This is a genomic window from Bradyrhizobium sp. USDA 4506 (assembly GCF_054058795.1).
This window is the reverse complement of the sequence record NZ_JBSSBM010000002.1, coordinates 7,365,977-7,820,861: the sequence shown is the minus strand read 5'-3', so window position 1 is coordinate 7,820,861 and position 454,885 is coordinate 7,365,977. Positions and strand designations below refer to the sequence as shown.

425 protein-coding genes, 2 tRNA genes, 5 pseudogenes and 1 riboswitch (1 of these 433 only partly in view) are annotated in these 454,885 nt (G+C 65.1%); of the genes and pseudogenes, 202 read left to right on the top strand and 230 right to left on the bottom strand.

Annotated elements, in window-relative coordinates; translation table 11 throughout:
* The 6 genes from ACVIHF_RS38920 (at position 1) to ACVIHF_RS38895 (ending at position 4,122) form a co-directional block, all read left to right on the top strand.
* On the top strand, positions 1-234 hold the full coding sequence (locus ACVIHF_RS38920; RefSeq protein ID WP_176937114.1) for a hypothetical protein: 234 nt from the start codon (positions 1-3) through the stop codon (positions 232-234).
* A gap of 74 nt (positions 235-308) precedes the next feature.
* On the top strand, positions 309-614 hold the full coding sequence (locus ACVIHF_RS38915) for a hypothetical protein (protein WP_057016094.1): 306 nt from the start codon (positions 309-311) through the stop codon (positions 612-614).
* Positions 615-658: 44 nt separating this feature from the next.
* Entirely contained in the window at positions 659-1,603 is a 945-nt protein-coding gene (locus ACVIHF_RS38910; protein ID WP_456793592.1) for a DUF1259 domain-containing protein, read from the top strand.
* A 23-nt stretch (positions 1,604-1,626) separates the two neighbouring features.
* Positions 1,627-1,806 carry a hypothetical protein gene (locus tag ACVIHF_RS38905; protein ID WP_016847070.1) on the top strand — a complete coding sequence of 60 codons (180 nt, stop codon included), beginning with the start codon at positions 1,627-1,629 and terminating at the stop codon, positions 1,804-1,806.
* A gap of 59 nt (positions 1,807-1,865) precedes the next feature.
* Positions 1,866-3,284: an arsenate reductase/protein-tyrosine-phosphatase family protein gene (locus tag ACVIHF_RS38900; RefSeq protein ID WP_456793591.1), complete on the top strand. Its 1,419-nt coding sequence runs from the start codon at positions 1,866-1,868 to the stop codon at positions 3,282-3,284.
* A 25-nt stretch (positions 3,285-3,309) separates the two neighbouring features.
* Complete coding sequence (locus ACVIHF_RS38895) at positions 3,310-4,122, top strand: hypothetical protein (protein WP_456793590.1); 813 nt, start codon at positions 3,310-3,312, stop codon at positions 4,120-4,122.
* A gap of 412 nt (positions 4,123-4,534) precedes the next feature.
* Here ACVIHF_RS38895 and ACVIHF_RS38890 read toward each other — a convergent pair whose 3' ends face one another.
* Positions 4,535-5,224 carry a glutathione S-transferase family protein gene (locus tag ACVIHF_RS38890; RefSeq protein WP_456793589.1) on the bottom strand — a complete coding sequence of 230 codons (690 nt, stop codon included), beginning with the start codon at positions 5,222-5,224 and terminating at the stop codon, positions 4,535-4,537.
* A gap of 391 nt (positions 5,225-5,615) precedes the next feature.
* Between ACVIHF_RS38890 and ACVIHF_RS38885 the strand changes: the two genes are divergently transcribed.
* The 3 genes from ACVIHF_RS38885 to ACVIHF_RS38875 all read left to right on the top strand — a co-directional run bounded on the left by ACVIHF_RS38885 (position 5,616) and on the right by ACVIHF_RS38875 (position 8,452).
* Positions 5,616-6,548 carry a transcriptional regulator GcvA gene (locus tag ACVIHF_RS38885; protein WP_076832333.1) on the top strand — a complete coding sequence of 311 codons (933 nt, stop codon included), beginning with the start codon at positions 5,616-5,618 and terminating at the stop codon, positions 6,546-6,548.
* Positions 6,549-6,638: 90 nt separating this feature from the next.
* Positions 6,639-7,613 carry a magnesium transporter CorA family protein gene (locus ACVIHF_RS38880; protein WP_456793588.1) on the top strand — a complete coding sequence of 325 codons (975 nt, stop codon included), beginning with the start codon at positions 6,639-6,641 and terminating at the stop codon, positions 7,611-7,613.
* A gap of 122 nt (positions 7,614-7,735) precedes the next feature.
* Positions 7,736-8,452 (top strand): dihydrofolate reductase family protein, encoded by a 717-nt coding sequence (locus ACVIHF_RS38875; protein WP_092088085.1) that lies wholly within the window; start codon positions 7,736-7,738, stop codon positions 8,450-8,452.
* 6 nt (positions 8,453-8,458) lie between these two features.
* Here the strand turns inward: ACVIHF_RS38875 and ACVIHF_RS38870 are convergent, their stop codons facing one another.
* Positions 8,459-9,175 (bottom strand): TetR/AcrR family transcriptional regulator, encoded by a 717-nt coding sequence (locus tag ACVIHF_RS38870; protein ID WP_310882033.1) that lies wholly within the window; start codon positions 9,173-9,175, stop codon positions 8,459-8,461.
* Between the two features lie 204 nt (positions 9,176-9,379).
* Here ACVIHF_RS38870 and ACVIHF_RS38865 point away from each other — a divergent pair, with 204 nt between their 5' ends.
* Together ACVIHF_RS38865 and ACVIHF_RS38860 are read left to right on the top strand one after the other, a co-directional pair.
* Positions 9,380-10,651: an HlyD family secretion protein gene (locus ACVIHF_RS38865; protein WP_375166753.1), complete on the top strand. Its 1,272-nt coding sequence runs from the start codon at positions 9,380-9,382 to the stop codon at positions 10,649-10,651.
* Positions 10,651-12,249 carry a DHA2 family efflux MFS transporter permease subunit gene (locus ACVIHF_RS38860; RefSeq protein ID WP_310882034.1) on the top strand — a complete coding sequence of 533 codons (1,599 nt, stop codon included), beginning with the start codon at positions 10,651-10,653 and terminating at the stop codon, positions 12,247-12,249. Before ACVIHF_RS38865 ends, ACVIHF_RS38860 begins: the two co-directional genes overlap by 1 nt.
* A 55-nt stretch (positions 12,250-12,304) precedes the next feature.
* Here the strand turns inward: ACVIHF_RS38860 and ACVIHF_RS38855 are convergent, their stop codons facing one another.
* The 9 genes from ACVIHF_RS38855 to coxB form a co-directional block, all read right to left on the bottom strand.
* Entirely contained in the window at positions 12,305-12,856 is a 552-nt protein-coding gene (locus ACVIHF_RS38855) for a GrpB family protein (protein WP_310882035.1), read from the bottom strand.
* A 60-nt stretch (positions 12,857-12,916) separates the two neighbouring features.
* Positions 12,917-13,687, bottom strand: a complete 771-nt coding sequence (locus ACVIHF_RS38850; protein ID WP_310882036.1) for an SURF1 family protein — start codon at positions 13,685-13,687, stop codon at positions 12,917-12,919.
* On the bottom strand, positions 13,684-14,070 hold the full coding sequence (locus ACVIHF_RS38845) for a DUF983 domain-containing protein (protein WP_026191934.1): 387 nt from the start codon (positions 14,068-14,070) through the stop codon (positions 13,684-13,686). Before ACVIHF_RS38845 ends, ACVIHF_RS38850 begins: the two co-directional genes overlap by 4 nt.
* A gap of 203 nt (positions 14,071-14,273) precedes the next feature.
* Positions 14,274-15,170 (bottom strand): cytochrome c oxidase subunit 3, encoded by an 897-nt coding sequence (locus tag ACVIHF_RS38840; RefSeq protein WP_057016083.1) that lies wholly within the window; start codon positions 15,168-15,170, stop codon positions 14,274-14,276.
* A 55-nt stretch (positions 15,171-15,225) separates the two neighbouring features.
* Complete coding sequence (locus tag ACVIHF_RS38835) at positions 15,226-15,855, bottom strand: cytochrome c oxidase assembly protein (protein WP_253604746.1); 630 nt, start codon at positions 15,853-15,855, stop codon at positions 15,226-15,228.
* A gap of 5 nt (positions 15,856-15,860) precedes the next feature.
* Positions 15,861-16,025 carry a hypothetical protein gene (locus ACVIHF_RS38830; protein WP_028334632.1) on the bottom strand — a complete coding sequence of 55 codons (165 nt, stop codon included), beginning with the start codon at positions 16,023-16,025 and terminating at the stop codon, positions 15,861-15,863.
* Between the two features lie 37 nt (positions 16,026-16,062).
* Positions 16,063-17,001 carry a heme o synthase gene (locus ACVIHF_RS38825; RefSeq protein ID WP_028334631.1) on the bottom strand — a complete coding sequence of 313 codons (939 nt, stop codon included), beginning with the start codon at positions 16,999-17,001 and terminating at the stop codon, positions 16,063-16,065.
* 64 nt (positions 17,002-17,065) lie between these two features.
* Positions 17,066-18,682 (bottom strand): cytochrome c oxidase subunit I, encoded by a 1,617-nt coding sequence (gene ctaD, locus ACVIHF_RS38820; RefSeq protein ID WP_456793587.1) that lies wholly within the window; start codon positions 18,680-18,682, stop codon positions 17,066-17,068.
* Positions 18,683-18,763: 81 nt separating this feature from the next.
* Positions 18,764-19,603 carry a cytochrome c oxidase subunit II gene (coxB, locus tag ACVIHF_RS38815; RefSeq protein WP_026191935.1) on the bottom strand — a complete coding sequence of 280 codons (840 nt, stop codon included), beginning with the start codon at positions 19,601-19,603 and terminating at the stop codon, positions 18,764-18,766.
* Positions 19,604-19,911: 308 nt separating this feature from the next.
* On the opposite strand from coxB, the gene ACVIHF_RS38810 reads away from it, so the two are divergent.
* Both ACVIHF_RS38810 and ACVIHF_RS38805 read left to right on the top strand, forming a co-directional pair.
* Positions 19,912-20,175 (top strand): hypothetical protein, encoded by a 264-nt coding sequence (locus tag ACVIHF_RS38810; protein WP_456793586.1) that lies wholly within the window; start codon positions 19,912-19,914, stop codon positions 20,173-20,175.
* A gap of 12 nt (positions 20,176-20,187) precedes the next feature.
* The gene (locus ACVIHF_RS38805) at positions 20,188-20,736 is read left to right on the top strand and encodes an invasion associated locus B family protein (protein WP_456793585.1); all 549 of its coding nucleotides are present in this window, start codon (positions 20,188-20,190) and stop codon (positions 20,734-20,736) included.
* A 117-nt stretch (positions 20,737-20,853) separates the two neighbouring features.
* On the opposite strand, the gene ACVIHF_RS38800 is transcribed toward ACVIHF_RS38805, so the two are convergent.
* Genes ACVIHF_RS38800 through ACVIHF_RS38790 form a run of 3 tightly spaced genes read right to left on the bottom strand, consistent with a single transcriptional unit; the run spans position 20,854 to position 22,410 of the window.
* Complete coding sequence (locus ACVIHF_RS38800; RefSeq protein ID WP_456793584.1) at positions 20,854-21,453, bottom strand: redoxin domain-containing protein; 600 nt, start codon at positions 21,451-21,453, stop codon at positions 20,854-20,856.
* A gap of 35 nt (positions 21,454-21,488) precedes the next feature.
* A complete protein-coding gene (locus tag ACVIHF_RS38795) occupies positions 21,489-22,007 on the bottom strand; it encodes a DsrE family protein (protein ID WP_456793583.1) in 519 nt (172 codons plus the stop codon).
* Positions 22,008-22,017: 10 nt separating this feature from the next.
* Positions 22,018-22,410, bottom strand: coding sequence for a DoxX family protein (locus ACVIHF_RS38790; protein WP_456793582.1), 393 nt, complete (start codon positions 22,408-22,410; stop codon positions 22,018-22,020).
* Positions 22,411-22,542: 132 nt separating this feature from the next.
* Between ACVIHF_RS38790 and ACVIHF_RS38785 the strand changes: the two genes are divergently transcribed.
* From ACVIHF_RS38785 to ACVIHF_RS38765, 5 genes are all read left to right on the top strand, one after another.
* Positions 22,543-22,998, top strand: a complete 456-nt coding sequence (locus ACVIHF_RS38785; protein WP_253604759.1) for a winged helix-turn-helix transcriptional regulator — start codon at positions 22,543-22,545, stop codon at positions 22,996-22,998.
* A 271-nt stretch (positions 22,999-23,269) separates the two neighbouring features.
* Entirely contained in the window at positions 23,270-24,694 is a 1,425-nt protein-coding gene (gene tldD, locus ACVIHF_RS38780) for a metalloprotease TldD (RefSeq protein ID WP_456793581.1), read from the top strand.
* The gene (lepB, locus tag ACVIHF_RS38775; RefSeq protein ID WP_016847099.1) at positions 24,694-25,464 is read left to right on the top strand and encodes a signal peptidase I; all 771 of its coding nucleotides are present in this window, start codon (positions 24,694-24,696) and stop codon (positions 25,462-25,464) included. The genes tldD and lepB overlap by 1 nt, the downstream gene beginning before the upstream one ends.
* Positions 25,465-25,572: 108 nt before the next feature.
* Positions 25,573-25,920: an MmcQ/YjbR family DNA-binding protein gene (locus ACVIHF_RS38770; protein ID WP_456793580.1), complete on the top strand. Its 348-nt coding sequence runs from the start codon at positions 25,573-25,575 to the stop codon at positions 25,918-25,920.
* Positions 25,917-26,483, top strand: a complete 567-nt coding sequence (locus tag ACVIHF_RS38765; RefSeq protein WP_456793579.1) for a nucleotidyltransferase family protein — start codon at positions 25,917-25,919, stop codon at positions 26,481-26,483. The genes ACVIHF_RS38770 and ACVIHF_RS38765 overlap by 4 nt, the downstream gene beginning before the upstream one ends.
* A gap of 103 nt (positions 26,484-26,586) precedes the next feature.
* Here ACVIHF_RS38765 and ACVIHF_RS38760 read toward each other — a convergent pair whose 3' ends face one another.
* The 3 genes from ACVIHF_RS38760 to ACVIHF_RS38750 form a co-directional block, all read right to left on the bottom strand.
* The gene (locus ACVIHF_RS38760; protein ID WP_456793578.1) at positions 26,587-27,141 is read right to left on the bottom strand and encodes a PAN domain-containing protein; all 555 of its coding nucleotides are present in this window, start codon (positions 27,139-27,141) and stop codon (positions 26,587-26,589) included.
* 143 nt (positions 27,142-27,284) lie between these two features.
* Positions 27,285-28,655 carry a glutamate--cysteine ligase gene (locus ACVIHF_RS38755; protein ID WP_092088053.1) on the bottom strand — a complete coding sequence of 457 codons (1,371 nt, stop codon included), beginning with the start codon at positions 28,653-28,655 and terminating at the stop codon, positions 27,285-27,287.
* A 93-nt stretch (positions 28,656-28,748) separates the two neighbouring features.
* Complete coding sequence (locus ACVIHF_RS38750) at positions 28,749-29,273, bottom strand: MarR family winged helix-turn-helix transcriptional regulator (protein WP_028338998.1); 525 nt, start codon at positions 29,271-29,273, stop codon at positions 28,749-28,751.
* Positions 29,274-29,403: 130 nt separating this feature from the next.
* Between ACVIHF_RS38750 and gstA the strand changes: the two genes are divergently transcribed.
* The 3 genes from gstA to ACVIHF_RS38735 all read left to right on the top strand — a co-directional run bounded on the left by gstA (position 29,404) and on the right by ACVIHF_RS38735 (position 30,693).
* Complete coding sequence (gene gstA / locus ACVIHF_RS38745; protein ID WP_057016067.1) at positions 29,404-30,021, top strand: glutathione transferase GstA; 618 nt, start codon at positions 29,404-29,406, stop codon at positions 30,019-30,021.
* Between the two features lie 80 nt (positions 30,022-30,101).
* The gene (locus ACVIHF_RS38740) at positions 30,102-30,224 is read left to right on the top strand and encodes a hypothetical protein (RefSeq protein WP_456793577.1); all 123 of its coding nucleotides are present in this window, start codon (positions 30,102-30,104) and stop codon (positions 30,222-30,224) included.
* Positions 30,225-30,306: 82 nt separating this feature from the next.
* Positions 30,307-30,693, top strand: a complete 387-nt coding sequence (locus ACVIHF_RS38735; RefSeq protein WP_456793576.1) for a hypothetical protein — start codon at positions 30,307-30,309, stop codon at positions 30,691-30,693.
* Positions 30,694-30,998: 305 nt separating this feature from the next.
* Here ACVIHF_RS38735 and ACVIHF_RS38730 read toward each other — a convergent pair whose 3' ends face one another.
* The 4 genes from ACVIHF_RS38730 to ACVIHF_RS38715 all read right to left on the bottom strand — a co-directional run bounded on the left by ACVIHF_RS38730 (position 30,999) and on the right by ACVIHF_RS38715 (position 36,889).
* Positions 30,999-33,212, bottom strand: coding sequence for a 3-hydroxyacyl-CoA dehydrogenase NAD-binding domain-containing protein (locus ACVIHF_RS38730; RefSeq protein WP_456793575.1), 2,214 nt, complete (start codon positions 33,210-33,212; stop codon positions 30,999-31,001).
* Positions 33,213-33,231: 19 nt separating this feature from the next.
* Positions 33,232-34,440 carry an acetyl-CoA C-acetyltransferase gene (locus ACVIHF_RS38725; RefSeq protein ID WP_456793574.1) on the bottom strand — a complete coding sequence of 403 codons (1,209 nt, stop codon included), beginning with the start codon at positions 34,438-34,440 and terminating at the stop codon, positions 33,232-33,234.
* Between the two features lie 137 nt (positions 34,441-34,577).
* Positions 34,578-36,365, bottom strand: coding sequence for an acyl-CoA dehydrogenase C-terminal domain-containing protein (locus tag ACVIHF_RS38720; protein WP_456793573.1), 1,788 nt, complete (start codon positions 36,363-36,365; stop codon positions 34,578-34,580).
* A gap of 107 nt (positions 36,366-36,472) precedes the next feature.
* Positions 36,473-36,889 carry a nuclear transport factor 2 family protein gene (locus tag ACVIHF_RS38715; protein WP_229191371.1) on the bottom strand — a complete coding sequence of 139 codons (417 nt, stop codon included), beginning with the start codon at positions 36,887-36,889 and terminating at the stop codon, positions 36,473-36,475.
* A gap of 160 nt (positions 36,890-37,049) precedes the next feature.
* Here ACVIHF_RS38715 and ACVIHF_RS38710 point away from each other — a divergent pair, with 160 nt between their 5' ends.
* From ACVIHF_RS38710 to ACVIHF_RS38690, 5 genes are all read left to right on the top strand, one after another.
* The gene (locus ACVIHF_RS38710) at positions 37,050-37,637 is read left to right on the top strand and encodes a PadR family transcriptional regulator (RefSeq protein ID WP_310882044.1); all 588 of its coding nucleotides are present in this window, start codon (positions 37,050-37,052) and stop codon (positions 37,635-37,637) included.
* A gap of 368 nt (positions 37,638-38,005) precedes the next feature.
* On the top strand, positions 38,006-41,560 hold the full coding sequence (locus tag ACVIHF_RS38705) for a hypothetical protein (protein WP_456793572.1): 3,555 nt from the start codon (positions 38,006-38,008) through the stop codon (positions 41,558-41,560).
* A gap of 115 nt (positions 41,561-41,675) precedes the next feature.
* On the top strand, positions 41,676-42,518 hold the full coding sequence (locus tag ACVIHF_RS38700) for a hypothetical protein (protein WP_456793571.1): 843 nt from the start codon (positions 41,676-41,678) through the stop codon (positions 42,516-42,518).
* A 265-nt stretch (positions 42,519-42,783) separates the two neighbouring features.
* Positions 42,784-43,713, top strand: coding sequence for a sulfite exporter TauE/SafE family protein (locus tag ACVIHF_RS38695; RefSeq protein WP_092088120.1), 930 nt, complete (start codon positions 42,784-42,786; stop codon positions 43,711-43,713).
* On the top strand, positions 43,710-44,492 hold the full coding sequence (locus ACVIHF_RS38690; protein ID WP_456793570.1) for a TIGR02186 family protein: 783 nt from the start codon (positions 43,710-43,712) through the stop codon (positions 44,490-44,492). Before ACVIHF_RS38695 ends, ACVIHF_RS38690 begins: the two co-directional genes overlap by 4 nt.
* Before the next feature lies 1 nt (position 44,493).
* On the opposite strand, the gene ACVIHF_RS38685 is transcribed toward ACVIHF_RS38690, so the two are convergent.
* Positions 44,494-45,804, bottom strand: coding sequence for an aspartate aminotransferase family protein (locus tag ACVIHF_RS38685; RefSeq protein ID WP_456793569.1), 1,311 nt, complete (start codon positions 45,802-45,804; stop codon positions 44,494-44,496).
* A 147-nt stretch (positions 45,805-45,951) separates the two neighbouring features.
* On the opposite strand from ACVIHF_RS38685, the gene ACVIHF_RS38680 reads away from it, so the two are divergent.
* Complete coding sequence (locus tag ACVIHF_RS38680; RefSeq protein ID WP_456793568.1) at positions 45,952-46,443, top strand: Lrp/AsnC family transcriptional regulator; 492 nt, start codon at positions 45,952-45,954, stop codon at positions 46,441-46,443.
* A gap of 14 nt (positions 46,444-46,457) precedes the next feature.
* On the opposite strand, the gene ACVIHF_RS38675 is transcribed toward ACVIHF_RS38680, so the two are convergent.
* The 3 genes from ACVIHF_RS38675 to ACVIHF_RS38665 are packed head-to-tail and all read right to left on the bottom strand — an operon-like array spanning position 46,458 to position 49,535.
* Positions 46,458-47,789 carry an NRAMP family divalent metal transporter gene (locus ACVIHF_RS38675; protein WP_456793567.1) on the bottom strand — a complete coding sequence of 444 codons (1,332 nt, stop codon included), beginning with the start codon at positions 47,787-47,789 and terminating at the stop codon, positions 46,458-46,460.
* A gap of 58 nt (positions 47,790-47,847) precedes the next feature.
* Positions 47,848-48,612: an MBL fold metallo-hydrolase gene (locus tag ACVIHF_RS38670; RefSeq protein WP_456793566.1), complete on the bottom strand. Its 765-nt coding sequence runs from the start codon at positions 48,610-48,612 to the stop codon at positions 47,848-47,850.
* Entirely contained in the window at positions 48,609-49,535 is a 927-nt protein-coding gene (locus tag ACVIHF_RS38665) for a DMT family transporter (RefSeq protein WP_456793565.1), read from the bottom strand. The genes ACVIHF_RS38670 and ACVIHF_RS38665 overlap by 4 nt, the downstream gene beginning before the upstream one ends.
* Positions 49,536-49,633: 98 nt before the next feature.
* On the opposite strand from ACVIHF_RS38665, the gene ACVIHF_RS38660 reads away from it, so the two are divergent.
* Entirely contained in the window at positions 49,634-50,497 is an 864-nt protein-coding gene (locus ACVIHF_RS38660; protein ID WP_253604790.1) for a LysR family transcriptional regulator, read from the top strand.
* Between the two features lie 192 nt (positions 50,498-50,689).
* On the opposite strand, the gene pdeM is transcribed toward ACVIHF_RS38660, so the two are convergent.
* From pdeM to ACVIHF_RS38640, 4 genes are all read right to left on the bottom strand, one after another.
* Positions 50,690-51,361 (bottom strand): ligase-associated DNA damage response endonuclease PdeM, encoded by a 672-nt coding sequence (gene pdeM, locus ACVIHF_RS38655; protein ID WP_456793564.1) that lies wholly within the window; start codon positions 51,359-51,361, stop codon positions 50,690-50,692.
* Positions 51,362-51,424: 63 nt separating this feature from the next.
* Complete coding sequence (locus tag ACVIHF_RS38650; RefSeq protein ID WP_456794165.1) at positions 51,425-54,181, bottom strand: ligase-associated DNA damage response DEXH box helicase; 2,757 nt, start codon at positions 54,179-54,181, stop codon at positions 51,425-51,427.
* Positions 54,182-54,504: 323 nt separating this feature from the next.
* A complete protein-coding gene (locus ACVIHF_RS38645; RefSeq protein WP_456793563.1) occupies positions 54,505-55,731 on the bottom strand; it encodes an ABC transporter substrate-binding protein in 1,227 nt (408 codons plus the stop codon).
* A gap of 279 nt (positions 55,732-56,010) precedes the next feature.
* The gene (locus tag ACVIHF_RS38640; protein ID WP_456793562.1) at positions 56,011-56,937 is read right to left on the bottom strand and encodes a methyltransferase domain-containing protein; all 927 of its coding nucleotides are present in this window, start codon (positions 56,935-56,937) and stop codon (positions 56,011-56,013) included.
* Between the two features lie 130 nt (positions 56,938-57,067).
* Here ACVIHF_RS38640 and ACVIHF_RS38635 point away from each other — a divergent pair, with 130 nt between their 5' ends.
* From ACVIHF_RS38635 to ACVIHF_RS38615, 5 genes are all read left to right on the top strand, one after another.
* Positions 57,068-58,126, top strand: a complete 1,059-nt coding sequence (locus tag ACVIHF_RS38635) for a ligase-associated DNA damage response exonuclease (RefSeq protein WP_253625083.1) — start codon at positions 57,068-57,070, stop codon at positions 58,124-58,126.
* Complete coding sequence (locus ACVIHF_RS38630) at positions 58,123-59,775, top strand: cisplatin damage response ATP-dependent DNA ligase (RefSeq protein ID WP_456793561.1); 1,653 nt, start codon at positions 58,123-58,125, stop codon at positions 59,773-59,775. Before ACVIHF_RS38635 ends, ACVIHF_RS38630 begins: the two co-directional genes overlap by 4 nt.
* Before the next feature lie 194 nt (positions 59,776-59,969).
* Positions 59,970-60,275 carry a DUF6460 domain-containing protein gene (locus ACVIHF_RS38625; protein WP_028334595.1) on the top strand — a complete coding sequence of 102 codons (306 nt, stop codon included), beginning with the start codon at positions 59,970-59,972 and terminating at the stop codon, positions 60,273-60,275.
* A 20-nt stretch (positions 60,276-60,295) separates the two neighbouring features.
* The gene (locus ACVIHF_RS38620) at positions 60,296-61,030 is read left to right on the top strand and encodes an MBL fold metallo-hydrolase (protein ID WP_225160954.1); all 735 of its coding nucleotides are present in this window, start codon (positions 60,296-60,298) and stop codon (positions 61,028-61,030) included.
* 114 nt (positions 61,031-61,144) lie between these two features.
* A complete protein-coding gene (locus tag ACVIHF_RS38615; protein ID WP_225642145.1) occupies positions 61,145-62,470 on the top strand; it encodes an MATE family efflux transporter in 1,326 nt (441 codons plus the stop codon).
* A 95-nt stretch (positions 62,471-62,565) separates the two neighbouring features.
* Here ACVIHF_RS38615 and ACVIHF_RS38610 read toward each other — a convergent pair whose 3' ends face one another.
* On the bottom strand, positions 62,566-63,663 hold the full coding sequence (locus ACVIHF_RS38610; RefSeq protein WP_225160952.1) for a quinone-dependent dihydroorotate dehydrogenase: 1,098 nt from the start codon (positions 63,661-63,663) through the stop codon (positions 62,566-62,568).
* The gene (locus ACVIHF_RS38605; RefSeq protein ID WP_456793560.1) at positions 63,660-64,004 is read right to left on the bottom strand and encodes a DUF952 domain-containing protein; all 345 of its coding nucleotides are present in this window, start codon (positions 64,002-64,004) and stop codon (positions 63,660-63,662) included. The genes ACVIHF_RS38610 and ACVIHF_RS38605 overlap by 4 nt, the downstream gene beginning before the upstream one ends.
* Before the next feature lie 200 nt (positions 64,005-64,204).
* On the opposite strand from ACVIHF_RS38605, the gene ACVIHF_RS38600 reads away from it, so the two are divergent.
* Complete coding sequence (locus tag ACVIHF_RS38600) at positions 64,205-64,858, top strand: S24 family peptidase (RefSeq protein WP_016844853.1); 654 nt, start codon at positions 64,205-64,207, stop codon at positions 64,856-64,858.
* Between the two features lie 181 nt (positions 64,859-65,039).
* Here the strand turns inward: ACVIHF_RS38600 and ACVIHF_RS38595 are convergent, their stop codons facing one another.
* A complete protein-coding gene (locus ACVIHF_RS38595; protein ID WP_253604801.1) occupies positions 65,040-65,825 on the bottom strand; it encodes a class II aldolase/adducin family protein in 786 nt (261 codons plus the stop codon).
* 259 nt (positions 65,826-66,084) lie between these two features.
* Here ACVIHF_RS38595 and ACVIHF_RS38590 point away from each other — a divergent pair, with 259 nt between their 5' ends.
* On the top strand, positions 66,085-67,089 hold the full coding sequence (locus ACVIHF_RS38590; protein ID WP_456793559.1) for a 2-dehydropantoate 2-reductase: 1,005 nt from the start codon (positions 66,085-66,087) through the stop codon (positions 67,087-67,089).
* On the opposite strand, the gene ACVIHF_RS38585 is transcribed toward ACVIHF_RS38590, so the two are convergent.
* From ACVIHF_RS38585 to ACVIHF_RS38565, 5 genes are all read right to left on the bottom strand, one after another.
* Complete coding sequence (locus ACVIHF_RS38585; protein WP_456793558.1) at positions 67,032-68,672, bottom strand: lysine--tRNA ligase; 1,641 nt, start codon at positions 68,670-68,672, stop codon at positions 67,032-67,034. The genes ACVIHF_RS38590 and ACVIHF_RS38585 overlap by 58 nt on opposite strands.
* A gap of 181 nt (positions 68,673-68,853) precedes the next feature.
* On the bottom strand, positions 68,854-69,906 hold the full coding sequence (locus tag ACVIHF_RS38580) for a transporter substrate-binding domain-containing protein (RefSeq protein ID WP_456793557.1): 1,053 nt from the start codon (positions 69,904-69,906) through the stop codon (positions 68,854-68,856).
* Positions 69,907-69,997: 91 nt separating this feature from the next.
* The gene (locus ACVIHF_RS38575; protein ID WP_028339030.1) at positions 69,998-70,588 is read right to left on the bottom strand and encodes an SCO family protein; all 591 of its coding nucleotides are present in this window, start codon (positions 70,586-70,588) and stop codon (positions 69,998-70,000) included.
* Positions 70,589-70,606: 18 nt separating this feature from the next.
* Positions 70,607-70,741, bottom strand: coding sequence for a hypothetical protein (locus ACVIHF_RS38570; protein ID WP_276486903.1), 135 nt, complete (start codon positions 70,739-70,741; stop codon positions 70,607-70,609).
* Between the two features lie 209 nt (positions 70,742-70,950).
* Positions 70,951-71,418 carry a hypothetical protein gene (locus tag ACVIHF_RS38565; RefSeq protein WP_057016040.1) on the bottom strand — a complete coding sequence of 156 codons (468 nt, stop codon included), beginning with the start codon at positions 71,416-71,418 and terminating at the stop codon, positions 70,951-70,953.
* A 278-nt stretch (positions 71,419-71,696) separates the two neighbouring features.
* On the opposite strand from ACVIHF_RS38565, the gene ACVIHF_RS38560 reads away from it, so the two are divergent.
* Together ACVIHF_RS38560 and ACVIHF_RS38555 are read left to right on the top strand one after the other, a co-directional pair.
* Positions 71,697-73,355 (top strand): FAD-binding dehydrogenase, encoded by a 1,659-nt coding sequence (locus ACVIHF_RS38560; protein ID WP_456793556.1) that lies wholly within the window; start codon positions 71,697-71,699, stop codon positions 73,353-73,355.
* Positions 73,356-73,435: 80 nt separating this feature from the next.
* Positions 73,436-74,193 (top strand): IS5 family transposase gene (locus ACVIHF_RS38555; RefSeq protein ID WP_256558577.1). Its coding sequence is split into 2 segments (ribosomal slippage): positions 73,436-73,772 and positions 73,772-74,193, totalling 759 coding nucleotides; the frame shifts between segments, so codons are not numbered across the junction.
* Between the two features lie 108 nt (positions 74,194-74,301).
* Here the strand turns inward: ACVIHF_RS38555 and ACVIHF_RS38550 are convergent.
* Together ACVIHF_RS38550 and ACVIHF_RS38545 are read right to left on the bottom strand one after the other, a co-directional pair.
* Positions 74,302-74,661, bottom strand: coding sequence for a hypothetical protein (locus tag ACVIHF_RS38550; RefSeq protein ID WP_168858453.1), 360 nt, complete (start codon positions 74,659-74,661; stop codon positions 74,302-74,304).
* A 248-nt stretch (positions 74,662-74,909) separates the two neighbouring features.
* The gene (locus ACVIHF_RS38545) at positions 74,910-75,257 is read right to left on the bottom strand and encodes a winged helix-turn-helix transcriptional regulator (protein WP_456793555.1); all 348 of its coding nucleotides are present in this window, start codon (positions 75,255-75,257) and stop codon (positions 74,910-74,912) included.
* A gap of 105 nt (positions 75,258-75,362) precedes the next feature.
* On the opposite strand from ACVIHF_RS38545, the gene ACVIHF_RS38540 reads away from it, so the two are divergent.
* Together ACVIHF_RS38540 and ACVIHF_RS38535 are read left to right on the top strand one after the other, a co-directional pair.
* On the top strand, positions 75,363-76,814 hold the full coding sequence (locus tag ACVIHF_RS38540; protein ID WP_456793554.1) for a CDGSH iron-sulfur domain-containing protein: 1,452 nt from the start codon (positions 75,363-75,365) through the stop codon (positions 76,812-76,814).
* A gap of 120 nt (positions 76,815-76,934) precedes the next feature.
* Positions 76,935-77,285, top strand: a complete 351-nt coding sequence (locus ACVIHF_RS38535) for a RidA family protein (protein WP_028334578.1) — start codon at positions 76,935-76,937, stop codon at positions 77,283-77,285.
* A 76-nt stretch (positions 77,286-77,361) separates the two neighbouring features.
* On the opposite strand, the gene ACVIHF_RS38530 is transcribed toward ACVIHF_RS38535, so the two are convergent.
* The 3 genes from ACVIHF_RS38530 to ACVIHF_RS38520 form a co-directional block, all read right to left on the bottom strand.
* Positions 77,362-78,513: an alpha/beta fold hydrolase gene (locus ACVIHF_RS38530; protein ID WP_456793553.1), complete on the bottom strand. Its 1,152-nt coding sequence runs from the start codon at positions 78,511-78,513 to the stop codon at positions 77,362-77,364.
* A 2-nt stretch (positions 78,514-78,515) separates the two neighbouring features.
* Complete coding sequence (locus ACVIHF_RS38525) at positions 78,516-78,731, bottom strand: hypothetical protein (RefSeq protein WP_456793552.1); 216 nt, start codon at positions 78,729-78,731, stop codon at positions 78,516-78,518.
* Between the two features lie 68 nt (positions 78,732-78,799).
* A complete protein-coding gene (locus ACVIHF_RS38520) occupies positions 78,800-79,864 on the bottom strand; it encodes an aromatic ring-hydroxylating dioxygenase subunit alpha (protein WP_456793551.1) in 1,065 nt (354 codons plus the stop codon).
* 107 nt (positions 79,865-79,971) lie between these two features.
* On the opposite strand from ACVIHF_RS38520, the pseudogene ACVIHF_RS38515 reads away from it, so the two are divergent.
* From ACVIHF_RS38515 to ACVIHF_RS38480, 8 genes and pseudogenes are all read left to right on the top strand, one after another.
* Positions 79,972-80,097, top strand: a pseudogene (locus tag ACVIHF_RS38515) (helix-turn-helix domain-containing protein); the annotation flags it as partial.
* 127 nt (positions 80,098-80,224) lie between these two features.
* Positions 80,225-80,881, top strand: coding sequence for a substrate binding domain-containing protein (locus tag ACVIHF_RS38510; RefSeq protein ID WP_456793550.1), 657 nt, complete (start codon positions 80,225-80,227; stop codon positions 80,879-80,881).
* Between the two features lie 95 nt (positions 80,882-80,976).
* Complete coding sequence (locus tag ACVIHF_RS38505) at positions 80,977-81,666, top strand: RNA polymerase sigma factor (RefSeq protein ID WP_076832431.1); 690 nt, start codon at positions 80,977-80,979, stop codon at positions 81,664-81,666.
* A gap of 96 nt (positions 81,667-81,762) precedes the next feature.
* Positions 81,763-82,284 carry a DUF4142 domain-containing protein gene (locus tag ACVIHF_RS38500; RefSeq protein ID WP_057016034.1) on the top strand — a complete coding sequence of 174 codons (522 nt, stop codon included), beginning with the start codon at positions 81,763-81,765 and terminating at the stop codon, positions 82,282-82,284.
* An 11-nt stretch (positions 82,285-82,295) separates the two neighbouring features.
* Positions 82,296-82,616 (top strand): cupredoxin domain-containing protein, encoded by a 321-nt coding sequence (locus ACVIHF_RS38495; protein ID WP_229189393.1) that lies wholly within the window; start codon positions 82,296-82,298, stop codon positions 82,614-82,616.
* A 94-nt stretch (positions 82,617-82,710) separates the two neighbouring features.
* Positions 82,711-83,073: a nuclear transport factor 2 family protein gene (locus ACVIHF_RS38490; protein WP_076832433.1), complete on the top strand. Its 363-nt coding sequence runs from the start codon at positions 82,711-82,713 to the stop codon at positions 83,071-83,073.
* Positions 83,074-83,279: 206 nt separating this feature from the next.
* Complete coding sequence (locus ACVIHF_RS38485; protein WP_310883421.1) at positions 83,280-84,077, top strand: helix-turn-helix transcriptional regulator; 798 nt, start codon at positions 83,280-83,282, stop codon at positions 84,075-84,077.
* A gap of 109 nt (positions 84,078-84,186) precedes the next feature.
* A complete protein-coding gene (locus ACVIHF_RS38480; RefSeq protein ID WP_310883422.1) occupies positions 84,187-85,356 on the top strand; it encodes a cytochrome P450 in 1,170 nt (389 codons plus the stop codon).
* A gap of 16 nt (positions 85,357-85,372) precedes the next feature.
* On the opposite strand, the gene ACVIHF_RS38475 is transcribed toward ACVIHF_RS38480, so the two are convergent.
* From ACVIHF_RS38475 to ACVIHF_RS38465, 3 genes are all read right to left on the bottom strand, one after another.
* Positions 85,373-85,738 (bottom strand): hypothetical protein, encoded by a 366-nt coding sequence (locus ACVIHF_RS38475; RefSeq protein WP_310883423.1) that lies wholly within the window; start codon positions 85,736-85,738, stop codon positions 85,373-85,375.
* A 233-nt stretch (positions 85,739-85,971) separates the two neighbouring features.
* A complete protein-coding gene (locus ACVIHF_RS38470) occupies positions 85,972-86,901 on the bottom strand; it encodes a dihydrodipicolinate synthase family protein (RefSeq protein WP_456793549.1) in 930 nt (309 codons plus the stop codon).
* Positions 86,902-86,937: 36 nt separating this feature from the next.
* Positions 86,938-88,104 (bottom strand): NADH:flavin oxidoreductase/NADH oxidase, encoded by a 1,167-nt coding sequence (locus ACVIHF_RS38465; protein ID WP_310883424.1) that lies wholly within the window; start codon positions 88,102-88,104, stop codon positions 86,938-86,940.
* Between the two features lie 247 nt (positions 88,105-88,351).
* Here ACVIHF_RS38465 and ACVIHF_RS38460 point away from each other — a divergent pair, with 247 nt between their 5' ends.
* The gene (locus tag ACVIHF_RS38460) at positions 88,352-89,371 is read left to right on the top strand and encodes an LLM class flavin-dependent oxidoreductase (RefSeq protein WP_310883425.1); all 1,020 of its coding nucleotides are present in this window, start codon (positions 88,352-88,354) and stop codon (positions 89,369-89,371) included.
* A 354-nt stretch (positions 89,372-89,725) separates the two neighbouring features.
* On the opposite strand, the gene ACVIHF_RS38455 is transcribed toward ACVIHF_RS38460, so the two are convergent.
* From ACVIHF_RS38455 to ACVIHF_RS38440, 4 genes are all read right to left on the bottom strand, one after another.
* Complete coding sequence (locus ACVIHF_RS38455) at positions 89,726-89,899, bottom strand: hypothetical protein (RefSeq protein ID WP_194295406.1); 174 nt, start codon at positions 89,897-89,899, stop codon at positions 89,726-89,728.
* 41 nt (positions 89,900-89,940) lie between these two features.
* Entirely contained in the window at positions 89,941-90,192 is a 252-nt protein-coding gene (locus ACVIHF_RS38450; protein WP_076832446.1) for a DUF3551 domain-containing protein, read from the bottom strand.
* Between the two features lie 70 nt (positions 90,193-90,262).
* A tRNA-Gly gene (locus ACVIHF_RS38445) sits at positions 90,263-90,336 on the bottom strand.
* 109 nt (positions 90,337-90,445) lie between these two features.
* The gene (locus ACVIHF_RS38440) at positions 90,446-92,074 is read right to left on the bottom strand and encodes a 4-amino-4-deoxy-L-arabinose transferase (RefSeq protein ID WP_456793548.1); all 1,629 of its coding nucleotides are present in this window, start codon (positions 92,072-92,074) and stop codon (positions 90,446-90,448) included.
* Between the two features lie 98 nt (positions 92,075-92,172).
* On the opposite strand from ACVIHF_RS38440, the gene ACVIHF_RS38435 reads away from it, so the two are divergent.
* From ACVIHF_RS38435 to ACVIHF_RS38415, 5 genes are all read left to right on the top strand, one after another.
* Positions 92,173-92,730: a methylated-DNA--[protein]-cysteine S-methyltransferase gene (locus ACVIHF_RS38435; protein ID WP_310883430.1), complete on the top strand. Its 558-nt coding sequence runs from the start codon at positions 92,173-92,175 to the stop codon at positions 92,728-92,730.
* A 9-nt stretch (positions 92,731-92,739) separates the two neighbouring features.
* A complete protein-coding gene (locus ACVIHF_RS38430) occupies positions 92,740-93,579 on the top strand; it encodes a helix-turn-helix domain-containing protein (protein ID WP_310883427.1) in 840 nt (279 codons plus the stop codon).
* A 56-nt stretch (positions 93,580-93,635) separates the two neighbouring features.
* Entirely contained in the window at positions 93,636-93,995 is a 360-nt protein-coding gene (locus ACVIHF_RS38425; RefSeq protein WP_310883428.1) for a VOC family protein, read from the top strand.
* 129 nt (positions 93,996-94,124) lie between these two features.
* Positions 94,125-94,541, top strand: coding sequence for an SRPBCC family protein (locus tag ACVIHF_RS38420; protein WP_253604856.1), 417 nt, complete (start codon positions 94,125-94,127; stop codon positions 94,539-94,541).
* 243 nt (positions 94,542-94,784) lie between these two features.
* Positions 94,785-95,621: an IS5 family transposase gene (locus ACVIHF_RS38415; RefSeq protein WP_225164260.1), complete on the top strand. Its 837-nt coding sequence runs from the start codon at positions 94,785-94,787 to the stop codon at positions 95,619-95,621.
* A 37-nt stretch (positions 95,622-95,658) separates the two neighbouring features.
* Here ACVIHF_RS38415 and ACVIHF_RS38410 read toward each other — a convergent pair whose 3' ends face one another.
* The 3 genes from ACVIHF_RS38410 to ACVIHF_RS38400 form a co-directional block, all read right to left on the bottom strand.
* A complete protein-coding gene (locus ACVIHF_RS38410) occupies positions 95,659-97,101 on the bottom strand; it encodes an MATE family efflux transporter (RefSeq protein ID WP_456793547.1) in 1,443 nt (480 codons plus the stop codon).
* Between the two features lie 129 nt (positions 97,102-97,230).
* Positions 97,231-98,280: a hypothetical protein gene (locus ACVIHF_RS38405; protein WP_456793546.1), complete on the bottom strand. Its 1,050-nt coding sequence runs from the start codon at positions 98,278-98,280 to the stop codon at positions 97,231-97,233.
* 161 nt (positions 98,281-98,441) lie between these two features.
* A complete protein-coding gene (locus tag ACVIHF_RS38400) occupies positions 98,442-99,548 on the bottom strand; it encodes a 2'-deoxycytidine 5'-triphosphate deaminase (RefSeq protein ID WP_028339061.1) in 1,107 nt (368 codons plus the stop codon).
* A gap of 134 nt (positions 99,549-99,682) precedes the next feature.
* Positions 99,683-99,762, top strand: a riboswitch (SAM riboswitch).
* A 76-nt stretch (positions 99,763-99,838) separates the two neighbouring features.
* On the opposite strand from ACVIHF_RS38400, the gene ACVIHF_RS38395 reads away from it, so the two are divergent.
* Positions 99,839-101,032: an O-succinylhomoserine sulfhydrylase gene (locus ACVIHF_RS38395; RefSeq protein ID WP_456793545.1), complete on the top strand. Its 1,194-nt coding sequence runs from the start codon at positions 99,839-99,841 to the stop codon at positions 101,030-101,032.
* A gap of 51 nt (positions 101,033-101,083) precedes the next feature.
* Here ACVIHF_RS38395 and ACVIHF_RS38390 read toward each other — a convergent pair whose 3' ends face one another.
* The 6 genes from ACVIHF_RS38390 to ACVIHF_RS38365 form a co-directional block, all read right to left on the bottom strand.
* Positions 101,084-101,857 (bottom strand): SDR family NAD(P)-dependent oxidoreductase, encoded by a 774-nt coding sequence (locus ACVIHF_RS38390; protein ID WP_028338111.1) that lies wholly within the window; start codon positions 101,855-101,857, stop codon positions 101,084-101,086.
* A 126-nt stretch (positions 101,858-101,983) separates the two neighbouring features.
* Positions 101,984-103,129 (bottom strand): pimeloyl-CoA dehydrogenase small subunit, encoded by a 1,146-nt coding sequence (gene pimD / locus ACVIHF_RS38385; RefSeq protein WP_456793544.1) that lies wholly within the window; start codon positions 103,127-103,129, stop codon positions 101,984-101,986.
* Between the two features lie 185 nt (positions 103,130-103,314).
* Positions 103,315-104,505 (bottom strand): pimeloyl-CoA dehydrogenase large subunit, encoded by a 1,191-nt coding sequence (gene pimC / locus ACVIHF_RS38380; RefSeq protein WP_310880862.1) that lies wholly within the window; start codon positions 104,503-104,505, stop codon positions 103,315-103,317.
* Between the two features lie 167 nt (positions 104,506-104,672).
* A complete protein-coding gene (locus ACVIHF_RS38375) occupies positions 104,673-105,860 on the bottom strand; it encodes an acetyl-CoA C-acyltransferase (protein ID WP_456793543.1) in 1,188 nt (395 codons plus the stop codon).
* A complete protein-coding gene (pimA, locus tag ACVIHF_RS38370) occupies positions 105,857-107,545 on the bottom strand; it encodes a dicarboxylate--CoA ligase PimA (RefSeq protein WP_456793542.1) in 1,689 nt (562 codons plus the stop codon). Before pimA ends, ACVIHF_RS38375 begins: the two co-directional genes overlap by 4 nt.
* 143 nt (positions 107,546-107,688) lie before the next feature.
* Entirely contained in the window at positions 107,689-109,785 is a 2,097-nt protein-coding gene (locus tag ACVIHF_RS38365; protein WP_456793541.1) for a 3-hydroxyacyl-CoA dehydrogenase NAD-binding domain-containing protein, read from the bottom strand.
* A 180-nt stretch (positions 109,786-109,965) separates the two neighbouring features.
* Here ACVIHF_RS38365 and ACVIHF_RS38360 point away from each other — a divergent pair, with 180 nt between their 5' ends.
* The 11 genes from ACVIHF_RS38360 (at position 109,966) to ACVIHF_RS38310 (ending at position 122,623) form a co-directional block, all read left to right on the top strand.
* A complete protein-coding gene (locus ACVIHF_RS38360) occupies positions 109,966-110,832 on the top strand; it encodes an IclR family transcriptional regulator (RefSeq protein WP_018269093.1) in 867 nt (288 codons plus the stop codon).
* Positions 110,833-110,901: 69 nt separating this feature from the next.
* On the top strand, positions 110,902-111,699 hold the full coding sequence (locus tag ACVIHF_RS38355) for an ABC transporter ATP-binding protein (protein WP_456793540.1): 798 nt from the start codon (positions 110,902-110,904) through the stop codon (positions 111,697-111,699).
* Positions 111,696-112,409 carry an ABC transporter ATP-binding protein gene (locus ACVIHF_RS38350; RefSeq protein ID WP_456793539.1) on the top strand — a complete coding sequence of 238 codons (714 nt, stop codon included), beginning with the start codon at positions 111,696-111,698 and terminating at the stop codon, positions 112,407-112,409. Before ACVIHF_RS38355 ends, ACVIHF_RS38350 begins: the two co-directional genes overlap by 4 nt.
* 13 nt (positions 112,410-112,422) lie before the next feature.
* Positions 112,423-113,301, top strand: coding sequence for a branched-chain amino acid ABC transporter permease (locus ACVIHF_RS38345; protein ID WP_028339071.1), 879 nt, complete (start codon positions 112,423-112,425; stop codon positions 113,299-113,301).
* Positions 113,302-113,303: 2 nt separating this feature from the next.
* Entirely contained in the window at positions 113,304-114,326 is a 1,023-nt protein-coding gene (locus ACVIHF_RS38340) for a branched-chain amino acid ABC transporter permease (RefSeq protein ID WP_092085378.1), read from the top strand.
* A gap of 29 nt (positions 114,327-114,355) precedes the next feature.
* Positions 114,356-115,585, top strand: a complete 1,230-nt coding sequence (locus ACVIHF_RS38335) for an ABC transporter substrate-binding protein (RefSeq protein ID WP_283065299.1) — start codon at positions 114,356-114,358, stop codon at positions 115,583-115,585.
* Between the two features lie 118 nt (positions 115,586-115,703).
* Positions 115,704-116,930, top strand: coding sequence for an ABC transporter substrate-binding protein (locus ACVIHF_RS38330; RefSeq protein WP_310880858.1), 1,227 nt, complete (start codon positions 115,704-115,706; stop codon positions 116,928-116,930).
* Between the two features lie 280 nt (positions 116,931-117,210).
* A complete protein-coding gene (locus ACVIHF_RS38325) occupies positions 117,211-118,437 on the top strand; it encodes an ABC transporter substrate-binding protein (protein ID WP_076832477.1) in 1,227 nt (408 codons plus the stop codon).
* A gap of 155 nt (positions 118,438-118,592) precedes the next feature.
* A complete protein-coding gene (locus ACVIHF_RS38320) occupies positions 118,593-119,819 on the top strand; it encodes an ABC transporter substrate-binding protein (protein ID WP_057016010.1) in 1,227 nt (408 codons plus the stop codon).
* A 265-nt stretch (positions 119,820-120,084) separates the two neighbouring features.
* Positions 120,085-121,317, top strand: a complete 1,233-nt coding sequence (locus ACVIHF_RS38315; RefSeq protein WP_456793538.1) for an ABC transporter substrate-binding protein — start codon at positions 120,085-120,087, stop codon at positions 121,315-121,317.
* A gap of 22 nt (positions 121,318-121,339) precedes the next feature.
* Positions 121,340-122,623: a glycerate kinase type-2 family protein gene (locus tag ACVIHF_RS38310; protein WP_253604882.1), complete on the top strand. Its 1,284-nt coding sequence runs from the start codon at positions 121,340-121,342 to the stop codon at positions 122,621-122,623.
* Here the strand turns inward: ACVIHF_RS38310 and ACVIHF_RS38305 are convergent.
* Complete coding sequence (locus ACVIHF_RS38305; RefSeq protein ID WP_456781782.1) at positions 122,620-123,849, bottom strand: GNAT family N-acetyltransferase; 1,230 nt, start codon at positions 123,847-123,849, stop codon at positions 122,620-122,622. The two genes, ACVIHF_RS38310 and ACVIHF_RS38305, sit on opposite strands and share 4 nt — an antisense overlap.
* A gap of 212 nt (positions 123,850-124,061) precedes the next feature.
* Here ACVIHF_RS38305 and ACVIHF_RS38300 point away from each other — a divergent pair, with 212 nt between their 5' ends.
* Positions 124,062-124,787: a phosphorylase family protein gene (locus ACVIHF_RS38300; protein ID WP_253604884.1), complete on the top strand. Its 726-nt coding sequence runs from the start codon at positions 124,062-124,064 to the stop codon at positions 124,785-124,787.
* A 154-nt stretch (positions 124,788-124,941) separates the two neighbouring features.
* On the opposite strand, the gene ACVIHF_RS38295 is transcribed toward ACVIHF_RS38300, so the two are convergent.
* On the bottom strand, positions 124,942-126,111 hold the full coding sequence (locus ACVIHF_RS38295; protein ID WP_253604885.1) for a saccharopine dehydrogenase family protein: 1,170 nt from the start codon (positions 126,109-126,111) through the stop codon (positions 124,942-124,944).
* Positions 126,112-126,425: 314 nt separating this feature from the next.
* Between ACVIHF_RS38295 and ACVIHF_RS38290 the strand changes: the two genes are divergently transcribed.
* Positions 126,426-126,911, top strand: coding sequence for an adenosine-specific kinase (locus ACVIHF_RS38290; RefSeq protein WP_456793537.1), 486 nt, complete (start codon positions 126,426-126,428; stop codon positions 126,909-126,911).
* Positions 126,912-127,001: 90 nt separating this feature from the next.
* Here the strand turns inward: ACVIHF_RS38290 and ACVIHF_RS38285 are convergent, their stop codons facing one another.
* The gene (locus ACVIHF_RS38285; protein ID WP_028336531.1) at positions 127,002-127,520 is read right to left on the bottom strand and encodes a MarR family winged helix-turn-helix transcriptional regulator; all 519 of its coding nucleotides are present in this window, start codon (positions 127,518-127,520) and stop codon (positions 127,002-127,004) included.
* 179 nt (positions 127,521-127,699) lie between these two features.
* Here ACVIHF_RS38285 and ACVIHF_RS38280 point away from each other — a divergent pair, with 179 nt between their 5' ends.
* From ACVIHF_RS38280 to ACVIHF_RS38265, 4 genes are all read left to right on the top strand, one after another.
* On the top strand, positions 127,700-128,740 hold the full coding sequence (locus ACVIHF_RS38280) for a branched-chain amino acid ABC transporter permease (RefSeq protein WP_028336532.1): 1,041 nt from the start codon (positions 127,700-127,702) through the stop codon (positions 128,738-128,740).
* A 5-nt stretch (positions 128,741-128,745) separates the two neighbouring features.
* Complete coding sequence (locus ACVIHF_RS38275; protein WP_253604887.1) at positions 128,746-130,515, top strand: branched-chain amino acid ABC transporter ATP-binding protein/permease; 1,770 nt, start codon at positions 128,746-128,748, stop codon at positions 130,513-130,515.
* A complete protein-coding gene (locus ACVIHF_RS38270) occupies positions 130,512-131,243 on the top strand; it encodes an ABC transporter ATP-binding protein (RefSeq protein ID WP_456793536.1) in 732 nt (243 codons plus the stop codon). The genes ACVIHF_RS38275 and ACVIHF_RS38270 overlap by 4 nt, the downstream gene beginning before the upstream one ends.
* Before the next feature lie 251 nt (positions 131,244-131,494).
* Positions 131,495-131,878 carry an endonuclease domain-containing protein gene (locus ACVIHF_RS38265; protein WP_456794164.1) on the top strand — a complete coding sequence of 128 codons (384 nt, stop codon included), beginning with the start codon at positions 131,495-131,497 and terminating at the stop codon, positions 131,876-131,878.
* 125 nt (positions 131,879-132,003) lie between these two features.
* On the opposite strand, the gene ACVIHF_RS38260 is transcribed toward ACVIHF_RS38265, so the two are convergent.
* From ACVIHF_RS38260 to ACVIHF_RS38220, 9 genes are all read right to left on the bottom strand, one after another.
* Positions 132,004-133,155 (bottom strand): ABC transporter substrate-binding protein, encoded by a 1,152-nt coding sequence (locus ACVIHF_RS38260; RefSeq protein ID WP_168857602.1) that lies wholly within the window; start codon positions 133,153-133,155, stop codon positions 132,004-132,006.
* A gap of 146 nt (positions 133,156-133,301) precedes the next feature.
* On the bottom strand, positions 133,302-133,721 hold the full coding sequence (locus ACVIHF_RS38255) for an acyl-CoA thioesterase (protein ID WP_253604891.1): 420 nt from the start codon (positions 133,719-133,721) through the stop codon (positions 133,302-133,304).
* Positions 133,722-133,783: 62 nt separating this feature from the next.
* The gene (locus ACVIHF_RS38250; RefSeq protein ID WP_092085349.1) at positions 133,784-134,545 is read right to left on the bottom strand and encodes an SDR family NAD(P)-dependent oxidoreductase; all 762 of its coding nucleotides are present in this window, start codon (positions 134,543-134,545) and stop codon (positions 133,784-133,786) included.
* A 20-nt stretch (positions 134,546-134,565) separates the two neighbouring features.
* Positions 134,566-136,437, bottom strand: coding sequence for a feruloyl-CoA synthase (locus ACVIHF_RS38245; protein ID WP_253604893.1), 1,872 nt, complete (start codon positions 136,435-136,437; stop codon positions 134,566-134,568).
* Positions 136,434-137,228 carry a crotonase/enoyl-CoA hydratase family protein gene (locus ACVIHF_RS38240; protein WP_168857598.1) on the bottom strand — a complete coding sequence of 265 codons (795 nt, stop codon included), beginning with the start codon at positions 137,226-137,228 and terminating at the stop codon, positions 136,434-136,436. The genes ACVIHF_RS38245 and ACVIHF_RS38240 overlap by 4 nt, the downstream gene beginning before the upstream one ends.
* Positions 137,229-137,558: 330 nt before the next feature.
* Positions 137,559-138,020: a DUF3237 domain-containing protein gene (locus ACVIHF_RS38235; protein ID WP_225645395.1), complete on the bottom strand. Its 462-nt coding sequence runs from the start codon at positions 138,018-138,020 to the stop codon at positions 137,559-137,561.
* 4 nt (positions 138,021-138,024) lie between these two features.
* Positions 138,025-139,341, bottom strand: coding sequence for a TRAP transporter large permease (locus ACVIHF_RS38230; protein ID WP_456793535.1), 1,317 nt, complete (start codon positions 139,339-139,341; stop codon positions 138,025-138,027).
* Between the two features lie 6 nt (positions 139,342-139,347).
* On the bottom strand, positions 139,348-139,914 hold the full coding sequence (locus ACVIHF_RS38225; protein WP_057015996.1) for a TRAP transporter small permease: 567 nt from the start codon (positions 139,912-139,914) through the stop codon (positions 139,348-139,350).
* A 172-nt stretch (positions 139,915-140,086) separates the two neighbouring features.
* Positions 140,087-141,109: a TRAP transporter substrate-binding protein gene (locus ACVIHF_RS38220; protein ID WP_076832508.1), complete on the bottom strand. Its 1,023-nt coding sequence runs from the start codon at positions 141,107-141,109 to the stop codon at positions 140,087-140,089.
* A 268-nt stretch (positions 141,110-141,377) separates the two neighbouring features.
* Here ACVIHF_RS38220 and pobA point away from each other — a divergent pair, with 268 nt between their 5' ends.
* Positions 141,378-142,547 (top strand): 4-hydroxybenzoate 3-monooxygenase, encoded by a 1,170-nt coding sequence (gene pobA, locus ACVIHF_RS38215; RefSeq protein WP_057015994.1) that lies wholly within the window; start codon positions 141,378-141,380, stop codon positions 142,545-142,547.
* Between the two features lie 160 nt (positions 142,548-142,707).
* On the opposite strand, the gene ACVIHF_RS38210 is transcribed toward pobA, so the two are convergent.
* On the bottom strand, positions 142,708-143,094 hold the full coding sequence (locus ACVIHF_RS38210) for a DUF6632 domain-containing protein (RefSeq protein ID WP_253604899.1): 387 nt from the start codon (positions 143,092-143,094) through the stop codon (positions 142,708-142,710).
* Between the two features lie 231 nt (positions 143,095-143,325).
* On the opposite strand from ACVIHF_RS38210, the gene ACVIHF_RS38205 reads away from it, so the two are divergent.
* Positions 143,326-143,781 (top strand): PaaI family thioesterase, encoded by a 456-nt coding sequence (locus ACVIHF_RS38205; RefSeq protein WP_076832511.1) that lies wholly within the window; start codon positions 143,326-143,328, stop codon positions 143,779-143,781.
* Here the strand turns inward: ACVIHF_RS38205 and ACVIHF_RS38200 are convergent.
* Positions 143,778-144,671: a LysR substrate-binding domain-containing protein gene (locus tag ACVIHF_RS38200; protein ID WP_438077047.1), complete on the bottom strand. Its 894-nt coding sequence runs from the start codon at positions 144,669-144,671 to the stop codon at positions 143,778-143,780. The two genes, ACVIHF_RS38205 and ACVIHF_RS38200, sit on opposite strands and share 4 nt — an antisense overlap.
* Before the next feature lie 118 nt (positions 144,672-144,789).
* On the opposite strand from ACVIHF_RS38200, the gene ACVIHF_RS38195 reads away from it, so the two are divergent.
* Positions 144,790-145,425, top strand: coding sequence for a pyridoxamine 5'-phosphate oxidase family protein (locus ACVIHF_RS38195; RefSeq protein WP_456793534.1), 636 nt, complete (start codon positions 144,790-144,792; stop codon positions 145,423-145,425).
* Here ACVIHF_RS38195 and ACVIHF_RS38190 read toward each other — a convergent pair.
* Positions 145,422-146,153: a glutathione S-transferase family protein gene (locus tag ACVIHF_RS38190; RefSeq protein ID WP_456777940.1), complete on the bottom strand. Its 732-nt coding sequence runs from the start codon at positions 146,151-146,153 to the stop codon at positions 145,422-145,424. The two genes, ACVIHF_RS38195 and ACVIHF_RS38190, sit on opposite strands and share 4 nt — an antisense overlap.
* Before the next feature lie 64 nt (positions 146,154-146,217).
* Positions 146,218-146,451 carry a hypothetical protein gene (locus ACVIHF_RS38185; RefSeq protein WP_225160897.1) on the bottom strand — a complete coding sequence of 78 codons (234 nt, stop codon included), beginning with the start codon at positions 146,449-146,451 and terminating at the stop codon, positions 146,218-146,220.
* 207 nt (positions 146,452-146,658) lie between these two features.
* Between ACVIHF_RS38185 and ACVIHF_RS38180 the strand changes: the two genes are divergently transcribed.
* On the top strand, positions 146,659-147,357 hold the full coding sequence (locus ACVIHF_RS38180) for a helix-turn-helix transcriptional regulator (RefSeq protein WP_028336549.1): 699 nt from the start codon (positions 146,659-146,661) through the stop codon (positions 147,355-147,357).
* Positions 147,357-147,692: a YkgJ family cysteine cluster protein gene (locus ACVIHF_RS38175; RefSeq protein WP_456793533.1), complete on the top strand. Its 336-nt coding sequence runs from the start codon at positions 147,357-147,359 to the stop codon at positions 147,690-147,692. The genes ACVIHF_RS38180 and ACVIHF_RS38175 overlap by 1 nt, the downstream gene beginning before the upstream one ends.
* 6 nt (positions 147,693-147,698) lie before the next feature.
* On the opposite strand, the gene ACVIHF_RS38170 is transcribed toward ACVIHF_RS38175, so the two are convergent.
* The 3 genes from ACVIHF_RS38170 to ACVIHF_RS38160 all read right to left on the bottom strand — a co-directional run bounded on the left by ACVIHF_RS38170 (position 147,699) and on the right by ACVIHF_RS38160 (position 149,053).
* Positions 147,699-148,100, bottom strand: coding sequence for a hypothetical protein (locus ACVIHF_RS38170; RefSeq protein ID WP_016847470.1), 402 nt, complete (start codon positions 148,098-148,100; stop codon positions 147,699-147,701).
* Positions 148,101-148,272: 172 nt separating this feature from the next.
* Positions 148,273-148,626, bottom strand: coding sequence for a DUF3307 domain-containing protein (locus tag ACVIHF_RS38165; RefSeq protein WP_016847469.1), 354 nt, complete (start codon positions 148,624-148,626; stop codon positions 148,273-148,275).
* A gap of 187 nt (positions 148,627-148,813) precedes the next feature.
* Positions 148,814-149,053, bottom strand: coding sequence for a hypothetical protein (locus ACVIHF_RS38160; RefSeq protein WP_456793532.1), 240 nt, complete (start codon positions 149,051-149,053; stop codon positions 148,814-148,816).
* Between ACVIHF_RS38160 and ACVIHF_RS38155 the strand changes: the two genes are divergently transcribed.
* The gene (locus ACVIHF_RS38155) at positions 149,052-150,458 is read left to right on the top strand and encodes a TAXI family TRAP transporter solute-binding subunit (RefSeq protein ID WP_310880842.1); all 1,407 of its coding nucleotides are present in this window, start codon (positions 149,052-149,054) and stop codon (positions 150,456-150,458) included. The genes ACVIHF_RS38160 and ACVIHF_RS38155 overlap by 2 nt on opposite strands.
* A 162-nt stretch (positions 150,459-150,620) precedes the next feature.
* Here the strand turns inward: ACVIHF_RS38155 and ACVIHF_RS38150 are convergent, their stop codons facing one another.
* From ACVIHF_RS38150 to ACVIHF_RS38140, 3 genes are all read right to left on the bottom strand, one after another.
* The gene (locus ACVIHF_RS38150; RefSeq protein WP_092085323.1) at positions 150,621-151,382 is read right to left on the bottom strand and encodes a Crp/Fnr family transcriptional regulator; all 762 of its coding nucleotides are present in this window, start codon (positions 151,380-151,382) and stop codon (positions 150,621-150,623) included.
* 211 nt (positions 151,383-151,593) lie between these two features.
* Positions 151,594-151,956: a PRC-barrel domain-containing protein gene (locus ACVIHF_RS38145; RefSeq protein ID WP_016847466.1), complete on the bottom strand. Its 363-nt coding sequence runs from the start codon at positions 151,954-151,956 to the stop codon at positions 151,594-151,596.
* Between the two features lie 91 nt (positions 151,957-152,047).
* On the bottom strand, positions 152,048-152,233 hold the full coding sequence (locus ACVIHF_RS38140) for a hypothetical protein (RefSeq protein ID WP_310880870.1): 186 nt from the start codon (positions 152,231-152,233) through the stop codon (positions 152,048-152,050).
* 383 nt (positions 152,234-152,616) lie between these two features.
* Between ACVIHF_RS38140 and ACVIHF_RS38135 the strand changes: the two genes are divergently transcribed.
* The 3 genes from ACVIHF_RS38135 to ACVIHF_RS38125 are packed head-to-tail and all read left to right on the top strand — an operon-like array spanning position 152,617 to position 153,263.
* Positions 152,617-152,754 (top strand): hypothetical protein, encoded by a 138-nt coding sequence (locus tag ACVIHF_RS38135; protein WP_253604911.1) that lies wholly within the window; start codon positions 152,617-152,619, stop codon positions 152,752-152,754.
* Between the two features lie 25 nt (positions 152,755-152,779).
* Positions 152,780-152,992 (top strand): hypothetical protein, encoded by a 213-nt coding sequence (locus tag ACVIHF_RS38130; protein WP_225160892.1) that lies wholly within the window; start codon positions 152,780-152,782, stop codon positions 152,990-152,992.
* Between the two features lie 52 nt (positions 152,993-153,044).
* Positions 153,045-153,263, top strand: coding sequence for a hypothetical protein (locus tag ACVIHF_RS38125; protein ID WP_016847462.1), 219 nt, complete (start codon positions 153,045-153,047; stop codon positions 153,261-153,263).
* Between the two features lie 176 nt (positions 153,264-153,439).
* Here ACVIHF_RS38125 and ACVIHF_RS38120 read toward each other — a convergent pair whose 3' ends face one another.
* Together ACVIHF_RS38120 and ACVIHF_RS38115 are read right to left on the bottom strand one after the other, a co-directional pair.
* Positions 153,440-154,315 (bottom strand): DUF6537 domain-containing protein, encoded by an 876-nt coding sequence (locus ACVIHF_RS38120; RefSeq protein ID WP_456793531.1) that lies wholly within the window; start codon positions 154,313-154,315, stop codon positions 153,440-153,442.
* A 29-nt stretch (positions 154,316-154,344) separates the two neighbouring features.
* Positions 154,345-155,013 carry a Crp/Fnr family transcriptional regulator gene (locus ACVIHF_RS38115; RefSeq protein ID WP_016847460.1) on the bottom strand — a complete coding sequence of 223 codons (669 nt, stop codon included), beginning with the start codon at positions 155,011-155,013 and terminating at the stop codon, positions 154,345-154,347.
* A 318-nt stretch (positions 155,014-155,331) separates the two neighbouring features.
* On the opposite strand from ACVIHF_RS38115, the gene ACVIHF_RS38110 reads away from it, so the two are divergent.
* Together ACVIHF_RS38110 and ACVIHF_RS38105 are read left to right on the top strand one after the other, a co-directional pair.
* Positions 155,332-156,444: a cyclic nucleotide-gated ion channel gene (locus tag ACVIHF_RS38110; RefSeq protein WP_057016272.1), complete on the top strand. Its 1,113-nt coding sequence runs from the start codon at positions 155,332-155,334 to the stop codon at positions 156,442-156,444.
* Between the two features lie 14 nt (positions 156,445-156,458).
* Positions 156,459-157,244, top strand: a complete 786-nt coding sequence (locus tag ACVIHF_RS38105) for an enoyl-CoA hydratase/isomerase family protein (protein WP_253604917.1) — start codon at positions 156,459-156,461, stop codon at positions 157,242-157,244.
* Between the two features lie 199 nt (positions 157,245-157,443).
* On the opposite strand, the gene ACVIHF_RS38100 is transcribed toward ACVIHF_RS38105, so the two are convergent.
* Positions 157,444-157,878 (bottom strand): DUF6157 family protein, encoded by a 435-nt coding sequence (locus tag ACVIHF_RS38100; RefSeq protein WP_225160887.1) that lies wholly within the window; start codon positions 157,876-157,878, stop codon positions 157,444-157,446.
* 14 nt (positions 157,879-157,892) lie between these two features.
* On the bottom strand, positions 157,893-158,546 hold the full coding sequence (locus ACVIHF_RS38095; protein WP_253604921.1) for a glutathione S-transferase family protein: 654 nt from the start codon (positions 158,544-158,546) through the stop codon (positions 157,893-157,895).
* Positions 158,547-158,627: 81 nt separating this feature from the next.
* Here ACVIHF_RS38095 and ACVIHF_RS38090 point away from each other — a divergent pair, with 81 nt between their 5' ends.
* Positions 158,628-159,626 carry a helix-turn-helix transcriptional regulator gene (locus ACVIHF_RS38090; RefSeq protein ID WP_456777948.1) on the top strand — a complete coding sequence of 333 codons (999 nt, stop codon included), beginning with the start codon at positions 158,628-158,630 and terminating at the stop codon, positions 159,624-159,626.
* Between the two features lie 216 nt (positions 159,627-159,842).
* On the opposite strand, the gene ACVIHF_RS38085 is transcribed toward ACVIHF_RS38090, so the two are convergent.
* The 9 genes from ACVIHF_RS38085 to ACVIHF_RS38045 all read right to left on the bottom strand — a co-directional run bounded on the left by ACVIHF_RS38085 (position 159,843) and on the right by ACVIHF_RS38045 (position 169,505).
* Positions 159,843-160,253, bottom strand: coding sequence for a hypothetical protein (locus tag ACVIHF_RS38085; RefSeq protein WP_057016276.1), 411 nt, complete (start codon positions 160,251-160,253; stop codon positions 159,843-159,845).
* 78 nt (positions 160,254-160,331) lie between these two features.
* A complete protein-coding gene (locus ACVIHF_RS38080; RefSeq protein WP_456793530.1) occupies positions 160,332-161,045 on the bottom strand; it encodes a nitroreductase in 714 nt (237 codons plus the stop codon).
* 98 nt (positions 161,046-161,143) lie between these two features.
* Positions 161,144-162,394 (bottom strand): acyl-CoA dehydrogenase, encoded by a 1,251-nt coding sequence (locus ACVIHF_RS38075; RefSeq protein WP_057016278.1) that lies wholly within the window; start codon positions 162,392-162,394, stop codon positions 161,144-161,146.
* Positions 162,395-162,512: 118 nt separating this feature from the next.
* On the bottom strand, positions 162,513-163,760 hold the full coding sequence (locus tag ACVIHF_RS38070) for an acyl-CoA dehydrogenase (RefSeq protein WP_456793529.1): 1,248 nt from the start codon (positions 163,758-163,760) through the stop codon (positions 162,513-162,515).
* 117 nt (positions 163,761-163,877) lie between these two features.
* Complete coding sequence (locus ACVIHF_RS38065) at positions 163,878-165,005, bottom strand: acyl-CoA dehydrogenase family protein (RefSeq protein WP_310880836.1); 1,128 nt, start codon at positions 165,003-165,005, stop codon at positions 163,878-163,880.
* A gap of 132 nt (positions 165,006-165,137) precedes the next feature.
* A complete protein-coding gene (locus tag ACVIHF_RS38060; protein WP_456793528.1) occupies positions 165,138-167,006 on the bottom strand; it encodes an AMP-binding protein in 1,869 nt (622 codons plus the stop codon).
* Positions 167,007-167,047: 41 nt separating this feature from the next.
* Entirely contained in the window at positions 167,048-167,854 is an 807-nt protein-coding gene (locus tag ACVIHF_RS38055) for an enoyl-CoA hydratase/isomerase family protein (RefSeq protein WP_076832872.1), read from the bottom strand.
* A 180-nt stretch (positions 167,855-168,034) separates the two neighbouring features.
* The gene (locus tag ACVIHF_RS38050) at positions 168,035-168,793 is read right to left on the bottom strand and encodes an SDR family NAD(P)-dependent oxidoreductase (RefSeq protein WP_016847447.1); all 759 of its coding nucleotides are present in this window, start codon (positions 168,791-168,793) and stop codon (positions 168,035-168,037) included.
* Positions 168,794-168,839: 46 nt separating this feature from the next.
* Entirely contained in the window at positions 168,840-169,505 is a 666-nt protein-coding gene (locus tag ACVIHF_RS38045) for a TetR family transcriptional regulator (RefSeq protein WP_283065373.1), read from the bottom strand.
* A 173-nt stretch (positions 169,506-169,678) separates the two neighbouring features.
* Here ACVIHF_RS38045 and ACVIHF_RS38040 point away from each other — a divergent pair, with 173 nt between their 5' ends.
* Positions 169,679-170,851 (top strand): acetyl-CoA C-acetyltransferase, encoded by a 1,173-nt coding sequence (locus tag ACVIHF_RS38040; protein ID WP_456793527.1) that lies wholly within the window; start codon positions 169,679-169,681, stop codon positions 170,849-170,851.
* Positions 170,852-171,031: 180 nt separating this feature from the next.
* Positions 171,032-172,576, top strand: a complete 1,545-nt coding sequence (locus ACVIHF_RS38035) for an acyl-CoA synthetase (RefSeq protein ID WP_253604940.1) — start codon at positions 171,032-171,034, stop codon at positions 172,574-172,576.
* Between the two features lie 229 nt (positions 172,577-172,805).
* Here the strand turns inward: ACVIHF_RS38035 and ACVIHF_RS38030 are convergent, their stop codons facing one another.
* Complete coding sequence (locus tag ACVIHF_RS38030; protein WP_253604942.1) at positions 172,806-173,312, bottom strand: hypothetical protein; 507 nt, start codon at positions 173,310-173,312, stop codon at positions 172,806-172,808.
* 104 nt (positions 173,313-173,416) lie between these two features.
* Between ACVIHF_RS38030 and ACVIHF_RS38025 the strand changes: the two genes are divergently transcribed.
* On the top strand, positions 173,417-174,571 hold the full coding sequence (locus tag ACVIHF_RS38025) for an alpha/beta hydrolase (RefSeq protein ID WP_253604944.1): 1,155 nt from the start codon (positions 173,417-173,419) through the stop codon (positions 174,569-174,571).
* 178 nt (positions 174,572-174,749) lie between these two features.
* A complete protein-coding gene (mbfA, locus tag ACVIHF_RS38020; protein ID WP_456793526.1) occupies positions 174,750-175,721 on the top strand; it encodes an iron exporter MbfA in 972 nt (323 codons plus the stop codon).
* 158 nt (positions 175,722-175,879) lie between these two features.
* On the opposite strand, the gene ACVIHF_RS38015 is transcribed toward mbfA, so the two are convergent.
* Positions 175,880-177,043, bottom strand: a complete 1,164-nt coding sequence (locus tag ACVIHF_RS38015) for an IS4 family transposase (RefSeq protein ID WP_253605569.1) — start codon at positions 177,041-177,043, stop codon at positions 175,880-175,882.
* A 225-nt stretch (positions 177,044-177,268) separates the two neighbouring features.
* Here ACVIHF_RS38015 and ACVIHF_RS38010 point away from each other — a divergent pair, with 225 nt between their 5' ends.
* Both ACVIHF_RS38010 and ACVIHF_RS38005 read left to right on the top strand, forming a co-directional pair.
* Positions 177,269-178,741 carry an amidase gene (locus ACVIHF_RS38010; RefSeq protein ID WP_456793525.1) on the top strand — a complete coding sequence of 491 codons (1,473 nt, stop codon included), beginning with the start codon at positions 177,269-177,271 and terminating at the stop codon, positions 178,739-178,741.
* Positions 178,742-178,864: 123 nt separating this feature from the next.
* Positions 178,865-179,218 (top strand): nuclear transport factor 2 family protein, encoded by a 354-nt coding sequence (locus ACVIHF_RS38005; protein WP_028336576.1) that lies wholly within the window; start codon positions 178,865-178,867, stop codon positions 179,216-179,218.
* A 138-nt stretch (positions 179,219-179,356) separates the two neighbouring features.
* Here ACVIHF_RS38005 and ACVIHF_RS38000 read toward each other — a convergent pair whose 3' ends face one another.
* The gene (locus ACVIHF_RS38000; RefSeq protein WP_456793524.1) at positions 179,357-180,445 is read right to left on the bottom strand and encodes a Zn-dependent alcohol dehydrogenase; all 1,089 of its coding nucleotides are present in this window, start codon (positions 180,443-180,445) and stop codon (positions 179,357-179,359) included.
* 53 nt (positions 180,446-180,498) lie between these two features.
* A complete protein-coding gene (locus ACVIHF_RS37995) occupies positions 180,499-182,280 on the bottom strand; it encodes an acyl-CoA dehydrogenase family protein (protein ID WP_456794163.1) in 1,782 nt (593 codons plus the stop codon).
* Positions 182,281-182,351: 71 nt separating this feature from the next.
* Between ACVIHF_RS37995 and ACVIHF_RS37990 the strand changes: the two genes are divergently transcribed.
* Both ACVIHF_RS37990 and ACVIHF_RS37985 read left to right on the top strand, forming a co-directional pair.
* The gene (locus ACVIHF_RS37990; protein WP_229186202.1) at positions 182,352-183,053 is read left to right on the top strand and encodes an SDR family NAD(P)-dependent oxidoreductase; all 702 of its coding nucleotides are present in this window, start codon (positions 182,352-182,354) and stop codon (positions 183,051-183,053) included.
* 195 nt (positions 183,054-183,248) lie between these two features.
* Positions 183,249-184,079 (top strand): enoyl-CoA hydratase, encoded by an 831-nt coding sequence (locus ACVIHF_RS37985; protein WP_456793523.1) that lies wholly within the window; start codon positions 183,249-183,251, stop codon positions 184,077-184,079.
* A gap of 172 nt (positions 184,080-184,251) precedes the next feature.
* Here the strand turns inward: ACVIHF_RS37985 and ACVIHF_RS37980 are convergent, their stop codons facing one another.
* Both ACVIHF_RS37980 and ACVIHF_RS37975 read right to left on the bottom strand, forming a co-directional pair.
* A complete protein-coding gene (locus ACVIHF_RS37980; RefSeq protein ID WP_310880830.1) occupies positions 184,252-184,875 on the bottom strand; it encodes a GNAT family N-acetyltransferase in 624 nt (207 codons plus the stop codon).
* Between the two features lie 70 nt (positions 184,876-184,945).
* A complete protein-coding gene (locus ACVIHF_RS37975) occupies positions 184,946-185,164 on the bottom strand; it encodes a DUF1127 domain-containing protein (protein ID WP_176937012.1) in 219 nt (72 codons plus the stop codon).
* Between the two features lie 118 nt (positions 185,165-185,282).
* On the opposite strand from ACVIHF_RS37975, the gene ACVIHF_RS37970 reads away from it, so the two are divergent.
* The 4 genes from ACVIHF_RS37970 (at position 185,283) to tcuB (ending at position 190,414) form a co-directional block, all read left to right on the top strand.
* Positions 185,283-186,182 carry a transcriptional regulator GcvA gene (locus tag ACVIHF_RS37970; protein WP_310880829.1) on the top strand — a complete coding sequence of 300 codons (900 nt, stop codon included), beginning with the start codon at positions 185,283-185,285 and terminating at the stop codon, positions 186,180-186,182.
* A 272-nt stretch (positions 186,183-186,454) separates the two neighbouring features.
* Positions 186,455-187,765 (top strand): MFS transporter, encoded by a 1,311-nt coding sequence (gene tcuC / locus ACVIHF_RS37965; RefSeq protein ID WP_016846804.1) that lies wholly within the window; start codon positions 186,455-186,457, stop codon positions 187,763-187,765.
* A gap of 128 nt (positions 187,766-187,893) precedes the next feature.
* Positions 187,894-189,294: an FAD-dependent tricarballylate dehydrogenase TcuA gene (gene tcuA, locus ACVIHF_RS37960; protein ID WP_456793522.1), complete on the top strand. Its 1,401-nt coding sequence runs from the start codon at positions 187,894-187,896 to the stop codon at positions 189,292-189,294.
* A gap of 16 nt (positions 189,295-189,310) precedes the next feature.
* Positions 189,311-190,414 (top strand): tricarballylate utilization 4Fe-4S protein TcuB, encoded by a 1,104-nt coding sequence (tcuB, locus tag ACVIHF_RS37955; RefSeq protein ID WP_253604957.1) that lies wholly within the window; start codon positions 189,311-189,313, stop codon positions 190,412-190,414.
* A 39-nt stretch (positions 190,415-190,453) separates the two neighbouring features.
* On the opposite strand, the gene ACVIHF_RS37950 is transcribed toward tcuB, so the two are convergent.
* From ACVIHF_RS37950 to ACVIHF_RS37935, 4 genes are all read right to left on the bottom strand, one after another.
* Positions 190,454-190,966: a class I SAM-dependent methyltransferase gene (locus tag ACVIHF_RS37950; RefSeq protein ID WP_253604958.1), complete on the bottom strand. Its 513-nt coding sequence runs from the start codon at positions 190,964-190,966 to the stop codon at positions 190,454-190,456.
* Positions 190,967-191,080: 114 nt separating this feature from the next.
* Positions 191,081-191,494, bottom strand: coding sequence for a Rieske (2Fe-2S) protein (locus ACVIHF_RS37945; RefSeq protein WP_016846808.1), 414 nt, complete (start codon positions 191,492-191,494; stop codon positions 191,081-191,083).
* Positions 191,495-191,547: 53 nt separating this feature from the next.
* Positions 191,548-192,657 (bottom strand): amidohydrolase family protein, encoded by a 1,110-nt coding sequence (locus ACVIHF_RS37940; RefSeq protein ID WP_456793521.1) that lies wholly within the window; start codon positions 192,655-192,657, stop codon positions 191,548-191,550.
* Positions 192,654-193,730, bottom strand: a complete 1,077-nt coding sequence (locus ACVIHF_RS37935) for an amidohydrolase family protein (RefSeq protein WP_168858649.1) — start codon at positions 193,728-193,730, stop codon at positions 192,654-192,656. The genes ACVIHF_RS37940 and ACVIHF_RS37935 overlap by 4 nt, the downstream gene beginning before the upstream one ends.
* A 173-nt stretch (positions 193,731-193,903) precedes the next feature.
* Here ACVIHF_RS37935 and ACVIHF_RS37930 point away from each other — a divergent pair, with 173 nt between their 5' ends.
* Positions 193,904-194,386: a CinA family protein gene (locus tag ACVIHF_RS37930; RefSeq protein ID WP_253604962.1), complete on the top strand. Its 483-nt coding sequence runs from the start codon at positions 193,904-193,906 to the stop codon at positions 194,384-194,386.
* A gap of 108 nt (positions 194,387-194,494) precedes the next feature.
* Here the strand turns inward: ACVIHF_RS37930 and ACVIHF_RS37925 are convergent, their stop codons facing one another.
* From ACVIHF_RS37925 to ACVIHF_RS37915, 3 genes are all read right to left on the bottom strand, one after another.
* Positions 194,495-195,805 (bottom strand): HlyD family type I secretion periplasmic adaptor subunit, encoded by a 1,311-nt coding sequence (locus tag ACVIHF_RS37925; RefSeq protein WP_092085270.1) that lies wholly within the window; start codon positions 195,803-195,805, stop codon positions 194,495-194,497.
* On the bottom strand, positions 195,802-197,553 hold the full coding sequence (locus tag ACVIHF_RS37920; RefSeq protein WP_253604964.1) for a type I secretion system permease/ATPase: 1,752 nt from the start codon (positions 197,551-197,553) through the stop codon (positions 195,802-195,804). Before ACVIHF_RS37920 ends, ACVIHF_RS37925 begins: the two co-directional genes overlap by 4 nt.
* A 150-nt stretch (positions 197,554-197,703) precedes the next feature.
* The gene (locus ACVIHF_RS37915) at positions 197,704-198,498 is read right to left on the bottom strand and encodes an acyl-CoA thioesterase domain-containing protein (protein WP_456793520.1); all 795 of its coding nucleotides are present in this window, start codon (positions 198,496-198,498) and stop codon (positions 197,704-197,706) included.
* Between the two features lie 65 nt (positions 198,499-198,563).
* Between ACVIHF_RS37915 and ACVIHF_RS37910 the strand changes: the two genes are divergently transcribed.
* Positions 198,564-199,517, top strand: a complete 954-nt coding sequence (locus ACVIHF_RS37910) for a LysR substrate-binding domain-containing protein (protein WP_456793519.1) — start codon at positions 198,564-198,566, stop codon at positions 199,515-199,517.
* Here ACVIHF_RS37910 and ACVIHF_RS37905 read toward each other — a convergent pair.
* The 7 genes from ACVIHF_RS37905 to ACVIHF_RS37875 all read right to left on the bottom strand — a co-directional run bounded on the left by ACVIHF_RS37905 (position 199,514) and on the right by ACVIHF_RS37875 (position 206,876).
* Positions 199,514-200,491 (bottom strand): ABC transporter ATP-binding protein, encoded by a 978-nt coding sequence (locus tag ACVIHF_RS37905; RefSeq protein WP_310880824.1) that lies wholly within the window; start codon positions 200,489-200,491, stop codon positions 199,514-199,516. The genes ACVIHF_RS37910 and ACVIHF_RS37905 overlap by 4 nt on opposite strands.
* Positions 200,488-201,900 carry an amidase gene (locus tag ACVIHF_RS37900; RefSeq protein ID WP_310880823.1) on the bottom strand — a complete coding sequence of 471 codons (1,413 nt, stop codon included), beginning with the start codon at positions 201,898-201,900 and terminating at the stop codon, positions 200,488-200,490. The genes ACVIHF_RS37905 and ACVIHF_RS37900 overlap by 4 nt, the downstream gene beginning before the upstream one ends.
* On the bottom strand, positions 201,897-202,106 hold the full coding sequence (locus ACVIHF_RS37895; protein WP_076832604.1) for a hypothetical protein: 210 nt from the start codon (positions 202,104-202,106) through the stop codon (positions 201,897-201,899). Before ACVIHF_RS37895 ends, ACVIHF_RS37900 begins: the two co-directional genes overlap by 4 nt.
* Positions 202,103-203,176 carry an ABC transporter ATP-binding protein gene (locus ACVIHF_RS37890; RefSeq protein WP_310880822.1) on the bottom strand — a complete coding sequence of 358 codons (1,074 nt, stop codon included), beginning with the start codon at positions 203,174-203,176 and terminating at the stop codon, positions 202,103-202,105. Before ACVIHF_RS37890 ends, ACVIHF_RS37895 begins: the two co-directional genes overlap by 4 nt.
* 3 nt (positions 203,177-203,179) lie before the next feature.
* Positions 203,180-204,067 (bottom strand): ABC transporter permease, encoded by an 888-nt coding sequence (locus tag ACVIHF_RS37885; protein ID WP_092089726.1) that lies wholly within the window; start codon positions 204,065-204,067, stop codon positions 203,180-203,182.
* A gap of 3 nt (positions 204,068-204,070) precedes the next feature.
* On the bottom strand, positions 204,071-205,024 hold the full coding sequence (locus ACVIHF_RS37880; RefSeq protein ID WP_456793518.1) for an ABC transporter permease: 954 nt from the start codon (positions 205,022-205,024) through the stop codon (positions 204,071-204,073).
* A gap of 199 nt (positions 205,025-205,223) precedes the next feature.
* On the bottom strand, positions 205,224-206,876 hold the full coding sequence (locus tag ACVIHF_RS37875) for an ABC transporter substrate-binding protein (protein WP_375167035.1): 1,653 nt from the start codon (positions 206,874-206,876) through the stop codon (positions 205,224-205,226).
* Between the two features lie 209 nt (positions 206,877-207,085).
* Between ACVIHF_RS37875 and ACVIHF_RS37870 the strand changes: the two genes are divergently transcribed.
* Positions 207,086-208,693, top strand: coding sequence for an ABC transporter substrate-binding protein (locus tag ACVIHF_RS37870; protein WP_456793517.1), 1,608 nt, complete (start codon positions 207,086-207,088; stop codon positions 208,691-208,693).
* Between the two features lie 162 nt (positions 208,694-208,855).
* On the opposite strand, the gene ACVIHF_RS37865 is transcribed toward ACVIHF_RS37870, so the two are convergent.
* Positions 208,856-211,090, bottom strand: a complete 2,235-nt coding sequence (locus tag ACVIHF_RS37865) for a CHASE2 domain-containing protein (protein ID WP_456793516.1) — start codon at positions 211,088-211,090, stop codon at positions 208,856-208,858.
* Positions 211,091-211,189: 99 nt separating this feature from the next.
* Entirely contained in the window at positions 211,190-215,356 is a 4,167-nt protein-coding gene (locus ACVIHF_RS37860) for a VCBS domain-containing protein (protein WP_310880818.1), read from the bottom strand.
* Between the two features lie 595 nt (positions 215,357-215,951).
* Between ACVIHF_RS37860 and ACVIHF_RS37855 the strand changes: the two genes are divergently transcribed.
* Positions 215,952-216,704, top strand: a complete 753-nt coding sequence (locus ACVIHF_RS37855; protein WP_310880817.1) for a transglutaminase-like cysteine peptidase — start codon at positions 215,952-215,954, stop codon at positions 216,702-216,704.
* A gap of 126 nt (positions 216,705-216,830) precedes the next feature.
* Here ACVIHF_RS37855 and ACVIHF_RS37850 read toward each other — a convergent pair whose 3' ends face one another.
* The 6 genes from ACVIHF_RS37850 to ACVIHF_RS37825 form a co-directional block, all read right to left on the bottom strand.
* A complete protein-coding gene (locus tag ACVIHF_RS37850; RefSeq protein ID WP_050382511.1) occupies positions 216,831-218,030 on the bottom strand; it encodes an ABC transporter substrate-binding protein in 1,200 nt (399 codons plus the stop codon).
* A gap of 162 nt (positions 218,031-218,192) precedes the next feature.
* Positions 218,193-220,031 carry an AMP-dependent synthetase/ligase gene (locus ACVIHF_RS37845; RefSeq protein WP_310880816.1) on the bottom strand — a complete coding sequence of 613 codons (1,839 nt, stop codon included), beginning with the start codon at positions 220,029-220,031 and terminating at the stop codon, positions 218,193-218,195.
* A 139-nt stretch (positions 220,032-220,170) separates the two neighbouring features.
* Positions 220,171-220,950: an ABC transporter ATP-binding protein gene (locus ACVIHF_RS37840; RefSeq protein WP_018269124.1), complete on the bottom strand. Its 780-nt coding sequence runs from the start codon at positions 220,948-220,950 to the stop codon at positions 220,171-220,173.
* Between the two features lie 10 nt (positions 220,951-220,960).
* Entirely contained in the window at positions 220,961-221,719 is a 759-nt protein-coding gene (locus ACVIHF_RS37835) for an ABC transporter ATP-binding protein (protein ID WP_028336610.1), read from the bottom strand.
* Positions 221,716-222,867 (bottom strand): branched-chain amino acid ABC transporter permease, encoded by a 1,152-nt coding sequence (locus ACVIHF_RS37830; RefSeq protein ID WP_310880815.1) that lies wholly within the window; start codon positions 222,865-222,867, stop codon positions 221,716-221,718. Before ACVIHF_RS37830 ends, ACVIHF_RS37835 begins: the two co-directional genes overlap by 4 nt.
* 10 nt (positions 222,868-222,877) lie before the next feature.
* Positions 222,878-223,753 carry a branched-chain amino acid ABC transporter permease gene (locus ACVIHF_RS37825; protein ID WP_018269126.1) on the bottom strand — a complete coding sequence of 292 codons (876 nt, stop codon included), beginning with the start codon at positions 223,751-223,753 and terminating at the stop codon, positions 222,878-222,880.
* Between the two features lie 295 nt (positions 223,754-224,048).
* Between ACVIHF_RS37825 and ACVIHF_RS37820 the strand changes: the two genes are divergently transcribed.
* Both ACVIHF_RS37820 and ACVIHF_RS37815 read left to right on the top strand, forming a co-directional pair.
* A complete protein-coding gene (locus ACVIHF_RS37820; RefSeq protein ID WP_253604987.1) occupies positions 224,049-224,801 on the top strand; it encodes an ABC transporter ATP-binding protein in 753 nt (250 codons plus the stop codon).
* Positions 224,798-226,315 (top strand): permease, encoded by a 1,518-nt coding sequence (locus ACVIHF_RS37815; protein WP_456793515.1) that lies wholly within the window; start codon positions 224,798-224,800, stop codon positions 226,313-226,315. Before ACVIHF_RS37820 ends, ACVIHF_RS37815 begins: the two co-directional genes overlap by 4 nt.
* Here ACVIHF_RS37815 and ACVIHF_RS37810 read toward each other — a convergent pair.
* Entirely contained in the window at positions 226,299-227,249 is a 951-nt protein-coding gene (locus ACVIHF_RS37810; protein WP_253604989.1) for an alpha/beta fold hydrolase, read from the bottom strand. The two genes, ACVIHF_RS37815 and ACVIHF_RS37810, sit on opposite strands and share 17 nt — an antisense overlap.
* A 174-nt stretch (positions 227,250-227,423) precedes the next feature.
* Between ACVIHF_RS37810 and ACVIHF_RS37805 the strand changes: the two genes are divergently transcribed.
* Complete coding sequence (locus ACVIHF_RS37805) at positions 227,424-228,263, top strand: MBL fold metallo-hydrolase (RefSeq protein WP_316398815.1); 840 nt, start codon at positions 227,424-227,426, stop codon at positions 228,261-228,263.
* A 12-nt stretch (positions 228,264-228,275) separates the two neighbouring features.
* Here ACVIHF_RS37805 and ACVIHF_RS37800 read toward each other — a convergent pair whose 3' ends face one another.
* Positions 228,276-228,899 (bottom strand): CGNR zinc finger domain-containing protein, encoded by a 624-nt coding sequence (locus tag ACVIHF_RS37800; protein ID WP_253604991.1) that lies wholly within the window; start codon positions 228,897-228,899, stop codon positions 228,276-228,278.
* A gap of 90 nt (positions 228,900-228,989) precedes the next feature.
* On the opposite strand from ACVIHF_RS37800, the gene ACVIHF_RS37795 reads away from it, so the two are divergent.
* The 3 genes from ACVIHF_RS37795 to ACVIHF_RS37785 all read left to right on the top strand — a co-directional run bounded on the left by ACVIHF_RS37795 (position 228,990) and on the right by ACVIHF_RS37785 (position 232,073).
* Entirely contained in the window at positions 228,990-229,934 is a 945-nt protein-coding gene (locus ACVIHF_RS37795) for an EamA family transporter (RefSeq protein WP_253604993.1), read from the top strand.
* Between the two features lie 145 nt (positions 229,935-230,079).
* Positions 230,080-231,129 (top strand): amidohydrolase family protein, encoded by a 1,050-nt coding sequence (locus ACVIHF_RS37790; RefSeq protein ID WP_456793514.1) that lies wholly within the window; start codon positions 230,080-230,082, stop codon positions 231,127-231,129.
* Positions 231,130-231,140: 11 nt separating this feature from the next.
* Positions 231,141-232,073 (top strand): GNAT family N-acetyltransferase, encoded by a 933-nt coding sequence (locus ACVIHF_RS37785; RefSeq protein WP_225645440.1) that lies wholly within the window; start codon positions 231,141-231,143, stop codon positions 232,071-232,073.
* Positions 232,074-232,278: 205 nt separating this feature from the next.
* Here ACVIHF_RS37785 and ACVIHF_RS37780 read toward each other — a convergent pair whose 3' ends face one another.
* The 3 genes from ACVIHF_RS37780 to ACVIHF_RS37770 all read right to left on the bottom strand — a co-directional run bounded on the left by ACVIHF_RS37780 (position 232,279) and on the right by ACVIHF_RS37770 (position 235,461).
* Positions 232,279-233,535 (bottom strand): aminopeptidase, encoded by a 1,257-nt coding sequence (locus ACVIHF_RS37780; RefSeq protein ID WP_225645441.1) that lies wholly within the window; start codon positions 233,533-233,535, stop codon positions 232,279-232,281.
* Between the two features lie 114 nt (positions 233,536-233,649).
* On the bottom strand, positions 233,650-235,011 hold the full coding sequence (locus ACVIHF_RS37775; RefSeq protein WP_456793513.1) for a class-II fumarase/aspartase family protein: 1,362 nt from the start codon (positions 235,009-235,011) through the stop codon (positions 233,650-233,652).
* Between the two features lie 60 nt (positions 235,012-235,071).
* A complete protein-coding gene (locus ACVIHF_RS37770; RefSeq protein WP_212054563.1) occupies positions 235,072-235,461 on the bottom strand; it encodes a carboxymuconolactone decarboxylase family protein in 390 nt (129 codons plus the stop codon).
* A 135-nt stretch (positions 235,462-235,596) separates the two neighbouring features.
* On the opposite strand from ACVIHF_RS37770, the gene ACVIHF_RS37765 reads away from it, so the two are divergent.
* The 4 genes from ACVIHF_RS37765 to ACVIHF_RS37750 are packed head-to-tail and all read left to right on the top strand — an operon-like array spanning position 235,597 to position 239,202.
* Positions 235,597-236,556 (top strand): Bug family tripartite tricarboxylate transporter substrate binding protein, encoded by a 960-nt coding sequence (locus ACVIHF_RS37765; RefSeq protein ID WP_253605000.1) that lies wholly within the window; start codon positions 235,597-235,599, stop codon positions 236,554-236,556.
* A 19-nt stretch (positions 236,557-236,575) separates the two neighbouring features.
* Positions 236,576-237,463, top strand: coding sequence for an NAD(P)-dependent oxidoreductase (locus ACVIHF_RS37760; protein ID WP_253605002.1), 888 nt, complete (start codon positions 236,576-236,578; stop codon positions 237,461-237,463).
* Positions 237,460-238,440 carry a Gfo/Idh/MocA family protein gene (locus ACVIHF_RS37755; RefSeq protein ID WP_456793512.1) on the top strand — a complete coding sequence of 327 codons (981 nt, stop codon included), beginning with the start codon at positions 237,460-237,462 and terminating at the stop codon, positions 238,438-238,440. Before ACVIHF_RS37760 ends, ACVIHF_RS37755 begins: the two co-directional genes overlap by 4 nt.
* A 6-nt stretch (positions 238,441-238,446) precedes the next feature.
* Positions 238,447-239,202: a GntR family transcriptional regulator gene (locus ACVIHF_RS37750; RefSeq protein ID WP_028337580.1), complete on the top strand. Its 756-nt coding sequence runs from the start codon at positions 238,447-238,449 to the stop codon at positions 239,200-239,202.
* Here the strand turns inward: ACVIHF_RS37750 and ACVIHF_RS37745 are convergent.
* Positions 239,199-239,327 (bottom strand): hypothetical protein, encoded by a 129-nt coding sequence (locus ACVIHF_RS37745; RefSeq protein WP_016847287.1) that lies wholly within the window; start codon positions 239,325-239,327, stop codon positions 239,199-239,201. The genes ACVIHF_RS37750 and ACVIHF_RS37745 overlap by 4 nt on opposite strands.
* Positions 239,328-239,714: 387 nt before the next feature.
* Between ACVIHF_RS37745 and ACVIHF_RS37740 the strand changes: the two genes are divergently transcribed.
* Entirely contained in the window at positions 239,715-239,891 is a 177-nt protein-coding gene (locus tag ACVIHF_RS37740; RefSeq protein ID WP_162832420.1) for a hypothetical protein, read from the top strand.
* 285 nt (positions 239,892-240,176) lie between these two features.
* Here the strand turns inward: ACVIHF_RS37740 and ACVIHF_RS37735 are convergent, their stop codons facing one another.
* The 6 genes from ACVIHF_RS37735 to ACVIHF_RS37710 form a co-directional block, all read right to left on the bottom strand.
* Positions 240,177-241,748 carry a serine hydrolase domain-containing protein gene (locus ACVIHF_RS37735; RefSeq protein ID WP_456793511.1) on the bottom strand — a complete coding sequence of 524 codons (1,572 nt, stop codon included), beginning with the start codon at positions 241,746-241,748 and terminating at the stop codon, positions 240,177-240,179.
* A 105-nt stretch (positions 241,749-241,853) separates the two neighbouring features.
* Positions 241,854-242,771, bottom strand: a complete 918-nt coding sequence (locus ACVIHF_RS37730; protein ID WP_456793510.1) for a DMT family transporter — start codon at positions 242,769-242,771, stop codon at positions 241,854-241,856.
* 215 nt (positions 242,772-242,986) lie between these two features.
* Positions 242,987-243,757 (bottom strand): SDR family NAD(P)-dependent oxidoreductase, encoded by a 771-nt coding sequence (locus tag ACVIHF_RS37725; protein WP_168858220.1) that lies wholly within the window; start codon positions 243,755-243,757, stop codon positions 242,987-242,989.
* A gap of 113 nt (positions 243,758-243,870) precedes the next feature.
* Complete coding sequence (locus ACVIHF_RS37720; protein ID WP_456793509.1) at positions 243,871-245,535, bottom strand: thiamine pyrophosphate-binding protein; 1,665 nt, start codon at positions 245,533-245,535, stop codon at positions 243,871-243,873.
* Positions 245,536-245,744: 209 nt separating this feature from the next.
* Positions 245,745-246,548, bottom strand: a complete 804-nt coding sequence (locus tag ACVIHF_RS37715; protein WP_456793508.1) for a dienelactone hydrolase family protein — start codon at positions 246,546-246,548, stop codon at positions 245,745-245,747.
* Positions 246,549-246,736: 188 nt separating this feature from the next.
* Positions 246,737-247,756 (bottom strand): L,D-transpeptidase family protein, encoded by a 1,020-nt coding sequence (locus ACVIHF_RS37710; RefSeq protein ID WP_456793507.1) that lies wholly within the window; start codon positions 247,754-247,756, stop codon positions 246,737-246,739.
* Between the two features lie 187 nt (positions 247,757-247,943).
* Between ACVIHF_RS37710 and ACVIHF_RS37705 the strand changes: the two genes are divergently transcribed.
* The 3 genes from ACVIHF_RS37705 to ACVIHF_RS37695 all read left to right on the top strand — a co-directional run bounded on the left by ACVIHF_RS37705 (position 247,944) and on the right by ACVIHF_RS37695 (position 250,316).
* A complete protein-coding gene (locus ACVIHF_RS37705) occupies positions 247,944-248,918 on the top strand; it encodes a lytic transglycosylase domain-containing protein (protein WP_456793506.1) in 975 nt (324 codons plus the stop codon).
* 138 nt (positions 248,919-249,056) lie between these two features.
* Positions 249,057-249,683, top strand: coding sequence for a Crp/Fnr family transcriptional regulator (locus tag ACVIHF_RS37700; protein ID WP_310880801.1), 627 nt, complete (start codon positions 249,057-249,059; stop codon positions 249,681-249,683).
* A gap of 360 nt (positions 249,684-250,043) precedes the next feature.
* Entirely contained in the window at positions 250,044-250,316 is a 273-nt protein-coding gene (locus ACVIHF_RS37695) for a hypothetical protein (RefSeq protein WP_456793505.1), read from the top strand.
* Positions 250,317-250,326: 10 nt separating this feature from the next.
* On the opposite strand, the gene ACVIHF_RS37690 is transcribed toward ACVIHF_RS37695, so the two are convergent.
* From ACVIHF_RS37690 to ACVIHF_RS37645, 10 genes are all read right to left on the bottom strand, one after another.
* Positions 250,327-251,361 (bottom strand): D-alanine--D-alanine ligase family protein, encoded by a 1,035-nt coding sequence (locus tag ACVIHF_RS37690; RefSeq protein WP_050382451.1) that lies wholly within the window; start codon positions 251,359-251,361, stop codon positions 250,327-250,329.
* Positions 251,358-252,566, bottom strand: a complete 1,209-nt coding sequence (locus tag ACVIHF_RS37685) for a putative zinc-binding metallopeptidase (RefSeq protein ID WP_253605020.1) — start codon at positions 252,564-252,566, stop codon at positions 251,358-251,360. Before ACVIHF_RS37685 ends, ACVIHF_RS37690 begins: the two co-directional genes overlap by 4 nt.
* Before the next feature lie 8 nt (positions 252,567-252,574).
* The gene (locus ACVIHF_RS37680; RefSeq protein ID WP_456793504.1) at positions 252,575-252,952 is read right to left on the bottom strand and encodes a hypothetical protein; all 378 of its coding nucleotides are present in this window, start codon (positions 252,950-252,952) and stop codon (positions 252,575-252,577) included.
* A gap of 198 nt (positions 252,953-253,150) precedes the next feature.
* Positions 253,151-254,434, bottom strand: a complete 1,284-nt coding sequence (locus tag ACVIHF_RS37675; protein ID WP_456793503.1) for an RNA polymerase sigma factor — start codon at positions 254,432-254,434, stop codon at positions 253,151-253,153.
* Positions 254,435-254,523: 89 nt separating this feature from the next.
* Positions 254,524-254,919, bottom strand: a complete 396-nt coding sequence (locus tag ACVIHF_RS37670) for a YciI family protein (protein ID WP_057020112.1) — start codon at positions 254,917-254,919, stop codon at positions 254,524-254,526.
* Positions 254,920-255,199: 280 nt separating this feature from the next.
* Positions 255,200-255,895: an AprI/Inh family metalloprotease inhibitor gene (locus tag ACVIHF_RS37665; RefSeq protein WP_253638002.1), complete on the bottom strand. Its 696-nt coding sequence runs from the start codon at positions 255,893-255,895 to the stop codon at positions 255,200-255,202.
* A complete protein-coding gene (locus ACVIHF_RS37660) occupies positions 255,895-256,878 on the bottom strand; it encodes a 2-hydroxyacid dehydrogenase (RefSeq protein WP_092083215.1) in 984 nt (327 codons plus the stop codon). Before ACVIHF_RS37660 ends, ACVIHF_RS37665 begins: the two co-directional genes overlap by 1 nt.
* Positions 256,878-257,666 carry an ABC transporter permease gene (locus ACVIHF_RS37655; protein ID WP_310880799.1) on the bottom strand — a complete coding sequence of 263 codons (789 nt, stop codon included), beginning with the start codon at positions 257,664-257,666 and terminating at the stop codon, positions 256,878-256,880. The genes ACVIHF_RS37660 and ACVIHF_RS37655 overlap by 1 nt, the downstream gene beginning before the upstream one ends.
* A complete protein-coding gene (locus ACVIHF_RS37650; RefSeq protein WP_375166708.1) occupies positions 257,663-258,466 on the bottom strand; it encodes an ABC transporter ATP-binding protein in 804 nt (267 codons plus the stop codon). The genes ACVIHF_RS37655 and ACVIHF_RS37650 overlap by 4 nt, the downstream gene beginning before the upstream one ends.
* A 16-nt stretch (positions 258,467-258,482) precedes the next feature.
* The gene (locus ACVIHF_RS37645) at positions 258,483-259,514 is read right to left on the bottom strand and encodes an ABC transporter substrate-binding protein (protein WP_456793502.1); all 1,032 of its coding nucleotides are present in this window, start codon (positions 259,512-259,514) and stop codon (positions 258,483-258,485) included.
* Positions 259,515-259,658: 144 nt separating this feature from the next.
* Between ACVIHF_RS37645 and ACVIHF_RS37640 the strand changes: the two genes are divergently transcribed.
* Both ACVIHF_RS37640 and ACVIHF_RS37635 read left to right on the top strand, forming a co-directional pair.
* Positions 259,659-260,465 carry a creatininase family protein gene (locus ACVIHF_RS37640; protein ID WP_456793501.1) on the top strand — a complete coding sequence of 269 codons (807 nt, stop codon included), beginning with the start codon at positions 259,659-259,661 and terminating at the stop codon, positions 260,463-260,465.
* A gap of 144 nt (positions 260,466-260,609) precedes the next feature.
* Positions 260,610-260,879 (top strand): hypothetical protein, encoded by a 270-nt coding sequence (locus tag ACVIHF_RS37635; RefSeq protein WP_057020179.1) that lies wholly within the window; start codon positions 260,610-260,612, stop codon positions 260,877-260,879.
* Between the two features lie 116 nt (positions 260,880-260,995).
* On the opposite strand, the gene ACVIHF_RS37630 is transcribed toward ACVIHF_RS37635, so the two are convergent.
* Complete coding sequence (locus tag ACVIHF_RS37630; protein ID WP_016840607.1) at positions 260,996-261,265, bottom strand: metal-sensing transcriptional repressor; 270 nt, start codon at positions 261,263-261,265, stop codon at positions 260,996-260,998.
* Between the two features lie 341 nt (positions 261,266-261,606).
* Between ACVIHF_RS37630 and ACVIHF_RS37625 the strand changes: the two genes are divergently transcribed.
* The 5 genes from ACVIHF_RS37625 to ACVIHF_RS37605 all read left to right on the top strand — a co-directional run bounded on the left by ACVIHF_RS37625 (position 261,607) and on the right by ACVIHF_RS37605 (position 268,186).
* Positions 261,607-261,912 (top strand): hypothetical protein, encoded by a 306-nt coding sequence (locus ACVIHF_RS37625; protein ID WP_456793500.1) that lies wholly within the window; start codon positions 261,607-261,609, stop codon positions 261,910-261,912.
* Positions 261,913-262,320: 408 nt separating this feature from the next.
* Positions 262,321-263,976 (top strand): Nramp family divalent metal transporter, encoded by a 1,656-nt coding sequence (locus ACVIHF_RS37620; protein ID WP_456793499.1) that lies wholly within the window; start codon positions 262,321-262,323, stop codon positions 263,974-263,976.
* Positions 263,973-264,209: a hypothetical protein gene (locus ACVIHF_RS37615; RefSeq protein WP_253605058.1), complete on the top strand. Its 237-nt coding sequence runs from the start codon at positions 263,973-263,975 to the stop codon at positions 264,207-264,209. Before ACVIHF_RS37620 ends, ACVIHF_RS37615 begins: the two co-directional genes overlap by 4 nt.
* Positions 264,210-264,519: 310 nt before the next feature.
* The gene (locus tag ACVIHF_RS37610; protein WP_456793498.1) at positions 264,520-266,508 is read left to right on the top strand and encodes a carbohydrate porin; all 1,989 of its coding nucleotides are present in this window, start codon (positions 264,520-264,522) and stop codon (positions 266,506-266,508) included.
* Between the two features lie 202 nt (positions 266,509-266,710).
* A complete protein-coding gene (locus ACVIHF_RS37605) occupies positions 266,711-268,186 on the top strand; it encodes an FAD-dependent monooxygenase (protein ID WP_456793497.1) in 1,476 nt (491 codons plus the stop codon).
* Positions 268,187-268,289: 103 nt separating this feature from the next.
* Here ACVIHF_RS37605 and ACVIHF_RS37600 read toward each other — a convergent pair.
* A pseudogene (locus ACVIHF_RS37600) lies at positions 268,290-269,916 on the bottom strand (FMN-binding glutamate synthase family protein).
* A 596-nt stretch (positions 269,917-270,512) separates the two neighbouring features.
* Complete coding sequence (locus ACVIHF_RS37595; protein WP_225163096.1) at positions 270,513-271,382, bottom strand: patatin-like phospholipase family protein; 870 nt, start codon at positions 271,380-271,382, stop codon at positions 270,513-270,515.
* Positions 271,383-271,643: 261 nt separating this feature from the next.
* On the opposite strand from ACVIHF_RS37595, the gene ACVIHF_RS37590 reads away from it, so the two are divergent.
* Complete coding sequence (locus ACVIHF_RS37590; protein ID WP_456793496.1) at positions 271,644-272,660, top strand: IS30 family transposase; 1,017 nt, start codon at positions 271,644-271,646, stop codon at positions 272,658-272,660.
* A 12-nt stretch (positions 272,661-272,672) separates the two neighbouring features.
* On the opposite strand, the gene ACVIHF_RS37585 is transcribed toward ACVIHF_RS37590, so the two are convergent.
* On the bottom strand, positions 272,673-273,446 hold the full coding sequence (locus ACVIHF_RS37585) for a ferredoxin--NADP reductase (RefSeq protein ID WP_076832718.1): 774 nt from the start codon (positions 273,444-273,446) through the stop codon (positions 272,673-272,675).
* Positions 273,447-273,743: 297 nt separating this feature from the next.
* Here ACVIHF_RS37585 and ACVIHF_RS37580 point away from each other — a divergent pair, with 297 nt between their 5' ends.
* A complete protein-coding gene (locus ACVIHF_RS37580; RefSeq protein WP_057020126.1) occupies positions 273,744-274,679 on the top strand; it encodes an ATP-grasp domain-containing protein in 936 nt (311 codons plus the stop codon).
* A 58-nt stretch (positions 274,680-274,737) separates the two neighbouring features.
* Here the strand turns inward: ACVIHF_RS37580 and ACVIHF_RS37575 are convergent, their stop codons facing one another.
* Both ACVIHF_RS37575 and ACVIHF_RS37570 read right to left on the bottom strand, forming a co-directional pair.
* Positions 274,738-274,938, bottom strand: a complete 201-nt coding sequence (locus ACVIHF_RS37575) for a hypothetical protein (protein ID WP_456793495.1) — start codon at positions 274,936-274,938, stop codon at positions 274,738-274,740.
* A gap of 20 nt (positions 274,939-274,958) precedes the next feature.
* Positions 274,959-275,315, bottom strand: coding sequence for a response regulator (locus ACVIHF_RS37570; protein WP_253605067.1), 357 nt, complete (start codon positions 275,313-275,315; stop codon positions 274,959-274,961).
* Positions 275,316-275,542: 227 nt separating this feature from the next.
* On the opposite strand from ACVIHF_RS37570, the gene ACVIHF_RS37565 reads away from it, so the two are divergent.
* The gene (locus ACVIHF_RS37565) at positions 275,543-275,788 is read left to right on the top strand and encodes a hypothetical protein (protein ID WP_456793494.1); all 246 of its coding nucleotides are present in this window, start codon (positions 275,543-275,545) and stop codon (positions 275,786-275,788) included.
* A gap of 336 nt (positions 275,789-276,124) precedes the next feature.
* The gene (locus ACVIHF_RS37560; protein ID WP_456793493.1) at positions 276,125-276,352 is read left to right on the top strand and encodes a hypothetical protein; all 228 of its coding nucleotides are present in this window, start codon (positions 276,125-276,127) and stop codon (positions 276,350-276,352) included.
* A gap of 57 nt (positions 276,353-276,409) precedes the next feature.
* Here the strand turns inward: ACVIHF_RS37560 and ACVIHF_RS37555 are convergent, their stop codons facing one another.
* Together ACVIHF_RS37555 and ACVIHF_RS37550 are read right to left on the bottom strand one after the other, a co-directional pair.
* On the bottom strand, positions 276,410-277,366 hold the full coding sequence (locus ACVIHF_RS37555; RefSeq protein ID WP_456793492.1) for an amino acid ABC transporter substrate-binding protein: 957 nt from the start codon (positions 277,364-277,366) through the stop codon (positions 276,410-276,412).
* Between the two features lie 12 nt (positions 277,367-277,378).
* On the bottom strand, positions 277,379-278,668 hold the full coding sequence (locus ACVIHF_RS37550) for a dicarboxylate/amino acid:cation symporter (protein WP_028336266.1): 1,290 nt from the start codon (positions 278,666-278,668) through the stop codon (positions 277,379-277,381).
* 241 nt (positions 278,669-278,909) lie between these two features.
* On the opposite strand from ACVIHF_RS37550, the gene ACVIHF_RS37545 reads away from it, so the two are divergent.
* The gene (locus ACVIHF_RS37545) at positions 278,910-279,911 is read left to right on the top strand and encodes an NADP-dependent oxidoreductase (RefSeq protein WP_057020132.1); all 1,002 of its coding nucleotides are present in this window, start codon (positions 278,910-278,912) and stop codon (positions 279,909-279,911) included.
* 371 nt (positions 279,912-280,282) lie between these two features.
* Here ACVIHF_RS37545 and ACVIHF_RS37540 read toward each other — a convergent pair whose 3' ends face one another.
* Together ACVIHF_RS37540 and ACVIHF_RS37535 are read right to left on the bottom strand one after the other, a co-directional pair.
* The gene (locus tag ACVIHF_RS37540) at positions 280,283-283,450 is read right to left on the bottom strand and encodes an efflux RND transporter permease subunit (protein WP_310880786.1); all 3,168 of its coding nucleotides are present in this window, start codon (positions 283,448-283,450) and stop codon (positions 280,283-280,285) included.
* A gap of 12 nt (positions 283,451-283,462) precedes the next feature.
* The gene (locus ACVIHF_RS37535) at positions 283,463-284,620 is read right to left on the bottom strand and encodes an efflux RND transporter periplasmic adaptor subunit (protein ID WP_456793491.1); all 1,158 of its coding nucleotides are present in this window, start codon (positions 284,618-284,620) and stop codon (positions 283,463-283,465) included.
* 249 nt (positions 284,621-284,869) lie between these two features.
* Here ACVIHF_RS37535 and ACVIHF_RS37530 point away from each other — a divergent pair, with 249 nt between their 5' ends.
* The 5 genes from ACVIHF_RS37530 (at position 284,870) to ACVIHF_RS37510 (ending at position 289,092) form a co-directional block, all read left to right on the top strand.
* On the top strand, positions 284,870-285,655 hold the full coding sequence (locus ACVIHF_RS37530) for a cysteine rich repeat-containing protein (protein WP_310880784.1): 786 nt from the start codon (positions 284,870-284,872) through the stop codon (positions 285,653-285,655).
* Between the two features lie 39 nt (positions 285,656-285,694).
* Complete coding sequence (locus tag ACVIHF_RS37525) at positions 285,695-285,916, top strand: cysteine rich repeat-containing protein (protein WP_028336261.1); 222 nt, start codon at positions 285,695-285,697, stop codon at positions 285,914-285,916.
* A 110-nt stretch (positions 285,917-286,026) separates the two neighbouring features.
* Positions 286,027-286,239 (top strand): hypothetical protein, encoded by a 213-nt coding sequence (locus ACVIHF_RS37520; RefSeq protein WP_310880783.1) that lies wholly within the window; start codon positions 286,027-286,029, stop codon positions 286,237-286,239.
* 115 nt (positions 286,240-286,354) lie between these two features.
* Positions 286,355-287,485, top strand: a complete 1,131-nt coding sequence (locus tag ACVIHF_RS37515) for an FAD-dependent monooxygenase (protein ID WP_310880782.1) — start codon at positions 286,355-286,357, stop codon at positions 287,483-287,485.
* Entirely contained in the window at positions 287,482-289,092 is a 1,611-nt protein-coding gene (locus ACVIHF_RS37510) for a benzoate-CoA ligase family protein (RefSeq protein WP_456793490.1), read from the top strand. Before ACVIHF_RS37515 ends, ACVIHF_RS37510 begins: the two co-directional genes overlap by 4 nt.
* A 696-nt stretch (positions 289,093-289,788) precedes the next feature.
* Here ACVIHF_RS37510 and ACVIHF_RS37505 read toward each other — a convergent pair.
* The 3 genes from ACVIHF_RS37505 to maiA are packed head-to-tail and all read right to left on the bottom strand — an operon-like array spanning position 289,789 to position 292,107.
* The gene (locus ACVIHF_RS37505) at positions 289,789-290,973 is read right to left on the bottom strand and encodes a 3-hydroxybenzoate 6-monooxygenase (RefSeq protein WP_310883456.1); all 1,185 of its coding nucleotides are present in this window, start codon (positions 290,971-290,973) and stop codon (positions 289,789-289,791) included.
* The gene (locus ACVIHF_RS37500; RefSeq protein ID WP_057020139.1) at positions 290,973-291,485 is read right to left on the bottom strand and encodes a MarR family winged helix-turn-helix transcriptional regulator; all 513 of its coding nucleotides are present in this window, start codon (positions 291,483-291,485) and stop codon (positions 290,973-290,975) included. Before ACVIHF_RS37500 ends, ACVIHF_RS37505 begins: the two co-directional genes overlap by 1 nt.
* Positions 291,475-292,107 (bottom strand): maleylacetoacetate isomerase, encoded by a 633-nt coding sequence (gene maiA, locus ACVIHF_RS37495; RefSeq protein WP_076832895.1) that lies wholly within the window; start codon positions 292,105-292,107, stop codon positions 291,475-291,477. The genes ACVIHF_RS37500 and maiA overlap by 11 nt, the downstream gene beginning before the upstream one ends.
* Before the next feature lie 158 nt (positions 292,108-292,265).
* Here maiA and gtdA point away from each other — a divergent pair, with 158 nt between their 5' ends.
* The gene (gtdA, locus tag ACVIHF_RS37490) at positions 292,266-293,306 is read left to right on the top strand and encodes a gentisate 1,2-dioxygenase (protein ID WP_038384747.1); all 1,041 of its coding nucleotides are present in this window, start codon (positions 292,266-292,268) and stop codon (positions 293,304-293,306) included.
* A gap of 186 nt (positions 293,307-293,492) precedes the next feature.
* Here gtdA and ACVIHF_RS37485 read toward each other — a convergent pair whose 3' ends face one another.
* From ACVIHF_RS37485 to ACVIHF_RS37470, 4 genes are all read right to left on the bottom strand, one after another.
* Entirely contained in the window at positions 293,493-294,320 is an 828-nt protein-coding gene (locus tag ACVIHF_RS37485) for an ABC transporter permease (protein ID WP_456781785.1), read from the bottom strand.
* Entirely contained in the window at positions 294,313-295,086 is a 774-nt protein-coding gene (locus ACVIHF_RS37480) for an ABC transporter ATP-binding protein (RefSeq protein WP_456793489.1), read from the bottom strand. Before ACVIHF_RS37480 ends, ACVIHF_RS37485 begins: the two co-directional genes overlap by 8 nt.
* Before the next feature lie 158 nt (positions 295,087-295,244).
* On the bottom strand, positions 295,245-296,249 hold the full coding sequence (locus tag ACVIHF_RS37475; protein WP_456793488.1) for an ABC transporter substrate-binding protein: 1,005 nt from the start codon (positions 296,247-296,249) through the stop codon (positions 295,245-295,247).
* A 12-nt stretch (positions 296,250-296,261) separates the two neighbouring features.
* Positions 296,262-297,623, bottom strand: a complete 1,362-nt coding sequence (locus ACVIHF_RS37470) for an FAD-dependent oxidoreductase (protein WP_456793487.1) — start codon at positions 297,621-297,623, stop codon at positions 296,262-296,264.
* A gap of 114 nt (positions 297,624-297,737) precedes the next feature.
* Here ACVIHF_RS37470 and ACVIHF_RS37465 point away from each other — a divergent pair, with 114 nt between their 5' ends.
* Positions 297,738-298,622, top strand: a complete 885-nt coding sequence (locus ACVIHF_RS37465; protein WP_456793486.1) for a LysR family transcriptional regulator — start codon at positions 297,738-297,740, stop codon at positions 298,620-298,622.
* Between the two features lie 62 nt (positions 298,623-298,684).
* Positions 298,685-298,948 (top strand): hypothetical protein, encoded by a 264-nt coding sequence (locus ACVIHF_RS37460; protein WP_456793485.1) that lies wholly within the window; start codon positions 298,685-298,687, stop codon positions 298,946-298,948.
* Between the two features lie 2 nt (positions 298,949-298,950).
* Here the strand turns inward: ACVIHF_RS37460 and ACVIHF_RS37455 are convergent, their stop codons facing one another.
* Positions 298,951-299,748 carry an enoyl-CoA hydratase-related protein gene (locus tag ACVIHF_RS37455; RefSeq protein ID WP_456793484.1) on the bottom strand — a complete coding sequence of 266 codons (798 nt, stop codon included), beginning with the start codon at positions 299,746-299,748 and terminating at the stop codon, positions 298,951-298,953.
* Between the two features lie 178 nt (positions 299,749-299,926).
* Between ACVIHF_RS37455 and ACVIHF_RS37450 the strand changes: the two genes are divergently transcribed.
* Together ACVIHF_RS37450 and ACVIHF_RS37445 are read left to right on the top strand one after the other, a co-directional pair.
* Entirely contained in the window at positions 299,927-300,901 is a 975-nt protein-coding gene (locus tag ACVIHF_RS37450) for a 2-dehydropantoate 2-reductase (RefSeq protein ID WP_456793483.1), read from the top strand.
* Between the two features lie 40 nt (positions 300,902-300,941).
* A complete protein-coding gene (locus ACVIHF_RS37445; RefSeq protein ID WP_456793482.1) occupies positions 300,942-301,721 on the top strand; it encodes an SDR family oxidoreductase in 780 nt (259 codons plus the stop codon).
* 98 nt (positions 301,722-301,819) lie between these two features.
* On the opposite strand, the gene ACVIHF_RS37440 is transcribed toward ACVIHF_RS37445, so the two are convergent.
* Positions 301,820-302,554: an aspartate/glutamate racemase family protein gene (locus ACVIHF_RS37440; protein ID WP_456793481.1), complete on the bottom strand. Its 735-nt coding sequence runs from the start codon at positions 302,552-302,554 to the stop codon at positions 301,820-301,822.
* A gap of 105 nt (positions 302,555-302,659) precedes the next feature.
* Positions 302,660-303,340 (bottom strand): alpha/beta hydrolase family protein, encoded by a 681-nt coding sequence (locus ACVIHF_RS37435; RefSeq protein WP_456793480.1) that lies wholly within the window; start codon positions 303,338-303,340, stop codon positions 302,660-302,662.
* A gap of 249 nt (positions 303,341-303,589) precedes the next feature.
* Between ACVIHF_RS37435 and ACVIHF_RS37430 the strand changes: the two genes are divergently transcribed.
* Entirely contained in the window at positions 303,590-305,425 is a 1,836-nt protein-coding gene (locus ACVIHF_RS37430) for a di-heme-cytochrome C peroxidase (RefSeq protein WP_456793479.1), read from the top strand.
* A 272-nt stretch (positions 305,426-305,697) separates the two neighbouring features.
* Here ACVIHF_RS37430 and ACVIHF_RS37425 read toward each other — a convergent pair whose 3' ends face one another.
* Positions 305,698-307,236, bottom strand: coding sequence for an aspartate ammonia-lyase (locus tag ACVIHF_RS37425; RefSeq protein ID WP_456793478.1), 1,539 nt, complete (start codon positions 307,234-307,236; stop codon positions 305,698-305,700).
* Between the two features lie 322 nt (positions 307,237-307,558).
* Between ACVIHF_RS37425 and ACVIHF_RS37420 the strand changes: the two genes are divergently transcribed.
* Complete coding sequence (locus ACVIHF_RS37420) at positions 307,559-308,272, top strand: hypothetical protein (RefSeq protein WP_028336241.1); 714 nt, start codon at positions 307,559-307,561, stop codon at positions 308,270-308,272.
* A gap of 370 nt (positions 308,273-308,642) precedes the next feature.
* On the opposite strand, the gene ACVIHF_RS37415 is transcribed toward ACVIHF_RS37420, so the two are convergent.
* Entirely contained in the window at positions 308,643-309,416 is a 774-nt protein-coding gene (locus ACVIHF_RS37415; protein ID WP_321176816.1) for a tetratricopeptide repeat protein, read from the bottom strand.
* A 292-nt stretch (positions 309,417-309,708) separates the two neighbouring features.
* On the opposite strand from ACVIHF_RS37415, the gene ACVIHF_RS37410 reads away from it, so the two are divergent.
* Positions 309,709-310,962 carry a glycosyltransferase family 87 protein gene (locus ACVIHF_RS37410; protein WP_456793477.1) on the top strand — a complete coding sequence of 418 codons (1,254 nt, stop codon included), beginning with the start codon at positions 309,709-309,711 and terminating at the stop codon, positions 310,960-310,962.
* 36 nt (positions 310,963-310,998) lie between these two features.
* Here ACVIHF_RS37410 and ACVIHF_RS37405 read toward each other — a convergent pair whose 3' ends face one another.
* The 6 genes from ACVIHF_RS37405 to ACVIHF_RS37380 form a co-directional block, all read right to left on the bottom strand.
* A complete protein-coding gene (locus tag ACVIHF_RS37405) occupies positions 310,999-312,600 on the bottom strand; it encodes a hypothetical protein (protein WP_456793476.1) in 1,602 nt (533 codons plus the stop codon).
* Positions 312,600-313,346, bottom strand: coding sequence for an SDR family oxidoreductase (locus ACVIHF_RS37400; protein WP_456793475.1), 747 nt, complete (start codon positions 313,344-313,346; stop codon positions 312,600-312,602). The genes ACVIHF_RS37405 and ACVIHF_RS37400 overlap by 1 nt, the downstream gene beginning before the upstream one ends.
* Positions 313,346-314,701, bottom strand: a complete 1,356-nt coding sequence (locus ACVIHF_RS37395) for an FAD-binding protein (RefSeq protein WP_456793474.1) — start codon at positions 314,699-314,701, stop codon at positions 313,346-313,348. Before ACVIHF_RS37395 ends, ACVIHF_RS37400 begins: the two co-directional genes overlap by 1 nt.
* 32 nt (positions 314,702-314,733) lie before the next feature.
* The gene (locus ACVIHF_RS37390; protein ID WP_456793473.1) at positions 314,734-316,083 is read right to left on the bottom strand and encodes a UbiA family prenyltransferase; all 1,350 of its coding nucleotides are present in this window, start codon (positions 316,081-316,083) and stop codon (positions 314,734-314,736) included.
* Positions 316,084-316,300: 217 nt separating this feature from the next.
* Positions 316,301-316,377: transfer RNA gene (locus ACVIHF_RS37385), tRNA-Arg, on the bottom strand.
* A gap of 117 nt (positions 316,378-316,494) precedes the next feature.
* Positions 316,495-317,997, bottom strand: a complete 1,503-nt coding sequence (locus tag ACVIHF_RS37380; RefSeq protein ID WP_456793472.1) for a flavin-containing monooxygenase — start codon at positions 317,995-317,997, stop codon at positions 316,495-316,497.
* An 84-nt stretch (positions 317,998-318,081) separates the two neighbouring features.
* Here ACVIHF_RS37380 and ACVIHF_RS37375 point away from each other — a divergent pair, with 84 nt between their 5' ends.
* The 3 genes from ACVIHF_RS37375 (at position 318,082) to ACVIHF_RS37365 (ending at position 320,893) form a co-directional block, all read left to right on the top strand.
* Positions 318,082-318,732 carry a TetR/AcrR family transcriptional regulator gene (locus ACVIHF_RS37375; RefSeq protein WP_456793471.1) on the top strand — a complete coding sequence of 217 codons (651 nt, stop codon included), beginning with the start codon at positions 318,082-318,084 and terminating at the stop codon, positions 318,730-318,732.
* A gap of 200 nt (positions 318,733-318,932) precedes the next feature.
* Positions 318,933-320,030, top strand: a complete 1,098-nt coding sequence (locus tag ACVIHF_RS37370) for a helix-turn-helix transcriptional regulator (protein ID WP_057020156.1) — start codon at positions 318,933-318,935, stop codon at positions 320,028-320,030.
* Positions 320,031-320,227: 197 nt separating this feature from the next.
* Positions 320,228-320,893 (top strand): hypothetical protein, encoded by a 666-nt coding sequence (locus ACVIHF_RS37365; RefSeq protein ID WP_057020157.1) that lies wholly within the window; start codon positions 320,228-320,230, stop codon positions 320,891-320,893.
* A gap of 108 nt (positions 320,894-321,001) precedes the next feature.
* Here ACVIHF_RS37365 and ACVIHF_RS37360 read toward each other — a convergent pair whose 3' ends face one another.
* From ACVIHF_RS37360 to ACVIHF_RS37350, 3 genes are read right to left on the bottom strand one after another with little or no spacing between them, the layout of a single operon-like run.
* A complete protein-coding gene (locus ACVIHF_RS37360) occupies positions 321,002-321,424 on the bottom strand; it encodes a CAP domain-containing protein (RefSeq protein ID WP_456793470.1) in 423 nt (140 codons plus the stop codon).
* Positions 321,425-321,446: 22 nt separating this feature from the next.
* Positions 321,447-321,653: a hypothetical protein gene (locus tag ACVIHF_RS37355; protein ID WP_456793469.1), complete on the bottom strand. Its 207-nt coding sequence runs from the start codon at positions 321,651-321,653 to the stop codon at positions 321,447-321,449.
* Positions 321,654-321,693: 40 nt separating this feature from the next.
* Entirely contained in the window at positions 321,694-322,716 is a 1,023-nt protein-coding gene (locus ACVIHF_RS37350; protein ID WP_253606144.1) for a 2-dehydropantoate 2-reductase, read from the bottom strand.
* Positions 322,717-322,867: 151 nt separating this feature from the next.
* On the opposite strand from ACVIHF_RS37350, the gene ACVIHF_RS37345 reads away from it, so the two are divergent.
* Positions 322,868-323,473 carry a YidB family protein gene (locus ACVIHF_RS37345; protein WP_168858718.1) on the top strand — a complete coding sequence of 202 codons (606 nt, stop codon included), beginning with the start codon at positions 322,868-322,870 and terminating at the stop codon, positions 323,471-323,473.
* Positions 323,474-323,509: 36 nt separating this feature from the next.
* The gene (locus tag ACVIHF_RS37340) at positions 323,510-323,788 is read left to right on the top strand and encodes a GlsB/YeaQ/YmgE family stress response membrane protein (RefSeq protein WP_024582682.1); all 279 of its coding nucleotides are present in this window, start codon (positions 323,510-323,512) and stop codon (positions 323,786-323,788) included.
* A 188-nt stretch (positions 323,789-323,976) separates the two neighbouring features.
* Here ACVIHF_RS37340 and ACVIHF_RS37335 read toward each other — a convergent pair whose 3' ends face one another.
* A complete protein-coding gene (locus ACVIHF_RS37335; protein WP_253606142.1) occupies positions 323,977-324,759 on the bottom strand; it encodes an SDR family NAD(P)-dependent oxidoreductase in 783 nt (260 codons plus the stop codon).
* A 91-nt stretch (positions 324,760-324,850) separates the two neighbouring features.
* Positions 324,851-325,612: an N-acyl homoserine lactonase family protein gene (locus tag ACVIHF_RS37330; protein WP_456793468.1), complete on the bottom strand. Its 762-nt coding sequence runs from the start codon at positions 325,610-325,612 to the stop codon at positions 324,851-324,853.
* A gap of 200 nt (positions 325,613-325,812) precedes the next feature.
* Between ACVIHF_RS37330 and ACVIHF_RS37325 the strand changes: the two genes are divergently transcribed.
* From ACVIHF_RS37325 to ACVIHF_RS37295, 7 genes are all read left to right on the top strand, one after another.
* Positions 325,813-327,441, top strand: coding sequence for an AMP-binding protein (locus ACVIHF_RS37325; RefSeq protein WP_456793467.1), 1,629 nt, complete (start codon positions 325,813-325,815; stop codon positions 327,439-327,441).
* A gap of 15 nt (positions 327,442-327,456) precedes the next feature.
* Positions 327,457-328,674 carry an ABC transporter substrate-binding protein gene (locus ACVIHF_RS37320; protein ID WP_456793466.1) on the top strand — a complete coding sequence of 406 codons (1,218 nt, stop codon included), beginning with the start codon at positions 327,457-327,459 and terminating at the stop codon, positions 328,672-328,674.
* Between the two features lie 58 nt (positions 328,675-328,732).
* A complete protein-coding gene (locus ACVIHF_RS37315) occupies positions 328,733-329,866 on the top strand; it encodes an NADH:flavin oxidoreductase/NADH oxidase (protein ID WP_456793465.1) in 1,134 nt (377 codons plus the stop codon).
* Between the two features lie 2 nt (positions 329,867-329,868).
* Positions 329,869-330,720, top strand: a complete 852-nt coding sequence (locus tag ACVIHF_RS37310) for an IclR family transcriptional regulator (protein WP_229192821.1) — start codon at positions 329,869-329,871, stop codon at positions 330,718-330,720.
* A gap of 230 nt (positions 330,721-330,950) precedes the next feature.
* Positions 330,951-332,018 carry an acyl-CoA dehydrogenase family protein gene (locus tag ACVIHF_RS37305; RefSeq protein ID WP_456793464.1) on the top strand — a complete coding sequence of 356 codons (1,068 nt, stop codon included), beginning with the start codon at positions 330,951-330,953 and terminating at the stop codon, positions 332,016-332,018.
* Positions 332,019-332,048: 30 nt separating this feature from the next.
* The gene (locus ACVIHF_RS37300) at positions 332,049-333,209 is read left to right on the top strand and encodes an acyl-CoA dehydrogenase family protein (protein ID WP_018269158.1); all 1,161 of its coding nucleotides are present in this window, start codon (positions 332,049-332,051) and stop codon (positions 333,207-333,209) included.
* Between the two features lie 40 nt (positions 333,210-333,249).
* Positions 333,250-334,050 carry an enoyl-CoA hydratase/isomerase family protein gene (locus ACVIHF_RS37295; RefSeq protein ID WP_456793463.1) on the top strand — a complete coding sequence of 267 codons (801 nt, stop codon included), beginning with the start codon at positions 333,250-333,252 and terminating at the stop codon, positions 334,048-334,050.
* A 168-nt stretch (positions 334,051-334,218) separates the two neighbouring features.
* Here ACVIHF_RS37295 and ACVIHF_RS37290 read toward each other — a convergent pair whose 3' ends face one another.
* The 7 genes from ACVIHF_RS37290 to ACVIHF_RS37260 form a co-directional block, all read right to left on the bottom strand.
* On the bottom strand, positions 334,219-334,647 hold the full coding sequence (locus ACVIHF_RS37290) for an acetate--CoA ligase family protein (protein ID WP_456793462.1): 429 nt from the start codon (positions 334,645-334,647) through the stop codon (positions 334,219-334,221).
* Positions 334,610-336,340: an acetate--CoA ligase family protein gene (locus tag ACVIHF_RS37285; protein WP_456793461.1), complete on the bottom strand. Its 1,731-nt coding sequence runs from the start codon at positions 336,338-336,340 to the stop codon at positions 334,610-334,612. Before ACVIHF_RS37285 ends, ACVIHF_RS37290 begins: the two co-directional genes overlap by 38 nt.
* 300 nt (positions 336,341-336,640) lie before the next feature.
* A complete protein-coding gene (locus ACVIHF_RS37280) occupies positions 336,641-337,396 on the bottom strand; it encodes a hypothetical protein (protein ID WP_456793460.1) in 756 nt (251 codons plus the stop codon).
* Between the two features lie 3 nt (positions 337,397-337,399).
* A complete protein-coding gene (locus ACVIHF_RS37275) occupies positions 337,400-338,194 on the bottom strand; it encodes an enoyl-CoA hydratase (RefSeq protein ID WP_076832822.1) in 795 nt (264 codons plus the stop codon).
* 131 nt (positions 338,195-338,325) lie between these two features.
* Complete coding sequence (locus tag ACVIHF_RS37270) at positions 338,326-339,531, bottom strand: ABC transporter substrate-binding protein (RefSeq protein ID WP_253606127.1); 1,206 nt, start codon at positions 339,529-339,531, stop codon at positions 338,326-338,328.
* Between the two features lie 158 nt (positions 339,532-339,689).
* Positions 339,690-347,207 (bottom strand): Ig-like domain-containing protein, encoded by a 7,518-nt coding sequence (locus ACVIHF_RS37265; RefSeq protein WP_456793459.1) that lies wholly within the window; start codon positions 347,205-347,207, stop codon positions 339,690-339,692.
* 190 nt (positions 347,208-347,397) lie between these two features.
* Positions 347,398-347,697, bottom strand: coding sequence for a hypothetical protein (locus ACVIHF_RS37260; RefSeq protein WP_253606125.1), 300 nt, complete (start codon positions 347,695-347,697; stop codon positions 347,398-347,400).
* On the opposite strand from ACVIHF_RS37260, the gene ACVIHF_RS37255 reads away from it, so the two are divergent.
* The gene (locus ACVIHF_RS37255; protein WP_253606123.1) at positions 347,685-348,431 is read left to right on the top strand and encodes a thermonuclease family protein; all 747 of its coding nucleotides are present in this window, start codon (positions 347,685-347,687) and stop codon (positions 348,429-348,431) included. The two genes, ACVIHF_RS37260 and ACVIHF_RS37255, sit on opposite strands and share 13 nt — an antisense overlap.
* 72 nt (positions 348,432-348,503) lie before the next feature.
* Positions 348,504-349,997, top strand: a complete 1,494-nt coding sequence (locus tag ACVIHF_RS37250) for a M48 family metalloprotease (RefSeq protein ID WP_253606121.1) — start codon at positions 348,504-348,506, stop codon at positions 349,995-349,997.
* A gap of 174 nt (positions 349,998-350,171) precedes the next feature.
* Here the strand turns inward: ACVIHF_RS37250 and ACVIHF_RS37245 are convergent, their stop codons facing one another.
* Positions 350,172-350,573, bottom strand: coding sequence for a c-type cytochrome (locus ACVIHF_RS37245; RefSeq protein WP_253606119.1), 402 nt, complete (start codon positions 350,571-350,573; stop codon positions 350,172-350,174).
* 192 nt (positions 350,574-350,765) lie between these two features.
* On the opposite strand from ACVIHF_RS37245, the gene ACVIHF_RS37240 reads away from it, so the two are divergent.
* On the top strand, positions 350,766-351,575 hold the full coding sequence (locus tag ACVIHF_RS37240; RefSeq protein WP_253606117.1) for a transporter: 810 nt from the start codon (positions 350,766-350,768) through the stop codon (positions 351,573-351,575).
* A 137-nt stretch (positions 351,576-351,712) separates the two neighbouring features.
* Here ACVIHF_RS37240 and ACVIHF_RS37235 read toward each other — a convergent pair whose 3' ends face one another.
* The gene (locus ACVIHF_RS37235) at positions 351,713-353,002 is read right to left on the bottom strand and encodes an MFS transporter (protein ID WP_456793458.1); all 1,290 of its coding nucleotides are present in this window, start codon (positions 353,000-353,002) and stop codon (positions 351,713-351,715) included.
* Between the two features lie 232 nt (positions 353,003-353,234).
* Here ACVIHF_RS37235 and cyoA point away from each other — a divergent pair, with 232 nt between their 5' ends.
* From cyoA to ACVIHF_RS37200, 7 genes are read left to right on the top strand one after another with little or no spacing between them, the layout of a single operon-like run.
* Entirely contained in the window at positions 353,235-354,401 is a 1,167-nt protein-coding gene (gene cyoA, locus ACVIHF_RS37230; RefSeq protein WP_253606114.1) for a ubiquinol oxidase subunit II, read from the top strand.
* 10 nt (positions 354,402-354,411) lie between these two features.
* Positions 354,412-356,415 (top strand): cytochrome o ubiquinol oxidase subunit I, encoded by a 2,004-nt coding sequence (gene cyoB / locus ACVIHF_RS37225; RefSeq protein WP_253606112.1) that lies wholly within the window; start codon positions 354,412-354,414, stop codon positions 356,413-356,415.
* On the top strand, positions 356,412-357,044 hold the full coding sequence (gene cyoC / locus ACVIHF_RS37220; RefSeq protein ID WP_225163208.1) for a cytochrome o ubiquinol oxidase subunit III: 633 nt from the start codon (positions 356,412-356,414) through the stop codon (positions 357,042-357,044). Before cyoB ends, cyoC begins: the two co-directional genes overlap by 4 nt.
* Positions 357,041-357,442 carry a cytochrome o ubiquinol oxidase subunit IV gene (cyoD, locus tag ACVIHF_RS37215; protein ID WP_456778035.1) on the top strand — a complete coding sequence of 134 codons (402 nt, stop codon included), beginning with the start codon at positions 357,041-357,043 and terminating at the stop codon, positions 357,440-357,442. The genes cyoC and cyoD overlap by 4 nt, the downstream gene beginning before the upstream one ends.
* 26 nt (positions 357,443-357,468) lie before the next feature.
* Positions 357,469-358,275 (top strand): SURF1 family protein, encoded by an 807-nt coding sequence (locus ACVIHF_RS37210; RefSeq protein WP_456793457.1) that lies wholly within the window; start codon positions 357,469-357,471, stop codon positions 358,273-358,275.
* On the top strand, positions 358,247-359,632 hold the full coding sequence (locus ACVIHF_RS37205) for an ATP-binding protein (RefSeq protein WP_253606107.1): 1,386 nt from the start codon (positions 358,247-358,249) through the stop codon (positions 359,630-359,632). The genes ACVIHF_RS37210 and ACVIHF_RS37205 overlap by 29 nt, the downstream gene beginning before the upstream one ends.
* Positions 359,622-360,158, top strand: coding sequence for a response regulator transcription factor (locus ACVIHF_RS37200; RefSeq protein ID WP_253606106.1), 537 nt, complete (start codon positions 359,622-359,624; stop codon positions 360,156-360,158). The genes ACVIHF_RS37205 and ACVIHF_RS37200 overlap by 11 nt, the downstream gene beginning before the upstream one ends.
* A gap of 58 nt (positions 360,159-360,216) precedes the next feature.
* Here the strand turns inward: ACVIHF_RS37200 and ACVIHF_RS37195 are convergent, their stop codons facing one another.
* Positions 360,217-360,615, bottom strand: coding sequence for a nuclear transport factor 2 family protein (locus tag ACVIHF_RS37195; protein WP_057015516.1), 399 nt, complete (start codon positions 360,613-360,615; stop codon positions 360,217-360,219).
* Between the two features lie 194 nt (positions 360,616-360,809).
* On the opposite strand from ACVIHF_RS37195, the gene ACVIHF_RS37190 reads away from it, so the two are divergent.
* Positions 360,810-361,229, top strand: a complete 420-nt coding sequence (locus tag ACVIHF_RS37190; RefSeq protein ID WP_253606105.1) for a hypothetical protein — start codon at positions 360,810-360,812, stop codon at positions 361,227-361,229.
* A 334-nt stretch (positions 361,230-361,563) separates the two neighbouring features.
* On the opposite strand, the gene ACVIHF_RS37185 is transcribed toward ACVIHF_RS37190, so the two are convergent.
* From ACVIHF_RS37185 to ACVIHF_RS37160, 6 genes are all read right to left on the bottom strand, one after another.
* On the bottom strand, positions 361,564-362,118 hold the full coding sequence (locus tag ACVIHF_RS37185; RefSeq protein WP_456793456.1) for a hypothetical protein: 555 nt from the start codon (positions 362,116-362,118) through the stop codon (positions 361,564-361,566).
* A gap of 311 nt (positions 362,119-362,429) precedes the next feature.
* Positions 362,430-363,236: a CarD family transcriptional regulator gene (locus ACVIHF_RS37180; protein WP_080686805.1), complete on the bottom strand. Its 807-nt coding sequence runs from the start codon at positions 363,234-363,236 to the stop codon at positions 362,430-362,432.
* Between the two features lie 411 nt (positions 363,237-363,647).
* On the bottom strand, positions 363,648-363,986 hold the full coding sequence (gene fdxA / locus ACVIHF_RS37175; protein WP_016844914.1) for a ferredoxin FdxA: 339 nt from the start codon (positions 363,984-363,986) through the stop codon (positions 363,648-363,650).
* Between the two features lie 136 nt (positions 363,987-364,122).
* Complete coding sequence (locus ACVIHF_RS37170) at positions 364,123-364,407, bottom strand: RNA-binding S4 domain-containing protein (protein WP_076824784.1); 285 nt, start codon at positions 364,405-364,407, stop codon at positions 364,123-364,125.
* A gap of 30 nt (positions 364,408-364,437) precedes the next feature.
* Positions 364,438-367,974 carry a helicase-related protein gene (locus ACVIHF_RS37165; RefSeq protein ID WP_456793455.1) on the bottom strand — a complete coding sequence of 1,179 codons (3,537 nt, stop codon included), beginning with the start codon at positions 367,972-367,974 and terminating at the stop codon, positions 364,438-364,440.
* A 583-nt stretch (positions 367,975-368,557) separates the two neighbouring features.
* The gene (locus ACVIHF_RS37160; protein ID WP_375166756.1) at positions 368,558-369,388 is read right to left on the bottom strand and encodes a DUF3108 domain-containing protein; all 831 of its coding nucleotides are present in this window, start codon (positions 369,386-369,388) and stop codon (positions 368,558-368,560) included.
* 354 nt (positions 369,389-369,742) lie between these two features.
* Here ACVIHF_RS37160 and rpmB point away from each other — a divergent pair, with 354 nt between their 5' ends.
* From rpmB to ACVIHF_RS37125, 7 genes are all read left to right on the top strand, one after another.
* On the top strand, positions 369,743-370,051 hold the full coding sequence (gene rpmB / locus ACVIHF_RS37155; RefSeq protein ID WP_028341882.1) for a 50S ribosomal protein L28: 309 nt from the start codon (positions 369,743-369,745) through the stop codon (positions 370,049-370,051).
* Positions 370,052-370,298: 247 nt separating this feature from the next.
* Positions 370,299-370,547, top strand: coding sequence for a hypothetical protein (locus tag ACVIHF_RS37150; RefSeq protein ID WP_456793454.1), 249 nt, complete (start codon positions 370,299-370,301; stop codon positions 370,545-370,547).
* A gap of 1 nt (position 370,548) precedes the next feature.
* A complete protein-coding gene (locus ACVIHF_RS37145; RefSeq protein ID WP_456793453.1) occupies positions 370,549-371,406 on the top strand; it encodes a metallophosphoesterase family protein in 858 nt (285 codons plus the stop codon).
* Between the two features lie 100 nt (positions 371,407-371,506).
* Positions 371,507-371,680: a hypothetical protein gene (locus ACVIHF_RS37140; RefSeq protein WP_456793452.1), complete on the top strand. Its 174-nt coding sequence runs from the start codon at positions 371,507-371,509 to the stop codon at positions 371,678-371,680.
* A 961-nt stretch (positions 371,681-372,641) separates the two neighbouring features.
* Complete coding sequence (locus tag ACVIHF_RS37135; RefSeq protein ID WP_028336196.1) at positions 372,642-372,869, top strand: hypothetical protein; 228 nt, start codon at positions 372,642-372,644, stop codon at positions 372,867-372,869.
* Positions 372,870-373,191: 322 nt separating this feature from the next.
* Positions 373,192-374,397, top strand: a complete 1,206-nt coding sequence (locus tag ACVIHF_RS37130) for an ABC transporter substrate-binding protein (protein WP_456793451.1) — start codon at positions 373,192-373,194, stop codon at positions 374,395-374,397.
* Positions 374,398-374,735: 338 nt separating this feature from the next.
* Positions 374,736-375,704, top strand: coding sequence for an IS4 family transposase (locus tag ACVIHF_RS37125; protein ID WP_310885498.1), 969 nt, complete (start codon positions 374,736-374,738; stop codon positions 375,702-375,704).
* Between the two features lie 425 nt (positions 375,705-376,129).
* Here ACVIHF_RS37125 and ACVIHF_RS37120 read toward each other — a convergent pair whose 3' ends face one another.
* The 4 genes from ACVIHF_RS37120 to ACVIHF_RS37105 all read right to left on the bottom strand — a co-directional run bounded on the left by ACVIHF_RS37120 (position 376,130) and on the right by ACVIHF_RS37105 (position 382,983).
* Positions 376,130-377,092, bottom strand: a complete 963-nt coding sequence (locus ACVIHF_RS37120) for an alpha/beta hydrolase (protein ID WP_456793450.1) — start codon at positions 377,090-377,092, stop codon at positions 376,130-376,132.
* A gap of 33 nt (positions 377,093-377,125) precedes the next feature.
* Positions 377,126-378,892 (bottom strand): NAD(P)-binding domain-containing protein, encoded by a 1,767-nt coding sequence (locus tag ACVIHF_RS37115; protein ID WP_456793449.1) that lies wholly within the window; start codon positions 378,890-378,892, stop codon positions 377,126-377,128.
* 75 nt (positions 378,893-378,967) lie between these two features.
* Entirely contained in the window at positions 378,968-382,438 is a 3,471-nt protein-coding gene (locus tag ACVIHF_RS37110; protein ID WP_310882098.1) for an acyl-[ACP]--phospholipid O-acyltransferase, read from the bottom strand.
* 287 nt (positions 382,439-382,725) lie between these two features.
* Positions 382,726-382,983, bottom strand: coding sequence for a hypothetical protein (locus ACVIHF_RS37105; RefSeq protein WP_253606093.1), 258 nt, complete (start codon positions 382,981-382,983; stop codon positions 382,726-382,728).
* 52 nt (positions 382,984-383,035) lie between these two features.
* On the opposite strand from ACVIHF_RS37105, the gene ACVIHF_RS37100 reads away from it, so the two are divergent.
* Entirely contained in the window at positions 383,036-383,656 is a 621-nt protein-coding gene (locus tag ACVIHF_RS37100; RefSeq protein ID WP_253609854.1) for a TetR/AcrR family transcriptional regulator, read from the top strand.
* A 20-nt stretch (positions 383,657-383,676) separates the two neighbouring features.
* Here ACVIHF_RS37100 and ACVIHF_RS37095 read toward each other — a convergent pair whose 3' ends face one another.
* Positions 383,677-384,675 (bottom strand): winged helix-turn-helix domain-containing protein, encoded by a 999-nt coding sequence (locus tag ACVIHF_RS37095; RefSeq protein ID WP_253606091.1) that lies wholly within the window; start codon positions 384,673-384,675, stop codon positions 383,677-383,679.
* Positions 384,676-384,826: 151 nt separating this feature from the next.
* Here ACVIHF_RS37095 and ACVIHF_RS37090 point away from each other — a divergent pair, with 151 nt between their 5' ends.
* Positions 384,827-386,005: an ABC transporter substrate-binding protein gene (locus ACVIHF_RS37090; protein WP_309145002.1), complete on the top strand. Its 1,179-nt coding sequence runs from the start codon at positions 384,827-384,829 to the stop codon at positions 386,003-386,005.
* Between the two features lie 160 nt (positions 386,006-386,165).
* Here ACVIHF_RS37090 and ACVIHF_RS37085 read toward each other — a convergent pair whose 3' ends face one another.
* Positions 386,166-386,585: a hypothetical protein gene (locus ACVIHF_RS37085; protein ID WP_028343281.1), complete on the bottom strand. Its 420-nt coding sequence runs from the start codon at positions 386,583-386,585 to the stop codon at positions 386,166-386,168.
* 220 nt (positions 386,586-386,805) lie between these two features.
* Here ACVIHF_RS37085 and ACVIHF_RS37080 point away from each other — a divergent pair, with 220 nt between their 5' ends.
* Positions 386,806-389,073, top strand: coding sequence for a DUF2235 domain-containing protein (locus tag ACVIHF_RS37080; RefSeq protein WP_253606089.1), 2,268 nt, complete (start codon positions 386,806-386,808; stop codon positions 389,071-389,073).
* A gap of 231 nt (positions 389,074-389,304) precedes the next feature.
* Positions 389,305-390,987 carry a phospholipase D-like domain-containing protein gene (locus ACVIHF_RS37075; RefSeq protein ID WP_253606087.1) on the top strand — a complete coding sequence of 561 codons (1,683 nt, stop codon included), beginning with the start codon at positions 389,305-389,307 and terminating at the stop codon, positions 390,985-390,987.
* A gap of 66 nt (positions 390,988-391,053) precedes the next feature.
* Here ACVIHF_RS37075 and ACVIHF_RS37070 read toward each other — a convergent pair whose 3' ends face one another.
* Together ACVIHF_RS37070 and ACVIHF_RS37065 are read right to left on the bottom strand one after the other, a co-directional pair.
* Entirely contained in the window at positions 391,054-392,154 is a 1,101-nt protein-coding gene (locus ACVIHF_RS37070; RefSeq protein ID WP_456793448.1) for an LLM class flavin-dependent oxidoreductase, read from the bottom strand.
* Positions 392,155-392,258: 104 nt separating this feature from the next.
* Complete coding sequence (locus tag ACVIHF_RS37065) at positions 392,259-392,897, bottom strand: TetR/AcrR family transcriptional regulator (protein WP_253606085.1); 639 nt, start codon at positions 392,895-392,897, stop codon at positions 392,259-392,261.
* A gap of 55 nt (positions 392,898-392,952) precedes the next feature.
* On the opposite strand from ACVIHF_RS37065, the gene ACVIHF_RS37060 reads away from it, so the two are divergent.
* Entirely contained in the window at positions 392,953-394,464 is a 1,512-nt protein-coding gene (locus tag ACVIHF_RS37060; protein WP_253606083.1) for an FAD-dependent monooxygenase, read from the top strand.
* Positions 394,465-394,485: 21 nt separating this feature from the next.
* On the opposite strand, the gene ACVIHF_RS37055 is transcribed toward ACVIHF_RS37060, so the two are convergent.
* The 5 genes from ACVIHF_RS37055 to cobS form a co-directional block, all read right to left on the bottom strand.
* Positions 394,486-395,598: an NADH:flavin oxidoreductase/NADH oxidase gene (locus ACVIHF_RS37055; protein ID WP_253606082.1), complete on the bottom strand. Its 1,113-nt coding sequence runs from the start codon at positions 395,596-395,598 to the stop codon at positions 394,486-394,488.
* 137 nt (positions 395,599-395,735) lie between these two features.
* Entirely contained in the window at positions 395,736-396,824 is a 1,089-nt protein-coding gene (locus ACVIHF_RS37050) for an esterase-like activity of phytase family protein (protein ID WP_456793447.1), read from the bottom strand.
* 3 nt (positions 396,825-396,827) lie between these two features.
* A complete protein-coding gene (gene cobT / locus ACVIHF_RS37045) occupies positions 396,828-398,726 on the bottom strand; it encodes a cobaltochelatase subunit CobT (protein ID WP_028343273.1) in 1,899 nt (632 codons plus the stop codon).
* On the bottom strand, positions 398,723-399,133 hold the full coding sequence (locus tag ACVIHF_RS37040; protein WP_028343272.1) for a GNAT family N-acetyltransferase: 411 nt from the start codon (positions 399,131-399,133) through the stop codon (positions 398,723-398,725). Before ACVIHF_RS37040 ends, cobT begins: the two co-directional genes overlap by 4 nt.
* 3 nt (positions 399,134-399,136) lie before the next feature.
* On the bottom strand, positions 399,137-400,135 hold the full coding sequence (gene cobS / locus ACVIHF_RS37035; protein WP_057015539.1) for a cobaltochelatase subunit CobS: 999 nt from the start codon (positions 400,133-400,135) through the stop codon (positions 399,137-399,139).
* 292 nt (positions 400,136-400,427) lie between these two features.
* Here cobS and ACVIHF_RS37030 point away from each other — a divergent pair, with 292 nt between their 5' ends.
* The gene (locus tag ACVIHF_RS37030; RefSeq protein WP_225646908.1) at positions 400,428-401,090 is read left to right on the top strand and encodes a DedA family protein; all 663 of its coding nucleotides are present in this window, start codon (positions 400,428-400,430) and stop codon (positions 401,088-401,090) included.
* Between the two features lie 60 nt (positions 401,091-401,150).
* Here ACVIHF_RS37030 and ACVIHF_RS37025 read toward each other — a convergent pair whose 3' ends face one another.
* The gene (locus ACVIHF_RS37025; protein WP_253606078.1) at positions 401,151-402,374 is read right to left on the bottom strand and encodes a citrate synthase family protein; all 1,224 of its coding nucleotides are present in this window, start codon (positions 402,372-402,374) and stop codon (positions 401,151-401,153) included.
* 76 nt (positions 402,375-402,450) lie between these two features.
* Here ACVIHF_RS37025 and ACVIHF_RS37020 point away from each other — a divergent pair, with 76 nt between their 5' ends.
* Positions 402,451-403,545, top strand: a complete 1,095-nt coding sequence (locus tag ACVIHF_RS37020) for a citrate synthase/methylcitrate synthase (protein ID WP_456793446.1) — start codon at positions 402,451-402,453, stop codon at positions 403,543-403,545.
* 198 nt (positions 403,546-403,743) lie between these two features.
* Here the strand turns inward: ACVIHF_RS37020 and ACVIHF_RS37015 are convergent, their stop codons facing one another.
* Complete coding sequence (locus ACVIHF_RS37015; RefSeq protein ID WP_028338207.1) at positions 403,744-404,382, bottom strand: J domain-containing protein; 639 nt, start codon at positions 404,380-404,382, stop codon at positions 403,744-403,746.
* Positions 404,383-404,491: 109 nt separating this feature from the next.
* On the opposite strand from ACVIHF_RS37015, the gene ACVIHF_RS37010 reads away from it, so the two are divergent.
* The gene (locus tag ACVIHF_RS37010; RefSeq protein WP_028338206.1) at positions 404,492-404,767 is read left to right on the top strand and encodes a BolA family protein; all 276 of its coding nucleotides are present in this window, start codon (positions 404,492-404,494) and stop codon (positions 404,765-404,767) included.
* Positions 404,768-404,885: 118 nt separating this feature from the next.
* Positions 404,886-405,335, top strand: a complete 450-nt coding sequence (locus ACVIHF_RS37005; RefSeq protein WP_057015542.1) for a hypothetical protein — start codon at positions 404,886-404,888, stop codon at positions 405,333-405,335.
* A gap of 176 nt (positions 405,336-405,511) precedes the next feature.
* Here ACVIHF_RS37005 and ACVIHF_RS37000 read toward each other — a convergent pair whose 3' ends face one another.
* The 3 genes from ACVIHF_RS37000 to ACVIHF_RS36990 all read right to left on the bottom strand — a co-directional run bounded on the left by ACVIHF_RS37000 (position 405,512) and on the right by ACVIHF_RS36990 (position 408,710).
* Entirely contained in the window at positions 405,512-406,819 is a 1,308-nt protein-coding gene (locus ACVIHF_RS37000; protein ID WP_057015543.1) for an HlyC/CorC family transporter, read from the bottom strand.
* A gap of 117 nt (positions 406,820-406,936) precedes the next feature.
* Entirely contained in the window at positions 406,937-408,079 is a 1,143-nt protein-coding gene (aroB, locus tag ACVIHF_RS36995) for a 3-dehydroquinate synthase (protein ID WP_253606070.1), read from the bottom strand.
* A 10-nt stretch (positions 408,080-408,089) separates the two neighbouring features.
* Complete coding sequence (locus ACVIHF_RS36990) at positions 408,090-408,710, bottom strand: shikimate kinase (RefSeq protein ID WP_076824827.1); 621 nt, start codon at positions 408,708-408,710, stop codon at positions 408,090-408,092.
* 145 nt (positions 408,711-408,855) lie between these two features.
* Here ACVIHF_RS36990 and ACVIHF_RS36985 point away from each other — a divergent pair, with 145 nt between their 5' ends.
* From ACVIHF_RS36985 to ACVIHF_RS36970, 4 genes are all read left to right on the top strand, one after another.
* Entirely contained in the window at positions 408,856-409,002 is a 147-nt protein-coding gene (locus ACVIHF_RS36985; RefSeq protein WP_016843561.1) for a hypothetical protein, read from the top strand.
* 16 nt (positions 409,003-409,018) lie between these two features.
* Positions 409,019-410,002: a site-specific tyrosine recombinase XerD gene (xerD, locus tag ACVIHF_RS36980; RefSeq protein ID WP_057015546.1), complete on the top strand. Its 984-nt coding sequence runs from the start codon at positions 409,019-409,021 to the stop codon at positions 410,000-410,002.
* Positions 410,003-410,291: 289 nt separating this feature from the next.
* Positions 410,292-411,254, top strand: a complete 963-nt coding sequence (locus ACVIHF_RS36975; protein WP_092083128.1) for an acetyl-CoA carboxylase carboxyltransferase subunit alpha — start codon at positions 410,292-410,294, stop codon at positions 411,252-411,254.
* A gap of 229 nt (positions 411,255-411,483) precedes the next feature.
* A complete protein-coding gene (locus tag ACVIHF_RS36970) occupies positions 411,484-412,995 on the top strand; it encodes a murein L,D-transpeptidase family protein (protein ID WP_310882108.1) in 1,512 nt (503 codons plus the stop codon).
* A 175-nt stretch (positions 412,996-413,170) separates the two neighbouring features.
* Here ACVIHF_RS36970 and ACVIHF_RS36965 read toward each other — a convergent pair.
* The 3 genes and pseudogenes from ACVIHF_RS36965 to ACVIHF_RS36955 form a co-directional block, all read right to left on the bottom strand.
* A pseudogene (locus ACVIHF_RS36965) lies at positions 413,171-414,022 on the bottom strand (DDE-type integrase/transposase/recombinase); the annotation flags it as partial.
* A 458-nt stretch (positions 414,023-414,480) separates the two neighbouring features.
* Positions 414,481-414,711 carry a hypothetical protein gene (locus ACVIHF_RS36960; RefSeq protein WP_253606066.1) on the bottom strand — a complete coding sequence of 77 codons (231 nt, stop codon included), beginning with the start codon at positions 414,709-414,711 and terminating at the stop codon, positions 414,481-414,483.
* Between the two features lie 68 nt (positions 414,712-414,779).
* Positions 414,780-415,857, bottom strand: a pseudogene (locus ACVIHF_RS36955) (flavodoxin family protein).
* A 184-nt stretch (positions 415,858-416,041) separates the two neighbouring features.
* Between ACVIHF_RS36955 and ACVIHF_RS36950 the strand changes: the two are divergent.
* Genes ACVIHF_RS36950 through ACVIHF_RS36940 form a run of 3 tightly spaced genes read left to right on the top strand, consistent with a single transcriptional unit; the run spans position 416,042 to position 417,488 of the window.
* Positions 416,042-416,665: a phosphatase PAP2 family protein gene (locus ACVIHF_RS36950; RefSeq protein WP_456793445.1), complete on the top strand. Its 624-nt coding sequence runs from the start codon at positions 416,042-416,044 to the stop codon at positions 416,663-416,665.
* Positions 416,662-417,009 (top strand): DUF3147 family protein, encoded by a 348-nt coding sequence (locus ACVIHF_RS36945; RefSeq protein ID WP_057015633.1) that lies wholly within the window; start codon positions 416,662-416,664, stop codon positions 417,007-417,009. The genes ACVIHF_RS36950 and ACVIHF_RS36945 overlap by 4 nt, the downstream gene beginning before the upstream one ends.
* Entirely contained in the window at positions 417,006-417,488 is a 483-nt protein-coding gene (locus ACVIHF_RS36940) for a DUF3147 family protein (RefSeq protein WP_253606060.1), read from the top strand. The genes ACVIHF_RS36945 and ACVIHF_RS36940 overlap by 4 nt, the downstream gene beginning before the upstream one ends.
* Before the next feature lie 6 nt (positions 417,489-417,494).
* Here ACVIHF_RS36940 and ACVIHF_RS36935 read toward each other — a convergent pair whose 3' ends face one another.
* The 8 genes from ACVIHF_RS36935 to ACVIHF_RS36900 all read right to left on the bottom strand — a co-directional run bounded on the left by ACVIHF_RS36935 (position 417,495) and on the right by ACVIHF_RS36900 (position 426,271).
* Complete coding sequence (locus ACVIHF_RS36935; protein ID WP_253606059.1) at positions 417,495-418,196, bottom strand: branched-chain amino acid ABC transporter ATP-binding protein; 702 nt, start codon at positions 418,194-418,196, stop codon at positions 417,495-417,497.
* A complete protein-coding gene (locus ACVIHF_RS36930) occupies positions 418,189-418,923 on the bottom strand; it encodes an ABC transporter ATP-binding protein (RefSeq protein ID WP_028343255.1) in 735 nt (244 codons plus the stop codon). The genes ACVIHF_RS36935 and ACVIHF_RS36930 overlap by 8 nt, the downstream gene beginning before the upstream one ends.
* Positions 418,910-420,004, bottom strand: a complete 1,095-nt coding sequence (locus tag ACVIHF_RS36925) for a branched-chain amino acid ABC transporter permease (RefSeq protein WP_456793443.1) — start codon at positions 420,002-420,004, stop codon at positions 418,910-418,912. Before ACVIHF_RS36925 ends, ACVIHF_RS36930 begins: the two co-directional genes overlap by 14 nt.
* A gap of 7 nt (positions 420,005-420,011) precedes the next feature.
* On the bottom strand, positions 420,012-421,229 hold the full coding sequence (locus tag ACVIHF_RS36920; RefSeq protein WP_253606058.1) for a substrate-binding protein: 1,218 nt from the start codon (positions 421,227-421,229) through the stop codon (positions 420,012-420,014).
* A gap of 4 nt (positions 421,230-421,233) precedes the next feature.
* Entirely contained in the window at positions 421,234-422,091 is an 858-nt protein-coding gene (locus ACVIHF_RS36915) for a branched-chain amino acid ABC transporter permease (RefSeq protein WP_028337306.1), read from the bottom strand.
* Between the two features lie 54 nt (positions 422,092-422,145).
* Positions 422,146-423,660, bottom strand: coding sequence for an amidase (locus ACVIHF_RS36910; protein ID WP_456793442.1), 1,515 nt, complete (start codon positions 423,658-423,660; stop codon positions 422,146-422,148).
* Positions 423,661-423,825: 165 nt separating this feature from the next.
* Complete coding sequence (locus tag ACVIHF_RS36905) at positions 423,826-425,010, bottom strand: substrate-binding domain-containing protein (RefSeq protein ID WP_456794162.1); 1,185 nt, start codon at positions 425,008-425,010, stop codon at positions 423,826-423,828.
* Between the two features lie 79 nt (positions 425,011-425,089).
* On the bottom strand, positions 425,090-426,271 hold the full coding sequence (locus tag ACVIHF_RS36900) for a substrate-binding domain-containing protein (protein WP_456793441.1): 1,182 nt from the start codon (positions 426,269-426,271) through the stop codon (positions 425,090-425,092).
* A 178-nt stretch (positions 426,272-426,449) separates the two neighbouring features.
* Here ACVIHF_RS36900 and ACVIHF_RS36895 point away from each other — a divergent pair, with 178 nt between their 5' ends.
* Entirely contained in the window at positions 426,450-426,893 is a 444-nt protein-coding gene (locus ACVIHF_RS36895) for a MarR family winged helix-turn-helix transcriptional regulator (protein WP_016847408.1), read from the top strand.
* A gap of 165 nt (positions 426,894-427,058) precedes the next feature.
* Positions 427,059-427,493 (top strand): VOC family protein, encoded by a 435-nt coding sequence (locus tag ACVIHF_RS36890; RefSeq protein ID WP_168858585.1) that lies wholly within the window; start codon positions 427,059-427,061, stop codon positions 427,491-427,493.
* A gap of 58 nt (positions 427,494-427,551) precedes the next feature.
* Here ACVIHF_RS36890 and secA read toward each other — a convergent pair whose 3' ends face one another.
* On the bottom strand, positions 427,552-430,416 hold the full coding sequence (gene secA / locus ACVIHF_RS36885) for a preprotein translocase subunit SecA (protein WP_456793440.1): 2,865 nt from the start codon (positions 430,414-430,416) through the stop codon (positions 427,552-427,554).
* A 392-nt stretch (positions 430,417-430,808) separates the two neighbouring features.
* Here secA and ACVIHF_RS36880 point away from each other — a divergent pair, with 392 nt between their 5' ends.
* The gene (locus tag ACVIHF_RS36880) at positions 430,809-431,735 is read left to right on the top strand and encodes a peptidylprolyl isomerase (protein WP_028337312.1); all 927 of its coding nucleotides are present in this window, start codon (positions 430,809-430,811) and stop codon (positions 431,733-431,735) included.
* A 283-nt stretch (positions 431,736-432,018) separates the two neighbouring features.
* Positions 432,019-433,260: a bifunctional glutamate N-acetyltransferase/amino-acid acetyltransferase ArgJ gene (argJ, locus tag ACVIHF_RS36875; protein WP_456793439.1), complete on the top strand. Its 1,242-nt coding sequence runs from the start codon at positions 432,019-432,021 to the stop codon at positions 433,258-433,260.
* A gap of 110 nt (positions 433,261-433,370) precedes the next feature.
* Here argJ and ACVIHF_RS36870 read toward each other — a convergent pair whose 3' ends face one another.
* Positions 433,371-434,699, bottom strand: a complete 1,329-nt coding sequence (locus ACVIHF_RS36870) for a TadE/TadG family type IV pilus assembly protein (RefSeq protein ID WP_456778066.1) — start codon at positions 434,697-434,699, stop codon at positions 433,371-433,373.
* 174 nt (positions 434,700-434,873) lie between these two features.
* On the opposite strand from ACVIHF_RS36870, the gene ACVIHF_RS36865 reads away from it, so the two are divergent.
* On the top strand, positions 434,874-435,284 hold the full coding sequence (locus ACVIHF_RS36865; protein ID WP_028343243.1) for a (deoxy)nucleoside triphosphate pyrophosphohydrolase: 411 nt from the start codon (positions 434,874-434,876) through the stop codon (positions 435,282-435,284).
* Positions 435,285-435,648: 364 nt separating this feature from the next.
* Here ACVIHF_RS36865 and ACVIHF_RS36860 read toward each other — a convergent pair whose 3' ends face one another.
* Positions 435,649-436,491: a methyltransferase domain-containing protein gene (locus ACVIHF_RS36860; RefSeq protein ID WP_253606052.1), complete on the bottom strand. Its 843-nt coding sequence runs from the start codon at positions 436,489-436,491 to the stop codon at positions 435,649-435,651.
* 78 nt (positions 436,492-436,569) lie between these two features.
* Between ACVIHF_RS36860 and ACVIHF_RS36855 the strand changes: the two genes are divergently transcribed.
* The 5 genes and pseudogenes from ACVIHF_RS36855 to ACVIHF_RS36835 all read left to right on the top strand — a co-directional run bounded on the left by ACVIHF_RS36855 (position 436,570) and on the right by ACVIHF_RS36835 (position 439,578).
* Positions 436,570-437,379 (top strand): ComF family protein, encoded by an 810-nt coding sequence (locus ACVIHF_RS36855; RefSeq protein WP_253606051.1) that lies wholly within the window; start codon positions 436,570-436,572, stop codon positions 437,377-437,379.
* Positions 437,380-437,408: 29 nt separating this feature from the next.
* On the top strand, positions 437,409-437,681 hold the full coding sequence (gene grxC / locus ACVIHF_RS36850) for a glutaredoxin 3 (protein WP_057015554.1): 273 nt from the start codon (positions 437,409-437,411) through the stop codon (positions 437,679-437,681).
* Positions 437,681-438,557 (top strand): annotated as a pseudogene (locus ACVIHF_RS36845) (carbon-nitrogen hydrolase family protein). The gene grxC and the pseudogene ACVIHF_RS36845 overlap by 1 nt, the downstream one beginning before the upstream one ends.
* On the top strand, positions 438,554-439,024 hold the full coding sequence (locus ACVIHF_RS36840; RefSeq protein ID WP_092083110.1) for a DUF1178 family protein: 471 nt from the start codon (positions 438,554-438,556) through the stop codon (positions 439,022-439,024). Before ACVIHF_RS36845 ends, ACVIHF_RS36840 begins: the two are co-directional and overlap by 4 nt.
* Positions 439,025-439,137: 113 nt before the next feature.
* Entirely contained in the window at positions 439,138-439,578 is a 441-nt protein-coding gene (locus tag ACVIHF_RS36835; RefSeq protein ID WP_456778067.1) for an EamA family transporter, read from the top strand.
* On the opposite strand, the gene ACVIHF_RS36830 is transcribed toward ACVIHF_RS36835, so the two are convergent.
* The 3 genes from ACVIHF_RS36830 to ACVIHF_RS36820 form a co-directional block, all read right to left on the bottom strand.
* Positions 439,579-440,478, bottom strand: a complete 900-nt coding sequence (locus ACVIHF_RS36830) for an EamA family transporter (RefSeq protein WP_456781790.1) — start codon at positions 440,476-440,478, stop codon at positions 439,579-439,581.
* Between the two features lie 256 nt (positions 440,479-440,734).
* Positions 440,735-441,517 carry a bifunctional 2-polyprenyl-6-hydroxyphenol methylase/3-demethylubiquinol 3-O-methyltransferase UbiG gene (gene ubiG / locus ACVIHF_RS36825; protein WP_225647091.1) on the bottom strand — a complete coding sequence of 261 codons (783 nt, stop codon included), beginning with the start codon at positions 441,515-441,517 and terminating at the stop codon, positions 440,735-440,737.
* 14 nt (positions 441,518-441,531) lie between these two features.
* The gene (locus ACVIHF_RS36820; RefSeq protein ID WP_456793438.1) at positions 441,532-441,999 is read right to left on the bottom strand and encodes a PH domain-containing protein; all 468 of its coding nucleotides are present in this window, start codon (positions 441,997-441,999) and stop codon (positions 441,532-441,534) included.
* A gap of 209 nt (positions 442,000-442,208) precedes the next feature.
* Between ACVIHF_RS36820 and ACVIHF_RS36815 the strand changes: the two genes are divergently transcribed.
* The 3 genes from ACVIHF_RS36815 (at position 442,209) to prfA (ending at position 447,292) form a co-directional block, all read left to right on the top strand.
* Entirely contained in the window at positions 442,209-443,465 is a 1,257-nt protein-coding gene (locus ACVIHF_RS36815) for an aspartate kinase (RefSeq protein ID WP_456793437.1), read from the top strand.
* 422 nt (positions 443,466-443,887) lie between these two features.
* A complete protein-coding gene (gene ptsP, locus ACVIHF_RS36810) occupies positions 443,888-446,155 on the top strand; it encodes a phosphoenolpyruvate--protein phosphotransferase (RefSeq protein WP_253606047.1) in 2,268 nt (755 codons plus the stop codon).
* A gap of 57 nt (positions 446,156-446,212) precedes the next feature.
* Complete coding sequence (prfA, locus tag ACVIHF_RS36805; RefSeq protein WP_018269196.1) at positions 446,213-447,292, top strand: peptide chain release factor 1; 1,080 nt, start codon at positions 446,213-446,215, stop codon at positions 447,290-447,292.
* A gap of 34 nt (positions 447,293-447,326) precedes the next feature.
* On the opposite strand, the gene ACVIHF_RS36800 is transcribed toward prfA, so the two are convergent.
* Positions 447,327-447,797, bottom strand: a complete 471-nt coding sequence (locus ACVIHF_RS36800; RefSeq protein ID WP_092083105.1) for a MarR family winged helix-turn-helix transcriptional regulator — start codon at positions 447,795-447,797, stop codon at positions 447,327-447,329.
* A 143-nt stretch (positions 447,798-447,940) separates the two neighbouring features.
* Positions 447,941-448,381, bottom strand: a complete 441-nt coding sequence (locus ACVIHF_RS36795; RefSeq protein ID WP_456793436.1) for a hypothetical protein — start codon at positions 448,379-448,381, stop codon at positions 447,941-447,943.
* 292 nt (positions 448,382-448,673) lie between these two features.
* Here ACVIHF_RS36795 and ACVIHF_RS36790 point away from each other — a divergent pair, with 292 nt between their 5' ends.
* The 4 genes from ACVIHF_RS36790 (at position 448,674) to ACVIHF_RS36775 (ending at position 453,585) form a co-directional block, all read left to right on the top strand.
* A complete protein-coding gene (locus ACVIHF_RS36790) occupies positions 448,674-450,029 on the top strand; it encodes a substrate-binding protein (RefSeq protein WP_057015563.1) in 1,356 nt (451 codons plus the stop codon).
* A 114-nt stretch (positions 450,030-450,143) separates the two neighbouring features.
* Positions 450,144-451,019, top strand: a complete 876-nt coding sequence (locus ACVIHF_RS36785) for a branched-chain amino acid ABC transporter permease (protein ID WP_456793435.1) — start codon at positions 450,144-450,146, stop codon at positions 451,017-451,019.
* 14 nt (positions 451,020-451,033) lie between these two features.
* Positions 451,034-452,890, top strand: coding sequence for a branched-chain amino acid ABC transporter ATP-binding protein/permease (locus tag ACVIHF_RS36780; protein WP_456793434.1), 1,857 nt, complete (start codon positions 451,034-451,036; stop codon positions 452,888-452,890).
* Positions 452,887-453,585: an ABC transporter ATP-binding protein gene (locus ACVIHF_RS36775; RefSeq protein WP_253606032.1), complete on the top strand. Its 699-nt coding sequence runs from the start codon at positions 452,887-452,889 to the stop codon at positions 453,583-453,585. The genes ACVIHF_RS36780 and ACVIHF_RS36775 overlap by 4 nt, the downstream gene beginning before the upstream one ends.
* Before the next feature lie 241 nt (positions 453,586-453,826).
* Here the strand turns inward: ACVIHF_RS36775 and ACVIHF_RS36770 are convergent, their stop codons facing one another.
* A complete protein-coding gene (locus ACVIHF_RS36770) occupies positions 453,827-454,252 on the bottom strand; it encodes an HIT family protein (protein ID WP_456793433.1) in 426 nt (141 codons plus the stop codon).
* Positions 454,253-454,357: 105 nt separating this feature from the next.
* On the opposite strand from ACVIHF_RS36770, the gene prmC reads away from it, so the two are divergent.
* Positions 454,358-454,885: the 5' portion of a peptide chain release factor N(5)-glutamine methyltransferase gene (prmC, locus tag ACVIHF_RS36765; RefSeq protein WP_456793432.1), read on the top strand. Its footprint extends 360 nt past the window's final position; the window shows 528 of its 888 coding nt (coding positions 1-528); it begins with the start codon at positions 454,358-454,360; its stop codon lies beyond the right edge, outside the window.

Sequence of the window (454,885 nt, the reverse complement as noted above, 5' to 3'; positions counted from 1 at the left end):
ATGCAGACACGACGACTCTCCCATTTGATTCTCGCCCTGACGATCGCGGGCGCGGTCATGCCGGCCCATGCCCTGACGCAGGACGAACTCGTCGCAAAACTTCGCGCCGCCGGCTACGCCGAGATCAGCGAGGTCAAGTCGACGGCCGAAGGCACGACGGCGAAGGCGATGAAGAACGGCAAGCCGGTGCGGCTCGTGATCGACAGCAGCGGCCAGGTCAAGGAGCGGGACTGAGCGCCCGCGCGCGCGAAAGCCGTCAACGAATCGATGGAGTGATAATCATGATGAGAGCAATTGTGGCCCTGTGCATGGCGGTGCTGGGGCCGGGCGCAACCCTGGCAGCGCCGGCCGCCCTCGATGAGCGGCAGGACGCGGCCGTTACAATGCAAGCGGCGATGGTCCACCCGCAAGCGAGCGAGACGCTGCGCGGCGTCGTCGATCGCGTCGATGAACGCAACGACACGCTGCTCATCCGGTTATCTCCGGACCGGACCGAACCGTTCAAGGTCCAGGACGGCCTGATCTTCAATGCCGTCCGCTTCGGCGATCCCGTCGAAATCGCGGTGCAGAACATCGCCGGGTTCCGCACCATTGTCGGGCTCTCGAAGCAATAGAGCCACGATCCGAAGCATCGAAAGAGGTTCAAGGGAGCAATCCAATGCGACATACGATTTCGGCGCTGATCGGCGTCGGTGCCTGCCTCTTCGCCACCGGCGGGAGCGCGCAAAAGATCGACTGGCAGGTATTCGCCGAGCCGTTCGTCTCGTCGGCACATGCGCAGGCGATCGATTGGCAGAAGGTCGACGACACGCTGGGCAGAAAGCCCGCGGTCACCGGTGACGTGCATCGCTACGGCTTTCCGCGGAGCGATCTGACGGTGACGCTCGACGACATCACCATCAAGCCGGCGCTGGCGCTCGGCGGCTGGGTCGCCTTCAAACCCATGCACGACGACGTCATGGCGATGGGCGACCTGGTGCTGCTCGAATCCGAAATCAACCCCGTCATGCTGAAGATGATCGGAAGCGGCCTGCAGATCACGGCCGTGCACAACCATTTGCTCGGCGCGAGCCCGGCCACCTTCTACATGCACGTCGCCGGTCACGGCGACCCGGTCAAGATCGCCGCCGCGATCCGGGATGGCCTCGCTGAAAGCAAGACGCCGCTCAAGGCCGCGGCGCCGGCCGCGCCGCCGCCGACCATCGATCTCGATACCGAGCAGCTCGATCAGATCATCGGCGTCAAGGGCCAGGCCAATGGCGGCGTCTACCAGTTCAACGTGCCCCGCCGCGATCCGATCACCGAACAGGGCATGGCGTTGAGCCCGGTTGGCCCGATGGGCGTCGCCATCGGCATCAACTTCCAGCCGACCGGCGGCGGCAAGGCGGCGATCACCGGCGATTTCGTGCTGACAAATGACGAGGTCAACCCCGTCATCATGGCGCTGCGGACGCACGGCATCGACGTCACCGCGCTGCACAGCCACATGCTGAACGAACAGCCGCGCCTGTTCTTCATGCATTTCTGGGCCAATGACGACGCCGTCAAGCTCGCCAAGGGCTTGCGTGCCGCGCTCGATAAGACGGCTACGACAAAAGGCTGACACTGGTCTCGGAGGGATCAACGATGCGAAGCCTCACGGTCATGTCCATGGTTGTCGTCGGAGTTCTTGTGGGCATGGACGCTGCGATCGGCCAGACCAGCTGTCAGGTCTGCGCTGATCAGCAAAAGGCGTGCATGAAGAACTATGCCGGGCCGACCTGCAAGTCCGAGTATCAGATGTGCAAGAAAGCCTGCAAGAAATGACAGGGGCGCCCTTGCAACCGGCGCGTGGGTGCTAACCGGGCTGAAGTGAGATGCTGACGATGCGCACGCTGCTCAGGAGTGCCCACGTGATGCTGCGCATTGCCGCCACGGTGCTTGCGATCGCGCTGACATCGGCTCGGCCGGCGCCGGCGGACGATGGCAAGATCGTTGTCTTTGTCTGCCTGCACGGCGTGGTGAACAGCCAGATGGCGGCGGCCTATTTCAACAAGGCTGCCCAGGAGCGCGGATTGCGGTTCAGGGCGGTCTCACGCGGCATCGACCTTTATCGGTCGGTGCCGGTTAGGGTGCAGGATGGCCTTGCACTCGATGGTCTGGAGGCGGCCAACACGCCGCAACAGCTGACCATCGACGATATGGCCGCGGCAGACCAGGTGGTGGCGTTCGATCAGATCCCCGCCGAGCGGCACGGACGGGCCGACGTGACCTACTGGTCCGGCATTCCCTTGGGTATCGATGATTATGAGTCGGCCCGGGATCAGATCGTCCGGCGCATCGACGCCCTCATTCCGACGCTGGCAGCGGCAACTGAACCGGCAGGAGACAAGACGCCCCTTCAGCTCGAAACGAAGATCCTGCTCGGCGATGTCCGCGGTCGGATTGATCACCTAGCGGTCGACCTGAAGCGGCAGCGACTGTTCGTGGCCGAGCTCGGCAATGACAGCGTCGGCGTCGTCGATTTGGCTGCGCGCAGTTTGCTTCGAACCATTACCGGATTGAGCGAACCCCAAGGCGTCGGCTATGAGCCGTCGACCGACACCCTCTACGTCGCCAACGCCCGCGACGGATCGGTGCAGCTATACGAAGCCAACGAGTACAAGGCGACCGGGCGAATCGAACTCGGCAGCGACGCCGACAATATCCGGGTCGACGCCGCGGCCAAGCGCGTCATCGTCGGCTATGGCGATGGTGGCCTGGCAGTCGTCGACCCATCCGCCCGGACAAAGGTTCGGAGCCTACTCCTTAAGGCACATCCGGAAAGCTTCCAGCTTCAGCCCGATAGTGGGCACATCTTTGTCAATCTGCCTGACGCGCGAGCGGTCGCGGTGGTGGACGTTGCTTCCGGGAAACAACTCACCAGCTGGCCGCTGGACAAGGGCGGTAATTTCGCGATGGCCATCGATCACGAACGAAGTCGCGTTCTCCTGGTGTATCGCAGCCCAGCCCAGCTTGCAGCCTTTTCGACCGACGGCAAGGCGATTGCGGCCACCGGCACTTGCGGCGATGCCGACGACCTCTTTGTAGATGCAAAGCGCGGACGCATTTATGTGAGCTGCGGCGCTGGATACGTCGATGTATTTGAGATTGATGGAGCGGCCTATCGACTGATCGCGCGCCTGCCGACGGCGACGGGCGCACGAACATCGCTCTTTGTGCCGGAGCTGGACCGTCTGTTTGTTGCGGTCCGCGCGGGGCCTGCCGGACCGGCGGCAATCTGGGTGTTCAAGCCATTGCCTTGAGATCGACTTTGTGGGGAGACGGCGCATGTGGAAACGCAGCCGGGGCTTTCGCAGCTGTTCGAGACGCCTTGCGCCTCGCTTCATGGTCGCTCTTGGACTGATCGCCTGGTCTGACCCCGCCTCGGCCTATCGCCCCTTCGACGGCACCGATGCCGCCGTTGCCAAGAAGGGGGAGATGGAGGTCGAGCTGCAGCCGGCCGGACGTTTGCGTGATGAGAGCGGAACAAGCCTGATCGCGCCGGCCTGGGTTCTCAACTACGGTCTGAGCGAGAGTTGGGAAGCCGTCTTCGAAGGCCAGGGACAAACGTCGCTCTCTCCGCCCGGACCGACCAGCCTGACTGCAGCCGGAGCGTTTCTCAAGCACGTGGTCGTACCCGGTAGCCTGCAGGACAAGACCGGTCCGAGCATTGCGACCGAATTTGGCGTCCTTCTTCCTGACAGTACCGGCAATTCGGGCGTTGGCGTAAGCCTGGCCGGCATTGTCTCGCAGCGCTGGGATTGGGGCACCATTCACTTGAATGCCGAGACTGCCATCACCCGCGACCATCATGGCGACGTGTTCGTGGGTGCTATTGTCGAAGGACCGATGACCTGGACGGTGCGCCCCGTCGCCGAGATATTCTACGAGAACGAGTTTGGAAAAGAGGATACGTTCTCGGGGTTGGTCGGGCTGATCTATCGTGTGAGCGACGACCTCAGCTTCGACATCGCGGTCCGGCACGCGCTCACCGGTGGCCATCCGGTAAACGAGATACGTGCGGGATTGACCTTCGGCTTTCCGCTTTCCTTCTTCGAAGGTCACGCCGCGCACCAAGCGTCGCCAATTCCGCCTCGATAGCTACTGGCGGTCCCGGTTCTCTGGATGGGCTCGCCAGTCTCGACCGACAGTCTGATGGCTGTCGTCAGGTGTTGCCTGGCCGGCGTGGTCCTTCTCGCCGCCTTGAGCCTTCCAGTCACGCCCGATCTTAACGTCCTCGGCGCGACTGCGATCCTGCTCGCGGGTTTGCTCCGACTGCTGAGGCGGCTGGGCCTGTTGGACAGGCATGGACTGTGCTTTTGCATCGCTTCCGGCGAATGCGAAGGTCATTGCGACCGCGGAGATGAACGCAACCGATATAGAATTCTTCATGGTGTTGTCCCTTCCTCTTGCTCTGCACTAACGCTCCGTCATCGCCTTTGTTCGGAAACAAACGGGCTTCTGGCCGCACGTGGTGGTCGGAACCGGGCGCTCTGCACGCGAACAGTGACGGTCAATATTTCGGCCGGTGTGAAGTAGCCCATTCGCGCGCGTGTTCGATCGGCACCCGCTGCACGGCGGCGCGAACCTTTTGCGTTGCGGGCAGATTGTCCATGCGTTCCCGCCAGCGGCAGAATGCCGGGAATTTCGGATACATCGACTGCCCTTCGGCGGTGAGGCTGAAGGCGAACGTGCTCGGCAGCAGATAGAAATCCGCAATCGAGAGCTCGTCCCCAAGCAAAAAATCCTTGCCGTGCGCAAGCTGGCGCTCGGCCACCGCAAGCCCGGTCTCGACCTTGGGCAGCGCATGTGCCACGACCTTCTCGTCGGGGGCGATGCCGAGTTCCGGGAAAACCAGACGCTCATGCGTCACGTGATAGATCATGTAGGGGTAGTAATAGTCGTTAACAGCGCTGATCCACTGGTTCATACGCGCCCGCGCCTTGATGTCTTTCGGTGTCAGCGATACGCCGCTAAAGGCGTCGTCGACATAGGCGGCAATCGCACTCGTCTCGTAGACGGTGAGATCGCCGTGTTTCAGAATTGGGACACGGTTGAACGGGTGCAGCGCCAGGTGATCGGGCTTGCCCATGACCGGTTCAAGGTCGTGGAATTGGTAAGCTACGTCCTTGTGCGTCAGGATCAAGCGGACGATGTTGACAAAACTGCTGCGTGGGAAACCGTAGACGATCGGATCGGACATCCGTTTTCTCCTTTCTGATTTGGTTTCAGCGCCAGAACGGCTTGGAGGCCTCGCGTAGCGCCTGCTCGCGCGTCAGGCCGAGATCGCGAAGCAGATGCGGGTCGTCGGCGATCGCGCGTAGCGCCATGCGCTGAAACGGCCGGTCAAGCAAGCTCCACCATACGGGGCGCGGAGCGCCAGGCGACCTTCCTGAGCTGAATTGATGAAGTGGTGTGGCCGGGTCGGCGGCGGGCACCGGCGGGATCGACCGAGTATCGGTTAAAAGGACGGACACGACAGGCTCCAAATTGCTTGAAATGCTTCACTGGAGCTGTTCAATAATCGTGCGGGGCGGTTTCCCGCAAAGCATCGTTTCTCGTGCCTGCCCTAATTTTTCTCATGAAGTCGTGCGATGCGCCCACGCCTGCCGCCACTCAATGCCCTGAAGGCCTTCGAGGCCGCCGCGCGCCACGAGAGTTTTACGCGCGCGGCCGAAGAGCTTTGTGTCACGCAGGGTGCCGTCAGCCATCAGGTGAAAGCACTGGAAGCGGAGCTCGCAATAAAGCTCTTCAACCGCGAGCGCCAGCGCCTGATCATCACCGAGGCCGGGCGCGATTATCTCGCTGTCGTGCGCGACGCGCTCGACCGCATCGCCATCGGCACCGAGCGGCTATTGCAGCGGCAGAATACCGGCGTGCTGACCGTATCGACGTCGCCGGACTTTGCCGCGAAATGGCTCGTGCACCGGCTCGGCCACTTTGTTGAGGCGCATAGCGGCATCGACCTGCGCGTCTCCGCCACGCTGCACCACGTCGATTTCGCGCGCGAGGAAGTGGATCTCGCGGTGCGCCATGGCGACGGCAACTGGCCGGGGCTTGACGCGGTGCGGCTGAGCCCCGAGCGGCTATTTGCGGTGTGCAGCCCAAAGCTGTTGTCCGGCAAGCGGCGCCTCAACAACCCCGCTGACATCCTGAAATTTCCGCTGATCCATATGGACAGTCGCGCCGACTGGAAGAACTGGCTTCAGGATGCGGGACTTGACGATGCTGCCGCCACGCATGGCCCGGTCCTCAATCGCGCCAGCATGGTGATTGATGCCGCCATCAATGGGCAAGGCATTGCGCTCGCGCGCACCACGCTGGCGGCGTGGGACCTCATCAACGGCCATCTGGCGCGGCCGTTTCCGCAGTCGCTGCCATTGTCGAAGACCTACTGGATCCTCTGCCCGAAGGCGACCGCAAGCCTGCCGAAGATCGTGACGTTTCGCGATTGGTTGCTCTCGGAGGCCGCAAGCGACCTGCGCCGGCTTAGAAAGCTCGGCGGAACCTCTCATCGATTGAAGTGAGGGCCGGCAGGCTTCCAAATACAGGGAACGGTCCGGCGGCCCTCGCGATTGTCGTGGGACGCACCACCCACCATGCATGGAGCCCGATCATTGCTGCAGCTGTACAGGTCGGCGACCTCCGATTGGCGGAGCATCGGCGCCGAAGTGCCGCCCGAGGTCATCTGGATCGATCTGCTCGATCCCACGGAGGACGAAAAGCAGTTCGTCGAGCGCGCGCTCGACATCCGCGTCCCGTCCGAGCGATCGTTGGGCGAGATCGAGGCGTCGAGCCGACTGATCACCGATCATGACCGGCTCTATCTGAGCTCGCCGGCGGTGCGGCTCGACGACAACAATGAAGCCGAGATCACCAATATCGGCTTCGTGATCGGCCCAAAGGTGCTGGTCACGGTGCGGTTCGCGCAGCTGACCACGTTCGACGACGTCATGAAGCGGATCGGCACCGACAAGAGCCTGCAAAACGGCATGTGCGTGTTCACCGCGCTGCTCGAGGCCATGATCGATCGCGGCGCCGACGTGCTGGAGCATCTCGGCGCCAAGACCGACAGGCTGTCGCGGGGCGTCTTCAAGGGCGGCCTGGTGCGGAGCAAGCGTCCGGTGCGCTCCAGCCGCAGGTTGCGCGAGGCGCTGGAGAACATCGGCGAGCTCGCCGATCGCCTGGCGAAGGCGCGCGACGTGCTGCTCGGCGTCGGCCGGGTCGCGAGCTTCGCCGACGACGTCAGCAATGAATGGATCACGTCGGCATCGAAGCGCCGGCTCGAGGCCGTCACCAAGGACGTCGCCTCGCTCGGCGACTACGAGACCCGGCTGTCGGACAAGATCCAGCTGCTGCTGGACGCCGTGCTCGGCTTCATCAACATCCAGCAGAACGACCTGTTCAAGATCCTGACCATCGTGTCGGTGGTCGGCGTTCCCCCGACCATCCTGGTCGGGGTCTGGGGCATGAATTTCAAGGAGATGCCGGAGCTGAGCTGGACCTTCGGCTATCCCTTGGCCTGGGCCGCGATCATCGCCAGCGGCATCCTGCCGGTGCTCTGGTTCAAGCGGCACGGCTGGTTCGATTAAAACAAGCGAAGTTGAAACGCCGCCGCGTTATCCGCGTTGAGAACCTGCCTGCGCGTCTATAAATCTGAAGCTGCCCCACCCGCCCCTGTGGCGCGGTCATCCCCCACCGAAGAGTTCAGCCTATGCGCCCCCACATCATCTGCCACATGGGCACGTCGATCGACGGCCGGCTTCATCCCAGCCGCTTCACCAAGGCCGCCGCCGGGATTCCGGCCGACGTGCTGCGTTCGCACTACGAACGGATCCATGACGGCTTCGATGCCGATGGATGGATCATCGGCCGCGTCACGATGAACGAGATGGCCAAGGGAACGGAGCGGCATATCGCCAACCCACTGAGGCTGGCGCGCGAGGCGCATCTCGGCAACCGCAACGGCCGCAAGCTTGCTGTCGGCATCGATCCGTCGGGCCGCGTGCATTTCGGCAAGGACAATGTCGGCGGCGATCACGCCGTCGCGGTGCTCGGCGAACAGGTGTCCGACGCGCATCTCGCCGAGCTGCGCGAGGACGGTGCGTCCTACATCTTTGCAGGCACGAAGGGCGACGACCTGCCGGGCGCCATGGCGCAGCTCGCGTCGCTGTTCGGCGCCAGGACGCTACTGCTCGAAGGCGGCGGCGGGATCAACGGCGCCTTCCTGAAGCATGGACTGATCGACGAGTTCAGCACATTGATCTTCCCGGCGGTCGATGGCGTCGCCGGCTCGCAAAGCATCGTCGACTATCACGGCTCCGACGGCGACCGCCCCGGCGCCGGACAATCGCTCCGGCTCACCCATTGCGAGACACTGGAAGGCGGCATGGTCTGGCTGCGTCACGCCGTGGAGCGCGCGCCCGATTGAGCGCGCTTATGGCTTGAGATTCTCCACCCAGCCGGTCCGGCACGCAGCAACGAAAAACGCGACGCCGCGCGCGACATGGGCGTCGATCTCGGGATCGAGCGCCTTCAGATCCACCTCGAACAGCGCCCGGAGCAGCATCGGCACCGCGATGATGTCGAGGAACATCCGCGCCGTCGTCGGCAGGTGTTCGGGCGCGAAGGCCGGCAGCTTGCCGAGTTCGTCGGATTGCGTCAGGTCGCGCAGCAGGTGAATGCCGAGCTCAGTGCTGAGCGCGCGCGCCCTGCGGTTGACGTTGGCCGCGAGATCCGGGAAGCGGTGCGCCTCCGCGATAGCGAGCCGCATCAGGCCGATCCGGTCGGCATCGAAGCCCCAATGCAGCAAGGTCGAGGCAACGCTGGTGAGGCGCTCCTCGATGGTCGCGCCGACCGGCGGATCGGCCTTGAACTCGGCGATGCGTGCCAGGATGTCCCGCGTCACCACTTCCGTGAACAGCGCCCGCTTGTCGCGGAAGCGCGCATAAATCGTCCGCTTGCCGGAGCGCGCGACTTCCGCGATCTCATCGATGCTCGCGCCCTCGAACCCACGCTGCAGAAACACCCGGCGCGCGGCGTCGAGGATGCGTGCATCGACCTCGCCGGCGAGCTCCTTCGGCGGCCGGCCGGCGCGCACCTCGACCGGCTTGGTTTTCGGTAGCCGCGGCTTCTTCAGGGTGCTGGTGGTCATCGCATCGACCCGGGTTCGATGGGCCGGTCAGGCCGGCAATATCAGGCAGTATAGCCTTATCACATCTAGTTGTAAATAGAACGATACGGTTCCGTTTCTATTGACGGCGCACCGTGGCGAGACTATTTGCCGCATAGAACGGAACGGTCCCGTTCCTTTTTGCGAAGACCTTGCAGACCTCGCCTGACAGCAGGAGCCGCCATCATGTTTGAAGACACTGTCTTGGAGCGCGACCAACCGGGGCATGAGGGTATCGAGGGGGCGTCCTCGGCTCCGGCCTCCCATGAGCCTGACCGGCCCTCGGTCACCGCACGAGCTCCGGCGCAGGAGCGCCCTGCGGACAAGGAGCCCGCTCCGCCGGCAACAATCCCGCCGGAGATCATCGGCAAGGCAACACGGCCCAGCTTTCTCCGCCGCCGTCCGGTCGTCTCCGCGATCGGCGCCGTGCTGCTCGCCGCAGCCATTGGCGGCGGCTATCTCTACATGGACTACAGCGCGCATTTCGAATCCACCGACGACGCCTTCATCGCCGCGCGGCAGTCGGCGCTGGCGCCGAAGATCTCCGGCTACATCACAGCCGTCCCGGTCACCGACAACCAGCATGTCGCGGCCGGCGACGTGATCGCCCGGCTCGACGACCGCGACTATCGCGTCGCGCTGGCGCAGGCCGAGGCGCAGGTCGCTGCCGCGCGCGCCAGCATCGAGAATGTCGATGCGCAGCTCGACGTGCAGCAGGCGCAGATTGCTGCCAACCAGGCGCAGGTCGACCAGGCGCAGGCGGCGCTGGTGTTCGCCCAGCAGCAGGCGACGCGCTACCAGCATCTGGAGCAATCCGGCTACGGCACCGTGCAGAATTCCGAGCAGTTCACCTCGCAGCTGCATCAGCAGCAGGCTGCGCTGCTGAGCGCGCAGGCGACGCTCAACCTCGCGCAGCGCCAAGTCGAGTCGCTGAAGGCGCAGCGCAAGAGCGCGGTCGCCAACCTCGCCCAGGCCGAGGCGCAACGCGACCAGGCCAAGCTCAATCTGTCCTATACGACGGTCACCGCCGCCCAGCCGGGCCGCGTCGTCAGCCTGTCGGCCGCGGTCGGCCAGTTCGCCCAGGCTGGCACCAACCTCACGATGTTCGTGCCCGACCAGACCTGGGTCACCGCGAACTTCAAGGAGATCCAGCTCGACAAGATGCGGCCGGACGAGAAGGTGACGATGAAGATCGACGCCTATCCCGGACGCACCATCCAGGGCCATGTCGAGAGCGTGCAGCCGGGCTCCGGCACGGCGTTCTCGCTGCTGCCGGCGCAGAACGCCACCGGCAACTACGTCAAGATCGTGCAGCGCGTGCCGGTGAAGATCGTGATGGACAACCCACCGGCCGACGTCGCGCTCGGCCCGGGCATGTCCGTGGTGCCGACGGTGCGGATCAATCCCGCGCCGTCCCTGTTCGAGCGCCTTGAGAAGTCGAGCCTCGGGAGGCTGTGATGAGTGCCGCCGCCATCGACGCCAAAGGCTTTTCGACTCCGAATGTCACCGTCAATCCCTGGCTGATCGCCATCGTGGTCGCGCTCGCGAGCTTCATGGAGGTGCTCGACACCACCATCGCCAACGTCGCGCTGCCCTATATCGCCGGCGGCATGGGCGTGAGCGAGGATGAGGCCTCCTGGGTGGTCACCACCTATCTGGTGTCCAACGCCATCATCCTGACCGCCTCCGGCTTCCTCGCCCGCACGCTCGGGCGCAAGACGTTCTTCCTGATCTGCCTCGGCATCTTCACGGTCAGCTCGATCCTGTGCGGTTTTGCACCCAATCTGAACGCGCTGCTGCTGTTCCGTATCCTGCAGGGTCTCGGCGGCGGCGGCATGGTGCCGGTTGCGCAATCGATTCTCGCCGACGCCTTCCCGCCGGCCAAGCGCGGGCAGGCGTTCGCGGTGTTCGGCATTGCCGTCGTGGTGGCGCCGGTGGTCGGGCCGACGCTCGGCGGCTGGCTGTCCGACAACCTCTCCTGGCACTGGTGCTTCCTGATCAACGCGCCGGTCGGTGTGTTCGCGATCGCGCTGATCGCGGCCGTGCTGCAGGAGCCCGCGACCGCGAAAGCCAAGGGAGCGCGGCCCCAGGACAACAGGTTCGACTTCATCGGCTTCGCGCTGGTCGCGACCTTCCTCGGCGCGCTCGAGGTGGTGCTCGATCGCGGCCTCGAGGACGACTGGTTCGCCTCGCCCTTCATCATCACCTTTGCAGTGATCTGCGCTGCGGCGTTCGTGCTGATGATCCCGTGGGAGATGACCCGGCGCAATCCGGTGATCGACCTGCGCATGGTCGCAACCCGGCAGTTCGGCGCCTGCTTCCTGGTGATGCTGGCGACCGGCGCCATCCTGCTCGCGACCACGCAATTCTTGCCGCAGCTGGTGCAGCAGGATTTCGGCTACACCGCGACCTGGGCCGGCCTCGTGCTCTCGCCCGGCGGCGTCGTCACCATGATGATGATGTTCGCGGTCGGCCGGCTCGCCGCCAGGGTGCAGCCGAAATACCTGATCGTTGCCGGCGCGCTGGTGATCGCCGCCTCGATGTACAGCATGACCAACGTCTACGGCGATCTCGGCTTCTGGTTCATGGCGCGCTCGCGCATGCTGATCGGCGTCGGCCTGCCGCTGATCTTCGTGCCGATCATGGCGGCGTCCTATGACGGCATTCCCGCTGGGAAGACCGACCAGGCCTCCGCGCTGATCAACGCGGCGCGCAACACCGGCGGCTCGATCGGCGTCTCGATCGTGTCCAACGTGCTGACGCATCGCCAGCAATTCCACCAGAGCCGGCTGGTCGAGCAGGTGACGCCGTCGAGCCCGCAATACCAGGACACGCTGCACCAGGTCACCGACTTCTTCGTCGCCCAGGGCAGTTCGCTGGCGCAGGCGCACAGTCAGGCGATCCAGTGGATCGGACAGCAGGTGCAGACCCAGGCCTCGTTCCTGTCCTACATGGATGCGTTCTGGGTCCTGATGCTGATCTCGCTCTCCGCCATCCCGCTGGCGCTGACCTTGCGCAAGGTCAAGCTCGGCGGCCCCGCCCCCATGGGTCATTGATCCCGGCGCCGGCATGGATGGCGCTACCGCAGAATGCAGGCGTGGCTAAGCCGCGCTATCGACCGGACAGGTCCGCGCGCCACGCGCGGGCCTTCGCGGTCGTCTCCTCGACGAAACGCGTTTTGCCGTTGCGATAGGCCGCGATGTCCTCTCTCGAGGAGGCAGCAAGGGCCTGCTTGATCTCGGCGTAGGCACGGGACACCTCGGGGTGCGCGCGAAGATAGTCGCGAAACACCAGCAGCGTTTCCCAGCGCGGATTGGATGGCTCCATCACATGCAGATGATGGGTCCACGGCCCCGGAGGACCCTTGCGGAAGAACAACTCGCCAGGCAGCCACGCCGCGTATTCCGGTATGTAGCGGTAGCCGAGCGTATCGATCGGCTTGATGCAGCGCTCCCGTGCCTCCGCGAGGCTGGGGACACCGACCATCAGGTCGATGATCGGCTTCGATGGCAAGCCCGGAACCGCGGTGCTTCCGACATGCTCGATGGCCAGAGCCAGCGAGCCGAGCGCATGCTCGATCCTCGCGCGCTCCGTCTCGAACATGGCCGGCCAGTTGGGATCATACTCCAGGACAACGATTGGCCCGGCGCCGTATTTCTCCATGGCACACCCTGATTGCTTGCCGCGAAGTCCCCTTCGCGGGTCAATCAAACCATGATGAGGCTAGGTTCGACCAGAGGCACGGCGCCGGTGGCCGCGCCACCACAGGCCGAAGGCGATGGTGACCGCAGCGGCCAGCGAGAACCAGGTGATGGCGTACTGCGTGTGGTCGTCCTTGAGACGCACCTTGAGCGGTCCGGGCTTCGGCGTGCCGCTGTCGGGCACCGGCGCCTCGAGGTCGATATAGAACGGCGCGACCTGTCCCCAGCCGAGCGCTTGCGCCATCGCGCGATGGTCGCGCACGAACCACAGCCGCTTCGAGATATCTTCCTTCGGCGTCAGCCGGCCCGGTGGCTCGGGAAAGCGGATATAGCCCGTGAGCTCAACCGGCGCGCCGGTGACGAGGCGGCCGACGACGCGGTCCTCGAAGGCGCGATCCTGCATCGTGTTCTGGACAAAGCCGGTGTTGATCACGACGGTCTCGCCGCTGGCGAGCTTCGCCGGCAGCAACGCCCAGGTGCCAGGACCCGAAATGTCGTCGCGCACCGCGGAGCCGGAGCTGAACACCATCGCGTCGGGCTGCTTCGCATAGGTCGCGGTCAGGGTGACGCGGCGGAATTCATCCTTGGCGGAGGTCAGCGTCGGCCAGGCCGACGGCGGCGGCAGCGCCTCGGTCGGCGCGGCCAGCCGCGCCTCGAGCGCTGCGATCAGCGCGTGCTTCTCGACCCGGCGCTGCAATTGCCAGAAACCGAGGGCGATAAACACCGCGATCAGGATCAACGTGAAAATGCCGAAGCCGGCCGCGTTCGGCCGGCGCGTCGTCACATCATTCATTTCGGGTCGCGCTCGATCAATTGGCCTTCGGCGGCCTTGTGGTGGAATTGCAGCGCGATCAGAAGTGCCTTCATCGATCGTAGCGGCAGGATCGTGGTGACCAGGATCAACGGCAGCCACAGCGCGGCATGCACCCAGAACGGCGGCTGGTACTTCACCTCGACGATCAGCGCCGCCGCGACCACGATGGCGCCGGCCAGCATGATCACGAAGATCGCCGGCCCGTCGCCGGAATCGATAAAGGCGAAATCGAGGCCGCAGGCCTGGCAGCGCGGCGCCAGCGTCAGGAAGCCGGAATAGAGCTTGCCCTTGCCGCAGCGCGGGCAGCGGCAGGCGATGCCGCGCAGTGCGCTCTCAGTGACGGTCGGCGGGGTATCGGTCATTTGGCTCCTTCCCCTCTCCCCTTGTGGGAGAGGGTGGCGAAATCGAGCGGAGCGAGATGTAGCCGGGTGAGGGGTCTGTCTCCGCGGATGGAGACCCCTCATCCGGCGCGGATTACATCCGCGCCACCTTCTCCCACAAGGGGAGAAGGGAAACAAAAAGGGGCGGCCATTCGGCCGCCCCCTCTTAGCACGTCGGCCGGCAATTAGTGTGCGCCGTGGGCCATCGTCTCGGCGCCGTGGCCCCAGACGTAGATGCAGATGAACAGGAACAGCCAGACCACGTCGACGAAGTGCCAGTACCAGGCGGCAAACTCGAAGCCGAGGTGCTGCTTCGGCGTGAAGTGGCCGGCATAGGCGCGGATCAGGCAGACCAGCAGGAAGATGGTGCCGACCAGCACGTGGAAACCGTGGAACCCGGTCGCCATGAAGAAGGTCGCGCCATAGACGTTGCCGCCGAACGAGAACGTCGCATGGGCGTACTCATAGGCCTGCACGCAGGTGAAGAGAGCGCCGAGGATAACGGTGAGGATCAGGCCCTGCTTGAGGCCCTGGCGGTCGTTCTCGAGCAGCGCATGGTGCGCCCAAGTGACCGTGGTGCCGGAGGTCAGGAGCAGCAGCGTGTTGAGCAGCGGCAGATGCCAGGGATCGAAGGTCTCGATGCCGTGCGGCGGCCAGGTACCGGGAACGGAGCAGGCGCCCATCGCCGTGCCGGCGCCGCAGCCGAACACCGCATCGCGCGTGGCATGCACCGCGTCGGCCGGGAACAGCGCCGCATTGAAGAAGGCCCAGAACCAGGCGACGAAGAACATCACCTCGGAGGCGATGAACAGGATCATGCCGTAGCGGTGGCTGATCTGCACCACGCGGGTGTGGTCGCCCTTGTACTGGGCTTCCTTGATCACGTCGCCCCACCAGCTCGCCATCGTGTAGAGCACGCCGATGGTGCCGACGCCGAACACGATCGGGGCTGCGGAGAACATGTGGTGCATCCAGCCGATCGCGCCGAACGCCATGATGAAGGCCGAGATCGAGCCGACCACCGGCCACGGGCTCGGGTCGACGAGATGATAGTCGTGATGCTTGACTTGCGCCTCAGCCATTGCCGTCTCTCCATTCGCGTGCCGCAAGGCACGTCTTAAATCTTAAATTCCAAAACTAGCCGCCCTTGCGCTGCTCCGCCTCGCCCGCCGCCACGGGCTTCGGCGCGGCGTCGCGCACGGGGAAGAAGGTGTAGGACAGGGTGATCGTCTTCAGCGTGTCGTTCTCGCTGTCCTTGGCCAGCGCGGGATCGACATAGAACACCACGGCCATCTCGCGCTTTTCGCCCGGCGCCATGGTCTGTTCGGTGAAGCAGAAGCAGTTGATCTTCTGGAAATAGGCGCCGACCGTCAGCGGCGCGACATTGTAGGACGCCTGGCCGGTGGTGGTGCGCGCCGACTGGTTGGTGACGGTGTAGTAGACCGTGACCACCTGGCCGATCTTGACGTCGATCGTGTTCTGCTCCGGCTCGAACTTCCAGGGCAGGCCCGGCGCGACGTTGGAATCGAAGCTGACCGCGATGGTACGCTCGAGCGGCGCATCCGAAGGCACCGAGGTCGCGACCTGGGTGGTGCCGTTGAAGCCGGTGGTGCGGCAGAACCAGTTGTAGAACGGCACGGCTGCGTAGGACGCGCCGACCATCAGCACCACGACGAAGCCGCAGATCGAGGCAACCACGGCGTCGCGCGTCAGCGTGCGGCGCGTGACCTTGGCGCCCTCACCCTGCTGCGGTCCCTGGTTGGCCATCTCACTCACAGCGGCCGCACCAGCACGGCCGGCCCCTTGACGAGGGTGACGGCGAAGAACAGCACGACCAGGATGCCGAGCGCGAGCGCGATGGCGATCGAGCGCTGGCGGCGGCTCTTGAGCTGCGCCTCGGTGAGGACGATGCCTTCTGGTTCGCGTTTCTCGTCCATCGATATCCCATGCGCCCCCATCTCGCCCCCCGGCTCCCTATCCGATGAAGACAGGCGCAATCGCGCGGACCACGACCTCGGCGAGGAGGACGGCAAACAGCGCGAACAGATAGAGGATCGAGAAGGCAAACAGCCGGCGCGTGGCGCGGTTGGCAGCCGTACCCTCGCGGCGCCGATAGACTTCGATGGCCAGCCACAGCATGCCGGCGCCGAGCACCAGCGAGGTGACGCCGTAGATCGCGTCGAAATAGCCGAGCGGCCACGGCGCCAGCGCGATCGCGACCAGCACGATGGTGTAGAGCAGAATCTGCAGCCGGGTCGCGTCGGGACCGGCGACCACCGGCAGCATCGGGATGCCGGCGCGGGCATAGTCGTCGCTGCGGAACAGCGCCAGCGCCCAGAAGTGCGGCGGAGTCCAGAAGAAGATGATCAGGAACAGGAGGATCGGCTCGACCGAGAGCGATCCGGTCGCGGCGGCCCAAGCCACCACCGGCGGCAAGGCACCGGCGGCGCCGCCGATCACGATGTTCTGCGCGGTCCAGCGCTTCAGCCACATCGTGTAGACCACGGCATAGAAGAAGATGGTGAAGGCAAGCAGCGCGCCCGCCACCCAGTTGACCAGGATGCCGAGCGTCATCACCGAGAAGAAGGCGAGCGTGATGCCGAACGCGGCCGCTTCGGTCTGCGTGATGCGGCCGCGCGGGATCGGCCGGTTGGCGGTGCGCGTCATCAAGGCGTCGACGTCACCCTCATAGGCCATGTTGAGCGCGCCGGAAGCACCGGCGCCGACCGCGATGCACAGGATCGAGGTGAATGCCAGCACCGGATGCACGTGCACCGGCGCGATCATCAGCCCGACCAGCGCGGTGAAGATCACCAGCGACATCACGCGCGGCTTCAACAGCGCGATGTAGTCGCCCACTTCGGCCTCGGAAATCCGGGGCAGCTCGATGGCGTTGTGATCGACAACCGACAAGATCAGGTCTCGCTTCTCTCAAAAGGCGCGGCGCACCCTTAAAGTGCGCCGCGTTGTCGTGGACTTACTGCACGCGGGGCAGCACTTCGAACTGGTGGAATGGCGGCGGCGAGGTCAGCGTCCACTCCAGCGTGGTCGCACCGGCGCCCCACGGATTGTTCGCGGCCTGCTCCTTGCGGACGAAGGCATCGATCACGCCGTAGATGAAGATCAAGACGCCGATGCCGGAGATGTACGAGCCCCAGGAGGAGATCAGGTTCCAGCCGGCGAACGCATCCGGATAGTCGACATAACGGCGCGGCATGCCCGACAGGCCGAGGAAGTGCTGCGGGAAGAACACCAGGTTGACGCCGACGAAGGTGAACCAGAAGTGCGCCTTGGCGATGCGCTCCGAGTACATGTAGCCGAACATCTTCGGGAACCAGTAGTACCAGCCGGCGAAGATGCCGAACACGGCGCCGAGCGACAGCACGTAGTGGAAGTGCGCCACCACGTAGTAGGTGTCCTGCAGGACGCGGTCGACGCCGGCATTGGCCAGCACGACGCCGGTAACGCCGCCGACGGTGAACAGGAAGATGAAGCCGATCGCCCAGATCATCGGCGCCTTGAACTCGATCGAGCCGCCCCACATCGTGGCGATCCACGAGAAGATCTTCACGCCGGTCGGCACCGCGATCACCATCGTGGCGGCGACGAAATAGGCCTGCGTCGCCGAGGACATGCCGACGGTGTACATGTGGTGCGCCCACACCACGAAGCCGATGCCGCCGATCGCGACCATGGCGTAGGCCATGCCGAGATAGCCGAACACGGGCTTGCGCGAGAAGGTGGAGACGATCTGGCTGATCATGCCGAAGGCGGGCAGGATCAGGATGTACACTTCGGGGTGACCGAAGAACCAGAACAGATGCTGGAACAGCACCGGGTCGCCGCCGCCGTCAGCCGCAAAGAAGGTGGTGCCGAAATTGCGGTCGGTCAGCAGCATGGTGATCGCACCGGCGAGCACCGGCAGCGACAGCAGCAGCAGGAACACGGTGACCAGGATCGACCACACGAACAGCGGCATCTTGTGCAGGGTCATGCCCGGCGCGCGCATGTTGAAGATCGTGGTGATGAAGTTGATGGCGCCGAGGATCGACGAGGCACCCGCGAGATGGAGCGAGAGAATCGCGAAATCGACCGCCGGTCCCGGATGGCCGGAGGTCGACAGCGGCGCGTACATGGTCCAGCCCGCGCCGACGCCGTTGGCGCCCGGCTCACCCTCGACGAAGGTGGACATCAGCAGCAGCGCGAACGAGGCCGGCAGCAGCCAGAACGAGATGTTGTTCATGCGCGGGAACGCCATGTCCGGCGCGCCGATCATCAGCGGCACCATCCAGTTGCCGAACCCGCCGATCATCGCCGGCATGACCATGAAGAAGATCATGATCAGACCATGCGAGGTCACGAACACGTTATAGGTGTGCGTCTCGTGGAATATCTGGACGCCCGGATACATCAACTCGGCACGGATCGCGATCGACATCGCCGCGCCGATGATGCCCGCGATCACCGCAAAGATCAGGTACATCGTACCGATGTCCTTGTGGTTCGTGGAGTAGAGATAACGCCGCCATCCGGTCGGATGGTGGGCGTGATCGTCATGGGCGTGATCGTCGTGTGTCGCTGCGCCTGTCGCCATGTTCAAAATCCTGCCTTGCAGTCCCTCTTGGACCTTGCGGTCCCGTCGCCCTTATTCCATCCGCGCCGTAAGCCGTGAGGCTTACTGCGCCGCCTGACCAGCCGAGGCGTAGGAATTCGCCGGGTTGGTCGCAAACTTCTTCTTCGCGCCTTCGACCCAGGTCGCGAATTCCTGGTCGCTCACGACCCTGACCGCGATCGGCATGAAGGCATGGTCCTTGCCGCACAGTTCCGAGCACTGGCCGTAGAACACGCCGGTCTTGGTGGCCTTGAACCAGCTCTCGTTGAGGCGGCCGGGGATCGAGTCGATCTTCACGCCGAAGGCCGGCACCGCGAAGGAGTGGATCACGTCGGCGCCGGTGGTCTGGATCCGCACCACCTTGTTGACCGGGACCACCATCTCGTTGTCGACGCCGAGCAGGCGCGGCTGCTTGTCCTTGTCGAGCAGCGAGTCGAACTCGAACTTGCCGTTATCCGGATAGGCGTAGGACCAGTACCACTGCTTGCCGGTGACCTTCACCGTGAGATCCGGCTTCGGCACGTCGAGCTCCAGGAACAGCAGGCGAAACGACGGCACCGCGATGCCGACCAGGATCAGCACCGGGATCAGCGTCCAGGCCACCTCGATCAGCGTGTTGTGGGTGGTCCTAGAGGGGACCGGGTTGGCCCTGGCGTTGAACTTCACGACCACGATGATGAGCAGCGCGAGCACGAACAGCGTGATCAGGGTGATCAGCACCAGCAGGAAATTGTGAAACCAGATGATGTTTTCCATCACCGGGGTCACGCCTTCCTGCAGCGTGTGCTCCCACGGCGCCGGCTGCCCCATTTCGGCGAAGGCCGATCCCGCGGCGACAGACGCCACACCCGCCACCGCCAACCCCAGCAATTGCCTGCCCAACCGGCCAATCGACATCTTCATGCCGCTCGCGCTCCCTTGCATTATTCCCCAAAGCACCCCCGGCATGTGGCCGAAAATGCAGCACGATCCGCCCTGACAAACGGCCTTCCGGACATACCCGTCTCTGAGTCAAGGTGGGTACGGGAGCCAGATCGCTAGAACGCGTCGAAATCCAGCCTCTCAAACCATAATTCTCCGGCGCTCGCAATGCAGTAGTGGGGCCGAAAGCCATGCGCCTGCGATGAAGCTGCCGCTTGCGATTTTTCCCGCAAAATCAAGCGAAAGCCCTTGGACCAATTGTCCACCCTGCTTGACAGGGGGATTGCCGGATGTACCCACAGGTGGGTGCTCCACAGGAACCTGATTCGCTGCGGGTTGCCGCAATCCTGCGCGGGAATGGCTTCAAGATCGCCTTCAAGGCGCCGTCATTGCGGTATCAGTCGACGCCTGGGCATGATCCGGAAAAGTGGAGACCGGTTTTCCGAAAGATCATGCTCAAACAAGAAGATGAGATCATGATTCGCTTCCGGGAAGCGCATCATGGCGCGCGTGCTACCGGCGGCCGGACGGCCGGACCGACCGAACATCTATAAGGATCGACCCGGATGGGCGCTTCGAACATTCGTTTGACGATGGCCGGCCGGCTCGGCGGCCTTGCGATTCTGGCCCTCTGCCTCGGCTTTTCTCTTGGCGTTTCTTTTGGCCTGACCCAGCCGGCGAACGCGCAAGGCGCGGTGCGTTCGGTTCATGGCGACTGGCAGATCCGCTGCGACACCCCGCCCGGCGCCCAGGCCGAGCAATGCGCGCTGATCCAGAGCGTGGTAGCAGAAGACCGCTCCAATGCCGGCCTGACCGTGATCGTGCTGAAGACCGCCGACCAGAAGAGCCGCCTGATGCGCGTGGTCGCCCCGCTCGGCGTGCTGCTGCCCTCCGGCCTCGGCCTGAAACTCGACAATCAAGACGTCGGCCGCGCCGGTTTTGTCAGATGCCTGCCCAATGGCTGCGTCGCCGAGGTCGTGATGGACGACAAGCTGCTCGGCCAGCTCAAGAACGCCAAGACCGCGACCTTCATCATCTTCGAGACCCCGGAAGAAGGTATCGGCTTTCCGCTCAGCCTGAATGGCCTGGCGGAGGGGTATGACAAATTGCCCTAGGGCGCCGAGCGGCACAGGAAAGCGTAGCCCGCATGGAGCGCAGCGCAATCCGGGGCCGCTCTCATCGCGGATTGACCAGTCCCGGATTTCGCTGCGCTTCATCCGGACTACGCCATCTCAGCGGACGCCCGCATAGTAGTCGAACAACGCGCTCGCCTCCGCGGACAGCCAGTCCGCCTCTCCCGTCATGTAGCCTTCGACTTGTCCAGTGATGCCGATCAAAAATGAGATCGGCATGCCGTACAGCGCGAACGGCGTGTCGACCTCGGCGGCGTCGACGCGCGAGACGAAACCGCCCGGATCGAAGCCGACCGCGAGGTGGCGCAGCTTGAGCTGCTTGACGTAGGGCGCGACAGGGGCGCGGTTGCGATCGGTGCTGACAGCGACGACCACAAGATCGCTGCGGCCGCTGGCGGCGAGGCGGTCCAGCATAGGCAGCTCGGTCCGGCACGCCGCGCACCAGGTGGCCCAGAAGTTGACCAGCACCATCCTGCCTTTGAACGCGGTGAGATCGAGCGCGCCGCCGGCGAGCGCCGGGATCGCGACCGGCGGCACCGGGCGGGCACCTTCGACCTGCGTGAACTGGTGCCTGACGGTGCCGAATTGCGGCGGTCCCGACGCTGCGCGCACGCTTGCTACCGGCGTCACGAGCGACACGCCGGCGCCAATCATGCTGGCAACGACAGCGCGGCGCGTCGGTGCGTGAGCTGACGTCATGACAAATTCTCCGCTTGGCTTGATGGCCACATCGCTCACGACCGGATGTAGGACCAGCCGGCTTCCTGCAATTCGATGATGCGCCCGGGACCGTTCGGCACCAGGTCGACATGATCGAGCAGCACCAGCGGATGCCCCTCGGCCCGCTCCATGCCGAGCTTGGTGGCTTCGCAGACAACCAAGCGGATGTCGGGCGTGAGCCCCCGCACCACCCGCAGCAGATCCTTCACCGGCGAGGTATCGGCGCGCAGCATGTGGACGCCGGCATTGTAGGCGACGACCTCGATCTCGAACGGCTCGCTGCGCTCCCGATAATATTTCGGGAGGTTGAGCGCGGTCGAGATCAGCGCCCGCATGGTGGTCGGATCGTCGCTGTTGATCGGCAACACAAGGTGGTGCACGCGCGGCTCCGGCTTGCTGGACTCAGGTTTCTTGGGCTCGGGTTTCGAGACCGCCGCGACCGAACCGGTGAGCAGCATTGTCGCGGCGAACGGCACCGCGAAGGCCAGCACCAGCCCGGTCACGACCATCAGCTTGCGGAGAGAGACGCGCATCGCGCTCGCCTCACGGCGCGCTCGCGAGCAGGGCGAACTGGCTGCGCTTGGCGTAGGCGACGATCACACTCAATGTCAGCAGCACGAGGGCGGGCACCGGCGAGCCGCCGATCACGAAAAGATGGCTGATGGTGGCGCCGACCATGATGCAGCTCAGCAGCACGCCGCCGAACGCCGCGACCGGGGGCAGCAGGATCAGGATCGCGCCGAGCAGCTCCAGCGATCCGGTGAAATAGCGGAACCACTGACCGAGCCCGATATGCGCGAATTCCTCGACCAGCATCGGCACGCCGTAAAGCTTGGCCGCGCCCGCGGCGGCAAAGGCCAAAGCGAGCAGTCCCCTGACGACCCAGAGGCTGACGGATTTCCAGCGCGACGGCGCCGCGGCAACTGCAACTGACATTGATGACTCCCGAGTTGTTCGTAAGGCCGGACCGCGGCCACCCGACCGATCGGCGGCTGGTCCGCGGCTTTCGGTGGTCTAAATTCGGGAGTAAGATGAAAAGAACAAGTAGGATGCTTTTTGTGAGGTAGTATGAAAAAACTGACTATTGAGCCTGCCGAGCCTCCGGCGGCGTCCGAGCCGTGCAACGGCGACCTGTCGGCGCAATTTCATCGCGCGCTGTCGGTGCTGGCCGGAAAATGGAAGGGCGACATCCTCTGGCAACTGGTCGAGCGCAAGCGGCGGTTCGGCGAGCTGCGCCAGTCGATCCCCGGCGTGACCCAGCATATGCTGACCACGCAGCTGCGCGATCTCGAGGCCAACGGCCTCGTCAAGCGCACGGTCTATCCCGAGGTGCCGCCCCGGGTTGAGTACGAGATGACGCCGTCCGCCAAGGCGCTCAAGCCGGTGTTCGATGAACTGTACCGCTGGGCACAGGAGCATGGCTTTCCGACCTCGGCGCAGGGCACCGCACAGCCGAAGCCGCAATCGGGCGATGCAGCCGAGCGCGAAAGCCCGCCGCGGAAGGCGGATCGGCGCTCAAGGTGATGACGACAAGGTGAGGAGCCCGACGGGGCACTGTGATCGACCTCATAGCCGCAGGCACTCCCGGTTTGCCACCCCAACCACTATCTTTGGTGATCGCCGTCCGGGCCTGAACCGGGACCGGTACAGGTTTCCGGGTTGTAAGATGAGTTTTCCGCTCGTCTCTGCTTCAATCCCCCGAAATCCCTGCTGCGGGTTCCCCACTGGCAATCAGTAGCGCTTCAGGCAAGGATGGCGAGGAATCGCCAAGCAATCGCATTGCGTCGGAGTGACCATGACCAATCCCGCCACGACCTCCCTGCTCGACCGCGCCAATCTGGACCGCGATGCCGTCCGCCGCGAGGTGTCCCGCGGCCTTGAAGGCGCCGACGACGGCGAGCTGTTCCTGGAGTTCGGGCAGACCGAGGCGCTGGTGTTCGACAACGGAAGGCTGAAGCAGGCGACCTATGACACCTCCCAGGGCTTCGGCCTGCGCGCGGTCAAGGACGACGCGGTCGGCTATGCGCATTCCTCCGACGTCTCGATCCCGGCGCTGATCCGCGCCGCGGATGCGGTCGCGGCCGTGCGCGGCGGCTATGCCGGCACTTTCGCCGCGGCGCCCGCCCACACCAACATCAAGCTCTATGGCGACGAGAACCCGCTGGACGGCCCGGCGTTCGAGGCCAAGGTCAAGCTGCTCGGCGAGATCGACGCCTATGTCAGGGACAAGGACCCGCGGGTGCGTCAGGTCTCGGCCAGCCTCACCGCGACCTGGCAGGTGGTCGAGATCCTGCGGCCCGACGGCGAGAGCTATCGCGACATCCGCCCGCTGGTGCGCGTCAACATCTCCGTCGTCGCCGGCCAGGGCGACCGCCAGGAGAGCGGCAGCAAGGGCTATGGCGGCCGCGAGGGCTATGCCCGCTTCATCGAGACCAAGGCCTGGCGCGACGCCGCCGACGGCGCGCTGCGCGAGGCGCTGGTCAATCTCGAATCGGTGCCGGCGCCCGCCGGCGAGATGGACGTGGTGCTCGGCGCCGGCTGGCCCGGCGTGATGCTGCATGAGGCCGTCGGCCACGGGCTCGAGGGCGACTTCAACCGCAAGCAGACCTCCGCCTTTGCCGGCCTGATGGGCCAGCAGGTCGCCGCCAAGGGCGTCACCGTGGTCGACGACGGCACCATGGCCTCGCGCCGCGGCTCGCTCTCGATCGACGACGAGGGCACGCCAACCAACCGCACCGTGCTGATCGAGGACGGCATTCTGGTCGGCTACATGCAGGACCGCCAGAACGCCCGGCTGATGGGCATGACGCCGACCGGCAACGGTCGTCGGCAGAGCTATGCCCATGTGCCGATGCCGCGCATGACCAACACCTACATGCTGTCGGGCGACCGCGACCCGGCCGAGATCATCGCCTCGGTGAGGAACGGCATGTACGCCGCCAATTTCGGCGGCGGCCAGGTCGACATCACCTCGGGCAAGTACGTGTTCCAGTGCACCGAGGCCTACAAGATCGAGAACGGCAAGCTCGGCGCGCCGCTGAAGGGCGCCATGCTGATCGGCAACGGACCGACCGATCTCCACAGGATCACCATGATCGGCAACGATCTTGCGCTGGATACGGGAATCGGCACCTGCGGCAAGAACGGCCAGGGCGTGCCGGTCGGCGTCGGCCAACCGACGCTCAGGATGGAACGGATTACGGTCGGAGGAACGGGCTAGTGAGCAGCGGAAACGAAGTCGTGACGGCCAAGCCGACCAGCTGGCGCGGGCAGGCCGTGCAACTGGCCGCGATCGTGGCCGTCGTGTTCCTCGCCAAGGGCGCGATCGCCGAGCCGTTCTACGTGCCGTCGGGATCGATGGAGCCGACGCTGCTGATCGGCGACGCGCTGGTCGCCTCGAAATATCCCTATGGCTACGGCGCGGCTTCGCTGCCGATCCAGATCACGCTGCCGGAAACCGGCCGCGTGTTCGGCGAGACGCCGAAGCGCGGCGACGTTGTCGTGTTCCGCTGGCCGGGCGACCGCTCGCAGGCCTGGGTCAAGCGCGTGGTCGGGCTGCCCGGCGACCGCATCCAGATGCGGCAGGGTCAGCTCTTCATCAACGATCATGCGGCGACGCTGAAACCCGACGGCACCGGCTTCGCCGAAGACGATCGCGGCGGCGGCGAGGAGGCGTATCGCTACATCGAGACGCTGCCGAACGGCGTCAACCACGCGATCTTCAAGATTCGCGACAACGGCCGGCTCGACAACACCCAAGAGGTGACGGTGCCGCCGGGCAAACTGTTCGTGCTCGGCGACAATCGGGACAATTCCGCCGATAGCCGCGTGCCGGTGCGCGACGGCGGCGTCGGCCTCTTGCCGATCGACAATCTGATCGGCCGCGCCGACGCCGTGGTCGGCTCCTGGGACCTCGGCATCCGCAGCCAGCCGGTCTGGACCTGGCTCTCAGGCTTCCGCCTCGCGCGCTTCTTCACCTCGGTGCAGTAGACGCGTAGCCCGGATGGAGCGCAGCGCAATCCGGGATCTCCCACTCTGCAAGATGTCCCGGATTTCGCTTCGCTCCATCCGGGCTACATTCCTTGCGGGATGATAGTCGTGACCTTCGACGACATCAGGCACATCGCGCTGGCATGGCCGGAGGTCGAGGACGGCTCTTCCTACGGCACGCCGGCGCTGAAGGTGCGCAACAGGATGCTGGTGCGGCTCAAGGAGGACGGCGACAGCCTGGTGATGCCGGGCGTCCCGCCGGAGGAGCGCGACATGCTGGTCGAGCATCAGCCCAAGGTGTTCTACGTCACCGATCACTACCGCGACTACCCGATGGTCCTGATCCGCCTGTCGAAGGTCAAACGCGCCACCGTCGAGCCCTTGCTGCGCCGGCACTGGCGCACGCTGGCATCGAAGAAGGCGGTCCGCGACCACGACGCGACCGCCTGGTCGTGACGCAAGACGAATTCCTCGCTGCGGCGCTGCGCAACCCGGCCAATCAAGCCATCACCGACGAGCTGCACCGCCTCGGCCTGCCCGATGCGTGGCTGGTCGCCGGCTGCCTGGTGCAGACCGTCTGGAACGTGCTGACCAGCCGGCCGCTCGATCATGGCATCAGCGACCACGACATCTTCTATTTCGATCCCGATACGTCGTGGGAGGCCGAGGACGCGGTGATCCGCGAGCTCAAGGCACGGCTTGGCCATCTCGGTGTCGCGATCGAGGTGCGCAACCAGGCCCGCGTCCATCTCTGGTATCCCGACAAGCACGGCCTGCCCTACCCGGCGCTGTCGCGTTCGACCGACGGCATCGATCGCTTCCTCACCGAAAACACGCAGATCGGCATCCGCCGCACCACGCGCGGCTACGACGTCTATGCGCCGAACGGTTTCGATGATGTCGTCGGCATGATCGTGCGGCCGAACCGAACCGCGAACTTTTCGCCGGCGAACTATGCGACGAAGGCGGCGCGCTGGAAGGCGCTCTGGCCCGAGATCACGGTGCTGGCGGCGGAGTAGCCCGTCGTCGCGTAGCCCGGATGAAGCGCAGCGAAATCCGGGGCAGGCCCATCCACGGTGAGCGCGGTCCCGGATTGCGCTTCGCTCCATCCGGGCTACAGAATCAACGCACCACGCCCGACGTGAACCCCGCCTTGCGGCGCGGCGGCTTGATCTCTTTCTTCAGGAAGCAATGCGCGTCGCGGCCGGCATAGCCGGGCCGGGCGTAGGTCCAGGCGCGGCACTTGTTGTCGGCGGTACAGGCGGCCTGGCAGGCCTCGTCGCCGTCGCTGCTCTTCAGCTCGAAATTCTTGTAGTCGCCGCCGAGGCGGTCGATCGAGGTTTCGATAGCGCCGTTGCGCGGTTCGACCACACCCGCGCCGCGCACCCCGGAGACGCAGCAGACGTTCTGCACCCGTGGCGGCACGGTGCTCTTCAGCCAGCACACCGCGCCGTTGTTGGCGTCGGTCGGATAGTTGAAGCTCCAGGCGCGGCAGCGGCGGTCACGCTCGCAGGTCAGCGCGCAATCGGCCGGATCGCCCGTCGTCACCGGCGCGTTGAGATAGTCGCCGCCGGGGCGGTCGAAATTGGTCTGCGCCAATGCCGGGCGCGCGACGACCGCGGCCGCAAGGACCGCAAACATCACCACACACGCCCTAAAGAGGCGGCCTATCCCCATGAGATTGCTTTCAAATTCGCGCAGCCCCGCGCGTTTCGCGGGGCGTCATTTGAACGCCATGAACCTGTACGGCTGATGAACGGCGGCTGCGACACCACCGCCGTCCGCGCGCGCCTCACGCCCGGATTGGGGCCGAGCGGGGATTAGAAGGCGTATTCCTGGTAGGCCGGTTCCACCGAGCCCTTCCAGGGGCCGTTGAACTTCTCCAGCATCTCCTCCGCCGGCGAGCGGCCGGCCTCGATGATACGCTCGAGCGGTTCGAGGAAGCGGCTCTCGTCGCGTCCGAGATGATCGATCCGGCCGCGCCGCCGCAATCCGGCATGCGACAGGATCAGGCACTCCTTGGCGATCTCGAACAGATAGCGGTCCTTGATCCGCGACTTGAAGCCGAAACGCGGCACGTCGTCACGCAGCGCTTGCCGCTCCGGCGCGGTCCAGTGGCGGACGATGTCCCAGGCGGCATCGAGGCTGTCATTGTCGTAGAGCAGCCCGACCCAGAACGCCGGCAGCGCCGGCAGCCGGCCCCACGGCACGCCGTCGGCGCCGCGCATTTCGAGGTAACGCTTCAACCGCACCTCGGGGAAGATGGTCGAGAGGTGATTGGCCCAGTCCGACAAGGTCGGGCGCTCGCCCGGGAAGGCGGCGTTCTTGCCGGCGAAGAAATCCCGGAACGAGGAGCCGGAGACGTCGATATATTCCTCGCCGCGCTTGACGAAATACATCGGAACGTCGAGCGCGTAATCGACATAGCGCTCGAATCCCATGCCGTCCTCGAACGCGAACGGCACCATGCCGCTGCGCGCATTGTCGGTGTCGCGCCAGATCTCGGAACGGAACGACAGGAAGCCGTTGGGCTTGCCTTCGGTGAACGGCGAGTTGGCGAACAAGGCGGTCGCGATCGGCTGCAACGCCAGCGATACCCGCAGCTTCTTCACCATGTCGGCTTCGGAGGAAAAGTCGAGATTGGTCTGCACAGTGCAGGTCCGGAACATCATGTCGAGGCCGTATTTGCCGACCTTCGGCATGTAGTTTCGCATGATCTTGTAACGCCCCTTGGGCATCACGGGAATCTGCGCGCGCGACCAGGACGGCGTCATGCCGAGGCCGAGGAAGCCGATGCCGAGCGGGGTTGCGATCTCCCGCACCTGCGCCAGATGCGCCATCAATTCCGACTGCGTCTGATGCACGGTTTCGACCGGCGCGCCCGACAATTCGAACTGCCCGCCCGGCTCGAGCGAAATCGCGCCACCGCCGGTGACGTCATAGAGGCCGATGATGTTGCCGCGCTCCATGATCGGCTCCCAGCCGAGCAGGAGCTTCATACCCTCGAGCAGCGCGCCGATGCCCTTGGCGCCCTCATAGGGCACGGGCTGATGGCCCTCGAGCGTGAACGGAGTCTTCTCGTGCTCGGTGCCGATCCGGAATTCGGACTCAGGCTTCACGCCGGCTTCAAGCCACGCCACGAGTTCGTCGCGCGACTGCAGCGGCGTCATGTCGATCTGGTCACGCGCCATAGATAATCCAACTCAAGGGCGCTTCGATCGAAGGCGCGCGGTGGCAGGGACATCCGCAAGCCACAACGGCTGCGGATGATGGAATCAGCAATATCATCGGGCAGGCACGCCGTCTCGCGCAGGCGCAGCCTTGCTGTCAGCCTTGGTCTCGTTCTTGACGTCGCCTTTGGCGTCGCCGCAGGCGCAGCCGAGCCGGTCGAGCAGGCCGCACAGCCTGGTCGCGTCGGCGTCGGACAATTTGGAGCCGACATGCTTGTCGATCGCGGCGGAATAGGCGTTCCACATCTTCTTCTGCAGCTCGCGCCCGGCCTCGGTGATCTCGACGAACTGGCCGCGCTTGTCGATCTTGCATTCGCGCCGGGCGGCGAGCCCCTCGTCGACCAGCTTGTCGATTAGCCGCGAGGTCGAATATTGCGGGATCAGCATCTGGCGCTCGAGCTCGACCGGGCGCAGCTCGCCCGACGGCGCGCGGGACAGCTCGAGCAAGGCGTCATACCAGGCGAGCGGCGGAAAACCGGCCTTCTTCAAATCCTGCTCGACGCAGTCCAGCACCCGGCTCGGCACCCGCATCAGGCGGATCCAGGCGGCCGTCGCCTCGCTCGATAGCTTGCGTTTCATGGTCTAGCTCATAGGGTCCCGGCACCGACTGTACCGCACTGAATGCATCTGCATCAATCTTGACTATTTCATGCAGGCGCATGTAGGCAATCCCTCTCCGGACGCCAAGAACAAGGGAAGGAATACCCCTATGAAGCTTTATTACACCCCCGGTGCCTGCTCCCTCTCCCCCCATATCGCCCTGCTCGAGGCCGGGCTGCCCTACGACCTGGTCAAGGTCGATCTGCGCGCCAAGAAGCTCGAAAACGGCGACGATTTCCTCCAGGTGAACCCCAAGGGCCAGGTGCCGGCGCTGGCGCTGGATACCGGCGAGATGGTCACCGAGGGGCCGATCATCATCCAGATGATCGCCGACAAGGCCGCCGACAAGAAGCTGGCGCCGGCGAGGGACTCCAACGAGCGCTACAAGCTGCTCGAATGGCTGAACTACACCACGACCGAGCTGCACAAGAATCTCGGCCCGATGTTCTCGCCCGTGCTCGCCGACGACGCCAAGGCCTTCTTCAAGGACCGCGCCATGGGCAAGTTCAAATATGTCGAGAGCCAGCTCGCCGGACGCGACTATTTGATGGGCAACCAGTTCACGGTCGCCGACGGCTACCTCTTCACCATGATCATGTGGGCGCAGGACCGGCTCGGCTTCGACTTCTCCGGCCTGCCGAACGTGACGGCCTACAAGGCCCGCGTGGCGGCGCGCCCGAAGGTGCAGGAGGCGCTGAAGAAGGAAGGCCTGCTCAAGGCGGCCTGAACTCGCGCCGAACAAGGCCGGCCTCGTGGCACCACGCGGCCGGCCCCTTGCCGATAATTTTCGACAGGAAGAAGCCGGCCATGACCCATCTGCTGCCGGGCATGCCGGTCGAGGTGTTTGTTCCGACCACCGAGCGGACGGTGCTCTCCTGTCTGATGAAGCCGCTGGCCGACCAGGTCCACCGCGCCTTCAGGGAGAAATGAACGGTGCAAACCTTCAGGACGTGCTGGAACAAAATCAATTTAATCGGCATTCTACCGATTAAGACTACTTTCGGCTGAGGGCGTGGCCGTCCTTGTTCGAGCGATCCAACTGACTGACTATGACCTGCGGTGCGCCCTCCGCTCCAACTGGTCTAAAAATGTGACGATCGCCTTTACCCTTTTATTGACCAGCACCCTGGTTGGGCTGGCAACCAGTTTGTACTTTCGGGTTTGGACATTGATGCTGGAGTCGCCGCTGGTCGCGGTGCTCGCGGCGATCGTGCTCCAATCCGACGGCTTTTCCTTTGCCACCGGCGCTCCGATCGTCGTCGCCTGTCTCGCTTTCAACCAGTTCGCCTATCTCGCCGGCGCCTTGCTCGCGCCGGAGACTGACGGCTCAATGGCGGAAGAAATTGACGGCCTGCCAGACCGTGGCGGCGAGCACAATATCCGCGGCCAGAACGAGTAGCGCGAGGCCGGCCCATGACGGGCCCTTGCCCCGCAGACGCAGCGGCTTCCGCCACCGCGACGACCGCAGGGAAGACAAGGAATCCTTCGCCGCGATCTCCGCGGCACCTTCCTTGAACGCAGAACTCATCGCACGACACCCTCACGCTGATCGTCGCCCCGGCGATCGACGAGCAAGAGTGATGCCAGCAGCGTGGTGCCATTGGGGAACGAGCGTGGCGGGACTTTGACGCGCATGACCGTCGCGCAACAGGATCAAGTCGGATCGATGACCGACTTGATCCTGCGCGAGTTCGCCTCAGAAGTTTACGCCGCCTGCTTCTTCGGCGGGAAGCGGCCGTAGAAGGTTTCGCCCTTGGCGGCCATCTCCTCGAGCAGCTTCGGCGGCGTGAAGCGCGAGCCGTACTTCTTCTCGAAGTCGTGGCAGAGCGCGACGAAGTTCCTGGTGCCCATGAAGTCGATGTAGGAAAGCGCACCGCCGGTGAACGGCGCGAAGCCGAAGCCGAGGATCGAGCCGACATCGGCCTCGCGCACGTCGGTGATGACGTGATCCTCGACGGTGCGCGCGGCTTCCACCGCCTGCACCACCAGGAAGCGCTGCTTCAATTCCTCGACGCTGAGCGTGTCGGGATCGAGCTGCTTGGGCTGCAGATTGGCGAGCCCCGGCCACAGGCTCTTCTGGCCCTTGCCCTTCTCGGGATAGTCGTAGAAGCCCTTGCCGTTCTTGCGGCCGAAGCGGCCCTGCTTCTCGACCATCTCGACCATCAGCTTCTTCTGCGCCTGGTCGATCGCGTTGGGGCCGAGATCGGCCTCGGTCGCCTTGGTGATCTTCAGGCCGAGATCGAGCGCGACCTCGTCCTGCAGCGACAGCGGCCCGACCGGCATGCCGGCCATCTTGGCGGTGTTCTCGATCATCGCCGGCGGCACGCCTTCGAGCAGCATCTCGTTGCCCTCGGAGATGTAACGCATCACGCAACGGTTGGCGAAGAAGCCACGGGAGTCGTTCACCACGATGGGCGTCTTGCCGATCGCGCGGACATAGTCGAGTGCGGTCGCCAGCGCGACGTCGCCGGTGTTCTTGCCGAGGATGATCTCGACCAGCATCATCTTCTCGACCGGCGAGAAGAAGTGGATGCCGATGAACTTGCCCTGGTCCTTGAACTCCTCGGCCAGCGAATTGATCGGCAGGGTCGAGGTGTTGGAGGCGAAGATCGCGCCCGGCTTCAGCAGCGGCTGCGCCTTGGCATAGGTATCCGCCTTGACCTTGCGATCCTCGAACACCGCCTCGATGACGAGGTCGCAGTCCGAGATCACGTTGTAGTCTGATGTGGCCGAGATCCGCGCCAGGATGGCATCGGCCGCGTCCTGCTTCATCCGTCCCTTGGCGATCAGGCCGTCGACCACGGTCTTGGCGTGACCCTTGCCCTTGTCGGCGCTTTCCTGGTCGCGATCGACCAGCACGACGTCGATGCCGGCCTGCGCCGAGACATAGCCGACACTGGCGCCCATGAAGCCGGCGCCGATCACGGCGAGCTTCTTGACCTTGGTCGGCGGCACGCCCGCCGGGCGGCGGGCGCCCTTGTTCAGTTCCTGCATCGACAGGAACAGCGAGCGGATCATCGCCGCCGCTTCCTTCGAGCGCAGCACCTTGGTGAAGTAGCGCGACTCGACCCGCAGCGCGGCGTCGATCGGAAGCTGCAGGCCCTCATAGACGCAGCTCATGATGGCGCGTGCGGCCGGATAATTGTCGTAGGTCTCGCGGCGATAGATCGCGTTGCCGGCCGGGAACATCTGCATGCCCATCTTGGAGAAGACGGGGCCGCCGGGCAGCTTGAAGCCCTTCTCGTCCCACGGCGCGACCGCCTTGCCGCCGCCCTTGATCCAGTCCTTCGCGGCCTTGATCAGGTCGGCCGCCGGCACCACCGCGTGAATGAGGTTGAGTGCCTTGGCGCGGGTGAGATTGACCGCCTCGCCCTTGAGCAGCAATTGCATCGCGTCCGCCGGCTGCACAAGACGCGGCACGCGCTGGGTGCCGCCGGCGCCGGGGAACAGGCCGACCTTGATCTCGGGCAGGCCGAGCCGGGTCTTCGGGTTCTCGGCCGCGACGCGGTAGTGGCAGGCCAGCGTGATCTCGAAGCCACCGCCGAGCGCAAGCCCGTTGATCGCGGCGACCCACGGCTTGCCCGAGGTCTCGATCGCGCGGAACGACTGCGACATCTGGCGGCTCTGCTCGAACAGCATCTGGTTCGCGGCTTCCTCGCCCTTCTCCTTGAAGAGCTGCGCGTAAGAGCGGTTCATGCCCTCGAGCATCGAGAGGTCGGCGCCGGCGCAGAACGCCTCCTTGGCCGAGGTGATCACGACGCCCTTGATCGCGGCATCGCCGGTCGTCTGCTTGATGATCTCGCCGATCTCCTGGGTCGAGATCTCGTCGAACACGTTCATCGAACGATCAGGGATGTCCCAGGTGACGAGCGCAATGCCGTCGGCGTCGACGTCGAACTTGAAATTCTTGTAAGCCATGTTGCTCGCTCCCCTCGCCTCAGACGCGCTCGATGATGGTGGCGGTGCCCATGCCGCCGCCGATGCACAGCGTCACCAGCGCGGTTTCCTTGTTGGTGCGCTCGAGCTCGTCGAGCACGGTGCCGAGGATCATCGCGCCGGTCGCCCCTAACGGATGGCCGAGCGCGATCGCGCCGCCATTGACGTTGACCTTGGCGTTGTCGATGTCGAACGCCTGGATGTAGCGCAGCACCACCGAGGCGAAGGCCTCGTTGAGCTCGAACAGGTCGATGTCCGACTTCTTCATGCCGGAGCGCTCGAACAGCTTTTCGGTGACGTCGACCGGGCCGGTCAGCATCATCGCGGGCTCCGAGCCGATATTGGCGAATGCGCGGATCTTCGCCCGCGGCTTCAACCCGTGCTTGGCGCCCGCCTCCTTGCTGCCGAGCAGCACGGCGCCGGCGCCGTCGACGATGCCGGAGGAATTACCGGCGTGATGCACGTAATTGACCTTCTCGACCTCGGGATGCGACTGGATCGCCACCGCGTCGAAGCCGGCCATCGCCGCCATCGCCGCGAAGGACGGCTGCAGCTGCGCCAGCGACTGCATCGTCGTGGTCGGGCGCATGTGCTCGTCCTTGGCGAGGATGGTCAGGCCGTTGACGTCCTTGACCGGCACCACCGACTTGCCGAAGCGGCCCTCGTCCCAGGCCTTGGCCGCGCGCTGCTGGCTCTGCACCGCGTAAGCGTCGACGTCGTCGCGCGAGAAACCGTATTTGGTCGCGATCAGATCGGCCGAGATGCCCTGCGGCATGAAATAGGCCGGCACCGCCATCGAGGGATCCATCGGCCAGGCGCCGCCGGAGGCGCCGATGCCGACGCGGCTCATCGATTCCGCGCCGCCACCGATCACGAGCTCATGCTGGCCGCTCATGATCTGGGCTGCGGCGAAGTTCACGGCATCGAGGCCGGAGGCGCAGAAGCGGCTGATCTGCACGCCCGGCACCTTCTCGCCGAGGCCGGCGTTCAGCGCCGCGAAACGGGCGATGTCCGAGCCGGCCTCGCCGACCGGGTCGACCACGCCGAGCACGACGTCGTCGACGGAGTCCTCGGGAAGACTGTTGCGCTCCTTGAGCGACTTCAGCGGCACCGTGGCGAGCGCCAGCGCGGTGACCTCGTGCAGCGCGCCGTCGGCCTTGCCGCGGCCGCGCGGGGTACGAACGTGATCGTAGATGTATGCCTCAGGCATGACGCCCTCCTTGATATGAGGATCATAATATATACGGAAGGACACGCCGCCGCAGCAGTGCGGCGGCAATTTTCAGGGCTTTCTTGTTTGACGCGTTTTCTTCACGCGAACCGGTCTCCACTTCGCTGGAAAGCGCTTCAGAACGCTTCCGCGGCCAATTCCATCGTGGTGGCGCTGCCGCTCTGGATCCGGGCCAGATGCACGGCGGTCTCCGGCAGCAACTTCTCCATGAAGAAGCGGCCGGTGACGAGCTTGGTGTTGAGGTACGGCGTGGTGCCGGCGGCGGCCTTGTCCTGCGCCACCTTGGCCATCTTCGCCCACATGTAGCCGAGCGCGACGAGGCCGAACAATTTCATGTAGTCGGTCGCCGCGGCGCCGGCATTGTCGGGCTTGGCCAGCGCGTTCTGCATCAGCCAGCCGGTGGCCTGCTGCAGATGGCCGAGCGCGGTGGAGAGCGGGGTGATGAACGGCTTCATAGCCTCGTCGGCACCATGCTCCTTGGCGAAAGCGCCGACCTCGCCGAAGAACGCCATCGCGGCACGGCCGCCGTCGCGCGGCAGCTTGCGGCCGACCAGGTCGAGCGCCTGGATGCCGTTGGCGCCTTCATAGATCATCGCGATGCGCGCATCGCGCACGAACTGCTCCATGCCGTGCTCGGCGATGTAGCCATGGCCACCGAACATCTGCTGCGCCGAGACCGTGTTGGCGAACCCGGTGTCGGTCAGGACGCCCTTCAGCACCGGCGTCATCAGGCCCATGTGATCGTCGGCAGCCTGGCGATCCCCAGCATCGTTGGAGCGGTGCGCGACGTCGCTCTTCAGCGCGGTCCATACCACCATGGCGCGCGCCGCCTCGTTGAAGGCGCGGATGGTGAGCAGCGTGCGGCGCACGTCGGGATGCACGATGATCGGATCGGCCGGCTTCTGGGGCTCCTTCACGCCGGTCAGCGAGCGGCCCTGCAGGCGCTCGCGGGCATAAGCGACCGCGTTCTGATAGGCGACCTCGGACTGCGCGAGGCCCTGCACGGCGACGCCGAGGCGGGCCTCGTTCATCATCACGAACATGCCCTGCATGCCCTTGTTCTCTTCGCCGATCAGCCAGCCGGTGGCGTTGTCGTAGTTCATCACACAGGTGGAATTGCCGTGGATGCCCATCTTGTGCTCGATCGAGCCGCAGCTGACGCCGTTGCGCTGCCCGAGCGAGCCGTCGGCATTGACCAGCACCTTCGGCACCACGAACAGCGAGACGCCCTTGATGCCGGCCGGCGCGCCTTCGATGCGCGCCAGCACCAGATGGATGATGTTCTCAGTGAGGTCGTGCTCGCCGGCGGAGATGAATATCTTGGTGCCCGTGATCTTGAAGCTGCCGTCGGCCTGGCGCACCGCCTTGGTGCGGAGCAGGCCGAGATCGGTGCCGCACTGCGGCTCGGTCAGGTTCATGGTGCCGGTCCACTGGCCGGCGACCATCTTCGGCACATAGGTCTGCTTCTGCTCGGGGGTGCCGTGCACCAGGAGCGCCGCGGTCGCGCCCATGGTCAGCCCGCCATACATCGAGAACGCCATGTTGGCGGAGATCTGGAATTCGTTGACCGCCTGCGAGAGCGTCACCGGCAGGCCCTGGCCGCCGAATTCCGTCGGCGCCGAGAGGCCGAGCCAGCCGCCTTCGGCGACCTGCTTGAAGGCGTCCTTGAAGCCCTTCGGCGTGGCGACGCTGCCGTCGTCATTGCGCTTGCAGCCTTCGAGATCGCCTGTGCGATTGAGCGGCTGCAGCACCTCTTCGCTGAGCTTGGCGGCCTCGCCGAGGATCGCCTCGCGTACATCGGCCGAGGCATCGGTGAAGCCGGGAAGATTGCCGTAGCGGTCGATCTGGAAAACGTCGTTGAGCAGGAAGCTGACGTCTTCGACGGGGGCTTTGTAGGTTGGCATGCTGGTCTCCCGGCTGGCACGTGACCGCATATGCGACGGACGCTGCGCAGCGTGTCCTTGGGTTGTTGGAGCGGACCTTATCCGGTTCCGGAGGTCCGCGGCAGATGCTATCGCGACTGTGATTGCGACGTTGCGCCGCTTTGCTTCATCAACTCCTCGCCCATCATCCGATGCAGCAGGTTGATCGCCTTGAGCGGACGCACCATCACCTTGAAATGCGTGATCCGGCCGTCACCATCGAACGTGATGATGTCGACGCCGTTGAGCTTGATGCCGTCGATCTCGTTCTCGAATTCGAGCACCGCGCCGGTGTCATTGCGCCACTCGCCGAGATACTTGAAGGTCGGGCCGCCGAGCACCTTGGCGGCGCTGGTGAGATATTTGAAGGTGATGTCGCGGCCACGCTGCGGCGTGTGCACGACCGGACTTTCGAACACCGCGTCGGGATGCAGCAGGTCCCACAGAGCGGCGGTGTCGTGGGACTTCATGTAGGCGTACCACTTGTCGAGGCCCGGCTTGCTCATTCGGACGTCTCCTGCGGCGGGGTTAAGAAGCCTGGACATCGGCGCGCGCGACAGGGCGGCACGCCGATCACCATATGCATATTGACGCATATGCACACTAACGCATAAAGTCAAGCGAACTTCAGAATGGCCTTTTGGGGAACTGAGATGGAGGTGGGCGTTGGCACTCGGTGACGCAATCCTTGCCTGCCTCACGGAACGTCCGATGACGGGCTATGAGCTCGCCAAGACGTTCGATGCGTCGATCGGCTTCTTCTGGAAGGCCGACCATCAGCAGATCTACCGGGAGCTCTCGCGGCTGCGCGACAAGGGGCACGTCCAGGGCCGCGAGGTGGTGCAGTCCGGCAAGCCCAACAAGCTGGTCTATACCCTGACCGCCGAAGGCCGCGCGGCGCTGAAGCACTGGGCAGCGCGCCCGAGCGTGCCGCCCTCGATCAAGGATGACCTTCTGGTCCGGCTCTATGCGCTCGACTGCGTCGATATCGAGCCGCTGCGCAACGACCTGATGGCGCGGCTGGAGCATCACCGCGACCGCTATGAGCGCTATGAGCGCCTGCTCAACAAGCGCTTCCCCGACGGCACCGCGCCGCCGGCCGATGTCGGCAAGATGCTCAGTCTGCGCCTCGGCATGCGCCATGAGCGCATGGTGGTGGAATGGTGCGAGGAGGCGCTCGACGCGCTCTCGGCCATGTCCGGCCGCAGCAATGTGCTGCCGCTCGACGACGGCAAGCGCGAAAGCAACAGCTAGAAACAAATCTCCAACCTCCCCTTGAAAAGGGGAGGTTGCTTTGCTCGAAGAACAAAGCGGGTGGGGATCATCGCTCTCCACACGCAGCAGTGTGTGCGGCTGACCCCCATCCCGACCTTCCCCCTTTCAGGGGGAAGGAGAAGCTTGGCGGCGACGCAAGTCGCTGTCCTGATCCGGCGCAACAGGTTCCCGGATTCCCTAACTTTAGCGCCCGTCGGCCGCATTCCTTAACCCGTTATTTACCGTGACGGGAAAAAGTCAGCAGCTGAGGCAGACGCCCGGCGCAGAATTCGATTGTCTCTTAACGGGAATGCGCGGGGAGGCTGCGGGCGCAGGGTGTAGCGCCGGAGTCGGGACCGGACGGAATCATGAATTCGCGCGTATCGTGGAGTGTTGACGGCATCGATCCCTCCGTCCGCGACAGGGCCGAGGCGGCTGCGCGCCGCGCCGGGATGTCGCTGAACGACTGGCTCAACTCCACCGTCGGTGAACCGAGCCCGCCGGATTGGCGCATGGAGCAACGGCAGCCGATGCCGAGCCGGGAAAGCCGCGAGGTCGCCGATATCCACCAGCGGCTCGACGCCATCACCCGCCAGATCGAACAGATTGCAAAGCCTCTGACGCGCGCCGAAGCGGTGCGCGCCGAAGTGCCGCGCGGCCAGCCCGCCGTCGCGCGGCAGCTGAACGACGCGATTTCGCGCCTCGATGCCCGGCTGTCGCAAATTTCGCGGCCGCAGCCGGCGCGCGAGCCGCAGCCACAGCCGATGCGTGAGTCGCAGATGCAGCGCGAGCCGCAGATGCATGACCGGCAACTGGAGGAGAGGCTGCGCCAGGCGGAGGCGGTCGAGCGCGCCGCAGCCCAGGTCTATCGCCCCTCGCCGCCACTGAGCCCGGCCTCGTTCGATTTCGCGATCGCGGAGATCGCCGCGCGCCAGAACGAGCTCGACGTATCGGCACAACGGCAGATGCCGCCGCGCGGCACGCCGCCGATGCCGCAATCGACGCCGCCGATGGCCGCCTATGCGCCACCGCCGCCTGCCGGGCCCGACTTCTCCTCGCTCGAGCGTCAGCTGCTCAAGATCACGAGCCAGATCGAGGCGCTGCAGCGGCCCGACCATATTGAACAGTCGATCGCGGCCTTCCGCGGCGAGCTTGCGGAGATCCGCCAGGCGATCACCGAGGCGATGCCGCGCCGGGCGATCGAGTCGATCGAGAACGAGATCCGCTCGCTGCATCACCGGATCGACGAGCTCCGCCAGGAGGGCCGCAACGGCCAGGGCCAGGCGATCGCCGGCATCGAACGCGCGCTGTCGGAAATCCGCGAGGCGCTGCGCACGCTGACGCCCGCCGAGCAGCTCACCGGCTACGACGAGGCGATCCGCAATCTCGGCGCCAAGCTCGACATGATCCTGCGCGCCAACGACGATCCGTCGACGGTGCATCAGCTCGAGAGCGCGATCGCCGCGCTGCGCGCCATCGTCTCCAACGTCGCCTCCAACGACGCGCTGCTGCAGCTCTCCGGGGACGTGCATGCGTTGGCCGCGAAGGTCGACCAGCTGTCGCAGATGTCGCGCGCCGAGAGCCATGGCGATGCCTTCGCCGGGATCGAGCAACGCATTGCCGCATTGGCCTCGACGCTGGAGACCCGCGAGCGGCCGGCCGGCTATGACAACACCGATGCCATCGAAGGCGCCCTGCGCTCGCTGTCGGAGCGGATCGACCGCCTGCAGGTCGGCAACGACAGTTCGTCGGCATTCACCCATCTCGAGCAGCGCGTCTCGTATCTGCTCGAGCGCCTGGAGTCCGCCGACCAGCGCTCCGGCAATCTCGGCCGGGTCGAGGAAGCGCTGCATGACATCATGCGGCACCTCGAGGCGCAGCACGCCCACATCGCCTCGCTCGCCGACGCCGCCCGCAACGTCAGCACCTCCTCGCCGCAGCCGATGATGGACAGCGGCATCGTCGACATGGTGAAGCGCGAGCTGTCCGACATCCGCTTCAGCCAGTCGGAGACCGACCGCCGCACTCAGGATTCGCTGGAGACCGTTCACAACACGCTCGGCCATGTCGTCGATCGTCTCGCGATGATCGAGAACGATCTGCGTACGGTGCGCACCGCGCCGCCTGCTCCCGCGCCGGCCGAGTCGCGGATGGAAGCTCCGCGGATGGAGATGCCGCGCGCGGCGATGTCGCAGCCGATCGCGCAGCCCAAACCTGAAGCGTACAAGCCTGAATCGTACAGGCCCGAATTGCCCAATCCTGCGCTGGCGCAGGAGCACTTCATGTCCGCGCCGCGCGAATTCCATGCCGCGCAGCCGGTCGAGAGCGCGCCGCCGCCGCTGCCGCCGCGCGCGATCAGCGAGATCCTCGAGCCGCATGCGGCGTCCGCACGCGCCGCGATCGCGCCGGACCTGCCACCGGATCATCCGCTCGAACCGGGCACACGCCCCTCCGGCCGCGTCGCTTCGCCGTCGGAGCGGATCGCGGATTCCGAGCGCGCGATCTCTGATCTTCCCGCCGGCAAGAAGGAGCCGGTCTCGACATCGAGCTTCATCGCCGCCGCACGCCGCGCCGCGCAGGCCGCTGCCGCGCAACCCGTCAACGAGAAGGCGGCGCGCGCCGCGAGCAAGGCTGCAGCCAAGGCCAAGGAGAAGGCCGACAAGGCCGCGAAGGCGGCTGCCGCCAAGGCCGGCACGGCCGCGGCCGGCGCGACGGCGACTGGCGCGCCGGAGGCGCCGCCCTCGACCATCACCTCCAAGATCCGTTCGCTGCTGGTCGGCGCGAGCGTGGTCGTGATCCTGCTCTCGACCGCCAAGATGGCGATGAACCTGCTCGACACCAGCCCCGCGCCGCAGGTGCCGGCGATCGAGCACAGCGAGCCGGCCACGCCGACCATGCAGCCGCCTGCCGAGAATTCCGCAGCCCCCGCCCCGGCTGCGCCGTCCGGCCTGCCCGGGTCGTCAGTGCCCGGGCCATCGATGACCTCGCCGACCCCGCTCGGCCGCCAGTCCAACAATACTCCGGCGCCGAACACGCTCGACAGCGCGCAGGTGACGTTCCCGCCGGCAATCGCGCCCGCACCGGCCGCCGCGCCTGAGCCGACCGCGGTACCAACGGCCGCTGCCAACGACGTCACCGGCACGATTCCGACCGCACCGCCGCTCGGCGGCAAGCTCGCCATGGTCCAGATCCCCGCGGGCGAGAAGCTGCCCGATGCGATCGGTGGTCCGGCGCTGCGCAGCGCCGCGATCAAGGGCGATGCGGCCGCGGCCTATGAGGTCGGCGTCCGCTTTGCCGAGGGCAAGGGCGTGACCGCCAATGTCGACGAAGCCGCCAAATGGTATGCCCGCGCGGCGCAGGCCGGCGTGGTGCCCGCGATGTTCCGGCTCGGCACCTTCTACGAGAAGGGCCTCAGCGTGAAGCGCGACTTCGATGTGGCGCGACGCTATTACGTGCAGGCCGCCGAGCGCGGCAACGCCAAGGCGATGCACAATCTCGCCGTGCTCGACGCCGATGGCGGCGGCAAGGGCGCCGACTACAAGAGCGCCGCGCAGTGGTTCCGCAAGGCGGCCGATCGCGGCGTTGCCGACAGCCAGGTCAATCTCGGCATCCTCTATGCCCGCGGCATCGGTGTCGAACAGAACCTCGCTGAGTCGTTCAAGTGGTTCAGCCTCGCGGCCGCGCAGGGCGACGCCGACGCCGGCCACAAGCGCGACGATATTGCCAAGCGGCTCGACCCGCAGTCGCTGGCCGCAGCGAAGCTGGCGATCCAGACTTTCACCGCCGAGCCGCAGCCGAGCGATGCGGTCAACGTCCCGGCGCCCGCCGGCGGCTGGGACGGCGCGGCCGCGCAGCCCGCAGCGGCGAAGCCGGTCAAGCAACCCTCGAAGCGGACCGCGGCGCTCGCCGCTCCAGCTCACTAGGTTCGAGACGGCTGCGGCGCCTTGACGGCGCCGCTGTCCTATACCTCCGGCCTTCCGCCGTGTAGACAGGCGCGCAGTTCCGCGCCGTCGGCGCACGCGTTCCGGAGGGTCAGGCTTGTCTGTCGACGATCGCCAGGATGATGGAACGGGCCACCGTTCGTCGCCGACCGGTCCCCGCGTTGCGCCGCCGCGGCAGGCGCCGTCTCCATTCGCCCCGCGCCCCTCGGCCTCGCCTCCGCCGACGCCGCAACGGAACGCGGCATCGCCGCCCCGCGCCTTCCGGTTCTCGCTCTGGTCCATCATCATCTTCGTGCTGCTGCTGTCGAGCGTCGCCATCCAGGCTTACCGTGACCTGTCGACGCCGGGCGCCTGGGACTTCTGGCGCGAGACCTACATCGCGGCCAGCATGACGTCGGCGGTGATTCCCGATGTCGACATCGACGGATCGGGCCGCGGCCGGCGGGCGCTTGCGATCAGCGGCAAGATCGGCTCGGCCAGCGCGAGCTGGTTCCGCGACCGGCTCAGCGAGGCGCGCCTCGCACCGGGCGACGTCGTGCTGTTGTCGTCGCCGGGCGGCGCGCTGAACCAGGCCGCCATCATGGGCGAGGTCGTCCGCACGCGCGGGCTGGTCACCGCGGTCGCCACATCAGATGCCTCGGGCAAGCTCCGCCCCGCGTCCTGCGCCAGCGCTTGCGTCCTGGTCTATGCCGGCGGCCAGACCCGCTATGGCATCGCAAGCTCGCGGCTCGGCGTGCATCGCTTCACGACGAGCACGCCGGTCAGCGATCCCCTCGCCGAGGCACAACGCATCCAGGGCATGGTGCTGGGCTACATGACCAAGATGGGCGTCTCCTCCGGGATCGTCGAGGCGATGTCGCAAACCTCCGATATCCGCTGGCTAAACCCGAAAGAAGCGCTCGCGCTGAACCTGATCACCAAGCCTGTCGATCGGCCGTGAGGCGCCACCGGCGCCATTAATCTGAATTATCAACCACGTCCGCAGACGGCGGCCGAGTGCGGCGAAAAATGCCCCCGGGAGCGGATTCTTTAGTCCCTCCCCCCGCCGAATTCGGTTATGCAAGAACGCGGCAATCGACCCGCGTTCGCCTGCGTCTTGCGCGCCGACCGGATTCGTTCAGCCGGAGAATGCCCGACCAGAACGACATCACGCCGTGATGCGGCCTTGTGCCGAGTTCGCGGCGAACCGACAAGAAGCGACGCGCGTGCAGCTCTATCTCCCGATCGCCGACATTCCGGTCAATGTCTTCCTCATCCTGGCGATGGGCGCGGCGGTTGGATTCGTCTCCGGCATGTTCGGCATCGGCGGCGGCTTCCTGATGACGCCGCTGCTGATCTTCGTCGGCATCGCGCCCGCGGTCGCGGTCGCCTCCGTCGCCAGCCACATCGCGGCCTCCTCGTTCTCCGGCGCCATTTCCTATTGGCGCAGACGCGCGATCGATCCGCTGCTGGCGGCGGTGCTGCTGGTCGGAGGCACGCTCGGCACCACGTTCGGGGTGTGGACCTTCACCTTCCTGCGCTCGCTCGGCCAGCTCGACCTGATGATCGCGCTGTCCTACGTCATCCTGCTGACGACGGTCGGCGGGCTGATGTTCTGGGAAGGTTTGCGCGCCATGCTGCGCGTCCGCCGCGGCGGTCCGATCGCGCTGCGCAAGCCCGGCAGCCATGGCTGGATCCACGGCCTGCCGCTGAAAGTCCGCTTCAAGCGCTCCAAGATCTATCTCTCCGTCATCCCAGTGGTCGTGGTCGGACTCGCGATCGGCTTCATCGGCGCGGTGATGGGGATCGGCGGCGGCTTCATCCTGGTGCCGCTGATGATCTATGTGCTGCGGGTGCCGACCTCGACCGTGATTGGCACCTCGATGGTGCTCACCCTCGTCACCATGGTGTTCGCGACCATGCTGCACGCTGTGACCAACCATCTGGTCGACGCCGTGCTGGCGCTGATCCTGATGGTCGGCGGCGTCACCGGCGCGCAGTTCGGCGCCCGCGCCGGGCAGAAGATCCGCGGCGAGCATCTGCGCCTGCTGCTCGGCCTGCTGGTGCTCGCGGTCGGCATCCGCTTTGCGGTGGAGCTGGTGATCCGGCCGCAGGACCTCTACAGCATCCGCGAAACCGGCGGAGCCCCGCCATGAGGCTGCGCGCGGCGCTCGCGATCATCGGTCTCGCCGCCGCCAGCCTGGCGGCCGCGCCCGCTCATGCCGAGCGGCTGATCGTGTCGGTCTCCAACCACCGCGTCACGGTGACGCCGAACTATTCCGGCGGCGAGCTCGTGCTGTTCGGCTCGGTCGAGAAGGACGACAAGGCGCCGGCCAATCGCAACAATTACGATCTCGTCGTCACGGTGTCCGGCCCGCGCGCCGACATGGTCACGCGGCGCAAGGAGCGCAAATTCGGCATCTGGATCAACACCGACTCGCGCCAGTTCCTGCAGGTGCCGGGCTATCTCGCGCTGTTCTCGAATCGCCCGTTCGACCAGATCGCCTCGCCCGAGGTGCAGCGGCGGCAGCAGCTCGGGCTCAACAACGTGCTGCTGATGCAGCGGGTCGGGCCCGACTATGCCGACGTGGTGCCGAACGACCCGTTCCGCAGCGCCTTCGTGCGGCTGCGCTCCGAGCACGGGCTGTACCGTGAGGCGGCCTCGGCGGTGACCTTCCTGACCCCGACCCTGTTCCGCACCGGCATTCCGCTGCCGGCGGAGGTGCCGATCGGTACCTATAATGTCGAGATCAAGCTGTTTTCCGACGGCGCGCTGGTGACCAAGGCCGAGACCGCGTTCGAGATCGTCAAGGTCGGCTTCGAGCAATTCGTCGCCACCACCGCGCGGCATAACGGCCTTGTCTACGGCCTGATCACCGCGTTCATGGCGCTGATGACCGGCTGGATGGCCTCGATCGTGTTCCGCAAGGATTGATCTAGCCAGCCCTGCTTTGCAATGCGCTTTCGAACGCGTTGCTGAGGATCGAGAGGCCAAGATCGATCTCGTCGTCGCTGATCGTCAGCGGCGGGGCGATGCGGAATACGCTGCCCATGCCGGGCAACTGAACGATGTTGGTGCTCAGTCCAAGCTGCATGCAGCGCTGGGAGACACGCGTTCCGAGCGCTTCGTCAGGCTCCTTGCTGTAACGGTCGCGCACGATCTCGATGCCCTGCATCAGCCCCCTGCCGCGCACGTCACCGATGCATTCGAGCCGGTTCTGAAGTGCGAGGAGCCCGTCCCTCAGCCGCGCGCCCGCTATCCTGGCGCGCTCGACCAATCTGTCGCGAAGGATGATCTCGATGACCTTCAGCCCGACCGCGGCCGGCATCGGGTCCGACACATGCGTCGTGTAGAACAGGAAACCGCGTTCGTGACACCGCTCTTCGATCTCGGCGGTGGTGATGACCGCAGCCAGAGGCAGCCCGGCACCGAGCGTCTTCGACAAGGTCAGGATATCAGGCACGACGCCGTCGCGCTCGAAAGCGAACATGGCGCCGGTTCTGCCGAGGCCGGTCTGCGCCTCGTCGATGATCAGCAGCATGCCGCGTGCCCGGCACAGCTCCTTCAACTCGGCAAGGTAGCCTTCAGGCAGGTCGATCAGCCCGCCGGAGCTGAGGATGGGCTCGGCGATCATGCAGGCGAGCGAGCCGGTCGATTGGCGATCGATCAGATCGATGGCGTAGGCCAGCTCGGCCCGCCAGTCGGCCGCGTTGCCGAAGCGCGGGCGATAGGGGTTCGGCGTCGGGATCGCGAGCGAGCCGACCGGCGCGGGACCATAGCCCTTGCGGCCGGCTGAATAGGTCGTTCCGGCCGCGCCAGACGTCATGCCGTGCCAGGACTGCGCGAACGCGACGGTCTCGAAGCCGCCGGTGGCGAGCTTGGCCATCTTGATCGCAGCTTCATTCGACTCGCCGCCGGTGCTGAGCAGCATGACGCGATCAAGCCCCGGCGGCAGCAGGCCCGCGAGCTGTTCGGCCAGCGCGACGACCGGGCGCGTCAGCATGCCGCTGAACAGATGGTCGAGCCGTTCGGCATGCTCGCTGATGGTCTGGACGATCTCCGGGTGACCGTGACCGAGCACGGCGCTCATCTGCCCGGACGTGAAATCCAGGATGGCCCGGCCGTCGGCGTCATAGACGAAGCACCCGGAGGCGCGCTCGATGATGACGGGAGCGAACGTCCCGCCATAGCGAATGAGGTGCCGCCGCGCGCGATCCCAAAAGGATTTGTCGTCATTTCCGGCCATGCCCGCTCCTTGTTGCTCGGTTGCAGCGATCAAAGAACCCTCGCACCGCATCTTATGCGCGCGCGAGGGCAATGACATTGCGATTTGAGATGCATTTCAGCCCTTCTTCTGCAAACAATTGCGCAAAAGATGGAGAATGCGAAAGAAATGGGAACCGCGATCGTGATTGACGAGATCGACCGAAAAATCCTTGACGTGCTGCAGGTCGAGGGGCGCATCACGAATCTCGGGCTGGCCGAGCGGATCGGCCTCTCGTCCGCCCCCTGCATGCGACGCGTTCGCACGCTCGAAGAGGCCGGCGTCATCAATTCCTATGTGGCGCTGGTGGACCCGACGCGGGTTGGACTCGGATTCGACGTGATCGTCGAGGTCCGTCTCAAGCAACAGAACAGGGAATCCTTCACGCGCTTCGAGCGGAAGGTGATCGACCTTCCGGAGGTCGTCGAATGTTGCATGATTGCCGGCGATTGGGATTACTCGCTACGGATCGTGTCCTCGGACCTCGCGCGCTATCAATCCTTCATCCTCGACCGCCTCATGCATCCGGACAGCGATATCGCGAGCTATCGCACGACGATCATCCTGCGAAAGGTCAAATCGACGACCAAGATCGATAGCTCGCTGTTCGGCAAGGGTTGAGGAGTTCGAACAAGCTACAGCAGGAAGCCGATCCCCATCGCGATCACGCTGAGCGCCATCGCGCCGGTCGAGAGCCAGCCGAGCCAGTACAGCCAGCCGCCGACCACAAAGCGGTCCATGACGTCCCGGCGGCGGGCCATGAACATCAGCAGCACCATCACGGGCACCGCGAGCACGCCGTTGACGACCGCGCTCCAGTACAACGCCGCGATCGGATCGATCGGCGTGAAGTTGAGCGCGATGCCGATGCCGCCCGACAGCGCCAGCACCGAATAGAACGCGATCGCCTCCTTCGGCCTGCGCGTCAGCCCAACCCGCCATCGCCGGCCCTCGCCGACGGCATAAGCCGTCGCACCCGCGAGCACCGGAATCGCCAGAAGGCCGGTGCCGACGATGCCGAGCGCGAAGATCACCTCGGCAAACGGCCCGGCGATCGGGCGCAGCGCCTCGGCGGCCTGCGCCGAGGTCTGGATGTCGGTCTTGCCGGTGGCGTGCAGCGATGCGGCGGCGGTGACGATGATCGACAATGCGATCAGGTTCGAAAACGCCATGCCGGTGATGGTATCGGCGCGGATGCGCGAGAATTCGTGCTGGGCGCCGTAATGCCGTTCGATCAGCGGATGCTTGGTGACGTCGACCCGCTGCTCCTCCGCCTCCTGCGAGGCCTGCCAGAAGAACAGATAGGGCGAGATCGTGGTGCCGAGGATCGCAACGATGGTCGTGAAATAGTCGGCGCTCCAGCTGATGCGCGGCAGCAGCACGCCGGCCAGGGCCTCCATCCACGACACCTTGGCAAAGGCGAGCGCCGCGACATAGGCGAACAGGCTGAGCGTCAGCCATTTCAGGATCGTGACGTAGCGCCGGTAGTTCATGAAGATCTGCGCGGCCACCGAGGTGACGCCGAACAGCACCACATAGAGAATGGCCGGACCGCCGATCAGGAGCTTTGCCGCATCGGCCATGGCCGAGAGGTCGGCCGCGATGTTGATGGTGTTGGCAATCGACAGCAGCGTCACCGCGACGGCGAGCAGCCAGCCTGGATAATGCCGGCATACATTGCCCGCGATGCCATGCCCGGTGACGCGGCCGACCCGCGCCGAAATCTCCTGGATCGCGCTCATCAGCGGAAACGTCAGCAGCATGGTCCAGCCAATGCCGTAGCCGAGTTGCGCGCCGGCCTGGCTGTAGGTGCCGATCCCCGAAGGGTCGTCGTCGGAAGCGCCGGTGATCAGCCCGGGTCCGAGCGTCTTCAGGACGCGGCTGAAACTGAACGGCTGGCGCCGAGGCTTCGCCGCCGGCGCATCGTCATGTTTGTCGTGTGGTGGGATCGTCCCTTGCCGCGTCATGTCCGGTTCCAGCCGTCTGACAACGAGCCGGATACCGGCAAGGTTCCTGGGACGAAACCTACGGCTCGATGACCGTGGCGATGCCGGGCTCGAGGATGCGCAGACGGCGGCCGAAGCCGAGCGTATCGAAGCTCGCGCGCAGGTCGTTCGCGCTCTGCCGGAAATGCGCCCAGCCGTCGGTATGAACCGGCACGATCACCGCGTCCGCAAAGGCGTGCGCGGTTTCGATCGCGTCATTGGTGTCCATGGTGAGATGGAAGGGGCCGCGGGTTTGCGCCGCGCCTGCGAACGGCAGCACCACGCCGCAGTCGAAGCGCCGCGCGACCTCGGCGACGCCGTCGAACCAGGTGGTGTCGCCGCTGACATAGACCGGACGGCCCGGTTTTGCCGGCTGCACAACGAAGCCGATGACGTCGCCGGACAATGGCTCGATCCCGGCCGGTCCGTGCCGCGCCGGCGTCGCGGTGATGGTGAGGGTCCGGCCGCCCTTCTGCAACTCGGTCGAGGCCCAGGGCGCAAAGCCCTCGGCGTTGCCGCCAAGCCGCCTGGCGCCGGCCTCCGTCGTCAGCACGCGCTTCACGCCTTTAAGGAAATCCCGGCCGGAATGGTCGAGATTGTCGGAATGCTGGTCGTGGCTCAGCAGCACCGCATCGATCGCGCCGACATCGCACACGCCGAGCGCGGGACCCGTCAGCTTCTCCAGTTTCACATGCGGCAATTGATACTCGCCGGGCGCATCGAAGGTCGGATCGGTGAGCAGGCGGAACCCGTCGATCTCGATCAGGGCGGTGGGGCCTCCGATCAGCGTGATGGTGATGCTCACGTCATACTCCTGTTGGCCGCGGCGGCTGCGGGGCGGGTCACCAGGTAAATGCCGAGCGCCACCGGAACGATCCCGAGCAGGTCGCGAAATTCGACATGCTCGCCGAGCACGAAATAGGCGAACAGCATGCCGAGCGGCGGCATCAGGAAGTGATAGGCGCTTGCGGCGGTCGCACCACACACTTTCAGGAGATGAAACCAGAGCAGATAGGCGAGGATCGAGCCGCCGAGCACGAGGAAGGCGAAGGCGCCGGCAAGCCGCATGCTGGGCACGATGTCGCTGACACTGGAGAGTGTGAAGGCGAACGGCATCACCGCAAGACCGCCGGCCATGTTCTGGATGCCGTTGCCGATCCACAGGCTGCCCTTCGGTGCCAGCAGCTTGAACAGCACGGTGCCGGCGACGATCGAGGCGAGCGAGGCCAGCGTGAACAAGATGCCATGCGGGCTGTCCGATCCGACCGATATGCGATGCCAGACGATGAAGGCGACGCCGACGATGCCGAGCACGAGACCAATCACCTTGCGCGAGGTCATGCTCTCACCGAGGAACAGCGCTGCCAGCATGGCGGTGAACACCGGATTGGCCGAGACGATCAGCGCGCCAAGTCCGGCGGAGACCGTCTTCAGGCCGGTATAGCCGAGGCCGAGATAGAGCGCGTTGTTGGCGACGCCGAGCACGGCGAACACCGCCGCATCGCGCCAGGTGAGATCCCATTGGTCGCTGCGCAGCCAGGAGATGGCGAGGATCAAGACCCCGGCGAGCGAAAACCGCGCGGCGAGCAGGATCAGCGGCGGGCAGTCGGTGACGCCGATTTTGCCGGCCACGAACGCGTAGCTCCAGAGCAGGCAGAACAGGGCAATCAGCAGCGGCAGGGTGTTGAAGCGGGCGCGGGAGGCGGCCATCGAGGTAGCGGCGGACATGGGCGAATTCTCCTTCGGCCATGATCTAGGCCCGCGCCTTGATATTTGGAAATTAAATGATAGACTGGCGTGCAGTGGATTTATAAATGGAGGCTGCGATGCTCGACCTGGAGCTGTTGCGCAGTTTCGTCTCGGTGGTCGATGCCGGCGGCTTCACCCGCGCCGGAGAGCGCGTCCACCGCACGCAGTCGACGGTGAGCCAGCAGATCAAGCGCCTGGAGGAGGATGTCGGCCAGCCGCTGCTGATCCGCAGCGGCAAGGACGTCACCCCGACGGAAGCCGGCGAGCGGCTGTTGACCTATGCGCGGCGGCTATTGTCGCTCGCCGAAGAGGCCCGCGACGTGCTCTCGCGGCCCGGCAGCGAAGGCGCGATCCGGATTGGCATCACCGAGGATTTTGCCGCCTACCGGCTGACAAAGCTGCTCGCCACCTTCGCGCGCAGCCATCCGAATCTGCGGCTCGACGTGCGCTCCGGGCAGAGCTTGTTCCTGTACCGCGATCTCGAACGCGGCGATCTCGATCTGGCGCTGATCAAGCGCGCCGCCAATGAGAAGGGCGGCATCGCGGTCTGGCCTGAACGCGTGCACTGGGTCACCAGCAAGGGCCACCCGCGCGATACGACGGCCGGCTCGGTTCCGCTGATCGGTTTCGCCTCGGGCTGTCTCTACCGCGCCCGCGCCATCCATGCGCTGGAGAGCGCCGGCCGCAACTGGCATATGGCCTACACCTCCTCCAGCCTCGCCGGCATCCAGGCCGCGGTCGCCGCGGGCCTCGGGCTCAGCATCCTGTCGGAAATGTCGATCCAGGCGGAGCATCGCGTGCTGACCGCAAAGGACGGCTTTGCGCCGATCGACCGCACCGAGGTCGCCCTCGTCGCCGCCCCCGAAGCCAGCCCGGCGACACTCCGGCTGGCGGACAGGCTCGCGGAGTATTGCGAAAGCGTGCAGGCGAAGGCGGCTTAGGTCGAGGTCGCGCAACAATCTCTGCTGTCGTCCCTGCGAAACACGAAAGCAGGGACCCATAACCACCGCATGCAGTAGTGATGCCCGCTGGGCCACAGCTTTGCGCAATCTCGAAGAGCGGTGGTTATGGGTCCCGGGTCGCGCTTCGCTTGCCCGGGACGACACTGAGTCTGTGGCAGGCGCCCGCGATCCTCAATAACACCGCGACGCGACGAACGCGTGGACGCGGTTGTCGCCGAGCACATGGGCCATGAAGCCGGGCGATCCGAAGATCCGTGTGAACGCGCCATCGCGGATGCTCAGGCCGCCGGTGTAGGCGCCGAACGCCGGCATCACCGCGCGCTCGCCGTCACAGGCGAAGCAGCGGCGCTCGATCGAGCGGCCGCGGGTCGGCACCCGCGCCTTGGGGTGCAGGTGTCCGGCGATCTCGCCGGCGGCGCCGGTCGGCTCATGGCGGAACACGATCGGACCGATCGCGACTTCGGTCGCGACCACGCCGCCGAGATCGGACGGCAGCGCCGGATCGTGATTGCCCGAGATCCAGATCCAGTTGCGCCGCAGCTGCAACGCCGCGAGCGCCTCGCGGTCCGGATTGGACAGGCGTTCATGCGCATCGCGATCGTGAAAGCTGTCGCCGAGCGCGATCACCTGCCGCGGATCGTGCCGCGCGATGACAGCGGCGAGCCGGCTCAGTGTCGCGACCGTGTCGTAGGGCGGCAGCAGCACGCCGCGGCTGGCGAAGCTCGAGCCTTTTTCCAGATGCAGGTCGGAGACCACGAGCAGGCGCTGCGCTTCCCAGAACAGCGCGCCGGAGAAATCCGCCACGAAGCCGACATCTGCCACCGTGACCCTCGAAACGCGCATGTCGTCACCGTCTCGCAAAGCTAGCGCGCTTGCCGTCACGTCCTGTTCCCCAGAGTACCAGCGTTACGTCGTCGCCTCCCGCACGAGTTCCTCGGCCGCCTCGGCCAGAAGCTCGTCGGATGCTTCGCCATAAACTGACTCGCGGCCGATTTCCAGCAGCGCGGGGACGGCAAGCGGAGAAACGTGGTCGAGATCCTTGTGGGTGATTCGGCCGTGGATGCGCGAAAGCATGTCGCTGAGGCGGCGAAGATCGAGCAGCCCCGTGGCGGCATCGCCGCGCGCGGCACGCAGCAGCACGTGATCGGCCTGATGTTTTCGCAAAACGTCATAGATCAGGTCGGTCGAGAACAGCACCTGGCGGCGCGACTTCTCCTCGTCGGTGAAGCGGCGCGCGATCAGCCCGGAGATGATGGCGCAGTTGCGGAAGGTCCGCTTCATCAGCGCGGATTCCGCAAGCCACGCTTCGAGGTCATCGCCGAGCATGTCGGGATCGAACAGCGCGTTGAGATCGAGCTTGCCGTGCCGGATCATGAAGGAGAGATCGCCGACGCCCCAGACCGCAAGCGCATACTCGTTGGCGACGAAGCCGAGCGGACGGGCGCGGGCGCGCTCCAGCCGGCGGGTCAGCAGCATGCCGAGCGTCTGATGCGCGAGCCGGCCCTCGAAGGGATAGCAGACCAGATAATGGCTGCCGCCGCGCGGAAAGGTCTCGACCAATAGCTCGCGCACCGCCGGCACACGCGAGAATTTTCGCTGCAGCGACAGCCAGTCGTGCACCTGGTCCGGCAGCGCGTTCCAGGCCCGGCTGTTGTCGAGCAGCTTGCGGACGCGTTCGGCGAGATAGGTCGAGAGTGGGAACTTGCCGCCCATATAGGACGGCACTTTTGCATCTTTATCATTGGTGCGGGAGACATAGACCTGGTCTTCAACCAAGGCCTCGTAGCGCACCACCTCACCGCCAAAGACAAAAGTGTCGCCTGGCACGACGCCCTCGATGAAGACCTCCTCGATCTCGCCGAGCATCCGGCCGCCGCGCGCGATCGCGCCGGTCGATCCGCTACCGCCGGCGCGCGAGCGCACCAGCCGCACCTTCAGCATGGTCTCCTCGACAATGGTGCCGACGTTGAGACGATAGCTCTGCCGCACCTTGGGATTGGTGACGCGCCAGCGGCCCTGCTTGTCCTGCTTGATGCGCGCGAAACGCTCATAGGTCTTCAGTGCGTAGCCGCCGGTGGCGACGAAATCGACGACATCGTCGAAATCGGTGCGTGCGAGCGATGCATAGGGCGCTGCGGTCCGGACCTCATCATAGAGTTCATCGGACAGAAACGGCTTGCCGCAGGCGCAGCCGAGCACGTGCTGGGCCAGCACGTCGAGCGCGCCCGAGCGCAGCGGCGGCGTGTCCTGCGCATTCTCGGCGATCGCGTCGATCGCGACACGGCATTCCAGCACCTCGAAGCGGTTGGCCGGCACCAGCACGGCGCGCGAGGCCTCGTCGAAGCGGTGGTTGGCGCGGCCGATCCGCTGCATCAGCCGCGACGAACCTTTCGGCGCGCCGATATTGATGACGAGATCGACATCGCCCCAGTCGACACCGAGATCGAGCGAGGAGGTGCAGACCACGCCGCGCAGTTTTCCCGCGGCCATCGCGTCCTCGACCTTGCGGCGCTGCGCGACGTCGAGCGAGCCGTGATGCAACGCGATCGCCAGCCCGTCGTCATTCATGCGCCAGAGATCCTGGAACAGCATCTCGGCCTGGCTGCGGGTGTTGACGAACACCAGCGTGGTCTTGTTGCGCTTGATCAGTTCGTAGACCTCGGGCAGCGCATGGCGCGCGCTGTGGCCGGACCACGGCAGCCGCTCCCTGGTGTCGAGCATCTCGACCACCGGCGGTGCGGCGCCGCCGGCGGTGACGACGTCGGCGGATGCATTCTGGCCACCGGGCTGCGGCACCAGGAAGCGCGCGAGCTGCTCCGGCTCGGCGACCGTCGCCGAGAGGCCGATGGCGCGGATCTGTGGCGCGATGGTCCAGAGCCGCGCAAGTCCGAGCGACAATAGATCGCCGCGCTTGGAGGTGACGAGCGCATGCAGCTCGTCGAGCACGATGCGCTTCAGCGAAGAGAACAGGAACGGCGCGTCGTCGGATGCCAGCAGCAGCGCCAGCTGCTCCGGCGTGGTGAGCAGGATGTCCGGCGGATAGCGCCGCTGCCGCTGCCGCCGCGACACCGGCGTGTCGCCGGTGCGGGTCTCGATCCTGATCGGCAGCCCCATCTCGGCGACCGGCGTCTCCAGATTGCGCGCGATATCGACCGCGAGCGCTTTCAGCGGCGAGATGTAAAGCGTGTGCAGCCCGCCGCTGCGGCGAACACCGCGGCCGGTGGAGATAAGGGCTGGGCGAACCGTCTTCGATTCAATTTCGTCGCTTGCGAGATCGTCGGGCTCCCTCCCCCTGAAAGGGGGAGGGTTGGGGTGGAGGTCAGCCGCTCGCTCCGTGCCCGCGGCTGACTCCCACCCGTCGCGCTCGGTTGCGCTAGTGCGCCCCCGAGCGTGCCGACCTCCCCCTTTCAGGGGGAGGTAAGAGTTCTTGCCCTGCCCCTCTCCACTCAACTCCACCAGTGTCGGCAAGAACCCCGCCAGCGTCTTGCCCGCTCCGGTGGGCGCGATCAGCAGCGCGGAGCACTGCTCGCGCGCTTTCGCCAGCAGCGCGAGCTGATGCTCGCGCGGCGACCAGCCGCGTGAGGCGAACCAGTCGCGAAACCGGCGCGGCAGGAGATCGGCCGTTTCCGACGGCGGAACGGAAAAGAGATCGAGCGTCGACACGCCCAAGAGGTAGGTGGTTCAGGCGGCTTCGTCGAGGGCGGAGCGGAAATGGCGGCAGGTGGCAGGACTACCAGCGCGCTCCGTGCGCTGCGAAGCGCCTGGATGTCACCTCGCCCCGCCTGCGGCGAGAGGCATAGGCCGCCCTTGGCGGCCGTTCAAAGAAACGCCGAAGCGAAGCTTCGGCTATGTCGCATCGCCAGATGCGATCCGGGTGAGGGGGTACAGGTCTTACAACTCGCACCGCCTCGCGGAGGGAAGCCCCTCACCCCGCCCTCTCCCCGCGAGAGCGGGGCGAGGGAGACGAGAGAGCGGAGCTTACCCAACTACTCCGTCATCGGCTGGCCGGAGAGGTCCCAATCCTTGCCGTTGAAGATCGAGACGTAGAGCGTCTTCATCGGCGTGTAGTCGTCGGGCGTGTAGCTGTAATTGATGCCATCAAGGAAATAGGGCGAGTGGAAGCCGGCGAGCGTCGTGGCGTGCTTCAGCACGTTGGCGCGGGTCAGGACGTCGCCGCAGCGGCGCAGGATTTCGCCCATCGTCGCCGCCTGGCCGTAGCCGGCGAAGGCGATGGTGTTATCGGGGTCGATGTTCGGCAGGTACTTCTTGCGCAGCTCCTCGAACGCGATCACGTCCGGATCCTTCTCGTAGCGCGGCACGCCGACTTCCTTGTTATAGCGGATCGCGACGATGTCCTTGGCGTTCTCGAGGCCCGCGGCGCTCAGGATCGAGCGACCGGTCGAGCCCGCCGACAGCAATTGCAGCGGCTTCCAGCCGAGCTCGGTCACCTTGCGGATCGACTGCGACGTCGCCTTGCCGGTGGTGATGTTGTAGAAGACGTCGGCGCCCGACTTCGAGAGATTGATGAGCTGCGAATCGACCGTCGGATCGGTGAGATCGTAGGTCTGCTCCATGATCACCTGTGCCTTGCCGCCGGCATCGGCCAGCACCTTCTTGAACGGCCCGAGGAAGTCGCGGCCGAAATCATCGTTCTGGTAGAGGATGCCGACCTTGGCGTTCGGCTTCACGCTGACGACGTGCTTGGCGAGAACGCGTGCCTCGGTCGGATAGAGCGGCAGGCCCGCCATGGTCCATTTGAAATTCTTCGGATCGTTCCACTTCGAGGCGCCGGTGTTCAACAGCAGTTGGGGAACGCCCTTGGAATTGAGATATTTGTGCACGGAGGTCTGCGGCGCGGTGCCGAGCGAGCCATAGAGCGCCAGCACCTCCTCCTGTTCGACCAGACGGCGCGTCGCCTCGACGCATTTCGGCGCGCTGTAGGCGTCGTCCATGGTGAGGAATTTCACCTTGCGGCCGTTGATGCCGCCCTTGTCGTTCAGCATCTGGAAATAGGCTTCGCCGACGCGGCCGAGCACACCATAGAGCGAGCCGGGGCCGGAATGCGGCACGGTCTGGCCGAGCTTGATCTCGGTGTCGCTCGCACCCGGATCGTACTTCTTGTCGGCGGCCCGGACGAAAGGCGCGGGCAGCACGGACGCGGCGATCACAGACAATGCGGTGGCGCCGAACTCGCGCCGTGTATGCTTTTTCATTATTTCTCTCCCTGAGGCGAAAAGCTCTCGCATTCCGCCTTGCGCCGGGCAAGCGCGAAGTCACAGCTTTGCGGCGCAATGCCGCGTCACGGCAAATGCGTAGCGTGTAGACTCAAGTTTGGGTGCGTAACGTGAATGACTTTTCCCTTCTCCCCTTGTGGGAGAAGGTGGCTCGCATCGAAGATGCGAGCCGGATGAGGGGTCTCTATCCGCGGAGGCAGACCCCTCACCCAGCTTCGCTGCGCGAAGCGACCCTCTCCCACAGGGGGAGAGGGTGCGTCACGGCTTCACGGCGACGGCGACGAGTCCGGGTGCCGGAATATTGTCTTCATTGCGCGCCGAGAGATCGTCGAGCTGGGCCAGCGTCAGTCCCGCGGCAGCGACGGAGTCGCGCACGTAAGCTGCACTGTGGGCGTAGCGCAGTCCCTCGCCGATGATGACGCCTTCGCCGTCATGGGTCTCGGCCGTGAAGGCGAGCACGCCGCCCGCCACCAGCACACGGCTGGCCTCGGCGAGCACCGGCGCGAGATCGGCGACATAGACCATTGCATCCGCGGCCAGGATCAATTCGGCGCTGGCCTCGCGCCTGGCCGAAACGGCCTTCAACATGTCGTCGACCTCGAGCTCGGCATAAAGGCCGGTGGCGCGCGCCTTGTCGATCATGCGCGGCGACAGGTCGATGCCGATGAAGCGATCGACATGCCGGGCGAATGCGCCGGCCGCCAGCCCGGTGCCGCAGCCGAGATCGATCGCACGCTTGAAGAAGGCCGGTTTCTTTGCGCCCGCACGCACCGACAGCACCGCCTTGAACAGCAGCGCCGGGCCGCGATAGCCGAGATCGCCGACCAGCGCGGCCTCGAAGCGCGGCGCATATTGATCGAACAGCGTCTGCACATAGCCCGGCGGCATCGAACTGACGGCCTCGACGCCGAGCTGCATCAGGTGAAGGCCGGCGCCATGCCGGTCTTCGGGATCGGCGTCGCGCGCGCCGCGGAACGCTGCGATCGCGGCCTCGCGCTGACCGAGCTCCAGGCGGATCTTGCCCAGCGTGTACCAGGCCGACGGGAATTTCGGCACAAGCTCGATTGCCTGTTCGAGCAGCTCGGCGGCAGCCGGCAGATCGCCCTTCAATTGCAGGTCGCGCGCGAACTCGTAGCGGCGGTCGGCGACGAGATCGCCGGAGGACAGAAACAGGCGGGGGGCCATTCGCTTTAAGGAACCAATCTCGGCCGGGTCCGGCCATCCATCAAAGCACGGACTTTTTCCGGAGATGGATGCACGGGTCAAGCCCGCGGATCCGGCTAAACATCGCGGATCGAGCGCCTATATAGGGGCGATGCGCCCGCAAGACATCCTGATGCCCGTCCCGGCCGGGCTTTGCTGCAAGCCGGGCGGCTTCCACATCGATCCTGTCAGGCCGGTCGAGCGGGCACTGATCACCCATGGCCATTCCGACCATGCGCGGGCGGGCCACGGCGCTGTGCTCGCGACCCAGGAAACGCTCGACATGATGCGGCTGCGCTACGGCGAGAACTTCGCCGGCTCTGTGCAGGCGATCGCCTATGGCGAGGAGATCAGGCTCGGCGACGTCACGGTGACGTTTCATCCCGCCGGTCATGTGCTGGGCTCCGCCCAGATATCGGTCACCTGCAAGGACACCCGCATCGTCGCCTCCGGCGACTACAAGGATGCGCGCGACCCGACCTGCGCGCCGTTCGAGCTGGTGCCCTGCGACGTCTTCATATCAGAGGCGACGTTTGGATTGCCGGTGTTCCGCCATGGCGATGCCGCCGGCGAAGTAAACAAGCTGCTGGCCTCGGTCAAACTGTTCCCGGAGCGCGCGCATCTGGTCGGCGCCTATTCGCTCGGCAAAGCGCAGCGCGTGATCGCGCTGCTGCGCGAGGCCGGCTACGACGCGCCGATCTATCTGCATGGCGCGATGGAGAAGATCACCTATTACTATCAGGAGCGCGGCATTGCGCTCGGCGAGCTCCGGCCCGCGCGCGGCATGAAGAAGGCTGAGCTTGCCGGCACCATCACGCTGGCACCGCCAAGCGCGACATCCGATGTCTGGACGCGCCGCTTTCCCGATCCAGTCACCGCATTCGCCTCGGGCTGGATGCGCGTTCGCGCCCGGGCCCGCCAGGGCGGTGTCGAGCTGCCGCTGGTGATCTCGGATCATGCCGATTGGGACGGGCTGACGGCGACGATCGCCGCCACTGGCGCCGGCGAGATCTGGGTCACCCACGGCCAGGAAGATGCGCTGGTGCATTGGTGCAAGACCAGGGGCCTTGCCGCGCGGCCGCTCGACCTGGTCGGCTATGGCGACGAGGATGAAGGCGAGACGGCCGCACTGACCGGCGAGGCCCAGCCCGCCGGCGAGGCGGAAACATGAACCGTTTTGCCGAGCTGCTCGACCGCCTCGCCTACGAGCCCGGCCGCAACAACAAGATCAAGCTGCTGGTCGCCTATTTCCGCGAGACCGAGGACCCCGACCGCGGCTACGCGCTGGCGGCGCTGACCGGCGCGCTGTCGTTCAAGCACGCCAAGCCCGGCCTGATCCGCGACCTGATCACCGAACGCGCCGACCCGGTGCTGTTCGGCTACTCCTATGATTACGTCGGCGACCTCTCGGAGACGGTCGCGCTGATGTGGCCGAAGGCGGAGCTGCCGGGCCACAACAACCCGCCTCCCCCGACGCTGACTGATGTCGTCATCACGCTGCGCACGCTCGGCAAGGCCGAGCTGCCGGCGCAGCTGGCGCGCTGGCTGGACGAGCTCGACGAGACCGGGCGCTGGGCGCTCTTGAAGCTCGTCACCGGCGCGATGCGGATCGGGATCTCGGCGCGGCTGGCGAAGACCGCGGCGGCGGCGCTCGGGACGAAGGACCCGCACGAGATCGAGTTGCTGTGGCCGGGCCTGTCGCCGCCCTATCTCGACCTGTTCGCCTGGCTCGAGGGCCGCGGCGACAAACCGGTCAACCGCGACCCGGCGCCGTTCCGCCCGGTGATGCTGGCGCATGCGATCGAGGATGGCGATTTCGCCAATCTCGACGCCGCCGATTTCAGCGCGGAATGGAAATGGGACGGCATCCGGGTGCAGGCGGTGTCTGGCCGCGATGCGCGCGGGCACGTCCAGGCGCGGCTCTATTCGCGCACCGGCGAGGACATCACCGGCAGCTTTCCGGATCTCGTGCCGTCGCTGCATCTGCCCGGCGCGATCGACGGCGAGTTGCTGGTGCTGCGCGACGGCCGCGTGCAGACCTTCAACGTGTTGCAGCAGCGACTGAACCGCAAAGTCGTTTCGCCGAAGCTGATCAAGGAATTTCCGATCCATCTGCGCGCCTACGACCTGCTCGGCGACGACGAGAGCGATTTGCGCGAGCTGCCCTTCACCGAACGTCGCGCGCATCTCGAAGGCTTCGTCGCCAAGCTGAATGATCCGCGCATCGATCTGTCGCCAACCGTCCCGTTCGCGAGCTGGGAAGAGCTGGCCGCGGCGCGCGCCGATCCCAAGAGCGCCGGCGCCGGCGACGATGCCGACGCGGTCGAAGGCGTGATGCTGAAGCGGCGCGACGCGCCCTATCTGCCTGGACGGCCGAAGGGCCCGTGGTGGAAGTGGAAGCGCGATCCGCACATCATCGACGCCGTGCTGATGTATGCCCAGCGCGGCCACGGCAAGCGCTCGTCCTATTACTCCGACTATACGTTCGGGGTCTGGACCCGTGGTGATGCCGGCGACGAGCTGGTGCCGGTCGGCAAGTCCTATTTCGGCTTCACCGACGAGGAGCTGTTGCAGATCGACCGCTTCGTCCGCCGCAACACCACCGAGAAGTTCGGCCCGGTGCGCCATGTCGTGCATGAGCCTGATCAGGGGCTGGTGCTGGAGGTCGCCTTCGAGGGCTTGCAGCGCTCGCCGCGGCACAAATCCGGCGTCGCGATGCGCTTTCCCCGGATCAGCCGCTTGCGCTGGGACAAGCCGCCGCGCGAAGCCGACCGGCTGGAGACGCTTGAACGGATGTTAATCTCCATGACAGGAAGTTAAATCCCAAGCGTGCATGGCAGCCATTGATCGCGGCGCGCGGGTTTCCCATGTGCACCGCCGTGACCTATAATGCGGGCGATTCCGTTAGACCTCGGTTCTGATGGGATCAGAATCGAGGTCTAGGTTTTGTTTTGACGCGTTTTCTTCACGCGAACCGGTGCCCACTTCGCGCGAAAACGCTATTGGAGACAGCAATGCCAAACGACATCCGGGACTTGCCGGCCGGCCGGAGTGACGGCCTGTACCGCTTTCTCGGCGGATCGCCGCTCTCTGTGGCGTTCCGGTTGATTTTGCTGTCGATTCTGGTCGGTGTCGTGCTCGCCGCGATCGGCCTCGATCCATGGAACATCCTCAACAGCATCCGCAGGCTGTTCCAGAGCATCTGGGATTTCGGCTTCGATGCGATCAACTGGGCCTGGCGCTACTTCCTGCTCGGCGCCGTCATCGTGATTCCGATCTGGCTGTTGTCGCGGCTGTTCGGCGCGCCGCGCGGCCGCTGATCTCAGGGAGTTCGCAGCCGATGCAATTGCGATTTGTCGGCTGCGGCGATGCATTCGGCTCCGGCGGCCGCTTCAACACCTGTTTCCACGTCAGCGGTGCGCGCAGCAATTTCCTGATCGATTGCGGTGCCTCATCGCTGCCGGCGATGAAGCGGCTCGAGATCGACCGCGACGCGATCGACCTGATCCTGATCACGCATTTCCATGGCGACCATTTTGCCGGCCTGCCGTTCTTCCTGCTCGACGCGCAGTTCTCCCGCCGCACCCGGCCGCTGGTGATCGCAGGGCCCGAAGGCATCGAAACGAAACTGCCTGCGGTGATGGAGGTGATGTTCGAGCATTCCTCCAAAACCAAACAACGCTTCGATCTATCCGTCGTTACGCTGGCGCCGCGCGAAACGCGCAGCTTCGGCGAGGTGACCGTGACGCCCTACCCTGTCGTGCATGGCGAGTCCGGCGGGCCGTTCCTCGCGTACCGCGTCGAGGCGGAAGGCCGCATCATCAGCTACAGCGCCGACACCGAATGGACCGACGCGCTGATCCCGGCGGCGCAGGACGCCGACCTCTTCATCGCCGAAGCCTATACCTACGACAAGATGGTCAAGAACCATCTCAGCCTGAAGACGCTGGAAGCGCATTTGCCCGCCATCAACGCCAGGCGCGTGGTGCTGACCCATATGAGCGACGACATGCTCGGCCGCATCGACGATTTGCCCTACACGGCGGCGAGCGACGGCATGGTCGTGGCGCTCTGACCAAGCAATGCCTTGCCCGCCGATCTTCCGCCATCGCATTGCTCTGAGAACAATTCCGGCATGGTCGCGCGACGGATGTCGCGATAGAAACGGATATTCCTTGCAATTGTAGCCATGCACGCACCCATCCACCCGAAGATCACGACGCGTCAGGTGTTCGCCATCGCCGGCCCCGCGATGGTCGCCAACCTGACCACGCCGCTGATCGGCATCGTCTCGACCACCGCGATCGGCCGCCTCGACGACGCCGCGCTGCTCGGCGGCGTGGCGATGGCCTCGGTGATCTTCGACTGCCTGTTCTGGCTGTTCGCCTTCCTGCGCATGAGCACGCTGGCCTTCACCGCACAGGCGCAGGGCGCCGGCGAGATCAAGGAATATGCCGCCATCCTGGTGCGCGGCTTCATCGTCGCCGGCCTGATCGGCGCGGCGCTGATCGCGCTGCAGGTGCCGCTCGCCGCGGTCACGTTCCAGCTGATGGGCGGCAGCGAAGGCGTCACGCGCGCGGCCAAAGCCTATTTCATGATCCGGATCTGGTCGGCGCCGCTGGCGCTCGCCAATTACGTCATCCTCGGCTGGCTGGTCGGCCAGGCCCGCGCCAATCTGGCGCTGGCGCTGCAGATCGTGATCAATTTGATCAACATGGCCGCGACCGTGCTGCTGGTGCAGGTCTACGGCGCCGGCATTGCCGGTGCCGCGATCGCCGCCGTGCTCGCCGAGACCGCCGGTTTCGCCGCCGGCATCGTGGTGGCGTGGCAGATCTCGCAAGGCGGCTTCGCCGTTCCCGCGGCGACGCTGTTCGACCGCGCCAAGCTGATGCGCATGCTGGCGGTCAATCGCGACATCATGGTCCGCACCGCGGCGCTGATCGTCGTGTTCCTGTTTTTCACCGCCAAGGGCGCGCGCGAAGGCGACGTGACGCTGGCGGCGAATTCGGTGCTGAACAATTTCCTGCTGGTCAGCGCCTTCTTCCTCGACGGTCTCGCCAATGCCGCGCAACAGCTGTGCGGCCGCGCATTCGGCGCGCGCGATCCACGCGGCTTTTCCGATTCGACCCGGCTGGTGCTGCTGTGGGGGATCGGCTTTGCGCTGGCGGTGTCGGTGCTGTTCGCGCTGTTCGGACCGGCGCTGATCAATCTGATGACGACCAGCGACGACGTGCGCCGCTATGCGCGCGAGTTCCTGCCGTTCGTGATCCTGGCACCCCTGCCCGGCGTGTTCGCGTTCGGCTTCGACGGCATCTATGTCGGCGCCACCTGGGCGCGCGAGATGCGCAATCTGATGCTGGCCTCGCTTGCGATCTTCCTCGCCACCTGGTGGGCGCTCAGCTCGTTCGGCAACACCGGCCTGTGGATCGCGCTGCTCGGCTTCTACGTCGCGCGCGGCGGCCTGCAGGGCCTGCGCTATCCGGCGCTGCTGCGGAAGACGTTCAAGACGGCGTAAGTCCGTAGCCCGGATGCAGCGAAGCGAAATCCGGGGTCTGCATCCGCAGCGAGACTGTCCCGGATTGCGCTTCGCTTCATCCGGGCTACGGGTACCTACCTCACCGGCCAGTCCTCGGCCGTAATCGTCGCAGCATCGGCGCCGACGATTTCCGACAGCGAGTCGCGGCCGGTGCGCAGCAGGGTCGAGGACAGATCGCGCTTGATGTCGTCGACGAGGCCGAGGCCCTTGTAGACCAGCGAGGAATAGAGCTGGATCAGGCTGGCCCCGGCGCGGATCTTGGTCAGTGCGGCGCCGCCGCTGTCGATGCCGCCGACGCCGATCAGCGGAAACGCGCCTTCGACGCGGACATAGGTCTCGGCCACCATTCGCGTCGACAGCCGGAACAGCGGACGGCCCGACAGGCCGCCCTGCTCCTTGGCGCGATTTTCCTCGCGCAAGGTCGAAGGCCGCGCCAGCGTGGTGTTGGCGACGATCATGCCGTCGACACGCCGCGAGCGGGCGATGTGCACGACGTCGTCGAGCTCGGCCAGACTCAGATCCGGCGCGATCTTGAGCAGGACCGGCGAGTCGCCGGCGTTCTTGCGCACGCGCTCGCGGGTATCGATGACCCGCGCCAGCAGATCGTCGAGCGCCGCCGATTGCTGCAGATTGCGCAGGCCGGGCGTGTTCGGCGAGGAGACATTGACGGTGAAATAGCTCGCGACCGGCGCAAACGTCTCGATCAGCTTCACATAATCGGCTGCGCGGTCGGGCGAATCCTTGTTGGCCCCGACATTGACCCCGACGATGCCGCCGGCGCTGGCGCGCGCGGCGAGCCGCCGCAGCACGGCCTCCGCACCGTCATTGTTGAAGCCCATGCGGTTGATGACGGCCTCGTCGCGCTCCAGGCGAAACAGCCGCGGCCGCGGGTTGCCGCCTTGCGGCTTCGGCGTCACCGAGCCGATCTCGACAAAGCCGAAGCCGAGCCGCAGCAGCGCGTCGGGCGCCTCCGCACTCTTGTCGAAACCCGCCGCCATGCCGATCGGGTTTGGAAAGTTGAGTCCGAAGGCGCGCACCGCGAGCTTGGGGTCATCCGGCCGCTGCCGGATCGGCGGCAGCAGCTTCAGGCCCTGGATCGCCATGCGATGGGCATCCTCGGGATCGAACCAACGCAGCAGCGGCAGCGAAAAGGCGTCGAAGGCACGGATCACGGCTTGAGCTCCGGAACGTCGTGGCCACCGTCGGAGCGCGCGCGCAGGTCGAGGATCTCGGTGACCGCGCCGAGGTCGAGTTCGCCATAGAGATGCGGGAACAGCTCGTCATTGCGCGACGGCTCCCAGCGCAGGGCATCGCCCAGCGCATCGGCATCGACCGCGACCAGGAACAGGCCGGTTTGCCCGTGGTAGTGCTTGCGCGCGGTCTCGGCCACCTGGGAGGCGGTGGAAAAATGGATGAAGCCGTCGCGTTTGTCGTCGGCACTGCCCCGGTACACGCCCTGCCGCTCAGCCTCGCGCCAGGCCGAAGCGGGGGTGATTTTGTAGATCATCGGCACGGGCCGGCCTTCCCTTTTGTCCTTGAGTCTCTTGGGGTTTTATCCGGATTTGAGGGGAAATGCCCCAGACGCCATCTGGCGAGCGAGGGACCGTATCGGCGGCGGCGGCGCAACTCAAGCGGTGCCAGGGCACATCGGCCGACAGATTTGCGAAAACGCCAAGTTTCAGGCAATAATTCCTACCATCCGGGATACCCTCGATGGCCAAACAGCCCAAAGCCACCCGACCGCTGACCCACGCGCAGGTCTGGGCCGCGCTCGACCGGCTCGCCGAACGCGCCGGGCTGTCGCCGTCGGGCCTTGCCAAGCAGTCAGGACTCGACCCCACCACCTTCAACAAATCCAAGCGCGTGACCGGCGACGGGCGCGAGCGCTGGCCCTCGACCGAATCGCTCTCCAAGGCGCTGGCCGCGAGCAATGCCAGCATGGAGACCTTCGTGCAGTTGCTCGGCGATGGCGCGCGCGGCGGACAGTCGGTGCCGCTGATCGGCTTCGCGCAGGCCGGCGCCGGCGGCTATTTCGACGACAGCGGCTTTCCCGCCGGCAAGGGCTGGGATGAAGTGGCGCTACCGGCGACATCAGACGAACACGCCTATGCGCTGGAGATCGAGGGCGACTCGATGAAACCGGCCTATCGCGAAGGTGACATCATCGTGGTGTCACCCGCGACCGCGATCCGCCGCGGCGACCGCGTGGTGGTGCGCACGACCGGCGGCGAGGTGATGGTGAAAGAATTGAGACGCCGCACCGCCAAGATGCTGGAACTGGCGTCGCTCAATCCGGAGCACCCCGACCGCATGCTCGATGCCGAGGAAGTCGCGTGGATCGCACGCGTGGTGTGGGCGAGCCAGTAGCCGGCTAAACCAGTAGCCACATAACCGATGTCGTCTCGGCGAAAGCCGGGACCCATAGCCACCGAAGATCATTGCTACACCACGCTGGGGCCGCAGCGCGCTTCCACAACGCGACCCTGTGGTAATGGGTCCCGGGCTTTCGCCGGGACGACGGCGGAGGTTAGAGCGCCATCCAAGCCCCTTACGTCGCGTAGTCCGGTTCCTTGCGATCCAGCATCCGCTTCAGCGCATCGAAATGCCGCTGCGCCGGGGACGGGCCGTTGTAGAGATGGTCGTCGCGGAAATCGCGCTTGGTCTTCTCCACCACATGCTGCGGCAATTGCTTGAGCGGCTGCTGCGTCCACATCGCGTAGATCTGCACCTGCGCGGCGCGTTCGATGTAATAGAGCCGGTCATAGGCATCGGCGACCGTCTCGCCGACGGTCGAGATGCCGTGATTGGCCATGAACAGGATGGTCTTGTTGCCGATCACCTTGGCGAGCCGCGCGCCTTCCTCTGGATCAAGCGCGGGGCCGGTGTAGAGATCGTCATAGGCAATCGCCTCCGACAGCCCGACCTCGGTCTGGCCGATCTCCTTGATCCGCGGATCCTCGAGCCGCGTCAGCGCGCTCGCATAGGGCATGTGGGTGTGGAACACCGCCTTGGCCTGCGGCAGCGCCTTGTGGATCGGCGCATGGATGCAATAGCAGGAGCGCTCGACCTCACCCTCGCCGCGCTTCACCTCGGCATCGTCGATGCCGACCTCCATGAAGGAGGATGCTGTCACTTCCGACCAGTGCATGCCGAACGGGATCTGGTAGTAGCGGTCGGTGCGGCCGGGCACCACCAAGGTGAGATGGTTGAAAATACCTTCCGAAAAGCCGTGGATGTAGGCGAGCCGATGCGCCGCCGCGAGATCGACCCGCGCCTGCCATTCCTCGGCGCTCGAATTGTCCTGCAGCGATGTCGGTGAAACCCTGAACTGCATGCGCATGCTCCCGTCTGTGCCGGCCTCTCGGCGGAGGCCGTGCTGATTTTATGGATGCGAGTGTAGCGCAATCCGGCGCCAGGCTCCGGTGAAATTGCCGATGGCCTGCTATCCGAATTTTGCGGGCTTGGCGTCATTATGTGATGATGCGCTGCGAAGACGGCGGATCGGCGGCTTCGTTGGCTGCGGCGGAAAGCCACATGAGCGGCCTGACTTTCCAACCCAACGCAACCCACTCCGCAAAGCCCAGAGTTACGCAATGACAGGACCATCCGACCGCAAGACCATCGCCATCGTCGGTCTCGGCAGCATCGGCGGCATCATCGCCGGCCTGCTGCGCGCGGTCGACAAGCATGACGTGATCGCCTGTGTCCGGCGGCCGCTCGATCGGCTCACGGTCGAGCGGGCGGAAGGCACGGTGGAAGTGCCGCTGCGCGCCCTCACCGATCCGGCAGCGGCTACGCCGGTCGACTGGGTGTTGTTGTCGACCAAGGCGCAGGACACGGAATCGAGCGCGCCCTGGCTGCAAAGGCTGTGCGGGCCGCGGACGCGCGTCGCGGTGCTGCAGAATGGCATCGGCCACGCGGAGCGGCTGGCGTCATTGGTCGGCGCCGCCACGGTCGTTCCGACCATCGTCTATTACAACGGCGAGCGGCTGGCGCCGGATCGCGTCCGTTTCCGCCGCGCCGGCGAGCATGAATTCGCGGTTGCCGATGACGCAGACGGACGCGCGTTCGAAGCGCTGCTGGATGGCACGGCGATGCGCGTGCGGCGCTCCGCCGATTTCACCACGCTGGCGTGGCGCAAGCTTCTGCTCAATGCGGTCGCCAATCCGATCACCGCGCTCACCTTGCAGCGGCAGGCGGTGTTCCGCCGCGCGGACGTCAAGGCGCTGTGCCGCGCCATCCTCGAGGAGGCCGCGAATGTCGGCCGCGCCGACGGCGCCCAGCTCGCGCCCGACGAGGCCGAGCTGATGCTGGCGACGTTGTTGACCTATCCGCCAGACGCCGGCACCTCGATGTATTTCGATCGTGTCGCGGGACGCCCGTTCGAAGCCGATGCTCTCACCGGCGCGATCGTCGCGGCCGGCGAACGGCACGGCGTGCCGACGCCGCTCAACGGCCTGCTGCTGACGCTGCTGCGCGCCACCAGCGACGGCCTGCGCGACGCGGCGCAGGCCGAGAGCGGCGATGAGCGCCGCGATCCCTACGACGACCGCGCCAGCGCGCCGTCGATCATGTTGACCGCGTTCTGCACGCCGTAGACCGCGACGAAGGAGCCGAAGCGCGGGCCCTTCTCCTGGCCGAGCAGCACCTGGTAGAGCATGTTGAACCAGTCGAGCGAGACGCCGGGACGGCCGTCCTTGCCCTTCTTGACCATGTCGAGGAACGGCTCGCGGCGGCCGATCTCATAGACCACGTTCTGGATGTCTTCCGCGGTCGCGTCCGCCGGCATGTTGGCGAGCGCATCGCGCAGATCCTGCAGCGCGGCGCGCTCTCCGTCGGTCGGCTCGCGGAACTGCTTGGTCGGCGCCACGAAGTCGCGATAGTAGTTGATGGCATAACCGACCATCGCATCTAACTTCGGATGAGTCTGCGGCGTCACGCCCGGACGATAACGGCCGATGAAACCCCACAGCGTCTCGGCATTCTCCGCGTTCGACGACGACACCAGCGTCAGCAGCAGCTGGAAGGTGACCGGCATGTCGGCCTGCGGCGGCTTGCCGGAATGGATGTGCCAGACCGGATTCTGCAGCTGCTGCCGCGCTTCCTGCCGCGTGAAGCCGTCGAGGAATTGCTGGTAGTCGTCGACATTGCGCGGGATGACGTCGAAATAGAGCCGCTTCGCCGCCTTGGGCTCGCGATACATGAACAGCGACAGCGATTCCGGCGAGGCGTAGCGCAGCCACTCGTCGATGGTCAGGCCGTTGCCCTTCGACTTCGAGATCTTCTGGCCCTTCTCGTCGAGGAACAGTTCGTAGTTGAAACCTTCCGGCGGCGTGCCGCCGAGCGCCGAGCAGATCTTGCCCGACAGCTTCACCGAGTCGATCAGGTCCTTGCCGGCCATTTCATAGTCGACGCCGAGCGCGTACCAGCGCATCGCCCAGTCCGGCTTCCATTGCAGCTTGCAGCGGCCGCCGGTGACAGGAACCGTGACGGTCTCCTTGGTATCGGGGTCTTCATACGAGATCGTGCCGGCCTTGGCGTCATGCGCCGTCACCGGCACGTAGAGCACAAGGCCGGTGCGCGGACAGATCGGCAGGAACGGCGAGTAGCTTGCCGCCCGCTCCTCGCGCAGCGACGGCAGCATGATCGCCATCACCTTCTCGATCCGCTCCAGCATGCGCAGCAGCGCGGCATCGAGGCGGCCGGAGGTGTAGTACTCGGTCGAGCTCGCGAACTCGTAGTCGAAGCCGAATTGGTCGAGAAAGGCGCGCAGCCGCGCATTGTTGTGCTGGCCGAAGCTCGGATGGGTACCGAACGGATCGGGCACCTTGGTCAGCGGCTTGCCGAGATGCTGCTCCAGCAGCTCCTTGTTCGGCACGTTGTCCGGCACCTTGCGCAGGCCGTCCATGTCGTCGGAGAAGGCGAGCAGGCGCGTCTTGATCTTGTCCTCGGTGAGCACGCGGAAGGCGTGGCGCACCATCGTGGTGCGCGCGACTTCGCCGAACGTGCCGATATGCGGCAGGCCCGATGGGCCGTAGCCGGTCTCGAACAGCACCTCGTCCTTCGGATTTTTCTTCAACCGCGCCACAATCGCTTTCGCCTGCTCGAACGGCCAGGCGTTGGATTGTTCGGCGAGCGCCCGCAGGTCGCTCGGGCTGGCAGAAGGATCAATCACGGACATTCCTCAGGTTCTCTCCAAAAAGGCCGCGAAAACTAACGCTTTCGCGGCAAAATGCAAAACGACGGGACGTTTGTCGTCATTCCGGGGCGATGCGCAGCATCGAACCCGGAATCTCGAGATTCCCCGGGGTGCAATTGCACCCCTGAGGTCTGGCCCTACGGACCATCCCGGAATGACGAACTCAGAACGGGCTGACCGAGAAATAGCGCAGCCACAGATCGGTGAAGCGGCCTTTTTCCCAGATCCGGAACAGCGCCCAGTTCAGCGATTGCCGGAGCAGATCGTTGCCCTTGCGCACCGCGATGCCGACGCCCTCGCCGAAATAGCGGCTCTCGACAAAGGGGCCGCCGGCAAAGGCGCAGCATTCGGCGGAATCGGTGCCGTTGATCCAGAACGCGAGCGAGATCGCATCGCCGAAGACGAAGTCGACCTCGCCGCGGCGCAGCGCTGCGCGCAGCGTGTCGTTATCCGGGTAGGAATGGATCTCGGCGTCGGTGAACATCGCCTTGAGGTAGGCCTCGTGCGACGTCCCGGCGATGACGCCGACCTTCTTGCCCTCGAGATATTCCGGGCGGATTTCCGGCATCGCGTTGTCACGGCGCGACACGAAGCGGGCCGGCGCGCGGTAATAGGGATCGGTGAAATCGACCTTGGCGCGCAGCTGCGGCGTCACCGCCATCGACGCGATGATGGCGTCGCCCCGGTTGGTCGCCAGGGCATCGATCAGGGTTTCGAAGCGGCGCATCTGGATGGTGCAGGTGACCTTGATCTCGTCGCAGAGCGCGCGCGCGAGGTCGACGTTGAAGCCCGCCGGATTGCCGTCGGGACCGGTGAAATTGAACGGCGGATAGTCGGTCTCGGTCAGGAAGCGGATCACGGTGAGGCGCGACAGGTCCGGGCGATCCGGCCGGCGCCGCGGGTCCCAGAAACCCGGCACCGCCTGCGGCGCGGCCTCGGCGGCGGCCTTGGGCGGCAGGGTCGGGGCCGCCTGGGTTGCCGCGGGGGCCGCAGGCGCTGCCTGCGGTGCAGCCGGCGCCGAAGGTGTCGCTTGTGCGGGGGCCGCCTTGGTGGGCGGAGCCGGAGCAGGAGCCGTCTTGGCCGTCGGTGGTTGGGCTGGAGGCGTCTGCCCGATCGCAGGACCTGCCAACGCCAGCAAGGCAGCCGCGATCATGCCCGCGGCCAGGCGAAGCTGGCGCGAACGGACGGCAAAGGGCTGGACAGAGGGATTTGGCATAACCGGCAATTTCAGGAAATTGAACGGCTTATAGCCGAATCGGCGCCTGAAGCGAGCGCCGATTGGGCTAATTCTGAACCGGAAATGGCGATCAGAGATACCGTTTGAGATCGGCCGCCGCCTCTTCCGGCGTCCGTTTCAGATTGAACGGCGCGACGAAATGACCGTCGCGGTCCATCAGATAGATCAGCGCGGTGTGGTCCATCGTGTAGTCGCCATCTTTCAGCGGCACTTTCTTGGCGTAGACACGATAGCTCGACAGCACCTTGGCGATCGCGGCGGGATCGCCGGTCAGGCCCTTGAGGTGCGGATCGAAGCTCGACAGGTAATCCTTCATCGCGGTGGCGGTGTCGCGTTCCGGATCGACCGAGACGAAATAGGCATTCACGCGATCGGCGTCCTTGCCCATCGCCTTCAGGACCTCCGAGATCTCGAACAGCGAGGTCGGGCAGATGTCCGGGCAATGGGTGAATCCGAAGAAAATCAGGGTCGGCTTGCCCTGGAGATTCTTGTCGGTGACGGTCTGGCCGGACTGGTCGGTGAGCTGGAACGATCCGCCGATCGCGGCCGGCGCGGCAACGGTGCGCAAGCCGCCGATCGCCCACAGCATGAGGAACAAGCCGACCGCCAGACTGCCCGCGAAGGCAGCGAAGATCACCAATGGGCGCGTGGTCCGGGGCATGATGCGAGAGCGTCCTTGTCAGAAGCAGGCGGAGATGCCGGCCGTGATCATTTCGAAAAACACCGCGGTCCCGTAGTGGAACCAGAGCGCAGCGGCGGCAAGCAGGGCCAATCCGCCGATACCGGCCGCACCCCACAGGATCGCAGACGCCACCCGGGTCTGTGGAGCCGTTACGAGCTCGGATCGGGTGGAGATCGGCTGAACCATGAGGCTGAGATAAGCCGGGTTCCGGCAGGCAGCAAGCGCAATGGCGGTCGCAGGCCGTCAAATGATGGCGAGCGATTCCGGTGCCGGCGCGTTCATGCCCCGGCGTCTGCCGAGGCCAATGGCCGACGAGGGTCAAACAGAGAAGCAGCCGGAGCTTAGTGCGCGGGCTTCGGCGCCGAGGCCTGGGCGTTGAGGTAGCACGGCTTGTACAGCGCCTGCAGTTGCTTGCCGCGCAGGAAGATCATGCGCCGGGTCAGGCCACCACGCCCCGAAATCCATCTGCGTACCGCCGGCGGATACATCAGGTACAGCATATGGGTGGCTTCGGGATTGGGGACCGGACGGCCGTTATCGCCGTAATCCCAGGCTGCGTGGAAGCCGAGGCTGGCGTGCGAGGTCACACAAATCCGGTCGTGAGGAACCTTGCCGAGCACGATGGTGCAGGCCGAGGCACACAGCCCGTCGATGATGACCGTCTCGCCCGAAGTCCGCAGGTCCTGATACCTGTCGACATAGACGCCGATCTTGCCGCCGCGATCGTCGGCGATCCTGACTACAGCTTGAGACACCCCCATTCCCGCCAGCAGGAGAACCGCAGCGAGCAACCCCGTCATCAACTTCATTTTGGCCAGCCCCAGTCGAAACCGAATCTGTTTGGTCTGTGATGCAAGACAATCGTGAGCGTGTTGTGCGCGCGGATTTTTGTCCAGACGAGTGAAGCCGGTCAAAACAAATTCAAATTGGGTGTTGCGCGCACGCTGCAGTGAGAGTGGGGAAAGGTCCCAAACTGGAACAGCGCGGCGCACGTGCATGGTGCTCCGCCGCCACAGGCAAGGTCCATTTGGCGTTGACCGCACGCAATGAGGCGGTCTTGAATCTCGGCAGGACGGGGGACCTGAACATGGCTGACGATGCAGATGTGATCGTGATTGGCGCGGGGCTTGCCGGTCTCGTGGCCGCAACCGAGATCGCCGACGCAGGCAAGCGCGTCATCGTGCTCGACCAGGAAGGGGAACAAAGCATCGGCGGCCAGGCCTTCTGGTCGTTTGGCGGCCTGTTCCTGGTCGATTCGCCGGAGCAGCGCCGGCTCGGCATCAAGGATTCCGCTGACCTCGCATTACAGGACTGGATGGGCACCGCGGGTTTCGATCGCGAGGAGGATTACTGGCCGCGCAAATGGGCCGAGGCCTATGTCGCATTCGCGGCCGGCGAGAAGCGCGACTGGCTGCGCGCGATGGGCCATCGCATCTTCCCGGTGGTCGGCTGGGCCGAGCGCGGCGGTTACGACGCGATGGGCCATGGCAATTCAGTGCCGCGCTTCCACGTCACCTGGGGCACCGGCCCCGGCATCGTCGAGCCGTTCGAGCGCCGTGCGCGCGAGGCCGCGAAAAGCGGACGGCTGATATTCAAGTTCCGCCACCGCGTCGACGCGCTCAGCGTCACCAACGGTGCGGTCGACGGCGTCAGCGGCGCGATCCTGGAACCGACCTCGGTCGAGCGCGGCATGAGTTCCTCGCGCAACGCCGTCGGCGATTTTTCCTTCCGCGCACCTGCGTTGATCGTCGCGTCCGGCGGCATCGGCGGCAATCATGACCTGGTGCGGCAGAACTGGCCGAAGCGGCTCGGCGAGCCGCCCAGGTTCATGATCTCCGGCGTGCCCGAACATGTCGACGGCCGCATGATCGGCATCACCGAGGCGGCGGGCGGCCGGCTGATCAACCGCGACCGCATGTGGCACTATGTCGAAGGCATCCGGAACTGGAACCCGATCTGGCCGCGTCACGGCATCCGGATCCTGCCGGGACCGTCGTCGCTGTGGTTCGACGCGACGGGCAAGCGGCTGCCGGCGCCGCTGTTCCCGGGCTCCGACACGCTCGGGCAACTGCATTACATCATGGGCACCGGCTACGATTATTCGTGGTTCATCCTGACCCAGAGCATCATCAAGAAGGAGTTCGCGCTGTCCGGCTCCGAGCAGAACCCCGACCTCACCGGCAAGAGCTGGCGCATGACGATCAAGCGCGCCACCAACAAGGGCGCGCCGGCGCCGGTGGAGGCGTTCAAGCAGCACGGCGCCGACTTCATCGTGCGCGACAATCTCGCCGATCTCGTCGATGCCATGAACAAGCTCGCGGGCAACGACCTGTTGCAGCTCGACGCCATCAAGGCGCAGATCGAGGCGCGCGACCGCGAGATCACCAACCCCTACGTCAAGGATGCGCAGGTCATGAACCTGCACAATGCGCGGCGCTATATCGGCGACAAATTGATCCGCACCGCGAAGCCGCACCGGATCCTCGATCCCGAGCACGGTCCGTTGATCGCGGTGAAGCTCAACATCCTCACCCGCAAGACGCTCGGCGGGTTCGAGACCGATCTCGATTCGCGCGTATTCGGCAACGATCACCAGATCATCCGCGGGCTCTACGCGGCCGGCGAAGCCGCCGGCTTCGGCGGCGGCGGCGTGCACGGCTATCGCTCCCTGGAAGGCACGTTCCTCGGCGGTTGCCTGTTCTCGGGCCGCAACGCAGGACGTGCGGCGGCGAAGGCGGTGAACTAGGACCAATCCACATTCAGGATTCCCATAGCTGAATGATGCTGAATCAATGCGTTCCGGACGTTTTGATTCGGAGCGTGCTGATGGGTGTGAAGCGCTATGAGCTAAGTGATGCGCAATGGGCTCGGATTGCGCCTCTGCTGCCAGGCAAGGTGGGCGATCCCGGCCGCAGCGGTGTCGACAATCGCCTGTTCGTGAACGGGGTTTTGTGGGTTCTGCGGTCCGGCGCCTACTGGCAGCACCTGCCGGAGCGCTACGGCAAGTGGAAGAGCGTACACGCGCGTTTCACCCGCTGGGCCAAGGCTGGCGTTTGGGAGAAGGTGTTTGCCGAGCTGATCAAGGATCGCGACAACAAATACCTGATGCTCGACACCACTCTGGTTCGTGTCCACCAGCAGGCTGCGAGCGGAAAAGGGGGGCCAAAACTCAGGAACTGGGGCGTTCCCGAGGTGGTTTGACCACCAAGATCCACATGCTCTGCGACAGCCTCGGTCGGCCGCTGCGCTTCATGCTCACCGCCGGACAACGACACGACAACCTCACCGCAAAAGCCCTGCTCGAAGGCTTCAAGGCCGAGGCCGTGTTGGCCGATAAGGCCTACGACAACAATGATCTACGCACGACCATCGCGGACATGAACGCCGAAGCGGTAATCCCCTCAACCCGCTCTCGTAAGATCCCCATCCCGCATGACGAGACGATCTACAAGCTACGCAACCGCATCGAGCGTTGCTTCAACAAGCTCAAACACTTCCGCCGCTTTGCCACGCGATATGACCGACGAGCAGACTACTTCCTCGCATTCGTCCACCTCGCCGCAATCTGCATTTGGCTCCGCTGAATGTGGATTCGTCCTAGGCCGCGCTACGCCGAGATGCAGTCGAAAAGCCCGCCGGCGTGAACCGGCGGGCTTTCTTGTCGAGCGGAAGTTCCCCGAGCCGTGTTGCGATCAGGCGGTCTTGGTGAAAAGCGTCAGGATGCCGTTGGTGAGATTGACCGCGACAACTTGTGCCGAGCTCAGGCCCTTCGCCTTCAGCGCGGATACTGCTTCTTCAGATGCGTCGATGGAACCGCGAAGGTTCCGCAGGTCGTCTTCGCTTGCCTTTGCGACGACAGCCTCGACCTTTGACCGGGCGTCGGGCTTGAGTTCCTTGATGTCCACGACCTGGATGCTCCGGATGGCGGTGGGCTGATCAGATTGAGCCTGCGGCATCGCCTTCGGTTGCGTTCCCTGCACCTGCGCCCAAGCAGGTGTTCCGAGCGAGAGCGCCGCAACGATGACGGACGCCGTAGAGATGCGGATGTGCATGAGTATTCCTTGTCTTGATTACCCCCAACATCCCGCGACAACGGGCTTTCCTTGCTTAAGGTTCCGCCGGAAATCCGCTCTCTGGACTAGTGCTTATGCGACCGTCGCCGGGGGGCGGGTCAAAACATCGAAAACAACCCCATGCAAAGTACCAAGTAGCGGGCGGTGGCCGGCGTTCGAACAAGCAACTTGACACGTCGCGCAACTCAGAGGCATTATTCTAATATTCCGAAATTGCGCATCTTACTCTAATCCGCCTCCGCGCTGAGGAAGCGAACGCCGAACGTATCGGCGTTGGCCTTGCCCCAATCGTAGAGTGCCTGCAGCATCGGCTTCAGCATCTCGCCGCGCTTGGTCAGGCAATAGCGCGAGGAGCCGCCGCCGCGCTCCTGCTTGACGAAGCCCGAGTTGCAGAGATCACGCAGGCGCTCGGTCAACACCTTGTCGCTGAGCTGCGGGATGTCGTGGCGCAATTCGCCGTAGCGCATCGGCCGGACCTTGAGCCGGCTCAGGATCACCGTCTTCCATTTGCCGCTGAGCTGATCGATCGAGAACTCGACCGGGCAACCATATTTGCGCTTGGTCTTGCGGATCATTGCAACTCTCCCGCGGCACTTTCCATCTGGTTCGTTGAGAGCCGCCATCGATCCATCTAAGCACGCATTGCACGGGTTGGGCGAGTTCAGGGATCATTGCAAGACATGACAGACGACAATTCCGCCCAGGGTCCAAGCGACAAGCAACAGCCGCGCAAGCGCATCGTCGTCAGACGCAATGGGCCTTACGAACCGGAGCCCGGCATTCCGGTCGTCGATCATCTCGGTGTGCCGATCGCAGCCGAGGCCCCAATGCGGCTCTGCCGCTGCGGCCAGTCGCAGACCAGGCCATTCTGCGACGACAGTCACGTCGCGCGCGGCTTCACCGAGGCCAGGGATCCGCGGCGCGCGCCGGACAGGCTCGAGGTCTATGCCGGGCAGCAGGCGTTCGTGTTCGACAATCGCGGCACCTGTGCGCATTCCGGCTTCTGCACCGACCGTCTCACCTCCGTGTTTCGTCTCGGCGAGCAGCCTTTCATCGCACCCAGCGGGGCGCGGTTTGACGACCTCCTCAACGCGGTGCGCAGATGCCCCTCGGGCGCGCTTGGCATCGGTATCGGCCCCAAGCGTGACGCCAGCCTGTCCGACGTCAGCAGGCCGCCGCAGATCGAAGTGTCGAAAGACGGGCCCTATCGCGTCACCGGCGATGTCGAACTGGTCGATGAGGATGGCGCGCCGATCACACAGAACGCGGGCGCGTCGCAAGAGCATGTCAGCCTGTGCCGCTGCGGCGCGTCGCTGAACAAGCCGTTTTGCAGCGGCATGCATTGGAACGTCGCGTTTCGCGATCCCGTTCCCGATCCGATGCGCGAGCCGACGCTGTTCGAATGGGCCGGCGGCTATCCGGCGCTGCTCGACATGACGCGCATCTTCTACAGCCGTTACGTGCCGGAAGATCCGCTGCTCGGCCCGCTGTTCGCCGAGATGTCGCCGGACCATCCCGAGCGGGTGGCGGCGTGGCTCAGCGAGGTGTTCGGCGGCCCACGCTTCTACACCGAGCGCTATGGCGGCTATCGGCGGATGGTGTCGCAGCATATCGGCAAGGAGATCCGGCCGGAGCAGCGCGCATTGTGGGCGACCTACATGGTGCAGAGCGCCGACGATGCCGGCTTGCCGAGCGATCCGGAATTCCGCGCCGCCTTCGTCGCCTATATCGAATGGGGCTCGCGGATCGCGGTGGAGAATTCCGGTGCCGGCGCGGCACCGCCGCCGAACATGCCGGTGCCGCGCTGGTGGTGGGTCTGCAACGCGACGCCGGCCGCACGGCCGTCCACAACCGCGAGCGATACGCAGGCCGCAAACGATGACATCAAGGCACCGCCCGGTCCAGACGAGGCCGTGCAGTTCGAGCAGCACATCCGGCCTCTGTTCAGGCCGATGGATCGCAACTCGATGCTGTTCGCCTTCGATCTCTGGAAGGAGGCGGATGTCGCCAGGCACGGTCAACAAATCCTCGCGCGGCTCGAGGCCGGGACCATGCCCTGCGACGGGGCCTGGCCCGCCGAGCGAGTGGCGCTGTTCGCCCGCTGGGCGAATGGGCGGAATCCGCCGACCTGATTGCGCCGAGCCGATCTCGGAGCAATTTCGAGCGATTTCGGTGAACGCCGCTGCAAATTGTGCAGTGGCGGCGCTCGCTCTGGCAGGTTAGACAGTCCCCGCCATTCAGTGGAGACCCAAATGAGCATTCAGCGTTTCGAAACCGGCCCGCGCATGAGCCAGGCCGTCGTGCACGGCAACACCGTCTATCTCGCCGGCGTCGTCGCCGGCAAGGCCGCGGGCGGCAGCGTCACCGACCAGACCAAGGACATCCTGTCGATCATCGACGGCCACCTCGCCAAGGCCGGCACCGACAAATCGAAACTGCTCAGCGCGACGATCTACATCACCGACATGAAGACGTTCCCCGAGATGAACGCGGTGTGGGACGGCTGGGTCTCGCAGGGCAACACCCCGGCCCGCGCCACCGTCGAGGCCAAGCTCGCGGCGCCGCAGTACAATGTCGAGATCATGGTCGTCGCGGCGAAATAGACGCGACGCACGTCATCCAACGGATACCGGATGCCCCGGATTGCAAAGCGCAATTCGGGGCATTTTCATCTAGCACTCACGCGCTGATCCGCGCTCGCTCGCCCGCAGCCTCACCGAGATCGGACTGAAGCCAGCGGGCAATCCGGCGCCATGAACCGGCGAGAGCCTTGCAGCCCATGAACAGTCCGAGGTGACCACACGGCTCGGTATGGCATTGCAGCCACGCGGGCGGCGTGGCCAAGAGCCGCGCTGTCGCAAATGCCTGGTCGGGCGGAACAACGATGTCGTTCTCTGCGGCGAGCACGAAGACGGGCTGCTTCACGGCAGCGAGATCGACCTTGCAGCCAAGCGCGAGGAAGTCTCCAGCCGCGATCCGGTTCTGGCGAAAGATCCAGTCGGTCACTTCGAGGTAGTAGGTGCCCGGCAGATCGAGCGTCTCGTCATTCCAGCGCGTGAAGCGATCGAGCAACGCCCGCGCATCCTCCGACGTGCGGTCGAGCCGCCTCTGCAGCGCCGCTTCCGCGTCACGCATGGTGAACGGGATGCTCCAGGCCTGCAGCATGTGCTTGCCGCTGATGATCCCATCCCCCTGACGGACCAGCGCCTCGAAGCCTTGCGGTGGAAGCGAGGCGACCATCCGGGAAAGCTCCGACGGTACCGAGACGTCGACCGGGCTGCCGGCAAGCACAAGCCGCCGTACCTTGCCGGGAAAGCGCGCCGCATAGAGCAACGACAGCCAGCCGCCTTGACAGAGACCTGCAAGGTCGACCGGCGGCCCGATCGTGTCGACGGCCACGTTGAGATCGGACAGAAAAGTGTCGATCGAGAAATATCGCATCTCCGGTGCCGCCGAGCGCCAATCCGTGAGATAGAGACGCGCAACGCCAGCCTTCTGCAACGCCTCCATCAGGCTGTGGCCGGGGGCAAGATCCGCAATCTGCGCGCGATGCAGCGCATAGGGCGCGCAGACCAGCAGCGGCGGGCCTTCGGCCGCTCTTGAGAAATCCAGCAGGCACATCGACGGCAGCTGAAGCGCGATCGAATGCGCTGTCGTCCAGGGCAGCGCCGCCGCTTCGTCCGGCGAATCCGTGGGCTCGGGCGCACGGTTGGGGTACCACTGCGAGTAGATGTCCAGCGCCAATCGCGCGGCTTCAAACGGCCATAGCCAGGCGTCCTGCGCCCAGTTGGTGCTCGCACTTCGATCCGATCGATCCGTCTTTTCGGGCAAGCTCATTTCACCGATTGATCGCTACCGGGATGGTCTGGCCAACGCGGGGTCACCTTCACGCCGACAAATTCAGGTCGGAACAGTTTACGCCAAACCGGCTGGAGCGGCAGCCACGCCGGGATGTCACGATCTCGCGACCCCGGCGCGGCTTGCTGCCAAGCAGCAAAAGCCGTCGTTGCAACGGACCAAAGCGCGATGAGATTGGGTTGAATCATCATCGCGCTTTAGCTCCTTGTTTGAGCATGATCTTTTCGGAAAACCGCTTCACACTTTTCCGGATCATGCTCTAGGCGGCGCGCGCCGTGCCTTTCTCCGCCTCGAGCCTGCGCGCGAACAGCCAGCGGAAATAAGTCAGCGGCGCGTCCGCGCCGATCGCCAGCAATTGATAGTCCGGGTCGACGTCGAGCACCTTCTGCTGCGCCTCGATGAAGTCCTTGTCCTCGTTGAAGGCCTCCTCGAGGGAATGCCGCAGCGACAGCGCGACGTTCGGATTGCCGATGTCGAAATCGTGCAGATAGTTCCAGAAGAAGTGCGTGGACGAGCGCGTCTCCGGCGTCATGAACTGCGCGTTGCGATATGACCGCGTGCCCGGAACCTGGACGCCCTTCTCCACGCCCTGTCCCGCCGGCGCGAACGTGGTGTCGAGCGTGAAGATGCCCGGCACGATCATGCGGCCGATATTGCGACGATCGACCTTGTCGTCGCGGTTGGAGATCACCTTCTTGTGGTAGGGCGGCGCATCGGCGCCCATGTGCCAGCGCTCGACGCGGAAGCCGTCATCCAGTTTCTCGATCGCGACCGGCTTGGTCTTGTAGGCGTATTCCTCGGAGCCGCCGAGCGTGTTGGTGTGCACGAAGGCGAGATGCGCGAAGTCGCTGAGGTTATCGACAATCAGGAGCCAATTGGCCTTGTAGTGCATGTAACCCGGCAGGCCGCGCCACTTGGGATCCTCGAGCGGCGGATAGTCGAGGATCAGTTTCGGATCGGCCTTCTCGGGATCGCCGGTCCAGATGAAGATCATGTTGTAGCGCTCGACCACGGGATAGCTGCGCACGCCGAGCTTGGCAGGGATCGCGTCCTGGCCCGGGATCTGGATGCACTTGCCGTCGGCCGCGAACTTCATGCCGTGATACATGCACCTGATGTCGTCGCCCTCGACGCGCCCCATCGAGAGCGGCGCGGCGCGATGGCAGCAGCGGTCGTCCAGCGCGACGACCTTTCCGCTGGCGCCGCGATAGATCACGATCGGCCGCTCCAGGATGGTGCGCGCCAATTTCTTGCCGTCGATCAGCTCGTGGTTCAGCGCCGCCACGTACCAGGCGTTGCGCAGGAAAATTCCGTCGTCAGCCATCTCACCCTCCCGATGCAAGATTTGGTTGCGACGAGGTTAAGTGATTGCGGTCACCGGGATAATCCGATTTGGCTGGACACACTGTACCGGTGGATGGACAATCGGCCATGGAGTGGCGCGACTGGGAGCTGTTTTGCGAGGTTGTCGAGCACGGCGGCTTCACGGCAGCCGCGCGCGTGCTCGGCCATCCCAAATCGAGCCTCAGTGCTGCGGTGCAGCGTCTCGAAGCCAATCTCGGGCTGCGGCTGATCGAGCGCACCACCCGGCACCTGCGGCTGACCGATTCCGGCGAGACCATCTATCGCAAGGTGCGCCGCGCTGTTCGCGGCGCTGCACGACACCCACAGCGAGGCGCTGGCGATGTCCAGCGCGGTCGCCGGCACGCTGCGCATCAAGGCGCCGTACGAATTCGGCGCGCATCATGCGGGGCCGGTCGCCTGCGCGGTGATGGGCCGCTATCCGGAGCTTTCGATCCGGATCGACGTCGAGCACGACATCGTTAGTCCGATCGCCGAGAACTACGACATCGTGTTTGCGATGCTGGAGACGCCGCTGCCGTCGGCCGGCATCGTGATCCGCCGCGTCTTCACGCTCGAGCGCGGCCTGTTCGCGGCACCGGCACTGCTGGAGAAATTCGGCGAGCCGCGCACGCTGGATGATCTGAGAAAGCTGCCGCTGCTCACCGGCCCCAGCGATCCGCCATGGGCGATCACCGCTCCCGGCGGCGCGGTCGAGCATCTCGCGGTCGATCGCGCACGGCTGACCAGCTCGAATGCCCATGTCCGGCTGCAGGCGGCGCTCGCGGGCCATGGCGTGCTGCGGGTCACCGCCAGCTACACCCGCGCCGCCGTCGCGGCCGGCCAGTTGCGGCGGCTGCTGCCCGATCATGTTTGCGAGCCGCTCAACGTGCATGCGCTGTTGCCGGCGCGGCAATTTGTCCCGGCGAAGGTGCGCTGCTTCCTCGATGCGATGGAGGCGCATGCGCGCGGGGATCCGGAGGCCTATATCAGGCCGTAGCGGTCTTTTTTGGCCGATTACCATTTTCCCGGGAACCTGTACGGCCGGTTGGCATCCAATGGTATTATTCCGCCAACAGTGAGGGCGATCCCGCCATGCGCCAGGCCCACGTAACGTCCCTGCCGCCGACCAGCTCGGGCGATGCCGAGCTCGTGCAACGCGCGCTCGCCCGCGACGAGGCCGCAATCCGCGCCATCATGCAGGCGAATAATCGCCGGCTGTTCCGGCTGGCGCGCGGTATCCTCCGCAACGACCACGAGGCCGAGGATGTGGTTCAGGACGCCTATGTGCGCGCCTTTACCCATCTCGACCAGTTCCGCGGCGACTCCAGCCTCTCGACCTGGCTGTCGCGGATCGCAATGAACGAGGCACTCGGCCGTCTGCGCCGCAGGCACAGCAGCGTCGAATGGTCCGATCTGCCGAAAGGTGCTCCTGAAGCCCAGATCATCCAGTTCCCCCTGTCGTCAACGGACGATCCGGAAAAATCCATGGCCCAGCGTGAGATCCAGCGCGTCGTCGAGCACGCGATCGACGAGCTGCCCGAGGCGTTCCGCCTCGTCTTCATCACCCGCGTGATCGAGGGCATGAATGTCGAGGAGACCGCTGAGATCCTCGGCCTCAAGCCAGAAACCGTGAAGACCCGCCTGCACCGCGCCCGGACCATGCTGCGCGACAATGTCGAGCGGAAGATCGGCCCCGTCGTCATGGAGGCCTTCCCCTTCGCGGGCAAGCGCTGCGAGCGATTGACCGAGGCGGTTCTGAAACGGCTGCGCGCCACCGCCTGAATTTTTTCGGGAACCTCTGCTCGTCCGCGCCATCCAACTCCTGTGCAAGCAACGACGCGCCGCGCGCTACGCCCGGCTCAACAGGAGTTTCAAACCATGTTCGTTCGATTGGGTATCGCGGTCGCCGCGCTCAGCCTTCTCAACTGCGCTGCGCTGGCGCAGGGCGCAAAGCCGACCGATCCGCAGATCGCGCACATCGCCTATACGGCCGGTGTGATCGACATCAATGCCGCCAAGCAGGCGGAAGAGAAGGCTTCCAACAAGGAGGTCAAGGCGTTCGCCAAGGACATGGCGCGCGACCACGAGGCGGTGAACAAGCAGGCGCTCGACCTCGTCAAGAAATTGAAGGTGACGCCGGAGGACAACGACACCAGCAAGGCGCTGTCGAAGCAGGCGGCCGACAAGCTCGCCGAACTCGGCAAGCTGAAGGGCGCCGCCTACGACAAGGCCTATATCGACAACGAGGTCGCCTACCACAAGGCCGTCAACACCGCGCTGGAGACGCAGCTGATCCCCTCGGCCAGCAATCCCGAGCTGAAGGGCCTGCTGCAGACCGGCCTGAAGATCTTCCAGGGCCACCAGCAGCATGCCGAACATGTTGCGGCCGGCCTGAAGTAAGGAGGCGCGCGATGTTGCCAGGACGCTGTCTCGCAACGCTGGCTTTGCTCGCGCTCGGCGCGATGGCCGTCCCGGCGCATGCGGCCACCATCCAGATCGTGATGGAAAATCTGGTGATCTCGCCGGCCGAGGTGTCGGCCAAGGTCGGCGACACCATCGAATGGGTCAACAAGGACGTGTTGGCGCACACCGCTACCGCGAAGAACGGCGACTTCGACGTGACGATCGCGCCGAAGAAGACAATCAAGTCGGTCCTGACCAAGGCCGGCACGGTCGACTATTACTGCCGCTACCATCCCAACATGAAGGCGGTGCTGACCATCGCACCATAGCCCGCGCGATGACCTCAGAGGTAATCGATCGGCACACGCGAACCTTCGATAGTCCGGACCGCCGCACAGTCCGGCACTATCGAAGGAGAGCACCATGACCGACCATGCCACCATCGCCCGCCGCTATATCGATCTCTGGAACGAGCGAACGCCGAGCCGGCGTCGCGAGATGCTGAGCGAGAACTGGACCGCCGATGCGCGCTATATCGATCCGCTGATGAACGGCGACGGCCATGAGGGCGTCGACGCGCTGATCGCCGGCGTGCAGCAGAAGTTTCCGGACTTCCGCTTCAAGCTGATCGGGGAGCCGAACGGCTTCGGCGACCATGTCCGGTTCTCCTGGGGCCTTGGCCCTGACGGCGTCGACAGCCCGATCAAGGGCACCGACTTCGCCATGCTGAAGGACGGCCGGATCAGGAGCATCACCGGCTTCCTCGACCAGGTGCCGGGCGCCTGAGGCCTTCCTCAGGCAACCGCGACCTATATCCTCTCGTCATTCCGGGGCGCTTTCCACGCCGGCGATGTCGCTGCCAGAGCGTTTTCGAGCGAATGGATCCCGGTTCGCGTCAAGAAAACGCGTCAAAACAAAGAATCGAGAGCCCCCGTTCCGATTCCATCGGAACGGAAAAGGCTCTAGTCTTCCCGAAACACAGGGAGGACGCCATGAAGGCAGATTACGCCTTCGAGACTTCTGTCGTCAGCGACATCACGCCGGCGCTGCTGGCGATCGGCCGCGACAGCTTTCCGCAGGCCCTGATCGGCGCGCTGCGGCGCGTCGCCGGGGTCGGTCATTGCATGGTGTTCTCGTTCACCGGTCCGCGGACCGCCGCGTGCCTGCTCGATGTCGGCAACATCCCGACCGGGCGCGACCTCGGGATCGCCTATTCCGAGCATTTCCATCAGGCCGACCCGAACCGCGACGCGGTGTTCGAGGGACGGACGCAGGCCGCGCCGATCGTGCTGCCGAACTTTGCCCGCCGCATGTACAGCGACGGCTACCGCAAGATCTTCTTCGACGACTCCGACATCGTCGACAAGTTCGCCTCCGCGATCTGGACCGGCGACATCTGCTTCTATGTCAACTTCTACCAGATCACCGCGCAAGGCCGCTTCAGCCGCGAGCAGATCGCGCGCCTGGCCGCGGTCGCGCCGGCGTTGACGGCGGCCGTGGCGCGGCATTTCCAGCGCGACCCGGCACCGGATGTTGATCCGATCGAGCGGTTGAAGATCCTGTTTGCGACCGCCGAGCCGCTGGCAAGGCTGACCGGGCGTGAGCAGGAGGTCTGCCTGCGCATCCTCTCCGGCCTCAGCTCGGAAGCGATCGCCGCCGAGCTCGGCATCGGGCTGCACTCCGCCCTCACCTATCGCAAGCGCGCCTATGACAAGCTCGGCATCTCCTCGCAGAACGAGCTGTTCGCGATCGCGCTGCGCCTGATGGCGTCGGCGCGTCAGTTAAACTGAGCGCGCTCCAGGCGATGGCCTCCCGCTGTCCCCAGCGCTGGGGACAGACGGGCCGCGCCGCCCGGCCTATGCTCGGCTCGAAAACCCGAGGCCAAACCGAGATCACGTCGTGAGCACCGCGCCCCATTTCAATATCGACGTCCCTGCCTTCTGGCAGGATCCCTATCCGGCGCTGGCGCGCATGCGCAAGGAGGCGCCGATCGCCTTCGTGCCGCAGCTCGGCAGCACGCTGCTGTGCAGCCGCGACGACATCTTCATCTCGGAGAAGCAGATCGACGTGTTCTCGTCGCACCAGCCCGAGGGGCTGATGAACAAGCTGATGGGCCACAACATGATGCGCAAGGACGGCGATGCGCACATGAACGAGCGCAAGGCGATCTTTCCGGCAATCTCGCCCAAAACCGTCCGATCGCACTGGACCGCGCAGTTCGAAGCACACGCGACGCGCATCCTCGACGAACTGAACCCGGACGGCGTGGTCGATTTCGTGCAGGCGTTCGCGCTGCCGTTCTCGGCCGAATGCCTGAAGTCGATCACCGGCCTCACCAACATGCGCTTCCAGGACATGAACGCGTGGTCGCAGGGTATGATCGACGGCATCGCCAATTATGTCGGCGATCCCGCGATCGAGGCGCGCTGCCATGCGGCGACCTCCGGGATCGATGCCGCGATCGACGACATGGTCCCCAGGCTGCGCAAGACGCCCGACCTCAGCCTGCTCGGCGTGATGCTGCAGACCGACATGCCGATGGAGAGCGTGCGCGCCAATATCAAGCTTGCGATCTCGGGCGGCCAGAACGAGCCGCGCGATGCGATCGCCGGCACGGTATGGGCGCTGCTGACGCATCCCGACCAGCTTGCGCTGGCGACGAGCGGCACGATCCCGTGGCTGCAGGTGTTCGAGGAATATGCGCGCTGGATCTCGCCGATCGGGATGTCGCCGCGGCGGATCGCAAAGCCCTGGACGATCAGGGACGTCGCATTCGAGACCAATGAGCGCGTGTTCCTGATGTTCGGCTCGGCGAACCGCGACGAGAAACACTTCGACAAGCCCGACGCGTTCGACGTGCGCCGCGACGCCAGCAAGAGCATCGCGTTCGGTGCCGGCCCGCATTTCTGCGCCGGCGCCTGGGCCTCGCGCGCCATGGTCGCCGACGTCGCGCTGCCTGCAATCTTCAAGCGGCTGAAAAATCTGCGCCTGATCGAGCACCAGCCGGCGCGGATCGGCGGCTGGGCGTTCCGCGGCCTGCTGGATTTGCCGGTGACGTGGGACGCATAGCGTGCTTTGCGCAGGTTCAGTGCACGGGACCCGGCACGACGAGGCTCAGCAATCGCGCGTCGCGTGATGGGGGGACCGTCGTGGTCCAGGCCTCGCCCGCATCGACGAGGCAGGACAAACCGTCAGGCCGCGACAAGAGGATCGTCCAGGTACCCGCCGGCGAAACGAAGACCTCCACGAGGTGGCCGCGATCGGACAATCCGCGGTGCACCTCAACCTCGCCGAAATGGTCTTTGAGGAAGGTCGCGAAATCGGACCGGGAGGCGCAAGTCTGCGCTGCGCCAGCCACCGTCGACATCAACGCGGCAGCCAAGCTGAGTGCCGCCAAGCGGATACATCGCAACATGGCCCCCTCCTTGTCCGGGCAGCCATGCACGACCATCGGCGAACCAAGCTCACTGCAGCGAACTCAAGCAGGGTCGATGATCGCGTACTCCACCCAAGGTGGTGATCAGGCACGAGGATTTCAAGAGCGGCAGCGGCGGCATCATGCTTCGACAAGGTTTCGCCCGAGCCCTTCAGCCAAGCCCGCCACACCGGCTCCGCTCGCCAGATCAACGTCCATGCGCGCCGGCGATCGAGAGAGCGTCCTAAAGGCCCTGACCAGGCGTCCTCTCATCGTCCCCAGCGCAGCACAACCGGATCGAGTGTCCGCGCGATCTCGATCAGCCCCGCGCGCGTCGCGGGATGCAGCGGTTGCAGCGGGTGGCGCACTGCATCGGACTTGATGACGCCGCCCTCGCGCATCAGCACCTTGCAGGCCTGCAGCCCGCATTGGCGGTTCTCGTAATTGATCAGCGGCAGCCAGCGCGCATAGGCCCCGACCGCCTCGTCGCGCCGGCCGGCGAAGAACGGATCCATGATCTGGCGGATGCCGTCGGGATAGCCGCCGCCGGTCATCGCGCCGGTGGCGCCGGCATCGAGATCGGCCATCAGCGTGATCGCCTCCTCGCCGTCCCACGGCCCCTCGATCTCGGCGCCGCCCTTCTCGATCAGACCGCGCAGCTTGTTTGCCGCCATCGGCACCTCGATCTTGAAGTACCTGATATTGGCGAGCTCCTTCGCCATCCGCGCCAGGAAATCCACCGAGAGCGGCGTGCCCGCCACCGGCGCGTCCTGGATCATGATCGGGATGTTGATGGCATCCGACACGACCCGATAAAACTCGTAGATGCCCGGCTCGCCGACGCGGAAGGTGGCGCCGTGATAGGGCGGCATGATCATCACCATCGCAGCCCCGGCGGCTTCCGCCTCGCGGCTGCGCGCCGCGCAGACCGCCGAAGAGAAATGCGTCGTGGTGACGATGACGGGAATGCGGCCGGCGACATGCTCGAGCACAGCATGCATCACGGTCTCGCGCTCGGCATCGGTCAGCACGAACTGTTCGGAGAAATTGGCGAGGATGCAGATGCCGTGCGAGCCGGCGTCGATCATGAAGTCGACACAGCGCCGCTGGCCATCGAGGTCGAGATTGCCGTTGGCGTCGAAGATGGTCGGCGCCACGGGGAAGACGCCGCGATAGGGGCGCTTTGCGACTGCTGTCATGATAACGACCTCCCAGGGTGTTGTCGGATTTTCTTGTCAGCTCTGGCGGAACGGCAGCGGCGGGCCATCGAGCCGGCGCAGGCCCGGCTCGCGGCGCTCCAGCCACCAACCATACTGCTTCGGCCAGGACGCGAACACCTCGCCGCCTCCACCGCCAAGCGCAAGCTCGGCATGCAGCGGCCAGTTCGGATCGAACAGCGCCTCGCGGCCGATCGCGACCAGATCGGCCTGGCCTTTGGCCAAAACATCCTCTGCCTGCTGCGGATGCAGGATGAGGCCGACCGCGATGGTCGCAATGTCGGCGGCGCGGCGGATCTCATCGGCATAGGGCACCTGAAAGCCGTAGCCACGCGGAATCCGCGCCGCGGTCGCCGAACCGAGCAGGCCGCCCGACGAGCAATCGATCAAATCGGCACCGCGCGCCCTGGCTTCGCGGGCGAACGCGACCTGGTCCTCGAGCGTCAGGCCGCCGTCGATACCGTCGACCGAGGAGATCCGCACGGACAGCGGCCGCTCTGCCGGCCAGGCCGCGCGCACGGTCTCGATGACCTCGAGCGGATAGCGCATCCGCCCGGCGCGGTCGCCGCCATAGGCATCGGTGCGGCGGTTCGACAATGGCGAGAGGAATTCATGCAGCAGATAGCCATGCGCGCAATGCACCTCGACGAATTCGAAGCCCGCCTCGACCGCGCGCAAGGTGGCGCGCCGCCATTGCTCGCGCAGCGCGGCGAGTTCGGCAGCGTCGAGCGCGTGCGGCATCAACCAGCCGTCTTCCATCGGGATCGCGCTCGGCGCCACCGTCCGCCACGGCAGATCGCCGCGGGCGCGGTCGGCCTCATCGAGAGCGGCATTGCCGTACCAGGGACGCTGCATGCTGGCCTTGCGGCCGGCATGCGCGAGCTGGATCGAGGGCACTGCGCCATTGTCCTTGAGGAAGGCGGCGATCCGTTCGAGCGGCGCGATCTGCTCGTCGTTCCAGATGCCGACGTCGCCATGGGTGATGCGGCCCTCGGCGACAACCGCTGCGGCCTCGACCATCACGAGCCCGGCGCCGCCCTGGGCGAACTTGCCGAGATGCACGAGATGCCAGTCATTGGCGAGACCGTCGGTCGCCGAATACTGGCACATCGGCGAGATCAGGATGCGGTTTCGGGAGGTCACGCCGCGAAGCGTGATCGGCTGAAACAGAAGCGGCTGCGACATCGGGACCTGCGGGACGGTGTTGGCGGGAGAAATCGTGGCGGAAAGCTAGGCGGCGCGCCCCGGGATCGCAAGCCATGCCGCGGCGCAGGCGGCAAGACCTGCACGCATGCAGCACTTGCGCAACGGCGCGATCTGCAAAACCCGCAACATTTGCCGCAGAACAATTTCCCGGCGGGTAAACACTTTCGGTCATCCCCGGGTCACGTCACGGATCGCAATTCGTCGCGGACATCCCTACATTGCCGGCATGAAGAAAATCGGATTCCTTTCGTTCGGGCACTGGACGCCCTCGCCGCAGTCGCAGGCCCGCTCGGCCGCGGATGTGCTGCTGCAATCCATCGACCTCGCGGTCGCGGCCGAAGAGCTCGGCGCGGACGGCGCGTATTTTCGCGTCCATCACTTCGCCCGCCAACTGGCCTCGCCGTTCCCGCTGCTGGCGGCCGTCGGCGCCAGGACCAGCCGGATCGAAATCGGCACCGCCGTGATCGACATGCGCTACGAAAATCCGCTCTACATGATCGAGGACGCCGGCGCGGCCGACCTGATCGCGAGGGGACGCCTGCAACTCGGCATCAGCCGCGGCTCACCCGAGCAGGTGATCGATGGCTGGCGCTATTTCGGCTATCAGCCGGGCGAGGGCGAAACCGACGCCGACATGGGCCGGCGTCATGCCGAGATCTTCCTCGACATGCTGCGCGGCCAGGGATTTGCGCAGCCCAATCCACGGCCGATGTTTCCCAATCCTCCCGGCCTGCTGCGGCTCGAACCACTCTCGGAAGGCCTGCGCGAGCGCATCTGGTGGGGCGCCGGCTCGAACGCCACCGCGGTGTGGGCGGCGAAGCTCGGGATGAACCTGCAAAGCTCGACGCTGAAGAACGACGAGACCGGAGAGGCTTTCCACATCCAGCAGGCCGCCCAGATCCGGGCCTATCGTGCCGTCTGGAAGGAAGCCGGGCACACGCGCGAGCCGCGGGTCTCGGTGAGCCGCAGCATCTTCGCGCTGGTCGACGATCGCGACCGCGCCTATTTCGGCAACGGCCAGGAGCAAGACCAGATCGGCTTCATCGATGAGAGGACGCGCGCCATCTTCGGCCGCGGCTACGCCGCCGAGCCGGACAGGCTGATCGAGCAGCTCAAGACGGATGAGGCGATCGCGGAGGCCGATACCTTGCTTCTGACCGTCCCCAATCAGCTCGGCGTCGACTACAACGCGCATGTGATCGAGACGATCTTGACCCAGATCGCGCCCGCTTTGGGCTGGCGCTAAATCCATCGCGAACGTCAGCGATACTCGCCCGGCGCGCAGCCTCGTCACATCGAGCAGGACCGGGATAAGGACCCGCGCCGGCCGTCTTCTAGGGGGGCTGTTGAGAGGGAACGGCCAGGCGCGGGCTTGAACCGACCGTTCTCGCCGGAGGTCGGTCGGCTCTATTCGACCAATGCCGGAACCCGCGACATCGTTCCGGCGGAACTTCGTTCTCAAACGCGGAGAACTACGGAAACATAACTGCGCGTTGTGAGAAGAACAGGTCGAGTACGGTGCGTTAGGCGCGCACGTTGCGTGAACAGATCGCCGTAATATCCCGGGATAATAGCGAAGGCCGTCTGCGGATCCCCTGGGTCAGGAATCCCTGTCGCGATTGCGCCGGGTGAGATCGAGCCGATCGACGCGCTCGTCGATCCGCCGGTTCAGCTCCTCGTCTTCTCGCGTATTGCTGCCGCGACGGGCGCGAACCACCAATGCACAACATCCGAGCAGAACGATCGCGAAGAACGCGTAGTACCACCATGCCATGCACTGATCTCAAATGAACGCTCGCGATACCGCCGGAAAAGTCATCGTTCAGGCCGATGAGGACGCGCCGACCTTGGCGCATAATAAGGGTTCACAAGACAGGTCGCCGGCATGCCCACAGCGCTGGCCTGGCACTGATCTATCGACGTGAAGATGCAGTCCATGCGCTCGCCGACCAACTCACCGTAAACATGCATGCAGACGGGATAGCGCGGATCATACATTTGCGCGGATGCCGGCCTCGTCATCCAAAGCGCGCCCAGCGCAAGCAGCAGCGCTCCAAGCAACCTCACGTCACGTCTCCTGCTGTCGCCAAATACATTGCCATGCCGACAAACTGTCCCGCGACATTTGCCTGAAGGCTGGAGCGGGCGAAGGGAATCGAACCCTCGTATGCAGCTTGGGAAGCTGCCGTTCTACCATTGAACTACGCCCGCGATCTCAATGCTTGAGGTCGCACCTCACGGGTGCGACCCGGCCGGACCATAGCCCGGGCGGAGGCAGCGGATCAAGCGCGCATTGGAGCCGATCGCCGCACCGCCCCCGCTAGTGGCCCATCCTCACGAGCACGTCATTGATGACAAAAGCCGCGGCGGCGGATGCGTCGCAGGTGCCGCTTCGTGCATAGATGCAGGCATCGGCGATGCCGACGCGGGCACAGCTTTGCCTCGAATAATCCGCCGGCAGATCACCGGCGGCCGCGGGCCGCGCGAGGATGCGATTGAAGGCCGGCTTGGTCGCCTGCAACAGCGGCGGCAGGATCAGCTCGGCGAGCGGATCGGCGGGCTCCAGCGCATAGAGCGGTACTGGGCCGACCAATCGTTCCCGCCCTGGCAACAGCTGGAAACGGACATTGTAAAGTGCGAGGCCGCACAGCTGCGGATCGCTGCGCAGTTCGGCGGCGAGCCGCGCCGCGCCGACACCGCGCGTCCAGTAGTCGCGCATCCCTTCGCTGGCGCCGGCGAGCGTCACCGAGAGCAAGGCCCAGCCGCCGGTGACGATCGGCAATGCCCAGCGGCGCCACCCGGGTTTTGCGCGCAGCCATTGCACCCAATCGGCCGATCCCAGCGCCGCGACGATGATGAACAGTGCCACCGACAAGAAGACGAAGCGGTATTCCTTGTGGGCGATCAAGCTGTGGAAGACGAGGTTGACCAACGCCACGGCCAGCAGCAGCGGCGCATGCCGCGCGCCGCGCCAGATCGCGGCGAGCGGCAACACGATCGCCGCCGACCACACGATCAGGAAGTTGGCGAGATAGGCCGAAGGCGGCGTCACGCCGAACTCGGTCGCGCGATCGTGCAGCAGGTTTTCCTTGATGTTGCCGATCAGCCAGGCGAACGGCATGGCGCCATGCGCAAGGTCGATCGCGGCGGTGAGCATCAGCGCGGCGAGACCGCCCGCGATCATAGGAATCAGGTCTCGCCAACGCATCCAGCAGGCGCCGAGCGCAAGCACGGCGATGGCCGGCGCGTACTGAAAGCGGCAGACAAAGGCGAAAGCGAGCAACGCGCCGCCGATCGCCAGATGCCGCGGCGACGGACGGCCGGTCGCCAGCAGCGCCGCCGGCACGACCAGCGCTGTCGCCAACGGCTCGCCCAATGTGTGCGGCGCGAGCAGGATCAACTCGAACCAGACTGCCGCAGCGAACGCCGCGACGATGGCATGGGTTCGCGAGATCCGTGCACCAAAGAACCAGGCGCTGACCACGATCGACAGTGACGCAGATGCGGCGACCAGGCGCGGCACCAGGAAAGCGCCCTCGCCCCCCGGCGCAATCAAGCCGCCCACCGCGACCGGCCCGGCCAGCAATGTCGGCAGGAACCAGCCGCGAATGCCTTCGCGCCACTCCCACGTCAAAATGCCGTCATGGCCGAGCATCCGCCACGCCGGCTCGAGATACTGAAAGATCTCGTCCGGATACATCACGTTGGGCCAGAGCGCGGCCGCAAGGCGCAGGACCAATGCCAGCAACAACAATGCGAACAGCGGATGAAGACGCCCGGTCGATGTCCCGGCCACGGCTGTGCTGCCGCGCGCCCCATCCGCGCCGGTGCTGGTCATCGTTCCGCCGATCGTACCGTGGAGCAGCATGCTGACGACCAGATAGCGGGCAAAGCCTTTAAGATGCGTGACTGATAAATTGGCGGGGTCACACAGAAGGGGCCGCGACATGGTTAGCTAAACGTCAAGATTCCGGATGCGCGCGCCGGCGACAATGTTAGGATCGCGCGCATGGGGGCTGGTGGCGTTATGGCGGGCGTGGGTACACCATTTTCGACACGGCGATCGGCCGATGCGGTATCGCGTGGGGTGAGCTCGGCGTGGCTGGCGTGCAGCTTCCCGAGCTGCGCGAGATCGAGACCCGCAAGCGGCTATTCAAGCTTTATCCTGACGCGCGCGAGATGCGGCCTCCCGAGGAGGTCGCTGTCGCGATCGAGGGCATCGCCGCGACCTTGCGTGGCGGCATTGGGGACCTTGCCGGCGTTGCGCTCGACATGAGCGGCATCCCGGCCTTCAACGCGCGCGTCTACCAGTTTGTCCGCACCATTCCCCGCGGCGAAACCCGGACCTATGACGAGGTGGCGAGCGCCTTGCGCGCGTCCGGCGCGGTCTATTCGGTGGCACAGGCGCTCGGCCGCAATCCCTTCATGGTCATGGTGCCCTGCCACCGCGTGCTCGAGGCGGGCAATTATGCCGACCGGATCTCGCCGAACGGCGGCAGCATCTCGAAACGGCGGCTGCTCTCGATCGAGGGCGCCCAGCCGACCACCAGCAAAACCCTTTTTGATGTGCTGCTGCCCGTTGCACGGCTCCGGCCGCGAGCTTAAATCCCGGGTATGGTCCGAACCACGCTGCTGCAGCGCGATCGCATCACGGTGAACGAGTTTCGCTGCACGGCGGAACCCGGCGACAGGCCGTTCGCCGAGCAGTTCGCCTGCCACTCGGTGTCCTATGTGCGCAGCGGCAGCTTCGGCTGCCATTGCCGCGGCCGCTTCCATGAGCTGGTGGCAGGCTCGATCCTGGTCGGCCATCCCGGCGATGAATACACCTGCACGCACGACCACGTGGTCGGCGACGAATGCCTGTCGTTCTTCCTGGACCCGGTGCTGGTCGAGACCATCGGCGACCGCGCGGCGGTCTGGCAGGTCGGGTCGGTGCCGCCGCTGCCGGAACTGATGGTGATCGGCGAGCTCGCGCAAACGGCGGCAGCTGGCAACAGCGACGTCGGTCTCGACGAGATCGGCCACCTCCTCACCAGCCGCCTTGTCGAGCTGGTGTCCGACCGCAAGGCAAAGCCGCTCACCGCAGGCTTGCGCGATCGCCGCCGCGCCGTCGAGGCCGCGCTGTGGATCGACGCCAATTCACAGCATCAGATCGACCTCGACGATGCCGCCGAGCAGGCCGGCTTGAGCACCTTCCATTTCCTGCGGCTGTTTTCCGCCGTGCTCGGCGTCACCCCGCATCAATATCTCGTGCGCTCGCGGCTGCGCCATGCGGCGCGGCGGCTCGCGGATGACGACAGCCCGGTCACCGACATCGCCTATGACGTCGGCTTCGGCGACCTGTCCAATTTCGTGCGCAGCTTCCACCGCGCCGCCGGTGCCTCGCCGCTGAAGTTCCGCCAGGCCTCTCGCGGCGACCGCAAGATTTTCCAAGAACGTCTCGCGCTGCAATAGCTAGGCTGCTCCAGTCCGCGCGTCTTTCGATGCGCTTAGCGACTGGAGATTTACTCATGTACGACCATATCGGATTGCGCGTTGCCGACCTCGACGCCAGCGTGCGCTTCTACACCGCAGTGCTGGCGCCACTCGGCTTCGTGCTCTGCTCGCGCGACGACAGCGGCGCCGGTTTCGGCCCGAAGGGCGAGCCCGCGCTCTGGCTGCATCTGCACAAGGGCAAGGCCCAAGGCGGCGCGCACGTTGCGTTCCGCGCGCCGAGCCATGACGCGATCGAGACATTCCATACCGAGGGCCTGAAAGCCGGCGGCAAGGACAACGGCGCGGCGGGCCATCGCAAGGATTACAGCCCGACCTACTACGCGGCGTTCCTGCTCGACCCCGACGGCAACAATGTCGAGGCGGTGTCGACCTAGCACACCACAGCTCCGCCGTCATTGCGAGCGGAGCGAAGCAATCCATCTTTCCGCCTGCTGCGGTGTGGATTGCTTCGTCGCTTCGCTCCTCGCAATGACGACACATCTGAAACCAACGAGGATTGAACGATGGCTTCCATTCACAAGGATATCCCGATCGACGCGCCGGCAGATCATGTCTGGGACGCGTTGCGCGATTTCGGCGCACTGCATACGCGGCTGGTGCCGGGCTTCGTGACCGATACGCAACTGGACGGCGACGTCCGCACTGTCACTTTCGTCAACGGCACCGTGGCGCGCGAGACGCTGGTCGATTGCGACGACAACCGACAGAGGCTGGTCTATGCGATCAGCAGCGAGCGGTTGAAGCAGCATTCCGCCTCGGTGCAGGTGTTCGCCGAGGGCGACGCGCGCTGCCGCGTGGTGTGGATCGCCGACGTGCTGCCGCACGAGGTCGCGCCCTACATGGACGCGCAAATGGACCTCGGCGCGGCGGCGATGCAGGCGGCGATGGCCAAGTCGGCGAGGGAGAAGAGCGCGGCGTGATCCGCTAGGTCATGCGACTGGCCGCGCATTTCGAACTATGACCATCACCCTGAGGAGGTCGCGAAGCGACCGTCTCGAAGGGCGACAGCCCCGCTGTTTCTACGAGCGCACGCCGAAACACCTGGGCCGTCGATCCTTCGAGACGCCGCGTTGCGGCCTCCTCAGAGCCTGACTGAAAAATGGGTGAGTGATCTCAGTGGGGTGTGATTCCATCGGATTTGCAAAGATTCGAGGGAGAGCACGATGCCCTGGACCAAGATCACTCGGGAGCAATATCGGCGGGACGATCTGCGTTATGCAAGCGATATGACCGATGCGGAGTGGGCGCTGATCAGACGCCTGTTGCCGCGAGCGAACCGGCGCGGCCGGCCGCGTAAGACGGAGCTGCGTCGTGTGATCGAAGCGATCCTCTATATCGTTTCGACCGGCTGCCAGTGGCGGGCGTTGCCGCAGGAGTTCCCGCCCTATTCGACGGTGCAGGGCTATTTTTATAGATGGCGGGATACAGGCCGGTGGCAGAGGATTGTCAGCGTGCTTGTCCGACGGGCGCGAAAAAAGCTTGGACGGACACCGAAGCCGACGGCAGCCGTGATCGACAGTCAAAGTGCGCCGACCACGCAAGCTGGCGGACCGCGCGGCTACGATGCAGGCAAGCGCATCTACGGCCGCAAGCGGCATATCGTGACGGATACCAATGGCCTCCTCCTCGGGGTTCATGTTCATCCGGCCAACGTTCAGGACTGCCATGGCGCCGTACCGCTGCTGAAGAACGTGCGGATGAACTTCCCCCGGCTGCGCCACGTCTTTGCCGACCGGATCTACCGCGGAAATCAACTCCTCGACGCGCTCTCAGACTGCGGTCCATGGACTGTCGAGATCGTCGAGCGGCCCCAAGGCGTCAAAGGCTTCCAGCTTCTGCCGAGGCGGTGGGTGGTTGAACGCACATTCGCTTGGTTCGGCAGATGCCGCCGCCTCGCCAAGGACTTCGAGGCGACGGTGGCAACCGAAGCTGCCTGGCTGCTGATTGCACACATCAGGCTCCTGACCCGCAGACTCGCGGCTGCAGCTAAGGTTGGGTGATTTATGAGTCAGACTCTCAGGATGACGGGTTTAATATCTACGACAGCGCCGGCTGCGCCTCGGCGACCGGTGCCGACTTGCCCCAGCGCGTCAGGATCACGCTGAGGCAGGACAGCACGCCGAGCACGCCCATCGAGGCGGCGGCGAGTGCGAAGAAGTTCTGCGCGCTCGCCTCATGCGTCGACAGCCACCAGCCGCCGGCACCGATGAAGATCAGCCGCGCGGTCTGCGCCAGCACCGGACCCAGCACCTTCGCGGCACCCTGCGAGGAGAAATACATCGACATCGCAAGGCCGATGAAGGCGTACATCGGCGCGGCGGTCGAGAGATATTGATGGCTGGTCGCCCGCACATGTGGATCGTTGGTGAACAGATTGACCCAGAGGTCGGGGAAGACGGCGATGAAGCTGCCGACCACGCCGACCGCAAGGAACGACAACGTGCCCGCGGTCCAGGCGATGCGCCGGGCCCGCGCGACGCGCTCGGCGCCGACCGCCATGCCGATCATCGGCACCGAGGCGATGCCGACCGCGAAGGCGACCGAGGTCAGCATGAATTCGAGCCGCGCGCCGATGCCGTAGCCGGCGAGCACCGCGGTGCCGAACTGCGCCAGCATGTGGGTGAAGATCGAGATCGTCAGAACCGATTGCAGCGGCGAGAAGCAGGAGACCGCGCCGACCTTGAGGATGTCGATGAACATCGCCCATTGCACGCGCAGTCCCTTGAGCTTCGGCTTCACGCGGGCGCGGCCCGAGAACAGATACCAGCCCATCACGCTGATGCTGATCGAATAGGCGATCAGCGAACCCGCCGCGACGCCGCGCATCCCGAATTGCGGCACCGGCCCGAGGCCGAGGCCGAGCGTGCCGCCGAGAATGATCTGCCACACCGCCGAGGACAGGATCATGGTCGACGGCAGCTTCATGTTGCCGGTGCCGCGCAGGATGCCGGCCATGGTGTTCATCAGCCAGGGCAGGATCGCGCCGCCGAAGAACACCTGCGAATAGGCGATCGCCTGCGCCAGCACATTGCCCCGGCCGCCGAGCAGTTCGAGCAGGCGCGGGCCGAAGATCAGCATGCCCAGCATGAACGTCAAACCAAAGGTCAGGCCGATCAGCAGCGCATGCATCGCCAGCGTCGAGGCGCGCTCGATCTCGCCGGCGCCGAGCGCACGCGCGATCGCGGATGCGACGCCGCCGCCCATCGCGCCGCCGGACATCGTCATGGTCAGGATCACGCAGGGAAACACCAACGCCATCGCCGCGAGCGACTCGACGCCGAGCCGGCCGATATAGGAGGTCTCCGCGATCACCACGCAGGTGCCGGCCGAGAGCGCGATCACGTTCGGCCACGCGAGCCACAGAAGCGTGCGCAGGATCGGCCCGTCGAGCAGCGCATTGCGCGCCGGCTTGGTCACCGGCGGCGGCAGCGGCCGCTCTTGTTCGTCGACAGGTATTTCGGCGAGGCCGAGATCGGACATTTCTACTCCCACGCGCGATCTGGGGAGCCGCGCCATGGTGTTTCCCTACCATGGCAGCAGCGGATTCCACGTGCGCGGGGCGCAAGGGGGGCCTGCGCGATTGCAGGTGAACCCGGATGAACCTTGGCGCTAGCCGATCGACCAGACGAACGGCGCGCCGGCGGTGCTGTTCGGCTTCAGATGCACCGGAATATGCCGCCCGCAGCCGGCGGCCAGCCCTTCGAACAGGCCGGTCAGCACGCTGGCGCAGGCCGGATGATAGTCGGCGACATCGGCCATCAGCTTCCAGCCCTGCTGGCGGAATTCGAACTGGCCCTCGGATTCGCTGACGTCAGCGATATCGTCCTGCGACTCGAAGAGAGTGCGCAGGAATGCGGCAAATTCCGTGGCACGGCCACGGCGGCCGCCGAGCGCCTGCGCGACCTCGTCGTAATACTGCATGCCGATCAGTCTGCCGGTGAGATGCAGCAGATAGCTCGCATCCTCCGGGCCGAACACCTGCACGATGACCGGCGCGGCCGTCTTCACATATTCCATCGCGTAGTTGCGATAGGCCTTTTCCAGCCGCGGCTTCGGCCAGCTGTCGACCGGCAGCGCCGGCGCGGTGTTCGGATCGAATGGCGGCGCCTCGAGATGGCGCGCGAACACCAGGCGCTGGTCGAGCTCGAGCGGATGATCGTACTCGCAGTAATAGCCTTCGAGGCCGTCCTGGCCGTCGACACTCTGCTTGGTGCAGACGAAGCCGAGCCGCAAGTCCCCGAGCGCGACACCGTTGTTGGCGTGCCAGCCGCGCAGCATCGCGCGCGAGACCTCGCCGGGCACGCCGCAGATCGCCGTGCCCTTCCAGATCCAGCGCGGCGGCGGATAGCGGATCCAGGCCTTGCGGTCGGTCTCATACATGTATTCGACATGCACGCCGCCGATCCAGTTGGAGAGGTAATGATATTGCGCGGCCGCGACCGCCGGCGGCAGGCCGTCGAGGCCGAGCTTCTTCAAGCCGGGGAGAAAGCGTTCCTGCTGCTGGCGGCGAAACACACGGAAGACGAACTCGGCGGCATCGGCCGTGCCGCGCCGCGTGACGACGGTGAGGATCAGGCCGGTGAAGAAGGCGTGATAGAGATCGGCGACGCTGCGCCACTTCCGCCACTGCGTTTCGCGCGCGTCCTGCTCTCCGGTCATGTCTGCTCCCGCTGTTCTTGTTGGCGAGATAAAGCCTCGCGCGCGCAATCGTAGCCCGGATGGAGCGAAGCGCAATCCGGGGCAGCTCATTGCGCGTATGCAGCGTCCCGGATTTCGCTAGCGCTTCATCCGGGTTACGGAATTAAGCGCGCGAAACGGAATTACACGCGAAAATGCTTGGAAAGCTTCAGGCCCTGCGCCTGATAGTTCGAGCCGATGCGCTGGCCATAGAGAGCATCGGGGCGCTCGAGCATCCGTTCATAGACGAGGCGGCCGACGATCTGGCCATGCTCGAGGATGAACGGCACTTCGCGCGAGCGCACCTCCAGCACGGCGCGCGCGCCCTTGCCGCCGGCGCCGGCATAGCCGAAACCAGGATCGAAGAAGCCGGCATAATGGACGCGGAATTCGCCGACCAGCGGATCGAACGGCACCATCTCCGCGGCGTAGTCCGGCGGCACCTGCACCGCCTCTTTCGACGCCAGGATGTAGAACTCGCCGGGATCGAGAATGAGACTGCCGTCGGGCCGGGCCTTGATCGGCTCCCAGAAGTCGTCGACGGCATAGCCGCCGCGGCGATCGACATCGACCACGCCGGTATGGCGCTTGGCGCGATAGCCGACGAAGCCGCCCGAGCTCTCGCCGGAAAGATCGACGGAAAGCGCAACGCCATCGGAGAGATCGGCATCGTCGATATCGACCAGCCGCTCGGCGGCATGCAGCGCATCGAGCTCGTCGGCGGTCAGCGTCGCCTCGCCGATCCGGAAGCGGACCTGGCTGAGCCGCGAACCCTCGCGCAGCAGCACGGGAAACGTCTTCGGGCTGATCTCGGCGTAGAGCGGGCCGTGATAGCCGGCGCCGATCATGTCGAAGCGGCGGGTACCGTCGGCGATCACGCGGGTGAAGACGTCGAGCCGTCCGGTCGAGCTCTTCGGGTTGGCCGCGGCCACGATCTCCGGCGGCAGCGCCAGGCTCTCCAGCAGCGGCACGATGTAGACGCAGTTGGTCTCCAGCACCGCGCCGTCGGACAGATCGATCTCGTGCAGCTTCAGCTCGTCGATCCGCTCGGCGACAGTGGCATCGGGTCCCGGCAGGAAGCTGGCGCGGACCCGGTAGGCGATGTCGCCAAGGCGCAGATCGAGGCTGGCCGGCTGGATCTGGCTCTCGACGAAGTCATAGGCGGGCAGAATGAGGCCGGCCTCCGCCATCTCCGCGATCATGCGGTCGGGCAGGATTCCGTTGGATTCATCTTCCAGCGTGAACGACACGATGCGGTCCCTCGGCGATCCCTCGAGATGGCCCAAAAATCATACTCCAGGCGGCCATCAAGCCCCAAAATATGGGCTTTTACGGGTTATCCGATGACCGTCTTGACGGAAAGGGCGCGAGGGAATATCAGCTGCACTTATCCCGTGGTGATTTGAGCCGGCCGGCTTGCAGCCACGTTAAATAAGTCGCTAAACAGGCCGGGGACAGTGTGATCCCGGCTTGTGGAGGTTGCTCCAGGCCGGTTTTTTTGTGGCCATTCTCCAGGGGAAATGGCCACCTCGGAGGTCACATGTCTGAATCTGAAACCACGGCCCGCTTTCGTCCCGAAACCCGCCTTGTCCATGGCGGCACGCTGCGCTCGCAATTCGGGGAGACGTCGGAAGGGCTGTTTCTCACCCAGGGCTACGTCTACGACACCGCCGAGCAATGCGAGGCGCGCTTCAAGGGCCAGGACCCCGGCTTCATCTATTCGCGCTATTCCAACCCGACCATTGCGATGTTCGAGCGCCGCATGATCGAGCTCGAGGGCGCGGAAGCCGCGCGCTCGACCGCGACCGGCATGGCCGCGGTGACCACCGCGATCCTCGCCCCGCTGAAGGCCGGCGATCATGTGGTGGCCTCGAAGGCCCTGTTCGGCTCCTGCCTCTACGTGGTGCAGGACCTGTTGCCGCGCTACGGCATCGAGACGACGCTGGTCGACGGCCTCGACCTCGACCAGTGGCAGCGCGCGTTGCGGCCGAACACCAAGACCTTCTTCCTGGAGAGCCCGACCAATCCGACGCTCGACGTGCTCGACATCGGCGCGATCGCAGAGATCGCGCATAGCGGCGGCGCCCGGCTGATCGTCGACAACGTGTTTGCGACGCCGATCTGGCAGAGCCCGCTGTCGCTCGGCGCCGACGTCGTGGTCTATTCCGCAACCAAGCATATCGACGGCCAGGGCCGCTGCCTCGGCGGCGTCATCCTGTCGTCGGAGGCCTTCATCGCCGAGCACATCCACAATTTCATGCGCCAGACCGGGCCGTCGCTGTCGCCGTTCAACGCCTGGGTGCTGCTGAAGGGGCTGGAGACGCTCGGCGTCCGCGTCCGCGCCCAGACCGAGAACGCGGCGAAGATCGCCGAGGCGCTGGCCAGGCATCCGAAGATCACGCGGCTGGTTTATCCGGGCCGCCCCGATCATCCGCAGGCCGAGACGGTGAAGAAGCAGATGGGCGCCGGCTCGACGCTGGTCGGCTTCGAGGTGAAGGACGGCAAGGCCGGTGCCTTCCGCTGCCTCAACGCGCTGAAGATCTCGCGCATCTCCAACAATCTCGGCGATGCCAAGAGCCTGGTCACGCATCCCGCGACCACGACGCATCAGCGCCTGGCGCCGGAGGCCCGCGCCGAGCTCGGCATCAGCGAAGGTTTCGTTCGCTTCTCGGCCGGGCTCGAGCATCCCGACGATCTGATCGAGGATTTCGAGCGGGCGCTGGAGCAAGTCTGAAGCAACGCGTCGTGGCCGGGCTTGCCCGGCCACGACGGCTTCTCTTGAAGATTAAGTCGCAGCCGTCGTGACGCCGCCGTCGACCACGATGGTCTGGCCGGTCATGAAGGTCGACGCGTCGGAAGCGAGATAGGCCACAGCGCCTGCGATCTCGTCGGGCTCGCCGATGCGGCGGAGCGGCGTCGATGCGGTGCGGCGCTTCAGATTGTCCGGGTCCTCCCACAGCGCGCGGGCGAAATCGGTCTTCACCAGGCCCGGCGCCACGCAATTGACGCGCACGCCCTTCGGGCCCCACTCGCCGGCGAGGCTGCGGCACAGTGCGAAGTCGGCCGCCTTGGAGATGCCGTAGGCGCCGATCACGGTCGAGCCGCGCAGGCCGCCGATCGAGGAGATGATCACGACCGAACCCTTGCCGCGCTCGGCCATCTGCGGGATCGCCAGCGCGGACAGCCAGATATTGCTCTTGACGTTCGAGCCCATGATCTTGTCGAACGCCTCGTCGGTGATGTCGAGCAGCGGGCCGTAATAGGGATTCACCGCGGCGTTGCAGACCAGGATGTCGATCTTGCCGTAATGCTTGATCGTCCCCGAGACCAGCGCCTCGACCTCGTTGCGGCGCGCGATGTTGCAGGGGATGACGAGCGCATCGCCGCCCGCCTTCTTGATGCCGTCGGCGACTTCCTGGCAAGCATCCGCCTTGCGCGAGGAGATCACGACCTTGGCGCCGAGTTTTGCCAAAAGCTCCGCCGATGCGCGGCCGATGCCGCGGCTCGAGCCGGTGATGACCGCGACCTGGCCGGTGAGATCGAACGGGGTGTTTTTCATTGTTGTTGTTTCCCTGTTATTTGCACGTCATTCCGGGGCGCGACGCAGTCGCGAACCCGGAATCCAGAGGTTACGGCGCCAGATTCCGGGTTCTCGCTTCGCGAGCCCCGGAATGACGGAGATGGCTCAGGCCAACAACCCGCCGCCCTCGCTGACGCGACGGAGGTGGTAGTCGGTGTCGCCGAGCGTGTTCTCGATCATGGTCAGCCGCTTGAAGTAGTGGCCGATCTTGGCTTCCATGGTCATGCCGATGCCGCCATGGAGCTGGATCGACTGCTGGCCGACGAACTTCAGGGACTTGCCGACCTGCACCTTGGCGGCGGCAACCGCCGACGCACGCTCCTTGGCATCGTCGAAGTCAGACGCCATGGTGGCGAACATCGACATGCTGCGGGCCTGCTCAAGCGCCACGAACATGTCGGCGGCGCGGTGCTGCAGGCTCTGGAACGAGCCGATCGCAACGCCGAACTGCTTGCGGGTCTTGATGTACTCGACCGTCTCCTTCAGCGACTCGTCCATCGCGCCGACCGCTTCCGCGCACAGCGCAATGCGGGCTTCGTCGGCGACGCGTTCGATCAGAGGCAGGCCGTTCCCGGGATCGCCGATCGCGGCGTCAGCACCGACCTCGACATTGGTGAAGGTGACGTCGGCGGCGTGCAGGCCGTCCTGGGTCGGATAGCCCTTCCTGGTGACGCCCTTGGCATCCGCCGGAACCAGGAACACGCCGATGCCGGTCTTGTCGCGCTGGCCGCCCTTGGTGCGCGCGGTCACGATCAAGGTCTGGGCGTTCTCGCCGTTGAGCACGACGAACTTCTCGCCGTCGATCACCCAGCCGTCGCCTTTCTTCTTCGCCGTGGTCACGACATCAAACAGGTCGTAGCGCGAGTTCTTCTCGAGCTGGGCAAAGCCGAAGGTCTTGCTGCCGTCGATGATGCCGGGAATGTGCTTGGCCTTCTGCTCGGCCGAGCCGCCATGGCGCAGAAAACCGCCGGCGACCACGACGGTGGCGAGATAAGGCTCGACCACCAGCGCCTTGCCGAGCGCTTCCATCACGATCATGGTCTCGACCGCGCCGGCGCCGAAGCCGCCGTCGGTCTCCGCGAAGGGCAGACCAAGCAGGCCCTGCTCGGCGAGCTTGCCCCAGACGGCTTTGCTCCAGCCGCCCTTCTCCTTCATGTACTTCTTGCGCGCATCGAAGTCGTAGGCATCCGCCAGCAACCCGTCGACGCTTTCCTTGAGAAGCCGCTGCTCCTCGGACAGATCAAAATCCATGTTCGTTCCCTTAACTAACTGATCGTTGTTCAAGCCGGGGCCTCTTCACCTCGCCCCGCTTGCGGGGAGAGGTCGGATCGCGAAGCGATCCGGGTGAGGGGGTACAGGTCTCTCGGCAGTCGTTGCTCGGAGAGATGCCCCTCACCCCAACCCTCTCCCCGCGAAGAGCGGGGAGAGGGAGAGGATCAAAGCCCCAGCACCGCCTTGCTGATGATGTTGCGCTGGATCTCGTTGGAGCCGCCGTAGATCGAAACCTTGCGGTTGTTGAAGTAGCTCGGCGCGATCTGCGCGGTCCAATCCATGCTCTCGTTGGAACCGGCATCGCCGTGCTCGTCATAGGGCGCGGCGAACGGACCGATGATCTCCATCAACAGCTCGGTCGTGGTCTGCTGGATCTCCGAGCCCTTGATCTTGAGCACCGAGGAGGCCGGATTGGGCTTGCCCTTGCCGTGCTTGCCCTCGTCGGCGACGACGCGGAGCTGGGTCAGCTCGAGCGCCTTCAGCTCGATCTCGCAGGCCGTGAGCTTCTCGCGGAACGCCGGATCCTCGATCACCGGGCGGCCGCCGGCCTCGACCTTGGAGGCCAGCGCGCGGATGCGGCGCAGCCGCTCCTTCGACACGCCGACCCGGGCGATGCCGGTGCGCTCATTGCCGAGCAGGAATTTTGCGTAATCCCAGCCCTTGTTCTCTTCGCCGATCAGGTTCTCGTAGGGCACCTCGACGTCGTCGAAGAACACCTCGTTGACCTCGTGGCCGCCGTCGATGGTCTGGATCGGGCGCACGGTGACGCCCTTCGACTTCATGTTGAACACGATGAAGGAGATGCCCATCTGCTTCTTCGCGGCCGGATCGGTGCGGCAGAGGCAGAAGATCATGTCGGCGTGCTGGGCGAGCGTGGTCCAGGTCTTCTGGCCGTTGATGATCCACTTGTCGCCACGGCGCTCGGCCTTGGTCTTCAGCGACGCGAGGTCCGAACCCGAGCCCGGCTCCGAGAAGCCCTGGCACCACCAGTCGTCGACATTGGCGATGCGCGGCAGGTATTCCTTCTTCTGCTTCTCGTTGCCGAAGGTGTAGATCACCGGGCCGACCATGCTGACGCCGAAGGCGAGCGGCTGCGGCGCCGGATAGGACTGCAGCTCTTCGTTGAAGATGTAGTGCTGCACGGTGCTCCAGCCGGTGCCGCCATATTCCTTCGGCCAGTGGGTGACGCCCCAGCCCTTCTTGTTGAGGATGCGCCACCAGGTGACCATCTCGTCCTTCGACAGATGGCGGCCTTCCTGCAGCTTGCGCCGGGTCTCCGGCGGCACGTTGTTCTTGAAGAACTCCCGCACCTCCTCGCGAAACGCTATCTCTTCCTTGGTGAAAGCGAGATCCATCGGATCCTCCTTTTGAGCGAAACCTAACGTCTTGTTCCATCGTCGTCCTGGCGAAAGCCAGGACCCATTACCACCGGCCTTCGTTGTCTTGCGAAGGCGACTACCGTCCGTGCCCCTTACCCCGGCCGCGGGGTATGGGTCCTGGCTTTCGCCAGGACGACGGCGAATTACTGCAACACCTCGAACAAACCCGCCGCGCCCATGCCGCCACCGACGCACATGGTGACGACGGCGTATTTGGCCTTGCGGCGGCGGCCCTCGATCAGCGCGTGGCCGGTGAGCCGCGCACCCGACATGCCATAGGGATGGCCGACCGAAATCGCGCCGCCATTGACGTTGATCTTCTCCGGATCGATGCCGAGCTTGTCGCGGCAATAGAGCACCTGCACCGCAAAGGCCTCGTTGAGCTCCCAGAGATCGATGTCGTCGACCTTGAGGCCGTGGCGCTTCAGCAGCCGCGGCACCGCGAAAACCGGACCGATGCCCATCTCGTCCGGCTCGCAGCCGGCGGAGACGAAGCCGCGGAAGATGCCGAGCGGCTTCAGCCCGCGCCTGGCGGCCTCCTTGTCGCTCATGATCACGGAGGCGCTGGCGCCGTCCGAGAGCTGGCTGGCATTGCCGGCGGTGATGGTGAAGCCCTCTCCGCGCACCGGCTTGAGGCTGGCAAGCCCTTCGGCCGTGGTCTCCGGCCGCGGACCTTCGTCCTGCGACAGCGTCACCTCCTTCATCGTGACGGCACCGGTCGCCTTGTCGGTGACCGCCATCATGGTGGTGATCGGCGCGAGCTCTTCCTTGAACTTGCCGCCCTGCTGCGCGGCCGCGGTGCGGCGCTGGCTTTCGAGCCCATACTCGTCCTGCTTCTCGCGCGAGATGTTGTAGCGCTTGGCGACGATCTCGGCGGTGTCGATCATGGGCATGTAGACCTCGCCCTTGATCTTGAGCAGCGCCGGATCCTGGGCATGGAAGGAATTCATCTTGTCGTTCTGCACCAGCGAGATCGACTCGCCGCCGCCGCCGACCGCAATCTCGACGCCGTCGAAGATCACCGAGCGCGCGGCGAGCGCAATCGCCTGCAGGCCGGAGGCGCACTGACGGTCGATCGTGGTGCCGGCGACCGTCACCGGCAGCCCGGCACGGAGCAGCGCCTTGCGCGCAATGTTGCCGCCGGTCGCGCCCTGCTGCATCGCCGCGCCCATCACCACGTCCTCGATCTCCTTCGGATCGACCTTGGCGCGCGCCACCGCTTCGCCGATCGCGTGCCCGAGCAGGGTCGCGCCCTCGGTGACGTTGAGCGCGCCGCGATAGGCCTTGCCGATCGGTGTGCGGGCGGTGGAGACGATAACGGCGTCGGTCATGGGCGGAATCCTGATGCGGTCTGTTGTTGCGTGGATTGAGATGTCTTGGGCTGCTGCTGGCGCAATTCGTGACGCGACAACTTTCCAACCGGGGTGCGCGGCAGTTCGTCGACGAACTCGACGGCCGCCGGCAATTCATGCTTGCCCACCTTGCCGGTGAGGAACGCGCGCAGCTCGTCGATCGAGAACGCCGGCTGCCCGTCGCGCAGCTTGATGAAGGCCTTTGCCGCCTCGCCGCGGTAATCGTCGGGAATGCCGATCACGATCACCTCCTGCACGGCGGGATGGGTGTAGATCGCCTGCTCGATCATCTGCGGATAGACGTTGAAGCCGCCGGAGATGATCATGTCCTTCTTGCGGTCCACCAGATAGAAATAGCCGTCGGCGTCCATGTAGCCGATGTCGCCGGTGAGGAAGCGGTCGCCGACGAAGGCCTCGGCGGTCTCCGCCGGCCTGTTCCAGTAGCCCTTGGTGACGTTCGGGCCGCGGATACGGATTTCACCGACCTCGCCGACCGGCATCACCCTGGTGGAATCCTCCAGCGACACCACGTCCATCTCGATGCCGGGCAGCATCAGCCCGATCGAGCCCGGCTTCTCCGGTCCCTCCTTGGGATGGCCGGTGCCGGGCGAGCAGGTCTCGGTCATGCCCCAGCCGCTCTTCAGCTTCATGCCGACGCGGCGCTCGAAGATCTTCGCGACCTCGACCGGCAGCGGCGCGCCGCCGGAGCCGGCGACCACCAGCGAAGAGAGATCGCGCTTGTCGAGATCGGGCAGCGAGGCGATCGCGATCCACATCGTCGGCACGCCAGGAAACACCGTCGCGCGCTTGACCTCGATGTCGCGCATCACGGCCTCGACGTCGAAGCGCTGGTGCAGCGAGATCAGATGGCCGCGCCGGATCGCCGACAGCAGCACGACGGTCAGTGCGTAGATGTGAAACAGCGGCAGTACGCAGATCACGCGCTCGATCGCATTGCGTTCGAGCCGCCCGGGCTTGCCCCAGACGTCGTAGATCGACACCGCCGCGGTGAGATTGCCGTGGCTGAGCATTGCGCCCTTGGGCAGGCCCGTGGTGCCGCCGGTATATTGCAGCAGCGCGACGTCCTCGACGTCGACCGCCGGCCATTGCGACGGCCTGGTCGCGCCGTCGATGAACTGGCGGTGGGTGATGATCGCGGGATTGTCGGGCAGCGCGGTTTGCGGCGTGCCGACCTTGCCCCAATTGTCGTCCTCGCAGACGATCAGACGGTCGAGCAGACCCTTGGCGAGGAATTTCAGCGCGGTCGGCAACAGCGCCGACAAATTGCTGGTGACCAGCACCCGCGCGCCTGAATCGGACAGCTTGTGCGACAGCGCGATCTCGCCGTCGAGCGGCGACAGATGCACGACGCGGGCGCCGGCCTTGAGCGCGCCGAAGAAATTGATCGGATGGTCAGGCGAATTGCCGAGGAACAGCGCGACCGAGGCGCCCTTGCCGTAGCCGGCCCGCATGAAGGCCGCAGCGGCGGTCTCGACCAGGGCTTCCAGCTCGGCGTAGCTGATCGGCCGGTCGCGGAATTCGAGCACCGGGCGCGCGCCGAACTCCGCCGCGGCGCTCGAGAGCAGGTCCGGCAGCGTGCCGCGCGTGATCTCGTCGCTCCACTGCACGCCGTTGGGATAATATTGTTCGCCGGGATAGGTCATGAAAACCAGACTCTGGAAACTGTCATTCCGGGGCACGCGCAGCGTGAACCTAAGATGCGCAATTTGCGCATCGGGGAATCTCGAGATTCCGGGTCTGCGCCTTACGGCGCATCCCGGAATGACACGTGGTTACAGTCGGCCAATCACGCCGCCTTCGACGGCGCGGCGAGCGAGGCGAAGGTCTTGCCCTCGTCGGCGAGCTTCTTGAGCAGCGGTGCCGGCTCGAGCGAGGGATCGTTGGTCTCCTTGGCGTAGAAAGCCAGACGATCGGCGATGTGCTTGAGGCCGACGGTGTCGGCCCAGAACATCGGACCGCCGCGATAGATCGGCCAGCCATAGCCATAGAGCCAGACCACGTCGATATCCGACGGACGCGCCGCGATGCCCTCGGCGAGGATCTTCGCGCCTTCGTTGATCATCGGGTACATCATGCGCTCGAGGATCTCGTCGTCGCTGACGACGCGCTTCTTGCGGCCGAGGCGCGCCAGCGTCTCGTCGATCAGCTTCTCGACCTCCGGATCGGGCAGCGCCGCGCGCGAGCCCTGCTCGTACTTGTAGTAGCCCTTGCCGGTCTTCTGGCCGAAGCGGCCGGCTTCGCACAGCGCGTCGGCGATCTCCGACTTGATGCCGCGGTCCTTGCGCGAGCGCCAGCCGATATCGAGACCGGCGAGATCGCCCATCGCGAACGGGCCCATCGGCATGCCGAACTTGGTCACCACGGCGTCGACCTGCTGCGGCAGGGCGCCTTCGAACAACAGCTTCTCGGACTGCTTGCCGCGCTGCGCCAGCATGCGGTTGCCGACGAAGCCGTCGCAGACGCCGACCACTGCCGGCACCTTGGCGATCTTGCGGGCGACCGACACGGCGGTGACCAGCGCGTCCGGCGCGGTCTTGTCGGCGCGCACGATCTCGCACAGCTTCATGACGTTGGCCGGCGAGAAGAAGTGCATGCCCAGCACGTCCTGCGGACGCTTGGTCGACTTCGCGATCTCGTCGATGTTGAGATAGGAGGTGTTGGAGGCCAGCACCGCGCCCGGCTTGGCGTACTGGTCGAGCTTGCCGAACACTTCCTTCTTCACCGCCATGGTCTCGAACACCGCCTCGATCACGAGATCGGCGTCGCCGACGTTCTCGATGCCGACGACACCGTTGATCAGCGCCATGCGCTTGGCGGGCGCGTCCGCCGGGATGCCGCCGCGCGCGGCGGTCGCCTCGTAGTTCTTCTGCATGATGCCCATGCCGCGCTTGAGCTGCTCCTCGCCGGTCTCGATCAGGGTGACCGGGATGCCGGCATTGGCGAACGACATCGCGATGCCGCCGCCCATGGTGCCGGCGCCGAGGATGGCGACGCGCGCCACGTTGCGGCCCTTGGTGCCCTCGGGGACACCGGAGATCTTGGCGGCCTCGCGCTCGGCGAAGAAGGCGTAGCGCTGTGCCTTGGACTGGTCGCCGTTCATCAGCTTGAGGAAGCCCTCGCGCTCCTTCTTCAGGCCCTCGTCGAACGGCAGGTCGATCGCGGCGCCGACGGCGTCGGCAGCGGCGAACGGCGCCTCGAGGCCGCGCGACTTCTTGGTCAGCGCAGCGACCGCATTGGTGAAGATCGAACGATCGGCCTTGGCCGCGGCGAGCTTGCTGTCGTCGTCGCGCAGCTTGCGCAGCGGACGCTTCTCGGCGACCATCTTGCGCGCAAACGCCTCACCGCCCGAGGCCGGACCCTCGACGATCTCCTCGATCAGGCCGGCCTTCAGCGCCGCGTCCGCGCCGATCGGATCGCCGCCGACGATCATCTTGACCGCGAGCTCGGGACCGACCGCGCGCGGCAGGCGCTGGGTGCCGCCGGCGCCCGGCAGCAGGCCGAGCTTCACCTCGGGCAGACCGAGCCTGGCGTCCTTGGTGGCGACACGGTAGTGGCAGGCCAGCGCGACCTCGAGGCCGCCGCCGAGCGCGGTGCCGTGGATCGCGGCAACGATCGGCTTCGGCGAGCTCTCCATCAGGCTCAGCACTTCGGCGAGCCCGGGCGGCTTCGGCGGCTTGCCGAATTCGGTGATGTCGGCGCCGGCGATGAAGGTGCGGCCGGCGCAGGTCAGCACGATGCCCTGGACCTGCGCATCATCGATCGCACTCTTGATGCATTCGAAGATGCCGCCGCGCACCGCGGCGCTCAGCGCATTCACAGGCGGACTGTTAACCGTGACGACGGCAATATTGTCATGACGTTCGAGCTTGACGACTTCACTCACCGGGACTCTCCCTGGATGCTTGTTCTTGGACTTGTGTTGAGTAGCTGCACGACTTGCGTTGAGCCGCTACGATTAGACCAATTTCGCACTGCGAAATTTAATTCCACATCTTGACATGGAGGGTTATTTTGAAGCACGTGCCTTGTCAACGAGCATGACAAGGGCAGGGCAAGGATAGGGATGAAGCGCGCTAGCAAGAAAGCCGCGACCGATCGCAATTTCGTCGTCGCGCTTTCCCGCGGACTGGACGTCCTGCGCGCATTCCAACCCAATGACGGGCTGCTCGGCAACCAGGAGATTGCGGCCCGCACCAAGTTACCGAAGCCAACCATTTCCCGGCTGACCTACACGCTGACCAAGCTGGGATACCTTACACCTGTACCGAAGTTCGAGAAGTACCAGCTCGCGCCGTCGGCGATGGCACTCGGCTACGCCGCGCTCGCCAATCTCGGCGTTCGGCATTTGTCCGAGCCCTATCGAGAAGAAGTGATGCGCGCGACCGGCGGAGCGGTCGCCGTCGGCGGCCGCGACCGCCACAGCATGATTTATTTCGGCCAGAGCCGGAACGGCCTGGCGCTCGGCGTACAACTCGACGTCGGCTCGCGGGTGCCGATCGCAACCACCGCGATGGGGCGTGCTTATATTTGGGCATTGCCGCCCGACGAGCGCGCGGCTTTACTGCGTGAGTTGCGGGACCACTACGGCAGCCGCTGGGCCAAGATGCGCGACGGCATCGAGCGCTCCGGCGAGACGGTCGCGAAGCACGGCTTCACGATGTCCGCAGGCGACTGGCAGAACGACGTCGCCGCAGTCGGCGTTGCATTGAGATTGAACGACGGAACCGGTCCTTACGCCTTCAATTGCGGCGCGCCGGCATTCCGCTTCACGGAAGACAGATTGCTCAACGACATTGGACCTCGTCTTGTCGCGATGGTAAGGAACATCGAGCAGGCGCTCGGTGGAATGGCGCCGCAATCCAAAAAAGAAGAACGCAAAAAGACCAGAGTAGGAGGGAAAGTTGCACGTTTGGCCGAGGGGATCAGATAGCCTCCATCACGTCCAGCGAAACGCATCGCAGGGCCGCTCGCACCGCTCGAAGACGGCGGGCGAGACGAGATGACGCAGGCACAGCTCGCGCAGGGGAATGATCCCCTGCTCGCGGTTCGCGACGTCAGCGTCGTGTTCGGCGGCATCATCGCACTGAACGGCGTGTCGTTCGACATGCGCCATGGACAGATCCTCGGGCTGATCGGGCCGAACGGCGCCGGCAAGACGACGCTGTTCAATTGCCTGTCGCGGCTCTATCAGCCGTCGTCCGGCGACATCCTGATGGAAGGCAAGAGCATCCTGTCGCGCCCGCCGCACCGGATCGCCGAGATCGGCATCGGCCGCACCTTCCAGAACGTCGCGCTGTTCCCCAACCTGTCCGTGATCGACAATGTGCGCGTCGGTGCGCATGCTCGCACCTCGAGCGACATCGTCAGCGACTCGCTGCGCCTCGCCTGGGTCCGCCGCGGCGAGACCGACATGAACAAGAAGGTGCACGACATCCTCGGCTATCTCGATCTCGAGGACGTCGCCCACACCGTGGTCTCGGGACTTCCGTTCGGCACCCAGAAGCGCGTCGAACTGGCGCGCGCCCTGGCCGCGGACCCGAAGATCCTGCTGCTCGACGAGCCGGCCGGCGGCCTCAACCATGAGGAAGTCTATGTGCTCGGCGACCTGATCCGCAAAATCCGCGACGACCGCCACATCACCGTGCTGCTGGTCGAGCATCACATGGGTCTCGTGATGTCGATCGCCGACCACGTCGTCGCGCTCAATTTCGGCCGCAAGCTTGCCGAAGGCACGCCGGCCCAGGTCCAGGCCGACCCTGATGTCATCAAGGCCTATCTGGGGAGCAAGGACCAATGACCACGATGCTCAACGTCAAGGACCTGCGCGCCTATTACGGCCAGGTCCAAGCCCTGCACGGCATCACCTTTTCCCTCAACGAGGGCTCGCTGACCACGCTGCTCGGCGCCAACGGCGCCGGCAAGACCACCACACTGCGGGCGATCTGCAACATGGTGCGCTCCACCGGCGCGATCGAGTTCGAGGGCAAGCCGATCGGCACGCGCTCGACCGAGAACGTGGTCCGCCTCGGCATCGCCCATGTGCCGCAGGGCCGCGGCACCTTCACCAACATGACGGTGGAGGAAAACCTGCAGCTCGGCGCCATCAGCCGCCCGGACAAGAAGGCGATCGGCGCCGACATCGAGCGGATGTACGAGCATTTCCCGGTGCTGAAGCAGCGCTACACCCAGCAGGCAGGCACGCTGTCCGGCGGCGAGCAGCAGATGCTCGCGGTGGCGCGCGCGCTGATGCTGCGGCCACGCCTGATGCTGCTCGACGAGCCGTCGTTCGGCCTCGCGCCGCTGATCGTGCGCGACCTGTTCCGCATCCTCGGCAAGATCAATCGCGAGGAAAAGGTGACCATCCTGGTGGTCGAGCAGAATGCGCAGCTCGCGCTCGAGCTCGCCGACCAGGCCTACGTGATCGAAACCGGACGGATCGTGATGTCGGGCAATGCCAAGGACATCGCGAACAACGAAGACGTCCGCAAATCCTATCTCGGCTACTGAGGGAGCTGGCACAATGGAGCTTTTTGCCAACCAGGTCCTGGCCGGCATCGCCACCGGCGCGATCTATGCCTGCATGGCGCTCGCGGTGGTCATGATCTACCAGGCCATCGACCATCTGAATTTCGCCCAGGGCGAAATGGCGATGTTCTCGACCTTCGTCTCCTGGCAGCTGATGCAATGGGGCGTGCCATATTGGGGCGCCTTCGTGCTCACCGTCGCCTTTTCGTTCGCCGCCGGCATCGTCATCGAGCGGTTGCTGTTCAAGCCGCTGGCGAAGGCGCCGATCCTGACCAACGTCGCCGGCTTCATCGCGCTCTACGCGATCATCAACTCGGTCGCCGGCCTGATCTGGGACTTCACCATCAAGCAGTATCCGACGCCGTTCGGTTCCTCACCGTTCCTCGGCAGCCAGCTGATCTCGACCCATCAGGCCGGCATGATCGGCATCACGCTGTTGATGCTGCTCCTGCTGTTCTTCTTCTTCCGCTTCACCCGGGTCGGTCTTGCGATGCGCGCCGCCGCATCGCTGCCGGAATCGGCCCGGCTGGTCGGCATCAACACCTCGTGGATGATCGCGCTGGGCTGGGGCATGGCCGCCTCGATCGGCTCGATCGCCGGCATGATGATCGCACCTGTGGTGTTCCTCGAGCCTAACATGATGCTCGGCGTGCTGATCTATGGATTTGCCGCAGCCGTGCTCGGCGGCCTGTCGAGCCCGTTCGGCGCCGTCATGGGTGGCTTCCTGGTCGGCGTCTTCGAGAACCTCGTCGGCACCTACATCCCCGGCGTCGGCAATGAACTGAAACTTCCGATCGCGCTTGCGCTGATCATCGTCGTCCTGGTCGTGAAACCGGCAGGCCTGTTCGGCCGCGCCATCGTGAAGCGAGTTTGATCATGAGCGCCGCTGAAGAAGTCGAAGTCGTCACCGAAGGCCAGGCCGTCGAGGCAGTTCCCAAGCGCGCCATGACGCTGGGCTACGGCACCTCGCTCGTCGTGCTCGCCGCGCTGATCCTGATCCCGCTGTTCGTCAAGAACTTCATCATCTTCCAGATGACGATGCTTCTGATCTACGGCCTTGCGGTGCTGGCGCTCAACATCCTGACCGGCGGCTCCGGCCAGTTCTCGCTCGGCCAGAGCGCGTTCTACGCCGTCGGCGCCTACACCTCGGCGATCCTGATGGAGCATGCGGGCATGAACTATGCCCTCACGCTGCCGATCGCCGGCATCGTCTGCTTCGGCTTCGGCTTCCTGTTCGGCCAGCCGGCGCTGCGGCTTTCCGGCGTCTATCTGGCGCTCGCGACCTTTGCGCTCGCCACCGCGATGCCGCAGCTTCTGAAGCTGGGCTATTTCGAGCACTGGACCGGCGGCGTGCAGGGTCTCGTGGTCACCAAGCCGGATGCGCCGTTCGGCCTGCCGATGGGGCAGGACATGTGGCTGTATTACTTCACGCTGGTGGTCACGATCGCGATCTATATCGCTTCGGTGAACCTGCTGCGCTCGCGCTCCGGCCGCGCCTTCATGGCGATCCGCGACAACGAGATCGCGGCCTCCGCGATGGGCGTCGACGTCGCGCTGTACAAGACGCTGGCGTTCGGCGTCTCGGCCGGCATCACCGGCGTTGCCGGCGGTCTCGGCGCCATCGCGGTGCAGTTCGTGGCGCCCGACGGCTACACCATCCAGCTCGCGATCTCGCTGTTCCTCGGCATGGTGGTCGGCGGCGTCGGCTGGCTGCCCGGCTCGATCGTAGGCTCCGCCTTCATCATCTTCGTGCCCAACATCGCCGAGGGTATTTCGAAGGGCCTTTCGGGCGCGGTGTTCGGCGTGCTGCTGTTCCTCGTCATCTTCCTCGTGCCGCACGGCGCCAGGCAGGTCGCGATCGTTGCCCAGCAACTGGCCGCAAAGTTCAAGAAAAACTGACAGCCTATAGAAGCAAACCAGGAGATATTATGCTTTCTACCGTTCGGATCGCCGCGATTTCCGCGGCGATCGTCGCTGTTGCCGCGACGTCCACTGCCGCATTCGCCCAAAAGAAATACGACACCGGCGCAAGCGATACCGAGATCAAGGTCGGCAACATCATCCCCTATTCGGGACCAGCCTCCGCCTACGGCGTGATCGGCAAGACCGAAGAAGCCTACTTCAAGATGATCAACGATCGCGGCGGCATCAACGGCCGCAAGGTCAATTTCGTCAGCTATGACGACGCCTATTCGCCGCCGAAAGCCGTCGAACAGGTGCGCAAGCTGGTCGAGAGCGACGAGGTACTGCTCGTCTTCAACCCGCTCGGCACCCCGTCCAACACCGCGATCCAGAAATACCTGAATTCCAAGAAGATCCCGCAGCTGTTCGTCGCGACCGGCGCCACCAAGTGGAACGACCCGAAGAACTTCCCGTGGACCATGGGCTGGCAGCCGAGCTACCAGAGCGAAGCGCAGATCTACGCCAAGTGGCTGATGAAGGAGAAGCCCGACGCCAAGATCGCGATCCTCTATCAGAACGACGATTTCGGCAAAGACTACCTCAAGGGCACCAAGGACGGCTTTGGCGCCAAGGCGGCCTCCAGCATCATCATGGAGGAGAGCTATGAGATTTCGGAGCCGTCGATCGACGGCCACATCGTCAAGATCAAGGCCGCCAATCCCGACGTGCTGCTGATCTACACCACGCCGAAGTTCGGCGCGCAGACCATCAAGAAGACCGCCGAGCTCGGCTGGAAGCCGCTGCAGATCATCACCAACGTGTCGGCCTCGGTCGGCAGCGTGATGCAGCCGGCCGGCTTCGACAACGCGCAGGGCGTGCTGTCGGCGGCCTACGCCAAGGACGGTGCCGACGCACAGTGGAACAACGACCCCGGCATGAAGAAGTGGGCCGAGTTTCTCGACAAGTACATGCCGGGCGCCGACAAGACCGACGGCGGCTATGTGTACGGCTATGGCGCCGCACAGACGCTCGCCAAGGTGCTCGAAATGTGCGGCGACGATCTCACCCGCGCCAACGTCATGAAGCAGGCGGCGAGCCTGAAGGACTTTACGCCCGACACCCTGCTGCCCGGCGTCAAGATCAACACCTCGGCCACCGACTTCGCCCCGATCGCCCAGCTGCAGATGCAGCGTTTCAAGGGGCAGAAGTGGGAACTGTTCGGCGACATCATTTCCGGCGACGTCCCCTCCGAGTGACGTTGCACTGCGGGAATAAAACAACAGCCTCCGCGATATCCGTCGCGGGGGCTTTTTGTTGACGCCCCGCGCCGATGGTATTGAATACTCCAAACAAAGAACCCGAGGTGGGGAAACCATGACTGCCGCACGTCCGTCCCTGACGGCGCTGTTGTCCGCATTCGCTCTGATCCTGACGAGCTGCAATGTCGCGCAGGCGCAGAAGAAATACGACACCGGGGCCAGCGACACCGAGATCAAGATCGGCAACACCATGCCCTACAGCGGCCCCGCCTCGGCCTATGGGGTGATCGGCAAGACCGAGGCCGCCTACTTCAGGATGATCAACGATGCCGGCGGTATCCACGGCCGCAAGATCAAGTTCATCTCCTACGATGACGGCTACTCGCCGCCCAAGACGGTGGAGCAGGCGCGCAAGCTGGTCGAGAACGACGAAGTGCTGCTGCTGTTCGGCTCGGTCGGGACCGCGACCAATGCGGCGATCCGGAAATACATGAACGAGAAGCAGGTGCCGCAGCTGTTCATCGCCTCCGGCGCCTCGAAGTGGAACGACCCGAAAGATTATCCGTGGACCATGGGCTGGCAGCCGTCCTACCAGGACGAGGCGCGGGTCTACGCAAAATACATCATGAAGCACAAGCCCGACGCCAAGGTCGCCGTGCTCTACCAGAACGACGATTTCGGCAAGGACTACCTCAAGGGCTTGAAGGACGCCTTCGGCGACAAGGCATCGATGATCGTCGCCGAGGAGGCCTACGAGACATCCGAGCCCACGATCGACAGTCACCTCGTCAAGCTGAAGGCCACCGGTGCCGACACCTTCGTCAGCATCACGACGCCGAAATTCGCGGCACAGGCGATCAAGAAGGCCGCCGAGATCGCGTGGACGCCGTTGCAGATCGTCGCCAACGTCTCGGCCTCGGTCGGCGGGGTGATGCAGCCGGCGGGCTTCGAGAATTCGCAGGGTATCCTGTCGGCATCCTATCTCAAGGACGGCGCCGATCCGCAGTGGGACAAGGATTCCGGCATGGAGAAATTCCTCGCCTTCCTCAAGAAGAATTATCCCGACGCCAACAAGCTCGACGGCGCCACCTCGTTCGGCTACGCCGCCGCACAGACCATGGTGCAGGTGCTGGAGATGTGCGGTGACGACCTCACCCGCGCCAATGTCATGAAGCAGGCCGCAAGCCTGAAGGATTTCGTCCCCGGCACGCTGCTGCCGGGCATCAGCATCAACACCTCGGCCACCGATTTCGCACCGATCAAGCAACTGCGCCTGATGCGGTTCAAAGGCGAAAAGTGGGAGCTGTTCGGGGACATCATTTCGAGCAATCTGAGCAACTGATCGTCACGTCGGTCTGTTCGATCCGCTCGCTCAACTCAACGGCGTCGCTTTACTCGACCGCAATCTCCGCGGTTGGCTCCACGCACACGCGAACGCGTTGGCGGATTTTTGAGCAGCGGCCCGCCTTGAGGGTGGTCGACTAAAGACGCAGCCCCTGCGGCAATGCCGCAGGGGCTTTTCATTGAGACACCCCAGGTAAGATGATAGTTTTTACGACCAATAATGAGCCCTCGAAACAGGGGGCCGCGACACATCATCGGCAATCAGGGAGAGAAACGGCATGTCTGCGATACGACAATTGACGGCATTTGCTGCTGCGCTTGCGCTCGTCGCCGCATCCGGCAGCGCTGCGCTTGCCCAGAAGAAATACGACACCGGCGCCTCCGACACCGAGATCAAGATCGGCAACATCATGCCCTATAGCGGAGCGGCCTCAGCCTATGGCGTGATCGGCAAGACCGAGGAGGCCTATTTCCGCAAGATCAACGCCGAGGGCGGCATCAACGGCCGCAAGATCACCTTCATCAGCTACGACGACGCCTACACTCCGCCGAAGACGGTCGAGCAGGCGCGCAAGCTGGTCGAGAGCGACGAGGTACTGCTGATCTTCAATTCGCTCGGCACGCCGCCGAATTCGGCAATCCAGAAATACATGAACCAGAAGAAGGTGCCGCAGCTGTTCGTCGCCACCGGCGCCACCAAGTGGAACGACCCGCAGAATTTCCCCTGGACGATGGGCTGGCAGCCCAACTACCAGAGCGAGTCCATCATCTATGCGAAGTACATCCTGAAGAACAAGCCGGATGCCAAAATCGCGGTGCTCTACCAGAACGACGACTACGGCAAGGACTATCTGAAGGGATTCAAGGACGGGCTCGGCGCCAAGGCCGCGTCGATGATCGTCGCCGAGGACAGCTATGAGGTGACGGAGCCGACCATCGACTCCCACATCGTCAGGCTCAAGGCCTCCGGCGCCGACGTATTCTTCAACATCACGACGCCGAAGTTCGCCGCGCAGGCGATCAAGAAGAATGCCGAGCTCGGCTGGAAGCCGCTACACTTCCTCAACAACGTCTCCGGATCGATCGGCAGCGTGATCAAGCCCGCGGGCTTCGAGAACGCCCAGGACATCGTCTCGTCGCAATATTTCAAGGATCCGACCGACGCGCAGTGGAAGACCGACAAGGCGATGATCGCCTGGAACGAATTCCTCGATAAGTACTATCCGGAAGCGAACCGGGCCGATGCCTCGGTGATGTACGCCTATATCGTCTCGCAGGGCCTGGTCCACGTGCTCAAGGCCTGCGGCGACAATCTGACCCGCGAGAACATCATGAAGCAGGCGGCCAGCATTCGCGATTACGAGCCCGGCGGCCTGCTGCCCGGCGTCAAGGTCAACACCTCGGCGACCGATTTCGCGCCGCTTTCGCAACTGCAATTGATCCGCTTCAAGGGCGAGACCTGGGAGCGCTTTGGCGAAGTCTTGAGCGCCGACGTCGGCGGTTAGGCCGGGAAGGTCGACCAAAGATACCGCCCCTGCGGCGTTTGCCGCAGGGGCTTCTCATTGAGACGAACCGCCTAAAATGATAATCACTGCAGCCAAACAAAGAGCTCTCCAAGCAAGAGGGCCGAGACACATGACAAACAGGGAGAGAGACATAGATGTCCGCTACCAAAAAACTTGCGGTCCTCGGGGCCGCGCTCGCGCTCGTCGCGACATCCGGCAGCGCTGCGCTTGCCCAGAAGAAATACGACACCGGCGCCAGCGATACCGAGATCAAGATCGGCAACATCATGCCCTACAGCGGCCCGGCGTCCGCCTATGGCGTCATCGGCCGCACCGAGGCCGCCTATTTCAAGAAGGTCAACGACGCCGGCGGCATCAATGGCCGCAAGATCAACTTCATCTCCTACGATGACGCCTACTCGCCGCCGAAGGCCGTGGAACAGGCCCGCAAGCTGGTCGAGAGCGACGAGGTGCTGCTGATCTTCAACTCGCTCGGCACGCCGTCGAACTCGGCGATCCAGAAATACATGAACTCCAAGAAGGTGCCGCAGCTGTTCGTCGCCACCGGCGCCACCAAGTGGAACGACCCGAAGGACTTTCCCTGGACGATGGGCTGGCAGCCCAACTACCAGAGCGAGACCCAGATCTACGCAAAATACATCCTGAAGAACATGCCGAACGCCAAGATCGCGGTGCTCTACCAGAATGACGATTACGGCAAGGACTATCTGAAGGGCCTGAAGGACGGGCTTGGCCAGAAGGCCGCCAGCATGATCGTCGCGGAAGAAAGCTTCGAGACGTCCCAGCCGACCATCGACAGCAACATCGTCAAGCTGAAGGCGAGCAACGCCGACGTCTTCATCGACATCGCGACGCCGAAATTCGCGGCCCAGGCGATCAAGAAGGTCGCCGAGATCGGCTGGAAGCCGACCCACTTCCTCAACAACGTGTCGGCCTCGGTCGGCAGCGTGATCAAACCGGCCGGCTTCGAGAACGCACAGGATATCATCTCCGCCGCCTACCTGAAGGACGCTTCCGACAAGCAATGGGACAATGACCCGGGCATGAAGGAGTTCTACGCCTTCATGGCCAAGGACTTCCCCGAAGGCGACAAGCTCGACGGCGGCACCGTGGTCGGCTTCGGCGTGGCGCAGACGCTGGTCCAGGTGCTGAAGCAGTGCGGCGACAACCTCACCCGCGAGAACATCATGAAGCAGGCCGCAAGCCTGAAGGACTTCCGCACCGAGGTGCTGCTGCCTGGCGTCAAGATCAACACCGCGGCGAACGATTTCGCGCCGATCAGCCAGCTGCAGCTGATGAAGTTCAAGGGCGAGAAATGGGAACTGTTCGGCGAGGTCATCAGCGCCGACGTCGGCGGCTGATTTCCCGCCGCCCCTCGACCGGGAAAGGCCCCCTGCGATACCCTCGCAGGGGGCTTTTTGTTGGCGCATTTCCGGGCGAAGCGGGTACCGATTCGCGCGAAGAAAACGCGTCGGAAACCGGAATTTAAAGCCATGGCCTGCTCGCACGCCGGCCCGGGCAATGCCCGCTTACACTTTGCCCGGCAATACGCTAGGTAAACCGGCAAGACACCCGACAAGAAACCGACGCCCTTGCGCGGCGGCAACAACAAGGAGATTTCGGGAAATGCCGATGCCGATCCGACACCGTGTCGCAACCGCCCTGCTCGGCCTCGCCGTCGCCGCCGCGACCGGCAATGCCGCGTGGGCGCAGAAGAAATACGACACCGGTGCGAGCGACACCGAGATCAAGATCGGCAACATCGTGCCCTATAGCGGCCCGGCGTCGGCCTATGGCGTGGTCGGCAAGGCGATGGCCGCGGTGTTCAAGAAGGTCAACGACGACGGCGGCATCAACGGACGCAAGATCACTTTCGTCTCCTATGACGACGCCTACTCGCCGCCGAAGGCCGTCGAGCAGGCCCGCAAGCTGGTCGAGAGCGACGAGGTGTTGTTCCTGTTCGGCACGCTCGGCACCGCCTCCAACACCGCGATCCAGAAATATCTCAACGCCAAGAAGGTGCCGCAGCTGTTCGTCGCCACCGGCGCGACCAAGTGGAACGATCCGAAGGCCTTCCCATGGACCATGGGCTGGCTGCCCAGCTATCAGAGCGAGTCGCGAATCTACGCGAAATATCTGCTTAAGGAGAAGCCCGCCACCAAGGTCGCGGTGCTCTACCAGAACGACGACATGGGCAAGGACTACCTCAAGGGCCTGGAAGACGGCTTCGCCAGCGATCCCGCGCGCGTCGTCGCCAAGGAGAGCTATGAAGTCGCCGAGCCGACGATCGATTCCCATGTGGTGCGGCTGAAATCCTCCAATCCCGACGTCATCGTCTTCTTCACCACGCCGAAATTCGGCGCCCAGGCGATCAAGAAGCTCGGCGAGATGAGCTGGAAGCCGGTGACCATCGTCTCCAACGTCTCGGCCTCCACCGCGACCGTGATGCGTCCGGCCGGCCTCGACAATGCGCAGGGCGTGATCTCGGCCGCCTACGCCAAGGACGCCAGCGATCCGCAATGGAAGGACGACGCCGGCATGAAGGCGTTCGACGAACTGCTCGCCAAATACATGCCTGACACCAACCGCGTCGATGCCTCCGCGATGACCGGCTACAACATGGCGACCACGATGGTCGAGGTGCTGCGCCGCTGCGGTGACGACCTCACCCGCGCCAATGTGATGAAGCAGGCGGCGAGCCTGAAGCAATTCGCGCAGGGCGGCCTGCTGCCCGGCGTGACGCTGTCGACCGGGCCTGCCGACTTCCAGCCGATCGAACAGCTCCAGCTGATGCAGTTCAAGGGCGAGCGCTGGCAATTGTTCGGCGACGTCATCAGCGGCGAAGTCGGCGGAAACTGACCGCGTTACATAAGGCACAACCATGACCGACCGTCGTTCTTTCCTGCGTTCGATCTTCGATGCCGCTGTGGCGGCTGCGCATCCCGATGTCGTGCTGGCGTCGCGGCTGCGGCCGGTGCCGAAGGGACGGGTGATCTGTCTCTGCGCAGGCAAGGGCGCCGCGGCGATGGCCGCGGCGGCCGAGCGGCATTATCTCGACGCGCTCGAGCTCGATCCGTCGCGGCTGGTCGGCATCGCCACCACCCGCCACGGCCATGGCGTGCCGACCCGCCGCATCAAGGTGGTCGAGGCCGGCCACCCGGTGCCCGACGAGGCCGGGCTCAAGGCGGCGGACGACACGCTGCAGCTCGCCGCGACCGCGACCCCGGACGATCTCCTGCTGGTGCTTTTGACCGGCGGCGGTTCGGCGAACTGGATCGCGCCGGTCGACGGCGTGAGCTTTACCCAGAAGCAGCAGGTCAACCGCGCACTGCTGCGCTCCGGCGCGCCGATCGGCGAGATGAACACCGTGCGCAAGCATCTCTCGCGCATCAAGGGCGGACGGCTGGCGCGCGCCGGCCAGCACGCGGCCGAGATCGTCACGCTGGCGATATCGGACGTGCCGCATGACGATCCCTCCGCGATCGCCTCCGGGCCGACGGTGCCGGATCCGACCACGCTGGCGGACGCCCGCGCACTGGTCGCCAAATACAATCTCTCGATCGACGACGCGGTCCGCCGCGCGCTCGACGATCCCGCGAACGAAAGCTGCAAGCCCGGCGATGCCGCCTTCGCGCGGGCGACATTCGAACTGCTGGCAAAGCCGAAGGCCTCGATCGACGCCGCGGTGAAGGTCGCGCGGGACGCCGGCTACGAGACCATCGCGCTCGGCGCCGATCTCGAAGGCGAGGCCCGCGAGATCGCGGCCGAGCATGCGCGGCTGGCGCTGAAGGCGCGCAGCGAAGGCAAGCGCGTTGCGATCATCTCCGGCGGCGAGCTGACGGTGACGGTGCGCGGCAATGGCCGCGGCGGCCCCAACCAGGAATACGCGCTGGCGCTGGCCGGCCTACTGAAGGATACACCCGACGTCTCGGCACTGGCCGCCGATACCGACGGCGCCGACGGTGGCGCTGGCAGCGCGACCGACCCGGCCGGCGCCGTGATCGACCAGGCGACATTCGCGAAGATGAAATCGATCGGCCTCGATCCGAAGGCCTATCTCGAGAACAACGATGCGACGGGGTTCTTCGCCCAGACCGGGGATTTGCTCCTGACCGGCCCGACGCTGACCAACGTCAATGACGTGCGGGTGATTTTGGTGGATTAGGCCGTATCCTCGACGGACCCAAGGCCAGTCTCGGGCTGCGCCCAAAGCTCCTGATAGTTACGAAACTTCGCAAGCGTCTCGTCATATCGCGTCGGCTCGAGCACCGGCAAAATGCGCTTCAACACTGAGTTGATCGGCGCGGAGGTGTGCCGAACGTATAAGTCGATCGGATCAAGCAAGTGCCTCAGGTGCAGCTTTGGATCATAGTTCAGCCCGCTGCTGCGAAACCATTTGTACCCGTTGGCGATTGCCCAGCTCACCATGTCGCGAAACACATAATGATAGAGGTGCAGGTCTAAGGCGACATCGTAGTCGAGACCTATGTACTCCGCATAGATCGCGTCACCATGTACCATGCATGCGGCAAACGCGACGATCCGCTCGTTCTGACGCCAGAGGAAGAAGCGGACCTTGTCCCCCATCCGCCGCCCCAAGTCGCAGAAGTATTGTTCCGTCAGCTTCTCGAAGTGCAGCTTCGAACGCTGATAGACTTGGAAATACAATGGATAGATCTGCGCGATCACCGGCGTCGCGTCGTTGACGACGTTCATCTCGACGGATGGAGAGGCCCGCGCTGTCGCCTCAAACTTCTTGCGGAGTTTCTTGCGGGTTGCGCTGTTGAGCGCATGATTCATATAGTCATCGAAATTGGCGTAATCGATGCAAAGCCTGGTCATGGGCAGGCTGGGGATGCGGGTGAAGCCGTGAGCGATCAGGCAGTCGAGGATTGGTCGGTATCGCGCCGGAAACTCCTTGAGCACGATCAGCCTCGCCCCGAGCCTGCGAGCATGTATTGCAATCGTAGAGGCCAGAAGTTCCGCGCAGCCTCGATGGCAGGCCTTGTCCCCGTCAAGATGACCTTCCCCCGCGACGCACCCCACCATGAGCGCACGGGCGCGCATCAAACCTGGCCACATCCGGCGAATGGCGTCGATGATTCCGCCAAACCGCGGGCTCGCACCGGCCAGCAAATCCAGGTCCATTAGGAAGAATGGCTGTACAGCACAAACCTGATCAACCGCATCTTTGATGAGGAAATACCGGTAATCGAACTCGGGATGAAGGGTATCCTCGACCAACTCATAGTATCGATGATCCTTGCGCTCGCTCGCGAAGGCGAACTGCCAGCGCGGACAACGCTCCAAATCGTTCCGCACGATGACTTGGAGACGCGGCGGACATTGCATCGGCACGCGTCTCGTGAGGTCGCCGATTTGGCTCGTCAAGTGCGCTGTTGCAGCTTCCGGCACGATCTCACGCTCGCCACGGATCCCGGCCCTAGGCAGCATTTATCACGGCGCCAAAACAAAGCAGCTAACATATCCGTCAGAAACTAACTCGTTAGTCATTTGCGATTTGGCGTTGGAGCAGAACACTCCTGATACGACCCGCACGCGCGGACACTCGCCGTCCAGCGCGGCATCCGGGGAGCGGACTCATGGCAGCGGTGATTGGAGTCACGGGACTTGCGTTTGAGGCGCGGATCGCTGCAGACCTGCATACGCAGGCGATCTGCAGTGGCGATGGCAGCACGCTCGCGGAGTCTCTCGCGTCGGCAATTGCTGAGGATTGCTACGGTCTTATCAGCTTTGGCGTCGCGGGCGGCCTTTCGCCCGACCTCCCGGCAGGCGCATGCGTCGTAGCATCGACGATCGTTTCGGAAACGATTCAGCTCTTCACTGATCGGGACTGGTCGCAAGCCTTGCTTCGACTCATCCCCGGTTCGATTTATGGCCCTATTGCTGGTGTGACCACGGTCGCCATGCATCCAGAAGCGAAGCGCTCGCTGCATATGAGTACAGGCGCGCTGGCGGTCGATAACGAATCCCATGTGGCGGCGAGTGTCGCTGCAGCGCGCGGCCTCCCTATGACTGCCGTCCGCGTGATCATGGATCCGGCCGGTCGGCAGCTTCCTGCCGCCGCCCTGTCCGCAGTGCGTGCAAACGGGACGATCGATCTCGCCGCGCTGGTCCGTGCGACAATGAAACAGCCGAGCGAGTTACCGATGCTGCTTCGGACCAGTCTCGACGCACTGTCCGGATTTGCGGCGCTGCTTCGCTGCCGTCAATTGCTTGGCCCTGGATTAGGGTTGCCTTCCTTGCAAGCAGAAGAGTCGGAGCCAAGTTCAAGTATCGTAGCGGAAGATCGTATGATCGCCCTCTAGAGCGTTTTCGAGCGAAGTGGGCACCGGTTCGCGTGAAGAAAACGCGTCAAAACAAGAATCTAGAGCTTCGGTTCTGATTCAATCAGAACCGAAAATGCTCTAGTCGCTTTTTTAGCCGAACGGGCTGCTATACCTGCCGACTGCGTGCGTGACCTCAACGCGCACTGAAAGTGAGGCCGGCGCGCTCCTTTAGACGCTTGCGCAAGGCCGGCCCCATCAGCGCGCCCGGCGTCCAGATGCCGCCCTCACCCTGCACGTCACGCACGACGCAGAGAGCGCTTTCGGTGATCATCTTGCTTGTCGAGCCATAGCCCGGATCGCGGTCGCCGGTGACAACGGCTTCGACCCGTCCGCCATCCGGCACCTCGCCCAGAAAGAAGATGTCGTAGAAGCCCCTCTCGCGCGCTTCCCGGGTCGGGCCTGCGCCGCGTTTGAGACCGCCGGTCCCGAACAAGGACACCACCGTGGCGAACGTCTCCGTCGTCACGCTCGCGATGTCCCCAAGTCCCGGCGCCACCATCATCTCGTCATAAACGAAGTCCCTGCCGTAGGGATGGCCCAACAGGAAGTTCGTGCGGTGCACGTTCTTGGTGTTGATCGGCGCCATCGGGAACGGCACGAGCCACGCGTGCATGCTTGTGTCATATTCGGGGACGAGGCCCGACGGCTGAGACGGCCCAGTGAAGCCCGGCGTCAACGCGAAGGGATCGGTCAGCAGCCGGATCAGGGCCGGGTCGCGCGCCGCGGCGGCCAGCGTCGCCTGAGCGCTCGCCGCGGTGCCGCCAGACATGCCACCCCTCACCTTGCGCAGACGGGCCTTCACCCGCCGCGCCGGGCGTCCGAATTTCTCGCGCGCCTTCTCCTGCAACGTGAGCACACCGAGATCGAACGGGATGGAATCGAAGCCACAGGAGAAGACGATGCGCGCGCCGGTCCGTTTTGCCTCTTCGTGATGGGCGTCGATCATAGCCCGCATCCAGCCCGGTTCGCCGCAAAGATCAACATAGGCCGTGCCGGTGGCCGCGCATGCCGCCACTAGCTCGGGACCGTGAAGCTGATAGGGCCCGACCGTGGTGACGACCACGGTCGCGCGCTCGCACATCGAACGCAGGCTGGCCGGCTCGGCGGCATCCGCCTTCACTAACGGCAAATCGTCCGGTGCGCCGATGTCGGCACGCACTTTCTGGAGTTTGTCGGTCGAGCGTCCCGCAATTGCCCAGGACGGAGCATCGTCGCCGCGATAGGATGTCGCCAGATATTCGGCGATGAGACCCCCGGTGTAACCCGTCGCGCCATAGACGATGAGGTCGAAGTCCCGCTTCACGGCGTTGATCCTCCTCGAGCCCCCGGAAGCGCTCCCTTCAGATCCGTTAGCAACGCTCGGTACGCTTCGCGGCCATTTGCGAGGGGCCGGGCAACATACGGGCCATCGCGCTTGACGGAGGATACCACAATTGCCGCCCTTCGGCGCGCAACCTCCCGGCGATTTCCGGTCCCCCCTTGAGAGCCGTCGTGAGTACGGACGCTGGTCGGCGTGAGCCGAAGCAACAGCCGGCACATTTGAGCGCCTGTGGCCGCTTGCAAACGCCCTCCGACGGCCTACCATGGATTGGGGAGTTCGCGTGCAGGAGCGAAGCCATGGAACTCACCGTGGTGCCCATCGTCAAGCCGGATGAGACCAACTTCATCTTCGGCCAGTCGCATTTCATCAAGACCGTGGAAGACCTTCACGAAGCGCTGGTGGGCACGGTTCCGCGCATCCGCTTCGGGTTGGCTTTCTGCGAGGCCTCCGGCAAGCGGTTGGTGCGCTGCTCCGGTAACGACGACGCCTCGCTCGCCCTGGCACGCGACAACGCATTGGCGATCGGCGCCGGTCACACCTTCCTGATTTTCCTCGGCGACGGGTTCTTTCCCGTCAACGTGCTGCCGGCGGTGCGCGCAGTGCCGGAGGTCTGCCGCATCTATTGCTCGACGGCCAATCCAACACAGGTGCTCGTCGCGCAGACGGAGCTCGGGCGCGGCGTGCTCGGCGTGGTGGATGGCGCCTCGCCGCTGGGTGTCGAAACCGACGCCGACATTGCGTGGCGGAAGGATCTGCTGCGGAACATCGGCTACAAGCTTTAGACCGCGATTGTTCGCCGCCTGGCGGCGCCCGCATGCCGGATATGTGTCAACCCAACGCGTCATTGCGAGCGGACGGGCCGTCACGCCCCCTCAAAACTCCTGCGCGAGCTTCGCCAGCATCTCCAGCAGCGCGGCGTGGTTGGCCGGACCGAGCACCTCGATCAGCCGCGCCTCGTGCTTGTTGGCGACCAGCTTCTTGGCGCGCGCCAGCACGGCGCGGCCCTTGTCGGTCAGGACGAGGATGTGGGAACGGCGGTCGTTGGTGGAGCGCATCCGCGCGCAAAGGTCGCGGCTCTCCAGCGCGTCGAGCATCGCGACAAAATTCGGCCTGAGGATGCCGAGCGTGTTGGCGATCTCTGTCTGGTTGCGGCCCGGATTCTTGTCGAGCAGAAGCAGCACCGAGAACTGCGCCGGCGTCAGCTGCAGCGGCGCGACGCAGCGCAGGAAGTCCTCGAATACCCTGAGCTGCGCGCGCTTCAACGAATAGCCGAGCAATCCGGACAGTTCGCCCAGTTGCAGCATGCTGTCGTCCCCGGCAGAATCGGCCGGTTCCCTGCGCAGGGCCCGCGACGAACGAAGGGCATCGGTGGCGGTCTTGGAAACAGTCATCGCTCCAGGCTCGCAATCCCGCTACAAGAATCCCGCACGACACTCGGGGACCTTGAGATTATATCTAATAATTGTTATGGACTATATCAAATGTCGGCAGCTTTCAACAGCCGATATCGGCCGACCTGACCGGCACGACCGGTTGAGGCGGTCCGACGCTTGAGGGGGAGCGCTCGGCCTTGAACACAACGATCATGCTGTTCCTGCTGCAGGACGGCATCACCAATGGCGCGATCTACGCACTGCTGGGGCTGGCCCTGGTGCTGGTGTTCGCGGTCACGCGGGTGATCCTGATCCCGCAGGGCGAATTCGTCACCTACGGCGCGCTGAGCTACGCCATGCTGGCGACCGGCCAGGTGCCCGGCACCGCACGGCTTGCGGTCGCGATGGGCCTCGTCGCCTTCGCCCTCGACCTGTTCTTCGCCCGCAACGCGCTGCATGCGCGGCTGGTGATCCGCTCGGTCGCGCTCAACATCGCCTTTCCCGTCGCGCTGCTCGGTCTGATCTATGCGCTGGTCGGTCCCGGCACGCCGATCGCCGTCAACATCGCGCTCGCGCTCCTGATCGTGGCGGCGATCGGGCTGTTCCTCTACCGCATCGCGTTCCAGCCGATCGCGCACACCTCCGTGCTGGTGCTGCTGATCGCCTCGGTCGGCTGCCATCTGGCGCTACAGGGCCTCGGCCTGGTGTTCTTCGGCGCCGAAGGCCTGCGCGCGCCTGCGCTGTCGAATGCCGCAGTGACCGCCGGCCCGCTGCGCTTCACCGGGCAGAGCCTTGCGGTCTACGGCCTGACGATCGGCTTCATCGTCGCCCTGTGGCTGTTCTTCGGCTACACCAAGACCGGCAAGGCGCTGCGCGCCACCGCGGTCAACCGCCTCGGCGCCCGCCTGGTCGGCATCCGCACCACGCTGTCCGGCCAGATCGCGTTCCTGCTCGCCTCCGTCATCGGCGCGATCTCCGGCATCCTGATCGTGCCGATCACGACGCTCTATTACGACACCGGTTTCCTGATCGGCCTGAAGGGCTTCATCGCCGCCATCATCGGCGGCCTGGTCAGCTATCCCCTGACCGCGGTCGCCGCCATCGTGGTCGGCATCGTCGAGGCCTTCTCGTCGTTCTACGCCAGCAATTTCAAGGAAGTCATCGTGTTCACGCTGATCCTCCCCGTGCTCGTGTTGCGCTCGCTCGCGGCGCCCGAGGTCGAAGAAGAGAAGGATTGAGCGCGATGACGCAGCGCCTTCCCCTCATCATCTTCGCGCTCGTGATGGCGGTGATTCCACTTGTCCCGGGTATCCCGCCGTTCTGGATCGTGCTGCTCGACAATATCGGCCTCGCCGCGCTGGTCGCGATGGGCCTCGTGCTGCTCACCGGCGTCGGCGGCCTGACCTCGTTCGGCCAGGCCGCGTTCTGCGGGTTCGGCGCCTACACCACGGCGGTGCTGACCACCGCCTACGGCGTCTCGCCCTGGCTGACGCTGCCGGCTTCGCTGTTGGTCAGCGGCATCGCCGCCGTGCTGCTCGGCATCGTCACGGTGCGGCTATCCGGCCATTATCTGCCGCTCGGCACCATCGCCTGGGGCATCGGGCTGTTCTATCTGTTCAGCAAGCTCGAATTCCTCGGCCGCAACGACGGCATCTCGGGCATTCCGCCGCTGTCGATCGGCTCGTTCAAGATGCTGAGCCCGGATGCGATCTACTACGCGATCTGGGTCGCGGTGCTGCTGTCCGCGCTGCTCACCATGAACCTCTTGGACTCCCGCACCGGGCGCGCGATCCGCGCCTTGCGGCGCGGCCATGTTGCGGCGGAAGCGTTCGGCGTGCAGACCCCCCGCGCCAAGCTGTTGGTGTTCATCTATGCCGCGGTGCTGGCCGGCCTGTCCGGTTGGCTGTATGCGCATTTCCAGCGCGCCGCCAACCCAACGCCGTTCGGCGCGCAGGCCGGCATCGAGTATCTGTTCATCGCCGTGGTCGGCGGCGCGGGCTACGTCTGGGGCGGCGTGCTCGGCGCCGGCATCGTCGTGATCCTCAAGGAGGTGCTGCAGAGCTACCTGCCCTACATCTTCGGCGGCCAGAGCCAGCTCGAGACCATCGTGTTCGGCATCATGCTTGTGCTGCTGCTGCAGCTCGCGCCTCAGGGCGTCTGGCCCTGGCTGATGTCGCGGCTGCCGTTCAAGCCCGCCCGCAAGACCCTGGACACATCGGTGAAGCTGGAGCACCGTGAACGGGCGCCTGGGACGTCTCCGGTTCTTCTGCACATCGACAAGGCGCGCAAGCAGTTCGGCGGCGTGCTCGCGGTCAACGACGTCTCGTTCGACGTCAACGCCCGCGAGATCGTCGCGCTGATCGGTCCGAACGGCGCCGGCAAGAGCACGACCTTCAATTTGATCACCGGCGTCCTGACCGCAACCAGCGGCAAGATCTCCGTGCTCGGCAAGGAAGTCGAGAACGCGCCGCCCCAGGAGGTGGTCAAGCTCGGCGTTTCCAGAACCTTCCAGCACGTCAAGCTGGTGCCCGACATGACCGTGCTCGAGAACGTCGCGATCGGTGCGCATCTGCGCGGCAATTCCGGCGCGATCTCCAGCATGCTGCGGCTCGACCGCGCCGACGAGGCGAAGCTGCTGGCGGAAGCCGCGCGGCAGATCGCGCGCGTCGGCCTGTCGGACCAGATCGACCAGCTGGCGGGCTCGCTGTCGCTCGGACAGCAGCGCATCGTCGAGATCGCCCGCGCGCTGTGCGTCGATCCGATGCTGCTGCTGCTTGATGAGCCGGCCGCCGGCCTGCGCCACATGGAGAAGCAGCGGCTCGCCGCGCTGCTCCGGCAATTGCGCGACGGCGGCATGTCGGTGCTGCTGGTCGAGCACGACATGGGGTTCGTGATGGATCTCGCCGACCGCATCGTGGTGCTGGATTTCGGTACCAAGATTGCCGAGGGCACGCCGGCCGCGATCAAGCGCAACCCCGACGTGATCAAGGCCTATCTCGGAGCCGCCGCATGAGTGCGCTGCTATCGGTGACTGACGTCCACATCTCCTACGGCAAGGTCGAGGCGGTGCGCGGCGTATCGCTCGACGTCGCCCAGAACGAGATCGTCACCATCATCGGTGCCAACGGCGCCGGCAAGACCACGCTGCTCAACGCCATCATGGGCGTACTGCCGCTGAAGGGCCGCACCAGCTTCGCCGGCGTCGACATGGCGCCGCTCGACATCGAGGACCGCGTCGCTACCGGCCTCAGCCTGGTGCCCGAGCATCGCGAATTGTTCGGCACCATGAATGTCGAGGACAATCTCGAGCTCGGCGCCTTCCGGATTGCGAAGGCCGTCGCGGTGGCGTCGCTGGAGCGGGTCTACACGCTGTTTCCGCGGCTCAAGGAGCGGCGCAAGCAGCTTGCCGGAACGCTGTCCGGCGGCGAGCAGCAGATGCTGGCGATGGGCCGCGCGCTGATGGGCGCGCCGAAGCTCCTGATGTTGGACGAGCCGAGCCTCGGCCTCGCTCCGATCATCGTCGCCGACATCTTCCGCATCGTCGGCGAGCTCCGCGCAGCCGGCGTCTCGGTGCTCCTGGTCGAGCAGAACGCCCAGGCAGCATTGCAGATCGCCGACCGCGCCTATGTCATGGAGCTCGGCGAATTCGTGCTGTCAGGCCCCGCGACGGAAATCGCCGCCAACAAGGGCGTCGCCGCGAGCTATCTCGGCTTCCAGCACGAAGGCGAGAGTGCGATTTAGGACGCGCAACTCCATCGCGGAGAGACCGTCACCCCACCTCGCCGCGCATTACATGCGCGGCGATCCTCCCCCTCCAGGGAAGGATGAAGGCAGGTGCGCCTTCCGGGAAATGATTTCTGACCGCGCTTGCATTCGCGCAAGGATTGCGCTCCACTTCACCCTCCCCTGGAGGGGGAGGGTCGATTGCGCGCGCGATGCGCAGCATCGCGGGTGCGATCGGGGTGGGGTGAAGCCACACAAATGGTCTCAACATCAATCCGCAGAGCCGCCGCGAAGAGCTGCGCGCCAACACGACGCCGCATGAACGAATCCTGTGGCGCGCGCTGAGAGAGCTGCCAACGGACGGAACGCATCTTCGAAGGCAGGCACCGATTGGCCCTTACGTCGTCGATTTCTTCTGCCCGGCCAAGCGACTCATCGTCGAGCTGGACGGTGGACACCACAATGACGATGAAGTGGCGAAGCGCGATCGTGCGCGACAAGAGTGGCTGGAGCGGGAAGGATATCGCGTCGTCAGGTTCTGGAATTCGGAGGTCAGTGAGGATTTGAATGCCGTGCTCGAACGGATCTATGTCGAGCTCTATGGCGCTCGCGAAGCGGAAGCTGTGCCACTGAAGCACTACCGACGGCGATAGACTGTCACCCCACCCCGCTTCGCATCGCTGCTCGCGATGCGAAGCGACCCTCCCCCTCCAGGGGAGGGTAAGAAAAAGCCGGCCCCATCGGGACCGGCTTCTTCGTTTCAGAGATCGCGACCGGCTTACATCGCCGGGACGTATTTGCCGTCCTTGACCGTCAGCAGGATGCGCGAACGGTCGTCGAGGCCGTAGCGATCCTTTTCGGTCCAGTTGTAGACGCCCTGGGTCGCGACGATCTCCTTCTCGGAGATGAAGGCCTTGCGAATCGCCTCGCGGAATTCCGGCGTGCCGGGCTTGGCGGTCTTCAGCGCCACCGGGATGATGCGCTTCATCACCTCGAAGGCATCGTACGAGTGGCCGGCGAACTGGCTGCGGCTGTTGGCGCCGTACTTGGCTTCATAGGCCGTGTTCAGCGCGAGGCCGGGCTTCTTGGTCAGCGCGCTGTCGGGCTGGGTTTCCGGCGACATGATCGGGCCGGCCGACATGATGACGCCTTCCGCGGCCGCACCGGCGATGCGGATGAAGTCCATGCTGGCGGCGCCGTGGGTCTGGTAGATCAGACCCTTGTAGCCGCGCTCGCGCAGCGCGGTCTGCGGCAGCGCCGCGGCGGTGCCGGAAGCACCGACCAGGATGGCATCGGGATTGGCGGCGACGAGCTTCAGCACCTGGCCCGCGACCGAGGTATCCGGACGCGCGAAGCGCTCCTCGTCGGTCATGGTCAGGCCCATCGGCACGGCCTGCGCCTTGAAGTCGTTGACCCAGAGATCGCCGTAGGAATCCGAATAGCCGATATAGCCGACGGTCTTGATGTTGTGCGCCTTCATGTGCTCGTAGAGCACCTTGCCCATGATCGGAATCGACTGCGGCAGGTCGACCGACCACTTCATGCGCGCCTCGTTGATCGGGAACGGCGCGAGGCCGAAATGCGGGATGCCGGCCTCGTTGGCGACCGTCGACACCGCGATCGACGGCGGCGTGGTGCAGGAGCCCATGATGATGTCGGCCTTGGACTCGGTGACGAAGCGCCGCGCGTTGGTAGTCGCGGCCGTCGGATCGCCACCGTCGTCGAGCACGATCAGCTTCAGCGGTACGCCGCCGATCTCCTTCGGCACGAAATCGAGCGCGTTGCGCTCGGGAATGCCGAGCGCCGCGGCGGGCCCCGTGGTCGAGATCGAGATGCCGATGGTGATTTCATTGGTCTGCGCCAGTGCGGGCGCGCCCGGCAGCGCGATGGCTGCCGCGAGCACCGCGGCGGCGAGAGTGGCCTTCCTCATTCATTCCTCCCTGCAGTTAAGTTTTTTGGGTTTAAACCGGTTTTGCGGGCCAATTCAGCCCCTTCTTTAGAGCATGATCCGGAAAAGTGGAAACCGGTTTTCCGAGAGGATCATGCTCCGAAAGTCGAGTCATGAGGGGGTGCGAGTCAGCCCTTCATGAAGCGGTCAATAATCTCCTGCGGAAACGGCGCCGATTTCAGCTTGGCGGGATCGTCCGGGTGGCGGCCGACCAGCACCCTGGTCTCGAACGCCTCGATCGCCAACGCCTCGTCCTTGAACACGCGGTGCACCACCTCGAAGCTCGAGCGCTTGATGCTCTCGATCCGGCTCTCGATGGTAATCCAGTCGCCATGGGTCGACGGGATGTGAAATTTCGCCCGCGTGTCGACCATGGGAATGCCGACCAGGCCGTATTTGTGGACGAGGTCCTGCTTCGAGCAACCGGCGGCCTCGAACATGATCGAGGTCGAGTCGTCGAACATCGCAAAATAGCGCGGGTAATAGACGATGTTGGCGGGGTCGCAATCGCCCCACTGGATCTGCACGTCGCGCCGATTGACGAACATGGTTTATCCTCGATCGAGCATGAGCGATCCGGAAGGGCGTTCATGCTCTTCCGGATCATGCTTCAGCGCGGCGCCATCCGGAGCGCGGCATCGAGCCGCACCACTTCGCCGTTCAGATAGGGGTTGTCGATCATGTGCAGCGCCAGCGAGGCGAACTCGTCGGCCTGGCCGAGCCGGCGCGGGAACGGGATCGCGGCGGCGAGCGAATCCTGCGCTTCCTGCGGCAGGCCGGCCAGCAGGGGCGTCATGAACAGGCCGGGCGCGATGGTCAGAACGCGGATGCCGAATTGCGCGAGCTCGCGCGCGATCGGCAGCGTCATCGCGACGATGCCGCCCTTCGATGCCGAATAGGCCGCCTGCCCGATCTGGCCGTCATAGGCCGCGACCGAGGCCGTTGAGATCACGACGCCGCGCTCGCCGGTTGCGAGCGGCTCGAGCTTGGCCATGTCAGCGGTCGCAAGCCGCAACATGTTGAAGGAGCCGATCAGATTGACCTTGATCACCTTGTCGAAGTCGCCCAGCGCCATCGGCCCCTCGCGACCGATCACGCGTTTTGCCACCCCAATGCCGGCACAGTTCACCAGCACGCGCGCGGGGCCGTGCGCCTTGGCGGCGGCGGCCACCGCGGCCTCGGCCGCCGCAGCATCGGCGACGTCGCAGACGACGGGAATGCCGCCGATCTCCGCCGCGACGCTCTCGGCGAGCTTGGCGTTGAGATCGCAGACCGCGACCTTGGCGCCCTGCGCGGCGAGACGGCGCGCGGTCGCAGCGCCCAATCCCGATGCACCGCCGGTGACGATGGCGGCCTGGTCCTTCAACTGCATGGCTTTCTCCTGTTCGAGAACTAGACGAGTGTGATCACCGATGCCGGCGGCACCGGCGCATAAAGCGCTTCGATGATGTCCGTGCGATGCTCCAGCACCGCGCGCTGGTTGATCGAGCCCTTGTCGGTGACCTCGCCGCGATCGATCGACAGCGGCGTGTCGAGCAGGATCGCGCGCGCGATCCGGTTCGACGAGCCGGTGGCGCCGGCCAGGACGCGCGCGAAGCGCTCGCGGAAGGCCGCCCGCACCAGCGGATCATTGGCCGCGGCCGCGATGTCGCCAGAGGCGAGCTGCGGATTGATCAGGCGGCAGCCGTCGAGATCGAGGATCACGATCGCGGCGAGCTCGTCGCGGTTGAGCCCCGCGATCACGACGTCGCGCACCAGCGGCGCGCAGGTGCCGACGAAACGCGCCCGCAAGGGTCCGACGCTGACCCAGGTGCCGCTCGCCAGCTTGAAATCCTCGGCGATGCGGCCGTCGAAATCGAAACCGGCATCGAGATCACCAGCGTCGGCAGGCTTCAGCGCGTCGCCGAACTTGTAAAAGCCTTCCTCGTCGAACGCCTTGGCGGTCAGCTCGGGCTGCCGCCAGTAGCCCGGGGTCACGTTCGGGCCTTTGGCGCGGACCTCAAGCTTGCCGTTGTTCGGAACGAGCTTCGCATCATTGCCCGACACCGGAAGCCCGACATGGCCGGAGCGGCTGGTATCGGGCCGCACCGACATGAAGAACGGCGAGGTCTCGGTGGCACCGAGGCCGGTCAGGACAGGCACACGATAGCCCTTCTCCTGCACTGCGAGCGCATCGAGGCTATTCCAGATGAACGGCGACAGCGCGGCGCCGGAGAAGAACATCGCATGCAGCCGGGCGAAGAATTTTGCCCGCAGACCGGCGTCGTCGCGCAGATAGGGCAGCAGCGATTCATAGCCTTTGGGCACGTTGAAATAGACCGTCGGCGAGATCTCGCGCAGGTTTCGCACGGTCTCCTCGATGCCGCCGGGCATCGGCTTGCCCTCATCGAGATACATCGAGCCGCCGTTATAGAGCGTCAGCCCGACATTGTGATTGCCGCCGAAGGTGTGATTCCACGGCAGCCAGTCGACGATAACCGGCGGCTCGTCCTTGAGGAATGCGAGCGTCTCGCGCAGCATCACCTGGTTAGCGCAGATCATGCGCTGGGTGTTGATGACGGCCTTGGGATTGCCGGTCGACCCCGACGTCAGCAGAAATTTCGCGATCGTGTCCGGACCGATTGCCGCATGGGCCGCATCGAGGCGCGGGTCTTCCGGCGTCGCCAGGAGACCGGCAAGGCGCGTCACCTCACGGCCGGGCACGGTGCCGCGGCTCGCGGCGATCTCGACATCGGATCCGACATTGGCACGCAGCGCGTCGGCGAACTTGTCGGCATCGTCGACAAAGATGAGGCCCGGCGTCAGAAGCTTGATGACGAAGCTGAGCTTGCCATAGTCGCGCGACACCAGCGAATAGGCCGGCGACACCGGGCAGAACGGAACGCCGGCATAGAGCGCGCCGAGCGCCACCAGGGCATGATCGATCGAATTGCCCGACAGGATCGCGATCGGCCGCTCGGCCGACAATCCGCGCGCGATCAAGGCGGAGGCGATGCGCCTGATAGCCTCGAGCAATTGCACGTAGGTGATTTGCCGCCAGCCGCCACCGGCGGCGCGCTCGGCCATGAACACGCGGTTCGGCCCGGCCTTCGCCCAGTGGTGCAGGCGATCGGTGAGGCGAACCGGAAAATCGGCGAGGCTGAGCTTCGGTCGGAGGTAGATCGTGCCGTCGTCGCGGCGCTCGACGGTGACGTCGGGATTGCCGAACGAGATCGGGCGCAGCGGATGCGCGCTCGCAGTGGTCGCAGACGGCGCGGCGCTCATGTCGGCTTCACCTTGGCGGTCTTGCGATCAAGAAACGCGCGGATGCGCTTCTTGGCTTCCTTGTCGCTCTGCGCCACCGTCGCCATCAGCGATTCCATCAACAGGCCGGTCTGCGGATTGGCCTCGGCGATCATCGGTAGCGCCTGCAACACAGCGAAGTTGGTCAGCGGCGCATTGGCGGCGACGCGCTCGGCAAGCTCCAGCGCCTTCGGCAGCGCGCCGTCGGCCTCGGTGAGATATTGCGAGAAGCCGTAGGCGGCGCCCTCGGTCGCCGAATAGACCCGCCCGGTCAGCATCATGTCCGCCATCCTGGGCACGCCGATCAGGCGCGGCAACCGCACCGATCCGCCGCCGCCGACGAAGATGCCGCGCTGGCCCTCGGGCAGCGCGAAATAGGCCGACGGCTCGGCGACGCGGATATGCGCGGCGCAAGCCAACTCCAGTCCGCCGCCGATCACCGCGCCCTTCAGTGCGGCGATGACAGGCACGCGGCAATACTGGATGCGGTCGAACACGCGGTGCCACATCTGGGAATGCACCAGGCCCTCGGTGGCGTCGCGCTCGGTCAGTTCGGAGAGGTCGAGGCCGGACGAGAAGTGATCGCCGATGCCATGGATGACGACGGCGCCGACCGCATCCGGTATCGCGGAGAAGCAATCCCGCAGCGCCAGGATGATGCCGTCGTTCAGCGCATTGCGCTTGGCGGGACGGTTCAGCCCGACCGTCAGCACCGCCCCTCGCGTCTCGATCCTGAGCAGCGAAGCGTCTCCCTCGCCGGCAGCGTTTCCCATGGCGTTATTGGTTCCCGTTCAGAATAGTTATGTTTTATAACGATTAGCGGGAGAGTCAATATGGGCGCGCACGGCTGGTGGCCATCGCCCCTTCGAGACGGCCGCTGCGCGGCCTCCTCTGGGTGACGGTGATGAAGTTGATACGCGCCCCCACCCGTCGTCCCTGCTTTCGAAAGCAGGGACCCATAACCACAAATGATTATTGTTGGACGATGACGGAACGACGAGTCCCGTTCACGACACAGGCCGCGGAGTATGGGTCCCTGCTTTCGCAGGGACGACACCGAATGTTGGCGGATCCCGGCGGGTAAAACGAGCAAGAGTGCGAAACTAAAGCACCTGATGCACGTCGATCACGACCCGGTCGGCGTGGCGGGCGGCGGAGCCGACGAAGATGTGCTGCATCAGCCAGCGGTAGTTCTCGGCGCCGGTTTCGAATTTCGGCACGGTGCGGAAATAGATCAGCTTCGGGTCGACCGGCTCGCCGCGCTTCAGCTTCTGCAACAGCTCGACCGGCCCGAAGCGGATGCCCTTGTTCTCGACATAGACGACGGCGCCGTCGTCGGTCTCGAAGGCGTATTTCGCCTCCAGCTCGATCAGCTCGTTGGGCCGGATGATCTGGAAGTCGGCACCGAACGCCAGCACTTTGCCGTTGACCTTCTCGCCCCTCACCTCGCCGCCGACGATCGGAATGATGCGGCGGACGCCGGTGCCGATGTCACCGGCGGACGTCACCTCCGCGATCCGGGCGGTTATGGTGAAGACGTATCTGGTCTCAAGCTCGGGATTCATAGGCCTAACCAATCATGCGCTGCGGCAGCCAGGTCGCAAGCAGCGGGAACAGGATCAGGATCACCAGCCGGATCAGATCGGTGATGACGAACGGTAGCACCCCGACAAAGATCGTCGACATGTTGACGTCCTTGATGACGCTCTTGATCACGAACACGTTCATGCCGACCGGTGGATGGATCAGGCCGAGTTCGACCGTCATGACGATGATGATGCCGAACCAGATCGGATCGAAGCCGAGCGCGGTCACCACCGGAAACACGATCGGCACGGTGAGGATCACCATCGCCATCGCGTCCATCAGGCAGCCGAGCACCAGATACATCAGGAGGATCAGCGCCAGCACGCCATAGGGGCCGATGCCGAGCCCGGTGAGGAATTCGGTGACGTGCTGCGGCGTCTGCGTGATGGTGAGGAAATAGCCGAAGCAGAGCGCGCCGATCAGCACCGTGAACACGGCGGCCGCGGTGCGCGTCGCCTGCAGCAGCGATTGCAGGATGCCGTCCCTGGTCAGCTTGCCACGGAGGATACCGATGATGAAGGCGCCCACCGCGCCGACCGCGCCGGCTTCGGTCGGGACAAAGAAGCCGCCATAGAGCCCGCCGATCACGAACAGGAACAGCAGCAGCGGCGACCAGACGTCGCGCAGCGCGACGAAGCGCTCGTGCCACGACGCCTTCTTTCCCGCCGGCAGGAAGCCGGGCCTCGTCACGCCGATGATGCCGATCGTGATCATGTGCATCAGGATCGCGAGCAGGCCCGGCACCACGCCCGCGATAAACAGCTTGCCGATGTCCTGCTGGGTGATGATGCCGTAGACCGCGAGCACGGTGGACGGCGGCAGCATCGCCCCGAGCGTGCCGCCGACCGCGATCACGCCGGCGGCGAAGGATTGCGGATAGCCGAAGCGGCGCATCTCGGGATAGGCGACGGCCGAGAAGGTCGCGGCGGTCGCGACCGACGAGCCCGAGATCGCGGCAAAGCCGCCGCAGGCGGCGATGGTCGCAATGCCGAGCCCGCCCTTCCAATGGCCGACAAAGGTGTTGGCGGCGCGGAACAGCTCGCGGCTGATGCCCGAGACGGACACGAAGGCGCCCATCAACAGGAACATCGGGATCACGCCGAAGGAATAATCCGTCACCGTACGCATCGTGGTCTGGCCGACCAGCTTGAGCGCCGGCGCGAAGCCGGTGAGATAGCCAAAGCCGGTGATGCCGACGAGACCCATCGCCATGCCGACGGGGACACGGAGCAGCATCAGCACGAACAGGCTGACAAAGCCGATGACGGCGACGGTCTCGGGACTGAGGTCGAGACTCATGGCCGTCTACTCCGCGGTCTTGATCTTGGCGTCATGGATATCTTCCGGATGGAAGATCAGGCGGTAGGTGCGGATCGCGATCAGCAGCACCGCGGAGACGTCGCCGATCCACGACACCAGGAAGAACGGCCAGACCGGCACGCCGAGATCCATGGTGACGATATGGCTGTTCCTGGTGTCGATCACCTTGTCGACCAGCGTGTAGGTCTGCACGCTCACCACGAACAGCAGCACCAGCGTCGCGAAGATGTCGATCCAGCGCTGGTAGCGCGGCGAGGCATTGGCCCAGACCAGATCGACGGTAATGTGGGTACCGCGATAGCTCGTCGCCGCAATTCCCCAGAAGATCAGGATGCCGAGCAGGAACTGGCCGAAATTGTAGTAGTCGGGGATCGTCACCGCGAAGAATTTGCGCATGAACACCGCGGTGAAGGTGTTGAGCGCGACGACGCCAACGAAGAAGGCCGCGACCCATTCGATCGAATCGATGAAGCGATCCATGAAATTTTTGCGCGCCGGCTCGGGTGGGCCGGTGATCGCGCCGTCTTGGGAAACTTCGGCAGATTGCGTCATGCGTTGCTTCGATGAGCTCCCTCTCCCCCGCTCTTGCGGGGAGAGGGTTGGGGTGAGGGGCTGCTTCCACGAGTCGTGAATGCGGTGAGACCTGTACCCCCTCACCCGGATCGCATCTGACGATGCGATCCGACCTCTCCCCGCAAGCGGGGAGAGGTGAAGGGGAGCGGGATCAGATCCCCGCCTCGAACTTCTTCAGCGTGGCCTGCAGATCGGCGTCGATCTTTGCCGCATCGCCGCCGGCCTTTTTCACCGCCTCGGCCCAGCTGTCGCGCAGCGGCTTGACCGCCTTCTTCCACTCGGCGAGCTGGTCCGAAGTCAGCGGATAGACCTCGTGGCCTTCCAGCGCCTTCATCTTGGTGCGGCCATTGGCTTCGAAATCGGTCCAGGGGTCGGTGACCTTGGAGGCCCATTCCGGCGTGCAGTGATCGTCGATCACCTTCTTCTGGGCAGCCGACATCGAATTATATTTGGCGAGGTTCATGTTGTAGGTGAACACCGTCGAATAGAGCGGCACGTCCATGTGGTACTTCACCACCTTGTCGATGCCGAACAGGAAGATCGAGCCCCAGGGGAAGGTGATCTCGTCGGCCACGCCGCGCTCGATCGCGTCGCGCGATTCCGGCGCGGAGGCCTGCACATTGGTGCCGCCGAACATCTTCACCATCTCGCCGATGGTGCTCTGCGCGGGACGCACCTTGACGCCGGAGAGGTCGCTCGGCAGCACGATCTTCTTCTTGCCGTGCAGCGCGCCCGGATCGTGGATGAAGGCGAAGCACAGCTTGGTGTCCTTCATCTCGGTCGGCGCATATTTGTGATACCACTCGTTCAGCGCCAGCGTGCCCTTCTTGCCGTCGGAGAAGGTGAACGGAAGCTGGCCGGCGGCCGCGATCGGGAAACGGCCGGGCTGATAGCCAGGATTGACATAGGTGACGTCGGCGATGCCGTCGCGCGCCATGTCGTAATGGTCGAACGCCTTGCCGAGTTGCTCGGACGGAAACACGGTGACCTTGATGGTGCCGCCCGATGCCTTCTCGATGTCGGCGGCCCAGGCCTGGGTCGCGGGCACCAGCGGATGCGCCGGCGGCACCCATAGCGACACCTTGAGATTGACGGTCTTGTCCTGCGCGACGGCAGGTCCCGCGGCCGGCACGATGGCGGCGGCCATCAACACCGCCAACATTGTCTTCCTCATCACGTCTCCTCCTCTCCAGGACGGGCTTCGTGCCCGGCTCATTACTTAACATGTTATCTAATTCGCGCGGATATTCAAGATGAAATCCGGCGGGCGGACGCCTCGTCGCACCCTCCGCCCGGTCCCGCGCAACCGTATCTTGCGCTGCGGCGAACGCGCGGGTCCCGCGCAAATCCGCCTTGCCAAAATCGTTATATGATATAGTTGCCTTGGCAAGTTGCCGACGCGGGCACCGGCTAAAAGCCTATCCGATCGGGAGGACAAGGTATTGCGGACAAAAGTAGCAATCATTGGTGCAGGTCCGGCCGGACTGTTGCTTGGGCAACTACTTCATACTTTCGGCGTAGACAACATCATTCTTGAGCGGCAGACCCCGGACTATGTGCTGGGGCGGATTCGCGCCGGGCTGCTCGAGGAAGGCACCGTGTCGCTGCTCGAGAGCGTCGGCGCCGCTGCCCGGCTGCACCAGGAGGGCCTCGTCCATCACGGTCTCGAACTGGCGTTCGGCGGCGCACGGCACCGCATCGACCTGCATGGTTCGACCGGCAAGACCGTGACCATCTACGGCCAGACCGAGGTCACGCTCGACCTGATGAATGCCCGCAAGGCGGCCGGCCTGACCTCGATCTACTCGGCGGCCGACGTCAAGCCGCTTGATTTCGATACCGATCATCCGCGCGTCAGCTACGTCAAGGACGGCGTCACCCACGAGATCGCCTGCGACTTCATCGCCGGCTGCGACGGCTTCCACGGCATCAGCCGCGCCAGCATGCCGGCGTCGGCGATCACCAGCTACGAACGGGTGTATCCGTTCGGCTGGCTCGGCATCCTCTCGGAGACGCCGCCGGTCTCGCCGGAGCTGATCTACAACAACCACGAGCGCGGCTTTGCGCTGTGCACGATGCGCTCGTCCCACCGCAGCCGTTACTATGTGCAGTGCCCGCTCGACGATCATGTCGACCAATGGTCGGACGAGCGGTTCTGGGACGAATTGAAGCGGCGTCTCGACCAGAAGGCCGCCGACGAGATCGTCACCGGCCCCTCGATCGAAAAGAGCATCGCGCCGCTGCGCAGCTTCGTCGCCGAGCCGATGCGGTTCGGCCGCATGTTTCTGGCGGGCGACGCCTCGCACATCGTGCCGCCGACCGGTGCCAAGGGCCTCAACCTTGCCGCCAGCGACGTGCATTATCTGTCGCAGGCGCTGCGCGAATACTACGACGAGAAATCCTCCGCCGGCATCGATGCCTATTCGGGACGCGCGCTGGCGCGGGTCTGGAAGGCGGTGCGCTTCTCCTGGTGGATGACCTCGATGCTGCACAAATTCCCCGACGAGGGCGAATTCGCCGCGCGCATCCAGATCGCCGAGCTCGACTACCTCGTCAGCTCGAAGGCGGCGTCGACCTCGCTGGCGGAGAATTACGTGGGGCTGCCGTTCTGATCACCGACTGCCGGCTTCGTCATCCCGCGCAAAGGCTTCGCCGTTGTCTCGAGGTGCCGGCGCAGCGAGCCTCGAAGGATGCACGGCCCGGCCGGTAGCCGTCGATCCTTCGAGACGGCGCTGCGCGCCTCCTCGGGATGACGGGACGTGATGCCTGGGCTTAGGCAGCCGCAACGGCCGGCTTCGGCATCAGCCAGGCCAGCACCAGCGCGATCAGCAACAGCGCCGGGATGTCGCCCAGCAAGTGACCGCGCTCGGCCTCGTCACTGATCGCCTGCACGGCCATGATGCCGCCATGCACGACGCTCGACCACACCGCGAACCAGATCAGGCTGCGGTGCCGCAGCGGATCGCGCGCGGCGAGCAACAGGAATACGCCCAGCGTCGCATAGATGCCGACGATCATCATCGGGTAATGCGAATGGCCGTGGCCCCAGGACCAGCCGGACGGCCAGAGCTGGAACAGCGGATAGACAGCGAAAATCGCGATCAGACCGACCGCGACGAGCGCAATGCGAAGGCAGGTCAGGCGGGTCTCGGCCGACATGGTCTCTCCTCACGCCATGGACGCGGCGCGAAGCATGTCACAAACTGCGGCCGGATGCGCGTGAACTGCGTCACGGTTGGGAAGCGGCCGCGATGCTGACATTGTATCCCGCACCCGGCGCGAGCGAGCTTCAAACAGCCGTGCAAATCCCGTTTAAAACTTTGTAGGCGGTGAAACCGTCATCGACATCGCGTTCAATGGCGTCAACCCAACGTCATATGCGAGCTTCAGATGACCACCGATACGCAAGTCGTGCCCGACAATCCCCAAGACGTCCCTCAAGGCTTCGAGCCGCTGTTCCGCAAGAGCCCGCTCACCGAGCCCTGGGAGCCGCTTTACCAAAAGAAGACCGAGCGGGCCGTCATCATCGGCCTGCGGCTGGCGAGGCCGCACACCAACGGCCGCGGCCTGATCCATGGCGGCCTGATCGCAGCCCTTGCCGACAACGCGATGGGCTATAGCTGCGGCCAGGCGACCGGCTGGACCACCTCGTTCGTGACGATCTCGCTCGCGGTCGATTTCGTAGGCTCCGCCAATGTCGGGCAATGGCTCGCGATCGAGAGCGACGTGATCAAGACCGGCAGCACGATCTGCTTCGCGCAGAGCCTGATCAAGGCCGACGGGGTGACCATCGCGCGCGCCAACGGCACCTTCCGCGTGGTGCCGAAGAAGCCGCCGGTGAGCTAGTCGAAATACCAGTCGGTGACCTCGGTCACGAGATCGATGAAGGTCCGCACCTTGGCCGACAACAGCCGCGTCGTCGGATAGACCACGTGGATCGGCACAGCCGGCTGCTCGAACTCGGCGAGCACGATCTGGAGCCGCCGCGCCTTCAGCGATTCGGCCGCCTGGTAGGCCATCACCCGGGTCAGTCCGCCGTCCTGCTCGGCGTACTGGATGGCGGCGTCCGAGCTGTTGCTGGTGAAGCGCGGCGCAGGGGTGATGCGGACTTCGCGGCCATCCTCCATGAAGCGCCAATCCGGCGTCGCGGTCATGGCGCCGAACTGGATCGTGTCGTGGGCGGTGAGGTCCGCCGGTCGCTTCGGCTCGCCGCGACGCTTGAGATAGCCGGCCGACGCCACCACGATGCGGCGCATCCGGCCGACATGCCGCGCCACCAGCGTCGAATCCGGCAGGTGCCCGAGCCTGACCGCGAGGTCGACGCCGTCCTCGACCAGATTGATCCTGCGATCCGACAGCCGCAGGTCGACGCCGACGCCGGGATAGCGCTTCAGATAGGCGCTCACCACCGGGCTGACATGGAGCCGCCCGAAGCCGAACGGTGCCGAGATCACCAGGCGCCCTTCGGGGCGGGTGCGCTCGTTCTCCACCGCGTCCTCGGCCTCCTCGACATCGGCGAGGATCCGGCGCGCCCGCTCCAGATAGCGCGAGCCGGCGTCCGTCAGCGTCACCTGCCGCGTGGTCCGCTGCAGCAGCCGCGCGCCGAGCCGCTCCTCCAGCGCCGCGATCAGCCGCGTGATGGCGGACGGCGACAGGCCGAGCTTGCGGGCGGCGGGGGCGAACCCCTCGAGGTCCGCCACCGCGACGAAGGCCTGCATGGCGTCGATCCGGTCCATGGCACTATTGCATAATCGGCAACAGTGAAGTGTCAATGCACAAGATTGCTTACAATCTGGGAATGTCCATCTTAAGCGGCGAGGACAACCACTCAGGCGCCCGTCACGGGAGGCTCCGATGTCAGATGGTCACAGCTATGCGAGCGACGTCGCATTCAGTCCGGCGGTGAAGGCGATCCAGACCCGCAAGGGCTCACGCGCCACCTACGCCGAAGTCGAGGCACATGGCGGCTGGCGCAGCGAGATCGACGAGAACCTCGCCGGCTTCCTCGGCGAGGTGAACAGCTTCTATCTCGCGACCGCCTCGGCCGACGGCCGGCCCTACATCCAGCATCGCGGCGGACCGAAGGGTTTTATCAAGGTGCTCGACAAGCACACCATCGCGTTCGCCGACTACAGCGGCAATCGCCAGTTCATCACCCAGGGCAATCTCTCGGAGAATGCCAAGGCCTATATCTTCGTGATGGATTACGCGCACCGCCGCCGCGTCAAGCTGTGGGGCGAGGCGAAGGTGGTGGAGGACGATCCGGCGCTGACCCGCACGCTGATGCCGCAGGGCTACCGGGCGCGGCCCGAGCAGGTGATCCTGTTCAAGGTCACGGCGTGGGACACCAACTGCCCGCAGCACATTCCGCAAAAGTTCGACGCGGCCGATGTCGCGGCAGCGCTGGCCTCGCGCGACCAGCGCATCGCCGAGCTCGAGGCGGAGCTGGCCGCATTGAAGGGCCAGCCCGCTCCTGCGGGGCCGGCTTAGGCCGCCTGCCGCTGCAGCGGCGCCCAGGCGAATTCCGGATAGTATTGCCGCATCATCCGGCCGACATAGGCGGTGAGATTGTCAAACTTCTCGGTGCGCTCGCGCAGCGGCGAATCGAAGAACGGGGTGAGGATTCCCGCCAGCGCGCCGAACGCGGTGGCATCGGTGCCGCACGGCGCATCGCCCATCAGATACGGCTTGTCGCCGAGCTGCACCGACAGCGCGAACAGCGAACGGATCGCGAGATCGACGTCTTCGTCCGGTCCGTGGCGGCCAAGTCCGCTCAGCAGATAATTCTCGGCAACGCGGAACTGGGCGTCCTCGCGCATCTTGTCGCGCATATGGTCGGGCGCGCCGTCGAAGAAATGCGCGGGCCCCTTGGCGAAATTGGTGTCGTCGACCCATCGCGCGCCGACCAGCGCCCAGTAGACGTGATGCTCGATCATGCGCTCGAAGGCCCAGGCCTGGGCGCGCGCCTGCAGGCTGAGCGGCGCGTCGAAATCGAAGCCGTATTTGCCCTCGATATGGGCGCGGATGAAGGTCGAATCGGCGATCGTCTCGCCGTCGTCGGCGATGAACGGCAGCTGGCCCTTGGGAGACGCCGGCGGCATCGCCTTCTCCTTGCGATAGTCGAGCCCGGCCATCTTGAGCTGGACCTCGGTTTTGGTCACGAAGGGGCTAATTTCCGGCAAGCCGAAGCCCGTGCCAAAGCCAAAAAGCGTAATCATATAAAGCTCCCGATCGCCTGTGGTCGTGAATTGAAGCTAGCCGTCCCCTGCTGCCAGCATGGTGTCAGCAGTAGTGGCATTCACTGTCGAACGGGCCGACGGGTGCGAGGCGGCGAACCGCCCCGCGAACGCGCTTGACCAGCCGTGCCCGCCCGTAGGACCAGACCGTGCTGATCGACTGTGCGATCAGCGCGACCAGGGCCCAGCGCAGGTCGCCGGAGGTGGAGTAGACCGTGACCAGCTGTTCCAGCGCAAAGCCTTGCGCCTGCCGGAAACCGAGTTCGTCAAGATTCGTCATGGACAAATTCCCTTCACTTGAGGTGTTGTCCTGATATAGCCCCCACCTGCTGCCAACATGCTGTCAGCAGTAGCCGGACGGGACCCAGAAAAGCCTGCGCACCGAGAGACGACGAGACCCGTCAAGACACTCGTCAAGACGGCTGCCAAAACCGCTACCGAGACACTCGACAAGACACGTGCCAAGAGAGCGATCGAGAGAGTTGCCATGAGACGCGCCGACCGGCTGTTTCAGATCATCCAGGTGCTCCGCCGCACCCGTAAGCCTTTGACCGCCGATGCAATCGCCGCCGAGCTCGAGACATCGAAGCGGACGATCTATCGCGACATCGCCAGCCTGATCGAACAGCGGGTGCCGATCCGCGGCGAGGCCGGCATGGGCTACATCCTGGAGAAGGGATTCGACCTGCCGCCCTTGATGCTGACACCCGACGAGATCGAGGCCTGCGTGCTCGGCGCACAATGGGTGGTCGGCCACGCCGATCCGGCGCTGGCGCGCGCGGCCGAGGACCTGATGGCCAAGATCGCCGAGACCGTGCCCGACCGACTGCGGCCGTTCGTGCTGGAGCCGGCAAGCCGGGCCCGCTCGGCCTGGAACCGGGAGCCCGACCGCATCGACATGGTCAGGACCCGCAGCCAGATCCATGAGGGCAAGAAGATCACGCTGAACTATCGCGACGAGCATGGCCGCGACTCTGAGCGCACGATCTGGCCGATCGCGGTCGGCTATCACGAGGCGGTGCGGCTGCTCGCCGCCTGGTGCGAGCTGCGCAAGGATTTCCGCAGCTTCCGCACCGACCGCGTGGTCACGGCGGTCTATCACGACGAGAAATATCCGGAGCGGCGCGACCTGCTCAGGGCGCGCTGGCGGCGCAGCCTGGTCTGGGAAGCGCCGAGGGACACCTGATGGCCGACAACGCGACCGACGCAGCCGACGCAAGCCCCTGCCCGTCCTGCGGCGCCTGCTGCAGCTATTCGGAGAACTGGCCGCGCTTCACCATCGAGGACGACGCGCAGCTCGATCTGATCCCACCGCAATTCGTCAACGCGCGACAATCAGGCATGCGCTGCGAGGGCGACCGCTGCTCGGCGCTAGCGGGCCGGGTCGGAGAAGCAACGCGCTGCGAAGTCTATGCGGTGCGGCCGGAAGTATGCCGGACCTGCCAGCCGGGCGACGCGGAATGCGCGATGGCGCGGCGCCGGCACGGGCTGCCGCTCATCGCGAGCGCGCAGCCGATCTAACAGACGTTACGCCGTGACCCTGTCGCTGACGTCCTCGTCGTCGAGCTCGTCATCGACGATCGGCGCGAAGGTCGTCAGCGGCTTGGTCGACAGCGTGATCGGCTTGCGGCCGCCATGCGAAACGGTCGCGGCGCGGGCCGGCTCACGCGACAGCGCGTAGAGCGTCGAGCCGACACGGCCACCCGAATTCGCCAGCTCCCACTCGCTGCAGCTCGACGCGATCGCGACCGCGAGCGCGTGCAGATGGCTGCGGCGATAGCAGAACAGCGCGAGCCTCGCCCTGACGTCGGGCGCGACATTGGCAACCAGCAACGAGAGCCCGTTCGGATTGGCGCGATACATCTGGCCGAGCAGGTCGTCGGCCACCGGGCAGGCATCGTTCTCGAAGGCGTCGCGGCTTGAAAACATTTGCAAATCCCCCTCGATCGGGAAGATGCCGCGTAATCCTCTAACGAAAGGTTAACCACGGCCTCCGGTCGCTTCCGGAGGGTCTTGCCCGTTGCGCGCGAATCACATCCGCCCGCGTCGCGGGCAGCTGGATTCGTGGTTCAGGACGGGAGGAAAGGTGCGCGCGAGCCGCTCAGTTCGCGGCCATGTAGATCGACAGCGCGAAGCCGGTGAGGTGGTGCAGCGCCTGGTCGACCCCGATCAGGGTCCAGAACCAGGGGTGCCCGGATTCCAGCGTCACGCCGAAATGCGAGGCGCAGATGCCCTTGGCCCGATCGACGATGATGTGGATCACGAAGTCAATGAAGGCGACGTACCAGAACCGCGGCGCCACCACCAGGATCAGCGCCAGGGCGACCGCGAGATGGACCAGGCAGTGCGCCAGCAGCGGCAGCGCCCAGCCGGTCTTCTGGTCCTTGCCGATCGCCATCCAGGCGTTCTGCAGCATGAAGTCGGCGATGATGTGCTTTGCGGTGAGAAGCAACATCCATCCCACCAGGGCACCAACCGACACCGACGATGACATGGAGGGAAACAACAAGCTGACGCCCTTTTACTTCGATGAATGTGATTGCAAGAAATCCGGGTCAGGCCGTCAGCACAATTCCGCAAACCGAAGCGTGTCTCATTTATGACATCTCCGGCGCCGGAATGCACCTGCGCCTCCTCGAAAATCACATCTCGGTCCGACCGTCGATAGTGGCAATGGTCATGTGGCATCGCGGCGCAGGCCAGACGAGATTAAGGTTACGGCCGGCGGCCGGTTTGCATTCCCCCCGGGGAGGTATATCGTCGGCAACATAGGAAATTTTCTTTCTTTTATAGCCATTTACGGATTCACCGGGCAGCGCCGCGCCGATCGGGTCGCGGCAACGGGCCGTCCCGGACGGGTGATGAGCCAGGTAATCAGCCATGAGTGCCGAAGCCCCCTCGCCTGCGCCGATGCCGCCACGCCCACCGGTCGCCAAACCGGTCGTCAAGACCAACCGCGCGCAGATCATCGTCTTCACCCTGCTGACGCTGCTCCTGAGCGCGGTCACCGTGATCGGCGGCCGGCTCTGGCTGCGCAATTCCGAAACGCTGGTGTTCGCGGTCGGCGATGCCAAGGGCCCGGAGGCGAAATTCGCCGCCAAGCTCGCAATCGTGCTGAAGAACAATTCGTCGCGGCTGCGGCTGAAGATCGCGCCGAACCCCGACAACGCCAAGGCGCTGGCGCAATTCGATCGCCGCGACGCCTCGCTTGCCATCCTGCGCACCGACGCAAGGGTGCCGCCGCGTGCCCGCGCCATCGCGATCCTCGAGCATGACGTGGTGCTGGTGCTCAGCCCCGGCGGCAAGAAGATCAAATCGCTGAGCGAGCTCAAGAAGAAGCGGATCGCGGTCGTCGGCGACGGCGAGAACAGCGTCAATTTCGTCCGCAGCGCGCTCGAGATTGCCGACAGCCCCGACGCGGCGCAGCGGGTACAGCAGGCGCCGCCGAACACGCCTTTCGACAAGCTGTTCGCCTCCGGCTTTGCCGCCGTGATCGCGATCGAGCACGCCTCGAAGATCGTGAAGGACAAGACCTACGAGCAATATGCCAAGCGCGCCGGCGGCTTCACGCTGAATGCGATCGACGCGGCCAAGGCGCTGGCGCGCAAATACCCGGCGATTTCGGAGGAGACGGTCTCGACCGGCATGCTGTCGTCCTCGCCGGCGATCCCCGATGACGAGGTCGACACCATCGGGCTGGAATGGCTGCTGGTCGCGCAATCCTCGATGTCCACGACGACAGCCGCCGAGCTCGCGCGCATCATCTACGAGAACAAGTCGGAGCTTGTGCTCGACGACGGCTTCGCCTCCAAGATCGAGCCGGCGGCGACCGACAAGGACGCATTCATCGTCGCCCATCAGGGCGCCGCCGAGTACATCAACGACGATACCAAGTCGTTCATGGATCGCTACAGCGACGTGATGTATCTCGCTGCCGCCGCGCTCAGCATCATCGGCTCGATCTTCGCCGCGATCTACACCAAGATCACCCGCGTCGCACCGGAGAAGGCCAGCGAGCTGGCGGGCAGGATCCTCGACATCGGCGAGCGCGTCGAGCACGCCACTTGCGCCGAGCATCTCGACGAATTGCAGGACGAGCTCGAGGCGATCCTGCGCGGCGCGGTGACCGGCCTGCGCGACGGCACCGTTTCCGGCGACGGAATGGACACGTTCAAGCTCGGCTACGAATTGGTCCGCGACGAGATCGCACTGCGCCGCGATCACCTCAAGCGCCACCCGGCGACGCCGGACGAGAACCTCGTGGTGGTGAAGGCGGCGAACGGGTGAAACCAAGCCGCTGGTCACGCCACAGATACAACTGTCGTCCCTGCGATCGCGCCACATGCACCACTGTCGTCCCGGCTTTCGCCAGGACGACACCGCCTATGTTAAACGGCCGGTGAACCATACATCCGCACGCTCTCGACATGCACCGGAGCGCAGCGCTTACTACCCGACCGCCGCGTCCGTCGGCGTCGCAGCGGCGTCGAGCTGCCGTCCCTCGTGATCCATATGCAGGTAGTTCGGGTTGAACAGGCCGGCGTGCATCAGCCGCTCGAGATTGGGGACGACCAGGGTCTTTCCCTTGAGTACGATCAGGCCGCCGGCGCGCAATTCCTGCAGCGTTCGGTTGACGTGAACCTTGGAGAGCCCGGTGGCATCGGCGAGATCGCCCTGGGTCAGCGGGAAATCACAGCTGTCGCCCTGGGTCAGGCCTGCAGCACGCAGCCGGAGCCAGATCTCGCACAGCAGATGGGCCATCCGCTCCAGCGCCGTTCGCTGGCCGAGGCTCATGGTCCATTCGCGCTGGATCGCCGCGTTGACCAGGGTTTCCCACCAGAACGCGGTCACGATGCGCGGATGTCCGGCCGCGACTTTGTCGAAGAATTCGCGGGAGAGGTCGGCGATCGACACTGCCGTGACGGTACCGATCGAATGATCCATCTCGCGCAGGATGAAGACGTTCACGTCGCAAATGTCGCCGGGCAGAAAGAAGGCCACGATCTGACGCCGGCCGTCCTCGAGCTGCTTGTAGCGATAGGCCCAGCCGGACAGGATCAGATGGACGTCCTTCGGCTTCTCGCCCTCGCGGACGATGTCGACCCGCGGACCAAAATGGCGGACGCGCTCGGTAGACGCGCGATTGAGAAGGACCTGGTCTACCGGCGAAAGCCGTGCAAACTGCTCCAATTTCCGGATTAGCGACGCCAACGATTGGTCTCCCGCATGTTTAATCGGGCAACTGCAGGACCGACTTCAATTACGTATGTTACCTTGCACAGCTATTGACGTATGTTCACTAGTGTACAGACGTCCCAAGGATGCGACGGTTACATCCCGAGCATCACGCACACCTCGGCTCCCGGTGGGTACCACCGGTGAAATACGGGTCCCCCGGCTCGGGGGGACGTCTAAGGGACGTTCAGACGAACGGCACGCCGTAGTAGTCGTTCACCGCGCGCGTGGTGCCGATATCGGACCAATTCCACTCGCGCTCGCTGCCGTATTTCGGCGCGCCGCGCAGCTGGCTCTCGGTGACGCCGGTGACATAGCCGCCCAGCCTCGTGTCGTATTTGAGCGACTGCCAGGGCAGCGGATAATGGTCGTTGCCGAGACCGAGAATGCCGCCGAAGCCGAGCACGGCGTAAGACACCCGCCCGCTCTTCTTGTCGATCATCACCCGTTCGATCGAGCCGATCTTGCGCTCGTCGGAGCCATAGACCGCGGTGCCCTCGACCTTGTCGCTGCCGATCAGGTTTCCGACCTCCTTCTCGTCCATCGCCATGTCAGTTCTCCATTGATCCCTCGACGCCAACGGTCGGCCCGGGTCATCGTTCCTGCCGCATTGCCGCGATTGCTGCAGAGCGGAACGCCGTTCAGCCCGTTGGAGGATCGCCGCGGTCGTCCGATGTCATGCCGGATCCCGGCGTCTTGTCGGCATCGTTCAATTTCGGATCACGCGTCGCTTCGCGCGCATTCGACTTTCGCGGGTCGGTCTTATGCGCGGTCTGCGCGCGCTGCTTGTCGGCCGGCTGCTCCTGCCCCTTGTTGTCTTTCACGATGCCCTAATTGGAATGTGCCACTGCTTATGTCCTTCTTGTTGCCTTGGCTGCCTTGGTTGAAGACATGCGGGCCCCGGCGATCAAATTCGCCGAGGCCCGTCACCGGAGTGGTCCACCGCCTTTCGGGGAGCAAAGCAGCGAACGCACGGGTGTTACGCAGAGCACCGAAGATCGTTCCTGCGATCTTCGCGATCCCAGGTCGCGATCTCAGGTCTCGATTTTGGGTCGCGATTTCGGGCGCGCGTTTTTTTCAATTCGACCGATGTCATGGGTTAACGACGGCATCCCGGGAACAAGCCTAGTATTGCTGGTTCCAGCTCGGAGACGGCATGATCAAGAAGAAGCGCAAAAGATCGCGGCCTCCCGGATCGTTCGAAAACCGCTTGCAGAAATTCGCCGAAGATTCGCGCATTGCGGCACGCAAGCTGCCGCCGGGACGGGAACGCGAAATGCTGATGAAGAAGGCCAGACAGACCGAGACTGTGATGGAAGTCAGCGAATGGCTGACGTTCCGCAAGTAGCCGCGAGTCGCAAAGGAGAGCTGCGATGATCGAGGAACGGTTTGACTCACGCACGCTCTTCGCCATGAACGCTGCGCTTGATCGCGTTTGCGCAGACGCAGCTCACGGCGAGGAACATGACACCCGCCGCCGCGTTGCCAGATACATCATCAAATGCGCCAAGAGCGGCAGGACGACGCTTTCCGAGCTGACCGAAGCCGGACGGCAGGCGCTGGCCAAGGCTACCGCCGCGGCGTGAAAACCGGCGCAAGTGCCCTGTTGCCCTCGGCCCTCAGCAGAGGCAGCTACGCATGCGCATTGCAATCAGCATCGGCCTGCTGGCCTTTTTGGCCGCCGTCGGCGCCTACGCCTATGAAGGTCTGACTGTGGACGCTCCGGTGCCGACCTACGGCATCGTGGTGTTCACGATCGGCATTGCGCTTCTGGCCGCGGTCTGCATCGGCCTGATGGGCCTGTTGTTCTATTCCAGCCGCCGCGGCTACGACGAGCCGCCGCACATCAAGCGGTAGAGAGCGGGAATGCAACGCACTCGAGCCCGTCACCGTCATCCTGAGGAGCGCGGAACGCGCGTCTCGAAGGATCGACGGCCCGCCTGTGGCCGTGCATCCTTCGAGGCTCGCCCAGCGGCGCAAGTGCGCCGCAAGGCTCGCACCTCAGGATGACGGGTCCAGCACTGACATCTCGTTCAATGCGACTCAACTCCCGGCGCCCGGGCGCGGATCTCCGCGATCTTGCGCTTCAGCGCTGCCTGCCGCGGATCGGGCATGGTGGCTGCGCGCGCTTCCGCAATGGCGCCGGCAAGGTCGGGGAGCACGAGCACGCCGTCGAAGGTCGGCTTGGCGAGCCCGTCGATGATCACGTGCCAGTCCGCGATGCCCTGGCGGTAGGGATCGCCGTAACCCTGGATCATGGTCGCGGTCTGCACGACCGCCGGGGCGGCGCCCGGCTGCTTGGTCAGGCTGCGGTCGATCATGTGCAGCCAGCGCTCGACCCAGACGCGCTCCCTGGCATAGCGTCCCGAGAACAGCCGCCAGCGCTTCAGGCCCGCCTCGATCCTGAGCCGGCGAACGCTGAAACGGTTGTTGGCGCTGAAGCGGATCGAGACCCGGCGACGCCGCCAGCCGAACTGATCCAGCACGCCGAGCACCGGATCGGCGACCACCGCCGGCAGGGCGTCGATCAACTCGTCAAGGCGAAACTTCTTGACGTCGTCGGCCGAGCGCGCCGCAAGGGCGCCCGCCGCGTTGACTTCGCCAAGCTTGAGCTGCGCGATGCGGATCGCGTCCTCATAGGCCATGCGCTCCGCCATCAGGCGGCCGATCTCGGCAAGCAGGGCGTCGTCGACGCCGCGGCGGCCGACGAAGCGCTTGAGCCGGTCGATATAGAGCTGGGCGTAGCTCGTGCTCTGATAGGCGATCAACAGATCGATGGCCTTGGTGACGGCCGGCCCGAGATGGTCCGGGCAGGCGTCGGGCAGCACCGGCGGCCCCTCGTCCTCATCGCCGATGATATCGGCAAAGAGGTAACGGAGCGAAGCCAGGAGACCGTCGTCATCCGCCACTGCGGCGCCTCCAGAACTCGTCACGGGGCTCATGCAGGTTTGGGCTCCGCGACCTGTGGGGTGGCGTGCTGCGCGAGCTGCTGCTCGAGCGTCGAGATATTCTGGAACAGGCGGGCGCTGGCGAGGCGCAGGAAGTAGAAGCCGAACGCCGGGTTCTGGACGTAGAGCTGCTCGACCTGGTCATAGGTCACCGACAGCACCATGCCGGTCTCGACGCACTCCAGCGTCTGGGTTCGCGTGTTCGACGGCGACAGCATGCCGAACTCGCCGACGAGGGCGCCGACCGGCAGCTCGATGCCGGATTCGACCAGGCGGAAGCGGCCACTGACAATGTAGAACATGCTGTCGGCCTTCTCGTCCTTGTAGAACAGGACTTCGCCCGCGGTGCATTTGCGTTCCGTCGTGAACGGCTTCAGCCATTCCATCGACAGATCGCTGTTGACCGATTTCTTCACGTTGCGGACCAGTTGCAGCATCTGGTGCAGCCGATAGGTGTTCACCGGCAGCAGCACGGCATGCAGGATCAGCGTCGCGTAATTGTGGGTCGGGACGGCGGTCGCGATCAGGATGATGTTGGTCAGGATGGCGAAGACGCGCAACGGGATCATGGTCCGCATCGACAGCGTGGCAACCACGAAGATCGATGCGAAGAAACTGCCGGCGGCGCCGGCGTGCTCCGCGAGATGTGAGGTATCCATCGGAAACCAACCAATTTCTCAAGAAGTGAATAAGATCGCCTTATTAGTCGCTTCATTCCGGCCAAGGTCGCATCGGCGAACCAGCATCCCTGATATACGGGGAAAAAGCGACGTTTTGTCCGATTTCTCACATTCGCGGGCGCAAAATCGGGCCAACATGGTTAGGCCTTTCGTCCAACTGATGGGTCTTCCGCCGCGAGCATCCCGCCATGGCCTGCGCGTTGACGGCCTCAACCGGGAGAGGCACGTTGTGACATCGGCTCTGCCGTTCGCAGGGCCTCAATTCCAGCAATTCATCGACAGGCAAGCTCCGTACCGATGTCCAAGCGGCTCGTCCTTCCGGCCTTGACGCGCTTCGTTTCCGCCACCGCCGGCCGCAACATGACCACGGCGGCCTATGTCGCCGTCGCGGCCGGTGTCGCCATGATGACGCTGCTGACGGTCGCGCCGGCCCATGACGCGGCGCCGCGCTGGGTGGATGCGCTGCTGTGGGCCTGCCTTGCCTATTTCGTATTCGAATGGCTGGTGCGGCTGCGCCACATGGGCCGGCAGGGCAAATTCTGGTTCTACGCGCTGTCCAGCGCCGGCGTGGTCGACGCGATCGGCGCGCTGGCCGTGCCGGTGGCCTTGCTGTCCGGAGTCGAGCCGAAAACCGCCTGGCTGCTCGGCGTGCTCTGGGTGCTCAAGGTGGTGCCGGGCATTCCCGGCCTGCGCCAGCTCCGGCGCGTGCTGGTGGTGGAATCCGGGCCGCTGCTCAGCGTGCTCGTGATCTTCCTGATGGTGGTGTTCCTGGCCTCCGTTGCGGAATATTTCCTGGAGCGGGACGTCCAGCCGCAGACCTTCGGCAGCGTGCCGGCGGCGCTGTGGTGGGCGGTGGTGACGCTGACCACGACCGGCTACGGCGACGTGGTGCCGATCACCCCGCTCGGCCGCGTGGTCGCCGCCATGGTGATGATCTCGGGCCTCGGCGTGTTCGGGCTGTGGACCGGTATCCTGGCGACCGGTTTTGCCGCCGAAACCCGCCGCGACAATTTCTTGAGAACCTGGGAGACCGTCAGCAAGGTGCCGTTCTTCGCGCATCTCGGCCCGGCCGCGATCGCCGACGTCACCCAAATGCTGCGGACCATGGACCTGCCGCCGCGCACCATGATCATCCGCAAGGACACCAATGGCGACTGCATGTATTTCGTCGCCGCCGGCGAGGTCGAGGTCGACCTGCCCGGGCGCAAGGTGAAGCTTGGCGAAGGCGAGTTCTTCGGCGAGATGGCGTTGCTCGGCAACACCAAGCGCGGCGCCAGCGTCTCGACCAGCAAGGTGACCAGGTTGTTGGTGCTTGACCTGGTCGATTTCCGCCTGTTGATGGCAAGGCATCCCGATCTCGCCGAGACCATCGACGCCGAGGCCAAGCGGCGCGAACGTGAGAATCAATAATGATGGAGACCAAGATGGCTGACGCGGCCGACACCGCCAGCGGACCCGTGCTCGAAATCGCGGGCGCGCGCGCAACGATCCGCCTCAACCGGCCGAAGCACCTCAACCGCCTGCAGGCCGAGGATCTCGGCGAGCTGCTGACATTGTTCGACCGGATCGAGGCCGATCCCGCGATCCGCGTGCTGGTGCTGACCGGAACCGGCCGCGCGTTCTCCGCCGGCTACGACCTCAACTCCGTCGCCGAGCGCGCGGTGAGCGCCAGCGAGCAGCAGAGCGCGGGCTCGGCGTTCGAGGTCGTGGTCAACCGCCTCGAGGATCTCAGCGTGCCGACGATCTGCCGGCTCAATGGCGGGGTCTATGGCGGCTCGACCGACCTCGCGCTCGCCTGCGACTTCCGCATCGGCGTCGATACCGCCGAGATGTTCATGCCGGCGGCGCGGCTCGGGCTGCACTATTACAAGAGCGGCATCCAGCGCTATGTCACGCGGCTCGGCGTCGATAACGCCAGGATGCTGTTCCTGACCGCGCAGAAGATATCGGCGCCCGAGATGCTGCGGATCGGCTACCTCACCGCGATGGTATCGCTCGACCTGCTCGACGAGGAAGTCGACAAGCTCGCGACGATTTTGGCGGGCAACGCGCCCAAGGCGATGGCCGGCATGAAGCGCGCAATCAACGAATTCGCCCGCGGCGAGCTCGACGAGGCCGCCGCCGACGCCCGTCACCGCGACAGCATGCGCGGCGACGAGATCAAGGAAGGCATCAAGGCCTTCGCCGAGAAGCGGGCGCCGCGGTTTTAGCGATTGGTCGCACGGCACACTCCCTTCACCCTCCCCTGGAGGGGGAGGGTCGGGTCACATGGAGCGCAGCGGAATGTGAGACGGGGTGGGGTGATCTCTCAGCACGAACGGTGCCCGAGTGGAGAGATCACCCCACCTCGGTTCGCATTGCATGCGAACCGATCCTCCCCCTCCAGGGGAGGATGAGAGCAGTGCCTCTTCACGCCCGCTTCGACCGCATCGCACGGACCTGCGCGATGTCAGGATCCGCGGCGAGTGCCTGGTAGCGCTTGCTATCGACGGCGTAGAGCGCGATGCGCCCCTCGGCGTCGGCATGGACACCCCAGCCGAAACGCTTGCCGAGCGGCGAGGCGCGCATGCAGGCCTGGCCGCGCGAGAAGAACGTCTCGCGGGCGAGGCTGCGCGCCTTCTTCGCCGCTCTCGCATCGAGCGCACGGCCGGCCGCCGACGTCGCGAAAACCACATCGTCAGAGGTGTACTTGTAGGGCGCGCCCGCGATCATCCGGTATTGCAGCACGGCGACCGTCGGCTGGCCGCCGCGCAGCTGCGGCTCCTCGCCGCGCTGCGCCGGGCAGTCCTCCGCGACGTGGATCAGGGTGTTGAAGCAGTTGGTGCTGTGCAGGACTTTCGCCATCGGCCCGATCCGTATCACACTCCGGCGACTGCTGCATGCTGCGCCGCCATCTCGTCATCGGCCTTCGATATCCGCTGGAAAGCCGGGCGCGCGGCGATGCTCTCGGTATAGCGAACAAACACGTCCCTTTTCGGCACGATGCCGAACATCATGGTCCAGCTGAGCGCGATGCCCCAGAGGATGTCAGCCGCCGTGATCTCTTCGCCGAGCAGATAGGGCCCCTTTGCCAGCTGCGATTCCAGCGCGCCCAGCATGGTGTCGTAATCGGCATAGGGCGACTGCGTGATCGGCGCGGGCTCGCGCTTCATGAAATGGTCGATCACGGCCGGCTCAAACGATGAGCCGTAATAGGCGATCCAGCGCAGATACGGGCCGCGGCGCGGGTCGTTCAACGCCGGCGTCAGGCCGGCCTGCGGAAACAGATCGGCGAGATAGATGAAGATCGCGACCTGCTCGGTGATCAGCGCGTCGCCGTGGCGGATCGCCGGCACCTTGCCGAGCGGATTGATGGCGAGATAGGCGTCCTTGCGCTGCTCGCCCGCCTTCATGTTCAGGACCTGCAGGTCATACGGCGCGCCGAGCTCCTCCAGCAGCACGCGGGTGCCGGTGGCGCGGCTCTGCGGCGAATAATACAGCGTGACGCGGTCGGTGGGGGCAGCGGTGGTCATGGCGGGTCTCCTTGCGCCGTCGGGGCATGGCCCCGTTATGCCCGCCTATACCTGACATCTTGTGTCAGGTATGATCCGGCCATGCGCGCGAGCCGGCTGTTTTCCATCCTCACCACCCTGCAGGCGCGGGGCCAGGTCACCGCGCCTGAGCTGGCGGAAGCCTGCGAGGTCTCGGTGCGCACGATCTATCGCGACATCGACGCGCTCGCGGCCGCCGGCGTTCCGGTTTACGCCGACCGTGGCGCCGAGGGCGGCTATCGCCTGCTCGACGGCTATCGGGTGCGGTTGAACGGCCTGTCGCAAGGCGAGGCCGAGGCGCTGTTCATGGCCGGACTTCCGGGGCCCGCCGCCGCGCTCGGCCTCGATGCCGCGATGGTGGCGGCGCAGACCAAGCTGATGGCGGCACTGCCGGAGAACCTGCGGCCCAACGCGAGAGGGATGCAGCAGCGCTTCCATCTCGACGCGCCCGGCTGGTTCGGCGAGACCGAGGAGCCGGAGCATCTGCGCGCCATCGCCGGCGCCGTGCTGCGCGAGACCATGCTCGAGATCCGCTACCAGAGCTGGAAAGCCGAAAAGCGGCGGCGCGTGGCGCCGCTTGGCCTCGTGCTGAAGGGCGGCAGCTGGTACCTCGCCGGCCTCGTCGACGGCAATGTACGCACCTACCGTGTCGCGCGCGTGCTGGATTGCACGGCGCTGGAGACCCCATTCGCGCGGCCGGCGGCGTTCGACCTCGCCGCCTATTGGCGCGCCTCGATCGAGCGGCTGGAGGCCGAGCTGCATCCGAACGAGGCCACGGTGCGGCTGTCGCCGCTCGGGCTGAAACTGTTCGACGCGCTGGCGCATCCTTACGTGAAGGCGCGGATGCGGCTCACTGATGGCACAGACGCCGACGGCTGGCGGCTCGCCACCATGCCGGTCGGCAAGACGGTGTGGCATGCGGCGACCGAATTGCTGCGGCTCGGCGCCGAGGCCGAAGTGGTCGCGCCGCTAGAGTTGCGCGAGAAGATGGCCGAGCTGACGAGCGCGATGGCGGCGCGCTATGCCGACGCGCCAGCCCGCCGCGCGGTGGCGGGACGCTGAAGCGTAATGAGATTGGGTTGAATGGAGCCGCAGGAGCAGTGCGCTCCCTCGCCCCGTCCTTACGGGGAGAGGGTCGGGGTGAGGGGCTGTCTCCGCGCATACGGTGATAGCTGCGCTTGCTGAGACTCCCCCTCACGCGGAACGCATCTAACGATGCGTTCCGACCTCTCCCCGCGCGCGGGGCGAGGTGGAGCAGAGTCTGCGGTTCGCTGCTTGCTAGTAGCGGCTGTCGGAGCTGATCACGAAGCGGTCGAAAAAATTGACCGGCAGGATCTCGAACCGCTCCAGCGTCAGCGTAATCCCGGTCACGAAGTCGACGCCCTTGATCGTGCCCTCAAGATCAATCCGCCGGCCGCGACGCAGGCCGCGGGTTTCCGGATGTTGCTCGATGTCGATATAGGCATAGATCGGATTGTCGAGCCGCGAATGGCGATGCCAGCCGCGTTGCAGGAAGCTGAATTGCAGCACCGAGCCCGCGCCCCAGTCGATCGCGTCGAAGAAGCGGGTCTTCCAGGCAACGCCCTGTCCCAGGTAATGCGCGGCGATGAACGCGTCGCGCTCGAGTGCAGGCAGACGGTGCAGCTGCCAGCTGATCTCCGCCGGCGTCAGGGAGGCGTTATTCGCCATTGTTGTTCTTGTCGTTTCTTCTTGTAGCTCTTCTTATCCTCGGCGGGAGGGTGAACCGACCTTCCCGCCTTGAGGAAATTATACATCAACGAATGTGACAGTATCTTCCACGGTCGCGCGCGACGTGCGGTAGCTGTTCACCTTTTGCGCGTGATCCGCATAGCCGAACGAGATACCGCAGACAACCCGGCGATCGTCGGCCAGGTTGAAATGACGACGGATCAGCCCGGAATGGCGCGCGATCGCCGCCTGCGGGATGGTGCCGAGCCCGAGCGCCTGCGCCGCCAGCATGAAGTTCGAGACATAGCCGCCGCAGTCGATCGCACCATAGATGCCGAGCGGCTCATTGGTGTGGATCACGGCAATGTGCGGCGCGCCGAAGAAATTGTAGTTTTCCAGCGCCTGTTTTGCATAGGCCGGCTTGTCGCCGCGCGCGATGCCGAGCGTGTTGTAGAGCTGGAAACCGCTTTCGCGGCGGCGCTCCAGATAGACCCCGACATATTCGCGCGGCGGCGTGAAGTCGTAGTCCTCGGCGAGGCCGCGCGAGGCCTCGGCATAGATCGCCTTGCGAAACCGCTCCTTGGCCTCGCTGGAGACGATCAGCACCTGCCAGGGCTGGCTGTTGCACCAGGATGCGGTGCGCTGCGCGGTCGACAGAATGTGCTCGATGACCTCGCGCGGCACTTCGCGCGGCTGGAACGCGCGCACCGAGTAGCGCTCGTTGAGCAATTCCTCGAGCGCGCCGATGCGGTCCTCGGTCGCGTAATGCGGGTTCGGTGTCTTCGCGTCCATGATGTATCCTCCTTTTTCGTCATTCCGGGGCACGCGAAGCGTGAACCCGGAACCTCGAGATTCCGGGTTCGATGCTTCGCATCGCCCCGGAATGACGACTAACCACCCCGCCCCTTGGTCGGGATCTTGTTGTAAGGCACGTCCTTGTCGACGCGGATGTCGCCGGGCAGGCCCAGCACGCGCTCGGCGATGATGTTGCGCAGGATCTCGTCGGTACCGCCGGCGATGCGCATCGAGGGCGACGACAGCAGCATCTGCTGGAACTGGCCGTTGGCCTGCTCCTCATCGGTGCCGGTGAGGCTGCCCGCCGCGCCCTCGAGGTCCATCGCATAGGTCGCGATGTCTTGCAGCATCAGGCCGGAGACGAGCTTGCCGATCGAGTTTTCCGGGCCCGGTCGCTCGCCCTTCGACAGCGCCGAGATGGCGCGGTAGCTGGTGTATTTCAGCCCGCTCGCCTTCACCGCCCAGCTCGCAAGTCTGGAGCGCACCGCCGGATCGTCGATCGCAAGACCGTCCTCCAGCATCAAATTGGAGCAGAACTCGAACATCTCGGGCACGCCGGTGGCGAGCCGCGCGCCGATCGACATGCGCTCGTTCATCAGCGTGGTCAGCGACACGCTCCAGCCCTCGCCGACCGCCCCTAACCGCTGGCTGTCCGGGATTACGACGTCGGTGAAATAGACCTCGTTGAACTCCTGCATGCCGTTGGCCTGCTTGATCGGCCGCACCTCGACGCCGGGGCTCTTCATGTCGAGGAAGAACATCGTGAGGCCCTTGTGCTTCGGGACATTCGGATCGGTGCGCGCGATCAACAGGCCGTAGTCGGAGTAATGCGCGCCTGACGTCCAGATCTTCTGGCCGTTGACGACCCAATTGTCGCCTTTCTTCTCGGCGCGGGTGCGCAGCCCCGCGACGTCGGAGCCGGCCGACGGCTCGGAGAACAGCTGGCACCAGATCTCCTCGCCGGAGGCGAGCTTCGGCAGATAGCGGCGCTTGGCATCCTCGCTGCCCCAGGCCATCACAGTCGGGCCGCACATGCCCTCGCCGATCTGGAACGGCTGGGTCAATTTGCCGTAGACGCCCTCTTCCTGCTGCCAGATCACGCGCTCGATCGGGGTGGCGCCGCGGCCGCCATATTCCTTCGGCCAGTGCAAGCAGGCCCAGCCGCCCTCGGCCTTCTTCTTCTGCCAGGCCTTGCCGACCTCGACCATGTCGTGCCTGGCGAGCCTGATACGGCCGAGCGACGACTTCGAGAGCTCCTCTTCGAACTCCTTCGGCGCATTGGCCGCGATCCAGTTGCGGGCGATGGCGCGGAACTCGGCTTCCTGCGGCGTGTCATCGAAATTCATGGCGGCTCCTTTGTTCTGTCATTCCGGGGCGATGCGCAGCATCGAACCCGGAATCTGGAGATTTATTGTGCGGCTCGAGGTTCCGGGTTCGCCGCTTCGCGCCGCCCCGGAACGACGGTTAAGCTCTTCCCTTGGTCGGGATCTTGTTGAAGGGGACGTCCTTGTCGACCCTGATGTCGCCGGGCAGGCCCAGCACGCGTTCGGCGATGATGTTGCGCATGATCTCGTCGGTGCCACCCTCGACGCGGGTGCCCGGCGCGCGCAGCAGCATCGCCTGGAATTTGCCGACGACCTCGGCATCCTCAATCCCGTTCAGCGCGCCGGCCGCGCCCTGCAGATCGAGCGCATAGGTCGCGACGTCCTGGATCATCGAGCCGGCGACCAGCTTGCCGATCGAATTCTCCGGTCCCGGACGCTCGCCCTTCGACAGCGCCGAGATCGCGCGCATGCTGGTGTATTTCAGCCCGCTCGCCTTCACGGCCCAGTTGGCGAGCTTGGAGCGCACCGCGCGGTTCTCGATCGCGGGGCCGTCCTCCAGCATCAGGCTGTTGCAGAAGTCGAACAGCTCGGGAAAGCCGGTGGCGACACCGGCGCCGATCGACATCCGCTCGTTCATCAGCGTGGTCAGCGACACGTTCCAGCCGTCATTGACATTGCCGAGCCGCTGCGAGTCCGGAATGCGCACGTCGGTGAAATAGACCTCGTTGAAGTCGGAGGCGCCGCTCGCCTGCTTGATCGGCCTGACCTCGACGCCCGGGCTCTTCATGTCCAAGAAGAACATGGTGAGGCCCTTGTGCTTGGGCACGGTCGGGTCGGTGCGGGTGAGCAAGATGCCGTAGTCGGAATAATGCGCGCCCGAGGTCCAGATCTTCTGGCCGTTGATCACCCACTCGTCGCCATGCTTCTCGGCGCGGGTGCGCAGGCCGGCGACGTCGGAGCCGCCGGCCGGCTCGGAGAACAGCTGGCACCAGATCTTCTCGCCGGAGGCAAGCGGCGGCAGATATTTGCGCTTCTGCTCCTCGCCGGCGAACGCCATCATGGTCGGGCCGCACATGCCGTGGCCGATGATGAACATCGAGCTAAGGCGGCCGAACGGGCCCTCCTCCTGCTGCCAGATCACGCGCTCGATCGGCGAGGCGCCGCGGCCGCCATACTCCTTCGGCCAGTGCAGGCAGGCCCAGCCGGCATCGGCCTTCTTCTTCTGCCAGGCCTTCGCGACCTCGAGAATGTTGGCGCCCTTGAGCGCAACACGGCCGAGCGAGGCCTTGCGCAGCTCGTCCTCATGTTGCTTCGGTGCATTGGCCGCGATCCAGGCTTTCGCCTCGGCGCGGAATGCGGCCTCCTGCGGGGTGTCATCGAAATTCATGGTGGCTTTCTTTCCGTCATTCCGGGGCGATGCGCAGCATCGAACCCGGAATCTCGATTCCCAACCTCTGGATTCCGGGTTCGCGCTACGCGCGCCCCGGAATGACGAATCGTATCGTTACGCCGCGTTCTTCTTGCGCATGCGGTCGATCAGCGCGTCTTCCCAATAGGACAGGCTGCCGAGACCGAGCGCCACCGCATTGGCGCGGCGGTAGTACATGTGGCAGTCGAACTCCCAGGTGAAGCCCATGCCGCCATGCACCTGGATGTTGTTCTTGGCGCAATGCTGGAATGCCTGCGTCGCGCTGATGCGCGCGGCGGCGGCGGCTTCCGGCAATTCGCCGGCATTGGTCGAGAGCGCCCAGGCGCCGTAGTAGCAATTTGAGCGCGCCAGCGTCGCCGACACATACATGTCGGCCAGCATGTGCTTGACCGCCTGGAACGAGCCGATCGGCCGGCCAAAGGCAATACGATCAAGCGCATAGTCGCGGCCCATCTCCAGCGCGCGGTCGGCGCCGCCGACCTGCTCGAACGCCGTCAACACGGCCGCGCGATCCAGCACCTGGGAGATGACGCTCCAGCCCTCGCCGGTAGCGCCGAGCGGCTCGGCCTTCGCATCCTTGAAGGTGAATTCGGCCTGGCCGCGGGTCAGGTCGATGTTGGTGAGCGACTTGACCTCGACGCCGCCGGCCTTGAGGTCGACGATGAACAAGGAAATATCGGACTCGCGTCCGCTCGAGCCGGTGCGCGCGGCGACCACGGCGAAATCGGCGATCGCGCCATCAGGCACCGGCTTCTTGACGCCGTTGAGCACGCCGCCATTGGCCGTCACCTTGATCGCCTTCGGCGACGGGTTGCCCTTGCCCTCGAACAGCGCCAGCGTGCCGATGGCTTCGCCCGCGGCGATCTTTGGCAGCCACTTCTGCTTCTGCGCGTCACTGCCTGCGATCAGGATCGCTTCGGCGGCGAGATAGACGGTGGAGGAGAACGGCACCGGCGCCAGCGCGCGGCCCATTTCCTCCGCGATCACGCAGAGCTCGAGATGGCCGGCGCCCGCACCGCCGAACTGTTCCGGGATCGCGACGCCGAGGAAGCCCATCTCGGCGAGGCCCTTCCACAGCGCCTTGTCGTAAGGCGCCTTGCCGTCGAGCACCTCGCGCACGGCCTTCGGCGGGCACTGTTCGCTGAGGAACTTCCGCGCCTCGTCGCGCATCTGCTTCTGTTCGTCGGAGAAATCGAAATTCATGGCGCTTACCTTTTTCTTGCTGTCATTCCGGGGCGATGCGCAGCATCGAACCCGGAATCTCGACGTAAGGAACCTCTGGATTCCGGGTTCACGCTTCGCGCGCCCCGGAATGACGCGTTTGCTTTCGTAGGATCAGTTCAAGATGATCACGTCGTCGCCGGGCTTGCCGGCATACAGCTTCTCGACCAGTGCGGCGCGGCGTTCGAGGCCGGCGCGCTGGTTGATGTAGCCCTTGTCGGTGAGCTCGTTGCCGTCGATCGACGGCGGCTCGACCATCAGCATCGCACGCGCGATACGCATGCTGCTGCCGGTGGTGGACGCATTGTGCGCCTGCAAACCCTTCTTCAGGCAGGCAAGCACTTCGGGATGCCGGATCACGTCCTCGTAGCTGGCATCGGCATTGCCGACGAGCTGGCGGCAGGCGTGCAGGTTCGGCCAGCACAGCAGGCTGATGAACTCACGGTCCTGCCCCGCAACCAGCGCGTCATGCACGACCGGCGTCGCGGCTGATATCGCATCGGTGCGCAGCGAGCCGACATGCACGAACGTGCCGGTGGTCAGCTTGAAATCTTCGACCACCCGGCCGGCAAAGATGATGCCTTGCAGCGGATCTTCGGGATCGACGAACACGCCGGCATCGCCGATGCAGTAGAAGCCTTCCTCGTCGAACATCTTGGCCGTGAGGTCCGCCTGGCCGAAATAGCCTGGCGTGACGTTGACGCCGCGCAGCCGCAATTCATATTTCGAGCCGCACGGCACCATCTTCAGCTCGACGCCAGGGAACGGCAGGCCGATCAGGCCGACGCGCTCGGTGTCCCAATAGGTGCCGGTCGAGGTCGGCGCGGTCTCGGTCGAGCCCCAACCGGTGTAGAACACGATGCGCTCGCCCGTGGTCTTCACCGCCAGCGCCTGCATGCGGTCATAGAGATCGTCGGGCAGCCGGGCGCCGCCATAGGCCATGATCGAGAGGTTCTTGAAGAAGCTCGCGCACAGCGCCTCGTCCTTCTCCATCGCGGCGGCGAGCGCCGCATAGCCGGCCGGCACGTTGGCGTAATAGGTCGGCGACACCTCGCGCAGGTTCCTGATGGTCTCCTCGAGCTGGCCCGGCATCGGCCGGCCGTCGTCGATATAGAGCGTGCCGCCGTCGACCAGTACCGGATTGAACGCGGCGTTGCCGCCCATGGTATGATTCCACGGCATCCAGTCGAGCACCGTCGGGATCGGTCCCTCCGTTTCACGCGGGCGCACCTGCATCATCATCGCCGCGTTGGCGCACATCATCTCCTGGGTGTTGATGACGGCCTTGGGCATGCCGGTCGAGCCCGAGGTGAACAGCAGCTTGCCGACGGTCCTGGGCGCGATCTTCGCGATGGACTCACCGACCGCAGCCGTCACCGGCGTTGCCGCAAGGTCGGCAAAGGCCGCGCTCCTGATGCCCTCGCAGGGACGCAAGACGTGGACTACCGTGATGCCGGTGAGATCGATCGCCTTCAGCGCCTTCTCGAAGGTCGGGCCGTCCTGCACCATCACGACGGCCGGCTTGATCAGGTTGAACAGGTATTTAAGCTTGAGATGATCCTGGCTCATCAGCGAATAGGCCGGCGACACCGGCGCGGCCGGCAGCCGCGCCTGCATCGCGGCCTGCGTCATCAGCGCGTGCTCGATCGAATTGCCTGACAGGATCGCGACGGGCCGGCCGTCGCCGACGCCGAGATCGAGCAGGCCTTGCGTCAGCGCATCGACGGTGCGCTTGGCTTCGCCATAGGAGACCTTGCGCCATTGCCGGTCGGGACCACCGCGTTGCGCGAGCCAGATCCGCTCCGGCGCCTGCGCCGCCCATTTGGCGAGATAGGCCGGAATATGCGTCTCGTAGGCCTGGAGCGGAATCCGCGACTTCAGGACGACGGTGCCGTCACCGCGCCGCTCGACCGCGATGTCACGTGCGAGCCAATCTACCTTGCGAAAGGCAGGTTTCGTCAGCATCGCCGCGTCTCCATCCATTTTGCGTCTCCCGGAATTCTTGTCCTTTTGAGGATCTGTTCTCAGCGCCTGATATAGACAGGCTTTCGTTTCTCGAGAAAGGCCCTGATGCCTTCCTGGAAATCTTCCGAGCGGCTGCACAGCACCTGATTGCGATCTTCCATCGCGATCACGGCCTCGATCGAGCCGGCATCGACGCTCATGTTGATGCATTCCTTCGAGAGGCGGAGACCGACCGGCGAGGCCGTCATCATTGCCTCGACATAAGGATTTGCCGCCGCATCAAGATCGGTGGCCTCGACCACCTCGGACACCAGGCCGACCGCAAGCGCGCGGTCGGCATGGATGAAGCGCCCGGTGAGGATCAATTCGGAAGCAACCGACACGCCGACGAGGCGCGGCAGGAAATAGCTCGTGCCGATATCGCAGCCGCCGAGACCGAGCTTGATGAAGGCGCAATTCATCCGCGCGTTCTTCGCCGCGATGCGGATGTCGGCGGCAAGCGCCAGCGCGAAGCCGCCGCCGGCGGCCGCGCCCTGCACCAGCGCGATGATCGGCTGCGGAGCGCGCCGCATCAGCATCACGATGTCGGCGATGCGCCGCTGCGAGTCCAGCGACTCCGTGACGCCGGGCGGCTCGGTCTGCCCGCCACGGCGCGCCATCGCGTGCTTGAGATCGAGCCCGGCGCAGAAATTCGCACCGGCGCCCTTCAGCACCACGACGCGGGTGTCGCGATTGCGCTGCAGGCCCTGGAAATAGACGTTGAGCGCGTCGATCAGCGAAGGGTCGAGTGCGTTGAGGCTCTCGGGGCGATTGAGCGTGACCCAATCGACCCCGTCGTGATGTTCGATCAGCAGCGGCTGAGACACGCGCATGGTCCTCCCGACCGTCGTCCCGGCCAAGCGAAGCGCGAGCCGGGACCCATAACCACAGGCTTTTGTTGTTTTGCGCGGTGTCTGCCAGCTTGCCTGTTACAGACGCCGCGGAGTATGGGTCCCGGCTCCAGCGCGCAATTGCGCGCAAGGCCGGGACGACAGTCGAGCTTGTGGTTAGCGCGGGGCCATGCGGATGGCGCCGTCGAGGCGGATGGTTTCGCCGTTGAGCATCGGGTTCTCGACGATGTGGACCGCGAGGTTGCCGTATTCCGAGGCGTCGCCGAGGCGGGCCGGATGCGGCACCTGGGCGCCGAGGCTCTTGCGCGCTTCCTCATTGAGACCCATCAGCAGCGGCGTCAGGAACAGGCCGGGCGCGATGGTGTTGACGCGGATCTTCAGGCTGGCGAGGTCGCGCGCGGCCGGCAGCGTGAGGCCGACGACGCCGCCCTTCGAGGCGGAATAGGCGATCTGGCCGATCTGGCCTTCATAGGCCGCGACCGATGCGGTGTTGATCGCGACGCCGCGCTCCTCGCCGATCGGGGCTTCGGTCGCCAGCCGCTCGGCGAACAGGCGCAGCACGTTGAAGGTGCCGATCAAATTGACGTTGATGATGCGGACGAACTTTGCCAGCGGATAGACGCCGTCCTTGCCGACGATGCGCTGCGAACCGCCGATGCCGGCGCAGTTCATCAGCACGCGCGCGATGCCGTGCGCGGCCTCGGCCTTGGCGATCGCAGCCTTGATGGCGTCCTCGTCGGTGACGTCGGCATGCAGCGCGACGCCCTTCACCTCGGCGGCGACTTTCTCAGCGTTTTCCTTGTTCTGGTCGATCACGCCGATCTTGGCGCCCTTGGCGGCCATGGCGCGCGCGGTTGCGGCACCAAGGCCGGAGCCACCGCCGGTGATGAGAACGGCAACGTCTTTCAACTGCATGGATACAACCTTTCCTTGGGCGTTTCTTCTCTAGACTCGAACTTTGTTATCCGGCGGCAACTACTGCCGTTTCCTTATCGGGATTGAGCACGCCGCCGAAGATCAAGGCTTCCATGTGCTTGATGTAATCGCGGCAGACCTCGTCGGTGACCGGGCCGACGCCGACCGCGCGCGACATCGCGTGACGGCCGAAGAACAGATGATCGCAGGCGCCGATCAGGCTGGTGTAGAACAACACCGGATCGATCTTGCGGAATTCACCGGCCTTGATCCCTTCTGCGAGCAGCCGGCGGTGAAAATCCAACAGCGGCGCGACGAAGAATTTCGACACCTCGTTCGCGGCGGCAGGCGAGCTCTCGTGCAGGAGATAATGGATCAGCCGGTTCATATAGGGGAACTGGTGATAGGCGCGGATGATGCCGCCGATATGCAGCCGCAATTTCGCCGACGGCGTGATCGGCTGGCTGATGAGATATTCGAGCTGCGATATCTCGGTGGCGGCGTCGCGCGCCAGCAGCGCCAGCAACAGCCCGTCCTTGTTGCCGAAATGATATTTCACCAGCGCGGCGTTGACGCCCGACTTCTGCGCGATGTCGGACAACGAGACCTCGATCGAGGCGCGCTCGATCATCAGCTCACTGGCCGCAACCAAAAGCTTGTCGGCGGTGGCATTTTTGCCGGCCGGAAGTTTCGTCGGTACGCTGGTATTCAACTGCGCTCTGGTCCCGCTCTAGGTCAGGGTTCGACGGTAAATCGAGGCCGCACATAACCCCATGGCGGGGCCGCACTCAAGAGTTAATTGATTGATTGACTAAATGCTGAGCCACCCCTTAAATCCGGCCCAACTTCAGACCGCCCAATCCGGAAACATCAGGGAGATCAGACATGGCCGAGGCATATATCGTCGCCGCCGCTCGTACCGCGGGCGGCCGCAAGGGAGGGCGTCTCGCCGGCTGGCATCCGGCCGATCTGGCCGCGACCGTGCTCGATGCGCTGGTCGAGCGCACCGGCGCCGACCCCGCGCAGGTCGAGGACGTGATCATGGGCTGCGTGATGCAGACCGGCGAACAGTCCACCAACGTCGCACGCAACGCGGTGATGGCCTCGAAGCTGCCGGAGAGCGTGCCGGCGACCTCGATCGACCGCCAGTGCGGTTCCTCGCAGCAGGCGCTGCACTTTGCGGCGCAGGCCGTGATGTCTGGCACGATGGATTGCGTGATCGCCGCCGGCGTGGAATCGATGACCCGCGTGCCGATGGGCCTCGCCTCCTCGCTGCCCGCCAAGAACGGCTTCGGCCACTACAAGAGCCCGGGTATCGAGGCGAAGTATCCCAACATCGTGTTCAGCCAGTTCACCGGCGCGGAGATGATGGCCGAGAAGTACGGCCTGTCGAAGGATGAGCTCGACGAATACTCCTATAACAGCCATCAGCGCGCGATCGCAGCAACGCAGGCCGGCTATTTCAAGGACGAGATCGTGCCGGTGACAATCACCCGCGCCGACGGCTCGACCGACACCCATCACATCGACGAAGGCATCCGCTTCGACGCCAGCCTCGACGGCATCAAGGGCGTCAAGCTGATCGCCGAGAACGGCAAGCTCACCGCGGCGAGCGCCAGCCAGATCTGCGACGGCGCCTCCGGCGTCATGGTCGTCAACGAGAAGGGCCTGAAGGCGCTCGGCGTCAAGCCGATGGCGCGCATCCATCACCTCACCATGATGGGCGGCGACCCCGTGATCATGCTGGAAGCGCCGCTGCCGGCAACCCAGCGCGCGCTGCAGAAGGCCGGCATGAAGATTGACGACATTGATCTCTTCGAGGTCAACGAGGCCTTCGCCTCGGTGCCGACCGCTTGGCTGAAGACCACCGGCGCCGATCCGGCCCGGCTCAACGTCAACGGCGGCGCGATCGCGCTCGGCCATCCGCTCGGCGGCAGCGGCACCAAGCTGATGACGACGCTGCTGCATGCCCTCAAGCAGCGCAACAAGCGCTACGGCCTGCAGACCATGTGCGAAGGCGGCGGCATGGCGAATGTGACGATTGTCGAGCGGCTGTAAGAAAAGTCCGCATCAGCGGCCACAACAATGATGTCGTCCCGGCGTAGGCCGGGACCCATAACCACAGCCGTTTGTGGTTAGGCGCGGCTGGGGCCACAACTCAGTCCAACAAGAAAAATTGGTGGTTATGGGTCCCCGCGTTCGCGGGGACGACCACTATTGATGCTCCGAGGAAACACAATGACCCATCCGTCGATCCACGCGCGTACCCATCCGAACAAGATCGCCTACCAGATGGCGGGCAGCGGCAAGGCGATCACCTATCGCGAGCTCGACGAGCTTTCGAACCAGGGCGCGCATCTGTTCCGCTCGCTCGGCCTGAAGGCCGGCGACCACATCGCGCTGCTGATGGAAAACCGGCTTGCCTTCATGGAGATCTGCTGGGCCGCGCAGCGCTCGGGTCTCTATTACACGGCGATCAGCCGCTACCTGACGGAAGAGGAGATCGCCTACATCATCAAGGACTGCGGCGCGAAGGTTTTCATCACCACGCCGCAATGCGCCGACAAGGCGAAGGGCCTGATCAAGGGCGAGGCGGGCGAGCCGCTGTTCTACATGATGGACGAGCCCTCACCGGGCTTCCGCTCCTACGACAAGGAAGCCGGCGCGCAGCCGACCACGCCGGTTGCCGACGAGGTCGCCGGCTACGACATGCTGTATTCCTCCGGCACCACCGGCCGGCCAAAGGGCATCAAGAAGCAGTTCGAAGGCAACCGGATCGACGTGCCGAACCCGTTCCTGCGGATTCTCACCGCAGACATGTGCGGCATGAATGCGGACAGCATCTATTTGTCGCCGGCGCCGCTCTATCACGCCGCCCCGCTACGCTTCAACATGATGGCCACCGTGCTCGGCGGCACCTCCGTCATCATGGAGCATTTCGACGCCGAAGAATTTTTGAAGCAGGTCGAGAAGCACAAGGTGACGCAGTCGCAGCTGGTGCCGACCATGTTCGTGCGCATGCTGAAGCTGCCCGACGAAGTGCGCACACGCTACAAGGTCTCGTCGCTGAAAGGCGCGATCCACGCCGCGGCGCCCTGCCCGGTCGACGTCAAGGCCAAGATGATCGAATGGTGGGGACCGATCCTGATCGAGTATTACGCCGGCTCCGAAGGCAATGGCGTCACGGTCTCGACCTCGCAGCAATGGCTGACCCACCGCGGCACGGTCGGCCGCGCGGTGGTCGGCAAGGTCAAGATCCTCGACGAGAACGACGAGGAAGCGCCGACCGGCCAGATCGGTCAGGTCTTTTTCGCCGACGCGCCGGCGTTCTCCTATCACAACGATCCGGAGAAGACGAAGAAGGCCTACAACACCAAGGGCTGGTCGACGCTCGGCGATGTCGGCTACCTCGACGAAGAGGGCTTCCTCTATCTGACCGACCGCAAGAGCTACATGATCATCTCCGGCGGCGTGAACATCTATCCGCAGGAGACCGAGGACGTCCTGATCACGCATCCGGCGGTGTCCGACGTCGCGGTGTTCGGCGTGCCGAACGAGGAGATGGGCGAAGAGGTCAAGGCCGTGGTGCAGCCGCACGACATCACCAGGGCCGGCAAGGAGCTCGAGGCCGAGCTGATCGCGTTCTGCCGGCAGCACTTGTCGCCGATCAAATGCCCCAAGAGCATCGACTTCGAGCAAGAGCTGCCGCGTACGCCGACCGGCAAACTGGTGAAGCGCCATCTGCGCGACCGCTATTGGCCGAAGGCGGCAGCGAAGGCGTGACCGCGCTTCACCCTCCCCTGGAGGGGGAGGGTCGGTTCGCATGCAGCGAAGCGAAATGCGAAACGGGGAGGGGTCAGGTCTCTCCACGAATACCTTTCGAGTGGAGAGATCCGACCCCTCCCCGCCGCTCATTTCATTCGCGTCGACCCTCCCCTTTCAGGGGAGGGTTAAGTCACACCGCATGTCAGAGACACGCTACGCTTCGTCATGTCGCGAATCTTATGCAAACCTACAAATCCTCCGCCGGTGCGCACGCGACCGATGCCACGGCACGCAAATGCAGCTGGCCGTGCTTGCCCGATGCCGTGGTGGTCCATTGCGCATCGATCTGCTGAAAATCTTCCGACAGCTTGCCGCGATGGCTGCCGTCGGTTTCGAACGCCCCGTCGCCATCGGGCGAGCGTTCGAAGATCTCGACCTCGAGATCGGACAGCCGGACGAACATCTGCACGCCGATCTTGGTCACGTGGCGACCGACCTCATATGAACCGCAGCCGCGCGCTTCCGCGTTCTGCTCGTTCAGGGCCTGCACTTTGTCGAAGGTAATGACGACGTTCTGCACCGCGTTGTCGCCGTCCCACAGGAATTCGCCGACATAGGCGCGCGGCAGTTTCTCGGTGAGCTGCCTGATGTCGGCGGCACGCACCGCCGACATCAGCACCAGACTTGCCGCCACGATCACCACGCCGAGACGCGACATCCAGCCGGGCAGCTCTGCAATCCTCGCGTGGCGCATGCGGTATGCATCCCCTGGGCAAAATTGCTATCGTTCAATAATGACCGTCAGCATACAGCCAAATGCGCTGGTTCTGCGGCGATGCCCAACAGGTGATCTGCACAATGGAAGCCCTCCCCGACGTCCCGCTGCCCTCCACCATCCGCTCGCGTTATGTCGACGGGATCAACGGCCTGCGCATGCATGTGCTGGAAGCGGGCTTTGAAACATCCGGCCGGCCCTGCCTGTTGCTGCTGCACGGCTTTCCGGAGCTGGCGTTTTCCTGGCGCAAGGTGATGCCGAAGCTCGCCGCAGCCGGCTATCACGTGATCGCGCCGGACCAGCGCGGCTATGGCCGCACCACCGGCTGGAGCGCGGAGTATGACGGCGATCTCGCGTCGTTTCGTCTCCCCAATCTGGTGCGCGATGCGCTCGGGCTGGTCGCAGCGTTCGGCTACAAGCACGTCGATGCCGTGATCGGGCACGATTTCGGCTCGTCGGTCGCGGCGTGGTGCGCGCTGATCCGGCCCGACGTGTTCCGCGCGGTGGTGATGATGAGCGCGCCATTTTCGGGACCGCCGTCGCTGCCGTTCAACACCGCGAGCGCGCCGGCAAAGCCCGCGAGCGAAGACCCCGTGCATCGCGAGCTCGCCGCGCTGCCGCGGCCGCGCAAGCATTACCAATGGTACTATTCGACGCGTCCGGCCAATGACGACATGCATCGCGCAGCGCAGGGCGTGCACGACTTCCTGCGTGCCTATTACCACCACAAAAGCGCGGACTGGAAAGACAACAAGCCGCATCCGCTGCAATCCTGGTCGGCAGGCGAACTGGCAAAACTGCCGACCTATTACGTGATGGATTTCGCCAAGGACATGGCCGCCACCGTCGCCGAGGAGATGCCGTCGCGCGAGGCGATCACTGCCAACACATGGCTGCCGGATATCGAGCTCGCTTATTACAGCGCCGAATATCAGCGCACCGGATTCCAGGGCGGGCTGCAATGGTATCGCTGCGGCACCTCGGGGGCGTTCGTCCCGGAACTGCAGACCTGGAGCGGCCGCACGATCGACCAGCCGTCCGCCTTCATTTCCGGCAAGCAGGATTGGGGCACCTACCAGCGGCCCGGCGTGTTCGAGGCGATGCAGACGAAAGCTTGCACCAACATGATCGGCTGCCATCTGGTCGACGGCGCCGGCCATTGGGTGCAGCAGGAACAGCCCGATGAGGCGAGTCGGCTGCTGCTCACATTCCTGCGAGACGCCGGCGCGCGGCGCTAGACGCCCGTTCGGCCGTCGCGTTGCATCCCGTTGATCTCAGGCGTTTTCCTCGCTCAACCCGCGCGGCTTGCCGGCGCTGCGGCAGCGAATCCGGGCCGACCCGGATTTGACCCGGCGCCAGCGCAACCCTATAGTTTAGAACTATTCTAATTCTAAACTCCGCGAACAAGGCGTTGCCGTGAAGAACTTTGCCGATCTGACCGAGCGCGAGGTGCTGGCGGTCGCGATCGCCTCCGAGGAGGAGGACAGCCGCATCTACATGACGTTCGCGGAGGATCTCGCCGAGCGCTATCCCGACACCGCCAAGATTTTCGAGGAGATGGCCGAGGAGGAGCGCGGCCATCGCCACCGGCTGCTCGAAACCTACGAGCAGCGCTTCGGGGCGCATCTGCCGCCGATCCGGCGCGAGGACGTCAAAGGCTTCCTGCGCCGCCGCCCGATCTGGCTCACCAAGAACCTGCCGCTCGACACCATCCGCAAGGAAGTCGAGACCATGGAGCTGGAGGCCGAGCGCTTCTATGCCAAAGCGGCCGAGAAGGCCGAGGATGTCGGCGTGCGACGGCTGCTCGGCGACCTCGCCGAGGAGGAGAAGGGCCACGAAAAACTCGCGGTGAAGCTGACCGGCGAGATCCTCAAGCCGGACGTGCGCGCCGAGGAAGACCGCACGCGGCGGCGGATGTTCGTGCTGCAATATGTACAGCCGGGTCTCGCCGGATTGATGGACGGCTCGGTCTCGACCCTGGCGCCGCTGTTCGCCGCCGCCTTCGCCACGCATCACAACTGGCAAACCTTCCTGGTCGGGCTCGCCGCCTCGATCGGCGCCGGCATCAGCATGGGCTTTGCCGAAGCGCTGTCCGACGACGGCTCGCTGACCGGCCGCGGCTCGCCCTGGCTGCGCGGCCTGACCTGCGGATTGATGACGACGCTCGGCGGGCTCGGCCACACCATTCCCTATCTGGTGCCCGACGCCTGGCCGAACGCATTCTGGATCGCGACCGCGATTGCCGGCATCGTGGTGTTCTTCGAATTGTGGGCGATCGCCTTCATCCGCGCGCGCTACATGGACACGCCATTCCTGCAGGCGGTGTTCCAGATCGTGCTCGGCGGCGCGATCGTGCTCGCGGTCGGCATCCTGATCGGCGCGGCGTAGCAACGGTTCAATTCTCCCTCTCCCCGTTCTTACGGGGAGAGGGTTGGGGTGAGGGGCCATATCCACACGTGACGCAAGTGGACGTACCTGTACCCCCTCACCCGCCGCGCAAGCGCGCGGCGACCTCTCCCCGCAAGCGCAGGGGTGTCCGGGGAAATTCAGGCATAGCGGAGCTCCATCTGGTCAGGTGAGATGGTTGATTTCCGACGGCTGGGGTTGATGGGCGGAGGTTTGTCGATGGCAGCGAGGGATCGACGCGTGAGCAGGAGCTGGCCGACGAGTTCGGCGAACCTGAGCGGGAGCATTTTGATGCAGTTGGTGTGAGCGGCGATGCGCAGCAGCAGGTAGGCAATCATCGCAGCGAGCACCTGAAGGCGGATCGCGTTGTCGTTGGCGCCGAGGAACTTGCGAATATCGAGATGCTGCTTGATCCAGCGGAACAGCAGCTCGATTTGCCATCGGCTCTTGTAGAGGGCGGCGATCTCGACGGCGCTACGGACAAGGTCGTTGGTCAGGAGTGTGATCTTGCCGCCTTTCTCGCGTCTGATCTTGATGCGGCGGAGCGGGATTGGAAGGCGCGAATCGCCCTTGCTGGTGAGCTTCACCTCGTCATCGGCAAGGATTTCGAAGCCATCCCCGTTACGCTTGCGGATGGCGCGATGCCTGAGCGAGCGAAGACGGATGCTCGTCTTCGCCCGGGTAACGAAGAAAGCCTTGCTATCATTGATCTTCTGCCACCAGTCGAAACGGCAATAGCCCTTGTCAAACACATAGGTGGTGGCGGGCTGGATTGGGGTCTGTCGGCCGATCTCGATGTCATTGACGTTCGCGGCCGTCATCTCGACGCAGGTCGGGACATCGCTCCTTGGGTCGTAGACGACATGCAGCTTCATGCCGCGGATGCGGCCGTTCCACGTCGCCCAACTGCAGACCTTGCCGAGCGGGATCGGACTGGCGTCGATCAGACGCACCATCTCCATGCCTTCACTCCGCAGCTGGCGACGCGCCATCGCCGACAGCGCCGCAAAGGTTTGCGCGAAAATGCCGATCGGACGGCGGGCATTGGCATCGGACAACGTCGAGCGCGACAGCTTGCCGGTTCCCAAGTGATAGTGATGCTGCGAATTGGCGTTGAAGCCAGTCACCACCCCGCGCAGACTGCTGTTGCCGCTAAGCTGGGCATAGATCAGCGCCACCAGATGATCCCAGCTCCTGAACGACTTGTCGTAGGCATCCCCGTCCAGACGATCCACAACCGTCTGAAACTGCCGTCGATTGATCGGTTCAAGCAGCCTTCCAAAAATGCTACCGCGATATCGCATGCTCGGCCCTCTGTGTCTCGACAACCAGAAAAGACCGATTTGCCTCGGTCCTGCCGAGCATGCACCGCGACACAGTGAATCATTCCCCGGACACCCCTGCCGCAAGCGGGGCGAGGTAAAGCAGAGCAATTCCGATCAAACACGGCGACAACGTCACGGCTACAGCGCTTGCGGGCGGCAGCCAAACTGCCCATCATCGCGCCAACAACAAACCGGGAGCACGCCGTGGCCAAATCGCAATACAGCTTCAAGACCGCCGTCGAATTGTCGGAGGCGCTGCGTAACAAAAAGGTCTCGGCGGTTGAACTCGCACAGGACGCGATCGGCCGCATCGAGCGCCACGACGGCAAGGTCAACGCGGTCTGCGTGCGCGACTTCGAGCGCGGCCTCGCCGCTGCGCGCGCTGCGGATGCCGCGATCGCGCGCGGCGAGCACAGGCCGCTGCTCGGCATCCCCATGACGGTGAAGGAATCCTTCAACGTCGCCGGCTTGCCGACGACCTGGGGCTTCCTGCCGCAAAAGGATTTTGTCCCGACCGAGGACGCGCTGTCGATTCAGCGCGTGAAGAACGCCGGCGGCGTCATCCTCGGCAAGACCAACGTGCCGGTCGGGCTCGCCGACTGGCAGAGCTACAACGAGATCTACGGCACCACCAACAATCCCTACGACCTCGGCCGCACGCCGGGCGGCTCCTCCGGCGGATCGTCGGCGGCGCTCGCCGCGGGCTATGGCGCGCTGTCGCTCGGCTCGGACATCGGCGGCTCGCTGCGCGTGCCGGCGTTTCATTGCGGCGTCTATGCGCACAAGCCGACCTTCGCGCTGCTGCCGTCGCGCGGCCACACCGCGCCGCCGGCACCGCCCATCATCTATGAGCGCGACCTTGCGGTAACCGGCCCGATGGCGCGCGGCGCGGCCGACCTGTCGCTGCTGCTCGACGTGATGGCCGCTCCCGATCCGCTCGATGCCGGCAAGGCCTATCGCCTCGACCTGCCGGCGGCGCGCCACGCCAGCCTGAAGGATTTCCGCATCCTCGTGATCGACACCGATCCGGTGCTGCCGACCGACAAGGCGGTGCGCGGCAGCATCGACAAGCTCGCGAGCCACCTCGACAAGGCCGGCGCGAAGATATCGCGTTCGAGCCCGCTGCTGCCGGATTTCGCGGCGTCCTCGCGGCTCTATATGCGGATGCTGCTGTCATTCCTCGCCGCGACCTTCCCGCCGGAGGTCTATGCCGGCGCCTGCGCGGCGGCGGCCGCGCTGCCCGCCAGCGACAACAGCCTGCAGGCCGAACGGCTGCGCGGCATCGCGCTCAGCCACCGCGACTGGGTACAGGCGACAGTCGTCCGCTCGCGGCTGCGCGCGCAATGGCGCGAGCTGTTCAAATCGTTCGACGCGGTGATGTGCCCGATCATGCCGACGCCGGCCTATCCGCACGATCATGAGCCCGACCAGGAGCAGCGGCGGATATTGATCGACGGCGAGCCCTACATCTACACCGACCAGCTCGCCTGGCCCGGCATCGCGACCCTGCCCGGCCTGCCTTCGACGGCGATCCCGACCGGCTTTGCGCCCGACGGATTGCCGGTCGGCGTGCAGATCGTCGGCCCATGGCTCGAGGACCGCACGCCGCTCAAGCTCGCCGAGCTGATCGAGCACGAATTCGGCGGCTTTGTGCCGCCGAAGATGTTCGATGATTAGGTGCTGGAAAAAACCGTCATTGCGAGGAGCGAAGCGACGAAGCAATCCATATCTCAACGAGCGGCGAGATGGATTGCTTCGCTGCGCTCGCAATGACGGACAACAAAACCAGGGAGAAGGCCAATGAGCAACGATCTCGAGGAGCTGACAAAGCTCAACAAGGATTACGTCGATTCCGTTCAGAACTGCGACGTCAAGCGCTTCGACGAAATTCTGGCGCAGGACTTCTACTGCACCAATCCCGACAAGAGCCTGGTCGACCGCGCTGCCTTCCTGAAGCAGACGGCGATCCCGGTGAAGATCAAGGGCCTGAAGGCCGAGGACGTCAAAATCCGCATCCTCGGCGATTTCGCCATCATCCACGCCCAGACCAGCTACACCAACGCGGACGGCGAGCCGGCGCACGGCCGCTACACCGATTGCTGGGCGCGGCAGAACGGAAAATGGCTCGCGGTATCCGCGCATGTCGCGCGGTGAGCGATTCAGGTGTCGTCCCGGCGCAGGCCGGGACCCATAACCACCGCAGCTTGTGGTGAGTAAAGAAAGTCGTCCACCCACGTGCCCAAAGCGAGGCCGCGGCGTATGGGTCCCGGCCTACGCCGGGACGACACACGCTCAGCTATCAAGCATGATCACGCTGCGCAGCGTCTTGCCGGCTTTCATGTTGGCAAAGCCCTCGTTGATCTCGGAAAGCTTCAGCTTGGCCGAGATCCAGTCTTCCAGATGCAGCTTGCCGCGCATGTAGAAGTCGACGAGGCGCGGCATGTCGACGCGGAAGTGGTTGGAGCCCATCGACGAGCCCTGGATGCGGCGCTCGCGCAGGAAGTCAAAGCCGTGCAGCTCGATCTTCTGGCCGAACGGGATCATGCCGACGATGGTCGCGGTGCCGCCCGCCGCCAGCATGGCGAAGGCCTGCTCGGCGGTGTCCTTGCGGCCGAGCACCTCGAAGGAGTGCTGCACGCCGCCGCCGGTGAGCTCGCGCACCTGCTGGACCACGTCGCCGCGGGCCGGATCGACGATATCGGTGGCCCCGAGCTTGGTCGCAAGCTGCAGCTTCGCCGGATTGGTATCGATCGCGATGATGCGGCCGGCGCCGGCGATCTGCGCGCCGTTGATCGCCGCCATGCCGACGCCGCCGCAACCGATCACCGCCACCGTCTCGCCGGCGGTCACCTTCGCGGTGTTGACTACGGCGCCGTAGCCGGTGATGACGCCGCAGCCGATCAGCGCGGCAAGATCGAGCGGCATCTCCTTCTTGATCTTCACGATGGCGTTCTCGTGCACCAGCATCTGCTCGGCGAACGACGACAGATTGAGAAACTGATTCAGCTTCTCCTTCCTGCCCCATGACAGGCGGTTGGAGGCGCCGGGCAGCATCTTCACCGTGGTGTCGGTGCACAGCACGGTGCGGCCGGTGGTGCAATTGTCGCAGGTGCCGCAGAACACCGACAGACAGGTGACGACGTGATCGCCGGGCTTCACGTAATTGACGTCGGAGCCGACCTTCTCGACCACGCCGGCCGATTCATGGCCGAGCACCGCCGGCAGCGGATGCGGATAGAGGCCTTCCATGAAGTGCAGATCGGAATGGCAGAGGCCCGCGACCGCGGTGCGGATCAGGACCTCGCGCGGCCCCGGATTGGGCACGCTGACATCCTCGATCACCAGCGGCTGATTGACTTCATGCAGGACGGCGGCCTTCATCGCGGTCTCCCTTGACGTTTTTGATTGTTTGAAAAGTTCGCTCGCGCAGCAGCCTACGCTGCGTCAAGCAATTCGCCAACCTCGGCCATGCCGACCGCGCGATCGCCGAGCAGGTGCTCGGTCATCCTGCGCTGAACGGTATTTTCCGTTAGCCGGAACGGATCGCCCGGCAGCACGCGGTGATCGATCACCATCCGCGACAGCAACAGCCGACGCGCATCGCCGCGCGTCTCGTGGATGCGCCCACCCTCCCACGCCAGCGCGACCGCGCTTGCGACATGATAGAGCAGGCTGGTGGCGCGTCGCGCGTCGCCCTCATTGTCGATGCGGCTCGCCACCTCGCGCGCAAACGCGACCGCGCGGTCGCTGAGATCGCGCAGCCGGTTGCGCCAGGCCTGCGGCACATTCGCGCTGTCATCGAGCCGCGCATGCAGATCGGCGGCCAGCGCATTGTCGGCGCCATGGCGGCCGACCGCGCGCTTCAGCGCATCGATCGCGACGATGTTGCCGGTGCCCTCCCAGATCGAGCCGAGATGCGCGTCGCGCAGCAGCCGCGGCGTGACGAATTCCTCGATGTAGCCGATGCCGCCGCGCATCTCCATCGCATCGCCGCAGACCTTTCGGGCGTCGCGAGTGGCGCGGAATTTCAGCGTCGGCGTCAGGATGCGAAGCAGCGCCGCGGCGTCCTGACTGCCGGCCTCGGCGCGGTCGAGCGCGTCGGCGGTCAGAAAGCTCATCGACAGCGCCTGCTCGGTCGGCAGCATGATCTTCATCAGCTGCCGCCGCGCCAGCGGCAGGTCGATGATGCGCTGGCCGAACACCACGCGGCCACGCGCCACTGTCATCGCGTCGTGCCAGGCGCGGCGCATCAGCGCAGTCGATTTCACGCCGTTGGAGAGCCGCGACGAGTTCACCATCTCGGCCATCTGCACGAAGCCGCGGTCGAGCTTGCCGACGGCGTAGGCGATCGCGCCGTCGAACTTGATCTCGCCCGAGGCCATCGAGCGGGTGCCGAGCTTGTCCTTCAACCGCACGATCCGGTAATGGTTCTGCGAACCGTCGTCGAGGAAACGCGGCATCAGGAACAGGCCGACGCCGCGGGTGCCCGGCCCGGCGCCTTCCGGCCGCGCCAGCAGCATCACCACCTTGGCATCGGCGTTGGAGCAGAACCACTTCTCGCCATAGAGCCGCCAGTGGTCGCCCTCCTGCACGGCGCGCGTGGTCAGCGTGCCGACATCGGAGCCGCCCTCCTTCTCGGTCATGAACTGGCCGCCCTGCGTCAGCTTGCTCATGTCGGTCTGGGTCAGGCCGTCGAGATATTTCGCCTTCAATGCCTCGCTGCCGAAATTTGCCAGCAGCTTGGCGCACCCGTCGGTGACGTTGATCGGGCAGCCCATGCCGAATTCGGTCTGGTTGAACAGGAAGGTGAAGGCGTGCTTGGCGACGACAGGATACTTGTCGGGCCAGCCCATGATGCCCTTGCGGAGCGACAGCGCGTGAATGCCGAACTCGCCGAACGCGGCCTTCTCGATCTCGCGATAGGCCGGATGATATTCGATGTGCTGCACGTCGCGGCCGAACTTGTCGCGCTGGTGCAACACCGGCGTATGCCGGTCGGCAAGCCGCGCGCATTCGTCGAGATAGCCTCCGGCCAATCCACCGAGGCGGTCGAGATGCGACTCGATATGGCGGAACAATGCATCGGGCAAATGCAGCTTCAGAAGGTCGGTCAGCGCCGGATCGGCCCGGTAGAAATTCATTCCCGTCGTGTCGGGCGCCAGCAGGCCCGGCTGGCTGGCGGCTGACGTTTTCGGATCCTGCTTGTGCGGCTGCATTGAATTCCCGGCTTCGGTGCTCATTTGTTTGGGCACGACTATCCTCCTCCGGCCGAGCAAAGGAAAGCCCAATGGATATTCCAAAATACAAGATCGCCCTGATCGTCGGCGCCGGCGAAGGCCTGAGCGCCTCGTTGACGCGGCTATTTTCGCGGGAGGGAATTCGCGTGGCACTCGGCGCCCGCAGCATCGAGAAGCTCGGCGCGCTCTGCACCGAAACCGGCGCGCGGGCCTATGCTTGCGACGCCACCAAGGCCGAGGATGTCGAACGTCTTTTTGGTCTGGTCGAGCGCGAGATTGGAACGCCTGATCTCGTGGTCTACAACGCCTCCGGCCGCTCGCGCGGGCCCTTCGTTGAACTGGTCCCTTCAGAGGTCGAGCAGGCGATCGCGGTCTCGGCGTTCGGCGGATTCCTGGTGGCGCAGGAGGCGGCGAAGCGCATGCTGCCCAACAAGAAGGGCGCAATCCTGTTCACCGGCGCCTCCGCCAGCGTGAAGGGCTATGCGCAATCGGCGCCGTTCGCGATGGGCAAGTTCGCCTTGCGCGGCCTCGCGCAGAGCATGGCGCGCGAACTGTCGCCGCAGGGTATTCACGTCGCGCATTTCGTGATCGACGGCGGCATCCGCAGCGCCGCCCGCACCGAGCCCGCCGACCGGCCGGACTCGATGCTCGATCCCGACGCGATTGCACTGAGCTACTGGAACGTGCTGCAACAGCCGCGCAGCGCCTGGACCTGGGAGCTGGAATTGCGGCCCTGGGTTGAGAAGTTTTGAGATGACGTAGATCATGCAAGCGGCGTAGGCTGAACGCAAACCGCCGCCACATTCGTCATTGCGAGGAGCGAAGCGACGAAGCAATCCATTCCTCCACTTGCGGCGGCATGGATTGCTTCGCGGAGCCTGTTATCCGGCGACGCTGCGCGCCGACCGGGTGGCTCGCAATGACGGATGGAACTAGGGAAGGAAAACATGTCGAACGAAATCAAGATCGAGACCGGCACCGACGAACTGCTCTGCGTGATCCGCGATCGCGTCGCCGTCATCACGCTGAACCGCCCGGACGCCCGCAACTCGCTGTCGGACACGCTGACGCCGGCGCTGCGCACGATGATCAGGACCTGCGGCGAGAACCCCGAGGTCGGCGTGCTGCTCGTCACCGGCGCCGGCAAGGCGTTCTGCGCCGGCGGCAACGTCAAGGGCATGGGCGCGCATCGCGACAAGAAGAAGCTCGAAATGTCCTATGAGGACAAGGTCGCGGATTTGCAGGAGCGCCAGCGCCTGCTCACCGGCGCGCTCGCCTCGGTGCGCAAGCCGACCATTGCCGCCCTTCCCGGTCCCGCGGTCGGCGCTGGCCTTGCGATCGCGATGGCCTGCGACATTCGGATCGCCGCACAATCCGCCTTCATCTCGACCGGTTACTTACGGGTGGCGCTGAGCGGCGATTACGGCATGGCCTGGCTGTTGACGCGCCTGGTCGGCACCTCGCGCGCCCGCGAGCTGATGTTCACTTCGGAGAAGGTCGACGCCGCGAGATGCGAGCAGATCGGCCTCGTCAACCGCGTGGTGCCGGACGAAACGCTGCAGGACGAGGCCTTTGCGCTGGCGAAGTCGATGGCCGAAGGCCCGACCCTCGCGCTGCGCTACATGAAGGACAATCTCGACGAGGCGCTGCAATTCGACTTCGCCACCGCGCGCGACCACGAGGCCGAGCGGCTAATCCGCCTCACCACGACTGCCGATCACAAGGAGGCGGTGCAGGCCTTCATCGAGAAGCGCAAGCCGGTGTTTCGGGGGAGTTGATCCCAGTTCGGTGTCCCGTCATTGCCGGGCTTGACCCGGCAATGCATCGAAAGAAACGCTTTCGCTCAATGGATGCGCGGGTCAAGCCCGCGCATGACGAGTAGCAGTCGCGGCACCGGTTGGGAAAAGAAAAGGGCCCGGTTCTGGAGGGGCCAGAACCGGGCCTAGTCAGTCAAACCGCAAGCGAGGACATCGCGGCCAAGCGGGAAGTGGCGGCAAGCCGCCAGCTGGCACAGGGAATGTCTTGCGGTTCGACGTGGATCTCTTTTGCAAAGCGCACCAGCTTCCAATCGCCGGCGCTCGGCATGAAGGCGTAGCCCGACTTCCGGGCGAGGCCGATCATCGTCGCATTGGAACGCAAGGTGTCGCCGAAGATGCGCTCGGCTCCGAAGGACGCCGCGCGGCATTCGAGATTCTTGAGCAGCGCCTTGCCAATGCCGTGGCCCTGCCACCGGTCATCGATCGACAGGCCGAACTCGACGCTCGACGTATCGGCATGGAAGGCGTAGCGGGCTTCGCCGACGATGGTCTCAAAGCCATCGACCGGCATCGTCGCGACCACCGTGAACCGGTCAGCCTCGCCGACATGGATGAAACGTTCGAGCTCCGTCTTCGGCAGCTCGCTCAACGCGCCCAGGAACCGGTTGTAACGGGACCCCGCGGAGAGCGAGCGGATGTAGCTCTGCAGCTCTTCGCGGTCGCGCGGCTCGACGAAGCGCACCTTGACCTCGCTGCCGTTCTTGGCGCGCAGCACGTCAGAGTATTGCTTGAGATCGTCGAGATGCAGCGCAACCATGACACGCTCCTCGGGTGAAGAAATTGGCCGGCGTCCCTCGATCGAGGCGACGCCAGCGAAGGCGTCCTTCTCAGGCCCGCCAGAACGGCTTCTCGGTTTCGAACACGATGTCGCTGCGGGACATGCCGATGTCGTGCAGGTCGCGCTCGGTCCACTGCGACAGCTCGCGGCGGCGCTCGTAGCGTTCCCACCAGACGTGAAGGGTCTCGCCGACCTGGTTCAGCAGGCCCGATGCGTGATGATTTGGCGTATGATGATTTGTCATCGATTCATGGGTGAAAATGGACATCTGCGGCTCCTAGCGGTAACCTGTTGGCCGTAATATCGGAGCTATTCGGCCCCCTCACAAACGACACTTTGTACCGTTTCGGATGAATTAAAGTCATGTATCTGGAGACAAGCCGGGGATGACCAGCCGCCTGCCTTCGCTGAATGGCCTGAGGGCGTTCGAGGCCGCCGCGCGGCATATGAGCTTCACGCTGGCGGCGTCCGAACTGAACGTGACGCAGACCGCGATCAGCCATCAGATCCGGCGGCTCGAGGAGGAACTCGGCGTCCGCCTGTTCGTCCGCCAGAACCGCTCGCTGAGCCTGACGCCCGAGGCTAGCGAATACCTTCCCGGCGTCCGCGCCGCCTTCAACGACCTCAGGCTCGCCACCGATCGCCTGCTGCGCAGGGACGACGATCACGTGCTGACGGTCTCGACGCTGGCATCGCTTGCCGCCAAATGGCTGCTGCCGCGGCTGTCGGCGTTCCAGGAGGCGCATTCCGGCATCGACGTTCGCATCACCACCTCGACCAGCCTGGTCGACTTCCAGCGCGACAAGGTCGATGCGGCGATCCGCTATGGCCGCGGCCAATGGGCGGGCCTGCGTGCGGACTGGCTGATGGCGGATGAGCTCTTTCCGGTGTGTAGCCCGTCGCTGCTGCAGGGCACCAGGCCGCTGAAATGCCCTGAAGACCTCAGGGATCACACGCTCCTGCACACCAGCAACGCCAACAGCGACGATTGGCGGCTGTGGCTGACCGCGGCGGGGCTGCCGACGGATATTTCCAAGCAGCCCGGCGTCACCTTCGACCTGCTGTTCGTGACGATCCAGGCCGCGATCGACGGCATCGGCATCGCGATGGGCCGCACCTCCTATGTGCAGGACGACATCGCCAAGGGCCGCCTCGTGGTTCCCTTCAAGATCGCGCTGCCGGCGGACGCCGGCTTCTACCTGGTTTCGCCGCAGGGACGCGCCGATACGCCAAAGCTCTCCGCGTTCCGGAGCTGGCTCGGCACAACGGCGCACGCCGCGCCTTGATGCGCCGCACGCAACGGCCGGGGCTTCGGTCCTACCAGAGCCGAAGCACTAGATCATTGTTTTGACGAGGTTTCTTCGCGCGAACCAATATCCCCTTCGCTCGAAAGGCTCCCTGCGATTTCCACCTACGGCTTTTTTCCCATAGCCCCCCGCGTGATTTCGGGTTGGTCGCGCCGGACAGGCGTGCCAAATTGCCGCACATGGCAGTTAACTGCTTTGGCCGGCGAGACAATTTGCGCCGGCCGTTTTTGTCACGGGGAGGAAAGGGCGTTATGTCGCAGTCGAGTTCATCGCAAGTCCCTCAGATCAAATCGCGTCTTGGCGCCATCCTGCGCGCGACCAGCGGCAATTTCCTCGAGCAGTTCGACTTCTTCCTGTTCGGCTTCTATGCCCAGGCGATTGCGAAGGCCTTCTTCCCCTCCGAGAACGAGACCGCGGCGCTGCTCAACGCGTTCGGCGTGTTCTGGCTCGGCGCCCTGATGCGCCCGGTCGGCGCCGTCGTGCTCGGCGCCTATATCGACCGCATCGGCCGCCGCAAGGGCCTGATCGTGACGCTGTCGATCATGGCTATCGGCACCGTGGTGATCGCGCTCTGCCCGAGCTATGCGACCATCGGCATTGCGGCGCCGATCATCGTGCTGATCGCGCGCCTGCTGCAGGGCTTCTCCGCCGGCGTCGAGCTCGGCGGCGTCTCGGTCTATCTCGCGGAGATCGCCACGCCCGGCAATCGCGGCTTCTACACCTCGTTCCAGTCGGCGAGCCAGCAGGTCGCGATCTTCGTCGCCTCGATCCTCGGCTTCGTCCTCAGCGAGAGCATGCCGGCCGCGACCGTGGCCTCCTGGGGCTGGCGCATCCCGTTCTTCGTCGGCTGCCTGATCATCCCGGTGATCTTCTTCCTGCGCCGGACGCTAGAGGAGACCCCGGCGTTCCTCGCGATGAAGAAGCATCCGACCGCAAGCGAGGTGTTCGCCTCGGCGATCGCGAACTGGCGCATCGTCGTGCTCGGCATGATGATCGCGGTGCTGACCACCACCACCTTCTACTTCGTCACCGTCTACACGCCGACCTTCGGCAAGACCGTGCTGAAGCTCTCGACCCAGGATGCGCTGCTGGTGACGCTGCTGGTTGCAGTGACCAACTTCATCTGGAATCCGGTCGGCGGCGCGGTGTCGGACCGGATCGGCCGCAAGCCGGTGCTGCTGGCGATCGCCGGCCTGTCCCTCATCACGGCCTATCCGGCGCTGCACTGGCTGGTGACCAATCCGTCGTTCGGCAAGATGCTGGCGGTCGAGATGATGTTCTCGTTCTATTTCGGCGTCTACAGCGGCACCATGCTGGGCTGCCTGGTCGAGATCGTGCCGGCGCATGTCCGCACCACCTGCTTCTCGCTGGCCTTTGCACTGGCGGCCGGGCTGTTCGGCACCTTCACGCCGTTCGCCTCGACCTGGCTGATCCAGCAGACCGGCGACAAGGCTTCGCCCGGCTACTGGCTGATGTGCGCCGCAGCTCTCGGCATCGTCGCTGCGCTGATCGTCTATCGTGGCGGCCAGACCATCGAGCAGCGCGAGACGGTTGCGGCCTGATATTCCACTTCGCGGCCGGGTGGGCTCGCTGGGCATGACTTCTCCGGAAAATCGCGACACGCTTTTCCGGATCATGCTCATGCGTCCGGCCGTGTTGCTTTCCATGCCAACAACGATAACAAGAGCGCATGGTTGATCTGACGCGCAGGTTCGACGTCCTGGTGATCGGCGGCGGCAACGCCGCGCTGTGCGCTGCGATCAGCGCACGGCGCGCCGGCGCCTCGGTGCTAGTGCTGGAAGGCGCCCCGAAATTCTATCGCGGCGGCAACACCCGCCACACCCGCAACATGCGCTGCGCCCATGACGCGGCGACCGAGATCCTCACCGGTCCCTACACCGAGGAGGAGTTCTGGAAGGATTTGCTGCTGGTGACCGGCGGCCAGACCGACGAGGAACTGGCCCGCTTCATGATCCACGAGTCCAAGGACATCCTGAACTGGATCGTCGAGCAGGGCGTGCGCTGGCAGCCGTCGCTCGGCGGCACGCTGAGCCTTGGCCGCACCAACTCGTTCTTCCTCGGCGGCGGCCGCGCGATGCTGAACGCGCTCTATCGCACCGCCGAGGAGCTCGGCGTCGACATCCTCTACGATGCCGAGGTCATCGACCTCACGGTCGAGGACGGCATGTTCCTTTCGGCGCAGCTGAAGCAGCCGGTCGGCGGCAAGACCGAAGTCCGCGCCTCGACCCTGGTTGCGGCCGCCGGCGGCTTCGAGGCCAACATCGAATGGCTGAAGGAATCCTGGGGCGCCGCGGCCGACAATTTCCTGATCCGCGGCACGCCCTATAATCGCGGCGCGATCCTCAAGATGCTGCTCGCGAAGGGCGTTCAGGAGATCGGCGATCCGACGCAATGCCATGCGGTGGCGATCGACGCCCGCGCACCGAAATTCGACGGCGGCATCATCACCCGTCACGATTCGGTCGTGTTCGGCATCGTCGTCAACAGGCATGCCGAGCGCTTCTACGACGAGGGCGAGGACATCTGGCCCAAGCGCTATGCGATCTGGGGCCGGCTGGTCGCCGCGCAGCCGGACCAGATCGCCTACATCATCTTCGACTCGACCGTGGTGACGAGCTTCATGCCGACGCTGTTTCCGCCGATCGCGGGTGCGACGATTGCCGAGCTCGCCGGCAAGCTCGAGCTCGACGCGGCCGCGCTGGAAAAGACCATCACCGAGTTCAACGCCGCGGTGCAGCCCGGCACCTTCGACCACACCATCCTCGACGACTGCGCTACCCAAGGCATCACGCCGCCGAAGACGCATTGGGCGCGCCGGATCGAGACGCCGCCCTATCTCGCCTATCCGGTGCGGCCCGGCATCACCTTCACCTATCTCGGCACCCGCGTGAACAGGGAGGCGCGGATACTGATGAAGGACGGCAAGCCGTCCGCCAACATGTTCGCCGCCGGCGAGATCATGGCCGGCAACGTGCTCGGCAAGGGCTATGCCGCCGGCATCGGCATGACCATCGGCAGCGTGTTCGGCCGCGTCGCCGGCCGGGAAGCAGCCAAGAATGCGCGGAACTGAAGGCGGGACAGACGCGATGCACGGGACGAGGATCTTGCAGGAAGCCGACCGTCTGATGACGGTGTGCAATTCCTGCCGCTATTGCGAGGGCCTGTGCGCGGTGTTTCCCGCGATGGAGATGCGCCGCGCCTTCTCCGACGGCGATCTCAACTACCTCGCCAACCTCTGCCACGGCTGCGGCGCCTGCTACACCGACTGCCAGTTCTCGCCGCCGCACGAATTCAACGTCAATGTACCGAAGACGCTCGCGGTCGCGCGCGCCGAATCCTATGCCGCCTATGCCTGGCCGCGCGCCTTTGCCGGCGCGTTCGCGCGCAACGGCCTCGTCATCAGCCTGATCGCAGCGCTCAGCGTCGCCGCCTTCATCTTCGGCTTCGCCGCAGTCAATGATCGCGGCGTGCTCACCGGCATCCACACCGGTCCCGGCGCGTTCTACAAACTGATGCCGCACAATGCGATGGCGCTGCTGTTCGGCGCCGCCCTGCTCTACGCGATCCTGGCGCTGGTGATGGGCGTGCGCGCGTTCTGGCGCGACATCGGCGAGCCGGTCGGCATGACGACGGATGCGAAGGCGCTGTTGCAGGCGGTCCGCGACGCCGGCGAGCTGCGCTATCTCGACGGCGGCGGTGTCGGCTGCTTCAACGAGGACGACCAGCCGACCGACCGCCGCAAGCTGTATCACCACTTCACCTTCTACGGCTTCATCCTGTGCTTCGCCGCGACCTGCGTCGGCACGCTATATCACTACCTCCTGGCGCGCGAGGCACCCTATGCGTGGTGGGATTTGCCCGTCGTGCTCGGCACGCTCGGCGGCATCGGGCTCGTGGTCGGTCCGCTCGGACTCCTGTCGGAGAAATGGAAGCGCGACCGCGTGCTGGTCGACGAACAGCGCATGGGCATGGACACCGCGTTCATCCTGATGCTGTTCCTGACCAGCATCACCGGCCTCGCCTTGCTGCTGTGGCGCGAGACCGCCGCGATGGGCCCGCTGCTGGCGCTGCATCTCGGCGTGGTGTTCGCGCTGTTCATCACCATGCCCTACGGCAAATTCGTGCACGGCATCTACCGCTTTGTCGCGCTGGTGCGCTACGCGCGCGAACGGCAGATGATGGCGGAATGAATGGTGGTGGGTTAACGCAGCGTAGCCCGGCTTACGAACTCATCCTGCATCGGGCTTTGTCGCCAGGGCACAGAACCACTCATTTGTCTCGACCAGCTGAGCCTGCGTGAAGCCGGCTGCTGCCAGCTTTTCCGCCACCCCTTCCTTGGGCTGTCCGGAATAGCGCGTAAAGCCGAGCGCGATCCTGCCGCTCGGCTTCATCACGCGCCGGACCTCCCGTAGCCCGGCGACGGCGTCCGGCCAGACTTGCATCGAGTTGATCGCCAGCGCCGCATCGAAGCTGTCCGCATCGAATGGCATGCGCTCCACGGAGCCAAGCCAAAGCTCGACACGACCATCCTCGATCGCGGCCGCGTTCCGGGCGCGAGCTTGCCCGACCATCTCCTGCGACGGATCAATGCCCGCGACGCGTCCGGCCGGTACCAATGTCGACAGGCGATGAATGACGGCGCCCGGACCAAACCCAACTTCGAGCACGCTGTCATCAGGTCCGACCTCGAGGCGATCTGCGACCCACGCGCCGCAATCTGCATTGGTGCGCGCCATGATCATGCCGCCGAGCCTCCCCAGCAGGCCCCGAGGACGGCCAAACGCACGCAAGAGGATGCTTTGCATGACGCTCACCGATTGCCATCTCCGGCGAACAGGATTTCGGGACGGTCGCGGCTACAAATCCACCACCACGTAGTCACTCTCCACCGCGACCTTGATGGTCTCAGCGACATACGGTCCCTTCACCACATTGGTGCCCGGCTCGACGCTGACCGGATAGGCGCGCACGCGGAAGCGGCGCGGGTCGCAATAGGACTGGCCGGTGCGGATGTCGAACTCCCAGCCGTGCCAGGGGCAGCGCAGGATCTCGCCGAGCTTGGTGTATTCGATTTCGCCGGGGTCCGACGACGACGCGAGCCCGATCAGCGGCCCCTCACACAGCGCCGCGCCCTGATGCGGGCAGCGGTTCAGCAGGCCGAAGAACTCGCCCTTGACGTTGAAGACCGCGATCGGCCGTCCGTCGATCTCGAGAAATTTTCGCGAACCCGGCGGCAACTCGTCCACCGGGGCGATCACATGCCGCGCCATCAATCGTTCTCACGCATGATCTGATTCAAAAAACCGGTTCCCACTTTTTCGGATCATGCGATACTGTACAGCTGCTTGGCGTTGCCGAGATAGAACGCCTGGCGATTGGCATCGCTGACGCCGGCCGGCAGCACGCGCGACGGCTCGTCGTAATCCCAATGCGGGTAATCGGTCGCGAACAGCAGCCTGTCCCAGCCGATCCACTCGATGGTCTGGAACAGATGGTCGCGGCTCTCCGGATCCTCCATCGGCTGCGTCGTCCACCAGATGTGGTCGCGGATATATTCCGACGGCTTGCGCTTCAGATGCGGCACCTCGGCATGCAGCCGCGAAAACACCTTGTCGAGCCGCCAGGCCAGCGACGGCGCCCAACCGAAGCCGGCTTCGACCATCACCATCTTCAGTTTCGGGAAGCGCTCGAACACGCCCTCGAGCACGAGGCTCGCCAGCGCGGTCTGCTGGCACTGCGAATGCCCGACCATCTCCTCGATATAGTAGCTCGGCCATCCCGACGCGGTAATCGGGTTGCCGCCGAAGCCGAAGGCGTGCACACCGATCGGAAGGCCGGCTTCCTGTGCCGCCTCATAGATCGGCCAGTAACGGCGCTGGCCGAGCGGCTCGACATTGCGGCTGAGCAGCAGCACCTGGACGAAATTTGTGTCGCCCGCGCGCTTGCGGATTTCGGCGGCGGCCGACATGCCATCCTCATTGGCGACGACGACCGAGCCTTTCAGGCGGGAATCCTTGCTGGTCCATTTCTCGATCTGCCAGTCGTTGATTGCCGAACAGATCGCGCCGGCGAGATCCTGGTTGCGGATGCCCTGTCCGGTGTTGAGCGGGTTGAGCACGCCGAGCGCGACATTGTTGGGATCGAGGTGCTGCTTCTGCATGAAGGACAGCGACGAGCCCTGCGGGCCGCCTTCCGGCGGATAGGCATCGCGGCGCGACGCATTCGGCTGCGCCTTCGGATAGGGCGGGCCTCCCATCATGCCCTGATAGGCATGGACGCCGAAGGTCTCGAGATGCGCATGCCAGCGCTTTTCGAGATAAGGATACAATTCATCCTTGGTGGCGCGGGCCGGATGGATGTCGCAGTCGGCGATCGCGGTCTTGATGCTGGTCGGCGATGCGGTTTCGGGACGCTCGCGGAGCTGGATGTTCATGGCGTCATCTCCTTCACCTTGAGCCGGCCATAGGTCGCATGCGGATTATCGATCATGATCTTGCGTACCAGATCCTGCGACAACCCGTGCGGCAGCACCTCGTCACCGTCGAACTGCCAATGCGGATAATCTGACGAGAATAGGATCAATTCGTCCGACTGCATATGGTCGAACAGGCGGTTCAGCGTGTCTCCGTCCGGCGGCGCATCGACCGGCTGCAGCGAGAAGCGGATGTTGCTGCGCACAATCTCCAGCGGCGCGCGGTCGACCCACGGGGTCTCCATGCGCACGCCGCGCCAGAACTTGTGCAGCCGCCACAGGAATGGCGGCAGCCAGGTGAAGCCGGACTCCAGCATCACCATTTTCAGGTTCGGATGGCGCGCGAACACGCCCTCGACGATCAGGCTGGTGAGCTGGGTCTGGAACGCCTGCGCCTGCGCAACATAATCCTCGATGTGATAGGAGCCCCAGCCGACCGAGGTCGGCGGATTGTGATAGGCGCTGCCGGCATGGATGCCGACCGGCAGGCCGAGCCGTTCCGCCGCGGCGTAGATCGGCCAGTAGTGCCGCTTGCCAAGCGGCATGTCGCCCATCACCAGCATCAACACCTGCACGAAGCGCTTGTCCTGCGCACAGCGCTCGATCTCGGCGACCGCCTTTTCGATGCTCTGCACCGGGATCACGATCGAGCCGCGCAGGCGATCGTCCTTGTCGAGCCATTCCTTGACCAGCCAGTCGTTCAGCGCGCGGCAGAACGCATCGGCCATGTCCTCGGAGAACACCATCTGCACGCCGTAGAGCGGATTGCAGATGCCGTAGGCCGTGCCGAACTGGTCGAGCGCCTGGCGCTGCATGTCCGCAAGGCTCGAGCCCGGCTTGCCTTGCGCTGGACGCCAGTCCGGCCGCGACGAGATCGGCGAATTGGTCGGATAGGATTGCGAGATCAGGTCGGTCATGCCGCGCGTCGTCACCTGGTCGCGCCAGTAGTCGTTCATGTACGGCAGCAGGCTGGTGAGGTGAGGCACGGCGGGATGCAGATCGCAATCCACGCCGCCCGCGATCGGCGACGTCATGATGTTTCCTCCGCGCACGCTCTCACGACAAGCTTGTCGGGCGGCGCCTGGTTCTTGTCTTGCATTCAATCAGGCCATGCCGCGGCCTGCAACTCGGCAAAGGGCTGCGTGGTGTGCTAGGAGGGCAGGACGCCCCACGGGATTTTCATGGCAAGCAACGAGAAAGAAGGCCGATGAACGCGCTCACATCCATCGCCGAACAGGTCGCCGCAAAACTGATCGCGAACAAGCAGACGATTGCGGTCGCGGAATCCTCAACCGGCGGACTGATCTCCGCATCGCTGCTCGCGGTTCCCGGCGCGTCGGCCTATTTCCTCGGCGGCGGCGTGATCTACACCCGCGACGCGCGGCGCGCGCTGATGGACATTCCCGACGACGCCATGCGTGGGCTCCGCTCGGCGTCGGAACCTTACGCGCAATTGCTGGCGCGGCAGATCCGCGAGCGCCTCGCGACCGACTGGGGATTGTCGGAGACCGGTGCCGCCGGCCCGACCGGCAACCGCTACGGCGATGCCGCCGGCCACAGCTGCATGGCGGTCGCAGGCCCCCACCAGCAGGTGATCACGCTGGAGACCGCGAGCGGCGACCGGCAGGCGAACATGCAGGCATTTGCGAAGGCGGCGCTGGAGCTGTTGTTGAAGAATCTGGAACGGTGACTTCGTAGCCCGGATGAAGCGAAGCGCAATCCGGGACGACTTCATCCGCTGAGCGACTGTTCCCGGATTTCGCTGCGCTTCATCCGGGCTACAAGAGCAGCGCGCGGCTCACTTCTCGCGGAACGAGCGCATGAACTGGTCGCTCATCGGCTTCATCAGGTAGGACAGCATGGTGCGGTCGCCGGTCTGGACGAAGGCTTCCACCGGCATGCCCGGGATGATCTTCACCTCGCTGCCGAGGCGCGCGACTTCTTCCGGCGGCATCGAGACGCGGATTGTGTAATAGCTCTGCCCGGTGCGCTGGTCGGTGGTGACGTCGGCGGAGACGCGGGTGACGACGCCGTTCAGCTCCGGCGTGGTGCGCTGGTTGAAGGCGGAGAGCCGCAGAACGGTCTTCTGTCCGACCTGCAGCTTGTCGATGTCCTGCGGATTGACCTTGGCTTCGACCGACAGATCGTCGGCCTTCGGCACGATCATCATGATGGCGTCGCCCGCGGTGATGACGCCGCCGACGGTGTGCACGGTCGACTGCAGCACCACGCCGTCCTGCGGCGCGCGGATGTCGATGCGGCGGAGCTGGTCCTCTGCGGTGACCTTGCGCTCGACGAACTCGCCGATCTTGTCGTTGGTCTCGCGCAGGTCCTTCGAGACCTCCGACAACATGTCCTTGTCGACCTGGATGATCTGCAACTCGGTCTCGGTGATCTTGCCCTTGGCCTGCGCGCGCGAGGCGATGTACTGCGCGCGCTCGCCGGAGAGCCGCGCCGCGTCGCGCTCGAGCGTGGTCAGGCGCGTCAGCTGCACCAGATGCTGCTCATAGAGCTGGCGGACGCCGACCAGCTCCTGCTGCACCAGCGCGATCTCCTTGTCCTTGGCGCTCTCCTGCGCCTGCAGGCCGGAGATCTCCTCGTTGAGCTGGGTGACGCGCTCGCGCAGCTGCGCCTTCTGGCCGGTGCGGCCGTTGACGCGAACCTCGAACAGCTTGGTTTCGCTCGCCATGATGTCGCGAACGTCCGGATCCTTGGCCTGCTCGAGCAGCTGCGGCGGGAAGGTGATCTTGTCGCGGCCCTGCTGCTCGGCCTCGAGCCGGGCCGCGCGCGCATAAAGACCGTTCAGCGTCTTGACCACGATTGCGAGGCTGGCCTTCACGACGGTCTCGTCGAGGCGCACGACGATGTCCCCCGCCTTGACCACGTCGCCGTCGCGCACCCGCACCTCGCCGACGACGCCGCCGGTCGGATGCTGCACCTTCTTGACGTTGGATTCGACCACCACCGAGCCCGGCGCGATCAACGCGCCCGAGATCGGTACCGTTGCGGCCCAGCCGCCGACGCCACCGCCGAGAACCAGAACCACGGCGAGGCCGACGATCAGATGCTTGCGGATCGAGCGATGTGCGTTGCGCGGTTGATCGGTCATGACTTGGCGGCTCCCGCATCCGCGACGATCTTGATCGGCGTCGGCACCGGCGGCGCAGCACGCTGCAGCACCTGCGCAAGCACGGCCTCCTTCGGCCCGAAGGTCTGCATGCGGCCATCCTTCAGCACCAGCAGATGGTCGACGCCCTCGATGCCGATCGGCCGGTGCGCAACCACAATGACGATCGCGCCGCGCTCGCGGGCGCCGCGCACCGCACGGGTCAGCGCCTCGTCGCCTTCGCTGTCGAGATTGGAGTTCGGCTCATCCAGCACGATCAGGAACGGGTTGCCGTACAGCGCCCGCGCCAGCGCCACGCGCTGCGCCTGGCCCGCGGAGAGCGCGGTGCCCTGCTCGCCGACCTGGGTGTCGTAGCCCTCGCGCATCTTGATGATCATCTCATGCACGCCGGCCTCCTTGGCCGCCGCGATGATGCCGTCGGACTTGGCGTCGGGATCGAACCGGCAGATGTTCTGGGCGACCGTACCGGCAAACAGTTCGACGTCCTGCGGCAAATAGCCGACGTGACGGCCGAGCTGGTCCGACGACCACTGGTCGAGCGCGGCGCCGTCGAGCCGTACCTTGCCCCGCGCCGGCATCCAGACGCCGACCAGCGCCCGGATCAGCGACGACTTGCCGGAGCCGCTCGGGCCGATCACGCCGACGCCGCTGCCGGCTTCGACGGCGAAGGTGATGTCCTGCACGATGGCGCGCTGGTCGCCCGGCGCGACCATGGTCACGGCCTCGACCGAAAGCTTCTTCTCCGGCGCCTGCAACAGCGTCTGCTCGGGCCGCGCCGGAATTTGCTGCAGCAGGCGGTTGAGCCGCTGCCAGCTCTGCCGCGCGGCGACGAAGCCCTTCCAATGCGCGATCGCGAGATCGACCGGCGCCAGTGCCCGCGCGCTCAGGATCGAGCCGGCGATGATGATGCCGCCGGTGGCCTCCTGATGGATCACGAGATAGGCGCCGACCGCGAGCACGGCGGACTGCAGCATCATGCGCAGCACCTTGGCGACCGCGCCGAGCCCGCCGGTGACGTCGCTCGCACGCTGGTTGCCGGACAGATATTCCTCGTTGGCCTCGTTCCACCGCCTGTTCATGCGGCCGGCCATGCCCATCGCCACCAGCACCTCGGCGTTGCGGCGGCTGGAGGCGGCGAGATCGTTGCGCCGCGCCGCGAGCGTCATCGCTTCCTTGGCCGGCGTGCGCGACAAGTATTCGGTGATCAGCGTCAACGTCACCAGAATGATCGCGCCGATCAGCGCCGTAACGCCAAGCAGCCAGTGGAAGGCAAAGCAGATCACCATGTAGAACGGCAGCCAGGGTAGATCGAAGAACGCGCCGGGACCCATGCTGCCGAGGAAAGAGCGCACATTGTCGAGGTCGCGCAGCGGCTGCAGGCCCTCGCTGCGATTACCCGCCATCAGCGGCAGCCGCACGACGGTGTCGAACACCCGCGCATTGAGCGCTTCGTCGAGCGAGGTGCCGACGCGGCCGAGGATCCGTCCGCGCAGCAGGTCGAGCACGCCCTGTGCCATGTAGAGGACCGCGGCGATGACCACGAGGCCGACCAGGGTCGGAACGCTGCGGCTCGGCAGCACCCGGTCGTAGACTTGCAGCATGAACATCGAACCTGTCAGGTAGAGCAGGTTGATCATGCAACTGATAAGGCCGACGCCGATGAAGGCGCTGCGGCAAGCGCGCAGCGCCTCAGCCAGTTCGGATCGCCGGACAGCGGGCGCGGCTGCCATAAAAACTGATCTCTGCAAAACAAAAGAGTTACGTGATCACCACGTTGTATAGACGTTTGCGACCACCGTCCATTTTAAGTCGCGTGAACCAAAGCATGGTTCGCGGCCTCATTTTGTGATCGCACCGACAGTTGACGGAATAAATTAGGGTTAACCGGCGGCGGAACCCTGGCCTCGCGCGGGCGCGCTTCCCGGAAGCGGTACGAGAATGACCGACATCGAGACCCGGCCGATCTCGCCATCCACATCGAGCAACACCCCGCTGCCGACGCCGAGCCCGGCCTCCGGGCGCCAGCGAGCCTCGGCGCGAACGCCGATCCAGGCGCCCCGCGGCGACCGGAACAGCTGCACCGCAAGGTTCGGATTGGGGTCTGCCACCACGTTCTGGACCGGCCGCGCGATGCCGTGGGTCCAGTCAGCCGGGCCGAGCACCCGCGCCAATGGGCCGGCGGCCGCAATGACGGCGTGATGCAAGCGAAACCAGGCGGTATCGCCGCCGGCACGGGCTTCCATCGCATCCATGAACCAGCTGCGGCCATGGACCGCGTGTGGGCTGCGCAACGGAAACACCGTGGGATCCACCGGATCGGCTGAGCACCCGTAAAACCCCGGGACCTCGACGGCACGCTCGCGCGACAGCGTCACGCGCACCGTCGCGCAGGGTTGCTCCTCACCGGCCGGCCAGAGCGTGTTGTCGACGACGCTGACCCGGCCGCCTTCGGTCACCACGGTAACGTGCGTGCGCAGTTCCGCCATTGGCGTCGGCCGCAGGAACCAGGCCGCCGCCGAGATCGCGGTGCCCCAGTTGCGCGCGCCGGCCATGGCCTCGACCTCGCCGGTCAGCAGGCTTGCGACCGCCCCGCCCTGAAGGCCTGTGAACGGCCCGGCCGCCAGCGCCGCGGGCTTCCAGTGATGGGGCGTGGCGAGCGGTTCGAAGATGGCCAAGGCGAATGATCCCCTGAGATGAGCAGGATTGAGCGTTCGGCCAATCTGATCCAAGAATAGTGGCCATGACAAAAGGCCATTCATCACTTCAGGTGAGCGGCATTCACCCATTGGATGCCCCCGATCCGCGGGTGATCCCGCCGCTGCCGGCGCTGCTCGCCTTCGAGCGTGCGGCCACCCAGCTCAGCTTCCGGCGCGCCGCGCGAGACCTGTCGCTGAGCCCGTCGGCAATCAGCCACCAGATCCGCGGACTGGAAGAGCAGTTCGGCACCAAGCTGTTCGTCCGCGGCGCGCGCCAGGTGCGGTTGACCGACGACGGCGAGCGCTACCTTGCAAAAGTGTCGGCCGCGTTGGCGACACTGCAGGAGGCGAGCCGTGACATGCTGCGGCGACGCGGTGAGGCCGGCAGCGAGCTCTGGATCAGCTCATTGCCGTTCTTCACCAGCGCCGTGCTGCTGCCGGCGCTTCCGGAGTTCAAGCTGCGCCATCCGCAACTGACGCTACGGATCGAGGCCACCCACCAATATGCCGACTTCAACGGGTCGCGCGTCGATGTCGCGATCCGCTACGGGCGGGAACACGCCGCCGGGCTGAAGGTCGAGCCGCTGGTACAGGTCAAAGGATTGCCGGTCTGTACGCCGGCGCTGGTCAAGGCGGGTCTTCGGACCCCTGCGGACCTGTCGCGCGAGGTGCTGATCCATGTCACGACGCAGCCGCGGGCGTGGCCGGCCTGGCTGAAGGAGGCCGGGCTGCCGAATCTCGCTCCGCGCGGACATCTATGGCTCGACAGCGTGCCGGCGATGCTGGAGGCCGCCGAACACGGGCTCGGCGTCGCGATTGCGATCGCCCCCCTGATCAAGGCGCGGCCGGGCTTGGGCAAGCGGCTGGTGGCGCCGTTTGCGTTCGAGGCGGCGCACAGCGAGACGATCTACCTGGTCTCCCGCACCGAGCAGGCGCGGGACCGCCGCATCGCTGCGGTGCGGCGCTGGATTGCCGACGCCGTCGCGCGGGCGAGCTAGGCCGTGGCGGGCGCCGGCTCGGCCAGGATGCACCGTGCCAAACGGCCGGGAGCGACCTGCACGACCGGCGGCAGGCTCTCGCTGCAGCGCGGCTCGGCGAACTTGCAGCGCGGTGCAAAGGAGCAACTGGCCGGCGCGTGATCGAGCGACGGCGGAGTGCCCGGAATGGTTTCCAGCCGCTGGCCGCGCATCGCGCCGTGAATGGTCGAGGCCAGCAGGCCCTTGGCATAGGGATGCACCGGCGAGCGCACGATGTCGCGCAAGGCGCCCTGCTCCACGATCTGACCGGCATACATCACCGCGACCCGATCGCAGATCTCGATCGCGACACCGATGTCGTGGGTGACGAAGATAACCGACATGCCGAACTCGCGCTGCAGCTCGCGCAGCAGCAGCAGGATCTGGATCTGCACGGTGGCATCGAGCGCCGTGGTCGGCTCGTCCGCGAGCAGGATCTTCGGCTTGCAGGCCAGCGCCAGCGCGATCATCGCACGCTGGCGCATCCCGCCCGACATTTCGTGCGGATAGGAGTCCAGCCGCCGCTTCGCGGAGGGGATCCGCACCACCTCGAGCATTTCGAGCGCGCGGGCCGTGGCCTCGCGCTCGCTCTTGCCCTCGTGGCGCATCACCGTTTCCGCGATCTGGCGGCCGATGGTGTAGACCGGATCGAGCGCCAGCGCCGGCTCCTGGAAGATCATCGAGACGGTCTGGCCGCGGAATGCGGACAGCGCCTCGTCGTCCATCGCCAGCACCTCCTGGCCCAGCACCTTGACGCTGCCGGAGATCTGCGTGCGTTTCTTCGGCAACAGCCGCATCAACGCGCGCAGCGTCACGCTCTTGCCCGAGCCGGACTCGCCGAGCAGCCCCAACACCTCGCCCTCGCCGAGCTGTAGGCTGAGATCGTTCACGGCATGAACCGTGCGATCGCCGGTGAAGCGGATGTTGAGGTTGTCGATCTCGACGAGGTTGGTCATGCGAGCTTGGGCACCCTGGCGTGGAAATCGGTGGCACGCTGGAACGCGGCGCCGATTCGGAGCAGAACCGCTTCCTCGAAGGAGCGGCCGATCAGCTGCATGCCGACCGGCAGACCCGTCTTGGTGAAGCCGGAGGGAATCGAGAGCGACGGCAGGCCGAGATAGTTGACCGGGCGGGTGAAGCGCGTCAGCCGCTGCAGCACCGCGTCGGCGCCCGGACCATTGCCGACATCACTCTCCGCAATCGTGGGTGCCGGCACCGGCGATGACGGCGCGATCACCGCATCGACCCCGTTGACCGCCGCGTTGTGCGCGGCGAGCGCGGGACCACGCCAGCGCATCGCCTCGAGATAGGTGACCGCCGGAATGGTCAGGCCGTTCTGCAGCCGCATCAGGACCTGCGCGCCGTAATCCTGCGGCCGCTCGATCATCCAGCGCTTGTGGAAGGCGGCAGCCTCGACCGCGAGCACCAGTTGCGATGCCGCAGAGAGCTGGCGCTGATCGGGCAACTCGACCTTGATGATCTCGGCGCCCTCCTTTTTCAGGGTGGCGATACTCTCGTCGAGGATACGCGCCACCTCGGGATCGAGGTCGTCGACATAGAACGCCGTCGGCACGCCGATCTTCAGGCCCTTCAGCGACTGTTTGGTCGCGGCCATATAGTCCGGGACCGGCTGCGTCGACGCCGTCAGATCCTCGGGGTCGGCGCCGGCCATCAGGCCGAGCAGCAGCGCGCAGTCCTCCGCGGTCTGCGCCAGCGGACCGACGGTATCGAGCGACTGCGACAGCGGCATCGCACCGGCGCGGCTGATGCGGCCGACCGTCGTCTTCAGGCCGGTGACGCCGCAGAAATGCGCCGGCATGCGCACCGAGCCGCCGGTGTCGGAGCCGAGCGCCGCGAAGGTGAGCCGCGCGGCGACCGCCGAGCCCGAGCCCGACGACGAGCCGCCGGTGATGTGCTCGGTGTTCCAGGGATTGCGCACCGCGCCGTAATGCACGTTGTGGCCGGTCGGCCCATAGGCGAACTCGACCATTTGCAACGAGCCGAGGCGGACTTGTCCGGCATCCTTCAGCCGCTGCAGGGCGGTCGCAGTCGTCTTCGGCACGAAGTCGCGGCGTATCAGCGAGCCGCAGGTCACGACCTTGCCGGCGTCGTAGTACATGTCCTTGTGCGCCAGCGGCACGCCATGCAGCACACCGCGACTATTGCCCTTGGCGAGCGCGGCATCGGCCTCGGTGGCGGCGGCCAGCGCCTGCTCGGATTCGATCGCCATATAGGCGTTGAGGCGCGGCTGCCATTCCGCAACGCGATGCAGCACGGCGCGCGTCACCTCATGCGAGGAAACTTTCTTGTCGGCGATCGCCTTGGCGACCGCGGTCAGCGTCATCAGGGCCGGATCAGAACTCATTTCGACACCTTCTCGATCTTCTGCGCGATCTGCGCCAGCAGGAAGCTCGCGGGTTCGAGATCGAAGGGCAGCGTACCGGAGATCGGTGCGAAGCCGTCGAATGCCGGCCCGATCGAATTGGCGATCCGGGTGGCGACTTCGTCGTCGGCGGGCACGTCGGCGACGTGCGCGATCACCTTGACATCCTTGGGAGTAGGTCTGGTCATGCCGCGTTTTCTCCTTTTGCTTTTGTCGGCGCGCGGCTGTGCCCCGAGCCAGGAATGGCCATGTAGCACGCCGCTTGATGGCTCATTGTATCGAGATCGCTGAGTTTTGGCGTGTCGTTTGCGCAGAGCGGCTCCGCAAACGGGCAACGGGTGTGAAACCGGCAGCCCGGCGGCGGATCGATCGGATTGGGCGGATCGCCCGAGATCGGCGGCACCTCGGTGCGCTTGTCGGGATCGGATGACGGCATCGCCGCCAGCAGCGCGCGGGTATAGGGATGCGCCGGCGCGTCCCAGACCGCATCGACCGGGCCGAGTTCGACGACCTCGCCGAGATACATCACCAGCACGCGGTCGGAGATGTAGCGGACGACGTTGAGATCGTGGCTGATGAACAGGTAGGTCAGGCCGAATTCGCGCTTCAGGTCGGCGAGCAGATTGAGCACCTGCGCCTCGACCGATTTGTCGAGCGCGGACACCGCTTCATCGAGGATCACGAGCCGCGGCGACAGCGCGAGCGCACGCGCGATATTGACGCGCTGCCGCTGGCCGCCGGACACTTCGTGCGGATAGCGGTTGGCGAAAATCTCCGGCCGCAGGCCGACCTTGCCGAGCAATTCGCGCGCCAGCGTCCGCGCCGTGTCGTCGGCCATGCCGTGGACCTTTGGCCCGAAGGCGATCGATTCCTCGATGGTGAGGCGCGGGTTGAGCGAGGCGTAGCTGTCCTGGAACACCATCTGCACGCCGCGCCGCAAATCGCGCAGCGAGAGCGACGGACCGACCTGCCGGCCGTCATAGATGATATCGCCGGCATCGCGTGCCATCAGGTGCATCAACAGCCGCGCCGTGGTCGACTTGCCGCAGCCGGATTCGCCGACAATGCCGACGGTCTCGCCCTTCATGACCGCGAAGGTGACGTCGTCGACGGCGCGCACGGTCTTGCGCGGGCTGAACAGGCCGCCGCGCACCGGGAAGTGCTTGGTCAGTCCCTTGACCTGCAGCAGCGGCTGCGCGGCGCCGCCGATGTCGGCGACCGGCTCCAGCATATCGACGGAGAGATTGGCGTCGCTCATGCTCTAATTCCTGATGTCCATGGCGCTGCGCATGCCGTCGCTGAGCAGATTGAAGCAGATCGAGACCGCGAAGATCATCGCGCCCGGCAGCGCCGCGACCCACGGATTGACGTAGATCGCAGTACGCAGCGTGTTCAGCATCAAGCCCCATTCCGGCTCCGGCGGCTTGGTGCCGAGCCCGAGGAACGACAGACCGGCCGCGAGGATCATCGACACCGAGATCAGGCCGGTGGCGTAGACGAAGATCGGGCCGAGCACATTGCCGAGCATGTGGACGCGCATGATGGTGAAGGGCCCGGCGCCGGACGCGCGCGCCGCCTCGACGAAATCCATGTTGCGGACGCCGGTGGTGACGCTTTCGGCGACGCGGGTGATCTGCGGCACGAACACGATGGTCAGCGACACGATCGAATTGGTGATGCCGGCGCCGAGCGCACCCGAGATCGCGATCGCCAGCAGCACCGAGGGAAAGGCGTAGAACACGTCGACCGTGCGCATGATCGCGGTGTTGAGCTTGCCGCCGACATAGCCGGCGACGAGGCCGAGCGAGGTGCCGATCACGAACGCAAAGATCACCGGCAGGATGCCGATGACCAGCGACAGCCGTCCGCCATAGATCAGCCGCGCCAGCATGTCGCGGCCGAGCTCGTCGGTGCCGAGCGGATAGCCCGGCGTGCCGATATGGCGCAGGCGGCGGATCATCGAGCCCTGATAGGGATCGGCAAGATGCAGCCACGGCGCCAGCAGCGCGGAGGCAAAGATCAGCACCAGGATGATGGCGCAGGCCATGCTGACCTTGTCGCGCCTGATGCGGCGGGCAACCGTCGCCCAATAGCCGCGCGCCTTGGTGGTCGGGGCAGCCTGCAACGCAGTATCGCTCATCGCGCTCATGCTCTAACTCCGCTTGATGCGCGGATCGATCGCGGCCTGCGCGATGTCGACCAGGAGGTTGAGCAGCACGAAGAACAGCGCCAGCACCAGGATCGTGCCCTGCAGCAGCGGCAGATCGCGCTGGAAGATCGCCGAGTTCAACAGCAGGCCCGAACCCGGCCAGGAGAACACGGTCTCGATCAGGATCGAGCCGCCCAGCATGTAGCCGAGCTGCAGGCCCATCACCGCGAGCGCGGTCGGCGCCGCATTCTTGATGACGTGGCGAAACACCTCGGTCTTGCGCAGGCCTTTTGCGCGCAGCGCCTCCACGAAATCCTGGCTCAGGATGTCGCCGGTCAGCGCGCGCACCGTGCGGGTGACGATGCCCATCGGGATCACCGAGGTGGTGATCGCCGGCAGCACCAGATAACGCAGATGCTCCCAGTCCCACGCCCAGGCGCCGGAGCCGCCGGGACCTGCGCCGACCGCGGGCAGCCAGTTGAGCTGCACCGAGAAGATGATGACCAGCACCATGCCGAGCCAATAATGCGGCAGCGACACGCCGGCTATCGCCACCGAGGTCGCGACCTTGTCGACCCAGGTGTCGCGGAAATAGCCGGCGATCAGGCCGAACAGCAGGCCGAGCGTAAAGCCGATCATCGCGGCCGCAATCGCCAGCATCACGGTGTTGCCGACGGCACGCATCACCTCGGTCAGGACGGGCCGCCCGGTTGCGATCGAATTGCCGAGATCGCCATGGATCGCGCGCCACAGCCACAGGCCGAATTGCACCGGCAACGGGCGATCGAAGCCGTAGGCCGTGCGCAATTGCGCGGCGAGCTCCTGCGAGGCATCGGCGGGCAGCACCGCGACCAAGGGGTCGCCGGGCGTGATGTGCACCAAGAGGAAGCACACCAGCGCCACGCTGAGCACGATCGGAATGACGTAGACGATCCGTCTGGACGTATAGGCGAACACGTTGCGTTCTTTCTTCCTTCTCACCTTGTGGGAGAAGGTCGCGCGCCGAGCGCGCCGGATGAGGGGTTTCTATCCGCGGATACAGTCATTTCAGATCGGAGAGGAGCGCCCGCGGAGACAACCCCTCACCCGGCTTAGCTTTCGCGAAGCCACCCTCTCCCACAAGGGGAGAGGGTACACCTATTGCGCGGCTAGCGCCTCACGGCGCGACCGTGACCGGCGAGAAGTCGACGAACCAGCTCTTCGGCTGCACAAATCCCTTGATCTTCGGGCTCATCGCGCGCGGTGCGACGTCGTGGGCGACATAGAGGAAGGCCGCGTCGTCGACCGAGGCCGCATGCAGCTCGGCCAGCGCGGCGTCGCGCGCCGCCGGCTCGAAGGTCTGGCGGGCCTTCTTGACCAGCTCGTCGAACTTCGGGTTGTTGTTGAAGCCCCAATTGTTCGATACCGGCGGCGCCATGCCCGACTGCAGGAAGCGCACCAGCGCGAAGAACGGATCCATCGCCGCATAAGTGACGTTGATGGCGTTCGAGCCGTTGGCGGTCGGATCCTTGGTGCCGCGCCGCCAATTGGTGAACAGCGTGTTCCACTCGATGACGTCGAGCTGCACATCGAAGTAGCATTCGGCCAACGCCTGTTGCAGATACTCGTTCATCGGCAGCGGCAGCATCTGGCCCGAGCCCGATGCCGAGGTCTGGATCTTGACCGTCAGCTTCTTGTTCGGACCGAAGCCCGCCTCCTGCATCAGCTTCTGCGCGGCCGGCTTGTCGTACTTGATCTGGAAGGTCGGGTTGCCGCGCCAGGGATGGCCGGGCTCGAACGTGCCGGTCGCCGGCACCATCAGGCCGGCAAGCAGGCCGTCACGCAGCCCTTCGCGATCGATGCAGAGATTGGCCGCCTTGCGGACGCGGATGTCATTCCACGGCGAGCCCTCGACGCGCGAGAACTGCCACGGCCAGACATGTGGCTCCTCGTTGGAATAGAGGTTGAAACCACGCTGCTTGATCTCGGGCAGCGCGTCCGGCGCCGGCGCCTCGATCCAGTTGACCTGTCCCGACAGCAGCGCCGCCGTCCGGGCATTGGCCTCCGGCATCGGCAACAGCACCATCTTGTCAGCCTTCGGCACCCGTGCCTTGTCCCAGTAATTCTCGTTCTTCACCAACTCGAGCCGCTCGCGCGGGGTGAAGCTCGACATCTTCCAGGGGCCGGTGCCCGACGCGTCCTTGGCGAACGCGGCCCACGCGGCCTGCGACTTCGCCTTGGCGTCGGCGCCTTCGGCCTTGTCGTAGAATTTCTGCCACTTGGCCGGGCTCGCCATGAACAAATTGGTGAGGTTGATCGGCAGGAAGCTGTCCGGCTCCTTGGTGGTCAGCTCCACCGTCATGTCGTCGATCTTGCGCGCCGAGACCAGCGTCGGCATGCGCGAGGCGGTGACGCCGACCTGGCTCGCATCGTATTGCGGCGCGTCCTGCTTCAAGACCTTGTCGACATTCCAGACCACGGCGTCGGCGTTGAACGGCGAGCCGTCATGAAAGGTGACGCCGGGGCGCAGCTTGAAAATCCACTTGGTCTTGTCGGCATCGTCGACCTTCCACTCGGTCGCGAGGCCCGGAATCATCGCACTTGCCTTGTCCGACGAGGACAGGTCCCACATCGTCAGCGCGTCATACATCGTCAGACCCGTGAAGCGATTGCCCTCAAAACCCTGGTCGGGCTGGCCGAGCGTGCGCGGAATATCGGCAGCGGTCATGCCAATGCGCAGCACAGTCTCGGCGCCGGCGATCGCCGGCACGCCTGTGGCTATCGCAAGCGCCAGCATGATCGCCGTCGCATTGGTTTTCCTGTTACGCATCTGAGCAGCCCCTTCGAGTCTGGTGACGTCTTGGTGATTATTTCTTGGGCAAGCGTATGCAATGCCTGTGCCAAGGGGAATAGTTCATCAGCAAATAACCGCCGGGCGCGTCATTTCTTCCCACCTCGGGCCCGAACGGAGCGAAGATGCCTATTCTGGCATCATGCTTGCAGGATTTGGCTCCGACGTCTTTCCAACGGAGCCTTCATATGCGTGCGCGCAATTCGATCCTGATGGCGGCAATGGCGCTTGCCTTGACCGCGGGCTTGCCGGCCATGTCGGCGCAAGCCGAGTCCATTGTGCGCTACGGCATTTCGATGGCCGACATTCCGCTGACCACCGGCCAGCCCGATCGCGGCGCCGGCGCCTATCAGTTCACCGCCTACACGATCTACGATCCGCTGGTTGCCTGGGAGATGGATGTTGCCGACCGGCCGGGCAAGCTGGTGCCCGGGCTTGCGACCGAATGGAAGGTCGACGACAGCGACAAGACCAAATGGCGCTTCACGCTGCGCAAGGGCGTCAAATTCCACGACGGCAGCGACTTCAATGCCGACGCGGTGATCTGGAATCTCGACAAGGTGCTGAACGACAAGGCACCGCAATTCGACAAGCGGCAGAGCGCGCAGGTCAAGACCCGCCTGCCTTCGGTTGCGAGCTACGCCAAGGTCGACGATTTCACCATCGAGATCACCACCAAGACGGTCGACTCCTTCTTCCCCTATCAGATGCTCTGGTTCCTGGTCTCGAGCCCCGCGCAATATGAAAAGCTCGGCAAGGACTGGGACAAGTTCGCCAGCCAGCCCTCCGGCACCGGTCCGTTCAAGCTGACCAAGCTGGTACCGCGCGAACTCGCCGAACTGACGAAGAACCCGGGCTATTGGGACAAGAAGCGGCTTGCGAAGGTCGACAAGATGATCCTGATCCCGATGCCGGAAGCGCTGACCCGCACCAACGCGCTGCTGGCCGGCCAGGTCGACCTGATCGAAACGCCGGCGCCCGACGCCGTGCCGCAGCTCAAGGCCGCCGGCATGAGGATCGTCGACAACGTGACGCCGCATGTCTGGAACTATCACTTGAGCGTGCTGCCGGGCTCGCCATGGACCGACATCCGCCTGCGCAAGGCGCTCAACCTCGCGATCGACCGCGACGCGGTGGTTGGCCTGATGAACGGCCTCGCCAAGCCCGCCAAGGGCCAGGTCGATCCGTCGAGCCCGTGGTTCGGCAAGCCGACCTTTGAACTGAAATACGATCTCGCAGCCGCCAGGAAGCTGGTGGAGGAAGCCGGCTATTCGAAGGACAAGCCGCTGAAGACGACCTTCATCATCGCCCAGGGCGGCACCGGGCAGATGCTGTCGCTGCCGATGAACGAGTTCCTGCAGCAGAGCTTCAAGGAGATCGGCATCGACATCGACTTCAAGGTGGTCGAGCTCGAGACATTATATACGCACTGGCGCAAGGGCGCAGCCGACGAGATGAATGCCGGCATCACCGCCAACAACATCGCCTATGTCACGTCGGATCCGCTCTACGCCATCGTGCGGTTCTTCCACTCCGGCCAGGTCGCGCCGGTGGGCGTCAACTGGGGCGGCTACAAGAACCCGAAGGTCGATGCGCTGATCGACGAGGCCAAGCAGACCTTCGATTCCGCCAAACAGGATGCGCTGCTGGCGCAGGCGCACGCGCTGATCGTCGACGATGCCGCGCTGGTGTGGGTGGTGCACGACACCAATCCGCACGCGCTGTCGCCGAAGGTGAAGACCTTCGTGCAGGCGCAGCACTGGTTCCAGGATCTGACCCAGATCGGGCTGGAATAGACATTCCATTGTCGTCCCGGCCTAGCGCGCAATTGCGCACGGGAGCCGGGACCCATACGCCGCGGCCGCCGCAATGGGCACGCGGCGAGACGATCTTCCGTCAACGACCATTCGTGGTTATGGGTCCCAGCCTTCACCGGGACGACAGCGGGCTTGCGTCGGCTATTTCGTCGTCAACGCGAATGCGCCGTTCCAGTCGTCGGGCGGCGGCTCCTTTTGGAAGGCGTGGATGCGCGCCTCATAGAGCCGGTAGAGATATTGCAGTGTCCGCGCCTCGTCGGTCTTGCGGCCGCGTTCGATCGCGGCGAGCGCGCCGTCCCAATCGCGGCCGCGGTAGCAGGCGAGCATCTCGATGGTCAGGTTGCGCAGCCGCTGGAAGCGGCCGGAGCTCGCGACATCCTCGCGGCCGGCAATCGCATAGATCACCTCGGGCTCCTTCTTGCCCTTGACCATGATGAAGTCGAGCTCGAGGATCGCAAACTTCTCCTTCACCGCGAGCGCGGTCTTCGATCCCACGATGATCGGGAAGCCGTACTCCTTCGATTGTCCCTCAAGCCGCGAGGCCAGATTGACGCTGTCGCCGAACACCGAATAGTCGAAGCGCACATCGGAGCCCATATTGCCGACCACGCAGGAGCCGGTGTTGAGGCCGACACCGATGTTGAGCGGCACATAGACGTGGCCGCCGTCCTTCGCCTCCTGCTCGCGCTCCCGATTGAGGTCATCGACGCGCTCCAGCATGTCGAGCGCCGCATCGCAGGCGTTGAGCTGGTGCTGCTTGTCATCGAGCGGCGCGTTCCAGAACGCCATGATGGCGTCGCCCATATATTTGTCGATGGTGCCCTTGCGGGCGAGGATCGCGTTGGAAAGCGGAGTAAGGAAGCGGTTCATCAGCGCCGTGAGGCCCTGCGGATTGCTCTTGTAGGTTTCCGAGATCGAGGTGAAGCCGCGCATGTCCGAGAACATGATGGTCATCTCGCGTTCCTCGCCGCCGAGCACCAGCCGCTCCGGCGACTGCGCCAGTTGCTCGACCAGCGCCGGCGACATGTACTGCACGAATTGCGACCTGATCTGTCGACGCTGCTGCTGCTCGCGCACGAAGGCGGAGAAGATCAGCGTGAGATAGATCGCCGTGGTCGACATCAGCGGATAGGTGAAGTCGATCAGCAGCCGGTGCTGGGAATAGAAATACCAGGAGGTGCCGATCAGCACCGAGGCAAACAGTCCGCCGACGGCGACCAGCGTGATCGGACCGAACTTCGGCGCGAAGGCGATCACCAGAAGCCCCATGATCAGTGCGGCGAAGAACTCGATGCCGATGCCGTAATTCGGCTGCGAAACGACATCGCCGGTCAGCGCGCTCTCCAGCACCTGGGCATGGACCTCGACACCGGGCATCGCCGGCGTCACCGGCGTCGTCTTGATGTCGTTCAGCCCGGTTGCTGAGGTGCCGATCACGATCAGCTTGCCGGCAATTCGGTCCGGTGAGACGCGCCCGTCCAGCACATCGACCGCCGAGACATAGATCGAGGGATCGCGGCGGGCGTAGTGGATCCAGAGTTGGCCGTGGAGATCGGTCGGGATCGCAAAGCCCTTGAGACCCAGGCTCTTGATACCGGCCTTGTCGGCCTTGATCAGGATCGTGCCGGAGCCGCTCGCCACCCGCAGCATCTCGAAGCTCAGCGACGGCATGGTGATGCCCTGCGCCACCATGATCATCGGCACGCGCCTGACGATGCCGTCGCGCTCCGGCCTGATCGTGAACAGGCCGCGCCCGGCAGCCGCCTCCTCGAGCACCGGCACGTTGCGCAGCAGCCCCGGGAACATGAACATGAAAGGCTGCGGCTCCTCGCCGAGCATCGCAAGCCCGGTGACCGGAAGCTTTTCGTTGAGGTCGGCGCGCACGTTGGGCCCGCCGGATTCGCCGAGCACCACGCGCGAGTTCTTGATGGCTTCGGCCATGATGCTGTCGTTGCTCGGCAGCTGCCGCAGCCTGGCGCGCATCTCCTCATCGAGGCTGCTGAACGTATCGGCGGCGATGTCGGGGTTGAGACGATCCGGCTCGGAGAACACCGCGTCGAACGCGATCACCACGGCGCCGAGCCGGGTGAGATTGGTGACGATGTCTGCGAGCCGGGTCCGCGGCCACGGCCACTGTCCGAGCCGGGGATCGGCGAGGCTCTTTTCGTCGATGTCGACGATGGTGACCGGCCGCGCGGTCTTCTGGCGCGGCTGCAGCACCTGGAATGTGTCAAACGTCCTGACGCGAAGCTCCTGAACCGGAGCCGGATCCACGATCCGCAGCGCGGCAATGCCGATCAACAGCGCCACGCAGACCAGCCGCGCATAGCCGAAGCGCCGTGCGAACCACCTGCGTATCGCCTTCAGCCGTTTCATGCCATCTGGATATCACGCGCGCAGAATTGTTCCAATCGAGCAAGCATGCGCAGTGCACAATCAGCCGGGCCAGCCCCCGGCGGCACGGCCGCGCGCCCGTCACGTAAAATGAATGATGAAGTCGTTCTGGGACAGGCTCGCCTTCGCGACATTGTGCAATGTGATCGTGTCTGCGCTGTCGATCGTGATCAGCGTATCCGCCGAATTGGTCGGCGATGTCGCAACATGCTGATCGAACCAGCTACTGAAGGTGCTTGCCGAGACGACCGTGGACAGGTCGATCTGGTCCTGGCCTGGCGTGAAGTTCAGGATCGTGTCGTGGTTGAAGTTCGGCGCAAACACGAACTTGTCCTGGTACCCCGATCCAAAGAACACGTCCTTGTCGCTGGTCCCGGTCAGGATCACGGGCTCGGGCCGATCCTGTTGGACGTTGAAGATCAGGTTGACCGTATCGGTTGCGCCATGGCCATCGGTCACGGAGAGCGCGATCGTGTCGGTCGCTGGAGCTGTCTGGCCGGGGTTGTAAACGAGGCCCGACGATCCAAGCGCGGTGTTGATGCCGGAGAGAAGCCCCTCCTGCGACGAAGGCGCAACGCTGCTGCCCGCACCGGGCGTCGTCACCGCGGCCATGGTGAAGGTCTCGTCGGCCGTCGCATCGGCGTCCGTCACGGTCAGGCCGGAGATCGTCTCGGTCCCGTTGGGATGTTCGGTGATACTGACGTTGTCGGTGTGGATCACCGGCGCGTCGTTGGCGCCGATCACGTCGATCGTCAGCTTCGCGGTCCCGACGGCGCCATGCGCGTCGATCGTCTCCACATCGAACGTGTCGGCATAGGTGCCCTTGCCGAGCGCGTTGATAGCGGCAGCATCGGGAACATAGCTGTAGGTGCCGTCCGGGTTGACGGTCAGCGAGCCGTAGAGGCCTGCGATCTGCGTGACCGCGGCGTGGTCCGAATTGAGCGCGGCATAAGTCAGCGTCGCGGTTTCGCCATGGTCGACGTCGTTGCCATGGAGCGTGCCGGTCAGCGTGCCGAACGTGTCGTTATCAGCGGTATCGGTGAGCGTGCCGGCATTGACGTCGGCGAGTGTCGGCGCGTCGTTAGCGCCGTTGATCGTGATCGTCACGGGCTCGCTGACGACGCCGCCATGGTGGTCGTCGATCTGGATCGTGTAGGTCAGCGTCAGCGTCTCGCCGAGGGCGAGATAGTCGAAATTCTGGTCCGCGGCCGAGAACGTCCAGGTCGACGATCCGATTGAACCGCCAGTCGCGTCCGTCAACGTACCCAGCGACAGCCAGTTCAGGATCGTGGACTCGTCGGGCAGGCCCGTGGTCGCCCCGGATTCGGCGACGCCGGCGATGGTCATGGTGTGGGTATCGCTGAGATCCACATCGGTGAACGTCATGGTGCCCGATGTGCTGTCCGGTGTCGATGAACCGGTCGTATCGGGTTGTTCGGGGATGATGGCCGCCTGAGGCGCCGACGTGACGATCGGCGCGTCATTGCTGCCGGTAATCGTGATCGTGACCGGTTGGCTGATCACGCCGCCATGATGGTCATTGACCTCGACCGTATAGGTCAGTGTCAGTGTCTCACCGTCGGCAAGATAATCGAAATTGCGGTCGGCGGCCGAGAAGGTCCAGGCCTGGGATCCGGCGATCCCGCCGGTCGAATCGGTCAGCGTCCCCAGCGAGAGCCAGTTCAGGATGATGGACTCGTCCTCAGGCAGGCCTGTGGTCGTTCCGGATTCCGCGACGGCGGTGATGGACACGATGTGGGTGTCGCTGAGATCGACGTCGGCAAATGTCACCGCGCCCTGGGCCACGTCGAGCTTGATCGATCCGGTCTCGCCGATCATCTCGGGGACCGTGGCGGTCGGCGGCTCCGACGTGAACGTCGGCGCGTCGTTGGTGCCCGTGATGGTGATGGTGACGGGCTGGGTCGCGACACCGTCGTGGTGGTCGTCGACCTGGATCAGGTAAGTCAGCGTCAACGTCTCGCCGACGGCGAGATAGTCGAAATTCCTGTCGGCGGCCGAGAAAGTCCAGGCGCGCGATCCGGTTACGCCGCCGGTCGAATCCGTCAGCGTGCCGAGCGACATCCAGCCCAGTATCGTCGCCTGATCGGGAAGCCCTGCGGTCACGCCAGTTTCGGTGACGCCGGCCACGGTGACGCTGTGGGTGTCGCTGAGATCGACATCGACGAAGGTCACGGTACCGGATGCGGTATCCGGCACGACCGAGCCGGTCGTCTCCTCGGCTTCAGTGATGGCGGCCAACTGGGTCGGCGAGGTGATCACCGGCCTGTCGTCGGTGCCGACGATCGTGATGGTGACCGGCAGCGTGACGACGCCGCCCTGATGGTCGTCGATCTCGACCGTGTAGGTCAGCGTCAGCGTCTCGCCGGTGGCGAGATAGTCGAAGCTCCTGTCGGCGGCCGAGAACGTCCAGGAGCGCAATCCCGTCACGCCATCGGTCGAATCCGTCAGCGCGCCCAACGACAGCCAGCTCAGCACGGTGGCATGGCTGGCAAGTCCGGTGGTGACGCCGGCCTCGGTGACGCCGGTGATGGTGACCGTATGCGTGTCGGTCAGATCCGCATCGGTAAATGTCAGCGTGCCGTGCGCCGTATCAGGCTGGGCGGAATTCGTCGTTGCTGGGAGTTCGGTGATCGAACCGGCCTGCGCCGAGGACGTCACCACCGGGGAGTCGTTGGTGCCGGTGATCGTGATCGTGAAGGTCTTGAACGTGGTCTCGTTGTTCGGTGCGAAATTGTTATCGACGCGCGCGACATAGGCCAGCGTCAGCGTTTCTCCGGCAGCCAGGAAGTCGAACGCGCTGTCGGCAAGGTTGTAGGTCCAGGTCGCCGAACCGGCATTCTTGTTGTTCGGATCGGGCTCGAGCAGCAACGGGATCTCGACGGTCTTGATGGCAGCGAGCTGCGCTGCCGTCAGCGATGAGGTCACGTCGCTGCCGTCGGCGTCCCGGTAGCTGAACGCGGAATAGTCGACCTTCGCACTCGGTATGTCACCGACATTGAGGTCCAGCCACTTGATCTGGCCCGTCGCGGTGTCGAACAGCCCGCTTTGGGTCAGCCCCGGCCGCTCGGTGAACGCCGCGTCCTGGGTCACGACCTGCGGCGGCCCCGGGATGTGGTCAATCCTGCTGTTGGGAACGCCACCGGCCTGAGGGCCGGTCGTGTTGACGAAGGTCAGCAGAATGATGATCGGCGCGCCACTGTCGCTGCTGGTGAGCTTGAAGCTGCTCGATACCGGGACGACGCTGTCCGTGAAGTTGGTGGTGAGCTTGGTGTTGGGATTGTTGTTGTCGGTGAACTTCAGCGCGAAGACGTCGGAGATCAGCTTCTGCGCATCGGTCGACAGTTGCGCCGACGAGACGAAGCTGACGCTGCCCTGGCCGTTGACGATGGTCTGGGTGCCGGCCTGATCGACGGTCGCGATCGGATTGAGCGTCGTCTTGTCGAACAGGATGTAGGAGCCGGTGCTGCCATCGGGCTCGACCAGCACCTGGAATTTGGCCGGCGGCACGCCGCCGGTGCCCTGCACGTCGAAATCGATCTCGACCAGCACCGCGGTGCCGCGGATGCCCATGGTCGCGACCGGCGTATCGACCTTCATGTCGCCGTGCTTGGCGGTCGCGCCGGCCACGAAGGAGATCGTGCCCGAGACCAGACTCATCAGCGACGTATTGCTCGACCCGTTCGGGTCGTAGATCATTTCGTTCAGCACCATCTTGGCGTTCGGTCCGAGACCGAACACGGTGCCGTCGATGAAGGTGATGCCGAGCGTAGAGTCGCCGCCGGACTGCACCACGTCACCCTTGTTGACGTTATCGCCCTGGTTCAGGACGATCGCGACGCCGTTGCGGATTGCCGTGGCGTTCCCGGTCAGCTTGGTGACATGGCCGATGACCTTAGCCGGCTCCGCCGCGCCGCCGGCCTGGGCATATTGGGTGTAGCCGGTGAGTGCGTTGACGAGATCGCCGGTGAGATGCGCGCCGTCAGGCGACGCCAGCGGCGCGCGCTTCTCGCCCTTGAAATAGTCGTGCAGGACGAGTTCCCGATCGTCCTTCGCGATGACGAGGTCGAGCCCGGTCCGCTTGAAGTCGCCGGTGAACAGCAATTGCCCATCGTCGACGATGATCGCGCCGGGCGGAGCATGCGTGGAAACGCTGTCGACGTGCACATATCCACGGGCATAAGCGTCCGTGTTCGGCAACAGGCCGTCGAATTTCTCGACAAAGTTCACTGCGGATCACCGCACGAGAGTTAATATTGTTAAAATATCCGAATGATTATGCCTGCATATCATCGGATAAAGCTTGGCGAAACCACTCTGTGCTTGCGCAAGGTGGCCCTGTTGTGCGGATTGACTGGATGTGACTTGGCTCACGCTGTGAAGAGCCGTGTAGTTCGGATTCGCCTGACGGTACCATAAGGTGGGATTTAAGCCAAGATACGTACTGAGCCACGTATTCGTGGTATTGATTGGCATTTCTGTACTTGCCTCTATTTCCCCTTAGCCCAGAGCGGGCATTTGACCCCAATTTCCCGGCCAAAGCTGTGACTTAGCTTACAAATCACAGCAGTCCCGTGCGCGGACCGGCCGGGTTAACCAGAAGGCAAGGATGAGTTGCAAAGCAGTGGAAAAAGGTTCGCCGCTTCCTTTCACAAACCGGTAAAGTTTTCGGGACCCCAAGCAGGCGCCCTTTAGCCTCTTCCCCTGATTCCCCACATCTTAAGTCGATTCGAAGGGATCGTTGGTCATGCTGCCCGGCATGAAACGATCCGGTCGCGTGCGCGGTGCAATGTCCACCCGCCGAAGAGCGGACAGGGGGTGTCAGATGAGATTCTCGCTTCGCCCGCTTGCGCTGCGCGCCGTCATGCTGGGCTTCGGCCTGGCGCTGGCCGCGCCGGTTGCCGAGCTCAATGCCGCTTCGCTGCTTTCGCCCGGTCCGGCGACGCTGATCAGAAAATCGACCGAGCCGTTCGGCCTGACCACCAGCCTGCTTGCCGACGGCGGCCTGCACGACAAATGGCTCGGCGTGCAGCGCCAGCTCGCCGACGAATTGGAGCAACTGGCAGCCTGCGAGAGCGACCGCGCCGGCTGTGCGTCGCCGGCGGCGCTGCGATTCCTGGCGATCGTCGATGCCGGACGGGCGCGTCAGGGTCGCGCCCGGCTCGGCGAAATCAACCGCGCGATCAACCTTGCGATCCGTCCGGGCAGCGATCTCGTGGCCTATGGCGAGCCCGACGTCTGGGCGACGCCGCTCGCCACCTTCGCCCGCGGCAGCGGCGATTGCGAGGACTATGCGATCGCGAAATTGGTGGCACTGCGCAAGGCCGGCGTGGCGCCGGAAGATCTGCGGATCGTCGTCCTGCATGACCTCGTCGGCGGCGAGGACCATGCGGTGGTCGCGGCGCGGCTCGACGGCCGCTGGCTGACGCTCGACAACCGCCGCATGGCGATGATCGAGGACAACGACATCAGGAGTTTTCGGCCGACCTTCGTGATCGACCAGCACGGCGTCAGCCGCTATGTCGATGCCCCGCTCGTTGCCGAGGCCGCTTGGCGGCCGGCGGCGCGTACGAACTAAGAGCCGGCCAGACATACTTTCCGTCATTGCGAGCGAAGCGAAGCAATCCATCCCTCCGCGGAAAGATGGATTGCTTCGTCGCTCGCTCCTCGCAATGACGAGTGAATCCAGATGAGCGACTACCCGTCAGAACATCAGATTGTCCTTCACCAGCACCCAGCGGCCGCCCTTGACCTGCTGCACCTGGGTGATGGTGTTGGCGAGATGATCCGTCTTGGAGAACTTGGTCGGCGGCGAGCTGAAGATGTCGAGGAATTTGTCGCCTGACTCCAGCGAGTCCAGCATCTTCTGGCCGGAGAGATCCTTGCCCGCCTTCTGGGCGTAGAAGGCGAAGGTCATCACCGCGTTGTAGCCGATGATCGCCTGGGTGTTGGCGTCGGTGTTGAACATCTTCTTGTAGTTCACCAGCCAGTCCTTCACCTTGCCCTTGGCCGTGTCCTCGTAGGGAATCTCGAAGCCCGAGGCCGCATAGAGCCCTTCGACGGCTTCCTTGCCGAGCGCCGGCACTTCGAGCACGTTGGTCGGGGTGGCGCCGAGGAACGTCACGTCCCAGCCGAGCTTCTTGGCCTCGTTCATCGCGCCGATGGTCTCGCGGATCACGGTGCCGAGCACGACGAGGTCGCAGCCGTCGGCCTTCATCTTGGCGACCTGCGCCGAGAAGTCGGAGGCACCGCGCTTGTAGCTCGTGACCGAGGCCGGCTGCACCTTCATCGCGCCAAGCTGCTGGGTGAAGCCGTCGAGCACGTTTTTGCCGTACTCGTCATCCTGATGCATGATGCAGGGCTTCTTGAAGTTCTTCCACTCCATCATGTATTTGAGCGCGGCGCGCGTGCTCTCGACATAGGGCAGGAGGTTGTTGAACTTCAGCCGCTCCTGCGGCTTGGCGGGATCGAACTTGAAGGTGAATTCGGCGGCCGTCAGCGGGAACAGCTGCAACACGCCCGCATCGAACAGGATGTCCTGCGCGGCGAGCACGGTCGGCGAGCCCATCGGGCCGATCATCGCGAACACCTTGTCGCGCTCGACCATCTTCTGCGAGGCCAGCACCGCCTTCTTCGGATCGTAGCCGTTGTCCTCCAGGATCATCTTGATCTTGCGGCCGTTGATGCCGCCGCCGGCGTTGATCTCCTCAACCGCCATCTTCATGCCGTTGGACACCGGAACGCCCCAGACCTTGATCGGGCCGGACAAGTCCTGATGCGTTCCGATCACGATCTCGGTCGGCGAGATGCCTTCATTGGTGACCTTGGTCTGGGCTGCGGCCGGCAGACAGGTCAGCGCCAGCGCACTCACCGCAAGGCCCAGCGCCTTCAGCGATTTCGACATTGCAGTCTCCTCCTTACATGGCCCATGTTAAGCGAAGGGTCGGGCCTGCTCGCTCCTTCGCCAATTCGGTGTCGTCGAATCCCTTCTTTGAGCATGATCTCCGCGCAAGCGCTGCGCGCTTGTCGCGAGGGAAAACCGTTTCACACTTTTCCGGATCATGCTCTATGCCACCGCGCGTTCGCCATACATGGCAGCGATCTCGGCCGCGTAGCGCTTATTCACGAAGCTGCGCTTCAGCTTCATGGTCGGCGTCAGCTCCTCGTCCTCGGGCGTGAGCTGGCGCTCGATCAGATAGAATTTCTTGACGGTCTCGACGCGCGCGAACTTCACGTTGACCGCCTCGACCTCGCGCTGGATCAGATCCTGGATTTCGCGTGCGCGGCACAGGCTCGCGTAATTGGTGAAGGGGATGTCGTGATCCTGGGCGTATTTCTCGACATTCTCCTGGTCGATCATGATCAGGCAGGTGAGATACGGCCGCTTGTCGCCGATCACGACCGCATCCGAGACATAGGGCGAGAACTTGAGCTGGTTCTCGATCTCGGACGGCGTGATGTTCTTGCCGCCGGAGGTGATGATGATGTCCTTCATCCGGTCGGTGATCTTGACATAGCCTTCATTGTCGATCGTCCCGACGTCGCCGGTGTGCAGCCAGCCTTTGGCGTCGATCGTCTCGGCGGTCTTCTCCGGCTGGTTGAGATAGCCCATGAACAGGAAATCGCCCTTGATCAGGATCTCGCCCTTCGGGCAGATCATCACCTCGCCCCAGGGCGCGGCCTTGCCGACCGAGCCGAGCTTGATGCGGTCCGCCGGCATCATGGTCGCGACGCCGCAATTCTCGGTCTGGCCGTAGACCTCGCGCATGTCGATGCCGAGCGCGAGATACCAGCGGATCAGATCCGGCGAGATCGGCGCGGCGCCGGTCAGCGCAATCCGGCAGCGGTCGAGCCCGAGCATGCGGCGGATGTTGCGGAACACCAGCCAATAGGCCGCGCGGTTGGCGAGCCGCAGCGACAAGGGCGGCGTCTCGCCCTGCAGCCGGCACTCGGTCATCCGGTTGCCGATCGCGAGCGCGCGGGCATACATCCAGTTCTGGAACGGGGTCGCATCCTTCAGCGCGATGGTGATGCCGGAATAGAACTTCTCCCAGATCCGGGGCACCGCGAGGAACGCGGTCGGCTGCACCTCGCGAAGATTGTCCGGCACCGTCTCCGGGCTCTCGGCGAAATTCATCACCGATCCCAGCGCGAGCGAGAGGTAATAGCCGCCGACCCGCTCGGCGACGTGGCAGAGCGGCAGGAACACCAGCCGCTCCTCGCTGTCGGTCGAGGGGTAGAGATCGTTGGCGTGGCGCATCTGGTGCGTCACGCTGCGGTTGGAATGCATCGCGCCCTTGGGCGGGCCCGTGGTGCCGGAGGTGTAGACCAGGATCGCGAGATCGGAGGCGGTGCGGCTGCCGGTCATCTCGTCCCACAGCGCCGGATTGCCCCAGGCATGATTGCGGCCGAGCGACGTGAATTCCGCGAGCGACAGCACCATCGGATCGGAAAAGCCGGAGAGGCCTTCCATGTCGAACACGACGATCTTCTCCAGCGTCGGACAGCGCGACCGGCAGGTCAGCACCTTGTCGAGCTGCTCCTCATCCTCGACGAAGATCACCCGCGTGCGGGAATCATTGATGAGGTATTCGACCTGCGCCGCCGAATCGGTCGGATAGATGCCGGAAGAGACGCCGCCGGCGCATAGGATGCCCATGTCGGCATAGACCCATTCCGGCACCGCGTTGGCGATGATCGAGCCAACGTCGCCGGGACGGAAGCCTGTGGCATGCAGGCCGTAGGAGATGTCCTTGGAGATCTGCAGCCATTCGCGCCAGCTGGTCGGTTGCCAGATGCCGAACTTCTTCTCGCGGATCGCGGGCCTGTCGCCACGCGTTTGAACCGCGAGCAGAAAGCTCCTCGCGATCGTGTCGGCAACCGTCAGCACCGCTGGTCCGGCCATGCGCGCTCCCTCCTCTGCCGCCGGTCTCACGCGCCGGCTTGTGTTGCCGGTCTTGTTGGCGAAACTGGCCTGAAATCTAGCTCCAACTCTCTTTCAGTGCCAAACCTTCCTGGGCGCCCTTGCCAGCGCCCAGTCATTCTCAACGCCACGTCTTCTTCTTTTTCCAACGCCGCTCGCCGCGCGCACCGGCTTCCTTGGCGCCGAGATAGAACTCCTGGATATCGGGTGAATTCATCAGACGCTCACAGGTGTCGTTCATGACGACGCGGCCGATCTCCAGCACATAGCCGTAATGCGCCGTCTCCAGCGCGATCTTGGCATTCTGCTCGACCAGCAGGATCGACATGCCCTGCTCCTCATTGACGCGGCGGATGATGGTGAAGATCTCCTTCACCAGGATCGGCGACAGCCCGAGCGACGGCTCATCGAGCAACAGCAGCGTCGGCCGGTTCATCAGCGCCCGCCCGATCGCCAGCATCTGCTGCTCGCCGCCCGAAAGCTGCCCGGCCGGCTGGCCGAGCCGCTCCCTCAGCCGTGGAAAATAGCCGTAGACGCGCTCGAGGTCCTGCGCCACACCGTCGCGGTCCTTGCGCAGATAGGCGCCCATCATCAGGTTTTCGCGCACCGACAGGAACGGAAACACCTCGCGCCCCTCCGGCACATGGCTCAGCCCGAGCCTCACGATCCGGTCGGCCTCCATGCGCTGGATCGGCTTGCCGAGGAATTCGATCGAGCCCTTCTGCGGGTCGAGGATCCCGGAGATCGTCTTTAGGACCGTGGTCTTGCCGGCGCCGTTGGCGCCGAGCAGCGTCACGATCCGGCCGCGCGGCACCTCGAGGCTGATGCCGCGGATCGCCATGATCGGCCCGTAATAGCTTTCGATGTTGGAGAGTTTCAGGATGATGTCCGCTGTGCTCATGGCATCATCCTCATGCGCCGAGATACGCTGCGACGACGTCGGGATGGTGCTGCACCTCGGACGGCGAGCCCATCGCCAGCACGCGGCCGTAGTTCAGCGCGATGACGCGGTCGGAGACGCGGTTGACCAGCGTCATGTCGTGCTCGACCATCAGCACGGTGATGCCGAGCTCGCTCTTCATGTCGCGGATCCAGAACGACATGTCGTCGGTCTCCTCGACATTGAGGCCGGAGGACGGTTCGTCGAGCAGGATCAGCTTCGGCTCCGAGCACAGCGCCCGCGCCAGCTCGATCACCTTGCGCACGCCGTAAGGCAGTCCCGAGATCAGCTTGTCGCGGTAGGGCTCGAGATCGAGGAACTCGATCACCTGCTCGACGCGGCGGCGATGCGCCTTCTCGCCGGCACGAACGCTCGGCAGGAACAACAATTCCTGCCACAGCCGGGTGGTGGAATGGCGATGGCGGCCGACCAGGAGATTGCTCAGCACGGTCGCGTTCTCGAACAGCTCGATGTTCTGGAAGGTGCGGGCGATGCCGAGTTTCGCGATGTCGTAGGCCGGCTCCTGGGTGATGTCCTGATCCTCGAAGAAGATCTTGCCGGAGGTCGGCGGATAGATCCGCGAGATCAGGTTGAAGATCGAGCTCTTGCCGGCGCCGTTGGGCCCGATGATCGAGAGGATCTCGCCCTTCTCGACCGCGAAGCTGACCGCATCGACCGCCTTGAGGCCCCCGAAATGCAGCGACAGGTTCTCGGCGCGGAAATAGCTCATCTGTTCCGCTCCGATTTCACATAGATCTTCTGCCGCTTGAAGGTGGCGCGCTTGTAGAGCGGGAACAGCTGGAGGAAGAGCTTGATCTTGAGCCAACGGCCATAGAGTCCGAGCGGTTCAAACAGCACGAACAGCACGATGATGATGCCGTAGATCGCGCCCTTCAGTCCGTTGGCGGAGGCGAAGGCTGCGACCGCGTCCTGGATCTGGCCCGCGCGCTCGGTGCCGGCGCCGAGGGTGGCAGCAATGCCGCCGATCACGCCGGGCATATCGTCCTTCAGATAGGTCAGGAACGGATCGATCATGACCAGGAAGATCGCGCCCAGCACCGCACCGTGCAGGCTGAACGTGCCGCCGATCAGGATCACGATGATGAACTCGATCGAAAGCTGCAGCGTGAACATCTCGGGCGAGATGAAGGACAGCTTGTGCGCGAACAGCACGCCGGCAAAGCCGGTGATCGCCGCCGAGATCGCGAACGACTTCACCTTGTAGAGCGCGACATTGATGCCCATGCTGCGCGCCGCGGTCTCGCTGTCGCGGATCGCGACAAAGGCGCGCCCGGTCGGCGAGCGCAGCAGATTGAGCGTGCCGACGATGGTCAGCACCAGCACCGCAAGGCAGAGGTAATAGAAGGTCGGGCCGTCGCGCGACACCGTGGTGCCGAGCAGCTGCATGGTCTTGACCCGCATGCCCTCATTGCCGTTGGTGACGCTTTCCCAGCGCGCCAGGATCTCCTCGACGATGAACGCAAAGGAGATCGTCGCGATCACCAGATAGATGCCCTGCAGCCGCAAGGCCGGAAATCCGACCAGCGCGCCGACCACGCCGGTCAACAGCCCCGCGGCGAGGAAGTAGACCGGGAACGGCACGTTGAACTGCTGCAGATAGGCGGCGGTATAGGCGCCGATCGCAAGAAACGCGGCATGGCCGAGCGAGGCCTGTCCGGTGAAGCCGGTCAGGATCAAGAGCCCGACGCCGACGGTCGCGTAGATGCAGACGAAGACAAGCTGGCTCATCAGATAGCTTGAGAGCACGTAAGGCGCGATCAGCAGCACCGCCAGCAACAGGCCGTAGGAATAGATGTAGCCCGAATGCGGGAACAGCTTGATGTCGTCTTCGTAATCGGTCTTGAAGAGAAACCGCATGTGTCGCTCCTCAGACCTTCTTGCGGACGTGAAGGCCGAACAGGCCCTCGGGCTTGAGCAGCAGCACCGCGAGCAGCACGATGTAGGGCGCGACGTCCTTCCATCCCTGCGGCAAATAGAAGCCGGCCATGCTCTCGATCACGCCGATCAGGACGCCGCCGACCACGGCGCCCGGGATCGAGCCGAAGCCGCCGAGCACCGCGGCCGGAAACGCCTTCAACCCCAGCACAAGGCCGACATTGGAATGAATGAAGGTGATCGGCGCCAGCAGCACGCCGGCGCAGGTCGCGACCGCCGCCGAGATCGCCCAGACGATCGAGACCACCCGCTTGACCGGAATGCCCATGTAATAGGCAGCCAGCATGTTCTCCGAACTGGCGCGCATCGCCGTGCCGAGCGTGGTGCGGTTGAAGAACAGATAGAGCAGCGCGCACAGGATGATGGTCGCCGCGATCACCGACAGCTTGTCGTAGGCGAGCACCAGGCTGCCGATCCGCAGGACGCCCTGGCTGAACGGCGTCTCGATCTTGAAGTCGTCGGTGCCCCAGATCATGCCGGAGATCGAGCGCAGGAAATAGCCGAGCCCGATCGTCGCCATGATGATGGAGAACTGTGGATAGCCGAGGATCGGCCGCACCACGAGCCGCTCGGCCAGCATGCCGAACAGCGCCATGCAGATCACCGCGCCGGCGAACCCGACCCAGTAATTCAGCCCGAGCATGCCGATGAAGGTGAAGGCGAAAAAGCCGCCCAGCATCATCAAATCGCCTTGCGCGAAATTGACGACCTCGGTTGCCTTGTAGACCAGCACGAAGCCGAGCGCGATCAGGCCGTAAACGCAGCCGAGCGCGATGCCGCTGACGAGCTGCTGAACAAAGTCCAGCATCGTTCCCTCCCCGATGCCCGGCGATTCTTATCCGATCGCTCGTTGCATCCCGCCTTCACGCCCTTGTGTCTGGAGCGCCGAAAGCCGCCTATGTCCGCCCCGATTGAGCCAAAAGGCCCGATCCCTGTCAACAAACCGCTGTTGTCGCTGTATCATCACATTTGCGGAGATTTGCCGCAGCACGGACTAATACGGATATCACCTTTGATTTGCCCCGTGCGATTCACTGCACCGAAACGGTTTTTGTCCAAGCTTTGCGCAACCGACGAGCGAAATTCCGGATCGCCACCACGCCATGACACCTGAACTGTCCGCACTCGCCGTGCGAGGGTTAACCAAGCGTTTTGATCGCCCGGCGGTCGACGCGCTCGATCTCACGATCCGTATCGGCGAGTTCTATGCGCTGCTCGGACCGAACGGCGCCGGCAAGACCACGACGCTGCGCATGGTGGCGGGGCTATTGCGGCCCGATGCCGGCTCGGTGTCGATCCTCGGCATCGATGCGCTCGCCGATCCGGTCGCCGCCAAGCAGATCATGGCTTGGGTGTCCGACGAGCCGATGATTTACGACAAGCTGACGCCGCTGGAATATCTCGAATTCGTCGCCGGCCTGTGGGGCATCGATCCGCGCACCTCGGAGAGCTCGGCGCGCGATCTCCTGATGTCGCTCGGGCTCGAGCCGCATCTCAACGAGCGCTGCGAAGGCTTCTCCAAGGGCATGCGCCAGAAGGTGGCGCTGGCCGGCGCGCTGGTGCACGATCCCCGCCTGATCATTCTCGACGAACCGCTGACCGGCCTCGACGCGCTGTCGGCGCGCCACGTCAAGGGACTGCTGCAGGAGCGCGTCCGCGCCGGCTGCACCGTGATCATGACGACCCACATTCTCGAAGTCGCCGAGCGGATGGCCGACCGGATCGGCGTGATCGCGGCCGGCAGGCTGATCGCCGAGGGCACGCTGGCCGAGCTGCGCGCGCAGAACGGCCGCAACGACACCACCCTCGAGGACATGTTCATCGCGCTGGTCGATACCGAAGCGGCGGCCGCGTGAGCTCGGTCGCCCACCTCACCTGGTTCGCGCGGCACGAATTCCGCCTGGCGTGGCGCGAATGGCTGGCGATGATGACCGGCGGCCGTCGCCGGCGCAATCGCGCCGTGATCGGCCTTCTGATCTTCGCGGCGATCCTGCATCTGCCGGCTTATGCCGTGGTCAACCGCTATGCCGACCTGCGGTTTCCGCTCGACCCGTCGTCGCTGATCGTGCTGACCGCGACGATCTTCCTGGCCTGGGCGCTGATGCTCTCGCAGGCGATCGAGTCGGTGACGCGCGTGTTTTACGCCCGCGCCGATCTCGATCTGATCATGTCGTCGCCGGCAAAACTCACCAACATCTTCTCGATCCGGATCGCCGCGATCGCGCTGACGGTGAGCAGCATGGCGCTGTTGCTGTCGACGCCGTTCATCGACGTGCTGGTCTATCTCGGCGGCCCGCGGTGGCTCGCCGGCTTCGGCGTCGTCCTTGCGATCGGGCTGTCGGCGGCAGCCGCCGCGATCGCCGTCACCGCGTTCCTGTTCCGCCTGATCGGGCCGAGCCGGACGCGGCTGGTGGCGCAGGTCGTCTCCGCCGTGATCGGCGCCGGCTTCGTCATCGCGCTGCAGGTCGTGGCCGTGCTGTCCTACGGCACGTTGTCGCGCTTTGCCTTCCTGACCTCGGACACCGCGGCGCGAATTGCCCCCGCCCTCGGCAGCCTGCTGTGGTGGCCGGCGCGGGCATCGCTCGGGGACCTCGAAATCATGCTGCTGCTGCTCGCCGCGGCGCTGGTGATGCTCGGCGGCGTGATGGCGATATTCGCACCGCGGTTTGCCGATACGGTCGCCAGCGTCGCCGCCAATCCGGCTGCGGTGACGCGGGGACGCGCCCGCGCGTTCCGGGCCGGCTCGCGGCAGCAGGCGCTGCGGCGCAAGGAATTCTTGCTGCTGCGCCGCGATCCGTGGCTGCTGTCGCAGACCCTGATGCAGATGCTCTATCTGCTGCCGCCGGCGCTGATGCTGTGGCGCAGCTTCTCCGGTACGTCGACCGCGATCGTGCTGATTACGCCCGTCATCGTGATGGCCGCAGGCCAGCTCGCCGGCGGGCTCGCCTGGCTGACCATCTCCGGCGAGGACGCGCCCGATCTGGTGGCGACCGCGCCGCTGCCGCCGTCACGCGTGACCCGCGCCAAGGTCGAGGTGGTCCTGATCGCGATCGCCGCAATCTTCGCCCCGCTGGTGGCCGCGCTGGCGTTTGCCTCGCCAGGGCAGGCCGCGGTCACGGCGATCGCAATCCTCATCGCGACCGCATCCGCCGCCGCGGTCCAGCTCTGGTTCCGCGCGCAGGCCAAGCGCAGCCAGTTCCGCCGGCGCCAAACCTCCTCCCGTATCGCGACCTTCGCGGAAGCCTTCTCCTCGATCGGCTGGGCCGCAACCGCGGCACTGGCCCTGACAATCCCGACGGCCGCGCTGGTCAGCGGCATTCTGACGCTGCTGACGCTTGTCATCGCCTGGAAGATCAGCCCGCGGCGCTAGCCTTCATCACCTCGATCACCGCCGCGGCAAACGCCTCGGGCGCTTCCTGCGGCAGATTGTGGCCGGCATGCGGAATCAGGCGATGGGCAAGGCGGCCGGTGTACTTTGCCGCAGAGCGACTGCCGTCGGTCGCGAACGTCACGCCGTCATCGGCGCCGTCGAGCGAGACGGCGGGGACCCTGATGACAGGCAATGTGTCGAGCCGCCGCTGCAAATCCGCATATTGCGGATCCCCATCGACAACGCCGTAGCGGTGCCGATAACTGTGGATCACCACGTCGACATAATCAGGATTGTCGAACGCGACCGCAGTCCGCTCGAAGCAGGCGTCGTCGAACGCCCAGCCCGGCGACCATTGCGACCACAGGATTTTGGCGATGCCGCGCCGGTTGGCGGCAAGCCCCGCCCGCCCCCGCTCGAGCTGGAAGTAGTACTGATACCAAAGCGGCACCTCGCGATCCGGCGGCGCCGGCACCATTGCATGCGCGATGTCCTGGATCATGTAGCCGTTGGTGCAGACGAGTCCGATGCATCTTTCCGGCCACAGCGCCGCACCGATCGATGCGGCGCGGCCGCCCCAGTCATAGCCGGCGAACACCGCGCGCGCGATGCCGAGCGCGTCCATCAGCGCCACCATGTCGGCACCGACCGCCGCCTGCTCGCCCGAGCGCGGCGTCGCCTTGTCGCGGAACGCCGTCGGTCCGTAGCCGCGCAGATAGGGCACGATGACCCGACAGCCTTGCGCCGCCAGCATGGGCGCGACGTCCACATAGGAATGGATGTCGTAGGGGAAGCCATGCATCAGCAGCACGGCCGGCCCAATGGAGGGGCCCGCTTCGTAATAGGCGATGTTGAGCACACCGGCCTCGACATGGCGCAATGGCTCGAGCCGTTTGGTCGAAGGCGCGCGCTGCGAAGAGACGGTATCAGTCACGCAGAACTCCCTGATCTCGATCGTTTGCGCGGCATCCTAGCGTGTCCCGACGCAATAATCGCCCGGCTCGTGTTGCAGCCCGCGCCATGGAGCGATGCACGGGCCTCATCATGACGGCGCGCCAATTGCGCGCTACTGTTCCGTCCGCGGATGCCGCCGCAGACGGAACAGGTCATGCTGAGATTGCTCGCCGCGCTGGTCTTGCTGGGATCATTGACCGGTCACGCCTTCGCGCAGGACGCCCAGCGCAGCGAATGCCTGGCGATGGCCAATGCGCCGCCGCGCGCCGTCCCCGTGAGCTACCGCCGCCTCGCGGCCAAGACCGCGGACAAGACTGCGACCAAGTCCGACGAAGTCGCGATCACCTATGCCGGCCATTCGACCTACTATATCGACACGCCCGGCGGCATCCGGATCGCGACCGACTATAACGGCGTCTATCGGACCGGGCGGCTGCCCGACGTCGCGACCATGAACCGGGCCCACGCGACCCATTACACGCTGTTTCCCGACCCCAAGATTCCCCACGTGCTGCATGGCTGGGGCGAGAACGGCCAGGCCGCGCATTACGCGATGCGCATCGGCGACGTCTATATCCGCAACGTCACCACCGACATTCGCCGCTACTGGGGCGAAGACCCCGGCGGCGAGATGATCAAAGACGGCAATTCGATCTTCATCTTCGAGGTCGCCGGCCTCTGCATCGGCCATCTCGGCCACCTCCACGTCAAACTCGACGACAGCCATTTCGCCGCGATCGGCCGGCTCGACATCGTGATGGTGCCGATCGACGGCACCTATACGATGTCGCTCGACGGCATCTCCGAGATCACCAGGCGATTGCGCGCCGCCGTCGTGCTGCCGATGCACCGCTTCGCCACCCCGCTCGACGAGTTCATGCGCCTGATCGGCCAGCAGTTCGAGATCGATCGCCGCGGCGGCGAGCGCACCTTGCGGATTTCGCGCGACACCCTGCCGGCGACGCCGACGGTGATCATCCTCGATGGGGTGTGAGGCTCAACGCACTCATTCCTCCGCCGCCTGGCTGCGCCGGTAGTGCCGCCGCGATTTGGCAAGATTGCCGCAATCGCCCATCGAGCACCACCGCCGGTTCTGGGTACGGCTCTCGTCAACGAACAACCAACCGCAACCCCGCTCATCCTGGCACTGCTTCACCCTCAGCGCACGGGGCCCGGTCAGAAGGCTCACCGCCGACCATGCGATCGGCTTGAGCAGCGTCTCGGGCGCAACTTTCCCGGCTGTCGGCAGCCACCGCAGGGTGTCGCCGACAGGTCCGAGCGCAACACCGCCCAACGCGGCTTCGAGGTATCGGTTGATATCGGCCAGCGCCGTCGGATCGATCCGGCCGCCTCCGATGCGGCCGATAAAGATCCTGTAGAGCGCCTCGCGCAGACCATGCGCCGCATTCAGAAAGGCATCGGCCTCGTGCGGTGAGGCTTTCCATCGCGCCCTGAGTTGCGCGGCGATCCGGCGATCCGCCAGTTCGGCATCGACCAGCCATTTCAGGATGGAATCCGAGGTCGCGATCCGATCCTCAACCAGGTCGCGGAGACGCCATGCGACGGTATTGACGAACTTGATGCTGAGCTCTTCCCGGGACGACGCCTCAGCCGAAGGAACGCGCGGCATGGTCCAGCAACTCCTTCGGAACGCATAACCCCTTAATGGGTTGGATTTGATAACCCATTAAGGGGTTAGAATCTAGCTCGGGAGCCTCGTATGTCCAAGCGCCTTTTGATTGTCGGCGCGTTCGCCGCCATCTATCTGCTTTGGGGTTCCACCTACTTCGCGATCGCGCTCGGCTTGAAGTCGATCCCGCCGTTCCTGCTGATGGGCCTTCGCTCGCTCGGCGGCGGCCTGATCCTGATCGCGCTGAACGGGGCGGACGTCACGCGTGTTTCGCGGTGGAACTGGCTGACCGCAGCACTTTGCGGCGTGCTGTTCTTCGTCGGCTGCCATGGTGTTCTCGCTTATGCCCAGCAATCGGTTCCGTCCGGCATCGCCGCGATCATGCTGGCTACGATCCCGTTCTGGGTGTTGCTCATCGATTTCCTGTATCCGCAAACCCGGCGTCCCGCGACCATGACGCTCGCCGCATTGCTGCCCGGCCTTGCTGGTGTTGCAATCGTGGGCTGGCAATCGGCCGAACAGGGCCATTTCAGTATCCTTCCCATTCTGCTGCTGCTCGCTGCGGCGTTCTCCTGGGCGGTGGGCACGGTGCTGTCGCGCCGGACTTCGGATCATGGTTCGCCAACATTGTCGTCAGGCATGCAACTGTCGATCGGCGGCGCGGTCCTGTTTGCAATCAGTCTTGCGTCCGGTGAACTGGAAGGCTTCTCGCCGCGCGGCGTTTCGGCGCCCTCGCTCGCGGCCGTGATCTATCTCGCCATCGCCGGCAGCGTCATCGGCTTCACGGCATTTCGCTGGCTCCTCGACAATGTGTCGACGTTCATGGTCTCGACCTACATCTTCGTCAACCCGATCATCGCCGTGCTGCTCGGCACGCTGATTCTGGGCGAGCCGTTTTCCGTCACGATGTTGTTTGGAGCGCTTCTTGTCATCGCCTCGGTCATCATCACCTGGCGCGCCGAGCAGGCATCGCCGGCGTCGGCGAGGCAAGCTCAGTCGATGACATGGTCGCGACCGGCAATACGGTCGGGTTGACCGGCACGCGCAGACGTACGCATGCCTCCTCAGGCAGAGGTCAGGCAGAGGCCCGGGTTTGACGCGTCGCTGCGCGGCTCGTTATCCTCCACGCAGCCGACATCGTATCGGCGGCCGACAAGAGCAAGAACAGGGAGCATCATCCATGGCCAGCACTCTGCCCGCCTCCGCCAGCGGGCTCTATGCCAACCCGCGCGAAGACTGGCTCGCCCAATACACCGAGGAGATCATCGACCCGGCCCGGCCGATCGTCGATCCGCATCACCATCTCTGGGATCGCGGGGGCTTGCGCTATCTGATCGAGGAGATGCGCGACGACATCGCGTCCGGCCACAACATCGTGGCGACCGTCTATGTCGATTGCCGGTCGATGTACCGCGCCGACGGCCCGGAGGCGTTCCGTCCGGTCGGCGAGGTCGAGTTTGCCAACGGCGTCGCGGCGATGGCGGCGAGTGGCGGCTACGGCAAGGCGGCGATCTGCGCCGGCATCGTCAGCCACGTTAACCTTCTGATCGGCGATCAGGCCAAGGCGGTGCTGGAGGCGGAGATTGCCGCCGGCAACGGCCGGTTCCGCGGCATCCGCCACTCCTCGGCCTGGGATGAAGACCCCAACGTCGCCCACATGTACGCGAACCGACCGAAGGGCATTCTGCTGGACTCCACCTTTCGTAGGGGGTTCGCCTGCCTGGCACCGCTCGGCCTCAGCTTCGATGCCTGGTTGTTCCACCCGCAGATCAGCGAGCTGACCGACCTCGCCCGCGCCTTTCCCGATACCAGGATCGTGCTCGACCATTGCGGCGGCCCGGTCGGCACCGGCCGCTTCGCCGGCAAGCGCGCGGAGACCTTTCCGGACTGGAAGGCGTCGATCCAGGAGATCGCCAGATGCCCGAACGTCGTGGTCAAGCTCGGCGGGCTGGCGATGTGCCTGCTCGGCTACGACTTCCACCTCCGCCCCAGGCCGCCCTCGTCGGAGGAACTTGCCGCCGCCTGGCGGCCTTATGTCGAGACCTGCATCGAGGCGTTCGGTCCGGACCGTTGCATGTTCGAGAGCAACTTCCCACCTGATAAGGGGCAATGCAGCTACCAGGTCATCTTCAACACCTTTAAACGGCTTGCATCACAATATAGCGAAGCCGAAAAGACGGCGTTGTTCTTGAAGACGGCAAAGGATGTCTATCGGCTCGATATCGGGTAAACTCTCGACTCATGGATGACGGCATCACCATCCGGCCGCTTCGAGAGGCTGATGCGGAAGCGGTGGTCGAACTTTACGCAAAGGCAGCCGCGGTGGAACCGCGGCTAGGCCCTGTCACGCTGCCGCAATGGGACCAGTTCCTGAAGCTGCCGCAGAACCGCGGCGGGCGCGGCTTTCGTGTTGCCGAGCGCGATGGCGCACTCGTCGGCCTCGCCGAGTCCTCGTTGCGCGACCAGGGCGCGCATCACACCCGATTCCTCAAGATCGTCGTGGCGCCCGAGATGCGGCGCCGCCGGATTGGCCTCGCGCTGTTCGACGAGGTGCTTGCGATCGACGCCGATGCCGATCTCACCGTGCAGACGCTGGTGAGCAGCGACTGGCCGGCCGGAATGGCCTTCGTCGCGGCCTTCGGCTTCGTTCATGTCGAGTCCGAGATCGGGATGAAGTGCGTCGAGCCGCTGCAGCCGGCGCGCACGCTCGCGGCCGCGCGCGCCACCATCGAGCAGGTCAGCGACGTCAGCGCCTGCGCGGGCGAGGTCGCGCGCATCCACAATGCCGCCTATGCCTCGGACGCCGCCTTCCGCCTGTACTCGCCGGAGGAGATGGCGCAGGTCCTGACCGAAAGCGAAGTCTGGATCGCGTCGGAGGATGGACAGATGTCGGGCTTCTGCCTGACCGAGCCGGAACGGAACTCGATGTGGATCGAGTCGGTCGCCGTCGATCCGGTGCGGCAGGGACGCGGGCTCGGCCAGCTGCTGGTGTATCGCGTGCTGGCCGCACACGACGTCTCGATCGAACACCCGTGCTGGCTCAACGTCTCGAGCCGCAACGCTCCCGCGCTGAAGATCTATCGCCGGCTCGGTTTCCGGCCGCAGCACGAGACCTGCCGCTTCAGCGCGCCGCGCGGCGATCTGCTCGCCGCGCGGGGGCGGAGGTTTCAGTAGAGCGCGATGAGATTGGGTCGGTAGCGACGGCGACGGGATTGCGCTCCCTCGCCCCGTTCTTACGGGGAGAGGGTTGGGGTGAGGGGCCTCTCCACATATTCGGTGACAGCTGCATTCGCGGAGGCGCCCCCTCACCCGGATCGCATCTGAAGATGCGATCCGACCTCTCCCCGCACGCGGGGCGAGGTGAAGAGCGTCGGCCCCCTTACGCCCACTCGCCCTTGCGGAACACCGGCACGCTGCGACCGTCGGCATGGATGCCGTCGATATCGGTGTGGGCGGAGCCGATCATCCAGTCGATATGGATCAGGCTCTTGTTGCCGCCCTGCTCGGCGATCTGCTGCGGCGTCAGCTTGTCGCCATTAACGAAGCATTTCGAGTAGCACTGGCCGAGCGCGATGTGCGAGGCGGCGTTCTCGTCGAACAGCGTGTTGAAGAACAGCAGCCCGCTCTTCGAAATAGGTGAGGAATGCGGCACCAGCGCGACCTCGCCGAGGCGGCGCGCGCCCTCGTCGGTGTCGAGCACCTTCTTCAGCACTTCCTCGCCGCGCGAGGCCTTAGCCTCGACGATGCGGCCTTCCTCGAACTTGACCGAGATATTGTCGATCAGCGTGCCCTGATAGGACAGCGGCTTGGAGCTGACGACGTGGCCGCTGACGCGGCGGCAGTGCGGGGTGGTGAAGACTTCCTCGGTCGGGATGTTGGCATTGCAGACGATGCCGTTCTTGGCAGTCGACGCACCGCCCTCCCATTCATGACCGTCGGCGAGGCCGATCGTGAGGTCCATGCCGGGTCCGGAATATTTCAGCGCGTGGAAGCGCTGGCCGTTCAGCCATTCGGTGCGCTCGCGGAGCTTCGCATTGTGCTGTGCCCAGGCGGCGACGGCGCCATCCTGATCGACGCGGGAGGCGGAGAAGATCGCATCGGCAAGCCTGGCCACCGCGACGTCCTCGGCATCGTCGGGGAACACCTGCTTGGCCCAGGACGTGCTCGGATAGGCGATGATGTTCCAGTTGGTGTCGAAATTGACGATCTTCTCCAGTGCCGGCTGGTAGGCGATCGAATTGGCCTTGCTGGCGCGCGCCACCTTGACCGGGTCTTCGCCCGACAGCAGCATCGGATTGTCGCCGACGATCGCAAGCCGCGCGGTGTTAGCGCCGAACGCCTTCGCCATGCCCTCATAGAGCCAGCTTGCGGCGCGATCGAAACTCGCATCGTTGGCGTAGCGGTAGCGCGCCAGCGTGAGCTCCTCGTCCGAGAAGAATGGCGTCACGAGACCCGCACCGGCCTTGTAGGCATGCTCCACCACCCGCCGCACCAGCGGCATCGCTCCGGCGGGCGCCGTGAGCAGCAGATCCTGCCCCGGCTGCAGCTGCAGGCCGACCTTGATCGCGACTTCGGCGAGCCGGTCGAGCTTCACGGGATCGATCGATGCGGAAAGGTTGCGTTGATGTGCGGTCATGAAGCGCCGTGTCGTTTGAGGAACCCTCGGGATTCGTAGTCCAATTCGATCCGCATCCGCAAGGTTCCTGCCCGCCGCGCCCGATCACGCGACGGCGAGCAATTGCCTCGAATTTTACCGCTTCACCGAGGCCAGCACCCGGTCGACCATCTGCGGCGCCAGGCCGAGATAGTTTTTCGGCGCGGTGAGGCGGTCGATCGTCGCCCGATCGATCCGGCTGGCAACGCGATCATCCGCCGCTAGCGCCTCGGTCAGCGTCAGGCCCTTGTCGTTGGCGAGGCGGCAGGCGTCATAGACCACGTCATGCGCTTCCTGCCGGCCGATCGACGGCGCGAGGCCCATCATCACGGCTTCGGCCACGATCAGCCCGCGGCTGATGTCGAGATTGTCGGCCATCCGCTGCTCGTCGACGATCAGACCGCCAAGCGCGAACCTCGCCTGGTGCAGCGCGCCCGCGGTCAGCACGAAGCTTTCCGGGATCGCCATCCATTCGGCGTGCCACGGGCCGGTGGCGCGCTCGAAATCCTGCACCATCGCATCCAGCATCAGGCCGGCATGCTGGCGCACCGCCTTGGCGGCGGCGAGCATCAGCTCCGACGAGATCGGGTTGCGCTTTTGCGGCATGGTCGAGGACGCGCCGCGCCCTTTGACGAACGGCTCGTAGACCTCGGCGAACTCGGTCGACGCCATGATCATGATGTCGAGCGCGATCTTGCCGAGCGTTCCCGTGACCAGCGCGAGGAAACTCACCGCTTCGGCCAGACCGTCGCGCGCGACATGCCAGGTCGCGACGGGCACGCCGAGCCCGAGTTCCTCGCACAGCGCCCGCTGAACCTCGAATCCCTTGTCGCCGAGCGAGGCCAGCGTGCCGGCGGCGCCGGCGAACTGGCCGACCAGCACGCGCGGCTTCAGCTCCGCAAGCCGCGCGGCGTGGCGATCGAACGCGGCGAGCCAGATCGCGATCTTGTAGCCGAACGTCACCGGCAGCGCCTGCTGCAGATGGGTGCGGCCGGCCATCGGCGTGTCGCGGTATTTTTTCGAGAGATCGGCGAGGATGCCGCGCAGCGCAGCGATGTCGTCCTCGATGATCTTCAATCCGTCGCGCAGTTGCAGCACCACGGCGGTGTCCATGACGTCCTGCGTGGTCGCGCCCCAATGGACGTAGCGGCCGGCCTCGCCGCACTGCTTGGCCATCTGATGCACCAGCGGCAGGATCGGGTAGCCGACGACGTCGGTCTCCTGCCGCAGCAGATCGAAATCGAGCGCGGCAACATCGGTACGTTTTGCGATCTCCGCGGCGGCTTCAGCGGGAATCACACCGCAGCGCGCTTCGGCCTTCGCCAGCGCGACCTCGACCTCGGCATAGCGCTCGATCAGCCGCAGGTCGGAAAACACCTCGCGCATCTCGCGCGTGCCGAAGGCATCGCGAAACAATACGGAATCGAGCACGGTGGTCGAGGTCGGGAAGGCGGACATGGGCAAATCCTGTTGCCGGTCGCAGACGGCAACGTCCCTATCACGGCAAGGGCCCGTGCCCTACCCCTCCGGCGGCGCCTCGCCGAACACCTCGGCTGCGATCTTGCTGGTCTCGATCGCGGCCGGAATGCCGCAATACATCGCGACCAGCAGCAGCACGTCCTGCACCTGCGCGGCGGTGCAGCCATTGGCCAGCGCGCCCTTGGCATGCACGCGGAACTCGGCCGGCTTGCTGCTCGCCGCGGTGATGCCGAGCATCACGAGGCTGCGGATCTGGTCGGACAGCCCGCTGCGCTCCCAGACGTCGCCGTAGACATAGGCATTGATGATGTCCTGCAGCGGCGTGCCGAAATCGCCCGCAGCGGCCATCCGCTTGGCGACATCGCCCTCGCCGAACATCTTCTGGCGCCGGCGCAGTCCGCGCGCATGGAGATCGCTGATGTCCACCATCGTCGTCTGGCTCCCCTGAATGGGCTATTTATACGGATAAATATGACGCACCTCAACATTCCAGCAGGCCTGGCGCTTGCCTTTCTAAGGTATTTGTCCGTATAAATTTGCAAAAGCAGACACGAGGGGACCGGGATGAAGTTACGGCTGGGGCTGCTCGTCGTCCTGCTTGCGACGCTTTCCATCCTGCCGGCTTTCGCCGCGGACGATTTCCCGCAACGGCCGCTCAAGATCATCGTGCCATTCCCGGCCGGCGCCGGTCCCGACAATGTCGCGCGGCTGGTCGGCCAGCATCTGCAGGACGCGTTCGGCCAGACCGTGCTGATCGAGAACCGCGCCGGCGCGCTCGGCAGCATCGGCGCCCAGGAGGTCGCCCGCAGCGCGCCCGACGGCTACACGCTGTTGATGGGCACCAACACCACCCATGCCAGCAACGTCGCGACGCTGAAGAGCCTGCCCTACGACCCGGTGAAGGATTTCGCACCTGTCATCCGCACCACCACCACGGCGATGGTGCTGCTGGTCAATCCCAAGCTCGCGGCCAGGGACCTGCCGCAGTTCCTCAGCTACGCCAAGGCCAATCCCAACCTGACCGCGGGCTACGGTTCCGGCGCATCGCAGATCTCGATCGCCCAGCTGCAATCGCGCGGCGGCCTGTCGCTGGTCGCGGCGTCGTATCGCGGCGTCCCGCAGGCGATGACCGACGTGATGGCGGGGGTGATCGATCTCACCTTCGGCGACTTCTCGGTCGCGATCCCGCAGATGCAGGGCGGCACCTTGCGCGGCATCGCCGTGACGTCGGCGACCCGCAACGAGCTGACGCCCGGCCTGCCCGCGCTCGCGGAAGCGATGCCGGGCTTCGAGGCCACGATCTGGTACGGCCTGTTCGCGCCCGCCGGCACGCCGGAACCCGTGGTCAGCAAACTCTACGCCGAGTGTGCGAAGTACCTCGCGATGCCGGAGACGAGGAAGAAGCTCGCCGATGTCGGCGTGATGGTGGCGCCGCTCGCGCCCGCCGAGTTCGGCGCCTTCGTCAGGAGCGAGGTCGTGCGCTGGTCGGCGGAGGTCAAGGCGGCCGGCATCCAGCCGCAATAAAGCGAGGCGGCGTCGCATCATGGCTCGCGAGACACCCGTTGGCATGATTGGCCTGGGGCTGATGGGATCGGCGCTCTCCGCGCGGCTGATCGACGCCGGCATCGGGGTGATCGGCTTCGACATCGACGCCGCGAAGACAGATGGCCTGCGAGCCAGCGGCGCCGAGTTCGCGGCTTTTGCCGCCGACGTGGCAGCGCGCTGCCGGACCATCGTCATCGCGGTGGATGACGCGGCCCAGGTCAAGGGATTGCTGCCGGAGCTCGCCAACGCGACGGCGCCGCCGCGCATCATCTGCACCACCACCTGCGCGCCGGGCGAGATCGCGGCAATCGCCGAATTCGCCTCCCGCTCGCGCCTCGCCTTCATCGAAGCGCCGATCTCGGGGACCAGCGCCGAGGTCCGTGCGGGCACGGCTACCGCGCTGGTCGCCGGCGATGCCGACATCATCGACGCCGCCGCGGCGACGCTCGATATCCTCTGCCCGCAGCGGATCAATGTCGGCGCGATCGGCAATGCCAGCCGCACCAAGCTCGCCATCAACCTGATCCTGCAGAACAACCGCGCCGCGCTGGCCGAGGGCATCGCCTTTGCCGAAAGCCTCGGCCTCGACGGCGCGGCGTTCCTTGCGACCGCGCGGCAATCGGCGGCATATTCCAAGGTGATGGACAGCAAGGGGCCGAAGATGCTGGCGCGGGATTTCTCGCCGCAATCGCATATCGCGCAGACCTTGAAGGATGCCGAGCTGATCCTGCAGGAGGCCGGTCGGCACGGCCTGCCCTTGCCGCTGACCTCGGTGCAGGCCGAACTGCTGCGCGCGGCGATCGCGCTTCAAGGGCCAGACAACGACAGCGCCGCGGTCATCGAGGCGATCCGGGCCGGCCGCGGCCACGGTGAGGGACAGTCATGATCAACTGTGCGATCGCGGGCCTCGGTCGATGGGGCCGCGCACTGGTCGGGGCCGCGCGCAACGAGCCGCGGCTCAGGATCGTCCGCGCGGTGGAACCCGACGCCAACGGCGCCGCCAGCTTTTGCGAGGCGCACGGCCTCTCCGTCGCGGCGAGCCTGGACGATGTCCTCGCCGACGCTCGCATCGATGCCGTGCTGCTGGCGACGCCGCATTCGCTGCACAAGGGCCAGGTGATCGCGGCAGCCAGCGCCGGTAAGCAGGTGTTTTGCGAGAAGCCGCTGGCGCTTCGGCGCGCCGATGCCGCGGAGATGTTCGCAGCGTGCCGCAGCGCCGGCGTGGTGCTCGCGGTCGGGCATAACCGCCGGTTCTGGCCGTCGATGCAGGCGCTGCGCGCGATCACAGCCAGCAGCGAGCTCGGCACCATCCTGCATGTCGAGGGCCACAATAGCAACGAGAACTCGCAGACCATCACGCAGGGCTGGCGGCTGTCGCCCGAGGAATCGCCGGGCGGCGGCCTGACCGGCGCGGGGCTGCATGTGCTCCACGGCTTCGTCAGCCTGCTTGGTCCCGCGCGCCAGGTCTATGCCCGGTTGAGTGCGCGCGAGGCCGGACCGCCGCCGCTCGACACTGCAACCTTGGCGATTGAATTTGTGAATGGCGTGAGCGCAACCCTTGCGACAATTCGCGCAACACCGTTCTATTGGCGCGTGCATGTGTTCGGAACGAAGGGATCCGCCGAGGTGCTCGACGAACAGACGATGGTACTGCGGAAATCCGGCGAGGCGCCTGCGACGACGCGCTATCCGGCAATCGACACCCTCACCGCGGAACTATCGGCCTTTGCCGACGCCGTCGAAGGCAAGCAGCCGTTCCCGGTGCTCGAGGCAGACGTGCTGGCGACGCTCGCCGCGTTCGAGGCCGCGCTGCAGTCGATGCAATCGGGACATCCGGTCGCCTGCCATACGGCATACCAGTGATCCGCCATGTCTGAACAACCGGACCGAGCGCGATCGTCCCGCTACCGCGACATCGCCACCGGACTGCAGAAGGACATCCGGCTCGGCACCTACGCGGTCGGCAATCTGCTGCCGACCGAGACCGAGCTGATGGCGAGCTATCAGGCCAGCCGGCAGACCGTGCGCGAGGCGCTGCGCATCCTGATCGACCAGGGCCTGATCGTGCGCCGCGCCGGCCTCGGCTCGGTGGTGATCGCATCCGAGCCGCCGGTGCTGTTCACCCACAGCGTCAAGTCGCTCGGCGAGTGGCTGCGTTATTCCAACGAAACCTACCGCGAGGTCGTTGCGAGCAGCGACATCGTCGCCGACCGCAAGCTGGCCGGGCTCTTGAAATGCGAGCCCGGCAAGAGCTGGTTCCTGATCGAGGCGGTGCGCCGCTCCGACCAGTTCGCAGCCCCGCTCGGCTGGGCCGAGATCTACGTGCTGCGCAGGTTCGCCGATGTCGTGACCCGGCCCGACCACGGCCGCACCCCGGTGCATGAGCAGATTGCCAGGATGTACGGCCAGGTCACCGAGCGCGCGCAGATGGAAATCTTCGTGCGGGGCATGCCGGCGCCGATCGCCAGGGCGCTCGGCGTCAAGACCGGCTCGCCGGCACTCACCGTGGTACGCCGCTACTACGGCCAGCGCGAGGAACTGTTCGAGGTCACCATCACCACGCACCCCGAGGGGCGCTACACCTACACGATGGATATGCAGCGCTCGCTGCGGCCGAAGCTCTAGCGCACCCGGGCCAGATGGGTGCTGGCAGAGGTGTGTGCCGTCTGCGGGGTGCCGCTCACGCCCCAGATCGCGACCGCAATCAGCGCGGCCGCCCAGACATAAGGCACAGCATTCAACTTCTTCATTTCCGGGATCATCCCCAACGTCTCAGGAGGACCGACTGACCTCTCGACCCAGGTCGTGAATCTCACCACCGCAGTCCTCAGCGTCTCACCAGGCAGCCGTCCTTCACAACGCTACTAAGGTTAGACCTTGTCGGTTTCAGGACGCCTTCGTGCGAATCCGGAAATGATTTCGTCGGAACCGGGCTCTCTTATCCGAATTGATGAGACGGCGGGCCGAAGGGGTCCGGCTCCATTCGAGGCAACACTTAAGAGAATTTTCTGCCCAAATTTGAATCAGACGCACAGCAAACCTTCCAAAGATGCACCCACTGAATTCTTTTTGATTGTCGCCCCGACTCCCGCCGTGCGATCAGGGCCTGTGACACTGTGATGACAAGGGCTTCTCCCGTGACTGCCGAACCGGCCAAACCGCAAGGCGACTCCCGTCGCCGCTCCAAGGAAACCCAGGACGAGGTGGCGCGGTCGCTGGAACGGGAATTGAAGCTGCTGACGGAAGAGCGCCAGGAGCGCGCGCTCCGGTTCGGCCTCGACATTGCGGGCAAGACGCCGAAGGTGGACCAATAAGGTCGCCGCCGCGCTGAGAGCCTCGGGCGCATAGTTTCCTTAGCATTGTCGATTCGCGCGGCCGTCTGCCATGGCCGGTGTGCGTGTTGGCGTACGCCGGTCGTGATTTCCTGCGATCATGCCGCCAAGGTCGCTGCGCGGGCACGACGCCTTCTGCACTATTGCACGACCAGTCCCAGCTACAACGTCCGCCGCGGCGTATGGGTCCCGGCCTTCGCCGGGACGACGCGAAGGAAGCCGAGCTTCACGTGCCCGAAATGGACAGGGACGCGGCCCGCGCTCGAGCTATTGCGCGCCCGGCGCTTCAGCGTCGGCCTTAACGTCGCGGCCGAAGCGATCCTTGCCGCTGAGCCGGGCCTTGCCGCCATCGAACGACAGCAGCCATCGGCGGTCGGTATCGCCGCCGACCAGACGCAGATCGATCGCGAATGTCTGGTTGTCCTGCCACGTCCCTTTCAGCGCCATCACGCCGAGCGCCGTCGGTTGACCGAGACGGTAGGCACCGTCGAGCCCGATCGGTCCCGCCAGTGTCGTCACCGGCCTCGCCGAATCCGGCGTCGCCGTTTCGAGTTCGTAGTGCGCGGGCTGATCCGTCAGATGCAGCGTCAGTGCCCGCAAATTGAAGCCATTGGCCGGGAAGCGCCAGGTCTTGCCGGAGATGGCGGCGGCCGTCTCGGGCACGGCACCAACCGTCGACAGCTTCTCGGTTGCGATATCGCGCAACGCGCCCGCGAGCTGATTGCCGCCGACGGAGTTCACCGGCAGCGCCGTGTCGGATTTGACCGCGCCCGAAATCTCGTCGGCCATTCTGCCGAACGAGCAATAGTCGCGCGCGGTCACGACGGTGACGATGTCGAGCGCGGGAAACAGCATGAGGAGCTGGCAGCGGTCGCCGACCGCCATGACAACCTGCCGCTGCGGCATGACCCAGAAGAAATTGGCGTAGCGCAACGATGAGTCGAACGAGGCGTGCATCTCCGTCGTCGCATGCCTGATGCGGTCGACCCAGCCGGTCGGCAGCAAGCGCTGCCCGTCCCATTCACCGTCATGCAGATAGAGCAGACCGATCCTGGCCGCGTCGCGCGGCGCGAGCTGAAGCCCGCCGCCGCCCTGCGTCAGTCCGGGACCGATGCTGTGCCAGTACGGCGCGGCTATCCCGAGCGGGCGAAACAGTTTGGTCACCGCGTAGTCCCGCGCGCTCATGCCGGTGAGCTTGTTGATGATCGCAGCCAACAGCTGCGCATTGCCGGTGTTATAATCAAACGCCTCGCCCGGCGCCTTCGCCATCGGGCGGTCGAGGATGAACTGGATCGCATCAGGGCTGCGCCCCCACTCGATCAGCGAGTCCGGTCGGCCACCCTCAACGCCTTCGGTCCAGGCCATTCCCGAGGTCATGTCCAGCATGGTCTGGACCGTGATCGCCCGCTTGCGGTCGTCGAGATTGGCGATGCTGCGATCGCCGAAGAAATCCACCATGCGATGGTCGAGGTTGTCGAGCACGCCATCCCTGAGCAGCATCGCGACCAGCGTGCCGGTCACCGCCTTGGTGACGGAATTGAACAGATGCGGGATCTCCGGCGTGTAGGGCGCATAATAGGCGTCGAGCACGATCCGGCCGTGCCGCGCGATCAGGAGGCTATCGAGACTGTGGGCCGCGCCGTCATTGACGAGCCGCGCCAGCGCGGCGGAATCCATCCCCTGCTCTTCCGGCGTCGAGGTCTGCCACTGCCAGGTCTGCCACTGCGAGGTCTGCGGTACCGGCTCGGCGGCGCCTTGCGCCTGGGCTGCGCCCGACAAAGCCGAAGCTGCAAGCACGAGCCCTGCAAGCATCGGCAGCGCCAAACGTTGAACCTGCATCGGCGTCTCATTGCGACACGGCGGAGAGCCGCACCATCCGCGATCCCTCGCTTGCTTGTCAATCGTCGCCGCGACCGCGCGCCATCAGGACGTCGGCAAAGCCGTCTAGCGCTGCCGCTGCGCGAGATAGAATCCGACCAACACGGCGGCCAATCCGGCCGCCTGCAGCGTGGTCGGTGGCTCGCCGATCAGGAGCCATCCCAACAGCAGGGTCAGCACCGGCACGGTCGCAGGAAATACGGCTGCGCGGGCAACGCCGAGGCGCTGGATCGACACCGCGAACAGATACATCGCCGCGGGCCCGGCCAGGATGCCCTGGGCGATGGCCTGCAGCGCGTTTTCATGCAGGCCGATGGCCGCATCGCGAGCGAGCCCACCCGAGGCGGCGTACAGCGGAAACAGCGAGAGCGACAGCACGCTGATGACGCTGGCCACGGAGAACGCCGAGACACGCCAATAGCGCACCAGCGTGGCGAAGCCTGCGAACATCAAGCCGGTCGCAACGAAGATCAAATCGCCGATCACGGCGCTCGGCCCCATATGGCCGATCGACTCGCTGCCGATCACGGCAAGGCCGACGACGACGACGACAGCGCCGGCTGCCCGCGAGAGCGAGACCGCTTCCTTCAGCAAGACGACCGCGAGAAACAATCCACCCAGCGTCGCGCAGGACGGCTGGATCACGCTGCCATGCCCCAGCGGCACGAACATGAAGCCGGCATAGCTGATCAGCGACATCACCGGCCCGCCCAGCAGCATCAGCGCCATGCCGCGGCCCCAGCCGATGCCGCAGAGATCGCGGAGGCCGGCGCGCACAACGAGCGGCAGGAAGACGATGCCCGACCACAGGAAGCGATGCATCAGCAGGTCGACCGGTGTGAAACCGACCTTCAGGCCGTGTCGGGTCGCCACGAAGCCGAGCGCCCAGCACAGCGCCGCACCGAGGCCGCATGCGACCCCGAGCAGGATGGCTTTCGTATCCGGAAGGGCTGCGGCCTTGGCGCCGGCCGTGCGTTCGCTCATCGCGAACGACTACGTTAGTGTTGGAAGCGGATCAACCCATCGATACGCACGGCTGGTTGGCGCAAGCCAGCCAGGGTCCGCTTGGATCAAGCTTTGACGTCATTCCGCGCTGCCGCGATGTCCGTTTGCTGCAAAGGGCGAGCTCGAGGGCCGGTTCACCCTAAGGGAAGCTGGCCTTTCACAGACAAGACGTGGGACCTAGGCCCTTCGGAAGATCAGGCGGCGCTATAGCCGCCGTCGACCACGTGCGATGCGCCGGTCATGAACGACGCCTTGTCCGAGCACATCCAGACCACGGCTTCGGCGATTTCCTCGGGCACGCCGAGGCGACGGACCGGCACCTTGGCGATGATCTCGTCATAGCGTTCGTCCATCGTCTCCTTGGTCATCGGCGTCTTGATGTATCCGGGATTGACGCAATTCACGCGGATGCCGTCCTGGGCATATTCGATCGCGGCGGACTTGGTCAGCCCGACGACACCGTGCTTGGTCGCGACATAGTGGCCGGACGTCGCGAGGCCGACCAGGCCTGCGATCGAGGCCGTGTTGACGATGGCGCCGCCACCGCCCTGTTTGAGCATTTGCGCGACCTCGTATTTCAGGCACAGGAACACGCCCATCAGATTCACCGAGAACATCTTGGCCACCGAGGCCTGGGTGAGTTCATGAATGCGCTGGCCGGGCGGCCCGACGGAGCGCCCGGCAACGCCGGCATTGTTGAACGCACAATCGATGCGCCCGAACGCCGAAACCGTGCGGGCCACCATGTTCGCGACCTCGGCCTCGTCGGTGACGTCGCCCTGGATCGCGATCGACTGGCCGCCGGCGGCATTGATCAGCGCGACCGTCTCCTCGATGCCGTCCTTCGAGAGGTCCGACACCGCCACGCGCGCGCCTTCACGCGCCATGGCGATCGCCGTCGCCCGGCCGATGCCGGAGCCGCCGCCCGTCACCAATGCAGCCTTGCCGTCCAGAATGCCTGCCATGAGAAACTCCTCTAAAGCGCGACGCGATCGAATCGAATCGTCATCGCGCTCTTTGCTCCCTGTTTGAACATGATCTTGTCGGAAAACCGCTTCGCACTTTTCCGGATCATGCTCTAGCGCTTGCCTTCGATTGCGATCTCGACGAGGTACGGCCGCTGCGCCGCGACAGCCTTTGCGACGGCACCGGCAATGTCGTCGGCCTTCTCGACCCTGACCGCCTCGACGCCCATGCCGGCCGCGAGATGCACGAAGTCGAGCGCGGGGCCGGTGATATCCATGTTCTGATAGGGATGCTGGGTGCCGGCTTCGAAGTTCTGCCGCCAGACGTCCACATTGTGCTTGAGGATGCGATACTCGCGGTTCGCCAGCACCACGAACACGATCGCAAGCTTGTGGTGCGCGGCGGTCCACAGCGCCTGGATCGCGTACATCGCCGAGCCGTCGCCGGAGATCGCGACCACCGGACGATCCGGCATCGCGACCTTGACGCCGATCGCCCCGGCGAGGCCCTGGCCGATGCCGCCGCCGCGGCCGCCGAAATAATCGCCGAAGCCGCGATAGTCGAAGGCGCGCGCGAGATCGAGGCTCGCCGTGATGCTTTCATCGACGATGACGACATCATCGGGCAGGCCGCGACGCAATTCCGCGGTGAGGCGCGGCATCGCGGTCGGCTGGCGGTCCCAGCTTTTCTCGACGCGCGCGCGATAGGCCTCCTTCTCCTTCGCCTGCAGTTCGGCCAGCGCGGCATTGCGGTTCTGCGCGGCCTGCCTGAAGTCGGCGCCCGCCTTTGCACGTACCGCTTCCGACAATGCACTGACGCTGACGGCGATGTCGCCGACGATGCCGGCATCGAGCCGGTTGTTGAGCGCGAGACGCTCGGCCGAGGCTTCGATCTGCAGCAGGGACGCACCGTCAGGGATGTGGCCACCAGGCGCAAACCAGATGTCCTCAAAGAACGGACCGCCGATCAGCAGCACGAGATCGATATCGCCGAGCGCCTTGCGCACCTGCCTTGCGTCGCCCGGAAGCGACTGGCGATAGCTCGGATGGCTGGTCGGGAACGGCGCGTGATGGCGCAGCCCCTCGAACCACACGGTGGCGCCGATCGCTTCCGTGAGCGCCACCAGCGCCTGCTCGCCGCCCGATCGTGCCCCGTCGTCGCCGGCGATGATGGCCGGCTTCTTCGACTTCAGAAGCAGCGCGACAAGCGCTTCGATGCCGGCCGGATCGGGGCGCGTCGAGCGCCACAAATTGTCCGGCGCCAGAGCATCGACCGCGGTCTCCTGTTCCATGACGTCGATCGGCAGCGACACGAACACCGGCCCCTGCGGCGCATCGGTCGCCACCTTGAACGCGCGGCGCATGATCGGCGCGATCTCGTCGGCGCGCTCGATCTGCACGCTCCACTTGGTCACCGGCGCCGCCATCGCGACGAGGTCATGGCCGAGCAGCGGATTCTTCAGCCGCATTCGCGTATCCTGCTGGCCGGCCGTCACGACCACGGGCGAACCCGCCTTCAGCGCGCCGTACAGCGAGCCGATACCGTTGCCGAGGCCTGGAGCGACGTGCAGGTTGGCGACGGTGACCCGCCCCGACGCCTGCGCGTAGAAGCTGGCGGCGCTGACCGCGACACCTTCATGCAGCGCCATGATGTATTCGAGTTGCGGAAATGCCGGCAGGCTATCGAGCAGCGGCGTTTCGGTCGTGCCGGGATTGCCGAAGATATGACGCACGCCGTGCGACACGAACGATTCCATCAGCACACGACGCCCGCGCATTCGCTCTCTCTCGATTGTTCTGATCCGTTTTGCGCATCATCGGCCGGGGAGAGCCCCGTGGCAACCGTGCGAGACGGCTGGCATCCGCGCGGCCGGCTGCGTCTTCCGCATGGCTTCAAGGCGCGGCCGCGCCAGCGAGGCCGCATGCCACTTCCGCGGCCAAAGCAGCCACGAATGAAAAGGGCCACCGTTTTGGGTGGCCCTTTTGCTTATTTCTTGAGGTTGGCGGCAAACAGCTTGGCGGCTTCGGCCTTGGATTCCTGATCGGCCTTGGCATCGTATCTGAGCGGCAAATTGAACTTCTTGCCGAGCTCGGTGGCTTCGGGGTTGGTGAATGCGTGCACCGCACCGGGATACTCGACGATCCGGTAATCGGCCTTCGCCGTGTCGAAATCCTTCTTCAGCGCATCATACTGCTCGCGCTTCACGAACGGGTCGTCGGCGCCGTTCAGGATCAGGATTTTCGCCTTGACGGTGCCCGGCGCCGGTGCGGGCGTGTTGAGACCGAGCGATGCGTGGAAGCCCGCGACGGCGGCAAGATCGGCGCCAGTGCGCGCCATGTTCAGCACCACCGCGCCGCCGAAGCAGTAACCGACGGCGCCGATCCGCTGCGGATTGACCGAGGCCTGCTTGGCGAGTTGCTCGCGCGCGGCATTGAAGCGCTGCTCCATCACCTTCGGGTTCTTCATCACCGAGCCCGAGAGCGCGCCGGCATCCTTCGGGTTGTCGGCAGTCTTGGCGTCGCCGTACATATCCGCGATGAAGGCCACGTAGCCCTGCTCCGCGAACTTCCGCGCCTCGTTATGGATATGCGGGGTGATGCCCCACCATTCGTGCACCATGACGATGCCGGGCCGCTTGGCCTGGGTCGCGTCGTCATAGACGACGAAGCCCTTCATCGTGGTCTCGCCGTCGGTATAGGTGACCGGCTCTTCCTTGACCGCTGCGTGTGCGCTCGCGACCATCGCGATGGCGCAGAGTGCTCCCACTATGTTCGTTATGATCGTTCGCATGCTGACCTCCTGCGGGTTTGGCACGACGCGACATTGGCATACCAGCGAATCCTGCGCTAGGCTTGGAAAGCGGAGCCGCTTCGCTCGCCGGCTGCGCATCATCTCCCGAGCGCGCGGGCGTCCGGCCCGCGGCCGAGCGCGCCAACATTTCTGTCGGTTGCTGATCTGTGAACGATGTTGCGTCAAGGTCAGCGCGTCGCCGTTGCTGAGCTTGTCGCGCTATCGATGAACGCAACCAGCGTGCCCTTCGCGACACCGGCCGCGACGCGCTGCGCGTCCCAGTTGGTGAGCCGGACGCAGCCGTGGGACTCCGCCTTGGAGACCTTGCCGGGATCGGGCGTGCCGTGAATGCCATAGCCTTCGCCCGAGAGGTTGATCCAGACCACACCGACCGGGTTGTTCGGACCGGGCCTGATCGTGAACGGCGTCTTCGATCTGACGCCCTTGAACGCGTATTCCGGATTGTAGCGATAGGTCGGGTTCTTGTTGATCGCTGTCACCTTCAGCGTTCCGCTCGGCGTCGGCTTCTCCGCGCTGCCGACCGTCGCAGGATAGAAGCCGAGCAGCTTGCCTGCTGCATCGAACGTGCTGAGCGCCTGCCGCGTCTTGTCGACCTCGACGCGCGCGACTTGCGGCGGTTTTCCGGCATCGGCGACGTTCGCAACCGCAATGGTCTCGCCGGCCTTGTCGAACGTCTGTCCCGGATTGAGCGCCTGAAGCAGCGCCTCGCTCATGTGGAATTTTTCGGCGAGCGCTTCGCGTGGACTGGTGTAGCCCAGCGCCGGCAAGCTCTTCATGCTCTCCATCTTCGCGGGGATCCTCTTCGCGAACGGCCCCTTCACGTCGGCGTCGACGATCGTGTAGCTGACGATCGCAGGCCCCTCGCTGGCGGCTGTGAGCCCGCTCCAGAGCTCCGGCGTCACCGTCTTGTCGAAGGACAATCCATTCGCCTCGGCAAACGCCCTGAGTGCCTTCTGCGCGTTGTCGCCCAGCTTGCCGTCGATCTCGCCGGGAGAAAAATGCGCGCGGTCGAGCAGGATCTCGAGCCTGGCAATGAAGGCGCTGAGCTGATGACGGTCCGGCAATTTTGCCGGCGGCGCGGCCACGTCGTTGATCGCGGCCGCATCGAGACCCGCGCCCACCGCCGGCGCGGCCGACACGAGCAAAAGTGCAATCGCAAAACGTGCAACGGAAAACGATCGGAACATCGTGCATCCCACCGTGATCATCTTCCGTAAAGCTACGGAAAGCGTCGAAGTTCCAATGCGAACAGCGGCGAAGTTCCGCGGCGGAACAGCTGATTTCGCGGCTTCGCCGCAATCGACCCGCTAAAAAGTCGTGATCCGAAGTGCATTTGCGCGCAACTCCCATCACAATTAAGGTCTCTGGAGGCAAATGCGATTTGTCGTCGCGGCGCTTGCCGCGTTTCTTGTCTTGATGCTCGATTTCGATCGTTCGCCCGGCTCGGTCAATGCCTCAACCCAAGCCCCGACATTCTCGCGCGACGCGACATCCGACGCCGTTCCGTTTGCCGCGCGCTTTATCGAAAGCGCTGATGCCAGCGAGGCACCCGCTGCGACGGACGCGGACAGGACGCCCGCGCCTGCGGCACAGCCGAGCGATGCCGCGGCCGAGTCACAGCTGTCCGCGATCGACAAGTTCTGCCATAGCCTGAAGGACGCGGCGCAGGCGAGCGAAATCCCCGTTGCGTTCTTTGCGCGGCTGATCTGGCAGGAGAGCCGCTTTCGCTCGAACGAGATCAGCCATGCCGGTGCGCAGGGCGTTGCGCAGTTCATGCCGGAGACGGCGGCCGAAGTCGGGCTCGACGATCCCTTCGATCCGCTGCAGGCGTTGCCCGCATCCGCAAGACTGCTGCGCAAGCTGCGCGACGATTTCGGCAATCTCGGCCTGGCGGCGGCCGCCTACAATGCCGGCAGCGGCCGCGTCCAGAAATGGCTCGCCCGGCAGAGCGAGCTGCCGCGCGAGACCCGCGACTATGTCCGGATCATCACCGGCACCAAGGCGGAGGACTGGGTCGAGCATGCCGAGACGCTCGCCATCCGCATCGACTTGCCGGGCGAAGCGCCGTGCGAAGGCATAGGCGGCCTCTCGAAGGCGAAGGATGTCGCCTTCGTCGCGGCGTCGCCGGCGTCCGCGGTGACGACGATCATCCGCAAGGCCGAGGCCGCGCGAGAGGCGGCAAGGTCGGTCGCCGGCCGCGCGCGCAAGCGGCTCGCGCTGCTGCTCGGGAAGAGCTCGCCGGGCGCGGCCCGGCTCGGCAAGGCGCGCCCGACCGTCGTCGCCGCCAAAACGAAATCCGGCAAGACCCGCGCCATTCACGTGGCCTCGCGGGTGCGCTCGTCGAGCTGAGGTCGCGTCACGACGCGTGCACTGCCGCAAGCGTGGGCCGGCCACATTTCCGCTCAGGAAACTGAGCGCACTGGTGTATGTTGCCGGTCGTTTTGAGATCGGTTTGCTTGCAATTTTCATTTCCCAGTGGGCGTTGTCATGACGTTGATCGATGGTTTGGGTTATCTGGCGTCGGCGCTTGTGTTGCTGACGTTCTGCATGAGTACGATGTTGAGCCTGCGCGCTGTCGCGATATTTAGCAATTTGGCATTCATCAGCTATGGATTGGGCGACCGGATCTACCCGGTGCTCATCCTGCATATCATTCTGCTGCCGCTGAACGTGGTGTTGCTGTTCCAGATGGTTCGGCTGCTTCGGAAAGCGAAGCGTGCTGCAGCGACGGACCTTTCTCCGAACTGGCTGCAGCCGTTCATGCAGCCGAAGCATCTCAAGGCGGGAGAAACGATCTTCAGGAAGGGCGACGACGCCGACCTGCTGTACATGGTCGTGTCCGGCGAGGTCAGGTTTCCCGAGATCGATCGCGGGGTATCGGCGGGTGAACTGTTCGGCGAGATCGGGCTGTTTTCGCTCGAGCGCCGCCGCACGCAAACCGCTCAAGCCGCGACCGATGTAGATCTGCTCTGGATCAGCGACAGCGCACTGAGGAAGCTGTGCGAGCGCAACCCGGGACTGTCGCTGTATTTCCTGCGCTTGACGGCGACGAGGATGACGGAAAACGCGGCCCGCGCGATCGGGGTCGGTGCGGCGGCGCCCAATCCGGCGTAGAGCGCGCCGCCTCGCTTGCCGGCGTTACGGCGCGGACGACGCCGCAAGGCTCGGCAGCGGCGCAAACTGCATCTCTGCAACGGCCGAACCGGCATATGCACTGGCGATCAGGATCATGACTCGAATGGCGACGAACATGGTGCCTCCTCAGTCTTGTTGTTGGTCTCTCAATGCCAGAGACTTCTTTCCCGCCGGTGAGGAAAGCTGGTTGCCGCAACCTTGAAGGCATTGGTAAGCGGGCCGTTTACGCAAGCCTCTGTTCATGAGTTGGGAACCGTATCGGCCGATCGACCGGAGCGCTAAACGCGCGGTTCACCGTCGCCGGGCATTGTCCGCCTCAATCAAGAAGGCGCAAGCACAATGCCGATTTCCAGGACGATCCTTGTTGTCGTATCGATTTTTCTTGCCGGTTTGTACGTCTACGACAGCTGCCGCAGTGATGGGCTCTCGATGCCGGTTTCGGTAAACGAAGTCCTTGCACGGCGCTGGCCGGAACCGGACGCGTTTCATCCGGCGGCAGCCCCTGTGTCCGCGGCCGCCGGCAACGTGACGCCGGCCGCGCGCGTTAGGGAAACGTTTGCGATGTTCATCCCCAAAGATGCGCGACGCCATCCGATGCAGCGCAGCCTTTAGCGGCCTCGGGTCAGCCCAGCGATGCGCCGGCCTTGGCGCGGCTTATTCCGAGCGTCACGATGCGCTGCAGGAGATCCGGATAGTCCAGTCCGTCATGCCCGGCGGCCGTCGCGAACTCCTGGCTCTTGGCGATTTCGGGATTGGGATTGGCTTCGATGAAATACGGAACGCCATTGGTCGACAGGCGGAAGTCGATGCGCGCATAGCCATCGAGCCCCAGCGTCCGGTAGATGCGCTTCGCCAGCCGTTGAATATGGGCGGATAGCTCCGGCGTGAGATCCTCGGCCGGGCCGTCGACAATCCCGACTCGCTCCTGATAGCTGGTATCGTGCTTGACCTTTTCGGTGGCGATCTGGCGCGCAGCGGGGCCGCCCATGCTGCCGAATTTCAGCTCCCACACCGGCAGCACCCGCAGCCGGTTGTTGCCGAGCACGCCGACATAGAGCTCGCGTCCCTCGATGAACTGCTCGGCGATCGCGGCCGTTCCGATCCGCTCATGGATGAAGGCGACGCGCTCGGCGAGCTTCTCGTCGGTATCGACGATCGACGCCTGCGAGATGCCGAGCGATCCATCGCTGCTCAGGCTCTTGACGATCAGCGGCAGCTCGAGACGCGGCGGCCGCTTGACCTTGCGGCGCATCGGAAACACCGCGAAGGCCGGCACCGGAATCCGGCGATGGTGCACCAGCGTCTTGGACAGATCCTTGCCGCGCGCCAGGATCAGGCCGCGCGGGTTGCACCCGGTATAGGCGATCTTCATCAGCTCGAGATAGCTTGCGATGTGCTGGTCGTACACGACGTCGTAGTGAAACTCCTCCAGCAGCGTGAACACGACGTGCGGTTTGAAGCCCTCGATCTCATCGCGCACCGGCTTGATTTCCTCCTGCACGCCGAGCGGACGAACCTCATGGCCGGCCGCGCGCAGGGTGCTGACGACGTCGTATTCCGTCTTCCACTCGTTGATCTCCCGCGCGCTGTATCCATCGCTGGAGTCGGGCGGCACACAATCCGGGTGCATCAGCACCAGAATGCGAAGCTGTTTCATAGCGCGATCCATTTCCGGCGCGACGGGCCGAACAGCGCGTGCATGGTCTTGGCGGTCAGCAAAATGGTGAAGTTTGTCACGAGCTTCTGCTCGGGGCCGACGGCACGCAGATTGAGCTCGCGGCAGCGCGAGATCATATCATCGAGCACGGCATCGAGCGTCAACTGGTTCTCGCCGGTCCACCGCGCCACCAGCTGCCTGATCTGGGCGCGGTGCCGCCTGATGAAGGCCGCGGCCGGCGGACGCCGATAATGCCGCGGATCGGCGGAGAACAGCTTGGAGAGATCGCGGTCGTAGGTCTTCGGCGGAGTGAAAGCGTAGAATGCCTGCTTCTTCCTGTAGTGCTCGGCGAGCGTTTGCTTGAGCGTATGCAGCGGATCGACCCGCTCGCGCGTCGGGAGCAGCGGCCGCTTGCCGGCGATCTCGCCCATCAGCTCGTCGACATATTCGAGCTTCTTCAGCGCGGGCCAGCCGGCATAGCGCGTCCGCCAGTTCGAGCGCGGCCGCAGCCACACCGCGAAGGTCTCGGCGAAGTCCTCGTCCGGATGGCTCTGCGCGTACCAGAGCCGAAGGTGCTGGACATAATTGCGGCTGGCCGGATTGGGCCGGTAGTAGCGCGGGTAGTGCTGCGACGACGGACCGAACAGCTGCTGCCAGCGCCGGCGGCGCTGCAGCTGGTAGCCGTGCTGCACGGCGTGCCCCGCCTCGTGGCGAAGAATGGCCATGCACTCGGACCACGAGGCGCCCTCGACGTCGAGCATCATCTTCTTCTCGAGCTTCATCAGGCGGGGATGGGCGAGGTAGAACGGGATCGCGATGCCGGGCACATCGGCCGGGCTGAACCATTCGCTCGAGATCCATGTGTGCGGCCGCAACCGGATGCCGCGCTCCTCGAGCTCCTCATAGAGCGTATTCACACAATCGGCGAGCCAGGTGCCCTCGACGGCAACCCTCAGGCGGTTGAGCGGTTGCGCGAGCAACTGCTCGTCCGTCAGCTTTTCCCAGGCAAATTTGCGGCGCGGCATAGGCTTCCAAAGTCTAAAACAAATCGGACTCTGGATGGTGTCATAGGTTGCCGCCGGCAACAACCGCCGGGCCTTCGCGGCGAGCCTCCGGCCAATGCCGGCATCGGGCCGGCCCGAGTGTCCGCCTTGCGCGGCGGGCAGCGCGCCGAGCCCGATTCGCCGGCTCAAGGCGACGCTCATCTGGCGTCCTAAGGCTTGACCCAGCGTTGCACGGCCGCGGCGGTGTCGGCCGGCCTGGTGTTGAAGCAGATGGCGGCATCGGGGGCGAGCCGGTGCACCAGATTGAGGATCGTCTCGAACAGCAAGAGCCGTTCCGGCAGCTCGCGCAGCCCGGCACCGATCACGACGCAGTCGTAGCGGCGCGCGTTGAGGGCCGCCGCCGTCACGGCTTCCGCCGTATCGCCGAGGTCGATCAGGCAGCTCTCGACGTCGTAGCCGAGCGTCCGCAGGCCCTCGATCTGCGCGTCGAGATAGCTGCGTACCAGTTCGGGCGTGAACTGCGGCATGACGGACAGATCGACGAAGGTAGGGTCGAGGCCGATCGCCAGCACGGATGGCTTCGTCATGGTGGCAGTTCCCGGTCCGAGAGAATTTCGTCCGAGCATGCCGCAGGTTTGAGTCGAAATCGCGGACACGACGACCCGCAGCAACCTTGTGAAGCCCGGGTGAGCGAAGCGACACCCGGGGTCGCTCGTGGCAAAGACCCGCATGTCGCTTCGCTCATGCGGGCTACGTGGTTTCGCTCCGCCGGAATCGCGGAGCCGTCAGCGGCAGCCATGATCCTGCGCGGCACGCGCGGCGATCGCGGCGCGTCGCTTGAGGAACTCACGCTCGCGCGAATTGCCGGCCAATGCGGCGGCGGCCTCGAACGCGGCATGCGCCTCCGCGAAACGGCTCAGCTTATGCAGCAGATCGCCGCGCACGCTCGGCAGCAGATGATAGGATTTCAGCGCCGGCTCATCCGCGAGACCGTCGACGATCGCGAGCGCGGCCAGCGCCCCCTCGGCCATGCCGATCGCAACTGCGCGGTTGAGCTCGATCACGGGAGAATCCAACAGCGCGGCGAGATCGCCGTACAGCGCGGCGATGCGGCGCCAGTCGGTCGCGTCAGGGGTGCCGGCCTCGGCGTGGCAGGCGGCGATCGCGGCCTGCAGCACATAGAAGCCGCCGGCGCCGCCGAGCTCGCGGGCGCGCGCCAGCGCGAGCTGCCCGCGGCGGATCTGCAGGCGATCCCACCGCGCACGGTTCTGGTCCATCAGCAGGATCGGCTCACCGGACGCATCGATGCGCGCCGCCATCCGCGAGGCGTTGAACTCCATCAGCGCCAGCAGGCCGTGCGCCTCCGGCTCCGATGGTGCGATCGAGGTCAGCACGCGGCCCATGCGCAGCGCCTCGTTGCAGAGCTGCGGCCGCAGCCATTCGTCGCCGCTTGCCGCGGTATAGCCCTCGTTGAAGATGAGGTAGACGACCTCGAGCACGGAGGCGAGCCGCTCGGACAGCTCCTCGCCGCGCGGCGTCTCGTAGGCAAGGCCCGACTCCGACAATGTGCGCTTGGCGCGCACGATGCGCTGGGCGATGGTCGCCTCCGCCTGCAGGAAAGCGCGCGCGATCTCCTCGGTGGTGAGGCCGCAGATCATCCGAAGCGCCAGCGCGGCGCGCGCCTCCCGCGACAGGCGCGGATGGCAGGCGGTGAAGATCAGCCGCAGCAATTCGTCACCGATATCGTCGTCGAGCGCGGCATCGAAGTCGGGCATGGTCTCCTGCTCCCGCGCCAGGTCGTGCGCGATCACGCCGTGCTTCTCGGCCAGCATGCGATTGCGGCGCAGATGGTCGAGCGCGCGGCGTTTGGCCGTCGCCATCAGCCAGGCACCGGGCTTTTCCGGCACGCCATCGGCCGGCCAATGCTCGAGCGCGGCGACCAGCGCTTCCTGGGTCAGGTCCTCGGCGAGCGGCACGTCGCGCAGCATCCGCGACAGGCTGGTGATCAGCCGCGGCTGCTCGATGCGCCACACCGCAAGAATCGTGGCCTGGATGTCGGCGGCCGTCATCGCCGCCGACCTGAATTCTCGTCTTGACGCGTTGTCTTCACGCGAACCGGCGTCCACTTCGCTTGCGAACGCCCTGTTCGCGCGGCGCATCAGGCGCAGGCGGACACATCGACCTGACAACCGCCGTCGGCGCCCGGGGTGGCGAACGGGCGAACCTCACAGGTTCCCTCCCAACCCGGCATATGCTCCTTGTGCAGCTGCATGAACTCCACGGCGGCGGCGACCGCCTCTTCCTTGTTGCGGAGCTCGAAGATCGCATAGCCGCCGATCATCTCCTTGGTCTCAACGAAGGGCCCGTCGACCACGTTGAGCTTGCCGTCGGTGATGCGGACCTGGGCGCCCATCGCGACCGGCAACAGCCCGCCGGTGTCGATCATGCGGCCCGCCTTGATTTCCCGCTCGGCAAGCCTGCCCATCGCCTCCATCAGAGCCGGCGTCGGCGGGCCCGGGGGCTGCGCGGAGGTGACGATATACATGAAGCGCATCGGAAAACTCCTGTTGGGCGAGACGCGGCGATGATCGCCGCAAGACCGGCTCGCTATCGGGAACGACGATCCGGGAGGAGGTGAATCGACATGGGAAAGGGAATTTTTTTCGGGCAGAAGCAGATCGTACCGGCCCCATCGTCGTCCCTGCGAAAGCACGGACGACACGGAGCTTGTGGCAATCCCGTAGCCCGGGTGAGCGAAGCGATACCCGGGGAATGCACCGGCGAAATCCCGCATATCGCTTGCGCTCATGCGGGCTACGAAGCCAGCACCCGATCTACTGCTCCCGCAGCATGATCAGCGGGTCGGCGCTGTCGGGGACGCGGCGCCACTGAGCATTGTCGTCGGCCTCGAACTGCCAGGTCTCGCCCTTGGCCGACATCAGGATCATCTGGCCGTGATCGAGCCGCCACATGGTCGGGTTGAAGGCCGCGACCGCGGGATCGCATTTGCCTTTCAGGAACACCTGGAAATTGTCGTTGCCGGCGTCGGTGTTGGTCAGCACCAGCGTGCAGATCGCCTGGCCGTTGCCGCGGACCATCGACCAGTCGCCGATCATCTGGTCCATCGATTTGGCGAGCGAGCGCGCCGCGGCAAGGTTTTGCAGGATGTAGACGCCCTCGTTCGTGCGCATGCCTTCGAAGATGCCGGTCTCGACCTCGGTGAAATCGATCACGGTCTCGCCGGCGGCATTATGCAGCCGCACGATGTCGCCGAGGCCCTTGATGCTCCAGCCGGTGATGTCCTTGGTGAAGGGCAGCGCGGCGGCGCAGGCGGGCTCGAGCTCGAGCTTGAAGCCTTGCGGCGCCGTATCGCCCTTCAGCGTCACGACGCAGGTCTTGCTGCGCTCGGTGGTGGCGAGCTCCCACTGCCCGATCATGTCCTTCTTCAACGTCGTGACGTCCTGCGCCGCTGCCGGACCGCACGCGGCCAGCAGCAGACACAGCACGGCGTTGAAGCGGGACAACGACATCAGCGATCCTTGACCGGCGTTTCGGCAACCGGCGTCAGCGGCGGCTTGCCGGCGAACCAGTTCTTGATGTTGTCGACCACGAGCTGGTCCATCGCGTTGCGCGTCACCACCGAGGCCGAACCGATATGCGGCAGCAGCACGACGTTCTGCATCGCCTTCAACTCGTCGGGCACGTTCGGCTCGGCCGCGAACACGTCGAGACCGGCGGCCAGGATGGTGCCGGACTTCAGCGCCGCGACCAGCGCCGGCTCGTCGACCACCGAGCCGCGCGCGACATTGATCAGCACGCCGCGGGGGCCGAGCGCCTTCAGAACGTCGGCATTGATCATCTTCGCGGTCGAGGCGCCGCCCGGCACGATGACGATCAAGGTGTCGACCGCCTTCGCCATCTCGATCAGATCGGGATAGTGCTTGTAGGAGACGTCCTTGGACGGATTGCGTGAGTGATAGGACACCGGCACCCGCGACGCATCGAGCCGGCGTCCGATCGCCTGGCCGATCCGGCCCATGCCGACGATGCCGATCTTGCGGTCGCGCAGCGAGCCGACGCTGAGCGGATAATTCTGGGTCTGCCACAGCCCGGAGCGCACATAGCGGTCGGCCTTGACGAACTCGCGCAACGTCGCGATCAACAGGCCCATCGCGACATCGGCGACCTCCTCGGTCAGCACGTCGGGCGTATTGGTGACCACGATATTGTGATCGCGCGCATAGGCAGAATCGACGTGGTCGTAGCCGACGCCGAAGCTGCCGACGATCTCGAGCTTCGGAAACATCGCCAGCGCGGTCTTGTCGGTCGCCATCGTGTGATAGGTGACGGCGATGCCGCGGATCTTCGCCAGCGTATCGGGCGTCAGCCGCTCGAGGTCGCCGCGGCTCTCGGCACGGTGCAGCACGTATTGATCGGGAAAGCCGTTTTCGAGGATTGGCCGGATCGGTCCATAGATCAACAGATCGATCTTTTCGGAAGAAATCGGGGCCATCAACTGTCCTTTCCTAACGCGCTTTCATGCCAACGCCGCAACAACAAATGCGAAACTAGCGCCAGCAACCCATAAATGACAATCCCGGCCAGCGATAGCAGTAGAAGTGCTGCGAACATGCGGGGAATATTCAGCCGGTAGCCTGATTCAGCGATCCGGAAGGCGAGACCCGAGCCGGCGCCGGCGCTGCCCGCTGCGATCTCCGCGACCACGGCGCCGATCAGCGACAGCCCGCCGGCGATGCGCAGACCGCCGAGGATATAGGGCAGCGCCGCGGGCAGCTTCAGGAACAGCAGCGTCTGCAGTTGTGAGGCGCCATAAAGTTGAAACAATCCGGCGAGGTTGCGATCCACCGAATTGAGGCCGAGCGTCGTGTTCGACAGCACCGGAAAGAACGCCACGATCCAGGCGCAGACGATCACCGCGGTCTGCTGCTGCAAATAGATCAGGAGCAGCGGCGCGATCGCGATAACGGGCGTAACCTGCAGCACCACGGCATAGGGAAACAGCGAATACTCCAGCCATTTCGACTGGTTGAACAATAGCGCCAGCACGATGCCGCCGACTGCCGCGGCAACGAAGCCTTCGAGCGTGGTCAGGAGCGTGACGCCGAGCGATTGCGACAGGATAGGCCAGTCCGCAACCAGCGTCTTCAGCACCAATAGCGGGCTCGGCAGCACGTAAGGTTGGATGCCATAGCCGCGGACGATGGCTTCCCAGAGCAGGACGCCAGCGGCGAACACCGCAAGCGGCAGCAGAAAACGGACGAGGTCCTGCGGAGATTTCATGCGCCCGCCTGCCCTGCATACGATGGCGCCAGCGCGCTGGAGACCTCGCGGCAGAACGCGGCGTATTCGGCCGAGGTGCGGAACTCCTCGCCGCGCGGTTCCGGCGAGGTGATGCGAAACTCCGCGCCGATCCGGCCCGGGCGCGCGGTCATCACGATCACGCGCTCGGAAAGATAGACCGACTCGAACACGGAGTGCGTCACGAAGATGACGGTCTTGTGCAGGGTGCGCCACAGCGACAGCAGGTCGTTGTTGAGGCGAAACCGCGTGATCTCGTCGAGCGCCGCGAACGGCTCGTCCATCAAGAGGACATCCGGATCGGTGACCAGCGCGCGCGCCAGCGACACCCGCATCTTCATGCCGCCGGACAGTTCGCGCGGATAGGCGTCGGCGAACTCCACAAGCCCGACCTGATCCAGCGCCGCATCGATGCGCGCATCGGCGTCGGTCGCAGGCAGCCGGGCAAGCTTCAGCGGCAGGCGGACATTGTCGCGCACGGTAGCCCACGGCATCAGGGTCGGCTCCTGAAATACGAAGCCGATGCGGTGGCTGCCGCGCTGCTCCGCGCCATGATGCGAGACCTCGACCGTGCCGGCGCTTGGCGTGGCGAGACCTGCAATGAGCCGCAGCGCGGTGGACTTGCCGCAACCGGAGGGCCCGAGTAGCGAGACGAACTCGCCGCGCCTCACGTCGAGGTCGAGCGGCCCGAGTGCCCTCACGCCGCTGTCATAGGTCTTGCTGACGCCGCGCAGGCGCACAGCCGACGCTGCATCAGATCCAGACAACGCAGGCTCCGCCATCGCCCGTCCGCACCCGTCAGTTCTTCGGCCGGAGCTCGGCGCCGACCGCCTTGTTGACGAAGCGCAGCGTGTAGCCCTGGCGATAGTCGATAGCGCTCTTGACCACGCCGGCGCGCACCATCTTGTCGAAGAAGCTCGCCATCCGCTCATCGGTCATGGCGCCGATGCCGTTCTTGATGGAATCGCCGGAATCGACGATGCCGTGCTCGCGCATCTTGGCGACGCAATAGGAGAGCAGCTCGTCGTTCATGTCGGGATTGAGCTTCTTGATCATCGCATTGCCGGCCGAGTTGTCACCGTAGACGTAGTGGTACCAGCCGACGATCGAGGCATCGACGAAGCGCTGCACGAGGTCAGGCTTCTTGTCGACCAGGTCGCGGCGGGTCTCGATCAGCGTCGAGTAGGAGTTGAAGCCGTAATCGGCGAGCAGCAGCACGTTCGGCTTGAAGCCGGCGGCTTTCTCGACCGCGAAGGGCTCCGAGGTGACGTAGCCCTGCATCGCGGTCTGCTTGTTCACGATGAAGGGCTGCGGGTTGAAGGTGTAGGGCTTCACCTTGTTCTCGTCGAAACCGTATTCGGACTTCAGCCACTGGAAGTAGCTGGTGATGCCCTCCTTCGAAATCAAAAGCGTGAGCGGCTTCAGATCCTCGATCTTTGCGACCTTGACCTCGGGATGGGTCAGGAAGACTTGGGGGTCCTTCTGGAACATGGCGGCGACAGCGACCAGCGGCACGTTGTTGGTGACGGCGTCGAAGGTCTGCAGCGAGTTCGCGCTCATGAAGAAGTCGAGCTTGCCCGCGATCAGCAGCATCCGGTTGTTCTCGTTGGGACCGCCCGGCACGATGGTGACGTCGAGGCCGTATTTCTTGTAGGTGCCGTCGGCGAGCGCCTGGAAGAAACCGCCATGCTCGCCCTCGGCGACCCAATTGGTGCCGAACGAGACTTTGTCGAGGGTCTGCGCCCGCGCCGGGGCAAACGCCGCGGCGACGCAAAACGCGGCGGTCAGAAGGCTTGTGGTTAACGCTCGCAGCAAAAAGGCCGGGATCATGGTTGGACTCCGTCGATCATTATGGCCCATGATGGAAGGCGGGAAGACGTGGACCGCGCCCGGAGACGCGAACCCGTTATGATGTTAAACAAACTAGCCTGCAAATCCATCCCGTGAAACGCTTGTATTGAAACGACCGGCTTGATGACTTCTCAGCTTCCGCCCCGCGACTGGACCGCCATCCACTGGCCCGATATCGCCAGGGATACGGCCGCGCGCTGGATCGCGGTGCTGCCACTGGCCGCGACCGAGCAGCACGGGCCGCATCTGCCGCTCGGAACCGACGTCATGATCGGCGAGGCCTATCTTTCGCGGGTGCGAGAGTTGCTGCCCGCGACCACTCCCGCCACGTTCCTGCCGTTGCAGCCAGTCGGCATCTCAACCGAGCACATCGATTTTCCGGGTACCTTGACCTTGCCGACCAACTTGGCGCTGAAGAGCTGGATGGCACTCGGCGAGAGCGTGGCGCGCGCAGGCGTCAGGAAGCTCGTGATCGTGACCAGCCATGGCGGCAATTCCGCCGCGATGCAGCTGGTGGCGCAGGATCTGCGCGCGCACCATCAGATGCTGGTGGTGACCACGAGCTGGTCGCGCTTCGGCGCGCCCGACGGGCTGTTCGACGCCGGCGAATTACGCCACGGCATCCATGGCGGCGCGGTCGAGACCTCGATCATGCTGGCGAAATATCCGCACGCCGTGCGCAAGGATGCGATCGCGGACTTCAAGCCGGCCAGCGTGCGGATCGAGAAGGATCATCGCTTTCTGTCGACGCAGCGGCCGGCGCCGTTCGCCTGGCAGGCGCAGGACCTCAATCCGAGCGGCGCGATCGGCGATGCGACCAAGGCCTCGGCCGAGAAGGGCGAGAAGCTGATCGAGCACGGCGCGCGCGCGTTCTGCGAGCTGCTCGCCGATGTCGACAGGTTCGATCCCGGCGTATTTCGCGGCAAATGACCGCGATTGCTTCGTCCTGACAAGCGCGACGAAACAATTCGCGAAACCATATTTCCGCCCCGATCTTCGAACCGGAACCGGACAGCCTCCGTCCAACGGGCATGCGGACCACACCGGCGCCGCCCACACAGGATGGAGTATTCCATGTCGATCAAGACCAAGTTCGCCGCCCTCGCCCTCACCGCGCTCGCCGTGACCGGCACCATCGCGTCCACGACGTCGCAGGCTGAAGCGAAGCCCTATGGCTGGGGCTGGGGCGTTGGCGCAGGTCTCGTCGGCGCCGCCGTTGTCGGCAGCGCGATCGCGGCCAGCGACGGCTATTACTACGGCGGCGGCTATCGGCGCTGCGGCTGGGTGCGCCAGTTCGACGCCTACGGCAATTACATCGGCCGCGTGCGCAGCTGCTCCTACTGATCGACGCAATTCCCAGGGTTGCGGATCCTGTGTTCGGCACGGGTCCTCATCCACCCCGTGTCGCAACCGACCCGTCCGGCGATCCCCCCGGGCGGGTCAATTCTTGAACGCGGCGATCACAGATACTTCGCGACCAGCCTGAAATCGCGCAGCACGGCTCGCCCTTTCGGCCCCGATGCCTTCAGCGTCTCCTCCAGGCTGTGACCGATGTGATCGTGGATCAGCGCCTTCTTGGCGCTCTCGATCGCGCTCTCCACCGCCTGCAATTGCTGGGCGATCTGCGCACAGGGCCGGCCCTGCTCGATCATCTCGACGATGGTGTCGAGATGGCCGTTGGCGCGCTTCAGGCGCCTGGCGATCGCAGCGTGCGGATGGTCGTCGGACATCTGGCTCCTCCTATCCTCCCCGGAGGATAATCGTGATCCTCCCCGGAGGATAGCGGAATCGGCTTGACAGGCCATTGTCGCGGGCGTAGTGCCCGATGATCGGAACGTTCGTTCCGCGCCGGGGGTTCTATCTCCGGAGACAAGTCGATCCACGAGCCAGCACAGAAGGCACATGGGCAGTAGCAACTCAGGCGACAGTAGTCCGGCGATGCCGGGACTGGTGACGCCGCAACACAGCAAGACTGATCGCGCAGATCTCGCCTGCGTGGACGGGTGGTCGCGCCCAAGCTGACCACTGCTCCTCACCGGCCTGCCGCGACCAGCGGAAGTGGAGGTGAGCGATGTTCGAAAAGCTCGCAAAATTCCGGCAAGCAAGCCCGCGGCGCGTTGTCGAGCCGCGGCGCATGCCGCCGCCGGCCGCCATTCATTGCAATGACAACCTGCCGGGCTTTCGCCGCCTGGCGGGCCGCCGCCGGCGTCCAACCCCGGCCTGTCATTGGGTCCTGATCGACGGCTGCCTGGAATGCCGTTGGATCGTCGACGACAGCGGCGGTGATCTCGATCAGCAGCGGCGCGCGGGCCGGCGTTTCGGCCCGCGCGCAACAGCCAAGCGCCACGCCGCGGCAAAGCCGCGGCTGTGCGCGTAGGCCGACGATGAGGGTGGGCTTGATAACGACGGTGCTGCCGCTCCCTCTCCCCGTTCTTACGGGGAGAGGGTTGGGGTGAGGGGCCGTCTCCGCGCACACGGTGATAGCTGAGTTCGCGGAAGCTCCCCCTCACCCGGATCGCATCTGACGATGCGATCCGACCTCTCCCCGCACGCGGGGCGAGGTAAAGCGGCGCCCCGCTGCTCGGTCGGAAGTAGTCGTCTTGGTTTAGGAGGCCGACATGGACGAAGGACCTAGTTGCCCCGTTGCGCGGCATTCAGGCGCGGCAACGGGATTCTCGATCTGCATCACATCTGGAAATGCCGCTGCTCACGGCAGCGGAGACGGGCGCGCCTGACGACGCCTGCGTCCCTCCCGCCGTGCCGAAAGGCGGCGAGGAGACGCGAAATGACCGAAAGCAAGACCACACAAACCGCCATTCTCGACAGCGCGCATGCCGGCGACATCCACGGCGCGCTCGGCAGCATCGCGCGCGACGACACCGCGCCGCGCGCGACCTTGCTGGCCCGGCTGAAGACGCTGCTGGCGATCGTCGGCCCCGGCCTGATCGTGATGGTCGGCGACAACGACGCCGGCGCGTTCGGCACCTACACCCAGGCCGGACAGAATTACGGCACCACGCTGCTGTGGACGCTTCTGCTGCTGATCCCGGTGCTCTACGTCAACCAGGAGATGGTGGTGCGGCTCGGCGCCGTCACCGGGGTTGGCCATGCGCGGCTGATTTTCGAGCGCTTCGGCAAGTTCTGGGGTGCCTTCAGCGTCATCGACCTCCTGGTATTGAACGCGCTGACCATCGTCACCGAGTTCATCGGCATCACGTTTGCACTTCACTTTCTCGGCGTCTCGCAGTTCTGGGGCGTGTTGGCCTCGGCTGTTATCGTGATGCTGGCGGTCTCGACCGGCGACTTCCGCCGCTTCGAACGCTTCGGAATCGTGCTGGTCGCCGGCAGCCTGCTGCTGGTACCCGTGATCCTGATGGTGCATCCGCCGGTCGGGCAGATCGCGGCGGACTTCTTCGTGCCGAAGATGCCGCAGGACGCCAAGCTCAGCGAGGTGATGCTGCTGATCGTCGCCATCGTCGGTACCACGGTGGCGCCGTGGCAATTGTTCTTCCAGCAGAGCTACATCGTCGACAAGCGGATCACGCCGCGTTTCATCCGCTATGAGCGGATGGATCTGTGCATCGGCATCGTGCTGGTGGTGGTCGGCGCCGTCGCGATGATCTCGTTCTGCGCGGCAGTGTTCGCAGGAAAGCCCGAATTCGGCAATTACACCGACGCGCTGGGGACCGCTGTGGGCCTCGAGACATATGCCGGCCGGCTGCCGGCGGTGCTGTTCGCCCTTGCGCTGCTCGATGCCTGCATCATCGGTGCTGCGGCAGTCTCCCTCGCGACCGCTTATGCGATCGGCGACGTGTTCGCGGTCAAGCACTCGCTGCACCGCAAGCCGTGGGACGCGAAGGGCTTCTACAGCGTCTATTGCGGCCTGATCGTGCTCGCGGCGGCGCTGGTGCTGACGCCGGGCACGCCGCTCGGACTATTGACCAACGCGGTGCAGACGCTGGCCGGCGTGCTGCTGCCGAGCGCGACCGTGTTCCTGCTGCTGCTGTGCAACGATCGCCACATCCTCGGGCCCTGGGTCAATTCGACCAAACTCAACCTGTTCACCGGCGCGGTGGTCGCGGGGCTGGTGATGCTGTCGGTGATCCTGACCGCCGCGGTGCTGTTCCCCGATCTCGGCGAGGCGTGGATCATCGGCATCCTCGTCGCCGGCGGCCTGCTCGCGTTGTTGGTGACGGCAGCCGTCAAGTTCTACGAGATGTCGTCGCGCCGTCACGCGTCGTTCCGCTTCAAGCGCAAGCCGCCGCGAGAGTCTTTTCATGTCGAGCGCGACAGCTGGCGGATGCCGCCGCTCGACCGGCTGCCGCCGGCGCGGCTCAGCCCGCTGAGCCGGATCTGGATGATCGTGCTGCGCGGCTATCTCGTCGTCGCCGCCGGCCTCGTGCTGCTGCGGATCGTGCAGCTCGCCACGGTGGGAGCGTGACCGCGCTCAGTCGCGGACGGCGATGGGGCGCGCTCGTGCTGCTCAGGCTGGCGAGCGCCATCCTGCGCGGCGCGGCCGCGCTCCACCGGAAACGCACAATCTCAAACGCCGGACTGCGGACAGCGCTGTCGATGGCGCGATGTATCGAACGGGCCGGCGCGCGGGTCGTGCTCGGCAGAGCATCGCAGCCGGCATTCAACACAAAGGACGAGGACAATGGGGGCATCGATTGAACGGTCGGGTCGCGACCGATTTGCCACGGACACGCGGCCGATCGCCGCCGATGTGGCCTGCCGCCTCGCGCTGTTACGTGACTGTCACGGTGACGTGCAAATCGGAACGGTATTGGGCGCGCCTCAGTTGCTATTGCGAATTATTTGCAATAAGCAACGTGGGATGCTAGGTGCTGATCTGGCTTTGGATGGGACGACACAGATCGGACCGGGGACGGCGGGCGATGATTTCAAATCTCGGGTGGCAAGCGGCCACCAAATCTGCAGTGATGCCGGGCGAAACCGCCACTCGTTCGCGGAAAGCCGCGTCATGACCTGCGTCCGCCTCTTCCGGGTCCAGATCGCCGCCGGCGCAGCGCTCGGTGCGGCAACCTTCGGCGCGCCGGCGACCGCGGCCGATCTGGCGCTCAAATCCCCCGCCGCCAGGGCGGTCTACAGCTGGACCGGATTCTATGTCGGCGCCCATGTCGGTTATGGCGACGGCACGCTGGGTCCCGGCACCAACCCGATCCTGGAACAGGGCGTGTTCTTTCCGCCCACCATCACCGGCGGGATCGGCGGCTTCCAGGTTGGATACAACAAGGAATTCGCCAACCGCTTCGTGCTCGGCATCGAGGCGGATGCGACCTTCACCGGCCCGACCGACCTGCCGCGGCGGGTGCTCGGCCCCTTCAATTCGTCGATCGACTATGTCGGCACGCTGCGCGGCCGCGCCGGCTACTCTTTCGGCACCTGGATGCCTTACGTGACCGGCGGCTTCGCCTGGGGCCACAGCCAGGTCCGGGTCAACGATGCCGCGGGCGAGGTGATCTCGGAGCCCGGCCAGTACCAGACCGGCTGGACCGTCGGCGCCGGCGCCGAATTCGCGGTGAGCGGCAATTGGACCGCCAAGGTCGAATACGACTATGTCGACCTGTCGCGCCGCACGCTCGGCCTCAATGATTTCGGCCTGCCCGGCGTCAGCATCGACCCGCGCATCCATTTGCTGAAATTCGGCCTCAACTATCAGCTTGGCGACTCGCCATGGTCGCCAACGCCGACGCGCACCGCGCTACCCGAATCGAGCGACTGGAGCGTGCACGGCCAGACGACGCTGCTGCCGCAGACCTACGCCTCCTTCCGCTCGCCCTATGCCGGCACCAACAGCCTTCCCGGCGCGGGGCAGTTGCAGCAGACCTGGACCACGACGGCGTTTCTCGGCGTGCGGCTCTGGGAAGGCGGCGAGTTCTACTTCAACCCGGAAACCGCGCAGGGCTTTGGCCTCAACGGCACGCTCGGCCTTGCCGGCTTCTCGAACGGCGAAGCGCAGAAGGCCGGCGCGCCGTTCCCGAAAATCCGGCCGCAGCGCTACTACTTCAAGCAGACCTTCGGCTTCGGCGGCGAGCAGGAAGACGTCGCCGACGGCCCGAACCAGATCGCCGGCAAGCGCGATATCGACCGCCTCACGCTCGTGGTCGGGCGCTTTGCGGTCGGCGATTTCTTCGACGGCAATTCCTACGCCAAGGACCCGCGCGCCGATTTCATGAACTGGACGATGTGGGCGTCCGCCGCCTACGACTTCCCGGCCGACCTGCCCGGTTACACCCGCGGCGCCGTGGTCGAGCTCAACCGCAAGGATTGGGCGGTGCGCGCCGGCCTGTTCCAGGTGCCGAACGCACCGAACAGCGACGTTCTGGTGTTCAACACCGGCGGCGCGGTGGTCGAGTTCGAGGGCCGCTATTCGATCTTCGATCAGCCCGGCAAGCTGCGCGTCGGCGTGTTCGGCAACCGCGGCAACACCGGCAACTACGCCCAGGCGCTCGCGATCGAGGACGCCAATCCGGGGCTCGACATCAACGACGTGATGGCCGGCATCCGCAAGGACAATCTGAAATACGGCTTCTATCTGAACGGCGAGCAGCAGATCGCAAAGGATGTCGGCCTGTTCGGCCGCCTCAGCTGGAACGACGGCCGGACCGAAATCCTGTCGTTCACCGATGTCGATCGCAGCGTGTCGGGCGGCCTGTCGATCAAGGGCAGCAGGTGGGGACGGGCGAACGACACGATCGGCATCGGCGGCGCGATCAACGGGCTGTCATCAGCGCATCGCGACTACCTTGCCGCCGGCGGCCTCGGTCTGCTGATCGGCGACGGCGCGCTGAACTACAGCCCGGAGCGGATCTTCGAGACCTACTACGCCTATCAGGTGAACAAGAACCTGACGCTGACCGCGGACTATCAGTTCATCACCAACCCCGCCTACAACGCCGACCGCGGCCCGGTGCACATCTTCTCCGGCCGCATCCACGGCGAGTTCTGAACGCGCCATCTCCCAACGTCGTCCCGGCGAAAGCCGGGGTGACAGCAACTTTGCCGCGCCGTTCTTCTCAATGATGTCTCGGAGTTGGTTCGATAGAGCAAACGCCCTCTCCCCACTCAGATATATGTAGACCCCCCGGGCTTGCCGCAAGCCCGGGGTCATCCCGTAGAACGCGCGCCCCAATCGAACGGAGGAGTGCGGGATGCGGGAACATGCTGTCGTGATTGCCGGCGGAGGTCCGACCGGGCTGATGCTGGCGGGCGAGTCGGCGCTGGCGGGAATAGATGTTGCGATTGTCGAGCGGCGCGCGGGGGAGGACCTGATCGGCGCGCGGGCCGGCGGCCTGCACGCGCGCACCATCGAGGTGCTCGATCAGCGCGGCATCGGCGACCGCTTCGTCGCGTTGGGGACGCGCCATCCGGCGGTGCTGTTCCATTCGCACCTGGTTCCGCTTGAGATCACCGACTTTCCGACACGGCGCAATTTCACGCTGGGGCTCCGGCAGAACCATATCGAGCGCCTGCTCGGCGAATGGGTCGGCGAACTGGCAGTGCCGATTATTCGCGCGCGCGACGTGACCGGCTTCACGCAGGACGACGCTGGCGTCGACGTCGAACTGTCGGATGGCCAATTGCTCCGGGCACAATATCTCGTCGGCTGCGACGGTGGCCGGAGCCTCGTCCGCAAAGCGGCCGGCATCGAATTCGCCGGGTGGGATCCGACCACGAGCTGGCTGATCGCCGAGGCCGAGATGGCGGGCGAGCCGGAATGGGGCTTTCGCCAGCACGACACCGGCACCTCGGCGATCGGCAAGGCGGAAGATGGCGGGCGGGTGCGGCTGGTGCTGACCGAGCGGCAACTCGGCACCGACCGGGAGCCGACCTTGCGCGACGTCAGCGAGGCACTGGTCGCCGCGTACGGCACCGATTTCGGCATCCACAGTCCGGTCTGGATCTCGCGCTTCACCGACATGACCCGGCAGGCCGTGACCTACCGCAAACAGCGCGTGCTGCTGGCCGGCGATGCCGCCCATGTGCATCCGCCGATGGGCGGCCAGGGCCTCAATATCGGCGTGCAGGACGCGGTGAACCTGGGCTGGAAGCTGGCCCAGGTGGTCAAGCAGATCGCGCCGGACGGCCTGCTCGACACCTACCAAGCCGAACGGCATCCGGTGGCGGCCCGCGTGCTGCGCAACACCATGGCGCATGTCGCGCTCAACCGCACCGATCCGCGCACCGGGGCGTTGAACGAGATCGTCTCCGACCTGCTGCGCATGGACGAGCCGCGCAGAAGCTTTGCCGCGATGATGTCCGGCCTCGATCTTCACTACGATCTTGGCGACGGCCATCCGCTGCTCGGACGCCGCATGCCCGATCTCGATCTGGTCACCGCCAACGGCCCGATGCAGGTCTTCGCGCTGCTGCACCGGGCGCGGCCGGTTCTGCTGAATTTCGGCGAGCCTGGCGGCATCGCCATCGCGGGATGGACCGACCGGGTTCAGCTGGTCGATGCTGCGAATCGCGGCGCATGGGAGCTTCCCGCGCACGGCACGGTTTCGGCCCCGACCGCGGTGCTGGTGCGGCCCGATGGCTACGTGGCGTGGGTTGGCGAGCGAACGCAGGCCGGCCTACCCGAGGCGCTGACCAAATGGTTCGGCGCGTCCGCTGGTACGTCGTGAGCGTAGCCCGGATGGAGCGTAGCGTAATCCGGGATCGGTCGATCCGCACAGAGAGTGGTCCCGGATTATGCTGCGCTTCATCCGGGCTACGGATTTGCCGCCCCTACCCCGCCGGCTGAAACGAATCCGCGCGCGCCATCGCCCAGGCGTCGCGGAAGCGGCGGTCCTGGGTGCCTTCGAGCAGTTCGCCGGGGCGCAGCGTCGGATAGAGCTCGGCGAAGGAAGAGACCTCGGTGGTCGAACTTCGCTGCGAGAAGTGGATCGGGCGCAGCTCCTTGGTGTGCTCGAGGCCGGCGGCGGCGAGCAGCTCGGTCAGCGCGTGCAGGGTCGAGTGGTGGTAGTTGTACACGCGGTCGATCTTGTCGGGCACGTAGAGCGCGCGGTTGCGGATCGGGTCCTGCGAGGTGACGCCGGTCGGGCAGCGATCGGTGTGGCAGCTCAGGGACTGAATGCAGCCGAGCGCGAACATGAAGCCGCGCGCCGAATTGCACCCAGTCGGCCCCGATCGCCATCGCGCGCGCCATGTCGAACGCGGTCGCGATCTTGCCGGAGGCACCGATCTTGATGCGATCGCGCGCGCCGATGCCGATCAGCGCGTTGTGGACGAAATTGACGCCCTCGCGCATCGGCATGCCGAGATGGTCCATGAACTCGAGCGGCGCGGCGCCGGTGCCGCCTTCATTGCCGTCGACCACGATGAAGTCGGGATAGAGGCCGCTCTCGTGCATCGCCTTGCAGATCGCCAGGAATTCCCAGGGATGGCCGATGCACATCTTGAAGCCGGCCGGCTTGCCGCCGGACAGCTGGCGCATCCGGGCGACGAATTCCATCATCTGCAGCGGCGTCGAGAACGCCTTGTGATAGGCCGGCGAGATGCAGTCCTCGCCCATCGGTACGCCCCGGATCTTGGAAATCTCCTCGGAAACCTTCGCCGCTGGCAGCACGCCGCCATGGCCGGGCTTGGCGCCCTGGCTGATCTTGAGCTCGACCATCTTGATCTGATCGTCACCCGCGACGCTTGCGAAGAGATCCGGATTGAAGGTGCCGTCGCGGTTGCGGCAGCCGAAATAGCCGGAGCCGATCTCCCAGATGATGTCGCCCCCCATCTCGCGATGATACGGGCTGACGCCGCCCTCACCGGTGTCGTGGGCGAAGCCGCCCTTCTTGGCGCCGGCATTGAGCGCCCGCACCGCGTTCGGGCTGAGCGCGCCAAAGCTCATCGCCGAGATGTTGAAGACCGAGGCCGAATACGGCTTGGTGCAGTCGGGGCCGCCGACGGTGATGCGGAATTTCTGGTCGGCCCTCGGCTTCGGCGCCACCGAGTGGTGCATCCACTCATAGCCCTCGCGATAGACGTCCTCCTGGGTGCCGAACGGCCGCTTGTCGAGCACCATCTTGGCACGCTGGTAAACCACCGCGCGGGTGTCGCGGGAGAACGGCATGCCGTCCTTCTCGCTCTCGAAGAAATATTGCCGCATCTCCGGGCGGATTTCCTCGAGCAGGAAGCGGACATGCGCCGAGATCGGGTAGTTGCGCAGCACCGCGTGGTTCTTCTGGGTGAGGTCGCGGATGCCGAGCAATGTCAGCGCGCCGAAGATGACCAGCGGGATCAGGACGATCTTGAAGACCTTGTGATCAAAAATTCCAACCAGCAGCAGCAGTGCGGTGACGACGGCGCAGATCGTCAGCACGATGAAGCGCGGCGAGAACGGAAGCAGCACTGTATCCATGAAATTCCTCCGGTCTGCCCAAATGACCTGTCGGCCGCGAGCCTAATCCAACTCGCGGAACAAGTGCACTACGGTTATACGGCCGAGCAGTCACAGATGTGACAACCGCCCGAATGGGCGGGTGCGAATACCGGTCAAATTGAAACGGTATCGCCTTTTGCACTGCAACGGAGCGCAGCGGATCGGATGCGATAACCTGCCGTCGCGGGCGCACTACCAAAATATCGAAAACAACCCCATGCAAAGGAGCCGGCTGCGGCCGGCGCTCGACACAGCGACTTGACACGTCGGGCAACCCACCGGCACAATTCCACTATTCCGAAATCGTGATGTGAGTCTGCGGCTCCTCCAACCCGTCGTCCCTGCCTAGTGCGCACTTGCGCACGGGAGCAGGGACCCATGACCACAAATGCCAATTGTTGGGCCACGCTGGAACGACGAGTCCCTTCAACAAGGTCCGCCGCGGCGTATGGGTCGCTGCTTTCGCAGGGACGACGATGGGGATGGTTCTCGATTCGAGGCGTCGCACCACGCGGTGTCATCACCCGCGCATGTGAGTGCGCTTGCAGAGGAGATGAGGAGAGAGCACCGTTCGCCTAGTGCTCGTGCGGCTGCAATTCGTGCGGGATGTGCCCCGGCTTCAGGCCGTCGCCGTCGAGCCAGGCGTTGGTGGTGTCGAGTGCCCGGGTAATGTGATCGGCAGTCCGGGAGAAATCGTAGGGCGAGCCGACCAGCGGGCAGAGCGGCGGCACCACGAAGTACTCGACATCGGGCCCGATGTTCTCGAGCTCGTTGACGAGTTGCCGCGCGATCAGGAGCGTCAGCGCGTGCAGGGCATTGGCGAGCGCGCCGACCGGCGGCGCCTGGTTGGCGCAGGCATGCCCGGTCGGCAGCACGATCAGGCGTTTGGCACCGTGCCGGACCGCGACGCGGACCGGTGTGTTGCTGGAGATCGCGCCATCGGCCAGGAAACGATCGCGGTAATGCACCGGCGTGAACGCGCCCGGGATCGCGGTCGATGCGACGATCGCCTCGGCCGTCGAACCTTCCGACAGCACCACGCTGTCGCCGCTGATGATGTCTGTGGTGACGATGTGGATCGGGATCCGCGCATCCTCGAGATTGCGGAACGGGATGTAGTCGTCGATCAGCTTGCGGACGCCATCATGGGGGATCAGGAAGTCGCGCCGCCACAGGAAGCTCACCAGCGTCCGCCACGTCACCGGAAACACGTCCTGCCGGTTGAGGCCGCGCCAGATCTCGGCCAGCCGCGCGACGCCCGAGACCGTCGGGTCGCCGGCATAGAACGCGCCGTTCAGTGCGCCGACGCTGGAGCCGACCACCATGTCGGCGACCACGCCATGCGCGGCCAGCGCCTGCAGCATGCCGACCTGGATCGCGCCAAAGCTGCCGCCGCCGGCAAACACAAAGGCGGTCTTCGGTGCATCCGGATCGGTGATGGACAAGGTGCTGCTCCCAGATCGCCGCTTTCGCGCAACGGCCGCGCGGCGTTGGGGGCGTTATAGCAGCGGGGGAATGGGAGACGCCACATACTCACGGGTCGTCCTGGCCTAGTGCGCAATTGCGCACGGGAGCCAGGACCCATTACCACAAATGCAAAAGGCTGGAGCCTGATGGGGCCCCAGCCTTCGACAAACAAAGAGCGGTGGTTATGGGTCCCCTGAGTTCACAAACGAAGTGCAACACTTCCTTGAGGAGGTGTTGCCATGGGGCGGACTTACAAGCAGCTCTCTCTGGACGACCGATGCGAGATTGCCTGCCTATCGGCCAATGGCAGCTCGGTCCGGCAAATCGCGGCAGCTCTGGATCGCTCGCCATCAACGATCTCTCGGGAACTGAGGCGCAATCGGGGGAGCCAGGTCGGCTACAAGCCGAGCTATGCCCAGCACCAGATGCGAGCGCGGCGCTGGACGGGCGGACGCCTCGAACGGGAGCCCGGCCTGCGCCGCGCGGTGTTGCAACGCCTTCGCCGCGGCTGGTCGCCCGAGCAGGTCGCTGGCCGGCTGGCCCGCGAGTGCGGGCGCAAGGTGATCTCCCACGAGACCATCTACCGCTTCATCTATGGCCAACTCAGGCGCACCACGGACTTCAACTGGCGGCGCTATCTGCCGCGCGCCAAGAGCAAGCGCGGCTGCCGCGGCAAGCGGGGCGGCAGCCCCGCAAGCTTCATCGAAGGCCGTGTACCCTTGGCAAATCGGCCGCTCGAAGCGGCCGACCGCAGCGTGCCCGGACACTGGGAGGCCGACCTGATGATGTTCTCGAAATACGGTCAGGCCGTGCTGGCCGTGCACGAGCGCACCTCGCGGCTGCTGCTCGGCATCCGCCTTGCCAGCAAGGTCGCGCGCGGTGTCGCCCGCCATCTCGTGGGCTTCTTCGCGACCCTTCCACAAGAGCTGCGCCAGAGCGTTACCTTCGACAACGGCACCGAGTTCGCCGGTCACCTGGCGCTGCACCGCCTCTCGATCGCGACCTTCTTCTGCGATCCCCATGCCCCCTGGCAGAAGGGTGGCATCGAGAACGCCATCGGCAGGATGCGCCGCTTTATTCCCCGCAAGACGGATCTCGTAACCCTCTCGACCGCCAGATTCCGCCAGTTCATCGCCGCCTACAACAACACCCCGCGCAAATGCCTTGACTACCGCACGCCTGCCGAGTCCTTTGCTCAAGTGTTGCACTTCGAATGTGAATCCACCTCCTGGCTTTCGCCAGGACGACAATCTTAACGCTCGACGGCCTTAACGCTCGACGAACGCCTTCTCGATCACGAAGTGACCGGGGGTGTTGCCGCTGCCTTCCTTGAAGCCGCGCGTCTCGAACAGCTGCTTCAGCTCTTCCAGCATCGCCGGGCTGCCGCACATCATGATGCGATCGGTCTCGATGTCGAGCGGGCCCTGATGCAGGTCGCTGAACAGCTGGTTGGAGGTGATCAGATCGGTGATGCGGCCGCGGTTGCGGAACGGCTCGCGCGTCACGGTCGGGTAGTACGAGAGCTTCTCGGACAGCAGCGGCCCGAACAGCTCGTCGTCGCGCAGCTTGGCGACCAGCTCCTCGCCATAGGCGAGCTCCGAGACCTGACGGCAGCCATGCACCAGCAGGATCTGATCGTAGCGATCATAGACCTCGGGGTCCTTGATCAGGCTGGCGAACGGGGCGAGGCCGGTGCCGGTCGACAGCAGCATCAGCCGCTTGCCGGGAATCAGGTTGTCGGTGATCAGCGTGCCGGTCGCCTTGCGGCCGACCAGAATGGTGTCGCCCTCGCGGATCTTCTGCAGCTTGGAGGTGAGCGGGCCGTCCTGCACCTTGATCGAGAAGAACTCGAGCTCTTCCTCGTGATTGGCGCTCGCCATCGAATAGGCGCGCAGCAGCGGCCTGCCGTCGACCTCAAGGCCGATCATGGCAAACTGCCCGTTCTGGAAGCGGAAACCGGAATCGCGGGTCGCCCGGAAGCTGAAAAGCGTATCGGTCCAGTGCTGAACGGAAAGAACTTTCTCTCGATAGAACGCGCTCATGGGTTTTCGTTTTCTCGACTGACCAGAATTAGAATGGTTTGATTTCTAGACGGCTCGCGACGGCGCGGAAGTGGCCGAAATCACTGAAGATCTCGCGTGTCCATTGCGCCAATGCAGGAGATAGTCAAGATCAACTGGCGTGCAATTGCGATCTCAGAATGGCAGTCGTTCGATTTCGCGCAGAGGTTCAACGACGTCATCGTTAACACGTGGCGCTGTACGTAATTTACTTGCTGAGATCGGCATCGATCTGGCAATTAATTGCTACAAAAACCGCGGTGAAGGGAAAATGATCTCGTGGTCCTGATCAGCCAGCGAATCTTCCTGGAAACCATCAAAAAATATTGTTTGGCGCACGCGATTGCCGTCGAGGTGCGGTCCGGCGGCTGGCTGGTCACCATGACCAAGGGCAACGCGCGGCGGCTCGCGATCGGCTACGACGTCGGGCTGAACAGCGCGGTCGCGCATCAGGTCGCCAACGACAAATCGGCCTGCGCGGACGTGCTGGCATCGGCCGGCGTCCCCGTCATTCCGCATACGCTGTTTTTGGGCGCGAAGCTCAGCAAGCACATCCCGGGATCGGACTCGCTGGACGCGATGCAGCGTCTGCTCGAGCAGCATCCGCAGGGGCTCGTCATCAAACCCAATGAGGGGACCTCCGGCGAGCTCGTGTTCCGCGTGACGACGCGGGCGCAATTGGAGACCGCGGTCGCGCGCGTCCTTGCCGCACATCCAAGTCTCGCCATCTCGCCCTATGTCGAGATCGTGGACGAGGTGCGCGTCGTGCTGCTCGATGCGCGCGCGCTGATCGTCTACGGCAAGGCGCGCCCGTCGGTGACTGGCGACGGCATCCAGTCGCTGCGCGCGCTGGCGCAGGCGAGCGCGACGGCCGAGCAACTCAAGACCATCACCGAGGATTTCGATGCCGCCGCGCTCGACGCCGTTCCGCCCGCCGGCGAACGGCTTCTGCTGAACTGGCGGCACAACCTCGATGCCGGCGCGGAGCCCGTGCTGCTCGCCGATGACGCAATGCGCGAGGCCTGCGTCGCGCTCGCGATCAAGGCCGCGCAAGCCGTCGGCATCCGCTTCGCCTCGATCGACGTCGTGCGCACGGATGGCGCGTGGAAAATCCTCGAGGTGAACTCCGGGGTGAAGATGGAAGCGCTGGGGCGCCGGCATCCGGCGCTGGTCGAGGCGGCGTATTCGGCGGCGCTGGACGAAGTATTCGCGTAGCATTTCCCTGCCCGACGACGCGGGCTCGCCGGCGCGATCCTGCACTGTGTGCGCCCGATCAGTCTTGCGGGTGCTCCTTTTCATAGGCGGCGACGATCAATTCCGATTGCTCGATCTGTGCCGTGAGACGATCGATCTCGGCTTGCGTCTCTGGAAACACGTCAGCCCCCGCCGTATTTCCGGATTGCAATTCCGCGATCAGTTCCCGGTGCTTCGCAATCTGCTCCCGGTGCCAATCGATTTCGGGATCGTCTTGCATGGGCCACCCATCGGCGAGATCTACGACGCCAGCTCTCGCAGCAGCATGGGTGGATAAACCGGCTTCTCGAAAAACTTGACGCCCTCAGGCAGCGCGCTGTCCGGGGGCCGGCCCGAGATGACCATAACGCGCACGCCCGGGTCGCAATCCACGGCCAAGCGTGCAAGCTCGACGCCATCCATTTTGCCCGTGAGCTTGATATCGGTAACCACCAGCGACGGATGACGCATCTTGATGGCCAGCGCTGCCGTCTCGGCGTCCTCGCACTGGATGACGTCGAAATGGCCTTCTTCCAACAACAGCGCGATCATGTCGCGCTGGATCGTGTCGTCTTCGACCACAATTGCTATTTGACGAATTGGTCTCGCGTAAGCCATGGCGACCTCCGAACGATCAACCAGAGTTAACGAATGAGGATGTTTATGGTTCTGGTTCCCGCTTCATGAGGGACTGTTCCGGCAGACCTTTGCAAGTTCCGTGCGGAACAACTTTGCAGGTTTCAGCGTCATTGATTGGCGACGAGCCGGACGAGCCGAATGGTTCGGGCCTGAGCAAGTGAATTCTTGCGAGATAGTGCCAGGAGGCAGAGCTCATGAAGAACGTTGTGCAGTCGGATCAGGATTCTTGCGAGCCCTACGGCGCTGACGTGACGGCCGGCCCGACAGGCTATGCGTCCTCTCGACGATTGATCGAGGATCAGGCCCTTAAACGACCCGCGCTCGCCAAGCAGCCCAGGATGCAGCACGAGACGACCGATCGGCTTCGCGCTCGCCTGCCGCACGACGTCATTTCCGAAATGGAAGCAGAGCTGAAGCAACAGGTCGATCGAATCGTCGCCGAACGACATTAGCCGGTGAAGCGACGAGTTCGCAGACCGCAACAGCCGAATCTTGCCTGCCGATGATGCTCCAGAGATCGCGGCGCGTGGACACTCGAAGGAAGATCCCGCCGGATCGACGGAGCTTTGATGAGAGCGATTCTTGGGCGCGCGGTTTTCCAGGTCATGGTTGTTCTGGCGGCGGTCGGCATCGTTGCCCTCGCATGCATGGCGGTTCGCGGCGGCTGATGCGGGGGCTGTGGCGCAGCCGGCACCGAAGTTCTGGCCGCCATTTTGATCGATTCAGCGCCTTGCTCATCCTGTGCAAGGGAGTACGCTTCCATGCATTGATTGATCCGGAAACAGATTATGCGCAAACTTCTTTTGAGCCTCGTCGCACTCGCGGCCTTCGCCGCCGCCTTCAATCCTCCGGCCGCCAACGCGGTGTTTTGGCGTGGCGTCACGGCCCCGACGAATATCGATATCCACGGCTACCCGATCATCAAGGAGCCGCCTCCGAGCACGTGCCAGTTGATCCACGTGAACGGATACTGGGTCCGGCAGTGCCTGGATTTGTCGCGCCGCTATTGGCGGTGAGCGAAGTCGCGCTGGAGTTCAGACCTCTCCCGCGAGGGGAGAGGCCGAAATTCGCGGCTAGTTCGACCCGCCCGGCGAATCGTCGAGCGCCTTGAAGGCCTCTTCGAGCTGCGGTGACAGCGCGACGTTGAGCTTCTCGCCGGTCGGCAGCCGGGCGACGAACCATTTGTTGTAGAGCGGGACCATGTCGCGGTTCGAGGCGAGCCTGCGGAACGCGCGTTCGACCACGTCCTTCATCTGCGGCTCGCCCTTGCGGTACATGATGCCGTAGGGATCGTAGGACAGGTAGTCGCCGGTGACGCGGAATTTGTCCTGCGACTTGTGCCGCGCGATCAGGCCGTAGAGCAGGATGTCGTCGGTCGCGAACGCATCCGCCTTGCCGTCCACCAGCATCTGGTAGGACTGCTCGTGGTCGGGTGCGGTGACGATGTTGAGGCCGAGCTTTTGCTTGGCGTCGACATTGTGCATCGCCTGTTCGTTGGTGGTGCCCTTGGTCACCACCACCGTCTTGCCCTTCAGGTCGGCGACCTGGGTGACGCCGGAGGCCTTCGGCACCATCAGCTTGGTACCGGCCACGAACATCAGCGGCGAGAATGCGACCTGCCTGCCGCGCTCGGCATTCGCCGTGGTCGAGCCGCATTCCAGGTCGATCTTCTTGTCGACGACCGCCGGAATGCGGTCGTCGGAGGTGACCTTGACGTAGTCGACCTTGAGATTGGCGTCGTCGACCTCGGTCCCGATCTCCTCGACGATCGCATCGCACAGCTCGAGGCTGTAGCCGATCGGCCGGTTGGAGTGATCGAGGAACGAGAACGGCGGCGAACTTTCGCGATAGCCGATCCGCACCGTGTGCGTGGCCTTGATGTTGGCGAGCGTGGGGCTGAGCCCCTCGCCCGCCGGCTGTGCGGACGCCGGTGCGGCGAACAGGCTTGCCGCCAGCAGACAAGCTGGCAGCAGGTGTGTCGACAGGAGAGGCGCCTCAGCCCGTATCGGCCTCCAGCGGGCGCGATGCATGCATCCCTCCCCTCAATGGCCGGCCATCACGGCGCCCGGCACCGCATCCTGCGGCACCGCGTCGTCGGGCCCGAGCTCGTGCTCGGCCTTCAGCTCGCCCTCCCACTTCGCGACCACGGCGGTCGCCAGCGAGTTGCCGATCACGTTGGTGGCGCTGCGGCCCATGTCGAGGAAGGTGTCGATGCCCATGATCATCAGCAGGCCCGCCTCGGGGATGTTGAACTGCGCCAGCGTCGAGGCGATCACCACCAGCGAGGCGCGCGGCACGCCGGCAACGCCCTTCGAGGTGATCATCAGCGTCGCCAGCATCGCGAGCTGCGTGCCGACCGACATCTCGATGTGGTAGGTCTGCGCGATGAAGATGCTCGCGAAGGTGCAGTACATCATCGTGCCGTCGAGATTGAAGGAATAGCCGAGCGGCAGCACGAAGGCCGAGATGCGCGAGGAGGCGCCGAACCTGTTCAGCCCCTCCAGCGTCTTCGGATAGGCCGCCTCCGACGAGGCGGTCGAGAACGCGATCATCAGCGGCTCGCGGATCAGCCGCAAGAGATGGCTGTAGCGTGGCCCGATCACGATGAACCCGACGACGACCAGGATGCCCCACAGGATCAGGAGCGAGAGATAGAAGCCGCCCATGAAGACGATGAGCTTCCAGAGCACGCCGAGGCCGTTCTTCGAGACGGTCGCCATGATCGCGGCCCACACCGCGAGCGGCGCGAACAGCATCACATAGCCGGTGACCTTGAGCATGATGTGCGCGAGGTCGTCGATCAGGCTCATGATCGGCTTGGCCCGTTCAGGCATCGCACCGAGCGCAACCGCGAAGAACACCGCGAACACGACGATCTGCAGGATCTCGTTCTGCGCCATCGCGTCCGCGATCGAGGTCGGGATCAGATGGGTGAGGAATTTTTCGATCGAGAACGCCGACACCGGCAGTCCGGTCGACTGCGCCTTGTCGGGCAGCGTGCCGGGGAAGTTGGCGCCGGGCTGCAGCAGGTTCACCATCACGAGGCCGAGCAGCAGCGAGACGAAGGAGGCGGAGACGAACCAGCCCATGGTCTTGGCAAAGATGCGGCCGAGCTTGGCGCCGCTTCCCATATGGGCGATGCCGCCGACGAGGGTTGCGAAAACCAGCGGCGCGATGATCATCTTGATCAGACGCAGGAACAGCATCGCGATCAGGTTGACGTCTGCTGCGATCTCGGCACGGCTGTCAGGAAAGTAGTTGAAGACAATCGTCCCCATCGCGATGCCAAGGACCATCGCAATCAGGATATACTGCGTAAACCTGCTGGACATTCTCTTACCCCCGTCAGTTCCCGGCGGAGGGCAAGTGTGGCAGATTTACGCAGCTACGCAACACGCTTCGCGTCCAGCGCGACTTTGCCGAAACGTTCCCGTTGTGGAATGCCAGCGCGCGGACTAGCGTTCATGCAGCGCACAATCTGTGCAAGGCGCTGCGCGCGTCGCAGTCAATTGCATGCGAAACGACCAACGCCAAGGGAAGGCAAAGCGAAGGCAAAAGGGGGAGACACCGCCAATGAACGACACCGTCAATCGCCAGATCCTGCTTGTCGAAAAGCCGACCGGCAAGCTTGGCCCCGAGCATTTTCGTCTGACCACGGGGACGATCCCCACGCCGAAGGACGGCGAGGCGCTGGTGCGGACGCGCTACATCTCGCTCGATGCCGCCAACCGCGCCTGGATGCACGGCGCCACGTACCGCGCTGCGGTGGAAGCCAACACCGTGATGGCCGGCGGCAGCATCGCCGAGGTGATCTCGTCGAAGGATTCTAGCCTGAAGCCCGGCGATATCGTGTTCGGCGACACCGGCTGGCAGGATTATGCCGCCGTGCCCGCCAAGCATCTGGCGAAGATGCCGAAGCTCGAGCCGATGACGCATCTGCTCAGCGTCTACGGCGTTGCCGGCCTGACCGCCTATTTCGGCCTGCTCCATGTCGGCAAGCCCAGGGAAGGCGAGACCGTGGTGGTGTCGGCGGCCGCGGGCTCGGTCGGCTCGATCGTCGGCCAGATCGCTGGGATCAAGGGCTGCCGCGTCGTCGGCATTGCCGGCGGCAAGGACAAGTGCCATTGGCTGACCAGCGAGCTCGGCTTCGACGCCGCGGTCGACTACAAGGACGGCGCCACCTACAAGGCGCTGCGCGCGGCGGCGCCCAAGGGCATCGACGTCTATTTCGACAATGTCGGCGGCGACATTCTGGAAGCCTGCCTGGCGCAGATGAACAATCGCGGCCGGATCGCCTGCTGCGGCGCGATCTCGCAATATGACGGCGTCCCCTCCGCGCACGGCCCGCGCGGCGTGCCCGGCCTGATCGTGGTGAAGCGGCTGATCATGCAGGGCTTCATCGTGATGGATTACATGGACCAGCGCGATGCCGCGCTCGCCGACCTGCAGTCCTGGGTCGCCTCGGGCAAGCTCAAGGTGCAGGAGGACGTGATCGACGGCCTCGAGAACACGCCGCAGGCGCTGATCGGGCTCTTGGCCGGCGAAAACCGCGGCAAGCGCATGGTGAAGGTGTAGGCGGGGAACATCTCCGAACCCGTCATCCCCGCGCAAAGGCTTCGTCTTTGTCGCTGGACGAGCGCGTAGCGCGTCTCGAAGGATGCACGGCCCGGCTGGTGGCCGTCGCCCCTTCGAGACGGCCGCTTCGCGGCCTCCTCAGGGTGACGGGGATGCAGCGCAATCTCTCCCCTCGTCGTCCCGGCGAAAGCCGGGACCCATAACCACAGGGTTGAGTCGTTAGAAAGCTGTGGCCCCAGCGTCGTGCAACAATGACCTTCGGTGGCTATGGGTCCCGGCTTTCGCCGGGACGACATCGAGTATGTTGCGTCATCGAGAGTCATACATTCACGGCCTCTCAGGGGCACGCTGATAGGTTTGAATGCGCAGCCCTAATGCACCGTGCCCGACACCTGCGGCGCGGCTTGCGGCGCCGTCTTGCCTTTCTTCGCCTTGCGCCAGTTCTCGAAACTCTGCACCACGACGAAGAACGCCGGCACGAACAGCACGGCGAGGCAGGTCGAGGCGATCATGCCGGAGAACACGGTGATGCCGATCGACTTGCGGGCGTTTGCGCCGGCGCCGGTCGCGATCACCAGCGGCAGCACGCCGAGGATGAAGGCGAACGACGTCATCAGGATCGGCCGGAATCTCGCGCGCGCCGCGTCGATCGCCGCATCCAGCACCGACCGTCCGTCGCGCAGATGACGTTCCAGCGCGACCTCGACGATCAGGATCGCGTTCTTGGCCGACAGCGCGATCAGCAGGATGGTGCCGATCTGGGTGTAGAGGTTGTTCTCGATATTCAGGCTCAGCAGCACCAGCGTCGGGCCGAGCAGCGACAGCGGTACGGCCAGGATCACCGAGATCGGCGCGTACCAGCTCTCATATTGCCCGGCGAGCACCAGATAGACCAGGAGCAGCGCCAGCGCGAACACGTAGTAGATCTGGCTGCCGACCTCCTTCTCCTGGTACGACATCGCCGTCCACTCAAAACCCGAGCCGGGCGGCAGCGTCTTTGCCGCGATCTCCTCCATCAGCGCCATCGACTGGCCGGACGAGTAACCCTGCGCCGGCAGCCCGATGATGGAGGCGGACGGATAGAGGTTGTAGAGGCTGATCAGCGACGGTCCGATCGAGGGCGTGATCTTGGCGACCGTTCCGAGCGGGATCATGTCGCCGTTGCTGTTGCGCACCATCATATTCTCGATGTCGCGCAGGCTCAGGCGGTACTGTGCCTCGGCCTGGGTATAGACCTGGAAGGTGCGGCCGAACTTGGTGAACTGGTTGACGTAGCTGGCGCCGAGATAGGACGACAGCGCCGCGAAGATCTGGTCGGGGGTGACGTGCAGGGTCTGCGTCTTGATGCGATCGACGTCGACGTCGAACTGCGGCACCATCGAGCGGAACGACGACTGGACCCGCTGCAGCGCGCTCTGGGTCTGCGCATTGGCCACGATCGCCCCCGTGACCGCCTGCAGCTTGCCGTAGTCGGCATTCCCGTCGCGCAGCTCGATCTGCATGGCAAAGCCGGCGGCGTTGCCGATGCCCTGGATCGGCGGCGGCGGGATCACCAGGATGCGCGCCTCCGGGATCACCGCGAGCTTGTCGTTGAGCCCGTAGACCAGCGAGCGCAGGTCCTCGCCCGGCCCACGCGCGCTCCAGTCCTTCAGGATCAGATAGGCGACGCCGGCATTGGCGAGGCTCGAGGAATTGTCCAGCGCCGAGATGCCGGCGATGCTGATCACCTGGTCGACGCCGGGGGTCTTGCCGGCGATCGTGGTGACCTCGTCGAGCACGTGCTGGGTGCGGTCGAGGGCCGCGCCGTCGGGCAATTGCACCGCGGCGAGCAGATAGCCCTGGTCCTCGATCGGAATGAATCCGGTCGGCACCCGCGACAGGCCGTAGCCGGCAAGCCCGATGATGACAAGCGCAACGGCGACCGAGGTCTTGGCATGCCCGGCGATGCCGCTGACCAGCCGTGTGTAGCCGCGCTCCAGCCGGTCATAGACCGCGTTGAAGCCGCGATAGAAGAAATTGCGCTGCTCGGGCGGCGCGGGAGGACGCAGCCATAGCGCGCATTGTGTCGGCTTCAGCGTCGCGGCGTTGACGGCGCTGAGCAGCGCGGTGGCGGCGATCACCAGCGCGAATTGCGCGTACATCCGCCCGGTCAGCCCGGGCAGGAACGCCGCCGGCAGGAACACCGAGATCAAGACCAGCGTGATGCCGACGATCGGCGCGAACAATTCGTCCATCGCCTTGATCGCGGCGTCGTGGCCCGACATGCCGCGCTCGATATTGTGCGCCGCGCCCTCGACCACGACGATGGCGTCGTCGACCACGATGCCGATCGCCAGCACGATCGCAAACAGCGTCGACAGGTTGATGGTGAAGCCGAGCGCGGCCATGGCCGCGAACGCGCCGATGATCGTGACCGGCACGGTGGTTGCCGGCACCAGCATCGCCCGCCAGTCCTGCAGGAAGACCAGGATCACGACCAGCACCAGCAGGCCGGCCTCGAACAGGGTCTTGTAGACCTCCTGGATCGAGGCGTTGACGAATTTGGTGGTGTCGAACGGCGTGTCGTATTTGATGTCCTGCGGGAACTGCCTGGCGAGCTCCGCCATCTTCTTCTCGACGGCCTTCTCGACCTGCAAGGCATTGGCGCCCGGCGACTGGAACACGCCGATGCCGGTCGCGGGCTTCTGGTTCAGCGAGAAGATCTGGCTGTAGGTCTGCGCGCCGAGCTCGACCCAGCCGACGTCGCGGACCCGGGTGACGTCGCCGACATTGCCTGTCTTGACGATGATGTCCTCGAACTGGCTCTTGTCGTCGAGCCGGCCGTTGACGTTCAGCGTGTACTGGAACGCCTGGCCCGCCGGCGTCGGCGGCGCGCCGACCTGGCCGGCCGTGACCTGCTGGCTCTGCTGCTGGATCGCCTGGATGACGTCCTGCGGCACCAGCCCGCGCACCTGCAGCTTGTTCGGATCGAGCCAGACCCGCATCGAATATTGCCCGGCGCCGAACACCGTGACGTTGCCGACACCCGGCAGGCGCGACAGCTCGTCCCGGATGTTGATGGTGGCGTAGTTCGACAGGAACAGGCTGTCATAGGTCTTGTTCGGCGAGGTCAGCGTCACGAACAGCAGGATCGAGGTCGACCGCTTCTGGACCGTGACGCCCTGGTTCTGCACCGAGGTCGGCAGCTGCGACAGCGCGCTGGAGACACGGTTCTGCACCAGCACCTGCGCGAAATTGAGATCGGTGCCGATCTTGAAGGTCACCGTCAGCGTATAGGTGCCGTCGGCGCCGCTGTAGGACTGCATGTACAGCATGTCCTCGACGCCGTTGACCTGCTGCTCGATCGGCAGCGCCACGGTGTCGACCACCGTCTTGGCCGAGGCGCCGGGATAGCGCGTCGTCACCTGCACCGTCGGCGGCACCACGTCGGGATATTGCGCGACCGCGAGGTTGTACAACGCCACGCCGCCGATCAGGATCATCAGGATCGCGATGACGTTGGAGAGGACCGGGCGCTCGATGAAAAATTTCGAGATCATGGCGCGTGCGTCCTATTTGGCGGCTGTCGGCGCCGCGTCGGCCTTCTGCACCTGCGGATCGACCTTCTGCCCGGGGATCGCGCGCAGCAATCCGGCGGTCACGATGCGGTCATCCGGCTTCAGGCCGCTCTCGATGACGCGCAGCCCCTGATCGAGCGGGCCGGTCGTCACCTTGCGCTGCTCGACCACATTCTCGGAATTGACGACCAGCACGTAGCGGCCGGCCTGGTCGCTGCCGATCGCGACGTCGGGCACCAGCAGCGCCTTGTCCTGCTTTTCGAACGGCACGCGAACGCGGACATAGAAGCCGGGCAGCAAGGTGCGATCCGGATTTGCGAACACGCCGCGGACCGCGAGCGTGCCGGTCGACTGGTTGAGGGTCGGCGAGATGTAATCAAGCTTGCCCTTGTGCGGAAAGTCGGTCTCGGTCTGCAGGCCGACCTCGACCGGCAACTGCCTGAGCTCGTTGACCGTCAGGCCACGACGGCGCGCTTCATCCCGCACGCGCTGCACGTCCTGTTCGTTGACGTTGAAGTTCACATAGATCGGATCGAGCTGCACGATGGTGGCAAGCTGCGTCGGCGACGTCACGCCGACCAGCTCGCCGATCGAGACCAGGTGATTGCTGACGATGCCGTCGAACGGCGCTGCCACGTTGGTGTAGCCGTAGTTGACCGCCGCGATCCTGGTGTTGACCTGGGCCTGCTGCAGGCTGGCCTGGGCGTTGTCCCGGGTAGACGTCGAGGTATCAAGGGTCGCCTGCGAAACCGCCTGCCGCTGCACCAGATCGGTCTGCCGCTTGAAGTCGAGCTCGGCCTGCTTCAGCGTCGCCTGCGCGCCGACCTCTGCGGCCTGCGCCTGTTCCAACTTCAGCTTGTAGGTCTCCGGCTCGATCGTGAACAGCGTGGTCCCCGCCTTCACGAGGGAGCCGTCCTGATAGTTGATCGCCTGCAGGAAGCCCTGCACGCGCGCGACCAGATCGACGGTCTGGATCGGCGCGGTGTTTCCGGTGGCGTCCAGATAACGTGTGACGGCGCGCTGCACCGGCGGCGCAACCTCGACCTTGGGCGGCGGCGGCGCAACAAAACTGTTTTGCTCGCAGGCACTTAAACTGACGAAGGCCGATACGACGAACGCGATGCGCGCAAGCGGTGCATTTCGCAGCCGCACAAAACTGCTCCGACCGAAATGTGCCGACGCGCGCGCATGCCTCATTTCCGAGCCTCGATTCAAATGACTAAATTTAAAGATCTCGTGACGGGCAAAAAATCCGCCTGCTTCATCCATAGCAACAATCCGCTTGCAGCGGAACTCGAAAGCGAAAATGATGCCGCTCGCCGAGGTTGCTACAACAAGACTTTTTCAGAACTCAGTTCAGTTGAGCCGGAGACATCCGGCGCGACCAGAGGATTAATTCAGATGATCAATGCGTTGACACGAGCAACGAAGCTGTCCGCATGTCTTGCGCTTGCGGCATTCATGAGCACCGCACCGGCCTTGTCGCAGGCGCCGACCCAGGCGCAGCGCGACGCCATCAAGTCGCAATGCCGCAACGACTACATCGCCCATTGCTCAAGCGTACCGCCGGGCGGCGAAGCCTCGCTGCAATGTCTGCAGAAGAACATGGCAAGCCTCGGACCGGGCTGCGCCAGCGCGGTGAAGGCCGTCGAAGCTCCGGCTGCCGCACCGAAGGCAGACTCCGCGCCCGCGGCGGCCAAGACCGAGGCTGCTCCCGCGGCAACGGCCAAGCCCGCCACCGAAGCCGCCGCACCGAAGGTGGCCGGGACGCCGTCCAACACGCAGATCTCCGCGATCCGCAGCGCATGCCGCTCCGATTATCCCAAGGTTTGCGCGGGCGTGCCGACCGGCGGCGCGGCGGCGCTGCAGTGTCTCGAAAAGAACAAGGGCAAGCTTTCGCCGGCCTGCGAGAAGGCCGTCGCCGCCGCTGGTGGCGGCGCCGCCGCGCCGGCCGCCGGCGCTGCAGCGACGACAGCACCAGCCGCGGCGCCGGCCGTGATCGCGTTGCGGCCGCTGCGGCCGCGCGAAGAGCTGTTCGTGCTGCGCTCGGCCTGCGGCGCCGACGTCCGCTCGATCTGTGGCGGCGTCCAACCGGGCGGCGGGCGGATCGTGCAGTGCCTCGCGACCAATGCCGGCTCGCTGTCGCCGGCGTGCCGCGACGTGCTGGCGCCGTTCGCAGCGCGATAATCCTGTTGTCACGCTAGAGACTGGAGAAGGGAGCGAACAATGCTGCGTATTGTCCTGACCGCCGCGCTGCTTTGCGGCGCAACCGCTGTCTACGCCCAGGAGCTGACCACAGCGCAACGCGACGCCTGCATGGGCGACTACGAGAAGTTCTGCAAAAGCGTGACGCCCGGCGGCGGCCGCATCATCGCCTGTCTTGCCAAGCAGAGCGACAAGCTGGCGCCCGCCTGCAAGAAGGTGCTGGCGGAAGCGGAAAAGAAATAGCCGCGCAGGCGGTGAGACGACAGGTGCCCGGCGATTTGCCGGGCACGGAACCGCAGCACCTTGTTGCCACCTGCAGGCCAACCATGCCTCACCCGGGAGAGGGAATTTTCATGCGTTCAATATTGCTGATCGCCGCGGCCCGGCTGTCCTTTGCCGCGACGATGACCTTTGAGTCCTCCGACGCCAATGCGGTCGTTTGCGCGCGCGGCGTCTATCGCGCCGGCTGCGCCGGCCCCAACGGCGCGGTCGTCGCCCGCAAACCCGTCGCCGCCGGCTGCCGCTGGGTATGGGTCGACGGGGTCAAGGTCCGCCGCTGCTACTGAACCCTTCGGCGCCACGCGGCTAGTCGCCGCGCGCAATTTCCCTCTGGCGTTCCCGCCGGAGGACGATTAGTCTGGACCCAAATTGTAAGTACACTGTCAATCTGGGAGGCAGACGTTGCGGATCGCCGTGATCGGCGGAGGGCCCGGCGGGCTCTATTTCGCCTATCTCTGGAAGAAGCGTCATCCCGACGCCGAGATCGATCTGTTCGAGCAGAACGCGGCCGGCGCGACCTGGGGCTTCGGCGTGGTGTTCTCCGAACAGGCGCTGGACTTCCTGCGCGCCGACGACCCCGAGACGGTCGACGCCATCGCCCCGCGGATGGAGAGCTGGAAGAACATCACCCTCAATCTGCGCGGCGAGAGCGTCGAGATCGACGGCGTCGGGTTCTCCTCGATCGGCCGGCTGGCGCTGCTGACGATCCTGCAGGAGCGCGTCCGCAGCACGGGTGTCACGCCGCGCTTCGACACCGTGGTGCAATCGGTCGACGAGCTCAGGGATTACGACCTGATCGTTGCCGCCGACGGGCTGAACTCGATGGTCCGCCGCGACTTCGAGGCCGCGTTCGGCGCCTCGGTCTCGCATTCCTCAAACAAGTTCGCCTGGTACGGCACCACCAAACCCTTCGCGACGCTGTCGCAGACCTTCGTGGCCACCGAGCGCGGCAGCTTCAACGCCCATCACTATCGCTATGCGAAGGACATGAGCACCTTCCTGGTCGAGTGCGACGCGGCGACCTGGGCGGCCTACGGCTTCGCCGACAAGAGCATCGAAGAGTCGCAGGCGATCTGCGAAGACGTGTTCGCCGCGACGCTGGACGGCCACCGGCTGATCTCGAACAAATCGGTGTGGCGCGATTTCCCGTGGATCTGGAACGAGCGCTGGTCGCACGGCAACATGGTGCTGATCGGCGATGCGCTGCATTCGGCGCATTTCTCGATCGGCTCGGGCACGCGGCTCGCGATCGAGGATGCGATTGCGCTGACCAAGGCGCTGGAGACCGAGAGTGGCATTGGCGCCGCGCTTGCCCGCTACGAGAGCGAGCGCAAGCCGATCGTGAAGAAGCTCGTCACCGCGGCGCGGACCAGCGCCGACTGGTACGAGCATTTCCCCGCGCACATGACGCTCGATCTGATGGATTTCGCCTACAGCTACATCACCCGCTCCGGCCGGATCGACGACGCGCGGCTGCGCGCGATGTCGCCCGTCTTCATGGCCCGCTACGCAGCCGCAAAGGGACAATCATGACCGGGATCGCCGACCAGGTTCCGCTGGACAATCCCGGTGCGCGCGAGATCGGCTTTACGATCCCCGAGCGCTACAATGCGAGCCGCATCCTGTTCGACAATCTCGGTAACGGGAATGCCGAACGCGTGGCGCTGACCGGCCCGGCCGGCACGCGGACCTATCGCGAGCTCTGCACTGAGGCCGCACGCTGGGGCCACGCCTTCCGATCGCTCGGGCTGCAGCGCGGTGATCGCGTCCTGCTGTTCCTCGACGACACCACGGTTTATCCGGCGGCATTCTTCGGTGCGGTGCGTGCCGGCTTCGTGCCGCTCTTGATCAACACGCTGACGACGCCCGAGCTGCTGCAATTCTACCTGTCCGACGCCGGCGCGCAGGTCGCCGTCACCGACGCGGAATTCTGTGCGCGCTTCAACGTGGAAGCCTGCATGGACACGCCGCTACGCACGCTGGTCGTGGTCAATGGCGCCGCCGGTGATCACGCGGTTGCCGAAACGCGCGAGGCCGGCGACTGGCTGCAAGGATTTCCGACCGAGCTCGACGCGGCCGACACGCACCGCAACGAGATGGCGTTCTGGATGTATTCGTCGGGGTCGACCGGCCGTCCCAAGGGCATCGTGCATCTGCAGCACGACATGGCCTATAGCGAGCGCGCCTTTGCCCGCAATGTGCTGAACCTAAAGCCCGGCGACATCTGCTTCTCGGTGCCGAAGATCTTCTTCGCCTATGGTTTCGGCAATTCGATCACGTTTCCATTTTCCGTGGGCGCCGCGACGCTGCTGCTGCCGGGCCAGCCGAAGCCGGCCGCGATCTTCTCGGCGATCGGGCAATATCGTCCGACCGTGTTCTTCGGCCTGCCGACGCTCTACATCTCGCTGACCAAGGCTGAAGGCGCCGACACCGCCGATTTCTCCTCGCTGCGGATGGCGGTCTCGGCCGCCGAAGTGCTGTCAGCCGACGTCTTCAACGGCTGGAAGCGGCTCACCGGGCTCGAGATCATCGAAGGCCTCGGCTCGACCGAAGTGCTGCACGTCTATCTCAGCAACCGCGCGGAGCAAAAGAAGCTCGGCGCCGCCGGCCTGCGCGTGCCCGGCTACGAGATCATGCTGCGCGACAGCGATGGCCGCGAGGTCGGCGACAATGAGGAAGGCATCCTGTGGGTACGCGGCGATTCCGCGACCCCGCTGTACTGGAACCGGCCGGACAAGACCGCCGAGACCGTGCGCGAGGACGGCTGGATCTACACCGGCGACCGCTTCATGCGCGACAGCGACGGCTTCCACTTCTTCCGCGGCCGCGCCGACGATCTGATCAAGATCTCCGGCCAGTGGGTCTATCCGCTGGAGGTCGAGCTCTGCCTCGCCGATCACCCCGACGTCCGCGAATGCGCCGTCTACGCCGCCGAATTGCCGGACCGGCGCATGACGCTGCGCGCCGTGGTGGTCATGAACAAGGCCGACTTCGACACGGCCGAGGCGACGCGGCGGCTGCAGGACTACGTCAAGACAAAGCTGTTGCCGTACAAATATCCGCGCGAGGTCAAATTCATCGACGAGCTGCCGAAGACCGGCACCGGCAAGATCGACCGGCAGGCGGTGATGCGGATGTAGGGCGTTGGTTGATGGACGCGGCCACCGCAAATTCAATGTCGTCCCGGCGAAAGCAGGGACCCATAACCACAAATGCTTGTGGCGCGAGGGCTGGAGCCCCAGCCTGCCACAACAACAGCCATCGGTGGTTATGGATCCCGGATCGCGCTTCGCTTGTCCAGGACGACGAGCATTAGCTGCCCCGCCATCCAGCCAAACATTCGATGTCGTCCCGGCGAAGGCCGGGACCCATAACCACAAATATTTGCGGCGCGACGGCTGGGGCCCCAGCCTGCCATAACAACAGCCTTCGGTGGTTATGGGTCCCGGATCGCGCTTCGCTTGTCCGGGACGACGAGTAGTTAGCTAGCCGCCCAGGCCCGTCCCGCCATACAGCCACACATTCAACGTCGTCCCGGCGAAGGCCGGGACCCATAACCACAAATATTTGCGGCGCAAAGGCTGGGGCCCCAGCCTGCCATCACAACAGCCTTCGGTGGTTATGGGTCCCGGATCGCGCTTCGCTTGTCCGGGACGACGAGCATTAGCTGCCCCGCCATCCCGCCACACATTCGATGTCGTCCCGGCGAAGGCCGGGACCCATAACCACAAATATTTGTGGCGCAAAGGCTGGGGCCCCAGCCTGCCATAACAACAGCCTTCGGTGGTTATGGGTCCCGGATCGCGCTTCGCTCGTCCGGGACGACGAGTAAGTAGCTAGCCGCCCAGCCCCGTCCCGCCATACAGCCAGGCGATGTCATCACACCACTGATCCTGCGACTTCGTGCTCATGATCGCGTTGCGGATGCGGGCGTGCTCGCCTGAGGGATGGTAGACGTGCTCGCCGATCGCGCGTGACATCAGCTGCACGCGCGCGGTGCGCGGGAAGCGCTGCGCGCTGTAGGCCGCCAGCGCCGCTGTCTGGTCATCGTGACTGGCCAGCATGTGCGACAGGCAGACCGCGTCCTCCATCGCCTGGCAGGCGCCCTGCGCAAAATATTGCAACATCGGATGCGCGGCGTCGCCGAGCAGCACCACGCGGCCGTCGATCCACTGCTCGTTCGGATCGCGGTCGCACAACACCCAGAGCTTCCAGTTGGTGCCGTGGCGGATGATGTTCTGCGCCCGCTCATGGACGTGGGTAAAACCCTTCATCACCTCGGCCTCGGACACCGGCTTGCCGGCAACCGGCTCCGGCGCATTGTTGTGATAGGTGACGACGAGGTTGAACACTTTCCAGCCCGACAGCGGATAATGCACGATGTGGCATTTCGGCCCGGCCCACAGCGTGGCGGCGTTCCAGCGCAGGTCCTCCGGCATCTGCTCGGTCGGGATCACCGAGCGATAGGTGGTGTGGCCGGAGACGCGCGGCGGACCATCCGCCGTGACTTGCTTGCGGATGTTCGACCACAAGCCATCGGCGCCGATCAGGAGACGGCCGCCGATGCGCTCCCCACTCGCGAGCGTAGCGGTCACCGACGAACCATCCTGCTCGTAGCCTGTCACCTCGCTGGACACGCGCAGTTCGATCAGCTCGTGATTCTGGCACGCGCGCAGGAACACACCGTGCAGATCGCCGCGATGCACCACGGCATAGGGATTGCCGAACCGCGCGCGAAAGGCATCGCCGAGATCGATATGGGTGATCTCGTCGGCGGTCAGCGCATCCATCAGCCTGAGCTGATCGATATAGACGGCCATGTTGCGCGCGGCCTCGCCGACGCCGAGATAGTCGAAGGCGTGGAACGCGTTCGGGCCGAGCTGGATGCCGGCGCCGATCTCGCCGAGCGCGGCGGCCTTCTCCAGCAGGATCGAGCGGATGCCTTTTTGCGCGAGGCCCAGCGCCACGGCAAGGCCGCCAATGCCGCCACCCGCGATCAGGACAGGTCTCGTCTCCGCCATCAGCCCGACCTCCCGAGATGTTCGAGCGCGTCCTCGGCGCGCAGCGGCACCCGCGACGCCTCGTTGTTGAGGTCGACGAGCTGGGTCAACAATGCCAGCAACGTCTTGCGGTCGGCCGGCTTCAGCGGCTGCAGCATTCGCGCCTGCGCCTTGTCGACCGAGGGCATGATGTCGCTCAGCACCGCCGCGCCGGCCTTGGTAAGATAGAGCAGCTTGACCCGCTTGTCCTCGGGCGCCGGCTTGCGCACGATGAACTCCTTGGCCTGCAGCCGTTCGATCACATTGCCGAGCGTGGAACGGTCGAACGCGATCACCGCCGAGAGCCTCGTGGCATCGATGCCGGGATGGGTCGAGATCGTGACCAGCGCGGCATATTGCACCGGCGTCAGGTCGAACGCCCTGCACTCCTCGATGAACAGTGCGACCGCGATCTGCTGCATCCGCCGAAACAGATAGCCGGGCGCGGTATAGACCGCGTCCATGGTGACGGGCGCTGGTTTGTTATTCGGCATCGGGTTGCTTGTCCGGAGCGGCGTCGGCAAACGCCTTGATTTGCTTTGCCGCGGCCTCGGCCTTGAGCAGGCGCGGATAGGCCGAGACGTCGACGCCGAAGCGCCGCGCATTGGCGAGCTGCGGCACCAGGCAGAGATCGGCCAGTGTCGGCGCATCGCCAAAGCAGAACGGGCCGGACTCCGCCGCGATCAGGGTCTCGCAGGCCGACAGTCCCTCGCGATTGGCCCAGGCCGCCCATTCGGTCACCTGCTCCTCGGGCAGGCCGAGCTGACGCAGCCGCGCCAGCACCTTCAAATTCTGCACCGGATGGGTGTCGCAGGCGATCGCCTGCGCAAACGCCCGCACCTTTGCGCGCCGCAGCGGATCCTTCGGCAAGAGCGGCGGGTTGGGATTGGTCTCGTCGAGCCATTCGATGATCGCGAGCGACTGGGTGAGGATCGCGCCAGCGTCGCTCTCCAGGGTCGGCACCAGCCCCTGCGGATTGATCGCGAGATAGGCCGGCGCGCACTGCTCGCCCTTGCGCAGATGATGCGGCAGATGCTCGGACGTGAGCCCCTTCAGGTTGAGGGCGATCCGGACCCGGTAGGACGCGCTGCTCCGGAAATAGCCATGCAGCTTCATCGGAACCTCCCTTGCATTATTCTGGTTTGACGCGTTTTCTTTGCGCGAACCGGTATCCACTTCGCTCGAAAACGCCATGGCTTGCTTCATTGACGCTAGCCATATTGTCAGTATACTGTCAATTAAATTGCACCGACAAGAATGATGGGAGGCTTGCCATGGAAGCCGTGCAGAAGACCCCGGAGCGCGAGGCATTCTACAAGAAGATCGACGGCCAGAACCTCTCGGCGCTGTGGAACGTGATGAACGATCTGATCACGCCGGAGCCGAAAAGCGCCTGCCGTCCTCACTTGTGGAAGTTCGACCAGATCCGCGACTACATGAACGAGGCCGGCAAGCTGATCACGGCCAAGGAAGCCGAGCGCCGCGTGCTGGTGCTGGAAAATCCCGGCCTGCGCGGCCAGTCCAAGATCACGACCTCGCTGTTCGCCGGCGTGCAGATGGTGGTGCCGGGCGACATCGCCCCCGCCCATCGCCATGCCCAATCGGCGCTGCGCTTCGTGCTCGAGGGCAAGGGCGCCTTCACCGCCGTCGACGGCGAGCGCACCGCGATGTCGCCGGGCGATTTCGTCATCACCCCGTCGATGACCTGGCACGACCATTCCAACGAAACCAACGAGCCGATGTTCTGGCTCGACGGGCTCGACATCCCGATGGTGCAGTTCTTCGACTGCTCGTTTGCCGAAGGCGCCAAGGAAGATCAGCAGTCGATCTCCAAGCCGGCCGGCGCCAGCTTCGCGCGCTACGGACACAATCTGCTGCCGATCGACCAGAAGCGAACCTCGAAAACCTCGCCGATCTTCAACTATCCCTATGAATACACCCGCGAGGCGCTGGAGAAGGCCAAGGTCAGCGACGAGTGGGACGCCTGCCACGGGCTGAAGCTGAAATTCTCCAACCCCGAGACCGGCGATTTCGCGATGCCGACCATCGGCACCTTCATCCAGCTGCTGCCAAAGGGTTTCAAGACCGCGCGCTATCGCGCAACCGATGCGACCGTGTTCGCCGCGATCGAGGGCAAGGGCCGCACAAGGGTCGGCGACCAGACCTTCGAGTGGGGACCGCGCGATTTGTTCGTGGTGCCGAGCTGGCACTGGGTCACCCACGAGGCCGATGCCGACTCCGTGCTGTTCTCGTTCTCCGACCGCCCGGTGCAGCAGAAGCTCGACCTGTTCCGCGAGGACAGGGGCAACGCGTAACGATCGTCTGCGCAAGGCACGCAGCGCCCACCTCACGTCGTCCCGGCGAAAGCCGGGACCCATAACCACCGTCCTCGGTTGGCTAAAGAAGCTGCGGCCCCAGCCTGTTTTAACAACCACGCCCTGTGGTTATGGGTCCCTGCTTTCGCAGGGACGACAGCGGGGGTTGTGGCCCGCAGCGTGCTCTCACCGCCAGTGCAACAACCTCGTCTCGAGCAAATTGATCAGCTTCCCCACCGCAAGCCCGAACAGCGACAGGATCACGACGCCGGCGAGCAGCTGATCGGTCTGCATCAGATTGCCGGCCTGCAGGACGAAGGCGCCGATGCCGTATTGCGCGCCGATCATCTCGGCGCTGACCACGAGCAGCAGCGCCACCGACGCGGTGATGCGGAAGCCGGCGAGGATCGAGGGCAGCGCGCCCGGCCAGATCACGCGGCGCACGATGGCGTGGAACGGCACGTTGAAGCTTTGCGCCATCCGGATCAGGTTGCGCGGCACCGCATCGACGCCGCTATAGACCGAGATCGCGGTCGAGAAGAACACGCCAAGCGCAATGGTCGCGATCTTCGGCTCCTCGCCGATCCCGAGCCACAGAATGAGCAACGGCAGCAGCGCGATCTTCGGAATCGGAAACAGCGCCGAGATGAAGGTGATGCCGACGCCGCGCGCCATGGTCGACAGCCCGATCGCGAAGCCGACCACGACTCCGGCGGCCGTGCCGATGATCCAGCCGGTACCGATCCGCATAATGGACCACGACAGGTGCTGCCACAGCGCGCCCGACATCGCGAGCTTATAGATCGCGACCGCGATCGCCGACGGCGCCGGCAGGAACAGCGGATTGACCCAGCCTGCGCTGCCGGCGAGCTGCCAGAGCGCGATCACGAGCGCGAGCGCGATCCAGCCGGCATGTCGGCTGCCGTCGGGGATAAAGCCGGCGCCGCGAAACGCGACCGGGCGCGTAGCCTCCGCCGACTGGTCTTTCGGTTGCTGCGGCGCGCGGTCAAGCATGCTGGACCTCGCGCTCGGCATCGATCGCCTCCTTCCGGATCAGCGACCACAGCTCACTTTGCAGCGAGGCCATCGGCCCGCGCGCGTCCATCGTGCCGCGCTCGGCGCGCGTCATCGGAATGGTCACGATTTCCCGGATCCGGCCAGGACGGCGCGACAGCACCACGACGCGGTCGGCGAGCCGCACCGCTTCCTCGAGATTATGCGTGACATAGACCGCGCCCATCGCACCGTCGGCGAGCAGCCGCACGAAATCCTCCATCAGGAGCTCGCGGGTCTGCGAATCCAGCGCCGACAGCGGCTCGTCCATCAGCAGGATCGCCGGGCGAACCGCGAGTGCCCGCGCAATGCCGACGCGCTGGCGCATGCCGCCGGACAGTTGCTTCGGATAGGCGGCGCGAAAATCCGACAGCCCGGTGCGGCGCAGCGCATCGTCGATCACGGCGCTGCGCTCGCCGGCACTCAAGCCCGTATGCAGCAGCGGAAACGCGACGTTCTCCTCGACCGTGTTCCACGGCAGCAGCGCAAAATCCTGGAACACGAAGGTCAGCGGATTGAGGCTATCAGCCGGCGCCGCGCCGCGCAGCTCAGCGGCACCTTTGCTCGGCCGCAGCAGGCCGCCAAGGATCGACAGCAGGGTGCTCTTGCCGCAGCCGGACGGCCCGACGATCGCGACGATCTCGCCGGCGCGGACCGTGAAGGAGACATCGTCGAGCACGTCGAGCGCGCCGAAGCGATGGCTGATATGGTCGGCGATCAGGTCCATCTACCGGCTCACTCTTTGACCCGTCATCCTGAGGAGCGCGCACTTGCGCGCGTCTCGAAGGATGGACGGCCGGTCACTATCGGGGCCGTCGATCCTTCGAGACGCCGCTTCGCGGCTCCTCAGGATGACGGGGATAGAGTTGTGCACGCGGTCCCACATCAATCCGCCTTCACGTAATCCTTGGCGATGATCGCATTGGCATCGAAACCCTTGTCCACGAAACCCTGCCCCTGCAGCCATTTGATCTGGTTGTCGAGGTTCTTCACGTCGAGCTTGCCGTCGGGATCGATATAGGCGCAATTGCCGACCACCTGCGCGACCGGCAGGTTGGTGTATTTGGCAATGATCTCGAGCAGCGGCCTGGTCTTGTCGTTGATCGGCGCCACGCCGTCCTTGATCGCAGTCAGGATCACATCGTGATATTCGTGGTCGGCACGGGTGAGCGCGGTGAGCAGCCTGGTCACCAGCGGTGCGTTGGTCAGCGCCTTCGGCGACGCGAAGATGGCGCCTAACTGCCACGGCGTCTCGTCGCCGACCCAGCCGAGCAATTTCGCGCCGTTGGAATCCATCAGCGTCCGCGCGGTCGAGACCGGCAGCAGCGCGGCGTCGACGGTTTCGCCCTTCAGCGCCGCGGCTGCGTTCGACAGCGACTGCAGCGGCACCACCTTCACCTCGGACAGCTTGAAGCCGTATTTGTCGGCGAGCAGGCCGAGCGAATAATGGAAGCTGGAGCCGACCTGGGTCACCGCGACGCGCTTGCCCGCCAGATCCTTCGGCGTCTTGAGGCCGGCGGCATAGGCGTTGTTGCTGGCGAAGTAGCCGATCAGGGGATAGCCGGCCTTCTCGCGGCTCATGCCGCCGATCACCTTCAGCGTGCCCTTGCCGGCGAGATTATAGAGCCCCGCGGTGACGGCGGTGATGCCGAAATCGACATCGCCCGACGCGGTCGCGACCGCGATCGGCTGCGCCGCGTCGAAGAACTTGAGCTCGACGTCGAGGCCGGCGTCGCGGAAATAGCCCTTGTCCTGCGCAATGAACACCGGCGCCGAGGACGACAGGCGCAAGACGCCGATCTTCGCCTTCAGGAGATCATCGGCCCGCGCGAGACCGCTCGCGGCCCACACCAGGAGACCCGCGAGTGCGAGCCGCGCCCAACCCATCATTGCCGTCTCCACCTACAACCCCTCGGGCACGGCCTGATCGCGGCCGATGAACGCGCCCTGTTTGCCAAGCTGTTGTTGCAACTTTTCGACGGAAATGTCGCGCGGAATCGTATTGCCCGACAGCGCCAGCGCCGCCGCAGTTCCCGCCGCCTCGCCCATCACAAAGCAGGCACCGGAGACGCGCGCCGCCGATTGTCCCTCATGGGTCATCGAGGCGCAGCGGCCGGCGACCAGGAGATTGTCGACGCCCTCCGGTACCAGCATGCGGTACGGCAACTCGTTATAGCCGCGGCTCTCCGGGATCGGCGGAAACTCGAAGATCACATCACCCGGCACATGGGATTCCTTCGGCCAACCATTGACGCCGATCGAATCCTCGAACGAGGCGCAGCCCAGCACATCCTCGCCTGACAGCATGTATCCGCCGATCACACGCCGCGTCTCGCGGATGCCGAGCTGCGGCGGCAGATCGACGATGTAGGAATTCTCGAAGCCGGGCACCGTGCGCAGGAACCTGAACGCTTCGACCGCCTGGCGGCGGCCCTCGATCTCGCCGCGCGTCATGTCGTCAGGATCGACACCGGAAATGGCGCCGCCATCGCTTCGCGTCACCTGGGTGAAATTCACCCGCCATTCGATCTGCGATTTCTGCGGCCGCACGATCGCCGACTTGCGCGGGAATGTGTGGGTGCCGGCGGCCTCGGCCTCAGCCATCAGCGCCGGGATGGTGCGCCAGGCATCGCCGGCCTTCGCTGGATCGATGCCGTTGAGGCGGAACATCATCGAGGGGTAGAGCATGCCGCCGGCATTATCGCCGACTTCATGGGGCGCACCGGCCCACACCGCGAGATCGCCGTCACCGGAGCAATCGATGAAGATGCTGGCGCGCACGGCCTGACGGCCGGCCTTGGTTTCCACCATCAGCGCACGGATATGCGAACCATCCATGACGACGCCGGCGCCGAGCGCGTGGAACAGAATGTCGACCTTGTGATGTGCGAGCAGATCGTCGGCCGCGATCTTGTAGGCCGCGGTGTCGTAGGCCTGCGCAAGGATCTTGCCGAGGATCAGATGCGGCGCGTTCAGCCCGCCGAGCCGGTCGATCCGCGCCAGGAGGTCGGAGGCAATGCCCTGCACCACGCGGTGCATCTCGCCGAAGATGTTGGCGTGCAGTCCGCAGAAGTTGGTCACGCCGGCCGCGGTGCCCATGCCGCCGAGAAATCCGTAACGCTCGATCAGGAGCGTCCGCCGTCCGGTACGTGCCGCGCCGACCGCTGCCGCGATGCCGGCCGGTCCGCCGCCCAGCACCACCACGTCGTATTCGCCATAGACCGGGACCTGCCGCGCAGGTTCTTCGATCGTGCTCGCTCGCATCATTTCCGCCCTGAACAAAGTTGATTGGGCCAACTATGAATTGATGCGGATTGCAGTACAATCTACCAAATTATGTAATCAGCTTTCGCGAATCGAGAAAGGCGAGCAAGGCAGATGGATACGCTGGTCAATCTCGAAGCCTTCCTCGCCACCGCCGATGCCGGCGGCTTTTCCGCCGCGGCGCGCAAGCTCAATATCGCGACATCCGTCGTCGCCAAGCGCGTGACCCAGCTCGAGGAGCGGATCGGCACCGCGCTGTTCTACCGCTCGACCCGCCAGTTGCGGCTGACCGAGGCCGGGCAGCAATATGTGCATCGCGCCCGCGGCGTGGTTGCCGATGTCGGCGATCTCTTGTCGCGGATGGGCGAGAAGCAGCGCGACCTCTCCGATCATCTGCGCGTCAAGGCGCCGACTTCGCTGACGGTGGCGCGGCTCGCCGATGCCTTCACGATCTTCCAGAAACAGAACGGAAGCGTGAAGCTCGAGATCGTGATGATCGATCGTCCGGTCGATCCGGTGACCGAAGGTTTTGATATCGCGATCGGCGCCTTCCCGCATTCCTTTGGCGGCGTGGTTGACGAGCCTTTGTGCCGGCTGCCGCGTCTCGTATGCGCCTCGCCGGCCTATCTGAAGAAGCACGGCACGCCGAAACATCCGCGCGACCTGGTCGATCATCGCTGCCTCAGCTTCCTGCCGACCGGACCGGAATGGCCGTTCGAGGGACCGCGCGGCCGCATCAATATCCAGGTCCGCCCGATTCTCTCTTCGAACGAAGGCCGCGTGCTGACGCAAAGCGCGATCGCCGGCAACGGCATCGCGCTGCTCTCGCATTATCTGGTCGCGGACGCGCTGCGCGCCGGCGCGTTGCAACCGGTACTCACCGACTTTCCGATCCCCGAATTGTGGGTCAAGGCCGCCGTTCCCGAGCGCCGCATCGATGCCGCCGCGGTGCAGGCGCTGCTGAAGACATTGAAAAAAACGCTGTCGCAGCCGCTGTGATGCGACGCCGGCCTTGCCGGTCGCATGCCGAGCTGAGACAAGGACGCGAAAGGATCGCCCGCTTGAAACTCCTGATCTCAATGTCGTTTGGTCTCATCATCGTCGCTGGGCCCGCGGCCGCGATCGAGACCTGCCGCTTCATTGAGGCCAAGGCGGATCGCGAGGCTTGCTACCATCGGCAAGAGCAGGAACTTGCGGCGAAGCGCAAGCCCGAGCCGCCGGTGACGCGGTCGAGCGAATCGAAGACGTTCGATCAGCTGCAGCAGATGCGCCGCGACGACGAAGAGGTCTATCGCAGCATGCGCGGCATCTGCCGCGGCTGCTGAGCTTACGCGCCGCCGCCCCACCGGCCCGCGCGCTTCTCGGCGAAGGATGCAAGCCCCTCGGCTGCCTCGGCGGTCTGGCGCTTGGCCGAATGCAGATGAACGAGGCGCTTGTAGGCCTCGTCGTCCACCGCCATGCCGCCGAACGAGCTTTCCATCGCGAGCTTCTTGGTCTCGGCCATCGCATCCGGCGCGTTGCCGAGCAGCTGCTCGACGACCTTGGCGCCGGCGCTGTCGAGTTCGGCCAGCGGCACCACCTCATGGACAAGGCCGATGCGGCGGGCATCCTCGGCGCCGAACCGTTCGCCGGTCAGCGCATAGCGGCGCACCTGGCGGACGCCGATCGCGTCGCAGAGCTGCGGGATGATGATCGCCGCGGTCAGGCCCCAGCGCACCTCGGTGATCGAGAACAGCGCATTGTCGGCCGCGATCACGATGTCGCAGGCCGAGATCACGCCGGTGCCGCCGCCGAAGCAGCCGCCCTGCACCAGCGCGACGGTCGGGACCGGCAGCGTGTTGAGACGCTGCACCGCCTCGAAGGTGGCGCGCGACGCCGCCTCGTTCTCCTCGAACGATTTCGGCCGCACGCCGTTGATCCATTTCAGGTCGGCGCCGGCCTGGAAATGCTTGCCGTTGCCGTTCAGCACGACGACGCGCACCGGCTTGGTCGAGAGATCGTCGATCGCGGCCAGCACGCCCGCAATCAGCGCGCCGTCATAAGCATTGTTGACCTCGGGACGATTCAGCGTGACGGTCGCGACCCCGCGCGCATCGAGGCTCCACAGGACTGGGCTGGCCGACATGACGTTGCTCCCTCGTTCGGCATTGCTGTTATCTTGTACTAGCCTTGCACTATGGCGAGAGCGGATGCCTTGATCCATCACTTTCGGGCGCGCACGACCGCGCCCCGCGCATGACGGGTTGCGCGATGCCCCGCGCTTGTGGAAACTGACGGGCACGTTACGGAGATTTGTTCCACTCATGCGTATTTGCATTTTCGGCGCGGGCGCCGTCGGCAGCCACTTCGCGGTCCGGCTCGCGCGCGCCGGTCACGATGTGGCCTGCGTGATGCGCGGGCCGCATCTCGACGCGGTCAGGGCCAGCGGACTGACGCTGAAGGTCGGCGATAGCAGCGTCACCGCGAAGGTGAAGGCCTCCGCCGATCCTGCCGATCTGGGGCCGCAGGACATCGTCATCAGCACACTGAAGGCGACCGGCATCGGCGCGCTCGCAGCCGGGCTCCCGCCGCTGCTTCAGCGCGACACATCAATCGTGTTCGCGCAGAACGGCATTCCCTGGTGGTACGATCTCGGCCTGCCGCCACAGCATCCCGCGATCCCCGATCTCGGCTTCCTCGATCCCGGCGGGCATTTGCGCAGCGCCGTCCCGAAGCAGCGGATCATCGGCGGCGTGATCTTTTCCTCCAACGAGGTGATCGCGCCAGGGGTCGTCGCGAACCTGTCGCCGGACCGCAACCGCCTCTTGATCGGCGAATGCGACGATCGCCAGGGCGAGCGCATCGCCCGCCTGCGCGCGGCGCTCGACGACGCCGCGATCGAATCGCCTGAGGTCAAGCAGATCCGCGAGACGATCTGGTCGAAGCTGTTGACCAACATGTCGATGTCGGTGCTCTGTCTGTTGACCGGGCTGACCGCGCGCGGCGTCCGCGACGATCCTGACATGCAGGACGTGATCCCGCGCCTGCTCGACGAGGCTAATGCGGTGGCGACACGCTACATTCCCGAGGTCAAGCGCGTCACCCGCTCAGGGCCGGCGCCGGACCACAAGCCGTCGATCCTGCAGGATTACGAACTCGGACGCGGCATGGAGATCGATGTGCTGGTGCGCGCACCGGCGGCATTCGCCCGCGCGGCCGCCATTTCGACCCCGATGCTCGACCTGATGGCCGCGCTCGCGATCCAGAAGGCGCGTGACAAGCGCCTGTATCAGGACTGACAATCCGACCCACCACGATAACAAGCAGGGACATCGAACCATGCAAGTCAAGGACAAGGTCTGTGTCGTCACCGGCGGCGCGAGCGGGATCGGCGAGGCGGTGGCGCGGGCCTATGCGGACGCCGGTGCTCGCGGCGTCGTGGTCGCCGATCTCAAGACCTCGCGCGATCGGCTCGCGAGCGTCGCCGGCGACATCGACGGCCTCGCCGTCACCGCCGATGTCGGGCTCGAGGAGGACATCAAGGCGCTGATCGCCGCGGCCGAGGACAAATATGGTCCGGTCGACGTGTTCTTCTCCAATGCCGGGCTCTCGCGCAAGGGACAGGAGGCCGCCTCCGATGCCGACTGGGACGTGAGCTGGCGCGTGCATGTGATGAGCCACGTGTACGCGGCGCGCGCGCTGGTGCCCGGCATGCTCGCGCGCGGCTCCGGCTATCTCATCAACACCGCATCCGCCGCGGGGCTGCTGGCCTCGCTGAACTCGATGCCTTACGGCGTGACCAAGAATGCCGCGGTCGCGCTCGCCGAGCATCTCGCCATCCAGTATGGCGATCGCGGCATCCGCGTCTCCGTGCTCTGTCCGCAATCGGTGCAGACGGGCATGACGACGCCGGGCCCGAGTGCCGCGCGCGTCGACGGCGTGCTGCAGCCGGGCGAGGTCGCGCGCATGGTGATCGAGGCGATGGCGGAAGAACGCTTCCTGATTCTCTCGCATCCGCAGGTGCAGGAATACATGCAGCGCAAGGCCACCAACCGCGAGCGCTGGCTGTCCGGCATGCGCCGCCTGCGCGACCGGATCTATGGCGGGGTGGCGTCATAAAAACTTCATCCGTCATTGCGAGGAGCGACAGCGACGAAGCAATCCACGCTTCCGCAAGTTAAGAGATGATTGCTTCGCTTCGCTCGCAATGACGGAGCTTATTCATTTGAAGCTGGCGCGAATCCTTCGAGCAGACCGTGGTATTTTTTCGCCGCGGGCGAAGCGTAAGCACCGCGACGCGACGTCGTAAGCCTGAGGCCGGCAAGCGCTTCCGCCTGCTTCACCGCGGCGGCCACGCCGTCGACCACAGGCACGCCGAACTGCACCGACAGCTCGCGGGCAAGATCGGCCATGCCGGCGCAGCCGAGCACGATGGCATCCGCGCCCTTGTCCAGCGCGCGGGCGATCTCCGCCTCCAGCTTCGGCCTCGCGCCCGAGCCCGGCTTCTCGAGATCGAGCACCGCGACGTCGCAGGCGGTGACCACCGCGCGGTCGGCAAAGCCGTAGCGGCGCACCAGTTCCTCCAGCGGCACGATCGAGCGCGACAGCGTGGTAACGATGCCGATGCGCTTGGCGATCTGCCCGGCGGTGACCAAGGCCGCTTCGCAGACGCCGACCACCGGATAGCGGGCCGCCGACCGCGCGGCATCCAGCCCGGTGTCGTCGAAACATGCGACGATGCCGGCATCGGCATCGGGCGTCTTCAGCAGCGCCTCGATCAGCCCGGGAACGGCGAAGGCCTCGTCATAGAAGCCTTCGATCGAGGCCGGTCCCATCGACGACGTAACGGCGACGATCTCGGTGCCCGGCGCGGCCACCGCTTGCGCCGCGGCCGCGATGGTCGCGGTCATCGACGCGGTGGTGTTGGGATTGACGATCAGGATCCTGGTCATGGGTGGAGATTAGTAGCCCGGATGGAGCGAAGCGCAATCCGGGACGGTGTCACAGGGCGGAAGGGCCTGTCCCGGATTTCGCTTCGCTGCATCCGGGCTACAAGACTACGAATGCTTCGCCACCCAGCCCGCGAAGGCATCGAGCACCTCGGCCATCACCTCGCGGTCGTTGCGGCCGGAGCGCTTGAGGACATGGAAGGAGTGGTCGGCCTCCTGCGCGAGATGCAGCGTCGCGCGATGACCCAACCCCTTCACCACGGGCTCGAGCAGGTCGAGCTCGGCCAGCGCATCGCGCGTGCCCTGCAGGAACAGCATCGGGACCTCGACCTCGGCGAGATGCTTGGCCCGCTCGCTCGACGGCTTGCCGGCGGGATGCAGCGGAAAGCCGAGAAACACCAGCCCGCGCACGCCGGCGAGCGGCGCCTTGGCCTGTGCCTGCGAGGTCATGCGTCCGCCGAACGACTTGCCGCCGGCGAACAGCGGCAGTTCGCCGCAATGACGCGCGGCCTCCGCCACCGCGGCACGCACCGTTGCCTGCGCGACGGCGGGCGGATCGGGCCGCTTGCTGCCCTTCTCCATGTAGGGAAACTGATAACGCAATGTCGCGATGCCGCGCTCCGCCAGGCCCTCCGCGATCGCGGCCATCGAGGAATGCGTCATGCCGGCGCCGGCGCCATGGGCAAACACATAGGCGCTGCGGGCCTGCGCCGGCCGCAGCAGCAGCGCGGACACCGTGCTGTGGTCCGAGACCGTGATCGTGAGCGGCTGCGCGCCTGACGTGTTCAAAATGACATCTCGAAGAATTGTTGCGCCGTTGTTTCTAGCCGCAGGCCTCGATGCGCGCAAATGCCGCCGCGGAGGGAACGCCGCAAGTGAACTGGCTCACAGCCAATCAACATTTCCGTTGTTAGACCAAGCGCCGCCACTGTAGGATAGCGCACACCGCATCACACGCTTAGCGCGAACTCGTTTTTCGGCGAATTTTAACATCTCATCCATATCACGCGCGGGTACCGCGAATTGGGGGAACGGGGCATGCCTCGCAAGACGATATTCGTCACCGGACTGTTGATTGTCGCCGGCGTCCTCTATTTCAAGGACGATATCGAGACGGTCGCGAGCGGCTTCCGCGTCAAGGTCGTCGACTACCAGCCGTCGGCAAAGACCGTGTGGCTGGATCAGAATGTCAGCGCGGAGCGGCTGCGCTGGTTCTACCACGCCGACCAGGGCACGCGGACCTTCGGCATTCCCCATGAATGGTTCATGGCGCTGGAGCAGCCGACGGTCTGGCCGCTGTTCACCGCGGCGCCGCGACTCAGCGAGACCAATTATCTCGGCCGCTTCGGCTTTATTCCCGACACGGTGATTCCGGGCAAACCCGATGCGCTGCCGATCGGCTTTGCGCAGGGCGGCCCGATGGCCGATGCCAACGGCGCGCCATGGCGCAACCCGCACAGCAAGGCCGACATGACCGGCGTAGGCCTCACCTGCGCCGCCTGCCACACCGGCAGCTTCAGCTATCGCGGCACCGAGATCGTGATCGACGGCGGACCGGCCAACACCAATCTGTTCGAATTCCAGAAGAGCGTCGGCGTCTCGCTGCTGCTGACGCGCTTCTGGCCGGGGCGCTTCTCGCGCTTTGCCGACGAGATCCTCGGCAAGGATGCCAGCCTCGACGAGCGCATGGCGCTGCGCGGCCAGCTCGACCTCGTGCTGAAGCAATACGCCAACATCAATTCGCTGGAGAACAAGGTCGCCGCCAACAGCGTCGAGGAAGGCTATGCGCGGCTCGACGCGCTGAACCGGATCGGCAACCAGGTGTTCTCGATCGACCTGAACAACCCGAACAACTACGCCTCGCATTCGGCGCCGGTGCATTTCCCGCGGATCTGGAACGCACCGTGGTTCAGCTGGGTGCAATATGACGGCTCGATCATGCAGCCGATGGTGCGCAACGCCGGCGAGGCGCTCGGCGTCAGCGCCGAGCTCAACCTGCTCGACGAGTCCAAGGGGCTTTACAAATCGAGCGCGCGGATCGACGTGCTGCACGAGATGGAGCGGATGATCGCCGGCGAGCCGCCCAGCGAGGACAGGGGTTTTGGCGGACTGGCGTCGCCGAAATGGCCGGAGAACATCCTGCCGCCGATCAACATGGATCTCGCGAAGAAGGGCGGCGAGCTCTACAAGGCGCATTGCCAGGGCTGTCACGGCCCGGCGATCGACAGCAAGGCGCTGCCGGCGAGCGAAGCCTTTGCGCTGTTCAAGGACAAGAAGCGCTGGACCAGGAACGAGGCCGGCCAGCCGCTGCTCGATGTCGAGATGATTCCGATCAGCCATATCGGCACCGACAGCGCGCAGGCCGAGGGCCTCGCGCACCGCACCGTCGAGACGCCGGCCAATCTGAACATCAAGGACAGCAGTTTCGGTCCGGCGCTCGGCGATCTCGTCGAGAAGACCGTCGACTATTGGTACGACCAGAACAAGACCCCGCCGGAAGATCGCAAGCGCATCAACGGCTACCGGCCGAACGAGATCCAGGCGCCGCTCGCCTACAAGGTCCGGCCGCTCAACGGCATCTGGGCGACCCCGCCCTATCTGCACAACGGCTCGGTCCCGACCATCTACGCACTGCTGTCGCCGGTGAAGGATCGTCCCGCGACCTTCTATCTCGGCAGCCGGGAGTATGATCCGAAGGATCTCGGCTACGTCTGGAAGGACAAGATCAAGAACGCCTTCATGCTCGACACCACCAAGCGCGGCAACGGCAATTCCGGACACGAATTCTCCAACGAGAAGCGCACCGGCGTGATCGGGCCGGAGCTGAAGGAAGACGAACGCCGCGCCCTGATCGAGTTCATCAAGACGCTGTAGGCCCCCGAAGGGACTGCGCCCCCTCTCCCGCTTGCGGGCAGAACTATCGCATATGTCCCCTGGCGACCGGGCAAGTGTTTGGCCTCGTGGTTCGAGACGCGCCGCAAGCGGCGCTCCTCACCATGAGGGTCTACTATTGTGCCGCAAAACAAGACCTCATCCTGAGGGCCCGCCGAAGGCGGGCGTCTCGAAGGATGGCCACGAGGGCACCGCCACGAAATGCGATAGCCCTGCGCTTGCGGGAGAGGGAGCGCAATTGCTGCGCCTCGCCCTCAGCTCCTCGGCACCGGCTGCCGGCGCGCCGGGCGGGTCATGGCCTCGAGCTCGAGCAGCTGGTTGAGCTGCGCCTCGGTCAGAAGCTTTTCCTCCAGCACGATGTCGGCGACCGAGCGGTTCTCCTTGAGCGCACGGCGCGCCACGCGCGATGAAGCTTCGTAACCGAGCGACGGCGCCAGCGCCGTGATCAGGCCGATCGAGCCCTGCACCAGGCTGCGGCAACGCTCGCGATCGGCCTCGATGCCGTCGACACAACGCTTGGTCAGCGTATCGACCGCCGCCGTCAGCATGCGCAGCGAGCTCAAGACGCAATAGCCGATGGTCGGCTCGAACGCGTTGAGCTGCAACTGGCCGCCTTCGGCGCACATCGTGACCGTGAGGTCGTGCCCGATCACCAGGAAAGCCACCTGGTTGACCACCTCGGGAATGACGGGATTGACCTTGCCGGGCATGATCGACGAGCCGGCCTGCACCGCTGGCAGGCGGATTTCGCCAATGCCGGTGCGCGGCCCCGACGACAGCAGCCGCAGGTCGTTGCAGATCTTGGACAGCTTGACCGCAACGCGCTTGAGCACGCCGGAGAACAGCACGAAGGCGCCGAGATCGGACGTCGCCTCGATCAGGTTGGAGGCAAGCACCATCGGCTGGCCGGACAGCCGCGACAATTCCTCGACCGCGAGCGCCGCATAGCGCGGATCGGCATTGATGCCGGTGCCGATCGCGGTGGCGCCGAGATTGACCTCGCGGAACAGCGCGGAAATCTCGTTCAGGCGCGCAACGTCCTCCTTCACGGTCACGTGGAAGGCATCGAATTCCTGGCCGAGCGTCATCGGCACCGCATCCTGAAGCTGGGTCCGCCCCATCTTCAACACGTCGGCGAACTCCACCGCCTTGCCTTTGAGCGAGTAGGCGAGATCGTCCAGCGCGCGCACCAGCGGCTGGGTGGCGAAGATCACCGCGAGCCGCAGCGCGGTCGGATAGGCGTCGTTGGTCGACTGCGCCATGTTGACGTCGTCGTTCGGATGCAGCGCGTGATAGTCACCCGGCTTGCGCCCCATCAGCCGCAGCGCGACGTTGGCGATCACCTCATTGGCGTTCATGTTGGTCGACGTGCCGGCGCCGCCCTGGATCGCGTCGACGACGAAGGATTCGGCATAGACCTTTTCGGTCGCAATCTGGGTGCAGGCCGCTTCGATCGCATCCGCCTTCTCCGGTGCGAGATAGCCGAGCCGCTTGTTGGCGCGCGCGGCAGCCTGCTTCACCAGCGCCAGCGCGCGGACGAATTCCGGGAAGTGCCCGACCGGCACGCCGGTGATCGGAAAGTTCATCACCGCGCGCTTGGTGTGAATGCCCCACAGCGCATTGGCCGGGACGTCGTCCTCGCCGAGCAGATCGTGCTCGGTGCGGGACTGCGCCTGCTCGATCGGCACGGTGCGGACGGTCGCGACCGCGAGCTGGCTGGGGCCGCTGCCGCTCTCGCCGGAGGGGGACGCGGCAGCTGCAGCGTTGGCGGTCTCAACCTTCGATTCGGCCATCGGTACCTCCGTTACCTCTCGCAGATCTTGTCGTCAGCGACGCCGGCGATGATGCGCTCGGCGGGCGTCGAAAGCCAATGCCTATCGGCAGAGTCTTGCACACCGGTGAGCGGCAAGACGCGGAAAACCGGCATTGGCGCGCGCCGAACCGTGAGATTAAGGACTTTGCCTTATCCGTCATGATAACAACAACTTATAGCTCGATATCGCGGCTCGCTTCGCGACCGATGCGGCTGCTTTCTCCGCCCCGTCGTCGCGTGCTAGACGAGCATCGACTGGCGCAAGGGCGCCGCCGACACTGAACGAACCAAGGACCAAAGCCGTGTCCAACAATAACGAAGCGATCACCATCAAATTCCGCTGCCCCGCGGAGCTCGAGGGCAAGATTCCGCCGCCGATGCCTGCGTCGTTGGGGCTTCCCGGATGGCTCAAGGCGATGCCGACGCAGGCCTTCAATACGATGAGCAATCGCGAAGAGGATACCGTCAAGCGCTGCCCGCCATTCGTCGATGCGATGACATCGGGTTTCCTTTTGCCGCTGATCTGCGATCTCAAGGTCGAGAATGGCGCGATCACCTGGGACAACGACCTTCCCGCCGGCGGCGCGCTCGAATTCCCGCGCTCGCCGGTCGGCTTCCACGACGAAAGCCAGGTAGTCGGCTCGCCGCTGTTCGAGCCCGACCGCTTCGTCATCAAGTTCGTCAATCTGTGGACCATCGAGGCGCCGCCCGGCTACTCGCTGTTCTTCACGCATCCGGTCAACCGGTTCGACCTGCCGTTCACCACGCTGACCGGCATGGTCGATTGCGATCTGTTTCACGACAGCTGGGTTCATTTCCCGGCACGCTGGCATGACACCAGTTTCAACGGCGTATTGCCCAAGGGCACGCCGGTTGCGCAGTGCTTCCCGGTGAAGCGCGAAAACTGGGTCGCGCAGACCGCCGCGATGACGCCGGATGAAACATCGCGCGCCCAGGAACTGACCAACAGGATGGCCCGCGAGTCCGGACTCTATCGGCGGCAGTTTCGGACGTAGAGCGGGCGCGCGAAGCTCCGCTGCGGCCTCCTCCGTCATTGCGAACTACCCGATGGGAGGCTCGGCATCCACCGCCGTCGTCCTGGCGAAAGCCAGGACCCTTAGCCACCGTCTTCGGTGATGAGCGGGATCGCGGCCCGGTAGCGCTCAACAATTGAGATTTGGGGTAATGGGTCCTGGCTTTCGCCAGGACGACACCGACTATGGGGCGCGATCCTGAGCCAGTTCGGTGTCTTCACCCGGATGCGGGCGATCCAGCATTCCAGAGGCGCTTGTGCTTGAGCGCAGAGGCCGCGGCTTATCCCTGCCGCTCTAGATTCTAGTTTTGACGCGTTAGCGCTAGCCGGTGTCCGCTTCGCTCGAAAACGCCCTAGCTCAGAAATTCCGCAAAGGCGCTGCGACGGAAGAAGAAGCGGCCGTGCGATGACATGATCAGCGCGGCGGTCGTGCGGCCGATCATTTGCGGCCGGCCGCGCAACGCGAGACGCAGATTGGCCTCGCCGGCCGCGCGGTCGCCCATTTCCAGAAGACTGGCGGAGAAGCTGAGACGCGTCAGCGGGTCGTCGGGGCGCTGCGCCACCACCTGGCGGTAGAGATCCGCCGCGGCAGCATATTCGCCATCGAGCAGCAGCACACGCGCGAGCGCGGCCAGAACATCGGGATGTCCCGGCGCCGCATTGCGCAGCTTCTCCAGAATCTCGCGCGCCCGGCCACGCTCATTGCGTTGGGGCAGCAGCTGCGCCAGCAGGAGCTGAAACTCGAGGCTCCCCGGCGCGAGAACGAGCGCGCTCTCAATGACGGCAACCGCCTCGTCGATGCGGCCGGCCGAGTGCAATTGTCCTGCCAGGGCCTGGAATGCGGGCAGGTACGGCGGCCGCCGCGCGGTGGTTCGCCGCAGCACATCGATCGCCTCGCTGCCGCGACCGGCGCCGCCAAGCGCTGCGCCGAGCAGAGTCTCGAGGCCGGGATCCTCGACCCGGCGCACGGCTCGCTCGAGCGGTGCGATCGCCTCCTCGTTGCGGTTCTGGATCATCAGCGCCCGTGCCAGGATCGAGGCCGCGCCGACATCGGTCCGGTTTGCCTTCAAGACCTCCGCCGCCAGCCGCTCGGCTTCGACGACCTGTCCCATCTGCAATGCGACCACGGCGCGTTGCAGGACCGGGGATGGGCTGGGCCCGCGATTGGAAGGAGGCGGCGGTTTCGGCATGCGGTCCGTCGTGAGATGGTTATTGTCAGGCGTTATCACTGCCGCCGACGGAGCGTCCAGCGAAAGTCGCATCCGGACACCGAGATACCGTCCGGTTCCAGCCTCCGCCGACCGATTTGACACATCCCTGCGGCTGTCAGGCGACAGGGGACCCCACCCTCTCCGTGCAATTTTTCGACTGCTTAACCTATTCAATCTAGCTTGGGTTGCCATCACAGGGCCCGGCTTGATGCTCGCAACAACGCTCGAAACAATTCAGTCGACGGACTCGAAGCGCGCCAACTACACACGCGGAATCCTCGTGATGCTGGTCGCCGCCCTCCTGTTCAAGGTTGTGTGGTTCTCCCAGCTGGGGCTGGGGCACGGCCGCGAACTGGTCGACTTCGCCGCCTTCTACATTACCGCAAAGCTGGTGTGGCTCGGCGACCTCGACCAGGCCTATCAATTCGCGAAGCTCGCCATCATCGAGAAGCAGGCGTCGGGCGGGCACGACGGCTTCATGCCATGGACCTATCCGCCGCAATTCAACCTGCTGCTGGCTCCGTTCGCGCTGGTCCCGTTCGGAATGGCCTATCTGTTGTTCATGGCCTCGACGCTGGCTGTTTACCTCGCGGTGCTGCGGCGTCTTGCCGGAAACCGGTTCGTGCTCGTGCTGATCGTTTTCTTTCCGACGATCGGGGTCACGCTGGCATGCGGTCAGAACAGCTTCCTTACCGCCGCACTGATCGGACTGGTGTGCCTGTACTTCGAAGAGCGGCCGATGCTCGCAGGCGTGGCCCTTGGTCTCATGATCATCAAGCCGCATTTCGCCGTTGCCTTCGCACTCTATGCCATCCTGCGGCGCTCGTGGATCGTCGTGATGACGGCCGGCGCCGTCGTGCTGATCAGTTCGGCGATCTGCACTGTGCTGTTCGGCATGCAGATCTGGACCGTGATGCTGCAGAGCGTGCATGATTCGTCGGTATTCCTGCGGGAAGCCTATTATCCGCTGTATCGAATGGTCTCGGCCTATGCCGCGCTGCGAACCACGGGGTTCTCCGCATCGGCAGCGTTTATCGGCCAGGGCATCGTCGCCGTCCTTGCGCTCGGCATCGTGCTGGTTGCGGTCTACCGCAAGATGCCGGTGCGCGAGAGCCTCGGCCTGACCGCGGTCGTATCGGTCTGCATCAGCCCCTATGCGTATGATTACGACTTCCTGATCTTCAGTGTCGGAATGGCGCTGCTGTTGCCGACGCTTCAGGCCAAGGCCCGCGAGTGGGAACGTGCGATCATCTATGCCGCACCGATACCGATCGGAGCCTTCGGCTACATGCACACGGTCCATAACAACACGCCCCGCACGGACGTCCATTGGGTCGACGTGCTTTCGATCGGAGGCTTCGGGATCGCCGCGCTGATCACGCTGATCGTCGCAATCCTGCTGCTGCGCGAGTCAAGCAGCGGCTCTCCCGTTCCGGCGCAGGGGCCTCTTGCGAGGATTTGAGCACCCGGCGCGACACGCCCCGCGATCACGCAGCGCTCACGGCGACACCATTTCGAGACGATCGCGCGCCGGCAGGGTCGACGCGAAGGCCTTCAGGGCGCCGGCGACGAGTTGTGGCTCCGCGGCCGGCGTGACGTAGAAGCTTACGTCACCGCGCGCGCCGGTCACCGGAATCGTGTGCAGGATCGCGACCTTGCTCCAGCTCGCCGGCACGCCCTGCGCAAACCAGCTGTCGTAGATCATGGCGACGCCGACATGATGCTCGTCGGCGAGCGCGGCCATTTCGGCCGGGCCGTAGCGGCCGGCGCGCTTCGCCTTGCGCACGCGCTCCGAACCGAGCCCCCACAGATCCAGCACGAAGTTCGGATTTCCCCAGGCAACGAGCCCAAGATCGTTCACGGCAATCGGCCGCCGGTAGAGCTGCTGGGCGAAGCGCCCCAACTGATAATGCTGCTCGTAGACGCCGCGCGAGGCAAACGGCGTCTCCAGAGCGGCGCTGACATAGCCCACGCTGGCAAAACCGGCGAGCCCGACGCTGGCGAGCGTCGCGGCGGTCCATTGCGGGACGCTCAAGACCGCTCGCGCGCGTGCAACCGCGTAGAGCAGCGCCAGCACCGCAAGCGCAACGATGTAAACCTCATACCGGTAGAACCAGCCATATTGGCCAAAGCCGAGATGCGCAGCGATCGCGGCGAGCACCGTCGCACAGACGATCAGGGCGCCGCGGTCGGAGCGGAGCAGCGCCATCACGGCGGCGAGCGCAAGACCGAGCAGCATCAGCCTGAAGCCGGCGGGATCAGCGAAGCTGTCGCCGAGATTGCGGAGGATGGAGGCGATGACGCCGGTCCCTTCATAGCCGGATTCGGCGATGCGCGATTTGAGCAATACCGAACTCGGCAAAGGCGGGAGACCGAGCGAGGCCATTCGCGCGAAATACGCGGCGAACGCGCAGAGCGTGACGGCAGCGGCCGCGGCGGCAAAACGGCGCTGGCCGAGCAGAGCAAACCCCATCATCGCCGCGATGGCAAACGCGATTCCCTCGAAGCGAACTAGCGGCAGCAGCACCAGCGCCGCGAAGTGCATGACGGTCGGCGACCGTCCGCGCGCGGCTTCGGTCAGGCCGCCGAAAGTCGCGACCGTGGCCCAAACGTGAAGACTGTGCTCCATGCCGGTCATCGGCAGGGCGATCGCGCTTGACGAAAAAATGGCGAGCAACGCGACGAAAAACAGCAGCGACTTCTCCCGGCCGGGGCCAAGCAGTTCAGCCGATTCAAGAATGCGCAGGAAAGCCACGACGGTCGCTGCCGCTGCCGCGGCATTGATCAGGAGTGGACCGAATGCGCCAAGATGCAGCGTCTCGGTCACGGCCAGCAGATAGGGCCAGATGATCGACGAGCTTGGCGACGAGACCTCGGACGCATTGACGCCGTAGCCGCCGGACAGGATGTGATCGGCGACGGCGAGGTGGATGTAGGGATCGTCGAGGGTGAAGATCAGCCTGCCGTCGCAGAGCATGACGCTGAAGATCAGCGTCACCGCGAACAGCACGAGCCACAGCGATGCCGTCACGAGCGGGACGCTCGCCCGGATCGCGCTGGATCGCGGGAACGACGCGTGGTTGGCGGCGACGCCGGGCATCAGATACGCATCCGTTTGAAGATCGTCTCCGGCAGCGCGCAGATGATCGCCATCACCAGCCGGAAGCGGCGCGCCACATAGATCACGTCACGCGGCCTCGTCACATCGGCCCGGAAGATATCCTCCGCGACCCGATCCGGCTGCACCGTCAGGGGAGCCGGCAGCTTCATATGCGCCGTCATCCTGGTCCGCACGAATCCCGGCTTGACGGTGACGACACGAACCTTGCCCGCAAGCGCCAGGCGGTTGCGCAAGCCGGACAGGAATTGCGAGAAGCCGGCCTTGGCCGCGCCGTAGTAATAGTTCGAGGCCCGCCCGCGATCGCCGGCGACCGAGCTCACACCGACGATGGTGCCCGAGCCGCGCGTCGCGAAGGCTTGCGCGAACAGTTCGAGCAGCAGCGCGGGCGCCTCGAAATTGGTGCGCATGATCTTCGTCGCTAGCTCGGGATCGGTCTCGGCACGCTGCTGATCGCCGAGCTCCCCGACAACGCATACGACGGTGTCGGGAGGTGGCGAAAGACCGGCGACGAAGCGGGCAAGCTGCCCGGTCTGCAGCACGTCGAGCGCGACAACCGAGGTGTCGGTACCGCTTCGCGTCTTGATGTCGTCCGCATTGCGCTGTGCCACCCCGATATCGCGGGCGGCGAGCATCACGCGCCATCCCTCCCTCGCATAGCGCAGCGCGGTCGCGTGCCCGATGTCCGAGCTGCCGCCAATCACCAGAATCGATTTTGTGCCGGTCATCAAATTCCAAGCCGTGCTGAAAGATGGGACACGAGGCGACTGTTCGCCCCGATCTGCTGGCGGATGTCACGCAAGGCCGCAAGGCCGGGATATCCGGATTCGAATGTCGCGCGGGACTGCCGCGCGTCCTTGGCGAGATAGAGCCGGCCGCCGGCATCGACCACCAGCGCGTCGAGCTGGTCAAGAAACCCGAACAGCGCGTCGGTGACGGGAAAATCCATCGTCAGCGTGTAGCCGCGGAGCGGAAACGACATCGGCCCGCTGCCTTCGCCAAGTTGCTTGAGCACCGCAAGAAACGACGCATCGCCGCGCCGCGACACACGATCGAGAATTTCGGCGAGAACGCGGCGCGCGCGGCCAGCCGGGATCACGCATTGATATTGCACGAAGCCGCGCCGGCCGTAGATCCTGTTCCAGTCCGCGATCGCATCGAGCGGAAAGAAATACGGGTCCCAATGGACCAGCCGCGGCTTGCCCGGATGCGCGGCGCCGCGGCGGAAGTACAGCTCGTTGAACACCCGCATCGATGCGCGATTGAGCAGCCATCCCGGAAATTGCTCCGGGACCGCGAGCCGCGACGCGCGAAGCCTGGGAAACGTCTCGAGGCCGGGCCCCAGCATATCCTTGTCGCGCCGCGTGGCGTGCTCGGCCAGATAGACCAGCGACCGGCCAAGCGCCGCGCCGCGCGCGAGGCAGTCGATCCAGGCCACCGAATAGGTGGTCGATGCGCTGCTTTCCAGCTGATCGATCGCCTCGTCGAGATTGCCGGCGACGCGGGTGTCCTGACGCAGCCAGGCGGTCTCGATCGGCAGCAGTTGCAGCGTCGCGTCGAGGATCATGCCCGTCAGCCCCATGCCTCCCAGTGTCGCCGCGAACAGCGCGGCGTTTTCCGATCGCGAGCAGGTGACGATCTCGCCGCCAGGCAGCGCGAGGCGGAACGAATCGACGATGTTGCCGAAGCCGCCATCGCGATGATGGTTCTTGCCGTGAACGTCGGCCGCGATCGCGCCGCCGACCGTCACGAATTTCGTGCCGGGCACGACCTTAAGGAAGAAGCCGCGCGGCTCGAAAACGGCAAGGATGTCGGCGATGGTCACGCCGGATTCGACCGTCAATCGCGCGGTTGCGGCATCAAAGCTCCGCATCCGGTTCAGGCCGCGCGACGAAATCGTGGATTGCGTTCCGATCGCGGCATCGCCGTAGGCCCGCCCGGCCCCGCGCGCGACGACGCCGGACCGCGCAAGCAGGTGGTCCCGCGCGCCTGCGGGCGTCTGCGGCGCCAGCAGTTCGGACGACGCCCTGGGATAGTTGCCCCAGCCGGACAGGCCAATGCCGCCCGGACTGGAGGTCGACATCACAGCTCCTGGTAACGCAGCCGCCGGCATCGCTAGATGGCGGCGAGCATGATGGCGCCGATCGCGCCGAGCGCGACCCAGCTGACGCGATCCCTCAGCGCAAAGATGACCGGATCGTCGTCGATCAATCCGCGCTGCGCGAATAACATCACGCGGCCGATCCAGTACATCAAGATCGGACAACCGACCCAGAGCAGTTGCGGATGGCTGTAAAGCGCGCGCACCGTATCGGACGAGATGTAGAGCGTGAAGATCACGACGGCGTTGAAGCCTGACGCGGCGGCGAGGATCGCGATCATCGATTTGTCTTCGACCTGGTAGCCGCGCGCCGCCAGCACGGCGCCGTCCGGCTGGCCGGCGAGCTCGATATAGCGCTTCACCAGCGCCAGCGACATGAAGATGAACAGCGAGAAAGCGAGCAGCCATTCCGACATCGGCACGCCGATCGCGACGGCGCCGCCGATCACGCGGACGGTGTAAAGCGTGGCGAGCACGACGACGTCGACGGTCGCGATGCGCTTGAGCCAGAACGAATAGGAGGTGGTCAGCGCGAAATAGCCGAGCAGGACGCCGCCGAACTCGATCGATATCGACAAGGCGATCGCAAATGCGGCGACCAGCGCCAGGGCCATCGCGCCGACGGCCCGCGATGCCAGGATGGCGCCGCTTGCGATCGGGCGGTTGCGCTTGGTCGGATGCGCGCGGTCGGCCTCGACGTCGAGAAGGTCGTTCAGGATGTAGGCGCCCGACGCGCAGAGCGAAAATGCGATCACCGCAAACAGCGACGTCGCCGCCGATCCCAATGCGAATTTGTGTGCGGTCAGCAGCGGCACCAGCACGAGAGCGTTCTTCGCGTATTGATGCACCCTGAACAGCTTCAGCCAGCTGCGCATATTGACGCGCATACTGACCAGCGCGGGCGCGGACGGCTCGGATCGAGCGGGGCGCGCGATGCGCGATGCGGAATCGGGCAACGCGACCGCCGCGCTGCCGATATAGTCAAAGCCCTGCCGAAGCACGGGCGGCAGCTCTTCGCGCTGCGGTGCGGCGGCCCAGGCGGTGAAGACGCCGAGATGTTGGGCGACCGCGCTGACGAACGGCTCGGGATAGGTTTCCGAGCAAAGGTAGACCGGGCGGCCTTCGCCCAGCACCTGCAGCAGGAACCTCACCGCGTCGTGGTCGAATTGCGCCCGGGACGGATCGAACCCCGATGGATCTGCACCATGCGCTGATCGCGGCTGCGACCCGAAGGAAGCGGTGATCGCCGCGGCGAAAGCGCGAAGGCGGCGGATCAGATCGGATGCGATATCGGCCGGGACGGAGCTCCCCCGCACCATGACCTCGTCGACATCGACGACGAGCGGCCGGGCCTTCGAACGCAACGGATCGCGAAGGGCATCGCCGCCCCCCTGCTCAACCCGTTCTGGAACGCTAGCTCGCATACGCGCGGTCTTCCGGTGCCCCCTCCCCATTGTCCCGGGCTTTCCCTAATTTGGGGTGAACTTGATCTCGGGTGAACTTGGGGGGAGCAAACGCCGGGCAAATGGCGCCGAAATGCGTGTTGAAAAGCCTCGCCGGCAGCGCGCGGCGAGCGAAAAATGGCGATCCCGGGAAGACTCGAACTTCCGACCTACGGTTTAGGAAACCGTCGCTCTATCCGGCTGAGCTACGGGACCGCACCGCCCGCAGCGAAGGCATGCGGGCGTCGCCATCCCATAGCAGAGCTGCCGGGTGATCGCCAGCCCGCGCCACAACGGACGCGCGCGAAGTTGCGCGGCGTTTGGCGCGTCGCGTTACGCCACCTGCCGGGCCGGATTCGAGGCGGCATCCGCGCTGGCCCGACGCGCCGGGAGAAACTCGATGGCTTCATCCTTCAGCGAGCCGAAGCGCAGCGTCACGATATCGAGTGCATAATTCTGGTAGAGCCGCCACGGCCGGCGCGAGCCCTGCTTGGGGAACCTGGCGGCGGCGCGCTGGATATAGCCCGATGAGAAATCCACCCAGGGCAGTTCGGCGACATCAGGATCGTTCCGCCGCGGCGTGACCTGCGCGTAACCATGCGCCTTCATGTGGTTGAGCATGCGGCAGACATATTCGCAGGTCAGGTCACATTTCAGCGTCCAGGACGCGTTGGTGTAGCCGAAGGCGGCGGCGAGGTTCGGCACGCCGCTATACATCAGCCCCTTGTAGTTCATGGTCTTCGACAGATCGACGCGCGCGCCGTCGACATTGATCTCGAGTCCGCCGAGCACCTGCAGATCGAGGCCGGTCGCGGTCACCACGATGTCGGCGTCGAGCACATTGCCGCTCTTGAGCTTGATGCCGCCGGGCGTGAAGGTCTCGATCTGATCGGTGACGACGGACGATCCACCGTTGCGCAGCGATTGGAAGAGATCGCCGTTCGGCACCAGGCAAAGCCGCTGGTCCCACGGATTGTAGCGCGGCGTGAAATGGGTTGCGACATCGTAGTCGGGGCCGAGCGCGTGGCGCACGCCGCCGAGGATCAGCTTCTTCACGCGCTCCGGATCGCGCTTGCAGAGCCGGTAGAAATACATGCCGAACAGCACGTTCTTCCAGCGGGTGAGGCCGTAGGCGAGTTTCGCGGGCAGCCGCGCGCGCAGCCAGTTGGCGACCTTGTCCTCATCCGGACGCGCCACGACATAGGTCGGCGAACGCTGCAGCATCGTGACATGGGCGGCGGTCTTGGCCATCTCCGGCACCAGCGTCACCGCGGTCGCGCCGCTGCCGATCACCACCACCTTCTTGGCGGCATAGTCGATGTCGTCGGTCCATTTCTGCGGATGGACGACGCGGCCGGCGAAATCGGCGATGCCGGGGAAGTCGGGCGTGTAGCCGTGTTCATATTTGTAGTAGCCGCTGCACATGAACAGGAAGCTGCAGGTGAAGCGCTCGATCGTCTTCTCCGGCCCGCGCTCGACCTCGACCGTCCATTGCGAGTCCGCCGACGACCAGTCGGCGCGCACGACGCGATGGTTGAAGCGGATGTTCTTGTCGATGCCGTAGGCGCGCGCGGTCTCGCGCACATAGTTCAGGATCGACGGGCCATCCGCGATCGCCTTCGGCTCGGTCCACGGCCGGAACGAATAGCCAAGCGTGTACATGTCGGAGTCGGAGCGGATGCCGGGATAGCGGAAAAGGTCCCAGGTGCCGCCGATGCAGTCGCGGCCTTCAAGAATGGCGTAGCTGCGGTCCGGGCAGTTGGCCTGCAAATGGTAGCCGGCGCCGATGCCCGACAGTCCCGCGCCCACGATCAACACGTCGAAATGAACGGACACGCCCTGACCCTCCCGTGGCAGTACTGACAATACATATTGTCAGATAACTTGACATCTGACAATGCCCCGTGTCAATACACTTTCATGGCAAGCAGCCGGAAAGCCCGCCTTTATGGCGGTATGGACGCCGAGGAACGCCGCGCCGAGCGGCGGCTCAAGCTGATCGACGCGGCGATCGAGGTCTATGGCGAGGTCGGCTATCGCGGCGCCACCGTGAAGGCGATCTGCGAGGCGGCCGAGCTGACCGAGCGCTATTTCTACGAGTCCTTTGCGAACAGCGAGGCTCTGCTGATCGCCGCTTACGGCCATGTCGTCGGCCACCTGCACGAGGAAATGACCGCGGCCGCTGCAGCCGCAGGCGACGATGCCGAGATGAGGCTGCGCGCGGCGCTGGCGCTCTATTTCACGCGGCTGAAGCAGCACCCGAAGCCCGCCCGGGTCTTTCTGCTGGAAATTTCAGGCATCAGTCCGGCGGTCGATGCCGTCAAGCTCGACGCCTTGCGCGTCTTCAGCGACATCCTGGTGCCGCCGGCGCTCGACCCGAAGCGCAGCGGCAAGGGCGCGGCCGCCTCGCTGCTCTCGGTCGGCATGGTGGGCGCCGTCATCTCGATCGCGCTGCGCTGGGTGTCGAAGCAATATCCGCAGGCCGTGGAGGAGGTCGTCGCGATCGCCGCCAGCTTCTGCCGCGTGGCGCTGACCGAGGCCGGCCACCGTGAGGATGGTCACTTATCGTAGCGGCCGGATCGCACCGGCCAGCGGGACCCGCCGATTTTCGATCATGTTTCGCCAGCGCTTGCGGACCCGGCCCCTAGCCTGTCGCTGATTTAACTTGCATATCGGGCCCCTGGGTTTTCTTATGCCCGGTACCGGGCGCAACGAGGTGCAGCCTGTTTCGCCTGACAAAACAACGCTGTTTGCATCGGCGGAGCTGAATTTTGGTCGATCTGCACAGGCTTGACGATGTGACCGCGCGCCTCGGCGATGTGGTTCTCGATCCCTCGACCTGGCCGTCCTTTATGGACGAGGTCTGCGCCGCCGTCGGCGCGACCGGCGCTGCGATGCTTCAGAGCGATATCCGCACTGAAGACATTCCGCGCACGGACTCGATCACCGAGTATTTCACCAAGACCTACTTCCCGCACAATCTTCACCTCACCGACATCCGCGCGGCCCGCGGCGTGCCGCTGATGCATGCTGGCGTCGATGTCATCACCGATGCGGATCTGTTCGAATCCGAAACCGAGATGCTGCGCGATCCGCTCTACGCCACGCTCGGCGAGTTCGGACTGAAATGGTTCGCGGCGATCGGCTTCCACTCCGGCCCGGCGTTGTGGGCACTGACGATCCAGCGTTCGCCCAGGGAAGGCTTGTTCGACGCCGACGAGATCAAGGCGCTGCAAAGGGTGTCGGCGCCGCTCACGGAAGCCGCGACGCTCTCCGCCGTCGTCGGCCGCTCCGCACTCTCGGGCATCACCGGCGCGCTCGATCTGATCCAGGTCGCTGCGATTGCCGTCGGCCGCTTCGGTACCATCATCGGCATGAACAGCCAGGCGGAACGCTGCCTCGGCTACGACCTTGCGATCCGCAACAATCGCCTCACCCTGCTCGACCGACAGGCCAATGCCGATCTGACCAGGCTGATCGATCAGTTGGCCCACAGCTCGGACCTGCACCCATTGCCGTCGTCGCCGATCGTGGTGCGCAGGATCGACAAGCGGCCGATCGTGATCCAGATCCAACCGGTGCCTCCGGCGGCGCGCTCGCCGTTCCTCGGGGCGCGCGCGATCCTGTTGATCCGCGATCTCGAAGGCAGCGCCGCGTTCGATCAGGCGCTGCTGGCGGCGACGTTCGAGCTGACGCCGGCGCAGGCACGCCTCGCCGCGCGGCTTGCGCGCGGCGATTCGGTCGAAGCGGCCGCGCAGGCGGCCGGCGTTGCCCTTGCCACCGCGCGCAATCAGCTCAAGACGATCTTCCAGAAGACCGGCACCCACCGGCAGGCGGAACTGGTTGCGTTGCTGCACAGGGTGAAGTGAACGATTAAAGGCGAATTGTTCTGATCTCCGGCCCGGCCCGTTCCGATGAGATTCTTCAATTATTCCAATCGCGAAGGCTGTGTTCCATCAGCCGCGGCAACATTCCACAGGTCAGGAAAATCGTCGGGTTCCCGGGTGACAAGTGTCACTAAAATGGCGACAATCTGCTCACTCTGTGTCGTTCGGGTTTGGTCTCAATGTCCGTGATGCCGTCACGATCATCGACGTTGGCTGTTGCCGCTTTCGCCGTCGCTTGCGTGCTGGCGCCGATGAGCGCGCACGCGCAATGGTGGCGCGGTGGACCGAAGGACTTCGAGGACTGCGCCGACCTCGCCGAGAAGGCGAAGACCAGGGAAGACAAAACCGCGCAACTCGCCGATTGCAACGCCAAGTTCGCCGGCCGTCGCAAGCCTGGCGGTGGCTACACCTATTACGACTTCATGCAGGACCGCAGCTTCGACATCGCGGGTCCCAATCCGACGCCGGACGAGCAGAAGAAGATCGACCAGGAATATACCGGCTATCTCGAGCAACAGCGCCGCTCGCGTATCGTCGCGGCGTTCAATGCGAAACAGCTCGAGCGGCAGGAGACACAGCCGGTGCGTCCGCCGCAGGTCCAGCAGGCGTCGTTGCACAATGAGCCGGTGCGCAGTGAGACTGCGAAGGTCCCCGTCCCTGCTGCAAGGCCGGTCAAGCCGCGGGGCGCTGCCGTCCCCATTCCCGAGCCGCGGCCGCGAGCAAGCAACTGCGTGAAGGGTACGTTCTCCTGCGAATGGCCGCGGCTTTCCGAGGGATTGGACGGCCTGAAGAAGCTGTTCACGCCGACACCGCCGCCACCGACCAAGGTTGCGAAGCGAAACTGACGGTTCGCTTAGTCATTCCGGGGCTCGCGCAAGCGAGAACCCGGAATCTCTCTGCCGTCGAGATTCCGGGTTCGTCGCTTCGCTCCGCCCCGGAATGACACCGCAGGCTCAATCGGTAATCACCATCGCCCAGAACCTGCGGTACGGCGACTTCGGATTGTCGACGAAGGCGACGCCGACGCGCTTGGCGCCCGGCATCAGCAGGTTCTCGCGATGGCCCGGCGAATTCTCCCACTGCTTCAGCATCTCGGCGAAGGCGATGAAGCCGGCGCCGATATTCTCGGCGGCGCGCTGCTTCTTGAGCGGCGCGATGCGCGTGAAGAAGCTGCCGCCCGCGGAGTGGCTGACGGATCCGGTCGCCGACATCGCCTGCGCCTGCTTCAGCGCCATCGCGTTCAGCTTCGCGTCGAGCTTCACCGCGGGCGTGCGGTTGGCGCGCCGGTAGGCGCTGATCGAGCCGGCATAGTCGGCGGCGCCTGCGGCCGTGGCGAAGCCAAACACGAAGGTAAGCGCGAGGAACAGCAGCTTCATCTGAGGTCGTCTCTGTGATGGATCAGTGCGCGCGGGTGCGCTTGTGGTGCCGGGGTGCGACCGATTTGTGCGCAGGCGTGGCCGCTCGGCTCGCTGCTGCGGCCGCCGCGCGTTGCTCCTGCAAGCGCGCATCATAGCCAGGCGACGGTGTCACGGTCGGCGGCGCCGCGCGGACCGGGCCGGCCGCGAGCGCAACAAGCGTGAACAGCATGATGCTGGACCGTTTCATGATGTCATCTCCTCTGTTGTTCGATCGACGTGGCGGACGATCATCGGCGTTCATGGTCGCCGCCATCGCGGATCTGTTCGGGCGTTAGCCCCGGCGAGCCCTTGCCGTCCGCCTCCGCCTTCCGGATCAGCGCGATGACGCGGCGCGACAATGGTGCCTCGAGCCCGCGGCGATCCGCGATCGCGGTAATCACGCCCTGCAAATAGTCGACCTCAGTGCGGCGGCCGCGCTGCAGATCCTCCCACATCGAGGAGCGCGCCTCGGGATCGATCTTCATGGTGCGGCCGAGCAGCATGTCGAACAGCGCATCGGGCAGCCGCAGCAAAGGCGGCATCCAGTTCGACGGCAGCGGCGTCGGCGACACCGGCGCAATGCCTTCGGCGCGCACCGCGGCCAGGCCCTCGGCCATCTGATCGGCAAGCAGTCGTCGCCAGCCGCGCTGCGCGAGCTGTTGCCGCAGCGGAATATTGGACAGCGCATTGAGCGCATTGTTGAGATTGACGATCAGCTTGCCCCACTGCACGCCGTCGATATCGCCGGTGGGCTTGATCGCAAGGCCCGGCACCGACAGCCGCGCCGCGGTGCCCGCGTCATCCTGCGCGATGACGATGTCGCCGGAGGTCGAGCGATGGAAGCGGCCGTCGCCGAGCGCGACCACGTTGAACGGCACCATGCCGCCGAGCACCCTGCGGCCCGGCAGACGGTCGCGCAGCAGCGGCACATTGCCGACGCCATTCTGCAGGCTGATCACCGCGGCATCGCCAGGCGCGTGGCGCGCGATCGCATCGGCCATCGCAGCGGTATCGGCGCTCTTCACCGTCACCAGCACGGTCTGAACGTCGGACAAGATCGACGGATCGTCGGACACAATGAGCCGGTCCGCGGATACCGTCCGCTCGGAGCCGTCAAAGCTGCTGACCCGCAAGCCGTTGCCTGCGATCTCCTGGATCAGCCGCGGCCGCGCCAGCAGCACGACACGGCACCCCGCAGCCGCGAGCGTGCCGCCGACGAAGCAGCCGATGCTTCCCGCGCCCGCAATGCCAATCGGCCGGTCCTGGTTCATCTGGCCAAACGTCCATTCATCATTGGCTCGATAGCAGACCTTGGGTTGCCTGCCTATTTCGACGCACCGCGGTCCGGGTGGCCCGCCTTGTAACCGTCATGGGCGGAAGCTATGTTTCCCGCTCGGGGCACGGTTGCGGCAGGAGACGATCATGGGTTTACTCGACGTACTCAACGGCATGCAGAACGGCCCGCGCGGTCCGAGCGCGCCAAGCACCTCATCCGACAGTTCGAGCGGCGGCGGAATGTCGCCGATGACGATGGCTATCCTCGCGCTGCTCGCCTGGAAGGCGGTCAAGCATTTCTCCGGCGGCCAGGCGGACGCGAGCGCCCCTGAGCCGAAGCCGGCGCAGGCGCCGCCGCTTCCTCCCGGCAACGTCACCGCAGGCCTGCCCGGCGGCGCAGGCGGTGGCGGGCTCAGCGATCTGCTCAAGGGCGGCCTCGGCGGCCTGCTCGCCGGCGGCGCAGCCGGCACCGTGCTCAGCGGCGGCCTCGGCGATCTGCTCAACCAGCTGCAGCAGAAGGGCCATGGCGACGCGGCCAATTCCTGGGTCAGCAACGGTCCCAACAAGCAGATCGCGCCCGGCGATCTCGCCAACGCGCTCGGCGCCGACCAGATCAACTCGCTGGCATCGCAGAGCGGCTTGTCGCGCGACGAACTGCTGCAGGGCCTCAGCCAGTATCTGCCCGACGCGATCAATCATCTGACGCCGGACGGCCGGCTGCCGAGCGGCGACGAGTTGCACCGCAGGCTCTGACGGTAGCGTTGATTCCATCTGAGGAGGACGACAGTCATGGGCGGCATCATCTGGGTCATCATCGTCGGCTTTGTCGCGGGGATCATCGCGCGGTTCCTGTCGCCGGGGCCGAACAATCCAAGCGGCTTCATTCTCACCACCGTGCTCGGCATCGCCGGCGCGTTTCTTGCGACCTTCATCGGCCAGGCGATCGGCCATTACGGTCCCGAACAAGGTGCCGGCTTCATCACCGCCACGATCGGCGCTCTGGTGGTGCTGTTCATCTGGAATCGGCTGGTCGCGGCGCGCGTGATCCCGGATATCGGAAACAGGTGACGCCGTAGGCGTCATCCAAAACGGTCATTCCGGGGCTCGCGAAGCGAGAACCCGGAATCTCGAGATTCCGGGTTCGATGCTGACGCATCGCCCCGGAATGACCGAATAACCGCAAAGCCTGTCTCAAAATGCAAATGCCCGGGCCTCGCCCGGGCATTTTCGTTTCGGCAAACCGCTCCGCAGCCGTGTCACTGAATCAGATGCATGCCGGCGTCCATGCGGACGAACTCACCGGTCATGTTGCTCGACACCGGGCTCGCCAGGAAGCAGACCAGGTTGGCGATGTCCTCGGCCGTTGAGGCGACCTTCAGCGGCACGCGCGCGATCACGGTATCGCGCACCTGTTTCGCCTGCGCCTCCCCGCGTCCCTTGGTGAACCAGGGCGTATCGATATAACCCGGACACACCGTGTTGACGCGGATCAACGGCGCCAGCGCGCGCGCCAGCGACTGCGTCATGGTGTTGAGCGCGCCCTTGCTCGCGGCATAGGCGACCGACGAACCACCGCCGGAAATGCCTGCAACCGAGGAGACGTTGACCACAGCCGACGGACGGCTAGATGCCTTCGCGCCGGCTTCGAGCAGCGCGCGCGCGGCACGAACCATCTGGAACGGGCCTATGGTGTTGACGGCATAGATGCGCTGGAAATCTTCCGCGGTCAGGCCGTCGAGATCGTGATGCGGCACGTGCTTGGTGGTGCCCGCATTGTTGACGAGCACGTCGAGGCGGCCCCAGCCCTGCGCGGCGGCTGCGATCTTCTTGCAGTCCTCATCGCGCGAGACGTCGCCCTGCACCACCAGCACCTCGGCGCCCTGCTTGCGGCAGACTTCCGCGGTCGCCTCGGCTTCCGCCTTGCTGTTGGAATAGTTGATAATGAGGCGCGCGCCCTGCGTGGCGAGGATTTGCGCGGTGGCGGCGCCGAGTCCCGATGCCGATCCCGTCACGATCGCGCACAAACCATCCTTGGACATCTGCATTTTCCTTGTTGTTGTGAGCCAGATGAACTCCGGCGGCGGCACACCATATCGCGTGGAACGACATCTGCAAGCCGCGCCCAAATCCTCACGTATAGGCGTTCAGCCCCTTTTGCAGGCTGGCCCACTGCGCCTCGTCATGGCCGCAGATGATCTTGACGCCGGACGCCTCGAGCCTGGCGATCTCGTCGAGCGACTTCAGGAACTGGTCGACGTCAAGGCTGTTCCTCGGCGAGGTCCGCTGGTCGAGATTGGCGCGCACACTGAGCGCGTCGGAGGCGAGCAGGAATTCGCCGCTGTTGTCGAGCTTGACCAGCGCGCCGGTCGTTCCCTTCGAGTGTCCGGGCAGCGGGACCAGCGTCAGCTTGCCGTCGCCGAACACGTCCATCTGCTCATCGAAGATCTCCATCTTCAGCGGATGATCCCAATCCGCCTTGAGGTATCCGCGATCGAACGCGTTATCGGCATTCGCGGCCTCGATCTCGAGCGCGTGGACGAAGATCGTCGCCTTCTTGAAGAAGGCGTTGCAGCCGCAATGGTCGGTGTGCAGGTGGGAGCAGATCACCACGTCGATATCGTCGGCGCCGAGGCCAACGGCCTTCAGGCTCGTCAGCACATGATCATCCGCCGGCATGATCGGGCGCATGTATTTGGCGAGCGTGCCGAGCCGCCCTTCAGGATCGGTCGCGACATCGGGATGGCATCCGGTGTCGAACAGCACATTGCCCTGCGCATGCCGCAACAGCACGCAGGCGACCGGAAGCTCAATCATCTCGCCGCGCGCCGCATCGGGCAGATAGGTCCGCTTCGACATCTGGAGACGGCCGCCCGACAACATATGCATCTTCATCTCGTTACCTCCGCTTTTGGCTTCAAACTACATATGAGTTTTATGGAAACTTATAATGGATTTGACAGCATATTATTCGTCCTTATAGCTTCCGCGCAACGTCGCGATCGCATGACAAATGCGCTCAACGAAGCACCCGGCTCTTTCGGATCGGCATCGTTGGCATCGATCAGCGGCCGTCAAAGGGAAGTTTCGCCACGATGTACACCGTGTTCAGCACGTTCGCTGCGACATCCGATGCGGCAGCATTCAAACCCTTTCTCTGCATTCCCGCGCGTGCTGACCGCGCATACTTTCCCGATGGTATCGAACTGTCCTATGGCGACATTGCGCGGCAGGTCTGCGCATTGCGCGATCAGTACCGCGCAGCAGGCTTCGGCCACGGACACCGCGCCTGCCTGCTGCTGGAGAACCGCCCCGATTTCATCGTGCATTGGCTGGCGTTCAACGGCATCGGCGTCTCGATCGTTCCGATCAACCCGGCCTATCGCGCGGCGGAAATCGAGTACCTGATCGCGCATGCCGAACCCGACCTGATCGTCACGCTGGCCGATCAGAAGGAATTGCAGAAGGCGCTGACCGGCGACGTTCCGCTGCTCACCGTCTCCGGTGACGATCTCGGCGCCAGCGTCGAGAAAGTGCCGCCGGCCAGGCGGCCAGCACCGCGCGCCGGCGAGCCGGGAAGCGAGACCGAGGCTGCGCTGCTCTACACGTCAGGCACGACGGCGCGTCCGAAGGGATGCATCCTGACCAATGAATACGTGGTCTCGACCGGCCGCTGGTACGTCAGCCACGGCGGCGAGGCGACGTATCATGCCGGAACGGAGCGCCTCTACAGCCCGCTGCCGCTGTTCCACATGGCCGGCCTGACGCTGACCCCGATCGCGATGATCTTGACCGGCGGCTGCCTGATCCTGCCGGAACGCTTCAACGCGAAATTTGCCTGGCACGACATCGTCGCAGGCCGCGCCAGCGTGCTGCATTATCTCGGCGTGATCGTCGCGGCCCTGCTGGCGCAGCCGGAGACGCCGGACGAGAAGGCCCATGCGCTGCGCTTTTCGATGGGCGTCGGCGCCAATCCCGAGCAGCGCGCGCGAGCCCGCGAGCGCTTCGGCATCCCCTTCGTCGAAGGCTGGGGCATGACGGAGACCGGGCGCAGTCCGTTCAACACGGTCGAGCCGCGCCATCTCGAGACCAACACCATCGGCCGCAGCGTACCGGGGCTCGAAATGACGATCCTCGATGCCGACGGCAATACGCTGCCGGCTGGCGCAGTCGGTGAACTCTGCGTGCGCCATTCGGAAGCGACGCCGCGGCGCGGCTTGTTCTCCGGCTATCTGAAGGACCCCGAGGCCACCGAGCAGGCTTGGCGCGGCGGCTGGTTTCACACCGGCGACAGCGGCTGGCAGCACAAGGACGGCGCCTTCGTGTTCGTCGACCGGCTGAAGCATCTGGTCCGGCGCGCCGGCGAGAACATCTCGGCGGCGGAGGTCGAGGCCGTGCTGACGACGTCGCCTCTGGTCAAGCAGGCCGCCGTCGTCGCCGCGCGCGATCCGGTCCGCGACGAGGAAGTTGCGGCCTTCATCGTGAGCAACGACGGCACCGATGCTTCACGCGAGCTCGCGCAGGACATCTTCCACTTCTGCCGCGAACGCCTGGCGGCGTTCAAGCTGCCGGCGTGGATCGCTTTCGTCGCCGAGTTGCCGCTGACCTCGACCAACAAGATCCAGAAACACGTGCTGCTCGGCACGGACAGGGATCCGCAGTCGCATCCGGGCATGATCGACCTGCGGCAAGACAAGATCAACGCCATAAGGCAATCGAACTAGAGGAAACCAGGGACAATGACATCGAGATACGGATGGATCGCCGCGAGCGCTGCAATCCTCTCAGTCGCCTTCGCCGCCGCGCCATCCCACGCGCAGATTTCCGACGACGCGGTGAAGATCGGCGTGCTGACCGATCAGGCCGGACTCTACGCCGACGCCGCCGGCCCCGGAGCGGTCGAAGCGGTCCGGATGGCGATCGCGGATTTCGGCGGCAAGGTGCTGGGCAAGCCGATCGCGATGGTCGATGCCGACCATCAGAACAAGGCGGACATCGGCGCCGGCATCGCGCGGCGCTGGTATGAGCAGGAGAATGTCGACGTCATCGTCGATTTCGCCAATTCCGCCGTCGCCTTCGCCGTGCTCGAGCTCACCAAGCAGAAGAACAAGGCGATGCTGGTGTCGTCGGCCGGCTCCTCCGATCTGACCGGCAAGGGCTGCTCGGCGAATTCGGTGCAGTGGACCTACAATACCTATGCGCTCGCCAACAGCACGGTGCGGGCGCTGGCCAAGGAAGGCGCGAAGAGCTGGTACTTCGTCACGGTCGACTACGCCTTCGGCCACGCCCTGCGCAACGACGCGGCCAAGACCGTGGAGAAGGTCGGCGGCACGATCGCCGGCGAGGTGCGGCATCCGCTCAACAGCATGGATTTCTCGTCCTATCTGCTGCAGGCCCAGAGCTCGAAGGCTGATGTGATCGCCTTCGCCAACACCGGCGGCGATCTCGCCAACTCGATCCGGCAGGCGCAGGAATTCGGGATGGCGCACACGCAAAAGCTCGCGGCCTTCCTGATGCAGACCAGCGACATCCACGCGATCGGTTTGCAGGCCGCCCAGGGGCTGCAGCTCGCGACCGCCTTTTATTGGGATCTCGACGACAAGACCCGCGACTTTGCCGCGCGCTTCATGGCCAGGACCAAGAAGCGGCCGACCATGGTGCAGGCCGGCCTCTACTCCGCGGTGATGAACTATCTCAAGGCGGTCGAGAAGTCCGGCACCGACGACGGCCCCAAGGTGATCGCGCAGATGAAGGACATGCCGATCGACGATTTCTTTGCCCGCAACGCATTCCTGCGCGAGGACGGCCAGCTCATCCACGACATGTATCTCGTGCAGGTGAAATCGCCGACCGAATCGAAGGGCGCCTGGGATTACGAGAAGCTGGTTCAGGTGATTCCGGGCAAGGAGGCGTTTGCGACGCCGGAGGAGAGCGCCTGTCCGCTGCTGAAGAAATGACTGCGCGCACGAATCCACGCACCACAGGCAAGAAACCACAGGCAAGGCTGGACATCCCATGACTGAGCTGCCGCTGCTGTTCACCCCGCTGCAACTGCGCGACCTCGAACTGAAGAACCGGATCATGGTCTCGCCGATGGCGACCTATTCGGCGCAGGAGGGGCGCGCCACCGATTGGCACACCGCGCATATCGGCAAGCTCGCCGCCGGCGGCGCCGGCCTCGTGTTCGTCGAGCAGAGCTCGGTGAACACCCAGGGGCGCATCACCCATGGATGCCTCGGCATCTGGGACGATGCGCACATCGCGGACCACGCCGCCCTCGCCGCGCTGATCCACAGCTTCAACGCCAAGGCCGCGATCCAGATCGCACATGGCGGCCGGAAAGGCTCCTCGCAGCGGCCGTGGGAAGGAGGCAACCCGCTCGGCGAAGCTGACATCAAGGCACGCGGCGAAGGCCCATGGCAGATCGCGGCCTCGAGCGGCATTCCCTTCGATGACGGCTGGCCGGCACCGCAGATGATGACTTCAGAGCAGATCGATGCCCTGGTGGACGACTATCGCCAGGCATTTCGTCGCGCCAGGGCGGCCGGCTATGACGTCATCGAGCTGCACTGCGCGCACGGCTATCTGATGCACTCGTTCCTGTCGCCGCTGGCGAACAACCGCAACGACGAGTATGGCGGGTCGCGCGAGAACCGCATGCGCCTGCCGCTGCGGATCGCGGCGATCATGCGCGAGGAGTGGCCCAGCCATCTGCCGGCCTTCGTCCGCATCTCGTCGGTCGACGGCGTCGACATCGGCTGGTCGATCGAGGACTCGATCGCGTTTGCGACGGAGCTGAAGGCGATCGGGATCGACATGGTGGACTGCTCGTCGGGCGGCATGAAGCTACCGCGCGGCAATTCGCTGGTGTCGCGCACCCCGGGCTTCCAGGTGCCGTTCGCCGAGCGCATCCAGAAGGAAGTCGGCATGCCGACGGTGGCGGTCGGGCTGATCCGCGAACCGGACTACGCCGAAGCCATTTTGCGGGACGGCAAGGCGACGCTTATTGCACTCGGCCGCGAACTGCTGTGGAATCCGAACTGGCCCGCGCAGACGGCACTTGCGCTCGGATGCGATCCGGAGTGGACGAGTTGGCCCGAGCAATATGGCTGGTGGCTGAAGCGGCGGGTGGCACAGCAGGGACGATAGCGATGCCGGTGGCGAAGAAAGACTTGGCGAAGGCCGGCACGGCTGCCGGCGCGCGGACTTTCGACCGCCCCGATTTCCCCGGCGACACCTCGCGCGACCTGCCGAAGATGGACAATGCAGTCAAGTCGGCGCGGCGCGTGTTCGACGTGCTCGAATTCTTCGAGGAGCACCAGCGCGCCGCCTCCGCGATCGAAGTCGCGGCCGCGCTCAAGTTCCCGCAATCCAGCACCTCGGCGTTGATGCGGACGATGACGGCGTTCGGCTATCTCCACTATGACACCAGCCGCCGCACCTATATCCCGACGCCGCGGATCTCGATGCTGGGGCACTGGCTGAGCCCGGCGTTGTTCACGAAGGGACGCCTGGTCAATCTGATGGAAGAGCTCTCCGCGCGGACCGGAGAGACCATCATGCTCGCGGTGCGCAACGGGCTCAGCGCGCAGTATGTCCATATCATTCAGGCCAAGCTGCCGATGCGGCTGTATGTCAAGGCCGGAACGCTGCGGCCGCTGGCGCGATCCGCGTCGGGTTACGCGCTGCTGTCGGCCTATCCGGACAAGGAGGTGCGCCGCCTGGTGCGCCTGATCAACGCCAACGAGAGCCGGCCCGATCGTCAGGTCGACATCAAGGCGCTGCTGCTTGAGCTGAAGAAGGTCCGCGCCAAGGGGCACGCTTTCTCGCTCGGCCTGGTCACGCCGGGCGCGGGCGCCGTCGCCATGAACCTGCCGCCGATTGCGGAATCGAACGAACCGCTGGTGCTGTGCGTGGCCGGATTGAACGACGCGCTGGTCACCCAGGAGACCGAGTTCGCCGACCTGATGCGGAAGGCAATCGAGTTTCATCTGGCGGACTGAACTTATGTCGGCGGCCGGTTTGCGCGTGTGCGTGGCATACAAACGGGGACAATCGAAAGTTCACTATGCGGAATTCATGCGCCAAGTCCGGCTTCATGCCATCCGCGCAAGTGGCCCTGCGGGCAGCGCTTGTCACGGCTATGGCTTTTCCGCATCATTGAGCGCAAGACAACATCGCAAGCAGGGCATGGCCGAACAGCCAGCCCGAGCCAATCAACACGAGGAACGCTGTGGCGGAGAGTGAAAACATCGTCGCCGAGACCGCGGAAAAGATTTTCGCCGATCTCGCGGATGCCCAAACCATCAATCACGACAAGCAGGGCGCATGGAAGGCGCCGCTGTGGCAGGCGCTGACCGAAGCCGGCCTGCCGCTGTCCTGGGTGCCCGACGATCTCGGCGGTTCCGGCGCCAGCCTCGCCGAAGGATTCAGCGTCCTCAACGTCGCTGGGCGGCATGCGATCGCTGTTCCGCTGGCCGAAACAATGCTGGCCGGCTGGCTGCTGACGCAAGCCAGGATCGCCTCGCCGGACGGCGAGATGACCGTGCTCCCCGCAAGCCCGAAGGACCGCGTGACGCTCAACGCCGACGGCAGCCTCTCCGGCCGTGCCCGCGGCGTGCCGTTTGCCAAGGACGCAAAGCATTTCGCGGTGCTGGCTGTCGGCAATGGCGGGGTGTCCGTCGCGCTGGTCGATGCCGCGAAGTGCCGGATCGAATCCGGCGTCGGGCTCGGCGGCGATCACAACGACATTGTCACGCTCGACAAGGTGCAGCCGGTCACCACCAGGCTGGCGCCGAAGGGCTTTGACCAGACCACGCTGATGCTGATGGGCGGCGTGGTGCGGTCACTCCAGATCGCCGGCGCGCTGGAAGCGATGCTCGACATTTCGGTGCGCTATTCCAACGAGCGTGTCGCCTTCGAGAAGAAGATCTCGAAATTCCAGGCGGTGCAGCACAACCTCGCCCGGCTCGCCGGCGAAAACGCCGCGGCACTCGCCGCCGCGACCTCGGCGGCGGATACGATCGTCAATGCCAAGTCGCTGGACACTGATGCGGTGTTCCTGGAAGCCGCAGCGGCCAAGGTCCGCTGCTCGGAAGCGGCGGAGAAGGGCAGCGGCATCGCGCATCAGGTGCATGGCGCGATCGGCTTCACCATCGAGCACATCCTGCACCGCTATTCGCTGCGGGCGCTGGCCTGGCGCGACGATTTCGGCTCGGAGAGCTACTGGGCGGTCGAGCTCGGCAAGCTCGTCGCGAATCGTGGCGCCGATGAATTGTGGCCGCTGGTGGCTTCGCGCTGAGATCAGGCAGAAAGATCAGGACTGGACATCATGACTGCAGCCCTTCGTTTCGATCCGATCCGCCTGCCGGAAAAATGCGAGCAGCTCCGCAAGGAGGTGCGCGCCTTCCTCGCCGAGGAAATCGCCGCCGGCACCTTCGATCCCCACGCGCCGAACCGCGAGGACAATGACGCGCCGGAATTCTCCCGTCGCGTCGGCGCCAAGGGCTGGCTCGGCATGACCTGGCCGAAGAAATACGGCGGCCAGGAGCGCTCGTTCCTCGAGCGTTATGTGGTGACCGAGGAGATGCGGGTGGCGAACGCGCCGACCCGGCGCTTCTTCGTCGCCGACCGCCAGAGCGGGCCGGTGCTGCTGAAATACGCGCCCGAGCACATCAAGATGGACATCCTGCCGCGCATCTGCCGCGGCGAGGTCTGCTTCGCCATCGGCATGAGCGAACCGAACTCCGGCTCCGATTTGTTCGCGGCGAAGACCCGCGCAACCAAGACCGACGGCGGCTACCTGATCAACGGCACCAAGATCTGGACCTCGTCGGCGCACATCGCCGACTACATGATCGCGATCTTCCGCACCTCGCCGCCGACCAAGGAAAACCGCCGCCACGGCCTGACCCAGTTCCTGGTCAAGATGAAGCAGCCGGGCATCCAGGTGAATCCGATCGGCCAGATCACCGGCCAGTTCGAGTTCAACGAGGTCGTGTTCACCGACTACTTCGTGCCCGACGATCACGTGCTGGGCGAGGTCGACGGCGCCTGGAAGCAGGCGACGTCGGAGCTCGCCTATGAGCGAAGTGGTCCCGAGCGCTTCCTCGAGACCTATTACGTGCTCACCGAGCTCGTGCGCGCGGTCGGCAAGAACCCGGACACCCGCAGCGCCGAGGGCATCGGACGCCTGGTGGCGCAGGTCCACACCATGCGCCGCATGTCGGTGTCGGTCGCCGGCATGCTGCAGGCCGGCAAGGAGCCGGTGGTGGAGGCCTCGATCGTCAAGGACATCGGCACGGTGTGGGAGCAGCAGCTGCCGCATCGCGTGCGCGATCTCGCCGCGTTCGTCGAGGAGACCGCGACCAATCGCGAGACGCTGGAAAAGCAGCTCGATTTCGCCATCAAGACCGCGCCCAAGCTGACGATCCAGGGCGGCACCACGGAAGTGCTGCGCGGCATCATCGCCCGCGGACTTGGTCTGCGCTAGCCGCGCGGGCTCGCCTGCGCTAATTCAACGAGGACAGATCATGACCAAGTACACTGATATCGGCGTCGAAACCCACGGCCATGTCGGCCTGATCGAAATCCGAAAACCCCCGCTGAACTTCTTCGACGTCGCGCTGATCAACCAGATCGCCGACGCGCTGGAGGAGTTCGACAACAATATCGAGATCCGCGCCTCGGTGCTCGCAGCCCAGGGCAAGGCGTTCTGCGCCGGCGCCAATTTCGGTGATCCCGCCCGCCAGGAGCAGGAGGAACGCGCCAAGAGCGATCCGGCCTCGAACCTGCCGATCAACCATCTCTACGTTCAGGCGGTGCGCATCTTCCGGAACAAGAAGCCGATCGTCGCGGCGATCCATGGCGCCGCGATCGGCGGCGGCCTCGGCCTTGCCGTCTCCGCCGACTTCCGCGTCGCCTGTCCCGAGGCGCGCTTCGCGGCAAACTTCACCAAGCTCGGCTTCCATCCGGGCTTCGGCCTCACCACGACGCTGCCGGAGCTGATCGGCAAGAACAATGCCGAGCTGATGTTCTACACCAGCCGCCGCGTCACCGGCGAAGAGGCCTATCGCTGGGGCCTCGCCAATGTGCTGGTGCCGCAGGACCAGGTGCGCGCCGAAGCCATGAAGCTCGCGCAGGAGATCGCCGAGTGCTCGCCGCTCGGCCTGGTCTCGACCCGCGCCACCATGCGCGCCGGCCTCGCCGACCGCGTGCTCGCCGCGACCAACCATGAGCTCGCCGAGCAGACCAAACTGCGCGCGACCGAAGACTTCAAGGAAGGCGTCAAGGCGACGGCCGAACGCCGCGTCGCCAACTTCAAGGGGCGGTAGCCGCGAGCGCCGCTCTCTCCACGGGTCGTCCCGGCCTAGTGCGCAATTGCGCACGGGAGCCGGGACCCGTACGCCGCTGCCCGTGGAAAGGGCACAAGCGGCGTCACCTGGCTTCTTTAACTACGTTCGGTGGTTATGGGTCCCGGCTTTCGCCGGGACGACACCGAATTATTTCGGCACCACCAGCGCATCGACGATCGTGACGCCCTGCCCCTCCGGGTGCACCAGCACCGGATTGACCTCAATCTCGGCGATTTCGTTCGCGTGCTGCGCCGCCAGCACCGAAATCTGCGAGATCAACCGCGCCAGTGCCGCGACATCGGCCTTCGGCGCGCCGCGGAAACCGTGCAGCAGCGGCGCGGCCTTCAGCGTCTCAAGCATCGTGCTCGCTTCAGCCGGGCTCACCGGCGCGGGGCGATAGACCACGTCCTTGAACAGTTCGGTAGTGATGCCGCCGAGCCCCACCATCACCATCGGCCCGAAGGTCGCGTCCGTCATGGTGCCGACGATGATCTCGACGCCCTTCCTGGCCATCGGCCCGACCAGCACGCCCTGGATTTCAGCGCCCGGCCGCTGCTTCTGCACCGTCTCCAGCATGTCGCGATAGGTCGCGATAGGCCGTGAATGCCGCGCCCTTGGCGGCGATGTTGACGCGGACGCCGCCGACCTCGCTCTTGTGCGCGATCGCGGGCGACTGGATCTTCATGACCAGTGGAAATCCGGCGCGCTCGATCGCAGCGTCGAGCCCGTCGCGGTCGGTCACCAGCACCTCATCCGGCAGCGCAATGCCGGCCGCGCGCAGCAGCGATTTGCTGTCATATTCCGACAACGTCTTCGACGTGAGATGCATGGAGAGATCGTGCGCCGGCGACGCTGATGCCGAGATCTCCGGCGCGGGCTTGAAGGCGGCATAGTCCGCCAGCCGCCGCATCGCGACGCCGACATGGGTTAGCCCCGACAGCACCACCACGCCCGACTTCGCCAGTTCCTGCCGCGCGAATTGCGACGGCAGCGTGTAGGAATAGAACACCAGCGGCCTGTTCTGCGCCGCGATCACCGGCTTCAGCTCGGCTTCCTTGAACGGCATCCGCGTCTCGCTCGACAGCGACAGCACGACCAGCGTCGCGTCCACTTCATCAGACGTGTCGAACAGCTCGATGCTCTTCTGCAGTCCGCCGGATGACACACCCTGCGCGGTCACGTCGACCGGATTGCCCGCCGCTCCGTAGGACGGCATCCATTGCTTGATCTGGCTCTGGATCGCGGCTGAAAGCTCCGGCACGCGCAGGCCCTGCATCGAGACGGTATCGGCGCCCCAGATGCCGGCGCCACCTGACACCGTCAGCACCGCGACGCGATCGCCCTTCGGCAGCGGATTGGTGGTCAGAACCGCGGCAATGGTCACGGCCTCGTCGAGGTCGTTGGAGACGATGAAGCCGTATTTCGCGAACACCGCGTCATAGGCCGCCGACCAGCCGGCCATGCTCGCGGTGTGCGAGGCCGCCGCGCGCTCGCCAGCGCCGGAGCGGCCCACTTTAGTTACGATGACGGGCTTTTTGAGCTCTGCCGCGCGCTTCGCCGCCGCCAAGAACTTGTCGACGTCGCGGATACCCTCGATGAACAGCAGGATCACGTCGGTCGAGGCATCCTGCACCATGTAGTCGAGGAACTCGCCGGCGCCGAGATCGCTCTCATTGCCGGCGCTGACGACATAGCTGAGCGCGACGCCGAGCGCCTTGGCGCGATGATAGATCGCAAAGCCGATGCCGCCGCTCTGCGCGACGATGCCGATCCGCCGCTTGCCGGCGATCAGATCGGGCGCATCCGGCTTGACGTCGACGGTCGGGCTGAAGGTCGCGGCGACCTTCTGCGCCTGGCTGTAAAACCCTTCCGCGTTCGGCCCACTGATCCGCATCCCGGTCCGCTTCGCCAGCGCGACGATCGCATCCTGCATGTCAGCGCTGTCGCCGCCTTCCTCGGCAAAGCCGGACGAGATGATGACGGCGTTCTTCACGCCGGTGGCGGCACACTGCTCCAGCGCCGGCAGCACCGCACGGGCGGGAATGACGATAACGGCAAGATCGATCGGCGCGCCGATCTCGGCGATCGACTTGAAGCATTTCAGCCCGTCGATCTCGTCATAGTTCGGATTGATCGGATAGAGCGCGCCGGGATAGCCGTTCTTGCGCAGCATCGCGAGCAGCCGCCCGGGAATCTTCTCATGATCGCGCGAGGCGCCGATCAGCGCGATGCTTTTTGGGGCGAAGAAGGTATCGAGCGGATGCGGCATGGGGAGCGTGTTCCCGATTGTTGTTGTTGCTCTTGACGATATTGGATCACCGCCGCCGGCTCAACCGCTCTCCCCGCAAGCACCAATCGTTCACCGTCACCCTGAGGTGCGAGCGAAGAGAGCCTCGAAGGGTGCACGGCCACCAGCCGGGCCGTGCACCCTTCGAGACGCGCGTTCCGCGCTCCTCAGGATGACGGGAGAAAGATGCGTAGCGCGGATGCAACGGAGCGCAATCCGGGGTCGGTCTACCCGCGGAGAGCACAGTCCCGGATTTCGCTCTGCTCCATCCGGGCTACGACGTCACGACGTCAGCTTGAACATCACGCCGCAGAGCAGGAACTCGTCGCCCTTCACCGCACAGCCTCTGGCTTTTGCGGCTTCCAGCACCTTCGCCTTGTCGGCGACCTTGAACGTCAAGCCGCTCATGATCTCGCTGTCGCCCTTGACGAAGCGGAAGGTGCCGTTCGGCAACTTCACCACGGCACCATCGGCGGGAATGCCGATGATCCTGCCCCAATGCGTCGCCAACGCCTCAGGCTCGGGGCTCTGCATCTCGACCGTGGTCAGCGCCAAAGTCGTGTCCTTGCGGATCGACTTCTGCCAGTCGGGGCCGGCCGGTGGGTACGGTCCCAGCACGTCGTCGCTGCCGTCGGTGTGGTTGAACTCGATGAAGGCGGCTCGGCAGTCGCGCGGGTGCAGTTGCACGCCGTGATACGGCGCGTGCGTGATCACGTTGGCGGTGCGCACGCCCATCGCGTTGGCCTTGGCGCCGCGCGCGTCGGGATCCTCGCAAGCGAAGATCGCCATATAGCCGCCGCGGCCGCCGGTCTTCTCGATGAAGCGGCCGGCCGCCGTGCCCGGCCCCGGCTGGAACGGCGCGACGACTTCGAGCAGGATGGTATCGACCGGCAGCAGCGCATTCTCGAGGCCGTATTTCGCGACGTTGCCGTCGCGATAGCAGACGTCGAGGCCCATGATCGCGGAGATGTCCGCGATCACGGGCGCAAGCTGCGGCGCCACCAGGCAGATCTGCCGCAGCCGCATGTACTCGGCCATGGTTTACTGCCCCTGGAAGGTGGGCTTGCGCTTCTCGACGAAGGCTTTTGCCGCTTCCTTGTGGTCCGTGGTCTCGCCGGCACGCGTGTGATGGATCGCCTCGCCGTCGAAGCAGGCCTCCAGCGTCATGGTCTCGGCGTTGTTGATGTTGCGCTTGATGTAGCCGAGCGCCACTGACGGGCCCTGCGCCAGCGAGCGCGCCAGTTCCAGAGTTTCGGCCTCGACATCGGCATCGGGCACCACCTTGGAGACCATGCCGAGGTTGTAGGCTTCCTGCGCCGACAGCACCGGCGACATCATGTAGAGTTCGCGCGCCTTGGCGCTGCCGAGCATCTTGGTCAGGAAATAGGTACCGCCGTAGTCGCCGGAAAAGCCAACCTTGGCAAAGGCGGTGGTGATCTTGCAGGAGGCGCCGGCAACGCGGAGGTCGCAGGACAGCGCGATCGAGAGCCCGGCGCCGGCCGCGGCGCCGTCGAGCTGCGCCACCACCGGCTTCGGCATCTGGTGCAGGATGCGCGAGACCTCCATGCCGCGGCGCAGGTTGGCCATCTTGGCCTCGAACGGCAGCGGGGCGCGGCCTTCCGCCATCGACTTGACGTCGCCGCCGACGCAGAAGGTGCCGCCGGCGCCCCGGATCAGCACGGCGCGCACCTCGGTATCGTCCTGCGCCCGCCGCGCCGCCTCGACGAGGCCGCGCGTCATGTCGGGATTGAGCGCATTGCGCCGATCGGGACGGTTCATGGTGATGGTGAGCAGGCCCTTGTCGAGGGATTGGAGGACCATCTGATTATCGCTCATGGCGTTTTGCCTTTCGTTGTTATTTTGAATCCGTCGTTCCGGGATGGTGCGTAAGCACCAGCCCCGGAACCTCGAGATCCCGGGTTCGTGCTTCGCACGCCCCGGGATGACTGCGTGACTTCGTCACTTCGTCACTTCTTCACCAGCGGGCAGCGCGACTCCGACAGCGGCTGGAAGGCCTGGTCGCCCGGCACGGTCGCTACCAGCTTGTAGTCGTCCCAGCGGCCCTTCGATTCCGACGGCTTCTTGACCTCGAACAAATACATGTCGTGCACCATACGGCCGTCCTCGCGGATCTTGCCGTTCTTGGTGAACATGTCGTTGATCGGTGTCTCCTTCATCACCTTCATGACGGCGGCCGCATCGGTGGTGCCGGCGGCCTTCACCGCCTTGAGATAGTGCGTCACCGAGGAATAGACGCCGGCCTGTGCCGAAGTCGGCACCCGCTTGGTGCGTTCCATGAAGCGCTTCGTGAAGGCGCGGCTGTCGTCGTTGAGATCCCAGTAGAAGGCTTCCGCCAGCAACAGGCCCTGCGCGGTCTCGAGCCCGACGCTGTCGATGTCGGTGACGAAGGCCAATAGCGGCGACAGTTTCTGGCCGCTCTTGGTGAGGCCGAATTCCGCCGCCTGCTTGATCGCGTTGATGGTGTCGCCGCCGGCATTGGCAAGGCCGATCACCTTGGCCTTCGAGGCCTGCGCCTGCAGCAGGAAGGAGGAGAAGTCCGAGGTGTTGATCGGATGTCGCACGCTGCCGAGCACCTTGCCGCCCGACTTCACCACGACATTGCTGGTGTCCTTTTCCAGGTCCTGGCCGAACGCGTAGTCCGCGGTCAGGAAGAACCAGGTATCGAGACCGGATTTCACCGCGGCAAGGCCGGTCACATTGGCCTGCGCGAAGGTGTCGAACACGTAGTGCACGGTATAGGGGCCGCAGGCCTCGTTGGAGAGGCGGATCGAGCCCGGACCGTTGAACATGATGATCTTGTTGCGCGCCTTGGCGATTTCGGCAGCGGCGAGCGCGGTCGCGGATGCCGCGACGTCGAAGATCATCTCGACGCCCTGGTTGTCGATCATGTCGCGGGCGATGTTGGCGGAGAGGTCAGCCTTGTTGAGATGGTCGCCGACCACGATCTCGACCTTGCGGCCAAGCACCTCGCCGCCGAAATCCTCCACCGCCATCTTGGCGGCGGTTTCGCTGCCCGAGCCGGTGATGTCGGCATAGAGGCTCGACATATCGAGGATGCCGCCGAGCTTCAGCGGAGGCTTGTCCTGCGCCAGCGACGCATTCGCCGAGATCGCAAACGCACAGGCCAACACGCCGGCCAAAACTCGTCTCATTCCAATTCTCCCTTGCAGCGCGGACCTCGTTCCATCAGGTCCGTTTCGAGGGCCGGATCATGCCGCATGGCCTGTACTGCAGCAAGCCGCAGCGGCAGCAATCTGTTTTCCGCTAAGCGGAATGAAGCGCCGCGCCGGAGCTTCCGGCTGCGCTGCGATCAGAGATGAAAGTCGGGAACGGTCTGATGGGGCGTTCCCGCCGGCAGGCCGAGGAACAGATACTGCATGCCATAATGTCCGGCGAATGCCGATGCCGTTGCATCCATGATGATGCGACCGCCGAGATCCAGATGCAATTCCGGCCGGGTAATGGCGCCGAGTGTGTAGGCCGGCACGATGGTCTCGTTGATATGCAGGGCGTCGAACACGGCGGACACCGCCGAAAGCGAGGCCGCATTGCCGGCTAGGTCGACGACATCGGCGCCATTGGCGGCGAAGCCGGTCACCGCCAGCGAGCCGGCCCGATCCGTCGACGACACGATGTGATCGAATACCAGCTTCGAGGAATCGCCGAGCAACGCCGTTGCCGCAGCGTCGTAGATTGCGGTGCCGCCATCGTTCAGCGTCAGGCTCGGCGTGCCGCCATTGACGTGAACCGCCTCGTTGAACCCGACCGTCAGTTGCACCAGCGAACCCGGCGCCGCGACGCCGCCGGAGGGCGTCGCCGTGATCCCGGTGAAATGGGGCGCCGTGGTGTCGAGGGTGAACGTCAGGCTCGACGACGCGCTGACATTGCCGGCGGCGTCGACCTCCTGCACCGTGACGGAGTGCATACCATCAGTCGTAAAGACCGGCGCCGCCGTGGAGAAGCCCGACGCGCCGTCGGCCTTGTAGCGCAGCGTGTCGGCCGCATCGAACTTGGTGTAATCGATCAGCGGATTGCTGGTGATGTGGTCGGCGCTGGAGACGCCGGTGTCGCGGTGCAGTGCCAGCGTCGGCGCCGATGGCGCCTTGGTGTCGCCGGTGAAGCTGACCGCATTGCTCGCTCCGCCGGCATTGCCGGCGATGTCGGTGTAGCTCGCCCCGGCAACCGAAAGGTCAGCCGACAGATGGTCGGTGACATCGGCCGTGAAGGTCGCGGTGTAGATATCGTGGCCTGCGCCATTGATGCCGACATGGACGAGGCTGCCCAGCAGGCCGCCATGGACGGTGACGTCGCCGAGTCCGAAACCGGCGACCGCCTCGGAGAAGGTGAACGTCATCAGCGCGGTGTCGCCGGCGTGCAGCAGGGTATGATCGGCCGCCACCGATACCGTCGGCGGATGCGTGTCGCCACCGATCGCCGCGGTATTGCTCGCCGCGCCGGTATTGCCTGATACGTCGGCATAGCTTGCGGCGGTGACCCGGACCGAGCCCGCCACGACGTCGTTGATATCAGGCGTGAAGATCGCGGTGTAGACGTCCTGGCCTGAACCATTGAGCCCGACATGGACCAGATTGGTCACCGTGCCGCCGGCGACGGCCGTGTCGCCGAGCGCAAAGCCCGCGATCTCTTCGGAGAAGGTGAAGGTGACGGCCGAAGTCTGGCCGGAAAGCACCGTGCTCGGGCTCACCGCAACCGACACGGTCGGGGCCCTGGTATCGCCGGTGAAATTGATGGCGTTGCTGGCCGCGCCGCTATTACCGGCGACGTCGGTGTAACCAGACGCGGTGACCTGTACCGAACCGGCTTCAGTGTTGCTTTCGTCCGGCGTGAAAATTGCGGTGTAGACGTCCTCGCCCGATGCGTTGACGCCGAGATGGACCAGATTGCCCAACGCCCCGCCATGCACCGTGACGTCACCGAGCGCGAAGCTCGCGATTTGTTCGGAGAACGTGAACGTCACCAGCGCGGTCTGGCCCGCCAGCAGCGCGTTACGGTCAGCTACGATCGACACCGTCGGCGCCAGCGTATCGCCGCCGATCGTCGCGGTGTTGCTTGCCGCGCCGGCATTGCCGGCCACATCGCTGTAACCGGACGCATTCACCTTCACCGAGCCGGTCTCGGTGTCGCTGACATCGGGCGTGAAGGTCGCGGTGTAGACGTCCTGCCCAGCGCCATCGAGCCCGACATGCACGAGATTGCTCAGCGCGCCGCCATGGACGGTGATGTCGCCAAGGGCGAAGCCCGACACGGTCTCCGAGAAGGTGAAGGTCGCGACGGAGAGGTCGCCGGCCAGCACCGTGTCGGGATTGAGCGTGACGGAGACCGTCGGCGCCAGCGTGTCACCGGTGAAGTTGATGGCGTTGCTGGCGGCGCCGGCGTTGCCGGCCGTATCGCTATAGCTCGATGCATTGACCTGCACCGAGCCAGCCTCGGCGTTGGTGACGTCGGGCGTGAAGGTCGCGGTGTAGATGTCCTGGCCGGCGCCGTTGACGCCGACATGGACAAGGCTGCCCAGCGCGCCGCCGCTGACGCTGACATCGCCGAGCGCGAAGCCCGCGACGGCCTCGGAGAAGGCGAAGGTCACGACCGCGGTCTGGCCGGCGAGCAGCGTGCCATGGTCAGCTGAAACCGACACGGTCGGCGCCTTGGTGTCGCCGCTGAAGCTGATCGTGTTGCTCGACGAGCCGGAATTGCCGGCAACGTCGCTATAGCTCGACGCATTGACCTGCACCGAGCCTGCCTCGGTGTTGGTCACATCGGGCGTGAAGGTCGCGGTGTAGACGTCGTGGCCGGAGCCATCGACGCCGACATGGGTGAGATTGCCTAGCGTACCGCCCTGGACGGCGACATCACCCAATCCAAAGCCGCTGACGGCCTCGGAGAAGGTGAACGTGACAACCGCGCTATCGCCGGCAACCAGCGTGGTGTGATCGGCTGCAACCGCCACCGTCGGCGCCTTGGTATCACCGGTGAAGCTGATCGCGCTGCTTGCCGCGCCGGCGTTTCCGGCGCTGTCGGTATAGCTTGACGCGTTGACCTGCACCGAGCCCGCCTCGGCGTTGGTCACGTCGGGTGTGAAGGTTGCCGTGTAGATGTCCTGGTGCGCGGCGTTGACGCCGACATGCACGAGGTTGCTCAGCGCGCCGCCGCTCACCGTCGTGTCCGTCAACGCGAAGCCGGTGACCGCCTCGGAGAAGGTGAAGGTGACGGTCGAGGTCTGCCCGGCCAGCAGCGCGGTCGAACTCGCCGCAACCGACACGGTCGGCGCGATCGCGTCGATCACGAGATGCAAATCGGTCGCCGCATGGGTCACGTCGGCGTCCTGGCCGCCGGGATCCCTGATCGTGCCGCCGTTGAGCGAGAGGCTCTGCACCTGCAGATCAGACGTGCTGTCACCGTCCTGCACCGTGTAGCTGAACACCAGCGCCTGCGAGCCGCTGCCGCTGAGATAGGTCGCGGCCTTGCCGTCATTGAGCAGCAATTCGGGCGCGCCGGTCACGCTCACCGTATTGCTGAAGTTGACGGTGATGGTCACGACCTTGCCGGCGTTCAGCGTCGTGAGATGATCGGTGGTGTCAGCCGTGACCGAGGCGATGCTCGCCTGTGACCGGATCTCGAGATGCGGAGAGGCCGAGCCGTCGGAACCAAGAAGCAGCGAGCCGGCCGAGGCGCCGGCGCCAAAGCTCAGGTTCAGCGAGGCGAGCGTCGTGCCGCTGCCGCTCTTCACCAGCAACACGCCGTTCGCATAAGACAGCGTCGCCGTGGTGTCATAGGCGATGTTGCCGAAGTCGATGGTGTCGCCGCCGGCAAAGCCGGTGATCGACGTGCCAAACGAGGTGCCGGAGAATGCCGCAGCATCGAGCACGAGTTTTTCGGTGCTGCCGTCGGTGAAGGCGATCGCGCCGGTTCCCGCCGCACCGCTCGCCGCCAGCTCGAGGATCGAGCCCTTGATGACGGTGCCGCCGGAATAGGTGTTGTGCGCCGACAGCACAAGCCGCCCGCCGCCGGTCACCTCGACATCACCAGGCGTCGCGCCGTCGGAGATCACGCCGCTCTGGGTAACGGTTTCGCCGGCCGCGACATTGAAGACCGGATCGCCCGCGACGGTGATGTTGCGGGTCTGCGTGAAGCCGTCGGTGAAGCTGATGCCGGTGCCGTCGCCCAGCTTCAGCACATTGGTGACCGCGCCGAGATTCACGTTGGCGGAGATCGACACCCTTGTGCCGGCGCCGCTGACCGTGGTGTTGCCGGTGTAGGTGTTGTTGCCGCCGAGGATGACGGTGCCGCCGCCGCTGATGGCGAGGCCCCCAATGCCCGCATTGGCACCGGTGCCGCCATTGCCGCTCTGGTCCGCGATGTCGTTGGCAACCGTCAGCGTCTGGCCGCTGGCCGGCGTGAAGCTGAGATTGTTGTTGCCCTGGATGAAGATGCCGGAGCCGAAACCCGAGCCGCTGGCCTGGCCGATGCCATTGGTGCCGCCCTTGACGGCGCTGAAGCCGGAATCGTTCGACAGCGAGCCGCTCTTGATGGTCAGCGAGCCGCCTTGCTGGACGAAGACGTCGCCGCCCGCGCCAAGGCCGCCACCGCCGCCGGGCGCGCCGTTGCCGTTGGTGCCGCCATTGCCGCCGCCAAAGCCGCCGACACCGCCGATGCCACCGCCGCCACCGAAGCCGCCGTCGCCATTGTAGCCGCCGCCACCGCCGAAGCCGCCGTTGCCGCCATCGCCGCCGCCACCACCGAAGCCGCCATTGCCGCCATCGGCCCCGTTGCCGCCGCCGACACCGCCACCCGGACCATAGGGTGCGCGGACGCCGCTGCCGATCCACCCCGCCGCGCCACCGCCTCCACCGTTGGCGCCGCCTGCTCCGCCATACCAGTAAAGCTCGGTCCCGCCCCCGATCGAGACCAGGTAACCGTCGCTCCCTTTGCCGCCCCCAGCGGTGTTGGGGACAATGCCCGGTGAACCGTTTCTGAAGAGATCATCATCCGCGCCCTGAGCGCCGAGGCCGATCCCCCCGCCGCCGCTGCTTCCGCCGCGTCCGCCCATCCCGCCGCCGCCGCCGAAGCCGTAGCCGGAGCTGATACTGCCAGTGCCGCCGGCACCGCCGTTGCCGCCGATCGCGGCGCTGTTGTGGAAGGTGACGTTGTCGATGGTGGCGCTGCCGTTCGACGAGACGAACAGCGCGCCGCCGAGCCCGGCGCCGCCACCGCCGCCGCCGCGAACGACACCGCCGCCTGCGGCCACCGTGTTCTGGATGGTCAGGTTCTCGAGATTGACGTTGCCCGCATAGACGAAGAAGCCGCGCTGGGCGTTGAGGCCGTCGATCGTATGCGTGCCGCCGTGGCCGTCGCTGCCATTGATCGTGACGCTCGATCCGCTCAAGAGATTGAGCGCGTACAGCTCCGACGTCAGGCTGAAGTTCGCAGTGATGTTGATTGTGTAGTTGGCATTCGGCGCGGCGTTCTGCCCGCCGGAATCCATCTGCAGGATGGCCGCATTGAGCTCGGCGACGTTGGAGACGTTGAAGACGCGGGTCGAGACGACCTGCACGATCGTTCCGCCGTTGGCATCCTGCGAGAGCTGAAAACTGGTCCCGGCGCCGACGCCGGCAAGGGTCAGCGTATCGGTCGTGGTGCCGTTCGAGATCGAGAGCGTGTTGCCGGACAGGCTGACCGTGTTGAGCGACGGATTCTGGGTGTTGTACTGCAGCCCGGTCAGGTCGATGAGCTGGCCGGGATTGAAGTTCGCGATCGTGTTGGCGAACGCATTGCCGCTCAGCGCGGCGTTGTCGATCTTCAGCGTGCCGGCGATGCCGGTCGTGAACGAGATGTTGCCGGTTCCGGCGGCGCCGGCCGCGGTGAGCCACACCGTGCCCGAATAGATCGTCGTGCTTCCGTAGGTATTGGCGGCATGGCCAAGCACGAGCGTACCGCCGCCATCGACGCCGAGATTGCCGCTGCCGGTGACGAGGGCCGTGTCGGACACGGTCTTGCCGTTCGCGATCGACAGGATCGAATTGCCGGTGACCGAGAGCGTGTCGTCGAAAGTGCCGCTCGATGTCAGCGACAGATGCGCGCTGCTCAGACCGAACGTCCCGGTCAGCCCCGCGAGCTGACCCATCCCGAGCTGCAACGTGCCGGCGCCGGACAGCATGAACGTACCGGAGCCGCTGATCGAGCCGGTGTCCGCGATCGTGCCGGACGATATGTCGAAGGTGCCGCCATTGGCGGTGAGCTGAATATCGTGCGTGAAAGTGTAGCCGCCGGTCGTGGTCAGCGTGCCGCCGTTGAGGATCAGCGCACCGGCCGAACCGCCGATGTTGTTGTCGGCCGTGATCGAGAGAGTGTTGCCGGCATCGATCTGCGTACCGCCGACATAGGTGCTCGCACCCGTCAACGTCAGCGTACCGCCGCCGGAGACGACCAGCTTGCCAGTGGTGCCGCTGCCGCTGATGCCCCGCTCATCGGCGATGCTGTCGCCGATCGTCAGCGTGGTGACGGTCTGCAATCCCTCGAAGACCGTGGAAACGGCGTGCGTCGGCGTGACCACCATCGTGCCCTGGATGAAGATGTCGCCATAGGCGGAGCCGTTGCCGGCACCGTTGGCGCCGGTGCCGCCGGTCTCGGTGGCATCCATCAAGGTGCCGCCGATGACGGTCAGCGTTCCGCCTTGCTGAACGAAGATGTCGCCGCCGGCGCCAAGGCCCCCGCCTCCGCCGCCGGCGAGCGAGCCGCTGCCCGCGCCAAAGCCGCCGGTGCCGGGCGTGCCGTTCGAACCGCCGCCTCCGCCGCCGAAACCGCCATTGCCGCCGGTGTGCGCGTATCCGCTGCCGTTGCCGGAGCCGCCGCCACCGCCGGCGAAACCACCATTGCCGCCGCCATAAATGCCGCCGCCGCCACCGCCGCCCATGCCGCCGGCGCCGCCGAAGCCGATCAGGATGCCCGAGGGGCCGCCGCCCACCGAGTTGGCGCCGCCGATACCGCCGCCGCCACCACCGACACCGCCGCCACCACCGCCGCCGCTCGCGCCACCGCCGGCATGTGCGCCGTAGCCTGAGCCGCCGTAATTGTCGGCGCCCTGTCCGCCGCCCGCCGCACCTTCGATCGTCGCCGGCGTGCCGCCCGCGGTCTGCGCCCCGGTCGAGGGATGCTGGCTGTCGGAGCCCGCCTCGCTGTAACCGCTGCCGCCATTGCCGTGATAGCCGTAATAGTCCTGGCCGCCGAAGCCGCCGCCACCACCGCCGCCACCATTGCCGCTGCCGCCGTCGGCACCGATGCCGCCGCCACCGCCGCCGCCACCGGCCGGATCGACCACGCCGCCATCGCCGCCCTTGGCCGTGTTGCTGCCGAAATTGACGTTGTTCAGCGTGACGTTGGCGTTCTGTCCGACGAACAAGCCGCCGCCAAGACCCGCGCCGCCGCCGCCACCGCCGACCCCGCCATTGCCGCCGCTCGCAACCGCGTTGACGATCGTGAGGTTCTTGAACGTCACCGTGCCTGATGTGACGACGAAGCCTTGGTAGCCGCGCGCGTCGATGACGTCGCTATAGTCCTGTCCGCCGAGCTGATTGTTGTAGTCGGAGTTGCCGTCGAAGGTCAGCGTTGAGCCGTTCATCAGATTGATGGCCGGCAGATCGTCCAGCAATTGCAGCGTGCGCGCGCCGGACGAGAGCGAGAAGTTGATGACGTAATCGGTGTTGGCCGCAGCCAGACCACCGCCGACGCTGATCGCCGAGATCGCGTTGTAGAGCTGGAGATAATCGTGGAGCGGATCGCTGGTCGTCAGCGTCAGAACAACGGGATTCGACACAAGGACCTCGGCAATATGCGTGAGCGACCGCAACCGGTCGCCTTTCAAAAAATTGCCGAATAGTTACCTTGCGCCGCAAGTCATTGGCAACAATAACGAATTCTCATTCCGCGCACGGAGTTGCGATCATGAATGGGTAAGGTTGACGCGTGTGAGGGCCGCTCGACGCACGATCGGACGGCAATTTTCGTCACGACAAGGCGCGCTGAAGACGAGTTCGTCCCGCGACAGGCACGCATTGATGTGAAACACGAATCTCGCCTGTGCACGCGATGAGAAGCGCCGCAGAAAAATTGACCACCGAATCAACGATGGCATCCTCGATGCGATCTCGCTTCGCTTGTGGTGGCTCTGAAGCGATCTTTCCGTCAGACTGTCCTTGTTGGCGACCACGCTCCGAGCGGAGCGCGCCGAAGTGACGAGTGCCGTATGACGCCTCCACGCGATAGAGCATGGCGTCGCCGTCCGTGGGCGGTGATGATGACAGCATGCGTCCTCGCGATCGGCGCGTGCAGCGGACGCGCCGAAGCGGATGGATGCAATTTCGAGATTCAGGGTGAGGGTCGCGTCGCCGCCATCGTCGATGCGCGCAGCCTGCGGCTGGACGACGGCCGTGAGGTCAAGCTCGCCGGTATCGAGGTGGCCGACAAGGCGAAGACCATCGCTGCACTGACGGCGCTGCTGGTCGGCCGCGAGGTGACGTTGCGCGGACAGGATGACACGCCGGACCGCTATGGCCGGCAGCCGGCCTACGCATTCCTCGAAGGCAGTGAGAAGCCCGTGCAAAGCGAGCTGCTGCGCCAGGGCCTCGCTGTGGCGTCATCCGAGGTCGCCGACAAGGACTGTGCTGCGGCGCTGATGGCGGCCGAGGCCGAGGCAAGGGCCGCCCGATCGGGAACCTGGGCCGAGGCCACCGTCATAAAAAACGCCGAAAGCTCCGCCGATATTTTGACCGGGATCGGGCGTTTTACAGTGGTCGAGGGCAGGGTTTTGTCCGTGCGTCAGGCGGGCGCGACGACTTACCTGAATTTCGGTCGAAACTGGACTCAGGACTTTGCCGCGACTATTTCAAGGCGCATAGTCCCTGCGTTCGAGGCGGCCGGGCTTGCGCCCAAGTCTCTGGAAAATCGTAAGATTCGTGTACGAGGCTGGGTGGAAGCACGACGTGGGCCGCGAATCGAACTGCTCCGGGTGGGGCAGCTTGAAGTGCTCGGCGGGAACTAGAGGCCCAAGGGACTCAAGAAACCCAGGGGCCCTGCTCCGGTCTTTTTACGGGACAATTTGTGAGTTTTTGACGTGATTGAGCGCGCAGGACGGCGTGAAGAGGGGACTGGCCGCCGCCTTTTGGCTGCGCCGGCGCTCGTCTGCGCCGCCCTGACGCTGTCGGCCTGCGGCAATGTCGGCCGGTTCGAGCAGGCCGCGCCCACGGCAGCGGCGGCGCCGGTAAAGCCGAACCGCGTGGTGCAGCAGACGCCCACGAGCGAACGCGAGCATGAGCGCATCCTGTCGTCCTATGGCGGCGCCTATGACGACCCGAAGCTCGAGGCCCTGATCAGCAAGACCGTCGAGCGGCTGGTCGCCGCCTCCGAACGGCCCGACCAGGCCTACAAGGTCACCATCCTCAATTCCGGCGCGGTCAACGCCTTCGCGCTGCCGACCGGCCAGCTCTATGTCACGCGCGGCCTGATTGCGCTCGCCAGCGACACCTCCGAGCTGTCCTCGGTGCTGAGCCACGAGATGGCGCATGTGCTGGCCAAGCACGCGGCGATGCGCGAGGACCAGGCCCGCCAGGCGGCGGTGGTGACGCGCGTCGTCACCGACATGAGCACCGATCCCGATCTCACCGCGCTGGCGCTCGCCAAGACCAAGCTGACGATGGCGAGCTTCTCGCGCCAGCAGGAATTCGAGGCCGACGGCATCGGCGTCGGGATCGCCGCCCGCGCGCATTTCGATCCCTACGGCGCGGCGCGCTTCCTGACCGCGATGGAGCGCAATGCTGCGCTCAAGATCGGCAAGACCGCGCTCGATCCGCGCGCGCAGGACTTCACCTCGTCGCATCCGGCAACGCCCGAGCGCATCAACAATGCGCAGACCACCGCACGGCAATACTCGTCGCCCGAGAGCAACGAGCGCGATCGCGAGACCTATCTCGCCGCGATCGACAACATCGTCTATGGCGAGGATCCCAGCGAAGGGTTCGTGCGCGGCCGCCGCTTCCTGCATCCCAAGCTCGGCTTCACCTTCACCGCGCCCGATAATTTCACGCTCGACAACACCGCGCAGGCGGTGATCGGCGTGCGCGAGGGCGGCAGCCAGGCGATGCGCTTCGACGTGGTGCGGGTGCCGGCCGAGCAGTCGCTCGGCGATTACCTGAATTCGGGCTGGATGGAAGGCGTCGAGAAGTCCTCGACCGAGGACCTCAACATCAACGGCTTTCCGGCGGCGTCGGCCACCGCGCATGGCGACCAGTGGCAGTTCAAGGTCTATGCGTTGCGCTTCGGCAGCGACGTCTACCGCTTCATCTTCGCCGCCAAGCAGAAGTCCACCGAGAGCGAGCGTAACGCGCGCGAGACCGTCAACTCGTTCCGCCGCCTGACGCTCGACGAGATCCAGGCCGCGCGCCCGCTGCGCATCAAGGTCATCAACGTGCAGCCCGGCGACACCGTGGAATCGCTGTCGCACCGCATGTCCGGCGTCGACCACCCGTCCGAGCGCTTCCGCGTGCTCAACGGCCTCGACGCCCATGCCCAGGTGAAGCCGCGCGACCGCGTCAAGATCGTGGTGGATTGAGGTTGCGAGGTGTCGCGCTCGCGCCTCACTACCGCTGTCGTCCCGGCGAAGGCCGGGACCCATAACCACAGCTATCGATTGATTGAAAAAAGCTGGGGCCACAGCGCGCCCTAACAACGTATTCCGGTGGTTATGGGTCCCTGCTTCCGCAGGGACGACATGAGAGATAGCCCGCTACTTCGCCTTCTCCTTGAGGAAGGCAATGATGTCGGCGCGATCCTTCGGATCCTGAACCTCGTAGAACATCTTGGTGCCCGGAACCATCGTGTCCGGACCGGTGAGCCATTTGTCGAGATTCTCCTCGGTCCACACGATCTTCGAGTTCTTCAGCGCCGGCGAGTAGTCGTAGCCTGCGACGGAGCCGGCTAGGCGGCCGACGACACCCTTGTGCATCGGGCCGACGTCGTTCTTGTCGATCGAGTGGCAATCGCCGCAGCCCTGGTACAGCGTGGCGCCGCGCGCCGCATCTCCCGCGGCACGGGCGCTGTTCAGGGCGAGCAGAATCGCGATGGCCGCCATCGCGGCAATTCTGGCTTGCCGCGGCGCCAGCACGCCTGCGATCGAACGAATGGTCATTCCCGGGGCTCTCCTGTTTGCCACCACAACAGGAGCAGCCATGCTGCCATTCTATTCCCTAAAATGTCGCGCGCTCGCGCCGCCGACGACTGACGAAGATTTTTGAGCCAACCGGGAATTTCCCCGCGCGCCGCCGATCTCTATCGAAAGCTGCCACCTCCGCAGCGGCGCCGGGCTATTGGAGCATCCCCAGTGTTTCAGAATCGGTTCGGCGCCGTCGCTCGACTTGCCGAACTCGGGTGCGTGCTTGCTGCGCTCACACTCGCAGCAGCCACCGCCGCGCGCGCGGACGGCTGTCCCAAGCCGAGCGACGAAATCGCGACCGACCGGCCCGACGTCACCAATTCGAGTATCGTCGTGCCGGTCGGGAGCTTGCAGAACGAGAACGGCATCAACCTGACCGGCCGCAGCAGTGGCCGCAGCATCGACGGCAGCAATAGCCGCTGGCGGCTCGGGATTGCGCCCTGCCTCGAAGTGCTGGTCGACCTGCCGAGCTATGTCGGCACCGTGAAATCGCCCGGCGCCTCGGGCTTTTCCGACGTCGCGCCGGGGATCAAATGGCAGATCAGTCCGCTGCCGGGGAAGCTCGACCTCTCGATCACGGCCGGCGTCGCGCTGCCGACGGGCGCTGCCGAGATCGCCGGGCGCGGCGCGCAGCCCTATCTCCAACTGCCATGGTCATGGGCGCTGCATGACGGCTGGGGCGTCAGCGGCATGTTCACGGAATTCTTCCGCCCTGCCGAGCTGACCGGCCGGCACATGTCGGAAGCGACCTTCGTGATCGAGAAGAAGCTGACCGAGCGGATCAGCGTGTTCACCGAATATGTCGGCGACTATCCCGACGGCACGCGGCCGACTCAGCTCATCAACTCCGGCGGCCTGTACCAGATCACGCCGACCCAGCAGGTCGACTTCCATGTCGCGTTCGGACTCAACCGCAACTCACCGAACTACATCGTCGGCCTGGGCTACTCGTTCCGCGTCGACGGATTGTTCCGCTAGCCCACCTCCCCTTGAAAAGGGGAGGTCGCTTTGCTCGCCAGAGCAAAGCGGGTGGGGATCTGCTCTCTCCGCTTGCAGCGGAGCCTGTGGCTGACCCCCATCCCAACCTTCCCCCTTTCAGGGGGAAGGAGAAGAGCTCAACCCTCGGCTTCGCGCAATCCGCTCAGCCACAGCGCCAGCAGCGTCCACACCGCGCCCGACAGCAGGTAGGCGCCGGCCGAGATCAGGCCGAAATGCGTCGCCAGCAGCAGCGCCGCGAGCGGCGCAAAGCCGGCGCCGAACAGCCAGGCGAGATCCGAGGTCAGTGCCGAGGCCGTGTAGCGATAGTTGCGCGCGAAGCTCGAGGCGATCGCGCCCGACGACTGACCGAACGACAGGCCGAGCAGCACGAAGCCGAGCACCATGTACACCGTTTCGCCGAACGCGCCGGCGTCGAGCAGCTGCGGCGCGAAGCCGCTGTAGACCGCGATCGCGACCGCCGAGCCCAAGAGCAGCGGCTTGCGCCCGACGCGGTCGGCGATCATGCCGGAGGCGATGATCGCGACGACGCCGACCATGGCGCCGATCATCTCGATGATCAGGAAGCGCACCGGGCTTTCCTTGGTGAACAGGAACACCCAGGACAGCGGAAACACCGTGACCATGTGGAACAGCGCAAAGCTCGCCAGCGGCGCGAAGGCGCCGAGCAGGATGTTGCGGCCCTCCTGCGCGATGGTCTCGCCGACCCGCGCCGGCTCCAGATCGCGGCTTTCGAACAGCTCGGAATATTCATCCGTCGCCACCATGCGCAGCCGCGCGAACAGCGCCACCACGTTGATGGCGAAGGCGACGAAGAACGGATAGCGCCAGCCCCAGTCGAAGAAATCATCCGCCGAGAGGTTGCCGGCGAAGAAGGCGAACAGCGCGCTCGCCACGATCAGCCCGAGCGGCGCGCCGAGCTGCGGCACCATCGCGTACCAGCCGCGGCGATGCGCCGGCGAATTCATCGCCAGCAGCGAGGCAAGGCCGTCCCAGGCGCCGCCCCAGGCGATGCCCTGCAGCACGCGCGCGGCGGCCAGCAGCCAGATCGCCGCGACGCCGATCGTGTCGTAGCCGGGCAGGAAGGCGAGCGCGACCGTGGCGGTGCCGAGCAGGAACAGCGCGATGACGAGCTTGGCGCCCTTGCCGTGGCGGCGGTCGACCGCCATGAAGATCACGGTGCCGAGTGGCCGCGCGGCGAAGGCCAGCGCGAAGATGCCGAACGAATAGAGCGTGCCGGTCAGTTCATTGACGAACGGAAACACCAGCTTCGGAAACACGATGACCGAGGCGATCGCATAGACGAAGAAATCGAAGAATTCCGACGTGCGTCCGATGATGACGCCGATGGCGATTTCGCCGGGTTTTGCCTGCCCGTGACCTGATGCGGTCGGGTTGCCGTGAGCCATTGCTGGGGCTTGTGCCATCGCCGGAGAACCGTCCTTTGGAGCACGATCAAACGGTTTTCCGAACAGACCGTGCTCAAACAAGAAGTGAGGCCACGGGCAGATTGCCACGCGGTCCACCTCACCTTCTGCCCCTCCATCCCGCAGTGCAACATTGGACAAATTGTCCAATGTGAACTTTGCTGCATCGCAGCTACCCCTTGGCGGAACTCATAAAATTCAAGTGGGGTGAGCCGTGCGCGCCTTGAAATTATTGGCCTTATTGCCGTTCGCGGCGCTCCTTGGCGGGTGCGATTTCGTCGTCCTAGCGCCTGCCGGCGACATCGCCGCCCAGCAGCGCGACCTCGTCGTCATCTCGACCGTCCTGATGCTCATCATCGTGCTTCCGGTGATGGCGCTGACCGTGTTCTTCGCCTGGCGCTACCGCCAGTCCAACGCTGCGGCCCCCTATGAGCCGGAGTGGGATCACTCCACCCAGCTCGAGCTCGTGATCTGGTCGGCGCCGCTGCTGATCATCATCTGCCTCGGCGCGCTGACCTGGATGGGCACCCATCTGCTCGATCCCTACCGCTCGCTCGGCCGCATCGCCGCCGACAAGCCGATCGAGAGCAAGGACGCCCCGCTCAATGTCGAGGTGGTCGCGCTCGACTGGAAGTGGCTGTTCATCTACCCGGACTACGGCGTCGCCGCCGTCAACGAGCTCGCAGCTCCGGTCGACCGCCCGATCCGCTTCCGCATCACGGCGTCCTCCGTGATGAACTCGTTCTATATCCCCGCGCTTGCCGGCCAGATCTACGCCATGCCCGGCATGGAGACCAAGCTGCACGCGGTCGCCAACAAGGAAGGCACCTATCGCGGCTTCTCCGCCAACTACAGCGGCGCCGGCTTCTCCGGCATGCACTTCGACTTCAAGAGCCTGTCTGGCGCCGATTTCGACAAGTGGATCGCCACTGCCAAGACCAGCGCCAATATGCTCGGCCGCACCGACTATCTGCAGCTTGAGCGTCCGAGCCAGAACGATCCGGTCCGGCTCTACCGCTCGGTCGACCGCGATCTCTACAAGGCGGTCCTCAACATGTGCGTCGAGCCCGGCAAGATGTGCATGAGCGAGATGATGGCGATCGACGCCAAGGGCGGCCTCGGCCGCGAAGGCTTCAACAACACGCTGCCGCTGACCTACGACAAATACGCCCGCCGCGGCGCGCCGCTCGGCTCCGAGCCGACCTTCGTCGCCGGCATCTGTTCGATGGACGAGATCAAGGACGCGCCGTCGCACGAGATCACCGCGCCGCTCGACCTGACGCCGCTGCGCGGCTTCGGGCTGAAGCGCCCGCCGTTCTCGCCCGCGCACCCCTCGTCGACATCCTTGCTGCTCGGTCAGCGTCCGAAATCAGAGTCCTGAGGAGGACCGCATGAATCCCGATCTCGTCAAGATGATCTTCGGTCGCCTCAATCTGGAGGCGCTGCCGATCCACGAGCCGATCCTGGTCGGCACCTTCGCGGTGGTGGCGACCGGCGGCCTCGCGCTGTTTGCGATCGTCACCTATTTCCGGCTCTGGACCTATCTGTGGCGCGAGTGGTTCACCACCGTGGACCACAAGCGCATCGGCATCATGTACATGATCCTCGGCATCGTGATGCTGCTGCGCGGCTTCGCGGACGCGTTGATGATGCGGCTGCAGCAGGCGATCGCCTTTGGCGGCTCCGACGGTTACCTCCCGGCCCATCACTACGACCAGATCTTCACCGCGCACGGCGTGATCATGATCTTCTTCGTGGCGATGCCGCTGGTCACCGGCCTGATGAACTATGTGGTGCCGCTGCAGATCGGTGCCCGCGACGTCTCCTTCCCGTTTCTGAACAATTTCAGCTTCTGGATGACGGTCGGCGGCGCCGTGCTGGTGATGATGTCGCTGTTCGTCGGCGAATTCGCCCGCACCGGCTGGCTCGCCTACCCGCCGCTGTCGAACATCGGCTACAGTCCCGACGTCGGCGTCGACTATTACATATGGGGACTACAGGTCGCCGGCGTCGGCACGACGCTATCGGGCATCAACCTGATCTGCACCATCGTCAAGCTGCGCGCGCCGGGCATGACGATGATGAAGATGCCGGTGTTCACCTGGACCTCGCTCTGCACCAACGTCCTGATCGTCGCCTCCTTCCCGGTACTGACGGCGGTGCTGGCGCTGCTGTCGCTCGACCGTTACGTCGGCACCAACTTCTTCACGAACGACTTCGGCGGCAACCCGATGATGTACGTGAACCTGATCTGGATCTGGGGCCACCCCGAGGTCTACATCCTGGTGTTGCCGGCGTTCGGCATCTTCTCCGAGGTGACCGCGACGTTCTCCGGCAAGCGGCTGTTCGGCTACACCTCGATGGTCTACGCCACGGTCGTCATCACCATCCTGTCCTACCTGGTCTGGCTGCACCACTTCTTCACGATGGGCTCCGGCGCCAGCGTGAACTCGTTCTTCGGCATCACCACCATGATCATCTCGATCCCGACGGGCGCGAAGATGTTCAACTGGCTGTTCACGATGTATCGCGGCCGCATCCGCTTCGAACTGCCGATGATGTGGACGGTGGCATTCATGCTGACCTTCGTGATCGGCGGCATGACCGGCGTGCTGCTGGCAGTGCCGCCGGCCGACTTCGTGCTGCATAACAGCCTGTTCCTGATCGCGCATTTCCACAACGTGATCATCGGCGGCGTGCTGTTCGGCCTGTTCGCCGGCATCAACTACTGGTTCCCGAAGGCGTTCGGCTTCAGGCTCGATCCGTTCTGGGGCAAGCTGTCGTTCTGGTTCTGGGTCTCGGGCTTCTACTTCGCCTTCATGCCGCTCTACGTGCTCGGCCTGATGGGCGTGACCCGAAGGCTCCGCGTGTTCGACGATCCCTCCCTGCAGATCTGGTTCATCATCGCGGGCTTCGGCGCGTTCCTGATCCTGCTCGGCATCGTCGCGATGCTGGTGCAGTTCGCGGTCAGCATTCTGCGCCGCGAGCAGCTGAAGGACACCACCGGCGATCCCTGGAACGCGCGGACGCTCGAATGGGCGACCTCGTCGCCGCCGCCGGACTACAACTTCGCCTTCACGCCCGTGGTCTACGACAACGATGCCTGGTGGGACATGAAGCGCCGCGGCTACAGGCGCCCGCTGACCGGCTTCAAGCCGATCCACATGCCGTCCAACACCGGCACCGGCATCATTCTCGCCGGCCTCGCGACGGTAATGGGGTTCGGCCTGATCTGGTACATCTGGTGGCTCGCCGCCGTCAGCTTCGTTGCGCTGCTCGCGGTCGCGATCGGCCACACCTTCAACTATCAGCGCGACTTCCACATCCAGGCGGATGAGGTGGTGCGGACTGAAGACGCGCGGACACGCGTGCTCGCCGCGGGAGCCCAGACATGAGCGTAGCAACAACCGTCTCCACCCAGGACTCCGAGCCGATCTTTCACGTTGTGGACGAGCACGATCATCCGGAAGGCGCCAGCACCATGCTGGGCTTCTGGATCTACCTGATGAGCGATTGCCTCATCTTCGCGATGCTGTTTGCGACCTATGGCGTGCTCGGCGGTAACTATGCCGCTGGCCCATCGCCGAAGGACCTGTTCGACCTCAAGCTGGTCGCGCTCAACACCACGATGCTGCTGCTCTCCTCGATCACCTATGGCTTCGCCATGCTGACGATGGAGAAATCGAGGATCGGCGCGACGCAAGCCTGGCTCGCCATCACCGGGCTGTTCGGCCTCGCCTTCCTCGGCATCGAGCTCACCGAGTTCGCGCATATGATCCACGAGGGCGCAACGCCCCAACGCAGCGCCTTCCTGTCGTCATTCTTCACCCTGGTCGGCACCCACGGCCTGCACGTCACCTTCGGCCTGGTCTGGCTGGTGACGCTGATGGTGCAGACCGCGCGCTTCGGCCTCACCGAAGCCAACCGGCGCCGGCTGATGTGCCTCTCGATGTTCTGGCACTTCCTCGACGTGGTCTGGATCGGCGTCTTCACCTTCGTCTATCTCCTGGGAATGCTGCGATGACAAAAGAAGCTCACGCCAAAGCTCATACGCTCGAAGCCAATGCCAGCCACGGACATGGCGATCACGGCGGCGCGGCTCACGGCTCGCTGCAGAGCTATCTGATCGGCTTCGGTCTCTCCGTCGTCCTCACCGCGGTGCCGTTCTGGCTGGTGATGACCGGCGCCATCGCCGACAAGCAGGTCACCGCGCTGATCGTGCTGGTGCTCGCCGCGGTGCAGATCGTCGTGCACATGGTGTACTTCCTGCACATGAACACGCGGTCCGAGAACGGCTGGACCATGATGGCGATGATCTTCACCGTGGTCATGGTGGTGATCGCGCTGACCGGCTCGCTGTGGGTCATGCATCATCTCAACATCAACATGATGCCGCTGCACGACATGAGCCAGATGCCGTGACGATGCGGTCTGCCAGACCCTCGCTGTTGCTGCTCACGCTCGGCATGCTGGGCGTGGTGCTGCTGAGCGCGCTCGGTATCTGGCAGATCGAACGCCGGACCTGGAAGCTGGCGCTGATCGAGCGGGTCGAGCAGCGCATGCATGCCGCGCCGGTCGCGCCGCCGCCCCCATCGTCATGGCCGGCGGTCACGGCCGCGAGCGATGAATACCGCCGCGTCACCCTACGCGGCACGTTCCTCAACGCCGACGAAACGCTGGTGCAGGCCGTCACGGCCGAAGGTCCCGGCTTCTGGGTACTGACCCCGCTGCAAGCCGCCGACGGAACCACCGTGCTGGTCAACCGCGGCTTTGTTCCCGCTGATAAACGCGATCCCGCGACACGGCGCGATGGCGAGCAGCAGGGCGCCGTCAGCGTCACCGGACTGCTGCGGATGTCGGAGCTGAAGGGCGGCTTCCTGCGCAGCAACGATGCTTCGGCCGGCCGCTGGTATTCCCGCGACGTCGCCGCCATCGCCGCCGCGCACGGACTGTCGCATGTAGCCCCCTTCTTCATCGACGCCGATGCGACGCCAAATCCGGGCGGCTACCCAATCGGCGGGCTCACGATCGTGCGGTTTCCGAACAACCACCTGATTTACGCGCTGACATGGTTCGCACTGACCCTTATGCTGGCGGGCGCGCTCCTGCGCGTCATCAGCGGCAGGAGCCGCGCCGGCGCCTCCGATCCAAGGTGGGGCTCACGGCGCGCCGCCGTGCGCCGCTTGATCGGCGCAGCCCGCAATCTGTCTCGCGACACAGGCCCAGATGCTCGAGCGCACATCGGATCTGCATGACGACAAGGCCGCGACCGGCGCGGCGGTAACGCCGTCCGCCGCGGGCGCGGCCGCCGGCATGCCGTTCGACCTCGCAGCGCCCGCCGACATCGCGACCAATCGCAAGAACATGGCCCTCCTGGTCCAGCTGCGCTGGATCGCCGTGATCGGCCAGATCGCCACCATCGGCTTCGTGCAGTTCTGGATGGGCGTCGCGCTGCCGCTGCTGCCCTTGGCGGCCGTGATCTCCGGGCTGGTGGCACTCAATGTCGTCAGCCTGCTGTGGCTGCGCTACCGCGCCGACATCAACAACCGCGAGCTGCTGGTCGCGCTGGCGCTCGACGTCGCGGCGCTGACCGCCCTGCTCTATCTCAGCGGCGGCGCCACCAACCCCTTCACCTCGCTCTACCTGCTGCAGGTGACGCTTGGCGCGGTGCTGCTCGATGCGCCTTCGACCTGGTCGCTGGTGGCGCTGGTCTGCATGAACTTCGCCTGGCTGACCAGCTATTACCGGCCGCTCGAGCTGCCGCAGCACGGCTTCGCCGATGCCTTCAACCTCTATATCGCCGGCACCTTCATCGGCCTCGTGCTCGACGCCGTGCTGCTCGTGGTGTTCATGACCCGGATCAACCGCAATCTGCGCGATCGCGACCTGCGCCTCGCGGCGCTGCGCCAGCACGCCGCCGAGCAGGATCACATCGTCCGGATCGGCCTCCTGGCCTCCGGCGCCGCGCATGAGCTCGGCACGCCGCTCGCCTCGCTCTCGGTCATCCTCGGCGACTGGCGCCGGATGCCCGCGCTCGCCTCCGACCCTGAAATGTCGCAGGACCTCGGCGAGATGGAGATCTCGGTGCAGCGCTGCAAGTCGATCGTGACGGGCATCCTGCTCTCGGCGGGCGAAGCCCGCGGCGAAGGCTCCTCGCCGACCACGGTCACGGCGTTCCTGACGGCATTGGTGGAGGAATGGCGGACGACGCGGCCCTCGGCCACGCTGTATTTCCGCAACGCCTTCGGCGCTGATCTCGCGATCGTATCCGACATCGCGCTCAAGCAGGCGATCTTCAACGTGCTCGACAACGCCGCCGAGGTGTCGCGCGACTGGATCGAGCTGATGGCCGAGCGCAATGCCGACACGCTGGTGCTGTCGGTGACCGATCGCGGCCCGGGCTTCTCGCACGAGATGCTGGCGCATATCGGCAAGCCGTATCAATCGACCAAGGGCAGCCCCGGCAGCGGCCTCGGCCTGTTCCTGGTGGTCAACGTGGTGCGCAAGCTGGGCGGCGTGGTGACGGCGCGCAACCGGCCGGACATCGGCGCCGCGGTCAGGCTCGAGCTGCCGCTCTCGACGCTTGCGATCGGAGACCATCTTGACGGATGAACGCCAGCTCCTGATCGTCGAGGACGATGCGGGTTTCGCCCGCACATTGAAGCGCTCGTTCGAGCGCCGCGGCTATGATGTGGCGGTGTCGGCCTCGCTCGACGAGGTCCGCCAGCTGCTCGAGCAGCAATCGCCCGGCTATGCGGTGGTCGACCTGAAGCTCGCCGGCGGCGCATCGGGCCTTGCCTGCGTCGAAGCGCTGCACGCGCATGACCCTGAGATGCTGATCGTCGTGCTGACCGGATTTGCCAGCATCGCGACCGCGGTCGAGGCGATCAAGCTCGGCGCCTGCCACTATCTGGCCAAGCCGTCAAACACCGACGACATCGAGGCCGCGTTCCAGAAGGCCGCCGGCAACGCCGCCATCGAGCTTGGCGCGCGGCCGACCTCGATCAAGACGCTGGAATGGGAGCGCATCCACCAGACCCTGATGGAGACCGACTTCAACATCTCCGAAGCCGCCCGCCGCCTCGGCATGCATCGCCGGACATTGGCGCGCAAGCTCGAGAAGCAGCGGGTGAAGTAGGCGATAGAGGCGGATGACGCCGACGACATCCGCGCATGCGCGCCTGCCTCTTGCTTTGTCACGACATCGCGGCAACATCCGCCGCAGTGTCAATGTACTCCTGAAAGCGGACCGCCTTCCCGTCACGGTACTTGAAAACGTGGGCCCATTCGTTCGTTACAGTCTTGCCTGTTTTCTTTGCCCGCGCCGTGAGTGTACCCAGGACCACGACGGTGTCGCCCTGCTCAATCATCTCACGCGGCGCGAACTCGCTGAATTCCAGATTCTCGCCAACCTGGACGAAGAAGTTTGCAATCTGCTGCTTTCCCTTGAAGGTCCCGGCCCAAGGCAGTTTGTCCTGGGGACCCGGGGTTATCCACGTGCAGTCGTCATCGATCAGATCCCTCATGAGCGTCGGAATGTCACCACGTTGAAAGGCCTCATAACCCTTCCTGGTTGCCTCAACATTGGATGTCATCGAATTTCTCCTCGCTGCAAATTGATGGGGTCAGTTTAATGTCGATCAAATAACGGCAGGGCGGTCAGCATAGCACGCCGCGCTCCCGTTGCCGTCGTCATCCATGAAGCAAGACAAGACGATACTGGTCAGGATCGTTTACGTAGCTTCGAGCGTCATTGCGGCTCGCTTCGCTGCCAGTGTAAAGCGACGGCATGAGTAATGCCGACAAGCTCTTCCAACCCGCCCCTGACAATGCCGACCATGCGGCCATGATCGCGGCGGCGATCCGTTGCATCGACGATTTCACCGACCGCTTCAACGCTCGCGATCTCGCCGGCATGGACGCGCTGCTGCACTTCCCGCACGTCATCCTGTCCGGCGAGCAGCTCGTGATCTGGGATGGCCCGGGCCAGCTGCCGCCGTCGTTCTTCAACGATCTGGCGCGCACCACGGGATGGACGAAGAGCACCTATCAGCGCAAGGAGCCGGTGCTGGTCGGGCCGCGCAAGGTGCATCTGCTGGTCGAATACAGCCGCCACCGCGCCGACGGATCGATTGCCAGCCGTCACCGCAATCTATGGATCGTGACCTCCGAGAACCGCCGCTGGGGCATCGAGCAGCGCTCGTATTGAGCACGCGGCGCGGCAGCATCAACGGCGTAGCCGACGGCTACCGCCGAGCCAGGAAGACCCCCAGCAAGAATGCAACGGCAAGCGATTGAAGCGGAGCCGCCCTGGTCGCTTCACTCAAGTGATGCAGCCACCGATCTTGTTGCGGCAAAGGTTCGAATACGCCGCGCTCAGCCATCTGACGGATCGCCTCTGACGCCTGCTCTATGCGTTGTTCAGGACTGGCAGTTGAAGCAATGGAGTTTTCGTTAGCCATCAGACGAACGGGCCTTCTGTATCAGCACTAACGTCCCTCGATTGCGGACTGTTCCTCGGCTCCTTCACTAAAGCGATGCGCTCAGTCATTCCTGAAGAAATTCGCGAACGGACGCGGCGGGGAGTCATCGTCTTCAGACGCCATGATCGGCACTTCGTGGCGTCGCGCCTGCTCCAAGAGCACCGGAGCTTCGCGGCGTTGCTCGCCTTGTTCGATGCGCCGCTGTTGACGCCTCGCCTGCTCGGTCGCGACGCGCGTCGCCTTGCGTTCGGCGTAGCGCTTACGCCGCTCCTTTTCTGCAATGTCAGATTTTCTCGTGTCCACCACGTCCGCCTGCTTCTCGACAGGCGCTTGTACGTCCTTGACCGGCTCCAGTGGCGGCTGCGGCGGTGAGGCTGCGTCTGGCGTGGCGGGCTCTCGTTGGGTGGCAGGCTGCGGTGGCTGCGCGGCTTCTGCCGTGGATGGCAGGATAACGCGCGCTGGTTCCGCAGGCGCTGGCGAAGAGACGCGCGCGGGGGCGCCGGCAGAATCCTTAAGCGCCGAATTCGCCATGAACAGTCCACCACCGAACCCAGCGCCTAGGATAATAAAAGTTGTTCCAACGCCTGCGAAAAAAATGCCTGCCTTTGATGTCATGGTCCGCTCTCCTCATTGGCGAGCGAACGCGCGAAAGTTACCGGCGTTCCGTTTCGGGATAAGTCGGCAACGAGTGCCGCTGGTCCAAGAGTCCAGCGGCGCGGACAGTTTGGAATATCGATCTGCCCGGGCGAAGATCGCGGTCGAGGGGCTGCAACTTGCGGAGAGCCTGCACCCTCACCCGGATTGCATTTGCCATGCAATCCGACCTCTCCCACCAGGGGAGAGGTAAGCGTGCCCCACGGACACGCCGCCAAAGCAAAAAGCCCGGTCTTGCGACCGGGCTTTTGTTTTCAATCCGTCGAACCCTTTCAGGCGGCTTCGTCCTCGACGGCGGTATCGTCGCCATCGGTATCGGCATCCTCGCCGTCGGCATCGCCCTCGCCTTCACCCTCGGCTTCTGCCTTGGCGCCGCGGCGCGGGCTCTTGGCGAGCTGGCCTTCGATCTCCTTGATCGCCTCGGTCTCGGTCGAGTGCTGCACGACCGCGATCTCGCGCGACAGACGGTCGAGCGCCGCTTCATAGAGCTGGCGTTCGCTATAGGACTGCTCGGGCTGCGATTCCGAACGATAGAGGTCGCGGACCACCTCGGCGATCGCGACGATGTCGCCCGAGTTGATCTTCGCTTCGTATTCCTGGGCGCGGCGCGACCACATGGTGCGCTTGACGCGGGCGCGGCCCTTCAGCGTCTCCAGCGCCTTCTTGACCAGCGCCGGCTCCGACAGCTTGCGCATGCCGACATTGGCGACCTTCGCCGTCGGGACGCGCAGCGTCATCTTGTCCTTCATGAAATTGATCACGAACAGCTCGAGCTTGGCGCCCGCGATCTCCTGCTCCTCGATCGCCAGGATCTGGCCGACGCCGTGAGCGGGATAGACCACGAATTCATTGGCCTTGAAGCCCTGACGCTGCGTCACGACCTTCTTCGGCTCCTCGACGCGCGGCGCGGCGGCCGGCTTGGCGGCAGCCTTCGGAGCAGCGGCGGGGACGGCAGCCTTCGGGGCGGCCGGCTTCGGCGCAGCAGCCGTCTTGGTCGCGGCAGGCTTGGGGGCGACCTTGGCAGCAGCGGGCTTCGCAGCTGCCGCTTTCGCGGCAGTCTTGGCAGTCTTTTCTGGCATCACGCTTCTTTTGTTCTTTGAGGACTTTGCAGCCGCCGCCTTCTTGGCCCCCTTCACGGAAGCCTTGGCACGGCCCTTGGTTGCGCTGCGAGCAACGACAGCGGCTTTTTTCGTCGTCTTTGAAGCACTCTTTTTACGCGTTTTCTGTGACACAGCCTGCGCGCGGAAACTGCCACGCCCCTGTTCGAGTTTGCGGGAACCTCGAAGCCACAAGGTACGCATGGCAGGGGGTTCTTGGCCTGTAATGTGTCAGATATAGCACATTTTCCGCAAAAATCAATGGTTTACGCCCGATTCCGGGCATAACAGGGGCCGTTCAGGTCATATGTCCGTCATTAGGGTTAAATCGGCGGCCGAACGGAGGGCCGCGGCGGACCAGAGCCCGACCTTACCACGGTATTCCCTGGCGAATCAGTCGCCGCTGCCGGGATTCGGAGAAAAATATTTCTCGAACTTGCCTTCCTTGCCTTCCCACTCCTTGGCGTCTTCCGGCGAGTCCTTCTTCTGGGTGATATTGGGCCAGCTCTTGGCGTAGTCGCGGTTGACCTCGAGCCACTTTTCCAGGCCCGGCTCGGTGTCCGGCTTGATGGCGTCCGCCGGGCATTCCGGCTCGCACACGCCGCAATCGATGCATTCGTCGGGATGGATGACCAGCATGTTCTCGCCCTCGTAGAAGCAATCGACGGGGCAGACCTCGACGCAGTCGGTATATTTGCACTTGATGCAGGCTTCAGTGACGACGTAGGTCATCCAAAACTCCGGAACGATCGGTTTTTCTGGGGTTGCGTAGCGCAGGAATACCGGGGCCGCAAGGGAAGCGGCCCTCGAAAAACGCCAGTATTCTCACGCTCCTGCCACCCAAATTGAGATAGCAAGCGCTAGATAACTACTCCTTACCGGCCTGCAAATTGCCGGCCTGCAAATCCTCGTACAGCACCCGCGCCGAACTGGCATCGCCGCGCCGCTCGGCAAAGCCGATCACCTTGAGCACGCGGACGCTGTTGTCGAGCGCGACGGTGACGACATCACCCGCCTTCACCGCATGGCCCGGCGATTTCTCACGCGCGCCGTTGATCCGGACATGACCCGATACGACGAGTTCAGCGGCGCTGGTGCGGGCCTTCACCAGGCGCGCATGCCACAGCCATTTGTCGAGGCGCTGTCGATCCAAACTAGACCAAGCGTTAAACCAAGGGTTGGACTATTCCTTCCGGCCTGCGAGCTGCTCTTTCAGGGCAGCGAGCTTGGCGAATGGCGAATTCGGATCGATCGGCCGGTCGCGCTCGCGCGGCGCGCTCGAGGCGTAGGGCCGATGCGACGGGCCGCCCTCGCGCTTGTCGCGGCCGCCCTTGCCGAAATCGCGGCCGCCGCGATCACGATCGCCGCGCTCGCCCTTGCGGTCGCCGCCGAACTTGTTGTCGCGGCGACGCTCGTTGTCGCGGTCGCGACCCTTGCCTTCGAAGCGCTCGCGGCGCTGACCCTTGTCGTCCCTGTTGTCGCGGGCCTGCGCGCCTTCGGCGGGGGCCGCAGCCGGATCCGCGGGCGCGCCCGGACGCGGCGCGCGGAAATCCTGGTGACGGCGCGGACGGCGATGCTGCTCGCGCTTGCTGTTGCCCCCCTCACCGCCGCCTTCTGCGGCCTGGGCGCCCTCGGCGGGCTTGCCCTGGTGACGGCCGCGGTTCCGATCGTGGCCGCGATGATGCGGACGGCGCTCGTCGGAGCGGCCACCGGGACGCCAGACTTCGACCAGCTGCGGCTCGGCCGGCGTCTCCGCGGCGGCGGCAGTGGCTTCAGCTGGTGCTGCCTCAGCACTCGCGGTCTCCGCGGCCGCCTCAGTGGCGGTCTCGGAGGGCGTCTCTGCAGTGGCTTCCACGGCAGGCGCGGACTCGGATACCGCTTCCGAAGCGGGCGCCTCAGCAGCGGGCTCTTCGGCGACAGCGGCGGGCTCCGCGGCAGCTTCTGCCGCCGGCTCGGGCTTGGTCTCGACGACGACCGGCGTCGCCTCGCTGGACACCACCTCGGCAAAGCCGACATCGGGCAGCAGCGCGGCCGACGGTGCGGGATCGCCCGACACTGGCTGATCCGTGGCGGCCTCCGGCGCTTCGGCCACAACCTCGGCGGTGGCACCAACCGGCGCATCCACGGCGGCCTCAGAGGTCGCCTCGACTGGCGGCGTCTCGGCGGCGACCGTCTCGGTGGTCTCGGCCACGGCCTCCGTGGTCTCGGCTACGGCCTCCGTGGTCTCGGCCGGCGCGGCCTCGACGGGCTTCGGCGGCAGCGGCGGACGGCGGTCCATGCGGTAGCCGAGCGCGCGCAGGATCGAGGCAAAATCCTCGCCCGCGGAGCCGGTCAGCGAGGTCATCGCCTGCGTCACGACAAAGCCGCGGCCGTCGAACGCGCCCGCGGGCTTCTCGCCCGGCGAGGTCTCGCGCCAGGCCAGAGCGGGGCGGATCAGGTCGGCGAGCCGCTCCAGGATGTCGACGCGCACCGCGCGCTCGCCGCACTGGCGATAGCCGAGCACGCGATAGGCATCGCGCGGCAACGCCTTGTCGACCGGGAACGAGGTGCGGCCGCTGGAGGCCAGATGCTGCACATTTGACAGCGCCGCCATGTCGGCATTGCTCTGCTTCTCGGCCCACAGCAGCGAGGCCAGCGAGCGCGCCGCGGGCTTCAAGAGCTGCGGGAAATAGATGTGGTAGGCGCCGAACCGCACGCCGTATTTGCGCAGGGCCGCGCGCGAGGGCTGGTCGAGATCCTTCATCTCGGCCGCGATCTTCGCGCGTTCGAGCACGCCGAGCGCCTCGACCAGCTGGAAGGCGATGCCGCGGGCGATGCCCTGCAGGTCCTCGGCCTTGGACAGTTCGAACAGCGGCCCGAGCAGCTTTTCGATATGCGTCTTGAGCCAGAGATCGAGCCGGGTCTGCACCGCTTCGCGCGAGGCGCCGGTCAGCCGCTCGTCGGAGATGATGCGCAGCCGCGGATGCAGCGCGTCCTCGGCGGACACCAGCTTGGCGACCGCATCGCCGGTCCAGCGGATGGTGCCGTCGGAGGTCAGCACGAACTGCTCGTCGGGGGCGGCGCCCAGTTTCTCGGCACGCGCATCGATCTCGCGCGCCAGCACCTGCTGGGCGGCGGCTTGCAGCGCCTTGGCGTCGCTGCCGGCCTCGGCCGCATCAGGTGCGAAGGTGAAACCATCGAGCCGGCCGATCACGTGGCCTTCCACGATCACTTCACCGGTCTTGCCAATTTCCGTATTCAAAACTGAGTTCTCCCGCAGGCGGCGCATCAATACACTGGTCCGCCTGTCAACGAAACGCTCCGTGAGCCGTTCATGCAGCGCATCGGATAATTTATTTTCGAGCTCGCGCGTGATCCCCTGCCAGTGGTCCGGGTCGTAGAGCCAGTCCGGCCGGTTGGCAACAAAGGTCCAGGTCCTGATCTGCGCGATCCGGCCCGATAGCGTGTCGATATCGCCGTCGGTCCGGTTGGCCTGGTCGACCTGGGCGGCAAACCATGCGTCAGGGATACGCCCCTTTTGCATCAGGAAGCCATACAGCGTGGTCACGAGTTCGGCATGGGCGGCCGGTGACAGCTTTCGGTAGTCCGGAACCTGGCAGGCCTCCCACAGCCGCTCCACCGCGGCCGCCCCATGCGCGAGATCGCGCACCTCGGCGTCGCGCGCGACATGCTCGAGCACGCGCAAATCCTCGGCCACCGGGGCCCGCGTCAGTGCCTCATGATTGGGCGATAGCGCCAGCGACACCTGCAACGCGCCGAGCGAGGCGAAGTCCAACTTCGCGTTGCGCCATTGCAGCACCTTGACGGCATCGAAGGTGTGGTTCTGCAGCGCGTTGACGAGCTCCGGCTCGAACGGCGCGCAGCGCCCGGTGGTGCCGAAGGTGCCGTTGCGCGTCGCGCGGCCGGCGCGGCCCGCGATCTGCGCGAATTCGGCCGGCGTCAGCCGGCGGAACTGGTAGCCGTCATACTTGCGGTCGGAGGCGAAGGCGACGTGGTCGACGTCGAGATTGAGCCCCATGCCGACCGCGTCGGTGGCGACGAGGTAATCGACGTCGCCGTTCTGGAACATCGCGACCTGCGCATTGCGCGTGCGTGGCGAGAGCGAGCCCAGCACCACGGCCGCGCCGCCATGCTGACGGCGGATCAATTCGGCGATCGCGTAGACCTCGTCCGCGGAGAACGCGACGATTGCCGTTCTGCGCGGCTGCCGCGTGATCTTGCGGTCGCCGGCGAATTCAAGCTGCGACAGCCGCGGCCGCGTGATGATCGAGGCACCCGGCAGCAGCCGCTCGATCATCGGCCGCATCGTTGCCGCGCCCAGCAGCAGCGTCTCGTCGCGGCCGCGGCGGTTGAGGATGCGATCGGTGAACACATGCCCGCGCTCGAGATCGGCCGCGATCTGGATCTCGTCGACCGCGAGAAAGGACACATCGAGATCGCGCGGCATCGCCTCGACGGTCGAGACCCAGAAGCGCGGCGCCTTCGGCTTGATCTTCTCCTCGCCCGTGACCAGCGCGACATTGTCGACGCCGGCACGATCCGCGATCTTGTTGTAGACCTCGCGCGCGAGCAGCCGCAGCGGCAGCCCGATCAGGCCGGACGAATGCGCCAGCATGCGCTCGATGGCCAGATGCGTCTTGCCGGTGTTGGTCGGCCCGAGCACCGCGGTGACGCCTGCACCGGGCACGCGGTCATTTCCGAACGAAGTTGAGAAAACCATATTTTGCAGGTTGTTTCTTTTGGTCGATGCGCCGCTGTTAGCCGTCATTGCGAGCCAACGGGTCGCGCGAATGCGCGCCCGATGACAGGCTCCGCTGAAGCAATCCATTCGGACCGCTTGCCGCGATAGTGGATTGCTTCGTCGCTTCGCTCCTCGCAATGACGCTGAAATCCGGAAACTGATCGATCATCGACACCATCTGCGGCGAAATCTGTCTCACAATGCGACGCTTTCCGCGCCCCCCTTAAGCTCTGGAACGACTCTAGAACGAATCGCGGCCGAATCGCTGACTCCATTCCGGGCTCGAAACGTTCACCGCAACATCTCGGGTAGGCTGACGGCGGCGGCACTAGATCAAGTTTGAGAGGGCTCCACAAGCACAGGATATGCGGACTGAATTCCTTAAGTTCCAGGGTGGACGAGTCGAATCAGAAGCGGACAAGAGTCAACTGGATTCCGGTGACGTTCGTTGCATGCCCCGCACGCTGAGTGCCCCGTCATTCCGGGGGGCGCGCAGCGCGAACCCGGAATCTCGAGATTCCGGGTTCGATGCTTCCGCATCGCCCCGGAATGACGGCACGATCTACTGCGTCTTCGCCACGCGCGGCGGCGCGGCCGTGGTGACGAAGGAGGTCGCTTCCAGCATGGCCTGGCCGAGCGGGGTCGGGATCGTCATGCGGAACGGCACCAGCAGTCGGGTGCCGGCGATCGGCACGAAGGCGATCTCGATGTTGCGCTGGGCGGCGAGATATTTGATCACCGGGCGATCCGGGATGTAGCCCGAGATCGGCACGAAATAGAGCGCGCAGACCAGCGCCGGGCCATGATAGCCGCGCTCGGCCTTGACGATCTCGACCCGCTTGAAATCGAGCTTGAGGTCGTAGCGCATGCGGCCGTCGAAGATGCCGGCGCCGCTGCGGCAGATGTCCGGGCTCATCAATTCGGCATTGCCGGGCGCGCGCAGGAACGAGCCGGTCATCGGATCGAACACGTTCTTCTTCTGCGCATCGGTCACCGGCAGGCGGTCGGGATCGACCGGCGGCTCCGGCTCGATCGCGGATTCCTTGATGCCGCCATTCGCCAGCACCATCCGGATCGTCTCCGACTTCTTCGAGGTGGTGGTGGTCGCGGTGTAGGAGGAGGCGGCCAGCGCGCCGTTGACGACGCGGCCCTGCGAGGCGCCCGCGCCGGAGCCGCCGGAAAACGCCTTCAAGAGGCCCGCGGTGCCGCCCTGGGCCGAGGCGGAGAAGCTGTCGTCGCCGATTTCGATGGTCCAGCTGCCCTTGCCGACCGGGATACCGGCCAGGGTCGCCTCATACTGGGCGTCGAGCCGCCCCTGCGCGCTGGCGCGCTCGGCGCAGAACAGCAGTAATGCGCCCGCGCACAGGCCGAGCAGCCGGCCGAGCGGGGGCAAAATGGCAATGGCGGTGGTCACTTAACCTACCTGACGGTCCTGCTATCGGCGCTCTATCCGTTGTCCATTTCGGCGTTCAATTCGGCCGGACAACACGCGCATCTCTTATGGAACCTAGACTTGCAGCCGAATACGCCCTTTATATGGTTGCCATATCCGCCGTTAAGTGGCTGGAAGACCTTATGAACCGGCATTTCCGGCGCCCCGCATGCGGCGATATAATCTTGACGCTCGGGTATTCTCCCCCTATACACCCGCGGTTCCTGGAAAATGGACGCGAATTCAAAACCCCCGCGCGGGCCGTGTGATTGCACGCCTGGCAGAGAGGCGGGGATGCAATAAGGATTTTGTAAGATGTCCCGGCGCTGCGAACTGACGGCCAAGGGCCCCCAGACGGGCCACAAGGTGAGCCACTCGAACATCAAGACCAAGCGGCGCTTCCTGCCGAACCTGGCCAACATCACCTTCATCTCCGAAGCGCTCGGCCGCAACGTGCGCCTGCGCGTCTCGACCAATGCGCTGAAGAGCGTCGACCACAATGGCGGCCTCGACGCCTATCTGCTCAAGGCCAAGGCCGACGTGCTCTCGCCCCGCGCCCTCGACCTGAAGCGCGCGATCGAGAAGAAGGTCGGCAAGCCCGCGCCGGTGAAGAAGGCGAGCTGAGCAAGACTGCGAAAGCGGAATTCGCGGAGAGTTTTGAACGGCCGGGTCGATGACCCGGCCGTTTTTGTTTGTCAGCTGCCACCATTCTTCTCACGTAAATCGCCAAGTTATCCTCTGGCGCGATGCCTTTTGCTCAACGTTGGCTTGCACTTGCCCGCTAAATCTACCAAGTTCGTCAGATAAAGGTGGGGTCACGATCATCGAGGACGATTGCGAACTTCGCCCGAATTGCGCATAGGGCGACCATTTGTGCCTCACCAATTTGATCCTGATTCAGTTCAGCCAATCCTCCGATGGGCGGGAAGCAAAAAGCGATCGCTTCCCTATTGATAATCGCGGCGCCAGATTTTTGATGAACTATCCCGACTGCGGGATGATGCGCACCATCGCCTCACGATGGAATTTCCGTCGAATCAAGACTCATCGGACGATTGCCGGTCAAGTCGCGTCACGCGGTTATGCCTCGGAAATACTGATCTACAACTTCGAGCCATAACATGTTTCAGATTCTAGTTCTCAGCGACCTGCATTTGCATCACGGAGACAACGAGAGCGGCGAGCCGTCCTATCTCAGCAGCCTGCCAAGGCTAGCATCGCCAACAAGAAATCCCCTCACGGGAATACCCGATCTTCTAAAGGCTCATGACATTCGTCCCGATTGGATCCTGAGCCCCGGAGATTTGGGAGACAAGTGCGATCAACTGGCGCAAAGCGAGGCATGGAAGCTACTAGAGACAGTGCGGAGAAAGACGCACTCGCGCAAGCTTATTGGCTCAGTCGGCAACCACGACGTCGACTCTCGACGGAATGATGACGCGGGGCGCCCAAATGACGCATTATTATCTCTCAATCCCATGTTCCCGACAACGCCCAAGCGAGAATCCGACCGCTTTTGGCGCGAAGGGTTCGTCTGCATTCAGGACGATCTCTCTGACATCAATCTGGTCGTGATGAATAGTTGTGAGTTTCACGGCGTCACTCCGGCGAAAGGCAAAAAGGAAGAAGCCGCGCGCGGACGCATATCAACAAGGACGATCGACAAGTTCGCGGCGTCTTTAGGCCAGAAGCTCCGATCGAGAAATATTCTTCTACTCCACCACCACATACGGCAACATCCTTGGTTGCCGAACGAGAACAGCCATCTTGAAAACGGCGCGGCACTTCTCGAGGTCTTAAAGCAATCCGGATGGCAATGGCTCGTAATTCACGGTCATCAGCACCTCCCAAATCTGAGCTACTCGGAGGGAGGCGCAATCGCGCCAATCGTCTTCTCCGCCGGGAGCCTAGCAGCTCCAACAACAGTCATAAGATCGAAGCGTCCCCGCAATCAAATGTATTGCATACCCGCTCCTTGACGCATTGACCGCATACCGACATCTCGAGAATGTTGTATTTGGAATGACGAGAGGGTATCGGGTCGTCGTAGTTCCACTTGGACCAAAGATTTTTGCTGCCTTGGCTGTTCTTATCGCCATCCAAAATCTTGGTACAGTTGCGATCTGGCGCGTGGCCGCAAAGCTGGAAGCAGTGGACGTCAAGCCATCCAACGATGTCCTGCGGGTTCAGCTGGATCTCAACGCCGACGTTCCGCAAGAGCAATTGGAATTAACCGCCATGCTGAATGGATAAAGCGATACTTGTAACCGTTGCAGTCAGCCGATGACGTCGCTGGATATGGGATCGAAAATCGCAACGGCCACCAGGTCTGGGCGTGCGCCAAAAACTCCCATTTCCCAGCCGTTTCAACGCGACACCTCCTACCCAATCATCACATAGAGAATATTCCTTTTCCCTCAAAGCCCAACTCACGGGTACAAGCAGGGTGTCCCGCCTCCCCTGAGAGGGGCGTATCACGATCGTCACGGACGTTGGGCGGGGGATGCGGTGGACGCGAGAGATGCGCGAGACGAGCGCGCTGCATCGGACAGTCAAATCGTGTGGTCCTGACGCCCTGGTGGCAGGTGTCCTCGCGAGATGCGAAAGCGTCTTGCGAAGGCGGTGACAAGCAAGCCCGATCTCGCCGGGGATCCGACCGCGCGTGTGGCGTGACGCGAGTGGATTCTTCTTTGCGCGATTACGCGTAAAGCAAAACAATCCATCGGAATGGGCGTGGAGAGATGGATTGCTTCGTCGCAGCGCTCCTCGCAATGACGGCGTCCGCGAAGGTCGCACCAAGTCCGCTGACAGCTGCCGCCAATGACAGCGGTGTCATCGCTCGCGACGGTACGAATCTCTGCCGATGCGCTGTTCGTGAAGAAACGCTTAACGCACGCGCCTTGACCAACAAAGAAAGCCTATAAATAAAGGCAAGAGCAGCTTCTCGCGTGGCCATTAATCACAACATCACTGCGCATCATCACGAGCGCATGAGGCGCATGCAAAACGCCACGATCTCTTCCAACTATTAGTGTGCAAACAAGCCGTCCTACACGAATGCGATTCGACGCGGCACGCCGCGTCGTCTCGAAGACCGTGAGGGACATCACGGCCAGCACAACTGATTGTGAGGCATGTGCGCCGCACTCTTGGGAAGAAGCCTGGCCGTTCCTATGTCACGTCCAAAGAACGACCTCGATAAAGGAATTGCTCGATGCAAGTTCGCGCAGCCGATCCGCGCGGAAGACTGGTGCCTGCGATTGCAACCGCCGCCGTGGCGGTGCTCGCCACGGCCGCCCTCGTCATCCTCGAATTCAACCCGCCGCGCAATGTGCAGGCCGCGGCCGAGCCCGGCATGATCACCTCCGCCGCCGCCAGCAGAGCCGGCGCCACCGTGCTGCCGACCGATCCGGTCACGACCGGCAGCGTGCGGGTGCGCTAGAAGTTATTCCCTCGCCCCGCTCTTGCGGGGAGAGGGTTAGGGTGAGGGGCTTCTCTCCACACGTTAGGTCGCCGTTAGACCTGTACCCCCTCACCCGGATCGCATTGCGCTACGCTGCATGCGATCCGACCTCTCCCCGCAAGCGGGGCGAGGTTAAGGAAGCGGCATTCCGCTCCACGGCAGGCCACCGCACATTGGCCGATTTGGCCACCCCGTCGCATTTTCGCATCCCTGCCCCGGCGTCTCGTCGCAAGCCCACCTCCCTCGACCTGCGTAAGCTCTCCCTCGCGAACAAAACAAAAAAGCCACAGGGAGGCTCACGATGATCTGGAAGGCCGTCACGGCAGCCGTCGCGCTTGCGCTCGCGACGCAGGTACACGCCGCCGAGAAGAAATATGGCACGGGCGCCAGCGACACCGAGATCAAGCTCGGACAGACCTCGCCATTCTCCGGCGCGGCGTCGGCCTACAGCGCGATCGCGAAGACGCAGGCCGCCTACTTCAGGATGATCAACGACCAGGGCGGCGTGAACGGGCGCAAGATCAATCTGATCACGCTCGACGACGGCTACTCGCCGCCGAAGACGGTGGAGCAGACCCGCAAGCTGGTGGAGCAGGAGGAGGTCGCCGCGATCCTCAATCCGCTGGGCACGCCGACGGGCCTGGCCGTCCGCAAATATCTCAACGACAAGAAGGTGCCGCAGTTGTTCGTCGGCGCCGGCGCCACGCTGTGGGGCGACTACGCGCATTATCCGTGGACGATCGGCTTCCAGCCGTCGTACCAGGCCGAGACCGCGGTCTACGCCAAGTATGTGCTGACCAACAAGCCGGACGCCAAGATCGCGCTGTTCTACCAGAACGACGACGCCGGCAAGGATTACGGCAACGGCTTCAAGAAGGGACTGGGGCCGGAGAACACCGCCAAGATGGTGGTGGCGGAGACGACCTATGAATCGACCGATCCGACGGTCGACAGCCAGATCGTGAAGCTGAAATCCTCCGGCGCCAACGTGCTGTTCATGCACGCGATCCCCAAGCAGGCGGCGCAGGCGATCAAGAAGATCGGCGAGATCGGCTGGAAGCCCGACCTGTTCTTCCTCGCGGCGACCTCGACCTCGGTGTCCTCGGTGCTGAAGCCGGCCGGCTTCGACTATTCCAGGGACATCATCTCGTCCTACTCGCTGAAGGATCCGAACGATCCGCAATGGAAGGCGGACCCGGACGTGATCGCCTGGCAGGACTTCATGAAGAAGTATTTTCCGGACGGCAATCTGCAGGACCAGCTGATCGTCTACGGCTATGTGGTGGCGGAGGCGACGGTGCAGGTGCTGAAGCAATGCGGCGACGACCTCACCCATGAGAACATCATGAAGCAGGCCGCCAATCTCGACATCGCGCTGCCGATGTTCCTGCCCGGCATCAAGGTGAAGACCTCACCGACCGACTACTTCCCGGTCGAAGCGATGCGGCTGCAGAAGTTCAACGGCGAGACCTGGCAGCTGTTCGGCGACACGATCGGGAATGATTGAGAGGCGTTGTGACTGAACGCTGAACCATCCACATCGTCGTCCCGGCGCAGGCCGGGACCCATAACCCCGGATGTGCAGGTGGCGGCACACTGGGGCCGCAGCCCGTTTCAACAAGAGGCCGCGGTGGTAATGGGTCCCGGCCTGCGCCCATAGGCGCTAAAATAGGATTTGCGCCTTGGATTCGCTTGTGATTCCAAGATGGAATGGCACACGAATCGCTTGTGAACAAAGATTGGGCGCGCGTTGTCGCCCGACTTGGCGGAGCCGAGGCTCTGAACATTAGCGCGCGCAAGACGAAGGCGTTTGTCCGTCCGCGGGAGATCAGCAATGCGGTCGACTTGCTGCGCCTGATCTTGGCTTATTGCCTTGGTGAGAAAGGGCTGCGGTTGACGGCGGCATGGGCCACGTCGGTTGGGCTTGTCGATATCTCCAACGTGGCTCTGTTGTATCGCTTACGTCAGTGCGGAGATTGGCTGGCAATCTTGGTCGAGCAGGCGCTTGCCGCCGCGGCGCCGAAGGCGAGCCGCGGTCGTCTGATCCGTATTGTTGACGCCACGACGGTCCCCAAGGCTGGGACGAGCGGCAGGAACAAGAACGCAGTGTGGCGTATCCATAGCGCGTTCGATCTTCCGCAGGAGCGCTTTGGTCACTTCGAACTGACCGATCAGCGAGCGGGCGAGACGCTGGATCGGATACCGGCGGTTGCCGGTGAGATCCGTCTTGCCGATCGCGCCTATCTGCAACCGGAGCGCATGGCGCATCTCGTCGATGCCGATGCGGACTTCGTGATCCGGGCCGGCTGGAAGAGCGCGCGCTGGCTCGATGCCGAAGGTAATCTTGTTGACCTCACTGCCGAACTGCGCAACGCCTCGGCGCGTGGCCTGATCGATCGGCCGATTTGGATAAAGCGCAAGTCAGGTGCGCCGCCGCTCGCAGTGCGTCTGGTTGCCGCGAAGAAGCCGGCGCAAGCTGCTGCGGCTGCGCGACGCAAGGCGCGCCGGACTGCACAAAAGGGAGGTCATCAGCTCTCCAGGCAAACACTTGACGCCGCAGATTGGGTGATCCTGGTGACCTCACTCAGGCCAGAGGACTTCACGACTGCAGATATCCTCGCCCTCTATCGGCTGCGATGGCGCATTGAGCTCGGCTTCAAGCGGCTGAAAAGCCTGATTGGCCTGAAGGGACCTCCCGGAACCGACGAGCGGTCCGCCAGACCCCATATCCTCGCTCATCTGCTGATCATTCTATTGCTCGAGCCGCTCGTCGACGAACTCGAAGACTCTCCCCGCTTGGCCGACGCCGCCTGACCCACCCAGTGACGTGGCGTCTGCTGCGCCAGCTCGTAGCTTCGCTACGGCAAGCGATCATTCCACAGCCCGCAATCGCTCTACTCTGCAGAGCCAGTCACGCTCTCCGGCGACATCTACGCGAGCCACCCAGACATAAGCGCCACTATCAGACTATGATCAAACTATCTTAGCGCCTATGGGCCTGCGCCGGGACGACGAGGAGGTTAGCTCCCCGTCAACAACGGCGAAATGCCACCTGCCCCCTGGTGCGGGCATACGCATGATCGATTTCGGAATATTGGAAATATACCCGTGAGTTGCCCGACGCGTCAAGTCGTCGGGTCGAACGTCGGCCACCGCCGGCTACTTTGCATGGGGTTGTTTTCGATATTTTGGCAACGCGCCTCCCCCGCAAGCGCCCTCCAGGGGAGGCAAGCGAGGGGTCACACCCCCTTCTCCAACAACACCCGAAAATCCGCCCGCGCGCGCTGCGCCTCGGCGCGGGCGGCGTCCGAGGCATCGCCAAGACCAAAGTAGCCGTGAATCAGGCCCTCGCCGGAATGATACGCGACCTGCACGCCGGCCGCCTGCAACGCCTTGGCATAAGCGTGCCCCTCGTCGCGCAGCGGGTCGAACCAGGCTGTGGTGACCACCGCCGGTGCCACGCCCGCGAGGCTCTTCGCGCGCAGCGGCGAGACGCGCCAGTCGGCGCCCTCAGCCTTGCCGGCGAGATAGTGCCCGCAGAACCACTGCATCGTCGCCCGCGTCAGGAAGTAGCCGTCCGCATTCTCGGCGCGTGACGGAAATTTGGCGTTCTCGGCCGCGTCGGCAAAATTGCCGACCACATCGGTGACGGGATAGACCAGCAATTGCCCGGCGAGCCTGATGCCGGCGTCGCGGCAGGCCAGCGCGGTGGCGGCGGCGAGATTGCCGCCCGCGGAATCGCCGGCAACGCCGACGCGGGCGAGATCGCCGCCGAATTCATCGATCCGCGCGACCACGTCGCGGATCGCGGCGAACGCATCCTCGAACGCCCCTGGAAAGTGCGTCTCCGGCGGGCGGCGGTAATCGACCGAGATCACGACAGCGCCGGTGTCGATCACGAGGTTGCGGGCCTGGCGATCATGCGTCTCGAGATCGCCGGCGACCCAGCCGCCGCCGTGGAAGAAGATCACGGTCGGCGCCGTGCCGCGGCCGTTGCGATAGAGCCGCGCGCCGAGCTTGCCGGCGGCGCCAGCGACCTCGATATCGCGTGCCACGTCGACCGGCGGCGGCGGCACCGCCTTGCGCGCCTCGGCCAGCGCGCGCAGCGAATCGCGGCAGCTCTGCGGCGTCATGGTCGCGGGCTCGCGCAGCGGCAGCAGCGGGATGATCTTCTCAATGACGGGATCGAGCGGAAGCGGCATGGGAGTCCTTGAGTTCGAGTGCTTGCAGTTGAGTCACTTGGAAAGCGTGCCGGCCTCGATCGCGGCGATCTGCAGCGCGATGAAGCGGCTATAGATGCGGGCCTGCGAGAATGCGCCGCCGGTGAACCAGAGGCCGGGCTGCGGCGTGCGCGTCCACATGTTGCGCAGCTCCTGCGTCGCATCGTCAAAGCCCCAGACGCGGCCGACGCGCCGGGCGACGTCCTCGCCGAACAGCTTGCCGACCAGATGATCGGGGCCCTTGTAGCCGGTGGCGAGCACAAACAGCTCGGCGTTCAGTGCCGTGCCGTCGTTCAGCGCGAGGCCATCGGCGGTGTAGCCGGTGATGTCGGCGGCCTGGATCAGGCGGATCTTGCCGTTGGCGATCAGCTCGGAGCAGCCGACATTGAAGTAATAGCCGCCGCCGCGGGAGCGGAACTTCAGCGGCCAGCCGGTGCCGTCCTCGCCGAATTCGAGCCGGAAGCCGGCGCGCTCCAGCCGCGACAGCAAGGGCGCATCGAGCCGCTTCACCTCGTCGGTGATGATCCTGTGCGCGATCTTCATCACCGGGAGCGGCACGCCGGAATTGAGGATGTCGCGCACCTCGATCGCCGGTCCGTCGCCGAGATAGGTCTTGTCGTAGAGCTGCGCGGGCTCGACATTGACCACCATGGTCGGGCTGCGCTGCACCATGGTGACGTCGGCACCGGCGGCGTGCAGCTCCTGGCAGATGTCATGCGCGCTGGTGCCGGTGCCAAACACGACGACCGAACGCCCCGCCCATTCGCGCCCGGCCGCGAAGGCGCTGGAGTGCAGCACCTTCCCCTCGAAATTCCCGATGCCGTCGATCCTGGGAATGTTCGGCGTGCCGCTGACGCTGGTCGCGAGCACGATGTGCTTCGGATGCAGCGTGCGCGGGCCGCCGGTCCCTTGCAGCGTCACGGTCCAGCGCTGCGTCGTATCGTCATAGCGCGCGCCCTCGAACGAGGTCTCGGTCCAGAAGTCGAGCTCCATGATGTCGACATAGCTCTCCAGCCAGTTCGCGATCTTGTCCTTCGGGATGTAGTCCGGAAAGCTCGGCGGGAACGGCAGGTAGCGAAACAGATTGACCGGCGTCTTGTTGTGCAGCTTGAGCCCGCGATAGCGCAGCCGCCAATTGTCGCCGATGCGCCGCTCGCGATCGACGATCAGGGCATCGAGCCCGATCCGCTTGCACTCGACCGCGGCCGCGATGCCGGCATGGCCGCCGCCGACGATCAGCACATCGGGCTCGCGGTCGGCATAGGCGCGCGAGGCCTGTCGCTGCTCCAGCCAGTCGGGTGCGGCAAAATCGCGCGCGTGGGATTGCTCGGCAGCGCCGTCGGTGCGCGCCTCGCAGATGCGGTTGAAGTCGAGCATCGTGGAGAACGTCCACGCCGCGGAATTTCTGCCCCTCTCATGCAGCAGGCGGACCGCGCCGCTGCCGGGACCATTGGACGTGTCGAAGGTGAAGACCGCCTCAATCACCTCGCGTCCGGCCACCACGGCCCGCCGCGGTATCAAGGCACGGTCATCGAGACGAAATCCGCTCGCGCCGACCGCTTCAGCGCGCGTCAGCAGTTCGGCAACGACGCGCTGCCGCCCGCTGAAGGTCGCAAATTGCCAGGAGATGCCGAAGATATTGCGCCAGTGGCTCTCGGGCGCAAACAGCGCGGCGAGAGCCTCGGCGGAGCGGCTCGCGAACGCCGCATCCAGCGCGCCGATCCATTGCTCGGCGGCAAGTTCAGGCGCGTCCTCCGTAGCCGGGTTCAGTTTGTCCAGCATGATCGTGCTTTCTCGGGAGCAGTTGCCGTCTATCTGACAACATGGTCCCGAAAAGCACAACCATCATGCCAAGCCTCATGCAACGTGTTGCGCCAGCCGCGCCGGCTCGGCCTCGCCCTCATCGCCGGCGGGCTCGACCTGCGGCGCAGGCGCCGCGGCGAGTTCCGCTGCTATTTCCTTGGCCAATGCAGTGGCGCGGACATAGTCGGTCTTGCCGGTGCCGAGCAGCGGCACCTTGTCGATGACGCGGATATCGGCCGGCACCGCGAGCTCGGAGGCGCCGACGCTCTTGGCCTGGCGCTGCATCGCGGCGCGGTCGGCGTCCTTCTGCGTGGTGAGCAGCACGATGCGTTCGCCCTTGCGCTGATCGGGCAGCGTGACCGCAACCGACATCGCCTGCGGCCAGATCGCAGCCGCGATCGCCTCCACCGCCGAGAGCGAGACCATCTCGCCGGCGATCTTGGCGAAGCGCTTGGCACGGCCCTTGATCGCGATGAAACCCTGCGCGTCGACCGTGACGATGTCGCCGGTGTCGTGCCAGCCCTCGGGCAGCGGCTCAAGCACGCCGGGATTCTCGGCGCGGAGATAGCCGAGCATGACGTTCGGGCCCTTCACCGACAGCCGGCCGCCTTCCTCGATGCCGGGGACCGGATCGAGACGGTACTGCATCAGCGGCGAGATCCGGCCGACGGTGCCCTGACGGTTGGCCATCGGCGTGTTCATCGCCAGCACCGGCGCGGTCTCGGTGACGCCGTAGCCCTCGAGGATGCGGATGCCGTAGCGCTCCATGTAGATCTGCCGCGTGCGCTCCTTCACCGCCTCCGCACCGGCGATGACGAGCCGCAGCGTGCGGAAGTCATAGGCATGCGCCGAGCGGGCATAGCCGGTGAGGAAGGTGTCGGTGCCGAACAGGATCGTCGCGCCGGTCTGGTAGATCAGCTCGGGCACGATGCGGTAATGCAGCGGCGACGGATACATGAAGATCGGGATGCCGCCGAGGATCGGCATCATCATGCCGCCGGTCAAACCAAACGAGTGGAACACCGGCAGCACGTTGAACACCTTGTCGTTGGCATTGGCATCGACCCGTGCCAGCGCCTGCGCCGCGTTGGCGAGGATGTTGCGATGGGACAGCACGACGCCCTTCGGTGTGCCTTCCGAGCCCGAGGTAAACAGGATGACCGCGGGATCGTTGGCCTTGCGGGCGACGCGCGGCGCGATGCCGGCGCGGAAGCCCGCGACCTTGTCGGCGAGGCCGATGCCGGCCCTGACATCCTCGAGATAGACGACGCGCGCCTGGCCGGCGAGCGCCGCGATCAGCTTGTCGAGCTTGCCCTTCTCGATGAAGGCCTGCGAGGTCAGCACGGTCTTCACCTGCGCCGCCTTCATCGCCGCCAGCACATTGACTGGACCTGCCGAGAAGTTGAGCATCGCCGGCACGCGGCCGATGGTCTGCAGCGCCATGAACACGACGGCAACGCCGGCCGAGTTCGGCAGCAGCACCCCGACATTCTCGCCGACCGCGGTGCCCTGCTCGAGCTTGCGGCTCAGCACCTGGGCGCCGAGGATCAGCTTGCGATAGGTCAGCTTGGTGCCGAGCGCGTCCTCGATGATCGGCTTCCCGGTATCGCGGTCGCGATAGGCGTGGCCGAGGCCCTCGAACAGCGTGTGGTCGAGCATCGCGTTCTGGACCATGGCGTTGATCATCACGTCCTGCAGCGCGGCGCCGGCGGCATTGCGGCGCGCCTTGCCTCGCAGCGATTCGTCGACCGGCAGCTTCACCGGCGGCAGGATCGAGATCGTCACCTTGGGGAACCAGGAGCGCTTGATCTCGCCATTCTTGAGATAGCTGAGATGCGAACGCTGCGCACCCTCGATGCGGACCGGGACGACGACCGCATCGGCCTTGTCGGCGATCATCGCGGTGCCGTCATAGACCTTCATCAACGAACCCGAGACCGTGATGCGCCCTTCCGGGAAGATCACCACCGGCTCGCCGGCGGCGACCAGCTTGATCAGGTCGCGCGCGGCCAGCGGCTTCGACGGATCCATCGTGTAGTGCTTGATCATCTTCAGGAACGGCTTGGCCCACCACGCCTTGGAGATGCCGGTGTCGACCGCGAAGCTCGCATCGATCGGCAAGGTGGCGTGCAGCAGCGGGCCGTCGACCAGGCTGACATGGTTGGGCGCGATCAGCATCCGCGTACCCGATGGCGGCAGATTCTCCATGCCGCGCACCTCGACGCGGAACAGCGCCCGGAACAGCAGCGCGCCGAAGTCGCGCACGCCCTCCTTGCCCCACTTGCTCAGCACGAACCAGACGGTGCCGAAGCTCGCGACGGCGAGGCCGAAGAAAATCCAGGCGATCGGCAGGCCGATATATTGCAGGGCGCCGACGAACACCGCGCCGGCGACCATGAAGCCAGCCTGCAGGATATTGCCGGCGGCGATGATGCGGGCGCGCTCGGACGGCGCGGTCCAGGCCTGCACGGCGGCAAACGACGGCACCACGAACAGGCCGCCGCCGAAGGCGAACAGGAAGAAGTCGGCCAGCATGCGGAAGCCGCCGAACGAGGTCGCAAACGCGGCCGCGGTGACGTCCTTGCCGAGCGAGGTGGTGGCGATCGCCCAGGCGAGGTCGAGGCCGACCACGCCCATCACGATGGCGCCGATCGGCACCAGCGCGAGGTTCGGGCGGACATGGCTCAGCTGCGCGGCGAACAGCGAGCCGGCGGCAATGCCGATCGCGAACACGGCAAGGCACAGCGTGACCACACCCTCGGTGCCGCCGACGCCTTCCTTGATCAGCGCGGGCAGCAGCGACAGCACGATCGCGCCGACCATCCAGAACCAGGACACGATCACCATGCCGTCCCACAGCCGCGGCTCGGCATAGAGCGACTTCAACAGGCGCACGGTCGAGGTCCAGGGATTTTTGGTGATCGGCAGATCCGGCGCGGACGGCTGCGTCACCGGGATCCGTGACGCGAAGCCCCAGGACAGCACCGACAGGCCGACCACGGCGGCACAGATCCAGCCCATGTGGCTGGCGCCGGCGACGAACATGCCGCCCGCGATGGTGCCGATCAGGATCGCCATGAAGGTTGCGCCCTCGACCAGCGCGTTGCCGGTCGCGAGTTCGGACACCGACAGCTGGTCGGGCAGAACGGCATATTTCACCGGGCCGAACAGCGCCGCGACGATGCCGAACAGCGCCAGCGCGATGAACAGCAGCGGGATCGAATGAGTGAAGAAGCCGGCGGCGGCAAACGCCGCGGCGAAGATCTCGAAGAACTTCAGCCGGCGGGCGACGACGGACTTGATGTAGCGGTCGGCGAGCTCGCCGCCGAGCGCCGACAGCACGAAGAACGGAGCGATGAAGACCGCCCCCGCGAGCTGGACCAGCGCCGGCCCCTGCTCGTTGGCGACGCCATACAGCAGCATGATGACGAGCGCGTTCTTCAGCACGTTGTCGTTCAACGCCGAGCAGAACTGCGACCAGAACAGCGGCGCGAAGCGGCGGGACGTCATCAATTCCTTGATCATGACCGGTTCCTTGGGTTAGCGCGCACGGCGCTGGCAGGTCTGCGAATTCGGGTGGCGGAGAATGGTGAGCGTGGAGAAAATGACGGAGATGCCGCAGCCTTTAGTCTTTTCCGCAACGTATCGGTTCGAAGGCGCGCAAAATCGGGCGCACCGGGACGTCGCGACATTGCCCGCCAGAGATGTACGAGACCTTATCCAGACCTGGGGTTGACCGACGCCGGATGGGCTCGCAGAGGACATGGTGAGCGCTTTGTTGAGGTTTCGCCGACAATTGCCGGGGGCCCGCTTCAGGTCAGTTCACTCAAGCCGCCGAACGGTGACCATCGGCAGTTGCGCGGCTTGCAGCGGCCTCCGCTCGCAGCCGCCTGGCGCGGCGCGCGCCGATCCGCGCGCCGCTGCTCCAGGACGCCTGCGACGTCGCAGGCGCGGGCGATCCGCTCGATCGGCGCGGTCGCCAGATTGAGGACGGCGCGGCCGAAGCCCTTCACGAGCTCGATCGCGTCATCGACAAGGGTGGTGGTCGATTGAAGTGCTAGGGTCTGCATCTGAGTGGCCTCCTATGCCAACTTGAGCAACGCTCAAATTAGTAGTACGAAAATGAACATTGTTCAAGAAGAATCGCGACGAGACCGAAAAAAACTTCAACGGCGGGCCCTGCTGATCGAGATCGCGCGTCGGTCAATCGCCACTAAAGGCTTGAGATCACTCAAGGTTCGCGATGTCGCCGAGGCCGCCGGCTGCTCCATCGGCAGTGTCTATAATGAGTTCGGCGACTTCGACGGGTTGATCCTGACCGTGAACCGGGAGACCGTTCACGCCCTGACCACACGCCTCAAGGCGGTCCCGGCCGACGATCCCCTGCACCAGCTGCACGGACTTGCCGACGCCTATCTCGGCTTCGCCACCGAGCACGCCAATCTGCTGCGCTCGCTGTTCGAGCACCGGATGGAGGACGACCGGCCGTTTCCGGAAGACATCCTCACGATGGTGATGGATGCGTTCGCGCTGATGCATGCGCCGCTGCTCCGGCTGCTGCCCGATCGTGATCCCGGCGACGTCGCGCTGCTGTCGCGGACGATGTTCTCCGCGGTCCACGGCATTATCTCGCTCGGCCTCGAGGAGCGCATGGTCGCGGTCCCGCCCGAGATGCTGCGCGAGCGGCTCGCGCAGTTCGTCGACACGCATCTGGCGGGGCTCGGTGTTTCGCGTCGCACGTAATCACACCGGGCGCGCCTCGATCAGGTTTGACTGCGTGCAATGCGGCCTGGATGGGCAAGGGTCCAGAGCGGTTCGAGGAACACGACACCCGTACCTCCCTCGCGGAAGACGAGCTTGAACTCGATCCGTCCATCCGCGGTGATGGAGGCGGAGTGCAGTCCGGTATTGCCGTCATAGCGCAAGACGTCGTCGAGGACATATCCGGTGAAGCCGCCGGAAAAGCCGGGCCCGGGTACACGGCTGTGCGGCATCGCCGGACCGTTCACGAGATAGCCGGTCGCGACACCATCCCGATCGACATTGGTGACGATCATCATGAATTGGCGGTGCGAATTGATCCATCCCTCGGCGCTCACCCACACGCCGAGAAAGCGGCGGATATTGTCCGGTACGTCACTTGCCGGCGCGCGAACGCGATAGGCGGGAAGCGGCAGCTGCTTCTCGGCGGCCAGCGCGGTGATCCGCTCGACATCCTGCTCCGGCACGATGCCGTGATCCTGCGGCACAAGCCAGTGCGCCAATTCGGCCAGAGGATGCCACATCCCGTTGGCGATCGGCGGCGCGGATGCGAATGATGCGAAGGCGATCACCGACAGGCCGGCGATCAGCAACCATCGGGGAAGTGCGGCCAAGCGTGCCGCGATGCCGCGGGGAGCGGACGTTCGGCGCGAGATGTTCTGCGATCCATGATCCTGCGGCGGCGGCACCGGCCTGGCGTCGAGGCGATAACCGCGGCGAGACACCGTCTTGATGATGCGGTGGTCATCATCGCGCAGCTTCAGGCGCAGCTCGCGGATGCACTGGACGAGCGAGTCGTCGGAAACCGCGACGTTGCCCCAGACCGCCTCGTGCAGATCCTGCTTGGATGCCAGCCGCCCGGCATTGCCGGCGAGATAGCCGAGCACCGCGAATGATTTCGGCCTGAGATCGAGATCGACGCCATCCACGCGGGCTACGCCGCGGGCGAGATCAAGCTCAAAGGAATCAAATATCAAAACGGAATCAGTCGCCGGGTCCATAGAGGTCACTCCATGCCCACAGACGGCACCAATCGGGAAAATTTAGCAGGAAATTCGCCGTTCTGTCACTTCTTCATCAGGACTTCCCTGGCGCGAAGCCGATAGTCGCGAACCGGCCCGGCATCATCTCCGGGCTCGCGGGAGGTTGGCCATGTCGAGTACCCGGTTTGCCATGTTGGTCGGGGCCGTTCTGGCGCTTGCGGCGGTGCGACCGGGACCCACCCAGGCGCAGGACGTCGTAAGGGTCGGGCTGGTGATGCCATTGACCGGCGTTCTGGGGCCGGTCGGCAAGCAGGCGGTCGCCGGGGCGCGGCTCTACATGGCGCAGCACGGTGACATGGTCGCCGGCCGCAAGATCGAATTGATCGTCCGGGACGATGCCAGCGTGCCCGACAATGCCAAGCGCATTGCGCAGGAGCTGATCGTCAACGACGAGGTGGCGATCCTCGGCGGCGGGCTAACGCCGAGCGTGCTGGCGCTCGCGCCGCTGGCCAATGAAAGCAAGACGGCAACCGTCGTCATGGTATCGGGCACCTCGATCGTGACCGAACGGTCGCCTTACTTCGTGCGCACCAGCTGGACGCACGCGCAGCAGGCCAGCGTGCTGGCGGATTGGGCGGCGCGGAACGGATCGAAACGGGCCACCATCATAGCGTCCGACTGGGCACCCGGGCGCGAAGCCGCCGGCGTATTTTCGGCGAGCTTCACCGTGGCCGGCGGAACGATTGTCGAAGCGCTGAAAGTGCCGCTGGCCAACCCCGATTTCGCGCCGTTCCTGCAGCGCGCGCGGGATGGCAATCCCGACACCCTGTTCATTTTTGTCCCGACAAGCCAGGCCGGTATCCTGGCCAAGCAGTTTGTCGAGCGCGGGCTCGACAAGAGCGGGATCAAGCTGATCGGCCCCGGCGACATCGCCGACGACGAGGACCTGCCGGGCATGAGCGATGCGATGATCGGCATGATCACGGCGGGGTTCTACTCCGCCGCGCATCCATCCGACCTGAACCGCGACTATGTCGCGGCGTTCCGCAAGGCCAACGCGAATGTTCGACCGAACTTCATCAGCGTCAGCGCCTATGACGGCATGCATCTGATCTACGAGGCGCTGAAGGTGACCGGCGGCAAGACCAATGGCGATGCGCTGGTCGAAGCCATGAAGGGCATGGCCTGGGAAAGCCCGCGCGGCCCGATGTCGATCGACCCGAAGACGCGCGAGGTCGTCCACGACATCTACATTCGCAAGGTCGAGAAGGTCGGCGGCGAGCTCTACAGCGTCGAGCAGGAGACGTTCAAGGCGGTCAAGGACCCCGCCAAGGTCGCGAACCGATGAGGGAGGCGGAGTAGCAGCTGATCCGGCTTGGCGTAGGCCTTTGCGGTGTCCCGGCGTAGCGGGTGACGGCCGACACAGGACTTGCGTTCAGACCATCCCCCCTGCAACACGACCGATCCCGAGCCAGCAAACCAGCCTCGTCCAACGCCACTCCGACGCTTCAAGCGCGCGCCCGCGCGATCGTGCCGCCGACGATCTGCATGGCAACGCCGAGCACCCAGCCCGCCATGATGGCCGCGGTCCAGCCGATGTCCGGCTCGCTGCGCAGCACGACGACGCCAACCGAGAAGAACGCAACCATTGTCGCGAGGAAGGTCCCGATCGCGCCGAGCAGCTCCGCCGCGTCGATCTTGCGCATCGAGGCCGTATCCTTCGGATGGAACAGCTTGGGGGGCGTATCGATGCCGAGATAGAAGCCGATCGCGCCGCCCAGCATCATGATGAGCAGGAACGCCTGCGAGGTCAGCGCCGAGACGCTCGAGCCGACATGGATGGCGACAAACAGACCGCTTGCAGCTCCCGCCAAAGCAAGGCCGAAGCGCTCAAGGACATGGGCAAATTTTCTGACGTGGCTGCGCATGGCTGTGCCTCATCAATGAATTGCGCCGCTATCAGGCTAGGCCTTTTCGCAGCAGCGCGAAAGCGGTCACCTCTCACATGGCCGCGACCACGTGACGCTTTGTGCGCTAGTTCACACCTATCGCGGCATGGAATGATTAAAGAGCGATCAAAGGTAGCAAACGATCCGGTCCCTGCTACGCTGCGCCATCCGCTTCATTCGTTTCAGCGAGCGTCTTTCAATGCCGAGTCCGAAGATCATTATTCTGTCCGATGGCACCGGCAACGCCGCTTCCAGCGTCTGGCGCACCAATGTCTGGCGAATCTTCCAGTCGCTCGATTTGCAGGGCAATACGCAGGCCGCCAAGTATGATGACGGCGTCGGCACGTCGAAATTCATTCCGCTGGCAATCCTCGGCGGCGCCTTCGGCTACGGCCTCAAGCGCAACATCCTCGACGCCTACAAGTTCATCTGCCGGAACTACGACCACGCGAAAGATTCGAAGGTCTACCTGTTCGGATTCAGCCGCGGCGCGTTCACCGTGCGCACGCTCGCCGCACTCATCCTCGATCAGGGCCTGATCGTCGCGGACACCGAATCCGAGCTCCACGACGGCGCGGTGAAGGCCTATCGCGCATACCGGGCCGAGGGCTACCACTCGATCTGGCGCATCGAGGTGCTGTTCCGCGCGCTGCGCGACTATGTTCTTGTGCCGCTGTGGGATCGCCTTCGAGGCAACAAGCCGTATGCAAGGATCGCGCGGAAGCCGGTGCCAGCGATCGAGTTCATCGGCATCTGGGACACCGTCGCGGCCTATGGCCTGCCGATCGACGAGATGACGCGCGGCATCTCCAACTGGGTGTGGCCGCTCGAACTGCCGAACCGGATTCTCAGCCCGAAGGTCAAGTGCGCGCGACACGCGCTGGCGCTTGACGACGAGCGCACGACCTTTCATCCGGTGCTCTGGACCGAGCAAGAGCCGGGACAGCCCGCGCCGGCGGTGCCGACCAGCATCGATGGCGAGCGCCTCGTCCAGGTCTGGTTCGTCGGAATGCATGCCAATGTCGGCGGCGGCTATCCGGACGACGCCGTCGCCTTCGTGCCGCTGGCCTGGCTGGTCGACGAAGCCGTCAAGCGCGGCCTCGCATTCAAGAGCGCACCGATCGCCGACCCTGACGCGATCAAGTCAATCAAGTCCTCCGAGGACAAGGATGGGCGCCTCTACGATTCCCGGGCCGGCCTCGGCGCGTACTACCGGTACGGTCCGCGCAAGGTCGCCGACCTCTGCAACGATCCCTATGCCGGCGTCAGCGTGCCGATGCCGAAGATCCACGAGAGCGTGTTCGAGCGGATCGACAGCGGCGCCAATGCCTATGCCCCGATCGGACTTCCGCCGAACTACGTGGTCGTCTCGCGCAGCGGCCAGGTCACCCCGCTCGGCGCCAATACGTTTGAGACGCCTGCGGGCGCACCGGCGCGCTATGCCGCGCAGGAGAAGCTGTGGAACTACGTCTGGATGCGGCGGATCGCCTACTTCGCCACGCTGGCGGCGTCGCTGCATCTGGCCGCGTTCTGGCTGTTCCATAACCAGCACAAGGAGCACGAATTCAGCTCACCTGTCAGGATGATCTCTGAGCTGGTGCGCTTCGTTCAATCGTTTCTGCCCGATTCCTTTCATTGGTGGACCGATTGGTACGCCGGCAACCCGGAATGGTTCGCCGGCGGCATCCTCGCTGTCATCGTGCTGATGGGTGCAGGCAGTTCGCTCAGCGCCACGATTCGGGACAGGATGCGGATCATCTGGCGTGACCGCGCGAAGCCTGTGCCGCTCTCCGGGTTCATGCACGATGCGATCTATCGATTCCGTACCAGCGCGGTCTATCAGTGGATTCTCAATGTCGGAAAGCGGCATGTCGTCCCTTTCCTGCTCACGGCCCTGCTGGTCTGGTTCAGCGCGACGCTGGTCAGCCACTTCCTGTTCAATCTCGCCGATTCGACGGGGGCATTCTGCAAGGGCACTGCAACGGACAAGCTTGTCGCCGTCGACAAGGGCATCCCGCAGGATGCCGCCGACTTCGACACCGGCGCCATCTGTGCGCCGACCGGTCTCAAGGTGCGCACGGGATTCAAGTACGAGATCGCGATCACGATGTCGGAGCCATGGGAGGACGCCGGCCGCGCGGTGACGCCGATCGGATACCGGACCTCGACCATCGAAGGCACAAAGCAGTTGCGCGGCTATTTTGCGATCTTCCTGCGGCGGATCCTGTTCCGGCCGTGGTTCAGGCTGATCGCACGGGTCGGAGAGACCGGCGTCGACGAGTATTTCCTCGACCCCCTGCCGGTGTCGAACACCGACCCGCAGGTCTACAAGGCGAGGTTCACCGCCGATCGCAGCGGCGAGATCTTCCTCTACGTCAACCAGGCCGTCATCGGCCTGCCCTGGATCTGCGGATGGTTCTACGGCGACCATAAGGGCAAGGCGAAGGTCACGGTGCGGCTGCTGTAGGGAGCCGCGATCGGGCCCACAGCATCGCGGCCCAACGGGTGCGCACGGCGTGACCGATCTGTGATCCTGCCGACAGATCAGGTTGTAGATTGTCTGGCATACTCTCCTTGCTAGATCAGCTGCCCCGACGCCCGGAACGATCCGACGCGACTTCAGGGATCGCCGGGCGACGTTGACGCGCCAGGTTCATGTCGACCGGAAAGTTCTCATCAGGGATTTGGAGGCATCACCATGATTTCCACAATTCAGGCGTTCCCGACCACCGACGGCATCTTCGTGGTCTGGGAGGTCGCGGCAATGATCCCGGACTGCCTCGGCTTTGCGCTGTATCGTCAGCAGCAGGGCAAAAGTGCAACCGTGGTCGACACCTGGGTCGGGTTCGAGGACCAGGCGCAGGATCACAAGCCGGGCGAACATCGGCCGAGCACCGAATGGCCGGTGCAGAAGACGAACTGGACCGATTTCCTGGCGCCGATTGACGCGCCGGTCCGCTATGGCGTCGTTCCGGTTCTCAAGGACGGCGCCGCCAAGGTGAAGCCCGCCTACAGTGCGCCAGCGACATGGACCGAATACGTCTCGGCCATGCCGTCGGGCCCGCTCAAGCCGTGGTTCAACCGCGGCACGATCTCGGCGCAATGGCTGTCGCGCGCGATCGGCAAGGACAAGAAGCCGGCGCAAACCCTGGAGAAGGCTATCTCGACCAAGGGCAACAAGATCCGCGACTTCCTCAAGGGCCAGCTCGGCGCCCGCATGCTGGCGCTGTTGGCCGATGCCAAGAAGAGCAAGCGCGACGTCTATCTCGCGCTCTACGAGCTCAACGACCCTGAGCTGATCGCCGCGCTGACCGCAATGAAAGGCAAGGCGCACGTCGTGCTCGGCAACAGCACCGGCAAGTCCGACGCCACCGCCAAGGACACCGAGAAGAACGCCGGCGTGCTGAAGAAGGCCGGCGTCGACATCGTCCGCCGCAAGATCGCGCCGAGCCGTTACGCTCACAACAAGTTCGCGGTGTTCTGCGACGGCGCGCAGAAGCCGAAGGTGGTCTGGACCGGCAGCACCAACTGGACCCGGACCGGACTGTGCACCCAGAACAACAACGGGCTCGAGATCACCGACGACAAGGTCGCGGCGGCCTATCATGACCATTGGAAAGCGATCTACGCCGACGGCAGCAAGTCGCCGAAGGCGCTGGCCGTGGCCGGCGATCACGAATGGCCCTTCACCATCGGCAAGTCGAAGCTCAGCGTCTGGTTCACGCCCACCACCAGGAGCGGCGACCTCAAGGAAGCCACCAAGATGATCGAGGACACCGAGCATGGCGCGGTGTGCCTGATGCTCAATCCCGGCAACAAGGGCCTGCTCGGCCCGATCCTGGAGAAGGCGCAGGACAAGAAGCTCTATGTGCGCGGGGTGCTCAACAATTTCCCGGCGCAGGGCAAGGACAGCCCGAAGGATCAGCTGCAGCTCCTGGCCGGCGACGGACAGCAGCAGGTCTTCAAGGGCAAGCAGATCGCCGACGTGATCCGGCCCGCCGGCATCGACAAGACCGCGGACTGGTGGGAGCACGAGATCAAGAACACCGGCAAATTCATGATCGCCGTGCACAGCAAGGTGATCGTGCTGGATCCGGCCGGCAAGAACCCGGTGGTCATGACCGGCTCGCACAATTTCTCCGACCGCGCCAGCACCAAGAACGACGACAACCTCGTCATCATCAGGGGCGATTCGCAGCTGGCGCTGACCTATGCCGCGCGCATCGTCAGCATCTACGGACAGTATCGCTGGCAGGCCTGGCGCAACACGCCGGAGGGCCAGAAGGACAAGGGTCTGAAGCGCAGCGACACCTGGCTGAGCAACCGCATCGGCAAGGGCTGGGCGGAAACCGAAACGCGGTTCTGGCTCGGCACCACCTGACGCCGGCGATCCGTCGTGAACACGGGGCAGCGTTACCGCTGCCCCTTGTTATCCTCTCCGCCAAACCTACGCCGCGCGGCCGACCGAGGCGTCGAGATGCTTCAGCCGCGGCAGCACCTCTTGCTTCAGGAGCCGCAGCGAATTGTGCCAGGCTTCCGGCTTGTGCTTGTAGTCGAAGCCGAACACCAGGAGCACGCCGAATCCGCCGACCTCCTGGTAGATCTGCTCGATCTTCTCGGTGACCGTCGCGGGCGAGCCGACGATCCAGTTGTTGCGCGCGCAATATTCGACCGTGACGTCGCTGTCCGGCACGTCGGGCGAGGCCTTCAGGTAATCCTTGAAACCAAAGTGGCCGAGCAGCGGCAGGAAGTACTCGCCCATCATCCGGCCCATCATGTCGCCGGTCGACAGCTTCCATGCTTCTTCATCAGTGTCGGCGACGAATACCTCGCGCACCATTCGCCAATCCTTGCGGCTCGGCGTGCGGCCGGTCTTGGCCGCGCCCGCCTCCACCGAGTCCCAGTGGCTGCCGACATAGGCCGGGTTGAGGTTGAGGCTCATCGGAATGAAGCCGCGCTCGCCGGCGAGCTTCAGCGTGTCCGAATTCTTGGAGAGCCCCGCGACGCCGATCGGCGGATGCGGCGCTTGCTGAGGCTTGATATGCGGCTTGAGGAAATCGAACATCGTGTCCGGCTTGGTCACGGTCCAGAACTTGCCCTTGTGGATCCAGGGAGCCGGCTCGGTCCACATCTTCAAAATGATCTCGAGCGCCTCGCGGGTCATGTCGCGGTTCTGTCCTGACATGCCGTCGACATTGAACATCGCCCAGTCGCTCGGCAGCCCGGAGGCCGCGACGCCGAAGTTGAGCCGCCCGTTCGAGAGGTGATCAAGCATCGCGACGCGGTTGGCGAGCTCGGCCGGGTGATGATACGGCAGCAGGAAGCCGCCGGGCCCGATGCGGATGTTCTTGGTCTGCAGCAGCGCCTGCGCGATCAACAGATCAGGCGACGGATGCGGCTCCCAGGGTGCGGTGTGGTGCTCGCCGATCCAGGCTTCCTGATAGCCGAGCTCGTCGAGCCAGCGCAGCACCTGCAGGTCCCAGTCGTGGCCCTCCTTCAATCCGCACTCCGGCGGATGCGACGGCATCGCGAAGTATCCGAGTTCCATGGGTTTCCTCTCTTTGTTCGATGCGTGTCTTGCGCACGCGCTTCGAGAGTACCTGCCCGGGCTGCGGCAGAACAATGGCCCTGTCGCATCAGCTCGGCCCGGATCTATGCGTAGGGCGTATCCTTCAGCATGATCGCGATACCGGAAAAGCTTCGCTCCATGATCCGCAGGAAGGTCTCGCGTGACGTCGCAGCCGACCTGCGGGCCTTGTGCTCGCGAAGCCCTTCCGCATAGGCGACGGTCAGCGCCGTGACCACCATCGACGCGGCGAGCCGGGCATCGGCATCGGCGAGCGGGCGCTTGATGGCTGCCGCCAGCACGCTCGCGAGATCATCGACCAGTTCGTCACGCATCTCGCGCGCCCGCGCCGAGAGCGCCGGGCTTTCGGCGACGGTGCGCCAGAATTTCGCCGTCGCGTCGGTGAATTTCGCGAACGGATGCACGCGATCCGCCAGGCTGTGCACCAGCTTGCGGAGGGTTGCGATCGGCGCCTCGCCCGCCGGCCGCTCGGCAAAGCCGGCCCGCAGCATCTGCCGACTTTCCTCTTCACGGTCGAAGAACAGGTCTTCCTTGCGTGGAAAGTAATTGAACACAGTCATCCGGGAGACCTCGGCGGCCTCGGCGACTTCGGCCACCGAAACATTGTCGAAGCCGCGTTCCAGGAACAGCTCGGTGGCGACATCCGAGATCGCCTGGCGCGTCGCCTCCTTCTTCCGCTCGCGCAATCCGCCCTGATTTGACATGCGGGAATTTGTACCATAGTAAATAGTATACTGAGTATAATTTTATGGTGACGGCGTGACGCGTGAACGAACCGATGTGGTTGTGGTCGGTGCCGGGCCGACCGGACTGCTGCTGGCGATCGAACTGACCCTGGGCGGCGCCGACGTGATCGTGATCGAGCGGCTGACCGAGCCCGACCAGACCATCAAGGCCGGCGCGATCGGCGCGCTGGCAGGCGAGGCTCTGGAGCGCCGCGGCCTCGGCGACGCGATGAATGCGGTCGAACGCAGCATGGCGGACAGCATGTCCAGGCTCATGAAGGGCTCGGGCGATGCGAGCGACCTGCCGTTCAAGAAATTCGGCGGTCACTTCTCGGGCATTTTCCTGATCGACCAGACGCGTCAGCGCGAGCCGGACCGGCGGTTGCGCGGGGTGAACCAGCAAGCCCTGGAAAGCATGCTTGCCGAGCGCGCCCACGCGCTCGGCATCGAGATCAGGCGCGGCTGCGAGTTGATCGATTTCGAGGATAGCGGCGACGGCGTCGTGGTGCAAACTAAGGACGCGTCCGGCGATGCCACGCTGCACGCGGCCTATCTGGTCGGCTGCGACGGCGGACGCAGCGCCGTGCGCAAGCGCGCGGGCTTCGCATTCCCCGGCACCGAACCGACCCTCACGGGACACCAGGCCATCGTCGATCTCGATCATCCGGATCGGCTTCTGCCGGTCGGCTGGCGACGGACGCCGGTCGGCATGATGGCGTATGGACCGATTCCTGGCCGGGTGTTCCTGGCCGAATTCGATGGGCCGCCGGCCGATCGCAGCGCGCCGGTCACGCGCGAGGAGATCGAGACCACCCTGCGCCGGATCAGCGGGGCCGACGTTCGCGTCACCGCCGTCAAGACCGCGACGCGCTTCACCGACAATGCGCGGCAGGCCGACAGCTATCGCAGGGGCCGCGTCCTCTTGGCGGGCGATGCGGCGCATGTGCACTCGCCATTCGGCGGACAAGGCCTCAATCTCGGCCTGCTCGATGCGGTCAATCTCGGCTGGAAACTTGCGGCAGTCGTGTGCGATCGCATGCCCGAAAGCCTGCTCGACAGCTACACCGAAGAGCGGCATCCGATCGCGGCAAGGGTGCTCGCCAACACCCGCGCCCAGGTCGCCTTGATGCGGCCTGATGTCATGACGGACGCCTTGCGCGAGATCGTTGCTGACCTGATGAGCCTTGACGAGGGCACCCGCTATTTCGGCGAAATGATCAGCGGCGTCAGGATCCGTTACGATCTCGGCAGCGACCATCCCTCGATCGGCCGGCTCTCCGGCAATTTTGCTCTCGGCGACGACGGCGCGGAAACAACCCTGTTCGATCAGATGGAGGACGGCAGGGCCGTGCTGGTCGATGCGACTGATGGAGCCGCGTCAGCGATCGCGGCACGCTGGGATATCTTCGTGCGATGCGTGCCGCGACGTAGCGGCGCTTCGCTGCTGATCCGCCCGGATGCCTGCATCGCCTGGGCGGCCGACGACGCCGACACGACGGGCCTCGACACCGCGCTGACGCGCTGGTTCGGGCCCGCCATGCAGTGATCTCGCAAGCGAGGTGCGCTGTCAGCGCGTCCCGAACGTGGTCTTGCCGAACAGCGCCTTCTGCGTCGAGGGCTGCGAGCGCCAGTATTGCGGCGGCGCGCTCACCTCGCCGCCGAGCTCGGCGGCGGCGTGCCAGCCCCAGCGTGGGTCGTAGAGCATGCCGCGGGCGAGCGCGACCATATCGGCCTTGCCGGACGAGACGATCTCCTCCGCCTGCTTCGCTTCCGTGATCAGGCCGACCGCCATCGTGGTAACGCCGGTCGCCTCCTTGACCGCCAGCGCCGCCGGCACCTGATAGCCCGGCCCGAGCGGGATCTTCTGCAACGGCGAGACGCCGCCGGAGGAGACATCCATCCAGTCGACGCCGCGCTTCTTCAGCTCCTTGGCAAACTCGATGGTCTGCGCAAGGTCCCAGGCGCCCTCGACCCAGTCGGTCGCCGACACCCGCATGCCGATCGGCTTGTGATCCGGGAATACGGCGCGCACGGCATCGAACACTTCGAGCGGGAAGCGCATGCGATTTTCCAGCGAGCCGCCATAGCGGTCGGTCCGCTTGTTGGCGATCGGCGACAGGAACTGGTGCAGCAGATAGCCATGCGCGCCGTGCAGCTCGAGCGCATCGATGCCGAGCCGGTCGGCGCGCTTTGCCGACGCGACAAAGGCCTCGCGGATGCGCGTCAGGCCGGCGTCGTCGAGCGCCACCGGCGCGGCCTCGCCTTCCTTGTGCGGGACGTTGGATGGTCCGACCGTCTGCCAGCCGCCTTCGGCAATCGGGATCAACTGCCCGCCCTCCCAGGGGCGCTGGCTCGACGCCTTGCGGCCGGCATGGGCGAGTTGCATGGCGACCGCCGCTTTCGAATGCTTGCGCACCGAGGCCAGGATCGGCTTCAGCGCCGCCTCGTTGGCGTCGTTGTAAAGACCGAGGCAGCCGGGCGTGATCCGCCCGATATCCTCGACATGGGTGGCCTCGATGCAGAACATCGCCGCGCCCGACAGGGCCAGCATGTTGATGTGGGTGAAGTGCCAGTCGTTGGCGGAGCCGTCGACGGCCGAATACTGGCACATCGGCGAGACCATGATGCGATTGGAGAGTTTCAGGTCGCGCAGTTCGATCGGAGAGAACAGGGTGCTCATGCGGCGGATATCCGGGATCGGGGAGAGGGCCCGGTTAAGATAGAGGCAGCACGGCCGATCACCAACCGTCCGGAAGGCCGCGCAGGCCGGGGCGCAGATCAGCAATGTCCTGACGGGGTCCCTCCGGGCCGGCGCTCTCAGTCCACCAGCGTGAACTGCAGCAGCAGATTGCGCTGGATCAGGGAGAAATTGTCGTCGGAGACCATGGTCAGCACGGTCTCGCCCTCCTCCGTGACATGGGCGTCGATGCCTTCCATATTGTCGATCTCGTTGCCGAGATCGGCATTGAAGATCGCGGGGCCATCGACCACGGCGCCGGGCGCGATCTCGGACAGCGCGAGACGGCGGATGCGGATGCCGACGCCGCCGAACCAGGAGAATTTCCGCTCCAGGATCAACAGGCCGCCCGACGGCAGCAGGACCGCGTCGCTGATGTCGAAATTCTCGGTGCGGCGGACGCTGAACTGGCCCGGCGTCTTGCCGCCGACCAGGAAGGCAATCAAATTACCGCTCGCATCGAGCCCGCGTTCCGAGAACGCGATCAGCGTGCCGGCGAGCGGCTGGCCCATGGCCTTGGGCACGAAGACGAGGCCCTCCAGCCCCTTGTTGTTGGGAAGCCTGCGCGCCGCCGCCGGCAGCGCAATCACCTCGCCGCGCGAGCGGGTAAAGCCCTTGGCGAAGTCGAAGCGCAGCACCTGGTTGACCCGCTCGAGCCCGACATAGGCGAACGAGCCGTCGAGCGCGAGCGATTCCGAATCATACCAGCCGCGGGTCGCGGTGATCGGCCTGCCGTCGGCGCCGAGCAGCGGTGCCGCTTCGACATCCTCGAGCCCGACCATCTCCCGGCCACGATAAACGATGCGGCCGGTGAACCAGCTGCCCTGGTCGCTGACCGCGATGAAGCGTTCGCCCTTGGGATCGAGCCGTAGCGCGGAGAGGCCGCCGAAGCCGGAGAACGACGAGGTCAGGATCAGACCGCTGCGATATTCCAGCGCGCCGAACCGCGTGCGCGCGCGATCGCGGATGTCGAACGACGGCAGCGGCCGCGCGTTGACGTCGATCGAAACCGGTTCGTTGACCCGGTAGGGGCTCGGCCTCGCAGCCGGCCTCGGCGTTGCCGGCGGCTGGGTCGCGCTCTGCGCCTGCGCAAGACGCGGCAATGCAGCGGCCGACAGCCCCGCCGCCATACCCTGGAGGAAACGGCGGCGGCTAGGGGACGAGCGCATGTCTCACGAGTGGAGGCGGCGCCGGATGCCCGGCGCGGGCGCCGAGCCGTGGGTCTCGCTGAACAGCTCGGCGAGCTTTTCGGTGATGGCGCCGCCAAGCTCTTCGGCGTCCACGATGGTCACGGCGCGGCGATAGTAGCGCGTCACGTCGTGACCGATGCCGATCGCGATCAGCTCGACCGGCGAGCGGGTCTCGATCTCGTCGATGATGTGACGCAGATGCCGCTCGAGATAGTTGCCGGGATTGACCGACAGCGTGGAGTCGTCGACCGGCGCGCCGTCGGAGATCATCATCAGGATGCGGCGCTGCTCGGGGCGCGCGAGCAAGCGCTTGTGCGCCCAGTCGAGCGCCTCGCCGTCGATGTTCTCCTTGAGCAGGCCTTCGCGCATCATCAGCCCGAGGTTTTTCCGCGCGCGACGCCAAGGTGCGTCAGCCGACTTGTAGATGATGTGCCTGAGATCGTTGAGGCGGCCCGGATTGGCCGGCTTGCCGGCCGCGAGCCACGCCTCGCGCGACTGCCCGCCCTTCCAGGCGCGCGTGGTGAAGCCGAGGATCTCGACCTTGACGCCGCACCGCTCCAGCGTGCGCGCCAGAATGTCGGCGCAGGTGGCGGCGACCGTGATCGGGCGGCCGCGCATCGAGCCGGAGTTATCCAGCAGCAGCGTCACCACGGTGTCGCGGAAGGTCGCCTCCTTCTCATGCATGAAGGATAGCGGATGATAGGGATCGGTGACGACGCGCGACAGCCGCGCCGGATCGAGGATGCCCTCCTCGAGATCGAAATCCCAGGCGCGGTTCTGCTGCGCCATCAGCCGACGCTGCAAGCGGTTGGCGAGCCGCGCCACGATGCCCTGCAGATGCGCGAGCTGCTTGTCGAGATAGGAGCGCAGCCGCTCGAGCTCGTCGTGATCGCAAAGGTCTTCGGCGGCGATCACCTCGTCGAACTTCGGCGCGAAGGCGTGATATTCCGGACCGCGCGGCTCGTTCTGTCCGCGCGCATTCGGCCGCGTCGCCTCGCCCGGCGTCTCGTCGTCGCCGAGCTCGCCGTCGTCGAACGTATCAGACGTGGAGGCCTGCGCGCTCTCCATCGCGCTTTCGCTCATCTCTTCCGCTGACGTCTGCGCCTGGTCGGCGCTCATCTCCTGCGCGGCATCGGAGTCGGGCGAGCCCTCGGCGCCGGACTGATCGCTCTCGCCGTCCTGGTTCTCGTCCTGGTCGTCGTCATCGTCCGAATCCATGTTGCGGTCGTCGCCGAGATCGAGCGCCGACAGCAGATCATGGACGAGGTCGCCGAACCTCGCCTGGTCCTCGGTGAAACGGCTGAGCTTGTCGAGCCGCGAGCCGATCTTGTCCTCCAGGGTCGGACGCCAGAGATCGACCATCTTCTTGGCGGCCGCGGGCGGCGCCATGCCGGTGAGACGTTCGCGCACCAGCATCGCCAGCGCATCCGACAGCGGCGCGTCGGCGCGATCGGTGATCTCGTCATACTTGCCGCGGTGGAAATGATCGTCGAGCATCGCGGTGAGGTTCTTCGCGACGCCCGCCATCCGCCGCGAACCGATCGCCTCGACGCGCGCCTGCTCGACCGCCTCGAACACGCCGCGCGCCTGCGGGTTACCCGGCATCAGCTTGCGATGCACCTTGGGATCGTGACAGGCGATCTTGAGCGCGATCGAATCGGCGTGGCCGCGCACGATCGCCGCATCGCGCTTGGTCATCTTGCGCGCCGGCTCCGGCAGCCGCGCCTTGCCGGGCGCGAGCCCCGGGCGCTCGGCGGCGAAGGAGACCTCGAGCTCCGGCTTCTTGGCGATCGCCTTCAGGCACGCCGACACCGAGCGCTTGAACGGCTCGGTCGGCGCTTCCTTGGATCCGGGACGGAATTTGATGTTGGAGGTTGTCATAGCGATTTCGTAAACCAATGGCGCGTTACGCCGCCGGGATACCCCTCAATCGAACCGAACTCTTTATATCCGTTGGCGCGGTAGAAGCCCGGCGCCTGGAAGCTCATCGTATCCAGATAGGATCGCGTCGCTCCGAAGCGCCGCGCCTCGTCCTCGATCGCCTTGATCAGCTTCGCGCCAAAGCCCTTGTTGCGAAACTTCTGCTCCATCCAGAACAACTGGATGAACAACACCGCGGTCCAGACCTCGCCGACGATGCCGCCGACAATCTCGTCGCCTTGCCGCAGCGAGATGGCGAAGCGCTTGTACTTCTGCTTCCCCATCTTCTCGTTGTTGTAGTGGAGCAATCCGCCGAGCACCGCTTTCTTCGTCTGTGTGACTGTGCGCTCGACGGAGATTTTCGGCATGGACTAGCTGAGCGCCACGTTGACCGAGGATTCCGGCAGCTCGACGTTGAAGCAGCGCTGGTAGAACTCGGCGACCAGCGGCCGTTCCAGCTCGTCACACTTGTTGAGGAAGGTGACGCGGAACGCGAAGCCGATGTCGCTGAAGATGTCGGCGTTCTCGGCCCAGGTGATCACCGTGCGCGGGCTCATCACCGTCGACAGGTCGCCGTTGGCGAACGCGTTGCGGGTGAGATCCGCCAGCCGCACCATCTTGTTGACGATGTCGCGGCCTTCCTGGGTGCGATAGTGCTTCGCCTTCGCCAGCACGATCTCCACTTCCTCGTCATGGGCGAGGTAGTTCAGCGTGGTGACGATCGACCAGCGGTCCATCTGGCCCTGGTTGATCTGCTGGGTGCCGTGATAGAGGCCCGAGGTATCGCCGAGGCCGACCGTGTTGGCGGTCGAGAACAGGCGGAACGCCGGATGCGGCTTGATCACCTTGTTCTGGTCGAGCAGCGTCAGGCGGCCGGAGACTTCCAGCACGCGCTGAATCACGAACATCACGTCCGGGCGGCCGGCGTCGTATTCGTCGAACACCAGCGCGATATTGTGCTGCAGCGCCCAGGGCAGGATGCCGTCGCGGAATTCGGTGACCTGCTTGCCTTCCTTGACCACGATCGCGTCCTTGCCGACGAGGTCGATACGGCTGATGTGGCTGTCGAGGTTGACGCGCACGCAGGGCCAGTTGAGGCGGGCCGCAACCTGCTCGATGTGGGTGGACTTGCCGGTGCCGTGATAGCCGGTGACCATCACGCGGCGGTTCTTGGCAAAGCCCGCGAGGATCGCGAGCGTGGTGGCGCGGTCGAAGCGGTAGTCGCTGTCGACTTCCGGCACATGCGGATCGACTTCGGAATAGGCGGGAACTTCCAGGTCGCTATCGATCCCGAAGACCTGCCGGACCGACACCTTCATGTCGGGCAAGCCGACGGGTTCCTGAGCTTTGGTCTGGACGGCGGTCGTCATTCATCCTCCGAGGTCGCGGGCGTTCCCGAAACCAGATTAATCGTTTGGCTGCGGATGGGGTGCTTCGCATAAGCCTAGCAGAGAGCAACGGTTGGCAGAAGCCCGCGAGCAAATCAAAGTTCCGTTGTTCTATCATAAAGATAGGAGCGAAACTCGGTTTTTGGAAGGCTGCCCTGCAAATCCCGCCGTACTTTTGCCGCAGCACCACGACGGCCGGCCCGGGCCGGGCACTTTTCAGCCCGGCGGGGAGTTGTTAGCTCTCAAATCGATAACACCGCCACATGGGAATTTTGTGACTTCATTCCTTGACCCTTTGATCGCGTTCGTTTCGGCCCATGCCTGGCTTGCCTATCTGACGCTGTTTCTGGCCGCCCTGCTGGAGGCGGTGCCGGTGGTCGGCTCCCTGGTGCCGGGGTCGACCATCATCCTGGCGTTGAGCGCGCTGGTGCCGGGCGGCGAATTAAAGCTGTTGCCGGTGCTCGCCGCGGCGGCCGCCGGCGCGATGCTCGGCGACGGCACCGCCTACCTGATCGGCCACCGCAGCCAGCGCGAGATCCTGTCGGCCTGGCCGCTTTCCAACTACCCGCGCGTGGTCGCGCAGAGCGAGGCCTTCTTCAACCGCTGGGGCGTGCTCGCGGTGTTCTTCGCCCGCTTCGTGCCGCCGATCCGCGCCTTCGTGCCGATCACGGCCGGCGCGCTCGACATGCCGCCGGTGCGCTTCTACGCGGTCAACATCCCCGCGATCCTGCTCTGGGCGCCGGCGCATGTGCTGCCCGGCGTGCTCGCCGTCACCGCGCTGCATGACTATGCCGGCCTGCCGCATCATGGCCATGTCGGCAAGCATCTGTGGATGTTTGCGGTCGCGGGCGGCGCCGTGATCCTGGCGCTGGCCGTCTGGACCATCCGCCGCCGGCACGGCGGCAGCCTGATCGAACCGGCCAAGCCGGCGAAATAATTCCTTTCACTTGCGCATGATCTTCTCGGAAAACCGGTCTCCACTTTTCCGGATCATGCGCTAGATGCTGTTGGTCGTTCCCGCCCGCCCGGGCGCCGGACCGACATAGCGCGCGCGAGGCCTGATCAACTTGCCGAGCTGAAGCTGCTCGCTGGCATGTGCGATCCAGCCGACGCTGCGGGCCATCGCAAACAGCGCCAGCTCGCTGCCCGCCGGCATCCGCAGCGCATGCACCAGCACCGCCAGCGCGTAATCGATGTTGACGAATTCGCCGGTCGCTTCCGCGATCCGCTCCGGCACTTCCCTGGTGAATTTCCGCGGCGCGCCGGCCCGCGTCAGCGCCTCGAGCAGCGAGATCGCCCGCGGATCGCCCTTCTTGTAGACGCCGTGCCCGAAGCCGGCGAAACGCTCGCCAAGCGCGACGCGCTCGCGGACCACCGGCGCAACGTCACTATCGAGCATCGTCTTGACGAGGCGCGAGGCGAGCACGCCGGCGCCGCCATGCATCGGTCCTTTCAGCGCGACGAGACCCGCAATGACAGCGTCGTACAGATTGAGCCCGGTCGATGCCGCGCAGCGTGCGGTGAAGGTCGACGCATTCAGTTCGTGATCGGCGAGCAGCACCAGCGCGCGGCGGATCAGGTCGGGCGCGTGCTTGTTGCCTGGCGTCCAAACCTGCGCCACCTGCTCGTGCAGCGGCTCGTTCGATGGCGTAGCGTTCAGCATGGTCGCGACCAGCAGCCGCAGGATGCGGCCGCCGACCATGGCGCGGCCGTCGGGCGCGCGCGTGAAGGCGCCGGGATCGGCACTTGCCGCCAGCGCCAGCACCGCGACCGTGCGGTCGATCGGCTGGGCGCGGCGCGCGGCTTCGGCGATCGCGCGCATTTCGTCCGAGACGTGCGGGCAATTGTCCGGTGCGAACGGATCGACGCCGGTGACATCCCACAGCAACGTCGCGGTGTGCTCCAGTGTGTCGCGCTCAGCGAGCTCGACGCAGTTGACGCCGCGATAGATCGGGCCCTGCTCGGTGATGGTCGCGATCGCCGAATCCATCACCGGCAGATCGGCGTCGAAATTACGGAAGCCGCGCGGCTCCGGCGACGGCACGCGGCGCTCCTTCAACCCCCTGATGTCCTCGGCGCGGTAGCGGTGGCTGCGCGAATCCAGCGACGGCTCGGAGCGGATCAGCCCGCGGCTGACATAGGCGTAGAGGGTCGCCGGCGAGATCGCGAGCTCGGCGGCGGCTTCGCGAGCGGAGAGGTAAAGCTCGGCGGATTTTTTCATATTGATTTATATAATCAAGATTGATCAACTCGTCGAGAGGCCTGACCTTGAAGGGGTGAAGCAAGGAGATCAGGCCATGAATATGCACCTCACCAAGAGCCAGATCGGTCTGGACGGCGTTCCTGCCGCCGAGACCGTGTTGAGCCATGTCGACGGCGAGCGCGGCGAATTGATCATCGCCGGCGAGCACGTCGCCGACCTCGCGGGCAAGTCGAGCTTCGAGGGCGTCACGGCGCGGCTGTGGAACGGCGCTACCGGCAAGTCGCTGAGTGAAGCCAATGTCCGCGCCAGCCTCGGCGCCGCCCGCGAACGCGCCTTCGCCCGCCTGCCGGACCTGCTGCCGGCGACGCGCGGCATGTCGATCGTCGACGGCTTCCGGGCCGCGATCGCGGGCCTGCGCGGCGAGAACGGGCTTGAGCATGAGGCGACCATCGTCGGCGCCTTCCCGGTGATTGCGGGCGCCCTGGTCCGGCACGCCAAGGGACACGACCCGATCGCGCCGGACCCGAATGCCGGCCACGCCGCCGACACGCTGCGGATGCTGCTGGGCCGCAAGGTCGAGCCGCGCGAGGTCGCCGCGCTCGACGCCTATCTCGTCACGGTCTGCGACCACGGCATGAATGCGTCGACCTTCACCACGCGGGTGATCGCCTCGACGCAGGCCGACCTGTTCGCGGCGATCACCGGCGGCTATTGCGCGCTGACCGGCCCGCTGCATGGCGGCGCACCTGAGCCGGTGCTCGAAATGCTGGACGCGATCGGCACGCGCGAGCGGATCAAGCCCTGGGTCGACGGCGCGCTGGCGCACGGCGAACGGCTGATGGGATTCGGTCACCGCGTCTATCGCGTGCGCGACCCGCGCGCCGACGTGCTGAAGGTCGCGGTCGAGCGCCTCGAGGCCAGTGGTGCCGACCTGCCATTTGCCGGCGAGGTCGAGGCTTACATCCGCGAGGCGCTGCGGAAAAAGAATCCGGAGCGGCCGCTCGAGACCAATGTCGAGTTCTTCACCGCGATCCTGCTCGACGGGCTGGAAATCCCGCGGCAGGCGTTCACGCCGATCTTTGCCACCGCGCGCGCCGCCGGCTGGACCGCGCACGCCCTGGAGCAGCGGCGCACCGGGCGCCTGATCCGGCCGAGTTCGTCCTATGTCGGGGCAGTGCCGAACGGGTGAGAGCTAGACCGTTTCAACGCTTGCGACGGCGGAGCTACATATTCCGCCGTCGTCCCTGCGAAAGCAGGGACCCATACGCCGCGGCCCGACAATGGGGCAATCGGGTAGACATCTTGTGCAAACGAGAACGGCCGGTGGTTATGGGCCCCTGCTCCCGTGCGCAACTGCGCACTAGGCAGGGGCGACGGAGGCAAGACTTCAGGCCTCGCGCACCACGGTCTTCAGATAATTGTACGCCTTGATGATCTCGATCAGGCGATCCTCGGTGGAGCGGTCGCCGCCATTGGCGTCGGGATGGTGCTGCTTGACCAGCGCCTTGTACTTCGACTTGACGTCTTCGAGCGTCGCCTCGGCCCCGAGCCCCATCACCTGCAGCGCCTTGCGCTCGGCGTTCATGACCTTGCGGGTCTCGGGCTTGGGCTCCGCGCCACCCGGTCCGGGGCGCCAGCGGCCGCGGCCGTTGAGCTCGGAGAATACGTGGAACGGATCGGAGGCGGCATCGAGACCGCTCTCGCCCTTCTTGCCGTTGTTGGCGCCCATCTTCCAGGTCGGACGGTGGCCGGTCAGCGCGTCCTTCTGGTAGCGCGCGACGTCGTCAGGATTCATACCCTGGAAGAAATTGTAGGACTGGTTGTATTCACGGACGTGGTCGAGACAGAAGTGCCAATACTCGCGTGAATTCTCGCGGCCTTTCGGGGCGCGATGCGCGCCCTTGTTCTGGCAACCCGCCCACTCGCAGGTCACGGCCTGCTCGCCGGCCTGCGCCTGGCGCTTCGCACTGACCTTGGTCGGCTTGATGCGAATGGAGTCGAAGAATTTTGATGAATCGATCGGCATGTTCTCTTTGACTACGCAATGCACAAATCTTCAAGTCTTGACATTGCGCGGACCTCGTTTCCCGCTTGCACCATTGACGAAAAGCTGTCGCGAACCTAACTCCGCCGCCATGAGCACCAAAGACGCTATCATAAACAAGTTGCGTGAAGCTTTCTTGCCGGAAAGCCTCGACGTCGTCGATGAGTCACATCTGCATGAGGGCCACGCCGGCCACAGGCCAGGCGGGGAGACGCACTTTCGGGTATATATTGTGTCTCCGGCCTTCGAAGGGAAGAGCCGGATCGAACGCCATCGCATGATAAATGCGACGCTGGCGCAGGAACTCGCCGGCTCGGTGCATGCTCTGGCGATCCACGCCCACGGCCCCGGGGAAAAGCCGCGCTAGTTCGCGCTTGCCTCAAGACGAAGCGGTGGTTTTCCTCTATGAGAACAGGATGGACCTGCTCCATAGGTGAGCAGGTGAAACTACGGATTGCACCGCCACGCATGATATGGGGCCATTGATGATCCCTTGCTGGCCACGTTTCCGGTCGATCGTCACCGCCGCCGGCCTGCTCCTGATCTGCGCGATGCGCCCGGCCTCGGCGCTGGACATGCCGAGCCCGTTCGTCCAGGAGGTGCTGATCAAGAGCATCCTGGTCTCGCTCAACGATGCGGTGGCCGCGAACAATTTCACCGTGTTCCACGCCAAGATCTCAAAGCCGTTCCGGGACCAGTTTCCGCCCGACAAGCTCAAGACCATCTTCAAGGATCTGGTCGACAAGCACGCGGTGTTCGACGCCGTAGTCGCCAAGCCGATCGTTCTCGACGAGGACGCCAAGATCGACGACAAGGGCGTGCTGCGGCTGAAGGGACATTTCGACACCACGCCCAAGCAGGTGAAGTATCAGCTCGGCTTCATCCCCTCCGACGGCGCCTGGAAGCTGTCGGGCATCTCGATCGATATCGAGTAGGTCCACGGCGCTGCCTGATCCGTCATCCCCGCGCAAAGGCTGCGCCTTTGTCGCTGGAGGAGCCGCGAAGCGGCGTCGCGAAGGATGCACGGCCACCGGCCGGGCCGTCGACCCTTCGAGACGCGCGCGATGCGCGCTCCTCAGGGTGACGGTGCTAGGAGACTGGCCAACTCGAACTAGAACGCCGTCCCCGCCCGCTTCGGCTTCTTCTCCTCCAGCTCGGCCTCGCGCGGGACGGCGACGATGCGCAGCGCGGTGATGCGGTTGCGCTCGCGGCGGAGCACGCGGAAGCGGAAGCCGTGGAAGGTGAAGCTCTGGCCGCGCTCCGGGATCGAGCGCGCCTCGTGGATCACGAGGCCGGCGACGGTGGTCGCCTCCTCGTCCGGCAGGCGCCAGTCCATCGCGCGGTTGAGATCGCGGATCGGTACCGAGCCGTCGACCACGACCGAGCCGTCCGGCTGCGCCCGCACGCCGGCAACGACGACGTCATGCTCGTCGGAGATGTCGCCGACGATCTCCTCCAGGATGTCCTCCAGCGTCACCATGCCTTCGACCTCGCCATACTCGTCGACCACGAGGGCGAAGTGGGTCTTGCGGCGACGGAACGCCTTCAGCTGTTCGGAGACCGGACGCATCTCCGGCACGAACCAGGGCGGCAGCGCGATCGCGGAGGCATCGATCGCCGACATGTCACCCTCGTTGGCGCGCATCGCGCGCAGCAGGTCCTTGGCGTGGAGCACGCCGACGATGTTCTCCGGCTTCTCCCGCCACAGCGGGATGCGGGTGTATTCGCTCGCCAGCACCTCGCGCACCAGTTCCTCGGGCGGCAGGTCGGCGTTGACCATGGTCATCTCGGTGCGATGGACCATGACGTCGGAGACCTGCAGCTCGCTGAGATCCAGCAACCCGCCGAGCATGTCGCGATCCTGCTTCTCGACCTTGCCCTCGTGATGCAACAGATCGACCGCACCGCGCAGACGTTCGGTCGGCGACAGCACCGCCTGATGCGCCCCGACCTTGATGCCGAGCAGCTTCATCAGCGCCAGCACGATGGTCTCGATGATGGTGAGCAGCGGCCCCAGCACGAAGATCGTCAGCCGCATCGGCCGCGCGACCAAAAGCGAGATGCGGTCGGGCGCGTTGATCGCGATGGTCTTGGGCAGCACCTCGGCAAACACCACGACCATCACGGTCATGACAGCGGTGGCATAGAGCACGCCGACGTCGCCAAACCAGGCGGTGAACACGCCGGTCGCCAGCGCCGAGGCGCCGATATTGGCGATGTTGTTGCCGAGCAGCAGCGCGCCGATCATGCGCTCGCGCATGTTGACCAGCTTGGAGACCACACCGGCATCGGTGTTGCCCTGCTTCGACAGCCGCAGCATGCTGGCGCGCGAGGCGCCGGTCAGCGCCGTCTCACTCGCCGCGAAAAACGCCGAGATGAACAGGCAGAGCAGCACGATCGAGAAGGTGAACCATCCCACTGAACTGATCCGTGGCTAGAGCATGATCCGGAAAAGTGTGTAGCGGTTTTCCGAAAAGATCATGCTCAAATCAAAAAGATAGAGCGGGATGACGATCCGAAGGAAAGGCATCCCGGTCTAGGCCTTCAGCTTGGCTTGCAGGAAGTCGCGCACCGGCTGCGGCTCGACATTGTTGGCGATCACGGCGCGGCCGACGGCCTCCAGCAGGATGAAGGTGAGCTTGCCGCGCTTGACCTTCTTGTCCTGCGCCATCAGCGCCAGCAGCGCGTCGGCGTCGGCAAGGCCTTCCTGCGCGAAGCCTGCGATATCCTGCAGGCGCGTCGGCAATCCGACCGCGGACAGATGACGCGCGATGCGCCCCGCATCGTCCGACGAAATCATGCCGAGCTGCGCCGAGAATTCCGCCGCCAGCACCATGCCGACCGCGACGCCCTCGCCGTGGAACAGCCGGTCGGAGAAGCCGGTTGCGGCTTCCAGCGCATGGCCGAAGGTATGGCCGAGATTGAGCAGCGCCCGCTCGCCGGTCTCGCGCTCGTCGCGCGAGACGACGCCCGCCTTGGCGCGGCAGGAGGTTGCGATCGCGTGCTCGCGCCCGGCGCCGCCGGCGAAGATGTCGGCGTGGTTCTTCTCGAGCCAGGCGAAGAAGGCCTCGTCGCCGAGGATGCCGTATTTCGCGACCTCGGCGTAGCCGGCGCGGAACTGGCGCGGCGACAGCGTGTCGAGCACCGAGGTGTCGGCGATGACCAGCACCGGCTGGTGGAATGCGCCGATCAGGTTCTTGCCCTGCGGCGAGTTGATGCCGGTCTTGCCGCCGACGGAGGAATCGACCTGCGCCAGCAGCGAGGTCGGCACCTGCACGAAATCGACGCCGCGGCGCAGGATCGCGGCCGCGAAGCCGGCGAGATCGCCGACCACGCCGCCGCCGAGCGCGATGACGAGGTCATTGCGCTCGATCTTCGCCGCGATCAGCGCCTCGCTGACCTCGGTCAGCGTGGCATAGCTCTTCGAGCCCTCGCCCTCCTCGACGACGATCCGCGACGTCGGCACGCCGGCGGCGGCAAGCGATGCCTCGGTCGGCTCCAGCCAGTGCTTGGCGACGGTGCGGTCGGTGACGATGGCGGTACGCACGCCGGGCCGCAGCGCCGCGACACGCTCGCCGAGCGACTGCAGCACGTCGCGGCCGATCACGATGTCATAGGCGCGGTCGCCGAGCGCGACGTCGACGGTAACGGAGGCGGAATGTTTCAAGGGCGCAGTCATGAGGTCGCGTTCAATCCATCACAGGTGGTTGCTCGTCGGCCGGACGCGCACCACACAGATGCGCATGCAGGGCCTCGAGGCATTCGTCGACGATGCGGTCGTGCGGCACGTCGCGCGAGGCAATCGTCAAATCGGCGGTGCCGTAGACCGGCTCGCGCTCGCTGAGCAGGCGGTTGACGGTCGCCTCCGGGTCGGGGGTGTGCAACAGCGGACGATCGGCGCGGCGGCGCACCCGGCGCATGATGATATCACTGTCGGCCTTGAGCCAGATCGAGATCGCGCGGTCGCGGATCCGGTTGCGGGTCTCCTCGCGCATGAAGGCGCCGCCGCCGGTCGCCAGCACGACCGGGCCATTGCCGAGGATGCGGGCGATCACCCGCGCCTCACCGTCGCGGAAATACGGCTCGCCCTTGCTCTCGAAGATCTCCGGGATCGTCATGTCCGCCGCCGCCTCGATCTCGGTGTCGGCATCGGTGAACGGCAGCTTGAGTCGCGCCGCCACCCGCCGGCCGATGGTCGACTTGCCGGCCCCCATCATGCCGACCAGCACGATCGACCGCGTCCCCAGCGCGGCCGCGATGTCGGCCTCCAGGGTCGGGTGGGTGGGCGCCGGTACGGCTGCGTCGGACATCAAAAAGCTCGGATATTGGGACGAATTGTTCAGAATTCGAGCCACCTATACTACCCCCGGCGACACCCTTACCAGCGACTCTTGCAACCGCGCGGGGAACATGTTGGATGATTTCATTGGTTAATTCGCCGCCCGAGTCGCCTCCATGCCCAGCCTGTTCCGCTTCCTGACGGTCGTCGCCGTGATTTTCGGGATCGGCTACGGCATCGTCTTCGCGCTGGCGAATTTCGTGCACCCGAAACCGCGGGAAATGACGGTGACCATCCCACCGGATAAGTTCCTCAAGAAATAGACGCTATGATTCCGGCATGCCCGCTGCTGCCAAAAATCCCGCCAAGACCCTCGCCAAGTCCTCCGACGCCAGACTGACCGCGTTGTTCCTCGACATGCTCGCCGCGGAACAGGGCGCAGGCGCCAACACGCTCGACGCCTACCGGCGCGACCTCACCGATTTCTCCGACTACCTCGCCCATGCCGGCGCCGATTTCACCAGCGCCGACACCGAGACGCTGCGTGGCTACCTCGCCGACCTCGATGTCAGAGGCTTCAAGTCGACCAGCGTGGCGCGGCGGCTGTCGGCGATGCGGCATCTCTACCGTTTCCTGCTCAATGAGCGGGTCCGCACCGACGATCCGGCCGCGATCCTGTCCGGCCCGAAGCGCGGCCGCGGCCTGCCCAAGGTGCTGTCGATCGCCGATGTCGACCGCATGCTGACCCGCGCCAAGGAACTGACCCAGACCGACGTCTCGCCGGCGCAGCGGCTGCGCGCGCTGCGGCTGTATTGCCTGCTCGAGGTGCTCTACGCCACCGGCCTGCGCGTCTCCGAGCTGGTGTCGCTGCCGGTCTCGGCGGCGCGGCGCGATGCGCGGATGATCGTGGTGCGCGGCAAGGGCAACAAGGAGCGGCTGGTGCCGCTGAACGACGCCTCGCGCCAGGCGATGGCAGACTATCTCGCAGCGCTGGAGGTGATGCAGCCGAAGGCGAAGAAGGCCGCGCCGGCGAAATGGCTGTTTCCGTCCTCCGGCGAGAGCGGCCATCTGACCCGGCAGCATTTCGCCCGCGATCTGAAGGAGCTCGCGAGCGCCTCCGGCCTTGCGCCGCGGCTGGTCTCCCCGCACGTGCTGCGTCATGCGTTTGCCAGCCATCTGCTGCACAATGGCGCGGACCTGCGCATCGTGCAGACCCTGCTCGGCCACACCGACATCTCGACCACCCAGATCTACACCCATGTGGTCGAGGAGCGGCTGAAGAGCCTGGTCCGCGACCTGCATCCGTTGGCGGAGAAGTCCTAGGGATCCGTAGCCCGGATGAAGCGCAGCGAAATCCGGGAATGGAATATCGGTCGATATAGCTCCCCGGATTGCGCTTCGCTCCATCCGGGCTACGCGCGTGGAGACCTCGATACCTTCATCTGATCCGCCTTGACTTCCGCTTCGTCTCCGCAGAAAGAGCGTCACCTGCTTGCGATCCCGAAGCGTGCATTCCACCCGGATGCGCGTTAACCGTTTGAAGTTACAAAGCTTCTCTTTCCGACGCCGAAACCGCTTCGCCCCTCGCACCGATCTTCCCTATATTGAGTTGATGCCCGACCCGATGCGCAGCTATCTCGACTTCGAAAAACCTGTCGCCGAGCTTGAATCCAAGATCGACGAGTTGCGCACGCTTGCCGCGAGCGGCAGCGACATCGGCGACGAGGTCGCGCGGATCGAGGACAAGGCGGCGCAGGCGCTCACCGAGCTCTATTCCAATCTGACGCCGTGGCAGAAGACGCTGGTGGCGCGGCATCCGCAGCGACCGCACTTCACCGATTTCATCGGCGGCCTGATCACCGAATTCACGCCGATGGCCGGCGACCGCAAATTCGCCGACGACGAGGCCCTGGTCGGCGGCTTCGGCCGCTTCCGCGGCGAGAGCATCTGTGTGGTCGGCCAGGAGAAGGGCGCCACCACCGAGAGCCGCATCAAGCACAATTTCGGCATGGCGCGCCCCGAAGGCTACCGCAAGGCGGTGCGCCTGATGGAAATGGCCGACCGGTTCGGCATCCCGGTGCTGTCGATCGTCGATTCCGCCGGCGCCTATCCCGGCATCGGCGCCGAGGAACGCGGCCAGGCCGAGGCGATCGCGCGCTCGACCGACGCCTGCCTGTCGCTCGGTGTGCCCAATGTCGCGATCGTCACCGGCGAAGGCATGTCGGGCGGCGCCATCGCCATCACCACGGCGAACCGCGTCCTGATGATGGAGCACGCGATCTACAGCGTGATCTCGCCGGAGGCGGCATCCTCGATCCTGTGGCGCGACGGCACCAAGGCGCAGGAAGCCGCCAACAGCATGAAGATCACCGCCCAGGACATGCTGCGCTTCGGCGTGATCGACCAGATCCTGAAGGAGCCCTCCGGCGGCGCTCATCGCGACCCGGGCGCGATGATCGCGACCACGGGCGATGCCATCGCCCAGGCGCTCAACGACCTACGAAATCTTGATCCGGACGCGATTCGCAAACAGCGGCGCCAGAAGTTTCTCGATATCGGCCGCAAGCTCGGCTGAGGCGCCCAAACCGCCCGATTTTTCGCCCAAATCGACCAATTTTGCCCTAATTGGGCCCCGAGCCGGGTCTTTAACATTCCTTGAACCATGCCTGCTACCGTGAGGGCTGTCCGCCCCGGTTCAGGTTGCGAGCAGGGGTCGTCGAAGGCTAATATTTTACACAATGGCTTCAGGGCATATTCGCCGTGTTGGGGTCGCGAAAATCGCCCGGTGGGTGTGGAGCTCGGACTTGACTCATCGCACGCTCGTACGCGCGCTTCTGACCTCGGCGGTCCTCGCCGCAGGCGTCATGCTCGCCGGTTGTGACAGCGACCAGATCTCGCTCGCGCAGAACGCCAAGGCCAACCAGCCGGTCCCGCCAAAGCTCGTCGCTGCCATGACCGAAAAGGACATGGACATGCAGTCGCCGATCCTGGTGCGGCTGTTCAAGCAGGAGGCCGAGCTCGAGGTCTGGAAGCAAAACCGCTCCGGCCAGTTCGCGCTGCTCAAGACCTATCCGATCTGCCGCTGGTCGGGCGACCTCGGTCCGAAGGTCCGCGAAGGCGACCGCCAGGCGCCCGAAGGGTTCTATTCGATCAACCCGAGCCAGATGAACCCGCAATCGGCCTATTACCTGTCGTTCAACACCGGCTATCCCAACGCCTTCGACAAGGCGCTCGGCCGCACCGGCTCGCAGCTGATGGTGCACGGCGATTGCTCCTCGCGCGGCTGCTACGCGATGACGGACGAGCAGATCGCAGAGATCTACTCGCTCGGCCGCGAATCCTTCTTCGGCGGCCAGAAGGCGTTCCAGCTGCAGGCCTATCCGTTCCGGATGACGCCGGTGAACATGGCCAAGCACCGCAACAATCCGAACATGCCTTTCTGGAAGATGATCAAGGAAGGCTATGATCATTTCGAGGTGACCAAGCAGGAGCCGAGGGTCGACTTCTGCGAAAAGAAGTACGTGTTCGACGCGGTGAAGGCGCCGGGCGCGACACGCGATCCGGTGTTCGACGCCTCCGCGAGGTGCCCGGCCTATGTGATCCCCGAGGAGATCGCGAGCGCCGTGCACGAGAAGGAGCAGAAGGACGCCGCCGAGACCGCCAAGCTGGTGTCCAAGGGCACGCCCGTTGCGCGCCTCAACACCGGCATCGACGGCGGCATGAACGCGATCTTCGCCTCGAAGATTCCGGAAGGAAACACCGGCCTCTCCGAAGGCGGCGACAGCCAGGCGCTGGCATCGATGTCGCTGGCACGCGCGCCCGGCACGATCCCCGGTACGGTCAATCCGCCGAAGCCCAATCTCGCGGTCCAGCAGGAAGAGCCGGTCGTGGCGACGACGTCGTCCACCGCATCGTCAGCCGGCACCCGCGTTGCCTCGGCGAACCCGTCCGACAAATCCGCCTCTGACAAGTCCGCCTCTGACAAATCCACCTCTGACAAGTCCGAAGGCTTCTTCTCCAGCTTCGCGCGCAAGGTCGGCATCGGCGGCACCGCCGACGCCAGCAAGACGACCGCGCCGCCGGCTCCGGCCGCTGCTGCCCCGGCCAAGCCCAAGGTCGCCGAGACCAAGCCGCAATCAGTGGTTCGCGTCGCCCCCAAGGCTGAGCCGAAGCAGGCCGCCAAGCCCGCGCCGAAGCCCGCAATGACCACGGCCGCAGCCGCTGCACCGGCCCCGTCGTCGTCGACCCAACTCGCCGGCTCCGCGCCTGTGGTGCAGACCAACTCGTTCGACACCCGCTTCTCGGCGGTGAAGTAGGCGGGGCGCGTCTGCGCGAAGACAGCTCGCTGCCGCTCGTCGCAATGCTGCTGTAGCGCAAACTATTTCCAGCCGTCGTCCCTGCGAAAGTGTTTGGTCCCGTATGATTGGCGAGGGCCCGCATTGGGGCCTGGTAGCGGAGGCATTTGAGCCTGGTTCGATTGTAGTCGTGGACGAATTTGGCGATGAAGGTGTCTCGATCGGCGTGATCGATGAAGGTCCGCCGGGCGCTGCCACGCTTTGTTTCGCGGCCAATGGCTTCGGCGATGCGCCGGTTGAAACGTTCGACGAGTCCGTTGGTCTGCGGATGGTAGGGCTTGGTCAGGCGATGCTGGATGCCGCACTGTCGGCAGAGTTGATCAAAGGGGTGGTCGCCGGAAGGCTTCCCGGGCGGCTTGTTCTTCTTGTCGACGGCGAAGCGGTCGGTGAACTCGGCACCGTTGTCGGTGAGGATAGTGTGAACCTGGTGCGGAAAATCAGCCAGGAAGCGCTTAAGGAAACCGGTCGCGGTCGCTCCGTCCCGCTTGGAATGGACCTCGACAAAGACGTAGCGGGTGGCTCGGTCGATGGCGACAAAGGCATAGCTGGTGCGGCGCTGCAGTGCCGGCAGATACTTCACGTCGATATGGATGAAGCCGATACTGGCATTCTCGAAGACGCCGGCTTTGGGCTTGTCAGGCTTGGCAAGCCGGCTGATGCCATTGCGCTGCAGGCAGCGGTGAATAGCACTACGGGACAGCTTGGCGTTGATGCATCGCCGCATCACCTCAACGATGTCGTCCAGCGGCAATTGGAGCGACGTCCGCAGTTCACAAACGGCCCTTTCTTCAACCGCGGAGAGGCTGGTCGTGAGGTTCTTCGGCCGGTGCGAGCGGTCTTCGACCGTCGTGCGGCTGCGCCAGCGATAAATCGTGGTCTCGCTGCCCCCCAATTCGGCCGCCAACTGAGCGACCGACTTCCGGCTGCGCTGGATGTAGGCACGTGTCTTCGGCGTCGTCGTGGCGTTCGCGTGCAAGCTCAGTTCCATGACACGAGGCGCTCCCTAACAAAGGCCACGCCTCGTTCTACACCGATTCCATCCAACCAATCTGCAGGGACCAAACACGAAAGCAGGGACCCATAACCACCGAACTTGATCGTGAATGGGATCGTGGCCCCAGCGTCGCGCAACAACTCTCATTTGGGGTAATGGGTCCTGGCTTTCGCCAGGACGACATTGAGTGTGTGGCGCGGTCTGCGAGTCACACCACAACGTTCTCGCGACATGATTTGTCCGAGCTTTGCTCTTCGTTCCGCCCTCTCCGTTGGCAGAGCGCGCAGGGAAAGCCGGGCGCCGATCGCACCCAAAGCGTCAGGCCTGCACGATTTCGCCGTCCGCGTTGCGTGCTTTCGTCAGTACCGCGCGCAGACGCCTCGTCGCTGCCGCACCGCCACGCTCGCAGGTTCGAACACCACGCTCCGTCACCGTCGCATGCACGTTGACCGTTACATTCCGTGGCTTTCGAAAACCTTCTTGCAGCTTCGGCTCAGGCTGGCCCGCTTCATCTGAAGACAGTTCTGCACGGCACCGTCATTGCCGAGGTCCTTCCGGCAGAAGCGCTGTGCATCGCGGGTGCACGCGCTCTGTTCCGATGGCGTACCGGAATGCTGCGCCAACGCGGCACTGCTGCTCATCACCGCAGCAGCAACAAGAGCTGCAATCGAAATATAGCGCATTGTGACTTCCTCCCGCGGCCTAACGGGCAGCCGGGGCGCTTCGTTCCTTTGGGAACCCGGATTCCATCCTACTTCGGCCGCGGGTCCTCAAGCCCCTTGCCGGGATCTTCCAGATGCCCGGTGCGCGCGAGGTCGACGGCGGCGCCGAGCGCCAGCGCGACATTGCGCACCTGTTCCTGGAAGGCCCTGTCTTCGTCGAGATCGCGGTGCGACGTCGCATAGGGCTTCATGTAGCCGACATAGCCATCGATTTCGGCCCTGCCGCCGGCCGAGATCAACTCCATGTCGGTGAGCCAGTCCGCAAGGAAGCGGCGGCATGTTTCCGCACCGACGCTGTCGCCGTGGACCACGATGCCGAAATGCCGGCCGCGCAAATGCTTGGGGTATGGCCAGCCCTTGAGTTCGAGCGCCTTGGCTTTGCTCGCGGTCTTGCCGTGGGTCGAGGTCGGATCGGGATTGCCGCCATCGGCGCAGACCAGGCGATCGATCATCGCCCTGAGTCCGGTCGGCGTCTGGTACCAGTTGACCGGCGAGATGATCATGATGCCGTGCGCGCGCACCCACAGCGGATAGATCTCGTTCATCCAGTCGTCGGTTTGCCCGAGCGAGTGGTTCGGATAGCAGCTGCACGGCCAGTGGCAAAGCGCCATCGAGGTCGACACGCAGGACTTGCAGGGGTGAATCTCCCTGCCGAACTCGGACGTCAGCCGCGACAGATCGAGCACATCGACCGCCAAGCCCATCTCGCGGAAGGCGGCCTCGGCGATCTCGACCATGCGCCAGCTTTTGGACATCTCGCCGGGACACGTATGTTCGCTGCGCGAGGAGCCGTTGATCAGCAGGATATGCGGCGCTTCGTTTGGATCGTCGTGCCTGCGCTGCGCTTCATCGATGGCATCGCGCGCGGACAGCCAATCGACCGCGAGATCATAGTCGGGATCGGCAAAACCGGGGCCCGGCCTTGCGGGTAACCGGCGCCTTGCGCGAATGACGATAGGCGTCCCAGGCGCCGGCGAGGATTGTCGCAAGCTCCGTCTGCATGGATTGAACGACCGGATCGGCAAATCGCTTGCGGTAGCGCCGTTCGAATTCATCGCGCGAAAGCTTGACCGGCGGCATCCCCTTGCGAACGTCCGGCTCCTTCATCGAGACCTCTCCCGCCTACAATCCATCGCCCGCCGTGCATCCCGGTTAGCGCGCGAAACCTCGGGATTGAGCCTTGGGATCAGGTCGAGACGGGCAAGAGTTCAAGAGCATCGATCTGCATTTGGTTCCTTGCACGCCGGTTAGGACCCATGCCGCGCCTGGTGCGTTGGATGGGAACCTGACCATGGATACGACAACCAGAGTTCGAGCACGCCGCCAGCGAGGCGCCCCCTTCCCGATCACCATTCGCCCGACCGCGGCGGACGCCATGATCGCGCGTGCGATCGCCCGCAACACCGCACCTGCGCCGGAAGAGATCGCCCGCACGCTGACCTGGGGCGCTGACGAAAAGGTCCTGCTTGTGCTCGCCGCCGCAGGCTGGCTCGCCTCACGCGGGCGCGGCGCCTCGCTCGAGCGCGCCGGCAATCACGCGCTGCTGGTGACGGTCGCAGCATCGCTGCTGCCGCATGGCCTGAAGTTGCTGTTCAACCAGACTCGCCCGGATCGCCTGACCGTGGCCGGCCATGCCAACGGCATCCCGATCTCTGGCAGGCGCGACGACGCCTTCCCATCCGGCCACGCGCTGCATATGGGCGCGCTGGCGTCGGCGGCAGCGACATTGCCCGCCGGCGCGCGCCGCCCAATCCAGGCACTCGCGGTCGGCCTCTCGCTGACGCGCATTATGGTTCTCGCACACTGGACGAGCGACGTGATCGCGGGATTCGGGCTCGGAGCACTTCTCGAGCGGCTGCTGCGATTGTGGACCGGCTATCCCGGTGACGATCCACCGCGGGGCAAGGCGCGATGAGCGAATATGTCATCCGCTTTCTCGTGGGCGGGGCCGTGGTGTCGGCCTTCGCGATGCTGGGTGACGTGCTGCGTCCGAAGAGCTTCGCCGGGCTGTTCGGCGCGGCGCCGTCGGTTGCGCTCGCCACCCTCGGCATCGCCGTGTACCAGCACGGCACCGACTATGCCGGCCTGCAGAGCCGCGCGATGATGGCTGGCGCCGTTGCGCTTGCCATCTATAGCTTCGTGGTCTGCCAATTGCTGATTCGCGCGAGGCTCCGCGCTGCCCCCGCCACCTTGCTGGCGCTTGTCGTCTGGCTCGCGATCGTCTTCGGCTTGCTGGGCGTTGCCGGAGGACAGGCATGACACCGGTCCGCGTCTCACTGTCCTCGCTCAGGGAAAGCCGCTGGACCGAATATCTGATCCGCTTCGTGCTCGGTGGCGGCGCCACTGTCCTGACCGGCCTGATCAGCAGCACTTGCGGCGCCTATGTCGGCGGCGCCTTTCTTGCACTCCCCGCCATCTTCTGCGCCAGCGCCACCCTGATCGAGAAGCATGAAATCCGCCGCAAGCGGAACGCCGGCCTCGATGGCACGTGGCGCGGGCAGCAGGCCGCGGCGCTCGATGCGGCGGGCGCTGCGCTCGGCGCGGTCGGCATGCTGGCATTTGCTGTCGTCTTCCTGCTGACGGTCGATCGCAGCGTGCCGGCCGCCTTCATCGCCGCATCGCTGGCCTGGCTGATCTGCTCGGTCGCGACCTGGTATGTGCGTCGCGAGATGCGATCGGCACGGCGGACGCCGGGAGACGGCGTGATCGGCCGCAAGGCCGATCGCCTGCCGCACTGAAGCCTGCTACGGCGCCAGATAGCGCAGCAGTTCGGGATCGCTCCGCACCTCGCTCGCGCCGCCCTGCAGCGCGACGCGGCCGCGGTCCAGCACATAGGCATAGTCGGCGACGCGCAGCGCGAGGTCGAGATGCTGCTCGACGATCACGACCGAGATGCTTTTGGCGAGCTCGATCAGCCGTTCGGTGATCTCCTCGATCACGCCGATCCAGACGCCTTCGGTCGGCTCGTCCAGCAGCAGCAGCTTCGGATTGCCGAGCATGGCGCGGCCGATCGCCAGCATCTTGCGCTCGCCGCCGGACAGCGTGCCGGCCGGCTGGTCGAGCCGCTGGCCGAGTTTCGGGAAGATCGTCAGCACGCGATCGACCGCGCTGGCATCGGAATTGAACAGCGACCCGACCGCGAGGTTGTCGCGCACCGACAGGCGGGCGAACACCGAATGCTCCTGCGGCACATAGCCGATGCCGGAGCGCACCCGCTCCTCGGTGCGGCGGCGGGTGATGTCGCGGCCGTCGAAGAACAACTCGCCCTGCGAGCTCGTGAGCTCGCCGACGATGGTCTTCATCAGCGTGGTCTTGCCGGCGCCGTTGCGGCCGAGCACGGCGACGCCGCCGCGCCAGGGAATGCCGATGTTGACATCGAACAGGACCTGGCTGCGGCCATAACCGGCATCGAGATGCCGGATATCGAGGAAGGTTTGCTCAGGCACGGCGAAGATAGATCTCCTGGACGCTTTTGTTGGCCTGGATTTCCGCGACCGTTCCCGAGGCCAGCACCTTGCCCTGGTCGAGCACGGTGAGGCGGTCGCAGATGTCGCGGATGAAATCGAGGTCGTGTTCGACGATGACGAGCGAGCAATGCTGCTTGATCGGCTGCAACAGCTCGCCGGTGACGCGGCGCTCCTCGAGGCTCATGCCGCCGGTCGGCTCGTCCAGCAGCAACAGCCGTGGCTTGCCGGCGAGCGCCATCGCGATCTCGAGCCATTGCTGCTGGCCGTGCGACAGCGCCGCGGCGGCATCATGCGCGCGATCGGCGAGCCGGAACTGGGTCAGCATCGTCATCACCTGATCGTGCAGCTTCTTGCGGGTGCGCGACAGCACCAGGTCGAACAGCGAGCAGTGCGCCTGCAGCGCCAGCAGGATGTTGTCATACAGCGTCAGCGTCGGCAGCACCGAGGTGATCTGGAACTTCAGGCTCATGCCGGCGCGGGCGCGCTCGGTCGGCGTGAACGCCGTGATGTCGGTGTTGATGAAGCTGACCTTGCCGGTGGTCGGCACCTCGGCGCCGGCGACGCATTTCATCAGCGTGCTCTTGCCCGAGCCGTTCGGGCCGATCAGGCCGTGGAACTCGTTCTCGCCGACGGTCAGCGCCGCACCGTCGAGCGCGGTCAGCTTGCCGAACACTTTGCTGATGCCTTGCGCCTCAAGGAGCGGCATTGCCGGTCTCCTTCGGGGCTTTGCCGAAACTGCCGACCCGCTCGCGCTCGCCGAGCACGAAGGAGATCAGCCCGAGCGGCCGGAACATGATGACGAGCAGCAGCAGCACGCCGAGGATGATCGGCCAGACGTCGCGGTAATTGTCCGACAGCCAGAAGCTGACGCCCTCGATGATCACGGTGCCGATCACGGCGCCGATCAGCGTGCCGGAGCCGCCGAACAGGACGTAGAGCACGACCTGGGTCGAGAACACGACGCCCAGCATGTTGGGCCAGACGAAGCCCTCGTGGAAGGCATAGAGGCTGCCGGCGAGACCGGCGATGGTGCCGCCGACCGCGAAGATGATCGCCTTCAGGTGCTGCGCCTTGTAGCCGAAGAAGGCGATGCGCTGCTCGTTCTCGCGCAGCCCCGCGAGCGCGAGGCCAAATTGCGAGCGCACCAGGAAGCGGCAGAGCAGGTAGACGACCACGAGGATGCCGAGCACCATGTAGTAGTAGATCGGGCCCTCCTCGAACTCGTAGCTGCCGAGGGTGAGCGGCGGGATCGACGGGATGCCGTTCTGGCCGCCGAGATAATACCAGCCGCGCGCCAGCCGGTCCGCGGCATAGGAGCCGGTGAGGGTGCCGAGCGAGACGAAGATCACGCTCGAGGGATAACGCCCGAGCAGCAGGAAGCCGCCGAGCAGCAGCGACGCAGTGAGCCCGATCAGCGTGCCGGCAGGCAGGATCAGGAGGATCGAGGTGACATTGAGATCGCGTGCCAAGAGCGCCACGCCGTAGCCGGCGGCGCCGAAGAACAGCGCCTGGCCGAAGCTCATGATGCCGGCATAGCCCCACACCAGGTCGAACGACAGGGCGAACAACGCGAGGATCACCACGCGGGTGGCGAACACCGTCAGATAGTCCTGCAGCACCCATGGCAGGACCAGTGCGATCAGCAGCACCAGCCCTTCCACGATCGGCAGGACCTTCCATCCTGCCGATACCCGTCCCGCCGGCGCGCTTGCGGCCGGTGCACCCTCGCCCGTCACGACATCTGGTTCCTCACCGACGCGTGCGACAGCCTCTCTTGCTCCAGCCATGGATCGCTCAGCATTCCTTGGGATCAACGAGACCGTCGCTGCGCGCGACGATCTCATAGTTCCCGCCTTTGGCAACAGCGGTGTACATCTTCATCTTGCAATGACGCTTGCCCGGCACCATCTCCGCCGGTCCGCCCGGCCCTTCGGCGATCTTGGCGTGGTCGAGCGCGGCCGCAACGGAGTCGCGGTCGACCTTGCCGGCCTCCTTGACCGCCGCCTCCCACAGCTTGAGGCCGCGATAGGTTCCGGTGGCGGCGCTGCCGGCCGCGAACAGGAAGTTGCCGGGGAAATCCTTCTCATAGGCTGCCTGGAGCTTGGCGTCGAACGGATCCTCCTTGGTCAGCACCTTGAAATAGTCGAGGCAGCTCGCAAGGCCCTCGATCTCGTTGGCCTGATTGATGTTGAGCGTGTTCTCGTCATAGTAGACGCAGGCGAGCCGCCCGCCGTTCTTGAGGAAGCCGGCTTCATAGAGCTGCTTGAAGAACGGACCGACGCCGGGCGGGATCACGGTGTTGAAGACGACGTCGACCTTGTTGGAGATGACGCGGTTGACGGTGGCCGAGAAGTCGACCTGGTCGAGCGGGTAGTATTCCTCGAACACCACCTCGCCGCCGCTCGACTCGATCACCTTGCGGGCGTAGACGTTGAGCGTGTGCGGCCAGACATAGTTGGCGCTCGGCAGCGCGAATTTCTTGCCGCCGTTCTTGATCAGCCAGGGAATGAAGGTGTCGCATTGCTGCGCCGGGGTCGGTCCGGTGCAGAACAGATAGGGCGTGCACTCCTTGCCCTCGTAGAGCTGCGGATAGATGTAGAGCGTCTTGCCGCGCGCCACGATCGGATCCTTGATCGCGTTGCGCATCGACGAGGTGATGCCGCCGAGCACCATGTCGACCTTGTCGCGCTGGATCAGCTTGCGGACATTGCCGACCGCGACCGATTCGTTCGAGGCGGTGTCCTCGATATAGAGCTCGAGCGGCCGGCCGAGCAGGCCGCCGCCGGCGTTGATCTCCTTGATCACCATCTTGGCGACGTTGGCGTCGGCGTTGCCGGCATAGGCGATCGGGCCGGTCAGGTCGGTCGCGATGCCGACCTTGATCGGTCCCTCGGCGGCGTTGGCCCAGTCGGGCCTGACCACCCAGCTGCCGACCCCGGTCGCGAGCGCGCCGGTCGCGAACGCGAAATTGCTCATGAAGCGGCGGCGCGTGAGATTGGTGCGATCGAACATCTGACTAAACCCCTTTTCCCGATATGAGGCCCTGCGGGCGGAATTTGATGAAGGCAATTGCGAGCACGAAGACGAGGACGTCGGCGACGACCGGAGACATCACCCATGGCAGCGCCGCGCTGAGCGTGCCGATCACACCGGCGCCGGCGACCGGACCGATGAAGGAGCCGACCCCACCGACCATCACGGCGACGAAGCCCTGGATCAGGAAGCGGATGCCGAGGTCGGCAAACAGGCTGAACACCGGCACGATCAGCGCGCCGGCAAGCCCGGCCAGTGCCGCGCCGAACGCGAAGGTCGCCCCGTAGATCAGGGGCGTCGAGATGCCCGACGCGCGCGCCAGCGCCGGATTCTCCAGCGTGGCGCGGACCCGAAGCCCGAACGAGGTGCGCGCCAGCAAGAGATAGCAGCCACCCATCACCAACAGCGTGATCACGATGATGGTGAAGCGCCAGGCCGAGATGTGGACCGAGCCGAGGTCGATCGAGCCGCCGATCGGCTCCGGCACCGTGAGATAGAAGCCGCCGATCAGGCCGCGCACGCTTTCGCGGATGATCAGGCCGAGCGCATAGGTGCCGAGCATCGCCACGATCGGCGCGGCGTAGAAGCGCCGGATTATGAGCGCCTCGAGCACGAAGCCGATCGCGCCGACCACGAAGGGCGCCGCGACCATGCCGGCCCAGACCGGTGCGCCATGGGCGTAGGCCAGATAGGTGACATAGGCCCCGAGCAGGACGAACTCGCCCTGCGCGAAGTTGAAGATGCCCATCATGCTGGCGATGATGCCGAGCCCGAGCACCACCAGCACGATGATCGCGCCGAAGCTCACGATCTCGAACGCCGCGGCAAAAGTGCTAGCCATGTCGTTCGATCCGGCGTTCGATCCATCCAGCCTGCGTCTGCAACAAGCGGCGCCTCACATCTTCTTCCAGTCGCCGGCCTGCTCGAAGGCGTGCGCGGCGCGGTAGATGGTGGATTCCTCGAACATCCGGCCGACCAGCATCAACCCGACCGGCAGGCCATCGACCATGCCGCAGGGCAGCGACATCGCCGGGTGATGGGTGATGTCGAACGGCGCGGTGTTGGTGATCATCTCGAGCGCGCGGGCGACATAGTCCTCGCGGCTGGCATTGGCCGCCGGCAAAGGCGGCGCCTTCATCGGCGTGGTCGGCAGCAGCAGCAGGTCGTAATCCTTGAACGCCTTGTCATAGGCCGCGGTGAGGCGGCGGGAGATGTTGAGCGCCTTGCCGTAGAAGCGCGGACCGAAATTGTTGTGGATGTAGGTGCCGAGCATCATGAACAGCTTGGTCGTTTCCGACAGCGAATCCGCCTGGCGGCGCCAGCCGCGATGGAAGTCCATCAGCGAGGTCGAATAGAGGTCGGGCCGGCTGAGGCCGTAGCCGTCGCCGAACATCATGGTCTGGGTCAGGCCTTCGGTGCCGATCGGGGTCCAGATCGCGGGGCCGACCATGTGCATCGGGATCGACACGGTGTCGACCGACGCGCCGAGGTCCTTGAGGCGCTTGGCCGCCTCGCGCACGCTTTCATTGACCGCGGCCTCCGCGGTCGGCTGCTCGAAGCCTTCCCTGAGGATGCCGATCTTCATGCCCTTGACGCCTTTGCCCAGCGCCTTGGTGTAATCCTCGACCTTGGGCGCCTTGATGCGCGGATCGTAGCCGTCGTCACCGGCGATCACTTCGAGCAGCAGCGCGTTGTCCTCCACCGTCGCGGTCATCGGTCCGGTGTGGTCGACGAAAATCTCGATCGGCATGATGCCGGTATAGGGCACGAGGCCCCAGGTCGGCTTCATGCCGTAGGTGCCGCAGAACGAGGACGGCATGCGGATCGAGCCGCCCTGGTCGCCGCCGATCGCCATGTCGACCTCGCCGAGCGCGACCACGACGCCGGAGCCCGACGACGAGCCCCCGGCCGAGTAGCCCATCTTGTGCGGATTGTGCACCGCTCCGTAGGAGTTGGTGTGGCTGCCGCCGGACAGGCAGAAGTGCTCGCAATGGGTCTTGCCGGCGATCTCGGCGCCGGCATCGAGCATGCGCGTGACGATGGTGGCGTCGAAATCGGGGATATAGCCTTCCAGCGTCGACGAGCCGTTCGTCATCGGCACGCCGGCCAGCATGATGTTGTCCTTCAGCGCCACCGTCTTGCCCTTGAGCTTGCCGGAGGCCGCGCCCTTCACGGTCGACTTGTAGTACCAGGCGTTGCGCGGGTTCTCCTCTGGCGCCGGGCGATAGCCGGGCGTGCGCGGATATTTCACCGCAGGCAGTTCGTCCGGCATCGCGGCGATCACGTTGTAGGCGTCGATCGAGCCCTGCATCAGGCCGCGGAACGAGGCCACATCCTCATCGGTCAGTGACAGGCCGCACTGCTCGGCGACGGCACGAAGTTGCGTTGGCGTGGGAAGGACGACGGTCACGGCGCTCTCCTGATAGCTTTTGATCTTTGGATTTGATCCCTCGACGCAGGGCGCAGCGGCGCGTTGCCCACGCGAACCGCTCACCCCGCTGCTGTATTCAAAACGGAAATATTTTCCTTTTCAAGTATTATTTCGCAAAACCTTCCGGCGAAGCTGTCGCACTGCTCAGATCGCCTTGATCACCCTGAAGTCGAGGCCATCGGCTTCCGCAAGATACATCGGCATCCTGGCATGGCCGCTGCGCACCGTGACCGGACCGCGCGGGCCGCGATAGACGAGGTTGTCCGCCGCCGCGAGCAGCGGCCGCATGTCCAGCGTGCCGGCGCGCTTGGCGGCGGCCTCGAGCAGGCAGAAGCCTTCATAGGCGGACTCGCTGCACGAGCCGACCGGCGGCGCGAACGCACCGAACATCGCGCGATAGCGGTCCCTGAAATCGTCGCCGGCCTGCGAGCCGACGGAGGGGAAATAGCCGGAGGCGCAGTACAGGTTCTCGGTCTTGTCGGCGCCGATGCCGAGCAGCGCCGTCTCGTCGAAACAGCCGGCAAAGCGCAGCGTGGTAGCGGCAAGGCCGGCATCGGCGAAGGCGCGGTTGAAGGTCACGCTGTCGGTGCCGATCAGCGAGATCAGCACGACATCGGGCTTCGCGGCGCGGATGCGTTCCAGCTGCGCCTCGTGATTATCCTCGCCGACCGGCACGAACTCCTCGCCGACCACGAGACCGCCGGTCTCCTTGATGTAACGCTTCACCGCGCGGTGCGACTGCCATGGCCAGACATAATCGCTGCCGATCAGGTACCAGCGCGAGGCGCGCTTCGCCTCGGCCAGCCAGTGGATCGACGGCCGGTTCTGCCAGCGCGGCGTCTCGCCGATCGCAATGACGCCCGGCGTCCGCTCGCCACCCTCATAGACCGGCGTGTAGATGTAGGGGATCTTGCTGCGGGTGATCAGGCCACGCAACGCGACGCGCACCGCGCTGGTGTGCATGCCCATGATGAGATCGACGTCGTCGGATGCGATCGCCTGCTCGGCGCGATCGAGCACGTCCTCGATCGGTCCGCCGGCGTCATAGACCGAGAACTCGACCTCGCGGCCGAGGATGCCGCCGCGCCGGTTGATGTCGGCGACGGCGAGCTGTGCGCTCGAGGTCGCGGCCGGTCCCCACATCCCGGGCGAACCGGTGCAGCAGACGAAGCCGGCGATCCGCAGCCGGCTGCGCGCACCGCGCGGACCGAAACCGTCCCGATCCATCGGGGAAAAGACCCGATCGGACCGCGCCGACGTCAGGTTCCGGAACAGCAGGGAAGGCGGGCATGGAAGGCCGCCATACCTGCTGCTCGAGGTTCGGGCCATGACGTAGGGCGTCGAATGCACACCTGCTCCTGTCTGGCACCGGCAAGCCGCGCGGCGAGCGCGGCATCGCCCGGTCCATCTAGATCGTCCTGATCACATTGAAGTCGAGACCGTCGGCCTCGGCAAGATAGATCGGCATCTCGGCGCGGCCGTCGCGGATGGTGACGGTGCCGCGCGCGCCGCTGTAGACGAGGTTGTGCGCTGCGGCGGACAACGGTCCGATCGACAGCGAGCGCGCCTGATTGGCCGCCGCCTCGAGAAAGCGCATCCCCTCATAATTGGACTGCCCGACCGAACCGATCGGCGGCGCATGCGCCCCGAACATCGCGCGGTAGCTGGTCCGGAAGTCGTCATTGGCGCGCGAATCGATGCAGCCGAAATAGCCGGAGGCGCAGAACAGGTTTTGGGTCGAGTCCGGGCCGATGCCGAGCATCACGGTCTCGTCCGTCGCGCCGGCGTAACGTAGCGTGGTCGCCGCAAGCCCGGCCTCGGCGAAGGCACGGTTGAACGTGATGCTGTCGGTGCCGATCAGGGAGATCAGCACGACATCGGGCCGTGCTGCGCGAATTCGCGCCAGATGCGGCTCGTGATTGTCCTCGCCGAGCGGGACGAATTCCTCGCCGACGACATGGCCGCCGGCCTCCTTGATGTAGCGCTTCACCGCGCGATGCGACTGCCAGGGCCAGACATAATCGCTGCCGATCAGATACCAGCGCCGCGCCTTCTTGACCTCGGTGAGCCAGTGGATCGCCGGGCGACTCTCGGCGCGCGGCGTCTCGCCGATCGCCATCACCCCGGGCGTCCGCTCGCCGCCCTCATAGACCGGCGTGTAGACATAGGGGATGCGGCCGGCCGTGACCTTGCGCAGCGCGAGCCGCACCGCCGAGATATGCGAGCCCATGATCACGTCGATCTCGTCGAAGGCGATCGCCCGCTCGGCGCGGCGCACCACCTCCTCGATCGGGCCGCCGGCGTCGTACATCGACAATTCGACCTCGCGGCCGCGGATGCCGCCGCGCCGGTTGATCTCGGCGACCGCGAGCATGACGCTGTTGGCGGAGATCGGCCCCCAGATCCCCGGCGCGCCGGAGAAGGTGATGAAATTGCCAATTCTGAGCTTGCTGTCGGTGCCACCACGGCGCGACTTGCCGGGCTTGAGGGTCAAAGCGAGATCGGCCGCGCAGGACGACGGATTTCGAAACAGCAGCGGCGGCGCGACGGGCATGCCGCCATACGCCTGGAAAGAGACCGTCGAGAGCACGCCAACTCCTGTCTGGGAAGCAGTACGCAACGCAGCCAGCGGGCGGTCGCGGCATCCGCCCCTTGGTTGGGGGAATATCCTAGGTGAAAATATTGAATATTCAACAATTGAAGTGCATATAGAAACGGCATGAGTTGCCGGACATTCATTCACCGGGTCAGGAACCAGGTCTCACGCCGTGGCTAAACCGCCGAAAGAAAATTCCCCGATCACCGAACATCTCGCCTACCTGCTGGCGCAAGCCAACCGGGAGATCAACCGGCAGTTGGAGACGCGGCTCGCCAAGGAAGGCGTGCCGGTCGAGCAGTGGCGCATCCTGAAGGTGCTGTCCGACGGCAACGGCCACTCGATGGGCGAGCTTGCGGATGCTGTGCTGCTCAACCATCCGACGCTGACCAAGATGATCGACCGCATGGTGTCGGACGCGCTGGTCTATCGCGTCCAGGATCCCAAGGATCGTCGCAAGGTGCTGATGTTCGTCTCCGACCGCGGCAAGGCGCTGTGCCGGCGGCTCAACTCGCTCGCGGTGAGCCAGGAGGAGCACATCGTCGAGAGCTATGGCGACAAGTCGACCACCGAGCTCAAGCGCCTGCTGGAAAGCCTGATCGGCAGCGCCAATTAGGCCAGCGCCGGCCCGGCGCGCTCTTACCGAAACCATCGAAAAAAGACCGGCAGGAAATGTCGGGATGCGGCGGTTTGGTGCGTCCTCGGGGCGCGCCCTGCGGCGCAGCCTTCGCGCTTGGCCGCGCTGGTCCACCCGATCACTCGCTAGTGAGGATTTCCCGTCATGACTTCGATCACGCCGTTCCTCTGGCTCGACAACAACGTCCGCGACGCGGTTGCCTTCTACCAATCGGTGTTTCCGAACGCCAAGATCGAGACCGTCAGCGATTTCATGGCGAGCTTCGAGCTCGAGGGGCAGCGGTTCCACGCGCTCAATGGCGGGCCGCAGCACAAGTTCAACGAGGCGGTGTCGTTCTTCCTGAGCGTCGAGACCCAGGAGCAGGTGGACTACTTCTGGGAGAAGCTCACCGACGGCGGCCAGGAATCGCGCTGCGGCTGGCTCAAGGACCGCTTCGGCCTGTCCTGGCAGGTGATCCCGACCGCGCTCGGCCGCTATCTCAGCGCCCCTGATCGCAAGGCAGCCGACCGCGCGATGCAGGCGATGCTGAAGATGCAGAAGATCGTGATCGCCGATCTCGACAAGGCCTTCGCCGGCTGAGAGCGATGCGGCTCGACGGGCGCGGGCCAGTCGCCCGCCGCCTCAGCGCGCGCGGCGGCTACGCGTACCGGCCGTGGCAGTGCTTGTACTTCTTGCCAGACCCGCAGGGGCAGTCCTCGTTGCGGCCGACCTTGCCCCAGCTCGCCGGATCGTTCGGATCGCGGTCGGTGGCAATCATCCCCGGCGCCAGCGAGGCCTGGGCGTAGGTCGCCTCGGTCAGGCGGGCCTGCGCGAACTCGTCCTCGCCGGTGTTGGGATCGAGCTTGTGCGCTTCCATCAGCGGCAGCGGCTGCGGCGGCTCCTCCGGCGGCACGATCTCGACCCGCATCAGCTGCGCGGTGACGGCCTCGCGCAGATGCGCGCTCATCTCCTGGAATAGGTTGAAGGCCTCGGTCTTGTACTCCTGCAACGGATCGCGCTGGCCATAGCCGCGCAGGCCGATCACCTGGCGCAAATGGTCGAGCATGATCAGGTGCTCGCGCCAGAGATGGTCCAGCGTCTGCAGCAGGATGGTCTTCTCGACGTAACGCATCACGTCGGGACCCCATTGCGCGACCTTGGCGGCCATGCGCTCGTCGACATGGGTCTCGATGCGCGTCAGCAGCTCCTCGTCGGCGATGCCCTCTTCCTTGGCCCATTCGTCGACCGGCAGATCGACATCGAGCACGCGCTTCAGCTCGTCCTTGAGGCCCGCGGTGTCCCACTGCTCGGCATAGGCGTGCTCGGGAATGTATTTGGTGACCACGTCCTCGACGAAGGCATGGCGCATGTCGGTCACGGTCTCGACGACGCTGTCGTCCTTCATCAGGTCGACGCGCTGGTCGAAGATCACCTTACGCTGGTCGTTCTGGACGTTGTCGAACTTCAAGAGGTTCTTGCGGATGTCGAAGTTGCGCGCCTCGACCTTCTGCTGCGCCTTCTCGAGCGCCTTGTTGATCCAGGGATGGATGATCGCTTCGCCTTCCTGCAAGCCGAGCCGCTGCAGCATGCTGTCGAGCCGGTCGGAGCCGAAGATGCGCATCAGATCGTCTTCCAGCGACAGGAAGAACTTCGAGCGGCCGGGATCGCCCTGACGGCCGGAACGGCCGCGCAGCTGGTTGTCGATGCGGCGGGATTCGTGACGCTCGGAGCCGATGATGTAGAGGCCGCCCGGCTTCTTCACGGTTTTCGCGGGCTTGTTGCCCTTGGCGGGCTCGACCTCGAAATCCTCTTCCGCCTTCAGCACGATCTCGCGGAAGCGCTCGATGTCGGCCTTGATCTGCTCGATCTTCTTGGCCTTCTCGGCCTCATCGGTGATCCCGGCGGTCTCCTGCTGGATCCGCATCTCGAGCGAGCCGCCGAGCTTGATGTCGGTGCCGCGGCCGGCCATGTTGGTCGCGATCGTGATCGCGCCCGGCACGCCGGCTTCCGCGACGATATAGGCTTCCTGCTCGTGGAAGCGCGCGTTCAGCACCGCGAACAGCTTTGCCGGCTTGCCGGCACGCGCGGCGGCGTAGAGCTTCTCCATGCCGGATTCGGACGTGAAGTCGATCTGCTTGTAGCCGTGTTTCTTCAGGTACTCGGCCAGCACTTCCGACTTTTCGATCGACGCCGTGCCGACCAGCACCGGCTGCAGCCGCTTGTTGGCGCGCTCGATCTCGGCAAGGATCGCGGCATATTTCTCGTTCTGGGTGCGGTAGACCTCGTCGTCCTCGTCGAGGCGTGCCACCGGCAGGTTGGTCGGGATCTCCACGACCTCGAGTTTGTAGATGTCGAACAGTTCGTCGGCTTCGGTCAGCGCCGTGCCGGTCATGCCGGACAGCTTCTGGTACATCCGGAAATAGTTCTGGAAGGTGATCGAGGCCAGCGTCTGGTTCTCGGGCTGGACCGTGACGTGCTCCTTGGCTTCCAGCGCCTGGTGCAGGCCTTCCGAATAGCGGCGGCCCTGCATCATGCGGCCGGTGAACTCGTCGATGATGACGACCTCGTCGTCGCGGACGATGTAGTCCTTGTCGCGCGTGAACAGCGTGTGCGCGCGCAGCGCCTGGTTGACGTGATGCACGACGGAGACGTTCTCGACGTCGTACAGCGAGTCGCCCTTGAGCTGGCCGGCGTCGCGCAGCAGGTTCTCCAGCTTCTCCATGCCGCCTTCGGTCAGCGTCACCGTGCGCTGCTTCTCGTCGACCTCGTAGTCGTCCTTCTTGGCGAGATTCGGCATGAAGGTGTCGATGGTGTTGTAGAAATCCGAGCGGTCGTCGAGCGGGCCGGAGATGATCAGCGGCGTGCGCGCCTCGTCGATCAGGATCGAGTCCACTTCGTCGACGATCGCGTAGTAGTGCTCGCGCTGGACCATGTCCTCCAGGCGGTACTTCATGTTGTCGCGCAGATAGTCGAAGCCGTATTCGTTGTTGGTGCCGTAGGTGATGTCGCAGGCATAGGCGGCCTTGCGCTCGGCGTCGTCGAGGCCGTGCACGATCACGCCGGTGGTCAGCCCCAGGAAGGCGTAGATCTGGCCCATCCAGCCGGAGTCGCGGCGGGCGAGGTAGTCGTTGACGGTGACGACGTGGACGCCCTTGCCGGCGAGCGCGTTGAGGTAGACCGCAAGCGTCGCGACCAGCGTCTTGCCTTCGCCGGTCTTCATCTCGGCGATGTCGCCCTCATGCAGCACCATGCCGCCGATCAGCTGAACGTCGAAATGGCGCTGGCCGAGCGTCCGCTTGGCGGCCTCGCGCACCGTGGCGAAGGCCGGAACCAGGATGTCGTCCAGCGTCTTGCCGCTGGCGAGCTGCTGCTTGAATTCGGCGGTGCGGGCCTTGAGCTGATCGTCCGTCAGTTTGACGAGCTCGGGCTCCAGCGCGTTGATGGCGTTGACGCGGGACTGATACCCCTTGACCCGACGGTCGTTGGCGGAGCCGAAAAACTTGCGGGCGAGCGCGCCGATCATGCGAAATTCCTGTTCTTCGGTCTCGAGTTCGGTCTTCGTTCAGTGTTGGAATTCAACTTGGAATTCAGTCTTGGATTACAGCCTGAGATGGTCCGCCGGATCGCCTATCAACTCACCGTGACGCGCTACGGTTCGAGCCCCGGCCCGGGGGCTCCTCCGCCAATTGAGTGGGAAACAGGCCATCCTGGGTTCAACGGCGAAAAACGCAGCAAAATAAGCGCTCTCGCCGCTGACGCGGTTGGCCAGAGATATGGCCCGGTCGGGGGGTTGTCAACGCTGGCAAGATGTCAAGGAATTCATCATTTTGACAAGACTTTCGCGTTGCCAATGTAACACGATTGGGCGAGTGTCCGCCCCGCTCGAGCTTCCCCCCTTTGAGACAAGGATTTTGCATGACCACCTCGCCCCCGGAAACCAAAACCGGCCTGCGCCTCGGCCTCGCCACCCTGGCCGCGACGGGCTGTCTTGTCGCAGTGCTGGCTGCCGGCCTCCCGGTCCGGGCCGCGGAATCCGATCCGGTGCTGGCGAAGGTCAACGGCTCGGAGATCCACGCCAGCGACGTGGCGCTAGCCGAGGAGGAACTCGGCCCGAGCCTGCAGCAGATGGACCCCTCGACCCGCAAGGACAACGTGCTGTCCTTCCTGATCGACATGAAGATCGTGTCCAAGGCCGCCGAGGACAAGAAGATCGAGAACAATGACGACTTCAAGAAGCGGCTCGCCTTCACCCGCAACCGCCTGTTGATGGACAGCCTGCTTGCCAGCGAGGGCAAGGCCGCGACCACCGACGACGCCATGAAGAAGGTCTATGAGGAGGCCGCCAAGCAGATCACCGGCGAGCAGGAGGTGCGCGCCCGCCACATCCTGGTCGAGACCGAGGACGAGGCCAAGGCGATCAAGGCCGAGCTCGACAAGGGCGCCGACTTCGGCGAGCTCGCCAAGAAGAAGTCCAAGGACCCCGGCGCCTCCGACGGCGGCGACCTCGGCTTCTTCACCAAGGAGCAGATGGTGCCGGAATTCTCCGCGGTCGCCTTCTCGCTCGAGCCGGGCAAGATCTCCGATCCGGTCAAGTCGCAGTTCGGCTGGCACATCATCAAGGTCGAGGAAAAGCGCAACCGCAAGGCGCCCGACTTCGAGCAGGTGAAGGCCCAGATCGAGACCTATGTGACCCGCAAGGCCCAGGCCGACTACGTCGCCAAGCTGCGCGAGGCCGCCAAGGTCGAGCGCATGGACAAGCCGGCCGACGCGGCCGCGCCGGCGGATGCCGCCAAGGACGCGCCGAAGCCGGCCGACAACAAGATGGCGCCGGCGAAGAAGTAAGCTTCGCGACGTCAATAGCTTCAATGCGCGATGGCCGGGCATGTCCCGGCCATTTTGCTTTTTACAGCCTCCTCGTAGCCCGGATGAAGCGCAGCGAAATCCGGGGTCTGTTGCCGCGGAGGGACTCGTCCCGGATTGCGCTGCGCTCCATCCGGGCTACGCATTCGTCGCGCTGCTGCTTCCTTGAACGATTCATGACAGCGCGTTCGCATCGCAGCCCTCTCCCGCTTCTTGCGGCGAGATGTTATGGAGCGCTTCCCTCCCCGTAGCCGGAAGCTTGCCGATGTCCACCGCCGTCTCCCCCCTCGCCCCGCCCGACGTTCCCGAGATGCCCGTGATCGCGGGTGTGCGGCTTGCGACCGCTGCCGCCGGCATCCGCTACAAGGGGCGCACCGACGTGCTGCTCGCGCTGCTCGACAAGGGCACCACGGTGGCCGGCGTCTTCACCAAGTCGAAGTGCCCGTCGGCGCCGGTCGAATGGTGCCGCGCCAAGCTGAAGGGCGGCGCCGCGCGCGCGCTGGTGGTCAATTCCGGCAATGCCAACGCCTTCACCGGCAAGACCGGCAAGGCGTCGACCGCGCTGACCGCGCAGATCGCGGCGAAGGCAGTCGGCTGCTCGACATCGGACGTGTTCCTCGCCTCCACCGGCGTGATCGGCGAGCCGCTCGACGCCACCAAGTTCGACGGCGTGCTGGCGCAGCTCGCGGAGACCGCGACCCCCGATCGCTGGATGGACGCAGCGAAGGCAATCATGACCACCGACACCTTTCCGAAGGTCGCCACCGCGACCGTCAAGCTCGGCAAGGCCAAGGTGACGATCAACGGCATGGCCAAGGGTGCCGGGATGATCATGCCCGACATGGCGACCATGCTGTCGTTCATCTTCACCGACGCGCCGCTGTCGGCCTCGGTGCTGCAATCCCTGCTCAAGGCCGGCGTCGAGGACACCTTCAATGCGCTGACCATCGACGGCGACACCTCGACCTCGGATACGCTGCTGGCCTTCGCGACCGGCGCCGCCGCTGCCAACGGCGCGCCGAAGATCTCGCGCGCCGGCGACCCGCGGCTGAAGGCCTTCACCAAGGCGTTCCAGCAGATCCTCGCTGATCTGTCCGAGCAGGTGGCGCGCGACGGCGAAGGCGCGCGCAAGCTAGTCGAGGTCGTGGTCGAGGGCGCCACCACCAAACCGTCGGCACGCAGAATCGCGATGTCGATCGCCAATTCGCCGCTGGTGAAGACCGCGATCGCCGGCGAGGACGCCAATTGGGGCCGCGTGGTGATGGCAGTCGGCAAGGCCGGCGAGCCCGCCAACCGCGACAAGCTCTCGATCTCCTTCAACGGCATCCGCGTCGCCAAGAGCGGCGCGCGCGATCCGTCCTACAACGAGAAAGAGGTGTCGGAGGCGATGAAGACGCCGAAGATCCAGATCAAGGTCGCGCTCGGCCTCGGCAAGGCCAAAGACCGCGTGCTGACCTGCGACCTCACCAAGGAATACGTCGCGATCAACGGGGACTACAGGTCGTAGGGCAGCCTGTCATTCCGGGGCGATGCGTTAGCATCGAACCCGGAATCTCGAAGTTGTGGCGCGAGATTCCGGGTTCTCGCTGCGCGAGCCCCGGAATGACGCCGATGGCCTCAGCTCGAGATCCGCGCGTCGGCGACGGCCTTCTTGAACAGCGCGTTCATCGCGTCGGCGATGCCTTGCGTCGGGCTGACCTCGAAATAGAAGCCCGGCGACGCGCAGGCCTGCATGTTCTGCGCGATCTGGCTGTTCGGCGACGGGCCGAACGGGCCCTGGTTGAACGGATCGATCCAGGTCATGTACCAGCCGTTGGTCGGCAGCTGCAGGTAAGTCGTGTAGAGCACCGCGATCTTGATGCCGCGGTTCTTGATCGCCGTGCACAGCGCCGGATTGATCGGCGACTGGCAGCGATTGCCGCCGCTGATCGGCTTCAGGCAGCTTGAATTCGGCTCGTCGGCCACGCCGTCGGATACGAAGAACAGGTATTTCATCGGCGCTGCCGCCGTGCCCGGGCCCGGCGCGCTGATCGCGTTGCTGATGGCCGGAAGCACCGTCGAGAACTGGCTGTCCTTGTCGGCGGTGTAGGTATCGTTGTTGCCGTAGACGCCCATCAGGTCGATGTTGCCGGCCGCGGTCTTGGCGCTCGACAGGCTGGTCGACAGCGAGAACAGCGCGCGCAGGCCGATCGTCTTCGACGAGGCGCCGAAATCGTAGATCGCCATCCGGTACTGGCTGGCATAGGTCGCAGTGTTCGCGGCCGTGTCCATCAATTGCTGGGTCGCGCTGCGCAGCACGTCGATCCGCGTCGTCACGCCGAGCGTCTTGGCGAGATTGTAGTAGTTGTTGGCGTCGTTGTAGTCGTGACAGGCGAAGGCGCACTTGTCGGACGTGTTGTTGACCATCTTGGTCACGTCAGCGGGCGTCGCCGCAACCCCCATCGACGGCGAGTTGTCGAGCAGGAGATAGAAATCGATATAGAGCGGCATGTTCGCGGTCGAGGTCGACGCGCCGGTCACCGTCATCTTGCTTTGTCCGATCACGCCGAGGAACATGGTCGGGACATCGGCGGTGAACTTGACCGTCGAGGTGATGACGCCGCCGTTCTTGGTCATGGTCGGCGTCACGCTGGTCAGCGTGAAGCCGTTCTGGTTCAAGATGTTGCCGTTGAAGATCTTGGTTGCATCGGCTTCGCCCGCCTGGATCTCGCCGTCCGAGGTCATGGCGCCGGCGGCGATGAAGCCGGGCGACGCCTTGGCGATCGATCCGACGCTCGCGGCGTCGGCGGCCGATATCAGCTTGCTGCGGATCTGGTTGGCGCGGGAATAGTCGACCGCGCATCCGACTGCGACGACGAGCGGCAGCACAGCGAGGCCAAAGGTCATTGCGATGTTGCCGGAGCGATCGCGACGGAAACGGCTGATGGTCCGGATCAAGGTGCTCATGGGTTATGTCGGCAAAGAATATGATGGGCAGATAGATGAGAACCTTCACCCTGCCGGATACGAATTAAGGCCGGCTTATCGCGATCGCGGAAAGCCGCGCGGGCATAAATCGTTTGGCTGACAGCGCGTTGCTGGTTAATGAAAGCTTGCAGACTGGAAGGAATCCCCCGCCGCATGGCTGACATCAAGCTGACCCTCGTCGTCGCCTGCGCGCTTGTCGATGCCGACAAGCGCGTGCTGCTGGCGCAGCGCCCCGAGGGCAAGGCGCTGGCCGGCCTGTGGGAATTCCCCGGCGGCAAGATCGAGCCCGGCGAGCGGCCGGAGCAGACCCTGATCCGCGAACTGCACGAGGAGATCGGCATCACCGTGAGCGAGCCGTGCCTCGCGCCGCTGACCTTCGCCAGCCATGCCTACGAGACCTTCCATCTGCTGATGCCGCTCTACATCTGCCGGCGCTGGGAGGGCATCGCGGTGGCGCGCGAGGGCCAGAACCTCGCCTGGGTCCGCGCAAGCAAGCTACGCGACTACCCGATGCCGCCCGCGGACATCCCGCTGCTGCCGCATCTGATCGATCTGTTGCTGTGATCTTCTTCGCCTCTTCCGCTCGCGGGGAGGCGCGCTACCAAAATATCGAAAACAACCCCATGCAAAGCAGGTGGCGGTGGCCGGCGTCCGACCAGGCGACTTGACACGTCGGGCAACTCACCGGCATAATTCCATTATTCCGAAATCGCGTAAGCGCCCCCTCGCCTTCCCCGCAAGGGCAGGGCAATCGCATATGAACGCGACTTATCCGCTGGCTCGGTCGGCCTCTCCCGCTTGCGGGGGAGGCCGGATCGCATCGCAGATGCGATCCGGGTGGGGGCCATTTCCGCGATACGACTCGTGGAGAGACCCCACCCCAACCCTCCCCCGCAAGCGGGAGAGGGAGTCCTTGCATCGTGCGTCCCTAACGCTTCGTCCCCTTCACCGCCGCCTCCAAGCTCGCTTTCGCCGAGCCGGGCTTGAGCGGCTTCGGCTGGCCTTCATGCGGCGCCCAGCCGGACAGCCAGACGATGTCGAAGGTGGCGCGGATGCGGCCGTCGGGATCGGCGAAACGCTCGCCGTAGATCTGCGCCATGCGCAGCATGGTGGCGCGGCGGGTCAAGGTGTGCCGGCGCTCGCGCAGCACATTGGTGGCGCCCATGCGCCTGAGATCGGCCATCAGCGCGAAGGCGCTGGCATAGCGCACCACGACGCGGTCGACGTCGGTCACCGGCAGCGCGAATCCCGCCCGCTGCAGCAGCGCGCCGATATCGCGCAGATCGGCGAACGGCGCGACGCGCGGCGAGGCCCCGCCCTCGCACTCGGCCTCCGCCGCGGCAAAGCTCTGCCGCAGCTCGGTCAGCGTATCGCCGCCGAGCATCGCCGCAAGCAATAGCCCGTCCGGCTTCAGCCCCCGGCGGATCTGCGCCAGCACGCCCGGTAGGTCGTTGACGAACTGGAAGGCGAGCGCGGAGACCACGAGATCGCGCGACTCCGGCGCCAGTCCGAGCGCTTCCGCCTCACTGAATCCGATCGCATCGACCGCGGCGACACGCCCATGCAGGGCGTCCGCGAGCCCGTTGCCCGGCGTCCAGACATCGGCAGCCGCCGAAAAGCTGCGTGACACCGCCAGCAAGCGGTCCGCCATGTCTTCGCTGGCACGCTCGAGCAGGAATGTCGCCGCGCCCTCGCGCCGCGCGCGCGCCAGCCGCGCGCCGAGCAAGGCGCGATCGAACAGGATGGGGGCGGTCGGCGGGTTCGGTGTCATGCCGGCTGGTTACGCCGGACCGCCGCCGCAGGCAATGCGCCTTGAGCCTGCATTGATCAAACGCTAGCCTCGCCCGCCATGGACGCCGAGGCATCACCGACACGCTCCATTACCGGTCACGTCCACCGCGCGCTCGGCGCGATCGGGAGCGCGTGGCTGCGCACCGCGCGGCTGGCGCTCGATATCGCGCTGCCGACGCTATGCGTTTCGTGCCGTGAGCCAGTCGATGGCGAGGGGGTGTGCGCGACCTGCTGGGCCAGATTGTCGTTCATCGCGCCGCCGTTCTGCCCGCGGCTCGGGATTCCCTTCGTCTACGATCCCGGCCCCGAGCTGCTGTCGATGGAGGCGATCGCCAATCCGCCGGCCTACAGCAGAGCCCGCGCCGCGGTGCGCTATGACGATGTCGCGCGCACGCTGGTGCACGCATTGAAATACCAGGATCGCACCGATCTGGCGCCCACAATGGGTCGCTGGATGGCGCGGGCGGGGAAGGAATTGCTCCACGACGCCGATCTGCTGGTTCCGGTTCCTCTGCACTGGCGGCGCGGCTGGAGCCGGCGCTACAACCAGTCCGGGGCGCTCGCCAAGGTGATCGCGCTCCAGAGCGGCGTCAAAATGACTGCCGAAGCGCTGCGGCGCATCCGCGCCACCGAGCAGCAGATCGGGCTGTCACGCAAGGATCGCGCCAGCAATGTCCAGGGCGCATTCGGGGTCGCCGATGAACGCAAGGCTGACGTCCAGGGCCGCCGCGTGATCCTGATCGACGACGTCCTGACCTCGGGCGCGACAGTGGACGCCTGCGCACGGGCGCTGCTCCGCGCCAAAGCCGCGCAGGTCGACGTGCTGGTGTTTGCCCGGGTTGTCGATACCCACCGCGCTCCCATATAATCTGACATTCTGGTTCAACCGAGCGCACCATGACCGCTGCCATTGAAATCTACACCCGCCCGGGCTGCGGTTATTGCAGCGCGGCCAAATCGCTTTTGACGCGCAAGAACGCCGCGTTCACCGAATTGAGCGTCGCCAGCAACCCGGCCTATCGCGACGAGATGTATGGCCGCGCCGGTGCCGGCTCGACCTTCCCGCAGATCTTCATCGGCAAGACCCATGTCGGCGGCTGCGACGAGCTCTACGCGCTCGACCGCGAGGGCAAGCTCGACGGCCTGCTCAGCAACGGAGGCGGCGCCTGATGACGGAGAACATTTTCACCGCCGCCATGGTGCAGATGCGCACCGGATTGCTGCCGGAGCCGAGCCTCGAGCAGGGCACGCGGCTGATCCGCGAGGCGGCGGCGCAGGGTGCCAAGTACGTGCTGACCCCTGAGGTCAGCAACATGATGCAGCTCAACCGCAAGGCGCTGTTCGAGCATTTGGCGAGCGAAGAGGACGACCAGTCGCTCAAGGCGTATCGCGCGCTGGCCGCCGAACTGAAGATCCACCTGCATATCGGCTCGCTGGCGCTGCGCTACTCGCCGGAGAAGGCGGTCAACCGTTCGTTCCTGATCGGGCCCGAGGGCAATCTGCTCGCGAGCTACGACAAGATCCATATGTTCGATATCGATCTGCCGGGCGGCGAAAGCTATCGCGAATCGGCCAATTATCAGCCCGGCGAGACCGCCGTGATCTCCGACCTACCCTGGGGCCGAATCGGACTCACGATCTGCTACGACGTGCGCTTACCCGGCGCTGTACCGCGCGCTGGCCGAAGCCGGCGCATCGTTCCTCACCGTGCCGTCCGCCTTCACCCGCAAGACCGGCGAAGCGCATTGGCACACGCTGCTGCGCGCCCGCGCCATCGAGACCGGCTGCTTCGTGTTCGCAGCGGCGCAGGCCGGCCTGCATGAGAACAAGCGCGAGACCTTCGGGCATTCGCTGATCATCGACCCCTGGGGCGAGATCCTCGCCGAGGGCGGCGTCGAGCCGGGCGTGTTCCTGGCCGAGATCGACCCCGCCAAGGTCGAGACTGCGCGCAAGACCATTCCCTCGTTGCAGCATGGCAGGCGTTTCGGCATTGCCGACCCCAAGGCCGGCCCGGAGCATCTGCACCTCGTCCGGGGTTCGGCATGATCCGCTACACGCTGCGCTGCGAGCGCGGCCACCAGTTCGAGAGCTGGTTCCAGAGCTCCGCGGCCTATGAATCGCAGGAGCGGCGTCACCTGATCGATTGCCCGTCGTGCGGCTCGAGCAAGATCGAGCGCGCGATCATGGCGCCGCAGGTCGTCAGCAAGAAGGGCCGCGAACCGGCCCAGCCGGCGCCGGCCGCGCCCGTCGAGGCGACTGGCAATGAATCGACGTCGCTGATGATGGCGCAGGAGCGCGAGCTGCGCAGCAAGCTGAAGGAGCTGCGCGACCACATCGTGAAGAACGCCGACAATGTCGGCGACCGCTTCCCGAACGAAGCGCGCAAGATGCACTACGGCGATATCGAGCACCGGCCGATCTACGGCGAAGCCTCGCCCGAAGAGGCCCGCGCGCTGATCGACGAAGGCGTCGAGGTCTCGCCCCTGCCGACGCTGCCGGAAGACCGGAATTGACGCGCAGCGTCATTCCGGGGCACGCGAAGCGTGAACCCGGAATCTCGCGCCGCAACCTCGAGATTCCGGGTTCGGTGCTGCGCACCGCCCCGGAATGACAATCTGGGAAGAGCATGCCCCCCGACTCATTCTCCTCCTGGCAGGTCTGGGCGTTTCTTTCCGCCGTCTTCGCCGCGCTGACCGCGATCTTCGCCAAGGTCGGCGTCGAGGGCATCAACTCCGATCTCGCCACCCTGATCCGCACCGTGGTCGTGCTGATCACGCTGTCGGCCATCCTGTTCGCGACCGGACAGTTCACCCAGTCCGGGCCGATCTCGGGCAAGAGCTGGCTGTTCCTGCTGCTGTCCGGGCTCGGCACCGGCGCATCATGGATCTGCTATTTCCGCGCGCTCAAGCTCGGACCGGCCACGCTCGTCGCGCCGATCGACAAGCTCAGCGTCGTGCTGGTGGCGCTGTTCGGCGCTACCTTCCTCGGCGAACGCCCCTCGGCCTATGGCTGGATCGGGATCGCGCTGATCTCCGCGGGCGCGGTGCTGATCGCGGTGAAAGGGTAATTACGCGGCGATCAAGAGCGCGACGCCGATCACGATCAGGACGATGCCGAACACCTCGCGCAGCGAGAACGGCTGCTTGAGCGAGAAATACGCCACGCCCTGCGCGAACAGCACCTCGATCAGCGCCAGCGTGCGCACATTGGCGGCGGCGGTGAGCGCGAACGCCAGGAACCAGAATTGCGATGAGAATGCGCCCATGAAGCCCGCGAACATCGAGGGCCGCCACAGCTTGAGGATCGACCTCAGCACGTCGGGCGCGCGCAACAACAGATAGACCGACAGGATCAGCGTCTGCACGAGGAGGCTCCACATCAGCGTGTAGGAGGCCGCCGTAACAAATGAGACGCCGGGCACCGCGATGATCGCGCCGCGAAAGCTCACCGCCGAGATCGCGAACACTGCGGCGGCGCCGAGGCCGAGCACGGTCGGGCGCAGGTCGGCGAAGCTCTTCTGCCCACCGGGCCGCAACGCGGTGATGACGACGCCGATGGTCGCGATCACGATCGCGATCACCTTGGACGAGGTGAGATGGTCGCCGAGGAAGATGAAGCCGAAGATCGCAGTCTGGATCGCCTCGGTCTTCATGTAGGCCGTGGTTACCACGAAAGAGCGGTCGTTCATCGCCAGCAGCATGAAGCCGGTGCCGACGATCTGGCTGAGCGCGCCGGTCACCAGCCACGGCCAGAACGACGATGACGGCCACGGCACGCGATCGCCGGTCAGCAGCACCGCCAGCGCGAAGAACACCACCGAGAACGGCAGGCCGAACAGGAAGCGGATATTGGTCGCGCCCCAGGTCCCGAGCGGCCCGGTCAGATGCCGCTGCATCGCATTGCGCGCCACCTGCCCGAACGCAGCGACGATGGTGAAGGGGATCCAGAGCGAGGCGATCGTGAACATGGGGGATAAGGAAAGCATGCCGGCGGGAGTACACGCCCAGCGTGCCGATTGCCGCTGACGCGGTCAACCGAGTGGGCGCATGACTGGATTGCGCGATGTCCACAAACTTCCGTAGCCCGGATGAAGCGAAGCGCAATCCGGGGCCAGCTCATCCGCGGACGAAGGGGTCCCGGATTACGCTACGCTCCATCCGGGCTACGCATTCTGTGTTCGCAGGGACGACACCTGTTGTGTGGCCAAGGCCGTGACACTCAACTCACACCTCTTCCGCCACCACCATGTAGTTCACGTCCATGTCGGTCGACACGGTCCATTTGTCGGCGAGCGGGTTGTAGACCACGCCGGCCTGTTCGGTGACGGTGAGGTTGACGTCGCCGAGATAGCGCTCGAGCTCGGCGGGGGTGACGAACTTGCTCCACTCATGGGTGCCGCGCGGCAGCCAGCGCAGCACGTATTCGGCGCCGACGATCGCCAGCGCAAAACTTTTCCAGTTGCGGTTCAGGGTCGAGACCACCATCAGCCCGCCGGGCTTGAGCATGACCGCGCAGCGCTTGATGAAGGCGCCGACGTCGTTGACGTGCTCGACCACCTCCATCGCCAGCACGATGTCGAAGCGCTCGCGGGCGTCCATCTCCTCCACCGTGGTGCAGCGGTAGTCGATCGACAGATGGCCCTTGTCGGCGTGCAGCTTCGCCGCGGCGATGTTGGTGGCGGACGGATCGATCCCGATCACCTGGGCCCCTAACCGCGTGAACGGCTCGCACAACAGGCCGGCGCCGCAGCCGATGTCGAGCAGGCGCAGGCCGGACAGGCAGCTGAGGCTCTTGGCGTTGCGCTCGAACTTGCGGCAGGCGGCGTCGCGGATATAGGTCAGGCGCAGCGGGTTGATCTTGTGCAGCGGCGCCATCTTGCCGCGCGGATCCCACCATTCATCCGACAGTTTCGAGAATTTCGCGACCTCGGCCGGATCGACCGAGCTGGCGGAGGCATTGGCGGAGGAACTGGCGGAGGAACCGGAAAGAGTTGATTGCGTGGCCATGATTGCGCGCGCCCCTATCGCGCGGTGATCGAATTGCGGAACGACAGCGGCGCGGCGATGGTCCTGATGGTCTCGCTGCCCTCGCCGACGCCGCGGATGGTGACGTCGCCATAATTGAGCAGGCGCCCCATGATGCTCTGGTTGACGTCGACGCTCTCGACCTTGTCGAGGCTCATCTCGAAGGTGCGCCGCTTGATGAAGCCGCTCTTGTGCACCACGCGGAAATTGGTGACGTCGGTTTCGGTGGTCCAGCGGTGGAACCAGGCCGCGGCGGTCCAGTACAGCGCCGCGACCGCGACCACGGCGGCGGCCGCAAAGCAGGCCATCACGAGGCCGTCGACCGTCGTCATCCGCGACAGGATCAAGAGCGCCAGCACCACGATCCAGGCCCCGATCGCCGGCAGATAGAACATCCAGTGCGCATTGGTGGAATACAGCACCTTCTCGCCAGGCTGCAGGATCTCGTCGATATAACGTCCCATCCAATCCGCCTTCGAGTTGCCCCGTGTTACCCGTGCGCCACAACCCGCCCGCAACCGGTCAAAACACCCCCAAAAGACACTCGAGGGCCCCCTACCTACCGGCTTGCCCCCGGGCGCGGCGCTATGTATACGCGCGTTTCGGTCCCCGCGCTTGCGGTTTTCGGCGTGGGTTAACCTACTTATCCTCTTAAAGGAATAGACGCGTCGTCATGGGCCGCCTCGTGATGAAATTCGGCGGTACGTCCGTCGCCAATATCGATCGTATCCGCAACGTCGCGCAGCATGTGAAGCGCGAGGTCGACGCGGGCCACGAGGTCGCCGTCGTCGTCTCCGCGATGTCCGGCAAGACCAATGAGCTGGTGGCCTGGTGCACCGATGCCTCGCCGATGCACGACGCGCGCGAATATGACGCGGTGGTCGCCTCCGGCGAACAGGTCACTTCGGGCCTGCTCGCGATCGTGCTGCAGGGCATCGGCATCCAGGCGCGCTCCTGGCAGGGCTGGCAGATCCCGATCAAGACCTCGGACGCGCATGCCTCGGCGCGCATCGTCGATATCGACGGCACCGAGATCATCACCCGCTTCAAGGAACGCAAGGAAGTCGCCGTGATCGCCGGCTTCCAGGGCATCAATCCCGACACCGGCCGCATCACCACGCTCGGCCGCGGCGGCTCGGACACCTCGGCGGTAGCGATCGCCGCCGCGCTGCGCGCCGACCGCTGCGACATCTACACCGACGTCGACGGCGTCTACACCACCGATCCCCGCGTGGTGCCGAAGGCGCGCCGGCTCGACAAGATCGCCTTCGAGGACATGCTGGAACTGGCCTCGCAGGGCGCCAAGGTGCTGCAGGTTCGCTCGGTGGAACTCGGCATGGTGCACAACATGCCGATCTTCGTGCGCTCCAGCTTCGACAAGCCAGAGGATATCGACCCGCACGCCAACCAGCCGCCGGGCACGCTGATCTGCGGCGAGGAGGAAATCATGGAAATGCACGTCGTCACCGGCATCGCCTTCTCCAAGGACGAAGCCCAGATTTCCGTGCGCCAGATCGAGGACAAGCCCGGCGTCGCCGCCGCGATCTTCGGGCCGCTCGCGGATGCCAACATCAATGTCGACATGATCGTGCAGAACGTGTCCGAGGACGGCAAGACCACCGACCTCACCTTCACCGTTCCGGCCGGCGACTATAACCGCGCCAAGGACACGATTACCGCCGCCAAGGCCAAGATCGGCTACGCCCGCCTCGACACCGCGACCGACGTCGCCAAGGTCTCGGTGATCGGCAGCGGCATGCGCAGCCATGCCGGCGTCGCGGCCAAGGCGTTCAAGGCGCTGGCCGACCGAAACATCAACATCCGCGCCATCACCACCTCCGAGATCAAGTTCTCGGTCCTGATCGACGCCGCCTATACCGAGCTCGCGGTCCGCACGCTGCACACGCTGTACGGGCTGGATCAGGCGTAGGCGCGACCGGCAGGGGCGGGGGCTCGCTCCGCTGTCATTCCGGGGCGATGCGACAGCATCGAACCCGGAATCTCGAGTTTCCGGGTTCGCCGCTTCGCGACGCCCCGGAACGACGAGACCGAGCACTGGCCGTGTCCCCCAGCCCCGCCCCGGAGTTAGAATTTCTCTTAGCGGGCGCAGCATTGGGCTGACGCAGACGTTATTTGCTACTGGCAGGCGTTTTGCTTGGCAAAGCAAGCCTCGATTGGCTATACGGCCAGTCAGGTAGGCTGTCGCAAACTGTGGCACAGTTTCGGTGATCGCGAATCGGCGGGAACTGGCGAGCGGCGACACCGAATGACTAAAATTGTTGTTTTTGACGAGTTTTGCGCCAGCGGCCGGCCGCACCGGTGCGCTGGCTTCGCGGGGAGGGACTGAAACACATGCGGAGCGCGTCGGGAGGCCCCCGCATCCTGTTGAGACGGCTCCGCGAGACCATGGCGGAGCAAGTCTCCGCCCAGGAGCGGCTCGACAAGATCGTGGTGCTGATCGCGGCCAACATGGTGGCCGAGGTCTGCTCGTGCTACGTGCTGCGCATCGACAACACCCTCGAGCTCTACGCCACCGAAGGTCTGAACCGCGACGCCGTCCACCGCACCGTGATGAGTGCGCATGAAGGCCTGGTCGGCCTCGTCGCCAGCGAGGCGACGCCGCTCAATCTGTCCGACGCGCAAAGCCATCCCGCCTTCGCCTACCGCCCGGAGACCGGCGAAGAGGCCTACCACTCGTTCCTCGGCGTGCCGATCCTGCGCGCCGGCAACACGCTCGGCGTGCTCGTGGTGCAGAACCGCGCCAAGCGCACCTATGTCGAGGAAGAAGTCGAGGCGCTGCAGACCACCGCCATGGTGCTGGCGGAGATGATCGCCTCCGGCGAGCTTGCCGCGCTGGCGCAGCCTGGCGCCGAGCCCGCCGCACGGCACTCGCTGCACAAGACCGGCGCGGTGCTCTCCGACGGCATCGCGCTCGGCCATGTCGTGCTGCACGAGCCGCGCGTGGTGATCACCAACTACATCGCCGAGGATCTGCCGAAGGAGATCAAACGGCTCGACACTGCGCTCGCCAATTTGCGCGCCGATCTCGACCGCATGCTGGAGCGCGGCGACGTCGCCGACGGCGGCGAGCACCGCGAGGTGCTGGAAGCCTACCGCATGTTCGCCAACGACCAGGGCTGGTCGCACAAGCTGCATGAGGCGGTCGCCACCGGCCTCACCGCGGAAGCGGCCGTCGAACGCGTGCAGTCCGACACCCGCGCGCGCATGCTGCGCTCGACCGATCCCTATCTGCGCGACCGCCTGCACGACCTCGAGGATCTCGGCCATCGCCTGATGCGGCAGCTGGTCGGCCAGGACCATGCGCCGTCGCGCGAGCAATTGCCCGACAACGCCATCCTGATCGCCCGCGCGATGGGTCCGGCGGCCCTGCTCGACTATGACCGCAAGCGGCTGCGCGGCCTGGTGCTGGAGGAAGGCACCGCGAATTCCCACGTCTCGATCGTGGCGCGCGCGCTGGGCATTCCCGCGGTCGGCGAGGTGCCGAACGCGCCCGGCATCGCCGATCCGGGCGATGCCATCATCGTCGACGGCATTTCCGGCGAGATCTATGTCCGCCCCTCGACCGAGATCGAATCCGCCTATGCCGAGCGCGTCCGGTTCCGGGCGCGCCGGCAGGCGCAATATTCGGCGCTGCGCGACAAGGCCTGCGTGACCAAGGACGGCCAGCCGATCGAGCTTTTGATCAATGCCGGCCTGACCATCGACCTGCCGCATATCGACGACACCGGCAGCGCCGGCATCGGCCTGTTCCGCACCGAATTGCAATTCATGGTGAGCCCGAACCTGCCGCGCTCGAGCGACCAGCTCGCGCTGTACCGCACCGTGCTCGACGCCGCGGGCTCAAAGCCCGTCACCTTCCGCACGCTCGACATCGGCGGCGACAAGGCGCTGCCCTATATGGAGACCGTGATCGAGGAAAATCCCGCGCTCGGCTGGCGCGCGATCCGGCTCGGCCTCGACCGTCCCGGCCTTTTGCGCGGCCAGATCCGCGCGCTGCTGCGTGCCGGCGGCGGCCGCGCGCTGAAGATCATGTTCCCGATGATCTCGGACATCACCGAGTTCGACCAGGCCAAGGCGATCGTCGAGCGCGAGCTGACCTATCTGCGCCAGCACGGCCATTCGCTGCCCGAGCGGATCGATATCGGCACCATGGTCGAGGTGCCGGCGCTGCTCTACCAGCTCGACGAGCTGCTGAAGAAGGTCGACTTCGTCTCGGTCGGCTCCAACGATCTGTTCCAGTTCCTGTTTGCGGTCGACCGCGGCAATGCCAAGGTCTCCGAACGCTTCGACATTTTGTCGGCGCCGATCCTGCGCGCGCTGCGCGATATCGTGCGCAAGGCCAAGGCGGCGAAGAAGGCCGCCTCGCTGTGCGGCGAGATGGCGTCGAAGCCGATCGGCGCGCTGGCGCTGATCGCCATCGGCTACCGTTCGCTTTCATTGTCGGCAACCGCGCACGGCCCGGTCAAGGCGTTGATCCTTGACCTCGATGCCAAGAAGGCCGAAGCGATGATCAATCCGCTGCTGGACGCGCCGGTCGGCAGCGTCTCGATCCGCGCGGCGCTGACGAAGTTTGCGGAAACCGAGGGGCTGGCCTTGTAGCGACGCTGCCGTCGCCGCTGCCGCCCTTCCGTACCTTCCGCAATTCGAGATACCGCCATGCTACCCGAAGCCAAACTCGACGTCCTGCTCGCCCATCATGCCTCGCTCGAGGCCGAGCTGCTCGGCGAGGTCAAGTCCGAGCGCTATGTGCAGATCACGCGCGAGCTCGCCGAGCTCAACCCGCTGATCGATGCAGTGAAGCTCTATCGTTCTGCGCGTAGTGAACTCGCCGATACCGAGGCGATGCTGGCGGACGCCGGGACCGACGCCGAAATGCGCAGCATGGCGGAAGCCGAGCTGGAAACGCTGCAGGCGCGGCTCGGCGAGCTCGAGCAGCAGATCCGGATCGCGCTGTTGCCGAAGGATGCAATGGACGACCGCAACGTGATGCTGGAAATCCGCGCCGGCACCGGCGGCGACGAGGCCTCGCTGTTCGCCGGCGACCTGTTCCGGATGTATGAGCGCTTCGCGTCCTTGCAGGGCTGGAAGGTCGAGGTGATCTCGGCGAGCGAAGGCACCGTCGGCGGCTACAAGGAAATCATCGCCGAGGTGCAGGGCCGCGGCGCGTTCGCCAAGCTGAAATTCGAATCCGGCGTGCACCGCGTGCAGCGCGTGCCCGACACCGAGACGCAGGGCCGCATCCACACCTCGGCCGCCACGGTCGCCGTGCTGCCGGAGGTCGAGGACGTCGACGTCGATATCAAGGACACCGACTTGAGGATCGAGACCATGCGCGCGGGCGGCGCCGGCGGCCAGCACGTCAACAAGACCGAATCGGCGATCCGTATCACCCATCTGCCGACCGGCATCGTCGTGATGATGCAGGACAGCCGCTCGCAGCACAAGAACCGGGCGTCGGCGATGAACATCCTGCGCTCGCGCATCTACGATGCCGAGCGCCAGCGCGTCGAGGCGGCGCGCTCCGCCGACCGCAAGGAGAAGGTCGGCTCCGGCGACCGCTCCGAGCGCATCCGCACCTATAATTTCCCGCAAGGGCGAGTCACCGACCACCGCATCAACCTGACGCTCTACAAGCTGCCGCAGGTGATCGCGGGAGAAGCGCTCGGCGAATTGATCGACGCGCTGACCACCGAGCACCAGGCGGCACAGCTCGCCGCGCAGGGCGCCGCGGCCTGACGCGCGCCGCCGCTTGCGCCGGCGGATGCTGCGCTCAGTCCTCTCCGGAAGACGGCGAAGACTTCAGCAAGCGGCGCAACGCCGGGCTCGCGACGCGGCGCAGCTCCTCGATGTTCTTCTTCGAGACCGCCTGGAGCTTCTGCTCACCCTTTGCCGTCAGCTTGAGCTGAACCCGCCTCGCGTCGTCGGGATCGGCAAGCCGGCTGACCAGCCCGAGCTTTGCCATGCGGTTCATCAGTTCGACGGCGGAGTGATGCCGGATCAGCAGGAACCGGGCGATGTCGCCGACGGTCGGCGGACCGGGATCGACGAAACCCTTGATGCCGAGCAGCGCCTGATGCTGCCGCGGCGTCATTCCGGCCTTCCGGGCGCCCTCCTCGCTGAATGCGAGAAACCTGCGCAACTCGTAGCGAAACTGCGCCAGCGCCCGGTAGTCCACCGTCGCGGCCACGGCCTTGCGTTTGGTTGCGCCGGCGAGCGCTCGTCGTTGCTTTGGTTGCGGCATTCGATCGTCCTGCTGCTGGCTCGCTCCGCCGGACGGCAGACGCCGTGCAACGCTATCAAGCCCGCGCCGAACGCACCATACTACCGGTCGCCCTTCCACTCATGTTTCAACGGTTTGACGATCGAGCGGCAGGGCCGGCAAGCTCAGGGCTGCGGCCAGTGATCGTAGGTCGAGCTCAATATTTTCAGCAGCACGATCTGGAAGGCGACCGGAATCCGCGGGCTCCTGCGGCGAATGGATTTCTCCAGCGCCTCGGTGATCTCGCTCTTGGTGAGATGCCCGGCCGAGGCACGCGCGACCAGATCGCCCCAGACCTCCGACAACGACTTGCCGGTGTGATGCGGAGACGGGATCGTTATTCCGCGCGTCTCGGCCCAAGCGATGATCTCGCGCATGGTTTGCCGTCCGCAATTCCGCGCCGTCGCGAGATGGCGCGCGGTGAGCAGCCGCAACAGATCGTCCGGTGGCGTCCAGCCCACCTTCGGCGGCACTTCGTCGAGCAGCTCTACCGCCAGCTCCTTCAGGACGTTGATCGCGCGGATGCTCAGGCTGCCCGATTGCCCGGCGCCACCGTGCTCGGACACGACGTGCTCTCCGGCATCTCCGGTGCGACTTGCAGGCTCCTGGATCATCGCTCCCTCACTTACAGGACGCGCACCCGGTCGGTAAACCCTCGATACATCGTAGAACGATATTATTTCTATCGTAGGCCGATATGATTCGACGAAAGGTGACATTGACTAAATATGCCGGTGGGGAATTGTAGCTGTGACAGGCTGCTCGATCGCAGCCGGCGCATCGTGCCGCCGATCGATCCGATCAGGCGACGAGTGAGCATGCGCGCCAACAATCAATATAATTGGAGGATACTGAGCGATGAGCACCAAGGATTTTCGGCCGGGCAGCGCCCCGAACGTTTCGCGCCGCACTTTGCTGCAAGCCGGCGCGGGCCTGATCGGCGGCAGCGTGCTGCCGGCCTCGATCGCATCGCGGGCATTCGCCGAGGACCACCCGGCGATCGGAACCTATCCCGCGGGCACGTCGGGCTCTTCGGCGTTCATCGGCATCTCGGTCCCGCGCACCGGCACCTATGCGGTGCAGGGCGAGGATGAGCTCAAGGGCTATCAGCTCGCGATCGAGCACATCAACAGCGGCCACGAGCTGATCAAGAAGATCTCGCCGAAGACCAGCAAGGGCGTGCTCGGCAAGGAGCTGAAGTTCGGCGTCGCGGATTCCGCGGCGAAGCCGAACGAGGCCGTGCAGGCGCAGCAGCGCTTCATCTCCGAGAACAAGGCGGTGATGATCACCGGCGGCACGTCGAGCGCGGTCGCGGTGGCGCTGAACAAGCTGGCGCAGCGCGAGAAGGTGATCTTCGTCTGCGGCATTTCCGGCTCGAACGACACCACTGGCAAGGATTGCGTGCGCTACGGCTTCCGCCAGAACTTCTTCGGCCAGACCGCCGCGGCGGCGATCGCGCCGGTGCTGATCAAGCAGTTCGGCAAGAACAAGAAGGCCGCCTACCTGACGCCCGACTACACCTACGGCCACACCGTCACCAAGTCGATGCAGGACTACCTCGCCCAGGCGGGCTGGACCACCGTCACCAACCAGGTCTCGCCGCTCGGCGCGCCGGACTATTCGTCCTATCTGCTCAACGTCGCGAACTCCGGCGCCGACGTGCTGATCAACGTCAACTGGGGTCACGATGCCGTGCTGTCGACGCAGCAGGCCAAGCAGTTCGGCGTGCTCGACAAGATGAAGCTCGTGGTGCCCTACCAGGTGCCGTTCATCGCCCGCGAGACCGGCGGCCTGATGCAGGGCGTCTACGCCGCGACCGACTATTGGTGGACCATCGAGGACAAATATCCGCTGGCCAAGATGTTCAACGAGGCCTTCGAGAAGAAGTACGGATACAAGCCGGAATGGGGCGCCGAGAACGCCTATGTCAGCTTCGCGCACTGGGCCCGCATGGTCGAGGAAGCCGGCAGTTTCTATCCGCCCGACGTCATCAAGGCCTATGAGAAGGGCGAGACGCTGCCTTCGCTGGTCGGCGACGTCCACTATCGCCCCGAGGATCACCAGTGCGTCCGCCCCGTCGTCATCGTCCGCGGCAAGATGGAAAAGGAGATGAAGAACAAGGAGGACTATTACGAGGTGATCGAGATCGTCCCCGGCGACGGCTTGATGCAGAAGCCGGATGCGTTCGGCTGCCATCTCGGCGACTACACCTGATTAACGTGGGAAGACTCGGCGCCGTGGGCGGGGCGACCCGGCCCGCGGCGCCGCTTTTCTCGGAACGCATCCTCCATCGACCGGGCCAGGTATACGGCTGAGTGAACGCGCGCCATGATCAACTGGCCAAATTTCGTCTCGCAACTTTTCAACGGGCTGGCGCTCGGCGCGCTGCTGGCGCTGATCAGCTCCGGATTGACGATCATCTACGGCACGCTCGGGGTGCTCAATCTCGCCCACGGCGCCATGTTCATGATCGGCGGCTACGCCGGATATGTGGCCTATTCCTGCACCGGCTCGTTCATTCTCGCCGTGATCGCGGGCTCGCTGTTCGTGATGGTGCTCGGGATTGCGATGGAGCGGATCATCATCCGCCACTTCTACCACCGCCCGCATGAGGACCAGCTGCTGGTCACGTTCGGCCTCGGCATCTGCTTCGTCGAGATCGTGCGGCTGATCTTCACCAGCCAGTCGCAGGTGGTGCCGCCGCCGGCGCTGCTGCAGGGCATCACCTCGCTCGGCTTCCTGTTCTACCCGACCTACCGGCTTGCGGTCGTCGGCATCGTCGCGGTCGCGCTCGGCGCGCTGTTCCTGATCCTGTACCGCACCCGGCTCGGCATGATCGTGCGCGCCGGCATCGAGGATTCGGTGATGGTCGATTCGCTCGGCATCAACGTCTACCGCGTCTTCATGATCGTGTTCGGCATCGGCGCGATGGCCGCGGGCTTCGCCGGCATCATCAACGCGCCGGTGGTGTCGCTGACGCCGGGTGTCGGCGACGACATCCTGGTCGAGACCTTCGTGGTGGTGGTGATCGGCGGCGTCGGTTCGTTTCCCGGCGCCATCCTCGGCGGGCTGATCGCCGGCGAGATCATCAGCATCACCTCGATGTTCAACCCAGGTTACGCCTACGTCATGCTGTTCGCGGCGATGACGCTCGTGCTGGTGCTCAGACCGCACGGCCTGCTCGGCACGCAGGGCCGCGAATGACGACGGATATTTAGATGCTTAAACAGCGCCCATACCTGATCGAACTCCTGACCGCCGCCGGACTGATCGTTGCGCCCTTCGTGCTGCCGTGGCTCGGCTTCGCGCCCAACACGGTGAACCGGATCCTGGTCTGGGGCCTGTTCGGCCTCGGCTTCGACATCCTGTTCGGCTTCACCGGCCTGCTGTCGTTCGGCCAGTCGGCCTTTTACGGCACCGGCGGCTTCGTCGCCGCCTATCTGCTGACGCGCGCCGGCTTTCCCTACGTCGTGCTCGCGCTCGTCATCGGCATGATCGCGGCCGCCGCCACCGGCTATCTGATCGGCCTGATCGCACTGCGCCGCACCGGCATCTATTTCGCGATGATCACGGTGGCGATCGCCGAGGTGTTCTTCTTCGTCGAGTTCAATCCGCTGTCGGACTTCACCGGCGGCGAGAACGGGCTGCCGGGCGTGCCGACCCCGAGCTTCAATCTCGGCTTCACCACGCTGCACTTCACCACCGGCTGGTCGCTCTATCAGTTCCTGGCGCTGTGCTACTTCATCGGCGTCGTGATCGCGCTGCGCATCGTGCGCTCGCCGGTCGGCGCCGTGTTCAGCGCGATCCGCGACAATCCGCTGCGCGCCACCGCAGTCGGCCACAACATCCACGGCTACAAGCTCACCGCCTTCGTGATCGCCGCCGCCTATGCCGGCTTTGCCGGCGGGCTGCTCGGCGTGCTGCAGGCCTTCATGCCGCCCGACGCGTTCACCTTCGATACGTCGGGCCAGCTCGTGATGCAGACCGCGATCGGCGGCCGCGGCACGCTGTTCGGGCCGCTGGTCGGCGCCGCGGTGTGGCTGTCGCTGCAGGACTTCCTGCAGGCGGCGCTCGGGCTCGGCGCGGCCTGGAAGCTGGTGCTCGGCATCGTGTTCGTGCTGCTGGTGTGCTTCCTGCGCCGCGGCATCATCGGCGGCCTCGCCGACCTGTACCGCCTCCTGACCGGGCAGCGCGGCGCCAAGGAGCCGGAGGAGAGCGCACCCGAGGTCGTCGCCGTGGCAAGCGAGCGGCACGCCACGGCGCCCGCCGCGCCGAAGCCGGCGGCGGCTCGTGCCGGCGGCAATCCGTCCGGACCGATCCTCCAGGCCAGGGGCCTGACCAAGCGCTATGGCGGCCTGCTCGCCAACAGCGACATCGACTTCACCGTCAATCACGGCGAGCTGCGCGGCATCATCGGCCCGAACGGCGCCGGCAAGTCGACCTTCTTCAAGATGCTGACCTGCGAGGTGCATCCGACTTCGGGCACTATCCTGTTCGAGGGCCGCGACATCACCGGCATGAACGTCACCGACGTCTGTCAGCTCGGCCTGACCAAGAGCTACCAGGTCAACCAGCTGTTCGCCGGGTTGACGGTGCGCGAGAATCTGGTGATCGCGGCGCTGTCGGCGCTGCGCGGCAAGTTCAAGCTCGACCTGTTCCGCAGCATCGACAGCATCCCCGGCCTGACCGAGCGCGTGCAGCAGACACTCGAGCTGGTCAATCTGACCTCGAGGCCGGACACGCCCGTGTCCGAGCTAGCCTATGGCGAGAAGCGGCGGCTGGAGATCGGGCTCGCGCTGGCGACGTCGCCGAGCCTGCTGCTGCTGGATGAGCCGCTCGCCGGCATGAGCCCGCGCGAGCGCGTCGAGACCGTCAAGCTATTGAAGTCGATCAGCCAGGGCCGCACCTTGATCATCATCGATCATGACATGGATGCGCTGTTCGAGCTCGCCGAGCGCGTCACCGTGCTGCAGGAGGGCCGTGTGCTGGTCGAGGGAACGCCGGAAGAGATCAAGACCAACTCGACCGTCCAGGAAGCCTATCTTGGCGGCGTGCATGGAGTGCTCGCCGCATGAGCCTGCTCGAGGTCAACGGACTGAACAGCTATTACGGGGATTCCCACATCCTGTTCAACGTCTCGATGCGCGTCGAGCGCAACGAGGTGGTGGCGCTGCTCGGGCGTAACGGCGCCGGCAAGAGCACGACGCTGAAGAGCCTGATGGGCGTCGTGACCCCGCGCCGCGGCTCGGTGATGTTCGACGGCGTCGAGATTTCCGGCCGGAAGAGTCACAAGATCGCGCAGGCCGGCATGCAGCTGGTCCATGAGGAGCGCCGTATCTTCGGCAGCCTGAGCGTCGAGGAGAACCTTGTGATCGCCGGCCTGACCGCCTCGCAGCGCTGGCCGCTCGACCGCATCTACGAGATGTTCCCGCGGCTCCGCGAGCGGCGGAGCAATCGCGGCACCGACCTGTCCGGCGGCGAGCAGCAGATGCTGGCGATCGCGCGCGCCCTTGTGCGCGATCCCAAGATCATCCTGCTCGACGAGCCGTTCGAGGGACTGGCGCCGGTGATCGTGCGCGACCTGATGAAGGCGTGCCGCGACCTCGCCGAGGCCGGACAGACCATCGTGCTGGTGGAGCAGAACCTCGCCGCGACGCTCGCGCTGGCGCAGCGCATCTACATCATCAACAACGGACACATCGTCCATGAAGGGCCGGCGCAGGAGATCAAGGCGCAGCCCGATGTCCTGCAGCGCTATCTCGGGGTTTAGGGCGCGTCACTTTCTCCGCCGTCATTGCGAGCCAACGGGTCGCGCGAACGCGCGCCCGATGACAGGCTCCGCGAAGCAATCCATCGGTCCGCATGCGCGGATGGATGGATTGCTTCGTCGCTACAGCGCAAAATTGCTTTGCAAATTTTGTCGCGAGCTCCTCGCAATGACGAACTCGATATTGCGCATGGCCTCTCGGGATAGGGATTACGGCATTCCCGCGTCGGACCGGGCCACCCGCTCACCCACGCAGCGCCGCGATCATCCGCCTGGCGTGATCGGCGAGCACATCCATCTCCGCCTTGACGGTCTGCGCCGGCAGCAGCGCGACGCCGGCCTTCACCGGCATCACATGCATGTGCAGGTGAAACACCACCTGGCCGCTGGCGGGCTCGCTGAACTGCTGGATGATGATGCCGTCGGCCGCAAACGCCTTCATCGCGGCGACGGCGATGCGCTTGGCCGACCGCGCCACCTCGGCGAGGTCGTCTTCGGCGATGTCGAGGATGCCGCGCGCGGGTGCCTTCGGAATCACCAGGGTATGTCCCGGCGATCGCGGCATGATGTCGAGAAAGGCAAAGGTCCGGTCGGTCTCGTAGACCTTGAAGCTCGGGATCTCGCCGCGCAGGATCCTGGCGAAGATGTTCTGATCGTCATAGCCCGTCATGGTCGCGCGTTCCGGATCGATGGGTTGAGGTTTCGACCGTGCGCGCCGCCCGCACGGGGCGCAAGTGATATCGACGCCGCATCGACCATCGGCTAACAACGCGCGATGAGCGAACCCGCAGGACATGGCCAGACCGTCGAGCGCATCAGGCGCAGCCTCGCCGCCCGCCTCAAGGCGGCCGGCAGCGACGCCGCCGAGCTCGATGCGCGACTGCTGGTCGGCGCCGCGCTGGGGCTCGATCTGACCGGCATGGTCACCGGCGCGAAGCGCGCGCTGACGAGAGACGAGGCGGATCACCTCGAGCGCCTCGCGCAGCGCCGCCTCGCCGGCGAACCGATCGCGCGCATCCTCGGCGTCAAGGAGTTCTGGGGACTGCCGCTGCACCTGTCCGCCGCGACGCTGGTGCCGCGCCCGGACACCGAGACGGTGGTCGAGCGCGCGCTCGAACTGCTGCGCGCCGACGGGGTGGCCGAGCGCGCCTTGCGGATCGCCGATCTCGGCACCGGTTCTGGCGCGATCCTGCTGGCGCTGCTCTCGGAACTGCCGAACGCGCATGGCTTCGCCACCGACATCTCGACGGAGGCGCTGCAGACCGCGAGCCGCAACGCCACCGCGCTCGGATTCGCCGATCGC

Coding starts and splice junctions, on each gene's coding strand:
- ACVIHF_RS37555 (WP_456793492.1), bottom strand. CDS start 277,366: ATGCATCGCGCCCGCTGGAGGCCGATACGGGCTGAGGCGCCTCTCCTG.
- ACVIHF_RS38360 (WP_018269093.1), top strand. CDS start 109,966: ATGAAGCGCGCTAGCAAGAAAGCCGCGACCGATCGCAATTTCGTCGTC.
- ACVIHF_RS38275 (WP_253604887.1), top strand. CDS start 128,746: ATGACGCAGCGCCTTCCCCTCATCATCTTCGCGCTCGTGATGGCGGTG.
- ACVIHF_RS37650 (WP_375166708.1), bottom strand. CDS start 258,466: ATGGCGGAGCCTGCGTTGTCTGGATCTGATGCAGCGTCGGCTGTGCGC.
- ACVIHF_RS38285 (WP_028336531.1), bottom strand. CDS start 127,520: ATGACTGTTTCCAAGACCGCCACCGATGCCCTTCGTTCGTCGCGGGCC.
- ACVIHF_RS38410 (WP_456793547.1), bottom strand. CDS start 97,101: ATGTCCGATCTCGGCCTCGCCGAAATACCTGTCGACGAACAAGAGCGG.
- ACVIHF_RS37715 (WP_456793508.1), bottom strand. CDS start 246,548: ATGCGAACGATCATAACGAACATAGTGGGAGCACTCTGCGCCATCGCG.
- xerD (WP_057015546.1), top strand. CDS start 409,019: ATGCCCGCTGCTGCCAAAAATCCCGCCAAGACCCTCGCCAAGTCCTCC.
- ACVIHF_RS38615 (WP_225642145.1), top strand. CDS start 61,145: ATGCACGCACCCATCCACCCGAAGATCACGACGCGTCAGGTGTTCGCC.
- ACVIHF_RS37520 (WP_310880783.1), top strand. CDS start 286,027: ATGCGTTCAATATTGCTGATCGCCGCGGCCCGGCTGTCCTTTGCCGCG.
- ACVIHF_RS37590 (WP_456793496.1), top strand. CDS start 271,644: ATGGGGCGGACTTACAAGCAGCTCTCTCTGGACGACCGATGCGAGATT.
- ACVIHF_RS38885 (WP_076832333.1), top strand. CDS start 5,616: ATGCGCCCACGCCTGCCGCCACTCAATGCCCTGAAGGCCTTCGAGGCC.
- ACVIHF_RS37700 (WP_310880801.1), top strand. CDS start 249,057: ATGACGTTGATCGATGGTTTGGGTTATCTGGCGTCGGCGCTTGTGTTG.
- ACVIHF_RS37465 (WP_456793486.1), top strand. CDS start 297,738: ATGGATACGCTGGTCAATCTCGAAGCCTTCCTCGCCACCGCCGATGCC.
- ACVIHF_RS37620 (WP_456793499.1), top strand. CDS start 262,321: ATGACCGAAAGCAAGACCACACAAACCGCCATTCTCGACAGCGCGCAT.
- ACVIHF_RS36940 (WP_253606060.1), top strand. CDS start 417,006: ATGACACCGGTCCGCGTCTCACTGTCCTCGCTCAGGGAAAGCCGCTGG.
- ACVIHF_RS37925 (WP_092085270.1), bottom strand. CDS start 195,805: ATGACCGATCAACCGCGCAACGCACATCGCTCGATCCGCAAGCATCTG.
- ACVIHF_RS38565 (WP_057016040.1), bottom strand. CDS start 71,418: ATGAAGTTGATGACGGGGTTGCTCGCTGCGGTTCTCCTGCTGGCGGGA.
- gtdA (WP_038384747.1), top strand. CDS start 292,266: ATGGAAGCCGTGCAGAAGACCCCGGAGCGCGAGGCATTCTACAAGAAG.
- tcuB (WP_253604957.1), top strand. CDS start 189,311: ATGCACGGGACGAGGATCTTGCAGGAAGCCGACCGTCTGATGACGGTG.
- ACVIHF_RS36790 (WP_057015563.1), top strand. CDS start 448,674: ATGAGCACCAAGGATTTTCGGCCGGGCAGCGCCCCGAACGTTTCGCGC.
- ACVIHF_RS37165 (WP_456793455.1), bottom strand. CDS start 367,974: ATGGTTTTCTCAACTTCGTTCGGAAATGACCGCGTGCCCGGTGCAGGC.
- ACVIHF_RS38320 (WP_057016010.1), top strand. CDS start 118,593: ATGTCCGCTACCAAAAAACTTGCGGTCCTCGGGGCCGCGCTCGCGCTC.
- ACVIHF_RS38000 (WP_456793524.1), bottom strand. CDS start 180,445: ATGAAGGCCGCCGTCCTGCATGAAGTCAATCAGCCGCTGGTGATCGAG.
- ACVIHF_RS38585 (WP_456793558.1), bottom strand. CDS start 68,672: ATGTCCGTGATTGATCCTTCTGCCAGCCCGAGCGACCTGCGGGCGCTC.
- ACVIHF_RS37270 (WP_253606127.1), bottom strand. CDS start 339,531: ATGAGACGAGTTTTGGCCGGCGTGTTGGCCTGTGCGTTTGCGATCTCG.
- cyoC (WP_225163208.1), top strand. CDS start 356,412: ATGAGCGTAGCAACAACCGTCTCCACCCAGGACTCCGAGCCGATCTTT.
- ACVIHF_RS36770 (WP_456793433.1), bottom strand. CDS start 454,252: ATGACGGGCTATGACGATCAGAACATCTTCGCCAGGATCCTGCGCGGC.
- ACVIHF_RS37320 (WP_456793466.1), top strand. CDS start 327,457: ATGACATCGAGATACGGATGGATCGCCGCGAGCGCTGCAATCCTCTCA.
- ACVIHF_RS37405 (WP_456793476.1), bottom strand. CDS start 312,600: ATGCCCGGCGTCGCCGCCAACCACGCGTCGTTCCCGCGATCCAGCGCG.
- ACVIHF_RS37425 (WP_456793478.1), bottom strand. CDS start 307,236: ATGGCCGAATCGAAGGTTGAGACCGCCAACGCTGCAGCTGCCGCGTCC.
- ACVIHF_RS38255 (WP_253604891.1), bottom strand. CDS start 133,721: ATGTTCGTCAATCGGCGCGACGTGCAGATCCAGTGGGGCGATTGCGAC.
- ACVIHF_RS37445 (WP_456793482.1), top strand. CDS start 300,942: ATGCAAGTCAAGGACAAGGTCTGTGTCGTCACCGGCGGCGCGAGCGGG.
- ACVIHF_RS37995 (WP_456794163.1), bottom strand. CDS start 182,280: ATGCAGCCGCACAAGCAGGATCCGAAAACGTCAGCCGCCAGCCAGCCG.
- ACVIHF_RS37120 (WP_456793450.1), bottom strand. CDS start 377,092: ATGCCGCTTCCGCTCGATCCCGTCATTGAGAAGATCATCCCGCTGCTG.
- ACVIHF_RS37640 (WP_456793501.1), top strand. CDS start 259,659: ATGACTTCTCAGCTTCCGCCCCGCGACTGGACCGCCATCCACTGGCCC.
- pimA (WP_456793542.1), bottom strand. CDS start 107,545: ATGACCTATCCCGGCGAACAATATTATCCCAACGGCGTGCAGTGGAGC.
- ACVIHF_RS38405 (WP_456793546.1), bottom strand. CDS start 98,280: ATGACCGGAGAGCAGGACGCGCGCGAAACGCAGTGGCGGAAGTGGCGC.
- ACVIHF_RS38455 (WP_194295406.1), bottom strand. CDS start 89,899: ATGGCATGGTGGTACTACGCGTTCTTCGCGATCGTTCTGCTCGGATGT.
- cyoB (WP_253606112.1), top strand. CDS start 354,412: ATGAATCCCGATCTCGTCAAGATGATCTTCGGTCGCCTCAATCTGGAG.
- ACVIHF_RS38015 (WP_253605569.1), bottom strand. CDS start 177,043: ATGCGATATCGCGGTAGCATTTTTGGAAGGCTGCTTGAACCGATCAAT.
- ACVIHF_RS38900 (WP_456793591.1), top strand. CDS start 1,866: ATGCGCACGCTGCTCAGGAGTGCCCACGTGATGCTGCGCATTGCCGCC.
- ACVIHF_RS38125 (WP_016847462.1), top strand. CDS start 153,045: ATGCGCATTGCAATCAGCATCGGCCTGCTGGCCTTTTTGGCCGCCGTC.
- ACVIHF_RS38040 (WP_456793527.1), top strand. CDS start 169,679: ATGGCCGAGGCATATATCGTCGCCGCCGCTCGTACCGCGGGCGGCCGC.
- ACVIHF_RS38310 (WP_253604882.1), top strand. CDS start 121,340: ATGACCGACCGTCGTTCTTTCCTGCGTTCGATCTTCGATGCCGCTGTG.
- ACVIHF_RS37745 (WP_016847287.1), bottom strand. CDS start 239,327: ATGAAGAAGTTGAATGCTGTGCCTTATGTCTGGGCGGCCGCGCTGATT.
- ACVIHF_RS38100 (WP_225160887.1), bottom strand. CDS start 157,878: ATGGCGAAAGTCCTGCACAGCACCAACTGCTTCAACACCCTGATCCAC.
- ACVIHF_RS37375 (WP_456793471.1), top strand. CDS start 318,082: ATGGCAAGCAGCCGGAAAGCCCGCCTTTATGGCGGTATGGACGCCGAG.
- ACVIHF_RS37010 (WP_028338206.1), top strand. CDS start 404,492: ATGAGCACCAAAGACGCTATCATAAACAAGTTGCGTGAAGCTTTCTTG.
- ACVIHF_RS38630 (WP_456793561.1), top strand. CDS start 58,123: ATGAACCGTTTTGCCGAGCTGCTCGACCGCCTCGCCTACGAGCCCGGC.
- ACVIHF_RS37335 (WP_253606142.1), bottom strand. CDS start 324,759: ATGTCCAAGGATGGTTTGTGCGCGATCGTGACGGGATCGGCATCGGGA.
- ACVIHF_RS38430 (WP_310883427.1), top strand. CDS start 92,740: ATGGTCCGAACCACGCTGCTGCAGCGCGATCGCATCACGGTGAACGAG.
- ACVIHF_RS37585 (WP_076832718.1), bottom strand. CDS start 273,446: ATGAGCGCGTTCTATCGAGAGAAAGTTCTTTCCGTTCAGCACTGGACC.
- ACVIHF_RS37540 (WP_310880786.1), bottom strand. CDS start 283,450: ATGATCTCGAAATTTTTCATCGAGCGCCCGGTCCTCTCCAACGTCATC.
- ACVIHF_RS36785 (WP_456793435.1), top strand. CDS start 450,144: ATGATCAACTGGCCAAATTTCGTCTCGCAACTTTTCAACGGGCTGGCG.
- ACVIHF_RS38050 (WP_016847447.1), bottom strand. CDS start 168,793: ATGCAGTTGAAAGACGTTGCCGTTCTCATCACCGGCGGTGGCTCCGGC.
- ACVIHF_RS38460 (WP_310883425.1), top strand. CDS start 88,352: ATGAAGAAAATCGGATTCCTTTCGTTCGGGCACTGGACGCCCTCGCCG.
- ACVIHF_RS38505 (WP_076832431.1), top strand. CDS start 80,977: ATGCGCCAGGCCCACGTAACGTCCCTGCCGCCGACCAGCTCGGGCGAT.
- ACVIHF_RS37065 (WP_253606085.1), bottom strand. CDS start 392,897: ATGTCAAATCAGGGCGGATTGCGCGAGCGGAAGAAGGAGGCGACGCGC.
- ACVIHF_RS36925 (WP_456793443.1), bottom strand. CDS start 420,004: ATGGCTGGAGCAAGAGAGGCTGTCGCACGCGTCGGTGAGGAACCAGAT.
- ctaD (WP_456793587.1), bottom strand. CDS start 18,682: ATGGCGACAGGCGCAGCGACACACGACGATCACGCCCATGACGATCAC.
- ACVIHF_RS37345 (WP_168858718.1), top strand. CDS start 322,868: ATGGGTTTACTCGACGTACTCAACGGCATGCAGAACGGCCCGCGCGGT.
- ACVIHF_RS38475 (WP_310883423.1), bottom strand. CDS start 85,738: ATGGTCGTGCATGGCTGCCCGGACAAGGAGGGGGCCATGTTGCGATGT.
- ACVIHF_RS38915 (WP_057016094.1), top strand. CDS start 309: ATGGCGGTGCTGGGGCCGGGCGCAACCCTGGCAGCGCCGGCCGCCCTC.
- ACVIHF_RS38065 (WP_310880836.1), bottom strand. CDS start 165,005: ATGAATTTCGATTTCTCCGACGAACAGAAGCAGATGCGCGACGAGGCG.
- gstA (WP_057016067.1), top strand. CDS start 29,404: ATGAAGCTTTATTACACCCCCGGTGCCTGCTCCCTCTCCCCCCATATC.
- ACVIHF_RS38195 (WP_456793534.1), top strand. CDS start 144,790: ATGTCAGATGGTCACAGCTATGCGAGCGACGTCGCATTCAGTCCGGCG.
- ACVIHF_RS38415 (WP_225164260.1), top strand. CDS start 94,785: ATGCCCTGGACCAAGATCACTCGGGAGCAATATCGGCGGGACGATCTG.
- ACVIHF_RS37340 (WP_024582682.1), top strand. CDS start 323,510: ATGGGCGGCATCATCTGGGTCATCATCGTCGGCTTTGTCGCGGGGATC.
- ACVIHF_RS38235 (WP_225645395.1), bottom strand. CDS start 138,020: ATGAATCCCGAGCTTGAGACCAGATACGTCTTCACCATAACCGCCCGG.
- ACVIHF_RS38465 (WP_310883424.1), bottom strand. CDS start 88,104: ATGTCGCAGCCGCTTCTGTTTCAGCCGATCACGCTTCGCGGCGTGACC.
- ACVIHF_RS38595 (WP_253604801.1), bottom strand. CDS start 65,825: ATGCAGTTCAGGGTTTCACCGACATCGCTGCAGGACAATTCGAGCGCC.
- ACVIHF_RS36905 (WP_456794162.1), bottom strand. CDS start 425,010: ATGGCCCGAACCTCGAGCAGCAGGTATGGCGGCCTTCCATGCCCGCCT.
- ACVIHF_RS36985 (WP_016843561.1), top strand. CDS start 408,856: ATGCCCAGCCTGTTCCGCTTCCTGACGGTCGTCGCCGTGATTTTCGGG.
- ACVIHF_RS36975 (WP_092083128.1), top strand. CDS start 410,292: ATGCCCGACCCGATGCGCAGCTATCTCGACTTCGAAAAACCTGTCGCC.
- ACVIHF_RS37430 (WP_456793479.1), top strand. CDS start 303,590: ATGCCTCGCAAGACGATATTCGTCACCGGACTGTTGATTGTCGCCGGC.
- ACVIHF_RS38260 (WP_168857602.1), bottom strand. CDS start 133,155: ATGAGGAAGGCCACTCTCGCCGCCGCGGTGCTCGCGGCAGCCATCGCG.
- ACVIHF_RS38325 (WP_076832477.1), top strand. CDS start 117,211: ATGTCTGCGATACGACAATTGACGGCATTTGCTGCTGCGCTTGCGCTC.
- cyoD (WP_456778035.1), top strand. CDS start 357,041: ATGACAAAAGAAGCTCACGCCAAAGCTCATACGCTCGAAGCCAATGCC.
- ACVIHF_RS36830 (WP_456781790.1), bottom strand. CDS start 440,478: ATGTTCACGATCGCCTCGCTCTGGATCCCCTTCACCATCGTCGCTGCG.
- ACVIHF_RS37690 (WP_050382451.1), bottom strand. CDS start 251,361: ATGAAACAGCTTCGCATTCTGGTGCTGATGCACCCGGATTGTGTGCCG.
- ACVIHF_RS37920 (WP_253604964.1), bottom strand. CDS start 197,553: ATGGCAGCCGCGCCCGCTGTCCGGCGATCCGAACTGGCTGAGGCGCTG.
- ACVIHF_RS38545 (WP_456793555.1), bottom strand. CDS start 75,257: ATGATCCGCAAGACCAAGCGCAAATATGGTTGCCCGGTCGAGTTCTCG.
- ACVIHF_RS37005 (WP_057015542.1), top strand. CDS start 404,886: ATGATCCCTTGCTGGCCACGTTTCCGGTCGATCGTCACCGCCGCCGGC.
- ACVIHF_RS38425 (WP_310883428.1), top strand. CDS start 93,636: ATGTACGACCATATCGGATTGCGCGTTGCCGACCTCGACGCCAGCGTG.
- ACVIHF_RS37180 (WP_080686805.1), bottom strand. CDS start 363,236: ATGCCAGAAAAGACTGCCAAGACTGCCGCGAAAGCGGCAGCTGCGAAG.
- ACVIHF_RS37770 (WP_212054563.1), bottom strand. CDS start 235,461: ATGGTGGACATCAGCGATCTCCATGCGCGCGGACTGCGCCGGCGCCAG.
- tcuA (WP_456793522.1), top strand. CDS start 187,894: ATGGTTGATCTGACGCGCAGGTTCGACGTCCTGGTGATCGGCGGCGGC.
- ACVIHF_RS37015 (WP_028338207.1), bottom strand. CDS start 404,382: ATGCCGATCGATTCATCAAAATTCTTCGACTCCATTCGCATCAAGCCG.
- ACVIHF_RS37395 (WP_456793474.1), bottom strand. CDS start 314,701: ATGTCGACCTCCAGTCCGGGCGGCATTGGCCTGTCCGGCTGGGGCAAC.
- ACVIHF_RS38155 (WP_310880842.1), top strand. CDS start 149,052: ATGAGTGCCGAAGCCCCCTCGCCTGCGCCGATGCCGCCACGCCCACCG.
- rpmB (WP_028341882.1), top strand. CDS start 369,743: ATGTCCCGGCGCTGCGAACTGACGGCCAAGGGCCCCCAGACGGGCCAC.
- ACVIHF_RS37090 (WP_309145002.1), top strand. CDS start 384,827: ATGTCGAGTACCCGGTTTGCCATGTTGGTCGGGGCCGTTCTGGCGCTT.
- ACVIHF_RS38800 (WP_456793584.1), bottom strand. CDS start 21,453: ATGACGTCAGCTCACGCACCGACGCGCCGCGCTGTCGTTGCCAGCATG.
- ACVIHF_RS38340 (WP_092085378.1), top strand. CDS start 113,304: ATGAGCGCCGCTGAAGAAGTCGAAGTCGTCACCGAAGGCCAGGCCGTC.
- ACVIHF_RS38110 (WP_057016272.1), top strand. CDS start 155,332: ATGTCCAAGCGGCTCGTCCTTCCGGCCTTGACGCGCTTCGTTTCCGCC.
- ACVIHF_RS38850 (WP_310882036.1), bottom strand. CDS start 13,687: ATGAATGATGTGACGACGCGCCGGCCGAACGCGGCCGGCTTCGGCATT.
- ACVIHF_RS38855 (WP_310882035.1), bottom strand. CDS start 12,856: ATGGAGAAATACGGCGCCGGGCCAATCGTTGTCCTGGAGTATGATCCC.
- ACVIHF_RS37105 (WP_253606093.1), bottom strand. CDS start 382,983: ATGCAGACCCTAGCACTTCAATCGACCACCACCCTTGTCGATGACGCG.
- ACVIHF_RS37325 (WP_456793467.1), top strand. CDS start 325,813: ATGTACACCGTGTTCAGCACGTTCGCTGCGACATCCGATGCGGCAGCA.
- ACVIHF_RS38535 (WP_028334578.1), top strand. CDS start 76,935: ATGAGCATTCAGCGTTTCGAAACCGGCCCGCGCATGAGCCAGGCCGTC.
- ACVIHF_RS37530 (WP_310880784.1), top strand. CDS start 284,870: ATGATCAATGCGTTGACACGAGCAACGAAGCTGTCCGCATGTCTTGCG.
- ACVIHF_RS37070 (WP_456793448.1), bottom strand. CDS start 392,154: ATGGAACTCGGATACTTCGCGATGCCGTCGCATCCGCCGGAGTGCGGA.
- ACVIHF_RS38675 (WP_456793567.1), bottom strand. CDS start 47,789: ATGACGCGGCAAGGGACGATCCCACCACACGACAAACATGACGATGCG.
- ACVIHF_RS37850 (WP_050382511.1), bottom strand. CDS start 218,030: ATGTCGAAATCGCTGAAGGCGCTGGGCCTTGCGGTGAGTGCGCTGGCG.
- ACVIHF_RS38495 (WP_229189393.1), top strand. CDS start 82,296: ATGTTGCCAGGACGCTGTCTCGCAACGCTGGCTTTGCTCGCGCTCGGC.
- ACVIHF_RS38205 (WP_076832511.1), top strand. CDS start 143,326: ATGACCACCGATACGCAAGTCGTGCCCGACAATCCCCAAGACGTCCCT.
- ACVIHF_RS37245 (WP_253606119.1), bottom strand. CDS start 350,573: ATGACCATTCGTTCGATCGCAGGCGTGCTGGCGCCGCGGCAAGCCAGA.
- ACVIHF_RS38510 (WP_456793550.1), top strand. CDS start 80,225: ATGTCCAGCGCGGTCGCCGGCACGCTGCGCATCAAGGCGCCGTACGAA.
- ACVIHF_RS38240 (WP_168857598.1), bottom strand. CDS start 137,228: ATGGGAAACGCTGCCGGCGAGGGAGACGCTTCGCTGCTCAGGATCGAG.
- ACVIHF_RS37680 (WP_456793504.1), bottom strand. CDS start 252,952: ATGACGAAGCCATCCGTGCTGGCGATCGGCCTCGACCCTACCTTCGTC.
- ACVIHF_RS37550 (WP_028336266.1), bottom strand. CDS start 278,668: ATGTCCAGCAGGTTTACGCAGTATATCCTGATTGCGATGGTCCTTGGC.
- ACVIHF_RS38095 (WP_253604921.1), bottom strand. CDS start 158,546: ATGACCACCGCTGCCCCCACCGACCGCGTCACGCTGTATTATTCGCCG.
- ACVIHF_RS36870 (WP_456778066.1), bottom strand. CDS start 434,699: ATGAGCACCTTGATCCGGACCATCAGCCGTTTCCGTCGCGATCGCTCC.
- ACVIHF_RS37630 (WP_016840607.1), bottom strand. CDS start 261,265: ATGTCCGACGACCATCCGCACGCTGCGATCGCCAGGCGCCTGAAGCGC.
- ACVIHF_RS37455 (WP_456793484.1), bottom strand. CDS start 299,748: ATGTCGGCCAGCCCAGTCCTGTGGAGCCTCGATGCGCGCGGGGTCGCG.
- ACVIHF_RS38355 (WP_456793540.1), top strand. CDS start 110,902: ATGACGCAGGCACAGCTCGCGCAGGGGAATGATCCCCTGCTCGCGGTT.
- ACVIHF_RS38760 (WP_456793578.1), bottom strand. CDS start 27,141: ATGGGGATAGGCCGCCTCTTTAGGGCGTGTGTGGTGATGTTTGCGGTC.
- ACVIHF_RS38875 (WP_092088085.1), top strand. CDS start 7,736: ATGCGCCCCCACATCATCTGCCACATGGGCACGTCGATCGACGGCCGG.
- ACVIHF_RS38145 (WP_016847466.1), bottom strand. CDS start 151,956: ATGGCGATGGACGAGAAGGAGGTCGGAAACCTGATCGGCAGCGACAAG.
- ACVIHF_RS36865 (WP_028343243.1), top strand. CDS start 434,874: ATGGCTGACATCAAGCTGACCCTCGTCGTCGCCTGCGCGCTTGTCGAT.
- ACVIHF_RS36815 (WP_456793437.1), top strand. CDS start 442,209: ATGGGCCGCCTCGTGATGAAATTCGGCGGTACGTCCGTCGCCAATATC.
- ACVIHF_RS37470 (WP_456793487.1), bottom strand. CDS start 297,623: ATGCGAGCGAGCACGATCGAAGAACCTGCGCGGCAGGTCCCGGTCTAT.
- ACVIHF_RS37560 (WP_456793493.1), top strand. CDS start 276,125: ATGCGCAAACTTCTTTTGAGCCTCGTCGCACTCGCGGCCTTCGCCGCC.
- ACVIHF_RS37365 (WP_057020157.1), top strand. CDS start 320,228: ATGTCCGTGATGCCGTCACGATCATCGACGTTGGCTGTTGCCGCTTTC.
- argJ (WP_456793439.1), top strand. CDS start 432,019: ATGTCCACCGCCGTCTCCCCCCTCGCCCCGCCCGACGTTCCCGAGATG.
- ACVIHF_RS37290 (WP_456793462.1), bottom strand. CDS start 334,647: ATGCTGGAGACGGTGCAGAAGCAGCGGCCGGGCGCTGAAATCCAGGGC.
- ACVIHF_RS38520 (WP_456793551.1), bottom strand. CDS start 79,864: ATGGCTGACGACGGAATTTTCCTGCGCAACGCCTGGTACGTGGCGGCG.
- ACVIHF_RS37800 (WP_253604991.1), bottom strand. CDS start 228,899: ATGCCGCGCGTTCCTTCGGCTGAGGCGTCGTCCCGGGAAGAGCTCAGC.
- grxC (WP_057015554.1), top strand. CDS start 437,409: ATGACCGCTGCCATTGAAATCTACACCCGCCCGGGCTGCGGTTATTGC.
- ACVIHF_RS37505 (WP_310883456.1), bottom strand. CDS start 290,973: ATGGCGGAGACGAGACCTGTCCTGATCGCGGGTGGCGGCATTGGCGGC.
- ACVIHF_RS37130 (WP_456793451.1), top strand. CDS start 373,192: ATGATCTGGAAGGCCGTCACGGCAGCCGTCGCGCTTGCGCTCGCGACG.
- ACVIHF_RS37285 (WP_456793461.1), bottom strand. CDS start 336,340: ATGCCGCATCCGCTCGATACCTTCTTCGCCCCAAAAAGCATCGCGCTG.
- ACVIHF_RS37080 (WP_253606089.1), top strand. CDS start 386,806: ATGCCGAGTCCGAAGATCATTATTCTGTCCGATGGCACCGGCAACGCC.
- ACVIHF_RS38290 (WP_456793537.1), top strand. CDS start 126,426: ATGGAACTCACCGTGGTGCCCATCGTCAAGCCGGATGAGACCAACTTC.
- ACVIHF_RS37110 (WP_310882098.1), bottom strand. CDS start 382,438: ATGATCAAGGAATTGATGACGTCCCGCCGCTTCGCGCCGCTGTTCTGG.
- ACVIHF_RS38720 (WP_456793573.1), bottom strand. CDS start 36,365: ATGCCAACCTACAAAGCCCCCGTCGAAGACGTCAGCTTCCTGCTCAAC.
- ACVIHF_RS37400 (WP_456793475.1), bottom strand. CDS start 313,346: ATGACCGGCACAAAATCGATTCTGGTGATTGGCGGCAGCTCGGACATC.
- ACVIHF_RS36890 (WP_168858585.1), top strand. CDS start 427,059: ATGACTTCGATCACGCCGTTCCTCTGGCTCGACAACAACGTCCGCGAC.
- ACVIHF_RS37410 (WP_456793477.1), top strand. CDS start 309,709: ATGCTCGCAACAACGCTCGAAACAATTCAGTCGACGGACTCGAAGCGC.
- ACVIHF_RS37500 (WP_057020139.1), bottom strand. CDS start 291,485: ATGCCGAATAACAAACCAGCGCCCGTCACCATGGACGCGGTCTATACC.
- ACVIHF_RS37820 (WP_253604987.1), top strand. CDS start 224,049: ATGACACCTGAACTGTCCGCACTCGCCGTGCGAGGGTTAACCAAGCGT.
- ACVIHF_RS36775 (WP_253606032.1), top strand. CDS start 452,887: ATGAGCCTGCTCGAGGTCAACGGACTGAACAGCTATTACGGGGATTCC.
- ACVIHF_RS37315 (WP_456793465.1), top strand. CDS start 328,733: ATGACTGAGCTGCCGCTGCTGTTCACCCCGCTGCAACTGCGCGACCTC.
- ACVIHF_RS38625 (WP_028334595.1), top strand. CDS start 59,970: ATGCCAAACGACATCCGGGACTTGCCGGCCGGCCGGAGTGACGGCCTG.
- ACVIHF_RS38600 (WP_016844853.1), top strand. CDS start 64,205: ATGGCCAAACAGCCCAAAGCCACCCGACCGCTGACCCACGCGCAGGTC.
- ACVIHF_RS37895 (WP_076832604.1), bottom strand. CDS start 202,106: ATGACCAGACCTACTCCCAAGGATGTCAAGGTGATCGCGCACGTCGCC.
- ACVIHF_RS37755 (WP_456793512.1), top strand. CDS start 237,460: ATGATCAACTGTGCGATCGCGGGCCTCGGTCGATGGGGCCGCGCACTG.
- ACVIHF_RS37845 (WP_310880816.1), bottom strand. CDS start 220,031: ATGGCCGGACCAGCGGTGCTGACGGTTGCCGACACGATCGCGAGGAGC.
- ACVIHF_RS37950 (WP_253604958.1), bottom strand. CDS start 190,966: ATGATCATGGCGCGCACCAATGCAGATTGCGGCGCGTGGGTCGCAGAT.
- ACVIHF_RS37255 (WP_253606123.1), top strand. CDS start 347,685: ATGATGACAGCATGCGTCCTCGCGATCGGCGCGTGCAGCGGACGCGCC.
- ACVIHF_RS38025 (WP_253604944.1), top strand. CDS start 173,417: ATGGAAGCCCTCCCCGACGTCCCGCTGCCCTCCACCATCCGCTCGCGT.
- ACVIHF_RS37990 (WP_229186202.1), top strand. CDS start 182,352: ATGGATATTCCAAAATACAAGATCGCCCTGATCGTCGGCGCCGGCGAA.
- ACVIHF_RS38840 (WP_057016083.1), bottom strand. CDS start 15,170: ATGGCTGAGGCGCAAGTCAAGCATCACGACTATCATCTCGTCGACCCG.
- ACVIHF_RS37025 (WP_253606078.1), bottom strand. CDS start 402,374: ATGAAAAAATCCGCCGAGCTTTACCTCTCCGCTCGCGAAGCCGCCGCC.
- ACVIHF_RS37610 (WP_456793498.1), top strand. CDS start 264,520: ATGACCTGCGTCCGCCTCTTCCGGGTCCAGATCGCCGCCGGCGCAGCG.
- ACVIHF_RS38105 (WP_253604917.1), top strand. CDS start 156,459: ATGGCTGACGCGGCCGACACCGCCAGCGGACCCGTGCTCGAAATCGCG.
- ACVIHF_RS38805 (WP_456793585.1), top strand. CDS start 20,188: ATGGGCGCTTCGAACATTCGTTTGACGATGGCCGGCCGGCTCGGCGGC.
- ACVIHF_RS37970 (WP_310880829.1), top strand. CDS start 185,283: ATGACCAGCCGCCTGCCTTCGCTGAATGGCCTGAGGGCGTTCGAGGCC.
- ACVIHF_RS37910 (WP_456793519.1), top strand. CDS start 198,564: ATGACAAAAGGCCATTCATCACTTCAGGTGAGCGGCATTCACCCATTG.
- ACVIHF_RS38185 (WP_225160897.1), bottom strand. CDS start 146,451: ATGACGAATCTTGACGAACTCGGTTTCCGGCAGGCGCAAGGCTTTGCG.
- ACVIHF_RS37885 (WP_092089726.1), bottom strand. CDS start 204,067: ATGAGCGCGATGAGCGATACTGCGTTGCAGGCTGCCCCGACCACCAAG.
- ACVIHF_RS37450 (WP_456793483.1), top strand. CDS start 299,927: ATGCGTATTTGCATTTTCGGCGCGGGCGCCGTCGGCAGCCACTTCGCG.
- ACVIHF_RS37100 (WP_253609854.1), top strand. CDS start 383,036: ATGAACATTGTTCAAGAAGAATCGCGACGAGACCGAAAAAAACTTCAA.
- ACVIHF_RS38575 (WP_028339030.1), bottom strand. CDS start 70,588: ATGCCCCGGACCACGCGCCCATTGGTGATCTTCGCTGCCTTCGCGGGC.
- ACVIHF_RS38560 (WP_456793556.1), top strand. CDS start 71,697: ATGGCTGACGATGCAGATGTGATCGTGATTGGCGCGGGGCTTGCCGGT.
- ACVIHF_RS37605 (WP_456793497.1), top strand. CDS start 266,711: ATGCGGGAACATGCTGTCGTGATTGCCGGCGGAGGTCCGACCGGGCTG.
- ACVIHF_RS37625 (WP_456793500.1), top strand. CDS start 261,607: ATGTTCGAAAAGCTCGCAAAATTCCGGCAAGCAAGCCCGCGGCGCGTT.
- ACVIHF_RS37855 (WP_310880817.1), top strand. CDS start 215,952: ATGAGATTCTCGCTTCGCCCGCTTGCGCTGCGCGCCGTCATGCTGGGC.
- ACVIHF_RS37765 (WP_253605000.1), top strand. CDS start 235,597: ATGAAGTTACGGCTGGGGCTGCTCGTCGTCCTGCTTGCGACGCTTTCC.
- ACVIHF_RS37190 (WP_253606105.1), top strand. CDS start 360,810: ATGAGTAATGCCGACAAGCTCTTCCAACCCGCCCCTGACAATGCCGAC.
- ACVIHF_RS37020 (WP_456793446.1), top strand. CDS start 402,451: ATGAATATGCACCTCACCAAGAGCCAGATCGGTCTGGACGGCGTTCCT.
- ACVIHF_RS38830 (WP_028334632.1), bottom strand. CDS start 16,025: ATGGACGAGAAACGCGAACCAGAAGGCATCGTCCTCACCGAGGCGCAG.
- ACVIHF_RS36950 (WP_456793445.1), top strand. CDS start 416,042: ATGGATACGACAACCAGAGTTCGAGCACGCCGCCAGCGAGGCGCCCCC.
- ACVIHF_RS38660 (WP_253604790.1), top strand. CDS start 49,634: ATGCTCGACCTGGAGCTGTTGCGCAGTTTCGTCTCGGTGGTCGATGCC.
- ACVIHF_RS38200 (WP_438077047.1), bottom strand. CDS start 144,671: ATGGACCGGATCGACGCCATGCAGGCCTTCGTCGCGGTGGCGGACCTC.
- ACVIHF_RS38060 (WP_456793528.1), bottom strand. CDS start 167,006: ATGGATGGAGACGCGGCGATGCTGACGAAACCTGCCTTTCGCAAGGTA.
- ptsP (WP_253606047.1), top strand. CDS start 443,888: ATGCGGAGCGCGTCGGGAGGCCCCCGCATCCTGTTGAGACGGCTCCGC.
- ACVIHF_RS38920 (WP_176937114.1), top strand. CDS start 1: ATGCAGACACGACGACTCTCCCATTTGATTCTCGCCCTGACGATCGCG.
- ACVIHF_RS37480 (WP_456793489.1), bottom strand. CDS start 295,086: ATGGACCTGATCGCCGACCATATCAGCCATCGCTTCGGCGCGCTCGAC.
- ACVIHF_RS38500 (WP_057016034.1), top strand. CDS start 81,763: ATGTTCGTTCGATTGGGTATCGCGGTCGCCGCGCTCAGCCTTCTCAAC.
- ACVIHF_RS37675 (WP_456793503.1), bottom strand. CDS start 254,434: ATGACGGCCGCCGACATCCAGGCCACGATTCTTGCGGTGTGGCGCATC.
- ACVIHF_RS37870 (WP_456793517.1), top strand. CDS start 207,086: ATGCGTGCGCGCAATTCGATCCTGATGGCGGCAATGGCGCTTGCCTTG.
- ACVIHF_RS38725 (WP_456793574.1), bottom strand. CDS start 34,440: ATGCCTGAGGCATACATCTACGATCACGTTCGTACCCCGCGCGGCCGC.
- ACVIHF_RS38300 (WP_253604884.1), top strand. CDS start 124,062: ATGGCAGCGGTGATTGGAGTCACGGGACTTGCGTTTGAGGCGCGGATC.
- ACVIHF_RS37525 (WP_028336261.1), top strand. CDS start 285,695: ATGCTGCGTATTGTCCTGACCGCCGCGCTGCTTTGCGGCGCAACCGCT.
- ACVIHF_RS37750 (WP_028337580.1), top strand. CDS start 238,447: ATGTCTGAACAACCGGACCGAGCGCGATCGTCCCGCTACCGCGACATC.
- ACVIHF_RS37575 (WP_456793495.1), bottom strand. CDS start 274,938: ATGCAAGACGATCCCGAAATCGATTGGCACCGGGAGCAGATTGCGAAG.
- ACVIHF_RS37145 (WP_456793453.1), top strand. CDS start 370,549: ATGTTTCAGATTCTAGTTCTCAGCGACCTGCATTTGCATCACGGAGAC.
- ACVIHF_RS38220 (WP_076832508.1), bottom strand. CDS start 141,109: ATGAGGAAGACAATGTTGGCGGTGTTGATGGCCGCCGCCATCGTGCCG.
- ACVIHF_RS38890 (WP_456793589.1), bottom strand. CDS start 5,224: ATGTCCGATCCGATCGTCTACGGTTTCCCACGCAGCAGTTTTGTCAAC.
- ACVIHF_RS38905 (WP_016847070.1), top strand. CDS start 1,627: ATGCGAAGCCTCACGGTCATGTCCATGGTTGTCGTCGGAGTTCTTGTG.
- ACVIHF_RS37095 (WP_253606091.1), bottom strand. CDS start 384,675: ATGGACCCGGCGACTGATTCCGTTTTGATATTTGATTCCTTTGAGCTT.
- ACVIHF_RS37440 (WP_456793481.1), bottom strand. CDS start 302,554: ATGACCAGGATCCTGATCGTCAATCCCAACACCACCGCGTCGATGACC.
- ACVIHF_RS38335 (WP_283065299.1), top strand. CDS start 114,356: ATGCTTTCTACCGTTCGGATCGCCGCGATTTCCGCGGCGATCGTCGCT.
- ACVIHF_RS36880 (WP_028337312.1), top strand. CDS start 430,809: ATGACCACCTCGCCCCCGGAAACCAAAACCGGCCTGCGCCTCGGCCTC.
- ACVIHF_RS37790 (WP_456793514.1), top strand. CDS start 230,080: ATGGCCAGCACTCTGCCCGCCTCCGCCAGCGGGCTCTATGCCAACCCG.
- ACVIHF_RS37195 (WP_057015516.1), bottom strand. CDS start 360,615: ATGACATCCAATGTTGAGGCAACCAGGAAGGGTTATGAGGCCTTTCAA.
- ACVIHF_RS38175 (WP_456793533.1), top strand. CDS start 147,357: ATGGCCGACAACGCGACCGACGCAGCCGACGCAAGCCCCTGCCCGTCC.
- ACVIHF_RS36915 (WP_028337306.1), bottom strand. CDS start 422,091: ATGGCTAGCACTTTTGCCGCGGCGTTCGAGATCGTGAGCTTCGGCGCG.
- ACVIHF_RS37985 (WP_456793523.1), top strand. CDS start 183,249: ATGTCGAACGAAATCAAGATCGAGACCGGCACCGACGAACTGCTCTGC.
- ACVIHF_RS38540 (WP_456793554.1), top strand. CDS start 75,363: ATGACAGACGACAATTCCGCCCAGGGTCCAAGCGACAAGCAACAGCCG.
- ACVIHF_RS37115 (WP_456793449.1), bottom strand. CDS start 378,892: ATGCTGGACAAACTGAACCCGGCTACGGAGGACGCGCCTGAACTTGCC.
- ACVIHF_RS38690 (WP_456793570.1), top strand. CDS start 43,710: ATGAGGCTGCGCGCGGCGCTCGCGATCATCGGTCTCGCCGCCGCCAGC.
- ACVIHF_RS38075 (WP_057016278.1), bottom strand. CDS start 162,394: ATGAATTTCGATGACACGCCGCAGGAAGCCGAGTTCCGCGCCATCGCC.
- ACVIHF_RS37685 (WP_253605020.1), bottom strand. CDS start 252,566: ATGAGCGTCGCCTTGAGCCGGCGAATCGGGCTCGGCGCGCTGCCCGCC.
- ACVIHF_RS37670 (WP_057020112.1), bottom strand. CDS start 254,919: ATGCGCTTCATGTATATCGTCACCTCCGCGCAGCCCCCGGGCCCGCCG.
- ACVIHF_RS38245 (WP_253604893.1), bottom strand. CDS start 136,437: ATGAGCGCCGCGCCGTCTGCGACCACTGCGAGCGCGCATCCGCTGCGC.
- ACVIHF_RS38845 (WP_026191934.1), bottom strand. CDS start 14,070: ATGACCGATACCCCGCCGACCGTCACTGAGAGCGCACTGCGCGGCATC.
- ACVIHF_RS36920 (WP_253606058.1), bottom strand. CDS start 421,229: ATGTTCGATCGCACCAATCTCACGCGCCGCCGCTTCATGAGCAATTTC.
- ACVIHF_RS37660 (WP_092083215.1), bottom strand. CDS start 256,878: ATGGCCCCGATTTCTTCCGAAAAGATCGATCTGTTGATCTATGGACCG.
- tcuC (WP_016846804.1), top strand. CDS start 186,455: ATGTCGCAGTCGAGTTCATCGCAAGTCCCTCAGATCAAATCGCGTCTT.
- ACVIHF_RS38910 (WP_456793592.1), top strand. CDS start 659: ATGCGACATACGATTTCGGCGCTGATCGGCGTCGGTGCCTGCCTCTTC.
- ACVIHF_RS38165 (WP_016847469.1), bottom strand. CDS start 148,626: ATGTTGCTTCTCACCGCAAAGCACATCATCGCCGACTTCATGCTGCAG.
- ACVIHF_RS38390 (WP_028338111.1), bottom strand. CDS start 101,857: ATGAAAAACACCCCGTTCGATCTCACCGGCCAGGTCGCGGTCATCACC.
- ACVIHF_RS37725 (WP_168858220.1), bottom strand. CDS start 243,757: ATGGCAGGCATTCTGGACGGCAAGGCTGCATTGGTGACGGGCGGCGGC.
- ACVIHF_RS37055 (WP_253606082.1), bottom strand. CDS start 395,598: ATGAGCACCCTGTTCTCTCCGATCGAACTGCGCGACCTGAAACTCTCC.
- tldD (WP_456793581.1), top strand. CDS start 23,270: ATGACCAATCCCGCCACGACCTCCCTGCTCGACCGCGCCAATCTGGAC.
- cobS (WP_057015539.1), bottom strand. CDS start 400,135: ATGACGACCGCCGTCCAGACCAAAGCTCAGGAACCCGTCGGCTTGCCC.
- pimD (WP_456793544.1), bottom strand. CDS start 103,129: ATGGATTTTGATCTGTCCGAGGAGCAGCGGCTTCTCAAGGAAAGCGTC.
- ACVIHF_RS37875 (WP_375167035.1), bottom strand. CDS start 206,876: ATGCGTAACAGGAAAACCAATGCGACGGCGATCATGCTGGCGCTTGCG.
- ACVIHF_RS38750 (WP_028338998.1), bottom strand. CDS start 29,273: ATGAAACGCAAGCTATCGAGCGAGGCGACGGCCGCCTGGATCCGCCTG.
- ACVIHF_RS37205 (WP_253606107.1), top strand. CDS start 358,247: ATGCTCGAGCGCACATCGGATCTGCATGACGACAAGGCCGCGACCGGC.
- ACVIHF_RS37780 (WP_225645441.1), bottom strand. CDS start 233,535: ATGACCGCACATCAACGCAACCTTTCCGCATCGATCGATCCCGTGAAG.
- ACVIHF_RS37665 (WP_253638002.1), bottom strand. CDS start 255,895: ATGTCGTTGTCCCGCTTCAACGCCGTGCTGTGTCTGCTGCTGGCCGCG.
- ACVIHF_RS36860 (WP_253606052.1), bottom strand. CDS start 436,491: ATGACACCGAACCCGCCGACCGCCCCCATCCTGTTCGATCGCGCCTTG.
- ACVIHF_RS38485 (WP_310883421.1), top strand. CDS start 83,280: ATGAAGGCAGATTACGCCTTCGAGACTTCTGTCGTCAGCGACATCACG.
- ACVIHF_RS37185 (WP_456793456.1), bottom strand. CDS start 362,118: ATGACATCAAAGGCAGGCATTTTTTTCGCAGGCGTTGGAACAACTTTT.
- ACVIHF_RS37900 (WP_310880823.1), bottom strand. CDS start 201,900: ATGAGTTCTGATCCGGCCCTGATGACGCTGACCGCGGTCGCCAAGGCG.
- pimC (WP_310880862.1), bottom strand. CDS start 104,505: ATGGATCTCGCTTTCACCAAGGAAGAGATAGCGTTTCGCGAGGAGGTG.
- ACVIHF_RS37350 (WP_253606144.1), bottom strand. CDS start 322,716: ATGAACCAGGACCGGCCGATTGGCATTGCGGGCGCGGGAAGCATCGGC.
- ACVIHF_RS38035 (WP_253604940.1), top strand. CDS start 171,032: ATGACCCATCCGTCGATCCACGCGCGTACCCATCCGAACAAGATCGCC.
- ACVIHF_RS38440 (WP_456793548.1), bottom strand. CDS start 92,074: ATGTCGCGGCCCCTTCTGTGTGACCCCGCCAATTTATCAGTCACGCAT.
- ACVIHF_RS38705 (WP_456793572.1), top strand. CDS start 38,006: ATGAATTCGCGCGTATCGTGGAGTGTTGACGGCATCGATCCCTCCGTC.
- ACVIHF_RS37935 (WP_168858649.1), bottom strand. CDS start 193,730: ATGACGTCGCCGATCGCGGGCGGCGTGGATTGCGATCTGCATCCCGCC.
- ACVIHF_RS37830 (WP_310880815.1), bottom strand. CDS start 222,867: ATGCGGTTTCTCTTCAAGACCGATTACGAAGACGACATCAAGCTGTTC.
- ACVIHF_RS38395 (WP_456793545.1), top strand. CDS start 99,839: ATGTCTGAATCTGAAACCACGGCCCGCTTTCGTCCCGAAACCCGCCTT.
- ACVIHF_RS37510 (WP_456793490.1), top strand. CDS start 287,482: ATGACCGGGATCGCCGACCAGGTTCCGCTGGACAATCCCGGTGCGCGC.
- cobT (WP_028343273.1), bottom strand. CDS start 398,726: ATGACAACCTCCAACATCAAATTCCGTCCCGGATCCAAGGAAGCGCCG.
- ACVIHF_RS37980 (WP_310880830.1), bottom strand. CDS start 184,875: ATGGTTGCGCTGCATCTCGACGATCTCAAGCAATACTCTGACGTGCTG.
- ACVIHF_RS38270 (WP_456793536.1), top strand. CDS start 130,512: ATGAGTGCGCTGCTATCGGTGACTGACGTCCACATCTCCTACGGCAAG.
- ACVIHF_RS37360 (WP_456793470.1), bottom strand. CDS start 321,424: ATGAAGCTGCTGTTCCTCGCGCTTACCTTCGTGTTTGGCTTCGCCACG.
- ACVIHF_RS38790 (WP_456793582.1), bottom strand. CDS start 22,410: ATGTCAGTTGCAGTTGCCGCGGCGCCGTCGCGCTGGAAATCCGTCAGC.
- ACVIHF_RS36800 (WP_092083105.1), bottom strand. CDS start 447,797: ATGCCGCAACCAAAGCAACGACGAGCGCTCGCCGGCGCAACCAAACGC.
- ACVIHF_RS38490 (WP_076832433.1), top strand. CDS start 82,711: ATGACCGACCATGCCACCATCGCCCGCCGCTATATCGATCTCTGGAAC.
- ACVIHF_RS36930 (WP_028343255.1), bottom strand. CDS start 418,923: ATGCCGCTCCTTGAGGCGCAAGGCATCAGCAAAGTGTTCGGCAAGCTG.
- ACVIHF_RS37940 (WP_456793521.1), bottom strand. CDS start 192,657: ATGAACATCCAGCTCCGCGAGCGTCCCGAAACCGCATCGCCGACCAGC.
- ACVIHF_RS38130 (WP_225160892.1), top strand. CDS start 152,780: ATGATCGAGGAACGGTTTGACTCACGCACGCTCTTCGCCATGAACGCT.
- ACVIHF_RS37840 (WP_018269124.1), bottom strand. CDS start 220,950: ATGAGCACAGCGGACATCATCCTGAAACTCTCCAACATCGAAAGCTAT.
- ACVIHF_RS37260 (WP_253606125.1), bottom strand. CDS start 347,697: ATGCTGTCATCATCACCGCCCACGGACGGCGACGCCATGCTCTATCGC.
- coxB (WP_026191935.1), bottom strand. CDS start 19,603: ATGAAGATGTCGATTGGCCGGTTGGGCAGGCAATTGCTGGGGTTGGCG.
- ACVIHF_RS38715 (WP_229191371.1), bottom strand. CDS start 36,889: ATGAGCAAGCCGGGCCTCGACAAGTGGTACGCCTACATGAAGTCCCAC.
- ACVIHF_RS37485 (WP_456781785.1), bottom strand. CDS start 294,320: ATGCTTGACCGCGCGCCGCAGCAACCGAAAGACCAGTCGGCGGAGGCT.
- ACVIHF_RS38070 (WP_456793529.1), bottom strand. CDS start 163,760: ATGAATTTCGATGACACCCCGCAGGAGGCCGCATTCCGCGCCGAGGCG.
- ACVIHF_RS36855 (WP_253606051.1), top strand. CDS start 436,570: ATGGACGCCGAGGCATCACCGACACGCTCCATTACCGGTCACGTCCAC.
- ACVIHF_RS38345 (WP_028339071.1), top strand. CDS start 112,423: ATGGAGCTTTTTGCCAACCAGGTCCTGGCCGGCATCGCCACCGGCGCG.
- ACVIHF_RS38090 (WP_456777948.1), top strand. CDS start 158,628: ATGCGCGCGAGCCGGCTGTTTTCCATCCTCACCACCCTGCAGGCGCGG.
- ACVIHF_RS36835 (WP_456778067.1), top strand. CDS start 439,138: ATGCCCCCCGACTCATTCTCCTCCTGGCAGGTCTGGGCGTTTCTTTCC.
- ACVIHF_RS37705 (WP_456793506.1), top strand. CDS start 247,944: ATGCGATTTGTCGTCGCGGCGCTTGCCGCGTTTCTTGTCTTGATGCTC.
- ACVIHF_RS38350 (WP_456793539.1), top strand. CDS start 111,696: ATGACCACGATGCTCAACGTCAAGGACCTGCGCGCCTATTACGGCCAG.
- ACVIHF_RS37890 (WP_310880822.1), bottom strand. CDS start 203,176: ATGAGCGACGCCAATCTCTCCGTCGATATGCTGGAGCCGGTCGCCGAC.
- ACVIHF_RS37310 (WP_229192821.1), top strand. CDS start 329,869: ATGCCGGTGGCGAAGAAAGACTTGGCGAAGGCCGGCACGGCTGCCGGC.
- ACVIHF_RS37805 (WP_316398815.1), top strand. CDS start 227,424: ATGCTGAGATTGCTCGCCGCGCTGGTCTTGCTGGGATCATTGACCGGT.
- ACVIHF_RS37760 (WP_253605002.1), top strand. CDS start 236,576: ATGGCTCGCGAGACACCCGTTGGCATGATTGGCCTGGGGCTGATGGGA.
- ACVIHF_RS38870 (WP_310882033.1), bottom strand. CDS start 9,175: ATGACCACCAGCACCCTGAAGAAGCCGCGGCTACCGAAAACCAAGCCG.
- ACVIHF_RS37720 (WP_456793509.1), bottom strand. CDS start 245,535: ATGCGCGGGCGTCGTGTGCTGATGGAATCGTTCGTGTCGCACGGCGTG.
- ACVIHF_RS38620 (WP_225160954.1), top strand. CDS start 60,296: ATGCAATTGCGATTTGTCGGCTGCGGCGATGCATTCGGCTCCGGCGGC.
- ACVIHF_RS38180 (WP_028336549.1), top strand. CDS start 146,659: ATGAGACGCGCCGACCGGCTGTTTCAGATCATCCAGGTGCTCCGCCGC.
- ACVIHF_RS38375 (WP_456793543.1), bottom strand. CDS start 105,860: ATGACCGACGCCGTTATCGTCTCCACCGCCCGCACACCGATCGGCAAG.
- ACVIHF_RS37865 (WP_456793516.1), bottom strand. CDS start 211,090: ATGAAACGGCTGAAGGCGATACGCAGGTGGTTCGCACGGCGCTTCGGC.
- ACVIHF_RS38755 (WP_092088053.1), bottom strand. CDS start 28,655: ATGGCGCGTGACCAGATCGACATGACGCCGCTGCAGTCGCGCGACGAA.
- ACVIHF_RS36780 (WP_456793434.1), top strand. CDS start 451,034: ATGCTTAAACAGCGCCCATACCTGATCGAACTCCTGACCGCCGCCGGA.
- ACVIHF_RS37655 (WP_310880799.1), bottom strand. CDS start 257,666: ATGAAATCTCCGCAGGACCTCGTCCGTTTTCTGCTGCCGCTTGCGGTG.
- ACVIHF_RS38080 (WP_456793530.1), bottom strand. CDS start 161,045: ATGGACGCGAAGACACCGAACCCGCATTACGCGACCGAGGACCGCATC.
- ACVIHF_RS38865 (WP_375166753.1), top strand. CDS start 9,380: ATGTTTGAAGACACTGTCTTGGAGCGCGACCAACCGGGGCATGAGGGT.
- ACVIHF_RS38005 (WP_028336576.1), top strand. CDS start 178,865: ATGAGCAACGATCTCGAGGAGCTGACAAAGCTCAACAAGGATTACGTC.
- ACVIHF_RS36960 (WP_253606066.1), bottom strand. CDS start 414,711: ATGCGCTATATTTCGATTGCAGCTCTTGTTGCTGCTGCGGTGATGAGC.
- secA (WP_456793440.1), bottom strand. CDS start 430,416: ATGATCGGCGCGCTCGCCCGCAAGTTTTTCGGCTCCGCCAACGACCGT.
- ACVIHF_RS37570 (WP_253605067.1), bottom strand. CDS start 275,315: ATGGCTTACGCGAGACCAATTCGTCAAATAGCAATTGTGGTCGAAGAC.
- ACVIHF_RS38225 (WP_057015996.1), bottom strand. CDS start 139,914: ATGACGCAATCTGCCGAAGTTTCCCAAGACGGCGCGATCACCGGCCCA.
- ACVIHF_RS37945 (WP_016846808.1), bottom strand. CDS start 191,494: ATGGCGCGGCATGTGATCGCCCCGGTGGACGAGTTGCCGCCGGGTTCG.
- ACVIHF_RS38580 (WP_456793557.1), bottom strand. CDS start 69,906: ATGCCAAATCCCTCTGTCCAGCCCTTTGCCGTCCGTTCGCGCCAGCTT.
- ACVIHF_RS37825 (WP_018269126.1), bottom strand. CDS start 223,753: ATGCTGGACTTTGTTCAGCAGCTCGTCAGCGGCATCGCGCTCGGCTGC.
- ACVIHF_RS37735 (WP_456793511.1), bottom strand. CDS start 241,748: ATGCAGGTTCAACGTTTGGCGCTGCCGATGCTTGCAGGGCTCGTGCTT.
- ACVIHF_RS37930 (WP_253604962.1), top strand. CDS start 193,904: ATGAACGCGCTCACATCCATCGCCGAACAGGTCGCCGCAAAACTGATC.
- ACVIHF_RS38210 (WP_253604899.1), bottom strand. CDS start 143,094: ATGTCGGCCGAGACCCGCCTGACCTGCCTTCGCATTGCGCTCGTCGCG.
- ACVIHF_RS38635 (WP_253625083.1), top strand. CDS start 57,068: ATGCGCCCGCAAGACATCCTGATGCCCGTCCCGGCCGGGCTTTGCTGC.
- ACVIHF_RS37695 (WP_456793505.1), top strand. CDS start 250,044: ATGCCGATTTCCAGGACGATCCTTGTTGTCGTATCGATTTTTCTTGCC.
- prfA (WP_018269196.1), top strand. CDS start 446,213: ATGCTACCCGAAGCCAAACTCGACGTCCTGCTCGCCCATCATGCCTCG.
- ACVIHF_RS37040 (WP_028343272.1), bottom strand. CDS start 399,133: ATGCCGAAAATCTCCGTCGAGCGCACAGTCACACAGACGAAGAAAGCG.
- fdxA (WP_016844914.1), bottom strand. CDS start 363,986: ATGACCTACGTCGTCACTGAAGCCTGCATCAAGTGCAAATATACCGAC.
- ACVIHF_RS38680 (WP_456793568.1), top strand. CDS start 45,952: ATGGGAACCGCGATCGTGATTGACGAGATCGACCGAAAAATCCTTGAC.
- ubiG (WP_225647091.1), bottom strand. CDS start 441,517: ATGGCCACGCAATCAACTCTTTCCGGTTCCTCCGCCAGTTCCTCCGCC.
- ACVIHF_RS37135 (WP_028336196.1), top strand. CDS start 372,642: ATGCAAGTTCGCGCAGCCGATCCGCGCGGAAGACTGGTGCCTGCGATT.
- ACVIHF_RS38810 (WP_456793586.1), top strand. CDS start 19,912: ATGTACCCACAGGTGGGTGCTCCACAGGAACCTGATTCGCTGCGGGTT.
- ACVIHF_RS38895 (WP_456793590.1), top strand. CDS start 3,310: ATGTGGAAACGCAGCCGGGGCTTTCGCAGCTGTTCGAGACGCCTTGCG.
- ACVIHF_RS38330 (WP_310880858.1), top strand. CDS start 115,704: ATGACTGCCGCACGTCCGTCCCTGACGGCGCTGTTGTCCGCATTCGCT.
- ACVIHF_RS37295 (WP_456793463.1), top strand. CDS start 333,250: ATGACCAAGTACACTGATATCGGCGTCGAAACCCACGGCCATGTCGGC.
- ACVIHF_RS37785 (WP_225645440.1), top strand. CDS start 231,141: ATGGATGACGGCATCACCATCCGGCCGCTTCGAGAGGCTGATGCGGAA.
- ACVIHF_RS38190 (WP_456777940.1), bottom strand. CDS start 146,153: ATGATTACGCTTTTTGGCTTTGGCACGGGCTTCGGCTTGCCGGAAATT.
- ACVIHF_RS38470 (WP_456793549.1), bottom strand. CDS start 86,901: ATGACAGCAGTCGCAAAGCGCCCCTATCGCGGCGTCTTCCCCGTGGCG.
- ACVIHF_RS37330 (WP_456793468.1), bottom strand. CDS start 325,612: ATGAAGATGCATATGTTGTCGGGCGGCCGTCTCCAGATGTCGAAGCGG.
- ACVIHF_RS38685 (WP_456793569.1), bottom strand. CDS start 45,804: ATGGCCGGAAATGACGACAAATCCTTTTGGGATCGCGCGCGGCGGCAC.
- ACVIHF_RS37075 (WP_253606087.1), top strand. CDS start 389,305: ATGATTTCCACAATTCAGGCGTTCCCGACCACCGACGGCATCTTCGTG.
- ACVIHF_RS37905 (WP_310880824.1), bottom strand. CDS start 200,491: ATGACCAACCTCGTCGAGATCGACAACCTCAACATCCGCTTCACCGGC.
- ACVIHF_RS38835 (WP_253604746.1), bottom strand. CDS start 15,855: ATGGCCAACCAGGGACCGCAGCAGGGTGAGGGCGCCAAGGTCACGCGC.
- ACVIHF_RS36990 (WP_076824827.1), bottom strand. CDS start 408,710: ATGTCCGACGCAGCCGTACCGGCGCCCACCCACCCGACCCTGGAGGCC.
- ACVIHF_RS38550 (WP_168858453.1), bottom strand. CDS start 74,661: ATGCACATCCGCATCTCTACGGCGTCCGTCATCGTTGCGGCGCTCTCG.
- ACVIHF_RS36820 (WP_456793438.1), bottom strand. CDS start 441,999: ATGGGACGTTATATCGACGAGATCCTGCAGCCTGGCGAGAAGGTGCTG.
- ACVIHF_RS36840 (WP_092083110.1), top strand. CDS start 438,554: ATGATCCGCTACACGCTGCGCTGCGAGCGCGGCCACCAGTTCGAGAGC.
- ACVIHF_RS37975 (WP_176937012.1), bottom strand. CDS start 185,164: ATGTCCATTTTCACCCATGAATCGATGACAAATCATCATACGCCAAAT.
- ACVIHF_RS38160 (WP_456793532.1), bottom strand. CDS start 149,053: ATGGCTGATTACCTGGCTCATCACCCGTCCGGGACGGCCCGTTGCCGC.
- ACVIHF_RS38315 (WP_456793538.1), top strand. CDS start 120,085: ATGCCGATGCCGATCCGACACCGTGTCGCAACCGCCCTGCTCGGCCTC.
- ACVIHF_RS37475 (WP_456793488.1), bottom strand. CDS start 296,249: ATGATGGGTTGGGCGCGGCTCGCACTCGCGGGTCTCCTGGTGTGGGCC.
- ACVIHF_RS38665 (WP_456793565.1), bottom strand. CDS start 49,535: ATGTCCGCCGCTACCTCGATGGCCGCCTCCCGCGCCCGCTTCAACACC.
- ACVIHF_RS37085 (WP_028343281.1), bottom strand. CDS start 386,585: ATGCGCAGCCACGTCAGAAAATTTGCCCATGTCCTTGAGCGCTTCGGC.
- ACVIHF_RS38085 (WP_057016276.1), bottom strand. CDS start 160,253: ATGGCGAATAACGCCTCCCTGACGCCGGCGGAGATCAGCTGGCAGCTG.
- ACVIHF_RS37355 (WP_456793469.1), bottom strand. CDS start 321,653: ATGAAACGGTCCAGCATCATGCTGTTCACGCTTGTTGCGCTCGCGGCC.
- pdeM (WP_456793564.1), bottom strand. CDS start 51,361: ATGCGCGTTTCGAGGGTCACGGTGGCAGATGTCGGCTTCGTGGCGGAT.
- ACVIHF_RS38860 (WP_310882034.1), top strand. CDS start 10,651: ATGAGTGCCGCCGCCATCGACGCCAAAGGCTTTTCGACTCCGAATGTC.
- ACVIHF_RS38230 (WP_456793535.1), bottom strand. CDS start 139,341: ATGAGTCTCGACCTCAGTCCCGAGACCGTCGCCGTCATCGGCTTTGTC.
- ACVIHF_RS38645 (WP_456793563.1), bottom strand. CDS start 55,731: ATGAAAAAGCATACACGGCGCGAGTTCGGCGCCACCGCATTGTCTGTG.
- ACVIHF_RS38420 (WP_253604856.1), top strand. CDS start 94,125: ATGGCTTCCATTCACAAGGATATCCCGATCGACGCGCCGGCAGATCAT.
- ACVIHF_RS37795 (WP_253604993.1), top strand. CDS start 228,990: ATGTCCAAGCGCCTTTTGATTGTCGGCGCGTTCGCCGCCATCTATCTG.
- ACVIHF_RS37835 (WP_028336610.1), bottom strand. CDS start 221,719: ATGAGCTATTTCCGCGCCGAGAACCTGTCGCTGCATTTCGGGGGCCTC.
- ACVIHF_RS37235 (WP_456793458.1), bottom strand. CDS start 353,002: ATGGCTCACGGCAACCCGACCGCATCAGGTCACGGGCAGGCAAAACCC.
- ACVIHF_RS38730 (WP_456793575.1), bottom strand. CDS start 33,212: ATGGCTTACAAGAATTTCAAGTTCGACGTCGACGCCGACGGCATTGCG.
- ACVIHF_RS38525 (WP_456793552.1), bottom strand. CDS start 78,731: ATGATGATTCAACCCAATCTCATCGCGCTTTGGTCCGTTGCAACGACG.
- ACVIHF_RS38170 (WP_016847470.1), bottom strand. CDS start 148,100: ATGTTTTCAAGCCGCGACGCCTTCGAGAACGATGCCTGCCCGGTGGCC.
- ACVIHF_RS37645 (WP_456793502.1), bottom strand. CDS start 259,514: ATGATCCCGGCCTTTTTGCTGCGAGCGTTAACCACAAGCCTTCTGACC.
- ACVIHF_RS37280 (WP_456793460.1), bottom strand. CDS start 337,396: ATGGCCGAGTACATGCGGCTGCGGCAGATCTGCCTGGTGGCGCCGCAG.
- ACVIHF_RS37710 (WP_456793507.1), bottom strand. CDS start 247,756: ATGTTCCGATCGTTTTCCGTTGCACGTTTTGCGATTGCACTTTTGCTC.
- ACVIHF_RS38740 (WP_456793577.1), top strand. CDS start 30,102: ATGACCCATCTGCTGCCGGGCATGCCGGTCGAGGTGTTTGTTCCGACC.
- ACVIHF_RS36945 (WP_057015633.1), top strand. CDS start 416,662: ATGAGCGAATATGTCATCCGCTTTCTCGTGGGCGGGGCCGTGGTGTCG.
- ACVIHF_RS37775 (WP_456793513.1), bottom strand. CDS start 235,011: ATGTCCGCCTTCCCGACCTCGACCACCGTGCTCGATTCCGTATTGTTT.
- maiA (WP_076832895.1), bottom strand. CDS start 292,107: ATGAAGCTGCATGGCTATTTCCGGAGCAGCGCGTCCTACCGGGTCCGG.
- ACVIHF_RS37635 (WP_057020179.1), top strand. CDS start 260,610: ATGTCGATCAAGACCAAGTTCGCCGCCCTCGCCCTCACCGCGCTCGCC.
- ACVIHF_RS38030 (WP_253604942.1), bottom strand. CDS start 173,312: ATGCGCCACGCGAGGATTGCAGAGCTGCCCGGCTGGATGTCGCGTCTC.
- ACVIHF_RS37730 (WP_456793510.1), bottom strand. CDS start 242,771: ATGAGCGAACGCACGGCCGGCGCCAAGGCCGCAGCCCTTCCGGATACG.
- ACVIHF_RS37275 (WP_076832822.1), bottom strand. CDS start 338,194: ATGAGCGATAATCAGATGGTCCTCCAATCCCTCGACAAGGGCCTGCTC.
- ACVIHF_RS38250 (WP_092085349.1), bottom strand. CDS start 134,545: ATGCAGTTGAAGGACCAGGCCGCCATCGTCACCGGCGGTGCATCGGGA.
- ACVIHF_RS37300 (WP_018269158.1), top strand. CDS start 332,049: ATGACTGCAGCCCTTCGTTTCGATCCGATCCGCCTGCCGGAAAAATGC.
- ACVIHF_RS38590 (WP_456793559.1), top strand. CDS start 66,085: ATGACAGGACCATCCGACCGCAAGACCATCGCCATCGTCGGTCTCGGC.
- aroB (WP_253606070.1), bottom strand. CDS start 408,079: ATGACTGCGCCCTTGAAACATTCCGCCTCCGTTACCGTCGACGTCGCG.
- ACVIHF_RS37050 (WP_456793447.1), bottom strand. CDS start 396,824: ATGCGCTCGTCCCCTAGCCGCCGCCGTTTCCTCCAGGGTATGGCGGCG.
- ACVIHF_RS38115 (WP_016847460.1), bottom strand. CDS start 155,013: ATGGATACCTCACATCTCGCGGAGCACGCCGGCGCCGCCGGCAGTTTC.
- ACVIHF_RS38640 (WP_456793562.1), bottom strand. CDS start 56,937: ATGGCCCCCCGCCTGTTTCTGTCCTCCGGCGATCTCGTCGCCGACCGC.
- ACVIHF_RS38785 (WP_253604759.1), top strand. CDS start 22,543: ATGAAAAAACTGACTATTGAGCCTGCCGAGCCTCCGGCGGCGTCCGAG.
- ACVIHF_RS37545 (WP_057020132.1), top strand. CDS start 278,910: ATGAACGACACCGTCAATCGCCAGATCCTGCTTGTCGAAAAGCCGACC.
- ACVIHF_RS38795 (WP_456793583.1), bottom strand. CDS start 22,007: ATGCGCGTCTCTCTCCGCAAGCTGATGGTCGTGACCGGGCTGGTGCTG.